This is a genomic window from Microbacterium binotii, assembly GCF_021398715.1.
Taxonomy (GTDB): Bacteria; Actinomycetota; Actinomycetes; order Actinomycetales; family Microbacteriaceae; genus Microbacterium; species Microbacterium binotii_A.
In genome coordinates, this window is sequence record NZ_CP090347.1 from 2,025,766 (window position 1) to 2,487,138 (window position 461,373).

Here is a 461,373-nt window from a genome sequence, read left to right on the forward strand (position 1 = left end):
TGTCGGCGTCCGCGTCGTAGGTGCGCTCGATCTCGACCGAGCGGGTCGGCTCGTGGGGTGCGCTCACTCGTTGCGGTCTTCTTCGTCGGGATTGACCGGTTCGGTCGTCTCGACGAAGGCGAAGACCTCCTGCTGCGGGCCGTCGGCGTCGGTGTCGGCCGCCTGACGCTGGTAGACCAGCTGCCCCTCGCCGTAGGGGACGATGAGCGCGTCGTCGACGCCTTCTTCCAGAGGGATGACCTGCCCGTCGAGGGGGCCTCCGGTCAGTCGTGCGATAGCCATGCCGCCCAGCCTAGACCTCGCGACGACACCGCCCGCCCGGCGCGCACGGTGGCCTAGAATCCCGACGTGAAACCCTTCGTACTGCTCGCGACCCGGGCCGAGGACGTCCCCGCCGACGAGGAGTACGCGCTCATGCTCCGGCACTCGGGCCTCGCACCCGCCGAGCTCCGACGGGTGCGACTCGAGGCGGGGCCGATGCCCCATCTCGACCTCGACGAGCTCTCCGGCATCATCGTCGGCGGCGGCCCTTTCAACGCCTCCGATCCGCCGGCGCGGAAGTCGTCGGTGCAAGTGCGCGTGGAACGCGAGATGTCGGCCCTGCTCGACGACGTCGTCGCCCGCGACGTGCCGTTCCTGGGCGCCTGCTATGGGATCGGAACCCTCGGCGTGCATCAGGGCGCGACGATCGATCGGACGTACTCCGAACCGATCTCGGTCGTCCCGGTCTCTCTCACCGTCGCGGGCCGCGAAGATCCGCTCTTCGCGGGGATGCCCGACACCTTCGAGGCGTTCGTCGGCCACAAGGAGGCGGTGCGTCGGTTGCCGGAGCATGTGACGCTGCTGGCCGGCTCTCCCGCGTGTCCGGTGCAGGCCTTCCGCGTCGGGGCGAACGTCTATGCGACGCAGTTCCATCCCGAGCTCGACGTGGCGGGAATCTCCACCCGCATCCGTGCCTATGCCGGTTACGGCTACTTCGCCGACGGCGAACTCGACGCGACTCTCGCCGCCGTGCGGCGGGCCCCGGTCATCCACCCGTCGCGGATGCTGCGGACCTTCGTCGAGCGTTACGCGCGCTGAGCCTTCTCCAGGGCCTTGTCGTGCTCCGCCTGGACGGCCGCCTGGGCGCGCTGGAGTTCGTCGGCGGCGATGCGCGCCGCATCCTCGGCTCGTTGCCGGCGGCGCTCGGCGAAGGTGGATGCTCCGAAACGCTCCCGCATGCGGTCTTCCCCCTCGCGCGTGATCGTGACGATGACCGATGCGGAGATCAACATCACCTGAGCGGACAGGTTCACCCACAGCAGGAGGGCGACGATGGAAGCGAACGACGCCAGAAGCGGATTCGAGCTCGCTCCCCCCACGAACAGCCCCGACAGCTCCTGCAGCACGGTCAGACCGGCTCCGCCCACCGCCGCACCCGCAAGCAGCGCGCGACGGGGCGCCTTGACGCCCGACATCGTCCAGAACATCAGGAGCACCACGAGCGCATCGAGCACGAAGACGACGAGCACACCGACGGTGCGGGTGCCGATCTGCGCAGCCGTGGAATCCTCCGCCGCCCCGAGCCACGACAGCACCGTCGTCACCGACAGCGAACCGACGAAGGTGGCTGCGGCCGACAGCACGAGCAGGAGGGCGATCGCGACGGCGAGGCCGAGGTTGCGCAGCAGCACCCAGAGGAAGAACACGTCCTCGCCGGACGTGTCGGCGATCGTGCGCACGGCCACGCGCAACGAACCGATCGCGCCGATCGCCGCTCCGACCAGACCGACGAGCGAGATCACGCCCGCGATCGTGAGACCGGCGGGAGCCTCTATCGCAGAGAGATCGATCAGGCCGTCCCCGTCGGTTCCGACGAGCCCGGGAACCGCGGAGTTCACCGCATCCGCGAGAGAGTTCAGGGCCGCCGGATTTCCCGCCAACCACAGGGCGGCGATCGAGAAGCCGAGCAGCACGGCGGCGAAGATGCTGAACAACGCGCGGTACGTGACACTGTCGGCGAGCTGCGCGCCGCGGCGCTCGCTGTAGCGTAGGAATGCGCGGACCAGGGTCCTGCGCAGCGCCCAGGTCGTCGCGCGGGCGAGGAGCGGCTGCGGGGAGGCTGATGTGCTGCTCATCGCGCCAGGCTAGCGTCCGCGCAGCTCTGTGCCGCTCGGTTGACAGGGGTCGCGCGCATGCTTAGGTCAGGGCGATGAGGCCGATGACGGCCCATGCGCCGAGCAGCATCCACGGGCCGAAGGGGATGCGGGTGCGGCGGCTGCCGCGACGCGAGAGCAGCAACCCCACGCTGAAGAGGCCTCCGAGCAGGAACCCGGCGAACAGCCCCAGCAGCAGCGCGTCCCAGCCGAGATACCCGAGTGCGATTCCGAGCAGGCCCGCCAGTTTCACGTCGCCGCCCCCCATTCCCCGAGGCTGCACGAGACGCAGCAGGAGGTAGAAGACGAACGCGATCGCGCCACCCGCGACCGCCTGCAGGAACGGGACCAGGTCTCCTCGTCCGACGGACGCAAGAGCCAGCGCCGCGAGGAGGAACGGATACGCCGGCAGCACGAGCGCGTTCGGAAGCCGGTGCGTGCGCACATCGATCACCGCCAGCACGACGCTCAGGACCGCGAGCGCGCCGTAGGCGAGCACCAGCGCGAGCCCCGCGGGGTTCATGTCACGCGTCCAGGACCGTCAACTCGACCGCGATCTCATCGCCCTCGCCCGCTGCGGCCGCCTCGCGCACGGCGCGCTTGACCGGCAGATGATACGCGCCGCCGGCCGCACCCGGGAAGACGGATGTGCGCCAGGAGAGGCCGGCGACCTCGACCGCCACGCGCACCGCCCCGAAGCCGCTCGGCGGACGCGGCACCTCGCGGATCATGTCGCTCGCATCCTGGGGCAGCGCGACGAAGAACCAGTCGGCGTCCCGGCGCGCCTCCCACCGGAACAGCGGAGCCCGGAACGTGAAGTGCATCAGCCCAGCGTAGGACCGGAACCCTTCACGTCGGAGCCTTTCCCCAGGCGCCGCGATCGCACCGGCGGACGGACCGCGGCGCGGAACCGACCGCGCGGCCAGCTCGCGGCGAAGGTGGTGAGGACCTTGCCCAGTCGCTCTGCCAGCCCGCGCAGGTGCACGAGCGGGCGCGAGGAGACGGGCATGCGCAACTGCCGGTCCCAGCGCACGCCGTCGGAGCGGCGGAGGTGGATCGTCAGGTCCAGATCGTCGTGGACACGCGCATCGTCGCGGCGCACCTGGTCGCGCACGCGCGCCCAGACGCCGGTGCGCATCGCGAAGTTGGATCCGAACACGAGCGGTATGCCGAGCCAGAGGTTGACCCAGAAGCGCCCACCGCCGATGTACCAGTGCTCGCCGAGGTGGTGCACGAGGCGGGTGGACCCGTAGAACTCGGCGCCCCCGGTGAGCACCCCCAGACCCGCGTCGGCGGCGAAGGCGCGCTCGATGCGCAGCAGCCAGTCCGGATGGGGGCGCGAGTCCGCATCCAGCCTCGCGATCACATCGGCATCCGTCGAGGCGGCGTCGTACCCCGCGGCGGCGGCGGGCCAGATACCGACGACGGACTCGACGATGACCTCGGCGCCCGCGGAGCGCGCCACTGCCGCGGAGTCGTCGCTGCTCGCGTTGTCGACCACGATGATCCGGTCCGCCGGACGCTGCTGCCGGGCGAGCGCGCGCAGACACGCCGCGAGCATCTCGGCGTCGTCGCGGCACGGGATGACCACAGCGATCCGCATCCCCATACCCCTCATGCTCCGCGCCCGGCGCGCGCTCGACCGAGCGCCGCGCCGAGGAGCCGGTCGGCCGTGGCTGCGGCGAGCACGGTCACCGTGTAGACGACGAGGTCGCGGGCGTCGAACACGGTGCCGAGCACGAGCATGATCGGCGGGAAAGCGTCACCCCACGCGAGCGGCAGACCGGTGAGCTGGAACAACTCGATCGCCGTGCACCACACCCAGGCGACGAGCGCCGGCACCCAGACGGCGCGCCGCGGGACGATCACGACGGCGAGCAGGTACACCAGCAGCGCGTACAGCGCGTCTCCCGCCACGTCGCTCACCGCGCCGTCCGGTGCGAACCGGTGCACACCGAGCCCGACCACGATCGTGACCGTGGCGGCGGCCGCCGCCACGAGACGCCGGCGGCCGGCGGTCACCAGTGCGGGTGGATGTCGGCCCGCAGGCGTCGGTCGTACACGTCGCGGACGACGGCGTCGAAGGCGTCCAGATCGAATCCGCCGTCGAGGAGCGTCGCGGCGTCCGCGTTGGACTGCGCCTGCGCGCTCGTGCGCGCGCCGGGGATGACGCTCGTGACGCCGGGCAGCGCCGCGATCCACGCGAGCACTGCGGCGGGGAGCGCGACGCCCTCCCCCAGCGCAGCGGCGAGTTCGTGGGCCGCGGCGAGCCCGGTCTCGTAGTCGACACCGGAGAACGTCTCGCCGCGGTCGAAGGCTTCGCCCTGACGGTTGTAGCTGCGGTGGTCGTTCGCCGCGAAACGCGTCTGGCTCGTGTAGCGGCCGCTGAGCAGACCGGATGCCAGCGGCACGCGCGCGAACACGGCGACGCCCGCATCCGCCGCGGCGGGCAGCACCTCGTCGAGGGGCTTCAGCCGGAAGGGATTGAGGATGATCTGGACGTTCGTGACCCCGGGTCGGGAGATCGCGGCGAGCGCCTGGGCGCTCGTCTCCACGGACACGCCGTACGCCGCGATGGCACCGTCGTCGACGAGCCGGTCCAACTCGTCGTAGGTCGACGCGTCGTCGATCACGCTGGAGGGCGGGCAGTGCAGCTGCACCAGATCGAGCGTCTCGACGCCGAGATTGCGACGGGAACGTTCGGTCCACGCGCGGAAGTTCTCGGGCGAGTAGTTCGCCTTCTCCTGCGGCAGACGCCGCCCCATCTTCGTCGCGACCGTGATCCCATGCTCGCCCCGCTCGCGGAGGAACCGGCCGATCAGCTGCTCGGAACGTCCGTCGCCGTAGACATCGGCGGTGTCGAAGAGGGTGACGCCGGCATCCGCCGCCGTTCCCAGCACCGCCAGCGCGTCGGCTTCGTCGACGTCGCCCCAGTCCGCTCCCAACTGCCACGTGCCCAGTCCCAGTACGGAGACCGATCTGCCGGTGTTGCCAAGCGGACGCTGCTGCATGCGCACCAGCCTAGGCCCCCGCCCGTCGCCGGCGAACCGTCGCGGAGACGACAGCGACCGCCGTTCCCACGGCCACGCCGAGCAGCGTGTCCAGCAGTCGGTCGCGCAGGAGCGGACCCGGGTCGACGGGCACGGCGAGTTCGATCATCAACAGGGCGAGCGGGGTGATGAACACCATCGCGAGTCCGTAGTTGCGTCCGACGAACAGCTCCGCGCACACCTGCAGGGCGATGGCGACCGCGAGCACCGCCAGCGGCGGCAGCGGCAACATGAGAAGCGCTGCCGCCAGCAGGATGCCGACACAGGTGCCGATCAGGCGCTGGGCGCCCCGCACGATCCGGGCGGTCGTGCTCGCTCCCCCGAGCGCGGCCACGGCGGCGACCATCGCCCAGTACCAGTGGGTGCCCACCAGCGCGAGCCCGACGATTCCGGCCAGGAGCGAACCCGCACCCACCGTCACGGCCATCTCGACGGCGACGCTGCGCCGGGCGTCGGACCTCGGCGCGGGAGCCGACGGGAGGCCCCGGCGAAGAAGGGCGATCGATACCGTCACCGCGACCGCGAATGCGGCGCCGCCCGCACCGACGAGGGGGCCTTCGGCGAGCGTGCGCCCGCTCGCCGGGAGCGTCGCGCACGCTCCGGCGGCGAACACCGCGAACAACGCGCCCGGCGGATGCCACCGGTACGCGTGCGCGATCAGCGTGACGCCGGCGGCGAGCGCCGCGACGACCACCACGCGCACCGCATCCGGTGCGTCGATGACGGAGAGCGTCGTTCCGAGAACCATGGCCGTCACCTGGACGGCGCCCGCAGCGAGCTGCATGAGGATGCGGTCGCGATAGCCGTCGAGTCGACCGTAGAGCGATGCGAAGGCGCCGAAACTCGCATAGACGCTCAGGTCGAGACGGCCGATCGACCAGAGCACCAGCAGCGGAACCGCGACGGAGACGGCGACCCGCGCGGCGACACGATGCTCGCCCTGGTGCGGCGCCACCTTCATGAAGCGGGCACCCGCCTCCCGCATCCGCTCACGCATCCTTCCAGGCTACGCCGGGCGGGCGGTGGCAATTCCCGGCTGCCGACGCCCCGCCGCGTGCGAAGACGCCGATACGGTGCGGCCATGAGTGTGTCGGTGGCCGGAACCGTCGTCGCGGCGCTCGTCCTGCTGCCGAACCTCCTCCTGCTGAGGCTGCCCGGCACGCTCCCGGATCCGCCGCGCCGCCTCGCTCTCCGCGTGTCCACCGTGCTCGAGCGGCTCGGGCAGGTCGGCTGCCTCGGGGCCGCAGTCCTCGCTCCGGGCTCCGGCACGCGAAGCTGGCCCTGGGCAGTCCTCGTGGCTCTCCTGGTCTCGCTCTACGTCGGACGATGGGTGGTGCTCGTCACCCGCGGCGCCGATAGGCGCGAGCTGTACGCGCCGTGGGGTGTGATCCCGGTTCCGATGGCCGTCGTCCCCGTACTGGTCTTCGCCCTGACGGCCATGTGGCTCCATGCCCCCTGGCTCGCCGTCGCGAGCGGCGCCCTCGCGCTCGGCCACATCCCGGTCTCGCTCGCGGTGGCGAGAGCGTGCCGGAGCACGCCGTGAGCACCCTCGCCGTCTGGTGGATACCGGTCGGCGCGGGCGGATGGCTGGTGAGCCACGCGAGCGGGTTGTGGGAGCGGATGACGGCGGCACGCGAGGGCCGCGCGGCGCGGCCCCTCCTCCACGCCGCCATCGAGATCACCGATCGGCGGGGGCGCTCCGTCATCGAGATGGCACCGGCGTGGAGCGGGCCGCGAACAGCACACGGCGTCGTCGGAACGGGCCCGGTCGGGCTACGGGTTCTGGGGCTGAGCGTGTGCTTCCGATACGAGATCCGCTGCTGGCGCGACGGCACCGTTCCGGACCTCGCGTTCGCCCCGAGACCGCCCCGCATCCACGAGACGAGCGAGGTCGTGACCGACGCGATCATCATGGATGCGACCAACGCGCCCCGCCACGTCTGGGGTCGGGATGTCTTCGGGATCGGCGACATGTGGAACTCGAACTCCCTGATCGCCTGGCTCCTGACGCGAGCGGGCATCGCCGAGCATCCGCCGTCCGACTGCTCGGCGCCCGGGTGGAAGTGCGGCGTCGAGGCCGCCCGGCGCGGTTAGAGAGCGTCCTCGACGCCGGGCACGAGCTTCGCGGCGATCCTGGCGAGAGCAATCCGCTCCGAATCGTCGAGGCGGTCGAGAACCAACGAGCGGATCTGCTCGACGTGGGCGGGTGCCGCCTGGCGCAGGATGTCCCAGCCGGCGTCGGTCAACCGGGCGGACTGGGTGCGCCCGTCGCTGCCGCACGTGGTGCGCTCGACCCAGCCGCGGCGTTCGAGGGCGTCGATGGCGTGGCTGAGCCGCGACCGGCTGAGACCGGCGATGCGGGCGAGGTCGGTCATCGTGGCCGGCTGCGCGAAGCTCCCGGCGAGGGTCACGAGGATCGCGTAGTGCGCGTGGTTGATGCCGCCTTCGTCGCGCAGTCGGCGATCGAGTGCCTGCGGCAGCAGCTGCACGAGCCGGATGAGCGGAAGCCAGGTCGTCATCTCGTCCTCCGTCAGCGTCCGCGTCGGCCGCGCTGCGTCGGATCGGGCCGCCGTCGCCATCACGCCGCGGGCAGGTCGATGGCGTGCGCGGTGTGGTCGCGCTTGGCAGCCAGGTAGCGCGCGTTCGATGCCGACAGATGCACAGCCGTGCGTACGCGGTCGGTGACCTCGATCCCCAGATCCTCGAGCTGCGCCGCCTTGTCGGGGTTGTTGCTCAGCAGCCGGATGCGCTCCGCTCCGACGGTCCGGAGCATCTGCGCGGCGACGGTGTAGTCGCGCTCGTCCTCGCCCCGCCCGAGCGCCAAGTTCGCCTCGTACGTGTCCAGGCCCGCATCCTGCAGTGCGTAGGCGTCGAGCTTGGCGTACAGGCCGATGCCCCGTCCCTCCTGGCGGAGATAGAGCAGGAAACCGCCGTCGGCCGCGATCCGCTCGACCGCTTCGCGCAACTGCGGACCGCAGTCACACCGTTCGGAGCCGAACACGTCGCCGGTCAGGCACTCGCTGTGCGGGCGCACGAGCGGCGCCTCCCCGCCGTCCGCGCTGCGTTCGAGCGCACTCCGCCAGTCGCCGAGACCGAGCAGCAGGTGCTCCTTGCCGTCGACGAGCCCGTCGAACGTCAGCACGTCCGCATCTGTCCCGTAGCCGTCCGAGAAGCGGAGCGGCACCCGCACCTGGACTCGGATCTCCGCCGCCGGAACCGGGACTGCGGAGATGTGTGAATTCTCAACCATATGGTGCTCAATCCCGGTGGCCGGCGGAGTATTCCCGGCGCCGTGAGAAAGCCGCATCCGCGTCCGGGGTGACACTGGGGACGTGGCCCAGATCCCGGTCTACTACTACTCCTCGGTGTCCAACCTCACACGGCGCTTCGCCGAGCAGTTGGCCGCTCGCGATGGCCGCAACGTGAGGGACCTGGCCGACCCGGAGGTGCGGCGCGGCGAGGCTCCGGGCCGCTGGATACTGCTGACTCCCTCCTACAAGGCGGGCAACGCCGACGAGGTCACCCTGCCCGCACCCGTGCGCGCCTTCCTGCGCTCCGCGGTCAACCGCCGCCGGCTGGTCGGCATCATCGGGTCGGGCAATAGGAACTTCGGCGCCCACTACCAGGCGGCGGCGCGGGAGCTCGCTGCGATCAGCGGGCGCCCCGTCCTGTTCGAGTTCGAGCTCTCCGGAACCCCCGAGGACGTCGCGCGCTGCGCCGAGATCCTGCGCGACATCGACGCCGCACTCGATTCGGCGAACGACTGACGCGCATTCGACGCGCGATCGGCGCCCGCCCTCGTCCGCGTCCCTAGACTCTCGATAGAGCCGGCCGCCGCCGGCGCGCTCGCCGGAAGAGAACGAGGAACACCATGCAGCTCGCGATGATCGGACTGGGTCGAATGGGCGCGAACATCGTGCGCCGACTCATGAAGGACGGCCACGACTGCGTCGTCTACGACGTCAACCAGGATGCGGTCGCCGGCCTCGAGTCCGAGGGCGCGACGGGAGCGGGTTCGCTCGCGGAACTCGCCTCCCAGCTCCAGACCCCGCGCACGGTGTGGCTCATGATCCCCGCGGGCCTCACGGGCGGCGTCGTCGACCAGCTCGCCGAGGTGCTCGAGCCCGGCGACATCATCATCGACGGAGGCAACTCGAACTACCGCGACGACGTCCGCCGCGCCGCTGCGCTCAAGGACACCGGCATCCACTACGTCGACGTGGGCACGAGCGGCGGCGTGTTCGGCCTCGAGCGCGGCTACTGCCTCATGGTCGGCGGACCCGATGAGGCATTCGCCCACATCGAACCGATCCTCAAGACGATCGCGCCCGGCGTCGGCGACGTGGAGCGCACCCCTGGACGCTCCGGCGAGCTCGCCCCCGAGGAGCGCGGATATCTCCACTGCGGCCCCTCCGGCGCCGGCCACTTCGTGAAGATGGTGCACAACGGCATCGAGTACGGCATCATGGCCGCGCTCGCCGAAGGACTCAACATCCTCCACAACGCGGATGCGGGAACGCGCGAGGCCAGCCACTCCGCCGAGGTCGCCCCGCTGGAGGAGCCCGAGTTCTACCAGTTCGACATCGACACCGCGAAGGTGTCCGAACTCTGGCGCCGTGGATCGGTCATCTCGTCGTGGCTGCTGGATCTGACCGCGGCGGCGCTCGAGGCGAACCCGACGCTCGACGGCCTGGCCGGACGGGTGTCCGACTCGGGTGAGGGACGCTGGACCGTGAAGGCGGCCGTCGATACCGGCGTGCCCGCGCCGGTGCTCGCCGCATCCCTGTTCGAACGCTTCGCCTCGCGCGGCGAGGACCACTTCGCCAATCAGGTGCTCTCCGCGATGCGACTGCAGTTCGGCGGCCACCAGGAGCTGCCCGCCGGTGACGTGCTCGAAGCCGGAGGGCAGAAGGCCGACAGCTCCCAGTCGTGAGATTCGCCTCGTCGGTCGCCCGCGCGCCGCGGGTGACCGACGAGGCTCAGCTCAGGAAGTACTTCCGCGCGAGAGGCGCGACCTCCAGCTGGTCGACCTCGTCGGACCCGACCCAGCGCAGTTCGGCGATCTCGGCCGCCGCGACCGGCGTCTGGTCTCGGATGTCGGCGGCGAACACCTCGGCGACGACCTCGAATCCCGGTTCGTTGGCGGCCGCCGCCGCGAACGATCCCAGCGGCTCGAGGTCCGCGGCGTCCAGCCGGAGTCCCAGCTCTTCCCGGATCTCGCGGACGAGCGTCATGGCCGCGTCCTCACCGTGCTCCGGCTTGCCGCCCGGCTGCATGAACGCGGTCGTTCCGCTCTTACGAACGAGAAGGAGCCTGCCGTCGGCGTCGCGGATCACCGCGGCGGACACATGGATGCGGCGGGGCTCTGCAAGGGTCACCCTGGCACGCTAACAGCCCCGCACAGGCGCGCGACGTAGAATCTCGTGTGCCCGACGCGACTTCTGCCCACACCGATCCGCAGCCCAGCGGCATCGATCCCGACGATCTCGCCACCACGCTGCGTGTGCTGGAGGAGCTCGCGCAGGTGGACCAGACCCACCCCGACTACGTCACGGTCCGGCGTGCGACGGCGGCGATGTTCAAAGCCACCAAGAAGGTGCGCCGCCGCGAGATCCGCGATGCGATCGCCGCCGCGGACCGCGCGGTGGTGCACGCGACGGCGACGGGCGCGCCCGATCGCATCGACGACGAGACGCGCGGCATCCCGATCAGCACGTCGACCACGACCCCGACCGCCGGGACCCTCCTGAAGGCTCGCGGTTGCTACATCTGCAAGAAGCCGTACACGGTCGTCGACGCGTTCTATCACCAGCTCTGCCCCGAATGCGCCGCGATGAGCCACGCGAAGCGCGACGCGCGCACCGACCTCACCGGCAAGCGGGCCCTGCTGACCGGCGGCCGGGCGAAGATCGGGATGTACATCGCGCTGCGACTGCTGCGCGACGGCGCGCACACCACGATCACCACGCGCTTCCCCCGCGACGCGGTGCGCCGCTTCAGCAGCCTTCCGGATGCGGCGGACTGGATCGACCGCCTGAAGATCGTGGGCATCGATCTGCGCGACCCCGCCCAGGTGATCGGACTCGCCGAAGATGTCGCGGCGGCGGGGACGCTGGACATCCTCATCAACAACGCGACCCAGACCGTGCGACGCTCCCCCGGCGCCTACCAGCCACTCGTCGATGCGGAGCTGGCGCCGCTGCCCGACGGACCGCTTCCGGAGCTGGTCACCTTCGGGCACACGAACGACCAGCATCCGCAGGCTCTCGAACGCTCGGTGAGCGCGCACCCGATCCTCGCGGCCGCCGCCGCCCGCGCTGAGGAGCTGACGGAACAGGCCATGGCGGCCGGCTCCAGCTCGCTCGAGCGCCTGGCAGCGGGCACGGCGATCGACGCGGGCGGGCTCATCCCCGACCTCGACCACGTCAATTCCTGGACGCAGCGGGTGGAGGACGTCGATCCGCTCGAGATGCTCGAGGTGCAGCTGGCCAACACGACAGCGCCGTTCCTGCTCATCTCGAAGCTTCGTCCCTCGCTGGCGGCCAGCAGCGCCCGTCGCACGTACATCGTGAACGTGAGCGCCATGGAGGGCGTGTTCAACCGCGGCTACAAAGGCCCCGGGCATCCGCACACGAACATGGCCAAGGCCGCCGTCAACATGCTGACCCGCACGAGCGCGCGCGAGATGTTCGAGAGCGACCGCATCCTCATGACGAGCGTCGACACGGGCTGGATCACGGACGAGCGACCGCATCCCACGAAGGTCCGCCTCGCCGAAGAAGGGTTCCACGCCCCGCTGGATCTCGTCGACGGCGCGGCTCGCGTGTACGACCCGATCGTGCGCGGCGAGGCCGGCGAAGACCTCTTCGGCGTGTTCCTCAAGGACTACGCCCCCGGCGCATGGTGAGACTCCCCGAGCCCGGCTCGCGCGTCGTCGTGCGCTACCTGCTCCCGACCGGGCAGGCGACCGACGCGCTCGGCGAGCTGCTCAGCGCCGACGAGGAGACGGTCGTCGTCGACGGCAAACGCGGCGTTGAGCGCATCCGTCGCGTCGACATCGTCGCCGCGAAGCCGGTGCCGCCGGCACCGGTCCCCCGCATCCGCCGCCCCGCGTCCGGCGCATGAGCGGCGCACATCCGCTCGGAGAGCCGGACACGCTCCGTCTGCCCGATGGCCGCTCGCTCATCCTCCGACGCGCGGGCTCGGGCCGATCGACCGTGGTCTTCGAATCCGGGATGGGTTTCTCGAGCGCCGCGTGGGGCCGCGTGCTTCCCGCCGTCTCGCGCGTCGCGAGCACGATCTGCTACGACCGGGCAGGGATCGGCGCAAGCGATGCGGATGCGGCTCCGCGCACGCTCGAGCGGCTCGCCGACGATCTTGAGACCCTGCTGACGCCCGTGTCGACGCCACTCATCCTGGTCGGGCACAGCTGGGGAGGTCCGATCGTGCGCACGCTCGCTGCGCGGCGTGTCCTCGACGTACGCGCTCTCGTGCTCGTCGATCAGACCGACGAGCACATCGCCTCCTACTTCGCCCCCGAGCTGGCCGAACGGATGACATCGCGTCCGCCGCGGTTCTCCTCCCCGAGGGCACGCGCCGGCATCGCGCTCCTGCGGCGCCGCGCCCTCCGCGGGCAGCCGGCAGCGGCGAGGGCGGAGCTGCTTCGCGACCTCGCCGCCCTGGATCGGACGATGCCTCCCGAACTCGCCCAGTTCCTGCCGTCCCTGCGCGCCCTGCGCGATGACGCCGCTCACGGCGGTGCGCTCGCCGGGATGGGCACGACGGTGATCACGGGCACGCGTGCCGGTCTGCGCGAGCGAGCGCAGCGGCGGGAGATCAACCGGGCGCACGCCGTGACGGCGCAGCGGCTCGGGGGCCGTCTCGTGCCGGCGCGCCGCTCGGGGCACAACGTGCTCTTCGACCAGCCGGATCTCGTGGCCGCCGAGGTCTTCCGGGCGCTCGATCGGGCCGGGCTGACGTAGGAGGGATGAGGGCGAGCCGCCCTTCCGCGATCCGCGCGGAGCATCAGCCGCTCACAGGGCGCCGACCGGCTCCGCCGCCTCCAGCTGCTCCAGTGCGTCGCCGAGCAGGCCAGCGACCGAAGCCCGGTATTCGGGAATCCCGTCGCCCTCGAACCCACGGATGTCGATCTCCGTGGCGAGGATCAGCGTGTAGTACAGCCGGTACAGGGCGAGCCGGAGCGGCCCTGTCGGGGAGGCGAGCTCATCGGCGAGCACTCCCCCGGCCTCGACGTTGCCCGCGATGATCTGCTCTTCGGCCCCCGCCTCCGACATCTGATTCGCGCCGACGAGATCCAGCAGCGGATCACCCCAGACCGTTCGTTCGGTGTCGATCAGGCCGACGATGCGCAGATCGTCGTCGAGGAAGATGTTCGCGGGCCACAGATCGTTGTGCACCACGACCGGGGCGGTGACCGCGTCCAGGACGTGACCGTGGCGCGCGAGCATGTCCCGCACCCGGCGCGCCGGAAGCGTGGTGCCGGACTCGGCCGCATCCTGGAGGATGCCGTCGAACATGGCGATGACCGCCGAGCGCCAGTCACCGCGCCGCATGCCCGTCTCCGGCGCCGGGTAGCCGAACGCGGGCGCGGGGACGCGGTGCAGCTCGGCCATCAGAGCCCCCAGGGCGTGGCGCGCGCGAGCGGTGGCCGCCGCGTCGAGGTCGAGATCGTTCCACACACGCCCCGGGAGGTGACGGGTCACGACGATGTCGGCGTCGACGATCGATCGGGTGAAGTCGGTCGACAGGACCTCCGGCACGGGAGCGTGCCCCGCGAGCATCCCGTAGACGAGCGCCTCGGAGGCGGCGATCCCGTACTCGTAGCGGCAGAGCCTGCGCACATCGGTCGGGGACGCCTTCACGATGACGCGGGCGCCGTCGGTCAGCGTCACCGCCGTCGTGGTGGCGAACATCCCGCCGGTCAGCGGCGTGGTCCGCGCGATCTCGCCGAGGGGTGCGAGAAGGGCGGCGAGCTGGGCGGGCGTGAGCGACATCGGTGTCACGGACGGCGGACCTTTCGGAAGGAACGAGCGGCATCGGCGAGACGCACGGCCCTCTCACGCTAGCGTCCGCGACGGTGCGGTGCCGGTCAGAGGGCCGGGATGCGGATCGTGACTTCCGTTCCGCCTGCTGCGCTTGGTGCGAGCGAGGCCACCCCCGCGTGCGCGGTCACGATGTTGTGCACGACGGACAGCCCCAGCCCGAAACCCTGCACGGCGTCTCGATGCGCCATCGGTGCGCGGTAGAAGCGGTCGAACGCCCGGTGCTGTTCGACCTCGGTCATGCCGGGGCCCTCGTCGCTGACGCGGATCCGGATCTCGTCGTCGACGCGATCGCACCGCGCGAGCACTTCGGTGCCCTCGACGGCGAACTTCACGGCGTTGCCGAGCAGTTCCGACACGGCCTGGCGGATGCGGCCCGCATCCGCCATGGCGACTGCGGCATCGGCGACCTCGGCGCGGATCGTGAGGTCGCGCTTCGCCGCGGCGGGGCGCGCGTCGCGCACGCATTCGCCGACGAGACCGGCGACATCGGTCGGTTTGAGCTGCAGCTCCATGCGGATGTCGGCTGCGGTCAGCAGCTCCGACACGCGCGTCATGATCCGGTCGACGCTGCGCATGATGGTGTCGATCCGCTCCTGGGCACCGGGGTCGGTCTCCGCGACCCGCTCGCTCAGCAGGTCCAGATGGCCGATCAGCGGCGTCATGGGCGTACGCAACTCGTGCGACACGGTGTGCAGGAAGTCGTGCCGCATCTGCTCGGAGTGCAGCACCTCGGTGACGTCCTCCGCGACGACGAGGGTGCCGAGCGCCGAGCCGTCCGGGCGCGCGATCTTCGACGACGAGCGGATGTAGGCGCGCTGATGCCCCGGGGGCCCGACCCAGGCGAGCGTCGGTGCGAGTTCGGTGCCGTCGACCACGGCCTGCAGCATCCGGTCCCGGCGTCGCAGGGGGGTCGTGCGATCGGCGGCGAACACACCGCCAGAGTTGATCGGCTCCCCCGGGCTCGCGAGCTCGTACCCCTCATGGCAGGCGACTTCGTGGGCGCGCGGGTTGGCGAGCAGCAGCGCCCCTTCGGGATCGTAGACCGCGATCGCCGTGGGTACTGCGCCGATGACCGCATCGACGAGCATCTTGCCGTCGGTCACGCCGGTCAGGGCCTGCTCGCGTGCCCGGTGCGCTGCGGCCAACCTGGCGGCGTGACGGCGCAGGGCACGGGCGCCGAAGGCGGCCACGACGATGACGAGGACCAGTGCGACGAGGGTTCCGTAGTCGAAGAACACATCCGCGAGGGTGGCCGGCCAGATCCCCGTGATCGCGCAGGGGACGACGACGAAGAGCACCATCAACAAGCCCGACACCGTCGGCCAAGGACGGGGAAGCAACGCCAGCCCCAGCACCGGCACGGCCACCACGAAGACGGTGAGGGATGTCTGCGGCAGGAGCTCCTGCCGCAGCGCGGCGAACGCGACGACGTTCGCGCTCAGCGCCGAGGCGACCAGCCACGTGCGGGTCATCAGACGCGCCAGTGCCGCCGCGAGCCAGCCCGCCGTGAGCAGGAATGCGATCACGATCCAGAGCACGACGGGCAGTGTTCGCCCGAACTGGACGTCGTACACGACGACGCCGGCGACGAGTCCGGCCAGCACGAGGCCCTGCAGCCACAGCAACGACTTGGCGACGAGATCGACGATGAAGTCCGTCATGCGGTTCTGCGCTCCTCGGGTGGGCCGGTGACCAGATGCCCCGTCACGATGGGAGATGCGGCTCTCTGGGATGCCCGAGACCTCAGGGACTCGTCAACGGTAGCCGCCGGGATCGCTCTCACAACAGCGCACCGGAAGCCCCGCGGTCAGGCTCGCGCGTCACGCATCTCCGCCCCCGAAAGGACGAACGAAAGGCCCCGTCGTCCACGGCTGACGGGGACGGACACGACGTCGATGAGAACGATGACCCCGCTGACGATGCCCACGAGGCCCACCACGGTCTGCAACACTCCTGTGTCGGTGCCCGGAAGCTGGTCGAGAACGGTGGCGATCGTGTAGGGCAGCGCCACGGCCGACGCGCGATGAAGTCGCCGCCACCATCCGGAACGATCCGGTGGCCACGCCGGCGTCAACCACACGAGCCGCTGTCCGATGGAGGCTCCCGCACCCAGCACCGCGGGCAGCACCACGACCAGCGCGACGGTGCCGACGCCGACGAAGACCACGCTCGCGATTGCCACCGCATCCGCCGGCTCACGTCCGCCGGTGAGCGCCAGCTGCGGCGCGACGAGGGTCAGCGAGAGCAGCCCGCTCACGACGTTGACCGCGACAGCGTCGAGAACCATCCCGAACCACCGTCGCCAGACGGTGACGGGCCGCGGCAGAGAACGGTCCCGGCGCAGGGCGCCGGAACTCGGCATCCAGGACAGCAGGAGTGGGGCGAGGAACACGCCGATCACGGCGCCGGCGGTGTTCGTGATCAGATCGTCGACGTCGGCGACGCGATACGCGCAGTCGTAGAGTCCCCAGATGCCCGTCAGCTGCGTGGTCTCGATCAGCAGCGACAGCGCGGCGCCGAGCACGATCGACACCACGGGTCCGCGGTTCCAGTAGCGACGCGCGATGATGCCGAACGGGACGAAGAGCGCGACGTTCAGCGCGACTTGAAGCGTGGCGCGACTCGTGAGAGCGGAGACGAACGACAGGCCCTGCGTCTCACGCAGGATGTCGCTGACGGAGTGCCCGGGAAGGAGCTCGATGCCGGCGCCGCTCACGCCGCAGTTCGCCGCGACGTCGGGCAGCGGTAGGAGCGTGTAGGCGACGAGTGCCACCGCGTAGACGCTGATCGCCGCGGCCCCCAGCAGCCTCGGGAACGAGAGCCGGCCGTAGCGACGAATCTGAATCAGCAGCATCGGACCGAGGACGGCGAAGAAGATCAGCGAGCCTCCGATGAGGCCGAACCATGCCTGCCACGTCCACCCGGTCATCCGATCCATCCTAGGAGGCAGATCGACGCCCCCAGGGGCGCGTCGTCCTCAGCCGTGCGAAAGCAGCTCCAGCGCGATGACACCGATCGCGAGCACGGCCTCCCCCGCGAGGATCACGATGCGCTGCAGCCGGGGAACGGCGAGCCGTCGCACGGCGAGCAGTCCGATCGCGACGAGGGTCGCGGTCGTGATGAGCATCGCGGCCAGCAGTCCCGTCGAGGCGTCGTAGAGCCCGAGCGCCGAGAGACCGATGCACGCGAGAGGCGGGAGCGCGACGGTCGCCGCCCCCAGGGTGCTCGCCACCATGTGCCGGTGCTCGAATCGCCCCGGCACCCGCGAGTGCACCACCATGTGGCTGAGCAGATCGGCGACATAGACCGCGCAGACGGTCGCGGCGACGGTGATCGTGAGCGTACCGAGCGCGAGACCCGCATCCGGATGCTCATCGTGGGCGCGCAGCGCGATGATCACCGCGAGGGCGGTGAAGGCGACATAGATCCGTTCCTTGAGGGATGCGGCGCGCCTGACGCGGGTCTGAGCGTCATCCTCTCGGTCATCGGTCATGCCCGGCTCCCGCCGGGCGCATAGGCGCGCAGGAAGGCGCGCGCACCGTCCGTCATGATCCGATCCACGCGGTCGAGCTGGGCGCGGCGGCGGCCGGGCTCGTTCAGGACGCGCAGGGTCGTCAGGGCATGGAAGTGATCGGCGGCGAGCTCGGGATCAGGGGCGTCGAGGAGGCCGGCTCGCGCCAGCAGGTCGAGGCGTTCGGCGAGCGCGCGGTTGTGCGCCGCTTCGAGCGGATGGTCGTCGAGCTCCGGGAGCAGCGTCTCGTTCTCGGTGATGAGCCGCACCGCGGCGGCATAGTCGGAGGCGGCGAGCTGGGAACGTCCGAGGTCGAGGGCGAAGGCGACGAGCGCGCGCTCGGTCGCGGCGGGGTCGGCATCGGCGATGACAGGCGGAAGGTGGCGCTCGATCAGCTGTCGGAGGGTTATCAGGGCCGCCTCCCCCGCCTGCTCCACGACACCCAGGAGGAGCCGCCGCTTGTCGCCGTAGTAGTCGTAGACGGTGCGCTTGGACACGCCCGCGCGCGCCGCCACCGCGTCCATGCTGGTGCGGTCCACGCCATCGCGCACGAACAGTTCGCGGGCGGCGGTAAGGATCGCGGAGCGCTTATGAGCCTGGCCCTCCCGGACCTGCTTGACCTGCGTGTCCGGCATAGGCATCCCCTTTTCCTGTGACTGCACGTCAACTCTACACCGAAGAGTGTAGCTACTACACCACACGGTGTAGTGTGCGATCCATGGCCATCAGCTCTCCTCTCTCGCTCCAGGCACACGCCCTCACCAAGCGCCACGGCGCGATCACCGCCGTCGACGGTCTGTCGTTCGAGGTCAGGCCGGGCGTCGTGACCGGCTTCCTCGGTCCGAACGGCGCCGGCAAGTCCACCACCCTGCGCATGTTCCTCGGGCTCGATCGACCGTCATCAGGAGCGGCGACGATCGGCGGTCTCCGCGCGGCCGAGCTGCCCAACCCGGCACGCGTGGTGGGAGCGCTGCTCGACGCCCGGTCCGTCCATCCGCGACGCTCCGCGGGCGACCACCTCTGGGCGACGGCGCGCGCCGCCGGCATCCGCCGCTCGCGCGTCGACGAGATGCTGGAGACCGTCGGGCTGATCGACGCCGGCGGCCGACCCGCCGGAGCGTTCTCCCTGGGCATGAAGCAGCGCTTGGGGATCGCGACCGCCTTGATCGGCGACCCGGGGATCGTGATCTTCGACGAACCGCTCAACGGACTCGACCCCGAGGGCATCCGCTGGGCGCGCGCGCTCATGCGCGAGCTCGCGGCAGAGGGACGCACCGTGCTCTTCTCGAGCCACCTGATGGGCGAGATGGAGCTGACCGCAGACCACCTGATCGTCATCCATCGCGGGACGCTCCTCGCCGACGAGCCGCTGACGTCGTTCATCGACTCCCGGACGACATCCTGGGTCCGCGTCCGCACACCGGATGCCGCGGGTCTCTCCAGGGTTCTCACGAGAGCAGGCCTGTCCACGACCCCGTCTCCCGGGCAGCCCGACGCGCTGCGAGTGCGGGACACATCCCCCGATCAGGTCGGCCATCTCGCCGCCACGGCCGGCGTCGAGGTGTCGGAGCTCACGCTCGTGCGCGATTCCCTCGAAGACGCCTTCCTGCGCATGACCACCCTCGACCGGACGGCGGCCTGAGATGAACCTGTTCGCATCGGAGTGGATCAAGGCGCGGAGCGTGCGAAGCACGTGGCTCCTCGCCGCGGCAACGATCGTCGTCACCACAGTCGTGAGCCTGCTGGGTATCAGCGGCTTGAGCGCCGACTGGCAGACCGAGCTGCCCGCGGACTTCGACTCCGTCGGTGTCAGCTTCAAGGGGATCCTGGTCGGGCAGTTGCTCATGGCCATGCTCGGGGCGCAAGCCGTGACCAGCGAGTACGCCTCGGGGCAGATCATCAGCACTCTCGCCATCGCGCCACGGCGCGCCCGACTGTTCGCCGCGAAGGCTCTCGTGGCCATCTCCGTCGCCGCCGTCGTGGCGGTCGCCACGGTGGCGGCGAGCTTCGCCGCGGGTCAGGCGGCGCTTGCCGTCGCCGGTCTGCCGACGGCGACGATGAGTGACGGCGAGACCGTGCGCGCCCTCCTCTGCGCCATCGCGTACCTCGTGCTGTCGGCCGTCCTCGGCCTCGCGTTCGGCATCCTCACCCGCAGCTCCTCGGGCGCGCTGGCGATCGTCGTGACCGTCTCCCTCCTGGTACCCGCCCTCGCCCCCGGCCTTCCGGGGGTCGTGGGTCAGTTCGCCGGAACCTTCTGGCCGACGACCGCGGGCCAAGCCTCCTACACGGTGGTCGGCTCCGGCGTACCGCCGCTTCTCGGTCTGGCCGTGATGGCGGTGTTCACCGTCTGGATGACGGCGGCGGCCGTAACGACGCTTCGCGTGCGCGACGCCTGAGGGCACACGATCTCCACCCGTCTTCCACCCGTGGGTGGTCGTCCGGTGCCGCGCGTGCGACGACGCTGGCGTCATGACCTTCTCCACCATCCTCAACGTCCTGCTGCTTCTCGCCCTCGTCGTCTGGTTGGGGTACCGCCAGTCGACGTGGCGCCCCATCCGCTCCGGCCGGATGTGGCGGATGCCGATGCTGCTCGGCATCGCCGGGGCCGTCGTCCTCGCCCAAACCGTGGATCACGTCACAACCCGCGACGTCATCGCGTTGACGATCGAGGCGGCGATCTCCCTCGGCGTCGGGGCGGCGATGGGGCGCATCGCCCGCATCCGCCCCATCTCACAGCCGTCCGTGCGAACGGAGGGCGCATCGCTCGAGTCTCGAACCGGATGGTGGGGCATGGCGCTGTGGTTGATCGTGATCGCCAGCCGGATCGGGATCGATCTCGCCGCAGCGGCGAACGGGGCGTTCGTCGCCTCCTCCACCGGCGCCATCCTGATCCTGCTCGCCGCCAACCGGGCGATGCGGGTGATGGTGCTCGAGTCTCGGACGCGACGACTCGTCGGCGACGGCTCGGATACTGCGGCACCGACCGCGCGGTCCATGATGGGGTCATGAACACGGGGCGCGGGTCGGCGAGGGCGGCGCTGCATCTGGTCGGGGCGGCCCTGGTGACGTTCTGGCTGTTCGCCGCCCCGCGTCCGATCGACGTGTGGACGTGGATCGGGGTGCTCGCGGTACTCGCCTGGCTGGGCGGGGCGCTGCTGCGCGGCACCGAGCGAACAGCCGCCGCGCTCTCGGGCGTCGCGCTCGCGGCCGCATCCGTCGCCGTCATCCCCACCGGAGGGATCACCTTCGCCCCCGTCGTCGTCGCCCTGCTCCTGCTGTGGGCCGATGACGCCGTGCCTGCGTGGGCCGCGATAGCGGGCTCCATCGCAGCAGCGGCGCTGATGGCGGTCGGCTCGATCGGACGGGCCCCCGGCGTGCCCACCCTGCTGGCTTTCGGCGGCGGCATCGTCATCGCCTCACTGGCCGGCGCGAGCCGGCGCCAGACGCGCCGCTTTCTGCGTCAGGAGGCGACGTTGCGACAGCAACAGCAAGATGCGGCCGAGCAGGCGGCTCGAGCAGCCCTCGCTCGCGATCTGCACGACGTCCTCGCGCACACGCTCGGCGGACTGGTCCTGCAGCTCGATGCGACCGAGGCCCTCATCGAGCGCGGGGACACGGATGCCGCCCTCGCTCGCTCGCGGAGCGCGCGGCGGCTGGCGGGCGAAGGCCTGGACGAGGCGAGGCGGGCGGTCGCGGCGTTGCGCAGCGGTGCCGGACGCGATGAACACGCGCGGCCGGGCGAGGTCATCGACGCCGTCGAACAGCTGCTTCGCACGCATCGCTCCCTCGGTGGATCCGCGACCTTCGAGGCGGAAGGGACCCCGTGGGAGACGTCCGAGGCTCAGGCGGTGACCCTGGTGCGGGCCGCGCAGGAGGCGCTCAGCAACGCACGACGCCATGCTCCCGGGCAACCGATCGATGTCCGCATCCGGTGGAGCACCGATCGTGTGCTGCTCACCGTCTCCAATGATGTGACCGACGCGGGCGGGACCCCATCGGGCGGGTTCGGGCTGCGCGGAATGCGCGAGCGCGTCGCCGCGCTCCCGCGAGGCGGTCGGGTCGACATCAGCCAGGACGGATCGCGCTTCCAGGTGCGGATGGAGGTGCGCCGGTGAATCCTCGGCCGATCAGAGTGCTCGTCGTCGACGACCAGGCGATCGTACGGGACGGCCTCGTGACGATCCTCGGCCTGCTCCACGACGTGTCGGTCGTCGGTGAGGCGAGCGACGGCGTCGAGGCGATCACCCTCGCCCTGTCCGAGCGCCCCGATGTCGTGCTCATGGACCTGCGGATGCCGGGGCTCAGCGGCGCCGACGCCACGGCGCGGTTGACGCGGGATGCGCCGGAGATCGCCGTGCTCGTGCTGACGACGTACGCCGACGACGACACCATCGCTGATGCGCTGCGCGCAGGCGCCCGCGGATATCTCACGAAGGATGCGGGGCGCGCGGAGCTCGAGGCGGCGATCCGCTCCGTCGCGCGCGGTCAGTCGGTCTTCGCATCCGACGTGGGAGCCCGGCTCGTGCGAGCCGCTACCGGAACGGCGCCGCCGCCCGCGGGGCGTCTGACCGACCGTTTCCCGGCACTGACGGCCCGGGAGGGTGACGTCCTCGCGCTCGTGGCCCGAGGCAGGAACAATCACGAGATCGCCTCGGAGCTGTTCGTCTCGGTCGCGACCGTGAAGTCCCACATCAACACGATCTTCGCCAAGCTCGGCGTCCGCGACCGCGCGGCGGCGGTCGCTCTCGTGCTGTCCGGCGACGGCTGAGCATTTGCGCTCAGCGCAATCCATTGCGCTGAGCGCAAATCAATGCGTAGGGTGAAACGCATGACCAAGAGAGACAAGATCGATGAGATCCTCGATGTGATCCTGCCGCTCCCCGAGCCCGCCGCAGCCGAGAGCGACGAACCCGCACGCGCATCCCGCGAGGCTGTCATCGCCGCCGTCCGCACCCAGCGCGAGACGTTCGAACGCTACCTGCGGATGGCCGAGAGCACGGAAGGCCAACCGCCGCACGGCGACATCCTGCTCAACGAGCTCGAACGCGCTCGCAGCGAGATGCGCGAAGCCGAGGACCGGATGCGGATGCTGATCGCCTATGCCCGAGAGTTCATCACGCCACGCCCCTACCCGTTGAAGATGCTTGCAGCCGCGGCGGGCATGTCGATCTCGGGCACCCGCAGCGCGTACACCTCGGATGAGGTGCTCGCCGTGACCGAACGGATCGGGCGCAATCCGGCCGCTTCCCCCTCTGCCACCGAGCGTTCGACTGCCTTCGACGACTGACCGCGTTATGACGCCGTCGCCCTGACGAGCTGCCTCAGGACAGGGCCGCCTTGAGTGCGTCGAGGTGCGTGCGGCTCGCGCGGACCGCCGCATCCGGCATCCGCTCCGCGATCGCTGCGACGACGGCGGCGTGCGCATCCTGATCCTCCCGCTCCGAGGCCGTCGGCCGGATGCGGAGCATCTCGATCATGGCGCGGCGGACGCGAGGCACGAAGCCGTCGAACAACTCGACCAGTACGTCGTTGTGCGATGCCACGACGATCGTCCGATGGAGGGCCATGTCGGCATCCACATGCTCCTCGGCACTCTGCCCGGGCACGGTCCGGGCATCGAGCGCGCGCCGGATGATGCGCAGATCAGCGGGCGTGCGCCGCTGCGCCGCCAGCATGGCCCCCTCGACCTCGATCGCCGTCCGCGCCTCGATCACCGTCACGATGTCGGCGCGCCGCAAGACGTCACTCCATTCGTCCGCGACGTCGAGGGCCGTCACGTAGACGCCGGACCCGTGGCGCGAGTCCAGGACGCCGCTCCCCGCGAGCCGGCGGATGGCCTCGCGCACGGTCGAGCGCCCGACACCCAGCTGCGCAGCCAAGGTCGTCTCGCCGGGCAACTTGGCCCCGAGGGCCCACTCCCCCGCACGCACGCGCGCGAGAAGCAGATCGGCCGCCTGGTCGGCCAGTGGCGTGCGCACGACCTGAGCCATCTCAACTCCTCAACTTGTCTGAGGACTATGGTAGCGTGCTCGACATGTCCGTCCTCGGATTCCTTCTTCTTCGCCGCCACGGCGGGGCATAGCCAGACCGGCTCCCCGTCGCGGAGCCGAACGTGCGCCGGTCTGCATCCCCCAGACCCGAGGACATCCGATCATGACAACTTTCACTCCCGCCTGGAACCGGCAGCGCCCCTCCGGCATGCCGTCGCACCGCTACGGCGACGCCTACTCGCGCGTCGAGGTGCCTCTCACCGACGCGGACCGCCGCTGGCCGAACCGCCGCATCACCGCTGCCCCGCTGTGGGTACCCGTCGACCTGCGCGACGGCAATCAGGCCCTCGCCGAGCCGATGGACCCCGCCCGCAAGCGCCGGTTCTTCGAGCTCATGGTGCGCATGGGTTACACGGAGATCGAAGTCGGCTACCCGTCCGCATCCCAGACCGACTACGACTTCGTGCGCCTCATCGCCGAGTCCGACCTCGCGCCCGACGAGGTCACGATCGTCGTGTTCACACCGGCGCGACGCGATCTGATCGAGCAGACCGTGGCATCGATCCGCGGCATCCGCAACGAGGTCGTCATCCACATGTACACCGCGACGGCCCCGGTCTGGCGCAAGACCGTGCTCGGCAAGGACCGTGCCGAGGTGCGCGAGCTGATCCTCGCCGGCGGCAGGGACGTGTGGGAGCTCGCGGGTCACCTGCCGAATGTCCGCTTCGAGTTCTCCCCCGAGGTATTCAACCTGACGGAGCCCGACTATGTCATCGAGGTGTGCGACGCGATCACCGAGCTGTGGCAGGCGAGCCCGGAGCGCCCCGTCATCCTGAACCTGCCCGCGACCGTCGAGATCGCCACCCCCAATGTCTACGCCGACCAGATCGAGTACATGCACACGCACCTCGCCCGCCGCGACGGCGTGATCCTCTCGGTGCACCCGCACAACGATCGCGGGACCGGCGTCGCCTGCGCCGAGCTGGCGGTCCTCGCCGGTGCGCAGCGTGTCGAAGGGTGCATCTTCGGCAACGGTGAACGCACGGGCAACGTGGACATCGCGACTCTCGCCCTGAACCTGCACGCGCAAGGCGTCGATCCCATGATCGACTTCTCCGACATCGACGAGATCCGCCGCACGGTCGAGTACTGCAACCGCATCGACGTGCATCCGCGCCATCCGTATGTCGGCGACCTCGTGCACACCGCGTTCAGCGGCACGCACCAGGACGCGATCAAGAAGGGCTTCGCGGAGCACCGGGCCCGCGCGGCGGCCGAGGGGCGCGACGAGCGCGACATCGCCTGGCGGGTGCCCTACCTGCCCATCGATCCCGCGGACATCGGACGCACCTATGACGCGGTCATCCGCGTCAACTCGCAGTCCGGCAAGGGCGGCATCGCCTACCTGCTGGAGACCGAGTACGGGGTCGTGCTTCCCCGTCGACTTCAGATCGACTTCTCGCGGCACGTGCAGCAGCTCACCGACAGCACGGGCGAAGAGGTGACGGCGCACGAGATCTGGTCGCTGTTCTCCGACGTCTACCTGAGCGGCCCGGAGCACCCGCATATGTCCATCGAGACCGCGCACGTCGACGAGGCCGCCGCCACGACGGAGGTGATCGTGCGCGTCGACGACCAGGCGCACCGTTCCACGCACGCGGGCGTCGGGCCTGTCGAGGCAGCCGTGCACGCGCTGGCGGACTGCGGCGTCGAGCTCGAGATCCTCTCGCTCCATCAGAGCTCGCTCACATCGGGCGCGGATGCCGAGGCGGTGACACTCATCGAGTACCGCGGACCGAGCGGCCCGGCGTGGGTCGCGGGACGCGATCGCTCCACACTCGCGGCCACCCTGGAGGCGGTGGTCCGCGCCGCGGACCGGGTGTCGGAGCACCGGCGCGTCGTCGGCAGCGCCGGGACAACACGCCGCGCACTGCTCGGAACGCCGCGGGTGTGATCGTCCCTCGATCAGCCCCGACGTCATCTACCACGAACGGGGGATGCCCCGAGAAGGGCCGAGCGTCAGACTGGCCCCATGGTGCACGTCGTTGAACCGCCCCTCCCGCGTCTGATCCCGCCCCCGCCCGCGTGGGTCAGAGACCTCGTCGCGGCGGCACTCATCACGGCGATCGCACTCGCTCCGTTCCCCGGCGGCGAGTTCCGCGCGTCGACGCCGCTGACCTGGGTGCTCGTCTTCCTCCCCGCGGTACTGCTTCCCGCGCGACGCCGGTGGCCACTGCCCACGCTCGCGGCCAGCACGCTGATCTACTGCACGCTGCTGCTTCTGGGGGTGGTCTCCGCAGGCGCGGCGCTGGGCGTCGGAATCGCGATGTTCGGGGCCGCGAACCGCACGTCACGTCGCACCACGTTCATCGCCGTGCTCGCGGCCGAGCTTGTCGTCATCGGCACGAGCATCATCGCCTCTCTCGGCTCGACATTCGACCCTCGCACCGTGCAGGTCGCCCTGGTGATCGCCTTCGCCGGAGCGGTGGGAGATGCGACGAAGTTCCGCCGCGAGTACCTGCAGGCGATGACGGAACGGGCGATCCGAGCGGAGGAGACGAGGGAGGTGGAGGCGCGCCGACGGGTGAGCGAGGAACGCCTGCGGATCGCGCGCGACCTCCACGATGCCGTCGCCCACCAGATCTCGGTGATCAGCCTCAACGCCGGGGTTGCCTCGGCGAGCCTCGAAACGCGACCGGACAAGACACGTGAGGCGCTGGCGACGATCCGGACGGCGTCTCGGACGGTGCTGAGCGAGATCGGCGGGCTGCTCGCGATGCTCCGCGCGGACGATGAGGATCAGCAGGCACTCGCCCCGCAGCCCGATCTCTCGGACCTTGACCACCTGGTGGCATCGTTCGTCGACAACGGCCTCGAGATCGGTGTGCGTAGCGAAGGCGTCCCTGTCGGTGTTCCCTCAGCCGTCTCCCGCGTCGCCTATCGTGTGGTGCAGGAGGGGCTCACCAACGCGTTGAAACACGGATCACAGCGTCGCGCGCACGTCCTCATCGAGGGCGGCGCCGAAGAACTCCGCGTGGTCGTGACGAATCCCGCGATCTCTCCCGACGATACGAATCAGCGCGCAGGATTCGGTCTGATCGGCCTCCACGAGCGCGTCGCCTCCGCGCGCGGCACCCTCACGTCCGGGTGGACACCGGGAGGTTTCCGCCTCGTCGCCGAACTCCCCCTGCCCGAAGGGTCCGCGTCGTGACGACCGTCCTCATCGTGGACGATCAGTCCCTGATCCGCGCCGCGGTTCGGGATCTCCTGGATGCGGATCCCGGAATCGACGTGGTCGGAGAGGCGGCCGACGGATACGAAGCAGTCGCACTGGCGGGCGAGCGACGCCCGAACGTGGTGCTCATGGACATCCGGATGCCCGGGATGGATGGGATCGCGGCCACAGCGGCGATCTGCGCGGATCCGTCGATGACGCTCACGCGCGTGCTGATTCTCACCACGTTCGAAGAGGACGAGTACCTCGTCAGCGCACTGCGCGCGGGAGCGAGCGGATTCATCGGCAAGGGAGCCGAGCCGGAGGAGATCGTCCGCGCGGTGAAAGCCGTCCATGCCGGTGAGGCTCTCCTGTCGCCGACGGCGACACGGAGCCTCATCACCCGCTACGTCCTGCCCCGCGAACCGAACACGGTCGTCTCCGGCGATCTCGCGAACCTGACCGGCCGCGAGCTCGAGGTTCTCGTGCTCATCGCCCGCGGGCGATCCAACGACGAGATCGCGGCGGATCTGTTCATCTCCCCGCACACCGCGAAGACCCATGCGAAACGCATCATGACCAAGCTGCACGCGCACGATCGCGCACAGCTGGTCATCTGGGCGTACGAGAGCGGACTGCTCGTTCCCGGCAACTGAGTCGCGTACCCCCGGAGGGGTAGGGCAGGTGTCCTCGTGCGGGGGACGCGGCGTCGGGCCTGGCCGACGAGGCTCGGAGCATGACTTCTCCCGCATCCGCTGCCCCCGCCGCAGCGACGGCGCCGACCGCGCGGCGATCCGTCCTGCTCGTGTTCGCCGGACTTCTCGTCGCGATGCTGCTCGCGTCGCTGGATCAGACGATCTTCTCGACCGCTCTTCCCACCATCGTCGGCGAGCTCGACGGTGTCGACCACATGCTGTGGGTGACCACCGCCTACATGGTCGCCGCGACGATCATGATGCCGATCTACGGCAAGCTCGGCGATCTCATCGGCCGCAAGTGGCTGTTCATCGGCGGCCTCGCCCTCTTCCTGGTCGGTTCGACGATCGGCGGCCTCGCCACCGACATGACGGGGCTGATCGTCGGCCGGGCTGTGCAGGGCTTGGGCGGAGGAGGACTCATGATCCTGTCGCAGGCGATCATCGCGGATGTCGTCCCCGTGCGTGAGCGCGCGAAGTACATGGGCGTCATGGGTGCCGTCTTCGGCCTGTCCAGCGTCATCGGCCCGCTTCTGGGCGGCTGGTTCACAGAGAGTGTCGGCTGGCGGTGGGCGTTTTGGATCAACATCCCGCTCGGTCTCGTCGCCATCGCCTGCGCCTGGGCCTTCCTGCGCACCCCTCACAGCCGCAGCACCTTCCGATTCGATCTCTGGGGCACCGTGACGATGGCGATCGCCGTGACCTCGATCATCCTGACCACGTCGTGGGGCGGCAACACCTATGCGTGGGACTCGCCCCAGATCCTCTGGTTGATCGTGATCGCCGCCGTCTCCGCGGCACTGTTCGTGCTCGCCGAGCACAAGGCATCCGATCCGCTGATCCCGTTGAAGCTCTTCCGCAACCGCAATTTCGTCCTGGCCACCGTCGCCGGTCTGTTCATCGGCGTCGCGATGTTCGGTACGCTCGCGTACCTTCCGACCTACCTTCAGATGGTCACCGGCGTCAACGCGACCGTCTCCGGGTTCATGATGATCCCGATGGTGGTCGGCCTGATGCTGACGACCATCAGCACGGGCCAGATCGCGTCGCGTACCGGACGCTACAAGTGGATGCCGCTCGCGAGCATGGTCGTCGTCGCGGGTGCACTGCTGCTGATGTCGACCCTGACCGTCGAGACCCCGCTCTGGCTTCTGATGACCTACCTGTTCGCCCTGGGCGCGGGAATCGGCCTGGGCATGCAGATCCTCGTGCTGATCGTGCAGAACGCGTTCCACGATTCCGAGGTGGGCACCGCAACCGCCTCCAACAACTTCTTCCGCGAGATCGGCGCCTCACTGGGCAGTGCGATCGTCGGCTCGGTGTTCGCGAGCCGGCTGACCCAACTGCTCACCGAACGGTTGGCGGGAGCGGATGCCGGCACGATCGGCGGATCCACGAACTCGCTCACCCCCGCCGCGGTCAATGCGCTGCCCGATGCGCTGCACGACATCATCGTGGGCGCCTACAACGACGCCCTGACCCCCGTCTTCCTTCTCCTCCTGCCGATGATCGCGGCAGGCTTCGTCGCGTTGCTGTTCATCAAGGAGGTGCCCTTCCGCGCTACTCGCGACGAACCGCGCGACGGGGAGGACGACACCGTCACGACGGCGACAGCCGCTCTGATGGACGAGGTCGCGGAGGGCGCACGATGAGCGCGCCCCTGCTGTCGGTGGACAACGTCACGAAGACCTACGGTCGCAATCAGAACCGTTTCGATGCGCTGCGGGGGGTGACCCTCGAGATCCGAGCCGGCGAGTCCGTCGCGATCGTCGGCAAGAGCGGATCGGGCAAGTCCACCCTCTTGCATCTGCTCGCGCTGCTGGACGAGCCCACGGCGGGCCGAATCACGCTCGAGGGTGCGAACACCCGTCGTCTGCACGGACGCGCGTTGAACAGAGCGCGCAATCGCACATTCGGGTTCGTCTTCCAGCAGTTCTTCCTCACTCCGAATGCCTCCGTCCTCGAGAACGTGATCCTCCCGATGAAGATCGCCGGAATCGGTCGCGCGGAGCGCAAGCGCCGCGGCATGGCGGCGCTTGCTCAGCTGGATCTGGCCGACAAGGCGAGGAACAAGGCGACGAACCTGTCCGGCGGTCAGAAGCAGCGCGTCGTCATCGCGCGCGCGCTGGTGAACAACCCCCGCGTGATCTTCGCCGACGAACCGACCGGCAACCTCGACTCGACGACCGGCTCCGTCGTCGAAGACATCCTGTTCGCTCTCAACCGGGAGCACGGCATAACCGTGATCGTGGTCACCCATGACGAGGAGCTCGCCGCCCGGTGCGACCGCCGCATCCACATCAAGGACGGGCTCATCGTGGCCGAGGAGGTCCCCGCATGAGAACCACGGATCTGATCACCTCTGCCATCTCGAACACGTTCCGCTCCAAGACGCGCACCGTGTTGACGATCCTCGCGATCTTCGTCGGTGCCTTCACTCTCACCGTCACGAGCGGACTCGGCACCGGCATCAACCGCTACATCGACGACACCGTGGCATCCATCGGCGCGAGCGATGTGATGAGCGTCACGAAGAGCTCCACGAGCGGGAGCGGGTTGTCGTCGGGCCCGACCGAGTACGATCCTGACGCGATCTCCGCGAGCACCGCAGGGCCCGGCGCGACGGTCACCGCGCTGACGGATGAAGACATCACCGTGCTTCGCGCAATCACCGGGGTCGAGGACGTGTCGGCGAACAAATCGATCGACGCGGAGTACCTCCAGCACGCCGGCGGCAAGAAATGGGTCGTCAGCGTGGGGTCTCTCATCCCCGGGCAGGCCCTGCAACTCGCTGAGGGCAGCGTTCCCGACGACGCCGCTGCCGACTCCCAGGTGACGGTGCCGGACTCGCTGGTGGATGCGCTCGGCTTCGCGGATGCGGCCGATGCGGTCGGCGCGTCGGTCATCGTCGCCGTCGCCGACTCCGCACGCACGCAGTACACGGTGGAGGCGACGATCACGGGCGTGACCGAGGAGACGCTCGTCGGTACCGGATCGAGCATCACGCCGAACGCGGCTCTGTCGGACGAGCTGTTCACGCTGCAGAACACCGGTGTGCCCATCGATCAGCAGGACCGCTATGCCAGCGCCAGCGTCCGATTCGCCGCGAACGCCTCATCGGAGCAGATCGACGATCTGAAGCAGGCGCTCACCGACGCGGGGTACACGGGCACGACCGTCGCAGACCAGCTCGGAACCTTCAAGACCGTGATCGACGCCATCGTGCTCGTGCTGAATGCCTTCGCGGTCATCGCCCTGCTCGCCGCGAGCTTCGGGATCGTCAACACCCTGCTGATGTCCGTTCAGGAACGTACGCGAGAGATCGGACTGATGAAGGCGATGGGCATGGGCTCCGGACGCGTCTTCACCCTGTTCAGCATCGAGGCGGCATTCATCGGGTTGCTCGGCAGCGCCATCGGCGCCGGCATCGGCATGATCGCGGGCACGGCGATCAGCGGCGCTCTGTCCAGGGGACTCTTCGCCGATCTGGCCGGGCTTCAGCTCATCGCGTTCGATCCACTCTCCATCGTCACCATCATCTTCGTCGTGATGGTCATCGCCTTCCTGGCGGGCACCCTGCCGGCGGCGCGAGCCGCACGAGCAGACCCGGTGACATCCCTGAGGTACGAGTAGCGGGGCGCGTCACCGCGAAGCGGCGAAGAACGCACGCTCGTGACGGGAGGACACCAGGAACGCGTCGTGCATCGCGGCTCGGGTCGCCGCATCCGCCGTCGCCGCCGACCGGGCGACGATGTCGATCGCGCGGCGGGTGGACTGCGCGAAGACCGGGTCGGCATAGGTCTCCAGCCAGGAGCGATATGCGTGCCCTTGATGCGAGCGCGCCTGCAGTCGCTCCCCCACGTCCTGATAGATCCAGTAACAGGGCAGCAGCGCCGCGATGAGCACGCGGTAGTCGCCTCGGGCCGAGGCCGCCAGCAGGTGATCGAGGTAGGCCGTCGTGACCGCATCGGGGTGCGAACCGAGCGCGGACTCGCCCGCGAGCCAGCGCTCGTGCAATTGCAGCTCGCCGAGGATCGCGTTCTGGGCACTTCCGGCCCAGAACGCACGCTCCGCGGAGTCCGGCGCGAGGCGAGCGGCGTCGGCGAGGACGCGGGCGTACTCGCCGAGGTACAGCGCATCCTGGGCGAGATAGCCGAGGAATGCGCTCCTCTCGAGCGTGCCGTCGCCCAGCCCCCGCACGAACGGCAGGTCGTCGATCTCCGCACGGATGCCGGCGATGTCCTCCCACCACCCGGTCTCGACCTCGTGCGCGGTCGGCCGGGTGTCGAGACCACCGCGTTCCCAGAGCCCGGCGAAGTGGCTGATCGGACCGTTGCCCGAGCCGACCTCGAGCTCCGCGCCGTGACGGATGCTCTCGGCGAGCCACTTCTTCGACTCCGCCGTCGCCTGCGCCCACTCGCCGGTGGCCGCCGCGCGGGTCGCCACCGCCGATGAGAGCGAGCAGCCCGTGCCGTGCGTGTTCCGGGTGCGGATGCGGGTACCGGCGAACTCGGTGACGGCGACGCGACCGTCGATCATCTCCACGAGCGCATCCGGCAGCCGCTCCCCCGACAGGTGACCGCCCTTGGCGAGCACGCGCACGCCGTGCGCACGAGCCACGGCACTCGCCTGCGCGAGCACGTCGGTCCACGCCGAGGCCTCGGGTGCGCCCGCGAGGATCGCGAGCTCGGGGATGTTCGGGGTCACGAGGTCGACGTGCGGCAGCAGCCGCCGGAGGGCGTCCTCGGCATCCGCGTCCAGCAGACGATCGCCGCTCGTCGCGACCATCACCGGGTCCAGCACGACGACCGGCGGGCGGGTGCGGCCGAGCCAGGCCGCGACCGTCTCGATCACCTCGACGGTGGCGAGCATGCCGATCTTCACCGCATCGATCCGCACATCGTCGGAGACGGCGTCGAGCTGCTCGGCGAGGAACGCGACGGGCGGCACGTGCACCGAACGCACGCCGTGCGTGTTCTGCGCGACGAGGGCGGTGACGACGGCCATGCCGTAACCGCCGTTCGCGGCGATGCTCTTGAGATCCGCCTGGATACCCGCGCCTCCCGTCGGGTCGGTTCCGGCGATGCTCAGCACCCGCGGGACGGCGCGCGCGGCACTCATGCCGCGTCCCATGCCGCGCGCAGCATACGGGCGGCACCTGCGGGGTCGCTCGCACCGCAGATCGCCGAGACCACGGCCGCGCCCGCCGCACCCGCTCGCCGCAGCGGGCCCAGGTCGGCGGCGGTGACACCGCCGATCGCCACGGCGGGCAGCGCGCTCGCCGCGACCAGTCGCGCAAACGACTCGTGGCCCAACGGTGGTGGCGCATCGCGCTTCGTGGCGGTCGCGTGAAGCGCGCCGATGCCGACGTAGTCCACGACACCACTGTCGGATGCGGCGGCCAGCTGCTCCGGTGTGGCGGCGCTGAGGCCGACGATCGCGTCATCGCCCACCAGTGCGCGCACCGCCTCCGGCGGCAGATCGCTCTGCCCCACGTGCACTCCCGACACGCGCGCGCCCGCCTGGCGAGCGGCGAGGAAGACGTCGACGCGGTCGTTGACGAGCAGCGCGACGCCGTCGGGCAGCACGGCCGACACCCTCGTGACTGTGTCGAGGAAGCGACGTGCGGAGGCGTCCTTCTCGCGCAGCTGCACCGCCGTGACGCCGTTCGCCGCCGCCTGGCGCACCACGTCGACGATGTCGTGGCCCGCCGCCGCGGCGATGCCCGCATCCGTCACGAGGTAGAGCGAGAGGTCCGCGATCACGAGATCACCGCGCGGATGCGAAGCGTGTCGGCGTCGAGGCCGGCGAGCGCGTCGAGGAACGCGACGGCGAAGCTGCCCGGGCCGGTGGCACGCCCCGCGGCGAGCTCGGCGGCCACGTTGTAGACGGTGACCGCGGCTGTCACCGCCGCGAAGCGATCGTCCTCGACTCCCGCGAACGCCGCCATGACGGCGCCGAGAGCGCATCCGCCACCGGTCACGCGTGTCAGCAACGCGTCGCCGTTGCCGAGCCGCACCTCGCGGGCGCCGTCCGTGACCACGTCCACCGCGCCGGAGACGGCGACGATCGCACCGGTCGTCTGCGCGATGCGCCGGGCGGCGGCGACCGCATCCTCCACGCCGTCCGTCGCGTCGACTCCGCGGCCTCCGACGCCCGAGCCGTCGAGAGCGATGATCTCGGACGCGTTGCCGCGTACGACGCTCGGCGCCGCCGCGACGAGCTCGGCGGCCAGCGCGGTGCGCACCGGCAGCACACCGATCGCCACGGGGTCGAGCACCCAGGGAGTACCCGCGTCCTGCGCGGCCGCCACGGCCTCTCGCATCGCCTCCCGCTGCTCGGCGCCGGGTGTGCCGAGATTGACCAGGACGCCCGAGGCGATGCGCGCGAAAGGCCCCGCCTCCTCCGGGATGTCGACCATCGCCGGAGCCGCCCCGAGGGCGAGGAGGACGTTGGCGGTGAAGCCCGTGACCACCGCGTTGGTCAGGCACTGCACGAGCGGGCCGTGCTCCCGCACGGCCTCCCAGGTCCGGATGGTGGATTCGATCAGGTTCTCTGGCGCGCGCGTCATGTGCGACATCCCTCCGCTCGTACTGACGAGATCAGGTTCGACGGGTGTGATCTCAGCCCCGTAGGGCACCCCGTGTCGTATGTGTGGATTCAGGTTAGCCGACGGCCCGGGCGGCGAGCGCCTCGATGACACCGATCATGTCGAGCTCCCCCCACCCCGCGTCGACGGCCTCCTCGTACAGTCGCCGGCTCGCCGTGATCAGCGGATGCGCGGAGCCCACCGCACGGGCGGCGTCTTCGGCGAGCCTGGCGTTCTTGAGCACATCGACGATCGCCGCCTGCGCGGACAGGTCTCCGTCGGCGAGTTTCTGCGCCTTCCCGCGCGACACCGCCGACGCCATGGGGCCTGCGGCGAGCACCTCGCGGAGCACGCCGGTATCGGCGCCCGCGCGCTCGGCGAAGTGGATCGTCTCAGCCAGGCCCGTCACCATCGTGATGAGATACGTGTTCACCGCGAGCTTCATGGTCAGCGCCCTGGGGATGTCGCCGCACCGAAAGGTCTGGGCGCACATCGCACCGACCACGGGCTCGACGTGGGCGAGCGCGTCGGGCTCCCCCGCCAGCATTCCCACGAGCGTTCCCTCGATCGCGGGACCCCGCGATCCCGAGACGGGCGCCTCGACGTACCGGCCGCCCGCCGCGGCGACGTCGTCGGCCAGCGCGAGAGAAGGCGGTCGTGAACGTCCCCATCTGCACGATGGTGCGGTCCATCACCAGCGGGGCGAAGTCATCCGTGTCTCGGCCGAGCACGGCGTCGACCGCCGGTTCGTCGCGCAGCATCAGGATGACGGTCTCGGCCGCCGCGAAGACTCCCGCGACGCTCTCAGCAGCCCGCGCGCCACGCGCGACGAGCTCGTGCCGCGGCGTCGCCGAACGTGCCCAGACGACGACGTCGAACCCGGCGTCGACGAGATTCGTCGCCATCGGCACTCCCATGATCCCGAGTCCGATGAACCCGACCGTGCGTGCGCTCATTCCTGTCCCTCCCGTGTACTCATCCTGCCCGCGGACGGCGGGGTCTTGCTCCATGGGGGGCGCCCTCACGCGTCGGCGCACGCCCGCCACAGGCGCACCCACTGCTCGGCACCCAGGTCGCGGGGCAGCGCACCGTGGACGATGCCCACCGCATCCAGTCGACGTCGCGCGGCGGGAGTGGACATGCGAGCGACCGACGCGAGGATCGCCGGCATGCCATGCCCTCGCGCGGTGAAGACATCGCCCACGAACCGCTCATACGCGCGCCGGTCCGCATCCGGCACGAGCGGCGCCGGGCGGCGGGTGATCGACAGGATGCCGCCGTCCACCGACGGCACGGGTCGAAACGCCCGCGCCGGCACCCGCCCGTGCAGGGTGAACGCGAACCACGGCGCCGACTGCGCGGTGAGGAGGGTGCCGCCGCCGACGCCGGCGCGTTTGCGGGCGACCTCCCACTGGGTCAGCAGGACGGCGTGCGTCCACGAAGGCCGCTGCAGCAGTCTGCGCATGATCGGCGTGGTGAGGTGGAACGGTACGTTTCCCACGACGACGGGCGCGTCGAGCGGATGGCGCAGGGCGTCGGCGTGCTCGACGCGCACCGTGGGATGAGATCGCCGCAATGTCGCGACGCGGCGCTCGTCGATGTCGATCGCGGTGAGCGGCCGGCCGAGACGGGCAAGACCCGCGGTCAGCGCGCCACCGCCCGCCCCGATCTCGAGGATCGCGCCCTCGGATGCTGCGACGAGCGTGACGATGCGGTCGATGGTGGACGTGTGGACGAGGAAGTTCTGGCCGAGTTCGTGGCGGCCACCGTGAACGGAACGGGTACGCATGAGCGCTCCAAAGGAAGATTCGGAGCACCCCGGTGAGCGGGTACGAAGAAGGACGCGCTGCCGGGGTGCGAGGATATCCCGGAAGACGGCGCGATCACGCGAAGATCAGCGACGCGCCGTCAGGCGCGGCGGTCGCGGATCGAGAAGACGAACGCCGTCATCGGCGCTGCGTTCAACGTTCCCATGGGCACGAGTGTACCGGGCAGCAGACGGACCGCATCCGTTGGGGACCGCAAGCCCGCACCGGCGATCGATCCGCTCTGTCACGCTTGCCGGGTGAAAGCCTTCCGATGCCGCGTGTGCGGGAACGCCCTGTACTTCGAGAACTCCGTCTGCACGTCGTGCGGCACCCCGCTCGGCTTCTCCCGCACGGAGGGCGAGATCGTCCCGGTCGACGACACGGGCCGGTACGTGGATCCGTCAGGGGTCGTGTGGCACGTGTGCCGAAACCTCGGCCTGTCCGGCTGCACGTGGCTGGCCGCAGTCGAGGGCGGCCAGTGCTCTGCGTGCGACCTCACCCGCGTGCGTCCCAACGACGCCGACCTCGAGGGGCTTTCGCAGTATCCCGTCGCCGAACGCGCCAAGAGATGGCTGCTCTTCGAGCTCGACCGGCTCGGCTTCGCCGTCGTAGGGAAGGCCGAGGACCCCGAGAAGGGACTGTGCTTCGATCTGCTCTCGAGCGTGCAGGAGAACGTCGTCATCGGCCATGATGCGGGCGTCATCACGATCGATCTGGCCGAGAGCGACGACGCGTACCGGGTGAAGGTGCAGAAGCAGCTGGGTGAGCCCTACCGCACGATGCTCGGCCACTTCCGTCACGAGGTCGGGCACTACGTCGAGTGGGTGCTCGTGGAGGACACGGACCGCATCGGCGAGGCGCGCACGCTGTTCGGGGACGAGCGGACCGACTACCAGGCCGAGATCGACCGCCACTACTCCGAGGGGCCGCCAGGCGACTGGCAGGCGCGCTACATCTCGACCTACGCGACCATGCACCCCTACGAGGACTTCGCCGAGACGTGGGCCCACTTCCTGCACATCACGGACGCGCTCGAGACCGCCGACCAGTACGGTCTCGCCGTGTTCGTGGGACTCGACGCGTTCGCCACGTTCCGCGACGTCGCGACCGAGATCTGGATGCCCCTGGCCACCGCGCTCAACATGATCAACCGCTCGATGGGCAAGAGCGACTTCTACCCCTTCGTCCTGCCGGACCCGGTGCTGGACAAGCTCGACTTCGTCGCGTCGCTGCGGCGGTGACGACGAGAGGCGGTGCTGCGTCCATCAGCCTGCGCCGCGCCCTCACCGGTCCTCGCTAGGGGTGAACCCGAAAACCTGAGTCCGCCGAGCTCGCCGACGCCCGTCCCCCTCGAGTCAGCCCCGGCCCGTGAGAACCTCGGACAGCGCGGGCCACGCGGCGGCACGGACGAAGAGCGGGACGGAGGTGCGCGACGACACGTCCGCCGTGATCACTCGCTCCCCCGTGAACGACGCGCCCGTGCGGGCCTCGATCCACTCGCCCGCGGGAAGGTAGACGTCCCACACGGTCGCGCCGGGCTCCAGCACCGGGGCGACGAGGAGGTCGGGCCCGAGCATCCATTGCAGCGGATAATCCCACACCCGCGGATCGGCGGGGTGGTCGAAGTACAGCGGTCGCATGAGCGGCACCGACGTGTCGACGGTGGATACGGCGGATGCGGTCAGGTACGGGATCAGGCGTTCGCGCAGCTCGACGAGCCCGCGTACCTCGGCGATCATGTCGGCGTCGCCCGTGCGCTCGGCGATGTTCCACGGCGTGCGGTCGTTGGAGGGCAGTTTGTGGTGGTTGAACTCCGAGTGGTACTGCATGATCGGCACGAACACACTCGCCGCCATCGCCCGCACGTAGAGCTCGGCATCGGGAATCGGCCCGGAGAACCCGGCGATGTCCCACCCCCAGTAGACGATCCCGCACGACGCGGCCGACAACCCCGCCAGCATCGACCAGCGGAACGCCTCCCACGTGGAGTTCTCGTCGCCCGCCCAGAATGCGCCGTGTGCCGGAGAGCCGGTGAAGCCGGCGCGGCTGAACGTCACGGGCGCCTTGCCCGCCGATTCCAGGAGCCGGCCGTAAGCCGCGGCGTACGCCACGGGGAAGCGGTTGTTCGATGCGTCGCCCGACGAACCGTCGAGGTATACGAGGTCCTCACCCCACGCGTGCTCGCCGCCGTCGGTCTTGAAGCCGTCGATCCCCACCTCTTCGACCAGGTACCGACGCTTCTCGGTCCACCAGTCCGCGGCACGCTCGTCGGTGAGGTCGGGCATGAGGGAGAGCGGGAACCACCACCCACGATTGCGATACGGACGCAACGTCCCATCCGGCGCGGTCTCGCGGATCAGCACGTCCTGCGCGAGCGCGGCGCGCGCGTCGGCGGCGGCCTGCCCGGTCGGATGCGGGCGGAGCTTGAGCAGCGGGATCTGCCACAGGTGCACGCGCACGTCGTGCGCATGCAGCGCGTCGACCATGCCCTTGGGGTCGGGCCATGCCCCCTCGTCCGGGAACGTGAAGTCGGCCAGCCGCATGGGGCCGCCGTCCTCACGCACCCGGTACTCGGCGTCGCGGAAGATCGTGAAGCTCTTCTCGTCGCTCCACGCCTCGATCACCACGTTGCGCACCGGGACACCGTGCTCGCGGTGAAGAGCCATCTGCCGCTCGACCTCGGACTGCGTGTTCCACTCGTTGCCGCTAGCCCAGAGCCCGAAGACCCAGTCGGGCAGGGCGCGGGGACGCCCGGTCTCGCCGAGGAACGCGTCGAGCACCTCGGTGGGCGTGCCCGCATACAGCGCGAGCGAGAGCACCTCGCGGTCGCTGGAGGCGGCATCCACCTCGGCCTCGACCAACAGACGCTCCGGTGACACCTCGCCGATGTCGAACCACACCCGACGCGACGTACGCACGTGGAACCCCCAGCCCTGCCCGCCCACGACATGCGCGAAGGGCATCGGCAGGTACGTGCGCCGGTGGGCGCCCTGGCTCTTGTACTGCTCGAACACGACCGAGTCCAGGCGCGTGCCGCGATGATCGAGCGCGTCATAGCGCTCACCGAACCCGGTGACGTGCTCGCCGGGTTCGAGCGGGAGCACGAAGCGCACCCGGTGGACGCGCACGCCGTCATCGAGGACCTCGATTCCCTCGTGCACCTCGACCGCGGACCCCTCGATGGCGAGCGTGCCCGCGGGGGCGGGGCGCCATCCGGCGACGCGGGTCTCGAACCACCGCGTGCGCTGGATGCGGCCGTCCGTCCCGGTGGCGGTGAATCGGTAGCGCAGCGCGGTGCGCGCAGCCGGGGCAGCGAGCTCGACCTGCCACCCCCCGGCCGCGCGAGCCGTCCGCGCCTGCGCCGACGCGAGATGCCCGCCGTCGACGGCCTGACCGCGGGACGAGCGCGCGACGCGCGTGAGCGGCATCGAGCGGGTGTACTCACCGTCGACGTGCAGCTCGAGGATCACCTCCTCGATGTCGCCGGACGTGCGGACACCGAGCCGGAGGGTCTCCCCCGCGACCGGCTGGACCGGACTGCGCTGCTCTGTGTCGTCGGAGTACGGATGCCCCGAGCCGGACGGGCGGTGGCGGATCATGCCGCGAGCTCCGCGCGGTCGAGCCCGAGCTCTGCGGCGAGGCGCAGCACCATGGCATGGCTCCACAGCAGCGGCGTCGCGACCGGCCCCCACCGGTCGATCCACTCCTGGCGGAATCGGGGCGCGAGGAGGTGCCCGTCGACCTGCTCGGGCAGCATCCCGGCGTCGTCGGCAGTGGATGCCGCCCACTCCAGCAGGCGCCGCGCCTCCGCGCGATCGCCGACGGCCGCATACGCGAGGCCGAGGAAGCACGACAGCAGCGGCCAGCGGCCGCCGCCGAAGAAGGTGTCGGCCCGGAAGCGGTACACGCCGCCGTCGACCTCGAGCTGATCCGACACCGCGCGCAGTGTGGCCGCCGCGAGCGACGAGGACGGATCGACGACCCCGAGCGGGGCGATGAGCGAGCTGAGACTCCCGTCCACAGCATCCGAACCGATCCACTTGACGAGGTGCCCGTCGACCACGGCGTCGCGCTCGAGGCGCGCGGTCACGTCTTCGGCTCCCGCGCGGGCGCGCTCGGCGCGCTCGCCGGTGACCAGGCCCGCGTCGGCGGCGGCGCGCAGACCGGCCGCGATGCATCCGAGGGTCGAGCCGTGCACAGCCTCGTCGTGCTCCTCCCACCAGTCGTAGCACGGGCGCGCCCAGGAGCTGAGAAGGTACTCGACCGTGAGCGCGGCGGCGTCGGCCCACCGCGCAGGGTCGATCGCGTGACGCTCGGCGTGCGCTGCGGCGGCCCACAGCCACGTTCCGTAGCCGTCGAGCTGGAAGTCCCACCAGTCGTCCGCGCCGAGCCCGCCGTCGAACGTGAAGCGCGCGGGCAGCATGAGCTCGTCCGGAAGCGGCGTACCGGCGTCGGCCGCCTCGACGATGTCGCGGATGCGGTCGGCGTGCAGGTTCACGACCATCGCGCACCAGTCGTGGAACGCGGATGCGGAGGCCACCTCGCCCGCCGCCGACGCACCGTCGGCGATGAACGATCCGTCGCGGAACCAGCAGTACCCGCGGTACGCCGAGAACGACGGTGAGGCGGGGTACGCGCCGTTGGGCTCCTGAAGCGAGGTGATGACGGCGCGAGAGCGGTCGAGGAGCGCGCCGAGGTCGACGCGGGGTGTCGTGGTCATGGGTCCGTTCCCTGGAAGTCGCGGTGACCGGGGGCGCTGGTTGCACCCCCGGTCAGAGGGCGGGGGTCAGCCGAGCAGCGGCGTGATGCGGCTCTCGGCGTCGGAGAGCGCCTGCTCGACCGTCTTGCGGCCTGCGGCCGCCTCGGTCAGCTCCTCGGTGACGATGTCCTGCATCTCCGCCTGGCCGTCGCCGATCGAGGGCGCGAGGGCGACCTCTTCGAGCGAGTCGAACACGGCCTGTCGGTTGGTCGGCGGCGTGATGTCGAGGTAGGCCGACAGGGCCGTCTCGTCGGCGATCGGCGGGAGCTCCCATCCGGCCTCCAGGCGCGTGTCGACCGTGGTCTTCGAACTCGTCAGGAACTCGGCGAACTTCGTCGCCGCTTCCTTGTTCTTCGTGCCGGCCGAGACGGCGACGGCGTTGGAGAACAGCGCGCTCGCGTGCTGCGTGTCGCCGGGCTCGACGGCGATGTCCCAGCCGATCGAGGCGTCGGCGAGTGTGCCGAACATCCAGATGCCGCTGTGCCACATCGCGAGCTTGCCGCCGGCGAACAGGCCGCTGTCGAAGTCGGGGGTGCCTGCGCCCTGCTCGGCGGTCGGCATCGTCGTGCCGCTCTTGCCGACGAGCCACTCGGCTGCCGCGATCCCCTCGGGGCTGTTGAATCCGAGCTTGCCGTCGGCGGTCAGGAACTCCCCGCCCGCCTGAGCGACCGCCTTGTAGAACTCGTGGTACGAGATGGGCTGGTAGTCGCCCCACACCCCGGCGGCGGTGTCGGTGAGCTTCTCCGCCGCGGCCTTCTCATCCGCCCACGTCCAGTCCGACGTCGGGTATTCCAGGCCGGCCGCATCGAAGAGGTCGGTGTTGTAGAACAGCACGACGTTGGAGAACGAGCTGGGCAGCGCGTACTGCGTGCCGTCGGTGGCGTACGCGTCGGCGAGCGAGGTCTGGTAGGCGCTCGTGTCGACGCCCTCGAGCGGCGCGAGGACCCCGCTCTGCTGGTAGGCGGCGTAGTTCGCGAACTCGATGTCGAACACGTCCGACGACGTCCCGCCCGCGAGATCGGTCTGCAGCGCCGTGAAGTAGTCGGCATAGGGCAGCGTCGTGACCTCGACCGTGATACCGGTGTTCTCCGCCTCGAACGCGTCGACGATCTTCTGCAGGTTGTCTTCGTTGCCACCGGCCGAGATGAAGTTGGTGTACGTGATGGTCACGGCTCCGCCGTCCGACGGCGTCGTCGAGCCGGAGCATCCGGCCAGGGCGAGGCCGGCGACGGCGAGGACGCCGATCCCGGCGAGGGGTGCTGTGCGGTTCATGCGATATCTCCTTCGATATGGATGCGGGTGGGAGTGGTGCGGGTCACTTGATGCCGCTGGACGCGACGCCCTGGATGACGTAGCGCTGAGCGAACAGATAGATGGCGAGCATGGGGAGGATGCTGACGACGGAACCGGCCATCATCACGTCCCACTGGGTGGTGTACTGGCCCTGCAGCCCGGCGAGCGAGAGCGGCAGGGTCTTCAGCTCGGCCGAGCGCAGGATGATGAGCGGCCACAGGAAGCTGTTCCAGCTGTTCATGAAGGAGAACACCGCGAGCGTGGCGAGGGTGGGGCCCACCAGCGGGAGGACAACGGTGCCGAAGATCCGGAAGTGCCCCGCACCGTCCAGCGTCGCCGCCTCGTCGAGCTCGCGCGGCACGCCGTTCATCGCCTGACGCAGGAGGAAGACGCCGAACGCGCTCGCCACGCCGGGCAGCAGCACGCCGAGGTAGGTGTCGACGAGCCCGAGGTCCCGCATCTGCACGAACAGCGGCACGATCAGCACTTGGATCGGGATCATCATGGTCGCCAGGTACAGCGCGAACACGACGCCGCGTCCTCGGAAGGGCAGACGGCTGAACGCGTAGGCGGCGAGCGCGCTCGTCACCAGCTGCAGCACGGCCGTGACGACGGCGAGTCCGATCGAGTTCGCGATGATCCGGGCGAACGGCAGCTCGGCGAACAGCGTCTGGTACGCCGAGAACGACGGCTCGTCCGGAATGAGCTTCGGCGTCGCATCCAGTCCCGCTCCCGGCGAGAACGATGTGGACAGCGTCCACAGGAACGGGAAGAACATCACGAGCGCGCCGAGGATCAGCACCGCCGTGAGCAGACCGCGTTTGGTTCTCTCACGCATAGGTCACCCACCTCTTCTGCCCGACGATCTGCACGACGGTGACGCCGAGCACGAGGATGAACAGCATCCACGACAGCGCGGATGCTTCGCCCGCGGCCCCGTACCGGAAGGTCAGGTCGTAGATCTGCTGCACGACGACGGTGCTGGATCCCGCCGGACCGCCGCCGGTCATCGCGTACACCTGGTCGAACACCTGGAACCCGTTGATGAGCGAGATCACGACGACGAAGAACGTCGAGGGCGACAGGAGCGGCAGCGTCACGTTGAACAGGCGCCGCCACGGGCCCGCGCCGTCCACCTTGGCCGCCTCGTACATCTCGGTCGGGATGGCCTGGAGACCGGCGAGCAGGATGATCATCACGAAGCCCAGGTCCTTCCACGCCGACGCGAGGATGATCGAGGGCATCGACCACGCCGGATCCGTCCACCACCCGGGGCCGTCGATCCCGAACACCGCGAGCGCGGCGTTGACGATGCCGACCGAGGGGTTGAGCAGCCAGCGCCAGACGAGCGCGACGACGATCCAGCTCGTCACGACCGGCAGGAAGTACACGCCGCGCAGGATGTTTCGACCGCGCAGGCGCACGTTGAGCGCGAGGGCGAGCGCCAGTCCGCCGATGTAGACCAGCGGCAGGTAGCCGACGAGGTAGTAGAGCGTGTTGAAGAACGCGCGCTGCGTGGCCGGATCCTGGGCGAGGTGCACGTAGTTGTCGAACCCGACCCACTTCATCGGGGCGAGCAGGTTCCACTCGTGCAGGCTCGTCCACAACGCCCCGAACATCGGATAGATCGTGAACATCACGAGCGGAACGGCGCTGGGCAACAGGAACGCGAGGACGACGAGCGCGTAGCGCACGCGCCCTCGGCGGCGGCGCACGGGCGGAGCCTCGATCGCCTCTCGCCCCTCCGTGGCGGGGACGGGCCGGAAGGTCAGGGTCATGTCGGCTGACCGCTTTCGCCCGTCTCGGTCGCCCGGGCGACCGCGAGACGCTCTCGAACGAGCCGGCCCTGCTCACCGGAGCGACCCTGGTCATCGAACGGCGTGGACAGCACGAGTGACGCCGCGCCCTGGGCCCAGCGGTCGTCCTGCCAGGTCTCGACGGCCACCGGCACCGCACGGTTGCGCGGGATCAGACCCGCGCGGAACGCCGGCTCGAATCCGAACGACCAGTGCCGCCACGACTCCACGCCTTCGCCGAGGAGGATCACGATCTCGGGGTCGACGACGTTCACGACGCCGGCCAGCACGCGTCCGAGCAGGTGGCCGGCGTGCGAGAAGAGCTTTTGAGCCCCGGGATCGCCCGCATCCGCGAGGGAGCGCAGCGCGGCGATGCCGGCATCCGGACCGATCAGCGCCTCGTCGCGCGCGCGACGCACGAGCGCCGCCTGGCCCACAAGGGCTTCCAGACATCCGTGTCCACCGCACTGGCAGAGGGGGCCGTCTTCCTCGACCGGGACGTGGCCGATCTCGCCCGCTCCCCCGCTGCGCCCGCGCAGCACCCGACCGTCGGTGACGAGTCCCGCGCCGACACCGGTGCCGATCGTGAGGACGAGCACGTTCTCGTGCCCGCGCGCCTGGCCGTGCAGCGCCTCGGCGATCGCGAGCGCATTGACGTTGTTCTCCACCAGGACCGGCAGATCGAGCTCGCGGCGCAGCGCCTCGCCGAGCGGGACGCGCTGCCACCCGAGCTGTGTGGAGTCGACCGTCCCCACGGCCTGCTCGTCGACGTTGCCGGGCACGCCGACGCCGATACCGAGCAACGGCGCGCCGTCTCCGCCGCCGATGAAGGCGCGGAGCTTCTCACCCAGCCGTGTGATCGCCGTCCCGGCGGCCGCGTCGAACGGCTCGGTGGCCGAGCGCACGACGGTTCCGTCGATCCCGACCTCGACGACCGTGATGTGGTCCGCGACGACCTTGACGCCGATCGCGCGTCCCGCGTCGGTCACCAGGCCGAGCAGGCGGGCGGGGCGACCTCCGCTGGACGGACTGTGGTCGAGCTCGACGAGCAGTCCGTCGGCGATCAGCTGACGTGTGTGCTGCGTGATGAGCGCGGGCGAGACGCCGAGTTCGCGCGCGAGGTCGGCGCGGGAGGTGGGACCGCTGCCGCCGATGAAGGCGAGCACTGCCGAGCGAGTGACGTCGGCGCGGGCAGAGGATGACGGCAAGAGAACCCCTTTGTTCAGGTCTGAACGAACTCTAGATCCGATTCGTGCCGGACGTCAACTCGACGCACATCGACCTCCTTGGCAGTTCCTTTCCGCCATGTCGATGTGGACGCGCTCTTGACGCCGGCGGCATAGGTGGTCCATATTCTCCACTAAATACAGACCTGAACAAAGGGGTTCCCATGTCTGACGCTGCCCGCACGATGCGGCTGCACGCGACTCTCCGCACCGCGCTGCACGCGGCGCCGCGGCGCGCGATCGTGCTCGCCACCGGACTCGTGGCTGCCTTGGTCATCGCCCTGCTGACGGCCGCTCCGGCACACGCCAACACGCTCAACGGGGTGTGGCATGACCCGTACGGCGACGACGAGCTGTACGCCTCGCAGCCGACCGAGCGCTCCCCACGCGATCCGATGGCGGGTGAGAGCGTCACCGTCCGGGCGACGACCTGGCCGATCGCCTCGGGCCAGTCGGTCTGGGTCACGTGGAGCGTCAACGGCGTCGCGCAGACCCCGCGCGGCGCGAGCTACGACTACAACTCCGGCAACAACACCTACTGGAAGGTCGACCTCGGATCCTTCTCGCGCGGCGACGACGTGCAGTACACCGTCCACGCCGATGTGAACGGCGGCGGACAGCGCGACGTCGGACCCTTCACGTTCGCCACCACCTCATGGAGCACCGTGACCGACGTGACCGACGTGATCGACAACGGCACGTCGGTGGACATCGTCACGGGCGACAGTGCGGGCGACTTCACCCCCAAGGTACGCTTCGCCTTCCCCCGTCCCGACGGCTACGACGTGCAGATCGCCCCGACCGGCTCGGGACTGAGTCTCAGCGGACCTACCGGATACACAGTCACCGACGGCGCCTCGCAGGTGACGATCGCGACGAGCGAACTGGTGCTCAAGATCGACAAGAGCCCCTACCGACTCTCGGTCTACAAGGGCGACGGCACGACGCTCATCACCCGCCAGTACGATCCGGCGCAGTTCCGCAACATCGGCTGGGCCAGTGACGGCAGTTCGACCGTGACGAAGATCGAAGACCATTACCTGACGCCCGCCGGCGAGCGGTTCGAGGGCTTCGGAGAGCGTTACGACCGGCTCGATCACCGCGGCACCGACGTGCACAACTACGTGTACAACCAGTACCAGGACCAGGGTGCGACCCGGCGCACGTACTACTCGGTGCCCTTCTTCGCGAAATCCGCCGGCTACGGCGTGCACATCCCGAGCACCCGCTACGCGATCTTCAACCTGGCCACCCACCGTTCCGACATGGCCGGATTCACCGTCGACACGGGCGGCGCGTTGGACTCCACGCTCACGTACCAGTTCTTCGCGGGCGATCAGACCGCGATCCTCGACGACTACACCGCCGTGACCGGCCGCCCGCTGCTGCCCCCCAAGTGGGCGTTCGGCCTCTGGGCGTCGGCCAACGAATGGAACACGCAGGCCGAGGTCGACGCGTGGCTCGACCAGGTCGACACCTCCCGCATCCCGCACAGCGTGCTCGTCCTCGAGCAGTGGAGCGACGAGGCGACCTTCTACCTGTGGAAGGACGCGCAGTACACGCCGAGCGCGGGGAGCGGCTCTCTCGACTATGCCGACCTGACCTTCCCTGCCGGAGGCGCGTGGACCGATCCGAAGCAGATGATCCAGGATGCCCACGACCAGAACGTCAAGGTGATCCTGTGGCAGATCCCGGTGCTCAAGGAGAACTTCTCCTCGAACCCGTCGACCGCCCCGCAGCAGCATCTCAACGACAAGGCGTACGCCGAGGCGCAGGACTTCCTCGTGAAGGACGGAGCGGGCCAGCCCTACCGCATCCCGACCGGTCAGTGGTTCGGGGACAGCACCGTGCCGGACTTCACGAGCACCGCGGCGACGAGCTGGTGGATGAGCAAACGCCAGTACCTGCTCGACGATCTCGGCGTCGACGGTTTCAAGACCGACGGCAGCGAGGCGCTGTTCGGACGCGACCTACAGGTGGCCGATGGACGACGCGGCGACGAGATGCACAACGCGTACCCCAACGAGTACACGCGCGCCTACAACGACTACGTCCAGACGAAGACCAACGGCGACGGCACGATCTTCAGCCGCGCGGGCACCTCCGGCGGCCAGAGCCAGTCCATCTTCTGGGCCGGTGACCAGGCCTCGACGTTCGGCGCCTTCCAGGAGGCGGTCCGCGCGGGCCAGAGCGCCGGACAGTCGGGCGTGCCGTTCTGGGCGTGGGATCTGGCTGGCTTCACCGGTTCCTTCCCGAGTTCCGAGCTGTACCTTCGTTCGACCTCGCAGGCGGCGTTCTCGCCGATCATGCAGTATCACTCCGAGAAGGCCGACCCGAGCCCGTCCGAGGCGCGCACGCCGTGGAACGTGCAGGCACGCACCGGCGACACGAGCGTCGTGTCCACGTTCGCGAAGTTCGCGAACGTGCGGATGAACCTCGTGCCGTACCTCTACACGGAGGCGGATGACAGCGCCACGACCGGGGTACCGATGATGCGGGCGATGAGCCTCGCGTTCCCCGGTGACGCCGCGGCCGCCGCCTACGACCAGCAGTACCTCTTCGGTTCGCAGCTGCTCGTGGCCCCCATCACGACGCAGGGCCAGACCGTGAAGGATGTCTACCTGCCCGCGGGCGAGTGGTACGACTTCTGGAACGGCGGACGCGCGATCGGCGACGGCGTGAAGCAGTACTACGCCGGCACCGACAGCATCCCGGTGTACGCCAAGGCGGGGGCGGTCGTGCCGCTCAACCTCAACGACGCGTACCAGCTGGGCGGAACCATCGGCAACGACGTCGACACCTACGACAACCTCACGTTCCGCATCTACCCGGCCCCATCGAGCACGTACGACTACTTCGAGGACTCGGCGAACGCCCACCGCGCGATCTCGGTCACCGCCGACCGCACGGCACGCACCGTGTCGGTCTCGGCGCCGCCGCTGACCACCGCGGCGACCTATCAGGTGTCGGGGACGAAGCCGTCCGGCGTCAGCGTTGCCGGCTCCGCGCTCTCCGAGGTCGCCTCGGTCTCGGCCCTCGCGTCGGCGAGCACCGGGTGGTTCTGGGATTCGGTGCAGCAGCTGACCTACGTCAAGGTCGGCGCGAGCACCTCGACCCGCGCGATCGTCCTGAGCAGCGTCGACAAGGCAGCTTACGAGGCCGAGTTCGCGGCGCACACCGCCGTCAGCACCAACACCGATCACCCGGGCTACACCGGCGTCGGCTTCGTGGACGGATTCGCAGAGAGCGGCGACGCCGTGGAGTTCGACGTGTGGGCCGAGGCGAACGGGACGCACCAGCTGCGCTTCCGCTACGGCAACGGCGCGACGGCGTCGGCCGTGCGCAGCATCCGCGTCGACGGTACCTCCGTCGGCACGCTCACCCTGCCTTCGACCGGATCGTGGGACACCTGGGGCACCGCGTCGATCGGCGCGACCCTGACTCCCGGCCGGCACACCGTGCGCATCGAGTATGCGAGCGGCAGTGCGGGCGGCATCAACCTCGACAACCTCGTGCTCGCGCGCTGAGCCGGATCCCACGGAGGACATCCATGAACACCCTGACCCTGCGACGACGCGTCGCGAGCGTCGCGATCGCGGCAGTCGCCGCGGCATCGCTCACCGCCATCGGCGGATGGGCGCACGCCGAGCCCGCCGCCGCCGCGCCTCTGGGCGTGCAACGCGCCCAGTTCACCTCCGGCTCGAGCTACCTCGTCGTCGAGGTGCTGGACGACGACCTGGTGCACTTCGAGCTCGCCGGCGCCGGCACCGCGCCCGGCACGACGAATCCGCTGTTCACCACGCCACAGGTCGCGAAGACCGACTACGCGGGGCCGAATACCTACACCCGCAGTGGCGGGACGATCGAGACGGCGGGACTGCGGCTCGAGGTCGACACCTCGACGCTCTGCGTCACGTCGACGGATATCACGCGCACGCCCGACCTGGTGCTGCAGACGACGTGTCCGGTCGATCTCACCCAGGCCTGGAAGGGCCTGAACATCACCAAGTCGTCGATGGAGAACGCGTACGGCCTCGGCCAGCAGTTCTTCACCGGCGCGAGCGCCGACGGCGACTGGGTGGGGCGCGTCCGCTCCCCCGGCGGCACGTACGGCAACGCGATGGTCTACGACGCCGAGAACGGGCCCGTCGGCAACACGCAGATCCCGGTGCTGTTCGCGGTGGGCGACGACAACGCCAACTACGGACTGTTCGTCGACCAGCTCTACAAACAGGAATGGAACCTGACGGGCGACCCGTGGACCATGCGCACGTGGGGCGACCAGGTGCGCTGGTACCTCATGTCAGGGCCGGACCTGCCCGACCTGCGCCAGGACTACATGGAGCTGACCGGCACCCCGCCCGTGCCGCCCAAGAAGGCGTTCGGTCTGTGGGTGTCGGAGTTCGGGTACGACGACTGGTCCGAGTTGGACAGCACTCTCGCGGGGCTCCGGGCCGCGGACTTCCCCGTCGACGGGGCGATGCTCGACGTGCAGTGGTTCGGCGGGGTGACGGCCGACTCCGACGACACCCGCATGGGCACACTGGATTGGGACACGACGAAGTTCCCGAACCCCGCGGCCAAGATCGCCTCGCTCAAGGCCGACGGCGTCGGGATCATCCCGATCGAGGAGTCCTACGTGGGTAAGAACCTCCCCGAGCACGCCGACATGGCGGCGGACGGCTACCTCGTCCGGGCCGGATGCTCCACGTGCGCCCCGGCCTACCTCACCGGCAACCCGTGGTGGGGCAAGGGCGGCATGATCGACTGGACGCAGCCCGCGGCCGGCGCCGCGTGGCACGACGAGCAGCGCCAGCACCTCGTCGACGAAGGCGTCATGGGCCACTGGCTCGACCTCGGCGAACCCGAGATGTACGACGCGAACGACTGGACCGCAGGCGTCCTCCCCGGCAAGCACGCGCACGCCGACTACCACAACGCCTACAACCTGCTCTGGGCGCAGAGCATCGCCGGCGGGTACGAGCGCAACGATGAGACGGCCCGTCCGTTCCTGCTCTCGCGCGCGGCGGCCGGCGGCATCCAGCGCTTCGGTGCGGCGATGTGGTCGGCCGACATCGGCTCGACGATGAAGGCGCTCGCCTCGCAGCAGAACACGCAGATGCACATGTCGATGTCGGGCATCGATTACTACGGGTCGGATGTGGGCGGCTTCCGCCGCGAGATGCTCGACGCGGACGCCGACGAGCTGTACACGCAGTGGTTCGCCGACAGCGCCTGGTTCGACACGCCGTTGCGCCCGCACACCGAGAACCTCTGCAACTGCCTGGAGACGACCCCCGACGCGATCGGCGACGTCGCCAGCAACCGGGCCAACGTCGTGCGCCGCTACGAGAACGCCCCGTACACGTACTCACTCGCGCACCGCGCGAACCTCTACGGAGAACCCGTCGCGCCGCCGCTCGTGTACTACTACCAGAACGACGACAACGTCCGCGAGATGGGCCACCAGAAGATGCTCGGCCGCGATCTGATGGTCGCGATCGTGGCGGGCTCCGGTGAGCGCGAGCGCGACGTGTACCTTCCCGCGGGCGAATGGATCGACATCCATACGAACGAGCGGATCGTCAGCACCGGCCAATGGATCGCCGACGTGCCCCTCTGGCGCAACGGGGTCTTCACGCTGCCCGCCTACGCCCGTGCGGGCGCCATCATCCCGCAGGCGTTCGTCGACGCGGAGACGAAGGACATCACCGGTCTGCGCGCCGACGCCGTCGTCCACGACGAGCAGATCACCACGGTGTACGCGAGCGACACCGCGTCGACGTTCACACTGTACGAGGACGACGGCGCGAGCACCGCGTACGAGAGCGGCGCCGTGCGTACGACACCGATCAGCCAGTCGATGTCCGGAGGCGTCGCGACCGTCACGGTGGGTGCCGCATCGGGAACCTACGCGGGCGCGCCGTCGTCACGTCCGACGGTCGTCAAGCTCGTCACGGACGGCACGCAGGCCGCATCCGTCACGCTGGGCGGCAGCACGCTCACCGAGTACGCGAACAAAGCCGCGTTCGACGCCGCCAGCAGCGGCTGGTACAACGCGGGCGGCAGCACGGTGATCGCGAAGGCGGCGAGCAGCTCGGTCGCGTCGGACAAGACGTTCGCGTTCACGCTGGGCGAGGAAGCCGTGTGGGCGACGTTCGCGTGCGAGTTCGCGACGACGACCTTCGGCCAGTCGGTCTACGTGGTCGGCAACATCCCGCAGCTGGGCAACTGGTCGCCCGCGAGCGCGATCAAGCTCACCCCGAGCGCGTACCCCACCTGGACAGGCGTGATCGGCGACCTCCCGCCGTCGAGCGCGATCGAGTGGAAGTGCATCAAGCGTCAGGAAGCCGGCAATCCGAACACCGCGGATGCCTGGGAGCCCGGCGGCAACAACATCCTGAACACGCCACCGTACGGCTCGGCGGGTATCACGACCGGCGCGTTCTGACGCCCTCGCCCGTGAGGCTGCCGGGGGCGGCGGCCTCGCGGTTGGGGGACGTTGGGGGCTCCGGTCGGGATGCGCCCCACGGGCACTCCACGCCCCGCTGCGCGGGACGCGGAGCCTCGGCCCGCGGGGACCCCGCCTGAATAATCCGCTCGCGTCAGATGAGAAAAGGGCCCGCCTATGGCGGACCCTTCTCTCGTCTCCGGTCGGGATGACAGGATTTGAACCTGCGACCCCTTGACCCCCAGGTAGACGGTTCAGTCCGAATCGTTGATTTTCCGCGGTCCGCTGCGCCGCCCATTGCGTCATTTCGCCTCATGACTTGCATAGATTGCGTACATCAGGTCCCTGGCAGGTCCCGGCTCTTGGTACCCAGCCCGCGTCCTCGCACGACGTTCGTGCCGGCCAAAGGCAGCTTCGTAGTGCCAGCGAGGTTGTGGAAATCTCGAAGATCCCGGTGCGTCCTGTTCGTCGTGAAATGGCGTGAGTGGACAGCGCACCCAAATCGCAACACCGCGCCCGCAGGGGCCGTCTGTTGTAGCGGCTTCTGTGTCCCTCCGGCGAAGCCGATGCGATAGCCCAGCGGTTCATCGCATTCGCGGCGATGACGGTTGTTGCGGCGTGGCAGGCAACTACCGCGCACGCCGATGGGCGGTGCGCACAAAGCCGACGATCACCGCCCGCCAGCGCGCTCGGGCCGCCTGTGCGGGGGTCACCGACCTAGACAGCGCTCTCGGAAGAAGGGCTCTCCGACGCCAAGACCGATAGGTCCGCGCCCGGTCGCGAGCGTGACGCAGTAGCCTACAGGCACGCGAGATCTACTCAGCGTCCTATTACCCGCGACCAACACACCGGAAGGCGCCTGTGGAAGACGTACTTTGGGATCATCAACGAAGTGCGCTGACTGTTCTGCGTGAATACCTTTCTCAAACCGAAACTCGGGGAGCCGCTCTCGTATCGATGCCGACAGGGACTGGGAAATCGGCTGTGATTGCTTCGCTCCTCGCTGGCGTCGAATTCGGAGCATCGGGCAGAGACGCGCTCGTCCTCGCTCCCTGGTCCGGACTCAGTAAGCAGCTCCGCGAGGACATCGACTCTCGAGTGTGGGAACACCTAGGGGTTTCTAGGCCTGACGGACTCGCACCAGTCGTTCAGGTGCGCAGCGCGCGATCCTTCGTAGAGCATGTTAGAGAACCGCACGCTGCGACAATCTTCGTGACCACGATGGCAATGGCTCTCCAGATCTTCAAGGAGGTCGACAGTGATCCCGCGCAAATGAACGCGCTCTTCGCAGGGTTCACCGCGATCGTGGTCGACGAATGCCACTACGAACCGGCTCCGGGTTGGTCCGCCGCGGTTCGCGCAACCAACGCCCCAATCTGTCTGCTCACTGCAACTCCATTCCGGAACGACAACCGCCTGTTCATCCTTGATCCCGAGGCTCACTATCGATACAGCCACCGGGACGCGATCCGGGATCGTGTTCTTCGGGAGCCAGTCTTTCTCGTCCTGGATACTGTGAAATCAGTTTCAGCGTTCGTTGAGGCCGTACTCGACCGAGCCCAGGCGCTCTCCTCACACGAGCGTGTGATCGTCCGTTGCGGCAACAGTGCCGATGTGGAGGCGATTGCACGCGCCCTTCACAAGCGGGGGGAACGGGTACTGGGCGTACACGAGACATTCAAGTCCAACGGCCCGTCTGGAATCTTGCGCCGTTCTGTACCCTCTCCCAGTGATCGCCCTGACGTTCGCTATTGGGTCCACCAAAACAAGCTCATCGAGGGATTCGATGACCCATGTGTCAGCATGCTCGCAATCTACGAAGATTTTGGGAGCGATCGAGCGCGGGTCCAGCAGCTGGGACGGGCCATTCGCAACCCGGCTCGTCAGGAGACGAAGGCTCCCCTAGTCGTCTCTCACGATCCAGAAATGGAACGAGCCTGGCAACGTTATCGACGATTCGACAACGGAGACACGCCAAAGTCGATTGCCACCGACCCAGCGGGTGTCGAAGCGCTGCTCTCCGCACAGCCAGAATCGTTCTACTGGGATCGACTCTTCCGAGAGTCGGTGGACATGGGGTCTTCCGACAGCTGGAAGCAAATCAAATTCCGTCTCAACACCGTGATTCGTCAGACGCCATCACATATGGACCTTGACGTGTTCGTCGACCGTGTTGCCCGAGACATCATCAGCGACAATCGCCAGGTCCTCAGCATCGGGTCGCCCGACAGTTCCACCCGTGTACTGCTGCACCTAGGCGTCTGGAATTCTCCTGTCCTACGCGAGGCCGCCTTCGTTGAAATGGCACTCGGATACACCGTGGTGCATCAAAACGAGGAGCTGTTGTTTGTCTCTGATACGGGATCTCTTCCTGAAACGGTCAGAAGCGATACCTCACCGATCAGTGCGACTCAACTACACAGCCTTCTACCAGCCGGCACGCGCATCTCAGCGATCTCCCTGGCAAACAACGATTTGAGTGAGTGGAGCGTGCGCTCACGCTCGCTCCGTGCCCGGGATATCGAGTCGATCGCATCTGAGGTAGGCGATTCGACGTTTGGCTTCGCTACCGCGCAGGGAAGCTTCTCAAACGACGACGAGGACGTCGTGCGTTACGCCGGCGCCAAACACGCACGTGTCAGCGATTCGAGAAAGATGCGAGGGACCTACGCCGAGCTGCGACGCTGGTATGACGATCTCGCCGTCTCACTGAGATCCGGCGCAGCGCCAACCACCGCTATTGCTCGTTACAGCACGCCGATGAAATCACCCGACCGCCCGCTTGCCGCCCATGTACTTCTCGATATCGACGACAATCGATTCGAACCGCTTGAAGATGGACTACCCCCTTTGACGCTAGAACTAACCGGAGGGATCGTTGACGACGGCGTCTTTCAGGTCGAGATCAACGGCGAAACAATCGACGCGTCGATCCAATGGAACGAAGAAGCGCTTCGGTTCGTAGTAGCCTCGTCGAAGGAGATCCCCTATCGTTCAATGATCGATTCACGCCTCACCTTCTGGCAGTTCGTGAACCGGGAGCAAGCGATCCGAGTCGCCACCGCAGATGGGCTTGTCTATGCCAATCGAAACTTCTGGGCGTTGCAACGCACCGACTCGGATTCGGAGAACGGCCTGCTTTCAATCCTGGAACCGATCGCCGCCCTTGCCGCCGTCGCAGGCGAAAAGGGGAACCTGGATGCCGGAGGAAAGTGGAAGGATGATTCCGTATTCGGGCTAGTCGATAACACCCTACTCCCCGAGGAACTCAAGGACGACGCAACAGTGCTCTGCACTGATCTCGGAGCCGAGATCGCCGACTTCATCGGATTTACCCAACGTCGCGTGATCTTCGTCCATGCGAAAAGCAAGAAGGAGTCAAAGGCGACAAAGGTTTCCGCCGCCGCACTCCATGACGTGGTCTCGCAAGCAAACAAAAACCTCCGCTACCTCACCCTCGGCAACACCGATCACCCGAAAACGGACTACTGGACCAACGAATGGACGACCGGAGAGTTCGGACCGGCCGCGCGTTTGCGTCGGGGCGACGCGCAGCCTTCAGGGCTGGAGTACTGGAAGGCTATCGACGCCGTCATACAGTCTCACGCGGCCATGAGAGAGGTTTGGCTCGTGCTCGGCGCCTGCCTCTCTAAAAGGTCCTTGCAGGAAGAACTGGCGAAGCAGTCTCCTTCTCCATCCGCTCTCCAAGCACACGCGTTACTCACCTCAGCCTGGAGCTCTGCACAGCAGTGCGGAGTACGACTCCGCGTCTTCTGCTCCGACTAGCACGGCACATCGACGCAACAGCGACTCGGCTATCCCGGTCTGCGATGACATGACCTCAGACATGCCGGGGCCACATGGTTCGCGAACGCCGGCGTCCCGCTTCACATCGTCCGTGACATCCTCGGACACGCCTCGATCGAGACAACCATGAGCTACTTGCACACCGACACCACCGAACTCACGCTCGCCGCGGAACGGACGAACCAGCATCTCAGATGGAGCGGAGCGAGCCTCTACACCACTTGACTTTGATGCGTGGGGCAGGGAGTCTGCGGAGAGTGGGGCCTACCGGAGTTGCGCGTGGCCGACCGCGCGGGCTGACGGACATCGAATCGCCAGGCTTCATCAGGAAGTTCCGGTCGGGATGCGCCCCACGGGCACTCCACGCCCCGCTGCGCGGGACGCGGAGCCTCCGCCCGCGGGGACCCCGCCTGAATAATCCGCTCACGGGAAACGCAGAAGGGCCGGCCATTCGGCCGACCCTTCTGCGTCTCCGGTCGGGATGACAGGATTTGAACCTGCGACCCCTTGACCCCCAGTCAAGTGCGCTACCAAGCTGCGCCACATCCCGGAGCTGCCCGCGCGCGGGCAACTCAACCATCTTAGCCGGTCCGAGAGCGTGCCGCGAACGCGGCGGGTGGCGCAAGCGGTGGATGTGTGTCCACGGCCGGGAGTACGGTCGCGACATGAGCGAGATCCAGGTGCTTCCCGCGACGAGCGAACGCTTCGACGAGGTCGAGAACGCCCTCACCGGCGGCGGCGACGGCCGGGCGTGTCAATGCCAGTGGTGGATGATGCCGGGCAGCCGCTTCAGCGCGCTGAGCGTCGAGGAGAAGACCGACCTCCTGCGTGAGGAGACGGCCGCATCCGTCCCGCCGGGACTTGTCGCCACCGTCGACGGCGTCGGGGCGGGCTGGGTGCGCGTGGGGCCCCGCCCCGACCACGAGCGGCTCGCGCGCACGAAGCTCTACGGCAAGACCTCCCCCGAACCCTGGACCGACGCCCGCACCTGGGCGATCAGCTGCTTCTCCGTGCGCAAGGAGTTCCGCGGGCAGGGCCTCACCCGTCGCCTCCTCGACGCGGCCGTCGCCTTCGCGCGCGAGAACGGCGCCCGTCTCGTCGAGGCCTACCCGGTCGATACCGCGCAGACGAAGACGTCGTCGAACGAGCTCTTCCACGGTGCGCTGACGACCTTCCTCGACGCCGGATTCGTCGAGACCGCGCGCCCCCGCGCCGACCGGCCGATCGTCGCGCTCGACCTCGGCTGAGCCCGCATCCGCCAGGATGGAGGGATGACGGATGCGGCATCCCCCGTTCGGGTCGACTCGTGGCTCTGGGCCGTCCGCGTCTACAAGACGCGATCCGCCGCCACGACGGCCTGCCGTGCCGGCCACGTCCGCATCGGCGGCGACCGCGCCAAGGCCGCGCAGCTCGTTCGCCCCGGCGACGAGGTGCGCGTGCGGATCGCCGGCTTCGATCGCATCCTCGTCGTGCGTCAGACCATCGTGAAGCGCGTCAGCGCACCTCTCGCTGCCCTCGCCGCGGAGGACAAGACTCCCCCGCCGCCGCCACGCGAGCTGACCGCGTTCGTCCCGGTCCGAGACCGCGGCGCGGGGCGTCCGACCAAGCGCGAACGGCGCGATATCGACCGCCTCCGAGGGCGTTCCGCCGACGACTGACCACGCCCCGGCGATGTCGGAGGTGGGTGCCAGACTTCAGGCATGAAGGATGCAGCGGCGATGAGCCCCGAGGACGCCGAAGCGGCGATGCTCGAGGGCCTGCTCGCCGGTGTCGAGAAGACCCGCGCATCCATCGCCGCGCTCGAAGCACTCGAGCTCAACCTGCTCGCGACCGCCCGCCAGATCGCCGCCGACCGCACCTCCCGCCTGTCCGATCCGTCGGCCCGGGCGCACGAGATGCCGCTGCGCGACATCGCCGCGGAGTTCGCCACCGCCCTGCACGCGAACGACCGCGGCATGCAGAACGAGCTGCACGACGCCGCCGACATCGCCCGCCGGCTGCCGCGCTCCCTCGCCGCCTTGGCCGAGGGCCGCATCTCGCGCCGCCACCTGCGCGCGATCCACGAGGCGTCCGCCGGGCTCGACGGACCCGAACTCACGGCCTACGACGAGGATGCCGCCGCGGCCGCCTCCGAGATGTCCGTCAACCGTCTGCGCCCGATCCTCCGCCGGCTGGCCGAGCAGGCGCAGCAGCGTCCGCTCACCGAGCGCCACCGCGAGGCACGTACGCAGCGCGGCGTCTTCGTGCGCGACCTTCCCGACGGCATGGCCGAGCTCACGGCCGTCCTTCCCGTCATCGAAGCTCACGGCGCACACGACCGGCTCACGCGGATGGCGCACCTCGTGCGCGACGCCCACGATCCCGAGACCGATCCGCGCACGATCGACCAGCTGCGCGCCGACATCCTCAGCGATCTCCTGCTCACCTCGACCGCCGCCGACACCGCCGACGCCCCGCACGCGGGTATCGACGCCGTGCACGCGCACGTGCGCATCACGATCCCCGCCACCACGCTGCTCGGCGCGACGGATGCGGGCGCGGAACTGATCGGCGTCAGCCCCGTCGACGCCGAGACCGCCCGCCGCCTCGCCGGGGGCTCCGTCGCGTGGACGCGCGTGCTGACCCATCCGCACACCGGCAACGTCGTGGGCGTCGACCGCTACCGGCCCAGCGAAGACCAGCGGCGCCTGCTGCGGGTGCGCGACGAGCGCTGCCGCTTCCCCGGATGCCGCATGCCCACCCACCGCTGCGACATCGACCACACGGTCGACTGGGCCCACGGCGGCACCACGCACGTCGACAACCTCGCGCACCTCTGCCGCCGACATCACTCGCTCAAACACGCCACACCGTGGCGCGTCAGGCTCGGACCCGACGGCGTGCTCGAGTGGACCAGCCCGCGGGGCCGACAGCACCACGACTCCCCCGCATCCCGCGTGGTCTTCACGGATGCGGCCGACCCGCCGTTCTAGCGAAGGTCGCCCTCGGGTCACCCTGACGACGAAGCCACGTTCAGCCCGCCACGAGCCGGAGACCGCAGGACGCTGCTCCACGTCGCGCGCCCACGGATGCGGAGAGCGTGTCGCGGCGTGCGATCAGGCCTTCCCGTTCTTGCCGTTGAGCTCATCGAGCAGCGCTTCGAGCGAAGCGAACTCGACCGCATCGTCACCGTCGTCGTCATCATCGTCATCATCCGCGTCATCGTCGACGTACAGTTCGTCGAGCCGGAAGTCGGCGTCGAGCTGCGCGCGGATGAAGACCACGGGCGATTCGCGAGGCACGGGGAACGACACGAGGTACGCGTCCGGATCGACCGCCACCCACTCGATCACGAGGTCCTCGCGGCCCACCCCACGCCCGGCGACCTGCCCGAATCCCTCCTCGATCTCCTCGAGGATCTCGTCGAGCAGACGCTCCCACTGCGCGGCGCTCATGGTGAGGAAAGCCTCCGCCGCGGCGATGAGCGAGGCAGGGTCGACGGACTCGGCGCCCACCTCGTCGTCGAGAGGATCGAACTCCGGCTCGGGGTCGAGATTGATCGACACGTCGTACCCGGCGGCGGTAAGGCGCGCGGGTCCGCGGACGACGCCCTCCTCCTCGACGGGATCGGCAAGCAGGCCCGCGGCACGAACCGCGCGCAACAGAGCAGAGGGCTGATCGTTCATGAGGTCCGTTCGATCCGGGGTCGATACGCCTCGATCATCCCGCACGCCCGCGCCAGCTGCGTGAGGTGGTGGCTCCACCCCTCCTCGTGCTCATCCGCGAGCGTCGGCGGCACACCAGCGCGGCGAAAGCCCGTCTCGGTGATCGTCACGGAGGTCGCCGCGCCATGAGGTTCCAGACGGAACGTCACCTCGAGCGGCGCCGCCCATCCGTCCTCTCGCCAGCGGAATGCAAGAACCCCGGGCTCCTCGCAGCGCGTGACGACCCCGTGAGCCTGCCGCTGCCGCCCCGCCTCGATCCAGGTCTCGACCAGCGGCGCGCCGATCACGGCGTCGAAGCGCAGATCCGGCCACCACGTCACCCGATCGACGGTGAGTGCGCGCCAGACGACGTCCGGTGTGGCCGCGACGTCGTGCGCGACGGAGACGGAATCCCGCGAAGCACTCACCGGCGCTCAGTCCTCGAGAAGGTCCAGCAGCCAGCGCGTACCGCGGACGGAGGCGCCGACCGCCTCGCAGCGCGCCGCAAGCTCGCGATCGCTCGAAACGACGGTGACCCGAGCGCCCCACTCCGCCTCCTCGCGCGCCGTCCAGACGATCGCGTCGTCGCCCGCGGCCTCGGCGCGGATCACCAGCACGTCGGGAGTCCGGTAGGAGGCGGCGTAGAGAACCTCGGCGCCCGGCGCGGCTTCGCGGGCCTTCCCCTCCAGCACGACCTTGATCTCCGGGTACCAGCGGTCCTCCGCCAATCCCAGGGCATCGCCGGGGATGCCGCGCACGGCCAGGCCGCGAAGCCGCTCGACGAGCCGCTCAGCCGCGCCCGCGCGATCCTTCCACCAGCCGTCCGGCACCGAGCCGATGACGTTCGCCGCATCCACCACGATCTTCGGCCGCACGGCCAGCAGCTCGCGCAGCCGCGGCCAGGATGCGGCGAAGCCGGGATGCAGCGGATAGTCGTCGACGTCCGCGACCGGCACCCACGACAGCTCCACGCTCTCGGGGTCGCTGATGACCGGATCGAAGGCGTCCACGACATCCGCGACGACCGTCGCGTACGACCAGTAGCCCAGGTCGAACACGCTCATGAGCCGCGGTCGTACCGCGCCCTCGGGAACGCCCGCCTCCTCTGTCGCCTCACGCAGGGCACCGTCGAGAGCCGACTCGCCCTCGTGGCGCGCACCGCCGGGCAGCGCCCACGTGCCGCCGTGGTGACTCCAGGACACCCGGTGCTGCAGCAGCACGCCGCGCACCGGGTCGACCGCGAGCAGCCCCGCGGCCCCGAAGCGGCCCCAGTAACGCTCCCCCGTCGGAGCGACGACCCAAGCATCCCCCGGATCCCGCGGTCCCAGCGGCCGGCGCGGCTCTCCGGGGGCGGGGGGTTCGATCGTCACGCTGACAGCCTCGCACACCGCGAGGATGCCGACGCGCCCGTCGACACAATCGGGAAACCCGCAGGGCCTCTTACACCCGCTCCGGGCTCGCGCCCGGGACCGACGCGCGCGACTGTGAGCACCCACAACGCCCGCGGCACGGACATCCGGCGAGAGCTGTTATTCCACAACATATGGGTTCGACACCGCATCGCGCCCCTACATACAGTGGTCACACCACCGCAGATCACCTTCACCCCACGGCTAGAAGGAGCCTGCATGTCCACGTCCACCACCGCCCGCTCGATCCCCGTCGCCCCCACGATCGACGAGTACCTCTCCCGCGGAGACTGGCGCGTCAACGCCAACGCCAACCAGGGATACTCCCTCGGCGGCATGATGCTCAACACATCGGGCAAGGTCATCGCGAACTACTGGCTCGACCAGGTCTACGCACCGGAGGCGGGCGCCGCGCACCGCGACGGCGACCTCCACATCCACGACCTCGACATGTTCGCCGGATACTGCGCCGGCTGGTCGCTGCGCACCCTGCTCGAGCAGGGCTTCAACGGCGTCCCCGGCAAGGTCTCCTCCGCCGCGCCCCGCCACCTCTCGAGCGCTCTCGGGCAGATGGTGAACTTCCTCGGGACACTCCAGAACGAGTGGGCGGGCGCCCAGGCGTTCAGTTCGTTCGACACGTACCTCGCCCCCTTCGTCCGCCTCGACGCCCTCGACTCCGGCGCCGTCCGGCAGGCGATCGAGGAGTTCGTCTTCAACCTCAACGTCCCCTCCCGCTGGGGCACGCAGACCCCCTTCACCAACCTCACCCTCGACTGGACGTGCCCGGACGACCTCGCCGACCAGCGCCCGATGATCGGCGGCCGGGTGTGCGACTTCACGTACGGAGACCTCGCGCCCGAGATGGCGATGATCAATCGGGCCTTCATCGACGTCATGACCGCCGGCGACGCCGATGGACGGGCATTCACCTTCCCCATCCCGACCTACAACATCACGAAGGACTTCGACTGGGACGACCCCGCCGTCGACGCCCTGTTCGCGATGACCGCCAAGTACGGGCTGCCCTACTTCCAGAACTTCGTGAACTCCGACCTCGACCCGCACATGATCCGGTCGATGTGCTGCCGACTCCAGCTCGATCTCACTCAGCTGCTCGCCCGCGGGAACGGCCTGTTCGGATCGGCGGAGCAGACCGGATCCCTCGGCGTCGTCACCGTGAACTGCGCACGCATCGGCTACCTGCACCCGGGCGACGAGGCGGGTCTCATCGCCCGACTCGACGAGCTGCTCGAGATCGCCCGCGACAGCCTCGAGGCCAAGCGCGTCGTGATCCAGCGCCACATCGACGGCGGCCTCTTCCCCTACACGAAGCGCTACCTCGGAACGCTCGACAACCACTTCTCCACGATCGGCGTCAACGGGCTCAACGAGCTCGTGCGCAACTTCACCGGCGACACGGACGACATCACCTCGGATGCGGGACACGCCCTCGTCGCCCGCATCCTGGATCACATCCGCGACCGGATGGTGGAGTTCCAGGAGGCGACCGGCACGATGTACAACCTCGAGGCGACACCCGCCGAGGGCGCGACGTACCGCTTCGCGAAGAGCGACATCGCCCGCTACGAGGGCATCCGCCACGCAGGCACCGACGACAACCCGTACTACACGAACTCGTCGCAACTGCCGGTCGGCTACACCGACGATGCGTTCGAGGCCCTTCTGCTGCAGGAGGATCTGCAGCAGAAGTACACGGGCGGCACGGTGCTGCACCTCTACATGGGCGAAGCCGTCTCCTCCGCCGCGGCCTGCCGCACGCTCGTGCGTCGTGCGCTCGAGAAGTTCCGCCTGCCCTACATCACCATCACGCCCACCTTCTCGATCTGCCCGCGCCACGGCTATCGATCGGGCGAGCACACCGTGTGCCCCGAGTGCGGCGCCGACTGCGAGGTGTGGACGCGGGTCATGGGCTACTTCCGCCCGGTGTCGTCGTTCAACGTGGGCAAGAAGGGCGAGGCCGCCGAGCGCGTCGCGTTCGCCGAGTCGCGCTCCCTCGCCGCCGCGGCGGTGTGAGGTGATCCCCGCCGCGATCGATCCCGCCACCCTGCGCATCGCCGGTCTCACGCGTCTGTCCACGGTCGACTGGCCCGACAGGCTCGTCGCGACCGTCTTCCTGCAGGGGTGCCCGTGGGACTGCTTCTACTGCCACAATCCGGCGCTGCGTGCTCCCCGCGCGCCCGCGGCGATGAGCTGGCAGACGCTGCGGTCGTTCCTGAAGAAGCGGCGGGGTCTGCTCGACGGCGTCGTGTTCTCGGGCGGTGAGCCCACGATGCAGCCCGCGCTGCCGGCAGCGATCGCGGCGGTGCGCCAGCTCGGGTTCGCCGTCGGACTGCACACGGCGGGGATCTACCCGGCGGCGCTCGCCCGCATCCTGCCCTACGTCGACTGGGTGGGGCTGGACATCAAGACAAGCAAGCGGCTCTACGAGAGGGTCACCGGCTACTCGAACAGCGCCGAGCGCTCCTGGGGCTCGCTGTCGGTCGTGCTGGCCGAGTCGGCGGCGCGCGCGGTCACGAACCGCCCGCTCGACTACGAGGTGCGCACGACGGTGCACCCCGAGGCGGCGGATGCGGCCGAGCTCGCCGTGCTCGGGCACCGGCTCGCCGACGCCGGCGTCACCTGCTGGGCACTGCAGCGCTTCCGCAGCGAAGGCACCCGCATCCCCCTGCCCCGCGTCGGCGAGGCCTCCTACGAGGTCTCGCTCGACACGGTGCCGGGTGAGCGGTTCGCGCGGTTCTCCGTGCGATGAGACGGTGCGCTGAGCTCAGCGCTGGCGGCGCTCGCGCACCCGCATGTTGATGACGATGGGCGTGCCCTCGAAGCCGTACAGCTCACGCAGGCGACGCTGGATGAACCGGCGGTAACCGGGGTCCAGGAAGCCGGTCGTGAACAGGACGAAGGTCGGCGGACGCGTGCCCGCCTGCGTGCCGAACAGGATGCGGGGCTGCTTGCCGCCGCGCACGGGGTGCGGGTGCTCGGCGACGAGCTCGGAGAGGAAGGCGTTGAACTTGCCCGTCGAGATGCGCTGATCCCACGACTCGAGGGCCGTCTCCAGCGCCGGGACGAGCTTCTCGAGGTGGCGACCGGTGCGCGCGGAGATGTTGACGCGCGGCGCCCACGCGACGTGCGCGAGGTCCTGCTCGATCTCGCGCTCGAGGTACCGGCGACGGTCGATGTTCGCCATGTCGTCGTCGTTCAGGCGGTCCCACTTGTTGAAGGCGAGCACGAGCGCACGGCCCGACTCGAGCACCATGTCGATGATGCGCACGTCCTGCTCGCTCAGCGGCTCGGACACGTCCAGCACGACGACGGCGACCTCGGCCTTTTCGAGCGCCGCGGAGGTGCGCAGCGATGCGTAGAAGTCCGCGCCCTGCTGCAGGTGCACGCGGCGGCGGATGCCGGCGGTGTCGACCAGCCGCCAGAGCTTGCCGCCGAGCTCGACGATCTCGTCGACCGGGTCGCGGGTGGTCCCGGCGAGCTCGTTGACGACGACGCGCTCCTCGCCGGCCGCCTTGTTCAGCAGCGACGACTTGCCCACGTTCGGGCGCCCGAGGATCGCGACGCGGCGCGGGCCGCCGATCTCGTGCTTGGCGACGGCGGAGACGTCCGGCAGCACCTTCACGAGCTCGTCGAGCAGGTCCGCGACACCGCGGCCGTGGATCGCGGAGACCGGATGCGGTTCGCCGAGGCCCAGGTTCCACAGCGCCGCCGCCTCGGGCTCCTGGCGCGCGTCGTCGATCTTGTTGGCGACGAGCATGACGGGCTTGCCGCTGCGGCGCAGGAGCTTCACGACGTGCTCGTCGGTCGAGGTGGCGCCCACCATCGCGTCGACCACGAAGAGCACGACGTCGGCGAGGTCGATCGCGACCTCGGCCTGGGCGGCGACCGAGCGGTCGATGCCCTTGGCGTCGGGCTCCCAACCCCCGGTGTCGACGAGTGAGAAGCGGCGCTCGAGCCACTCCGCCTTGTAGGTCACACGGTCGCGTGTGACGCCGGGGGTGTCTTCGACGACGGCCTCGCGGCGTCCGAGGATGCGGTTCACGAGCGCGGACTTGCCGACGTTCGGGCGACCGACGATCGCGACTACCGGCAGCGCCGGCAGGTATTCGATCCCGTCCCCGGAGCCGACGAGCCCCGCGAGCACCTCGGCGTCGTCGTCGTCGAGGTCGTAGTCCTCGAGCGATGCCCGCAGCGCGATCGCGCGCTGCTCGGCGAGCGTGTCATCGATCCCGGCGAGGGTCTCCTCGAGCTGATCTGGTCCGGCTTCGTACTCGTCCTCAGCGCGCATCGCGCACCTCCTGCATTTTCTCTGCGACCGCGAGAACGGCCGCCACTGTCTCATCGAAGTCGAGGTGCGTGGAATCCACGACCTCGACCCCTTCGGCCGCCGACATGAAGTCGACGACGGTGGAATCTGATGCGTCACGGCGCCGCAGCGAATCGGCGACGGCCGCCGCATCCTGTCCGCTCACCTCGGCGCTGCGCCGGGCGGCGCGCACCTCGGGGGCCGCCGTGAGCAGGATGCGCACGGGCGCATCGGGAGCCACGACCGTGGTGATGTCGCGACCCTCGACGACGACGCCGGGGCGCCCCGACTCGGCGACGAGGGAACGGAAACGCGCGTTCACGGTGTGGCGCACGACAGGGACACGGGCGACGCCGCTGACCGCCTCGGTCACGCGGGTCTCGCGGATCGCCTCCGTGACGTCCGTGTCTCCCACCCGCACCCAGTAGTCGTCCGGGTCCAGCGAGATGCTGCCGTCGAAGTCGCCCATCGCCTCGAGCACCGCGGTGGCGTCGGAGGTGTCGACAGCGCGGTCGAGCGCGTGCCACGCGAGCGAGCGGTACACCGCTCCGGTGTCGAGGTAGCCGTAGCCGAGGCGTCGGGCGACCTCTTTCGACACCGAGGACTTGCCGCTGCCGGCGGGACCGTCGACGGCGACGATCGTGACGTCGGAATCACTCATTGGCACTGCTCGCAATCCTCCACCCGCGCGCCTCGAGCCCCGCCACGGCGGGTGCGGCGATCGCGGGAACGACACTGATCTCTGCCAGTCCGAACTGGGCGCCGGGCGAATGCTCCAGGCGCAGGTCCTCGACGTTCACCCCGAGCTCGCCGAGCTCGCCGAACAGGCGACCGAGCTGGCCCGGAGTGTCGTCCACCATGACGACGATGGTCTCGAAGCGACGGTTCTGGCCGTGCTTGCCGGGCAGTCGCTCGACGCCCTGGTTGCCGCGCAGGATCGTGTCGGCGACGCCGCGACGCGCGCCCGGCGCATCCGGCTCCCGCAGCGCGTCGGCGACGGCGGCGAGGTCCTCGGCGAAAGCGTCGAGCACATCGACGACCGGAGCGGCGTTGGCGCCGAGGATCTGCACCCAGAGCTCGGGTGCGGATGCGGCGAGCCGGGTCGTGTCGCGAACGCCCTGCCCCGCGAGGCGGAGGGCGTCCTCGGGCGCTGCCGTGAGCCGCGCGGCGAGCAGGCTCGACACGAGCTGCGGCACGTGCGAGACGAGCGCCACCGAACGGTCGTGCTCCTCGGGCGCCATCTCGATCGGCGTGGCGCCCAGATCGAGCGCGAGTCCCTCCACCAGCGCCAGATCGGCGGCCGTGGTCTCCTCGTCGCGGCAGACCACCCACGGCCGCCCGATGAACAGGTCGGCGCGCGCCGCGATGGCGCCGCCGCGTTCGCGGCCCGCCATGGGATGCGAGCCGATGTAGCGCGTGAGGTCCACACCGCGCGCGCGGAGCGCGCGCAGCGGCTGCCCCTTGACGCTGGCGACATCTGTCACGACGGCGTCCGGGTAGGCGGCGAGCTCGCGCTCGACGACGTCGGCGATCACGTCCGGCGGCACCGCGACGACGATGAGGCGGGGGGCGTCGCCGGGGGTCGCGGCGCGGCCGGCGCCGTAATCGATCGCGAGCCGGAGCTGGGCGGGTGAGGTGTCATCGAGCACGACGTCGACGTCCAGGGCACGCAGAGCATGACCGATGCTGGCGCCGAGCAGGCCTGCACCGACGACACGGACGGTGCCCGAGGTGCGCGCGGCGACCCGCGCGGGCGCGCTGGTGCCGTTCGACTCGCTCACTGGTTCTCCTGCTCTCCGGGCGGGTCGGACACCTGGTCACGGCGCGCGAGCGTGAGAAGCGCACCCCGCTCGATCTTAGTCAACTCCCGCATCCGTCCCGCCGGGAGTGTTCCCAGGTGAAGGGGTCCGAATTGCCGGCGCACGAGTTCCAGCACGGGATGCCCCACCGAGGCCATCATGCGGCGCACGATGCGGTTGCGCCCGGAGTGCAGCGTGAGCTCCACGAGGCTGTTCGTGCCGGACGCATCGAGCAGGCGCGCCTTGTCGGCCCGGATGAAGCCGTCCTCCAGCTCGAAGCCGCGCGTGAGGGCCGCGATCGTCTGCGCCGACACCCGCCCGTCGACCTTCGCGATGTAGACCTTCGTGACGCCGAAAGACGGGTGGGCCAGCACGTGGGCGAGTTCGCCGTCGTTGGTCAGCAGGAGCAGACCCGATGTGTCGGCGTCGAGGCGACCGACGTTGTAGAGGCGCTCCTCGAAGTCACGGGTGAACTCACGCAGGTCGCGACGCCCTCTGTCGTCCCCCATCGAGCTCACGACACCGGTGGGCTTGTTGAGCATCACGTACCGCTTGGACTGGTCGAACTCGACCGCGACGCCGTCGACGTCGACGAGATCGGTCTCGGGATCGATCCGGCTGCCGAGTTCGGTCACGACGGTGCCGTTCACGCGCACCCGGCCCTCGACGATGTACTGCTCCGCCACGCGGCGGGAGGCGACGCCCGCGTTCGCGAGCGCCTTCTGCAGGCGGACGCCCTCGGTGTCGGTCATCGTGCGATCTCCTCGAAGCCGGTGCTGCCGTCATCGAGCAGCGGTGAGATGTGGGGAAGCTCGTCGATCGTGTTGATGCCGAGCTTCTCGAGCAGCGCGTCGGTCGTGCCGTACAGGATGGCGCCGGTCTCCCCGTCGTGTCCGACCTCGGTGATGAGGCCCCGGCCCACGAGCGTGCGCACGACCGAGTCGACGTTGACGGCGCGGATCGACGCGACCTGGCCGCGGGTGACGGGCTGCTTGTACGCGATGACCGCGAGGGTCTCGAGGGCCGCCTGCGACAGGCGGGCGGGCTGCTGGGTGCCCAGGAACTCGGTGATGACGCGGTCGTACTCCTCGCGCACGTAGAGCCGCCATCCACCTCCCACCTCGCGCAGCTCGAAGCCGCGGCGCGGGCCGCCGTCCTCGCCGTCGTAGTCCGCGACGAGGGCCGCGATCGCCTTGCGCACCGCCGGGACGGGCGCACTGACGGCGGCCGCGAGCGCCACGACGCTGTGCGGCTCGTCCAGGATCAGCAGGACGGCCTCGAGACGGCGCGCGACAGAGCCCACATCCTGCGGCCAGGCGGTGGTCTCCGATTCCTCGGTACGGATGTCATCGGTCATAGTCGGCTCCCAGAGTGGCGAGGTTCTCCTCGGACCAGCGTTCCGCGCTCCAGCGCAGGGTCAGCTCGCCGAGGGGCTCCAGCTGCTCGAACGACAGCGCCGCGTGGCGGTACAGCTCGAGGATGGAGAGGAATCGTGCGACCACGATGCCGGAGGCGTCCACTCCGGCGATCAGTTCGCGAAAGGTCAGCGTGCCCCGCTGACGCAGCAGGGTCACGACGATCGCGGCCTGCTCGCGGATGCTGACCAGCGGTGCGTGCAGGTGATCGAGCCCGACCGTCGGGATCTCCTTCGGTGCCATCGCCAGCATGGCGAGCGCGGCGAAATCCTCGGTGCTGAGCGTCCAGACGAGCTCCGGCGCGGCCTGACGGTACCGCTCGTCGATGCGGACGCTGCGCGCGTGCCGCCTCTCCTCGCGCTCCAGCGAGCGCGCGAACCAGGCGGAGACCTCCTTGAAGGCGCGGTACTGCAGCAGCCGCGCGAACAGCAGGTCGCGCGCTTCGAGCAGAGCCACCGCCTCCGCGTCCACGAGCTCGCCCTGCGGGAGCAGCCCCGCCACCTTCATGTCGAGCAGGGTGGCGGCGACGACGAGGAACTCCGACGCCTCGTCGAGCTCCGCATCCGGCCCGAGCTGGCGCAGGTACGCGATGAACTCATCGGTGACGACGCTGAGCGCCACATCCGTGATGTCGAGCTCGTGCTGCGAGATGAGCGTCAGCAGCAGGTCGAACGGGCCGTCGAAGACGCCCAGCGATACCCGGAATCCGTCGGTGGCCGCGTCCTGCGGCTCAGGCGACGGCGCCACGGGCGACCAGCTCCCGCGCGAGACGCAGGTAGGCCTGCGCCGCGGCGTGTTCGGGAGCGAACTCGGTGATGGGCATCCCCGACACCGATGCGTCGGGGAACTTCACGGTGCGCCCGATCACGGTCTCCAGCACATCGTCGCCGAACGCCTCGACCACGCGTTCGAGCACTTCGCGCGAGTGCAGCGTGCGCGGGTCGTACATCGTGGCGAGCACCCCGTCGAGGGTGATCGAGGGGTTCAACCGGTCGCGCACCTTGTCGATGGTCTCGATCAGCAGGGCGACGCCGCGCAGGGCGAAGAACTCGCACTCGAGCGGGATCAGCACGCCGTGGCTCGCCGTCAGGGCGTTGACCGTGAGCAGCCCCAACGAGGGCTGGCAGTCGATGAGGATGACGTCGTACTCCGCCGCCACGTGGCGGAGCACGCGGGCGAGGATCGTCTCACGCGCCACCTCGTTGACCAGGTGCACCTCGGCGGCGGAGAGGTCGATGTTCGCCGGGAGCACGTCGAGGCCGTCGACGGAGGTCTTGACGATGACCTCGCGCGGGTCGCGCTTCGTGTCCAGCAGCAGGTCGTAGATCGTGGGCACATCGTGCGTGGTGATGCCCAGGCCCGCGGACAGCGCGCCCTGCGGATCGAAGTCGACCGCCAGCACCTTGCGGCCGTAGTGCGCGAGGGATGCGGCCAGGTTGATGGTCGTGGTCGTCTTGCCGACCCCGCCCTTCTGATTGCAGAGGGCGATGATGCGCGCGGGGCCATGGGCGGCGAGAGCCGGCGGTGTCGCGAACCCCTGATAGGGGCGACCGGTCGGGCCGAGGGGCACATCGCCCTTCGTGCCTTTACCCGCCTGCTTCACTGCGCGCTCCGCCACCGTACTCCCGCTCTGCTTGGTCGTTCGATCGATTCTAGCGACGGCAGGCGGCGGGTTCGGGGAGGGCGCACCGAGCCCCCTCCCCGAACCGCGCTCACACGGTGCGCCGGCGACGTGCGGCCGCGGCCAGCACGACGGCACCCGCGAGGAGTGCCAGGACGCCGCCGCCGAGCCACACGCCGGAGATCTCCGCGCCGGAGGCGGCCAGCAGGTGGTCGCCCTCCTCGGTCACCTCGGGCGCCGGGGCGACCGGGTCGACGATGGGCGCGACACCGTTGACGGCGGACGTGTCGTTCGCCAGCGCCGCGGTGACGCTGGCCATCGCGCCGAGCATGATGCCGAGCGCCTCGGTGTTGATGTTCGACATGTCATCGGCCGGCGTGTGATAGTTCGGGTCCATGATGATGCCTTCGGTGCCGCCGAACAGGGCGACCTGCTCCGCGGTCTTGACGTCGTCGGCCCCCGTGAACAGTCCGGATGCGGGGATGCCCGCCAGGATGAACGCGTTGTAATCGCTGCGGGCGTCGAAGGCGGTGTCGATCCAAGGCTGTCCGATCGCATCGAAGTAGCTCGTGAACGCCGCCTCCGTCGCGATCGACCCCTCGGGGACCTCCACCGGAGCTTCGTACGTGGACTGGTCGGCGTCGTACACGGCGATCACGTAGTTCGGAGAGGCGACCATGTCGAAGTTGAGATACGTCGCGATGGCATCGGCGTCGGCGTCCGACAGCTCGTCCACGTAGTGGGCCGATCCCAGCAGCCCGATCTCCTCGGCGCCCCACCAGGCGAAGCGGACCTTGTTCTCCAGCTCGCCGGATGCGGCCAGCTGGAGGGCGACCTCCAGGATCGCCGCCGAGCCCGAGCCGTTGTCGTTGATGCCGGGGCCGTCCTCGACGGAGTCCAGGTGCGCGCCGAGCATGACGACGTTGTCGTCGCGGCCGGTGGGCGTGTCGGCGATGATGTTGAACGTCTCGACCGAGTCGATGTGCTGCTGCAGATCGAGATCCGCGAGGACCGGTCCGTCGGCGAGCGCGGCGAGGAGATCCTGACCCTCGCTCTGCAGGATGCCGACGGTCGGTGCGAGGTCGGGCGTCTGAGCTCCGAGGGTGCCCTGGAGGGGCCCCGCCTCGTTGTTGTAGATGATCACGGCCTCCGCGCCGGCGGCGGCAGCCGCCGCCGACTTCTCCGCGAAGGAACAGCTGCCGCGCGAGACGAGAGCGATCGCGCCGGCGGCATCGGTGCCCGCCCAGTCGTCCGCGGTGCATCCCAGCGGCGCGGTCGGGGCGATGAGCGGCAGGTCTGTGAGCCCGCCCGCGGGCGTGCCCGGCGTGAACTCCATCGGGATGCCGAAGGGATCGGCGGGACTGTAGCCGTCGACCGTCAACGTGTAGGCGTCGATCGTCTGCAGGTCCGCGTCGAAGTACTGGCGCTCGGGCGTGTACCCGGCGGCCGTGAGCGCCTGCTCGATGTACGCCGCGCTGGCTTCGTAGCCGCTGGTACCCGCCGCCCGGTTGCCGCCGTTCGCGTCGGCGATGTCCTGCAGCTGCTGCAGGTGGCCGACGACGGCGTCCACCGTCACCCGCTCCTCCAGCTCGGCGGGGTCGACGGCAGCGGCCGGCGCGATGCCGGCGGTCACCGCCAGAGCCGCGCCGATTCCGATTCCGATTCCCATACGGGTGGCTCGTGGCCGTGATGTCGTCACCTGGTGTCCTCTCGCGTTTCCCCGGTGCGCCCGACGCTAGTCGGATTCAGCGGCGATCGCTTAGACAATTCACAGGTTCGTAACGCGACGGGCGAAGTGCTCGGCGCCACGAAGCCGGCTCAGAACAGCGAGCCCAGGACGTCCAGTCTGAGCTGGGCGATGACGGCGATCAGCGCGACGTCGAGGATGGCGACCAGCGGCGCCCAGCTCGCGAGCCACCGACCGACCGGCCGCATCCGGCTGCCCCACAGCCCCGCACGCGCACTCCAGCCGAGCGTGACCCAGAACAGCGGGATGGTGACGAGCCACACGACCATGCACCAAGGGCAGAGCGAGCCGTACTCGAAGATGCTCCGGTAGGCCAGGAAGTGCACGAACACGAAGGCGGCGGCGATGAAGGACAGGTAGGTGCGCCAGTACCAGCTTCTGAGGCCCGTCGCCCCGGCGAGCGCCGTCACACCGGCGTAGATCGGGCCGAGGAAGAGCACCACGCCGATGAGCGAGTTGCTGAAGCCGAGAAGGTTGCCGCCGGGTGAGAGCAGATTGGGCCCGCACGTCACGATCACGCTCAGCTGGCACGACACGAGGGGGTCGATGCCCCGCAGCTGGCCGATGTACTCCAGGTACAGCAGGAACGAGACCGCCCAGCCGAGGAGGCCGGCGACGATCCAGAAGACGGCGAGCGCGCGTGACGGGGGCGCGGTGGGAACGCTCATGCGCTCAGTGTGCGCGCGAGGAGTCCGACTCGCGGGGCGCTGCGGCCGTGACTAATGCGCCCGGCTCACCGCATCCCCTGGAGCTGGTCGACCGACACGACGCCGGGGTGCAGGGCGCCGTCGGCGATGAGGGTGGGAACCGTCGCCGTGCGGATCTCCTCCTCCACGATGCGCTTGCCGTCTGCGACGATCTCGTGCACCCGATCGGATGCGGCGAGCCGCGCGATGTCCTGGATGGCGGAGACGTCGTAGCCGGCCTCCGCGAGCCACTCCTGCAGCTGGGTCTCGGCCTGCTCCGGTGAGGCCTGCTCGTTGAACCACGTCTGCCAGGCGACGCCGTCGGCGCGTTCCCCCGTGAAGATGTGCTCGAGGATCCGCCAGTCCGTCGCTCCCTTCGCGGGGACATCGGCCTGCTCCGTGAGGCGGATGGCGGTGAGGTAGTCGGTGATCAGGGGCGAGTTCGTGAACTTCGGGGCGGCATCCGGTCCGATCGGGTACGGGATGTAGGCGAGGTTCTGTGCGTCGGCGAAGCGCGCACTCTCGATGTTGCGGAAGAGCTCGGCGCAGAAGCGGCAGCCCGGGTCGATCACTTCGACCGCCACCGGCAGCTCGTCACGGTACCCGCCGGCGTAACTCGCCGCCTCGGGGAGGTACTCGCGCGCATCCCAGTCCTTCAGCCGGCTCGGGAGCGCGTCGAAGGTCTTGCCGAGCGAGCGGAACTCCGCGGCGAACGCGCCGATGACATCTCCCTTGCCCAGGGCGGAACCGAAGTCGTCCGCACCGGCATCGATGCTGCACGCCCCCGCGGACAGGCTGCAGGCCTGGGTGTCCTGCGGGTTGCAGGTGCCGTAGACGAAGAGGTTGAGCCCGCTCTTGCCGACGATGTACAGGCTCACGACGAGCGAGAGCACCATGATCCAGGCGGCCACTTCGATCGCGATGCTCGCCGGCTTCACGAGCCTCGGAGCCCGCACCGCGAGGGGCGCGAGCATGCTGTTCTTCACGTCCTCGCGGAACGATGTGTCGCAGGGGCGGAACGTCACGCGCCGGGTGACGCATCGCCACGCTGTGCCGAGCAGGCGCCGGTACTTCGCGGAGACGGCCGCCAGGACGAGCAGCACGAGGAATGCGGCGATGCACAGCATTCAGAGCCCCCTCAGCATCCGGCCGAGCACGTCGAGACACCGCGCGACGTCCTGCTCGGTGTTGTGCGCGCCGAGGCTCAACCGCAGCAGCGGCTCGACCCGTTCGCGTTCGCGCAGCCAGTAGTGGGCGCAGAAGTACCCGCTGCGCGCGGAGATCCCCGCCTTCGAGAGGAAGACCGCGAGTCGGTTGCTGTCGACGCGGTGGGCGCGAAACGGCACGAGCGCACCGTCGGCGTCACCGAAGACCGACAGGTTCGGGATCTCACCCAGCCCCTCGCGCAGCGCACGCGTGAGGCGTCGCTCACGCTGCTCCACGGACTCCCCGGTGGTGCGCGGGTACGCCTCGCGCCACCGCAGCGCCGCGCCGAAGGAGAGGATCTCGCCCCACGCCTGCAAGCCCGGCTCGAGGCGGGTGTGCGGCTCGTCGAGCAGCACGAAGTCGTCCGCGGAGACCTCCGCCACCTGACCGCCGCCGACGAATCCGACCTCGAGCGACATCAGAAGCTCATGCGTCGCGACGACGACGCCCAGGGACGGCCCGTAGGCCTTGTGGGCCGAGAAGCAGATCGCATCGGCCGCGAGAGACCGCAGGACCTCGGGTGCGTGGGCCATCGCCTGCGCGGCGTCGACGACGACCGTGCCGCCCAGGCGGTGGGCGTCGGCCACGAGCCCCGGCAGATCGGCGGTGACGGCGCCGTCGACGTTGTTCTGGGCAGAGACGACCACGAGGGCGTCAGTGAGGTCGGCATCGCGGTAGATCAGACCACCGAGGGCATCGCGCTCCAGCACGACACGATCGATCCCGCGAGCGCGGGCGAAGGCGATGGTGCTGAGGAAGACCGCGTTGTGCTCGGTGACCGTCGTCACGACGCGACGGAATCGGCGGGCCGGTATCTGCGTCAGGAGGAGATTCAGGCCGTACGTGGTGTTCAGCGTGAAGGAGACCGCATGCGTGCGGGAGGCGAGTCCGAGTGCGCGCAGCACCGCGGCGCGCGTGTCGGCGACGCCCGCATCCACCTGGCGCGCGCTCTCGTAGGAGGCGCGGCCGCCGCACGCGTTTCGGGCGCGGAAGTACTCGTCGAGCGCCTCGATGACGGGCTCGGGGCGCATCGACTGGCAGGCCGCATCCAGGTACACGGTGTCGGCGGGCAGGTAGGCGAACCCCGGACGTTCCGCGGCTCCCTCCCCCGTCGTGGTGCGGCGTAGTCTCCTCACCCCTCCGATGATCCGCGGGCGCACGGGCTGCCGCCCCCGGCGGAGCCGTGACTATCCCCGGTGTCGGAACGGGGAGCGCATGCGGCTCAGCGCGCCCGCGGGTGAGCCGCCGCGTAGACGTCGCGGAGGGCGTCGACGCTGACGTGCGTGTAGATCTGGGTCGTGGCCACCGAGGAGTGGCCGAGCAGCTCCTGCACCACGCGCACATCGGCTCCGCCCTGCAGCAGGTGCGTCGCGAAGGAGTGGCGCAGCGTGTGCGGCGAGACGTGCGCCTCCAGCCCCGCTCCTTCCGCCGCCTGCTGCAGCACGGCCCACGCGCTCTGCCGCGACAGCGCCGCTCCCCGCGCGCCCAGAAAGAGGCGCGACGTGCCCCGGCCGCGGCGCGCGAGCTCGGGGCGGGCGCGCGTGAGGTAGGCGTCGACCGCGGCGCGGGCGTAGGAGCCGACAGGGACGATCCGCTCCTTCGACCCTTTTCCCCGCACCCGCAGGACTTCGCCGTGCGCGAGGTCGTCGACGTCGAGCTGCACGATCTCCGAGACGCGCGCACCGGTCGCGTACAGCAGCTCGACGAGCGCACGGTCGCGAAGCTGGACGGAAGTGGCCGTCTCTGCCTGCCCGGGTGCGGGGCCCGACGCATCGAGGAGACGCTCGACCTGATCGATGGTCAGCGCCTTGGGGAGCCGCTGCGCGAGTTTGGGCGGTCGGAGATCCTGCGCCGGATCGTCCTCGCGGATCCCCTCGCGCACGAGGAACCGGTGCAACCCGCGCACCGAGGACTGCAGCCGGGCGAGGCTGGATGCCGCCGGCCGCGGCTCGGCAGACGCCTTCTCCGCCGCGAATGCGGCGACCTGCGCCGCATCCACCGCGTCGACGTCCTCGATGCCGCGCTCCGCGAGCCACGCCACGTACGTCCCGAGATCCCGGCGGTACGCGTCGACGGTATGCGAGGCCAGCCCGCGCTCGATCGTCACGTGGCGCAGGTACACCTCGACCGCGCGGCCGATGCGCATCTCAGCCGGCCAGGTCGTCCCGGCGGAGCCGCTCGGCCGCGGCGAGCACGCCCGAGATGAGGATGCCGTTGCGCACAGCGCCCGCGAAGATCGCTCCGACGACGTCGGCCAGTGGCACCCACTGCGCGACGATGTCCGCCTCCTCGTCGGTGCGCTCGTGGGCGCTGAGCTGGACCAGATCGCGCGCGAGGAAGACGTGGACGATCTCGTCGCTGCCGCCCGGGCTCGTGAACAGACTCACGAGGGGCTCGAGGCTGCCCGCGGCGAGATCGACCTCCTCCGCGAGCTCCCGACGAGCGGTCTCGGCGGGCGTCTCCCCCGCCACATCGAGCAGCCCCGCCGGGATCTCCCAATCGCGACGTCGAATCGGATGCCGGTACTGCTGGATGAGCAGCACTCGTTCCTCGTCGTCGATGGCCACGACGGCGGCCGCCCCGGTGTGGTCGACGTAGTCGCGGACGATCTCGCCGTCGCCGTAGCGCACCACATCCGAGCGCACGTCCCACACGCGGCCGTGGAAGACCACGCTCGTGTCGACGACCTCGCCGTCGAACCGCTCGTCCTCGATCACGGCCGCGCCCCGCTCACGCGTTCTCGACGTCGAACAGCTCGCTCGCGCGGTGACGGTCCAGCGCCGCGCCGACGAGTCCGCGAAACAGCGGGTGCGGCTCGGTCGGCCGCGAGCGCAGCTCGGGGTGGGCCTGGGTCGCGATGTAGTACGGGTGCACGTCACGCGGCAGCTCGACGTACTCGACCAGACCGAGGTCGGGGTTCAGGCCCGAGAAGACGAGCCCCGCCTCGGCGAGCTGCTCACGGTAGGCGTTGTTGACCTCGTAGCGGTGGCGGTGCCGCTCGGAGGCGCGGGTCGAACCGTAGACCTCCGCCGCGATCGAGCCCTCGGCGAGGTCGGCCGGGTACAGCCCCAGCCGCATCGTGCCGCCCAGGTCGCCGTGGTCGAGGATGTCGACCTGCTCGGCCATCGTGGCAACGACGGGGTGCACCGTGTCGGGGTCGAACTCGCTTGAGGACGCACCCTCCAGGCCCGCCATCGTGCGGGCGTACTCGATGACCATGCACTGCAGGCCGAGGCAGATGCCGAGTGTGGGGATGCCCTGCTCACGCGCGAAGCGCAGAGCACCGAGCTTGCCTTCGATGCCGCGGATGCCGAATCCGCCGGGTACGACGATGCCGTCGACCTCGGCGAGCGCGGCCGCGGCACCCTCGGGCGTCTCGCAGGTGTCGGAAGGGATCCACCGGATGTTGACATGGGTCTCGTGCGCGAAGCCGCCGGCCTTCAACGCCTCCGTCACCGACAGGTAGGCGTCGGGGAGGTCGATGTACTTGCCGACCAGCCCGATGGTGACGTCGTGCTTGGGGTTGTGCACGGCGTTGAGAACCTGCTGCCAGCGCGACCAGTCGACCTCCGCCGCCTTCTCGCTGAGCCCGAGCCGGCGTGCGATGTACGCGTCCAGGCCCTGCTCGTTGAGGGTGGAGGGGATGTCGTAGATGCTCGGCAGATCGACGGTGTTGATGACGCCCTCGACGTCGACGTCGCACATGAGCGCGATCTTGCGCTTGTTGGCGTCGGTGACGGGACGGTCGCTGCGCAGCACCAGGGCGTCGGGCTGGATGCCGATCGAGCGGAGAGCGGCGACGGAGTGCTGCGTGGGCTTGGTCTTCTGCTCCCCCGACGCGCCCATGAAGGGCACGAGGGAGACATGCACGAAGAACACCGTGTCGCGGCCGAGCTCGTGACGCAGCTGACGCGCCGCCTCGAGGAACGGCTGGGATTCGATGTCGCCGACCGTGCCGCCCACCTCGGTGATGATCACGTCGGGCTTGGGCGACTCGCTGGCCTGCAGCCGCATCCGTCGCTTGATCTCGTCGGTGATGTGCGGGATCACCTGCACGGTGTCGCCCAGGTACTCGCCGCGGCGCTCGCGGGCGATCACCTGGGAGTAGATCTGACCGGTCGTGACGTTGGCGGCCTGGCTCAGCTCGATGTCGAGGAAGCGCTCGTAGTGCCCGATGTCGAGGTCGGTCTCGGCGCCGTCGTCGGTGACGAAGACCTCGCCGTGCTGGAACGGATTCATCGTTCCCGGGTCGACGTTCAGGTACGGATCGAGCTTCTGCATGACGACGCGCAGGCCCCGAGCGGTGAGCAGATTGCCCAGGCTGGCCGCGGTCAGGCCCTTGCCCAACGAGGAGACGACACCGCCCGTCACGAAGATGTGCTTGGTGGTGTCGTCGTTGTTCGTACCGTGGAAGAGGCCTGAGCCGGAAGAGTTCGTCACGGGCTTCTATCCTATCAGTGGGCGGGACCGGCGAGGGCGAGCAACTCCCGCGCGTGTGTGAGTGCTGCGTCGGAGTCTGCCAAACCGGACAGCAGTCGCGCCATCTCCGCTTCCCGTTCGGCTCCCGTCAGACGCCGGACGCTGGACTGGGTGACGGAGCCGTCGTTCTGCTTCACGACACTGAGGTGGTTCGTCGCGAACGCCGCCACCTGGGCGAGGTGGGTCACGACGATCACCTGCGAGGTCTCGGCGAGGCGGGCGAGGCGCCGCCCCACCTCGATCGCGGCGGCGCCGCCGATTCCCGCATCCACCTCGTCGAAGACGAACGTGGGCACGGGATCGGTCGCGGCGATCACGACCTCGATCGCGAGCATCACGCGACTGAGCTCGCCGCCCGAGGCCCCCTTGGACACGGGACGCGGAGCAGCCCCAGGATGCGGGGCGAGGAGGATCGCGACCTCGTCGCGTCCCGCCGCGGATGCGGGCGTCTCGCTCACCTGCACCTCGACGCGGGCGTCGGGCAGGGCGAGGGCGTGGAGTTCTTCCGTGACATCGGCCGCCAGCCGCTCCGCCGCCTCACGACGCGCCGCGGTCAGGGTGGTAGCCGCGGCGTCGAGGCGCTCCATGACCTGCGCGCGCTCGGCGCTCAACCGCTCGACGCGCGAGTCGTCGTCGTCGAGCTCGGCCAGGCGGTCAACGCCGTCCGCGGCGAGGGCCAGCGCGGCTTCCAGGCTGCCGTGGGCGCGGACGAGGGCTGCGAGCACGCTGCGGCGCTCCTCGACCGCGGCGAGCTCGGCCGGTCCCGCCTCGTCGAGATCGGCGAGATACCCCGCGACGGCGCCGGCGAGATCGACGATCCGGTACGAGATCTCGGCGGCCTGTTCCGCCATCGCCGCGACGGTGGGGTCGGCGTCGGAGACGCGTTCCAGCGCGCGACGTGCCTCGGCGACCAGGGTGGATGCATCGGGGGCGTCGTGTTCGCTGGCGAGTGCTTCGTGCGCGAGAGCCGCAGCGGCTCGGAGCTCCTCCACATTGGCGAGGAGCTCGGCGCGGGCTGCCAGTTGCACGTCCTCCTCCGGCTGCGGTGCTGCGGCGTCGATCGCGGCGAGATCGGCGCGCAACTGCTCGGCTTCGCGCACCCGCTCATCGCGGCGCTGGACCAGCTCGGCGAGTTCCGTATCCAGGTCGCGCACCCGCTCGTACGCGCGCCGATACTCCTCCAGCGGCACGGCGACGCTCTGTCCTGCATAACGATCGAGGGCGTCGCGCTGCGCCGCGCCGGAGCGCAGGCGCAACTGGTCGGACTGCCCGTGCACGGCCACGAGGAGATCGGCGAGGTCGGTCAAGACGCCGACCGGCGCCGACCGGCCGCCCACCGTGGCACGGCTGCGCCCCTCGGCGCTCAGAGTGCGGCCGAGCAGGAGCTCGGCGCGATCGTCTGCGACGGGGTCCAGATCTCCCCCCGCCTCGCGGACGCGGTCGGCGGCGGCACCGTCGGGATCCACGAGCCAGACGCCCTCGACGGCCGCGGCGGCGGCGCCCGATCGCACGACCCCGGAGTCGGCGCGCGCACCGAGGAGCAGGCCGAGCCCGGTGACGACCATGGTCTTGCCCGCACCGGTCTCACCCGTGATGGCTGTGAAGCCGGGGCCCATGGGCAGCGTGGCGTCGGCGATGACACCGAGCTCACGCAGGCGCATCTCCTCGATCACGCGGTGACCTCGCCCGCCGGTCCCCGCCATCCGGTGACGGGCAGGTGGAATTTCTGCACGAGGCGCTCGGTGAATGCCGGCGGATGCAGGCGCGCGAGACGCACCGGCTCCGAGGAGCGGCGGGCGACGACGCGGGCTCCCGGCGGGAGCTCGTGCGAGCGGCGGCCGTCGCACCAGAGGATGCCGGTACCGTGCGTCCGGGCCAGCACCTCGATCGCGACCGCGGCCTCGGGGCCGACCACGAGCGGCTTCGCGAACAGTGCGTGTGCCGACAGCGGGACGACCGAGATGGCTTCGACGGTCGGCCAGATGATCGGGCCGCCGGCGGAGAAGTTGTAGGCGGTGGAGCCGGTGGGGGTCGCGATGACGACGCCGTCGCATCCGAAGCTCGACAGGGGGCGCCCGTCGATCTCCATGACGACCTCGAGCATCCGCTCGCGGCTCGCCTTCTCGACGGTCGCCTCGTTCAACGCCCAGGTGCTGTAGATGACCTGTCCGGAAGCGTCCTTCACCCGCACCGAGAGGGCGAGGCGCTCCTCGACCCGGTAGTCGCGGGCGATGACCCGAGCCACGGCCTCGTCCATGTCGTCCCGCTCGCTCTCGGCGAGGAAACCCACGTGGCCCATGTTGATGCCGAGCACGGGGGCGGTGCCGCTGCGCACCATCTCGGCGGCGCGGAGGATCGTCCCGTCGCCACCGAGCACGATCGCCAGCTCGATCTCGTGCAGGGGCACATCGACGCCCAGCACGGCCAGGTCGGCGCAGCGCGGCAGCACTTCAGCGAGCTCATCGCGATCGTCTTCTGCCAGCACGGGAGTGGCGCCCGCGGCGCGCAGGGCCGAGATCACCCGATCGGCCGCCTCGACGGTGTCTGCGCGGCGCGCGTGGGCCACCACGAGGATGTGGCGCGGATCGGTCATCGCACTCCCGTCAGCTCGGTCACAGTGCTCTCCCATTCTGACGGAATGCGCCCGCCGGTGCGTCGGAGGTGCACGAGATACTCCTGATTACCGTGGGTTCCGACCACGGGAGAGGCGATCAGGCCCGCCGTCTGCAGCCCCGCGTCCCACGCCTGCCAGAGGACGGTCGAGATCGACTCCGCCCGCTGGGCCGGGTCGGTGACGAGGCCGCCGCGCACAGCGGTGCGGCCCACCTCGAACTGCGGCTTGATGAGCAGCACGATGTCGCTCGTGTCCGTGACGACCGAGCGCACGGGCTCGAGCACGTGGGAGAGGGAGATGAAGGACAGGTCTCCCGTGACGATCTCGGGCGTGTACGGCGTCCCCGCTGCGGCGACGAGGACGGCGGGGTCCATGAAGCGGACGTTGAACCCCTCGACGGCGATCACGCCGGGATCCCGGCGCACGCTCTCGGCGAGCTGGTCGTGCCCGACGTCGACCGCGAGCACCGGCTCGGCGCCCCGCTCGCGGAGTACCTGGGTGAATCCGCCGGTACTGGCACCCATGTCCAGCGCGGCGCGTCCGGCGACGTCGATCGCGAACGCGTCGAGCGCGGCGATCAGCTTGTGCGCGGCGCGGCTGACGTAGTGATCGGATGCGGCGACGGCGATCGCCGCGGACTCGGGCACGCGGTGTGAGGGCTTGACGACGGCGGTGCCGTCGACCGAGACCAGGCCCTGCGTGATGAGCGTCGCAGCGTAGGTGCGCGAGCGCGCGAGCCCGCGGGCGGCGACGGCGGCGTCGAGACGCTCGGTCATCCGGCGTGCGGTCCGGAGTCGAGGCGGCGAGCGATGTCGTCGAGCAGGACCGCATACGCTGCGGCACGATCGCCGAGGCTCTGCTGCTCGATCACCTCGAGTGCGGGCAGCAGATCATCGGCCGGCTCCGTGGGTTCTGCGTGCATCACCCCAGGATACGGCTCACCCCCCGCACGGACAGCGCGTCAGGGCCGATGGAACGGATCCGCGTACAGCTCCTCGGGCACGCGGAACCCGAAGATCGCCCGCCCCGTCGACCAGATCGCCGCAGCACCCGCGCGCACGAGGTCGATCGGACGCGAGCCCGCCGACAGGATGCGCAGGTCCGCGCCGTCCACGGCGACACGCGCATCGCCGACGATCGTCACGTCGCCCTTGACCTTGGTCTGCGGATACGGCTCGTGCAGTTCGCGGAGATCGCCGAGGATGAAGTCGGGACGCGAGGTCGAGGGTGCTGCGAGGACATGCTTGGGCCGATCGATGCCGGTGAGCACGAGTGCCGAGGGGATGCCAGCGGCCTGAGCTCCCGCGATGTCCGTGTCCAGCCGGTCGCCGATGAAGAGCGCGCGGCGCGCGTCGAACCGAGCGAGCGCCTCTTCGAAGATGGGCGTCTCGGGTTTACCCGCGACGACCGCGAGCCGGCCGATGGCGGTGTGGACCGCGGAGACGAGTGTCCCGTTCCCCGGCGCGATGCCCCGGGACTGCGGGATGGTCCAGTCGGTGTTGGTGGCGATCCACGGGATCCCGCCCTCATCTTCCGGTGTCTTGAGCGCGAAGGCGGCCTCGGCGAGATCCGTCCATCCCACGTGCGGCGCGAAGCCCTGCACGACGGCGGCCGGGTCGTCCTCGGCCGATCGCGTGACGACGAAGCCGGCCTTCTCGAGCTCCACGACGAGGCCCTCTCCCCCGACGACGAGGATCGTCGCCCCGGCGGGCACGCGGGTGCGCAGCAGTCGCACCGCGGCCTGGGGACTGGTGACCACATCGTCGGCGGTCACGGTCAGACCGAGCTCGGTGAGGTGCGCGGCGACACTGGCGTCGGTGCGAGACGCGTTGTTGGTGATGAAGCCGAGTCGACGCGTCGCCGCGACGGTGTTCAGCGCATCGACCGCGTGCGGGAGCGCGCCCGCACCGGCGTACACGACGCCGTCGAGGTCGGCCAACACGGTGTCCACACCGTCGAGCGGGGTGGGAGCGGGGCGACCGAACAGTGCCATCAGCGCTCCTGGTCCTCGTCATCGTCTGCGGTCGTCGAGCTCTGTGCGTCGGCGGCCGCATCCGCGGCGGCGAGGAGTTCCTCCACCTCCGCAGCGATCGAGTAGTCGTCCTCGTCGGCGTCGCCGTCCTGGCCGGCGTCGGCCTGCGGATCCTCGTCCGCGTCCGACTCCTCGGCGTCGGTGTCCTCGACGAACTCCTCGTCGAAGATCTCCTCGACGTAGATCTCCTCGTCGGATCCGTTGCCCGCTGCCTCGTCGAGTGCTTCGGCGGCGATGTCCGCCCGCCGCGTCCACTCGGCAGCTTCCTCGTCGCGACCCAGCTCTTCGAGCACCGCTGCGCGGGCTGCGAATAGAGCGGGGCTCCACTCGAAGGCGCGGTCGGGGTCGAGCTCGGGGATGTCCAGTTCGGCGAGGGCGCGCTCGGTCTCACCGAGATCCAGACGGGCACCGGACAGCGCGATCGCGAGGGATACGCGCACCGCGACCGGAAGCGTGTTCCGATCGACGGCGCGACCGACCTCGATCGCACGGTCGGGACGCCCGACACCGCGCTCACTGTCGACCATGAGGGCGATCTGGTCCTCGTTGCCGGAGATCCGACGGTAGGTGCGCAGCTCGCGCAGTGCGAGCGCGTAATCGCCGGTTGCGTAGGCGGTGATGGCGACGCTCTCGCGCACGACGGCGATGCGACCGGCACGGCGGGATGCGGCAAGGGCGTGCTCGTGCGCGCGCTGCGGGTCCTCGTCGATCAGGCGCCCGGCCATCACCAGGTGACGGGCGACCTCCTCGGCGTTCTCCTTGCTGAGCGTCTTGAGCTCGTTCCGTGCGCTGGGGTGCAGATCGCGCGCCGTGATCTCCTCGGGGACCTCGGGCTCTGCGACCTTGGCCGCGCGCACCGCATCGCGCTGCGGCGGACGGGAGGAACGATCGGAGTCGTAACCGCCGCGGGAGGGGCGGTCGCCACCTTCGCGGGGACGGTACGGCCGGTCGCCCTCCTGGCGCGGACGATAGGGCCGGTCGCCGCCTTCGCGGGGACGGTACGGCCGGTCGCCGCCTTCGCGGGGGCGGTAGGGGCGGTCGCCCTCCTGGCGGGGACGGTACGGCCGGTCGCCGCCTTCGCGGGGACGGTACGGCCGGTCGCCGCCTTCGCGGGGACGGTACGGCCGGTCGCCGCCTTCGCGGGGACGGTACGGCCGGTCGCCGCCTTCGCGGGGACGGTACGGCCGGTCGCCGCCTTCGCGGGGACGGTACGGCCGGTCGCCACCCTCGCGGGGACGGAAGGGGCGGTCGCCGTCGCGGCGCGGGCGGTCGGCCTGCGCGCCGTCACGCGGACGGTACGGACGATCGCCATCCTGACGCGGACGGTACGGACGATCGCCACCCTCGCGAGGGCGGAACGGGCGGTCACCGTCACGACGAGGACGCTCCGAACCCTGACCGTCCTGACGCGGACGGTACGGACGATCGCCACCCTCGCGAGGGCGGAACGAGCGGTCACCGTCACGGCGCGGGCGGTCAGCCTGGGCGCCATCCCGCGGACGGTAGGAGCGGTCACCGTCCTGACGCGGACGGTACGGACGGTCGCCGTCGCGGCGGGGACGCTCCGACCCCTGGCCGTCCTGACGAGGACGGTAGGAACGGTCGCCGTTCTGATGCGGGCGGTCGCCGCCGCGGGCGCGCGAAGACTCCCGACGCTGCTCGTTGTCGTCGTTGTTCGTCATTCGCTCTCTCCTCGCGACGTAAACCCCTGGAAAAACAGAAATGGCCACCCAGCTTTGGGTGGCCATTTCTAAAAGGAGTCCGGCGGTGTCCTACTCTCCCACAGGGTCCCCCCTGCAGTACCATCGGCGCTGAGAGGCTTAGCTTCCGGGTTCGGAATGGGACCGGGCGTTTCCCTCTCGCTATGGCCGCCGAAACACTATTGATGTTTCAAGTCATGCACACAACAAAAGAATGTTGTCTGCGGTTCTCGACCGTACATCGAGAACCACTCAGTGGACGCGAACAGCTTCAGTTCAAACGAAGTGTTATCAAGTCATCGGCTTATTAGTACCAGTCAGCTACACGCATTACTGCGCTTCCACATCTGGCCTATCAACCCAGTAGTCTGGCTGGGAGCCTCTCACCCGAAGGTATGGAAGTCTCATCTTGAGGCCGGCTTCCCGCTTAGATGCTTTCAGCGGTTATCCATCCCGAACGTAGCTAATCAGCGGTGCTCCTGGCGGAACAACTGACACACCAGAGGTTCGTCCAACCCGGTCCTCTCGTACTAGGGTCAGATCCTCTCAAACTTCCTACGCGCGCAGCGGATAGGGACCGAACTGTCTCACGACGTTCTAAACCCAGCTCGCGTACCGCTTTAATGGGCGAACAGCCCAACCCTTGGGACCTACTCCAGCCCCAGGATGCGACGAGCCGACATCGAGGTGCCAAACCATGCCGTCGATATGGACTCTTGGGCAAGATCAGCCTGTTATCCCCGAGGTACCTTTTATCCGTTGAGCGACAGCGCTTCCACAAGCCACTGCCGGATCACTAGTCCCGACTTTCGTCCCTGCTCGACCTGTCAGTCTCACAGTCAAGCTCCCTTGTGCACTTACACTCGCCACCTGATTGCCAACCAGGTTGAGGGAACCTTTGGGCGCCTCCGTTACTTTTTGGGAGGCAACCGCCCCAGTTAAACTACCCACCAGGCACTGTCCCTGAACCGGATTACGGTTCGAAGTTAGATATCCAGAGTGACCAGAGTGGTATTTCAACAATGACTCCACAAACACTGGCGTGTCTGCTTCACAGTCTCCCACCTATCCTACACAAGCCACACCGAACACCAATACCAAGCTGTAGTAAAGGTCACGGGGTCTTTCCGTCCTGCTGCGCGTAACGAGCATCTTTACTCGTAATGCAATTTCGCCGAGTTCGCGGTTGAGACAGTTGGGAAGTCGTTACGCCATTCGTGCAGGTCGGAACTTACCCGACAAGGAATTTCGCTACCTTAGGATGGTTATAGTTACCACCGCCGTTTACTGGGGCTTAAATTCGCAGCTTCGCTTACGCTAACCGCTCCTCTTAACCTTCCAGCACCGGGCAGGCGTCAGTCCGTATACATCGTCTTGCGACTTGGCACGGACCTGTGTTTTTAGTAAACAGTCGCTACCCACTAGTCTCTGCGGCCACCACACCCTTTCCGGAGCAAGTCCGTATAAGTGGATGGCCCCCCTTCTCCCGAAGTTACGGGGGCATTTTGCCGAGTTCCTTAACCACGATTCTCTCGATCTCCTTGGTATTCTCTACCTGACCACCTGAGTCGGTTTGGGGTACGGGCAGCTAGAACCTCGCGTCGATGCTTTTCTCGGCAGCATAGGATCACCCACTTTTTATCCGCATCGTGTCTCAGCCGAACGAGTCGCGGATTTGCCTACGACTCAGCCTACGCACTTGCCCCGGGACAACCATCGCCCGGGTTGGGCTACCTTCCTGCGTCACACCTGTTAATACGCTAACCGCACCAGCGTGGGGTCGAGCGTTCACCAAGACGGCATCACCCCGAAGGGATCCACACATTCCTGGCTAGGACTCTTAGCACCACTGGATTAGCTTGGGCGGTTCTTCGCCGGTACGGGAATATCAACCCGTTGTCCATCGACTACGCCTGTCGGCCTCGCCTTAGGTCCCGACTTACCCAGGGAAGATTAGCTTGACCCTGGAACCCTTGGTCTTTCGGAGGACGTGTTTCTCACACGTCTTTCGCTACTCATGCCTGCATTCTCACTCGTGTAGCCTCCACGGCTGGTTCACACCGCCGCTTCGCTGGCCACACGACGCTCTCCTACCCATCAACACGGCTGGACCACGAAGGCCTACCAATAATGTCAATGCCACAACTTCGGTGGCGTGCTTGAGCCCCGTTACATTGTCGGCGCGGAATCACTTGACCAGTGAGCTATTACGCACTCTTTCAAGGGTGGCTGCTTCTAAGCCAACCTCCTGGTTGTCACAGCAACTCCACATCCTTTCCCACTTAGCACGCGCTTAGGGACCTTAGTTGGTGGTCTGGGTTGTTTCCCTCTCGACTATGAAGCTTATCCCCCACAGTCTCACTGCTGCGCTCTCACTTACCGGCATTCGGAGTTTGGCTGACGTCAGTAACCTTGTAGGGCCCATCGGCCATCCAGTAGCTCTACCTCCGGCAAGAAACACGCAACGCTGCACCTAAATGCATTTCGGAGAGAACCAGCTATCACGAAGTTTGATTGGCCTTTCACCCCTATCCACAGCTCATCCCCTCAGTTTTCAACCTAAGTGGGTTCGGTCCTCCACGACGTCTTACCGTCGCTTCAACCTGGCCATGGATAGATCACTTCGCTTCGGGTCTAGGACACGCGACTGAATCGCCCTATTCAGACTCGCTTTCGCTACGGCTACCCCACACGGGTTAACCTCGCCACGTATCGCTAACTCGCAGGCTCATTCTTCAAAAGGCACGCTGTCACCCCTACTAAGGAGGCTCCAACGGTTTGTAAGCAAACGGTTTCAGGTACTATTTCACTCCCCTCCCGGGGTACTTTTCACCTTTCCCTCACGGTACTTGTCCGCTATCGGTCATCTGGGAGTATTTAGGCTTATCAGGTGGTCCTGACAGATTCACACGGGATTTCTCGGGCCCCGTGCTACTTGGGATACTCTCCACGCCAGAACACGCATTTCGACTACGGGGCTGGCACCCACTATGGCTGGCCTTTCAAGACCATTCGTCTATACGCTTCTGTCACGTCGATCACCCGGCAGGATGATCAAGAAAGTCCCACAACCCCCAACGTGCAACGCCTGCCGGCTATCACACACGCTAGGTTTAGCCTCTTCCGATTTCGCTCGCCACTACTCACGGAATCACGGTTGTTTTCTCTTCCTGTGGGTACTGAGATGTTTCACTTCCCCACGTTCCCTCTACCCGCCCTATATATTCAGGCGGGAGTCACTAGGTCGGCACGCCGCCCAGCGGGGTTTCCCCATTCGGAGACCCTCGGATCAAAGTGTGCTTATCCACTCCCCGAGGCTTATCGCAGATTGCTACGTCCTTCTTCGGCTCCAGATGCCAAGGCATCCACCGTTTGCTCTTAAAGACTTGAAATCACATGAGTTTGAATCGTCAACTCGAAAATTGACTAAATGATCTAAAAAAGATCACCTGTGAAATGAATCCGAAGATTCATCTCTAAGATGCTCGCGTCCACTGTGTAGTTCTCAAAGTACGGGCGGTACCAACCCCCACTGCACAAGCAGCAGAAGAAGGCCCAGAGGTACAGCCGCAACCCCCAAAGGAGTCACACCCGGTCCCTCAGGACCCAACAGCGTGCATGCACCAAACCCCTCCGACCCCACCTTTCCAACCGCAAGCGGCGTACTCAGCAGAACCCTCAGACCCTGATGCCTCGTCAAATGTTCCACCCATGAGCTCCCAGCGAAGAACGTGTGCCTTCGAACTGGGTTCTGGAAGTCCGAAGACTTCAGATGCTCCTTAGAAAGGAGGTGATCCAGCCGCACCTTCCGGTACGGCTACCTTGTTACGACTTAGTCCTAATTACCGATCCCACCTTCGACGGCTCCCTCCACAAGGGTTAGGCCACCGGCTTCAGGTGTTACCGACTTTCATGACTTGACGGGCGGTGTGTACAAGACCCGGGAACGTATTCACCGCAGCGTTGCTGATCTGCGATTACTAGCGACTCCGACTTCATGAGGTCGAGTTGCAGACCTCAATCCGAACTGGGACCGGCTTTTTGGGATTCGCTCCACCTCACGGTATTGCAGCCCTTTGTACCGGCCATTGTAGCATGCGTGAAGCCCAAGACATAAGGGGCATGATGATTTGACGTCATCCCCACCTTCCTCCGAGTTGACCCCGGCAGTATCCCATGAGTTCCCACCATTACGTGCTGGCAACATAGAACGAGGGTTGCGCTCGTTGCGGGACTTAACCCAACATCTCACGACACGAGCTGACGACAACCATGCACCACCTGTATACGAGTGTCCAAAGAGTTCTACATTTCTGCAGCGTTCTCGTATATGTCAAGCCTTGGTAAGGTTCTTCGCGTTGCATCGAATTAATCCGCATGCTCCGCCGCTTGTGCGGGTCCCCGTCAATTCCTTTGAGTTTTAGCCTTGCGGCCGTACTCCCCAGGCGGGGAACTTAATGCGTTAGCTGCGTCACGGAAACCGTGGAATGGTCCCCACAACTAGTTCCCAACGTTTACGGGGTGGACTACCAGGGTATCTAAGCCTGTTTGCTCCCCACCCTTTCGCTCCTCAGCGTCAGTTACGGCCCAGAGATCTGCCTTCGCCATCGGTGTTCCTCCTGATATCTGCGCATTCCACCGCTACACCAGGAATTCCAATCTCCCCTACCGCACTCTAGTCTGCCCGTACCCACTGCAGGCTGGAGGTTGAGCCTCCAGTTTTCACAGCAGACGCGACAAACCGCCTACGAGCTCTTTACGCCCAATAATTCCGGATAACGCTTGCGCCCTACGTATTACCGCGGCTGCTGGCACGTAGTTAGCCGGCGCTTTTTCTGCAAGTACCGTCACTTTCGCTTCTTCCTTGCTAAAAGAGGTTTACAACCCGAAGGCCGTCATCCCTCACGCGGCGTTGCTGCATCAGGCTTTCGCCCATTGTGCAATATTCCCCACTGCTGCCTCCCGTAGGAGTCTGGGCCGTGTCTCAGTCCCAGTGTGGCCGGTCACCCTCTCAGGCCGGCTACCCGTCGACGCCTTGGTGAGCCATTACCTCACCAACAAGCTGATAGGCCGCGAGCCCATCCTGAACCAAAAAATCTTTCCAAACGTTGACCATGCGGCCACGTCTCGTATCCAGTATTAGACGCCGTTTCCAGCGCTTATCCCAGAGTCCAGGGCAGGTTGCTCACGTGTTACTCACCCGTTCGCCACTGATCCACAGAGCAAGCTCTGCTTCACCGTTCGACTTGCATGTGTTAAGCACGCCGCCAGCGTTCATCCTGAGCCAGGATCAAACTCTCCGTAAAAGAAAAATGCATACACACAACGGAAAAAGAAGTGCGCAGCGAGTTTGAACTGACCAAAAGGATGCCATTACTGACAATCCATAACGCCAACCCCAAAGGGTTGGACTTGATCCAAAGGAATCTCACCCAGCCGAAGCTGGAACGAGGTTATTTGGCATTTGACAAGTGCACGCTGTTGAGTTCTCAAGGAACGGATGCTCCCACCATCGGACCTCTCGGTCGTCACCATGGGGCAACTATTCGTTTCTCCCGGCTCGGTGTCGGATCGGCGCTTCGCTCTTGACAGAGCAGTGGTCCCAAGATCTGACTCGTGGAGTTCGGGATCCTCATCCTACTCGCATCTGCGACAAGATCTCAAGTCGAGATCTTCAGGATGAGGGGTGGTTCTCCGCTTGAGGGGGCGCCGGGCCTCTCGGCCTCTCCGCTCTTCCCTGTGGGGCGAACAAGTAATAAGTTACGTGGGTTCCGGCCATCTGCCAACTCGAGCGCAACCCCCGGGCGTGTCGCGCGTCTTTCCGCGGTCGACGGCGGGGTCACTCCCCCGTCAGGAACTCGATTGCCGCCGCGCGGAAGACGCGTGAGCCGGGGGCGTTGAAGTGGTGCCGGTCGGGGATCTCCACGAACGTGCCACGCGGTGCGGCCGCGGCCAGGGCGCGCGAGCCCTCGATGATGGCGTCCTGGGTGCCCGTGGCGAACAGCACCGGCTGCGTCGGCGCGAGCGCGGGGTCCGGGTCGGCGGTCCCCGACGAGCGCAGCCCCTGCGCGATCGCCCACAGTGCGCGCAGATCGTTTCCCGGCACCCGCTCGGTGAGGGCGATGTAGTTCTGGGTGACGCGATCGGTGACCGGCGTCCCGTCCTGGATGAGCGCGCTCACCTGGTCCAGGTCGAGGCGGGCGAGCGGGACGCCGTCGGGGACACCCCCGAGCACTCCCCGCAGCACGCGCTCGGGGAGATCGCGAAGGACCTCCCACCCCACCCGTGCTCCCAGGGAGTAGCCCACGTACACGGCGTCATCGATCAGGTACGTGTCCATGACGGCCTCGACGTCGCGGGCGAGCTCGCGCAGGTCGTAGTCCCGCGCCTCGTGCGGTTTGTCGCTCGCGCCGTGCCCGCGTTGATCCAGACCGACCACGCGGAATCCCGCCCGCTGCAGGTCGCGCACCCATCCGGTGCTGACCCAGTTGTCCCGCGTGCTCGAGGCGAACCCGTGCACGACCACGGCTGTCGGCGCGTCCGGCTCCCCCCAGGAGTAGGTGGCGATGCGATGTCCTTCGCCCACCATCACGTAGCGGGGCTCGGGCATCTCGGTCAGGGCGGGCAGCGCAGCGGTCACGCCTCGATTCTGCTCCTTATCGCATCGCCGCGCCGCGCGAGCGGCGCCGGACGACGATCCCGCAGAGCACGAGCGTGCCCGCGGCCCACACGGCGCAGGCCGGCGGCAGCATGCGGTACGCCAGGTGGGCGACGGTGAACTCGGAGGTGAGCGGACCGTAGAGGGCGAGGCCGATCCCCCACGCCGCGATCAGGACGGCGGGAAGCGTCGCCACCCACACGGCACCCACCCATCGCGGAGTCCGCGACGCGTACGGGACACGGGGACGACGACGCAACCACAGCAGCGCCCACACCGCGATGATCGCCAGACCGATCGCGCTGGAGCCGTGCTGCAGCCACTTGATCCCCGCGAGGGGACCCCATTGGTCCTCCAGCGCCGGGAAGATCTCCGAGCCCAGCCGCCCCTCGTGGGTGAACGCGTCCCAGGCGATGTGGCTCGCGACCCCGATTGCCAGCGACGCCACCAGGAGCAGCACCGCGCCCGCGGACCCGCCGAACGTCTCCCGCCAGATCGTGCGCACCGGCGCATCCCATGCCGCAGGCAGGCGTTCGGCCAGTGGTCCGGGCGCGAGCTCCCGCGCGGCCGGGCGGAGCAGGACGCGCCACAGCAACAGCAGAGCGAGCGCCAGCAGCGCCGTCACCGGGAGCCATCGGAGGTCGTGCGTGATGCCGTACGTCACGGGGAACCCGCGCACGAACAACGGGAGATCCGGCGTCATCGCCCCCACCGCGATCGCCGCCGGAACAAGCGGCGTCCGCACGAACGGCAACGCGAGGACCGCATGGCTCGGGGTGAACGGCATGTCAGCCCCGCGGAACCAGCCCCGCGAGCGTCTTCTTGCCTCGGCGGATGATCGACACGCCGCCCGGCAGCCCGGCACGGACGGTCGTCGACTCGTCGGCGACGCGTTCGCCGTCGAGGCTGACCCCGCCCTGCGCCACGGCGCGCCGCGCCTCGCTCAGCGAGGAGACGAGGCCTGTGGCGACCAGCGCCTGCGCCACGGTCATCTCCGGCTCGATCGCAGCGTTCGGCAATTCGTCGATCGCCGCGCGCAGCGTCGCCGCATCCAGAGCGGTGAGATCGCCCTGCCCGAAGAGTGCCTCGGATGCGGCCACGACCGCCTCCGCAGCTTCGAGTCCGTGGACGAGCGCCGTGACCTCCAGCGCGAGACGCTTCTGCGCCGCCCGGCGGAACGGCTCTGCCTGCACCTGCTCGGCGTACCGGTCGATCTCCTCACGGGTGAGGAACGTGAACACCTTGAGACGATCGATCACGTCGGCGTCGTCGGTGTTCAGCCAGAACTGGTACATGCGGTAGGGACTGCACATCTCGGCGTCCAGCCAGACCGCGTTGCCCTCGCTCTTGCCGAACTTCGTGCCGTCGCTGTTGGTGATCAGAGGCGTTCCGATCGCGTGCACCGAGACACCTTCGACACGGTGGATGAGGTCGGTACCGCTGGTGAGGTTGCCCCACTGGTCGGATCCGCCCGTCTGCAGGACGCAGCCGTACTGGCGGTACAGCTCCAGGTAGTCGAGCCCCTGCAGGATCTGGTAGCTGAACTCCGTGTAGCTGATACCCGCCTCGGAGTTCAGACGCGCGCTGACCGCATCCTTCTTGAGCATCGTGCCGACACGGAAGTGCTTGCCGACCTCGCGGAGGAAATCGATCGCCGACAGCGGTGCGGTCCAGTCGAGGTTGTTGACGATGCGCGCCGCGTTCTCGCCGTCGAAGCTGAGAAAGCGCTCGACCTGCGCGCGTAGCCGCAGAACCCACTCTTCGACGGTCTCGCGGGTGTTGAGCGTGCGCTCGGCCGACGGGCGCGGGTCTCCGATGAGTCCGGTGGATCCTCCGACCAGGCCGAGCGGGCGATGGCCCGCGAGCTGCAGCCGGCGCATGACGATCAGCTGCACGAGATTGCCGAGGTGCAGGCTCGGTGCCGTCGGATCGAAGCCGCAGTAATACGTGATTGGCCCCTCGCCCAGCACGGCACGCAGCGCCTCGGGATCGGTGGACACATGCACGGAACCGCGCCAGACCAGTTCGTCCCACACGTTCGAGAACGAGGGGTCGTTGGCGGGGGCGGTCGCGCTCACAACGGGCGTAGACACGCGTGCCAGCGTAGCAACTGGCCGGCCCTCCACCCTCCGCACGGCGCGGCAGGACGGTGCGCGTCGGAAGGGGCTGGGACACTGGCACCATGTTCGCCCTCTCCCCCGAGCTGATCGTCGCCGGCGTCACGAGCCTCGCGCTGCTGCTCGCGCTGGCGGCGGCGCTGATCCTGGTGCTCGTCGCGCGCCGTCGTCCCGCCGATGCCGCCCTCGCGGTGGCCACGGGGCTCGTGCTCGTGGGGCTCGTGAGCGTCGTCGTGCTCCCGGTGGAGATCCCCCTGATCATCGGCCTCCCCCTGGCCCTGCTCGGAACCGCCCTCGCGGTGACCGGCGGCGACCCCGTGACCCGACGCATCCTCGACATCGCCACGCACGGCCAGGTCCGAGAGGGGGATGCGGGCGGCATCCTCGTCTTCCGATCGCGCACCGCCGAGGGCACGGAGGCCGGGTTGGAAGAGGTGCTGCGCGGCGGCACCACGATCGGCTACCTCGAGCGACTCGCCGTCGTGCTGTCGCTGCTGGCGGGGTTCCCGGAAGCCATCGCCGTCGTCGTCGCCATCAAGGGCATCGGCCGCTTCTCCGAACTCGCGACCTCGGCCGCCCGCGAGCGCTTCATCGTCGGGACGCTCGCCAGTCTCCTGTGGGCGGGGATGGTCGGCGCGCTCGTGCGCCTCGCGATCTTCTGATGCGTCTCACCGACGCCACTGCGCGAAGCCCTCGACGAGACCGGCCGCTCCGGATGCGGTGAGCAGCTGCGACACCGCGGACTGCGTGATCTGCTCGCGTGCCGCCAGCTCCCGCTGGGTGAGCCCCATGCAGCGCCCGTAGACCAGACGGCGCACCCGCTCCCCCATCGCGCTCACGAGTTCGTCGCGCGCCCAGACGTACGCGTTCGCCAGACGCACCTGCTCATGCACCGCCGCATCCTCGTCCTCTGCGGCGGCGATCCAGGTGCGCGCCGCCGGCATCGCGCGCACCTGCTTCGCGTGAAGGGTGTCGATCGCGGCGCGGGCGGCCCACCACGCAGGTCCCTCGGCCAGCTGCCCCGCCGTCGCGTCCACCGTGTACGCCTCACCGAGACCGATGCCGAACCGGCACTCGAGTCCGTCGGGGAGCGCCAGCGTGAGCAGCAGGATGCTGGCGAGAGCCGCGCCGAGGTCGGGGTACTCCCCCTGGAACTCGTCGCCCACGGTCGCGGTCAGCACGCGCTCCGCCAGAGGCAGGTCGGCTTCCACGGCGGCGAACACCGCTTCGATGCGGCGCTGCGCATCGGTACGATCCGGGAGCGCGCGCGATCCGATGATGTCTGCGGTCACCACGGTAGCCATGCCTGAAGAATAAGCTAATAACTAATGTCATAGCAAAATAAGCGTTTAGCTTATTTCACCCGAATCGACCGTTCACGTAGTCGAAGGTGCGCGGGTCGAGCGGCTCCGCGAACATCGCGTCCGTGTCACCGTGCTCCACGATATGACCGGGTTGCCCTTGCGACGCCAGGAAGAACGCGCACTGGTCCGAGACGCGTTGCGCCTGCTGCATGTTGTGGGTGACGATGACGATCGTCACCTCGTGGGCGAGCTCCAGCATCGTCTCCTCGATGACACGCGTGGAGGTCGGATCGAGCGCCGAGCACGGTTCGTCCATGAGCAGGACACGGGGACGAACCGCCAGCGACCGTGCGATGCAGAGTCGCTGCTGCTGGCCGCCCGAGAGCCCTCCGCCGGGTGAGCGCAACCGATCCTTCAGCTCGGACCAGAGACCGGCCTTGGTCAGACACGTCTCCACGAGATGGTCTTTGCGGTCGCGATCGGCGCGGATACCTGTGAGCGCCAGCCCCGCCAGCACGTTGTCGTAGATCGACATCGCGGGGAACGGGTTCGGCTTCTGGAACACCATCCCGATGCGCTTCCGGGCGTCCACGACGGGGAGCGTCGGTTCGTAGATGTCGTCGCCGTCGAGGAGCACTTCGCCGGCGAGCGACGCGGAAGGCACCAGCTCGTGCATACGGTTCAGGATCCGCAGGAAGGTCGACTTGCCGCATCCGGATGGCCCGATCAACGCGGTGATCCGGCCTGCGGGCATCGTGAGCGAGACATCCTGCAGCACCTGGTGTTCGCCGAACCAGGCGGAGATCAATCGGGCGTCGAGCTGAGCGGGAGCGACGAGCGCAGCGGCAGCGAGCTGGGCCTCGGCGAACTCGAGACGCTCGCGCGTCGCGGCCGCGCCGCCGGTGAGCACGATCGCCGAAGGCGCCGGCGCAGGCGCGACCCCGCGCCCGAGGGCGCGACCGAGGAAACGCGGCCGTTGACGCTGATCGCGACGGGATGCGGGGGGCACGTCGGCGACGAGGGCCGAGTCGCGGACCACCTCGGTCACCGGTTCGTCGGAGGCGGAGGGTGTCGTCGCCGCGGAAGACGGCGCATCCGCACGATGTGCGACCGAGACCACCTCGGTGATGGTCTCGTCGTCCTCCACGGCGTGGGGCGGCGGGTAGCCCTCGGTCATGGGCGCGGGGTCGTCGTGAGGTGTCGACATGTGGACATGCTCCAGTCAGATGAGGTTGGGCAGAAGGACCGCGACCTGCGTGGCGGTGACGAGACCGGCGAGACCCACGAGCGGGACGAAGACGATCCAGGTCTTGCGCCAGCCGAAACGGCGCAGCGACCAGATGGCACCGAGCTCCGCCCCCAGGAGGAACTGCAGCCCGAAGATCAACGCCCAGACCGTCCGGAGGTCGGTGGCCAGCGCCCTGTCCTGCGGAGGGAGCGTGACGGAGCTGGTCTGGCGTGCACCGCGGGGCTTCCCCTCCCCCACGAGCATCGCGTCCACGTACTGCACGCCCACGGGGGCGAGAGGTCCGCCACGAGCGGTCATGAGGATGAGGCGACTCTCGCCCGCTCGGGGGTTCGCAGGCGCGGGATCGCCGGCGTACCGCGTTCCCATCGTCTCGAAGACCAGCTCTCCCTGCCCGGTCGTCACCGTGAAGCGGTCTCCGGGAGCCAGGCGGGACAGCGACCCGAAGGGGCCGCCGTAGGCGAAGGATCGCCCCATCAGCACGCTGACCCCGACCTGTCCGGGCAGTACGGTGTCGCGCCGATGTCCGGGCCCGCTCATGAGCGTGCCCGCCGATGTCCCCTCCACGACGACGTCGTGGAGACCGATCTCCGGGATGTCGATGATCGCCACCGGATCGCCGTCCGCGAGCAGGACATCCTCGAAGTCGCCTTCCGAGACCGGCGCAGTCCCGTCGGCGAGTTCCGCACGGAAACGGTCTCGCAGCTGCTGCTGACCGGCGTGATAGGTGATGTTGCCGATCACGACGATGGCCAGCAGGAACGTCGCGACGACCGTGGCGATCATCACGAGGGTCGCGCGGATGACGGCCTGGCGAAGCGTCAACGGGGGTCGCGGCGGACCGGGGGGCCGACGGGGCATCCGCGGGGGTCTGCCCGGCCGCTTCGCCGACTGCCGGGGTGGCGCCGGTGGCCTCGGCGGCTCCTGCGTCACAGCCACCACCGCACTCACGCGACGCCCGCGGCGGGAACGGGGCGAGGTGCGACGAGCGTCGTCGCGGTGATCCGCAGAATCACGACCGCGAGCGCGATGAGCGCGAGCCCGGTCAGCAACAGCCACGGCAGGACGTAGACCACCGCCGCGCGGCTGACGGCCGCGGTCTCCTGTCCGTCGATCTGGGCGGGAGGAGTGAGGGTCACCCGTCCGACGACGAACGGCCACTGTCCCGAGCCGCTCAGCGTCGTCGTCACCACGCGAGTCTCCTTCGGCTTGAGCGAGTGGACGCGCACCTCGGCGCCGTCGATGCGCGCACCGAACACGGTGGCGATGCTGAAGTCGGCCGTGGCGTCGATCGTCTCCGACGAGAGGTTGCGCAACGTCACCCACAGCTCCGTCGCTCCCTCCAGCGGATTGAGCGTCGGCCGTGAGGTGCCGCCGATATCGCTGAGGTAGAGACCACCGGCGATCTCCATGTCGCCCGCGGCGGGCACCGGCGCGGGCGAGTCGGTCGCGACCGCGTTCGCGCCGGAGGCCTGTGATGCTCCGGACGACGAGCGACCCACCGACGGCGTGCTCTGGGCCGGGGCCGATGTCCCTACGACGGGCACGCTGATGCCGATGCCGTCTGCATCCGTGTCGTCCGCGTGGGCGGGGACCGCGATGAGGGACACGGCGACCAGCGCCGCGCCCGTCGCGAGCATGCTGCGCGCCCAGCCGCGCACTCGGGTCGGCGACACGTCAGCTCCCCGTTCCGACGGTCTTGCGCTCCGCGACGGCCCGCTCGGCTTCCGCGCGGGTGAACGCCATCCACTCGGCGGCCCGCTTGTCATCCCGGCGACGTCTCCAGCGCAGGTACACCACGAAGAGCCCGCCGAGCACGAGGAGGGCGACGACGATCCACGGCACGGCCCAGAACGCCGCCTCGCGGTCCACCTGCGGAGCAGGCGGCGCCTGGCCCGTTGCGCCCGTCTGATCGCCTCGTGAGTACAGGGATGCGGTCGCGTTGACGTACACGTACTGACCGATCGGGCCGAGATCGTACGTGACGGTGCGGGAGGCGCCCGGCAGGAGCTCGTCGAGGTTCTCGAGCCGACGCTCGACGAGGTCCGTGCCGAAGAAGCTCTTCGCCATCAGCACCAGGGTCGGCGCGAGGGCGACGTTGCCTTCGTTCGTGACGGTCAGCGTCACGCTCGCCGAGCCGTCGAACGGATTGAGCGATGGGTTGTACGTCGCCGTCATCCCCGTGATGTTCAGGAGCGACTGCAGGTCGCCGGCGACCCGCACGTACATGCGTGTGCCCACCCGGCGATCCACGAGGATCTGATCAGACGGCGACTGGGAGGACACGATGAGTCCGCCGGCGTGATCTCCGGGAGGTGCGTCGGCCGGGACCTTCAGCGTGAAGCGGATCGCTCGAGCATCTCCTGGAGCGAGCTCGAACTGCATCCGCGTCGAGCCGTCCTCGAGCACGACCCAGGAACCGGAGTCACTGGCTGCCGCGTTCGCGTCCAGGAGAGCGAAGTCCCCTTCCTCGGTGTTGAACGCGTCGGTGGCGTACACGGTGACCCGCTGCGCCGTCGTGCCGGTGTTCTGCACGCGATAGCAATCCGCGACCTCCTGCCCCGGTGCCGCGTCATAGGTGAACCGCGAACGACCGTCAGCGGCTCCGGTGTCATCGCAGGGACCGCCGGCGATGGCCTCGGTGTCGTCGGCGCGCGCAACAGAGGGCGCGACGACGGTGAGAAGGCCTGCCGTCAGAAGCGTCGCCGACAACGCGATGATCGCGCGCAGCGCAAGGGCACCCGTTCGGGTTCGGGTCTCGAACACGGATCATTTACTCCATATCTGGCTGACCGCCGCGGGTCCACGCGGTGAACGGGCGGCGAACAGGGGCAAGCGATTCGCCGCGCCCGGGCGCGGGCCCGAGCGCGGCGGTGGGGGTGGGACGCGCCGGGCGCCCCACCCCCGGGAACTCACTTCGAGACGACGGTGACCGTCATCGTCGAGGTGTAGGTGCCCGCCGGGGTTCCCAGCGGAGCAGTCAGCGTCAGCGCGGCCGACAGGTCGGTCTTGCCCGTTCCGGCGCCCGCGGGCGCCTCGGCGAACTTCGTTTCCGACGCCCCGGTGAGTGCCGACACGGCGGAGACGCCGGTGGCGGTCGTGGTGCTCTTGACCGCCGGGACGATCGCCAAGGCGGTGGGATCGATGGTGTTCGATCCGCTGGTGAAGGTGGCCACCGAGGTGTTCACCGTCCAGCCCGGCTTGGTCGCGTAGCGCTCGTCGCTGACCTGGAAGGTGGGCAAGGTGCCGGTGGACACCGACTGGCCGGCGTTGTCGAGCGTGGCCGAGCCCAGCGTGGCCTTCTCGCCGGTGGGGATGCTCAGCGAGAGCGCCCCATCGACAGGAGCAGCCACGGGAGCCTCGATCACGATCTGACCCGTGGGATCGGTCGGGTCGGTGGGCGTGGTCCCCTGCGTCGGGTACTCGTACGTCCAGTCGGCCGTACCCGCCGTGACGTGGATGTAGGCGAAGGCGCCGAGGCCCACGAACGTCACGCCGTTGTTCTTGGTGTACGCGATACCCATGCTGTAGTCGCCACCGGCGGCCTTGATGGGTGCGAACGAGGCACCGGGGAACTGGTTGAGCGCGGCGGGCGCCTGCAGGACGCGCTTCGTGCCCGGCTCGAAGCCGATGTCGACGCGCGTCGCCCAGTCGCTGATCGAGGACTCCTTGCCCCGGGGCGAGATGAAGATGTAGGTCGACTCGGCGTCGGCGGGCGCATCGGCGAATCGCTGGTCGGGGTCGGTGGCGCTGGGCGCTCCCACGAGTCCGGTCGTGTACTCGAGCTGCGTGCCCGAGGGCACCACGACGCCGGTGTCCAGCGAATAGAGGAAGTAGGGCTCGGGCGTGCCGTTCGGCGTCCAGTCGCCGACGGCCGCGGATGCGGCGCTGGCACCGAACCCGGCGACGCCGAGTCCGAGCGAGAGGGCGAGGCCTGCGGCCGCGACCTTGGTGATCGAGAGTTTCATGTCGAGATGTCCTTTGGGGTTCGGGCTCAGAGGGTCACGAATGCGAAGAGGGGTGCCGTCTGCGACGGCGCGAGGAATCCGAACTTCTCCTTGACCCGACGGGGGGTGCCCGCCAGACCACCGGTGAAGTTGGTGAGGCTCGTGGTTCTGCTCGGGTCGACCAGGGCCGCGAGCGAGGCGTCGTACTTCGCGTCGCCGGGGGTGATGCGCGCGCGCTCGACCACGAGGTAGGTGTCGCGACCGAACGTCGTGTTCGCGTAGTAGGCGGCGTTGGGCACGGTGCTCGCACCCGAGCCGGTCACGGCCGCGGTCCCCGACACGGCGCTACCCAGCGAGACACCCGTGGACGCGGCGACCGTGTTCACACCGGCGGCCCCGGTCACCTGAGCGGTCCAGCTGGCGACCGAGAACGGGATGATCTCCCCGGCGGCCAGCACGGTGGCGTCGTTCTCAGGGGTGGTGTTGTTCGAGTCGATGCCCGCCTTCAGGCTCGGGTTGCCGATGGCGCCGAGGAAGAAGGAGCGCGTTCCCGAGCCGTTCTGCGGGAGGCGGGGGTTCACGGCGACACCGTCGATGGAGGTCAGCGTGCCCTCGTAGATCTGCTTCAGCTGTGCGGCGGTGAGGTTCGCCCACGCGGCCGTGCCTCCCTTGTAGATGTAGGACACGGCGTCGCGGCCGAACGGCACATAAGCGAGCTTGCCGTCGGCGTTCTGGTTGGTGCCGGGGCCGCTGGAGGAACGGGCGATGTCGACCTGGCCGGTGATGATCTTGCCGTTGTAGGCGGTGCCGGTGATCGAGGCACGCAGCGCCGTCACACCGTTGCCCGAGCCCGAGGGGCGCTGGAAGTACGGTCCGCCGGACTTCGTCTGGATCTGGCTGCCCGCCCCCGTGGACGGGAACGCGTCGAACGAGCCGATCGTGTCACCACCGCTGGTCTTGACGCGAACGGTGGAGCCGGTCACCGAGGTGCCGTTGGCGAGCGCGTTGGCAGCATCCTGGAGGGTGTCGGAGCCGACGAGCACATAACTGTTGGACACGACCTCGGCGTTCGCCGAGCCCGCCACGAACCCGCCCGCGACGACGACGCCGAGCGCCGCCGTCACGGCAGCAAGCCGCTTGAACTTCATGGTGTTCTCTTTCTGTCGGGTGAGAAGGGTGATGCGGAGGAGAGGTCAGAGGCGTCGGCGCAACCGGCCGACGAACGGGACAGCACCTGCGGCGGCGACGCCGGCGAGCAGGCTCATCGGAAGCGCCTGGGTCAGCGCGCCGGTCTCGGGGTCGTCCGGTGTGGCGCCCGCGGACAGCGCCCCGGATGCCGCCCCGGACGCGACGGGGTTCGGGGCGGCCGCGACCGGCGCAGCGGGCGCGACCGCGGACGCGGGCGCGGTCACAGGGGCGGGCGTTGCCGGAGTGGGCCGGAGAGTGGGTACCGGCGCCGGCGCTTTCGCGTCGATGGCGTCGGCGGCGGCGAGCGCCTGCGTGCGCCACGCCGCCGGCAACGGCGCGTATCCCTCGGGCAGCTGCCCCTGGAGGTTGCCCGGTGTCTGTCCGTCCTTCGCCGCGAAGCGGATGAAGCGCGCGTAGCTGGCCGCCACCGTGTCCGAGTTGAGAGACGTGTTCGTCGCCGCATAGACCGGGATGGCGAGCGGGTAGGCGTTCGCGTCGGCACGCACGGCCGCGGAGAACGGGTCGAGAGCGAGAACCTGCGGCTGCGATTCGGAGGCGGTCATCAGCGACGCAGCGGCCAGGATGTTCGAGGTGTCCGGGGCGACGAACGTTCCCGCGGCGTTGCGCAGCCTCGCGGTGACCGTCTGATAGCGGTGGGCGGACGAGGTGTCGGTCATCGCGATGACCTTGCGGTCACCGACCAGATCACGCGCCTTGCGCTGCCACTTCGGCGGTTGCGCGATCGGATCCCACTCCCCCACGTTCAGTCCGTCACCGCGGAGCGCGTAGTAGGCCCCCGAAACGAGATCGTTGGTGTACGGCCGCCACGCGACGGAGTTGAGAACACGCGGCTCTCCCGCGTACGCCTCCTCCGGATCGACCTTGGGGAAGTCGTCGCGCGGCAGTTCGAGCGCATTGCCGGTCGGGTTGACGTTCGCGTCCGTGGACGCGTAGGGGTTCACCTTCATTCCCCACGGATCCGCTTCGCCCGCGAGGAAAGCGGCCGCCTCGTCGTCCGCCAGGATGTAGTTCCACACCGCTCGCGCGTAGCCGGAACGCCCGAGCGGCACCATGAGGTCGGCGACTGCCGGGCTCACGATGGCCTGGTCGCGCCAGGTCGGGTTCACCGAGAGGAACTCCGGGTCGAAGACGATGTTGCGCGGATTGCGACCGAGATGGCTCGTGTCGGCGTTCGTGGGCAGCGCGTCCGTGTAGCTCGACGTGAGCAGTTTCGCCAGCAGGCGCGGCGTGAGGTTCATCTCCTCGAACGGGCGCCGCGCCGCATCCTGTTCCTCCGGCGCGGCCACGGCTGACGGATAGCGATCGACGGCGAAGGTCACGGCGATTCCGGTCAGAGCGATGGGGGCGTACGTGAGCGAATCCACCTCGCCCGCGCGGGGGCGGACGGGCTGCGACGTCAGTGCGAGCGGCGAGTCGGCCACGGTGTTCGCGCTCTCCGCCGCGTCCATGTCGGTCGTCGTGATGAGGGTGTAGGCATCGCCGTCCTCGGCGCCGCAGAGGTTCGGCTGCCACGAGGAGACCGCGTCGCTCGCGAGCTCGGAACCGGCCAACTGCTGCTCACCGACACCGATGGCGCAGTGCGTGCCCACGGGCTGGAAGTCCAGCCGCACAGCGATTCGGTGCTTCCACTGTTCCCAGAACAGCGGGGAGGCGGTGTTCGTGCCTGCACCTCGCGGAACCACGACGAGCCAGCACGGCTGTCCGGTGACCGAGCCGTCGGTCCCGGTCACGGCCGCGCCGCAACCGAGGCCCGGTGATTGCAGGGCGGTCTGCAGCTCGAAGGTGACGGCTCCGGTCCCGGAGCTGTTCGAGCCCGCCCAGGGGATCTCGTTGGTCGTGTACCGGGTGAAGTAGGCGTTCTCGTTCAGGTTGACGCCCGGGATCCGCTGATTGTCATCGTCGATGCTGCGCACCACATCCGAGACGCCGGTGTTGGCGTCCGGCACGGTGCGGAAGGGGATGCCGGTGTAGGAGCCGTCCAACCCGCCCTTGCCGAAATAGGAGTAGCGGGCATCCTCCGGCGCGATCGCATCGGCGGAAGCGCGGCCGTCGTCCCGGCGCGCACCCGGGGTGGCGAAACCGCCGAACTGGCAGGTCGTGCGGGAAGGGAGGTACTCGGCGTCGTCGTTGATGACATCTCCCCAGCACTGCATGATCTGGAGGAAGTTCTCGCCGCCGGTCTGACCGCTCGGCAGGGTGGATGCCTTACCGCCGGTCCACGAGACCGAGACTGCCTGCGCGACCAGGTCGGCGGTCTGCGAGACGGTGACCTTGAGATCGGGCATCGGCGCGTCGCCGAGGTAGATGTCCTGGTCCTTCGCCGTCACGGTCACTGCCGACGACGAAGAGGCATCCTCCGCGCGCGCTGCGCCCGTGACGACGAGCGACACCGACAGCACCGCCGCGCAGGTCACGATGCCTGCCGCGAAGGATCGCACCCACGTGCGGACGAGTCCGTTTCGGACCACGAGAACACCCCAGTTCCGGCCGCCCCAGCGACCACACCACACGTTAGGAATCCCGTGCGAATCGGCTGTGTCCGCACCGGGAATGACCGGATCCGCCGGCCATCGGGTTGCCTTCCGGCAGGTGAACGGCGGGTGCCGCGGGCGTCAGCGGCCGCGCCCACGCCCGCGCAGCAGCAGCGGCGGCGCGAGGAGGGCCACGACCACGAGCACCACCGCGACGAGCATCCCCGTCTGCGAAGGACCCCAGCTCTCGGAGGCGATTGTGAAGGGCGATGAGACCGCCGTTCCCGCGGCTCCGGAACCCGAGACCAGGTTGCCGTTCGCGTCGTAGACCGCATCCGACGCGGCGCCTGCGGCGGCGGCTCCTCCGGTCGACGCAGCGGCGGCGGCAGCAGCACCGGACGCGCCACCGCCGTCGGTGCCCGCCGCCGGCGGTGTGCCCTCTCCTGCGCCCGCATTGCTGCAGGAATCCGCGTTGTAGGGCCCGACGTTCGACCCCGGGATGCGGGAGATCTGGTCGAACGCGGCCTTCACGAGGTTGTTCGGCAACGGTGAGTACCCCAGAGCACCCGCCTGCTTCTGGCCCTCGCACACGATGTACTTGACGAATGCTCCGAGCGTGTAGCCCTTGCGTTCGGTGAAGATCCCGCCGACCTGGGTCGGCACGATCATGTAGGAGTAGCTCGAGAGCGGATACGCCGAGGGGTCGGCGTTGTTGTAGACGCCGTCGAGGATCTGCGTCAGGTAGTCCGGCGAGGACTGGTCCTCGTTGATCCGCGCCTCGCGCAGAGCGATCTCGACGTTCGCCGCGGTCGGCTCGACGTAGTTGCCCGCGACGTTCTTGAGCTTCACGACCGGAAAACCGGACTTCATGGCATAGGAGTACTCCACGTAGGTGATGGAACCTTCCCCGTTGGTGGGGTTGGCCACGTACCCGGAGACGCCGAGCGATCCGCTCTGTGCCTTGAAGTTGAACGACGGCGGGAACTGCGAGGTCATGCCCGTTCCCCAGATCTGCGGGTATTGGGTCGACATCCACTTCGTGAACTGCGCCGTCGAGCCCGATCCGTCGGAGCGGACGACGGGCGTGATCGAGCGGTCGGGCAGGACCAGGCGAGGATTCTCCGACTGGATGGCGGGATCGTTCCAGCGGGTGATCTGACCCGTGAAGATCTTCGCGACGAGGTCGCCGGGAAGCTGCAGGTCGGTGACGAGCTTGCCGCCGATCTTCAGGTTGTACATGAGGGACGTGCCACCGGCCACGATGGGCAGGTACGCGTAGGGCCGCGTGGACACCTCAGCGGGAGAACCGTCCTCCGGGCTCGCCTGGAAGGGGATCTCACTGACCGCGAAGTCGACCGTCTCGCGGATGAAGTCGTTGCGCCCCGCCGAGGAGCCGGTGCCGTTGAAGCTGATCGTCATGCCGTAGTTGTTGGCGACGTTGCGGCGCCACTGATCCAGGGCGTTCTGCGACCACGTGGAACCGGAACCGGAGATGGCGACGTACGTGTCGGCGCGTGCGGCCGATGTGCCGCCGAGTGCGGCGGTGCCGACGATGAGGGCGGCGAGGGCGGTGTGCAGGACACGGCGGTGGGGGCGGTTCACGGGTTCTCCTGGGAACGGGTGGAGAGCGCCGGGGCGGCGGCCTCGAAGAGAGCGGGGCGACGGGTGATACGCATGAGGTCCTCACGCGAACGGCGCGCCGCACGATGGCGCTGCCCCTCGGAGAGCACACCCGCGCCTCGACCGCCGATCAGCCGCGCGATGACGAACAGGCTGAGCACGAGGAGGATGAGCACCGCCGCCGTACCGAACCCGCGCGCCACCATGTTCGGCTCGGGTGACTGCACGAAGGTGAACACCTGGAGCGGGAGGGAGATCATCGGCCCCGAGAACGGATCGGTGTTCATCTGGGCCGTGACCCCCGACGTGAGCAGCACGGGCGAGGTCTCACCGATCCCCCGCGCCGTGCCGAGGATGACGGCGGTCGCGAGCCCGGAACGCGAGGTGGGCAGAACGACCCGCCACACCGTTCGCCACCGGGACGACCCGAGAGCGTAGGAGGCTTCACGAAGCTGATGTGGCACGAGCCGCAGCACGACGTCGGCGGAACGGATCACGATCGGGAGCATCATCACGGTGATCGCGATGGATGCGGCGAAACCGGAGCGCTCCTTGGTGATCAGGGTGATGATCGCCGCGTAGACGAACAGACCCGCCACGATCGAGGGCAGAGCGGTCATCGCGTCCGAGACGGTGCGGACGAAGCGGGCGAAACGACCGCCGATCTCGTTGAGGAAGACCGCCGTCGTGATGCCCAGCGGAACCGTGATGGCCAGCGCGATGCCGATCTGGATCAGTGTTCCGACCACCGCGTGGGAGATGCCGCCGACCGACAGCGGATCGAGGGGTCCGGCGAAGCGCATGGTCTCCACGAAGAAGGAGAGGTTCGACAGCGCCGGCACCCCACGAGCGAGCGTGTACACCGCCACGAACACGAGAGCCGCGAGCACGATCAGGCCCGCGCTGTAGAGGAGGACGGTGACCACCCGGTTGACGACGGCCAGCCGGTCGGCGGTGAGCGAGACCAGAGCCGCGTAGGTGGCGATGAACACCACGAACGCCACCGCCACCCACCCCACGGGGCCTGTCAGGGGTGCGATCCATCCGAACAGCAACGTCGCCACCGATACACCCGCCAGCATCGCGCCGACGAGGTCGTAGCCGTCCGAGAGCGAGGCCCGGCCCGGCCGGCGTCGCTCCGGTCTCGCCTGATCCGACTGTTCGACCGGCACACGGGTCCGCGGTTCGCCCGCGGACCGCGTGGACGGATCCGCTGCGTCCCGGGAGGGGGCCGCGTCATCGATCAGGGTCATCAGGTGCTCTCCGCTCCGGAACGGGACCGCGCAACGATCGAGGACGCCGTGAAGTTGATCACGAGCGTGATCAGGAACAGCGCGAGACCGGCCGCCATGAGAGCCGAGAGCCCGAACTCGCTCGACTCGCCGTACCGCAGCGCGATGAGCGCCGAGACCGAGTTCGACCCGGTCTTCAGGACCTCCCAGTTGATCGTGAAGATGGGAGAGATGATCATGTACACGGCGATGGTCTCGCCGAGCGCGCGACCGAGGCCCAGCATCATCCCGCCGATGATGCCGCCGCGGCCGAAGGGCAGCACGACGGTGCGGATCATTCCCCAGCGCGTCGATCCCAGCGCGAGCGCTCCTTCGCGTTCTCCGATCGGGGCCTGCGAGAAGGCTTCGCGCATGATCGAGGTCTGCGTCGGCAGAACCATGAGCGCCACGACCATGCCCGCGATGAACGCCGACGAGGTGTAGGCACTGGCCTCCGTCAGACGTTGCCCATCCTCGGTCACCGCGAAGACGGGGATCCAGCCGAAGTAGGTGGAGATCCACTGCGCGACGGGGACGGCGTTCTCCTGCAGGAACTGCACGCCCCACAGACCGAAGACGACGCTCGGGACCGCAGCCATCAGGTCGACGATCGTCACCATGGCCCGCTTGACACCACCGGGCAGCGCCTCGCTGATCAACAGCGCCGTGCCCAGCGCCAGCGGGAACGAGAAGGCCAGCGCCACGACCGCGATCGTGATCGTGCCGAACAACACGGCCGCGATGCCAAAAGAGCCCGCGACGCCTTCCTGCGGTTCCCAGCGCTGGGTCCACAGGAAGGAGAAGCCCGAAGTGCTGAGGGCCTGCCCGCCGCGTGCGGTGAGGAACACCCCCACAGCGAGCATGATCGCGACCGTCGTTCCGCCGGCGGCGTAGGCGACGGTGCGGAACACCCGGTCGCCCAGGACCGGTCGCGACCGCAGTGACCGCCGCGGCGCGGTCGAGGTGCTCGCGCTCGGCGCGATGACCTCCGTGATGGCGTCGCTCAACTGTTCCTCCGTCTTTCGGGCAGGCGGAGCCCTCCCCAGGGCTTGGCCGTCAGCATCCCGCCGCCGGATGAATGCCGGATGCTGCGAACATGTCCTGCGGGTGACGTGCTCCGGTGCCGCGGGTGCCGCCGGTTCATGGGAGGGGCGGGGCGGGGGTGGGCGACGTCGACGGCGATGGCGTCGGCGTGGGTGTCGGCACCGGCGTCGAGGAAGGCTCGGGGCGCGCTGCGAGGAGCGTGACGGAGGAGCCGAACGGCACCAGTTCGCCCGCTGCCGGCCAGATCGCGAGAGCGAGACCCGCGGCCCCTCGGCCGCTGTACTCCGTGATCGGCTGGAAACCGGCTGCGACCACCGCCGACTGCGCATCGACGAGCGTCATCCCCGTCACGGACGGCACCGTGTTGTTGCCCGTCGCCACCCGTAGCGAGACGGACGAACCGAGCTCGCCCGCAGATCCTTCCGCCGGCTCGGCGCCGAGCACGACGTCGGCCGCTGCGGCGGCATCGACGCGGACGAGATCTCCGACCCGCAGCCCCGCACTCTCGAGGACGCGGGCGGCGTCGGTCAGAGTGAGCCCGACGAGCTGAGGTACGAGAACCGTCGTCGGCGGAGGCGACGTCGTCTCGGTCGCTGTGGGCTCCGGGCTGGCGAGGGCGACAGCGGTCGGGGCTGGGCGCGAGGGAGCCGCGGAGGGAGCCGAGCCCGCCGCTGCCGAGACGGCGATCACGGCGACCACGCACGATGTGGCTGCGACTGCCGCGGTCCACAACGGCCACCGTCCCCGCATCGGCGTGGAAACCGGCTGCGCTGCGGCGCGGGCGTGCACCGCGACTGTCCCGTCCGTGGATGCGGGCACCACCGTGCGGTAGTGGCGGGTGGGTGCGGTCACCGCGTCGGAGACCTCGGCGACCGGAGGGGAAGCGAGAGCCGCCCGCATCCGTTCGGCATCCGGATAGCGATCGGCGGGATCCTTGAGCATCGCCGTCGCCACGACGCGGTCGAGGGCCCGCGGGACCCCCCGTCGACGAGCGGATGGCAGCGGCGGGGGCGCAGCCAGGTGCGCACGGGCGATCGCTGCCGCATCACCGGCGTAGGGCGGACGGGCGGTGAGCATGAAGAACAGGACGGCCCCGACCTGGTAGAGATCGCTCGCCTCCGTCACCGGCGCTCCCCCCAGTTGCTCCGGCGAGGCATACGCGACGCTCGCCACCACGCCCTCCGCCGCGCCCTCGGCCCCCGACAGGAGGGCGTCGGCGCCGACGGTGGGTCGCCCCGGCACGTCGGCGAGACCGAAGTCCAGCAGCGTGACGCTCCGGCCGAAGTCGGCATCCGACGCATCCGGCTCGATCATGATGTTCGCCGGTGTGACATCGCGATGCACCACCGACTGCGCGTGGGCGGCGCTCAAGGCGGCGAGGACGCGGTCCGCGACGTCCCGGGCTCGGGAGGGCTCCAGCGGCCCCCTCTCGCGGACGTGGTCGCTGAGGGTGACCCCCTGAGCGAGCTCCATGGCGATCCACACCGCCGTGGCCCCATCGTCCGCGACGCCCGCGTCCAGAACCCTGGCGATGTTCTCGTGGTCGACGGCCCGAGCGGCGTGCACCTCCTCGAAGAAGGCCTCCCAGCGCGCGGGGTCTTCTGCCAGGTGCGGATGAAGGAGCTTGAGTGCGACCCTCTCGCCGGTGCGGGTGTCGTCGGCGGCGAAGACCGAGGCCGTTCCGCCGCTCCCCAAGAGCGAACGCAGCCGGAAGCGCCCCGCCAGGAGCATGTCGCTCACCGCGCGAGCTCGGAGGACGAGTCGGACCGGGACTCCTCCTGCATCGCCACGAGCAGCCGCACCGCGAGTGCACCGGCGTTGCGCGCGACGGAGCGGTTCTCGTAGCGGCGGGCGCCGATCATGATGATCTCCTCGTCGAGGACGACGAACCATCCGGTGGTACGCAGGCCCGGCTCCGGGTCGGAGCGGACGTTGAGCCGGTGGGCGACACCGATGAGCCGGGCGACGTCGGCGCGCGCCGCCGCCTCGGATGCGGCCAACTGGGCGCTGCGTCCCAGCTCACGGTGATTCTCGGTCAGAAGACGCCAGCCGACCACCGTCCCGGCGACGGGGGCCGCAGCATCCGTGACGCGGACGCTGTCGCCGTGCATGGCCAGCACATCGGCGACGGCACGCAACCAGTCGACCGCGGAGCGGTGCGACCGCTCCGGAAACCGCGCGTAAAGGAAGTGCGCAGGCATCGTCTCTCCTTCGAAGCGCACCTGAGCAGAGGGGCGCGTCCGAAGCGTGGCGGGCGCAGGTCGACGCGCGCCGTCCTGGAGGTGAACGGCGGAGGTCGGGCGGGCGAGGCGTGGGTTACCGGGGCGAGTGCCCGGTCACCCTCAGATGCCGAGTTCGCGCGCGAGCGCCTGCGTGCGAGAGACGAGGTCGACGCGCTGCTCGGCCACGCGCCGCGGCGATGTTCCGCCGAAGCCGTCCCGGCTGGCCAGCGACCCCGGCACGGTCAGCACCTCGCGCACGCCGGGCTCCAGACGAGGCGAGACCGTAGCCAGCATCGCGTCGTCCGCGTCGTGCAGTTCGATTCCGCGCTGCTCGCACGCCTGAACCAGCGCACCCGAGATCTCGTGCGCCTCGCGGAACGGGACGCCGCGCTTGACGAGCCATTCGGCCACATCCGTCGCGAGCGAGAATCCCTGAGGTGCGAGCTCCGCCATCCGCTCGGTGTCGAAGCGGGCGGTCGCCACCATCCCGGCGAAGGCGGGCAACACGAGCTCGAGGGTGGCGATCGAGTCGAACACCGGCTCCTTGTCCTCCTGCAGGTCGCGGTTGTACGCGAGCGGCAGCGCCTTGAGCGTCGCGAGCAGACCCGAGAGGTTGCCGATGAGCCGGCCGGATTTTCCGCGCGCCAGCTCCGCGATGTCGGGGTTCTTCTTCTGCGGCATGATGCTCGACCCCGTAGAGAAGCCGTCGTCGAGTCTCACGAAGCCGAACTCGCGCGTGTTCCAGACGATGATCTCCTCGGCGAAGCGGGAGAGATCGACCCCGATCATGGCGGTGATGAAGGCGAACTCGGCCACCACGTCGCGCGAGCTCGTGCCGTCGATCGAGTTCTCCGCCGGTCGGTCGAGACCGAGGTGTTCGGCGACGAGCTGCGGATCGAGTCCCAGCGTCGAGCCCGCGAGCGCTCCACCGCCGTACGGGGAGACACGGGCGCGGACGCCCCAGTCCCGCAGGCGCTCGAGGTCACGGACGAGCGGCCAGGCGTGCGCCTGCAGGTGGTGGGCGAGCAGCACCGGCTGAGCGTGCTGCAAGTGGGTGCGTCCGGGCATGGCGGCATCCGCGTGCGCCTCGGCCTGCGAGACGATCGCATCGATGAGCCGGACGAGATCACGCGCGATCACGGCGGCATGATCGAGCAGGTACAGGCGAACCAGGGTGGCGATCTGGTCGTTGCGGCTGCGTCCGGCGCGCAGCTTTCCGCCGAGCTCGGGGCCGACCTCGGCGATCAGCGCCTGCTCGAGGGCGCCATGCACATCCTCGTCGCCGTCGGCGGGCACCAGACGTCCGTCCGCAACGGCCGCGGCCAGGGCATCCAGTCCCGCGTGCATGCGTCGCGCTTCGTCGGCGTCGAGGTAGCCCGCGGCCTCCAGGGCGGCGGCGTGCGCGTGCGAGCCGGCGAGGTCGTAGGGCGCGAGGATCCAGTCGAAGTGCGTGGATCGGCTGAGCGCGGCGAGCTCGGGCGAGGGGCCGGAAGCGAAACGGCCTCCCCACAGGGAACCGCGGTGGGTGGCGTCGTGGGGCGCGTCGTTCACCCGACCAGCCTACCGAGCACGCTCGGCGGCCGTGCGCACGCTCCGGCGCGCGACCCAGGCGAAAAGCCGTTCGAGCGGGCCCCGCCCCATCGTCAGCGCCCACACCGTGCACCCGACCACGACCACGATCGTCAACGGCCAGAACGGCTCGAGCTCCCGGAACTCCCAGAGCGCCCCGGTCTCGCCGAGTGCGAGCAGAGCCCACACCGCCCAGATGAGCAACTGCGCGGTGTACGCCGTCAACGGCATCGACCCGGTCGCGCGCAGCGGCAGCAGCAACCACGTCACGGGAGTGCGTGCGATGAGCAGGCATCCTCCCAGGACCGCGACCGCGGTCGCCGCGCCGCCGACGACCTCGGGCAGGCCACCCGAGTGCGGGTGCGTGCTCAGCGCGATGCCCCAGTAGTCGGACGCGACGGTCACGGGCGCCGCGAGGCCGCCCGCGCCGTAGGCGAACAGGGCGGTCCCGATCCCCATCACGACGAGGATCGCCGCGATGCGCGCATCGCGCAGGTCGGTGCGGCCGAGCGCGAGACCGAGAACGAGGAATCCGATCCACAGCGGGAATGGGTAGGCCCAGCCGATGACGAGCGCGACACTCTCCCCCGCCGCGGTGTCCCAGAAAGGCAGAAGCCCGAGCGCCGCCTGAACCAACGGCATGACGAGCAGAAGGGCCGCAGCCACCGCGAACAGGATGCCTGCGGGGAGCCGCAGGAGCGGCAGTGCCAGCAGGAACAGGACGGCGTAGGCCGGCAGGATCACGTAGACGGGCACGCCCGTGAGGATCAGCAGGATGCCGAGCACCCAGATGAGGCCCGCTCGCACGAGCAGGCGACCACGCGCCACGCGCAACCGCTCCCCCGTGACGGGCGAGATTCCTCCCGTGGTCAGGGCGACGGACACCCCCGCGAGAACGGCGAACAGGATCGACGATCGTCCGTTCACGATGTCGAGCCACGTCTGCGGGCGCGTCAGCTCGAAGGGCTCCTCGATCGTCAGCAGGTGAGCGGCGAGCATCCCGATGACCGCGAGGCCGCGGGCGAGATCGATCCCGCCCAGACGGTCAGGTCCGATCAGTCGCGCCAGTGCCCGCCTCATTCCCGCGGGTTCCGATCAGCTCTGGCGCAGCAGCCAGACAAGCAGTGCCTTCTGGGCGTGCAGACGATTCTCGGCTTCGTCCCACACGACGCTCTGCGGCCCGTCGATCACGGCGGCATCGACCTCGTAGCCGCGGTCGGCCGGCAGGCAGTGGATGAAGATCGCACCGGGATCGGCGAGGGCCATCGTCTCCTCGGTCACCTTGTAGGCGCCGAGGTCGCGAAGCCGCGCGAGCTTCTCCTCCTCCTTGCCCATCGACACCCACGTGTCGGTGACGACGATGTCGGCACCGGCCGCGGCTTCCAGGGGATCCGTGAGCAGGGTGAGCGACCCCCCGGTCTCGGCGGCGCGGCGGTCGGCGTCGGCCACGACGTCCTCGCGGGGCGCGTAGGACTCGGGAGACGCGACGCGCACGTGCATCCCGGCGGTGACACCCGCCAACGCGTACGAATGCGCCATGTTCGAGCGGCCGTCGCCGAAGAACGCGAGGGTCAGGCCCTTGAGCTCGCCCTTGTGTTCGCGGATCGTCAGCAGATCGGCGAGCAGCTGGCAGGGGTGGAAGTCGTCGCTCAGCGCGTTGACGACGGGCACACGGGTGCCGCGCGCCATCTCCTCGAGTCCCGCCTGCGCGTAGGTGCGCCAGACGATCGCCGCCACCTGACGCTCGAGGACGCGCGCCGTGTCGGAGGGGGTCTCCTTGCCTCCGAGCTGACTGTTGGCGGTCGAGATGATCAGCGGAGAGCCGCCGAGGTCGGCGATGCCGACAGCGAACGAGACACGCGTGCGCGTGGAGGACTTGTCGAAGATCACCGCGACGGTCTGGGGACCTGCGAGCGGCTTCGCCGCCCAGCGGTCCGCTTTCAACTCGAGCGCCAGGTCGAGGATCTCTCCCTGCTCGGCGCTGGTCAGGTCGTCGTCGCGCAGCAGGTGACGGGTCATGCGTGGGCCTCCGTGTCGGGCGATGCGCTCTTCAGGAGCAGGGCGTCGGCCACCGTGGCCAGCGCGGCGGAGAAGAGCCGGGTGAACTCGTCGATCTCGACATCGCCGATGGTGAGCGGCGGTGCGATGCGGATGGTCTGGTCGTTGGGCGCGTTGACGACGAGCCCGTGCTGCTGGGCCGCGGCGACGACGGCCGGTGCGACGGGATGCGTGAGCGCCACACCGAGGAGCAGCCCCTGCCCGCGCACGCCCTCGATCAGGTCGGACTCGATCCCCGCGATCGCCTCCCTCAGCTGCGCACCGCGCACGGCCGCCGCCTCGACAAGGCCCGCACGCTCGATCTCCTCCAGCACGGCGCCGGCCACGGCGGTGCCCAGAGCGTTTCCTCCGAAGGTCGAACCGTGCGTCCCGGGGTAGAACAGGTCGCTGGCCGCACCGAAGGTGATCAGGGCGCCGATCGGGAACCCTCCGCCGATACCCTTGGCGACCGTGATCGCGTCGGGGGTGATGCCGGCGTGCTGGAATCCGAACCACGCACCGGTGCGACCCGCACCGGTCTGGATCTCGTCGACGATGAGCAGCGCGCCGTGGCGCGCGGTGATCTCCCGCGCCGCCTCGAGATAGCCCGCAGGCAACGGCAGGACGCCCGCCTCGCCCTTGATGGGCTCGACGAACAGGGCGGCCACGCGCTCGTCCATCGCCGCCTCCAGCGCCTCGATGGTCGAGTCGAGGAACTCGACGCCGGGCACCATCGGCAGGAACGGCTCCTGCATGGCGGGCTTCCCGGTGAGCGCGAGCGTGCCCATCGTGCGGCCGTGGAATGCGCCGTTGAGCGCCAGGATGCGGGGGCGCTCGGCACCGCCATGGAGGCGAGCGAGCTTGAACGCCGCCTCGTTGGCCTCCGCGCCGGAGTTGCCGAAGTACACCCGTCCCGTCTCGCCGGCGCCTGAGAGACGCTTCAGGCGCGCCGCGAGCGCGAGCTGCGGAGGCGTCGCGAAGTAGTTCGACACGTGCGCGAGACGGGCCGCCTGCGAGGCGACGGCGTCGACGAACACCGGGTGGGCGTGGCCGAGGGCGTCGACGGCGATGCCAGCCAGGAAATCGAGGTAGCGTCGACCGTCCTCGTCCCAGAGGTAGGCGCCCTCACCGCGCACGAACAGCGCCATACGGTCGCCGACGTTGCGGACGAGGTCGCGTCCGGCGTCGTCCTGCCACGGGGTCACAGTCTGTTCGGCCATCACGCCACCACCTCTGTTCCGATGCCTTTCTGAGTGAAGAGTTCGACGAGCACCGAGTGCGGCACCCGTCCGTCGATGATCGCCGCGGTGGGCACGCCGCCCGTGACCGCGTCGAGGCAGGCCTGCATCTTCGGGATCATCCCCGACTCCAGACGCGGGAGCATCTCCTCCAACTCCGCGGAGGTCAGATGCGACACGAGCGAATCGCGGTTGGGCCAGTCCGCGTAGAGGCCGGGCACGTCGGTCAGCACGACGAGCTTCACGGCCCCCAGCGCCACGGCGAGAGCAGCCGCGGCCGCATCCGCGTTCACGTTGAGCGAGTGACCGGTGTGATCGAGATCGGGCGCGATGGAGGACACGACGGGGATGCGCCCGGCCTCGAGCTGGTCGATGATCGGCTGCGGGTCGACCGAGACCACATCGCCCACCCGACCGAGGTCGTGCTCGACGCCGTCGACGACGACGCCGCGGCGGCGTCCGCCGAACAGTCCCGCATCCTCGCCCGAGAGTCCGGTCGCGACGGGACCGTGCGCGTTGATCTTGGCGACCAGCTGCGGGTTGATCTGACCGGTGAGCACCATGCGCACGACCGTGATCGCTTCCGTGGACGTGACGCGGTAGCCGCCCTTGAACTCGCTCGGGATGGCGAGCCTGTCCAGCATGTTGGAGATCTGTGGTCCGCCGCCGTGCACGACGACGGGCTTCACGCCGACGTAGCGGAGGTAGGCGATGTCGGCGGCGAAGGCGTCCTGGAGCTCATCGGAGACCATCGCGTTGCCGCCGTACTTCACGACCACGATCTGCTCGCGGTAGCGCTTGAGCCACGGCAGCGACTCGATGAGCGTCTCGGCCTTCGCGCTGGCGGCGGCGGGGTCGGTGTCTTGCAGATCGATACCTGTCATGAGGAGTACGCGCTGTTCTCGTGGACGTAGTCGTGCGTGAGGTCGTTGGTGCGGATCGTCGCCTCGACGTCGCCGACCTTCAGGTCCACGACGAGGTCGGTCGCGCGGGGAGTCAGATCGACCTCTTCGCGCGGGGCGTCGGGACCGCCGGCGGAGCAGACCCGCACGCCGTTCATCCAGACGTCGACGTCGTAGGGGTCGAAGGCGGCCTGCGTGGTGCCGATCGCGGCCAGCACCCTCCCCCAGTTCGGGTCGTTGCCGAAGATCGCCGCCTTGAAGAGGTTGTTGCGGGCGATGGAGCGCCCCACCTCGACGGCGTCCTCCTCGGATGCGGCGTGCACGACGCGGATGGTGATGTCGTGGCTCGCGCCCTCGGCGTCGCCCTGCAGCTGCCGCGCCAGGTCGTCGCACAGCGCGACCAGCCCCGCGCGGAAGGCCGCCGGATCCGGCTCGACACCGCTCGCGCCGCTGACGAGCAGGCTCACCTGGTCGTTCGTCGACATGCAGCCGTCGGAGTCGAGGCGGTCGAAGCTGACGTGGGTCGCGGCGCGGAGGTGCGCGTCGGCGTCGGACGCCGTCAGCACCGCATCCGTCGTGATGACCACGAGCATCGTGGCGAGACCCGGCGCGAGCATGCCCGCGCCCTTGGCGATGCCGCCGATCGTCCAGCCGTCTCCGGCGTACACGCTCGTCTTCGCGACGGAGTCGGTGGTCATGATGGCGTGCGCTGCATCCGGACCTCCGTCGGCGGACAACGCGGCGACACCCGCCTCCACGCCCTGGAGGACCTTCGCGCGGAACGCCTCGTCACCGGTTCCGATCAGACCGGTCGAGCACACCAGGATGTCGCCGGGCGCGACGCCGAGCAGCTCGGCCGCTCGCTCGGCGGTCTGGTGGGTGGTCTGGAAACCGAAGGAGCCCGTAAAGCAGTTCGCGCCGCCGGAGTTCAGCACGATGGCCTCGACGACGCCATCGGTGATGACCTGCTCCGACCACAGGATGGGGTTGGCCTTGGCTCTGTTGGAGGTGAAGACCGCGGCGCCGACCTTGAGAGGTCCGCGGTTGACGACGACGGCCACGTCGGACTTGCCGGTCGACTTCAGGCCGGCGGCGACACCGGCCGCCTCGAATCCTGCGGGGGCGGTGACGGTCACGGCGCGACTCCGTTCACGGTGAGCGCCCGGTGTTCGGGAAGACCGAGCGCGATGTTCATGGACTGCACGGCGGCGCCCGCCGTGCCCTTGACGAGATTGTCGACGGCGGCGACCACGACGACGCGGTTCGCCGCGCGATCGATGGCGAGTCCGAGCAGCGCGGTGTTGGCTCCCAGCACATCCGCCGTGCGGGGGAACGCCCCCTCCGGCAGCAGCTGCACGAACGTCTCGTCCGCGTAGGCCGTCTCCCACGCCTCCCGGATCTCGGCGTCGGTGGCACCGGGCGCGATCGGCGCCGTGGAGGTGGCGAGGATGCCGCGCGACATCGGGACGATGACGGGCGTGAAGGAGATGCGCACGTCGCCCCGGGCACCGGCTCCGGCGAGCGCCTGCTGGATCTCCGGGATGTGGCGGTGCGTGCCGCCGACGGCGTAGGGGTTGGCCGTGCCGAGGATCTCGCTCGCCAGCAGGTGCGGCTTGAGGCTCTTCCCGGCGCCGGAAGGGCCGACGGCGAGGACGCTGACGATGTCGCCCGGATCGATGACGCCGGCGGCGACACCAGGGGCGAGGCTCAGCGAGACCGTCGAGGCGTTGCAGCCGGGAGCGGCGATGCGCGACGCTCCGACGAGCCGCTCGCGCTGCTTGGCGCCGTCGACGAGAAGCTCCGGCACGCCGTAGGTCCACGCGTCGTGGAACTCGCCGCCGTAGAAGGCGGCCCACGCATCGGCGGAGGTGAGCCGGTGATCGGCCCCGGCGTCGATGACGAGCGGGACCTCGGCGAGCGCGTCGGTGTACTGACCGGACTGTCCGTGCGGCAGTGCCAGCACGACGATGTCGTGACCGGCGAGCACCTCGGGCGTCGTCGGCTGGAGCTCGAGGTGCGCGAGCGAGCGCAGGTGCGGCTGCTGCGAGATCAGCGAGGTTCCGGCATTCGAATGCGCGGTGACCGTGCGGATCTCGACGTCGGGGTGCGCGGAGAGGATGCGGAGGATCTCGCCTCCCGCATAGCCGGACGCGCCGGATACGGCGACCGAATAGGGCATGGGTTCCACCTTAGAGTCTGGGAGCTGTGCGCTCGCGCGCACCGGCGGCATCGGCGACGCCCGCGCACCCGGACCGGTGCGGCACGCATCGCCTAGATTCGGCGGTCTCCCAGACGTCGGCGCACGACCACGCGCTGTGCGCTGTGGAACCGGGCCGAGGACATGCGCCGACGATAGCGGCGTGCACACCGCATCCGCAACTCGGCGCGCGTCTGATGCTCCCACCAGACTGGAGCGATGCTGCAGACCATCGCCGTCTCCGGATACCGGTCGCTCCGCGACGTCGTCGTGCCGCTGGGCGCTCTCACCGTCGTCACCGGCGCGAACGGCACCGGCAAGTCGAACCTCTACCGCGCCCTGCGCCTGCTCGCGGGAGCCGCCACCGGCGGCATGGTCGAAGCGGTCGCGCGCGAGGGAGGCCTGTCTTCGTTGCTGTGGGCCGGTCCCGAGCACGGCGGCGGCGAAGGCACCCTGCGACGCGACCCGGTCGCCGTGCGGTTGGGATTCGCCTCCGACGAGCTCGGCTATCTGGTGGATCTCGGCCTGCCTCAGACCGGCAGCGCGAGCCTGTTCTCCCGCGATCCAGAGATCAAACGCGAACAGGTCTTCGCCGGCGCGGTCGCCAAGCCCTCGACGTTGCTGGTCGATCGACGGGGCCCGGCGACGCGCGTGCGCGAGGAGTCGTGGACCACGCTTCGACAACCGCTCGCAGCGTTCGAGAGCATCCTCCTCGACCTCGCCGACGGCGACACCGGTCCCGAGCTGCTGGCGCTGCGACGCACCCTGGCGAGCTGGCGTTTCTACGATCATTTCCGCGTGGATGCGGACGCCCCCGCACGTGCCCCGCGGGTGGGCACGCGCACGCGCGCCCTCGCCCACGGCGGCGAGGACGTCGCGGCGCTGTGGGCGAGCGTGCGCGAAGCGGGCGCGGGCGACACCCTCGACGGGGAGGTCGATCGTGCGTTCCCCGGCATGCGGGTGCAGATCGACGCGGAGGACGGGCGGCTGCGACTGCGACTGCGTCAGCCCGGACTCCTGCGCGCGCTCGACGTCGCCGAGGTCAGCGACGGCGTCCTGCGCTATCTGCTGCTGTGCGCCGCGCTACTGCCCGCGACCCCGGGGCCGCTCATCGTGCTCAACGAGCCGGAGGCGAGCCTGCACGAGAGCCTGCTCGCGCCGCTGGCGCAACTCATCGTGTCCGCCTCGCGGCGCACCCAGGTGATCGTGGTCACCCACGCGACCCCGCTCGCTCGCCGGCTCGAGGACGCCGGCGCCCTCGGCCACCGTTTGGCGCGCAGTGCCGACGGCACGATCGTCGAGGACCAGGGCTTCCTCGACGTCCCCGCATGGAACTGGGGCAGCCGCTGAGCGGAGCGCGCGGGCGCAGGCCCTCCGAACTCAGTCGCGCAGGACGGCTCCGAACCGCTCGGCGGCCACCGCGACGCCCGCGAGCTTCGCGTCGGTCGCCTCCGCCGAGGTCAGCGTGCGGTCCTCCGCGCGGAAGCGCAGTGCGAACGTCAGGCTCTTCGAGCCCTGGTCCACCCCCTGGCCGCGGTAGTCGTCCACCAGCCGCGCCGACTCGAGCAGTGCTCCGGCCCCGTCGACGAGCGCGGCGCGGACATCCGCGGCCGCGGCCTCGGCGGGAACCACGAGGGAGACGTCCTGCGTCGCCGCGGGATAGCCCGACAACGACGCGGCGACGACGCGCGAGCCCGCGATCTCGACAAGGAGATCGAGATCGAGCTCGGCCACGGTGATCCGGCCGGGCAGATCGGCGGCCTCGGAGACGGCGGGGAGAAGCTCGCCCACATAACCGACGACGGTGCCCGCGACCGACACGATGCCGGTGCGGCCCGGATGGAGGGCGGCGCGCAGTCCCTGCGCGACGGCCACCTCCACACCCGCCGCGGCCGCGATCACTCGGACCGCGTCGAGCGCCTCGCTGAGCCCCGCGGCCTCTGCGGAGCGCCCCGGCTGCTTGGGCGCGACGGCGCCCGCCACGAGCACGGCCACGTGGCGGCGCTGCGGCGGGATCGACCCGTCCAGCTGAGCGAGGGTCGCCGCATCCGGGCGCACCGCCAGGGGCGGGACGAACGACGTGCCGTACGTGACGCCGGGCTCGGGGAGGAACACCGACCCCGCCTCGAAGAGGCTCAGATCCACCAGGCCGCGTGCGACGTTGCGGTGCGCGACCTGAAGCAGGCCCGGCACCAGCGAGCGGCGGAGATACGCCGCCTGCGAGTCCAGCGCATTGGCGAGCTTGATGCTCGGCACCGAGGACCCGTCTGCACTGCCGTGGAGGTCGTTCTGCTCACGCGCGACGAACGGGAACGACGGCGTCTCGACGTATCCCGCGGCGGCGAGCGCATTCGAGACGCGGCGCCGGCCCTGCTGCGCCGGCGTCCAGCCGCGTCCCGAGGGGGCGACCGGCAGCACGGAGGGGATGCGGTCGTATCCCTCGATGCGGGCGACCTCCTCTGCGAGCGTCCACGCGTCGGTGAGGTCGGGACGCCACGTCGGCGCGTCAACGAACCACGCCGAACCGGTGTCGTGCACCGTCGCCCCGATGAGCTCGAGGGCTGCGACGATCTGCTCTCGCGTGTAGTCGACGCCGATGAGGCCGGGCACGAAGTCGTACTCGAGCGCGATCGCCTCGCGCTCGAGCTCCGCCCCGAGCGCGGCGCCGGTCGCGTCGGCGGTGCCGCCGGCGTACTGCACCATCAGCTCGACGACGCGCTGGGCGGCCGCGTACGGGACGGCCGGGTCCACTCCCCGCTCGAAGCGGCGTGACGCCTCCGACGGCAGCTTGTGGCGACGGGCCGTGCGGGCGATCGAGATCTGATCGAAGATCGCCGCCTCGATGAGCACGTTCGTGGTGGCGTCGCTCATCTCGGTGGCGGCGCCGCCCATGACGCCGGCGAGGCCGATGGGCCCCGAGTCGTCGGTGATCAGCAGGTCCTCGGCGTCGAGCGTGCGGACGACCCCGTCGAGGGTCTCGAGCTTCTCGCCCGCTCGAGCCCGGCGCACGGTGATCCCGCCGGTCAGCTTGTCGAGGTCGTAGCCGTGGATCGGGTTGCCGAGCTCGAGCATCACGTAGTTGGTGATATCGATCAGGATGCCGAGCGAGCGGATGCCGGCGAGCGTGAGGCGCGTGATCATCCACGGCGGTGTGGGGCGGGAAGCATCGACGCCCCGCACGACGCGGGCGACGAACTCCGTGACGCCCGCGCGTCCGCGGATCGGGTTCTCATCGGACACGGCGAGCGGGAAACCCTCCCCCGGCTCGTCGAGCGGGCGCTCGGCGGGGTCGTGGAAGGCGGCGCCGGTCGCGTGCGAGTACTCGCGGGCCGCGCCGCGGATCGAGAGCGCGTAGCCGCGATCGGGGGTCACATTGATGTCGACGGCGACGTCGTCGAGTCCCAGCAACGCGATCGCATCGGTGCCGACGGGTGCGTCGATCCCGAGCTCGACGAGGCGGAGGATGCCGGAGTGCTCGCTGCCGAGCCCCAGCTCCTTCGCCGACGCGATCATGCCGTCGGACACGTGGCCGTAGGTCTTGCGCGCCGCGATCGGGAAGGGCCCGGGAAGCACCGAGCCGGGCAGGGTCACGACGACCTTGTCACCGGGGAAGAAATTGCGCGCGCCGCAGACGATGCCGTGGATGTCGGCCCCGCCGTCGGCCGCCGTCTCGCCCTCCGGCGCGACGCGCACCTGGCACCACCGGATCGTCTTGCCGTTGGACTGCGGCTCCTCCTCGAACGAGAGCACCTCGCCCACGACGATCGGTCCCTGCAGTTCGAAGCGGTGGACGTCCTCCTCCTCGAACCCGACCCGCACGAAGGCGGCCAGGACGTCCTCGGGAGAGGCCTGGGCAGGAACCTCGACGAACTCACGCAACCACGACAGCGGAACGCGCATCACACCACCATCCCGAACTGCTCGCTGAATCGCACATCACCCTCGGCCATGTCCCTCATGTCCTGGACGTCGCTGCGGAACATCAGGGTGCGCTCGATCCCCATACCGAAGGCGAAGCCGGAGTACTCCTGCGGATCGATGCCCGCGGCGCGCAGCACGTTGGGGTTGACCATGCCGCACCCGCCCCACTCGATCCATCGCGCGCCGCCCTTGAAGGTGGGGTGCCAGAGGTCGAGCTCGGCGCTGGGCTCGGTGAAGGGGAAGTAGTTGGCGCGGAAGCGCGTCTTGGCCTCGGGCCCGAAGAGCTGGCGCGCGACGTGGTCGAGCGTGCCCTTCAGATGCGCCATCGTGATCCCCTTGTCGATGACGAGTCCTTCGAACTGGCTGAAGACCGGAAGGTGCGTGGCATCGAACTCGTCGGTGCGGTACACCCGGCCGGGGCACACGACGTAGATCGGAAGCTCGCGCTCGAGCATCGACCGCACCTGCACCGGACTCGTGTGGGTGCGCATGACGAGGTGGCGATCGACCGGATCGACGAAGAACGTGTCCTGCATCTGGCGCGCGGGGTGATCGACGTCGAAGTTGAGCGCGTCGAAGTTGAACCACTCGTGCTCGAGCTCCGGCCCCTCCGCGATCTCCCAGCCCATGCCGACGAAGATGTCGCCGATCTGCTCCTGCAGGAGCGTGAGCGGATGCCGCGCGCCGACCCGCGTGCGGACCGGGATCGCCGTGATGTCGACGCGCTCGGCCTCGAGGCGCGCCGCCGTCTCCGCCGTCTCGATCTCCGCCTCGCGGGCGGCGAGCGCCTGGTTCACGCGGCCCCGCGCCTGACCGACGAGCTTGCCGAACTCGGCCTTGCGCTCGTTCGGGACGTCACGGAGACGGGCGTTCAGCCGCGCGAGCGGCGAGCCCTCTCCGGCGTGGGCACTGCGTGCGGCCTTGAGGGCTGCGGAGTCGGCGGCTGCGGCGATGGCGGCCAGGGCCTCGTCGACCGCTGTGCTCACCGCATCGGGAGTGATCTCGTTCTGGGGTGCGTCGGACACGGTGATCGAGTCTACCGGCGCGCTGCGGGCTCCGAAGCGGCCGAGAGGTCCGCCGCCGCGGTGATGAGCGCGAGCGCCGCGGCGAAGGGATCCGGGCGCCGGCTCGCCACATGCTCCGGCGCGAGCGCCGCCGTGCGGGAGGCGACCCCGAGGGCGTCGGCGGCGGTGCGCTGCTGCTCGTGGAAGGTGTACCCGACGACGAAGTGCGTGACGGCATCGGCCACGACCTGCGGCGCGTGCCCCGCATCCGGATAGCGCTCGGCGAGCACGAGGTGAAGGGGCGATTCCACCAGCCCGAGCGCGAGGGAGCTGGACACGACCTCGGCACCGTCGCGATGCGCGAGCAGGCGGTCGTGCAGGCGCTCCCCCAGCTTCCGGGCCGCCTCGCCGAGCGGCAGAGCCGCGCCGAGGGCGCCGACGGCGGACACGGGCGCGAGGATGCGGGCGCTGACGGCGGCGAGGAGCTCCTGTTTGTTCTCCACGTGCCAGTAGAGCGCGCTGGGCTGGACACCGAGCTCGTCCGCGAGTCGGCGCATCGACAGGTCCGGCAGCCCCACGCGATCCAGCAGCGCGAGGGCCGCATCCACGACGTCCGTCTTCGAGCGACGGGGCGCGCGGGAGGAGTTTGAGCCGTCGGCCACCATGCGGGTACTGTACCTGAACAGTGTTCACATGAACGCCGTTCAGGAGGATCCATGACCGTGCTCGTCCCCTCGGTGCGCCGCCGACTCGACGCCACCGACATCGCCAGAGCCGGCGTCTTCGCCGCGGTCATCGCCGTGCTCGGCGTGCCCGGCGCGTTCACCATCTTCGGCGCGGTGCCCATCACCGCCCAGACGCTCGGCGTCATGCTCGCCGGCGCGATCCTCGGCCCCGCCGTCGGGGCGCTGTCGGTCACAGCCCTGCTGGCCCTGGTCGCCGCGGGTCTCCCGCTCCTCGCGGGCGGGCGGGGCGGGATCGGGGTCTTCGTCGGTCCCACGGGCGGCTATCTGCTCGGGTGGCTCGTCGGGGTCGTGGTCATCGGTCTGATCGTGCACGCCGCCGGACGACGCCCGATCTGGTGGCGCACCTTCCTCGGCACCTTGGTGGGCGGAGTGCTCGTCGTGTACGCCGTCGGCATCCCGGTGCAGTCCCTCGTGCTGCGGATCGGCCTCGGGGAGGCAGCGCTGTCGAGCCTCGTGTTCCTGCCGGGCGATCTGATCAAGGTCGTCGCGACGACGCTGATCGTCGGCACCCTCGTGCGCGGATATCCGCGGGCCTTCCGTCGTCAATGGCGCGCCCGCCCCACCACCGCCGCGTGAGCTCCTTCGTCGTTCCCATCGAGGCGCGCGACGCGCCGGCGCGCCTCGCGCTGCTCCGGCGATCGGGCCGCGTTCCGCTGGTGCTCGATGAACGCTGGCCGGCACCGGTGCGCGCGGGCATCCTCTCGCTCCTCGCGCAGACGCCCGTGCCCGCCGAGGCGGAGTGGGCCGCTCTCACCTCCGGAAGCTCGGCCGCTCCTCGCGTCGTGGTGCGCACGCATGCATCCTGGGCACGCTCGTTCCCCGCTGTCGAGCAGTTGCTCGGTGCGCTGCCCGGAGACGTCGTGCTGCTGCCGGCGCCACCGAGTTCCTCGCTGACGCTCTTCTCCGTGGCCCACGCGCTGGCCGGCGGCCCCGCACCCGAGTTCGCCGCCACCAGCTCCCGCGCGACGCTCTTCCACGGCACCCCCACCCATTTCGCCGCGGTCCTCGCCTCGAGCGGCGCCCCCCAGCTGCGCGCGGCGCTCGTCGGAGGGATGGCGCTGCCCGCCGACATCCGCGCCGAAGCCCGCGCCCGCCGCATCCGCGTCGTGGAGTACTACGGCGCCGCGGAGCTGTCGTTCGTGGCGTACGACGACGACGGGAAAGGGCTGCGTGCGTTCCCGGGCGTCGAGATCGCGGTCCATGAGGGCGTCATCTGGGCGCGCTCGCCGTACGCCGCGCTCGGCTACCTGGGCGAGGCCGGTCCGCTCCGGCGCGACGGCGCGTGGGCCAGTGTCGGCGACCGGGGCGAGCTCGAGGCCGGACGGTTGCGGGTGGCGGGTCGGGAGGACGACGCCATCCAGACGGCGGGCGCCACCGTCATCCCGTCGGAGATCGAACAGGCCCTGCGCACTCTGGACGGCGTTGCGGATGTCGCCGTGGTCGGCCTGCCCGCGCCCGGTGTCGGCCGACTCGTGGCCGCCCTCATCGAAACCGACCGACCCGGCTGTCTGGACGCGGCGATGCTCCGCGCCGCGGCGTCGCGCCTGTTCGCGCCGGCGCACCGACCGCGCCTGTGGTTCGCCGGTACGATTGCCCGCACCTCGTCCGGCAAGATCGCTCGCGCCGAGGTGGAGCGACGACTTGCGTCGGGAGAGGTACCCCGTGTCTGACGTGCTGATCGTGTCGGCGCGCCGATCCGCGCTCACGACGCGGGGTCGGGCGTTCGCGGGGGTGAGCGCCGACCGCCTCGCGGCACCGGTGCTGCGCGCCGCCGCCGACGACGCCGCACGGGCCACCGGCGTGTCGATCGAGGTCGCCGACGTCGTCCTCGGCAACTGCCGTGGCCCTGGCGGGAACACCGCCCGCCTCGCCGCATTGGCGGCGGGTTTCGGCGCGCACACCCCTGGTGCGACGGTCGACCGGCAGTGCGGCAGCGGGCTGGCCGCGGTCATCGATGCGGCGCAGGCGATCGCCGCCGGTGACGAGCGGCCCCGACTCGCGGGCGGGGTCGAGAGCGCCTCGACGGCCCCCGAACGACGCATCGACGGGATCCCCTTCGAACGGGCACCCTTCGCGCCCACCGGTTGGCCCGACCCCGACATGATCGACGCCGCCGACGCACTCGCCCGCCTCGACGGCATCGACCGTGAGCGTCAGGACGCAGCCGCCGCCCGCAGTCACCGGCGCGCAGCCTCGGCCCGCGAGTCGGGGCGCTTCGCTGCGGAGATCGTCCCGATCGACGGGGTGGGCGACGATGACGCGATCGGTGGGGCGCTGGCCCTTCTCCCCCGGCTCACACCCTTGCGCGAGAACGGCACCGTGACGGCGGGCACGGCCACGCGCATCGGCGACGGGGCAGCCGCCGTCGCCCTCGTCGGCGCGGCGCGGCGCGCACACGCACCGGGGCTCCTCGTCCGCGGCCACGCCGTCGTCGGCGTGGACCCCGCCTACCCCGGAATCGGGGCGGCACCGGCCATCGAGGCGGCGCTGGCCGCATCCGGCACCGAGCTCGCCGCCGTGGCGGCGTTCGAGATCGTCGAGGCGTTCGCGGCGCAGTCGCTCGCGGTGCTGGGTCGGCTCGGGCTGGCCGACGACGACGCGCGGGTGTGCGCGGACGGCGGAGCTCTCGCACTCGGACATCCATGGGGCGCGAGCGGCGCCGTCGCGCTCGTGCGGCTGTTCTCGCGACTGGTGCGCGCCGGACTCCCGTCCGGGAGCATCGGTGTCGCCGCAGCATCCGTGGGCGGCGGACTCGGTGTCGCGATGGTCGTCGAGGTGATCAGGTGAGCGCGATCCGACTCGAGCGGCTCGGAGTGCACCTCGGCGACGTCGAGGTGCTCCACGAGCTCGATCTCGATCTCGATGCCCGCACGGTCGCCGTCGTCGGCGACAACGGCTCCGGCAAGTCGACGCTCGCGCGCGTCGTCGGCGGTCTGGTCGCACCGTCGAGCGGAACGGCCCGCGTGCTGCGACTCGACCCGCTCCGCGACGCCGCCCAGCTCCGCCGCCGCGTGGCGATCGTCTTCAGCAACCCCGACGCCCAGATCATCATGCCGACCGTCGCCGAGGACGTCGCCTTCTCGCTGCGCGGGGAGCGCATGAGTCGTGCCGAACGGGCAGACCGGGTGGCAGCCGCGCTCGCCCGTTTCGGGCTCGCCGACCTCGGCGACCGCTCGGCGCACGACCTGTCGGGAGGACAGAAGCAGCTGCTGGCGCTGTGCGGCGCGTTCGTGCGCGGACCGGAACTCGTCGTCGCCGACGAACCCACGGCCTACCTCGACGGCCGCAACGCCCGGATCGTGGCCGACCACCTCCTCGCGGACACGGGGCATCGTCTGCTGCTCGTGACCCACGACCTCGTCCTCGCCGAGCGGTGCGAGGCAGCCGTCCACGTCGCGGGGGGACGCGTGGTCGCCGTCGGCGAGGCGCGGGACGTCGTGCACTCGTACGCGACGAGCCTCGGATGCTGAGCCTGTACCGGCCGGGCACCGGGCCCTGGCACCGGATGCCCGCCGGACGCAAGACGCTCCTGCTGCTGGCGCTCGTGCTCGGGGTCTCGCTTCTGCCCGCCACCTGGCTGTCGTGTGCCGTCGCCGCAGCTCTCGTGCTGCTGTGCTACGCCACCCCGGGGGCGGGATGGGCGCAACTGGGGCGCCAGATCTGGTCGCTCAGGCTGCTCGTCCTGATGAGCTTCCTCGGCCAGGCGATCTTCCTCGGTCTCGAGACGGCGACGATCGGCACGGTGCGCATCACGGCCGCCATCGTGCTGGCGGCACTCCTCGCCCTGACGACGCCCGTCACGGCGCTGTGGGAGGTCTTCGAACGCGCGCTGTCGCCGCTGCGCGTCATCGGACGGGATCCGCGCCGGGCGGCGCTCCTGCTGGTCGTGGCGTTCGGCGCGGTCCCCACGCTCATCCGCTTGGCGCAGCAGGTGCGCGAAGCGCAGCGCGCTCGAGGCGCGGGTCGCAGCATCCGGGCGTTCGCCGTGCCCTACCTCGTTCTCGCCCTCAAGCACGCCGACGAGCTCGGCGACGCGTTGACGGCGCGCGGCGTGCGCTGATCTCAGAGGGCGCTGGAGTCGTACTTGCCGACACCTCGCTGCGCCGCGATGACCTCCGTGTCGGTCGTCGCCCGCCCCAACGGCGCGGCCTGACCACCCCGGCCCGCGCGCTGCGACGAGCGCATCCGGACCTCGACCCACTTGGCGATGCCGGCGAGCACGAGACACAGAGAGATGTAGATCGCGGCTGCGACCATGCCCGCCTGCAGGATCGGTCGGTCGTACTGCGCCTGCGTACCGATGAGCCGGGCGTAGTAGAGCAGTTCGTTGTAGGTGATGATGTAGCCGAGCGCGGTGTCCTTGAGAGTGACGACGAGCTGCGCGACGATCACCGGGAGCATCGCCCGCACCGCCTGCGGGAGCAGGATGAGCCGCATCACACCGGCCTTGCGCAGCCCCAGCGCGTATCCGGCCTCGCTTTGACCGCGCGGCAACGACTCGACCCCTGCGCGGATGACTTCGGCGAGCACGGAGCCGTTGTAGACGGCGAGCGCGATGACCACGGCCCAGTACGCCTCCAGCCGCACCCCCACGACGGGCAGGCCGTAGTAGAGCAGCATCATGAGGATCAGCACGGGCACCGCGCGGAAGAGTTCGATGATCCCCGTCGCGGGCCAGCGCACCCAGGCGTGATCGGACATGCGACCCAGCGCCAGCACGAATCCGAGGACGACGGAGGCGACCGCAGCGGCCGCGAACGCGGCCAGCGTGCGGCCCGTGGCCGCGAGGATCTGCTCCCAGACGGTCGTGAAAGTGAAGATGTACCACTTCTCGGCGGAGAACTGACCGGTCTCGATGAAGCGGTAGACGACGAAACCGCCGAGACCGAGGATGACGAGGACGGTGATGACGCCGATGATCCGGTTGCGGATGATCGCGCGACGGCCGGGCAGGTCGTACAGAACGGAGCTCATCGCGCCACCCTCCATCGGTTCTCGAGTCGTCGCTGGACCAGCGAGAGCGCCAGCACCATCACGATGAAGATCGCCGCGACCCACAGCAGCACCACGAGCGCGTTCTCACCGCGCTCGCTGAGGTTCGCGCGGATCACGCCGAGCTCGGCGACGGAGAAGCCCGCGGCGATGGTCGTGTTCTTGAGCAGCGCGATGAGCACGCTCATCATGGGCGGAACCACGGAGCGGAACGCCTGCGGCATGATGACGAGCGCCATCACCTGACCGAACGTCAGCCCCAGCGCTCGGGCGGCCTCCGCCTGACCGACCGGGACGGTGTTGATGCCCGAGCGCAGCACCTCGGCGACGTAGGTGGCGGTGTAGATCCCGAGCGCGCACATCGCGAGCACGGTGTATCCGGGGTTCGGAAGATCCAGCGCGGGGTATCCGAAGGCGAAGAAGAAGAAGATGACCGTCAGGGGGGTGTTCCGCACGATGTTCACGTACACCGTGCCGACTGCGCGGGCGATCGGCACCGGAGAGACGCGCATCGCACCCACGAGCGTGCCCAGCACGAGCGCGATCAGCGCGCCCGCGAAGAAGAGCAGCAGCGTGTTGCGCAGCGCGATGCCCCAGATGTCGAGGTTGTCGACGATCACGTTCATCTCAGAGGTCCTTACCGTGATCCGGTGAGGGCGGTCCCCCGGGAGACCGCCCTCACCTCAGGGACTGTCAGCTGGCTGCGTCGACGGCGGGCTGCTCGACGGTGATCCCGGATGCACCGAGGTTCTTGTCGAAGATGGCCTGCCAGATGTCGCCGCCATCGGTGAACATCTCGTTGATGTGCTCGAGCAGGACGGTGTCGCCCTTCTCGAGGCCGACGCCGTAACGCTCCTCACTGAAGGGCTCGCCCACGACCTTGAGCTCGTCGGGGTACAAGGCCGCGTAGCCGATCAGGATCGCCTGGTCGGTGGTGACCGCATCCACCTGGCCGTTCAGCAGCGCCTCGACGCAGGCCGAGTAGACGTCGAACTCCGTGGTGGGCACACCCGGGAAGTTCGCCTTGATGTTCTGGATCGGCGTGGAACCGGTGGCCGAGCACACGTTGGTGTCGGGGCCGAGATCCGCTTCGCTGGAGATGTCGCTGTCGCTCGCGACGAGCAGGCCCTGACCCGTGATGAAGTACGGTCCGGCGAAGTCGATCTGCTCCTTGCGCTTGTCGGTGATCGAGTAGGTGCCGACGTAGTAGTCGATGTCTCCGTTCACGATCGCCTGCTCGCGGTTGGCCGAGGCGATCGGCTGGAAGGTGATGTCTTCCTCGCCGTAGCCGAGGGATGCGGCGATCCACCGGGCGATGTCGATGTCGAAGCCGGTGCGCTCGTTGGTCGTCACGTCGAGGAAGCCGAGACCCGGCTGGTCCTCCTTCACACCGACGATCACTCCGCCGCGCTCGGTGATGCGGTCGAAGGTGGGGCTGCCCTCCAGCGAGACGTCGGCGGCCGTCTCGAACCAGACCGAGCTCTCATCGGTGCCTTCCGAGCCGCCGGCGGCGCCGCCGGGAGTCGGCGATCCGCTGTTGCACGCGGTGAGGCCGAGGGCCGCGACGGCCGTGAGTCCCAGAAGGGCGGTCAGTCGTGTGGTGCGCATTTCTCTCTCCTTGCTGTGGGGGGATTGGTGCGGGAAGAACGTGCGGGGGTCAGTGGGTGATGAGCTTCGAGAGGAAGTCCTTCGCTCGCTCACTCTTCGGGGCGGTGAAGAAGGTGTCGGGCGCGGCCTCTTCGACGATGCGCCCGTCGGCCATGAAGACGACGCGGTCGGCGGCCTTGCGCGCGAAGCCCATCTCGTGCGTCACGACGATCATGGTCATGCCGGACTCGGCGAGCGAGGTCATGACGTCGAGGACCTCGTTGATCATCTCGGGGTCCAGCGCGCTGGTGGGCTCGTCGAAGAGCATGACCTTCGGGGTCATCGCCAGGGCGCGGGCGATGGCGACGCGCTGCTGCTGGCCGCCGGAGAGCTGGGCGGGGAGCTTGTTCGCCTGATGCGCCACTCCGACGCGCTCGAGCAGCGTCTTCGCCTCGCGCTCGGCGTCCGCCTTCTTCATGCCCTTGACCTTGATCGGCCCCAGCGTGACGTTCTCGAGGATCGTGAGGTGCGAGAAGAGGTTGAACGATTGGAAGACCATGCCGACGTCCGCCCGGAGAGCCGCGAGCTGCTTCCCCTCGCTCGGCAGATCCTCGCCGTCGATCGTGATCGTGCCGCTCGTGATCGTCTCGAGCCGATTGATCGTCCGACACAGCGTCGACTTGCCGGAGCCGGACGGTCCGATGACCACGACGACCTCGCCTCGGTTGACGGTGAGGTCGATGTCGGTCAGCGCTTGGAAGTCGCCGTAGTGCTTCTGGACGTCGGTGAGCACGACGAGCGGGTCGCCGCGACGCACGGTGATGTTCGAAGTCGGGGGCGCGGCATCCGAGGGCGTCATCAGGACAGACTATGAATCGCCCCAGTGCCCCTCGGGGACTCTTGACGGATCTCTCACCGACTTCTAACGTTCGCCCGGCCGGGGCGAGACGTCAGCTGCGCTGCGCGAAGGCGGACTCGTAGAGGCAGACGCTGGCTGCCGTCGCGAGGTTGAGGGACTCGGCGCTGCCGTAGATCGGAAGGCGCAGCGCGTCGTCCGCGAGCTCGAGCGCCGCGTCCTCGAGACCGCGCGCCTCGTTGCCGAACAGCCACGCGGTCGGCTGCGCGAGCAGACCCGTCGACCGCGCCTCGAGCAGGTCGTCGCCCTTGACGTCGGCGGCGACGACGCGCAGCCCCGCCCCGCGGATGGCGGTCACGGCGGCGGCGAGCTCACCGGCGCGAGACAGCGCGATGTGGAAAAGCGATCCGGTGGTCGCACGGACCACCTTGGGGTTGTAGGGATCCACCGTGCGACCGGTCAGGATCACCGCGTCGGCGCCCGCCGCGTCGGCCGCGCGGATGATGGTTCCGAGATTTCCGGGATCGCGCACCTCCTCGCAGATCGCGAGCAGCCGGGGCCCCGCGGCCAGCACATCGCGCAGCGACGTGGGGAACTGCCGGGCGACGGCGACGATCCCCTGCGGCGTCACGGTGTCGGCCATCGCCTCGAGCACCGGCTCGGCGGTGTACTCGATGTCGAGCCCGGCCTCGGCCGCGGCATCGCGCAGGTCCTGGTGTCGCTCGAGAGCGGTCGGCGTCGCGAACAGCTCGACGATGCTCTCGGGTCGGAAGGCGAGGGCTTCGCGGACGGCCTGCGGGCCCTCCAGAAGGAACAAGCCCGTCTCGTCGCGGGCAGCGCGCTTGGCGAGCTTGGCAACCGCGCGAACGCGTGGGGATCGGGGATTCTCCAGCACGTTCCCAGTCTAGGGTGACGCGGGTACCCCGAAGGGGCGCCCTCCGTGAGGAGGGCGCCCCTTCGGGGTGTTCGGATTACGCCGAGGCCTTGGCGGCGTTGACGTCGGTCGGCAGGGCCGCCTTCGCCGTCGCCACGAGCGACGCGAACGTGGCGGGCTCGTTCACAGCGAGCTCGGCCAGGATGCGGCGGTCGACCTGCACACCCGCGAGGCCGAGGCCCTGGATGAAGCGGTTGTAGGTGATGCCGTTCTGGCGAGCAGCGGCGTTGATGCGCTGGATCCAGAGGCGGCGGAAGTCGCCCTTGCGCTTGCGGCGGTCGCGGTACGCGTAGACCAGCGAGTGGGTGACCTGCTCCTTGGCCTTGCGGTACAGGCGCGAACGCTGACCGCGGTAACCGGAGGCGCGCTCGAGGATGACGCGACGCTTCTTGTGGGCGTTTACTGCCCGCTTGACTCTAGCCATTTCTTTCCCTTACTTACGTGCGTCGGCGATCAGAGGCCGAGGAGCTTCTTGGCCTGCTTGGCGTCACCGGGAGCCAGGACCTGCTCCTGGTTCAGGCGACGGGTGCGACGGCTCGACTTGCCCTCGAGGTTGTGACGCATGCCCGCCTGCTGCTTCATGAGCTTGCCGCTTCCGGTCAGCTTGAAGCGCTTCTTGGCACCCGAGTGGGTCTTCTGCTTCGGCATCTTCTCTTCCTTCGTTGTGACTCCCGCGTGGCGCGGGATCAGGTGTGTGGCCTTATTCGGCCGCGTCTGCGGTGGCAGGCTCCGGGGTGTCCCCGGTGCGTGCCTGACGGGCGGCTTCCTTGTTCGCCGCGCGCTGAGCGTTCTGCTCCGCCTTCGCCTCGGACTTGTTCTTGTGCGGGGCGACCACCATGACCATGTTGCGTCCGTCGATCGTGGGGTTGGACTCCACGGTGCCGAACTCGGCGACGTCCTCCGCGAACTTGCGCAGCAGACGCACGCCCTGCTCGGGACGCGACTGCTCGCGGCCTCGGAACAGGATCATGGCCTTGACCTTGTCGCCGGCCTGCAGGAAGCCCTCGGCACGCTTGAGCTTGGTGATGTAGTCGTGAGCTTCGATCTTCAGGCGGAAACGCACCTCTTTGAGGACGGTGTTGGCCTGATTGCGACGCGCTTCCTTGGCCTTCTGCGCAGCCTCGTACTTGAACTTGCCGTAGTCCATGATCTTGACCACGGGGGGCTTCGAGTTCGGGGCCACCTCGACGAGATCGAGGTCGGCCTCCTGGGCCAGGCGCAGCGCCACCTCGATGCGGACGACGCCGACCTGCTCACCCGCGGGTCCCACGAGGCGGACCTCGGGAACGCGGATGCGGTCGTTGGTGCGGGGATCGCTGATGCGGAACTCCTCTGACGTAGCGGATGGGGCCACCGGGATGTCGACGACATTCCCGGGCGGAAGAAGACCACGCCACCCGGCACGACGCGAGGCGCCGGCTTTCTCGCACCCTGACTGCCCCCTCAGGAGGAGGCGGAGTGCAATGACCCGGTAGCCTGGAGCGGCAAGCGCGGGTGGGATGTGATCCTCTTTCGATCGGAGCAGACGCTCCGGTGCTCGCCCACTTTAGCAGAAAGAGCAACGTGGACTCGACTCCGTACGACCAGGCCGCCGACATCGACGCGCAGGCACGCGCCAACCAGGAGCGCTGGGAGCGTCAGGAGGCTGCTGCCACCGCCGCATCCCGCGACATCGCCGACGTCCCCGCGGTGGAGGTCATCACCACGACCGCCGTGCACCTGCTCAGCGCCGCAGCCGTCAAGGTCGGCCTCGCAGACGACCCCGACACCCAGACCGACCTCGACGAGGCGCGCAAGCTCATCAACGCCCTCGCGGGTCTGATCACCGCGGGAGCCCCCGAGATCAGCGACATGCACGCCCGGTCGCTGCGCGACGGCCTGCGCTCTGTGCAGCTCGCTTTCCGCGAGGCCTCCGTCATCCCCGACCCGATCGGCAAGGGCCCCGGCGAGAAGTGGACGGGCCCCGTCACCTGACCGGATGCGGCCGGCTCAGCGCGACCGGCGGAGCTTGACCGTCAACGAGTCGACGAGGACCGCGATGCGGTCATCGACCGACCAGCGGCGGGCGAGACGGGCGAGGACGGCATCCAACTGCTCCTTGTCGAGACCGTCGATGAGGTGCAGCTCGACGATCAGCTCCGGACCGCGCAAGCGCGCGTCGGGGTCTCCTGCGGCGACCGAGAGATCGAGCACGGCGAGTTCGGCGCCGATGCTCTCCTGCAGCCCCGCGAAGACCTCCGGCGACACCGGGCTCGGCTCCCACGGGTGCCCCTGGCCGATGGCCCAGACGGCGGGCCGGCGCAGCACGAACTCCGTCGGTGAGCCCGGATCGATGACGATCAGATCCGTGTCGTCGCCCGCGGCAGCGAGCGCGGTGCGGATGCCGTCAGCGGGGACGGGCCGTGCGCTCCGATCCCACCGGGCCATGGTGTCGACCGAGCTGAAGACCGGAAGAACGCGTCGCCCGTCCGGACCTGCGACGGTGACGATCGACAACTCCTGCGTCTTGTCCACGCGCAGCCCGCTGGGGGCGGTGCCCTCCTCCCCCTTCTCGGCGATGAGCGGGATCAGCAGGCGCGCACGGCGATAGGCGTCGACGACGGCGACAGCGTCGCCCTCCCCGGAGCGAAAGGCCGTCAGCGCGGCCAGCAGCGCCGCATCCGCCGAGCCGTCGTCACCCGCGTGGGTGTTCGTCTGGAAACGACGCCCTTCCCAGGGGACCCCCGCGGAGTCGTGTCCGCAGCTCGCGTCAGCGTCCTGCGACATCCAGCGCCTCGGCCAGCGTGAACGCGCCGGCATAGAGGGCCTTGCCCACGATGGCGCCCTCGACACCCAGCGGCACCAGCTCGCGAAGCGCGGCGATGTCGTCGAGGCTCGAGATCCCGCCCGAGGCGACCACCGGCTTCGGGGTACGCGCCGTGACCTCGCGCAGCAGCTCCACATTGGGGCCGCGCAGGGTGCCGTCCTTGGTGACGTCGGTCACGACGTAACGGCTGCAGCCCGCGTCCTCGAGGCGGTCGAGCACGGCCCAGAGGTCGCCACCCTCGCGCGTCCAGCCGCGCGCCGCGAGGGTCGTGCCGCGCACGTCCAGCCCGACGGCGACGGACTCGCCGTAACGACTGATGACATCCGCCGCCCACTCGGGATTCTCCAGCGCCGCCGTGCCGAGGTTGATGCGCGCCGCTCCCGACTCGAGGGCGGCGTCGAGGCTCTCGTCATCACGGATCCCGCCCGACAACTCGACCTGGACGCCCTTCACCTGCTTGATGACCCGGCGCATCACGGCCGCGTTGTTGCCGCGTCCGAACGCGGCGTCGAGATCCACGAGATGGATCCACTGCGCGCCCTGCCGCGCCCACTCGACGGCAGCGTCGACCGGGTCGCCGTAGCTGGTCTCGCTACCAGCCTCACCCTGGGTGAGGCGGACGGCCTTCCCATCGGCGACATCGACCGCCGGCAGAAGGATGAGTTCAGGGGTGGACGCGAAATCGTTCATGGCTCCTCGTGCGCTCGCGCACCCGGCGGATCCCCGGCGTGCGGCACGAGGTAAGAGACTACTGGGGTCGCAGCGTGCTGATCCAATTGGCGAGGAGACGGATGCCCGCAGCCCCCGATTTCTCGGGGTGGAACTGCGTGGCGCTGAGAGGCCCGTTCTCCACGGCCGCAAGGAACGGGGAGCCGTGTGTGGCCCACGTGAGCACCGGCTCGGCGAACGGCGCCTGAGGCGGCATCGTCCAGTGCTGCGCCGCGAAGGAGTGCACGAAGTAGAAGCGCTCGTCCTCGAGCCCGGCGAACAGACGTGAGCCCGCATCCGGTGAGACCGTGTTCCAGCCCATGTGCGGCAGAACGGGCGCGTCGAGCTCGGTCACCGTCCCCGGCCACTCGCCCAGCCCGTCGGTCGCGTCGCCGCGTTCCACGCCGTGGTCGAACAGCACCTGCATCCCGACGCAGATCCCGAGCACGGCGCGGCCGCCGGCCAAGCGCCTGCCGATGAGCTCGTCGCCCTTGCTCGCCCGCAATGCCTCCGCCACCGCTCGGAACGCTCCGACACCCGGCACGAGCAGGCCGTCCGCATCCTGGATGAGTCCGCGGTCGGCGGTCAGCCGCGCGTCGGCACCGGCTGCGGCCAGAGCCTTGACGGCGGAGTGGACGTTGCCCGAACCGTAGTCGAGGACCGCGACCAGCGGCGCGTCGGTCACAGGGCGCCCTTCGTGCTCGGGATCCCGTCGACGAGCGGGTCGAACGCCTTCGCCTGGCGGAACGCACGTGCGAACGCCTTGAACTCGGCCTCGGCGATGTGGTGCGGGTCGCGGCCGCCCAGAACGCGCACGTGCACGGTGAGCGCCGCGTTGTAGGCGATGGCCTCGAACGCGTGACGCACGAGTGACCCGGTGAAGTGACCCCCGATCAGGTGGAACGCATACCCCTCGGGCTCGCCGTCGTGGACGAGGTACGGGCGGCCGCTGATGTCGACGACCGCCTGCGCGAGCGCCTCGTCGAGCGGCACGAGCGCATCGCCGTACCGCGCGATCCCGCTCTTGTCCCCCAGAGCGGCGCGGATCGCCTGGCCGAGGACGATCGACACGTCTTCCACGGTGTGATGTGCGTCGATGTGGGTGTCACCGGTGGCCCGCACCGTCAGATCGGTGAGGGAGTGCTTCGCGAACGCCGTCAACAAGTGGTCGAAGAACGGCACGCTCGTCGAGATCGAGCTCTTGCCGGTGCCGTCGAGGTCGAGCGAGAGCTCGATCTGCGACTCGCTCGTGGCCCGGCTGAGCTCGGCGGTGCGGTGCGATGCGGGCTGCGCGGTCATGCCTGCGAGTCTATCGACGCCATGGCCGCCAGGAACGCCGTCGTCTCAGCCTCGGTCCCCGCCGTCACGCGCAGGTGACCGGGGATGCCGACGTCGCGGATGAGGACGCCACGTTCGTACAGCGCGCGCCACACGGCCGCAGGGTCGGCGACGCCGCCGAACAGGACGAAGTTGGTCCATGACTCGTGCGCGAGGTAACCCATCGCGGTCAGCTCGCCGCTGATGCGATCACGCTGCGCGACGATCTCGTCGACCATGCCGAGCATCGTGTCGGCGTGGCGCAGCGCGGCCTCCGCTGCCGCCTGCGTCAGGGCGCTGAGGTGGTACGGAAGCCGCACCAGACGAAGAGCGTCCACGACCGCGGGATCAGCAGCCAGGTACCCGACGCGCGCACCCGCGAACGCGAACGCCTTGCTCATGGTGCGGGAGACGACCAGCCGCTCGCGCCCTGGCAGAAGCGAGATCGCCGACGGGGTGTCCCGCGGGGCGAACTCCTGATAGGCCTCGTCGACGATGACGATGCCGCGGCTGGCCTCGTACACCGCCTCGATGACGTCGAGGGTCATCGGCGTTCCGGTCGGATTGTTCGGGGCGCAGAGGAAGATCACGTCCGGGTCCGCCCGACGCACCTGTTCCGCGGCGGACACAGCGCTCAGGCTGTAGTCCTCGGCGCGAGTGCCGGCGACCCACTCCGCCCCCGTCGCCCGGGTGAGCAGCGGGTACATCGAGTACGTGGGCGCGAAGCCGAACGCGGTGCGCCCAGGACCCGCGAACGCCTGCAGGACGTGCTGGAGGACCTCGTTGGACCCGTTGGCCGCCCAGATCTGCTCCGCGACCAGTCCGCCGCCGAGGTAGCCGGCGAAAGCAGCGCGCAAACGGCTGAACTCGCGGTCCGGGTAGCGGTTGACCTGTTCGAGGGCGGCACCGATCGACGCGAGGATGTCGGACGCGACATCGGCCGGGACGGGATGCGTGTTCTCGTTGACGTTCAACGCCACCGGAAGCGGCGCTTGGGGCGCGCCGTAGGGCTTGAGTCCGCGCAGATCGTCGCGGATCGGCAAATCATCGAGGCTGATCGTCACGCGCTCCATCGTAGAACCGCGCAGGACCTCACTCGCCCGAGGCGTACTCCGCCGGGATGGCCAGACGTTGCCCGGCGCTCACCTGCGCGCCCGGCAGGGTGTTGAGCCGCATGATCGCGTCGACGACGTCGCGCGGGTCGTCTTGGGGAGCGACCTCCTCCGCGATCGACCACAGCGACTCCCCCGCCATCACCGTCACCATCTCGAACGAGCCGGCGGCTGCGCCGGGCTCGCGCGAGGCGAGCGCGGACCCGCCGCTGATCACGCCGACGGCCAGCGCCGCGACGACGGGCAGAGCGACGAGCCAGGCGAGCACCCGACGACCGCGCGCGGTCAGACGCAGGCGGGTGGCGACGGGGGCGGCGAACTCGATCGTGCTCATGACGACTCCTTCAGGACGGGAAGAGATTCGTACCCGACCCTCCGGCCGGGAGAGCCGGGTACGAACTTCTCTTCCGAAGCTATCTTCGATTTACGGTACTGTCAAGCGATCGCGAAACCGGTCGAGTTTCGAAGACGACACGCCCTGCGCAAGGACTGGATCGCCGCCGATTCCCGCTACGGTTTGGCTGAAGACACCGAATCATCGACCTCCGACATTCGAACGGAACAGACCCGACGGGAGCGCCGCATGGCCACCAACCAGAAGCCGCAGACCCGCCGGCGCAAGAGCCTCAGCGACAAGCAGCTCGCGATCCTCGAGGTCATCCAGCACTCGATCGCCCGCCACGGCTACCCGCCGAGCATGCGCGAGATCGGGGACGCGGTGGGACTGAAGTCGCTCTCGAGCGTCACGCACCAGCTGAACCAGCTCGAGCTCTCCGGTTATCTCCGACGCGACCCCGGCAAGACGCGTGCCATGGAGGTCCTGATCGATCTGCCGGGCACCGCCGCCGAGAACCCGGCCGACGCCGCACCCCCCGTGGGCGATGCCGCGCTGGTTCCGCTCGTGGGGCGGATCGCTGCGGGTGTGCCGATCACGGCAGACCAGCACGTCGAAGAGATCTTCCCGCTGCCCCGCCAGCTCGTGGGCAAGGGAGACCTGTTCATGCTGAAGGTGTCGGGAGACTCGATGATCGACGCGGCGATCTGCGACGGCGACTGGGTCGTGGTGCGTTCCCAGCCGACGGCCGAGAACGGCGACGTCGTCGCCGCGATGCTCGACGGTGAGGCGACCGTGAAGACGTTCCGGCGCCGCGACGGGCACGTATGGCTCCTGCCGCGCAACACGGCCTTCGAGCCGATCCTCGGCGACGATGCCGTCGTGCTCGGCAAGGTCGTCGCGCTCATGCGCGCGGTCTGACTCGCCGCTCTCTTCGGGAGACCCCGGGGCCGCCGCGTAGCGTGGGGGCATGACCGACACCAGCTCCTACGGTTCCTGGCCCTCGCCCATCTCCGCCGCCGACGTCGCGAGTTCCTCCACGCGCTTCGACGGTGCGCGGTTCGTCGGCGAGGAGATCTGGTGGGCGCAGTCGGCGCCAGAGGAGGGCGGCCGCATGGCGGTGCGCCGCCGACAGCCCGACGGTCGGATCGCGGATGTCCTTCCCGCTCCGTGGAACGTGCGATCCCGGGTGCACGAGTACGGCGGCGGCGCGTGGTGCGCGGCCGAGGACGGGCGACTGTTCTTCGTGGAGGCCGGCGACCAGCGCGTCTACGTCCTCGACCCGGGCAGCGCTCCGACTCCGCTCACGCCCGAGGCGGACGGCACGGCGTTCGGAGGCCTGGTGTGGGCGTCCGGCCGCCTGCTCGCGGTGCGCGAGCGCACCGCGGCATCCACCGGGGAGCGGGCCATCGTCGAGATCTCGCTCGATGGCGCCGATGCGCGGGTCATCGCACACGGTGACGACTTCGTCGCCCAGCCCGCGCTGTCTCCGGATGGTCGGCATCTCGCATGGATCGGGTGGAATCACCCCGACCTGCCCTGGGACCGCACGCGCCTGCACGTGGGGCGTCTGCGCGACGGCGTGGTCGAGGATGTCGTCACCGTCACGGACGGCGCGGCCTCGGCGCTCCAGCCGGTGTGGACCGGCTCCGACGAACTGCTCTACCTCGACGACGCGTCCGGCCGGTGGCAGGTGCAGCGCGTGCGACCGGACACCGGCGAGCGCAGCACCCTCACCCATGACGACGCCGACACGGGCGGCGCGCTGTGGACGCTCGGGATGCGGTGGTTCGCCCCGCTCGAGGACGGACGGGTCGTCGCGGTGCGCACGAACGGCGAGGACTCTGTCGTGGTGATCGATCCCGCCGACGGCACGACCCGCTCCGTGGGCATCGACGGCGCCTCCCAGACCTTCCTCGAGGATGCGCGCGGTACGCGCCTGCTGATCACGACGGCGTCCGCATCCGCCCCGCTCGGACTCTGGCTCGTGGATGCGGACGGCACAGCGGCACCGGAACGTCTGTCCGGCGACGATCTCTCCGCGCTCGAGCCGTGGTTGCCCGCACCCCGTGCGTTGACCGCCGACGGACCCCACGGCCCCGTGCACGCCTACTTCTACCCGCCGACGCATCCGGAGCTCCACGGCCCCGTCGACGAGCTCGCCCCCTGCCTCGTGTGGGTGCACGGCGGACCGACCGCCCATGTGGGCCCGGCCGCATCGCGCAAGATCGCGTACTTCACGAGCCGCGGCATCGGGGTCCTCGACGTCAACTACTCCGGCTCGACCGGCTACGGGCGCGCCTACCGTGAGCGGCTGCGCGGCCAGTGGGGCGTCGCCGACGTCGACGACGTGATCGCGGCCGCGCGGCATGTCGCCGCGGCCGGTCTCGCGGACCCTGACCGACTGGCGATCGAAGGAGGGTCAGCCGGCGGCTGGACGGTGCTCTCGGCGCTGACGCGCGGCGATGTCTTCGCTGCGGGGGTCTCGCGCTACGGCGTCGGCGACGCCCGCGCGCTCGTGGCGGACACGCACGACTTCGAGTCGCGCTATCTCGACGGTCTGATCGGTCCGCTGCCGGAGACGGAGGAGGTGTACGTCGAACGCTCACCGCTCACGCACCCCGAGCGATTCCGCGTGCCGTTGCTGATCCTGCAGGGCTCCGAGGACCGGGTCGTGCCGCCGGCGCAGGCCGAGGCCATCCGCGACGCTCTGCGTGAGCACGGCGTGCCGCACGCGTACGTCCTGTTCGAAGGCGAAGGGCACGGGTTCCGGCGCCGGGAGACCACGATCGACGCGCTCACCTCGGAGCTGGCCTTCCTCGGAGAGGTGCTCGGCTTCACCACGGACGCGCCCGAGCTTCCGCTGTCGATCGGCGCGTTGCACATCGCCGGCGGCCCGGACGGACGAGAGGTGTTCGTCGACCCCGAGAGCGATGTGACGCACGGGGAGCGCGACCTCCGCGTCGTCGTCGCGCGCGAGCCCCTGCGGCCCCTCGTCGCCCGCCCGCGCACGCGCGAGTGGGCCGAGACCCTGCGGGCGGCGGGATTCACCGCGACGACGAACGATCCGGACCTGTTCGTGCTCCTCCCCGCCCTCGACGGAGAATGAGGCGTCCTCAGGCGAGGAAGGCTTCGAGCCTGCCGGCGAGCGCCGCGCCGACGCGGGCGTGGAGGGCCGTGCCCTCCGCCTCGTGCGACTCCTCGTAGATCATCCCGTGCTCGTGCACGGCCGAGACCAGGTCGCCGCGATCGTACGGCAGCAGAACCCGCAGCTCGACCTCCGGCAGCGGAAGCGCATCCTCGATGACCTGGCGGAGCTCGTCGATGCCTTCGCCCGTGCGGGACGAGACGAACACCGCCGAGGGCACGAGCCCTCGCAGCAGGAGCCGCGCATCGTCGTCGATGAGGTCGGCCTTGTTGAACACGACGATCTCCCGCGTGTCACGCGCTCCCACGTCACCGATCACATCGTGGACGGTGGCCAGCTGAGCGGCGGGATCGGGGTGCGAGCCGTCGACGACGTGCACGATGACGTCGGCGTCACCGACCTCTTCGAGCGTCGAGCGGAACGCTTCGACCAGCTGGTGCGGGAGGTTGCGCACGAATCCGACCGTGTCGGTCAGTGTGTAGATGCGCCCGTCCTCGGTCACCGAGCGTCGAACGGTGGCATCCAGCGTCGCGAACAGCGCGTTCTCCACGAGGACGCCCGCGCGTGTGAGCCGGTTCAGAAGACTCGACTTCCCCGCGTTCGTATACCCGGCGATCGCCACGGCGGGGATCGTGTTGCGCTTGCGCTCGGCGCGCTTGGCATCACGGGCCGGGGCGAAGTCGCGGATCTGACGACGCAGCTGCGCCATCCGGGTGCGGATGCGGCGGCGGTCGAGCTCGATCTTCGTCTCACCGGGTCCGCGCGAGCCCATACCTGCGCCGCCGGCGCCGACCTGGCCACCGGCCTGACGGCTCATCGACTCGCCCCAACCGCGGAGGCGCGGCAGGAGGTACTCGAGCTGGGCGAGCTCCACCTGCGCCTTGCCTTCGCGGCTCTTCGCGTGCTGGCTGAAGATGTCGAGGATCACGGTCGTGCGATCGATCACCTTGACCTTGACGACGTCCTCGAGCGCACGCCGCTGGCTCGCGGCGAGCTCGGTGTCGGCGATGACGGTGTCGGCGCCGACGGCGGCGACGATGTCTCGCAGCTCCTCCGCCTTGCCACGGCCGATGTACGTCGCGGGGTCGGGATGCGGTCGGCGCTGCAGCACGCCGTCGAGCACGACGGCGCCCGCCGTCTCGGCGAGGGCAGCGAGCTCGCGCAGCGAGTTCTCGGCGTCCTCGGTGGCACCCTGCGGGTGAACGCCCACGAGGACGACGTTCTCGAGCCGCAACTGGCGGTACTCGACCTCGGTGACGTCTTCGAGCTCGGTCGACAGGCCACCGACGCGACGCAGCGCCTGACGCTCTTCGCGGTCGAACTGCTCACCGTCGCCGAAGCCGTCGGCGACGGTCGTCGCGTCCTGCAGCGCCTGCGCTCCGGCCAGAGGGCCGCGCATCCGTGCGCGAGTATCCGCTCGCGAGAGCACCCGGTCGACGTCGTCGAGCCGCTGCTCGTCGGTGGACGGGGGTGTTTCTGTCATCGTTTCCTTTCGGGGCGTCTCGCGCCCGCTCACTCTAGCCTCCCGCCTTCGGAGACTTACCGCTACGCTTCGTGTATGGGGAGTGACCACTACTTCACCGCGTCACCCGCCAGTCCCGAGAACCTCCGCACCATTCGTGTCAGCGTGGCCGGTCGCGACATCGACGTGACGACGGCCGGCGGAGTGTTCAGCCCGGATCGACTGGATGCGGGCACCGCCGTGCTGCTGAGCAACACACCGCCGCCTCCGGCCGGCGGCCACTTCCTCGACCTCGGATGCGGCTGGGGCCCGATCTCGATCTCGCTCGCGCTCTCGTCGCCACACGCCACGGTGTGGGCCGTCGACGTCAACCAGCGCGCCCTCGATCTCGTCCGCCGCAACGCGGAGAACCTCGGCCTCACCAACATCAACGCCGTGACGCCGGATGATGTTCCCGAGGACGTCGCCTTCCGCACGATCCGTTCGAATCCGCCGATCCGCGTCGGCAAGAACGAACTGCACGGAATGCTCGAGCGATGGATCCCCCGACTTGACGAGCGCTCCGACGCCTGGCTCGTCGTCGCCCGCAACCTCGGCGCCGATTCGCTGCAGCGCTGGCTCGCCGCATCCTTCCCCGCGGGCTTCAGCGTGCACCGCACCGCGACCGCCCGCGGCTTCCGGGTGCTCAAGATCCGTCGCCACGGAGCCGAAGCCACCGCTCCCATTCCGCTGCCCTGACGGTGATACGCTCACCTCACAACGACTGATGGGCTGAGGGCGCAGTTCGGGCGGGGGATGCGCCGATCGGAGCTTTCCCATGCCCTCTTCCTCCTCCGTCGGCATCCGCTCGTACCGTGCGCTGCCGCGCATCGCCGGGTGGGACTACCTCGTCGCGACGAGCCTCGGACGTCTTCCCCTGTCGATGGTCCCGCTCGCCGTCCTGACGCTCGTGACCTCTGCCACGGGGTCGATCGCGGTGGGCGGCTTCGCCGCGGCAGCAGCCGCGATCGGCGAGGCCGTGGGCGCTCCCGCCTCCGGGGCGATCGCCGACCGCATCGGGCAACGTCCGGTCCTCCTCGTGGGCGTCGTCGTGCACGTCGCACTGCTCCTCGTCCTGACGTGGGGCGCGGGGCACGTCTCCGACCCCGGGGCCGTCGCTCTCGCCGCCGGGATCGGGCTGAGCCTTCCGCAGGTCGGCGCGTTCTCCCGCACCCGGTGGCTCTCGCTCGCTCCGGATGATCTGCCGACCGCCTTCGCCTTCGAGGGCGTCATCGACGAGATCTCCTACATCTTCGGACCCGCCATCGTGGGCCTCACCGCCGCGTTCGTGTCACCGCAGGCGGCGACGCTCCTCGCCGGTGCGCTCGTGGTCGCCTTCGCGACACAGTTCGCCGTGCACCGCACGCACCGCAGCGTGCCGCGGCGGCGACAGGCGCCGCCGCGGACAGCAGCCCCCGCGGGGCGCCGGACTCTGCTGGTCACCGCGCTGGTCGGAATGCTGGCGATGGGCACGTTCTTCGGCGCGAGCCAGACGGGTCTCACCGCCTTCGCGGGGCGCATCGGGATCCCGGATGCGGGCGCGCTCCTCTACGCCGTCATGGCGGTGGGCTCGGCGATCACGACGCTGTCGATGGTGCTGATCCCGGAGCGGATCGGCACCTGGACACGATGGAGCGTTGCCGCCTGCGGGATGGCTCTGGGGGCGTCGCTCATGCTCGTCGCCGACGACGTCGTGTGGATCATCGGCGCCGGACTCGTCGCCGGCGCGTTCCAAGGACCGCTGTTGTTGACGATCTTCCGGGTCGTGGGCGACGCCGCCGACGAGGGGCGGGCCGGGATCCTGTTGACCCTCACCACGAGCGGCATCGTTCTCGGCATCGCGGCGGGCTCCGCCCTGTCCGGACTGCTCGCGCAGAACCTGGGCGCTGCCGCGGGGTTCCTGCCCGTGCTCACCGCGACGCTCGTCCTGCTCGCGATGGGCGTGGTGGGCGCTGCCGCCGCCAAGGGCGGAGAGCGCACCGCATCCCGTTAGGCGAGCGTCACCTCGCCGTGGAAGACCAGCGACGCGGGGCCCGACAGCAGCACGTGCCCGTCGTGCATCCGGACGCCCAGCGTCCCGCCGGGCACATCCACGACCCACGCATCGGGCGCCGCGGGTCCTGCCCAGTGGCGCACCGCGAGAGCCGCGGCGGCCACACCGGTGCCGCAGCTGAGGGTCTCCCCGACGCCCCGCTCGAAGACCCGCATCCGGATGCCGCCGACGCCCCCCACGACGAGGGGATCGCTCGGAACGACGAACTCGATGTTCGCACCGGCGGGCGGCTGAGGGTCGAGCAGGGGCTGCGCCGTCAGGTCGAGCGCTTCCAGCTCGGCCTCGGAGGACAGCGCCACGACGACGTGGGGATTTCCCACATCGACCGGCTGGCCCGGGCGCGCGACGTCCAGACCGCGGGCCCGCACGAGAACGTCGTTCTCGTCGACGACCCACTCCCCCAGATCCACTTCGAAGCCGCGCTCACTGCGCGTGAGCGTCTTGACCCCGGCTCGGGTGCCGATGCGCAACGGCGCGTCCAGCGACGCCAGATCCTGATCCTCGAGGAAGCGCGCGAACACCCGCGTGCCGTTGCCGCACATCTCGGCCTTCGATCCGTCGGCGTTGCGGTAGTCCATGAACCACTCGGCGCCGGCTGCGGCAGCGGCCGCGCCCTCGGGGATCCGCACCGACCGCACGACACGCAGAAGTCCGTCCGCGCCGATGCCGAACCGGCGATCGCAGAGCACCGCGATCTGGTCATCGCTGAGATCCAGTTCGCCGTCCGGATCCGACAGGATCACGAAGTCGTTCCCGGTTCCGTGGCCCTTGGTGAACGGGAGCGTGCGCGACATTCCGCCAGTCTACGGGCGGAGCGGGGCGGAGCTGTCCGCCGGGCGAAGGGCCGTCACGCCTCGACGATGTCCGCGACCGCCGTCCCCGCGGTGATGCGGCGGGCGGCGGTGTAGCGGCGGAACCAGGAGACCTGGCGCCGGGCGTATCGGCGGGTCAGCGCCTGGGTCTGGGCGATCGCCTCGTCACGGTTCAGCCGGCCGTCGAGCTCCCCGATGGCCTGCGCATACCCGATGGCTCGCCTCGCCGTGACCCCGGTGTCGAGTCCCCTCTCGCGCAGGGTCGCGACCTCGTCGAGCAGGCCGTCCCGCCACATCTGCTCGACGCGCGCGTCCAGCCTCGGCACGAGCACGTCACGCTCCTCGTGAGCGATCAGCAGGTGGGTCCGCGGGTGCCAGAGGCGCGGGTCTTCGGGCAGCGCGGCACCGTGGGTCGCGGCACCCTGGGCCAGGATTTCAAGAGCCCGGACGATCCGCCGACCGTTGTGCGGATCGACGCGCTCCGCGGTGACCGGATCGACGCTGCGCAGGCGCTCGTGCAGCGCTCCGGGGCCGAGCTCGTCCAACTCCGTCTCCAACGCCCGGCGCAGCGCCTCGTCCCGCGGAGGAAAGCGGAAGTCGTACGCGACCGCGGAGACGTACAGTCCCGAACCGCCGACGAGGATCGCGTCGGCGCCCCGGGCGTTGATCGCGTCGATCGCCTGCCGCGCCCGCGTCTGGTAGTCCGCCACAGCGGCTTCCTCGGTCACCTCGAGGACGTCGAAGAGGTGATGCGGGATCCCGCGCCGCTCGGCGACGGGGAGCTTCGCCGTGCCGATGTCCATTCCCCGGTACAGCTGCATGGCGTCCGCGTTGACGATCTCGGCCGCCCGCCCCCGTGCGCGAAGCTCCTCGGCCAGCGCGAGCGAGATCCCGGTCTTCCCCGTGCCGGTGGCCCCGGCCACGATCCACAGCCGGGGCGCGGACATCACTGCTCCCGACGAAGCGACGGCAGACCCAGAGAGACCGCCTTCGGGCCGGAACCCGAGGGAGAGGGCACACCGCAGGAATCGGCCTCCGCGCGATCCCACGCGTCGCCGGAACGGGTGCGACGGATCACGAGCGGAGCGCCGTCGGGCGAATCCGCCAGGAGGTGGAACGGAGCCGCGTGCGTCACCACGACGGAGACGACGTCACCCGGGCGAGGCACGGGCGAGGCGTCGGGGACCTCGAAGTGCACGAGTCTGTTGTCCTCGGCACGTCCGGTGAGACGGCGCGTGGCCGCATCCTTCTTGCCCTCGCCGGCTGAGACGAGCACGTCAAGGCGGCGACCCACCTGCTTCTCGTTCTCTTCGAGGCTGATGCGCTCCTGAAGGGCGACGAGGCGCTCGTACCGCTCCTGCACGACCTCTTTCGGCACCTGGTCCGCCATCGTGGCAGCGGGGGTGCCCTCGCGGATCGAGTACTGGAAGGTGAAGGCGCTCGCGAACCGCGCCTGTTCGACGACTCGCAGGGTGTCCTGGAAGTCCTCTTCCGTCTCGCCCGGGAACCCGACGATGATGTCGGTGGAGATCGCGGCGTGCGGGATCCGCGCGCGCACCCGGTCGAGGATGCCGAGGAAGCGCTCCGAACGGTAGGAACGGCGCATGGCCTTGAGGATGCGGTCGCTGCCGGATTGCAGCGGCATGTGCAGCTGCGGCATCACAGCGGGCGTCTCGGCCATTGCGTCGATCACGTCGTCCGTGAAGGCGGCGGGGTGAGGGCTCGTGAAGCGGATCCGCTCGAGGCCCTCGATCTCGCCTGCGGCGCGCAGGAGCTTGCCGAATGCCTGACGATCCCCGAACTCCACGCCGTAGGAGTTCACGTTCTGGCCGAGCAGCGTGACCTCGATCGCGCCGTCGTCGACGAGCAGCCGGATCTCGCTCAGGATGTCGCCCGGTCGGCGATCCTTCTCCTTGCCGCGCAGGCTCGGAACGATGCAGAACGTGCAGGTGTTGTTGCACCCCACCGAGATGGAGACCCACCCGCTGTACACGCTGTCGCGTTTGGTGGGCAGCGTCGACGGGAAGATGTCGAGGGACTCGAGGATCTCGAGCTCGGCCTCCTCGTTGTGCCGCGCCCGCTCGAGGAGCTTCGGCAGCGAGCCCATGTTGTGGGTTCCGAAGACGACGTCGACCCACGGCGCCTTGTCGACGACCGTCTGCTTGTCCATCTGCGCCAGGCAGCCCCCGACGGCGATCTGCATCCCCGCATGTGTGCTCTTGCGGGACTTCAGGTGCCCGAGGGTGCCGTAGAGCTTGCCGGCGGCGTTGTCGCGCACGGCGCACGTGTTGATCACGACCACGTCGGCCTCGGCACCGGGCTCGACGGGGACGTAGCCCGCCGACTCCAGCGACCCCGAGAGACGCTCGGAGTCGTGCACGTTCATCTGGCAGCCGAAGGTGCGCACCTCATAGGTCCGCGCACGTCCGTCGGCGTCGAGCGCGGCGGGTGAGGCGGCGATGAGGGTCGGAGCGCTCGAGGGGATCGTCATGATGGGAGCCATTCTACGTTCGCGCTCCCGCCCGGAGGGATGCGGGACACGTGGCGCCGTCTCCCGCATCCCCGCGCTCAGGGAGCGGCCACCGGTCCCGCCGATGCCGTGCCCAGAGTGACGGTCGCGATGCTCGCCGGTGTGGCGAACGGCGCGAGTCCGAGGCGCAGGGCCGAGACGCGGTACTGCGCGGTCGAATCGGGCCCCGCGACGATGTAGCCGACGTCCGGAGGGGCGTTCGCCTGGTCGGGTTGCACGTTGACCATGATCGAAAGGACGGAGGGCAGAGCGTTGACCACGCTTCCCACCGCGGTGAGGACGGCGTTGACCGCGGTCGAGAGCGTGCTGCCCAGCGTCGTGATCGCGGCGAGCACCGTGGTGGTGATCGCATTGGCCGCCGCTGTCACCAGCGTCGGCCCGAGCGCCGTCACGGTGGAGATGAGCGAGGACACCGTCGGCAGCCCCAATGCGGCGAGAAGCGTGTTGATCGGCCCTGTCACGCCCGCCGCAGCGGCGGACACCGTGAGGGCCGCCGTGCCGTCCAGCACGGCTCCGATCGTGCCGGTGAAGTCGATGCCCACGTTGAGCACGTTCAGGCCGGGCAGCACCACGGGAGGCAGAGGCGGCACCGAGGGGACGGTGACTCCCGGCGCCGCGACGACGGCATCCAGATCGATGGTCAGAGTGGCGGCACGCACGGCGGCGGTCAAGGCGGCGACGACCTGCGAGCTCCAGTTGTTCAGGAGAGTGCCGACTCTGGTCACGATGGGGTTGAGGACCGTGTTGTTCAGCACGATCTCGGTGTTGGGTGCCGCGTTGTTCAGCGAGGGCAGCAGCGCATCCAGATCGACATCGATCAGGCCGGACTGCAGATCGACCGTCACGACACCGTCGGTGAGGGGCGTCGTGAGCAATCCGCTCACCGAGTTCGCGAGGTTCAGTCCTGTGACGGTGACCGTCCCGCCGACCGAGGTCGTGAGCACACCGGGAAGCGCCAGGTCGAGTCCTGCCCCGAGTGCGTTCGAGAGCACTCCTGAGGAGCCGGTCAGCGAGTCCACCGCCGCCTGTATCGAGCTGACCCCGGAATTGACGTTCGTCACGAGCGCGGAGACCGCCGGGGAGTCCAGTCTCAGCCCCAGTCCCGCGATGCCGTACGCACGCGTCGCGACCGGCGTCGCCGGCGTGATACCCCACAGCTGCTCGCGCAATGCCGCGCATCCGTCGAGAACAGAACTCGCCGCAACCGCTCCCACCTGCAGCTGGGCGTCAGCGATACCGGCGATCGACGGGAGGAGTTGCCCGATGCGCACTGTCGCGGGCGAGGGCAGATCCGCGGGAGGCGTCGTGCCCGACACCTGGACGGCGCCGGAGTTGTTGATCAGACCGGACGCCCCCGCAGCCGAGCCGAAGGTGTCGACGCGGGCATACTGGTTCGCCGCACCCAGCGCGGCCCCGGGGAGCGGAACGGAGAATCCCGTCAGATTCACACCGACGATGCTCAGCAGCGACAGGTCGAAGGGATTGGCGTAGACGTAGCTCGAGGGCGGCATGGAGCCGAGATCGACCGCGTCCGCGGGCGAGATCTCCGCCCCGTCCTCGTCGAGTGCCAGTGTCATCTGCTCCAGATCGGCCACCGGATCGAGACTGGTGCCGAGGAGGCTTCCCGACAGGAAGCGTCCGTAGGAGGTCGCTTCGAACCCGCTGTCCTGGCCGCAGATCAGCGACGACGTGCCAACGTCGTCCGCGTGGACCCACTCGGCGTCCGTCCACGACGCCGACGTCGCGGTGATGCTCGACGGAATCAGTAGAGCGGCGGACGCAGCGATCGACAACGGCACCAGTCTCCGCGTGTTCATGCCCCCACCTCCTGACGGCGCAGCCGCAGTGCCGCGCCGAATCCCAAGAGCCCCGCCGCGATGGCGGCGACGGCCAGCAGCATTCCCACATCCGCCCCGGTTGCCGCCAGACCTCCCGCGCTCGGGGGGCCGGCAGGGCGGTCCACCGCCACGGCGGTCAGACCGACCCCCATGCGCCCCGTGAGACCCATGAGAGTCGTGTCCGCGCGCGCTGCCGCGTCGTCGTCGACCGACAACGTGACGAGCAGGTACTCCGGAGAGGTCGGCGTGAGCGGGCGCAGCTCGAAGACAGGAGAGGAGGCGGTGAAGTCGTCCGCCGGCGTGGCGACGGCGACGGCTCGTTCGCCGGACGCGCAGACGGGCGTCGAATCGAGCGAACTCCACGGCACGTCGCAGACGGCGACCGACATGGTCAGCCCGCGCGGATGCTCCACCAGCTCACCCTCCTTGCGCAGCTCTAGAGCGAGGGTCGCGCGCGAAGCATCCTCGAGACGCGCTCCCACCTGCCAGAACGCGGCTTCCCCTGGACTGATGTCGAGGAACTCTGCGGGATAGGGCTCGCTCGAGAGGACGAGACGTCCGGGAGCGCCCGTGGGCGGGACATCGATCAGTGCGGCGTTGGCCCTGGCGGCCAGCAGCACCCCGCCGGCGATCATGAGCGCAGCGGACAGAACGGCGACGAGCACGCCGACCGATCGTCGCCACGCGGGCGGGAAGACCTCTGACACGGGCAACTCCTCAGTCTCGAACGACGGCCGCATCCGGGTCCCCGCGCGGAGGACGGGATGCGGAGGGCCACAGCGCCCACGCGATCGCCGCGGCGAGCCCGATGGCCAGGGCGATGCTGACGAGGGGCGACTTTGCCCAGATGATGACCCACCCCGCATACGGGGTGGAGACGAGGACGCGCGGCGCCTCCTCGACGATGTAGCGCGCGGAGTCCACGAACGAGTTCGCGTCTCCGCGGAGGGTGAGCTCCCGCGCGGACGGCCGTCCCGCGACGTCGTCGATCTCGACGATGCGGTGGGTGACCGGTGTCACGCCGTCCTCCTTGAGGACCGTCACGACGTCGCCGACCTTCAGCTCGGCGGCGGCAACCCGCTGCACCACCGCAGCAGCGCCGGTGGGCATCGTGGGACTCATCGACCCCGTGACGAAGACGATGACGGACAGCGACAGGATCGAGGACACCGCGAGCCAGAGCAGCGTGAGAGCGCCGAGGACGCCGAGAGCGGCGAGCAGGGCATCGCGGAGGCGGCGCGGCCGCTCCGGGGCGGAGCCCGCGGGCTCCGCCCCGGCCCCGTCGTCGCCGGCGGAGGCGATGAGCGTCGCGTGTGAGCGACGGGGTGCGGTCGTCATGGTGGTCGTGCCCTGCTCGCTCAGGACTCGGCCTGGAACTCCCAGGCGGGCGCGATCGACAGACCCATGTAGTCGTCGATCGTCGTGCCACCGGCCAGCGGAACCGGGTCCGGCAGGGTGACCTCGAAGCAGTAGTACTGGACGGACCCCGCGGCCGCCGCCAGAGCCTGCATGGCCGAGCCGCCGGTGGTGGCGAGCGGGCCGTCGGCGATGAGGGCGGGGGCACCGGGGGCGCCGCTGAAGGCCGAGGCGTCACAGGTGAAGGCGGCGTCGTCGGTCACGACACGAACGTCGAGCGCGGCGAACAGAAGGCCGGCCGGATCGTCCGCGGCGATGCCTGCGGCCGGAACAGCCGGCTGCAGCTCGACGTCGCCGGCGACGGATGTCGTGGACGTGCGCAACGCCACCTGCGCATACACGCTGTCTCCGGGAGTGAGCGCCGTCGCGTCGATGCCGGTGTTCTCGAAGACGATCTCACCGCCCGGGTTGTCCGCCTCATCGGTCCAGGTGCCGGCCCCGAACGGCGCGACGGTGTTCTGCTGGACGGAGAAGGACGATGTCCCCACCCCCGGACCGCCCGCGCCGTCGCCGCCGAACACCCACTCGGTGTCCGTCCAGGCCGCGACGGTGGCGGTGACGCCGAGCCCGAGGGCTGCCGCTCCCGCCGTGATCGCGAACACCTTGCGCCGCGTGTTGCTTCGCTTCTCTTGCGTCTGCATTCTGACCCCAACCTCTCCGTGTGTGCGCCGGAAGCGTCGTCGCGTCCGGGAGACCCGCAGATCCACTCCGGACGCTAGGACGTGTCGTGCGGGACTGTCGCCCGGAGGGAGTGGATGTCGGTACCGGGCTGCGCAGTCCGCCGGTATCGGAGCGGCCTCGGCTGCCGCCCTGCAGATCTGCTCTGCGTAGTACCGGCACCAGAATTGCGTAGTGGCCTCAGCGGCACCTCCGTTGCCGAGCGCGCCCGCCTCGGTATCGTGGGTGGCGAGCGTCGGCGTGGATGCACCCCCGGCGCCCGCCATATCCGGTGTCCTGGGGGGAGAGCCGTGCGAGACGAGACAGCGGATGAGGCCGCATCCGGACCGGAATCCGGGGAGCGGCGGGAGCTGGACGAGGCCGCGGAGTCGATCGAGGCCGGGGTCAGCGTCGTCGTCGCCGGCCCGCTCGGCACGGGAAAGACCGTCCTGACGCGTCGGCTGGGGGAACGCCTCACCGAGCGAGGATGCCAGCCGCTGCTCCTTCACCCCGCTCCCCTTCCCGACGAGGTTCCCTTCGAGGCGCTAGATGCAGCCGATGACGAGCGGGCCGAGCTCGTCCGACGCGGCGCAACGCCCGCGGGCACCGTCGTGTTGGTCGATGATGCGCAGGATCTGGACGAGGCATCGGTGACGGCCCTGACCCGCGCCGTCTACGCACGGCGAGCAGTCGTGCTGTTCGCACTCTCGGTCCCACGCGTCGCCGATGCGGCGGGTGCAGGCGTGGCGACGACGACCATCCTCGATCTCTGGCTGCGCGGCTTCGCGCAGCGCATCGACCTCAAGCCCGTCTCGGAGCGACGGGCGCGCATCATCGTGGACCGACTGTCCCGTGGACTGCTGGATCGGATCACGACGGAGGCGATCGTCTGGCAGGGAAACGGCTCTCGCACCCTCCTGCGCGAGTTGACCCGGACGGCCGTGGCCGCCGTCGAATCCGACGTGGACCCGCTGGAGGCGATCCGATCGGCCCCTGCGCAGGGTGGGCTCTCCGCGGCGACCGACGCGCACATACGCGAGCTGGACGTGGACCGAATGCGCACGCTCGTCCTCATCGATCGCGCGCCGGGTCTGCCCTACGGCGACGCCGTACGCTGCGTCGGACGATCCTCGCTCGACGGTCTGCTCGCCAGCGGGTTCCTGGCCGAAGACGGATCGGCCGTGCGTCGTCTGCACGCCGTGACCCCTCTCGCCCGCGCGGCAGCGCGTCGACTGGGCGGGGAGTACGCGATCGCTCTTGCCGACCGCAGCGTCGCGGGTCTCCTCCCCCGTGCAGGAGAGCCGGTGGACGAAGCACTCGCCAATGCCGTCGCGTCTCAGCTGTTTCTTCACCCGCACGCGGCATCCGCACTCGCCTCGGAGACCAGGGAAGAGGTGCTCGTCGGCGCGGCGCGCAGCGCCAACGATCACGAGGACTACGGAATCGCCGCGGCGTACGCCGCGCTGGGGCTGGAGGGCGGCGACTCGGAACGCCTGCGGGTCGAGCACTTCTATGCGCGGACGATGCTCGCCGACGCGGTGAACGCGCCGCGCTCGGTCGGAGTCGTGTCGGGCACGGCTCGCGTCCGCGCGGCGATGCTCCGCACTCGCCTCGCGGCCCGCAGCCGGCACACGGCGGCGGAGGAACTCCAACGAGCTCTCGCGGGATCGGGCACCGGCATAGAGATCTCCGCTGCGGAGCACCTGGAGGACCGACTCCTCGAGGCGCAACGAGCGACCGCCGAGATGCGGTGGGAGGACGGGGCCCGCGCAGCCGAAGCGGTCATCGTCGACGCTCCAACAGAGGTCGGGGTCCGTGTCCGCGCTCTGATGACCCTCGTCCTGACCACCGCCATGCGCGGCGACGGCGGCGCGACGCGGCGCGAGCTGGAACGCGTCCGATTGGTCCTGGACACGGATCACGACGGGCCGGTCGACGGAATCGCGCGCGCTTCGCTTCTCTGCGGCGCTCTCATGGCCGCACAGATCGTGGGCGAGGACCCGACACCGCTCGGCCCGCACATCGCCGAACTGCGACGACTGGCCGTGCGCACCGGTTGTCGCCGCCTCGCCGCGCTCACCGGGCTCGCGACCTCGCTGGCCCTGGCGCTCGATGCGGACGCAGACGCGGCGGTGACGGAGCTGCGGATGGCGCGGCGTCGGCTCCACCCCGCTCCGCAGGATCCACTGGTTCCCTTCCTGAAGCTGTGCATCGCGCATCTCCTGGCGTTGCACGGGCGCGTCGACGTGGCGGAGGAGACCCTCGCTCGGATAGGCGCCGTGTGGGGCACCGCCTCTCCGGTTCTCGAGCAGGGCTTCGCGGCGACAGAGAGCGTGGTCTCCCTCGCGGCGGGGCGGACCGATCTCGCGCACGACGCTGCGCGACGCGCCCTCGACCTCTCCACTCGACTCGACGCTCCGCCCGTGCGCGTGAGAGACCTCTATCGCGCGATCGTGCTGGGAATCGACCCCGATCGGATGCGACGCGAGATCGCCGTCGCGGCGGCAGGGTCGGATGCCGCCATCGTCGAGAGTCTCGTCGTGCTCGCGCTCAGCGCGGACGAGGGTGCCGCGACGGACGCTCTCGACCTTCTGCGACGAACGGTCGCGTTGGCCGGCTCGACACCGGGGTCCGGGGCGACCACGGCCCCCGTCACATCGAGCACGAGGAGGACCCTCACCGTTCTGACCCGACGTGAGCGCGAGATCGCCCATCTGATCGATGAGGGGATGAGCAATCGGGACATCGCGAGCCGGTTGTTCCTGTCGGTGCGAACGGTCGAGTCCCATATCTTTCAGGCGCGGAGGAAGGTGGGTGCGCCTACGCGTCGCGAGCTCGGCCGTTTCGTCACGCGCGGGCTGTCACCGCAGGACGATCGGTGGCGCGCGGCACCGACCGCCTGAGCGAGCCGTCAGTCGAAGCGCGGGCCGCGGGCTGCGGGGCGCCGCACCTCCGTCAGCGCCTGCCGCGCCGCGGTCATCGCGACGGACGAGGGGTAGCCGCGGCGAGCGAGCTGACCGACGAGTCGGCGCAGTGCCGCGTCGTCGTCGCGACCGCCGACAGAGGTCGCTTTGCGCCGTGCGAACTCGAGGGCGCGCTCGGCGTCGTCGTCGCCCACCGCCTCGAGCGCGGCATCGGCGACATCGCGCGGAACGCCGCGGCGGGCCATCGCCTGCGCGATCGCGATGCGACCTTCACCCCTACGGGAGACGCCGACGTGCACCAGCTGCTCAGCCAACGCCGCATCGTCGAGATACGAGAGACGGAGGAAGTCCGCCACGATCTCCTCGACGGCGTCGCTCGACAGATCGCGCTGAGCGAGGAAGGTGCGCGCTTCGCGCTCGGAGAGCGAGCGCGACCGGAGCTTGCGCAACAGCGCATCGGACGCCGCCTGCACGAGCGCCGTATCGTCCACTTCGGAATCGGTGACGGCCTCGTGCGAGGTATCGAACGGAGACGTGTCGCGCGCGTGGTCCGATCCGGGGGCGAAGAACGGGCCGCTCCCCCGCTGCACCGATTCCGCGGGAGCAGCCGAGCGCGCCGCGAAGAGCGGGATCACCGGGGCGAGGCCGTCCGCCTCGCCCCGGTCGTCCTCGTGGGTCATGCCGGGCGTCGCTGAGCCAGCTCGTCTTCGACCGGCGCCTCGACGACGGGGCCGATACCGAGCTTGGTCTTGATCTTCTGCTCGATCTCCGCAGCCACGTCGGCGTTGTTGCGCAGGAAGTTGCGGGCGTTCTCCTTGCCCTGCCCCAGCTGCTCGCCGTCGTAGGTGAACCAGGAACCGGACTTCTTCACGATGCCCTGGTCCACGCCGAAGTCGATGAGGCTTCCCTCGCGGGAGATGCCGGTGCCGAAGAGGATGTCGAACTCGGCCTGCTTGAAAGGCGGCGCCATCTTGTTCTTCACGACCTTGACGCGGGTGCGGTTGCCCACCGCTTCCGTGCCGTCCTTCAACGTCTCGATACGACGGATGTCGAGGCGGACAGACGCATAGAACTTGAGCGCCTTTCCACCCGCCGTCGTCTCGGGCGAACCGAAGAACACACCGATCTTCTCGCGGAGCTGGTTGATGAAGATGGCGGTGGTCTTCGTCTGGTTCAGACCACCTGTGAGCTTGCGCAGCGCCTGGGACATGAGGCGCGCCTGCAGACCGACATGGCTGTCGCCCATCTCGCCCTCGATCTCCGCCTTGGGCACGAGGGCGGCGACCGAGTCGATGACCACGAGGTCGATGGCGCCGGAGCGCACCAGCATGTCGGCGATCTCGAGCGCCTGCTCACCCGTGTCGGGCTGCGAAACCAGGAGCTGGTCGATGTCGACACCGAGCTTCTTGGCGTAGTCGGGGTCGAGCGCGTGCTCGGCGTCGATGAAGGCGGCGATTCCGCCCGCGCGCTGCGCGTTGGCGATCGCATGGAGGGTCAACGTGGTCTTACCGGAGGACTCCGGACCGTAGATCTCGATGATGCGTCCGCGCGGCAGGCCACCGACGCCGAGTGCCACATCCAGCGCGATGGAACCGGTCGGGATGATCTCGACCGGGGCGCGGTCTTCGCTGCCCAGTCGCATGACCGAGCCCTTTCCGAACTGCCGGTCGATCAGAGCGAGTGCCGATTCGAGGGCTTTCTCGCGGTCTGCGGGTGAGGGCATGAGGGTTCCTTCTGCTCGATGTCGGTCGCCTGTAGGCTGCCGCTCCACCCGGCACAGGGTCCGGCTTCGGCGGCAAGGCGTACGTGTCGTTGCGACATCTCCCACGGTAGGCAGGGCCTCCGACATCGCGTCGGGATGCTCCGCATCCGTGGACAGACATCCCTCGGACGCCGTCTGTGCAGAACACTACGCGTGAATCGAACAGATCTTCGACGACACGCCGTCGTCATCGACGCGGTTCGAGCCGCCCCACTCCGTACCGGCGGTTCGGCGGGACGTCCATCTCCGCGCACAGTGCGAGCCAGACGTCGCGCGTCGGCTCACCCGCCGCCAACGCCTGCGCGGCCGTGCGGTCACCGGCACCCGCGAGTACGAGGTCATCGACCAGATATGCCCCGCGTGAGCCGAACTCGTCTCGAACGGCGCGGTCGAATTCGCTGCGGCGCATTCAGCGCAGCGAGAGTTCGGGCGAGGCCATCGCGACCAGCTCGTCCGGAACGACGTCGGGGAAGGAGTTGATGCCCTCCAGCACCGAGAGTCGATCCGAGACCTCTCGCATGATCGTGGAGATGGGAACATCCAGCGCCTCGGCGACGGCGCCGAGGATCTCGCTCGAGGCTTCCTTCTGTCCACGCTCGACCTCGCTCAGGTACCCCAGCGCGACACTCGCGCGACTGGCGACCTGACGAAGGGTGCGACCCTTCTGCTGACGGAGCTCACGAAGGACTTCGCCGATCTCATGACGTACCAGGATCATTTCGAGCCCTCCTTTTACCGAATCCGTCGTGCACCGGGTGCATAACGCTACAACAGTGCGTGCGGCCAATCTAATCCCGCGCCGCTGGGTGACGGATGAGAATCGCACAACGTAACCCAGTGGTAACCCGATCTGTTCCCTCAGAGCGCCTCGAGCACCATCCGCAGCGCGCGTCGCGCGGTGCGCTGGCGGATCTGCTCGCGGTCACCGTCGAGCTGCAGCAACTCGACCCTCGTGCCCAACGGCGTCGACACCGCCACGAACACGGTCCCGACCGGCTGCCCATCCGACGACGTGGGCCCGGCGATCCCGGTCGTCGCGACTCCGACATCCGCACCGGCGCCGTCCACCGCGACCGCCTCCCGCACCCCCTCGGCCATCTGTCGTGCCACCTTCGCCTGCACCGGGCCGCCGAGCTCGAGCACGAGCGGATCGACGCCGAGCAGGCTCTGCTTGAGCGCGGTGGCGTAGGCGACGATGCCGCCGCGCACCACCTTCGACGCGCCGGCGACAGCGACCAGCTGGCTGCACACCTCACCGCCCGTCAGCGACTCGGCGATGCCGATGGTCCAACCCAGCTCGCCGAGACGCTGGACGATGTGCTCCGCGTCCGTTCGACGCCCACCGACGATCGAGGTCTGCTCGTCGAGCGTGCTGTCGTCCATGAAACGCTCATTCGACATGGGCGCCCCCCGAACGGCGCGCACGGCGCCCTCTCACCTCGCTGATGACGTAGTCGATGCCGCTGGCGATCGTGAGGATGACGGCGATCCACATCGTGACGGTGTTCACGACGTGGATCCACTCCCCGACCAGCGGAGCCAACGGTGCGAGCGCCAGCGAGAGCGCAACGGCCTGGGCGACCGTCTTGAGCTTTCCCATCCAAGCCGCGGCGAGCACGTGGTCGCTGACGACGGCGAACCGGTACACGGTGATGCCGACCTCGCGAACCAGCACCACGATGGTCACCCACCAGGGCAGCTCACCGAGGATCGAGAGGCCGACGAAGGCGCACCCGGTGAGCGCCTTGTCCGCGATCGGATCCAGGAGCTTGCCGAGATCGGTGACGATCTCGTAGCGCCGGGCGAGGTAGCCGTCGATGCCGTCCGTGGCGATCGCCACGATGAACAGCACGGTCGCCGCCCATCGCATCGCACCGCCCTCGCCGGCGTCGGCGAGCAGCAGCCAGAGGAAGACCGGCGCGCACAGGATGCGCACGATCGTGATCGCGTTGGGAAGCTGTCGGGGAACCGCCACGATGCGAGCCTAGCGAGCGGGGAGCGTTCAGTCGCGCCCGGTGAGGCTCCAGGCGTCCTCGGAGCCTTCGTCGCCGTCGACCACCTCGAGTCCGTCGAACTGTGCGTCCACCGCATCCGATCCGTAGCGGTCGTCGACGGCGCCGCCTGCGGGCGGGTCCTCGCCGCGGAGGCGGGCGAGGACCCCGGGCAGCTGCTCCGGCGTCACCAGCACGTCACGAGCCTTGGACCCCTCGGACGGGCCCACGATCTCGCGCGATTCCATGAGGTCCATGAGGCGTCCCGCCTTGGCGAAGCCGACGCGCAGCTTCCGTTGCAGCATCGAGGTCGATCCGAACTGGGTGCCGACGACGAGTTCCGCCGCCGCGAGCAACAGCTCGAGGTCGTCGCCGATGTCGGCGTCGATCTCCTTCTTCTCGGTGACCGCCGCCACGTCCGCCCGGTACTCGGGGCGGGCTTGGCCGGTGACATGCTGCACGACCTTCTCGATCTCGGGCTCGCTGACCCATGCTCCCTGCACGCGGATGGCCTTGGACGCCCCCATCGGCAGGAAGAGGCCGTCTCCCTGACCGATGAGCCGGTCGGCGCCGGGCTGGTCGAGGATGACACGGGAATCGGTGACGCTCGTGACGGCGAAGGCGAGGCGCGAGGGCACGTTGGCCTTGATGAGTCCCGTGACGACGTCGACGCTCGGGCGCTGGGTGGCCAGCACCAGGTGGATGCCGCTCGCACGCGCCAGCTGGGTGATGCGCACGATCGAGTCCTCGACGTCGCGCGGGGCCACCATCATGAGGTCGGCGAGCTCGTCGACGACGACGAGGAGATAGGGATACGGCTTCAGCACGCGCTCGCTGCCGGCGGGCAGTTGGATCTGACCCGCCACGACCGCCTTGTTGAAGTCGTCGATGTGGCGGAAGCCGAACGACGCGAGGTCGTCGTAGCGCATGTCCATTTCCTTCACGACCCACTGCAGCGCCTCGGCGGCCTTCTTGGGGTTCGTGATGATCGGCGTGATGAGGTGCGGCACGCCGGCGTAGGAGGTGAGCTCCACGCGCTTCGGGTCGATGAGCACCATCCGCACCTCGGACGGCTTCGAGCGCATGAGCAGGCTCGTGATCATCGAGTTGACGAAGCTGGACTTTCCAGAGCCCGTGGAGCCGGCCACCAGGAGGTGGGGCATCTTCGCGAGGTTGGCGACGACGAACCCCCCGCCCACGTCCTTGCCCACACCGATCGTCATGGGATGCGTGGACTGCAGCGCGTTCTGCGAACGCAGGACGTCGCCCAGCGTCACGATCTCGCGGTCGGTGTTGGGGATCTCGACACCGATGGCGCTCTTGCCGGGGATCGGGGCGAGGATGCGCACCTCGTTGGAAGCGACGGCGTATGCGATGTTGTTGGTCAGGGCGGTGATGCGCTCGACCTTTACGCCCGGTCCGACCTCGACCTCGTACTGCGTGACGGTCGGCCCGCGCGAGAAGCCCGTGACCTTCGCGTCGACCTTGAACTGCTCGAACACGCCCATGATGGCGCGCACGACCGCGTCGTTGGCCTCGGAGCGCGTCTTCGGTGCCGATCCTGCAGCGAGGGCCGCGACGGAGGGCAGAGAGTAGGAGGCCGCCGGCGGAACGCGATCGCCACTGCCGCCGAAGCCCTCGATGCCGTCGAGGGTGGGCTGCGGGCCGGAGTCTCCGTCGTCCTGGAGGCCCGCGGCGGCGCGGCTGTCCGCGACCGCACGCTCGGCTGCGGCGATGACAGAGGGATCGATGACCTCGGTGAGGGCGTCCGGCGCCGGAGGCAGGGGCGGCGCAGGGCGCGCGGGCTCGAGGGCGTTGTCGAAACCACCGGCGACCGGAGTGTCGGTGAACAGCAGCTCGGTCAGATCCTGCGAGCCGGCACCTTCATCGGGGTCCTGCTCCCGTCCGGTCTTGTTGCGACGCCACCACGGCATCGCCTCCGTCGCATCGTCGTCGCCCGCGACGGTGCCCGCTGCGTCCTTCGACCGCTCGGCATTGTCCGCCGGCTCAAGGCGCTCGGCTCCGAACATCCACGCGTACAGGTCGCCGAGGCGGCGACCGATGCGGTTCGGGGGCGTGCGGGTGAGGATGAGCACGCTGAGCACGGCCAGCAGAGTCAGCACGATGCCCGCGCCGACCGGCGTGAGCAGAAGCGCGAGCGGCTCCCCCGCCATCCACCCGAACAGTCCGCCGGCGGTGCTGAGCGCGGGAAGACCGGCCGACGGCTGCGGACGACCCCCCAGAACGTGGCAGAAACCCGCGATGGTCAGGATGAAGAGCGCGAAGCCGATCCCGATGCGACCGTTGTCGTGCACCGAGGCGGGATGCCGGAACAACCAGCCGGCCAGCAGGACGAGGAAGACGGGGAGGATGAAGGAGACCCGGCCGACCAACCCACCGATGGAGTACGCGCTGATGGCCGCGGAGACCTCGGTGCCGATGAAGAACCACTCGATCACGGCGCCCGCGACGGCGAGGAGGACGAGCAGGAACGGGAATCCGTCGCGGCGCTGGTCCTTCTCGAGCGTCTCGGGCCCGAACGTGCGGAACAGACCGCCCGTGAGGTGCGCGAGCCCCATCCATGCGCGGACGACGACCGAGGGGCGATCGTCCTCACCCACATAGCGCTTGGGGGCGGGTTCGGGTTTCCGCGCGCGCGACGAACCGCCCTTCGCGGGGGCGCGACGCGTCGAGGCGGTACTGCGTGCCATGGTCCCACGGTAGATCCGACCCGCGACAGCGGCCGGTAGCCACGCGGCGAAGCGCCTCAGCGCAGGCGACGCACCATGGTGTCGCGCCCCTGGGCGGGAGACGTGACGGCGAAGCCCTCGGATCGGTAGAGGGTCGCGGCGAAGTTGTCGCGTTCCACACTGAGACTGAGTCGCGCGTAGCCCTCGGCCCGCGCCGCCGCCACCAACTGCTGCAGCAGGGTGCGCCCCACCCCGTGGGCGCGCCAGAGGGGGCGCACCCCGATCACCAGTTCCGGAACTCCCGTGGCGATGTAGCCGAAACCCGGATCCGTGCGCGGCAGCATCCGATACCACGCCGCGCCGATCGCGTCGCCCTCCGGGCTCACGGCGACGAAGCCCGTGTCGCCCGGCCGTTTCCACCCGGAGATGTAGCGAGCATGCTCCGGGATCGCGAGGATCTCATGCCGCGGACGTGCCGCACCGGGCCGCCAGTTCGCGGCCTCGACCACCATGTCCGCGAGGAACACGCCGTCCGCCTGTTCGGCGGGACGGATCCGAAAGCTCGCGGGCATGCCCGGATCATAGCGACGAAGCGGTCAGGCCTCGATCACCAACGGCACGATCATCGGTCGCCGACGCAGACGCTGGTTCACCCAGCGGCCGATCGTGCGGCGGACGACCTGCGACAGCGCGTGGGTGTCCCGCACGCCCGATCCGGCCGCCTCCGCGAGCGCCGCGGCGATCTTCGGCTTGACGTCCTCGAACACCGAGTCGTCCTCGGCGAAACCGCGCGCGTGGATCTCCGGTCCGGTGATGATGCGGCCCGTGGAGGCGTCGACCACGACGATCACGGAGATGAAGCCCTCTTCTCCGAGGATGCGGCGGTCCTTGAGATCCGCATCCGTGATCTCGCCCACGGTGGAGCCGTCGACGTAGACGAACCCGATGTCGCGCTGTCCGACGACGCGGGCCTCGCCGTCCTTGAGGTCGATGACGGTGCCGTTCTCGGCGAGGATCGTCCGCTCGGCCGGGATGCCGGTGTCCTGCGCGAGCTTCGCGTTGGCCATCAGGTGGCGGTATTCGCCGTGCACGGGCAGGACGTTGCGCGGCTGCAGGATGTTGTAGCAGTACAGCAGCTCGCCCGCGGCGGCATGGCCGGAGACGTGCACCTTCGCGTTGCCCTTGTGGACCACGTTGGCGCCGAGCTTGGTCAGCCCGTCGATCACGCGGTAGATCGCGTTCTCGTTGCCGGGGATCTGGCTGGAGGCGAGGATCACGGTGTCGCCGGGGCCGGGCTCGATCTCGTGATCGAGATTGGCCATGCGCGAGAGCACCGCCATCGGCTCGCCCTGCGAGCCGGTCGACATGTAGACGATGCGGTCGTCGGGCAGATCCCGCGCCTTCTTGTAGTCGATGAGGACGCCATCCGGAACCTTGAGGTAGCCGAGGTCCTGCGCGATCGTCATGTTGCGCACCATGCTGCGGCCGAGGAAGGCGACCCGGCGACCGTGGGCGGCCGCCGCGTCGATGACCTGCTGCACGCGGTGCACGTGACTCGAGAAGCTCGCCACGATCACCCGTCGCGGCGCGCGACCGATGACCTGGTCGAGCACGGGGCCGATGGAGCGCTCGAGCGGGGTGAACCCGGGGACGTCGGCGTTGGTGGAGTCGACGAGGAAGAGGTCGATCCCCTCCTCGCCCAGGCGGGCGAAGGCGCGGAGGTCGGTGAGACGGCCGTCGAGCGGCAGCTGGTCCATCTTGAAGTCACCCGTGGCCAGTGCCATGCCGGCGGGGGTGCGGATGGCGACGGCGAGGGCGTCGGGGATGGAGTGGTTCACCGCGACGAACTCGAGATCGAAGGGTCCGACCTGCTCGCGCTGACCCTCCGCCACCGTCAGCGTGTACGACTTGACCCGGTGCTCCTTGAGCTTGGCCTCCACGAGGGCGAGCGTCAGCCCCGATCCGATGAGGGGGATGTCGTTCTTGAGCTTCAACAGGTACGGCACGGCGCCGATGTGGTCCTCGTGGCCGTGCGTCAGCACGATGCCCACGATGTCATCGAGCCGGTCGCGCAGGGGCGCGAAGTCGGGGAGGATCAGGTCCACCCCCGGCTGGTGCTCCTCGGGGAAGAGCACACCGCAGTCGACGACGAGGATCTTCCCGTCGTACTCGAAGATCGTCATGTTGCGACCGACCTCGCCCAGCCCTCCCAGGGGTGTGACGCGCAGCGTCCCCTGAGCGAGTGCGGGCGGATCGTAGACAGTGTTGGCCATACGTACCTCTCCGGAAGCGGCCTGCGCCACATCCGTGTTCTTCCCGCTCATGGGAAAGAGCGGGCTATGGGGCTCGCCTCCTGGCGAGCCGTTGTCAGCGTGTGGTTCCGTGCACCTTGGGCAGGGCGCCGCCGGCGGCGGCGTTGCGGTCGGGACGGAAGTTGGAGAAATCGGCACCGGGGACGTCGCGCACCAGGGCGAGCTCGTCCTCGATGATGGCGGCCTCCCACTCCTCCGGCCCCACGAGGGGCAGGCGGACGCGGGGGCTGGAGATGCGGCCGAGGCCGTGCAGGATGTACTTCGCGCTCACCGTGCCCGGCACGTGCGTCATGACGGCGCGTACGAGCGGCTCGAGCCGCTTGTGCTCGGCGGTCGCCGTGGCGAGATCGCCGCGGTTCACCGCATCCACGATCGCGCGATAAGGGGTGGCCGCGATGTTGGCGGTGACGCCGATGAGTCCCGACGCTCCGATCGCGAGGTGCGGCAGAACGTTCGCGTCATCGCCCGAGAAGTACATGAGATCGGTCTGGTTGAGCACGCGGCTCACTTCGCTGAAGTCACCCTTCGCATCCTTGATCGCCAGGATGTTGGGATGCTTGGCGAGGCGCAGGATCGTCTCGTACTTGATCGGCACCCCGGTGCGACCCGGGATGTCGTAGAGGATGACGGGCAGATCCGTCGCGTCTGCCACGAGGCGGAAGTGCGTGAGGATGCCGGCCTGGGTCGGCTTGTTGTAGTACGGCGTGACGATCATGATGCCGTCCGCGCCGGCCTTCTCGCTCGCCCGGTACAGCTCGATCGCGTGCGCCGTCTCGTTCGAGCCGCCGCCGGTGATGATCTTCGCCCGGCCGGACGCGACGCTCTTCCCGACCTCGACGAGGCGGAGCTTCTCCGGGTCGGTCAGCGTCGAGGTCTCCCCCGTCGTACCGGTGACCACGATGCCGTCGGCGCCCGCGGTGATGACGTCGTCGATGTGCTTCTCGACAGCGGGCCAATCGACCTCGCCGTCGGCGGTCATGGGGGTGACCAGCGCGACGAGCACCTGTCCGAAGGGGTTGCCCGTGTGCGTCATGCTCCCAGGCTATCGGTTCCGGCCGCTGCGGCCCCACCGGATGAGCGTCGATCGCCCTCCGCGCGCGGATGCGGCAACATCTGCACGAGCGGTGGGGCTGGTGTGCCCCCGCGCGGCGTGTGAGACAACGGGAGACTCGGCGACCGTGCAGATGTCACGTCACGAGAGGGAGGCGATCCGCATCCGTGCCAACGTCGCCGAGATCGCGCGCTGGACCCGCCGCCAGTCGTGCACGATGAGCGCATAGTCGAAGCGCAGGGTCTCGTAGCCCTGGGCCGCGGCCTCGGCATCACGCACCAGGTCTCTGTGGCGCAGGCTCGCCCCTTCGTGGTTGAGGCGACCGTCGACCTCGATGATGAGCCTTCCGTCGACCACGAAGTCCACGACTCCGATCCCTCGAATGAGCACCTGGCGCTCCAGGGAGATGCCGAGCAGACGCAATCGCAACCTGAGGAGCGATTCCAGTCCGCTGTCGGCGTCCGGACGAGCGAGGTCGACGAGCCACCGGAACCGGGCAGGGAGGCGCCTTCGCACTTCGTCCCGGTCCGATCGGTCGAGCAGCCCCAGGCGCCAGGCCGATTCGAACGCCGCGAAGAAGCTCTCTGCGCCGAGGCAGGCGGCCAGCTGGACGAGCGCCTGCGTGATCGAGACCATGCCGAACGCGGAGGCCCCTGCATCCCGGTGCACGACGCAGGCGCACGGCGGATGCGGATGCCCACGACCATTCGACCCCAGCCACACGTGCAGGGTCGGTATCGCCTCGAGCACCCACACGCCACGGACGCGAAGCGCCGCCGCGCAGGCGAGCTCCCCGCCGTGGGCCGCCGCGTCCCGGACATCGGGGGGCGCGCCGAGCGCGTACACGCCCTTCCGCACGCGCTCGACAGCTCCGCGAGCGGCAGCGCGGGCGAGGGCGCTGCGGGATGCGCCGAGCTGGCCGGCACGCGCGACACCGCCCAGCGCGCGGAGGCGGTCGGCGATCTTCACGGCGTCCATGCGCCCACCCTCCGCGTCCGCGCGCGGGACCTGACGCTCCTGCGGCGGATGCGGGACGACTCACCGTTCGAGGCGTCGTGGGGAGGTTCGATCGACCCTCTCACCGCCCACCGGCACGCCGCGACGCGACATCTGCACGATCGGTGGTGCTGGTTTGCGCTGGTGCGACCCGTGTGGCGTCCGAGCGGCGATCCACCGTGCACATGTCGCGCCGAGATGCTGGGCGACAGCTCGCAGGCGCACGAGAACCTGAGCGCCGACGCACGCGATGGCGCGCACCCGCACCGCACGCACTCATCACCGGCACCGCCGTAGGGTGGCGGCATGGTCTGGCACACGTCCGCAAGCCGCGTCGTCTACGAGAACCGCTGGATCCGGGTGCGGGAGGACGACGTCACCGGCCCCGACGGCGAGGGGATCTACGGTGTCGTCGAGATGCAGCATCCGGCGGTGTTCATCGTGGCGCTGGACGACGAGGACAACGTGTGTCTCGTGTCCGTGCAGCGCTACACCACCGGCCCCTCGTGGGAGGTGCCGGCGGGCGGAAGCGACGGGGAGGAGCCGCTGCTCGCCGCTCAGCGCGAGTTGGCCGAGGAGACGGGCCTGGTGGCGGCGGAGTGGGAACACCTCGGCAGCATGAATGCGCTGAACGGGATCGCCGTCGCGCCCGAGCACGTGTTCCTCGCACGGGGCCTCTCCCCCGCACCGGACAGCGCGCTCGCCCAGACGGAAGAAGGCATCGACGAGGTCGTCCGGGTGCCGTTCGCCGAGGCGCTCACGATGGTCGGGGACGGCCGCATCAGCGATGGCGAGACCGTCGCGGCGCTCGCGTACGCCGGCATTCGGCTCGGTCGTTTCGTCTGACTCAGCGGCCTCGCCGACCGAGTCTCGACGCGAGTCGGTCGGGCGCGATGCTCGCCAGTGCGGCGAGCGCGCGGTAGCGAAGAGTCGGCACCGAAACGGCCTTGCCGCGTGCCGCATCGTGCAGCGACGGGGTGACCACGTCAGCGGGGTTCAACCACATCCAGCCGGCGACGCCCTCCTGACCGGGCGCGAGACCGAGCCGCTCGTGGAAGTTCGTGTGCGTGTAGCCCGGACACACCGCCGTGACCGTGACGCCGCGCGGCGCATAGGACGCATCGGCCCAGCGGCTGAACGACACGAGCCACAGCTTCGATGCTCCGTAGGTCGAGCGCGGGATGAACGCGGCGATGGAAGCGACGTTCAGGATGCGGCCGCTGCCGCGCGCGAGCATCGGACCGAGCGCCGCGTGCATGAGCCGCATCGGCACCTCGACGTGCACGGCGAGATGCCGCACCTCGTCCTCGATGTCGTTGCGCTCGAAGTCGAGGGGAAGACCGAACCCCGCGTTGTTGACGAGGATCTCCACAGGCCGCTCCGGATCCGTCGACCGCTCGACGACCGTCTGCCGCTCCCCCGCATCCAGCAGGTCCGCGACGAGGACCTCCGCCGCGACACCGGATGCGGCACGCACCGCGCGGGCGACCGACTCGAGCGCCTCGGCGTCGCGCCCGACCAGCACGACGTCGGCGCCGCGCGCGGCGAGCTGCCTGGCGTACTCGGCGCCGAGTCCGGAACTGGCACCGGTGATGAGAGCCGTCTTCGCCATGCGCAGAGCCTACGCGCCGACACGTATCGTGAGTCCATGGTGGACGTACTGCTCTGGGAGTGGGAATGGGCGTGCTGCGGCGAGCCCTTCGCCGTGGGCGACCGCATCGAGTTCGGGGTCGTGGATGTGGCGGAAGGGGTGCGCGAGCTGTGCGCGCCCGCGGCCGACCCCGAGTTCGTCGAGACCCACCACGAGAGGGAACCCGAGCTCCACATCGGGGGCGTCGTGCGCTCGGTGGCAGCACTCACCGTTGCTCATCGGATGCGGCGCGTTCCCCGGCAGCCACCGGCGCCGCAGGTCACGCGCCTGTCGGCCCCGGGCGCGGAATGGGCGATCGAGGTGCGACCGACTCCGTATGTGCTGACCTCGGAGCAGCTCGTCGGCACCGCGCGGGCGGAGCCGCTCGGAGGTGTCAGCCGCGCCGTCGAGGACGAGGACGACGACGACACCGAGCGTGCGGCGCGCGACGAGGATCCCGCCGACGGCGACATCCGCCGCAGCCTCGTGGGCTACCTCGTCACGATCGACGAGGAGTGATCACGGCGCGACGCGGCCGTTCGCGTTGAAGGCGGAGTGGGTGAGCGGCATGAGCTCGGTCCAGAACGCCTCCATCTTCTCGGCGCACATCTCGATCTCGCGCTGCGGGAACGACGGGAAGTGGGTGCCCTCGACTTTGGTGCGCAGCGAGAGGAAGTTCATGAGCGCGCGGGCGTTCATGGTCACGTACATCGAGGAGTAGATGTTCAGAGGCAGCACGATCCGCGCGACCTCGCGGGCGACACCGGCATCCAGCATCCGCTGGTACGCCTCGAAGGCCTGGATGCTGGCGGCGCGGGTGGCCTCGTCGACCAGCTCGAACTGCTCGTCGGTGCCGGCCAGGAACTCGTACGCGCCGGGCTTGCCCACCTGGATGAGGTTGCGCTCACGGGCCGGCACATAGAACACGGGACGCAGCTCGCGGTAGCGGCCGGACTCCTCGTTGTACGAGGCCATCCGGTGGCGCATGAACTCGCGGAAGACGAAGATCGGCGCCTGCACGTAGAACGTCATCGAGTTGTGCTCGAACGGCGAGCCGTGACGATCGCGCATGAGGTAGTTGATGAGTCCGCGATCGCGCGCGGTGGCCTGGTCGCCGGATGCGGCGGACTCGAGCGTCTGCTCCCCCTGCGTCGACACACGCGCGGCGAAGAGCACGTCGGAGTCGGAGGCACTGGAACGGACGAGCTCGACCGTCACGTCGCTGCGGAACTGGATCTCGGCACTGGACGCGTCACTCACCCCCTCAGCGTATCCCGGCGCTGTGTTACGCACATGCGTCATCTTCGGCATAATCGATGCCCGCGCATGCACGCAGGTCTAGCCTGGGTTGTCGTGGACCCCCTCATCGCCGTCGCCGTGCTGGCCGCGCTGCTCGCGGCGACCGTCGGACTCGGCCTCGCCCTTCGCTGGCGACAGAACCGGCCGCGACGGGTGGATCCCGACGAGGTCGTGGATCCGGCACGTCTCGGCGCTCCCGCCCTCGGCGAGGTGGCGACGCTGCTGCAGTTCAGCACCGAGTTCTGCGCGCGCTGCCCCGGCGTGCACCGCACGCTTTCCGACATCGCCGCCGACCGCGAAGGCGTCGTGCACCTCGACGTCGATCTCACGCACCGCACCGACATCGCGCAGCATTTCCGCGTCCTGCAGACGCCGACGACGCTGATCCTCGACCACCGGGGCACCGTGCGCACGCGGTTCGGCGGAACACCCCGCCGCGACGTGGTGGAGCTGGAACTGGCCCGCGTGACTGAGGAGTCGACCCGTGTCTGATCGTTCGCCCGCCCGGATCGATGTGCGGGGACCCCGCTTCGCCGCCTCCATCACCGCCGTGCTCCTCCTGATCGCGGTACTCCTCGGCCTCACGGGACGTGGGGTCGATCCCTCAGCGGGAACGTACGGATGGTTCGCCTACCAGCCCCTGGCCGAAGGAACGCTCACCTCGGCGCCTCTGGGAGCGGTGCTGGCCTATCGGGCGGCCGACCCGGGCTTCATCCTGCTGGCCGTGATCGCGGCACTCTTCCTGTGGGGCGTCGTGTCGCCGCGCACCGCACCGTGGGGCGTCCTCTACCGGAAGCTCGTGCAGCCGCGGCTCCGACCGGCGACCGAGTTCGAGGACCCGCGTCCGCCGCGTTTCGCCCAGGGGGTGGGACTGTTCGTCACCGCCGTCGGGCTCGTGCTGTACCTCGCCGGTGTGCCGTGGGCGCTCCCGATCGCTGCGGCGGCCGCGTTCGTCGCCGCGTTCTTGAACGCCGTTTTCGGGCTCTGCCTCGGCTGCCAGCTCTACCTGCTGCTCGCTCGCGCGGGCATCATCCGCACCGCCAGCCCGGTCTGAGCACACGTCGCTGTCAAGACCGGCACCTTCGCAAAGTTGTGGCGGTTACGCTGTGCCCCGAGGGCCGAAACGCGGCCGGAGGGAGACGACCATGAGTGTCACCAGCGAAGCCAGCACCAGCTGGAAGGGAAGCCTCGCAGAGGGATCGGGCGAGGTCGCCCTCGAGTCCTCCAACCAGGGTCCCCTTGCCGTCAACTGGAAGGCTCGCAGCGAGGGCTCCACCTCGGTGACGACGCCCGAGGAGCTGCTGGCCGCGGCGCACTCGTCCTGCTTCAGCATGGCGCTCTCGCACGCCCTCACCGAGAACGGCACCCCTCCGGAGAGCATCGAGACGACCGCGTCCGTCACGTTCGTTCCGGGCACCGGCATCAGCGGCAGCCACCTGAACGTCAACGCGAGCGTCCCGGGCCTGTCGTCCGAGGACTTCGCCCGTATCGCCGCCGAGGCGAAGACGGGATGCCCGGTCTCGCAGGCGCTCGCGGGCATCGAGATCACGCTCGAGGCGACGCTTGCCTGAGCCTCGCCACGTCGTCGTCAGCGGCGCTTCCGGGCTCATCGGCAGCGCTCTCGTGACGTCGCTGCGCACGGACGGAGTGCGAGTGACCACACTCGTGCGCCGTCCGGCGCAGAGCGCCGACGAGGTGCCGTGGCTGCAGGACGCAGGGCCGCTCGATCCGGCTGTCCTCGCGGGGGCGGACGCCGTCGTGTCCCTGAGCGGCGCGAGTGTCGGACGCTTTCCCTGGACGCGCTCATACAAGAGCACGCTACTGTGGTCCCGCCTCACCCCGACCCGGACGCTCACCCGGGCGCTGCGCACGCTGGGGGCGGATGCCCCCGCGTTCGTCTCCGCCTCCGCGGTGGGCTACTACGGATCGGCTCCCGGCGTGCGCCAGGACGAGACCTCCGCTCCGGGCGACGGCTTCCTGTCGAGGCTCACCGTCGACTGGGAGCAGGCCGCGCGCGAGGCGGGCGACGATGCACGCGTGACGCTGTTGCGCACGGCCCCGGTGGTGCACGAGCAGGGGGTGCTCAAACCGCTCCTGCTGCTCACCAAACTCGGCCTGTCCGGCCCGATCGGTCGCGGTACCCAGGCGTGGCCGTGGATCTCGCTCGACGACGAGGTGGGGGCCATCCGCCACGTCCTCGCCGAGCAGATCACGGGCCCGGTCAATCTGACGGGACCGACTCGCGCGACCGCCAACGACCTCGGCTTCGCGCTCGCGCGACGCATGAACCGACCCTATGCACTTCGCGCCCCGGAGTGGGCGGTGCGCGCGGCACTCGGAGCGGACGCCACCGAGGCGCTGCTGACCAACGACGTCGACCTCGTGCCGGCGGTGCTGACCTCCACCGGCTACCGCTTCACGCATCCCACGGTGGAGGATGCGGTCGCCGCGGCGGTTCCCGCCGCCTGACGCTCAGCCGCGGTCGCGCCGCTCCAACCGGATCGCGGTGCGCACCGCGGCGCGAGCGCGCCGCCGGTCGCCCGATCCGTCGTAGGCGAGTCCGAGGCGGTACCAGGCCCGCCAGTCGTCGGGCGCTTCCTCGACGTCCTGCCGGTAGGCGGGGAAGACCGCATCCGCCTCGTCGCGCAGGACGCGTCCGCTCGGCCGGGTCTCCAGCGCTTCGGTGGGCAGGGCGTCTTCGGCTTCCAGCCTGCGGCCCAGCGCCTGCGCACGCACGCCGAACCACAGCTCCCGCCCGACGGCCCACACGGCGATGACCGGCAGGACCAACAGGGCGACGCCCGCCGCGACCCCCAGCGGCATCCCGCTGGTCAGGAGCAGCCAGGCGCGCTGGCCGACGAACACGGCGTAGAGCGCGAACGCCGCCACCATGACGGCGACGCCGATGCGCGCGCTCATGGAGTCGTCGCAGCGATCTGGCCGGATGCGGCACCGTCGGTCACCCCGGCACCGGTCTTCGGCGCCCCGGGCAGGCGGATGCCGATGTCGAGGAAGCTGTCGAGTCCCACGTGCACTCCTCGGGCGTCGCGGGCCGCGGCGAGCGCGATGCGGATGCCGGGGGCGTACGCCAAGGCCGGCTCGACCGTGTCGTGGACGATCGAGAGCGACTCCCCTGGGCCGGAGAGGATGACCTCCTGACGCGCGACCACACCGGGGCGACGCAGGGAGTGGATCGGGACGCTGGCGACCTGCTGTCCGCGCGCGCGCTGGTCGACGTGCGGGGCCTCGACCGGACCGGTTCCCTGACGGGCGGCGGCGATCATCTCGGCCGTGCGCACCGCGGTGCCGCTGGGCGAGTCGATCTTGGTCTCGCGGTGGGCTTCGACGATCTCGATGGAGTCGAAGAAGGGAGCCGCGGCGGCGGAGAGGGCCGAGCCCATGACGGAGCCGAGGGAGAAGTTCGGGATGAACACGACGCCGACGTCCGCCGCATCCGCCAGGGGACGCACGAGCGCGATGCGCTCGGCCGACCACCCGCTCGTGCCCACGAGCACGTTCTTGCCGCGTTCGATGGCGGCGCGGACGACATCGACGGAGATGGCGGGGATCGAGGCGTCGATCACCAGGTCGGCATCGTCGATGGTCTGGATGTCGTCGCGCGACGACAGGGCGGCGACGAGCTCGAAGCCCTCTTCACCCTCGACCACGCCGCGGATGATGCTTCCCAGCTTGCCGGTTGCTCCCACGATGGCCACACGCGTCGTCATGTCTCCACCCTAGGCGCACCCCGGCTACGCTCGCGGTATGCCCACCCTGCGCGCCCTTCCCGCAGACGACCCCGTCAGTCACGAGCTGCTCACCCTGTACTTCGCCCGACGCGCGGAAGGGTTCCCCGGCGGCGGATACCGCACGGTCTTCCCCGACCCCGCGGCCTTCGAGCAACCGAACGGCGTGTTCCTCGTGCTCTTCGACGACGCCGGCGAGGCGATCGGATGCGGCGGCGTCCGTCGCATCCCCGACGGGCCCACGGGCGTGCGCTATGAGCTCAAGCACCTCTTCGTCCGTCCCGAGGCCCGCGGCAGCGGCGGCGGTCGGCTGCTCGTGACCGAGCTCGAGGAGCGCGCCCGGGCCTTCGGCGCAGCGGAGCTCGTGCTCGACACGCACCACTCGCTCGAGGCCGCCGGCTCGCTCTACACACGCAGCGGCTTCACCGCGATCGAGCCGTACAACGACAACCAGAACGCCACGCGCTGGTACGGCAAGGTGCTGACCTGAGCTCGGAGCCTCAGACGGGCGGGACTTCGGGGAGGCCCGTGCGCAGCTCGAACGGCAGATGGGCGAGGTCGTTGTGCGAGACGAGCGTCCACGGCCGCCCGTGGCGCTGCGCGATGACCGTGAGTCCCGCGTTGGCCTGATTGAGTGTCATCCAGCGCCAGTCCGGCGCGCCCAGCACCTCGCGCACGAACCATCCGATCACCGCGTTGTGCGTGATGATCAGCTCGTGCACATCGCCCTGCTTGCGCACGAGGAAGGCGGCCAGGGCGTCGGCCATCTGCGCGCGCCCCGCATCCACCGCGGCCTCCGTGATACCGCCGAAGAACGGCTCGAAGACCGCGGGCGTTTCCTCCGTCATCCCGGTCGGAACGCAGTCGAACAGCAGTGACGAGGCTTCCGGCGTGATCGACGGCATGCGCTCGGCGACCGCGCGGGCCGTCTCCGCTGCGCGCACGAGCGGCGAGTGCCAGACGGCATCGAACGGAACGCCCGAGAGTCGGTCGGCCAGCAGTTCAGCCTGGCGGCGGCCGCGCGGCGACAACGGTCCGTCGTCGATGCCGTGCTCCGCATCCTGATGCTCGCCGTGGCGGACGAGATAGATGTAGTGAGTCACGCCTGTCGCTCCGTCGAGTAGGTCGAACGCCTCATCGGCGTCTCATCCACCCTAACCCGCTACTCCGACGCGCGCGCGATCTCCGACAGCTGACTGCGGGTGAGACGAAGCCCCACGCCCTGCAGCACCTCTTCGACGTGGCCGGGCGCGTAGGCGTTCGCGATGGGGGCGGCGACGATCCGCTGGGCGAGCAGCCACGCCACCGCGACCGCCGACACCGGCACACCGAACTCCGCCGCCACTGCATCCATCGCCTTCAGCGTGCGGCTGCCGCGCTTGGTCAGGCTGCCTGCGAGCTGGGCCGCACGAACGGAGGTGACCGCCTTGTCGCGTGTGCGCCGGGCGCCGGCGAGGAACCCGTGCTCCAGCGGATGCGACGGCGTCACCGCGACGCCCTGCGCCCCGGCGACGAGTCTCAGGTCGCCATCGAAGTCCTTGCGGCGCAACACGTTGTAGGGCACGTCGAGCACCGTGAACCGCGGGAGCCCCGCCGACGAGAGGATGCGGGCCTCCACCAGCTGCTCCGCTCGGAGGCCGTACGCGCCGATCGCCCGCACTTTGCCGGCCTCGATCAGCCACTCCAGCGTGGCGAGCGTGTTCTCGAGCGAACCCACGCCTGCCGTGCCGTCGATGTAGAGCACGTCGATGCGATCAATGCCGAGACGCACGAGCGAGGCCTCGACCGAGCGGATCAGGTTGACGGGGCCGAGGCCCGGGTGGTCCGGATGCGCGCCGACGCGGGTCATGAGCACGAGGTCGTCGCGCACGCGGCGCTTGCGCAGCCACTCGCCGATGATGTGTTCGCTGCGCCCGCCCGCGAAGCTGTCCGCGGTGTGCACGGCGTTGCCGCCGCGCTCGACGTACGCGTCGAGGATCGTGTGGCTGGTGTCGATGTCGACGTTCCAACCGAACTCCGCGCCACCCAGGATGAGGGGGAAGATGCGCTGTCCGCTCTCGCCCAGATCGATGCGGATGCCGGCGCCGACACCGGGACCCTGTACGGGGATGGGGGCCGAGGGATGCATCTCGGCCACATCCATCGGCGCGACCGGATGCGTCGCCGTGCCGATTCCGAAGATTCTCACGCGCACCCCTTCCGCATTCTCGTGTCGCGGAACGCGGAATCCGTGGAACTCCCGCGTGGCTCGACGCGTACTTAGACAGTAAGTGAGCGCGCGCTCACCGGATCCCGCCACGGCGACAGATCGATAAACATTGCATAACTCTTTTGTCACGGCCTCCCCGCGGACGGCTGAGGCCCCCGCCGCGATATCGCGACGGGGGCCTCAGCGGCGTTCGGGATCAGCCCTCTGCGGGAGCCTCCGGACCGGGGTTGGCCGCGTCGCGACCCTCCTGGTCGGCAGCCTCTTCGAGCACCGGCTCGAGCGACAGCTTGCCGCGGTCGTCGATCTTCGTGATCTTGACCAGCAGCTTCTGACCCACGTTGAGCACGTCGTCGACGTTCTCGACGCGCTTGCCGCCGGCGAGCTTGCGGACCTCGCTGACGTGCAGCAGGCCGTCCTTGCCGGGCAGCAGCGAGATGAAGGCGCCGAACGTGGCGATCTTCACGACGGTGCCGAGGAACTGCTCGCCGACCTCGGGGTTGGTTGGGTTGGCGATCGCGTTCACCTGGGCGCGGGCGGCCTCGGCCGAGGGGCCGTCGGTCGCGCCGATGTAGACGGTGCCGTCCTCCTCGATGGAGATCTGCGCGCCGGTCTCGTCCTGGATCGCGTTGATCGTCTTGCCCTTCGGGCCGATCAGCTCACCGATCTTGTCGACGGGGATCTGGACGCTGATGACGCGGGGCGCGGTGGGCGCCATCTCGTCGGGAGCGTCGATCGCGGCGTTGAGCACGTTCAGGATCGTCAGACGCGCGTCCTTGGCCTGCGTGAGAGCTGCGGCGAGCACCGACGACGGGATGCCGTCGAGCTTCGTGTCGAGCTGGATGGCCGTGACGAACTCGCTGGTACCGGCGACCTTGAAGTCCATGTCGCCCAGCGCGTCCTCTGCACCGAGGATGTCGGTCAGCGCGGCGTAGCGCGTCTGGCCGTCGACCTCGTCGGACACCAGACCCATCGCGATACCCGCGACGGGTGCGCGCAGCGGCACACCGGCGTTGAGCAGCGAGAGGGTCGAGGCGCACACGGAGCCCATGGACGTCGAACCGTTGGATCCGAGAGCCTCGGAGACCTGGCGGATCGCGTAGGGGAACTCCTCGCGGCTGGGCAGCACGGGAACGAGGGCGCGCTCGGCCAGGAAGCCGTGACCGATCTCGCGACGCTTCGGGCTGCCCACACGGCCGGTCTCACCGGTCGAGTAGGGCGGGAAGTTGTAGTGGTGCATGTAGCGCTTGCTCGTCGTGGGCGACAGCGAGTCGATCTGCTGCTCCATCTTGAGCATGTTCAGCGTGGTGACGCCCAGGATCTGGGTCTCGCCGCGCTGGAAGATCGCCGAACCGTGCACGCGCGGGATGACCTGCACCTCGGCGTCGAGCGCGCGGATGTCGGCCAGGCCGCGTCCGTCGATACGGACGCCCTCGGCGAGGATGCGGCCGCGCACGATCTTCTTGGTGACCGACTTGTACGCGGCCGAGAACTCGAGCGTCGCCGCGGCGGGCAGCTGCTCGGCCTCGACGGCGGCGACGAGCTCTGCCTTGACGGCATCCTTCACCGCGTCGTCTGCGTTCTGACGCTCCTGCTTGTCGGCGATCTGGTAGATCGGGACGAGCTTGTCGTAGGCGCGCTCGGCGACGAAGTCGTACGTCTCCTGGCTGTAGGGCGGGAAGACCGGGTAGGGCTGGATCTCCTTCGCCGCGGTGTTCGCCACGACGTTCTGCGCCGCGACGAGCTCCTTGATGAAGGGCTTGGCGGCCTCGAGACCCTGCGCGACGATCTCCTCGCTGGGCTTGGTGGCGCCGGCCTTGATGAGGTCCCAGCTGTGCTCGGTGGCCTCGGCCTCGACCATCATGATCGCGACTTCGCCGTCCTCCAGGACGCGACCGGCGACGATCAGGTCGAAGACGGCCTCCTGCAGCTGCTCGGCCTTCGGGAACGCGATCCACTGGTCGGCGTGCTCGCCGTGGCCCGGGATGAGCGCGAGACGCACACCGGCGATGGGACCGGAGAACGGCAGACCGGAGATCTGCGTCGACAGGGATGCGGCGTTGATGGCCAGAGCGTCGTAGAACTCGCCCGGCGCGATCGAGAGCACCGTGACGACGATCTGGACCTCGTTGCGGAGGCCATCGACGAACGACGGGCGCAGCGGACGGTCGATCAGACGGCACACCAGGATCGCCTCGGTCGAGGGGCGGCCCTCACGACGGAAGAACGAACCGGGGATCTTGCCGGCGGCGTACGAGCGCTCCTCGACGTCGACGGTCAGCGGGAAGAAGTCGAAGCCCTCACGAGGGTGCTTCCCGGCGCTCGTGGCCGAGAGGAGCATCGTCTCCTCGTCGAGGTAGGCGGCAACGGCACCCTGTGCCTGCTGCGCCAGTCGCCCGGTCTCGAACCGGACGGTGCGGGTGCCGAATCGGCCGTTGTCGAGAACGGCTTCGGCGGCGGTGATTTCCGGACCTTCCAAGAGGTCCCTCCTTCTTTGTTTAGGCTCGCCACCCCGTGTGGGCGACGAGCGGACATGCGAAGGAGCAGGGCTGCGGTTATGGGCGCGCGGCATGACTGCAGAGAGCCTGCGCTGGCCACCAGTAGAAGACCACCCGGCGTGCGACGCACGACGAGGAACCCACCACAGGGGACCAGCTTCCCGCCGGCCTGCTCCGTGAACTCGTATGGAGTTGGGCGATCGCAGAGAGCGATCCGCCTCAGCCTACCAGGGCAACCTGTTCTCACGCCGGTCGGCGCCGCCTATCGTGGAACGCACACCCGCGACAGCGGAACCGACGAGAGGACAGGTCATGACCGACGACACCACCCCCGGCTCCGACCGCGACGCCGAACCGGGCACCGAGCCCGCAGCCTCCGGCGAGGAGCAGCTGGTCGAGGACGGTCTGCTCGACGGCACTCCGGAGACCCCGGACCCGCGCGAGGAGGCGCAATTGCAGGCGCAGCTCGAGCGCGAGATGCGCTTCGACGGCTTCGAGCAGGGCATCGAGGGCTGACACGCGACGAAGAGGGGCCCCGGCACGCATTGCGTGCCCCCCTCTTCGTCGATCAGCGTGCCGTGGTCGCCATCGGCTTCGCGGCCGCATCCCCCTGCGCTGCGACGGGCGTCTTCTCCCCCGCATCCGCACCGTGTCCGCCGGTCAGGGTGGACTCGTCGAACGGGCGGGCCCCGGAGAGCACCTCGCGCACCCGCGCCTTGTCGATCTGCCGGGTCCAGGTGCCGATCAGCACGGTCGCCACCGCGTTGCCGGTGAAGTTGGTGACCGCGCGGCCTTCCGACATGAAACGGTCGATGCCGACGATGACGCCCACACCGCCGACCAGGTCGGGTCGGTAGGTCTGCAGACCTGCCGCGAGGGTCGCGAGTCCCGCGCCGGTGACGCCCGCGGCCCCCTTCGAGGCGATGATCATGAACACGAGCAGGCCGATCTGCTCGGGGATCGACATCGGCGCACCCATGCCGGTCGCGATGAACAGCGATGCCATCGTGAGGTAGATCGCCGTGCCGTCCAGGTTGAACGAGTACCCCGTGGGCACCGTGATGCCCACGACGGGCTTCGAGACGCCGAGGTGCTCCATCTTGGCGATGAGGCGGGGCAGCGCGGACTCCGACGACGACGTACCGACGATGAGCAGGTATTCGCGGCCCAGGTACTTCATGAGCGAGAAGATGTTCACCCGGGCGACCGCATAGAGAAGCGAACCCAGCACGCCGGCGATGAAGACGAAGCACGTGATGTAGAACGCGACCATCAGAAGCCCGAGCCCGAGGATCGCGGCGACGCCGGTCGAGCCGACGACGGCCGCGATGGCGCCGAACGCGCCGACGGGCGCAAGCCAGAGGATCATGCCCAGGATGCGGAACACGAGCGTCTGCAGGTGGGTGACCGCCGTCATGATCGGCTTGCCCTTCTCCCCCAGCCCCTGCAGCGCGAAGCCGACCAGGAGCGCGATGAAGAGCACCTGCAGCACGCTGCCGCCGGTGAACGCCGCGAAGAAGGACTCGGGCACGATGTGCAGCAGGAAGTCGACGGTGGAGGTCGCCTCGCCCGTCGCCTGGTAGGTCGAGCCGGACATGTCCAGCCCCTCGCCCGGGTGGATGATGTTGCCCACCACGAGACCGATCGCGAGCGCGAAGGTCGACATGCCGAGGAAGTAGACCAGGGCCAGTCCGCCGATCTTGCCCACGGTCGCCGCCTTGGCGATGGAACCCACGCCCACCACGATGGTGCAGAAGATGATGGGGGCGATCATCATCGTGATGAGCGACACGAACGCCGTTCCCAGCGGCTTCAGGCCCACGGCGAACTCGGGGAAGGCCAGTCCCACGACGGCACCGGCGACCACGGCGATGATCACCGAGACGTACAGCCAGGTGTGCTTGTCCCATCTCTTGCGACCGGGGCGGCCTGTCAGCCGCGGCAGGGTCACCGTCGTCGTGCGGGGAAGTCGCAGAGCCATCATCGTCTCCTTCTCGATCGGGCCGCCTCATCGTGGCCACGCTCGTACCTTGATGCCCGCTGACGGACCGGGTCGAGTTGTGGTCGTATTGATCACGGAGGATGCGGTGAGACCGACGAAGTTCCCGACGAGCGCGGCCACGCGCCTGTTCCTGCTGATCGCCGCCGCTGCCGTCGCGGCGGCGGCCCTGCTCAGCGCGGTGCTCGTGCTGGACGCGCAGCGCGCGGAACGTGCGGAGGCGGAGCGCGTGACGCAGATCGTCGCGCGCACCCTCGCCGAGGACCCCTTCGTTCGAAGCGGCGTCACCTCCACGGCCCCCTCCGCCGTCCTCCAGCCGTTCGCGGAGTCGGTCATGGCGGCCAGCGACCTGGACTTCGTGACGATCATGTCGCCCGACGGCGTGCGCTTCACCCACCGCGATCCCGCCCGGATCGGCGAGCGCTACATCGGGACGATCCCCGCATCCCCCGAATCGCTCACCGAGGAGCGCGCGGGGACGCTCGGGCCCTCGGTGCGCACGATCGCCCCCGTCACCGAGGGCGACGAGGTCGTGGGGTGGGTGTCCGCGGGGGTGACGTTGGGCAGCATCGGCGACGGGATCGCCGCCCGGCTGCCGTTCGCGCTGGCGGTCGCGCTCATCGTGCTGGCCGCGGGCCTGGTGGGTGCGGTGCTGGCGCGCGGGCAGACGCGACGCGTGACGGGCGACCTCGCCGCATCCGAGATCCGCGACACGCTCTCGAGCGCCGAGTCGATGCGCACCCTCGGCGAGGCGCTGCGGGCCCAGACGCACGAGCACGGCAACCGCATCCACACCGCCGTCGCCCTGCTCGAGATGGACCGGCGCGAGGAGGCGATCGCTCTGCTCACCGACTCCGCCCAGGCCTCGCAGGACCTGGTCGATCAGGTCACGGCGCGCGCCGACGGGGACGCCACCGTGGGCGCCCTGGTGCTCGGAAAGGTGTCGCAAGCGGCCGAACGCGGGGTGCTCCTGCGCACGCAGATCGCTCCCGACGCGCCCCGCTCTGTTCTCTCCGCCGTCGACGCCGTCACGGTCGTGGGTAATCTGCTCGACAACGCCGTGGATGCGGCGGCCACCGGCCCCACGCCGCGCACCGTCGATTTCACGATGACGCGTTCCGGGCAGGACCTGATCCTCACGGTGGCCGACTCGGGTGCCGGTGTGCCCGTGGAGATGCGCGAGAGGGTGTTCGAGATGGGATTCAGCACGAAACCCGCCGGGGCCGAGGGTCGCGGTGTGGGCCTGGCGCTCGTGCGCGACATCGTGACGGCGTCGGGCGGCAGCATCCGCATCGACGACGCCCATCCGAGCCGCTTCGTGCTCGTGTTGAAGGGGCGGGCATGATCCAGGTCCTCGTCGTCGACGACGACGCATTGACGCTGGAGCTGCACGGGCAGTACGTCGGCCGCCTGGACGGGTTCGAGGTGAGTGGACTGTGCGCGGGAGCCGCGGCAGCGCTGCGCGCGCTCATCGGCCCTGCACCCCGGCCGGAGGTGGACCTCGTCCTGCTCGACATGACGATGCCCGACGCGAGCGGCCTGGATGTCCTGCGCCGCATCCGCGCCGCCGGGAGCACGGTCGACGTGATCGCGGTGACCAGCGTGCGTGACGCCGACACCGTGAGGGCGACCGCGAGCCTCGGGGTCGTGCAGTACCTCGTGAAGCCCTTCACCTTCGGCGTGTTCCGGGAGCGGCTGGAGCAGTACGCGCAGGCATGCGAACGGCGCACTCCGCGCGGGCCCGCGACGCAGGCCGAGATCGATGCGCTGCTGGGGGCGGGTCGCACGGCTCCCATCCCGGTCACGCCGAAGGGCATCTCGCCGGACACGCTGGACGCGGTGGGCCGGGCACTCCGAGAGGGCGACGCTCTCTCGGCCGTCGAGACGGCGCGCCTGCTGGGCCTGTCGCGCGTCTCGGCCCGCCGCTACCTGGAGCACCTCGTGGAGATCGGTGCCGCCGAACGGCGTGCGCGCCACGGTCGCCCCGGCCGCCCGGAGAGCGAGTACCGCTGGTCGGTGTGACTCGTGGGGTTGGTGTGACGCCTGTGACGCAATAGCGTGTTCCGCATGATCGTCGAGCGCACGCCACGCCGACGGGCGCTGCGCCCGGTCGCGCTCGCTGTCGCCGTCACGATGGTCGTCCTGCTCGCCGGATCCGCCGCGCCCGCACAGGCTGCCGACACACCCTCCTGGAACGACGTGCAGAACGCGCGCGACAACCAGGCGGCCGCGGCCGAGCTCGTCGCCCGCATCGAGGCCGAACTCGACGCCGCACAGGAGCGCAGCGCAGCCTCCGCCACCGCGGCGCTGGATGCGGCGCGCGTCGCAGAGGACGCCCGCCGACGCGCGGACGACGCCGCGCAGCGATCCGCCGCACTCGATGCCCAGGTCACCGCAGCGCGGACGGAGGCCGAGGCGCAGCGGGCTCGCACCGGCGCACTCGCCTCCTCCATGTACCGCCTGCAGTCCGACGGTCCCCTCGTCGCCCGCCTGCTGACCGCCGCCGATCCGGACGATCTGCTCGACCGTCTCGGACTTCTCGAGACGATGGGAACGGCCTGGGCCGGCCGAGCGGCGCAGGCGCAGGACGCGGCGCAGCTCTTGGCCGCGCTCGACGGTCAGGCCGCCGCGGCACACACCGCGCGCGAGGATGCCGCCAGGGCGGCCGAGCGTGCCGCCGCCGACGCGCAGTCCGCCGCAGACGCGGAGGCGGCAGCGGTGGCGGAGCTCACCACACAGGCCGACACGCTCTACGCGCAGCTGGCGACCCTCAAGGGCACCACGGCCGACCTGGAGCGCCGGTACCGGTTGGCGAGTCAGGTTGCGGCGCAACCGGCGAATCCGGCACCCACATCCCCGTCCCCCGGCACTCCCGCTCCCCCGGCGCCCTCGGTGCCCGTCCCTCCGTCCGGCGGCGCCGTCGTCGTCGACCCCGCAGGCGCCAGAGAGTATGCGCGCGGCGCGATCGGGGCCTACGGCTGGGGACAGGATCAGTTCGAGTGCCTCGTGTCGCTGTGGAACCGGGAGTCCGGGTGGCGCGCCGACGCACTCAACCCCTCCAGCGGCGCCTATGGGATCCCGCAGTCGCTGCCGGGCGACAAGATGGCCAGCGCCGGCGCCGATTGGCGAACGAACGCCGCCACCCAGATCAACTGGGGCCTGTCGTACATCTCGGGCCGCTACGGCTCCCCCTGCGGCGCGTGGGGCCACTCCCAGGCCACCGGCTGGTACTGATCGCCCCGCTCGCAGGCGCTCAAGCGGACGAGGAGGCGCGGCGAGAGCGGCCGGCTCCGGGCATCTCGACGTAGTCGGCGTGCTTGGCGTCCAGTCCGTCACCGGCGGTGCGCCCCCGCATCCGACGCCACAGCCAGGGCAGCGCATCACGACGCAACCAGCTGCCTGTCGAGGGCTCGTCGTCGTGCAGTGCGGCGTCCAGATCACCCAGAGCCTCCGCATCCGGGATCCCCAACACCTCGGCGGCGCGGTAGGCGAGGAAACGGTGACCCCGCGAGCGAAGATGCACTTTGTCATCGGCCCACATCTCCAGCGCGCCGATCTCGGGCAGCGCGTCCAGGTCGAGGAGCATGCAGCCGTGGACGCGAGCGATGCGGCGCAGCTCGGAGGCGTACTGGGCGAAGCGGTGCGCGAACAGTCCCGCGGCCCGACGGTGCGGCAGGAAGGGCGTGACCAGGAGGACATCGCAGCCCGCCGCCCGCAGCGCGAGGACACCCTGCTCCAGTTCGGCGGCGAGCTGGCGCGGGGCCGCGCCGTGACCGACGAGGTCGTTCGCGCCCATCAGGATCGAGACGAGGTCGGGGCGCAGCTCGAGCGCCCGCGGGATCTGCGTCGTCGTGAGATCGCGCACGCGACGCGAGCGGACCGCGAGATTGGCGTAGCGGAAGGGCTCGCGGCCCCGGTGCTGCTGCGCGAGCAGCGGTGCGAGGCGATCGGCCCAGCCGCGGTACTGCCCGTGCGGGGCGCGTGAGGTGTCGCACAGGCCCTCGGTGAGCGAGTCGCCGAGGGCGACGAACCTCGCCCACCGGCGCGGCGCGGGAAGCAGCGCCGGAATGGCGGGGCGCGTCTCGCCGCGGGCCAGGAGTCGATCGTCGATCCGACGCAGCTCCCGTGCTTCGGCGTAGTGCCCGAGGAGCTGACCGTACAGCGACGCCCAGGTGCGCTCGGCGACGGCGTCGCGCGCGGCGACCGAGAAAGCCTGCCGCTTCGCGTCGTCACCCAGGAGGTCACCGACGCGAGCACGGAGATCCGCGAGGTCGCCGGGACGATAGAGCCATCCGTCGATGCTCGAACGCACGAGGTCCACGGGTCCGCCCGTCCCCGTGGCGACGACCGGGACGCCGCTCGCGTGCGCCTCCTGGATCGTCTGGCCGAAGGTCTCGCTCTCGCCGGGATGGACGAACACGTCGAACGACGCCATCGCCTCCGCGAGCTCGCTGCCCCCCAGGTGCCCGAGGAACACCGCGCCGGGAAGCTGCCGCTCGAGCTGTGCCCGGGACGGACCGTCTCCGACGATCACCAGCCGCGCACCCTCGACGCCCGCGAGCACCGCGAGATCCTCCACCTGCTTCTCCGGGGCGAGGCGCCCGACGTAGCCGATGATGCGCTCGCCCGGTGCGACGCGGCGGCGGAACTGCTCGCTCCGGCGCTCCGGTCGGAACCGCTCGCCGTCCACGCCCCGCGCCCACATCCGCAAGCGGTCCACCCCCATCCGCTCCAACTGCGCCACCGACGGGGTCGAGGGCGCGAGGGTGAGGGTCGCCCGGCGGTGGAGCCGTGCGACGTGGCCCGCCGCGAGGGCCGCGGCCTGCGGCATCCGATAGCGCTCGGCGTACGCGACGACATCGGTCTGGTAGATCGCGACGGATGCGGTGTGCAGCGACTCGGCGGCGTTCACGCCCTGCCACCCCAGCACGAAGGGCGATGCGAGGTGGACCACGTCGGGGCGGAACTCGCGGAGGATCGCCGCGATACGTGCGACGCGCGCGAAGACGACGCGCACCTGCGGATACGACGGCAACGGGAGCGAGGCGAGCAGCTCGGTGCGGGAGGCTGCGACCGCGTCGACGGACTCGCTCGAGCGAGGGGCGATCACGAGCGTCTCGTGACCGTCGGCGGCGAGGTGGCGGAGCACCTGCAGGACGGAGCCGGTCACCCCGTTCATGTGCGGAAGGTAGGACTCGGCGATCAGCGCGACTCTCACGAGACCAGGGTGCTCCCGGAGCCACGCCCGCACGGCGTGAACCGGGGTGGATCGTCGAGAGTTCACCCGATGCACCACGGCTCGTCACCGGACGTGCCCCGTTGGGTCGCCGTTCACCCGCCGCTGGGATGCTTCACCCGTGGCGGATCCCTTCCTGACCGATCTCGCGTCGAGTCCGTGGGCGCTGCCGCTCATGGCCCTGCTCGTGTTCGCCGACGCCCTTCTGGTGGTGATCCCGGGCGAGGTCGCGGTGACCGCCATGGGCGCACTGGCGGTGTCGACCGGCCAGCCCCCGATCGTCGCGGTCGTCGCCGTCGCCGCCGCCGCGGCATTCGCGGGCGACGCCGCCGGATACCTGCTGGGACGCACGGTCGGGATCGAACGCTGGCGCTGGATGCGGCATCCCCGCGTCGCGGCGGCGTTCGCCTGGGCGCGAGGGCGTCTGCACCGCAGCGCCGCGACGGTCGTGTTCACCGCCCGCTTCATCCCCTTCGCGCGCGTCGCCGTCACCCTCACGGCGGGAGCCACGCGCGTGCGCCCGGCGAGGTTCCTGGGCGCGTGCGGACTCGCGGCGCTGGGCTGGGCGGCCTATCAGAGCCTGATCGGCGCGGCGGTCGGCGCCATCGTGCCGGGCGGCCCCGTCGTCGCGGTGATCGTGTCCATCGTTCTCGCTCTTGGCCTGGGCTTCGCCGTGGACGCGGTTGCCGCGAGACGGGTGAGGGCGCCGCGGTGACGCAGCGCCCTCACCCGATGAGGAGAGGTCACTCCCCCGAGAGACCTCCCAGCAGATGGCCGAACGAACGGCCCTCCCCGAGGTAGTTCGCCGGATCGAACGGGTCGGCGTCGACGACGGGGCTGCGGCGGGCGATGGCCTCGGCCAGCTCGCGCGCGCCCTTGTCCACGCGGCTCGAGAGCGTCGCGACCTGGTCTCCGCTACCGCCCCAGTCGGCGGAGGCGGCGAACACGCCGGTGGAGACCGCATCCGCGTGGAGGTAGGCGAACAGCGGGCGGATCGCGTAGTCGATCGCCAGCGAGTGGCGGGCGGTCCCCGCGTTCGCGCCGATGAGCACCGGCTTGCCGCGCAGCGCGTCGGGGTCGAGCACGTCGATGAACGACTTGAAGAGACCCGAGTAACTGGTGGAGAAGATCGGCGTGACGACGATGAGCGCATCGGCCGACACGACCGTGTTGATCATCGTCTCCAGCGCCGTGGGCGCGAACCCGGTCAGCAGGTTGTTCGTGATGTCGTGCGCGTAGTCGCGCAGCTCGAACACGTCGGCGGTGATCTCGATGTCGCGCTCCGCCAGCTCGCGCGCCGTGGCGGCGAGCAGGCGGTCGGCCAGCATCCGGGTCGACGACGGGTTCGACAGCCCCGCCGAGACGACGGCGATACGACGGGTGCTCATCAGGCGCTCCGAGTGGCAGCGGCACCGAAGGCGGCGCCGACCGGCTGCGGGGTGTCCTGGTAGGGCGAACCCGAGGTCAAGTTGTCACCGCGGTTGGCACGCGGGGTGGCCTGACGGGGCTCGGCGTCGCCGTACATCTTGCGCACGAGGTTCTCGTGGGTCGGCGCGTCCGGCACCTCGGCGGGACGGTTCTTGGCGAGCTCCTTGCGCAGCACGGGCACGACCTCACCGCCCAGGATGTCCAGCTGCTCGAGCACGATCTTCAGGGGAAGCCCTGCGTGGTCCATGAGGAACAGCTGGCGCTGGTAGTCGCCGAACAGCTCGCGCATGCCCGCGTAGCGGTCGATGACCTGCTGGGGCGAGCCGACGGTGAGCGGCGTCATCTGCGTGAAGTCCTCCATCGACGGGCCGTGTCCGTAGACCGGGGCGTTGTCGAAGTAGGGACGGAACTCGTTGACGGCGTCCTGCGAGTTCGCGCGCATGAACACCTGTCCACCGAGGCCCACGATCGCCTGCTCGGGCGTGCCGTGTCCGTAGTGCGCGTAACGCTGGCGGTACAGCGCGATCAGGCGCTGGTAGTGCTCGGCCGGCCAGAAGATGTTGTTCGCGAAGAAGCCGTCACCGTAGTAGGCGGCCTGCTCTGCGACCTCCGGCGTGCGGATCGAGCCGTGCCAGACGAAGGGGGGCACGCCGTCGAGGGGGCGCGGCGTGGCGGTGAAGCCCTGCAGCGGGGTGCGGAACTTGCCCTCCCAGTCCACGACGTCCTCGCGCCACAGCTTGTGCAGCAGCGCGTAGTTCTCCAGCGCGATCGGCAGACCCTGGCGGATGTCCTTGCCGAACCAGGGGTAGACGGGGCCCGTGTTGCCACGGCCGAGCATGATGTCGGTGCGGCCGTTCGAGACGTGCTGCAGCATCGCGAAGTCCTCGGCGATCTTCACCGGGTCGTTCGTGGTGATGAGCGTCGTGGCGGTCGACACGAGCAGTCGCTCGGTCTGCGCGGCGATCGCGGCGAGCGTCGTGGTGGGCGACGACGACCAGAAGGGCGGGTTGTGGTGCTCGCCGAGGGCGAAGACGTCCAGCCCCACCTCCTCGGCGTGCTTGGCGATCGTGATGGTGTTGCGGATGCGCTCCGCTTCGCTCGGGGTGTGACCCGACACCGGGTCCTGGGTGATGTCCGAGACCGTGAAGATGCCGAACTGCATTCCCGGCCAGGTGGTGTTCTCGCTCACGATTCCTCTTCCGCTTCCCGGGTGCGTGCCCGCATCCGTTTCTATGCGATTGAATATATCCCGTATAACGCGTCGGGGTCGAGGTTATTCCCGGCGATCGGATGCCGATTCGTACAGATGACGCAGATCCCTGCTCAGTTGGTGGGGCACGGTCTCGCTCGGCGAATGGCCGGTGTCGTAGACCACGGCCTGCGCCCCGATCCGCGACGCATAGGAGCGGTACTCCGACTCGGGCCACAGATCGTGCGTGCCGGTGGCGACGAGCTTGGGCAGGTCGAGACCCGCGACGGCGGCCGTGACATCCGGCATCGTCATCATGAGGCCCACGATGTCGGTCACGCTCGAGCGACGGGTCAGCGCGAACCGCTCGCGCACGAAGCGCAGTCGTCCCGGCGGCACGCGGTTGAGGTTGTTGCGGATCCCCCACAGCATCAGCCCGGCACCCGCGCGCGGCCCCGCCGCGTCCGAGAGCCGTCCGATGCGCTTGACGCCGCGGAAGACCTGCCCCGTGGCCGGCGGGCAGGTCACGAGCGCGAGGGTCGCGAAAAGCTCGGGGCGCGCGACGAGCGCGAGCTGGGCGACGAGGCCCGCGAAGCTGTACCCCAGCACGTGCACGGGGGCGGATCCGGTTTCGAGCACCGTGATCATGTCGTCCACGAACAGCGGGTAGTCGTAGTGCCGTCGGGGCGGCACCAGGTTCTCCGGTCCCGCCGCCGCCGATTCGTACTGCCCCGCCAGGTCGTAGGACTCGACGCGGTAGCCGGCCGCGGCGAGCAGCGGCATGACCAGCACGAAGTCCTCCTTCGATCCGGTCACCCCGGGAACGAGCACAACCCTCTGGCCGCCCGCGGGGCCGAGCGAGACGCGGGCCAACGACCCCGACGGCGCGGCGACGACGTCACGCACGGCGTCCGGCGGGAACAGATGCCAGTCCACATCGCCGAGCGATCGGTCCTGCCAGGCAGCATCCTCGCGCACGACCATCGACACCCCCTCACCGGTGGCCACACCCTACTGCCTCCGCGAACAGGCGACACGCGCACCACGCGCACCGGTAGGGTCGCACGCGATGAGCCTTCCGCCGACCCCCGCGCCCGCGGCGCGCCCGAAGCGCCGGGTGCCTTTCTGGGACAACGCGCGCTTCGCGTCGATCGTCCTGGTCGTGCTCGGGCACGCCACGCAGCGACTCATCTACGACTCGGATGCGGCCCTCGCGCTCTACCTCCTCGTCTACGCCTTCCACATGCCCGCCTTCGCCGTCATCTCGGGCTACTTCTCGAAGGCGGGCGTTCCCGGCAAGCGTCAGATGGCCCGCGTCGTCACCGACATCCTGCTGCCGTACCTCATCTTCGAGACGCTGTGGACGATCACCAAGTTCCTCGTCGAGGGCGCCGCGAACCCGAACCCGACGCAGCCCTCTTGGACGCTGTGGTTCCTGCTCGCACTCGGGATCTTCCGCGTCGTCCTGCCCTACCTCGCCCTTCTGCGCTGGCCACTGCTCTGGACGCTCGTCGTCTCGATCGGCGTCGGCTACCTGCCGAACATCGACTCCACACTGTCGCTGTCGCGCACGATGGGTCTCCTGTTCTTCTTCACCCTCGGCTGGTGGCTGCGCGAGCACGACGTCGTCGAGCGCTTCTCGCTGCTGGCCCGGCCGTGGTGGAGCCGTGTCGCCGCCGCGGCGGTGCTGGTGATCGCCGGTGCGGTCGCCTGGATCTTCATCGACGTCTGGCGGGCGATCGATCTGCGCACGTGGCTGTTCTACGAGGACGCCTACTCGGACCTCGGCGGCGAGCAGTGGTGGGCCGGCGGCATCCGACTCGCGCTCATGGCGATCGCACTGCTGCTGACCGCCGCCTTCCTCGCGCTCGTGCCGCGACGGGCGGCCTGGTGGACCTCGTTCGGGCAGTACACGATGTACGTGTACCTGCTGCACTCCTTCGTGCTCTACCCGTTCCGGGAGTCGGGCGTCCTGCGCGGGCTCGACCCGACCTGGTTCTGGCTGCCGGTGGTCTGCGCCGCATCCGTGCTCATCGCGTTGACACTCGCGACGGCGCCGGTGCGCCGAGTGTTCCGCCCCCTCGTCGAGCCGCGCTGGTCATGGCTGTTCGCCGACCGCACCCTGGCACGTCGCGAAGGTCACCGCAGCGACCCGACCGGTTCGCGCCGCGCCCCCGAGCGCCGCTGAAGCGCGCTCAGGCGAAGAGGTCGGCTCCGACGAACGAGCCCTCTCGGACACCGCCCGGCACGGCCCAGATCCCGGAGCCGACGTGGCGCAGGTACTCGGTCAGAAGGTCGCGCGCGAGCGCCTTCTGCAGCGTGATGAACTGCTCGGGCGAGCGCTGGTACGACAGGAAGAACAGTCCCGCCTCCAGCGCACCCCGCCCGTCGTTGCCGTCCACGAAGTTGTAGCCGCGGCGCAGGATGCGGATCCCGCCGTTGTTGTCGGGGTGGGCGAGGCTGACATGGGAGGCGCGGTCGATGCGGGCGGCGCCGGACGCATCCTTCGCGGAGAAGTCCGGTGCGGTGAATTCTTCCCCGCCCGACAGCGGCGCCCCCTCGCGCTTGTCGCGCCCGATCGTGCGTTCCTGCTCCATGAGCCGCAGACGATCCCAGGTCTCGATCGTCTGACGGATGCGGCGGGCGACGAGGTAGCTGCCGCCGGCGAGCCAGGCGGGCCCTTCATCCCCGACCCACACATGCTCGTCGAGCGCCGCGGTGTCGGTGGCGAGGATGTTGGCCGTGCCGTCCTTGAAGCCGAACAGGTTGCGGGGTGTCGACTGCGCGGCCGTCGTCTTCGACGTGCGGCCGAAGCCGAGCTGCGCCCAGCGGATGCGAGCGCGGCCGAACGCGATGCGACTGAGGTTGCGGATGGCGTGGACGGCGACCTGCGGGTCGTCGGCGCAGGCTTGGATGCACAGGTCGCCGTCGGAGTTCAGCGGGTCCAGATCATCGCCGACGAAGCGCGGCAGCGGCGCCAGCAGGTCGGGGCGACGATCGGCGATCCCGAAGCGGTCGACGCCGTTGCGCTCGAACAGCCCCGGCCCGAATCCGAAGGTGATCGTCAGCGAGCTCGCGGGAAGCCCGAGCGCCTCCCCCGTGTCGTCCGGCGGGGCCTGGGGCGAACCGCCCACCGCGCCGGAGGCGCTGACGTCGAGTCCCTGCGTCATACGCGATGCCGCGTACGACCAGTCCTGCAGCAGCGAGACCAGGTCGTCGCGCGTCAGATCGTCGTCGAGGTCGAAGGCGGCGAAGTGCAGGTGATCCTGCACCTGGGTCGTGATCCCCGCCTGGTGCTCGCCGAAGAACGCGTGGACGCCGTCCGCGTCGGCGGAGGATGCGGGGCCGGCGACCACCGTGGCGACCGCAGCCCCGCCGGCGCCGCCGATGGCGAGGCCGGCGGCGCCGGCGCCCAGCAGACCGAGCAGGCCGCGTCGGCTGAGCCCGAACGGCGGGTCGGCGGGCTCGATCTGCTGGGCGTCGGACTGCGGGTCGTTCACGAGAGGACGGTCACCGTCAGACGCGACAGCGGCTCGGCGAGCGCGTTGATCAGATCGGTCAGGGTGCGCTTGTCGGCCTCGGTCAGCGTCGAGTAGGCCGCGAAGGAGGTGTCCGCGCTGCCGTAGGTCGCCAGCTGCGCCTCGAGATCGGCGTACCCCTTGTCGATGGCCGTCACGAGCTTCTGCCCGTCCGCCCCCTTGCTCTCGGCGAAGTCGCGCACGAGCGAGTACGCCATCTTCGAGCCCTCGACGTTGGCGGCGAAGTCGTAGAGGTCGGTGCCGCTCCACCAGTCCTCCTCGCCGGAGATCTTGCCGTTGGCGACCTCGTCGAGCAGCGCGATGGCGCCGTTCGAGATGCCCGCGATGCCCTGCGCGTCGAGTGCGCTGACGAAATCGTCGGAGTGGACGTAGTCGTTGAGCTCGGCCACATCCGCCACGAGCTGGTCGGCGTGCTCCGTGCGCTGCTCGGGCGTGGAGGGCGTCCAGTCCTGCCAGGCGGGCGTGGCGCCGTCGGCGTTGAGCGCGTCCTGCGCGGGGACCCAGAGGTCCTTCTCGATGCGGTGGAATCCGGTCCAGTCCAGGCCCTCGGCGACCGCATCGACCTCGCGGTAGTCGATCTTGGGGTCGAGATCGCCCAGGGACTCGGCGACCGGCTCGATGCGCTCGTAGAACGAGCGCACCTGCGGGAAGGACGTGCGGGCGGTCTCGTCGTCGCCGGCGGTGTAGGCGGCGGTGAAGGCGGCGACGGCGGGGACGAGCTGCTCGACCTGGTCCTTCACGAAGGCGGCGTACAGGGAGACGGCCTGCTGCTTCTGCTCGGCGTCGTCGCCGGAGGCGGCGACGGCGTCACCGGTGACGGTGAAGCCCGCTCGCCCGACGCCGTCGCCGACCATGCCGGGCTTGCACAGCGTGAAGTAGTTGCCGGGCTGGGCGACCACCGTGAGTGTGCGCGAAGCGCCGGGAGCGATGTTCTCGACCTCGCCGACGATACGCAGGCCGTCCTCGGCGAGCAGATAGAACTCGCTGACCTGCGAGCCCGTGTTGGTGACGTCGAAGGCCAGGGTGCCGCTGGTGGCGGTCGCCGTGGGCAGATCGCACGCGGAGTCGCTCGCCGTGACGGCGAGGGCGTCGGAGGCGGCCACGTCGGCCTTGGCCACGCATCCGGCGAGTGCGAGCGAGGTGATGACGAGCGCTGCGGCGCCGCCGATCAGACGAGGAGCTGTCATGGGGTTCCTTGATGTGCGGGAGCGACGGCTTCTTGCGCTCGGTGGGACCGCGGGTGCGGACGCGCACCGCGGAAGAAGAGGATGCCGACCACGACGATGTAGACGCCCCACGCGATGACCTGCAGCCACGTCATCTGCGGCATGAACCCGACGGTCGCCTGCAATAGCACCGCGACGGGGCCGCCGGGGGCGATGATCGCCGACAGATCGAAGGCCCACCCGAACGGGAAGCCGGCGAGGCCCACGCCGACGACGCCGGTCACCGCATCGATCGTGGCGGCATCGGAGAACGGCCCCGGGAGCACGCCCGCCTCCTGCAGGTCGTGCACGCCGTAGGCGAGGACGCCGGCGGCGACGATGATGAGCAGGGCGCCGGTCCAGGTGAAGAACACCCGCAGGTCGAGACGGATCATGCCGCGCGAGATGAGCCCACCGAGAACGACGGCCAGGGCGAGGCCGAGGACCGCGCCGCCGAGGGCGGCGGGCGCGTCGCCGAAGGACTGCACCATCGACCACAGCAGCAGAGTGGTCTCCAGACCCTCGCGGGCGACGGAGATGAAGCCGATGACGACGATGCCCCAGAGCGCCCCGGCCGCGAGCGCCCGGTCGACGTCGCCTTCGAGGGCACGCTTGAGACCCCGGCCGGCTCGCTGCATCCAGAAGATCATCCAGGTGACCATCGCCACGGCGACCAGTGAGAGACCTCCGCCGAGGATCTCCTGCGCCTCGAAGGTCAGCGCGTAGGCGCCGAACGTGAGGACGGCGCCGACCACGAGCGAGAGCAGGACGGCGAGCCCGACGCCGATCCACAGTCGAGGGAGGACGTCCCGCCGGCCGAGGCGGGAGAGGTAGGCGGCGAGGATGCCGACGACGATGGCGGCCTCGAGGCCCTCGCGCAGACCGATCAGCAGACTCGACAGCACCGCGGCATCCTTCTTTCTGGTAAGGCTTACCTAAGCCCGGAGCGAGATTACTCCTGTTACGACCGGAGGCAAATTCCACGCCGTGCGGTAACGCTCAGCAATATTTCTCCGCGGCGCGACGCCGGGACGTACCTTCGGTGCATGAGCACGCCATCCCTTCCCGTCCTGGACTTCTCCCGCCTTTCCGACGGTCCGGATGCGGTCGCCGCGTTCCGCGACGACCTGCGCCGGGCGACGCACGAGGTGGGCTTCTTCTATCTCACCGGCACCGGCGTCGACGACCTGGCGCTGCGCCTCGAGAAGGTCGCGCGCGCCTTCTTCGCACTGCCCGAGGCCGACAAGCTGGCGATCGAGAACGTCAACAGCCCGCACTTCCGTGGATACACGCGCATCGGCGGCGAGCGCACGCAGGGCCAGGTCGACTGGCGCGAGCAGATCGACATCGGACCCGAGCGCGAGGCCGTGACCGATCCCGCCGCTCCCGACTTCGAACGCCTCACCGGCCCCAACCTCTGGCCCGAGGCTCTTCCGGAACTGCGCGAGGTCGTACAGGAATGGCACGACCGGCTGAGCGAGGTCGCGATCACGCTGCTGCGCCAGTGGGCGCTGGCGCTGGGCGCCGCGGAGGACTTCTTCGACCCGTACTTCGCGGACCCGGGCACGCTCATCAAGATCGTCCGCTACCCCGGCAGCCGCGAGCCCGAGCCGCAGCAGGGCGTCGGCGCCCACAAGGACTCCGGCGTCCTGACCCTGCTCTGGGTCGAGCCGGGCAAGGGCGGGCTGCAGGTGGAGCGCGACGGCGGATGGGTCGACGCACCCCCGGTCGACGGTGCGTTCGTCGTCAACATCGGCGAGCTCCTCGAGTACGCGACCCAGGGGTATCTCATCGCCACCAACCACCGCGTCGTCTCGCCCCGCTACCCCGAGGACCGCATCTCGGTGCCGTTCTTCTTCAACCCGGCGCTCGATGCCCAGCTGCCCCTCATCCAGCTCCCGCCCGAGCTCGCGGCACGTTCGCGGGGCGTGACCGAGGATCCCACGAACCCCATCTACGCCCGTTACGGCGAGAACGCGCTGAAGTCGCGGCTGCGCGCACACCCGGATGTGGCGGCGATCCACCACGCGGACCTCCTGGCCGCCCGCGCCTGACCCGCCCCTCCCAGCCGCGAGACTGCATCGTTCGCACGAGATCACGGGTAAACACCGTGATCTCGTGCGGGAAGTGCAGTCTCGCGGTCTTTGGGAGGGGAGGTGGTTGAGGATGCGGCGGGCATACAAAAGCGAAGGCCGCCCCACACCGTGGGGCGGCCTTCGAAGAAAGCGATATACGCGATCGCGCTGCGATCAGCGGCGCAGACCGAGACGCTCGATGAGCGAACGGTAGCGGTTGATGTCGATGTCCTGCAGGTAGCCCAGCAGGCGACGGCGCTGACCGACCATGAGGAACAGACCACGACGCGAGTGGTGGTCGTGCTTGTGCTCCTTGAGGTGCTCGGTGAGGTCCTTGATGCGCTGCGTCAGCATCGCGACCTGCACCTCGGGGGATCCGGTGTCACCGGGGTGCGTCGCGTACTCTTCGATGATCGCCTTCTTGACGTCGTTCTCGAGTGCCATAGATGGGATCCCCTTTCTCCTCGTTGCGCGGCGCCCTCCGGCTGATCCGGGGGCTCTCTTTATCCGCGGCCGATCGAACGGCAACCTCGAAAGTCTACCAGCGTTCGACACCGACCCCGACCGCTCCCGCCGCGATACGCTCGCACGCGTGCAGTTCACCGTCCGCGTCAAGCCCGGCAGCCGTCGCGGTCCCCTCGTCGAGTCGGATGCGGACGGCGCGCTGACCGTGCACGTGCGCGAGCGCGCGGTCGACGGCGCCGCCAACGCGGGGGTCATCGCAGCGCTGGCCGCGCACCTCGGCGTCCGCCGCGCGGACGTCACGATCCGCACGGGTCACGGCGCCCGCATCAAGCGCATCGAGGTCGCGGAGTGAGGACGCGGATCGCGCGCCACCTGATCGACGTGCGCCCCCTCACGACCAGCGCGCCGTACGCGCGGATGTGGATCGGCTCCACGCTCGCCGGTCTCGGCGGGCAACTGACGATCGTCGCGGTCATGCTGCACGTCTACGCCCTCACCGGCTCCGACTTCGCCGTGGCGATGGTCGCGGTGGCGGGTCTGGTTCCGATGGTCCTCGCCGGGCTGTACGGAGGGATGCTCGCCGACGCGTTCGATCGGCGCATGGTCGCCCTGGTCGCGGCCTGCATCACCTTCGCGTCCACGGCGCTGCTCGCGGCTCTGGCCTGGTCCGGCGACGAGACCGTCTGGTGGCTCTACGCGCTGAGCATCGTCAACTCCGCCGCGAACTCGGTCGTGATGGCGACCAAGTCCGCGATCACGCCGCGGCTGCTGCCGCGTGAGCTGCTGCCTGCGGCGGCCGCCCTCAACGGCGTCACCGTCGGCATCATGGTGATGGCCGGTCCTGCTCTCGCGGGCGTGCTGGTCGCCACCGCCGGCTACGCATGGACCTACTCGATCGACGTCGTGCTCATGACCTCGCTGTTCCTGGGCCTGTGGACCCTGCCGAGGCTCCGCCCGGAGGGCGCGATCGTCAGGCCCGGTCTCGACTCGCTGCGCGACGGCTGGGCATTCCTGCGCCGCGCACGCAACATCCGGATGCAGTACCTCCTGGACATCATCGCGATGACGTTCGGGCAGCCTCTCGCCCTCTTCCCCGGCATCGGCGCCGTGCTGCTGGGAGGCGGACCGGTCACGACCGGCATCCTCACCGCGGCGGTCGCGGCGGGCGCGTTCCTGTCGAGTCTGTTCTCGGGCCCGATCGGCCGCGTGCGCCGCCATGGAGTGGGCATCGAGCGCTCCATCCAGGTCTACGGCGGCGCGATCGCCGCATTCGGACTCGTGCTGGTCGCTGCGAGCCTCGGGTGGTTCGCGGGCGGGGACGTCAACGTCGTCCTGATCGCCGCCGCCTGCGCGGTGCTCGCCGTCTCGGGCGCGGCCGACAACATCAGCGCGATCTTCCGGTCGACCATGATGCAGTCCGCTGTGCCCGACGCGATGCGCGGGCGCCTGCAGGGGATCTTCGTGGTGGTCGTGGCGGGCGGCCCCCGCGTCGGAGCGCTCTACGCCGGTAGCCTCGCGACCCTCACGACGCTGTGGTTCCCGCCTCTGCTGGGCGGCATCGTCATCGTCGCGCTGGTCGGGGTGCTGGTGCGTCTCAGCCCCGGCTTCCGCGCGTACGACGCCCTCCACCCGGTGCCCTGAGCGGCGGCACGCTGCCGTTGTGCGGCGCCTTTCGGACATCGCATCCGCCGGGAGTCCGGAAGGTCCGCGGCCCTCACTAGAGTCGGTGCGTGCTCCCCGTCGCGCGCTCCGCCGCCCCGCCCCGCCAGGCGGTCATCGCCGTGCAGTTCGTGCTCACCGGCATCATCTGGGGCTCCAGTTTCCTGTTCATGAAGGTCGCGCTCGGCGGGCTCTCCCCCGCCCAGGTCGCGTGGTCGCGGCTCGTGCTCGGGGCGGTGACGCTGGGGATCTTCGTGGCCATCCGACGGGAGAGTCTTCCGAGACGGCTCGTGGTGTGGGCGCACATGTTCGTGCTGGCGCTCTCGTTCTGCGTCGTTCCGTTCCTGCTGTTCTCCTGGGCGCAGCAGCACGTCACCTCGGGGCTGGCGAGCATCTACAACGCCACAACCCCGATCATGACCGCGGTGATGGCGTGGGCCGTGTTCCGCGTCGAGAAGCTGCGCATCGTCCAGATCGCGGGGATCCTCATCGGCATCCTCGGGGTGATGGTCATCATCGCGCCCTGGCAGGGCCTCGCCCCCGATCAGAGCCTCATCGCCCAGTTCGCCATCCTCGGCGCCACGGCCTGCTACGGCTTCAGCCTCGCCTACATGCGCCGCTTCACGTCCGACAGCGGCATGAGCCCTCTGGTCTTCTCGTTCCTGAACATCGGGATCGCGGCCGTGATCATGCTCGCTCTGACGCCGCTGATCGCGCTGACGCCGGTACGACTGGATGCGCCGATCGTCATCTGCCTCGTGCTCCTCGGCTGCCTCGGCACCGGTGTCGCCTACATCTGGAACCAGAACGTCCTCCGCGCCTGGGGTCCGACACGCGCCTCGACCGTCACCTACATCACGCCCGTCGTGGGCGTCGTCCTCGGCGCCATCGTGCTCGGCGAGACGGTGTCGTGGAACGAGCCCGCCGGCGCCCTCGTCGTCTTCCTGGGCATCCTCCTCGCGCAGGACCGACTGCGGCGCCGAGCCCGGACATGACGAAGGGGACGGACGCGGCTGCATCCGTCCCCTTCGTGTGCGATCAGGCCGCGACCGTGCCCTGCAGGTCGAGCTCGATCGTGACGTCCTTGCCGACGAGCACGCCGCCGGTCTCGAGCGCGGCGTTCCAGGTGAGGCCGAACTCCTCGCGGTTGATGACGGTCTTGGCCGTGGCGCCGGCCTTGTAGTTGCCCCACGGGTCGGTGCCGAAGCCGCCGAACTCGAGCTCGAACGTGACGGGCTTGGTGACGTCCTTGATGGTCAGGTCGCCGTCCACCAGGAAGTCGCCCTTCTCGTAACGCACGCCCGTCGAGACGAAGGTCATCGTGGGGTAGTTCTCGACGTCGAAGAAGTCGGCCGAACGCAGGTGGCCGTCGCGGCCCTCGTCCTTGGTGTCGATGGAGGCCACGTCCACCGTGGCCTCGACCTTCGCCTCGAGCGGGTTCTCCGGAGCGATGATCGTGGCGCTCTTCACACCGAAGGTGCCGCGCACCTTCGAGATCATCATGTGACGCACCGCGAAGGTGACCTCGCTGTGTGAGGCGTCCAGCGTCCAGGTGCCGGCCTTGTATCCGGGGATCTCGATTACGTTCGTGTCGGTCATGTTCGCTCCAAAACCAGGGCCGCGCGTTTCGCGGCGTCGAGTCCAGTCAACCGCATCCCCCGGGAACGTATTCCCTTGAATGCAAAATTCTGACGAGAGTCTTAAGAACTTCCGGTGGCCCCACGGGGAAGGGCCCCGGATTCCCGGGGCCTTTCCAGAGGTCGTGTCAGCCGACCTTCAGCAGGTCGATGATGAAGATGAGCGTCTTGCCCCCAAGGAAGTGACCGCCGGCGGGGCCGTACGCCAGGTGCGGCGGGATCACGAGCTCGCGGCGACCGCCGACCTTCATGCCCGGAATGCCGTCCTGCCAGCCCTGGATGAGGCCGCGCAGCGGGAACTGGATGCTCTCGCCACGTCCCCAGGAGGAGTCGAACTCTTCGCCGGACTCGTACTCGACGCCGGCGTAGTGCACCGTGACGTTGTCGCCCGGCTTCGCCTCTTCGCCGTCTCCGACGATGATGTCGCGGATGACGAGCTCGGTGGGAGCGGGTCCTGCGGGAGCGTCGAACTCGGGCTTCGTGCGGTTGTCAGTCATGTCTCCATCCAAGCACGTCGAGGCCGCCCGCGAGGCGCGGCCGAGCCTCTTGACAGCACCCGGCGAGGGGTGGATCCTGACATCAGAACAACTCAGCGCTCGGGAGTCACGCAGGCATCGCCGCGGCACCGGGCGCTGAGTCTTTCCCACCTCACCCCAGACGGGCTCCCGGGCGCTCCCGCATCCGCTCGCGCAGCGTCGGGCCGGCAGGCGCGGCCAGTCGGCCTCTCTCGCGAAGGCGTGGCAGCACCAGCTCCCCGAACGCCTCGACGTCGCGCGTTCCGAAGACCGGCTCGAAGAGGAAGCCGTCGAGCCCCGTCCGATCAGCGAGCTCGTCGACGCGGTCGGCGACGTGATCGGCATCCCCCACGATCCGGAACCCACGTGTGCCCTTGCCGCGGAGGTCGTCGAGGATCTGTCGAACGGTCGGCGCCGGCGAACCGTCGCGACCGAGGAAGCGCTCGATGTTGCTCGTGCCCATCTGACCGACGATGCCGCCGGCGGCCACGACCTCCGCCAGGGTCTTGTCGGGATCGAGCGTGAGCAGATCGATGCCGGTGTTGCCGGCGTACAGCGCCGCCACGACCTCGTCCGACTGCATGCCGTGGAACTCGCGCCAGAGCTGCTCGGCACCGGCCTGCGTCTCGTCCACGATCGCGGTGAGCCCGGCCATGATGCGGATGTCGTCGGGATCGCGTCCCGCCTCGGCGGCGCGGCGGCGGATGTCGGCGACGGCCGCCGCCGTGTGCTCGGGCGTCGTGGCCTGCACGAACACGCCCTCGGCATGGGAGGCCGCGAGCGCGCGACCCTTCGGAGAGGTTCCGGCCTGGAAGATCACGGGGGTGCGCTGCGGCGACGGCGGGGCACCGAAGTAGCCGCGCGAGCGGTAGTGGGCGCCCTCGAACTGGGTGCGATGGATGCGGGACGGGTCGATGTAGACGCCGGAGGCCGCATCCGCCACGAGCGCGTCGTCGTCCCAGGACTGCTCCCAGTAGCTGCGGGCGAGGGACACGTACTCCTCCGCCATCTCGTATCGCGTGTCGTGCGCCACCATCTCCGGGTGTCCGAAGAGCTCGGCGACGGCGTTCTGCGAGGCACCCGTGACCACGTTCCAGCCGATGCGCCCCCGCGTGAGGTGATCGAGGGTGCTGAAACGGCGCGCCAACGGCAGGGGATGATCCATTCCCGTCGTGGCCGTCACGACGAATCCCAGCGTCTCCGTCTCTCGGGCGAGGATCGGGATGATGGTCGACGGATCGAGACCTGAGAAGTTGATGGCCGCGGACAGACAGGCCGCACTGATGTCGCCGTTCTGCATCGGATAGCCGAAGCCGTCGGCGAAGAAGAGGAAGTCGTACCCGGTGCGGTCCATGATCTTCGCCATGCGCACCCAGCGGTCGGGGTCGAGGTAGTCCGCGGCGTCGCACAGCGGGTGCGCCCAGCTGTAGGTACCGCCGACCTGCGGGGCGTAGACCTCGAAGACGCCGAAGTGGAGATCGGTCACAGCGCCTCCCCCAGCCATGCCTCGATGTCGGCCTTCGCGCGGGCCTTGAGAGCGTCGCCCGCCAGCGTGGTCTCGATCGAGCTCCACGCGCACGCGGCGAGCTGCCGGTCCGTCAGGCCGATCTGCTCGCGTGCGACGACGTACTCGTCGAGGATCCCGGGACCGAACAGGATCGGATCGTCCGCGTTGATGGAGCACCGCACTCCGGCATCCAGCAGCTGCGGCAGCGGGTGGCGGGCGAGGTCGTCGACGACATCCAGCAGCAGATTGGAGGTGGGGCAGGTGTCGAGGCAGATCCCGCGCCGTGCCAGCTCGGCCACGAGCGCCGGATCCTCGATCGCCCGCACTCCGTGCAGCACCCGCGAGGCGCCCAGGTCGTCGATGGCCTGCCACACCGACTCCGGGCCCACCAGCTCGCCCGCGTGGGGGGCGGACTGGAGACCTGCGGCACGGGCGATGTCGAACGCGGGAGCGAAGTCGGCGGCGGGATAGCCCCGCTCCTCGTTCGCGAGCCCGAGGGACACGACACCGCGATCGGCGCGTGCCGCTGCCGCGTTCGCGAGCGCGATCGCCTCGTCGAGGGGCTCGGTGCGATCGACCGTGACCATGAGCCCCACCTCGACGCCGTGACGCTCGCCCGCGATGCGAACGGCGTCGAGGTGTGCGTCCAGCGCCGCTTCCACGGTCCCGAAGGTCTCGAGATAGAACTGGGGACTCACGCCGAACTCGACGTAGACCGCGCCGTCGGATGCCGCATCCGCCACGGCCTCGTCGATCAACCGCACGAGATTCTCCGGGTGCGCAAGGACCGCGAGCAGCCCCTGGTACATGTCCGCGAACGCCGTGAAGCCGGAGAAGCCGGACACCGGCGGGATCTCGACCGACATCTCCTCGGCGAGCTCGGCGAGCGTCGCGGGCCTCATGGCCGCCTCGAGATGGACGTGGAGATGCCCCTTGGGGAGGGCGGCGAGATCGCGAAGGGCCGAGTCGGCCATGGACGCTCCTGACGTCGAGTGAACTGGTCGGTTCACGATAGCGACGCGGTGTTTCGCTCAGATGACGCCCCGGGTCAGAGCGCGAACAGGGCGGCGCGGGCGGCGACTGTGCGCTGCAGCAGCGCGCTCTCTTCCGCGCTCGCGCGCGGGTCTCGTCCGCTGATCGCGCGCTGTCGTGCCGCCGCCAATGCGGTCGCATCCGCGATGAAGGTGCGCATGATCGGCACGCGGTTGCCGGTGAGCGTCCGCGCCCAGGCGAGAGCGGTACGGCGCCCGGCTGCGGTCGCGAGCATGTCGACCTCCTGCGGAGTGAACCAGCCGACGGCCGCGTACTCCCCCAGTCGTGCCCGCGTCAGGCGCGCCTCCTCGCGCCGCAGGAGCACGATGGCGACGACGAAGATCACGAAGAGCGGAACCTGGAGCACGGCGTACAGGGCGAAGAAATCACCCAGGAGGGCGGAGCCGTTCCACAGCGCGTGCAGGGCGATGGCGCCGACGAGCCCCAGGAGCCAGGGCCCGAGCGCGCCGCCGAGTCGGACGCCGCGGCGAGCGGCGAGGCCCAGCGCGAAACCGGTGACCGCGGTGAACATGACGTGGGCGAAGGGCGAGAGGATGCCCCGCACGAAGAACGTGGCGGAGGCCTGCGTGAACCCGCCCTCGATGAAGGCGCTCGCGAAGTACTGGATGTTCTCGGTGAAGGCGAATCCCGCACCGATCAGCCCGCCGTACACGATGCCGTCCACCGGCCCGTCGAAGAAACGTCGGGCGGCGGCGAAGATCAGGAGCACGCCGAGGCCCTTGCCGATCTCTTCGACGATCGGCGCCTGCACGACCGACTGCAGCAGGAGCGCGAGCTGCGTGTCGCCGCGACCGAACGTCAGCAGCAGCACGAGATCGACACCCAGGGCCAGTGCCACCGCGGCGATGGCTCCCCAGCCGAGCGCGAGGATGACGAGCCCCTTCGGCTCCGGCTCCCAGCGGTCCACGATGCGCAGAGCCCACAGCACGCCCGCCAGCGGCAGTAGCGCGAGGACCGCCCCCAGAAGCGAGGCGACCGGACCGATCGCCTCCAGGAAGTAGCCGACCAGCACCACCAGCAGGACGACGAGCAGCGCACCGACCCAGATGTAGAGCCCCCACGCGCGGCGGACCGGTGCGCCGACCGGCGGCTGTGACGTCGCGGGTGCCGCGATCGGCGCCGGAGCGGCGTGCACCGGCTGCGCCAGCGCGGAATCGAAGGCCGGCGGGGTGAGAGTCGGGCGGCCGTCGGGGGTCGTCATTCCCTCAGCCTAGGGTCGCCGCCGGTAGCGTGGAGGGCATGCGCTTCGCCCACCTCCGCACCGCTGCGAATCCGGAGCCGAGACTCGTCGTCGTCGACGAGGACTCCGCCGCCTTCGTCGACGCCCTCTTCCCCCACGCCCCGAGAACTCTCGAGCAGCTCATCCTCGGCGGAGACGAACTGCTGGCGCGGGTGCGGGAGGCCGCGGCAGCGCCCGAGGTCGAACGCTTCGGGTTCGCGGGCACCGAGTTCGCGTCAGCGGTTCTCGCGCCACCGGTCATCCTCGCGGTCGGCCTCAACTACGCCGCACACTCGGGCGAGCTGGGACTGAAGACCGACCAGACCCCGACGGTCTTCGTGCTGTGGCCGAATTCCCTCACGGGGCACGAGCAGACCACGAGCTGGCCGCGCAGCCTCAGCGAGTCCGTCGACTATGAGGCGGAGCTGGGTGTGATCATCGGCCGACCCGCGAAGAACGTCTCACCGGAGACCGCACTGGAGCACGTGTGGGGCTACACGGTCGTCAACGACGTCACGGCGCGCGACATCCAGTTCTCCGAGGCGCAGTGGTCGCGCTGCAAGTCGTTCGACGGGTTCACCCCGACCGGCCCGTTCGTGGTCACGGCCGACGAGGTGCCCGACCCTCAGGACCTCCACATCTGGACGGTCGTGGACGGCCACACGGTGCAGGATGCGTCGACGGGGCAGATGATCCGGCCGGTGTCCGCCCTGGTGTCCCACCTCTCCCAGTCGGTCACACTGCTGCCGGGCACGCTCATCTCCACGGGCAGCCCGGGCGGCGCCGGGTACTCCCGCGACCCGCAGATCTTCCTGCGCGATCGCTCGACGGTCACGGTCGGCATCGACGGCATCGGGGCGCTCACGACGCACTGCCGCATCCTCGGCTGAACGACGATGGCCCCCACCGGCAGGTGGGGGCCATCGTCGTCGCAGATCGATTCAGCGGGAGGTGCAGGACTGCGTCACCCCGTTGATCTGGTAGGAGCCGTTGGGATTCTCCAGGCAGTACCTCATCGCCTGGTCGAAGACGCTCACGAAGCTCACGATGAGGATGATCCCCACGATGATCCCGATCACCATGAGCACGGAGCTGACGATGATGGCCCACACCGCGGGTAGGTTGCGCACGCCGGCTTTGCGGCTCTGCACCAGCGCGACGATGCCGAGGATGAGGCCGATCAGCTGCGCGAAGAACGCCACGATGAGCGCCACGATGCCGAGCGTCTTGCCCGGCACCGGTGCGCCGGGGGTCGGCGGACCGGGAACCTGGCCGGCAGCCGGCGGCGCCGTCTCGTAGGCCGGGGGCGCCGTCGGATAGGCCGGGGGCGCAGCGGGATAAGCCGGCGGGACCGGCGGGGTGTTCTCGGGCGATCCGGTCGGGTCGGTCATGATTCCTCCTGATTCGGCGCGGGCACGGTGCGCGCTCCGACGTTATCGGCTCCGACGTTATCGGCTGCGCCTGGCGGCCGCACGGACGACACTCAGTCCTGGGTCGGAGTGAGGCTCGTATCGATGATCGGGATGGCCGCCGTGATGGCCTCGAGCCCCGACAGTCGCGCGGGCGAAAGCTGCTTGAGCACCTCGTCGCGCGGCATGAGGCCGGCCTCGACCACGAGATCGGCGACGTTGCGGCCGGTGAGCAGCGCCGTCTTCGCGAGCGCCGCGGCGGCCGCGTAGCCGATGAAGGGCGTCAGAGCGGTGATCGCCCCCACCGAGGAGCCGACCATGGCGCCCAGGCGGTCGTGATTGGCGGTGATGCCCTCGACGCAGTTCACCCGCAGCGTCCACATGGCCTGCCGCATCCAGGTGATCGACTGGAAGATCGAGTGCGCGATCACCGGCTCGAAGGCGTTCAATTGCAGCTGGCCGCCCTCGACCGCCATCGTGACCGTCATGTCCGCGCCGACGACGGCGAACGCCACCTGGTTCACGACCTCGGGGATGACGGGGTTCACCTTGCCGGGCATGATGCTGGAGCCCGCTTGCCGTGCGGGCAGGTTGATCTCGCCCAGGCCCGCCTGCGGACCGCTGGAGAGCAGCCGCAGATCGTTGCAGATCTTGGAGAGTTTGATCGCGTTGCGCTTGAGCGAGGACGAGAAGGACATGAACGAGCCCGTGTCGCTCGTGGACTCGACGAGGTCGTCGGCCGTTGCAAGATCCAGTCCGGTGACCTCGCGCAGGTGGCGAAGCACCGCGGGTGCGTAGTCCGGATGCGTCGTGATGCCCGTGCCGATGGCCGTCGCACCCATGTTGACCTCGTGCAGCAGCCAGGCGTTCTCCCGCAACCGGTGCAGGTCCTCCCCCAGAGTCGTGGCGAAGCCGTGGAATTCCTGCCCGAGCGTCATCGGCACCGCATCCTGCAGCTGCGTCCTGCCGACCTTGAGCACGTCGTGGAACTCGCGCGCCTTGTCGAGGAACGCCTGGCGCAGCAGGTCGAGCTCGACCAGGAGGCTCTGCAGGGTGAGCGAGAGGCCGACCTTGATCGCGGTCGGGTACACGTCGTTCGTCGACTGGCTGCGGTTGGTGTGATCGATCGGCGAGAGGAACGCGTAGTCGCCCTTCTCGCGACCGGCGAGCTCGAGCGCCACGTTGGTGATGACCTCGTTGGCGTTCATGTTGGTCGAGGTTCCGGCGCCGCCCTGGATGACGCCGACCACGAACTGGTCGTGATGGCGCCCCGAGATGACCTCCTGAGCGGCGCGGTCGATGAGCGACGCGCGTTCCGCATCGAGCACGCCGATCTCCCGGTTCGCCCGCGCGGAGGCCTGCTTGACCATCGCGAGCGCCACCACGAGGTCGGGGTAGACGGAGATCGGGCGCTTGGAGATGTCGAAGTTCTCGAGGGCCCGTGCCGTGTGGATGCCCCAGTAGGCATCCACGGGGATCTCGAGGCTCCCGAGGGAGTCGGTCTCGGTACGGGTACGCGTCGTTGCGTGCTCTGGCATGCGTTGTCCTTGTGGGTCGTCGGCCGGTTGCCTGACCGAGCCTAATCGCCGTGCTCGCGCGTGACACCGGACACGGCGTACACCCCGAACCGGCTGCTCTCCCGGGCGGCGAGCGTCAGCGGGGACGCTTGCGCGAGAAGGCGTCGAGCCGCTCCGCAGGCGTGAGAGCGGCCATCTCCGCGACCCATTCCGGCGTGAAGAAGTCCGCCGCCTCGGCATCGACGACGGGCACGACCGCATGCGTGACGGTGTCGTCGTAGATGTGCACGAGGTGGAACGACTGCCCCGCATCCATCCCGTTGACCTCGTCCGCGGGGCGCGCGAGATCCATCGTGTAGCACGTCGCAGCGGCGACACTCACGGGCACACCGGCGAAGGTGCCCGAGGTCGAGTGGTGGAGGTGCCCGGCGAGGATGCCGCGCACATCGCTGTCGCGGACCACGTCGGCCAGTCGGTGCTGCTCACGCAGCTCGAGGATGTCGAAGAACGGGATGTGGCTGGGCAACGGCGGGTGATGCAGTGCCAGAAGCGTCCCCAGCGGCGCGGGCGTCGCCAGCACATCGGCGAGCCACGCCAGCTGCGCGTCGTCGATCTCGCCGTGGTGCCAGCCCGGCACCGTGGAATCGAGGACGATCAGACGCAGGCCGTCGAGGTCGTGGACGGCGGTGACGGGCTCGTCGCTCGCCGCAGCGCCCAGGAGTTCGGCGCGCAGCGGCGCGCGTTCGTCGTGGTTGCCCGCGACCCAGACCAGCGGCGCACCCCACCGCTCGGCCGCAGGCTCGAGCACCTCGCGCAGCGCGCGGTAGGCCTCGGGCTCGCCCAGGTCGGTGAGGTCACCCGTGCACACGACCGCGTCGGGGCGGATGCGGGTGCGATCGATCGCGGCGACGGTGCGCCGCAGGTTCGCCAGTGTGTCGTAGCGCCCGCCCAGCGGCGCGTTGCCGGCGAGGAGGTGCGTGTCGCTCAGGTGGACGATCGTGCGCAGCGCAGGCGGATGCTGCCCGAACTGCACGGCGGCGGATGTGGCACTCATACCGCCACCCTACGACCCGCCGCCGACGCGGTGATCAGTGGCCGATGACGATGAGCAGGAGTCCCGACAGCACCGCGAGCGCGCAGAAACCGAAGGCCGCGCACGCGACCGCGAAGGCCGCCCGCTTCTGCGCGTCGGTCAGCGGCGAGCGCTTGGCGGCCTTCGCCGCGGCCTTCTCCGCCTTGGCGCGCTGCTTGTCCGTCATGACGGTGATCGCGTCGGTGAACTCCGCCGGCGCCACCACCGGCGCCCGTCCGGCGCGCACCAGCATCCGGAGTCCGAGCGCGTAGCTTCCCACCACGGCGACGGCAGCGATGAGGGCGGCGAAGAAGACCTGCACGAAGGCGAGCCAATCGATCTGGATGTCCATCAGCGCTGTCCCTTCTCCTGACGGGCCCGCTCGCGCTCCAAGCGACGCTGGCGACGCGTGGGCGGCGGGTTGCGCTTGACCTTGACGGCGCGACCGGAGTCGGCGACCTCGCTCATGGCGTTGGCGGCGGTGACCTCGTCGCGGCGCGAGCGCAGGAAGAGCAGAAGCACGATGATCACGGCCAGGACCGCGTCGATCGCGATGCCCCACGGGCCGAGCCAGGCGACGATGAGGGCCGCCGCCGCGCCGACGATGCCGGCGGCGGGAAGCGTGAGGAGCCATCCGATCGTGATCCGACCGACCGTCCGCCAGCGCACCTTCGCGCCGCGGCGACCGAGCCCGGAACCGATGACCGAGCCGGATGCCACCTGCGTGGTCGACAGCGCGAAGCCGAGGGCGCTGGAGGCGAGGATCGTGGCGGCAGTGGAGCTCTCCGCGGAGAATCCCTGGGCCGGCTTCACGTCGGTGAGGCCCTTGCCGAGCGTGCGGATGATGCGCCAGCCGCCCATGTACGTGCCGAGGGCGATCGTGAAGGCGCAGGCAAAGATGACCCAGAGCTGGGGATCGGCGTGGGCCGAGTCCTGCCAGCCGGCCATGATCAGCGCGAGGGTGATGACACCCATCGTCTTCTGTGCGTCGTTCGTACCGTGGGCGAGGGCGACGAGGGAGGAGGAGAAGATCTGCCCCCAGCGGAAGCCGTCGCGGCCGTCCGGCTTGCCGTCGTAGCGCCGGGTCATGGCGTAGGCGAGCTTGGTCGCGGCGAAGGCGATCACCCCCGCGGTCACCGGGGCGATCAGCGCCGGGAGGATGACCTTGCTGAGTACGACGCCGAAGTCGATCGCATAGGCGCCGATGCCCACGAGGGTTGCGCCGATGAGCCCGCCGAACAACGCGTGCGACGAGCTCGAGGGAAGCCCCAGCAACCAGGTCAGCATGTTCCAGGTGATGGCGCCGATGAGCCCGGCGAAGATCAGCGGGAGGAAGGCTCCGGGTGAGATCTGGTCCTCTCGCACGATGCCGTGCGAGATCGTCTTGGACACCTCGGTCGACAGGAACGCTCCGACGAGGTTGAGTCCCGCCGCCAGCAGTACGGCGACCTTCGGCTTCAGGGCACCCGTCGCGATGGGCGTGGCCATCGCGTTCGCGGTGTCGTGGAAGCCGTTGGTGAAGTCGAAGAAGAGCGCGAGTCCGATGATCAGGACGACGATCAGTGCTGCGGTTTCCACCGTTCGCTTTCGGGGAGAGGGAGAAGGAGGGAGAGCCGAGCGACCGGCGGCGCGAACGAACAGTTCACCGTGAAGTCGGCATTCGTTAACCCGACCACACGGAATCCTTACATCGCCCGCCCTCCCGGTCAACTCAGTGCGCCGGGCGTAACCGGGCACGCGCGCCGATGCGTTCCGTCCGATCGTCGCGCGTACGCCGTCAGGATGCGGCGACGGCCTCCCACGAGGCGGAGAGCGCCGACGCCCGCACCGCGTCGACGATGTCGGCGGCGCGTGCGCCGTCATCGAACGTGGGAAGACCGTCCGGCGCCTCACCGCGCACAGCGGCGTAGGTGTCTGCGACGAACGCCGCGAACGCATCGCCCCATCCCTGCGCGTGTCCGGCGGGGAACGCGTTCAGGCGGGCCTGTTCCGGCGAGGGCTCCGCCTCGGCGCGCCGCAGGACGCTCGCCCCGTTCGTCGTGCCGAACCACACCGTCTCCGGCGCCTCCTGGTCGAAGACGGCGCTGGCGGAGGTGCCGTCGATCTCGAACCACAGCCGGTTCTTGCGCCCCGCGGACACTTGCGACACGACGACGCTGGCGGGAACACCCGACCGCGTGCGCAACGCGACGATCGCCGCGTCCTCGGTCTCGACCGGCGCGCTCGGCCGCTCGGCCGTCGCGACGCCGCCGCCGAAGGCGTGATCGCTGCCGATGGGACGCTCGGGGTGCGCGAGCGAGAACTGCGCGGATGCGGCCTCGAACCGTTCCCCGCTGACGAACTCGACCAGATCGCACCAGTGCGAACCGATGTCCGCAAAGGCGCGCGATCCGCCGCCGAGCGCGGGGTCGACGCGCCAGTTCGCGGTGCGGGCGTCCAGCATCCAGTCCTGCAGATAGGTGCCGTGCATGAGCAGGACCCGGCCCAACCCGCCCCGCGCCACGCGGGAGCGGATCTCGCGCACGAGAGGGTGGTAGCGGTAGACGAACGGGACGGTCGCGACGACCCCCGCTCGGCGGGCGAGGTCGGCCAACTCGTGCGCTTCGGCCCCGTCGAGCCCCAACGGCTTCTCGCACACCACCGCGACGCCGGCCGCCAGAAGTGCCCGCACGTAGGGCGCATGGGTGGCGTTGGGGGTGCAGACGTGCACGACGTCAGGGGTATCGGCCAGCAGCTCCTCGAGATCGAGATAGCCTCGACCTCCCCATCGCTGGGCCGCCTGCGCGCCGCGCTCCGGGCGGGAGCCGAGAACACCAACCAGCCGACCCCCGACCATGCGGACGGCGCGCGCATGGACCTCCGCGATCATCCCGGTCCCGATGATCGCGACGCGCAGTGCGTTCACGCGGCGAAGGTCTGCTCGACCCACCCGCGACTGCGACGCGCGCTCGCATCCGGGTCGCCGTGCAACTGGTCGACCTCGATGACCAGCCACCCGTCGAAGTCGTCGCCGAGCTGCGCCAGCACTCCGGGGATGTCGATGTCGCCGCTGCCGGGCTCGAGGAAGAACGGCTGCGAGGCGACGCGCTCGTAGGGACCCGGGTTCGCCCGGTTCTCGGCTACGAGGGCTGCGGAGTGGTCCTTGATGTGCAGATCGATCACCCGGTCGCGGTGACGCGCGACCATCGCCACCGGGTCGATGCCCGCCCACGCCAGGTGGCCCAGGTCGAACGAGGCGCCGAGCACCTCCGGGTCGACCTCGGCGAGCACCGTCTCGATCTCCTCCTCGGTCTCGACCCAGGTACCGACGTGGTTGTGCAGCCCGGCGCGGACACCCTCCGCACGCAGGATGCGGCCCGCCTCCGCGAGCATGTCGGCCTGGCGCAGCAGTCGGTCGCGATCGGCGAGGTACCCGACGGCCGCGCGCTCCGACCAGCGCGGCAGCCGGTAATCGACCATCGGCGCGAGGAAGACCGTGTCCAGGCCGAAGTAGAGCGACTCCTCGGCCTTGCGGCGCACGGGGTTGAACCAGCGCGCCCACTCGGCGCTGCCGGGTGCGATCTCCAACCCCTCATCCTCGGGCAGCCCGATGGAGGCGTAGCCCGGCGCGACGCGCAGGCCCGCGCGTTCGATCATCGCCGCGTAGCTCTGGAGGGTCTGCGTGTCCAGGACCTCCATCATCGTGGCGTCGAACCCGGATGCCGCCACGGCGGCGAGCACCTCCGGGTAGTCCGCCACGAACGACGGCTCGCCGTAACGCCAGCGCCCCGTGCTTCCGGGCACGGCGGGGTCGGGCGGGAGGTTGGTCCACTGAATGGGGTTGAGGGCGACCTGTGAGCGACGGATCGGCATGCGGGAACCTTTCGAAGCAGGGAGCGCGAGCTCATTTGAGACCGGTGGCGGCGATGCCCTGCACGAAGTACTTCTGCAGGAACAGGAACAGGATGAGGACGGGGAGCAGCACCACCACCGCGCCCGCCAGGAGCACGCCGAACTCGGTCGTCCGGTTGGCCTGCGCGGCGACGGCGAGGCCGACGGGAAGGGTGTAGGTGCTCTGCGACTGCGCCATGACCAGGGGCCAGATGAAGGCGTTCCACGATGCGAGGAAGGTGAGCACGCTCACCGTCGCGAGCGCCGGTGCGAGCAGCGGGAGGAAGATCTGCCCGAAGATGCGCAGCTCGCCCGCTCCGTCGAGCCTCGCGGCCTCCATGAGATCCTCCGGGATGGAGTGCGCGAACTGGCGGACCACGAACACGGCGATCGGCAGGACGAGCATGGGAAGCGCGATTCCGAACAGCGTGTCGACGAGCCCGAGCTGGACGGCCACCATGAACTGCGGCACGAAGATCGCGACGATCGGAACCATCATGGTGGCCAGTACCAGCGCGAAGACGAACCCGCGACCGCGGAAATGCAGCTTGGCGAGCGTGTATCCGGCCAGCGAGCTGAACACGAGATTGCCGGCGACGACGAGCGCGGACACGATGACGCCATTGAGGAAGTACCGGCCGAAGCCACGCTCGAAGAGGGTGGTGAAGTTGGCGAGGTTGCCGAAGGACTCCGGAAGCCACGCGCCCGGGTCGGCGGTGAACTCGCCCTGCGTCTTGAATGCGCCGAAGAACACCAGGACGAACGGGATCAGCATCGCCACGCACACGACGGTGATGAACAGGTAGAGCAGCGCGCTGCCCAGTCGGGAGGTACGCATCAGTGTTTGGGCCTCAGCATCCGGAATTGCACGACACTCACCACGGCCACCAGCAGGATCAGCACGAAGGAGCCCGCCATGGAGGCGGCGATGTTCCCGTAGCCGAACTGCTGATAGACCCAGAGGGAGATCGATCTCGTCGAGTCCAAGGGGCCGCCGCCGGTGAGCAGATAGGGCTCCTCGAAGATGTTCATGTACATGACGGTGATGAGCACCGTCACCAGCAGCGTCGTCGGACGCAGCAGCGGCAGCGTCATGTGCACGATCCGTCGCCAGGGGCCCGCGCCGTCGATCGCGGCGGCCTCGTAGACCTCTTCCGGCACAGCCTGGAGTCCCGCGAGGAACAGCACCATCGCCGTCCCCACGTTGCGCCAGACGGTGAGCAGGATCACCGAGGTAACGCCCCACGCCGGGTCCCCGAGCCAGTTGGGCCCCGCGATGCCGATCGCGGCCAGCGCCTCGTTGACCGGGCCCTCGTAGGTGAGGGCGTACTTCCAGATCACGGATGCGGCGACGATGTTCGCGATGACCGGGAGGTAGATGGCTGCCCGGAACACCGGGCGCAGACGCCGGATGCCGCTGCCCAGCAGGATCGCGAGGGCGAGCCCGATGCCGATCGTGAGAGGGACGCCGATCACGACGAAGAGGACCGTGTTGCCGATCGAGCGCAGGAAGTCCGGGTTGGCGAGCAGCGCCGTGAAGTTCTCGGCGCCGACGACCTCGACCTGGAGGGGGTCTCGGATGTCGCGCAGTCCGATGTCGGTGAAGCTGAACGCCAGCGCGAACAGCCCCGGGACCACCGTGAACAGACCGACGACGATGAGCGTCGGTAGCAGGAAGATCCAGGCGACGAGGCTCTGCCGCGGCCGCGCGCCGCGACGGCCGCGCGGCCGGGCGCCCCCCGCGGGGAGACGGCTCGTGCGCGTCTCCCCGCGGGTGAGTGTGGAACTCGTCATGGTCGTCCGGCGCTCACTCGACCCCGGTGCCGATCGCGTCGGCCTTGGCCTGTGCGGCGGCGAGCACGTCGGCGGGCGTGGCCTGCCCCCGCGCGGCGCGCTCCATCTCGGACCCCAGCATCGCGGAGACCTCGAGCCAGCCCGGGACGGCAGGAACCGCGCTCGCCATCGGGATGGCCTCCTTGATGACGGTCAGGAACGGGTCGTCGGCGATCACCGGCTCGTCCCATGCTGCCTCGACGGCGGGCAGGTTGCCGAAGCGCTCGTACCAGGCGACCTGGGTCTCGGGCTGCGACATCCAGCGCACGAGCTTCCACGCCGCATCCGCGTTCTTGGCGTCGTCGAAGACGGCGAGGCTTCCGCCTCCGATCGCCGAGGTGCTGCCGCCGGGTCCGGCGGCGTTCAGCGCGACGCCCAGGTTCTCGCTCGACCAGCCCTCCCCGTTCGCCTCGTCGAGCCAGGACGGGAACCACGGTCCGTTGACGTAGGCCCCGATCTGCCCCGACGTGAACCACGGCACGGTGTCGAGGAACGTCGGGCCGTCCGGCGATGCGTACCCGTCGAGGATCAGGTTCGTGAAGGTCTCCAGCGCCGCGAGGTTCTCCGGCGTGTCGATGGTCCATTCGGTGTGGTCGTCGGAGATCAGCGATCCGCCGGCCTGGATGCTGAAGTCGTTGAACTGCTGCGCGGTGTACTCGTTCCACTCCACCGAGAGGCCGATCGGGAACTTCACTCCCTGCGCCTGCATCGCCTTGGCGAACGCCGGGTAGTCGCCCCACGTCGCGGGCGCCTCGACGCCGGCGGCATCCGCCAGGTCCTTGCGGTAATAGAACGCCTGGGCGTAGGTGTACCAGGGCACGGCGTGTGCGGCGCCGTCGTACTGGGCGGCATCCCACATGTTGTCGAAGAAGGCGCCGCCGTCGACGAGGCCGTCGGGAACGGTGGCGAACGCGTCGGTGGCGAGCATGCTCGCCTGCGACTGCGACAGCAGGAACGTCGCGTCGGGGACGTTGCCCGCCGCGACGGCCGCGGACACCTTCGTGGCGAACTCCGACTCGGGGATCGAGGTCACGTTGACGGTGACGTCGGGATTCTCCTTCTCGAACTCCTCGAAGAAGGCGGGAAGCGCCTCCCCCTCCGCGCCGGCCGCCCAGAACTCGACGGTGCCGGTCGCGGCGGCGTCCCCGACGACCGTGTCGGCGGCCGCCTCGGAATCGCCGGACGCCCGACCGCACCCGGCGAGGACGACGGCGGCGGTGAGGGCGACACCTGAGACGAGGAGCGTGCGCCGGAGTGGACGTGAAGGCAGTGCAGACATGGTGGTACGGCCTTTCGGGATGCGGGTGGGTGCGCCCGTGGAGCGGGTGGGGCGCCGGCGGCAGATGCCGAGCCGCGGCCAGGCTATGGGCACCTCGGAAGCCGATCCGACCGATGTTGACAGAATTAACATCGGCGTCACAGCCGACAAGAATTCGTTACGAGCGCGAAACTTTCTCCACGCATCGGGCGTCTTTTGGTTCGGAATAGTCGTCTTATATCGATCATCGACATATCTGGAGGACCCGTGGACGCGGACGTACTCATCGTGGGCAGTGGCATCATGGGTGCCGCTGTGGCCGCCGAAGTGGGCCGCCTGCGCCCCGGGACACGGATCACGATCGTGGAAGCCGGCCCCGCCGGGGAGGGCGCCCCCGCACGCCACCTCCACGACTCGACGGATGCGGGAACACGAGACGCCTACCACGCCCACGTCGCGGCCGGCGTGCAGTCCATGTACGTCGGCGCCGCGACGGCAGGCGCCTTCGATGCCCGCAGCGCATCCGCGTTCGGACTGTACGATTTCGCCGCTCTCGGACACGACGCGACCGAGATGCCCGCAGCCGCAAGCGCGTGGAACGTCGGCGGGATGGGATCCCACTGGACCGCCGCGTGCCCCACGCCGTGGGGTCACGAGATCCCGGCGGCGATCGCATCCGAGTGGGATGCCGACTACGAACGCGTGCGCAGCATTCTGCGGATCCGTTCCGACCGCTTCGGACCCACGCCCGCCGGCACCGCGGTCCTGGAAGCGCTCACGCGGGCGTTCGGCGATGTCAGCGCCTCCGGACGCGGGCCGCAGATCATGCCCATGGGCGTCTTCCGCGCCGACGGGGTCGAGCGTCGGCGCACCGACCCCGGGGTCATCCTCCCGGAGCTCGACGGGTCGTCGGAGACCGTCACGCTGCTCTCGGGCACCCTCGCGCGGCGCATCCTCCTCGACGGACAGCGTGCCCTGGGACTCGAGGTCGAGGATCTGCGCACGGGCGAGCGCCGCGAGCTCCGCGCGGACCACGTCGTCGTCGCCGCAGACGCCCTGCGCAGTCCGCAGCTCCTGTTCGCCTCGGGGGTGCGCCCCCAGGCTCTCGGTCGGTATCTCAACGAACACGCGTTCATCACCGGGAGGGTCTTCGCCGAGCCGCACCACCTCGGCGTCGACGACGTGCCGCCGCTCGGCGAGGGCGAGTGGATGACGGACTCGCTCTGGCTTCCGCACAGCGACGACGCGCAGCCGTTCCACTGGCAGATCAGCGTGGGACCGCTGTTCTCCGAAGACCTCCAGGAAGCCGTGGCCATGGCCGTCGGCATCAGCGTCTACGTCCCCACCGAGGTCAGGGAGACATCACGCATCGAGTTCTCCGAAACGGAGACGGACGCGCTCGGCATGCCCCGCGCCCGCATCCATTACGACTACAGCGACACCGATCTGGCACTCATCGAACGCGCGACCCGGGAGCAGCGGGTGGCGTTCGAGGCGGTCGCGGGAGCGGACGCCGTCGGCAACACGCTCCTGCTGCCGCCCGGCTCGTCCCTGCACTACTCGGGGACGGTGCGCATGAGCGAGACGGATGACGGCACGGGTGTCGTGGACCGCGACGGCGCAGTCTGGGGCTCCGAGGGCCTCTTCGTCGCCGGTAACGGCGTCCTGCCGGGGGCGGTCGCGGCCAACATCACGGCGGCCGGTACCGTCACCGCCGTCCGCGCGGCGCGCGCGATCGTGCGCCGACTCGAGGACTGAGCCCTTCGTCGGGGCACGAGCGTCCCGCATCCGACTAGCGTGGAACAGTGACCGACTCCGCCATCCCCGCTCCCCCGCACGCCGCCCGAAAGGTCCGTTCCCGCTCGCACCACGGTGACGTGTTCGATGACCCGTACGAGTGGCTCCGCGACAAGGACGACGCGAATGTCGTGGCGCATATCGAGGCCGAGAACGCGTACACGGACGCACGTACCGCGCACCTCGCGGGCCTGCGCGAGCAGATCTTCCAGGAGATCAAGGGACGCACGCTCGAGACCGACCTGTCCGTGCCCACCCGTCGCGGCCGGTGGTGGTACTTCTCCCGCACCGAGGAGGGCAAGCAGTACGGCATCCACTGTCGCGCACCGCTCGCCTCTCCCGACGACTGGACGCCGCCGGTCCCCGAAGGCTCCCTCGACGGCGAACAGGTGCTGCTCGACGGCAACGCGGAGGCGGACGGGGAGGAGTTCTTCTCCCTCGGCACCTTCGAGGTCTCCACGGACGGCCGGCTGCTGCTGTACGGCGTCGACACGTCAGGAGACGAGCGATACACGTTGCGCGTGCGCGACCTGGAGACGGGCGCGACGCTGCCCGACGTCATCGAGGGCACCTTCGCGGGCGCCTCGCTGTCTCCTGACGGGCGCTTCATCGTCTACTCGACGGTCGACGACGCGTGGCGGCCCGACAAGGTCTGGCTCCACGAGCTGGGGACCCCGGTCACCGACGACGCTCTGCTCTTCCACGAGAGCGACGACCGTTTCTGGGTCGGCGCCGGCTTCACCCGTAGCGACCGCTTCCTGGTCATCGGCGTCGGCTCCTCCATCACCTCCGAGGAATGGCTGCTTCCGGCGGACGATCTCCGCGGCGAGCCCCGCGTGATCTGGCCGCGCCGGGAAGGCGTGGAGTACGACAGCGACCACGCCGTGGTCGACGGCGAGGATGTGCTGTACATCCTGCACAACGACCAGGCGGTGGACTTCGAGCTCGTGCGGGTGTCCGCATCCGATCCGCAGGGCTCGCGCGACGTCGTCGTAGAGCACCAGGGCGGCCGCCGGCTTCTGGGCCTGTCCACCTTCCGCGACTGGGCCGTGCTCGCGTACCGCCGCGAGGGACTCGCGCGACTCGGCATGCTGGACTACGCCGACGGCGCGGTGGCGGAGCTCGAGTTCGACGAGCCGCTCTACTCCGTCGGCACAGCCGGCAACCCCGAGTGGGCCCCTCCCCTCATCCGTCTGGGCTACGGCTCGTTCGTGACGCCGTCGACGGTCTTCGACTACGACCCGGCCAGCGGCGAACGCATCGTGCGCAAGCAGCAGCCGGTACTCGGCGGCTACGACAGCGCCGACTACGCCCAGGCTCGCGTGTGGGCCACCGCCCAGGACGGCGCCGAGGTCCCGGTCTCGCTGGTGTGGAAGCGGTCGTTCGGGGACGCGGGAGCGGCGCCTCGCCCGGTGCACCTCTACGGCTACGGCTCCTACGAGCACTCCATCGAGCCGGCGTTCTCGGTCGCGCGCCTGTCGGAGCTCGATCGCGGGGTGATCTTCGCGGTCGCCCACGTGCGCGGCGGTGGCGAGATGGGCCGGGAGTGGTACGAGAACGGCAAGCTGCTGGCCAAGCGCAACACGTTCACCGACTTCGTCGACTGCGCCCTGCACCTGATCGATCACGGCTACACGTCGCCCGATCTCCTCGTCGCCGAGGGTGGTTCGGCCGGCGGACTGCTGATGGGCGCCGTCGCGAACCTCGCACCCGAGCTGTTCGCCGGCATCCTCGCCGACGTGCCGTTCGTGGACGCCCTGACGACGATCCTCGACCCCTCGCTTCCGCTGACGGTCATCGAGTGGGACGAGTGGGGCGACCCCCTGCACGACCCCGAGGTGTACGCCTACATGAAGACGTACTCGCCGTACGAGAACGTGCGCGAGGGCGTGGCGTATCCCCGCATCCTGGCCGTCACCTCGTTCAACGACACCCGCGTGCTGTACGTGGAGCCCGCGAAGTGGGTGGCGCGGCTGCGCGAGGTCGGCGCCGATGCGCTGCTCAAGTGCGAGATGGTGGCCGGCCACGGCGGTGTGAGCGGACGCTACAACGCGTGGCGCGAGCGCGCGTACGAACAGGCCTGGATGATGGACGTCCTCGGCCTCGCCTGACCCCACCCCGCCCCGCCCGCCCGCGTCGCGTCGCCTGTCACCCGCCTCTTCAGCGGTGCAGTCCCTGCGCCATCGCCATCGCGACCGTGTCGATCACCTGGTCCGCCTGGAACAAGAGCTGGTAGTAGTCGAAGCGCAGCACGGTGTAGCCGCGGAGCGCGAGACGGGCATCCGCAGCGAGGTCCCGCCGCCGGTCACCCGCCTGGTGGTGGGCGAACCCGTCGATCTGCACGACGAGCCGTCGCCCGATGAGTCCGTCGACGGGATGGCCGTCCAACCACACCTGCTGCTGGACGTCGACGGCCAACCGACGCATGAGTTCGATGAAGCGGGTCTCGATGCCGGAGTCGGAGAGATATCCCGCCCGCGCGGCCATCTCGCGCGCCGCGACCGCACCCCATTCGATGCGCGCGAGAACCGCCTCATCGACGAGGCCTCGACGCAGCGCTGATTCCCAGATCGCCAGCGCCTCCCACCGGACCAGGCACGCCGCGACGTGGAAGAGAACGTTCACGATCGGATCCAGCACGGCGTCCGCGGCGGTGGGCATCGGCGCCGCACCCCAGTGGACACGAAGTCCGTCACGATCGAAGCGCGACGCGTTCGCCGCGACGGAGAGGTGGAGCTCGTCGTGCTCGCGCACCCACAGTCCGAGCCGCTCGGCCGCCGAGACGCAGGTGATCCGCCCGCCGACGGCGACAGCCCTGCGGAGCGCCGAGTCGGCACCGCCCGTCACCACCCACCCGCGTCGCGGTCGCTCCAATGCTCCTGTCGCCAGCGCGGCGCGCACCTCGTGCCGGGTGAAGCCCTCGGCGAAGAGCGATGTCACCACCGCGGCACCGCCGCAGCGATCGACGTGGGCGATGAGTTCGGTCGTTTTCGACATAGCCCGAGGATGCGGTCTCCGCCGCATCCCGGCAGTTAATCCACCCCCGCACCGGGGGCGACACGCCGGGGCATGAACCGTGAGGAGACGAGGCCGCAACGCAGGAGATCTCCGCCCGACAGGATGATCCGGGGCGGATCGTCCTGCGGGACGGAGATCTCCTGGTGAAGGGGCGAGCGGCAGCTCAACCGAAGAGCGCGGCGGCCTCTTCGTAGCGGTACTGGGGAACCGTGTTCAGCTCGCCGAGCGCCTCCGCGAACGGCACGCGCACGATGTCGGTTCCGCGCATGGCGACCATCTGACCCCATGCGCCGTCGACGATCGCGTCGGCGGCGTGCAGGCCCAGGCGGGTCGCGAGCACGCGGTCGAAGGCGGAGGGCGACCCACCGCGCTGGATGTGGCCGAGCACCGTCGCACGGGTCTCGATACCGGTGATGCGCTCGATCTCGGGGGCGAGGACCTCGCTGATGCCGCCGAGACGCGGGCGGTTGAAGGCGTCGAGGCCCTTGTCGCTGAAGGCCTCGTCCATGCCCGTGAGCTTGAAGCCCTCGGAGACGACGACCAGCGGCGCGCGGCCACGGTCGTGTGCGCGGCTGACCTGGTCGACGATCTCATCGATCGACATCGGGACCTCGGGGATGCAGATCACGTGCGCGCCCGCGGCGATACCCGCGTGCAGGGCGATCCAGCCCACGTGGCGACCCATGACCTCGGCGACCATGCAGCGCTGGTGCGAGTCGCCGGTGGTGCGCAGGCGGTCCATGGCGTCGGTGGCGATGTTGACAGCCGTGTCGAAGCCGAACGAGTAGTCGGTCGCCCGCAGGTCGTTGTCGATCGTCTTCGGGACGCCGAGCACGTTGATGCCGTCGTTCGCGAGACGGTTGGCGGCTGCCAGCGTACCCTCACCGCCGATCGCGATGATGCCGTCGATCCGGTGCCCGTACAGCGTCTTCGCGATGTTCTCGGCGCCGCCGCGGGGACCCTCGTAGGGGTTCGTGCGGCTGGTGCCGAGGATCGTGCCTCCCACCTTCGACAGGCCCTTGACCTCGTGCCGCGTCAACGGGAAGAAGTCGCCGTCGACCACGCCGCGCCATCCGTCGCGGATGCCGACGAACTCGAGGTCGTAGGTCGTGGTGCCCTTGAGAACGACACCGCGGATGACCGCGTTCAGTCCGGGGCAATCGCCGCCGCTGGTGAGAATACCGATCTTCATGCTGGAGTCCCTGCTTTCCGGGTGATGGTGCTCCGGGGAATGGGGCGACGCTGCCTCACCGACACTATCGCCCCGGAGCCCCCGGGCGCACACCCGGGGCCGTGCATATGGATGCGGGTCAGCCGCCGAGCGCGGACCTCGTCAGATGCATGAGCGCCGACAACTGCACCGAGTCGCTCGAACCGGGCTCGACCGCGTGGCCGTCGAGCGCGCGAAGGGAGAGACCCTGCTTGGCGTCGATGAGTTCCGCGATCTTGGTGTCGATCGTGTGCGCGGCGATGATGCGCCACGCCGTGACCGGCTCGTCCTGGCCGATGCGGTGCACGCGGTCGATCGCCTGCGTCTGCTCGGCCGCGGTCCAGCTCAGCTCCGCCAGCACGACGTTGGAGGCTGCCTGCAGGTTGACGCCGACCCCGGCGGCGGTCAGGGAGCAGACCGCGACAGCGACCTCCGGGTCGGAGTTGAACGCATCGATGGCCGCCTGACGCGCGATCGCCGTCTGGTCACCGCGCAGCGAGACCGACTTGAGGCCGGCCGCGGCGAAGTGGGCCTCGGCCGCGTCCATGACGTCGATGTGCTTCGCGAAGAAGACGACCTTGCCGACGGAGCGCTGCAGCTGCACGGTGTAGTCGGCAGCGAGCAGTGCTTTGGCCTGGCCGATGCGGCGCACCATCGTGAACACGTTCTCGCTGCCGGATGCGGCGGCCTTGGACTCGTCGAGCTCGTGCTGTGCGACCAGGCGGACGATGTCTTCGTCGATCTCGCCGATCGCCAGGCCGCGCTCGCCGCGGGCTTCGATGATCCGGCGGTACCGCGCTGCCAGACGCTCACCCAGCTCACGCTCGGCGTGGCGGATCGAGCGGCCGTACTCGTCGTCCAGTTCGACGGGCAGGTCGGCGACGAGCTTGTCGGGAAGATCCGCGGCCACGTCGGTCTTGCGACGACGGACGATGCCCATGGAGATGACCGCGCTGCGCGCCTGCGGGTAGAAGGCTTTGTCGGCGGGCGTCAGTCCGGTCTCATCGAGCTTCGCCATGAGCTCGGGACCGGGCTTCTCGCCGTTCGTCCAGCCCAGGAAGCGCCAGATCGCGTCGAAGTCCTCGACGTCGTTGATCAGCGGCGTGCCGGTCAGCGCCAGCATGAGCGGGTCGCGCCGCGCCTCACGGATGCGGCCGGCCAGCGCCAGCACGTTCCGGGATCGCTGCGAGGTGAGGTTCTTGATGAAGTGCGCCTCATCGACGACCATGCCGCCCAGACCGATCGTGCTGAGCCAGGACAGATGACGGTCGAGGACCTCGTAGTTGACGATGAAGACATCGGCGAACGCGTCGATGTTCTCGCCGTCGCCCTGGATGACGGTGGCGCGCCGCTGCGGCGTCCACCGGTGCACCTCGCGGGCCCAGTTCATCTTGACGACGTTGGGCACGACGACCAGCAGAGGATATGCGTTCGCGACGGATGCGGCCAGCACCGACTGGGCCGTCTTGCCGAGGCCGGGCTCGTCGGCGAGCAGGAAGCTCCGGTGCCCCTCGCGGACCGCCTCGAGGAAGCGCGACTGGTGCGCCATGACCTCGAGCCCCTTGGGCGACAGGCGGTCGAACTCCGGGACGGGCGGCAGGTCCATGGACGCCGCTCCCCCACCGGCACCGGTCTCGAACGCCTTGTAGAGCGGGCCCATGAGCTCCCAGTCGTCCAGCCGACGACGCGGCGTGCTGCCGGTGGAGCGCGGGGTCAGATCGGGGGCCAGGAACGGGTTCGCCATCTGGCGCGCCTCGACCTGCGGCGGCACGACCTGCCGGGATGCTGCGGCGGCCGGAATCACCGCAACGGGCGCCGCCGGTGCGGCATCCGTGATGATCAGCTCATCGGGAGCGAGTTCGGCACCGGATTCCAGCAGCCAGTCGCGCCGCATCCGCTTCGCGACCGGCGAGGTCGCCTGGTCGACTTCGAGCAGCTGGATGAGGGACGTGTCGCGCGCCGCGGTCTTTGCGAGGATGGTCGCCACGCCGTCGAGACGCTTGAGCAGCTCGGCGCGCGACGCATCGGTGAGCGTCGTGTCGGACTTCACACGCGCACGTTCCTCGCGCACCAGGAAGGCGATCACCTGGAACTTGACGCGATTGGTGGGGCCCAGCTTGCCGCGCTGGGCCTTCGCCTCGACCTCGCGCACCTTGCGCGCGAGGATCGGGATGACGGGGGCCTCGTCGTCGCGTTTGGCGGACGAGGACTTTCTACGGCGTTGCGCCGCCGGTGCCGTGGTCGGCATGCTCCTCCTGAGCGTCGGGTCCGCAATGGACCGTCGACCGGTGTTTCGAGTCTCGCGGGCGGCTCGGTGCCAGCTCGTACGCGAGAGAGTCGACTGGGCCTGACGTGGATGCAGGGATCCGGGCCGACGGTGACAGTTTAGAGCATCCCGCGGTGCGGCGCAGTGTCAGCCCCAGAGTGTGGCGACGACGTCTTCCGTGTACCCGTCCGGCGCGTTCCCGCTCCAGGACGTCGCGACCCACCCGTTGCCGCGGAGGAAGTCCGCCTCATTGCCGTTCGAGCACAGGATGCCGCCGGAGTTGTCGGCGCACACGAAGCCGGCCGCTGCCAGCATGTCCTGGATGCGCGGCGCATCGGCCGGATCCACGATCGTCACGCTCGTCGCGAGGGCGGAGCCCGCTCCCGTGCCCCACGTGCAACGCAGGGTCGGCACACCCGAGTCGATCAGGCCCCGCAGGGATTCCACCTGGGTGGCGGGGAGGGAGACGCCGCCGCTGTTGAGCGGCGCGAGCTCAGCGTCGAGACGGCTGCGCATCGCGGACGAGTAGAGCGCATCGCACGAGGCTGGCAGCTGGATCTCCTGCGTCTGGGGGCGGGGGGTCGACGAAGGCGACGACGGAGAGGATGACGGCGACGACGACGGGCTCGGGGTGGACGATGCGGAGGGCACCGGGGAGCCGGACGGAGACGTCGTCTCCGACGGTTCGGGCACACACGCGGTCAGCGCCAGGACGACGGCGCACAGACCGAGGGCTGCGCCGAGAGAACGGGACTTGCGGATCACGACAACCTCCGGGAGTGGGACAGCTTCGACACTAGACGGAGCATCCCGGCCTGCCCCGCAGCCGCGCCGTCGTCAGCCGGCCCGGCGCAGACGGAGACTGTTGAGCACGACGAACAGGCTCGAGAAGGCCATCGCGGCGCCGGCGATCATCGGGTTCAGCAGGCCTGAGGCGGCCAGCGGCAGGGCGGCGACGTTGTACGCGAAGGCCCAGAACAGGTTGCCGCGGATGACCGACATCACCCGACGGCTGAGCGACAGAGCCGTCACCACCTGAGTGAGCCGTGACCCTGTCAGCGTGATGTCGCCGGCATGCCGGGCGGCGTCCGTCCCCGCCCCCATCGCGATCCCGAGATCGGATGCGGCGAGCGCAGCTGCGTCGTTCACACCGTCACCGACCATGGCGACCCGGCGCCCCTCCGCACGCAGCTGCGTGACGGCCGCGAGCTTGTCTTCGGGAGTGGCCTGCGCACGCACCTCGCCGATTCCGACCTCCACGGCGACCCGACGTGCCACGGGCTCGGCGTCGCCGGTGAGCAGGAGCACGCGCATGCCTCGCTCGGAGAGCTCGGCGACCGCCTCGGCCGCATCCTCGCGGACGGCATCCTCGAGCTCGAAGACGGCAGCGGCGTGCATGTGACCGTCACCGTCGGCCCAGCCCACGACGACATGGGTTCCGGTGCTGTCCTCGAGCGCGACAGAGAGCTCGGCCGGGAGACGGGCTCCCTCATCCGCGGCGAGTGCGGCGTTCCCCGCGAACGCACGGACACCCTCGACGTCGCCGACCACGCCGCGTCCGGGGACGGCCGCAAAGTCGGCGACGGCGGGTGCGTCCGCGACCGCGAGCGCACGGGCGACAGGGTGCTCCGAGCCGGCTTCGAGGGCACCGGCGACGCGACGCGCCCGCGCCTCGTCGACACCGGACGCGACGAACGCACGGCGCACGCGCATCTGCCCCGTGGTGACCGTTCCTGTCTTGTCGAGCACGACCGTGTCGACGCGCTGCGCGGTCTCGAGGGCATCGGGACCGGTCACGAGGATGCCGAGCTGCGCACCCCGGCCGGTGCCGACGAGGATCGCCACGGGCGTGGCGAGGCCGAGGGCGCAGGGGCACGCGATGATGAGCACGGCCACTGCCGCGACGAATCCCTCGGCGACCGATCCGCCGGCCAGCATCCAACCGATGAGGGTCAGCGCCGCGAGCCCGATGACGATCGGCACGAAGACGGCCGAGATCCGGTCCGCCAGGCGCTGGACGCGGCTCTTGCCCATCTGCGCGTTCTCGACGAGCTGAGCGATGCGGGCGAGGCGCGTGTCAGCACCGACCGCATCCGCGCGCACGCTCAGCGCGCCGCCGTGCACGATCGTGCCGCCGGTGACGGAGGATCCGGGCACGACGGACACCGGCGCCGCCTCGCCGGTGAGCATGCTCTCGTCCACATCCGCCCGCCCGTCGACGACGGTGCCGTCGGTGGCCAGCGTCCCACCGGGGCGCGTCATGAAGACGTCTCCCGGACGCAGTGCCTGAAGGGGCACGGTGCGCCCGTCGGCGAGCTCGACCTCGGGCACGGTCAGCTCGCCGAGCGCGCGAAGCGCCGCACCGGCCGCGCGGCGTGACCGCTGCTCGATGTAGCGGCCGATCAGCAGGAAGACCGTCACGGCGGCGGCCACCTCGAAGTAGACGAGCGACGTGGCGTCGTGCACCGGACCGATCAGGACCACCTCGTGGCGGATGCCCCAGCGTCCGGCGGATCCGAACAGGAGTGCCCACAGGCTCCATCCGAAGGCGGCGAAGGTGCCCATCGTGATGAGCGTGTCCATCGTCAGTGCGCCGTGGCGGAGGTTCGCGAACGTCGCGCGGTGGAACGGCCACCCTCCCCACAGCACCACGGGAGCCGTGAGCACTAGCGACAGCCACTGCCATCCGGGGAACTGCCACGCCGGAACCATCCCGAAGGCGACGACGGGGATCGCGAGGGCGACGCTGACGATCAGGCGCGTGCGCAGCGTGGTGGCACCGGGTGCATCCTCCACCTCGTGCACGTGACCCCCTTCATGGTCGCCGTGCGTGTGCACCGGTCGGATACGGGCGGTATAGCCGGCCTGAGCGACCGCCTGCACGAGCTTCTCCTCCGGCAGGTCGGCGGGGTAGCTCACGTGCGCGGTTTCGGTGGCGAGGTTGACCGAGGCAGCAACGCCGTCGACCGCCCCCAGCCGCTTCTCGACGCGCGCGACGCAGCTGGCGCAAGTCATGCCGTCGATGTCCAGGACCGCCTCGCGGGTGGTTCCGTCGTGCTCCTGCATGATGACATCCTCCTCGTCCTCCGCAACGATATACCCCCCTAGGGTATTCCGTGGTCGGTGCGCCGTGTCCGACGAAGGGCGTAGCGTGTGCAGCATGGCGACCCGTCCGAGCAGCCCGGCGAGCGCCGCCGTCGTCATCGGCGTCGCGGTCCTCGCCTCGTTCGTGTCCTTCCTCGACGGCACGATCGTCAATGTGGCCCTGCCCGCCATCGCACACGAGCTCGGCGGCGGCCTGGCCACGCAGCAGTGGGTGGTGGATGCGTACCTCGTGACGCTCGGGGCCTTCATCCTCGTCGCCGGCTCCTTGAGCGACGCCTTCGGGCGGGTGCGGATCCTGCGTATCGGACTCGTGATCTTCGGCTCGGCGTCGCTCGCTCTCGCCTTCGTTCCCAGCGCCGGTTGGCTCATCGCTCTGAGAGCGGTGCAGGGTGTCGGCGGCGCGCTCCTCGTTCCCAGCTCGCTCGCGTTGCTGACCGCGCGCTTCGAGGGTGCGGAGCGCTCCCGCGCGATCGGCATCTGGACGGGGGCGACCACGGTCGCCACCCTCATCGGCCCTCTCGCCGGCGGCCTCCTCGTCGATCTCCTCTCCTGGCGCTGGGTCTTCGCGGTGACCGTTCTGCCCGTCCTGCCCACACTCCTGCTGCTCACCCGCATCCCGGAGCTGCGCACGCCCGGTGCGCGGATCGATGCGCTGGGCGCTGTGCTCAGCACGGCGGGTCTGGGGGCACTGGTGTTCGCCCTCATCGAGCAGCCGCGGCTGGGGGCGGACTCGCCCTGGGTGTGGGCGGGCGCGATCGGCGGGCTCCTCCTGCTTGCCGGGTTCATCTGGCGGCAACGCGTCGCGCCGTCCCCCGTCATGCCGCTGTCGTTGTTCCGGGCACGCAACTTCTGGGCCGGCAACCTCACGACGTTCTTCGTCTACGCGGGTCTTTCGCTCAACGGACTCGTGCTCACCATCTACCTCCAGCAGACGGCTGGCCTCTCCGCGACGGTCGCGGGACTCGCATCCCTGCCTCCGACGCTCCTGATGATCGCATTCAGCTCACGTGCCGGAGCCTGGGCAGGCAAGCTCGGTCCCCGGTGGTTCATGACGATCGGCCCCGCGGTGATGGCGGCGGGCTCCCTGCTGCTGCTGAGCGTCGGCCAGCCCTTCGACTACGTCACGCAGGTGCTGCCGGGCATGGTGCTGTTCGGGATCGGCCTGACGCTCACCGTCGCGCCGCTCACCGCCGCCGTGCTGGGCTCTGTGACCTCCGAGCGCTCCGGCATCGCTTCCGCGGTCAACAATGCCGTCGCACGAGTGGCGGGGCTCCTCGCCGTCGCGGCCATCGGGGTGCTCGTCGGCGACGCGCTGGATCTGACGGGTCTCCATACGGCGATGCTCTTCGTCGCCGCGCTCATGCTCGTCGGCGCCGTCGCGTCCGCGCTCGGGATCCGAGGTGGGACGGACTCGGCTACGCGCCGAGCATCCGACGCACCTGCTTGACGTCGTCGTTCATCTGGTCGATCAGCGCCTCGATCCCCTCGAACGCCACCATCCCTCGCACGCGCTGCACGAACTGCACGTCGACCTCGTGACCGTAGAGATCGATCCCCTGCTCGTCGAGCACGTGCGCTTCCACCTGGCGCGTCGGCACGTCGTCGAAGGTGGGGTTCGTCCCCACGGAGATCGCTGCGGGATAACGCGTCCCCGAGCGCAGTCCCGTCGCCTCATCCACGAGCCATCCGGCGTAGACGCCGTCGGCGGGCACGAATCCTTCCAGCGACGGGCTGAGGTTCGCGGTCGGGAACCCCATCTCCCGTCCTCTCTTGAGGCCGTGCACGACCTCGCCGCGCACGGATGCGGGGCGACCGAGCAGCTTCGCGGCCCCCTCGACGTCACCGGCGGCCAGCAGCTCCCGGACCCACGTGGACGACACCCGGCGACCGCCGTCGATCGCGCTGACGTCGTCGACGACCCCCACGCTGAAACCGAACTCCTCACCGAGGCGTTCCAGCATCCCGGGGTCTCCCGCTCCCCCACGGCCGAACCGGAAGTCGTTGCCGACGAGGACCGCGCAGGTGTCGAGCGGCTCCACGAGGACGCCTCGGACGAACTCCCGCGGCTCCAGCTCCGCCAGCGCAGCGTCGAAGGTGAGCACCATCGCCGCGTCGATGCCGGTCTCGGCGAGGAGCCGGAGCTTCTGCGTGACGCCGACGAGGTTCTCCGGACAGCGATCCGGCCGCAGCAGGGCGAGCGGGTTGCGGTCGAAGGTCACGGCGACGACCTTCGCACCGCGCGCCGCCGCCTCGACCTTGGCGCGCTCGAGGAGGACGCGATGCCCCGCGTGGACGCCGTCGAACTTGCCGATCGCGACGACGGACGGGCCGAAGCCCGCGGGGACCTCATGGGGTCCGTGGAAGACGATCACCAGACAGACCTCTCGACGCGAGCAGGAGCGGGCGCATCCACCGCGTGACCGGGCCGGTGGGAGAACAGCCACCAGACACCGACGAAGGGAAGGATCAGCGGCACGAAGACGTAGCCCGAGCCGAACCAGCTCCAGACCGTCTCCTCCGGGAACAAATCGTGCCGGAACAGGCTGACGGATCCGACGACCAGCACCCCGATCATCTCGAAGACGATCGCGACCCACGCGACCGCGTACCAGATGCGTGAGTGCGAGAAGATGAGGGCCGCCGTCGCGAGGACGTAGACCGCCGCGGAGATCGCCGACAGCGTGAACGCCAGCGGCGCCGCATCGAAGCGCTCCACGATCTGCACGAGCGATCGGCCCGTCGCGGCGAGGGCGAGCACCGCGTACACCGCGACCAGCACGCGGCCGAGGCCGGTGATGCGGGGGCGGTTCGCGGGTGCCATGACCTGACAATCCTAGATCGAGGCGCGGGGCGCCCGGCTCAGGCGCCGATCCCGCTCCAGATCACCTGCATCCGCCAGACCATCACCGCCACGGACCCCGCGGCCACGCCCATCACGACCGTGCTCCACCGGCTGCGCTCGAGCAGCGCCCAGAAGACCCCCGCCGGTGGTAGCAGCGCCGCCGAGACGAGGTAAACCCAGAACTCCAGCGTGCTGCCGGAGATGGGGTTACCCGCGAACGGCGCCACGATCGCCACCACGACCTGCGCGATCAACAGGAGCTCCACCAGAGCGAGCGCTCCGACGCTGACATCGCTCGGGCGGCGACCAGCCAGTCCCAGGATGACGCACACGAGCGCGGCGAGGCCGGCGACGGCGACCTGCGCCAGCGTGAACCAGAGGATCATGCGTGCGCCTCCGGCATGTTCATCGCGCTCTTGAGATCGGCTCCTCGACGCTCCAGTACACCGATCAAGGCACCATCCGGACCGATCGCCGCCGCCGGAGTGGCGGCGACTCTCGAGGCGGCCCCGGTGAGGCGCTTGCCGTGGCGCAGATCGCGCGCCTCGTCGTCACTGACGGCGAGCGTGGGCAGCGCCAGGGCCGCTGCGGCTGCCGGCTGCAGCAGGGCGTCGGCATCGATGTGCTCGAGGTCGACGGCGGCTTCGACATCGAACGAGCCGATGCGGGTCCGCCGCAGGGCCGTCAGGTGCCCGCCGACGGTGAGGGCGGTTCCCAGATCACGCGCCAGCGCGCGGATGTAGGTGCCGCTGGAGCAGTCGACCACCGCATCCAGCTCGATCGCCGCTTCAGTACGACGGATGGCGAGCACCTCGAAACGCGAGACGGTCACGGCACGTGAGGCCAGCACGACCTCCTCGCCCGCCCGCGCGAGGTCGTAGGCGCGTCTTCCCGCGACTTTGATGGCCGACACCGTGCTCGGCACCTGCTCGATGTCTCCCCTGAGATCGGCGATGCCCGCACGGATCTCCTCGTCCGTCACGGCCGCGAGCGTCGGCTCGTCAGCACGACTCGTCACCGTGCCATCGGCGTCATCGGTGTCCGTGCCCGATCCGAGCCGGATGGTGGTCTCGTACGTCTTGTCCAACCCGACGACGTAGGTGAGCAGTCGCGTCGCGGCACCGATGCCCAGGACGAGAAGCCCGGTGGCCATCGGATCGAGGGTGCCCGCGTGGCCCACCTTGCGCGTGTTCAGCGCACGACGGGTGCGAGAGACCACGTCATGGCTCGTCAGCCCACCGGGCTTGTCGACCAGGAGCACGCCGGTGGGCGCCGCCGCCTCACCGGCCATCAGCAGAAGTCCCGGAAGACGCGTACCGGATGCCGCGGGTCGGTGTTGTCGAGGATCACGCTCGCGCGGCCACGCGGGTCGCCGTCCCGGAGGTACAGGTCGAAGCCTGCGCGATAACGCTCATTCGAGGCCGCAAGCGGGTCGGGGTCGCTGCCGTCGCGTTCCGCCATGCGCCCGAACGCCACATCGAGGGGCGCATCGAGCCACACCGACCAGTTCCAGACGTCGCGGAGCTCCGGGCGCAGAAGGAAGAGGCCGTCGACGACGAGGATCGCATCGGCGGGCGCCGTCTCGGCGTCGGGGGCGACGGCGCGATCCTCGTCGAGGTCGTGCGTTGCCGTCACGAATGGTGCGCCCGCGCGGAACGGCCGCAGCAGCCGCTCGAGCAGTGCCTCGGTGTCGTAGGAGTCGCGGTAGTGGCCTTCCGCGGACGTCCGGCCCCGCGCGTAGCGCTCGGCGCGCGGGCGGTGGAAGTCGTCCGCGGATGCACGGAACACCGTCGAGCCGTCTTCGCGCAGGGCATCCGCGAGAGCGTCGGCGAAGTGGGTCTTGCCCGCGCCGTCCCGACCGTCCACCGCGACCAGCAGCCGACCCCGACGGTGGTGCTGGCGCAGCTCCGCACGCAGCTCCGCGAGCAGCGATTCCTGTTCTTGCGAGATCGGTGGGCGCATGTCTCCAGCCTAGGCTGGAGGGATGCCGGATCTCGCCCCAGCGCTCGTCGCCTGGTACCGCGACAACGCGCGCGATCTTCCGTGGCGCGCGCCCGCATTCGGCGCGTGGGGTGTCCTCGTGAGCGAGTTCATGCTCCAGCAGACCCCGGTGAACCGCGTGATCCCCCACCTCGAGGCCTGGCTCGCCCTGTGGCCCACTCCCACGGCGCTCGCGAAGGCGGCACCGGCCGACGCCGTTCGCCAGTGGGCGAATCTGGGCTACCCCCGTCGCGCGCTGTGGCTGCACCGTGCGGCTGTCGAGATCCGCGATCGGCATGACGGCGTCGTGCCGCGCGAGGTCGATCAGCTCCTCGCTCTCACCGGGATCGGCGACTACACCGCACGTGCAGTCGCCGTCTTCGCGTACGGCGACCACCACCCTGTCGTCGACACCAACACGCGGCGCGTCATCGCCCGAGCGATCGACGGCCAGGCGCAGCCCGGCCCTCCCTCCCGACGCGACCTCGCGGCGATGGACGCGCTCCTCCCCGCGGATGCGGCCACGGCCGCCGTTGTGAACGCCGCCGCCATGGAGCTCGGTGCACTCGTGTGCACGGCGCGCAGCCCTCGATGCGCCGAATGTCCGCTCCGCGCGGTGTGCGCATGGCGCGCAGCAGGCTATCCCGACACGGGCGACACCCGCCGTAAGCAGGCGCGGTACGAGGGCAGTGACCGACAGGCGCGCGGCGCGGTCCTCAAACAGCTGCGCGAGGCATCCGATCATGCGATCGCCATCGAGGAGGTGGTCGCGGACTGGCCCGACGCCCTGCAGCGCGATCGCGCGATCGACTCCCTGGTTGCGGACGGGCTGGCAGAGGCCGTCGACGGCGAGCTCCGCCTCCCTCGCTGAGCTCTCCTCTGTTAATCCCGGTCGGCGGGCCGGAACCACGCGTCCCACCGGCGTACGGTGCGGGGCGTGGAGACGCTGATCGTCTACGAATCGCTCTGGGGCAACACCCGCCAGGTGGCCGAGGAGATCGCCCGCGGCGCCGGAGAGCGTTCTGACGCGCTCACACTGTGTGCGGTCGCGGACGCACCGTCCTCCCTCTCCGCGTCACTCGGGCTGCTCATCATCGGCGCGCCGACTCACGCGTTCACGCTGCCGACACCGTCGAGCCGCGCAGACGCGCGCTCCCACGGTGCCGCTGTCCCCCACGCGCCGGGAGTCCGCGAGTGGCTCGCCAGACTCATCGTGGAGAGCCCGCCGGCTCGGGTGGCGGCCTTCGACACGCGGCAAGGACGGTCGTTCCTCGTCGGTTCGGCGGCGAAGTCGATTGCGCGCGCGGTCAGGCGCCATGCACTCGTCGTCTCCGAGACGGCCGACTTCGTGGTGACATCGCGCGAAGGCCCGCTCGAGCAGGGAGAGCTCGAACGGGCCTACGCCTGGGGACGCGCGTTGACCGCGCCCCGATGAAGAATCAGTCCTCGTCGTCCTCGCGGGAGACATAGGGGTCGGCGTCACCGGCGTACTGGGCCGATGCGGCAAGTCCCGCCACGGCGCTGTCACGCTCGCGCGCCTCTCGCAGCAGGTCTTCGATGTGACCGGCGTTCTCGGGAACGCCGTCGGGAATGAACTCCAGCGTGGGCGTCAGACGCACGCCGAGCTTGCGCCCCACCTCGCTGCGCAGCATGCCCGTCGCCGCGGTCAGAGCCGCCGCGGAGTCGAGACGCTCCTGCTCGGTACCCAGCACCGTGTAGAACACCGACGCGTGCTGCAGGTCTCCTGTCACGCGCACGTCCGTGATGGTCACGAAGCCGAGACGCGGATCGCGCAGCCCCTTCTCGAGCCGCTCGGCGATGAGCACGCGGATGCGGTCGGCGAGCCTCGCCTGCCGTTCACTGGCCATGTCCTTCTTCTCCCTCTCTCAAAACCACCGGCGTGGACTCGGGAACTGCGGAGGACTCGGATGTCCGTCCGAGGCAATCGGGGCAGGGGCCCCGTTCTTGCCGAGGACGGACATCCGAGTCCGTGGCAACCGGAGGATCAGCCGCGCGGCTTCTCCACCATTTCGGTCGTCTCGATCTCGTCGCCGATCTGGATGTCGTTGTACTTGCCGAGGCCGATACCGGCTTCGTAGTCCGTACGCACCTCTGTGACGTCGTCCTTGAAGCGGCGCAGCGACTCGATCGCCAGCCCGTCGGCGATGACGACGCCGTCGCGGATGACGCGCGCCTTCGCGTTGCGGGTGATGGTTCCCGAGCGCACGATGACACCGGCGATGTTGCCGAACTTCGAGGAGCGGAACACCTCGCGGATCTCGGCGACACCCGACTGGACCTCTTCGTACTCCGGCTTGAGCAGACCCTTGAGGGACTGTTCGACGTCATCGATCGCGTTGTAGATGACGGAGTAGAAGCGGACGTCGACGCCCTCGCGAGCGGCGCGCTCGCGGGCCTTCGTGTCGGGACGGACGTTGAAGCCGATGACGATCGCGTTGTCGATCGTCGCCAGGTTGATGTCGGACTCGGTGATCGCACCCACACCGCGGTGGATGATGCGCAGCTGCACGGAGTCGTCGACCTCGATCTTGAGCAGCGATTCCTCCAGCGCCTCGACGGCACCGGAAACGTCGCCCTTGATGATGAGGTTGAGCGACTCGACCTTGCCCTCTTCGAGCGCGCGGGTGAAGTCCTCGAGCGAGATGCGCTTGCGGGCCTTGGCCAGCTGCGCGTTGCGCTCGGCGGCCTCGCGCTTCTCGGCGATCTGACGGGCGAGGCGGTCTTCCTCGGTGACGATGAAGACGTCGCCTGCGCGCGGGACGGAGTTCAGACCCTGCACCTGCACCGGGCGAGAAGGCCAGGCCTCCTCCACCGGGTCGCCGTTCTCATCGATCATGGCGCGCACGCGCCCGTAGGCCGTTCCCGCGACGATCGCGTCACCGACGCGCAGCGTTCCGGACTGGATGAGCACGGTGGCCACCGATCCACGGCCCTTGTCGAGCTTCGCTTCGATTGCGACACCGCGCGCAGCCTTGTTCGGGTTCGCCGTGAGGTCGAGGCCGGCATCCGCGGTCAGCAGGACGGCGTCCAGCAGCTCCTGGATGTTGGTCCCCTGACGGGCCGAGACGTCGACGAACATGACGTCGCCGCCGTACTCCTCGGCGACGAGTCCGTACTCGGTGAGCTGCTGACGCACCTTGGCCGGGTTGGCATCGGGCTTGTCGACCTTGTTGACGGCCACGACGATCGGCACCTGAGCGGCCTGCGCGTGGTTGAGGGCCTCCACCGTCTGCGGCATGATGCCGTCGTCGGCGGCGACCACGAGGATCGCGATGTCGGTCACCTGCGCACCACGGGCACGCATGGCGGTGAACGCCTCGTGACCCGGGGTGTCGATGAAGGTGATCGCGCGCTCGATGCCCTCGTGCTCGGTCCACACCTGGTACGCACCGATGTGCTGGGTGATGCCACCGGCCTCGCCCGCCACGACGTTCGTCTGGCGGATCGCGTCGAGCAGTCGGGTCTTACCGTGATCGACGTGACCCATGACGGTCACCACCGGAGGACGGATCTCGAGGTCGTCCTCGCTCTCCGCCTCCAGCTCGGCCTCGAGGTCGAGACCGAAGCCCTCGAGGAGCTCCTTGTCCTCGTCCTCGGGCGAGACCATCTGGATCTTGTAGCCGAGCTCCTCGCCGAGCACCTCGAAGGTGGCCTCGTCGAGCGACTCAGTCGCCGTCGCCATCTCGCCCAGGTTGAACAGGATGGTCACCAGGGTTCCGGGCTGCACGGTGTACCCGCGCAGCGCCTCGAGCTTGTCCGCGAAGTCGGCGATGGAAGCACCGCGACGCAGGCGGATGATCTCGCCGTTGCCCTTCTGGACGTTGACGCCGCCGACGACCGGCGCCGACCGCATCTCGAATTCTTGCCGCTTCGCCCGACGCGACTTGCGCTGGCGCGACTTGCCGCCGCCCTTACCGAAGGCACCCGCGGTGCCACCGCCGGGACCACGGCCGCGGCCACCGCCGCCACCGGGACGACCGGCGAAGCCGCCGCCCGCGGGGGCACCGGGCCGCTGGAAGCCACCGGCACCGCCGGGACGACCGGGACCGCCGGGACGCTGCTGGAACGGAGCGCCGGGACGACCGCCGCCGCCGGGACGACCGGCACCGCCCGGACGCGGAGCGCCGGGACGAGGGGCACCGGGGCGCGGTGCCTGCGGACGCGGGATGTTGCCGGGCGAGGGGCGCTGGCCCATGCCCTGCGCGCTCGCGAACGGGTTGTTGCCGGGACGGGGGCCTGCGGGGCGCTGACCCATGCCCTGCGCGCTCGCGAACGGATTGTTGCCGGGGCGCGGCGCGCCGCCCGGACGCGGCGGGGTCGCACCGCCGGGCTTGGGAGCACCGCCGGGCTTGGGGGCGCCCGGGGTCGCTGCGGCGGAGGTCGAGCCCGAAGCGGGCGCGGCGGGAGCCGCCGGAGCAGCGGGTGCGGATGCGGCGGGTGCCGCAGACTCGACCGGCGTCGGGGCAGGCGTCTCGGCGGCCGGGGCAGCCGGAGCCGCCGGGGTCGGAGCCTGCGGGCGCGGTGCCGCGGGACGAGCCGGGCCCGGGCGGGCGCCGCTCGCGGGCTTGGGTGCGGCGGCGGGCGCCGCGACCCCGTCTGCCTCGAGGGCAGCACGGAGCTTACGAGCCACCGGGGGCTCGATGGTGGATGAGGGGCTCTTGACGAACTCGCCGAGCTCCTTCAGCTTCGCAAGCGCGACCTTGCTGTCGACGCCGAGCTCGGAAGCGATCTCGTGCACGCGTGGTTTTGCCACAATTCTCCTGTCTTGGGGGCCTACCCAGGACAGGGCAGACCGTTAGTCGCGGACGGGTCTCATTTCGAGCCGTTCACTTTGTGTCCATAGCCGTTCAGCCGTTTCTCGATGGTCTGCGTGTCAAGCGGGCCTGACACACGCAATGCCCGCACGAACGCACGGCGCCTCAGGGCGGCATCCATGCATTCGGGCGTCTCGTGGACCCACGCGCCTCTGCCCGGCAGTGCCCCGCGCTCGTCGATGACGAGCGCGGAATCCACGCAGACAACCCGCAGGAGGTCTTTCCGGGGAGCACGCGTGCGACATCCGACGCACGTTCGTACGGGTTCCATCTTACACCTGTCGACCGAGGGGGTCAGGGACGCGTCAGCTCTCCAGGATGCTGTCGGGCTGGATGTCGATCTTCGCCCCGGTGAGCTTCGCGGCAAGGCGGGCGTTCTGTCCCTCTTTGCCGATCGCCAGGGAGAGTTGGTAGTCAGGAACCAGCGCACGAACGGCCTTGGTGCTCTGGTCCAACACGAATGCGGACGTCACCTTGGCGGGCGAGAGGGCGTTGGCCACGAAGGTCGCGAGGTCGGCGTGATAGTCGACGATGTCGATCTTCTCGCCGTTCAGCTCCTCTGTGACGGCGCGCACACGACGGCCGAGTTCGCCGATGCAGGCACCCTTCGCGTTGATCGACGGATCGTCGGTGCGCACGGCCATCTTGGTGCGGTGGCCCGCCTCGCGCGCGAGCGCGACGATCTCGACCACGCCGGCGGCGATCTCGGGCACCTCGAGCGCGAAGAGCTTGCGGACGAGCCCGGGGTGCGTGCGCGACACCGTGATCGCCGGCCCCTTCGTGCCCTTGGCGACGGAGGTCACGTAGACGCGGATGCGGGAGCCGTGGCGGTAGTCCTCGCCGGGCACCTGCTCCTCGGGCGGCAGGATCGCCTCGACGGTGCCGAGGTCGACGTGGACCATACGAGGGTTCGGGCCCTGCTGGATCACGCCGGCGACGATGTCGCCCTCCTTGCCGCGGAACTCTCCCAGCACGGCGTCGTCTGCGATGTCGCGCAGCCGCTGGTTGATGACCTGCTTGGCGGCGAACGCGGCGATGCGACCGAAGTCCTCCGGCGTGCTCTCCTCCTCGCCGACGATGACGCCCTCTTTGTCGCGCACGGGGATGAACACTCCGACGTGCCCGGTCTTGCGGTCGAGGTGAGAGCGTGCACCCTCGGGCAGCTCGCCGGTCGGCGAGGTGTGCTTCGCGTAGGCGGTCAGGATCGCCTGCTCGATGATGGCGACGAGTTCGTCGAAGGGGATCTCCCTCTCGCGCTCGACGGTACGCAGCAGTCCGAGATCGATATCCACGGTGACCTCCTATATTCAGCTCTTCGCGGCGGGCGACGCCGCCGCATCCCCCCTACGTTACCCGATCCGGCCTCATCCGCCGCAGTCGTCGAAGACGGTCTCGGGTACCACGTCGGCGCGCAGCGAGTTCGTCCAGCGCACGAGCGAGGTGAGCATTCCGGAACGCGGCTGCAGGATGTCCTGATGCCCGCGCCCCGCCACCGGCACGGCCCGCACGCGCTCTCCCGCGTCGCACAACCTCGACACCAGGTCGCGTTGCGTCTTCGTGGGCAGGACTTCGTCGTTCGTGCCCCACGCGATGAACAGCGGAGTGTCCCAGGGTCCCGTCGGAACGTTCTCCGCGAGACGTCGGCCGAGCGCGCCGCGCGTGAGCTCGGCGGTGTCGAACGGGGTGTCCTCGCTGAGCCCCAGCGCCGTCAAGGCCGAGACCATCACGCCCGGCTCGCTCAAGCACCGCTGCGTCATCTCCCTGATGAAGGAGCGCGCCCCCGTCGTCACGTAGTCCTCGAGCCGCACATCCGAGTACGTGTCGGCGTACGGCACGATCACCCAGGACACGAGCACCGTCAGCATCGCGCCCGCGTCGCCTCCGGTCAGCTCGCTCGCGAGGGCGACGGGATCGGCGGCGGGAGCGAACGCGGCCGTGCCGAGGACGTCGATGCCCGGCGTGTACTCCGGTGCGAGCATGGTCGTCCACAGCGCGGCATGGCCGCCCTGCGAGTGCCCCCACACGACGGTCTCGGGCGACAGCACGAGATCCTCGATCTCGCCCGCCGCCAGCACCGCGTCCAGCGCCGAGCGCGCCTCGCCCGTGCCGATCAGGTAGGGGAAGTCTCCGGGCGCGCCCTGACCGCTGTAGTCGGGGGCGACGACGACCCAGCCGCGTGCCAGCATGCGCTCGAGGGCGGGGATCGCCCACTTCGTCGCCGTGCCGTCGGCGAGGCTCGGGGCGCAGCCGCGTGCCACGCCCGTCGTGCCGTGGTTCCACAGCAGCACCGGCCGGGGGCCGGGCGGCGGGTCGTCGGGGATGATCACCATCCCGCTGCCGACGGCGGGGGCGCCGGTCGATGAGCGCGTCGTGTAGAGGATGCGCTGCACCTCGCCGCGATCGGGCTCACGCCCGCCGTACTCGCCCACGCGGATCAGCTGTCCGTGTCCCTCGGGAACGTGCGCGGGAGGATCGTAGAAGGCGTCGACGACGGGCGCGCCCTCGCGGAGCCAGTCGTTCAGACCGAAGCCACCCACCGTGCTGACCACGAGCACGAATGACAACGCGTAGCGGCCCGCCGCGCGGAGGACCCTGCGGCGGCGCGAGGGAGCCGCCCGCACCCGGTCTTCGGTCTCCGCGCGTCCGTTCCGGGTGCGTACGCCGCGGGCGATGAGTCCGATACCGAAGACGATGGTGCGCACACCGAAGACGACCGCGACGACGAGCAGCGTCACATCGGGCCAGGTCAGCGACAGGACGCCGAACGAGACCTGCGCGCCGCCCCAGACGGCCGAGAGCACACGGACGCTGGCCACGCCCCGGGCGAGCGCGTCGCCGATGGATGCCAGACCGCCGACGACGAGCAGCACGGCGAGAGTCGGAGGCAGCAGCTCGATGCTGCGTCCGAGCCAGACGAGGATGACGACCCCGCCCGCGATCCACAGCAGCGCGATCAGACGGGTCCACCAGGCGGGCCCCGCGCGGCGCGACACCAGCTCGAGCACGCCGGAGACGATGACGCTCAGCCCGACGTACAGTCCGAGCAGCACGAGCGAGGCGAGCGGGCGGATGACGATGAGCAGGCCGAGCACGACGACGACGACACCGATGAGCAGCACGACACGCGCCGGAGCGGCATCCAACAGGCCCGGCAGGGCGCTGACCCGCAGTCGACGGCGCAGCGGAACGTGTTCGGGCATCGGGACATTGTAGGCGCGCAGATCCCCCGGCCCCGCACGCCCGGCAACCCCTCGGCTCCGGGCGCGCGAGATCGTATTCTGCGTCGATGAGCACTCCGAAGAAGACCGCCCGTCGTCTCGAGAGCGACCCGCGTCTGCGCACACTCGCGAAGGCGGGCTACACGGCCACCGGCATCGTCCACGTCATGCTGGGCGGCATCGTGCTCGCCGTCGCATTCGGCGGCGACGGCGATGCCGATCAGTCCGGGGCGTTCCGAGCGCTGGCGGCCTCACCCTTCGGTCTCATCGCGCTCTGGGCGGTGGCGCTCGCGCTCGTCGCGTTGGCGCTGTGGCACGCGGTGGCGGCTTTCGCCGGCACGGGCGAGAGGGGCTCGTGGTCTCGACGACTGTCCGAGACGGGTCAGGCTGCGGCGTTCGCCGCACTCGGCGCGACCGCTGTCCTCGTGGCGGTCGGCGGCCGATCGGATGGAGACACGAGCGTCAAGGAGACGAGCAGCGGAGTCCTCTCGATTCCGGGCGGACCGTTCATCCTCGGCGCGGTCGGAGGAGGAGTCTTCGTGGCGGGCATCGCGTTCGGCGTGATCGGTGGCAGGCGGAGTTTCCGGAAGAAGCTGTCGGTGCCGGCCGGGGTGATGGGGACTGTGGTGGTGGCGCTGGGCGTCGTCGGCTACGTCGCCAAAGGAGTCTCGCTGGCGACGGTCGGCGTGCTGCTGAGCGTGGCCGCGGTCCGCGTCGATCCGCAGGAGGCGGGTGGCCTCGACGGCGCCGTGCAGTCCCTTCTCGAGCTGCCCGCGGGACCGGTCATCGCGATCGCGGTGGGCGGCGGGCTGATCGCCTACGGGCTGTTCTGCATGTTCCGCGCACGATACGCCCGCCTCTGAGACGCGCGAGGTCGACCGATTGTTGCCGAGCTGCGCGCAGGAACGGCAAGCTGGCACGATACCCGTCGACCAAGGAGCGAGATGACGTCCTCCCCCGCCTTCCGCGGCTACCCGTTCCAGCCGGCAGATCCCGGACTCATCGGACTGCTCGGTTTCGTGATCGCGACCCTGACCGCCCAGCTCGCGCATCTCGGATTGCAGGACGAGAACCCGGTGTTCTGGATCGGAGCAGCCTTCGGCGGCGTCGTGCAGGTCACGGCCGGCATGCTGTCCTACTTCATCGGCGACGACTTCCACTTCATCGTCTACAACGCCTTCGGCTGGTACTGGATCGTCGTGCCCGGATTCCTGCTGGGCGAGGAGCTCGGCTTCTTCGAGGTGACCGCGCAGGCGCGCGGACTCTTCTCGCTGATCTTCGCCGTGCTGGCGCTCCTGTTCGCCGTGCCGGGGGCACTGCACAACCGGGTCCTGCCGACCACCCTGATCTGTGTCGCCGGCGGACTCGGGCTGCAGTCCGCCGGAGCCTTCATCGGCGAGCCGGCGCTGGGCTCCGCCGGATCGGTGCTGCTGCTGGCCGCATCCGCCCTGGCGCTCTACATGCTCGTCGAGAAGTTCCTGTGGCGCACGATGCACCGCCGGCTGCTGCCCCTCGGCCGCCCCTGGCTGCGGGGCGCGCCGGCATCCGAGAGCTGAGGCTCAGCCCTCCTGCAACAGCCGGTAGGCCGTCTCGAGCGCGACCTTCTCGCGTGAGCCCGTGCGACGGTCCCACACCTCGACGACACCGTCGGCCGCATCACGGCCGACGACGACGACCCGCGGGATGCCGACCAGCTCGGCGTCCCCGAACTTCACTCCGGGCGAGACCTTGGGTCGGTCGTCGTACAGCACGTCGAAACCGCGGGAATCGAGCTCTGCACTGACCTGCTCCGCGAGCTCGAAGACCGCGGCATCGCGACCCGCGGCCACGACGTGCACGTCGAAGGGCGCGACCGAGGCGGGCCAGATGAGACCCTTCTCGTCGTTGTTCAGCTCGGCGATGATCGCGAGGATGCGGGTGACGCCGATCCCGTAGGAGCCCATCGTGACGGTGACGAGCTTGCCGTTCTCGTCGAGCACTTTGAGGCCGAGCGCCTCGGCATACTTGCGGCCGAGCTGGAAGACGTGCCCGATCTCCATGCCGCGCGCGAGCGTGACAGGCCCGGAGCCGTCGGGAGCGGGGTCGCCCTCACGGACGTTCGCGACGTCCACCGTGCCGTCGGCGAAGAAGTCACGGCCCGCGACGAGCGAGTGCACGTGCTTCTGATCGATGTTGGCGCCGGTGACCCAGCTCGTGCCGTCGACGACACGCGGGTCGAGCAGGTAGCGGATGCCGGTGGCGGACTCTTCGCCCAGCACGGCGCCCTCGGGCGACCAGGGGCCGATGTAGCCCTTGACCAGCAGCGGGTGGGCGGCGAAGTCCGCCTCGGTGGCGGGCGCGACCTCGGCCGGCGCGAACGCGACCTCCACGCGCTTGTCGTCGACCTCGCGATCGCCGGGCAGTCCGATGACGACGAGCTCGCGCGAGCCGTCGAGGTGCGTGAGCGCGAGCACGACGTTCTTGAGCGTGTCGGCGGCGGTGTACCCGCCCTCGAGCACCGCGTTCATGTGGTCGACGAGGGTCGCGATCGTCGGAGTGTTCGGCGAGTCGAAGACGACCGGCTCCGGCAGACCGTCGATCGGACGCGCTTCGGGCACCGCTGTCGTGTAGGCCTCGACGTTGGCCGCGTACCCTCCCGCTGAGCGCACGAAGGTGTCCTCGCCGACGGGGGTCGGGTGCAGGAACTCCTCGGAGCGCGACCCGCCCATTGCCCCCGCATCCGCCTGGACGATGACGTACTCGAGACCGAGGCGCTGGAAGATGCGCTCGTAGGCGTCGCGCTGGGCCTGGTAGGAGGCGTCGAGTCCGGCATCCGTCGCGTCGAAGGAGTAGGCGTCCTTCATCGTGAACTCGCGCCCGCGCAGGAGACCGGCGCGGGGGCGGGCCTCGTCGCGGTACTTGTCCTGGATCTGGTAGATCGTCAGCGGGAGGTCTTTGTAGGACGAGTAGAGGTCCTTCACGAGCAGCGTGAAGGCCTCTTCGTGCGTCGGGGCGAGCAGGTAGTCGCCGCCCTTGCGGTCCTGGAGACGGAACAGGAGGTCGCCGTACTCGTCCCAGCGGCCCGTGGCCTCGTACGCGCCCCGGGGCATGAGCGCCGGGAAGTGCACCTCCTGCGCACCCGCGGCGGCCATCTCCTCACGCACGACCGTCTCGATCTTCGCCTTCACCCGCAGCCCCAGCGGGAGCCACGCGAAGATGCCGGCCGCCTGCGGTCGGATGTAGCCGGCGCGGATCAGCAGCTTGTGGCTGGCGACCTCGGCGTCGGAGGGGTCCTCGCGGAGCGTGCGGAGAAAGAACGTTGACAGACGTGTGACCACGATTCCCAGTCTACGGATGCGGCGGGCCGCCGTGAGCGCGATCACCCACGGCGGCCCGGGCTCAGCCGAGCGTCGCGTTGAGGGCCTGCCACAGACCGGGCAAGCGTTCGGTGTCGCCGCCCGCCCAGACGACCTGCAGCACGGCGTTTCCCGTCGCCCCCAGCGCCATCGCCGCTTGGGTGTCCGACGCGGGCACAAGCCAGACGGTCGTACCGTCGGCCAGTGCGATCGGCGTTCCTCCGATCGAAGCGAGACGTTCGCCATCGATGTCGGTCGACCCTCGCGACAGGAAGACCTCTGCCCTCGAGAGATCGGTATCGGTCCAGAAGGTGCAGTACTGCGCCACCCCGGTCTCCTCGAGAAGGTCCCACTCGATGCCCATGGGAAGACTGTCACCTTGGAACGGAATCGTGGGAGCCCCCAATTCCTGACCGGCGGCAGTTTCAACAGCCGCGCACTCGGGCAGTGAGACAGCTGCATCCACCACTCCCGGACGACCGGGCTCGGCCTGGGCGCGCGGCCCGACCAGATCGACCACCCTTCGAGCCATATCTTCGTCGGCCGTTTGGGCAACGACCCACGCGTCGCCAAACTGGCCGGCGAAGAAGCAACCGACCATTCCGCACTCGGGCTCGGAGCCGCGTACTCGAATGTCTTCGGGCACTGCGGCCAACGGGTACACGCCGACCATCAACAACACATATTGGCCCTGGCTCCCACTGGCCAACCACTCGCAGGAGAGACCGCCGAGCGCCGCAGGCTGAGTGTGCGCGTGACGCGCTTCGGCTCCCGGTCCGATGATGAGCGCAACCTCGTCGTCGGACATGACGCGCGCGCAATCTCCCCCCAACGCCTGCGAAGCAGGGTCCGGCTCCGGTGTGGGCGTGGGCGTGGGCGTGGGCGTCAGTGTGGGTGTGGGCGATGGGCTCATGGTGGTCTCGATGGGGGTGGCGACCCGGTCCGGGCTGCCCAGCGCGGTCAGCGCGACCGCCCCCACGACCGCCGCGACCAGCAGCACCGCGGCGCCACCCGTGATCGCCTGCATCCGGCGCCGCCTCGCGGCACGCATCCGCCCCGCACCCGCCGTCACCAGAGCGCGGAGTTCGTTCTGTTCGCCGGCGGAGAGCCGGTCGTCGTTCACACCCATGACGCCTCCACCTCGACCATCTCGTCGCGCAGCTTCGCCTTCGCCCGCGCCAACCTCGACTTGACCGTCCCCGGCGCGATGCCGAGCGCCTCGGCGACCTCCCGTTCGGAGAACCCCTCCAGCACCGCCAGCACCACGACAGCCCGCTCCCGCTCCGGCAGCTTCCTCAGCGCGGCGAGCACCCCGCTCTCATCCGACGCCGACGGCGCATCGACGTGGCGCTCCGCGGGAGTCTTCGCCAGCAACGCCCGATAGCGCCGCGCCGACCGCTCCAGATTCCGCGCCGCATTCGCCACCGTGACCAGCAGCCACGGCAACACGGACCCGTCCACCACGTGGACCGAGCCCCGCTTGCGCCACAACTCGAAGAACGCCACCGCCACGGCGTCCTTCGCGTCCTCGTGATCCCCCAACAGTCGGAACGCGTGCCGGAACACCCGCCCCTGGTGCAGGTCGAACATCTCCCCCAACGCCGACTCGTCGCCGGCGCGCAGCCGTACCCAGGCTGCGCTCTCTCGGCCCCGCATCGCGTCCGTCACGTCGGCCTCGCCCATCTCTCTCAACCCACCGTTCCGTTCAGCGCCTCGATGACCCGCACACCCAGCTCCCCCAGCGCATCATCGCTCGGCGAGCCGTCGACGAGGCTCGTACCGACGCGAACGAGATTGACTCCGTCGGACACGACGACGTACCTGTTGTGCCCTTCCCACGGGTCGTAGTCGGGCAGCGTCCACGCCGCGTAGCCGCCGCGCACGGTGAACGGCGATGCACCGTCGACGGCAGCAAACCCCGTCGCGTAGGCCGCCCCGCCGGAGACCGTCTTCACAGACACGTCGTGGATAGGGCTCGCGACGAAGGCACAACCACCCGCAGCTCCACGCTTGCCCGGAATCTGGCCGGGTGAGATCTCCGTCGGCGACTGCCCCTGAGGCGGCGACGCCTCAGCCACACTCACCGGCATCCCGAGAGCACCCGCGATATCGACTGACGCGGTGAGGTCATCACAGGCGACCGGCGGCCACCACTGAGCCGTGGGGGCGGCGGGTGCAGCACTCGGCCACTGCGCCGCGTTCTCGAATGCTGCGTTCATCACCTCAGTCGGGTCCGGCGAGCTCCCCACCGCCGACGCGCGGATGTACACCCACAGCCCGTCGCGGGATTCGCTCCGAGCGCAGTAGGAGGCCTCCGCACCGCAGCCCGGCGCTTCCTCGAGCCCGGCGAGGTAGGGCTCGACGACACTCAGGGGGTATGCCCACAGGGTGAGCTTCTGCTCACCGTATCCGGGGTCATTGCTCCACGTGCAGCTCAATCCCCCCTGCAAGGCGACGGAGCCGTCTGACCAGGCATCCGCCATCAGCGTCATCTGGACGCCGTAGAAGTCGCCGACCGCTCCTGTGGTGAGCGCATTCGCGCATTCTCCGCCGAAGGGTGCGACACCTCGCACGGCCGCAGCCGGATCCTCAGTCTGTTCGGTGGCAGTGGGTTGAGGCGTGGGGGTCTTTGTCGTCACGGTGGTCGCGACCGGTGTCGCAATGCGGTCCGGGCTGCCGAGCGCCGTCAGTGCGACCGCGCCCACCACCGCTGCGACCAGCAGCACCGCGGCACCGCCGGTGATCGCCTGCATCCGACGCCGCTTCGCGGCACGCATCCGGCCCGCTCCCGCGGTCACCAGCGCGCGCAGCTCGTTCTGTTCGCCGGCGGAGAGCCGGTCGTCGTTCACGCCCATGACGCCTCCATCTCGACCATCTCGTCGCGCAGCCTTGCTCTCGCCCGCGCCAACCTCGACCTCACCGTTCCCGGCGGCACGCCGAGCGCGTAAGCGACATCGCGCTCCGAGAACCCCTCGAGTACCGCCAGAACCACGACAGCCCTCTCGCTCGCCGGCAGCTTCCCCAGAGCCTCCAGGGCCGCGCCGGCATTCGAACCTGACGGCTCGGCGTCGCCGTGGCTCGCCGGCACGGGCGCCAGCAACGGGCGGTATCGGCGCGTCGAACGTTCGAGGTTCCGCGCCGCATTCGCCACCGCCACCAGCAGCCAGGGCAGCACCGATCCGTCCACGACCCGCACGGCGGCGCGTCTGCGCCACAGCTCGAAGAAGCCCACCGCCACCGCATCCTTCGCATCCGCATGATCGCGGAGCAACCGGAACGCATGCCGGAACACACGCTCCTGATGCAGATCGAACACATCCCCCAGAGCCGATTCATCGCCGGCACGCACCCGTTGCCACAACGCGGCTTCAGCATCTCTCACACTCTGAAGTGTCCGGCATCACGAAGTTGGTTCCCGAACTGCGAAGATTCATCCGAACCCGATGACCCGTGCACGGCGGGGCGCATGTTCCAGGCCTCAGAGACCAGCTGTGTTCACATCTGCACCACTCGTCGTGCGGGTGTCGCGGGACGGCGCGCCGATTTGACCGAACGGCGTCTACCGTGCGCAATATATTGCATGCCGATTCCCTCGCAGACGCTCCCGCCCCGGTCCTTGCTGCGCGACGAGGTCTACCTCCGTCTTCGCGACGCGATCGTCGACGGCACCCTCGCGCCCGACGAACAACTGCGCGACACGGAAATCGCCGCCTGGCTCGGGGTGAGCCGTACGCCGGTCCGTGAAGCCCTGCTGGAGCTCGGCCGATCCGGGCTCGTCCGCGCGCTCCCGGGTCGCTCCACCGTCGTCGCGCCGATCGACCCGCAAAGTGTCCGTGACGCGCAAGCGGTCGTCGCGGCCATGCACCGGCTGGCGATCGAGACGGCGGTCCCCCGCCTGACGGCGGACGACATCGAGCGGATGCGGGACGCGAACGCCGCCTTCACCGCCGCGCACGCGGCCGGCGACGTCGAGGCGGCCCTCGCCGCCGACCACGCATTCCACGACGTCGCGCTCACCGCATCCGGAAACGCCGCGGTGCGGACCGTTCTGGCGCAGTACGAACCCGTCCTCCAGCGGGCAGAGCGCCTGCGCTTCGGCTCGACCGAGGGGCACGCCTCGGCGGCGCGCCACGCCCGACTCATCGAGCTGTGCGCGGCCGGCGACGTCGCCGGCGCCGCGGCCCTCGCCGAGCAGACCTGGCAGAGCCTCACCGTCGAGGAACCGCACCCGACCCCCGCCACCCAGACCTCCGAGGAGCACTCCGCATGAAGCTCGACCAGTTCCCCCGGCACCCGCTCACCTTCGGGCCCAGCCCGTTGCAGCACCTGAAGCGTCTCAGCCAGCACCTCGGCGGCGCCCAGGTGTGGGCGAAGCGCGAAGACGTCTCCAGCGGGCTCGCCTTCGGCGGCAACAAGGTCCGCAAGCTCGAGTACATCGTTCCCGACGTGCTCGCTTCGGGAGCGGACACCCTCGTGTCGATCGGCGGGTACCAGTCGAACCACACCCGCGCGGTCGCCGCCGTCGCCGCCCACCTCGGGTTGAAGGCGCGCTTGGTGCAGGAGAAGTGGGTCCCTTGGGACGACCCGACGAACGACAGGGTCGGCAACATCCTGCTCTCACGCATGATGGGAGCCGACTCGCGGCTCGACGACGCGGGCTTCGACATCGGCATCCGCGACTCGTGGCGGCAGGCTCTCTCGGAGGTGGAGGATGCCGGCGGCACGCCGTATCCGATCCCCGCGGGCGCATCCGAGCACCCGTTGGGCGGTCTCGGCTTCGCCAACTGGGCGTTCGAGGTCGCAGAGCAGGAGAAGCAGCTCGGCGTGTTCTTCGACACGATCGTCGTGTGCACGGTGACCGGCTCCACGCACGCAGGGATGATCGCGGGCTTCGCGGCGCTCGAGGACCTCACGGGTGTCAAGCGCCGGGTGCTCGGCATCGACGCATCCGCCACGCTCGCCAAGACGCGCGACCAGGTCGGGCGCATCGCACGTGCGACGGCCGAGCTCATCGAACTCGGGCGCGGCCTACGCGACGACGAGATCCAGGTGCTCGAAGGCTGGGCGGGTGAGCTGTACGGCATCCCCGTCGACTCGACCATGGAGGCGATCGCCCTCGGCGCTCAGCTCGAGGCGATGATCACCGACCCCGTCTACGAGGGCAAGTCGCTTGCGGGTCTCATCGATCTCGTCGGATCCGGCGACATCCCCAAGGACTCCACGGTGCTCTACGCGCACCTGGGCGGCCAGCCGGCGATCAACGCCTACCACTCCCTCTGGAGCTGACCCACGACAGCGAACGCCCCGCATCCGTCACCGGGACGCGGGGCGCTCTCGCCCGAGGACCGGCAACCGGCAACCGGCAAGAGAGAAGCCGGGCGGATGCGGGAGGGTCAGGCGGTGACGACCTGGGCGGTGCCCAGCGGAGCATCGGGGCCCATCTCGGCGGCGATGCGATTGGCCTCCGCGATCAAGGTCGCGACGATCTCGCTCTCGGGCACGGTCTTCACGACCTCGCCCTTGACGAAGATCTGCCCCTTGCCGTTGCCGCTGGCGACACCGAGGTCGGCGTCTCGCGCCTCACCGGGTCCGTTGACGACGCAGCCCATGACCGCCACACGCAGCGGCACGGTCATGTCCTTCAGACCCTCGGTGACGTCGTCGGCGAGGGTGTAGACGTCGACCTGGGCGCGGCCGCACGAGGGGCACGACACGATCTCGAGCTTGCGCTCGCGCAGGTTCAGCGATTGCAGGATCTGGTGGCCGACCTTGACCTCCTCGGCCGGCGGCGCGGAGAGCGAGACACGGATGGTGTCGCCGATGCCCTCCGAGAGCAGGATGCCGAACGCGGTCGCCGACTTGATCGTCCCCTGGAAGGCAGGACCGGCCTCGGTGACGCCCAGGTGCAGCGGCCAGTCCCCCCTCTCGGCGAGCAGGCGGTACGCCTTCACCATCACGACCGGGTCGTTGTGCTTGACCGAGATCTTGAAGTCGTGGAAGTCGTGCTCCTCGAACAGCGACGCCTCCCAGACGGCGCTCTCCATGAGCGCCTCGGGAGTGGCCTTGCCGTACTTCTCCAACAGACGCTTGTCGAGCGAACCCGCGTTGACGCCGATGCGGAGCGAGACGCCCGCCGCCGATGCGGCCTTGGCGATCTCGCCCACCTTGTCGTCGAACTGGCGGATGTTGCCCGGGTTCACCCGGACCGCGGCGCACCCGGCGTCGATGGCCTGGAACACGTACTTCGGCTGGAAGTGGATGTCGGCGATGACGGGAATCTGGCTCTTCTTGGCGATGATGTGCAGCACATCGGCGTCGTCCTGGCTGGGAACCGCCACGCGCACGATCTCGCACCCGGATGCGGTCAGCTCCGCGATCTGCTGCAGCGTCGCGTTGATGTCGGTCGTCTTGGTGGTCGTCATCGACTGCACGCTGATGGGCGCGTCTCCGCCGACGAGCACCTTGCCGACCCGGATCTGACGGCTCTTGCGGCGCGGGGCGAGGATTTCCGGGACGCGCGGCATCCCGAGGTTCACGGCTGGCACGCGATCAGCCTACGCGCCCGCTGCTGTGTAGGGACCGAGGCTTGCGCCCGCGTCAGCCCGGGGTCGCCGAGCTCCCTTGGGCGGATGTGGTACTTTCTCGCCATGCACACGAACCGCTGCTGGTGGCACACCGCGTAGGCGGTGTGCGTGTGCGACACGGACCGCCCCCGGGCGGTCCTTCTTCATGAGGCGGCCGCTTTCTGGACGAAGGAACGACCAAGATGGACAACGCCGCCTCCCTGCTCAGCGAGCTGACCGCATCCGCAGCGCCCTTCGCGCTCATCGCGCGTGACACGCACACCGTCGAGGTGCTCACCGGCGATGTCGTGGACGTCGAGCTGCTCGCCGACATCCCGCTGCACGACGCCGACGGCACCCCTCGCGAGGTGCTGGCACTGGTGCCGTACCGGCAGGTGCGCGAGCGCGGCTTCGTCTGCCACGACGACGGCGCGCCGCTGCGGTGCCTCGTCGTGACGGACCACCGCGCTCTCCCTCGCGACGAGGTGCTCGCGGCCCTTCCCACGGCCCCGATCCCCCTGGAGGATGCGGGCTTCGACATGTCGGACGAGACGTACGCGGGCATCGTCCGCACCGTCATCGCCGACGAGATCGGTCGCGGCGAGGGCGCGAACTTCGTCATCCGTCGGGACTTCACCGCGTCGGTGGCGGCCGATCCGCGCGTCACCGCGCTCACCTGGTTCCGAGCCCTGCTCGAGCACGAGCGCGGTGCGTACTGGACCTTCGCGGTGGTCACCGACGGACACGTCGCGGTCGGCGCGAGCCCCGAGGCCCACGTGAGCGCGCAGGGCGGCATCGTCACGATGAACCCCATCTCCGGCACCTTCCGCCACCCCGACAACGGCGCGACGGTCGAGACGCTGGCCGAGTTCCTGGAGTCCACCAAGGAGACCGAAGAGCTCTTCATGGTCGTCGACGAGGAACTCAAGATGATGAGCGCCGTGTGCTCCGACGGCGGACGCATCACGGGCCCGCACCTCAAGGAGATGTCGCGGCTCACGCACACGGAGTACATGCTGCGCGGCTCGTCGCGGCTCGACCCTCGCACGATCCTGCGCGAGACGATGTTCGCGCCGACGGTCACCGGCTCGCCCATGCAGAACGCCTGCACCGTGATCGCGCGACACGAGACCGAACCGCGCGGCTACTACTCGGGCGTCGCGGCGCTGTTCACCCCGACGGCGGATGCGGCGGGCACCGGCCACGACCTCGACGCCCCCATCCTCATCCGCACCGCCTACCTCGTCGACGGTCGCCTGCGGGTGCCGGTCGGCGCGACGCTCGTGCGCCACTCGGACCCGGACGGCGAAGTCGGCGAGACGCACGGCAAGGCCGCGGGTGTGCTGGGCGCCATCGGTGCCGTCCCCCGCACGCGCGTCGCCGACCCCGACGCACCCGCCGCTGCCCGCCCGCTCGCGGACGACCCGGACATCGCCGCGCTCCTCGCCTCGCGCAACGCCCGCCTCGCGGCGTTCTGGTTGAACCCGCAGGGCGGCTCCGCCGACGGTCCGTTCGCGGGCCGCACGGCGGTGGTCGTGGATGCGGAGGACCGATTCACGACGATGCTCGCGCACCAGCTGCGACACCTCGGTCTCGAGACGACGATCGTCGACTGGAGCGTTGCGGACGCCGCCGCGCTCGATGCGGCCGACCTGGTGATCGCGGGCCCCGGCCCCGGCGATCCGCGCGACGACGAGAGCGACCGCATCCGTCGAATGCGCGAGATCGTCGGCTCCCGGTTGGATGCCGGCCGACCGCTGCTCTCCGTGTGCCTGAGCCATCAGATCCTCGCGGATCGCCTCGGCATCGCGCTCGCACCGCTCGCGCGCCCGCACCAGGGCCTGCAACTCGAGGTGGACGTGTTCGGGGAGCCCGCATCCATCGGCTTCTACAACACCTTCACCGCTCGCGTCGCGCCGGGCACCTCGGTCATCGACGACGTCGAGGTGTCGGCCGATCCGGTGTCCGGCGACGTCTATGCGCTGCGCGGAGAGGGATTCGCCTCGGTGCAGGGGCACCTCGAATCCATCCTGTCCCGCGATGGGATGCGGACCCTCGAGCGTCTCATCTCCGCCGCACTGGGCGCGGCGGTCGTCTGAGGCTCAGATCAGCGACAGCGGGTTGATCAGGTCCGCCAGGATCAGCACGCCGCCCATGACCGCGAGGGCAGCCACCACGACGAATGTCAGCGGGACGAGTTTCGTGGCATCGACCGGGCGGGGTGCGGGGCGGTGCGCGATGCGCGCCCACCACCTCTTGATGCCGTCCCAGAGAGCGACGACGACGTGACCGCCGTCGAGCGGCAGCAGAGGCACGAGGTTGAAGACGAACAGCGCGATGTTGAGCGAGCCCAGCAGCCCGACGATTCCCGCGACGCGATTGACGATCGGCGAGGATGACGACGCCATCTCGCCGGCGATCACGCCCGCGCCCACGACGCTCAGCGGTCCGTTCGGATCGCGCTCGGCGCCCGTGACGAGGGTCGATGCCGTCTCGGCCACCATCACCGGCAGCTTGACGATGATGCCGGCGACGGCGCCCACGTTCTCGATCGCCGCCTGGGGACCCGCCCACAGCGGCTGAGCGACCAGCGCGCCGGTGGGTCGCACCCCGATGAAGCCGATCTCCGTGTTCGGGTCGTCCGTCTTGGGGACTGCTGCCGGCGTGATCGTCACGGTGCGCTGCGTGCCGTCGCGGTCGATGACGAAGCTCATCGCCCGGCCCGGCGAGGCCTGGATGAGGGCGGTCGCCGCGGTGAAGTCTGCGACGGCCTCGCCGTCGATCGAGACGATGGTGTCGCCCGGCTCGAGACCGACCTGCGCGGCCGGTGCCGGGGATGATGCGCACTCCTGGGATGTGGACGACGTCGGCACGCACTCGCTGAGCGAGGAGACCGTCGTCGTCGCCGTCTGCACGCCGAATCCGCTGAAGAGGATCGTGAAGAGCACGATCGCCAGGAGCAGGTTCATGAAGGGGCCGCCCAGCATGATGATGACCCGCTTGTAGACGGGGAGCCGGTAGAAGGTGCGATCCTCGGCGCCGATCAGCGTCTCCGCGTTGGCGTCGCGCGCGTCCTGCACGAGCGTGCCGAAGAAGCGGGACGACACGCGCCTGCGAGCCGCGCGACCGGGCGTCGACGCGTCCTCTTCGAGCGCGGGCGCGGGCGGGTACATGCCGGCCATCGAGATGTAGCCGCCCAGCGGCAGCAGCTTGACGCCGTACTCCGTCTCGCCGCGGCGGCGCGAGAAGAGCGTCGGGCCGAAGCCGATCATGTATTGACCGACGCGCACACCGAAGGCCTTGGCGGGCACGAGATGACCGATCTCGTGGAGGGCGATCGAGACGGCGAGGCCGACGATGAGCACCACGACACCGATCACGAAGGCGAGGATCGTCACCGCACCACCGTAGCGGCGACGGCTTTGAGCGAGCCGTGCACGGCCACGGCGAGCCACGAGCACGGACCGCGTCTGATTGAATGGAGGGCCATGTCATCGCCCGCGAATCTGCCCCCGGTCCTGCGCCCAGAGAACCCTCCGACGCGGGCGCTGGACGACCTCGCGAACCGCTTCGGAGCAGAGGTCCACGGCGACGCGCGGGGCGTCGCGCTGCACGGGATCACGCTCGCGACGGCCGATCTCCGCCCGGGTGAGGCGTTCGTCGCCCTCCGCGGCGTGAACCGCCACGGCGCGGAGTTCGCCACGCAGGCGATCGAACACGGCGCGGTCGCGATCATCACGGATGCGGCGGGCGCCGACCTCATCGGCACGGCCGCCGTCCCGGTGCTCGTCCTCGAGAACCCGCGGGCGCGAATGGGCGAGCTTTCCGCGTGGGTGTACGGCACGGGCGTCGACGACGACCTTCCGCTCCTGTTCGCCACCACGGGCACCAACGGCAAGACGAGCGTCTCCCACCTCCTCGAGGGCATGCTGTCGCAGCTCGGCGTCGTCACCGGGCTCTCCTCCACCGCTGAGCGCCACATCGCGGGTCAGGTGATCGTTTCGCGCCTGACGACACCCGAGGCATCCGAGTTCCATGCCCTCCTCGCGCTCATGCGCGAGCGGGGCGTCGAGGCCGTCGCCGTCGAGGTGAGCGCGCAGGCGCTCAGCCGCCACCGTGTGGACGGGATCGTCTTCGACGTCGCCGCTTTCACGAACCTCACCCATGACCACCTCGACGACTACGCCGACATGCAGGAGTACCTCGAGGCGAAGCTTCCGTTGTTCCGCCCCGACCGCGCCCGTCGCGCCGTCATCTCGCTCGACTCCGCCGCGGCGGCCGAGGTCGTGGCCCGGTGCGAGATCCCCTTCACGACCATCGCGACGCCCGACATCGCGGCCGACGCCGGGCTCGCCGAGACCGCCCAGTGGCGCGTCGAGATCATCGACGAGCGCCAGGAAGGCACGCGGTTCGCGCTGCACGGTCCTGCCGGCGAGCGCCTCGAGACGGTGGTGCCCGTCATCGGTCGCCACATGGCGGCCAACGCGGCGCTCGCGATCGTCATGATGCACGAAGGCGGCTATCCGTGGCAGCGCCTCGTGGACGCGTTGGACGGCTCACGCATCGACGCCTATCTTCCGGGTCGCACCGAGCGGGTGTCGGGCGATGCGGGACCCGCGGTGTACGTGGACTTCGGGCATTCGCCCGATGCCTTCGAGAAGACCCTGGCGGCGGTCCGTCGCGTCACCCCCGGCCGCGTGCTGATGCTGTTCGGCGCCGACGGCGACCGCGACGCGACGAAGCGCCATGACATGGGGCGCACCGGCGTCGAGGGCAGCGACATCCTCGTCATCACCGACCATCATCCGCGCTTCGAGGAACCGACCTCCATCCGGGCGACCCTCATCGAGGGGGCTCGCCGCGCGCGTCCGGATGCCGAGATCCACGAGTTCTCGCCGCCCGAGCGGGCGATCGTCGAGGCCGTCGCGCTGGTCGGCGAGGGCGACGCGATCCTCTGGGCCGGACCCGGTCACCAGGACTACCGCGACATCCGCGGGCAGCGCACGCCGTACTCCGCCCGCGAGCTCGCTCGCCGCGCGCTGCGGGATGCCGGGTGGCCCGTTCCCGAGCCACGTTGGCCCGTTCCCTACGAGGACTGAGCCCGCATCCATCCGCTCTGCGGCGGCTCCTGCCGTGCGCAGGACCTTGGTCCCTGGCGTGCCGGAATCCTTGTTGTTCCCACACAAGGAAGTCAGTGGTCTGACCTCTTTGATTATTCACGGCGTGCATGCTCCGAACACCGCCGCAGCCCGGGTCTAGCGTGACAACAGGCCCGCCGGGCGGGCGCCCGACGACGAGCACCACCCCGACGCGACCGGCCCCACGAGGACAAGGAAGCGACATCATGAGCATCGTCACCCCCGCAGGAGTTTCCCGCGACGCACAGGACGCCCAGCCCCAGGCCTGGGACGGCTTCACGGCCGGCCCGTGGCAGGACGGCGTGGACGTGCGCGACTTCATCCAGCGCAACTACACCCCGTACACCGGCGACGGTTCGTTCCTCGCCGGCCCCACCGAGCGGACGACGCGGGTGTGGAACACGCTGGCCGCCATGTTCCCCGAGGAGCGCGAGCGCGGCGTCTACGACATCGACCCCTACACGCCCGCCGCCATCACCGCTCACCAGCCCGGCTACATCGCGAAGGACGACGAGCTGATCGTCGGTCTGCAAACCGATGCGCCGCTCAAGCGTGCGATCATGCCGAACGGCGGATGGCGGATGGTCGAGGGCGCTCTCAAGACCTACGGCTACGAGGTCGACGAGACGCTCAAGGCGATCTACACGCAGTACCGCAAGACCCACAACGAGGGCGTCTTCGACGTGTACTCCCCCTCGGTGCGCGCCGCTCGCCGGTCGCACATCATCACGGGCCTGCCCGACGCCTACGGCCGCGGCCGGATCATCGGCGACTACCGCCGCGTGGCGCTCTACGGTGTCGACGCGCTCATCGCCGCGAAGAAGATCGACAAGCTCGGCCTGGACACGACGCCGTTCACGGAGGACATCGTGCGCGCCCGCGAGGAGCACGCCGAGCAGATCCGCGCCCTCGGCGAACTGAAGCAGATGGCCGCCTCCTACGGCTACGACATCTCCGGGCCCGCCACGACCGCTCGCGAGGCGGTCCAGTGGCTCTACTTCGCCTACCTCGGTTCGGTGAAGGAGCAGAACGGCGCCGCGATGTCGCTCGGTCGCACCTCGACGTTCCTCGACGTGTTCGTCCAGCGCGACCTCGAACGGGGACTGCTCACCGAGAGCGAAGCGCAGGAGATCGTCGACGACTTCGTGATCAAGCTGCGGATCGTGCGATTCCTGCGCACTCCCGAGTACGACCAGCTGTTCTCCGGCGACCCGACCTGGGTGACCGAGACGATCGGCGGCGTCGGCGAGGACGGTCGTCCACTGGTGACGCGCACCTCGTTCCGCTACCTGCAGACGCTCTACAACCTGGGTCCCGCACCCGAGCCGAACATGACCGTGTTCTGGAGCGAGCAGCTGCCCGAGGGCTTCAAGAACTTCTGCGCGCAGGTCTCGATCGACACCTCTGCCGTCCAGTACGAGTCGGATGACCTCATCCGCGCCCAGTGGGGCGACGACGCGGCCATCGCCTGCTGCGTCTCCCCGATGCGGGTGGGCAAGCAGATGCAGTTCTTCGGCGCCCGCGTGAACCTCGCCAAGACGCTCCTGTACGCCATCAACGGCGGACGCGACGAGGTCACGGGCGAGCAGATCGCCCCCGAGGAGACGCCCGTCGGCGACGGCCCCCTCGACTACGCCGACGTGGACGCACGCTTCGACCGGATGATGGACTGGCTCGCCGCGACCTACGTGGAGGCGCTGAACTGCATCCACTGGTCGCACGACAAGTACGCGTACGAGCGTCTCGAGATGGCTCTCCACGACAAGGACGTGCTGCGCACGATGGCCTTCGGCATCGCCGGGCTCTCGGTCGCCGCGGACTCCCTCTCCGCCATCAAGTACGCGACCGTCACCCCGATCCGCGACGAGCGCGGCATCGTCGTCGACTACCGCACCGAGGGCGTCTTCCCCGCCTACGGCAACGACGACGACCGAGCGGACGCGATCGCCGTCGAGCTCGTCGAACGGTTCATGGCGAAGCTTCGCCGTCACCCGATGTACCGCAACGCGCTTCCGACGCAGTCCGTGCTGACCATCACCTCGAACGTCGTCTACGGAAAGGCCACGGGCAACACCCCCGATGGACGCCGGGCCGGCGAGCCGTTCGCCCCGGGCGCCAACCCGATGAACGGACGCGACACCCACGGGATGCTGGCCTCGGCCCTCTCGGTCGCGAAGGTGCCGTACACGGAGGCCCAGGACGGGATCTCGCTGACCAACACGATCGTGCCGGCGGGCCTCGGCCGCACGGCGGACGAGCGTTCGCGCAACCTGGCAGGTCTGCTGGACGCGTACTTCAGCTCCAACGGGTACCACATGAACGTCAACGTCCTGAACCGCGAGACGCTGCTCGACGCCATGGAGAACCCCGAGGCCTATCCGCAGCTGACGATCCGGGTGTCCGGCTACGCCGTGAACTTCGTGCGACTGACGCGCGAGCAGCAGCTCGACGTGCTGTCCCGCACGTTCCACGGGGGGATGTGAGAGCGCCATGACCGTGCTGCTGGGCACGCCGCTCCCCCGGGATGCGGTGCAGCTCGACGCTCCGGCCGTGGAGGCCGGCGCCACCCGTCGCGGTGGCGCCGGCCTCCACGGCCTCGAGATCGCCGACATCGACCGCGCCGGGCGCCTCGCCGCGATGCGCACCGGCGAGCTCGGCTCCGTGCACTCTTGGGAGCTGGTCACGGCGGTCGACGGCCCCGGAACGCGCCTGACCCTGTTCCTCAACGGCTGTCCGCTGCGGTGCCTGTACTGCCAGAACCCGGACACGTTCGCCATGAAGGACGGCGTCCCGGTGACGGCGGATGCGGTCCTGGAACGCCTCCGCCGGTATCTCGGCGTCTTCCGCGCCACCGGCGGGGGGCTCACCATCTCGGGAGGCGAGGTGCTCATGCAGCCCGCGTTCGCTGCCCGGCTGGTCCGCGGCGCCAAGGCGATGGGAATCCACACGGCGCTCGACACGTCCGGCTACCTGGGAGCTCACGCCACCGATGAGCTTCTCGCCGACACCGACCTCGTCCTGCTGGACGTGAAGTCCGGCGACCCCGACACGTACCGCCGTGTCACGGGCCGGGAGCTCGAGCCGACGCTCGAGTTCGGCGAGCGCCTGGCGCGTCGCGGCGACGTCGAGGTGTGGGTCCGGTTCGTCCTCGTCCCCGGTCTCACCGACGACGTCGGCAACGTCGCCGCGGTCGCCCGCTACGCCGCATCCCTGAACGAGATCCGGCCCGGCACCGTCACCCGCGTGGAGGTCCTGCCCTTCCATCAGATGGGTCGTGACAAGTGGCACGAGCTGGGACGCACGTACCCCCTGGAAGACACGCCCGCACCCGAGAAGGAGCTCATCGAACGGGTGCGCGCACAGTTCGCGGCGGAAGGGCTGACGGTCTACTGACCGGACGCCGCCACCGCCGCATCCGCCGCACGGCGCGCCCAGCTCTCGGCGTCGGCCAGGCCCTCGCGACTCAGCGTAGCGGGGGCCTCGTGCGTGTCGACGACGCGACGGACGATGTCGACGATGTCGACGAAACCGATGCGCCCCTCGTGGAACGCGTCGACCGCCTGCTCGTTGGCCGCGTTGAACACCGCGGGGTACGTGCGCCCCGCCTCTCCCACGCTCTTGGCGAGCGCGACCGCCGGGAACGCCTCCTCGTCGAGCGGCTCGAACGTCCAGGTCGATGCACGGGTGAAGTCGAGGGGTGCTCCGACGCCGCTCACCCGCTGCGGCCAGTCGAGCCCCAGCGAGATCGGCAGGCGCATGTCCGGCGGCGACGCCTGGGCGATCGTCGATCCGTCCACGAACTCGACCATGGAGTGGACGATCGACTGCGGATGCACCACGACGTCGATCTGCGCGTAGGGCACCCCGAACAGCAGATGCGCCTCGATGACCTCGAGCCCCTTGTTCACGAGGCTCGCCGAGTTCGTGGTCACCACGCGCCCCATGTCCCACGTCGGGTGGGCGAGAGCCTCGGCCGGCGTGGCCGCGGCGAGCTGCTCACGGGTGCGCCCTCGGAACGGTCCGCCGGACGCGGTGAGCACGAGCCGACGCACCTCGGAGGGCCTGCCCGAGCGCAGGGCCTGCGCGATCGCCGAATGCTCGGAGTCCACGGGGACGATCTGCCCCGGCGCAGCCAGCGCCGTCACCAGCTCGCCGCCGACGATGAGCGACTCCTTGTTCGCGAGCGCCAGCGTGCGCCCCTCCTCGAGCGCGGCCAGCGTCGGACCGAGCCCGACGGAGCCCGTGATGCCGTTGAGGACGACATCCGCGTCGACGCCCCGAACGAGCGCCTCCGCCTCGACGGCCCCGAGCGCCGTGTCGGCGACGCCGAACTCCGCCGCCTGCGCCTCCAGAACCGCGCGGTCGGTACCCGCGGCCAGACCGACGACGCGGAAGCGATCCGGATTGTTCCGGATCACCTCCAGCGCCTGGGTGCCGATCGACCCGGTGGAGCCGAGGACGACGACGCGCCGCACGGGATCAGCCCTCGGTCGGCTTCGTGGAGACGATGTCGATGACGAAGACGAGCGTCTCCCCCGCCAGCTGCTGCTGCGACGATCCGGCCTCGCCGTAGCCGCACGACGGCGACATCGACACCAGCACCTGCGAGCCGGCCTTCTGCCCTTCCAGCGCTCGCTTGAAGCCCACCACGACGCCGTCGGTGGAGAAGCTCGCCGTCTGTCCGCGGTCGTAGCTCGAATCGAACGTCGAGCCGTCCGACCACTTCACGCCCGCGTAGTTGACCTCGACCGTATCGCCGGCGCCGACGGTGTCGCCGTCACCCTCCTTGAGCACCTCGACACGGACGCCATCCTCAGGGGCCGATGCGGGAATCGTGATCGTGGGCTTGTCGTCGGTGAAGGTCACCGCGGGCGCCTCGCCAGCGAACGGCTCCGCCTGGCACCACTGCGCCTCGGGCGTCGAAGAGATGAGATCCACGACGAACACCTGTGCGGCGCTGTCACTGCTCGCGGGAAGGGTCGCCACGACGCGGGTTCCGGGGGTGGCACAGCCGAGGACCTTGCCGAGCACGCTCTCGGCCGCGACAGGCTGCGGCTGCACGGGCGTGCCGTCGTATCCCACGGATCCCTGGAGCTGGCCCGTGGTCGCGTCGAAGGCGGCGAGCGCGTAGGTGACGTAGTCGCCCGCGGCGATGGGGGTGCCGGTGCCCTCGGTGACCACGGTCCGCTCCACGTCGGAGATGTCCAACGGAGCGGTGAAGGTCGCGGTCGGCTGCTGGCCGACCTCACCCGACACGCTGACCGCATCGGAGGCGGCGCCCGAGGAGGCGACGTCGGCGCAGAGGTCCGCTGCGGCGCTCGCCGTCGGGGCGGAGGTCGCGTCGGGCGAGGATGCGGCGGAGCATCCGGCAAGAGCGAGGGCGCTGACCGCGAGTGCGGACAGGATGAGGAGCGGACGGCGCACGGGAACCTCCAGAATCGGTGCGGGGCTGACCCATCATCCCGCATCCGCCCATGCCCTCGCTGAGAGGGCCCGGCGAGGCCTCATGCGCCGGACGGAATGGAATCCGCAGTAGCCTCTTACGGTGACAGATGCGCAGAGCCGCGACGCGGAGAACGTTCCCGATCCGCGCGCATCCGAATCCAAGCCGGTGACGGATGTCGGCTTCGCGTACTTCCTCGGGCGCCGCGTGCTGGCCCCTCTGGCACGCGTGGCCTACCGCCCGCGCATCGAGGGGCGCCAGAATGTCCCGCGCACCGGACCGGTGATCTTCGCCGCGAACCACCTCTCGTTCATCGACTCCTTCGCCATTCCCATGGCAGCGCCCCGGCCGGTCCAGTTCCTCGCCAAGTCGAGCTACTTCGACGGACCGGGGCTCAAGGGCTGGCTCTCGCGGCAGATCTTCCTCGGCCTCGGGGCGAACCCCGTCGAGCGCGGCGCGGGACAGGCGGCGCTGGACGCGCTCGACCAGCAGAAGCGGATGCTGGAGGCCGGTAAGGCCATCGCGCTCTATCCCGAGGGCACGCGATCACTCGACGGCAGGCTCTACAAGGGACGCACCGGCGTCGCCTTCCTCGCTCTCCAGACCGGCGCACCCGTGGTGCCTGTCGGCCTGATCGGCACGAACGAGGCTATGCCCGTGGGAGCGAAGTTCCCGCGCACGAATCCGCGCGTGACGATCCGCTTCGGCGAGCCGCTCGATCTCTCGGCGCACGGCCCCGCCAGCTCCGGACGTGCCCGCCGCGCGGCGACCGACGAGCTCATGGCGGCGATCCACGCCCTCTCGGAGCAGGAGTTGGCGGGCACCTACAACGAGGTGCCCGCGCACGGCGCCATCGAACGCATCAAGCGGGTCCTGCCTCACGAGCGCCTCTGACGGCACACTTTCTCATTCACCGCTTCCGGCTCTTGACGCTCGGCCCCGCCGGGTGGAGATTCGGAGCGTCTGCGAAGCCACAATGAGGAGGCATCCGTGAAGAAGTTCATCAACGACCCGACCCAGGTACTCTCCGATGCTCTGACCGGCATCCGACTCGCCCATCCCGAGCTGCGGGTCGATTCCGCCAACCGCGTCATCTTCCGCGCCGAGGCGACACGACCCGGCAAGGTCGCGCTCGTCTCCGGCGGCGGCTCCGGCCACGAACCCATGCACGGCGGGTTCGTGGGGACGGGAATGCTCGACGCCGCCTGTGCGGGCGAGGTGTTCACCTCCCCCACCCCCGACCAGATCCTCGCTGCCACCGTCGGGGCCGATTCCGGCGCCGGCGTCCTGCACATCGTCAAGAACTACACCGGCGACGTCCTCAACTTCGAGATGGCGGCAGAACTCGCCGCCGCAGAGGGTGTGCGCGTCGAGTCGGTGGTGGTCGCCGACGACGTCGCGGTTCAGGACTCCACCTGGACGGCGGGACGGCGGGGCGTGGGCACGACCGTCGTCCTCGAGAAGATCGTGGGCGCCGCAGCCGAGGAGGGCATGGACCTCGACGCCCTCGCCGCTCTCGCCACCCGCGTCAGCGAGAGCGGGCGCTCCATGGGCGTCGCGCTGACCAGCTGCACCGTGCCCGCGGCGGGCAAACCGACCTTCGACCTCCCGGAGGACGAGATGGAGGTGGGCGTCGGCATCCACGGCGAACCGGGACGTTCGCGCGTGCCCCTCGCCAGCGCCCACGAGATCGCCCGCATGCTCGTCGACCCGATCGTGCATGATTTCGGCGACGCGCGCGGCGACGCCATCGTGCTGCTGTCCGGCCTCGGCGCCACTCCTCTGATCGAGCAGTACCTCCTGTACGGCGAGATCGCCCCGCTGCTCACGGAGGCGGGCTTCGACGTGCGCCGCGTGCTGGTCGGCGACTACATCACGAGCCTCGACATGGCCGGCGCCTCGCTGACCGTCGTGCGTGCCGACGACGAGTTCGTGCGCCTCTGGGATGCTCCGGTGGTCACGCCGGGCCTGCGCTGGGGAGCGTGAGCGCGCGATGGCCGCAGCCACCCTCGAGACGCTGACCGCGTGGATCTCCGGCTTCCGCGACCAGATCGTCCAGCACCAGGCGGAGCTCACCGAGCTCGACTCCGTCATCGGCGACGCCGACCACGGCTCCAACATGGCGCGCGGCATGGCGGCGGTCGTGACGGCGGTCGAGGCGACCCCGCCGGCGGATGCGGCGGCGCTGTTCAAGACCGTCGGGATGACGCTGGTCTCGACCGTCGGCGGGGCGAGCGGGCCGCTGTACGGCACGTTCTTCCTCCGCTTCGGGGGCGCGGCGGGCGCCACCGACGCGATGGACGCCGCCGCCCTCGGCACGGCGCTCCGCGCCGGCGCCGAGGGCGTTCGCACACGCGGCAAGGCCGAGCCCGGTGACAAGACGATGCTGGATGCGATGCTCCCCGCCGTCGACGCGTGGGAGCAGGCGACGGCCGCGGGTTCGGATCTCGCGGCCGTCGCCTCCGCCGCCGCCGATGCGGCCGAGGCCGGTCGTGACGCCACCACCCCGCTCGTGGCGCGCAAGGGTCGGGCGAGCTATCTCGGTGAACGAAGCGCGGGTCATCAGGATCCGGGGGCGACATCCACGGCACTGCTGTTCACGACGCTGCGGGACGCGGTGACGGCCGCATGATCGGTTTCGTCGTCGTCTCGCACAGCCGCCCGCTCGCCGAGGCCGCCGTGGCCCTCGCCACCCAGATGGTGGCGGAGGGCCCGCCCCCGATCGAGATCGCCGCAGGCTCGGCGGACGGCGGGTTCGGCACCGATGCGGCGGCGATCGCCGCATCCATCGACCGGCTCGACGCGACCGAGGACGTCGTCGTGCTGATGGATCTCGGCTCCGCCGTGCTGAGCGCCGAGATGGCGCTCGAGTTCGTCGAGCACCCGGAGCGCGTCCACCTGAGCTCCGCGCCCTTCGTCGAAGGACTCGTCGCGGCCGTCGTGCTCGCGGCGACGGGGGCCGACTGGACGAGCATCCACGCAGAGCTCGGCGGCGCATACGCGCAGAAGGCGCGCCACCTGGAGACCGGGTCCGGCGAACCGACGCCGGCGCCGTCACCGCCTGCGCCCGAATCAACCTCCGCCGAGGACGAGGCCTCGTTCGAGGCGGTCGTCGTCAACCCCTCGGGGTTGCACGCGCGGCCCGCAGCCACGTTCGTGAAGACCGCGGCGAAGTTCGACGCCCTCGTGGAGATCGAGAACGTCGACGCGGGATCGGGTCCTGTCTCCGCGGCGAGTCTGCTCGCGCTGATCGCCCTGGGCATCGGGCGCGGAGCACGCATCCGGGTGCGTGCGCGCGGACGCGAGGCTCAGCCCGCGATCGACGCGCTGCGCGCCCTCGTCGAAGACGGCTTCGGCGAGGTCTGAGCCGCCCGGGGGCTCATGCGCGAGAGGCTCATGAGCCGCCGGGCGACGGTCTCCTCCAGCACGAGGTCCGTGATGAGCCCTGCCGCCAGGGCGCCCTGCAGCGCGTCGATCTTCGACAGGCCCGACATGACGCAGAAGCGGCGCGGGATGCGGCGGACGTCGTCGAGATCGGGGCCGCTGGATCGCAGATTCAGCGACGGGATGTCGGAGGATCCGTCGATGCGGTAGAACATCGTCGCGCAGTCGCCGACCACGCCCTCCTGCTCGATGAGCGCCAGGTCGCGCTGGTCGAAGTAGTCACCGGAGTAGACGTGCGAGGGGACGGCCGCGCGGGGCGATCCGAGTCCGAACACGAACAGGCCGACGCGACGCTGCATCTGCAGCACGGCGCGCACCGACCTCTCCCGCCACATCGCGTCCTTCGTCGCTGCCTCGTCGAAGAGCGCGGGCACCGGGAAATGGTGCACGGAGGCGGACCACGCGGCGCCGAATCGCGAGAGGATCTCGCCCGCGTACGGGACACCGAAGGTGTGTCCGTTGGCTGCTCCGTTCATCTGCACCACGTGCGTGTCGTGGGTGCGCTTGGTCGGCAGGTGTCGGGCGATGGCCGACAGCGTCGATCCCCACGCGATGCCGACGGTCATCGACGAGTCGACGTGCTCGCTCAGGATGCGCGCAGCGGACAACGCGGTGCGATCGAGACGCTCGGCCTCGCCGATGTGACTCGTGGTCGGCACGATGTGCACCGTGATGCCGAACCTCTCCGCCAGCCGTTCCTCGATCTGGCTGCGCGCCGCGAGCGGGGAGTGCACCGAGATCGACACCAGGCCCGTGTCGCGCGCATGGGAGATCAACCGGGAGACCGAGGAGCGCGAGGTGTGCATCTCGCGCGCGATCGCCTCCATCGTGAGGTCCTGCAGGTAGTACAGCTGTGCTGCGCGCAACGCGTCGCGCACCTTCATCGACCCGGCCTCCGCCATGATCATCCCTTCGCCCGTCCCATCATTCTGCACGTTTGTGCAGAGAACTTGCGACGAGTTCCCATTTCCATGCAACCTGCCAAGGATCCATCGATACGAAAGGTCGACGACGACATGTCGCTCTCTCCCTCGCTACGGCCTCAGGTCGCACAGATCCGCGACGCTCAGGATCTCGACGTTCTCATCGTGGGCGGCGGGATCAACGGCATCGCCACGCTCCGCGACCTCTCGCTCCAGGGGGTCAAGGCCGCCCTGGTCGAGCGCGGGGACTTCGTCTCCGGCGCATCGAGCGCGTCCAGCCACATGGTGCACGGCGGCGTGCGCTACCTCGAGAACGGCGAGTTCCGCCTCGTGAAGGAGGCGGTCACCGAACGCAACGCGCTGCTGAAGACAGCCCCGCACTACGTCCGGCCTCTGCCGACGACGATCCCCATCTTCAAGACCTTCTCGGGGATCCTGTCCGCGCCCTTCCGGCTGCTGGTCACACACGGTCGCGGCAAGCCCAACGAGCGTGGTGCGCTGCTGATCAAGATCGGCCTCGTGATCTACGACACCTTCTCGCGCGACGGCGGCTCCGTCCCGCGGCACCGGTTCGTCGGCAAGAAGAAGTCGCTCGCCGACTTCCCGAAGATGAACGAGGGGCTCGCCTACACGGCGACGTACTACGACGCCTCCATGCACGACCCGGAGCGCCTCGCTCTGGACGTCCTCTCGGACGGCCTCGAGGACGGCTCCGCGATGGCCGCGAACTACGTCACGGCGATCGGCGCGGACGAGAACGGCGTGCTGCTTCGCGACGAGGTCACGGGCACCGAGTTCACCGTGGCGGCCAAGGTCGTCCTGAACACGTCGGGGCCGTGGACCGACCTCACCAACGCCGCCCTCGGAACCCCCACCCGCTACATGGGCGGCACGAAGGGCTCGCACATCGTGCTCGACAACCCGGAGCTGCTGGCGGCCACCCGCGGTCGGGAGATCTTCTTCGAGCACTCGGACGGGCGCATCGTGCTGATCTACCCGCTCAAGGGCCGCGTCCTCGTCGGCACCACCGACATCGACGCCGACCCTTCGAAGAAGGTCACCTGCACCGACGACGAGATCCAGTACTTCTTCGACCTCGTGCGCCACGTCTTCCCGACGATCGAGGTCGACCGGTCTCAGATCGTCTACACCTTCTCCGGCATCCGTCCGCTGCCGCGTCACGACGACACGGCTCCGGGCTTCGTCTCCCGCGACTACCGCATCGTCGACGGCACGCTCGGCAAGACGCCGACCCTCAGCCTCGTCGGCGGCAAGTGGACGACCTTCCGCGCGCTGGCGGAGCACCTCAGCACCCGCGCGCTCGAGAAACTGGGCCGCACGCACCGAGTGAGCACGCAGGGCCTGGCGATCGGCGGCGGCAAGGGTTACCCGATGACCCCGGAAGCGCGCCGCGCGTGGGTCGCCGAGCGCAGCGGTCGTCACTCCGCATCGCTCGTACTCAGTCTGCTGGACCGCTACGGCACCCGCGCCGAGGCCGTGCTCGCCGACCTCCCGGCCCAGCCGAGCGAGCTCGAGCACGCGCACGGCTACTTCCGCGAAGAACTCGCCTACCTCGCGCGCACCGAGCAGGTCGTGCACCTCATCGACCTGCTGCTGCGCCGCACGGACATCGCCTTCGTCGGCGGGCTGAGCACGGCCACCCTCCAGGAGGCCGCCGAGGCGATCGCCGAGCCGCTCGGTTGGGATGACGAGCGGGTGAGCGAGGAGATCGCTCACGCCACCCAGATCCTTCGGGACGACCACCGTATCGACCTCGCGGAGGGCGGACGGCTGGCTTCCTGAGAGAACGTGCGGGCGCGTCCTCTGGTGCGCGCCCGCACACCCGCTCTAGGTTCAGAGCAACCCGATATCCCGCCGCACGAAGGGGCGACAGGCGGGCATCACTGAAAGGTCAATGAAGACATGAACGAAGTCAATCTCGGTTTGTACTTCCTCTCCGAGACCGTGGGAACGGCCATGCTGCTGTTGCTCGGTTGCGGTGTGGTGGCGAACGTCGCTCTGGCGAAGACCAAGGGCAATGGCGGCGGATTCCTGCTCGTCAACTGGGGCTGGGGCCTCGCGGTCTTCGCCGGCGTCATCGTCTCGGCGTACTCCGGTGCACAGCTGAACCCGGCCGTGTCCATCGGTCTCCTCGTGCACGGCGACATCAGCGCCACGCAGTTCGGAATCGCTGTGCTCGCCCAGATGCTGGGTGCCATCATCGGCGCCGTCCTATGCTGGGTCGCCTACAAGCAGCACTTCGACGACGAGCCCGACCCGGCGAACAAGCTCGGGGTCTTCTCCACGGGGCCGGCGATCCGCTCGTACGGCTGGAACCTCATGACGGAGATCATCGCGACCTTCGTGCTCGTGTTCGTCATCTTCGGATTCCGTGACTACGGCGTCGCCGACATCGGCGTCCCCGGTGGCCTCGGGGGCCTCGCCGCCGTGCCGGTGGCCCTGCTCGTGGTCGGCATCGGCGCCTCGCTCGGTGGCCCGACCGGATACGCCATCAACCCTGCCCGCGACCTCGGCCCGCGTATCGCCCACGCCATCCTGCCCATCAAGGGCAAGGGCTCCAGCGACTGGTCCTACTCGTGGGTGCCGGTCGTCGGTCCGCTCATCGGCGGCTCCCTCGCCGGTCTGCTCGCCCCGCTCCTGCTGGGCTTCGTCGCGGCCTGATCCGATCCACTCCCGGGTGGGCGGCGCTCCCGTGCGTCGCCCACCTCCCCACCATCCGAACCAACAGACAAGGAAGTCCATCCAATGGCTGACTACGTCCTCGCCATCGACCAGGGAACCACCTCGACGCGCGCGATGATCTTCGACCGCAAGGGAAGCGTGATCTCCGTCGGGCAGAAGGAGCACGAGCAGATCTTCCCGAAGGCGGGCTGGGTCGAGCACGACCCCGCCGAGATCTGGCGCAACACCCAGGAGGTCATCGGCCTCGCGCTGAGCCGCGCCGACATCACCCGTCACGACATCGCCGCGATCGGCATCACCAACCAGCGCGAGACCGCCGTGGTCTGGGACAAGAACACCGGGAAGCCCGTCTACAACGCGATCGTCTGGCAGGACACCCGCACGCAGTCGATCGTCGACCGTCTCGCAGACGGTGACACCGACCGCTACAAGGACATCGTGGGCCTGCCTCTGGCGACCTACTTCTCCGGAACCAAGATCGTGTGGATCCTCGAGAACGTCGAGGGCGCGCGAGAGAAGGCGGAGGCCGGCGACCTGATCTTCGGCACGACCGACACATGGGTGCTTTGGAACCTCACCGGCGGCACCGAGGGCGGCGTTCACGCGACGGACGTCACCAACGCGAGCCGGACGCTGTTCATGGATCTGGAGACGCTGCAGTGGCGCGACGACATCCTCGCCGACTTCGGCGTGCCGCGCTCGATGATGCCGGAGATCCGCTCCTCGTCGGAGGTCTACGGCACCGCCGAGTCCTCGTCGCTGCTGCGCGAGACCCCGGTCGCCGGCATCCTGGGCGACCAGCAGGCCGCCACCTTCGGTCAGGCGGCATACGACCCGGGCGAGAGCAAGAACACCTACGGCACCGGCAACTTCCTGATCTTCCAGACGGGCGAGGAGATCGTCCGCTCCAAGAACGGGCTGCTCACGACACTCGGATACAAGCTGGGCGACGGTCCGGCGCACTACGCCCTCGAGGGCTCGATCGCGGTCACCGGTTCCCTGATCCAGTGGCTGCGCGACCAGCTCGGCATCATCTCGTCCGCACCCGAGGTCGAGACGCTCGCCGAGAGCGTCGACGACAACGGCGGCGTGTACTTCGTGCCGGCGTTCTCGGGCCTGTTCGCTCCGTACTGGCGCCCGGATGCCCGCGGCGCGATCGTCGGCATGACCCGATACGTGAACAAGGGCCACATCGCCCGTGCCGCGCTCGAGGCGACGGCCTTCCAGTCGCGCGAGGTGCTCGACGCGGTCAACGCCGACTCCGGCGTCGATCTCACCGAGCTGAAGGTCGACGGCGGCATGACCGCCAACGACGCCCTCATGCAGTTCCAGGCCGACATCCTGGGCGTCCCGGTCGTACGCCCGGTCGTCGCCGAGACCACGGCTCTGGGTGCGGCGTACGCTGCGGGCCTGGCCGTCGGCTTCTGGGACAACCTCGACGATCTGCGCGCCAACTGGCAGGAGGACAAGCGCTGGGAGCCGAACATGGATCCCGAGGAGCGCGACCGTCAACTGCGCCTGTGGAAGAAGGCCGTCACCAAGTCCATGGACTGGGTCGACGACGACGTGCGCTGATCCCCTGAACGACCAGATGCCCCGCGGGTTCCGACCCGCGGGGCATCTCGTCGTTCGCGCCGACTCTCAGCCGGCTGCGGTGATCTGCGCGTGGTGGCGCACCGGGAAGTTGACCGAGTTCGCGATGAAGCACCATTCGTGGGCGGTGGCGTGCGCGGCCTCGGCGGCGGGGATCATCGACGCGTCCGCCACGACCACGCGGGGCGTCAGCAGCACGTCCGTGAAGCGGCCCGCTCCTGATCCGTCGTCGGTCATCGTCCCCTCGGCGGCGTCTTCGTAGGAGACGACGACGACCCCCGCCACGACGCACGCGTGCAGGTACGACAGCAGGTGGCACTGGCTGAGCGCGGCGAGGAGCATGTCCTCGGGGTTCCACCGCTCGGGGTCGCCACGGAACGGCTTGTCGGCTGAGCCCCGCAGCTCCGGCTTGCCGTCGACCGTCAGGGTGACGTCGCGGTCATAGTCGCGGTATCCGCTCGTTCCGGTGCCGCGGTTGCCGGTCCAAAGAGCGTTCAGACGGTAGTGGTGGGTGCCAGGCATGGGCACAGTCTGTCATGGCGGATGCGGTCGCCGACTACGCTGAGAGGATGCCCGAGACGTTCTCCGCCACCGCCGCCGTCGAGCTCGCCGTCGTGGAACGCAGCGGTTTCGTCGAGTCGCGTCACACCGGCTCCGCCGTGGTTCTCGCACCCGACGGCAGCGTCCTCGCCGCGCACGGCGATCCCGCATCCGCGGTGCTGCCGCGCTCCACCCTGAAGCCGCTCCAGGCCCTGGCCTGCGTGACCGCCGGGGCTGCGCTGGAGGGCGAGCGGCTGGGACTCGCCACAGCCAGCCACGCCGGAACCGAGCGTCACGTCGCGGTGGTGCGCTCCATCCTCGAGGACGCCGGCTGCACCGAGGACGACCTCGGCTGCCCGCCGGCCTGGCCCGGCGACACGGCCACGCGAGACGAGATGGTGCGCGACCACGCGACGCGCTCGCGCATCCGGATGAACTGCTCCGGCAAGCACGCGGCGATGCTGCTCGCCTGCCGCACGACCGGCTGGGACACCGACGGCTATCTGGATCCCGCGCACCCGCTGCAGCAGCACATCCGCGAGGTCGTGGAGCGCCTGACCGGCGAGCGTCCGGTCGCAGCGGCGGTCGACGGATGCGGCGCTCCCGTGCCGGCGGTGACGCTGACGGGGCTGGCGCGCGCCCTGCATCGCATGGGAACGTCATCGGAGCGTTCGCCGTTCGCCCTGCACCGCAGCGCCGCGACGCTCATGGCCGCCGTGCGGGAGAACCCGTGGACGATCGACGGACCGGGCCGGCCGGACACCGTCATCATCGAGCGCACCGGCGTGTTCACGAAGACGGGCGCCGAAGGACTCGTCGTCATGGTGGCCCCGGACGGCACCACGGCGGCCGTCAAGATGCTCGACGGCTCCTCGCGCGCCACCGCGACGGTGGGTCTGCGCCTGCTCGAGCGCGCGGGTGCGCTCGCGACATCCGAGGCGGATGCGGCGCGCCGCGACCTCTCCCTCGCCGTGCACGGCGGCGACGCGATCGTCGGCGTCATCCGTCCGACGGTGTGATCTCCTTCTCCACCATCCCCCACGGCGAGCCGTAGCCCGCGGGCGCGGGCGCGGCCAGCAGGTCGAGGAACGGCTTCGCGTCGAAGGCCTCCGGACCGAGCACACCCTCCCCCACCCAATCCCCTCGCGCCAGGAGCTCGAGGGCGATGACGGGATTGATCGCGGTCTGCCAGACGACGGCCTGCGAATTGTCCTGGCGCATCGTCTGCTCGTTGTCCGCCACGTGGTACAGGTACGTCGATCGCGGCGCGCCGTCCTTGCCGGTGCCGCGCACCCACACGCCCGCGCAGGTCTTGCCTGTCATGCGGTCGCCGAGCGTCGCCGGGTCGGGAAGCGCCGCCGCCACGACGTCGCGCGGAGACACCTCGACGCCCTTCACCCTCACCGGATCCGTGCGGTCGAGGCCCGTCTTGTGCAGCACCTGCAGCACCTGGATGAACTCGTCGCCCAGGCCGTACTTGAACGTGACGCGCTTCGCGTTCGTCCAGCGCGGCATGAGGAGGACTTCCTCGTGCTCGACGTTCACGCACTCCACCGGCCCGATCCCCTCAGGGAAGTCGAAGACCTCCGGCTCGGAGAACGGGGCGGTCGTGTACCACCCACGATCCTTCTCGTAGATCACCGGCGGGTTCAGGCACTCCTCGATCGTGGTCCAGATCGAGAACGAGGGGGCGAAGTCATAGCCCTCGACGACGAGGTTCGCGCCGTCGCGCACGCCGAGTTCGTCGATCTCATCGAACAGTTCGTCCTGCGCGTAGCGGGCGAACACGTCCGAGAGCCCGGGTTCGACACCGATGCCGACGAGCGCCAGCCGCCCCGCCTGGCGCCACTTCTCCGCGGCGGCGAACTGCTCGTCGCCGAGCTTCACGCCCGGGAGCTCGTACGGCTTCTCCGGATGCGGCTTCGACAGGCTCATCGCCATGTCGAGGTAGGTGGCGCCGGCATCGAAGACGCCGGTGAAGATCGGCATGACGAAGCGGGGATCCACCGCGTTCAGCACGTGCGTGGCACCGCTGTCGCGCACGAGGGCGGCGACGGATGCCGCATCCGACGCATCCACCTGAGCGGCGCTGAAGCGGGGGTCGGCGAGTTCGGCGACGAGCGCCTCGGGCCTGGCCGGATCGTAGTCGGCGATGACCACGGCGTCGTAGAAGTCGCGACGGACGGCGATCCGGGCCGCCGCCGAGCCGACGCCTCCGGCGCCGATGATGAGGATGCGCATGCTGTTCTCCTGTCTCAGATCAAGCCACCGTCGACCGAGCGTCCGTAGTCGCCTTCGTCCGGCACCAGGACCTCGGTCTCGCGGTTGAGGCTCTCGCCCCGGAAGAACCTCTTCGAGCGCGGGAAGAGGAACCATACGAACATCAGCACGACGCCGACGGCGAGCGCCCCGATACCGATGACGAAGGTTCCGCCGATCCCGAACAGGACGGTGTAGCCGTAGTCGACGTCCCACATGTCGATCGCCGACTGGAGGAAGGCATACGTCAGCATGAGGGCGCCCAGCAGAGGAAGGAGTCCCTTCACCACGAAGGCACCCGTCGAACGGAAGAGCTCCCGCCGGAAGTACCACACGCAGGCGTATCCGGTGATGGCGTAGTAGAACGCGATCGCGAGGCCGAGCGAGAGGATCGAGTCCTGCAGGATGTTGTCGCTGATGAGCGACATCCCCACGTAGTACACGACGGCGACCACCCCCATCACGAGCGTGGAGAACGACGGCGTGCGATAGACCGGGTGCACGTCCTTGAACCGTGCGGGAAGCGCGCGGTAGACCCCCATCGCGAGGGTGCCGCGCGCGGTCGGCAGAATGGTGGTCTGGGTCGACGACACGGCGGAGATGAGGACGGCGACGACGAGCACCCATCCGAAGGGGCCGAGCAGTCCGTCCTTGATGGCGAGGAAGAAGTCGTCGGCGTTGCTCTCGTTGCCCAGCCCCACGCCGTCCTCGCCCAGGCCCGCGTACATCATGGCCGCGATCGTCACCGAGACGTAGGTCACGAGCAGGATGACCGTGGTCAACAGCGCCGCGCGCCCGGGCGTGCGCTTGGGGTCCTTGGTCTCCTCGTTCAGGGCCAGACAGGTGTCCCACCCCCAGTAGATGAACAGGGCCAGCAGCACCGCCTCCGTGAATCCGCTCCAGTCGGCGAACCCGAAGGGGTTGAGCCACGAGATGTCGAACGGCGTCGGGTTGGGTGCCGTGCCTCCGAAGAACTGCCAGAGCGCCGCGACCACGAAGATCGCGAGCGCGAGGTACTGGATCGCGAGCAGGATGTTCTGGATGCGTTCGCCGATCTCGACGCCGCGCCAACTCACCCAGGTCATCGCGGCGATAAACGCCACCGCGACCAGCAGGATCCGCCAGTCGTTGTTCTCGAACTCGAGGCCGAACAGCGCCCAGAAGTAGATCGAGGCGATCTGGGCGAGGTTGGCCAGAACCACCATCCCGGCGACTGCCACACCCCATCCGCCCATCCAGCCCACCCACGGACCGAACGCCTTGGTGCCCCAGGTGAAGGTCGTCCCGCAGTCGGGGACCGCCCGGTTCAGCTCGCGGTACGCGAAGGCGATGAACAGCATCGGGATGAAGGCGATGATGAAGGCGATGGGCGCCTGGGCCCCCACCGCGAGCACGACGAAACCGAGCGTGGCCACGAGCGAGTACACCGGCGCCGTGGACGCGAGCCCGATGACGGTCGAGCCCCAGAGCCCCAGCGTCCCCGCCGCAAGCCCCTTCCCGTCCGGGCGCTGCAGGTGGATGGGGGTGGTTGTCATGCCCAGACGTTAGGGGTCGGACACATGGGCGGTCAAGCGATCCGGCGCGCGAGGGCCGGATCGACGCCCGGCAGCTGCACACGCACGGGCAAGGCCCCCTCTCGCACGAGCCACGCTCGCCCGCGCCCGGGAGCGCAGAAGGGCGGCAATGCGCGATCACCGGTGAGCATCCGGTACTCCGCGGCACACTCCGCGTCCACGAGCAGATCGCCGCGCGCGCGGACCATCTGCAGCACGGGCCACGACCTCTGCCACAGTTCGGGGTCCGCGACGATCGCACGCGCGGCGCCCGGGTCCGCGCGATCGACGTCGGCCATGGCGACGATGTCGCACCCTCGGTCTGCGAGAGCGGCTGCGACCCGTCGCGCCTGCATCCCGTCGCGGATGACGACGCCCACCGGACCCGGGCCGCCCGCGTAGAGAGGAGGCTCCACGGCGGCCACCCGGAGCGGGGCCTCGACCCACGGGACCTGGATCGGCCGGCCGTCGAGAGCGCCCCGCCCGGCGGGAGCCTGCGCATCGAAGAGTTCGGGCGCGCCTCCCGCGCCGAGGTGGTCGATCTTGCTCGGCATCCGCAGCAGCACGCGCCTCGGGAGGAGGTCGGCGATGCGTGCGAGCGGCCCCATGGCCCGCCCGCTGGAGATCGCGAAGCGCCTCCCCTGGGCGCGTGCGGATCGACAGGACCGCTCGATCATGGCCAGAGCGGCCGCCGCGTAGTCCGGCGGAAGACCGGCCAGCGCCGCATCCAGGTCGTCCACCACCACGAGAGCATCGTCGGCCCCGTCGAGCTCGCACAACGCGTCCCAGAGTCCTTCGGGGTCGCCCGGAAGCCACCGCGCGGGAGACTGCGCGGCGAGCGCAGCGAGCGCCGTGGTCCGCCCGCTTCCGGGACCGCCGAGGACGAGGACGCCGGCGTCGTCCTTCTCGAGCCGCGCGGCGCGCTGACGCTGATGATCCGGTTCGTCGACGAGCCCGACGACGGGTCGTTCGGCGCTCACCGGTGCTTCGGACAGCGGCCAGCGCTGCGGAAGCGGGGGTTGCCAGGGACGCCGAGGAGCGGGCTCCGCACGGCGACGGTCGCAGATCGTCGCCACATCCGCGGGAGTGGTTCGCGCCACGCGAAGGGCATGCGGCTCCGCATCGCCTGCGCGCCGTACGAAGGCGGTGCCGCGGGATGCGAGCTCGCCCGGAATCTCCGCGGCGGCGTGGGTGCCGATGACGAAGCGACTGTCGGCGTCGTCGACGACCCGCAGACTCACGCGGAGCGGACAGTTCGCCAGCAGCGACTCGCGCACCACGCCCGCGGCACGTTGCGTGCCGAGGATCAGATGGATGCCCAGTGCCCGCCCGCGCGCGGCCAGGTCGGCGAACAGCGTGCCGAGTTCGCGGTGCGCCTCCAGCAGGGCGGCGAACTCGTCGACCACCACCACGAGGCGCGGCAGCTCCACACCCGCGTCGGCGACATCGCGCGCGCCCGCCGCGGCGAGGGCACGTTCACGGTGCCGGATCTCCGCCCGCAGGCTCTCCAGCGCGCGCTGCGTCGCGTACGGGTCGAGGTCGGTCAGCACACCCGCGACGTGCGGCAGCTCCGCGAGGGCGTCGAACGCGGTCCCGCCCTTGAAATCCGCCAGCAGGAACGTGACCTCCCGCGTGCTGCGCGTCGCCGCCAGCTGCGCCACCCAGGTGACCAGGAGCTCGCTCTTGCCGGAGCCGGTCATCCCGGCCACGAGGGCATGCGGACCGTCCGCGACGAGATCGACGATCGCCGGTCCGTTCCCGTCGGCGCCGATCGCCACGGCGAGACCGACCCCCGCAGTCGGGTGCTCGAGCTCGCGCGCCGCGACGTCCGACGGCAGCTCTCGCCGCCCGGGCAACGCCCGGTACCGCTCTCCCAGCGCGGACGCCAGTCGCACGGCCTGAGCGGCCGAGAGCACGTCGACACACACGTCGACCGCGCGCCCGGCGTACTCCAGTCGGGCGCGGTGGATGTCGTCGAGGGTGAGCACCGCCGCGCACCGGGTCGGCACCGGTTCGTGGGGCTCGACCACGATGACCGCGGCGTCCTCGCGGCCACGCACCTGCGCGGCGTCGAGGTCCAGATGACACGGCACCCCGGACCCGGCGCGATGCGGCAGTGCGGCGACCCACGCATCGGCGGCCTCGGTCACGACGCGGAGCGAACCGGGCGGATGCGTGCAGCACAACTGCAGCACGAGCCCGCGAGCCACCGCTGCCGCGATGACCCGCGGACCGCGCACGGCGATCCCGGCGCCGAGCGGGACCGTCACGGGCGCGTCCGAGACGGTCCCTGCGCGCGTGATCAGTTCGCGGGAGAGCTCATCATCCGCGGCGTTGACACGGACGTCGCTGACGACGTCGCCGTGACCCACGACGAGCAGCCCGCCGCGCGACGGATGCGGTCGCCACAGCTCCCCCGGTTCGTCGAGGTAGCCGTCGAGGGTGGGCGTCGCGCGTGACGCCTCCGAGCGCTCCACAGCGTGGCGCCGGTCGATCTCTTCGCGGATGCGCAGCGCCAGCGCCGCGCGAACCCGCTGCTGCTCCCTCGCCGCGCGGCGGCCAGCCCGGGATCCGTCCAGGACCCCCGCGACGGCGATCACGGGTCCGAGCAGCGCGAACCACAACACTCCGGCATAACCGGTCACCTGCCAGAGCACGAAGGCCCCCAGCACGGGCGCGAGAGAGGCCAGCCACGGGATCGGCGGTCGGCGTCGGGGCGGATCCGGTGGCGGCAGGGTCAGATGCGGCGAGGCAGCGGCACGACCGGCGGCCGGCTGAGGAGTGAACACGACCCCAGTGTGGAACGCGGTTCGCTGCGGCAGACCTACCAGGTCTCGCGGGTGGCATGCCTCGCGGCAGGGGCAGGGCTGTGGAGGATCAGTCGGTGCGTGCGACGTTCAGAACGATCACGGTGACGTTATCGCGTCCGCCGTTCTCCAGCGCCGCATCCATCATGGCGGCCGCCGCTTCGGCCGGGTCCTCGTGCTCGCGCAGGAAGTGCTGGATGCCGTAGTCCGTGAGCTCTTTGGTCAACCCGTCCGAGCACACGACGAAACGATCGCCATCGAGCACGTCGAGCCGGATGTAATCCGGCCGCACACTGTCGCTGGGACCCACAGCACGAGTGATCACGTTGCCGTAGGGGTGATGCTCGGCCTCTTCGGGGCTGAGTCGCCCGGCTGCGACGAGCTCCTGAACGACGGAGTGATCGGTCGTGATCTGCACGAGGGTGTCGTCGCGGAGCAGATAGACCCGCGAATCTCCGATGTTCAGACTCACCCAGTGCGGCTCGTTCCCGGTGAGTTCGAGGAAGACACCCGTCACGGTGGTACCTGTGCCGTCATCGGTGGCATCGGGGTGCGACGCGATGTCCTTGACAGCCTTCGCGAGCGCCTTCTCGATGGTCTTGGGTGTGACGGATCCCGAACCGACGATCGCTTCGAGGCGGTTCACGGTGCTGGAGCTGGCGATCTCCCCCCCGATGTGCCCGCCCATCCCGTCCGCAACGACGAACAACGGATACTCGGCGAACACAGCGTCCTGATTGACCTCGCGGCGGCGTCCGACATCCGTCAGAGCCGCCCAGGCGAGCTCGATCGATCCCTGCGGCAGCGGCACGGTGCGCCGCCGGGTCGCAGCCTCGGGCACGCGGTGTCCTTCCATCGGGGGTATGGGCACGCCGATGTCGGCGCGGTCCTCACATCCTAACGACTGCGTCCGGCGGATCGGACCCGGCGGGCCGGATGCGGCGAGCCTCCGTTCACGGGGGACGGAGGCTCGCCGAGGGAATCTCTCAGCCGCGCGGCGGCTCGGCCTCATCCGAACCGGGCGTGGTCGGCGGCGCGGGCGGAGCCGTGGGCGGGACGGCCGGGTCACTCGGCGCGGCCGCGCCGTCAGCGGGAGGAGGGGTGTACGCCGGCGGCGGGTACGCGCCCGGCTGCGGCGCCGGCGGCGGGTACGCGCCCGGCTGCGGGGCCGGCGGCGGGTACGCGCCGGGAGCAGCGTATCCACCCTGCTGCGGCGGGGGCGGGTACGCACCGGGCTGCTGCGGGTATCCGCCCGGCTGCGTGTAACCGGCGGGGGGAGGGTACGCACCGGGAGCGCCGTAGGCCCCCTGCGGGGCGGGAGCACCCGGCTGTACCGGAATGCCGGACCACACGACGTTGTCCGCGAGGAAGCTGCGGCTCCACGGCGCCGGCGGGATCTGCGGGTTCCACCGCGACTTGTCGTAGGCCATGATGCCGAGCCAGACGATGCTGAGGAAGAAGTAGAGGACGACCCACGCGCCTTCCTTCTGCAGCTTCTGCCCGACGCGGTACGCGGCCATCACCACGTACACGGTCGATGCCAGCGTGGGGAGGAGCGCGAAGAACGTGCCGATGTACGGGATCAGGCTCAGCACGAAAGACGCGCCGAAGAGCACGAGGAGCCACCAGGGGTTGAGGTCGCCGAGCTTCACGAACACCATCTCGCGGTACACGGGCACCCAGCCGCGCCACTTGCCCTCGACGCCGGCCTTCTCGAAGAGCTTGTTGTAGAAGATCGAGGAGACGACGTAGGCGGCGATACCGATCAGAAGGAAGACGCCGAAGAAGACGGCGAAGAATCCCAGGAACGCGGCCCCGGAATAGCCGTAGTCATAGTTGTACGCATAAGGGTTCACGGGGAATCCTCTCGGGTCAGAGGCATGGTGGCCTCGCGGAACCACCCGTCCCGCGGCTCACATCGTAGCGACCCTGAGTGTTGCCTGACAGGGGCTTGCGTGAAGTTGGGGATGAACCCTCATACCGTGAGGCGGAGTTCGCCGTTCTCGGCGTCGGAGGCCGCGATCCCGGCGTCTTCCGTCCAGCGGAGGAACGCGCCACGGGACGCGATCCGCGGACGCTCCTGCGCGAGCCTGCGGACGAGGGCACCCTTGGCGTGCTTGTTGAAGTGGTTGAGCGCCCGCACCTCGCCGTCCGCGCCCGTGGTGACGACACGGACGTAGGCGGAAGCGGACCCCTCGGGAACGGGGCCGAGCGCCACATAGGCCTCGGAACGCAGGTCCAGGATGAAGCGCGCGCCGGCCTCTCCCAGCGCCGACGTCACCGCCTCGGCCCAATGCCGGCGCAGCGGAGCGAGGCCCGGCAGAGACGCGCCGGCCCCCAGCCGGTAGGCCGGAAGCGGATCGAGAGCTCCGACCGGGCCGAACGGGGCGGAGTGGATCAGCACATGCTCTCCGAGCCACCGTCGCGCCCGCGCATCGAGAGATGAGGCGTCGAGGGCATCGAACAGGACACCCGTGTAGCGGTCGACCGCCGGCATCGTGGGAGATGACCGCAGCGCGGCGTTGACCGCCACCTCCCCCCGCTGGCGCGCGCTCAGCTTGAGGATGTTCGCGGCCGCATCCTCGTCGCGCGAGAGTTCCACGAGCGCCGACACGACCGCCTCGCGCTGCGGCGTCAGCTCCGGCAACCGCAGGGCCACCGAGCTCCACGGTGCGCCCGCACCACCGGCGCGCTTGGTCTCGGACGGTGGCAGCAGCACGAGCATGGTCACTCCAGGAGAACGACACACGCCGCCCGCGAGAGCGGACGGCGTGTGTACGGGATGCGGGTCAGGAAACGAGTGCCGCGTTGCCGGCCACGATCGTGACCTGGTCGTGCTCGACGGAGATGAAGCCGTCGTGCGCGTTCGCGACGATCTTGTTCCCACCGGGCTCGGTGATGCGCACCTGCCCCTCGGCGAGGATCGCCAGCACCGGCTCGTGACCGGTCATGAAACCGATCTCGCCCTCGATGGTCTTCGCGATGACCAGGTCCGCCTCACCGGACCAGACCTCGGCATCCGCGGAGACCAGACTCACCTTGAGCGGCATGATCAGCCGTTCTCCTTCTGGATCTGCGCCCACTTGGCCTCGACGTCGGAGATACCGCCGACGTTGAAGAAGGCCTGCTCGGCCACGTGGTCGAACTCGCCCTTGACGATCGCGTCGAACGACTCGATGGTCTCCTTGATCGGGACCGTGGAGCCCTCGACACCGGTGAACTTCTTCGCCATGTAGGTGTTCTGCGAGAGGAACTGCTGGATACGGCGTGCACGCGACACGACGATCTTGTCCTCTTCGGAGAGCTCATCGACACCGAGGATCGCGATGATCTCCTGCAGTTCCTTGTTCTTCTGAAGGATCTGCTTCACCGAGGTGGCCACACGGTAGTGGTCCTCACCGATGTAGCGCGGGTCCAGGATGCGGCTGGTCGAGGTCAGCGGGTCGATCGCGGGGTACAGGCCCTTCGACGCGATCTCGCGCGACAGCTCGGTGGTCGCGTCGAGGTGCGCGAACGTCGTCGCCGGAGCCGGGTCGGTGTAGTCGTCGGCGGGGACGTAGATCGCCTGCAGCGAGGTGATCGAGTGTCCGCGGGTCGACGTGATGCGCTCCTGGAGCACACCCATCTCGTCGGCGAGGTTCGGCTGGTAACCCACGGCGGAGGGCATACGACCCAGCAGCGTGGAGACCTCGGAACCGGCCTGCGTGAAGCGGAAGATGTTGTCGATGAACAGCAGCACGTCCTGCTTCTGCACGTCACGGAAGTACTCCGCCATCGTCAGAGCCGACAGTGCGACACGAAGACGCGTCCCCGGCGGCTCGTCCATCTGGCCGAAGACGAGGGCGGTCTTGTCGAAGACGCCTGCCTCCTCCATCTCACCGATGAGGTCGTTGCCCTCACGGGTGCGCTCACCGACACCGGCGAACACCGACACACCACCGTGGTCCTGCGCGACGCGCTGGATCATCTCCTGGATGAGGACGGTCTTGCCGACACCGGCACCGCCGAACAGGCCGATCTTGCCGCCCTGCACGTACGGGGTGAGCAGGTCGATGCTCTTGATGCCGGTCTCGAACATCTCCGTCTTCGACTCGAGCTGGTCGAAGCTCGGCGCCTGGCGGTGGATGCCCCAGCGCTCGGTGATCTCGACCTGCTCGCCCGGAGCGGCGTTGAGGACGTCGCCGGTCACGTTGAAGACCTTGCCCTTGGTGACATCGCCGACGGGAACCGTGATCGGGCCGCCGGTGTTGCGCACCTCCTGCCCGCGGACGATACCGTCCGTGGGCTTCAGGGCGATGGCGCGCACGAGGTCATCACCCAGGTGCTGGGCGACCTCGAGCGTGATCTCCGTCGACTCCTCGCCGATGGTGATCGTGGTCTTGAGCGCGTTGTAGATGTCGGGGATCGCGTCGTGCGGGAACTCGATGTCGACGACGGGGCCGGTCACGCGCGCGACGCGCCCGACGACGGCGACGGACGCCTGATCGGCCGTTGCGGTGGTGGTCATGGTGTCTTCCTCGTTTTCTACTTGCCGGACGCCAGGGCGTCGGCGCCGCCGACGATCTCGGCGATCTGCTGCGTGATCTCGGCCTGACGCGCGTTGTTGCGCAGGCGGGTGTAGTCGGTGATGAGCTTGTCGGCGTTGTCGCTGGCCGACTTCATCGCCTTCTGCGTGGCGGCGTGCTTGGCCGCCGAGGACTGCAGGAGGGCGTTGAAGACGCGGCTCTGGATGTACACCGGGAGCAGGGAGTCCAGAACGGCCTCGGCATCCGGCTCGAACTCGTAGAGCGGGTAGACCGCCGCCGCGGATGACGACGCCTCTTCGGCCGCCTCGACGACCTCGAGCGGGAGGAGACGCACAGTCTCCGGGCTCTGGGTCATCATGCTCACGAAGCGGTTGTACACGAGGTGGATCTCGTCCACCCCGCCCGCTCCGCCGCCGCGGCGGAAGGCCTCGAGCAGCGTGTCCGCGATCTCTTCGGCGGTCGAGAAGTGCGGTGTGTCGGTGTCACCCGTCCACTCCGCGGCCGCTTCGAGCTTGCGGAACTGGAAGAACCCGACCGCCTTGCGGCCGACGAGGTAGAACACCGGCTCGCGGCCCTCGCTGCGCAGAAGCTCGCCCTGTTCCAGCCCCGCCCGGATGATCTGCGAGTTGAACGCCCCCGCCAATCCGCGGTCGGACGAGAAGATCACGACGGCGGAGCGGCGGATCACCTCGGGCTCACGCGTGAGCGGGTGGTCGACGTTCGAGTACGTCGCGACGGCCGACACGGCCCGCGTCACGGCCTGCGCGAAGGGCGAGGATGCGCGCACGCGCGTCATCGCCTTCTGAATGCGCGAAGCCGCGATGAGCTCCATCGCCTTCGTGATCTTCTTGGTCGTCTGAGCAGAAGCGATCTTCTGCTTGTAGACCCTGAGTTGAGCGCCCATGATTTACGGCTCCGTACGTCAGCCGCGACGGCCCTTGACGATCTTCTCCTGGTTGATGTCCTCGACCTCGGCGGCAGCGAACTGCTCGTTGCCGGGGGCGCCGATGGCCTTGGCGCCACCGGAGGTGAATTCCAGGATGAACTCGTCAGTGACCTTCTCGAGCTCGGCGACGGTCGCGTCGTCGAGTACGTTGGTGTCGCGGAGGGTGTCGAGAACCTGCGTGTTGCGACGCAGGTGGTCCAGCAGCTCGCGCTCGAACTTCAGCACGTCCTCGACCGCGATCGCGTCGAGCTTGCCGTTGGTGCCGGCCCAGATCGAGACGACCTGCTCCTCCACCGGGTACGGCGAGTACTGCGGCTGCTTCAGCAGCTCGGTCAGGCGAGCACCGCGCTCGAGCTGACGACGCGAAGCCGCATCCAGGTCGGAGGCGAACATCGCGAACGCCTCGAGGGAGCGGTACTGCGCGAGTTCCAGCTTCAGCGTGCCCGAGACCTTCTTGATCGACTTGACCTGGGCGTCACCGCCGACACGCGAGACCGAGATACCCACGTCGACCGCGGGACGCTGGTTGGCGTTGAACAGGTCGGACTGCAGGAAGATCTGGCCGTCGGTGATCGAGATCACGTTGGTCGGGATGTAGGCCGACACGTCGTTGGCCTTCGTCTCGATGATGGGAAGACCCGTCATCGAGCCCGCTCCCAGCTCGTCGCTCAGCTTCGCGCAGCGCTCGAGCAGACGCGAGTGCAGGTAGAACACGTCACCCGGGTAGGCTTCGCGGCCCGGCGGGCGGCGCAGCAGCAGCGAAACGGCACGGTAGGCCTCGGCCTGCTTCGACAGGTCGTCGAAGATGATCAGGACGTGCTTGCCGCCGTACATCCAGTGCTGGCCGATGGCCGAGCCTGTGTAGGGGGCGAGGTACTTGAAGCCGGCGGGGTCGGAGGCGGGAGCGGCGACGATCGTCGTGTACTCCATCGCGCCGGCGTCCTCGAGCGCACCCTTCACGGATGCGATCGTGGAGCCCTTCTGGCCGATGGCGACGTAGATGCAGCGCACCTGCTTGTTGACGTCGCCCGACTCCCAGTTGGCCTTCTGGTTGATGATCGTGTCGATCGCGATGGCCGTCTTGCCCGTCTGGCGGTCGCCGATGATGAGCTGGCGCTGCCCACGGCCGACGGGGATCATGGCGTCGATCGCCTTGATGCCGGTCTGCAGGGGCTCGTGCACGCTCTTGCGCTGCATGACGCCGGGCGCCTGCAGTTCAAGGGCACGACGACCCTCGGCCTCGATGGCGCCGAGACCGTCGATGGGGTTTCCGAGCGGGTCGACGACCCGGCCGAGGAAGCCGTCGCCGACGGGCGCGGAGAGGACCTCACCGGTGCGAGTGACCGGCTGACCGGCCTCGATGCCGGCGAAGTCGCCGAGGACGACCACACCGGCTTCCTTCTCGTCGAGGTTCAGCGCGAGACCCTGGGTGCCGTCTTCGAACACGACGAGCTCGTTGGCCATGAGGCCGGGGAGGCCCTCGACGTGCGCGATGCCGTCGCCGGCGTCGATGACGGACCCGACCTCTGCCGTCGCGGCGCCGGTCGGCTCGTATGCTGCGACGAAGTCCTTCAGGGCGTCACGGATGACGTCGGGGCTGATGGAGATGTCTGCCATTGTCTTCCTTCGGTTCATGGGGCCTCGGCCCCGAAGTCTCCGCCGTGCGGCGGGAAGTCTTGTCAGCCGGCGAGCCGCTGACGGAGATCGGCGAGACGCGCGGAGACGCTCGCGTCGATGACGTCGTCGGCGATCTGCACACGCAGTCCGCCGACGATCGACGGGTCGATGACCGTGTTCAGCGCCACGTCGGCGCCGTACCGTGCCGACAGGGTGGAGCGGAGTCGCTCGCTCTGCGCGTCGCTGAGCGGCGCGGCCACCGTGACGGTGGCCACGACTCGGCTACGCTGCGCCGCGACCAATGACAGGGCACGCGCGAGCGCCTGGCGGATCCGACGCTCGCGCGGCTGCTGCACGAGACCGGACACCACCAGGACCGTCGCCGCACTCGCACGACCGTCGAGGAGCTTCTCGACGAGCGCGCCCTTGGCGGCGTTGTCACCCATGCGCGAGCCGAGGGCGAGCTCGAGCTCGGGGTTCTCGGCGACCGTGCGGGAGAAGGCGAAGAGCTCACCCTCGAGGTCCGTGTCGGATGCCGCGACGGACGCGGCCCGCACCGCGAGCTCCTCGACACCGTCGACGAGCTCGTCGGCGGACGACCAGCGCTGCACCACCACGGCCTCCAGCAGCTGCACGGCGACCGAGGAGAACCTCGGACCGAACACGTCCGCGATGACCTTGCGGCGCGCGTCGCCGGCCGCGGCGGAATCCGATACCGCGCCCGCGAGCGCGGACGAGGAGCCGAGGACGCGGGCGGCCTGGAACAGCTCGCCCGCGACCTCGAGATCCACTCCGGATGCCTCACCCAGAGCGGTGGTGGTCACCGCGAGGGCGTGCGTGGTGGCGCTTCCCATTAGTTGGCCGCCTTCTCAGAGGCCTCGAGCTCTTCGAGGAAGCGGTCGACGACGCCCTGCGCGGCCTTGTCGTCGCTCAGCTTCTCGCCGATCACGCCGCCGGCGAGATCGAGAGCGAGCGTGCCGACCTCGGCGCGCAGCGTGACCAGGGCGGTCTGGCGCTCGGCCTCGATCTGGGCGCGCGCCTGGGCGCTCACACGGGCAGCCTCGGTCGACGCGGCCTCACGTGCCTCGGCGACGATCTTCTTGCCGTCCTCGCGGGCGACCTCACGGATCTCACCGGCTTCCTTGCGCGCCTCGGCGAGCTGAGCGGTGTACTCCTCCAGCGCGGCCTCGGCCTGACGCTGTGCCTCGTCGGCCTTGGCGATGTTGCCCTCGATCGCGGCGGCCCGCTTGTCGAGGAGCTCCTGCATCCGAGGAAGCACGACGCGCCAGAAGACGAACAGGATGACGACGAAGCACACCGCCGACCAGACGATGTCGTACACCGCCGGGATGAGGGGGCTCGGGGCTGCCGCGCCACCTTCCTCGGCGGCGCGGGCGACAAGAGCGTTCAGCATCCTGTCTCCTTACTTTGGTCGATGGGGCTCAGGCGCCGAAGATGAAGCCGGTCGCGATACCGATGAAGGCGAGCGCCTCGGTGAAGGCGATACCGATGAACATGAGGACCTGCAGGCGGCCGGCGAGCTCGGGCTGGCGAGCGACGCCCTCGATCGTCTTGCCGACGACGATGCCCACGCCGATAGCGGGGCCGATGGCGGCGAGGCCGTAGCCGATCGTCGCGACAGATCCGGTCACCTGGGCGAGAACCGTAGTTGCGTCCACGGATGTTTCCTTTCGTTGTGGGCGGCGGGTGCCGTCCCGATCAGTGCTCTTCAGCGACAGCGAGCTGGATGTAGACCGCGGTCAGGATGGTGAAGACGTATGCCTGGAGGAAGGCCACCAGGATCTCGAAGAGGGTGAAGGCGAAGCCGAAGGCGAGTGTTCCGGCGCCGAGCAGCGTCCAGAATCCGCTGAGCCCGAAGACGAAGAACTGCGTCGCGGCGAAGAACAGCACGAGCATGAGGTGTCCGACGATCATGTTCATCAGCAGACGCAGGGTGAGCGTCACCGGCCGGATGATGAAGGTCGACAGGAACTCGAGCGGGATGATGATGATGTACAGCGGCCACGGCACGCCCGAAGGCATCAGAGAGTTCTTGAAGAACTTGCCCGGGCTCTTCTTGACGCCTGCGTAGATGAAGGTGACATACGCCACGACGGCGAGCAGCAGCGGAACCGCGATGACGCTCGTACCGGCGATGTTCAGACCCGGGATGATGCCCGTGATGTTCATGAACAGGACCATGAAGAAGATGGTCGTGAGAATCGGCAGGAAGCGGTTGCCGTCCTTGCGGCCCAGCAGATCGTGCGCGATGTTGACGCGGACGAAATCGAGCCCCATCTCCACGACGCTCTGGAAGCGGGTGGGGATCAGACGCATCCGTCGCGTACCGACCAGGAACAGCACGACGAGCACGACGGTGGCCAGGATCTGGATCAGGTTGATCCGCGTGATCGCGAAGGGCGATCCCTCGAAGAGGATCGCATCCGGGAAGAATTCCCAGATGGAGGGCGCATGGAACTCGGGGCCGGATTCCTCGGCGGAAACGATCAGGGTCGCAGCTTGACTAAACAGCGCTTGCTCCAACTTCGGGGCACCGGTCTAAACCGTTGCGACGATGGATGATGTACACCGCGCTCGGGCACTCTGGCGCTCGTGGTCGGGTGCCGGAACAGCCTATCAAACTCCCAGGGTCGCCAGTCACACCGACCCCGACGGGCGGGCGTCATCGGTGCGCTCCCCCTCTTCCGGGTCGGTGGGCAGTGTGGTGTCCGAGACGTGCGGCAGCCGGCGGCGCATGAGCACGACGACATCGACCACGAGCGAGGCGATGACGCTCACCACCAGGGCCACGAAGAAGACGCCCGGCACGATCCAGGCCGCCCCTCGCAGCGCGAGCATGACCAGCACGAACACGACGAGCTTGAGGATCCACCCGCCCAGGACGATGCCGAAGAAGATCGGCACGTACAGCGGGTCGCCGAACCAGCGGTTGGCGATGAGGATGCTGCCGGCGGTGATCCCGAGGAAGACGGCGGAGATCAGCACGCCGACCAGCGCGCTGATCAGTCCCTCGACGCCGGCGACGAGCAGTCCCCCGACGGCTCCGGCGACCAGCAGGACGCCGATCACAGCGGCGAACCACAGCAGGGCGGTGCGCAGGAAGGGCGTACTGGAGACGGGGGTGGGGGCATTCATGGAGTTTCCTCGGCGATCTCGTCGGGGGCTGTGGTGGATCTCGAACGGCGGGCGGGCAGGAAGGTGACGACGAGGCAGGCGGCGACGCCGACCACGCCGAAGGCCACTCCGATCCAGTACTGGCCGAACCAGTCCTCACGGGTGGCGATGTACATCAGCAGGAAAGTGATCCCGATGATCGCCGTCCACGCGTAGAAGATGAGCACGGCATCGCGGTCGGAATGGCCCATGTCGAGCATCCGATGGTGCAGGTGCTTGCGATCGGGTGAGAACGGTGACTTGCCCGCCCGCATCCGACGAAACACTGCGGAGCCGAAGTCCAGCAGCGGCAGGATGACAACGGCGATGGGCAGCAGGATCGGGATGAAGGCACCCAGCAGCTGCGATCGACCCAGCTGGTCGGGATCCAACGCGGCCGGCGGCAGGTTGCCGGTGATCGAGACAGCGGAGGTCGCCATGAGCAGTCCGAGCATCAAGGCGCCCGAGTCGCCCATGAACATCTTCGCGCGGTGCCAGTTGAACGGCAGGAAACCCGCGCACGCGCCGACGAGGACGACGGCGATGAAGGAAGACAGATTGAAGTAGGTGCTGGCACCGACATCGCGGGTGAGGACGTACGCGTAGACGAAGAAGATGCCGTTGGCGATCAGACACACCCCCGCCACGAGACCGTCCAGTCCGTCGATGAAGTTGACCGCGTTCATCACGATGACGATCGAGAACACCGTGAGCACGATGCTCATCCAGCTCGAGCCCACGGTGACCCCGCCGATCGGCAAGGCGTAGATCTGGATGTGCCCGAACCAGGCGATGATGCCCGCCGCGACGAACTGGGCACCCAGCTTGATCATCCAGTCGAGGTCCCAGAGGTCGTCCGCGATGCCGACGAGCACGATCAACAGCGTCGCGGCGAGGATCGAGAGGATCGGCCACGGGTCGATCCAGAAGATCGAGAAGAACGGGTTCGTGGAGGAGATGGCGAAGGCCGCAAGCACCCCGAGGAACATCGCGATCCCGCCCAGGCGCGGCGTCGGGCGGGTGTGGACATCGCGTTCACGGATCGCCGGGTGGAGTTTGTACCGGATGGCGACACGCCAGACCGTCCACGACAGCGCCGCCGTGATGAGCGCCGTGACGACGGCGATCAGCAGGTACTGCGTCACGCGGAGTCGCCCGCGCCCTCATCCGGCTCCGGCTCCGGCTCGAGCCGGTCGCCCAGGACCGCCAGGATCTCGGAGCGGTCGACGGCACCGTAGCGGAGGATGCGGGCGTGTCCCGTGCCGCCGAACGCGAGCGGCGTCGCATCGATGATGGTCGAAGGCACGCCGCGATCACTCGCACCGTCGTCGAGGTACACCGACACGCTGTCACCGAGCATCTCGAACGCGCCGTGCGCGTCGATCGCAGCGGGCTTGCCGGTGAGGTTCGCGCTCGAGACGGCCAGCGGACCGGTCTCCTCGAGCAGCTCCAGGGCGAGCCGGTGCGCCGGCATCCGAACGGCCACCGTGCCGCGGGTCTCCCCCAGATCCCAGGACAGCGAGGGCTGAGCGGGCAGGACGACAGTGAGCCCGCCCGGCCAATGCGCCTCGACCAGGCGTTCGATGGGCTCGGGCAGGTCGCTCACGAGCGCACGCACGGTCGACAGGCCTGCGACGAGCACGGGCGGAGGCTGCTGGCGTCCCCGGCCCTTCGCCGCGAGCAACGCAGCGACCGCGGAGGGGCTGAACGCGTCAGCGGCGACGCCGTAGACGGTGTCGGTGGGCATGACGACGAGCTCGCCGCGTGCGATCGCCTGGCGGGCTGCGCGCATACCGGCCAGGAGCTGCGACTCGTCGCGGCAGTCGTAGAGAGGGGACATGTCGGCTCCATTCTACGTGCGAGGCGGCCGCCTGCCGGGGAGCGCGGCGGCGCTCACGTCACGGGATCAGGGTCGGATCGCGGTGGTGGCGCGGTCACGCAGCGTGAGGTCGGGGTGCGTGGCGGCCGATCGCCACCCCGCCGTGGTCAAGACCTCGCGGACTGACGCTCCTTGCACCTCGGCGTGCTCGATGACGATCATGCCCCCCGGGTGCAGCAGCCGCAGGCCGACCTGGGCGAGCACGCGCACGACGTCGAGGCCGTCCTCGCCGCCGTACAGCGCCTGCGGCGGATCGTAGAGGCGGACCTCCGGGTCGCGCGGAATCGCCTCAGCGGGGACATACGGCGGGTTGGAGACCAGGACCGAGACGCTGTGGTCGAGATCGCCGAACGCGTCCGACAGGTCGGCGAAGACGAGCCGAGCGTTCGGCGCGTTCACTCGCGCGAAGTTCTCCTTGGCCCAGATGTAGGCGTCGACGGAGTTCTCCGCGGCGTGCACCCGCGCATGCGGCACCTCGGTCGCCATCGACAGCGCGATCGCGCCGGAACCGGTCCCGAGATCGACCGCGACCGGCTCGGGCGATGCACTGGCACGCAGGGCGTCGATGGCAAGCTGGGCGACCATCTCGGTCTCGGGGCGCGGAACGAACACGCCCGGACCGACGGAGAGCTCCAGATGCCGGAACGGCGCGACGCCCGTCAGATGCTGCAGCGGCTCGCGTGCCGCACGGCGCTCCACGAGACGCATGAGGCGCTCGCGCGCGGCGGTGTCGAGCTCGGCTGCGCGGATGGCCGCAGCTTGCACCTCCCCGCGACCGATCCCCAGCACGTGTGCCAGGAGCAGCTCGGCATCGACGCGCGGGTCGACGATGCCGGCACGGGCGAAGCGCGCCGAGACGTCGCCGAGGACGACGTCGATCCGCGATGTCGCGGACGGGTGGACATCCTGGTCGGAAGGCGTGGAAGGGCACATGGGCCCGCCCAGCCTACCCGCTGCGTCATACTCGGCCTCCGGCGGGATTGCTCCCCTAGGCTGGGCGCACCTCGTCCCCGACTCGAAAGGTCGCGTCATGCCCGGCATCCACTCCGACATCACCTCCGCGTTCGGCGAGACGCCTCTCGTGCGTCTGAACCGCGTGACGGAGGGCGTCGACGGCGTCGTCCTGGCCAAGCTCGAGTTCTACAACCCCGCCTCCAGCGTGAAGGACCGCCTCGGGATCGCGATCGTCGACGCCGCGGAGGCGTCCGGCGAGCTCAAGCCCGGCGGCACGATCGTGGAGTCCACGAGCGGCAACACCGGCATCGCCCTCGCGATGGTGGGCGCCGCCCGCGGCTACCGCGTCATCCTGACCATGCCCGCCTCCATGTCGAAGGAGCGCCGCATCCTGCTGAAGGCCTTCGGCGCCGAGCTGGTGCTCACCGACCCGACGAAGGGCATGTCGTTCGCGGTCGACGAGGCCAAGCGCATCGTCGCCGAGACGCCCGGCGCCGTCTGGGCCCGCCAGTTCGAGAACGAGGCGAATCCCGCCATCCACCGCCGCACGACGGCCGAGGAGATCCTGCGCGACACCGAGGGCAAGGTCGACTACTTCGTCGCGGGCATCGGCACGGGCGGCACCATCACGGGTGTGGGCGAGGTGCTCAAGGAGCGCGTGCCGGGCGTGAAGATCGTCGCCGTCGAGCCCGCCGACTCCCCCATCCTCACCAAGGGCCACCCGGGGCCGCACAAGATCCAGGGCATCGGGCCGAACTTCGTCCCGGCCATCCTCAACCGGGACATCATCGACGAGGTCATCGACGTCGAGTTCGATGACGCGATCCGCGTCGCCCGGGAGACCGCCGCCAAGGATGGCGTGCTCGTGGGCATGTCCAGCGGCGCCGCGATCTGGGCCGCTCTCCAGATCGCCGCACGCCCCGAGGCCGCGGGCAAGAACATCGTCGTCATCATCCCGTCGGCGGGCGAGCGCTACCTCACCACTGCACTGTTCGAAGACCTCCGCGAGGACTGATGCCGGTCGCTGTGATTCGCCGCATCCGGGAGGACATCGCCGCCGCCCGGATGCGGGATCCCGCCGCCCGCGGCGGAGCGGAGATCGCTCTGCTGTACCCGGGACTCCACGCGATCTGGGCACATCGCGTCTGGCACGCGCTGTGGCGTCGGCGCCTGCGCTTCATCGCACGGGCGGGATCCCAGGTGACGCGATGGCTCACGGGCATCGAGATCCATCCCGGCGCTCGGATCGGCCGCCGCTTCTTCATCGACCACGGCATGGGCGTCGTGATTGGCGAGACGGCGGAGGTCGGCGATGACGTCATGCTCTACCACGGGGTCACCCTGGGCGGCCGCCAGCGCGAAGGCGGCAAGCGGCACCCGACGCTCGGCAACGGTGTCGCGGTCGGCGCCGGTGCGAAGATCCTCGGGCCCGTGCGCATCGGCGCGCACAGCGTCGTCGGAGCCAACGCCGTGGTCACGCGCGACGCCCCGGCCGACAGCGTGCTGGTCGGCGTGCCGGCGAAGGCTCGGCCGCGCAGGGGCAACGAGGACACCCGCGCGCTGCTCACCGCGCCCGAGTACTCGATCTAGCCCGTGCCACCTGCACGCCCCGCTCTGACGTCGGCGCCGCATCCGCCCCACCAGGGCACTCGCGCACCACTGGTCGTGCAGACGTCGCGGCCCCGTACGCTCGAGAGATGAGCGAGCTGCACGAGCTGTCCCTCGTCGAGGTGGCGCGGATGCTGCGCGACGGCGATCTCGACCCGCTCGAGACCACGCGGCACTACCTGTCGCGCATCGCGGCGCGCGCGGATCTGGGTGCGTTCGCCGAGGTCACCGCCGATGCGGCGCTCGAGCGCGCGCAGCACCTCTCCCGGGCCACGACCCGCGGCCCCCTCCACGGTGTCCCTCACGCGGACAAGGACCTCGTGGCGCGGGCGGGCATCCCCACCCGGTACGGCTCCCGATCCCGCGCGGATCACATCCCCGCCGTGTCGGATCCGCTGGCGATCGCCCTCGACGACGCCGGTGCCGTGAACCTCGGCAAGACGGCGACGAGCGAGTTCGGTCTGACCGGCTACACGGAGCCGCTCACCGGGCTGCCCACGCGCGACCCCTGGGACACGGCGAACGGCGCGGGCGGCTCGAGCGGCGGCGCCGCCGTCGCCGTGTCCGCGGGTCTGCTGCCTGCCGCGGTGGGCTCCGACGGCGGCGGCTCGATCCGCATCCCCGCGGCCACGGTCGGCGTCGTCGGGCTGAAGCCGTCGCGCGGACGCCTGCCGATCGGGTCGGGTCTGGACTCCCCCGACCAGCTCGCGGTGACGGGTCCCCTCGCGCGGAGCGTCGCCGACGCCGCCTACCTCTTCGACGCCCTGGTGCAGCTCGCGCCGTACCCCTATGCGACCGCGGCACCGGGATCGAGCAGCGTCTTCGATGTCGTGCGACGGATGCCGCCATCCGCCCGAATCGGCGTCACCACGGTCTCTCCGTGGGACGACGACGAGGACATCCGCCTGGATCCCGACGCACGCGAGGCGGTCGAGCGCGCCGCATCCTGGCTCACCGGCGACGGGCACGACGTCGAGGACGCCCTCTGGCGCCCGCGCGGCTACGCCGACATGTTCCGCCGGCTGTGGCGGGTCAGTGCCGCGCGGATCCCGCTCACGGATGCCGACCGCGGTCTCGTCGAACCGCTGACCGCGTGGCTCGTGCAGGAGGGGCGCGCCCTGTCGGGGCCCGAAGCGCTGGAGACGCTGAGCGCCGCACGCGCGTTCGAGCGTCAGACCGTCGCCGCCTTCGCGCCCTACGACGCCATCCTGATGCCTGCCCTCGCACAGGCGCCGCGTCCGGTCGGCTGGTACGAGGGGCACGATCCGCTCCGGACCTTCGCCCTCCAGGTGGAGTACGCGCCGTACTCGAGCTTCGTGAACGTCGCAGGGCTGCCTGCGGTGACGCTCCCGGTGAGCGTCGCCGAATCGGGCCACCCGGTGTCGGTGCAGCTGGTCGGGCGGCCCGGCGGCGAGGCCGCCATCCTGTCGCTGGCGGCACAGCTCGAGGACCACCGCGGCACGCTGCCGCACCCGCCCGGCTGGTGACCGAACGCGCTCACTCTCCCGCGAGCGCCGCCAATCGGGCCTCTTCATCCGCCGCGATGGCGGAGTCGATGATGGGCCCCAGCGCACCGTCCATGACCTGGTCGAGGTTGTAGGCCTTGTAGCCGGTGCGGTGGTCGGCGATCCGGTTCTCGGGGAAGTTGTACGTGCGGATGCGCTCGGAACGGTCCATGCCCCGGATCTGCGAGCGGCGGGCGTCGGATGCGGCCGCGTCCCGCTCCTCCTGCTGCTTGGCGAGCAGGCGGGCACGCAGCACGCGCATCGCCGCCTCGCGGTTCTGCAGCTGGCTCTTCTCGTTCTGCATCGAGACCACGATGCCCGTGGGGACGTGGGTGATGCGCACGGCCGAATCGGTGGTGTTGACCGACTGCCCGCCGGGACCGGACGAACGGAAGACATCGATCTTGAGATCGTTCTGATCGATCTGGATCTCCTCCGGCTCGTCGACCTCGGGGAAGACGAGCACACCCGTCGTCGAGGTGTGGATGCGGCCCTGCGACTCGGTCGCCGGCACCCGCTGCACGCGGTGCACGCCGCCCTCGTACTTCAGATGGGCCCACACCCCGGCCGCGGGATCGGAGCTCGTGCCTTTGATGGCCACCTGGACGTCCTTGTAGCCGCCCAGGTCCGATTCGTTGCGCTCGAGCAGTTCGGTCTTCCACCCCTGCGACGCCGCGTACTGCACGTACATGCGCAGCAGATCCGCCGCGAACAGCGCGCTCTCGGCACCACCCTCGCCGGCCTTGATCTCCATGATCACGTCGCGCGCGTCGTCGGGGTCGCGCGGGATGAGCAGGCGCCGCAGGCGCTCCTGAGCGGCATCACGCTGCTCTTCGAGGGCGGGGACCTCGTCGGCGAACGCCTCGTCCTCGCCCGCGAGCTCACGGGCGGCGGCGAGATCCTCCACGGCCCCCTGCCACGCCTCATACGCGCGCACGATGCGTGAGAGCTCGGCGTAGCGCCGGTTCACGCGTTTCGCGCGCGCGGCATCCGCGTGCACGGCGGGGTCGGAGAGCTCCTCCTGGACCGTTCTGTGCTCGTCGAGGAGTCCGCGAACGGACTCGAACATGCCGGAATCGGACACGGCCGACGAGATCAGCGGATGTTGTTCTCGTGACCGTGCGAGTGTCCCCCCGAGGCCGGAGCCGGGATGGACTTCTGCATCTGCACGAGGAACTCGACGTTCGAGGAGGTCTCCTTGAGCTTGCCGAGCACGACCTCGAGGGCCTGCTGCGGATCGAGACCCGCCAGCGCGCGCCGCAGCTTCCAGGTGATCTTGACCTCGTCCGCCGACAGCAGCATCTCTTCTCGGCGCGTGCTCGACGCGTTGACGTCGACCGCGGGGAAGATGCGCTTGTCGGCGAGCTGACGGCTCAGACGCAGCTCGCTGTTGCCGGTGCCCTTGAACTCCTCGAAGATGACGTCGTCCATCTTGGAACCGGTCTCAACCAGCGCGGTCGCGAGGATCGTCAGCGAGCCGCCGTTCTCGATGTTGCGCGCGGCGCCGAAGAAGCGCTTGGGCGGGTAGAGCGCAGCGGCGTCGACACCGCCGGAGAGCACACGACCACTCGTGGGCGCGGACACGTTGTACGCGCGGCCCAGACGGGTGATCGAGTCGAGCAGCACGACGACGTCGCGACCGAGCTCCACGAGGCGCTTCGCGCGCTCGATGGCGAGCTCGGCGACCGTGGTGTGGTCTTCCGCGGGACGGTCGAAGGTGGAGGCGATGACCTCGCCCTTCACCGTGCGCTGCATGTCGGTGACCTCCTCCGGGCGCTCGTCGACGAGCACGACCATGAGGTGGACCTCGGGGTTGTTGTGCGCGATCGCGTTGGCGATCTGCTGCAGAACGATCGTCTTGCCGGCCTTGGGCGGCGCGACGATGAGGCCGCGCTGGCCCTTGCCGATGGGAGCGACGAGATCGATGATGCGCTGCGTCAGCTTCTCGGGCGCGGTCTCCAGGCGCAGACGCTCCTGCGGGTAGAGCGGGGTGAGCTTGCCGAACTCGACGCGCTCGGCCGCATCCTCGACCGAGAGCCCGTTGATCGCATCGACCTTGACGAGCGCGTTGTACTTCTGGCGGCCCGACTGCTCGCCCTCACGGGGCTGCTTGATCGCGCCGACGACCGCGTCGCCCTTGCGAAGGTTGTACTTCTTGACCTGGCCGAGCGAGACGTACACGTCGCTCGCACCCGGCAGGTAGCCGCTCGTGCGCACGAACGCGTAGTTGTCGAGCACGTCGAGCACACCTGCGATCGGGATGAGGACGTCGTCCTCGCCGATCTCGGTCTCGAACTCGTCGCCCTGGCCCTGGCCGCGACGCTTGTTGCGCTGGCGGCCCCGGCCGGACTGCTGCTCGTCGTCCTCGGCGGCGGGGGCGGCGTTCTGCCCCTGGTTCTGCTGCCCGTTCTGGCCGTTCTGCCCCGCTGCACCCTGAGCGTTCTCACGACGGTTGCGGTTGCGGCTACGGCTACGGCTGCGGCTGCGGCCGTTCTGCTCGCCCTCGGCGTTCTGCTCGCCCTCGGCGCCGGGGGCGTTCTCACCGGAGGCGTCGGCGGCGGGTGCCGTGTCGGCTGCCTCGGCAGGTGCGGTCTCGGGCGCGGTCTCGACCGACGCCGCGTCCGTCGACGCGGCAGCGGTCTCCGGCGCTGCCGGCTCGGCGGCGCTCGGATCAGCCTCGGCGGGCGCCTCCTCCGGAGCGGCTGCGGACTTGCGGGCCCGGCGCGGGGCCTTCTTGGCCGGCGCCTTCGCCGCGGGCGCCTCCTCGGCGGCTGCGTCGTCCGCGACGGGGGCGGGGTCGGCCGGCGCCTCGGCGGCCGGAGCCTCGGATGCGGCAGGCGCCTGGTCGGCGACCTCGCCCGCAGCAGGGGCGTCCGCGGCGCCTGCCTCGGCGCTCTTCGCGCGGCGGGGCGCGCGCTTGCGCGGCGCCTTCGCCGGGGCCTCGACGGCCGGCGCCTCGGACTCGGGCGCCTCGATGGCCGGAGCCTCGACGGCGGGGACGGCCTCGGCGACGGTGTCGTCGACGTTGGCGTCGGTGGACTGGATCTCGGAGATGGACTCCACGAGTACTCCCTTGATGAAACGTGTGTCAGCGCGTGACCGCACAGAAGGCCCAACAGACAGGCATTCGTCTACACCCAGCGCATGCTCGGGATACGCGCGACCGCATCGCGGGGATGTGTCGCGGGTATGAGTGCAGGGGTCACGCGGCCGGTTCGCAGATTGCGACGGAGGCCAGATTCACGCCAGTGACGTGGCACCCTCCGCGTTGTCCCTCACTGTACCACCCTTGAAGTCGACCGCGAGCATGAGCGCCTCCCACGGAGTGTCCGCGTGCGAGGCGACCAACTGGGCGGCTTCCAGACGGCGTCCGGGACCGTCGGCGAGCACGAGCACGGACGGCCCCGCTCCCGAGACGACCGCCGCGAACCCCTCGCGACGCAGCGCCTGCACGAGGCGATCCGTCTCGGGCATGGCCGCCGCGCGATAACTCTGATGCAGTTTGTCCTCGGTGGCCGCCATGAGCAGTTCGGGGCTCTGCGTGAGTGCCGCGATCAACAGCGCCGAGCGCGACACGTTGAAGACCGCGTCTGCGCGCGAGAACTGGTCGGGCTGCAGGCCCCGCGCGACCGAGGTCGACATCGTGAACTCGGGCACGAAGACGATGGGGGACACACCGCGGTGCACGAGCAGCTTCTTGTGCTGCGGACCGCCCTCGTCGACCCACGCGATCGTGAGACCGCCGAAGAGTGCGGGGGCGACGTTGTCGGGGTGACCTTCGAGCTCCGTGGCGAGCCGCAGCAGTGTGTCGGCGTCGAGATCCACGTCGCCCTCGAGCAGACCCTTGGCGGCCAGGAGCCCCGACACGACGGCGGCACCGGAGGAGCCCATGCCCCGCCCGTGGGGAATGACGTTGCGCGCGCGCAGGCGCAGACCCGGCATGGGCCGACCCGCATCCGCGAAGGCGTACGCGATGGCCCGCACGACGAGATGCGACGCATCGCGCGGCACCTGATCGGCGCCGGCACCGTCGACCTCGATCTCGAGCAGACCCGGCTCGAGTGCTTCGACCTCGAGCTCGTCGTAGACGCTCAGCGCCAGGCCGAGCGTGTCGAAGCCGGGCCCGAGATTGGCGCTCGTGGCAGGCACGCGCACTGTCACCGCGCGGCCCACGGCGACCGTCATCGAGAGCCCTGCGGGGCGAGCTCCAGCACCGAGGCGACCTCCGAGACGGAGTTGTCCACGACGGTGGGGGCGACCTCGCCGCCGGACGCGTCGCGCAACGCCCACTGCGGGTCTTTGAGACCGTGACCGGTGACGGTGAGCACGACGCGTGCGCCCGCGGGGATCACTCCGGCCTCGGCGCGGTCGAGCAGACCCGCGACGGAGATCGCCGAGGCGGGCTCGACGAAGACGCCGACCGTCTCGCTCAGCAGCTTCTGCGCGGCGAGGATGCGGTCGTCCTCGATCGCGCCGAACCAGCCGTCCGTGGCGTCGCGCGCCTCGAGGGCGAACTGCCAGGATGCGGGGTTCCCGATGCGGATGGCGCTGGCCACCGTTTCGGGGTTCTTGACGACCTCGCCGCGCACGAGCGGTGCGGAGCCGGCGGCCTGGAGGCCGAACATCCGCGGCACCTTGGTGGAGACGCCGCGCTCGGCCTCTTCGGTGTAGCCGCGGGTGTAGGCGGTGTAGTTGCCCGCGTTGCCGACGGGGACGATGTGGAAGTCGGGGGCGTCGCCCAGCTGGGACACGACTTCGTATGCGGCCGTCTTCTGACCGTCGATGCGGTCGGGGTTGACCGAGTTGACGAGGTGCACCGGATAGTTCGCGGCGAGCTCGCGCGCGATCTCCAGGCAGTCGTCGAAGTTGCCGCGGATCTGGATGAGCTTGCCGCCGTGCGCCACGGCCTGGCTCAGCTTGCCCATCGCGATCTTGCCCTCGGGCACGAGCACGGCCGCGGTGATGCCGGCGTGCGCGGCGTAGGCGGCGGCCGATGCCGAGGTGTTGCCCGTGGAGGCGCAGATGACGGCCTTGGCCCCGTGCTCCACGGCGCGCGAGAGCGCCACCGTCATGCCGCGGTCCTTGAACGAGCCGGTCGGGTTCATGCCCTCGAACTTGACCCAGACCTCGGCACCGGTGCGGTGCGACAGCGCCGGTGCCGGGATGAGCGGGGTGCCGCCCTCGCCGAGGGTGACCACCGTGGAGGCGTCGGTCACGCCGAGGCGGTCGGCGTATTCGCGGAGGACTCCGCGCCAGAGGTGTGCCATGTCAGTCTCCTTCTACCCGCAGGACCGAGACGACCCGCTCGACGACGTCGCTGTGCGCGAGTCGATCGACCGTGTCGCTGAGATCCTGCTCGCGTGCTTTGTGCGTTCCGATGACCAGGCGTGCCCGGCCCGAGTCTGCGCCGTCCTCGGCGATGACCGTCTGCTCGACCGTCGCGATCGAGACGTGCCCCTCGCTCAGCGTGCCGGCGATATGCGCGAGCACGCCCGCCTGGTCGGCGACCTCGAGCGTGATCTGGTAGCGCGTCTGTGCGTGACCGATCGGCAGGACCGGCAGGTTCGCGCGCGTGGACTCCCCCACCCCCACGCCGCCGGCGATGTGGCGACGCGCCGCGGACACGACATCGCCCAACACCGCGGATGCGGTCTGCACGCCGCCCGCGCCGGCGCCGTAGAACATGAGCGAACCGGCCGCCTCCGCCTCGACGAAGACGGCGTTGTTGGCACCGTGGACGCTCGCGAGCGGGTGCGAGCGCGGGACCAGCGCCGGGTACACCCGCACCGAGATGGCCTCGCCGGTCGGCGAATCCTGACCGGTCAGCCGCTCGCACACCGCGAGCAGCTTGATGACGTAGCCGGCGTGACGAGCCGCATCCATCATCTGCGTCGTGATCGCGGTGATGCCCTCGCGGTGGACGGACTCGAGCGGCACGGCCGTGTGGAACGCGAGCGAGGCGAGGATGGCCGCCTTCTGTGCCGCGTCGTAGCCTTCCACGTCGGCGGTCGGGTCCGCCTCGGCGTATCCCAGGGCTTGCGCCTGCGCCAGGACGTCGGAGAACTCCGCGCCCTCGGTGTCCATCCGGTCGAGGATGTAGTTGGTGGTCCCGTTGACGATGCCCATGATGCGCTGAACGCGGTCACCGGCGAGCGAGTCGCGCAGCGGGCGAATGATCGGGATGGCGCCGGCTGCGGCCGCCTCGTAGTACACCTGCGCGCCGACCTGGTCGGCGGCGTCGAAGATCTCGGAGCCGTGGGTCGCCAGCAGGGCCTTGTTGGCCGTCACGACGTCCGCGCCGGAGTTGATCGCCTGCAGCAGATGGGTCCGCGCCGGCTCGATGCCGCCGATGAGCTCGATCACGATGTCGGCGCCGACGATGAGCGACTCGGCGTCGGTCGTGAAGAGCTCCTGCGGAAGCTCCACATCGCGCGGAGCGTCGACATCGCGCACGGCGATGCCGGCCAGCTGGAGACTCGCCCCCGCGCGGTCCGCGAGCTCATCACCGTGCTTGAGCAGGAGGGCGGCGACCTGCGACCCGACGGCGCCGGCTCCCAGCAGAGCGACGCGGAGGTGGCGATGGTCGATCATGAATCACCTTTCTGCGCGAGGAGCGCATCGCGGGCGAGAAGGTCGTCGACCGTCTCGCCGCGCACGATGACACGCGCCTCGGCGTCACGCACCGCGACCACAGGGGGCCGAGGCATGTAGTTGTAGTTGCTCGACAACGAGAAGCAGTAGGCGCCGGTCGCCGGCACCGCCAGCAGGTCGCCGGGGGCGACGTCGGCGGGAAGGTACTCGGCGTTGACGACGATGTCGCCCGACTCGCAGTGCGAACCGACCACCCGCACGAGGGCGGGAGCCGCATCGCTCACGCGGGAGGCGATACGGGCGGAGTAGTCGGCGCCGTAGAGCGCCGGACGGGCGTTGTCGCTCATGCCACCGTCGACGCTGACGTAGGTGCGCACGAGACCGTCGTCGAGCAGGACCGGCTTGACCGTGCCGACCTCGTACAGCGTCACACCGGCCGTCCCCACGATCGCTCGTCCGGGCTCGAACACCAGCGTCGGCACGGGCACGTCCAGGCGCGCGCAGGTTGCCGCGACCGCGTCCACGATGGCGTCGGCGAGTTCTTCGATCACGGCGGGCTGCTGATCGCGCGTGTAGGCGATGCCGAAGCCGCCGCCGAGGTTCAGCACGTCGAGACCGCCGAGCTCCGCGTGGAGGGCGACGAGCCGCTCGGCGGATGCGGCGAAGCCGTCCGACCCGAAGATCTGGGAGCCGATGTGGCAGTGCAGGCCGACGAGCTCGACGCCGGGGATGGCGCGCAGGAGAGCCGCGGCCTCCCGTGCACCGTCGAGGGAGAAGCCGAACTTCTGGTCCTCGTGCGCTGTCGCGAGGAAGTCGTGGGTCTCGGCGTGGATCCCGGTGTTCACACGGATCAGCACGGGCTGGCGGCGGGCGGCGCCATCGGTCACCGAGGCGAGGCGCACGATCTCGTCGACGCTGTCCACGATGATCGTGCCGATTCCGATCTCGACGGCCCGCGTCAGCTCCCTCGCGGACTTGTTGTTGCCGTGCAGGCCCAGCAGCGACGGATCCGCGCCGGCGGCCAACGCCACCGCCAGCTCGCCCGCGCTCGCGACGTCGATGCGCAGCCCTTCCTCGAGCACCCACCGCGCCACGGCCGCGGAGAGGAACGCCTTGCCCGCGTAATAGACGCGCGCTTGCGCACCGTGCCTTCCCGCGGCCCGCTGGAAGGCGGCGAGGATGCGACGGGCGCGGCCTCGCACCTCGTTCTCGTCGAGGATGTAGAGCGGAGTGCCGAAGCGTGCGGCGAGCTCTCCCGCATCCACTCCGCCGATCTGAAGACGGCCGTCGCGGCGCGACGCCGATCCGGGCCACACGACGGGCGCGAGGTCGTTCGCGTCGTCCGGCACGAGGAGCCACTCTTCGGCGGCAGCGCGGTCGTGCGAGGAGGACACTACGAGACCCAATCGGTGGTGAAGGGCGGCGGGATTCTCAGCGGCGGCGGAGCCGTCACGACACCCCGACGCGAGTCCCTTGAAGTCTAGGGCACCGCCTATGCCGCTCCCGCCATGCGTCAGGCGCAGGTGCCCTTCTCCCGCGCGCCGGCATCGGTGAGCAGCTCGCCCGCGATGTCGAAGTCGGCAGCGAGCCGATCGTCCTGCACCGCGACCTGGCTGAGCGTGAGGCCGCGAGGGAGGTACTGCGCGACGCACACCCGATACCCGGCGAGCAGAGGATCGGCGACGGAGCCGAACTGCGCGCGCAGGCCGTCCGCGGTCACCTCGGCGCCGGCGACGCTCAGCGAAACCGGCGTGAGCACGAGCTGCCCGTCCGCCGCCGACGGGGTGAGCACCACGTCCACCGGCACCGCGAGGCCGAGCACGGACAGCTGGGTCGAGGCGCTCACGTCGGGCTGGGCGATCGTGAGGCCGTCGACGGACACCGGCGCGGCCTCGACCAGCAGTGGACGCAGCTGGTCGGCATTCAGCGACACCGTCGCCTCTCCGGAGCCGAGCGTGAAGGGAGCGCGGATGCCGAGATCGCGAAGGGTCACCGACACGTTGCCGGTGAAGTCTCCGATCGTCACGTCGTCGGCGGAGATGCGCACCTGACCCACCTCACCCAGCGCAAGATCCAGCAGCAACGAGGGATCCGCGATGTCCACATCGATCTGCTGATCCGCGGCGAGATCGAGTCGCGACACGAGCTGCTGCTTGACGGCCTTCGCCACGAGGTCGCGCGCCACCCACTCCCCCGCGAAGAACGCGGCGACGATGAGAAGCAGAACGACCAGCACTGCGACGAGCCACGGCCACCGGCGGCGCCGGCGCACGGTGCGGGGCGCGTCGTCCTGGTCCTCGAACAGCCCCATCACCTCGCTCATGTCACATCCGCTCGGGCGCGCTGACGCCCAGCAGGTCCAGCCCGTTGCGCAGGACCTGGCCCGTCGCGTCGTTGAGCCACAGACGCGTGCGGTGCAGGTCGGTCACCTCGTCGTCGCCGAGCGGGATCACACGGCAGTTGTCGTACCAGCGGTGATAGAGCCCCGCGAGCTCCTCGAGGTATCGGGCGATCCGGTGCGGTTCGCGCAGGTCTGCGGCGAAGGCGACCAGCCGCGGGAACTCCTGCAGTGCGCCGAGCAACGCCGACTCGGTCTCGTGGGTGAGCAGCTCGGGCGCGAACGCGGTGCGCTCCACCCCGGATGCGGCGGCGTTGCGCGCCACGTTGTGGGTGCGCGCATGGGCGTATTGCACGTAGAAGACGGGGTTGTCGTTCGTGCGCTTCTGCAGGATCTCGGGGTCGAGCGTGAGCGGGGAGTCGGCGGGGTAACGAGCCAGCGAGTACCGCAGGGCATCGGTGCCGAGCCAGGCGCGCAGGTCGTCGAGTTCGATGATGTTGCCCGCACGTTTGGACAGACGCGCGCCGTTGATCGAGACGAGCTGGCCGATCAGCACCTCGATGTCCTTCTCGGGATCGTCGCCCGCCGCACCGGCGAGCGCCTTGAGTCGGTGGACGTAGCCGTGGTGGTCGGCGCCGAGCAGGTAGATCTTGTGCGCGAAACCGCGATCGCCCTTGTTGAGGTAGTAGGCCGCATCCGCCGCGAAGTAGGTGTACTCGCCGTTCGAGCGACGGATGACGCGGTCCTTGTCGTCGCCGAAGTCGGTCGTGCGCACCCAGACGGCGTCGTCCTGCTCGAAGACATGCCCCTGCTCCCGCAGGCGCTCGACCGCCTCGTCGACGAGACTCGGCGACCCGGCGTGCAGCACGCGCTCGGAGTACCAGACGTCGAAGTGGACGTTGAACTGTTCGAGCGAAGCCTGGATCTCGCCCAGCTGAAGGGCGTACGCGAGCTCAGTGGTGAAGGCCAGCTGCTCCTCGGCCGAGGCGAACAGCACGCCGCCGGGCTGGCCGTTGAAGTCCGCCGCACGCACGCGCTCGGCCAGGTCCTGGATGTAGGCGCCGACGTAGCCGTCCTCCGGGGCCGGCTCGCCCTTCACCGCCGCGAGCACGGAGCGGCCGAAGCGCTCCATCTGGGCGCCCGCGTCATTGATGTAGAACTCGCGTACGAGCGTGGCGCCGCTGGCCAGGAGGAGGCGAGCGATGGCGTCGCCGAGAGCCGCCCAGCGCGTGTGTCCGATGTGGAGCGGACCGGTCGGGTTCGCGCTGACGAACTCCAGATTGATCGAGTTGCCCCGCTGGCTGGTGTTGGAGCCGAATGCCGCCCCCGCCTCGACGATCACGCGGGCGAGGGCTCCGGCGGCCGCGGCATCCAGACGGATGTTGATGAACCCGGGACCGGCGATCTCGACGGAGGCGATGCCGTCGACATCGCCCAGAGGGCTCGCGATCTCCGCTGCCAGCTCCCGCGGGTTCGCCCCCACCTGCTTGGCGAGCTTCAGGGCGATGTTGGACGCCCAGTCGCCGTGGTCTCGGTTCTTCGGACGCTCGAGGACGATGTCCGACACCGCGACCTCGACACCGGGGCGTCGCGCCTCGACGATCGGTGCGACGACGGCGTGCAGGGCGGCGGAGAGCTGTTCGGGATCCATAGGCGTCCCATTCTACGTTCGTCCGCCGTGACGCCCCGGCCGCGCAGGCCGACCCGCTCAGGCCATCGGGACGAGCGCCGCGTGATCGTCGACGGGTCCGGGCTCGCCCTGCACCGTCGCGTCCACCTCGAGCCGTTCCAGCCCCACGTACCCGCCGTGGTAGCTCAGGAATGCGCAGTCCGCCGCGTCCCTCCCTGTCCCGATCCGCACGAGCGAGGAGCGCGGAGCGAGCCGAGTGGCGTCGATGACGTTCCACTCGCCCTCGACGAGCACCTCGGCGACGGCGTGGAAGTCCATGGGATCGAGACGGGGCGCGTAGCACGCGACATACCGCGCGGGCATGTCCATCGCACGCAGCAGCGCGATGACGAGATGGGCGTAGTCGCGACATACGCCCTGTCCGCTGGCGAGGGTCGTGACCGCGCTGTCGGTTCCGAGGCTCATCCCCGGCGTATAGGTGACACTCGTGGCCACGAACTCGGAGACCGCCTCCACGAGCACCCGACCGCTCAACCCGCGGAAGAGTCGCCGCGCGGTGGCGAAGACCTCGTCCGACTGGGCGTAGCGGCTCGGGCGCAGGGCCGCGATCGTGTCGAGCTCCATCGTCGCAGGCGCCGTGCCCGGGCCCACGACCGCCTCGTAGCGCACCTGAAGCGGCCCCGCCTCACCCGTCAGACGGTGCAGACGGTTGCCGGCCGCATCCACGAGCTCCCTCGGCGCGAGCTCGCGCCCGTCCTGCACCAGGCTCAGCCGCTCGCTCACGACCCCCGCCGATCGCGCCACCGCGATCTGCAGGATGAGGTCGACGGAGGAGCCCAATTCGAGGTCGAGTTCGGCTCTCACTTGGCGCTGCACCGGCCCATCCTCGCACGCGGATCGAGCGCCGAGGCCCGCCGCATCCCTCTCGTGCACCCGCTCGGCCCCGTCGCACCGTACGCTCGTGCCATGACCCGATCCGCCCGGCTTTCGCCGCGCCGCACGATCGCCGTGCTGGCGGCGCTGGCGGCGGCGATCGCGTGCATCTGCGCCCTCGCGCTGACGCGCCCGTGGGCGACCGGATCGGTCCCGGTCAGTCGAGCGGATGCGGGTGGCGCCGCGCCCGCCCCGGTGTCGACCATCTCGCTGCCCGAGCACCCCCGCATCCTCGTTCTCGGCGACTCCTGGACGTATGGTTCCGCCGCCACCACGCCCACGCTGGGCTACGCCTACCTCCTCGGTCCGCTCATGGGCGGCGAGACGAGCGTGAACGGTTCACGAGGCAGCGGCTACCTCGTTCCGGGCATCGACGGCGGAACCTTCTCCGAGCGCATCGCCGAGTTGGATGCGTCCGACCAGCCCGACCTCATCGTCGTCCAGGGCTCGATCAACGATCGGAAGGTTCGCCTCGACGGCTACGACGAGGCCGTGCGCGGCGCCTGGGACGCGCTCAGCGCGCTGTACCCCGACGCGCAGATCGTGATCCTCGGCCCCGCTCCCCAGGTCCTTCCCGTGGAGGCCGCGACCGCCGAGATCGACCAGCGGCTGAGCCGGGCGGCGGCGACGCGTGGGTGGCCGTACATCTCCCCCATCGGCGAGCAGTGGATCACCCCGGAGAACCACCCGTGGGTCATCGACAGCGGGCCGGTCGGGCGCCATCATCCCACCACCGAAGGCCATGCGTACCTCGCAGAGCGGCTCACCGCAGCGCTCGAGGGTCTGCGGGCCGACTGAGGCCTCCCACACGGGCGGGCATTATGCACCCTTTCGCGGGGCAGGACCACCACAGGTCCGCCGGCCCGTCCGCTGGCTAACGTGAACACCGGGGGCACGGCGACCCGCCGCGCCCGTGCCCGAGCGCCGGCCCCACCGTCGCCGTCCGGGAACCCACCTATCGGGCTGGTCCCGGGGCAGGAGTCGTGAACATGGGTATTGGAAGCGGAATCGCGCTGTTCGTGATCGGTGCGATCTTGGCGTTCGCCGTCAACGTCGACCTCGGCGGCTACGTCAACCTGAGTCTCATCGGTTACATCCTGATGGGCGCGGGAGTTCTGGTCTTCCTGATCAGCCTCATCCTCGTGATGCGTCGCCGTTCGAGCGTGTCGACCTCGCGCACGGCCGTCGACCCCGCCAGCGGCGAGCGCGTCACGACACGTCGCACCACGGACAACGGCGAACCCCTCGCCTGATACGTGTCCGACATCCTCGACGCCGCTCCCGCCGGGACCGGCTCACTCCTCGCCGGTCGCTACCGCCTGATCGAACGCGTCGGCAGCGGCGGCATGGGCACGGTCTACCGCGCTCGGGACGAACTGCTCGGCCGTGATGTCGCGGTGAAGCTCTTCCACTCCGAGCAGGCGGACGGCGTCGAGGACCGTCGGAAGGTCGGCGAGGCGACGATGCTCGCTTCGCTCTCGCATCCGTGCCTGGTCACCCTGTTCGACGCGCGCATCGGGACCGAGGCTCCCAGCTACCTGGTCATGGAGTACATCGCCGGCCCGACCCTGCGTCAGCGTCTCGCGGAGGGCCCGCTGGGGCTCGATGAGGCCGCCGCCATGGCGAGCGATCTCGCCGCGGCGCTGGAGGCCGTCCACGCGGCGGGGATCGTGCACCGCGACGTGAAGCCCTCCAATGTCATGCTCCGCCCCCGCGGCCCGAGAGCCGGCCGTGTCGGCTACCAGGCCGTGCTCGCAGATTTCGGCGTCGCGCACCTCGTGGACTCCACGAGGCTGACAACGCCGGGCGACGTCATCGGCACGGCCGCGTACCTCGCGCCGGAGCAGGTCCGCGGTCACGCGCCGGTTCCCGCATCCGACGTCTACTCGCTCGGGCTGCTGCTCATCGAGGCCATCACGGGCCGACATCCCTTCGCGGATGCGCCGGCGGCGAGCATGCTGTTGGCACGTCTCACCCGCCAGCCCGATGTGCCGACGGGGATCGGCTACGCATGGCGTTCCCTGCTCACCGCGATGACCGTGCACGATCCCGCTTCCCGCCCGAGCGCGAGCGAGGTCCTCGAGCGGGCGCGAGTCCTTTCCGCATCGACGCCGACCGCCGCGACGCTCCCCCTGGATGACGCGCTGCTCGTCGCGACCTCGCCGATCGCACTCTCGGCTCCCCCGGCGCAGGCCGTGGAGCCGGTCGCCGACCCGCGTCCGGTTTCGCCGCCCCGTCGACCCCGAGGCCGTCGTCGGGGGGTCGTGGCGCTCACGGCGGCTGCCGGCATCCTCATCGCCGGGGCCGCCGCGGTGGGCGTCACGAGCGTCCTGGCCCCGGTCCCGGTGGCCGAAGAGTCCGTCGTCCCCGTGCAGATGAGTACGGTCCCGGCAGACGACGGATCGGAGCAGACGCCCGCCGAGACGGTCGAGTCAGAGGACCAGACCGTGCAGCCCGCCGACACCGACTCTCCGCAGCCCGCCCCGGTCACCGACCCGCAGCCTGGCCCGGTATCGGACAGCGGATCCAACCGCGGCCCCGGCAACAACAACGGGAACGGGAACGGACCCGGGAACGGGAACGGCCCCGGGAACGGGAACGGGAACGGGAAGAGGCCCTGACGGCGCAGGAACGCCACATCCCGACGTGATCCCGCCGTCCTCGGAAGCAGAACCGCTCAGCCGAGGAGCGGTGCTCGACACTGGGGACGAGAGACGAGGAGTCCCGTGCCGTACGACATCGAAGAACTCCTGCGCCCGCCATCGGCCACCGCCGCGCTCGCGCTGCAGGCAGCCGAGCGGTGGTGCTCCCCCGCCGTGCTGCGGCACAGCCTGCGCTCCTGGATCTGGGCACGTTCGCTCGCGGATGCGGAGGGCCTGGACTACGACGCGGAACTGCTCTTCGTCGCCGCCGCACTGCACGACATCGGGGTGGCGGAACCGTTCGACGCACATCGGACGCCGTTCGAGAGCGCCGGAGGCGCCGCCGCCTGGCTGTTCGCGGCCGGAGCGGGCTGGCCGACCGAGCGCCGGACCCGGCTGCAGGAAGTCATCGAGCGCCACATGTGGGTCGAGGTCGATCCGGCCGTGGACATCGAGGGCCACCTGCTGGAGGTCGCGACGAGCTTGGACGTTGCGGGCGCGGGACCATCCAGATGGGACACGCGGCTCCTGCGCGCCGTGACCGAGCGACTGCCGAGAGCGGAGTTCGCGGCAGAGTTCGACACCGCGATCCGCGATCAGGCCGAACGCAAGCCCGCCTCGGCCGCGGCACGCCTTGCGCACAGCGGCCGCATCGCCGACGGCGAGCGCGCCTGCCTCACCCTGACTCGCTGACCTGGCGTCCCCGGGTCGCGCATGCCGGGCGGTCAGCCGGCCTGCGCGAAGGGGCGCGACGCATCGATGATGCGCCGCAGCGAGACCGCTGCCTCCGTCCGGATGCGGCGGCGACACGCGGCATCGATTCCTGGAAGTCCCGTGCATGAGGCCGTCATGTTGAGCATTCCACGTGAGACACCGGATGCGTAAACGCCCGTTCCCGCGTACTGGAATGCAAGACCGCCGCTGTCGCCGTTCCCAGCGGCCGGGATGCGCCGCGGTAGCAGATCGAGCCGCCGCCCGCAGGGTTTCTCGGCAACCACGGGGCTCGACCAATACACACCCTGATACCAGGGCCGCCCGCGGTCGGGCTGCAGTGGTGCGCCGGAATCATGGAGGCAGTTCCCGAGGGGATATAGCCGATCTTGAACGCGGCGAGTCCGCTCCTCGTGCCGCCTGCGGCGTTGAGCGAGGTCATCGAAGCGGTCGAGGGCTACCATAACGAGCCCGACCTGGCCTACAAGGCCGTCGTCCCCGCACTGAAGCGTCCTGAGCGATCCACTCGCCACGCTGAGCCGCCCCCGCGGCCGGCCTTCGCGTCCCCCAAGCGGCCGACAGACAGCTCGTTCCCGGCAGCGTAACGTCGCAGGGAGCGGGGGGCGAGTGGATTCGAAGCAATGGGGCGCGCCGACGACTGCGGCGCGCCCCCGAAGGTGGCGCGAAATCGTGGCCGGGGTCGTCTGGGCCTCGATCGGGTTGTGCCTAATCGCGCTCTGGCAGCTGTTCGCCCGGGAGTTCGGTGCCGCCGTCGGCACGGCACTGCACTCCCCACCCGCCCGGGAGAGTCGCGTCCCGTCCTTCTGGGGCTTCGTCGTCGTCACGGCGGTGCTGCTGGTGTGCGCCGTCGGCGCCCTCGCGGCGCACCGCTGGCTAGCCCTGCCGATCGCTCTGCTGCTCGCTTTCGGCGCGGGAATGGTCGCGTTGGGCATGTACCCGCAGGTCGCCCCGTTCGCCGTCGGGCACGAAGAAGGCCCCGATCCGCGCAAGGATCGAGGCCTCTTGTACGCCGTGCCCCCGGAGGGATTCGAACCCCCGACCTACGGTACCGGAAACCGGCGCTCTATCCCCTGAGCTACGGAGGCGTACCGATCGAGACTATCACCGCCCGCTTCGACCCCGTGACGACGGGTCAGGGGTATCCGCGGGTCCACAGCCCGTAGACGGCGAAGAACTGCAGCACGACGAGGACGATCAGGATGCTGTTGCGCGTGCGCTTGGACGTGGAGAGCTTCTCGTGCGCGAGGAGCGGAGACATCGGCATGAGCAGGCGGAAGGTGCTGGCCTGCGGCAGGAAGACACCGAAGATGTAGAGCCCGTAGCTGAGTCCGTATGCCGCGACGACGATGCCGAGCCTGCGCACCGACCGCGACCAGATCAGCAGGGCGAAGCCGACCATCAGCGCGATCACGAGCAGCCAGCCGAACACGCTCAGGTACTCGCCCATGAATCGGAACCACGGGGTGAGGGGCAGGAACTCGCCGTTGCCGACGAACGGACGCCACCAGGCCGTCTCCGTGAGGAGGTAGGCGTGGGGAGTTCCGGTCCAGGCATCGGCGATCCACGACCAGGCGAGGCCGGCGAGCGCGGTGACGCCGCCGGCCACGAGCAGCCCCGCCACTTCGCGGCGCGGGAACGGGTCGATCCTCCGGCGCCACCAGCGCACGAGGAAGACGATGCCCAGCGCCAGGGCGAGCGCGAGGGCACCTGGGCGCGTGAACGCCGCGACCAGCGCGATCGGGGTGATCCACACGTACTTGCGCTTCACTGCCAGCAGCAGCGCGGCGAAGGTCAGCGTGAGCACGAGCGATTCCGCGTAAGCGATGACGAACACGAACGACAGGGGGGCGAAGGAGAAGAAGATCACCGCCCACTTGGCCTGACGCGGCGAGGTGACCGCTCGCAGCAGCAGGAACAGCAGGACGGTCGCGGTGGCGCTGAAGAAGATGCTGAGTCCGATGCCGGCCGCTCGCCAGTCCGAGCCGACGAGGTCGCCGACCACGCGTTCCAGCCACGGGTAGATGGGCAGGAAGGCCCAGTCGTTCTCGAGCACGTTGCCGTTGGGACCGATGGGGATCACGGGCGGATACCCGATCAGAGAGATACGGCCGTAACGGTCCGCATCCCATCCCGTCAGGAATGCGGCGAACGTCCCGACCGGTCGGTCCTGCGCACCGAAGCCCCAGCCGGCGGCCGTCGAGACCATGTACCAGAAGAGCAGGAACGCGAGGTTCACGCCGCGGGCGATCGCCCAGTAGCCCATCACCTGGGCGAGTTCGATCCGCCGAACCGCCCGCACACGCGGATCGGGTCGGGATGCATCATCCACCCAGCCATGTATGGCCGCCACCGCGCGGCGCCATCGCGGCGTACGCGTGTTCTCCGAATCGGCATGCAGTTGCGAACCGGTCACCGTCACGACTTTCCTCTCCCCGCGTGGCGCGAGCGATCCTAGGCGAAGCGGCTATGCCGGCCCCCACAGGATGCTCCCATCTTCGAGCGCCGAGCAAAAGCCTGCGGGGTCAGGAAGCGTCGCCCGTGAGCTTCAGCCCGATCACGCAGCCCACGAGCCCGGCGATCAGCAGCAGCCTCACGACCGTGAACGGCTCAGCCCCGGTGACCATCGCCCAGATCACCGTGAGCGCCGCTCCGATCCCGACCCAGACCGCGTAGGCCGTGCCGGTGGGGATCTCGCGCATGGCGAACGCCAGACCCCCCATGCTCAGCAGAAGAGCCACCGCGAACACGATGCTCGGCAAGGGCTTCGACAAGCCCTCGGAGCGGCCGAGCGCGCTGGCCCAGACGGCCTCGAGCACTCCCGAGACGATGAGGACGACCCACGACATGACGTGCCTTCCGGCCAGTCTTGTCGCTCACCGGGTACTGATCCGTCGTCCGGGGGTCCGGTCGGGACCCGGGACGACTCTATCGGAGGGCGCCCGAGCGAAAGCTCAGAGAAGGAATAAGCCGTCGACGAGACCCGGATTGTGCGCGTGGACGAGCACCCCGAACACGACCGCGTCGAAGAGCAGGTGCACCGTGACGACGTAGGCGAGCGAACGGGTGCGCAAGAAGATGTACCCCTGCAGCAGCGCGAACGGGATGGTGAGGACGGGCCCCCAGGCGCGGTAGCCGAGCTCCCACAGGAAGGAGACGAAGACGATCGCCTGTAGGACGTTGGCGGTCGGATCCGGCAGATGGCGCCGCAGCAGCGCGAAGACCGTGCAGATGAAGAACAGCTCGTCCCAGATGCCGACCGCCCCGACGCCGACGAACAGCCGCGCGATGAGATCGGGGGTGTCCACGACGGGCCAGTTCTGATACACCCCCGAGCTGATGAAGTAGAAGGGCAGGATGAGCCACCCGAGCACGAGCACCGCCACCAGCCACACCCACTGGAACCGGCTCCATCGACCGCCGCCGCGCCACGGGAAACGGATGGCGCGGTCGCGATAGACGAACCGCGACACGGCATAGGGCACCGCGACGGCCGCGCCCAGCGCGAGGGTGAAGCGCACCATCGCGGCGTCGTCGAGCTCCGCGGCGAGCGGGATGGCGCTGACGATCAGCATCCCGACGGAGATCAGTGACAGATCGCGCAGCAGCGAGGCCTCGCGCGACTGACGGCGATCCGCCCACCAAGCCGCGACGAGTCCCGCCGCGAGCAGGCTCCATCCCAGCCAGGGCGTCAGGAGCACGAAGAAGGCCGGCGCCGCGAGCGCCACCAGCAGCGAGGCCGCGAGCGGCCATGCCCGCAGCGGAATGCGACTGACCGTCTGCGCGGCGGGCACCTCAGCCGGCCGATCGCCGGTAGACGAGGTCGCGGATCGCGCGCCCCACTCGCGCACCCTTGCGTTCGAAGGCCGTGATGACGCGCCCCTCGAAGCGCGGCGCCCAGTCCCCCTCGAACGCACGGTCGAAGACCGTCGCCTCGTCGAGCACCGAGCGCATCTGCAGCGCGTAGTCCTCCCAGTCGGTGGCCAGGCGCAGCATCCCCCCGGGGCGAAGCGCCCGCGCGAGCGTCGGCACGACGTCCGGCTTCACCAGTCGCCGCTTCGTGTGCTTCTTCTTGTGCCACGGGTCGGGGAAGAAGATCCAGACCTCATCGACCGACCCCGCCGGCAGCAGATGCTCCAGCACCTCGGGTGCGTTCGCCTCGACCAGGCGCAGGTTGCGCGCACCGGCACGGTCGGCGTCGAGCATGGTCCGCGCGAGCCCGGCGCGGAAGACCTCCACCGCGAGGAAGTCGACATCGGGTCGCGTGGTCGCCGCGTGCACGATGGCGTGACCCTGCCCGGAGCCGATCTCGACGATCAACGGGGCTCTCCTGCCCCACACCGTCGGCACGTCGATCTGCGCGTCGGCGGCGACCGAGGTGGCGGCGTTCTCCCGCGCCACCGGCAGCAGCAGGTGCGGGCCGAGCTCGGCCCAGGCGCGCTCCTGCGCCTCCGACATCCTTCCGCTGCGGCGCACGAACGAGACGGGGCGGTCGCGGAAGACGCCGGATGCGGGATCGGTCATCCCCCCAGGATACGAAGCACCTCAGGCCGTGACGAAGTCGATGAGTTCCTCGACACGCCCCAACAGCGCCGGCTCCAGGTCGCGGTAGCTGTGGACGCTGGCGAGGATGCGCTGCCACGCGCGCGCGAGGTCGGCTTTGTCGCGCGCCGGCCAGCCCAGCCCGCGACAGACGCCCGTCTTCCAGTCGATGCCGCGCGGCACCTCCGGCCACGCCGCGATCCCGACCGCGCGCGGCGTGACGCATTGCCACACGTCGACGAACGGGTGGCCGACGATGCGCACGTGGGCTCCGTGTCGGCTGCGGCCGACCTCCGCTGCGATCCGCGACTCCTTCGACCCCGCGACGAGGTGGTCCACGAGCACACCGTATCGACGCTCGGCCGTGGGTGGCTCCGCCTCGAGCAGGTCCGAGAGCAGGTCGATGCCCTCGAGGTACTCGACGACCACGCCCTCCACGCGCAGGTCGTCTCCCCACACCTTCTCGACGAGTTCGGCGTCGTGCTTGCCCTCGACGAGGATGCGGCTCGGGCGGGCGATACGCGCGCGCTTGTCGGCGACGGCGAACGATCCCGATGCGGTGCGCGCGCGCCCGGCTGCGGCCGGTGCGACCGATGGCGCGACGAGTCGGACGGCCTCGCCGTCGATGAGGAAACCGGGACCGAGCGAGAACATGCGTCTCCGACCCGCGCGATCCTCCAGCTCGACGAGCCCGCCTTCGACCGACGTGACGGCGCCGCAGAATCCGTCCTCGGCGACCTCGACCACCGTCCCGCGCTCGGCGGGGACCGCAGCGAGGCTCTTCGCATTCCGCTCTCGCCAGCCGGCGGCGAGCACATCCGTGGGGTATCGGTCATCCATAACGCCGAGCAGCGTAACCAGCCGGAGGATGCATATCCGGCAGCGACCCGCATCCATGGCGCACACAGACTCGCCCTCAATAGACTCGGACGAGGGCGCCGTCCGCCCCCGAGGGAGGCCATCGATGCGACCGCGCTGGGCATATGCACTGGTGGCCGCGCTGGCCGCGGTCTTCCTGATCGCGGGCCCGGCCGCAGCCACGCCGCCGGTGCAACTCGGCGCGTCGTATGTGAGCGACGAGGCGGGGGTTCTCGGCGACGCCGAGCGGGCTCAGGTCGAGGACCGCCTCGAGCAGCTCGCCCAGACAGACAACCTGAATCTGTGGGTCGTCTACGTCGACCGCTTCAGCAGCCCGTCGGATGCGAAGGACTGGGCGACCCAGACCGCCGAGCAAGGCGGCCTCGGACCCAACCAGTACCTGCTGGCGATCGCCGTCGACGCGCGCCAGTACTGGCTCTCCAGCGACACCTCTGGCCCGCTCAGCGAGGACCAGATCACCGCCGTCGATCAGGACTGGGTGTATCCGGCTCTCCGAGACGGTGACTGGGCGGGGGCCGCGATCGCCGCCGCAGACGGGCTGGCCGCGGCCCGCAGCGGTACCGTCGGCGGTGGCGACTCCGGTGGCGTCGTCGTGCCCGGCGCGGGCTCCTCCGGCTCCGGTTCCGGCTCCGGCGGCGCGGTGGGCGTCGTCATCATCGTCATCTCGGTCGTGGCGCTGGTGGCCGTGGCCGCCTACTTCGTGGTCCGCGCGGCTCGCCGGCGTGCCGCATCCCGCCCCGCGGAGAGCACCGAGGATCTCGGCACGCGCGCGGCAGCGGCTCTCGTCTCAGCCGACGACGCCCTCCGTGAGGCGGAGCAGGAGCACGGCTTCGCCGCCGCGCAGTTCGGCGAGGAGGCGACGAGAGCTCTGCGTGAGGCTCTGACAACGGCGCGCGCGGAGTTGGATCAGGCCTTCACGGTGCGCCAGCAGCTGGACGATGAGATCCCCGACACCGACGAACAGGTGCGCGCCTGGCACGAGCAGACGCTGCAGCTCGCGTCCGCAGCCGGCGCACGGGTGAAGGCGCAGCTGGACGCCTTCGCCGACCTCCGCCGCATCGAGCAGGATCTCCCTGCCACCCGGGAACGACTCCGGTCGTCGCGCGCCGAGGCGGCCGCTGCCCTTCAGGCCGCGCAGGAGCGCTTCGCCCAGCTCGCCGCCTCCTACCCCGCCGCGGCACTGAGCACCATCGTCGACAACGCGGCGCAGGCTGCCGACCGGCTCGCACTCGCCGACGCTCAGCTTTCTGCGACCGAGGCCGCGGTCACGGCCGGAGACACCGGCAAAGCCGCCGTCGCACTGCGCACCGCCGAGCAGGCGCTCGCTCAGGCACGCCAGCTGGCGGATGCGGTGGGCGCGCACGGCGATCGTCTCGCCGCCGCGCGGTCGGAGATCCCGGCGCTCCGCGCCGAACTCGCGCGGGACATCGCCGCGGCCGAGACCCTGCCCGACCCGGACGGACGGCTCGCCGCCGCCTCCGCGGCCGCCCGCGCACAACTGGACGCAACAGACGAAGACCCGGTGGCTGCCCTCGCGGCGCTGCAGCGGGTCGACGACGAACTCGACGCACTGCTGAGATCCGCTCGCGACGCGGCGGCCCGCGCCGAGCACGCCCGTCAGGTTCTGCCGCCGACCCTCGCCCACGCGCAGGCCCAGATCGGTGCCGCGGAGGACTTCATCGCGTCGCGGCGCGGCGCGGTCGGCGCGACCGCCCGCACCCGCCTCGCCGATGCCCGCACATCCTTCGCCTTGGCCGAGCAGCAGGCGCAGGTGGCGCCCGAGCAGGCGCTGGATGCGGCCTCGCGCGCCGCGCGCCTGGCAGCCGACGCCATCTCCGCCGCCCAGTCGGACGTCTCCGGCTTCGGCGGCGGATCCGCCGGCGGGGGCGACTTCGGCGCGATGCTCGGCGGCATCCTCATCGGCTCCGCCCTCGGCGGCGGTCGACGGCGCGGCGGCTTCGGCGGCTTCGGCGGTGGCGGCGGCTTCGGCGGCGGCGGCGGCTTCGGTGGCTTCGGCGGCGGCTCGCGCGGCGGGAGCGGCGGAGGCTTCGGCGGCGGCGGTTCCCGCGGCGGCAGCGGCGGCAGATTCTGACGGACTTCACGAACCACGACGAAAGGAAACACGATGGCCAAGCAGTCCATCTTCGGACGCATCTCCACCCTCGTCCGGGCGAACATCAACGCGATGATCGACCAGGCCGAGGATCCGCAGAAGATGCTCGACCAGCTCGTCCGCGACTACACGAACAACATCGCCGACGCGGAAGCGGCGATCGCCGAGACGATCGGCAACCTGCGTCTTCTCGAGCGCGACCACCAGGAGGACGTGCAGGCCGCGGCCGAGTGGGGCAGCAAGGCGCTCGCCGCCAGCCGCCGCGCCGACGAGATGCGCCGCGCCGGCAACACGACCGACGCCGACAAGTTCGACAACCTCGCGAAGATCGCCCTGCAGCGTCAGATCTCCGAGGAGAACGAGGCCAAGGCCTCCGCTCCGCAGATCGCCGCACAGACCGAGGTCGTCGACAAGCTCAAGGACGGCCTCAACGGCATGAAGCAGAAGCTCGAGCAGCTTCGCTCCAAGCGGAGCGAGCTCCTCGCGCGGGCGAAGGTCGCCGAGGCCCAGAACAAGGTGCATGATGCGATCAAGAGCGTCAACGTCCTCGACCCCACGAGCGAGCTCGGCCGCTTCGAGGACAAGATCCGTCGGCAGGAAGCGCTGGCCGCGGGGAAGGCGGAGCTCGCCGCATCCAGCCTCGACGCCCAGTTCGAGAGCCTCGAGGACGTCGGTGAGCTGACCGAGGTCGAGGCGCGCCTGGCCGCGCTGAAGGCGGGCGGGTCCGCGCAGGGCGCCCTCGGCGCCGGAGCGGCCGGCGACGAGCTCGGTCAGCAGCAGCAGCTGCCCCAGCAGCACCAGCAGTGAGAAGACGGAGGGGCCGCGCCCGGCGCGGCCCCTCCCCCATCCGGGAGTCGAGATGACACGGTTCCTCATCACACCCGTGTGGCAGGGCTCGCCCTCCGCGCGCGCGATGCAGCTCGTGGACGGCGCGGAGGCCATCGCGGGCGATCTGCCACGTGCGGCGTGCACGAGCGTGCCGGTTCCGCTCGGAGCGGGCGAGGCGCTCGGCACCGGCGTGCATCGCTACAGCGCGCTGCGCCAGGTGCAGCACGACCTGCGCGAGGCTCTCGCCGCATCCGATGAGCGCGCGCTCACCGTGGGCGGCGACTGCGCCGTCGGCGTCGCGGCCGTCGAGCGTTCGGCGCGCGTCGGTCGCATCGCGGTCGTCTGGGTCGACGCGCACCCCGATCTGCACACGCCGGAATCCTCCAGCTCGCACGCGTTCGGCGGGATGGCGCTGCGCGCCGTGCTCGGAGAAGGCGCTCCCGATCTCGCTCTGCCTGCGGGCACCGTCGCCGCGGCCGACGTCGTCCTCGTCGCTGCGCGCGCCGTCGATGAGGCCGAACGGGAGTACATCGATGCGCACTCCCTCACCGTGATCGATGCGGCAGCACTCTCCGATCCCACCGTTCTCGCCCGGACCGTTCAGCGACTCGGCGTCGACGCGGTCCACGTCCAGGTCGATGTCGACGCACTCGATCCCGCCGAGATGCCCGGCGTGAAGGACTCCGAGCCCTTCGGCGCCTCGCTGGCCGAACTGGTGACGGCGCTGAAGGCGCTGCGCGAGGCGGTGCCGCTGGCCGGCTCCTCGCTCGCGGGGTTCGCACCCGCATCCCCCGCCGCCGCGAGCGAGGACATGGGGACTCTGCTGCGACTGGTCGGAGCCCTCGCGTGAGCGCCGCACGACCGCCCGCCGGGTGGCAGCAACGCGCCGACCGCGCCGTGGCGCGATCGCGTGCGGTGGAGCGATGGATCCCGTCCTTCCTCCTGGACTCGCCGATCAGCGCGCTGGGCTACGCCTACGGATGCGCGGTCGGGTGGATCTGGGGAACGCTCTGGAGCCGTGGACGCATCGAGCGGCGCGGCCGCCTGTTCGTGTTCCGCGGGATGCCGTCGTGGGCGTTCCCGCGCGGCGGGGTGTGCGTCGGCCATTGCTTCCTCACCGGCGACGGCCGCATCGACGACAGGCTGCTCGCGCACGAGTCCGTGCACGAGCGTCAGTGGCGTCGGTTCGGGATGCTGATGCCGATCCTCTACAGCCTCGCCGGACGCGATCCGCTGCAGAACCGCTTCGAAATCGAAGCGGGCCTCGCCGACGGCAACTACATCCCCCGCTGACTCCCGCATTCGTTCGACAGGAGATATCCCTCCCACAGGATGATTCCGCGCCGATCATCCTGTCGAGGGGATTTCTCCTGCGCAGGAGGGGCGCCGCGCCGCGGAAGCGGGGGCGCTCAGGCGGTGGCGAGGCCGAAGCGCGCGGGCGTGTGGATGCGGGCGGCATCGATGCCGCGGCGCTCGACCAGGTGGTCGAAGATGTCGGCGGTGCCGAGGTAGCCACCGAGCAGGGTGACCGCGGTGCCGCATCCGTCGTCGTCGCAGAGCATCTCGTCGGCCCATGCCACGACCGCCCGGCTGAGCGCCTCGCCGGGCGCGCACGAGCGTCCGGTGCCGGGCGCTCCGGAGCGGCTGTCGCGCGTCAACCACGTGATCGTCATGCGCGCAGGCACACGGATCTCGGCGACGTGCGCCGCGTCCGGAACCTCGACGAACACCCGACCGGTCGAACACATCGGCAGCGTCGCGAGCAGCATCTCGAGGTCGTCGAGCGACGACTCGTCAGCGGTCACCAGATGCTGCGCGCGGGCGTGCTTGGACGCACGGCACGCGTTCGCGTTGTGGACGTCGTTCTCGGGCATGATGAGGCGAGTATACGCCTCCCAAGGAAGGTATGCCTCACCTTGGCCGACCGCTACGCGATGAGGATGCGGCGCAGCTCGACGAGCTCGGCGTCGCCGACCCCCGCGGCGGAGAGGTAGTCGAGGGCCGATCCGTACTGTGCACGCAGCCGGCCCAGCAGAGCTCGCATGACGGGAGCCGGTGACGCCGTGGCGAGCTCCACGGCGTGGCGGGCCTCGGGATGGGCCGCGCGCAGCCACGCCACCACCTGACGGTTGCGCGCGGCGGGCAAGGATGCGGCGGTGCGCGCGTAGTCGGCGACCACGGCATCCTCGTCGACGCCCGCCGCCGCGAGGATCAGCGCGATCGAGACGCCGGTGCGATCCTTGCCCACCGTGCAGTGCACGAGGACCGGCTGCTCCTCCACCACCGATCGAGCGACGGTCGCGAGCGCGGGTGCGGCGTCGTCGATGAGCCGGTCGTACATCTCGGCGAGACTGACGTCCTCGGCGAAGAAGGATGCGACGGATCCGAGGAACAGCGGCACACGCACGGTCGCCGGCCCGTCCGGCCCGAGAAACGTCGGATCGGCGCGCACCTCGTCGTCGTCGCGCAGGTCGACGATTCGTCTCAGGCCGAGCTCGGAGATGCGGCGACGAGTCCGCTCGTCCAGGCGCGCGAGGTTGCCGGAGCGGAACAGCACACCGCTGCGGGTCACCCGCCGACCCGCGGGCAGCCCGCCGATATCGCGGAAGTTCACCGCTCCGGCGACGAGACCGCCGGCCTCGCTCACGGCGTCGGCGCGGTGCGGGGCGGCACCGGGTACCGTCCGGCGATGGCCAGGCGATTGAACGCGTTGATCGAGATGACGATCCAGCTCACCGCGACGTACTCGGCCTCGGAGAGGACGGACCCGACCCGGTCGTAGACCTCGTCGGAGACGCCCTCCTCGTGGATGAACGTGAGCGACTCGGTCAGCTCGAGCGCCGCACGTTCGCGCTCCGTGAAGACGCCCGACTCGCGCCACGTCGGCAACTGCGCGACCGTGTCGACGTCGAGCCCCGCCTTCATCCCGCGGTCGAGGTGCACACGCACGCAGTAGGCGCAGCCGTTGAGCTGCGAGGCGTGCAGCTGCACGAGCTCCTTCAGGCGCGGCTCGACGCCGGCATCCGCGGCGAGAGCCCCGACCTGCTTGGCCATCGCATCAATCGCCTGATAGACCTCCGGTGCCGCCTTCGACAGGTGCACACGCCGCTCCTCACCCATGCGGCCCACCCTACCCACGCCCGGGACGACACGGGGCGGTTGCGCAATGAGACGCAACGGCGACCGGGGGCCGTTCGCGCGCCGTAGCATTCGGGGGTGACCGACGATGTTTTCGACGAGTTCTCCTTCCTGCCCGCCCAGGCCGAGAGCCTCGGGCTCACGACGCGGTTGCCCGCGGCCGAGCGGCGCGATCTGGCCCTGGCGGACGGCAGGACCCTGTCTGCCCTCCGCTACGGCGACGAGGCGCCGGTCGTGACGTTCCTCCACGGCGCGGGCCTGAACGCACACACCTGGGACACCACGATCCTCGCGCTCGGACTGCCCGCCCTGTCGATCGACCTCGCGGGGCACGGCGACTCCTCCTGGCGAGCCGACGCGCGCTACGTCGCACGCACACTCGCCGAGGATGTGGTGCCCGCTCTCGAGACGTGGACCGAGGGCCCGCAAGTGCTCGTCGGGCATTCCCTCGGCGCACTCACCGCGACCGCCGTGGCGGCGGCACGGGGCGACCTGTTGCGCAGCCTCGTGCTCATCGACCTCACTCCCGGAGTGGATCCCACCGCGGGTCCGGCACAGATGCGCGCGTTCTTCGCCGGCCCGACCGACTGGGCCGATCGGGAGGAGCTGGTGGATCGGGCGCTGTCGTTCGGGCTGGGCGGCTCGCGCGAAGCGGCCACCCGCGGCGTGTACCTGAACTCGCGGGTGCGCCCCGACGGGCGCGTGGAGTGGAAGCACCACTTCGCCCACCTCGCGGCAGCGGCCGCCGCATCCGATGCCGAAGCTTCCGCACCGGACGCCATGCGAGAGCTTCTCGCGGCGAGTGGGTGGGACGACCTCGCCGCCGTGCGCGCGCCGATCACGCTCGTGCGCGGCGACGCCGGATACGTGACGGAAGCGGATGCGGAGGAGTTCCGCCGGCGCCGCCCTGATGCCGACCTGATCGTCGTGCCCGCGCACCACAACGTGCACGAGCAGATCCCGGCACGCCTCGCGACTCTGCTGGGTCGGATCGTCGAGGCCGGATGACGCTGTCGAATTGTGACGTGACGCAGACTCCTGCAGCCGCGGCGGCGATCTAGGCTGGTACACCGCACCGACCCTCGTCCTCCCTCCATGCCCCCGCGTCCGCGGAAAGGACTCCCCATGCACCGCCGAACGCCCCTCGCCCTCGCAGCGCTCGTGGCCGCCGCCGTTCTCTCCCTCTCCGCCTGCGCGCCTTCGACGTCGCCGACGCCGTCGGGCTCTCCGGATGCGGACTCCTCCGTCGTCGTCCGGCTCGCGCTCGAGCCCACGAACCTCGACATCCGCCAGACCTCGGGCTCAGCGCTCGATCAGATCCTCATCGACAACCTGTACCAGGGTCTCGTCGCGCGCACGCCCGAACAGGAGATCGTGCCGGCGCTGGCGAGCGATTGGACCGTCTCGGACGACCGACTGACCTACACCTTCACGCTGCGCGAGGGCGTCACCTTCCACGACGGTCAGCCGCTGACCCCGGAGGACGTCGTCTTCTCACTGACCCAGCATCGCGACAACCCCGGATGGGTGGACGCCGCAACCCTCGCGAACGTCACGGGCGTGACGGCCGACGGACAGAAGATCACGCTCACCCTCTCTCAGCCCGACTCGCAGCTCCTGTGGAACCTCAGCGGCCGAGCGGGCATCATCCTGAAGGAGGGCGACGGCGTCGACTACCAGACGGCGGCCAACGGCACCGGCCCCTTCACCCTCGAGCGCTGGACACGCGGCGACAACATCACGTTCGCCCGCAACCCCGCCTACTGGGGCACGCCGGCCAAGGCGGCGGAGGTCGTCTTCGACTACATCCCCGACAACCAGGCCGCACTCAACGCCGCCCTGGCGGGCGAGGTCGACGTGGTGACGGGCTTCGACGCGAACCTGAAGACGCAGATCGAGGCGAACGGCGACTTCGCGCTCGTCGTCGGCGATTCCACCGACAAGGGCACCCTCGCCTTCAACCAGACCTCGGGCCCCCTCGCGGACAAGCGCGTGCGTCAGGCCATCCGGCAGGCGATCGATCACGACGCCTTCGTGGAGGCGCTGGGCGCGGGCAAGACCATGTACGGCCCGATCCCGTCCCTCGACCCGGGCTACGAGGACCTCTCTGAGGTCGCTCCCTACGATCCCGACGCCGCCAAGAAGCTCCTCGCGGATGCCGGCGCCTCGGACACGACGCTGACGCTCACCATCCCCTCCTTCTACCCGGCGACGATCTCGCAGCTGCTCGTCTCGGACCTGAACGCCGTCGGGATCACCCTCAAGGTCGACTCGGTGGACTTCCCGACCTGGCTCAAGAACGTCTACACGAACCACGACTACGAGCTGAGCTTCGTGCTGCACACCGAGGCGCGGGACTTCGCCAACTGGACGAACCCGGCGTACTACTTCACGTACGACAACCCGCAGGTGACCCAGCTCTACACGCAGGCGCGCGCAGCCACGACCGATGAGGAGGCGGCGAAGCTGCTCGCCCAGGCCGCCCGTATCGTCTCGGACGATGCGGCCGCGGACTGGCTGTACAACGGAGCCAGCGTCGTCGCCGTCGGCACGAACGTCTCGGGCTTCCCCTCGGTGAACGTCAACGAGCGGCTCAACGTGACCGAACTCGGCAAGAGCGACGGGTGATCCGATACACGCTGATGCGACTGGCCCTGCTCGCCGCGGGGCTGGTCGTCGCCAGCGTGATCATCTTCTTCACCTTGCGCATCCTGCCCGGCGACGTCGCACAGCTGATCGGCGGCACGAACTCCACCCCCGAACAGATCGCCGCCATCCGTGACCGGCTCGATCTGGACGCACCTCTCGCGGCGCAGTACCTGGATTGGATCGGCGGGGTGCTGCGCGGAGATCTCGGCGCTTCGCTGCTGACCGGAACCCCGGTGGCCACCGAGCTCGCCCAGAAGGCACAGATCACCCTTCCGCTGGGCGCGCTCTCGCTCACCATCGCCCTGCTGTTCGCAGGTCCCCTCGGCGTCGTGTCCGCGCTCCGGCGGGCACGACTGGGCGGCACCGTCATCGGTGTGGGCGCGCAGACGCTCGCAGCGGTTCCCGTCGTCTGGGCCGGCATGATGCTCGTGGTCGTGTTCGCCGTCTGGTGGGGAGTGCTCCCGGCACAGGGCTTCCCGCGCGACGGGTGGAGCGACCCGGGCGCGGCGCTTCGTTCGCTCGTTCTGCCGGCGCTGACGATCGGCATCGTGGAAGGCGCGATGCTGTTGCGCTTCGTGCGCAGCGCCACGCTGCAGGCCATGGGACAGGATTACGTGCGCACCGCCGCCTCGCAGGGTCTCACTCGCACCCGAGCGCTCATCCGGCACGGGCTGCCCAACGTCGGACTGTCCGTGGTGACGGTGCTCGGGCTGCAGGTGGCCGGCATCGTCGTGGGCGCCGTGGTGATCGAGCAGCTGTTCTCACTGCCCGGCATCGGACGGATGCTGGTACGCGACGTGTCGGCACGCGATCTGCCCATGGTGCAGGGTGAGCTTCTCGCTCTCACGGCCTTCGTCCTGCTGGTCGGCTTCATCGTCGATCTCGTGCACCGCCTGATCGATCCGCGCCAGAGGGAGTCGGCGGCATGAGGGCGTCGCGCGTCCCGTGGTGGCGCCGGCTGTTCTCGGAGCCCGCCGGCGCCACCGGCGTGGTCATCGTCCTCGCGCTGCTGGCCGTCGCCTCCCTCGCGACGTTCTGGACTCCCTACGACCCTCAAGCCGCGGATGTGGCGGGCCGCTGGGCGGGGCCAGGCGCCGCCCATCTGCTGGGCACCGACGCCACCGGTCGCGACATCCTCAGCATCCTCATGGCGGGCTCGCGCACGACGGTCGCGGTGGCCGCCGGCGCGGGTGTCATCGCGACGATCGTGGGCCTCACCCTGGCCGCTCTCGGCGCTCTCACCCACCGCTGGGTGCGGGAGTCGGTGGCGGTCCTCGTCGACATGCTCGTCGCCTTCCCGGTGCTGCTGATCGCCATGATGATCTCGGCGGTGTGGGGCGGATCGCTGGCCGTCGTCGTGTGGTCCGTGGGCATCGGCTTCGGTGTCAACATCGCCAGGGTGAGCCGTCCCGAGCTGCGTCGCGTGCTGCACAGCGACTTCGTCGTGGCGGCGCGGGCCTCGGGGCTCTCCGGCTGGCAGAACCTCACACGGCATCTGCTGCCCAATGTGGCTCCCGTGTTCATCGTGCAGCTGTCCTGGTCGATGGCCGTCGCGGTGCTCGCCGAGGCCGGGCTCAGCTATCTGGGCTTCGGTGCCCCCGTGACGGAGCCGTCCTGGGGGGTGCTGCTGTCGCAGCTTCAGCAGTACCTCACCGTCTACCCGCTCTCGGTCCTGTGGCCGGGTCTCGCCATCACGGCCACCGTGCTCGGGTTCAATCTGCTGGGCGATGGGCTCCGCGACGCCACGGACCCGACGCTGCGCACGCGGAGCGGCTCGGCCCGCCGGGCGCGCACCCATCTTCCGGAGGTCGTCGCATGAGCCTCGAGGTGACCGACCTCGTCATCGAGATCGACGGTGTCCGCGTCGTCGACCGGCTCAGCTTCCGGGTGGCCGACGGCGAGCGGCTCGGGATCATCGGCGAGTCCGGATCGGGCAAGTCGCTCACGGCGCTCGCCATCCTGGGGCTGCTCCCCGAAGGCGCCGCGGCGAGCGGCAGCATCCGGCTGAACGGCCGCGAGGTGATCGGCGCCACGGAGCGCGAGCTCGCCCGCGTCCGCGGCGCCGAGGTGGGCATCGTGTTCCAGGAGCCGCAGACGGCCCTGAACCCGATCCGCACGGTCGGCCGCCAGATCGCCGAGGCGCCGCGCATCCACCGGGGGCTGGGCCGAGCGGCACGGCGCGAGGTCGCCGTCACCGGTGCCCGGCGTGTGGGACTTCCCGAGCCCGAGCGCATCGTCGACCGATATCCGCATCAGCTCTCGGGCGGCCAGCGTCAACGCGTCGCGATCGCCATGGCTCTCGCGCTGGATCCCGGGCTGCTCATCGCGGACGAGCCGACGACGGCGCTCGACGTGACGATCCAGGCGGAGATCCTCGATCTGCTGCGCACACTGGTCGCGGATGCGGGGATGTCGCTCGTGTTCATCACGCACGACCTGGCGGTGCTCGCGCAGATCGCGACGCACGCGGTCGTGATGGAGAACGGACGCATCGTCGAGGAGGGTTCGGTGGCGACGCTGCTCACGGCTCCGCGTTCGCCCGCGACGCAAGGACTCCTCCGGGATGCACGGGCGACGCTGTGGCGCCCCGACGAGAAGGAGGAGCGATGACGGTGCTGCTCTCCGGCCGCGGTCTCTCGCGCACCTATCGGGCGCCGCGCACCGCGCATCTCGCGCCGCGGTCACTCACGCACGCGCTCGACGGGATCGACCTCGATGTTCACGAGGGCGAGTCGCTGGGCATCATCGGCGAATCCGGCTCGGGCAAGTCGACACTCATCCGTCTCCTCCTCGCACTCGACGTGCCCACCGCCGGCACCGTCAGCTTCGAGGGCCGCCAGATCGATCCGGCCGCCTCCGCGCGCCGGCTGCACTGGCTCAGGCGTCAGACCGGCATCGTCTTCCAGGACCCGTACGCGTCGCTCGATCCGCGGATGCGGGTGGGCCGCATCGTGGCCGAGCCGCTGTGGGCCTTGGGCATCCCGGGCGACCGCGAGGCGCGCGTGGCCGAGGTGCTCGCGGATGTGGATCTTCCCGCCGACGCCGCCGGACGCTATCCGCACGAGTTCTCGGGCGGACAGCGCCAGCGGATCGCCCTCGCCCGCGCCCTCGTGCACCGCCCGCGCCTGCTGGTCGGCGACGAGCCGCTGTCGGCGCTCGACGTGACGGTGCGCGCTCAGATCATCGGCCTCATCGATCGCCTGCGCAGCCGTGACGGACTCAGTCTCCTGATGGTCTCGCACGACATCGGCGTCGTACAGGCGCTCTGCGACCGCGTCATCGTGCTCAAGGACGGCCGCATGGTCGAGGAGGGACCGACCTCGCGTGTGCTGCGGCATCCGAGCGCGCCCTACACGCAGCGGCTGCTGGCCGCTGTGCCGACGCTCCCGGGGGCCTGAGGGCCTCAGCGCGAGAACAGACCGCGCTTCTTCTTCGGCTTGAGCGACTTCTGAAGATAGACCGTGCCGAGCCAACGCCCGAACTTGAAACCGACACGGCCCATGCGCCCGACCTCCGTGAAGCCGAGCTTCTCATGGAGCCGGATCGAGCCCTCGGCGCCCTTGTCGCTGATGACCGCGACGAGCTCGCGGATGCCCTTCTGCTCGCAGGCCTCGATGAGCGCGGCCAGCAGCGCCGTTCCCAGGCCTTTGCCCGATGCCGCCTGTCCGAGGTAGATCGAGTCCTCGACCGTGTAGCGGTAGGCGGATTTTCCCGCCCAGGGCTGCACGAGCGCGTATCCGAGGATCTGCCCGGAGGGGCTCTCCGCCACCAGGAAGGGGAGCTCGAGCTTGCGCAGGTGATCGAACTTCTCCCGCCACTTCGTCAGAGACCACTTCTTCTCGTCGAAGGTCACGACGGAGTTGGTGACGTAGTAGTTGTAGATCTCGCGGATGTCGGGGATGTCCGCCGTCGTCGCCTCGCGGATGCGGAACTCGAAGCCGCGCTCGGGCGGAGCCTGGCGACGCAGGTGTCGCGGAAGCCGCCGACGGCGCTGGTATTCCTCTTCGAGCATGGCGCCCAGCCTACGCGGGAAGCCGCCAGTCGATCCCCGTCCCGCCCTGTGCGATCAGCAGTTCGTTGACGCGGGAGAACGGACGGGAACCGAAGAATCCCCTGCTGGCCGACAGCGGCGACGGATGCGGCGACTGGATGCTCGGCACGCCGCCGAGAATCGGCGTGAGACCCGCCGCATCCCTCCCCCACAGCACCGCGACGAGAGGGCCGCCCCGCTCGGCGAGGACGCGGATCGCGTGCTCGGTGACCTTCTCCCATCCCCATCCGCGGTGGGATGCGGGAGAACCCGGCGCGACGGTCAGGACCCGGTTCAGCAGCATCACGCCCTGTTCGCTCCACGCGGAGAGATCGCCGTGCACGGCCGGCGTGATGCCCAGGTCGTCGTCGAGTTCGCGATAGATGTTGGCGAGGCTGCGCGGGATGGGGCGCACGTGCGCGTCGACGGCGAACGAGAGACCGATGGGGTGCCCGGGTGTCGGATAGGGGTCCTGCCCCACGATGAGCACCTTGACGTCGGCGAGCGGCCGCTGGAAGGCGCGCAGGACGCGGTCCCCGGCGGGCAGGTAGGCACGCCCCGCGGCGGTCTCCCGGCGCAGACGCTCCCCCAGCGCGGCGATGTCGTCGGCGACCGGGGCGAGGGCCTCGGCCCAGCCCGTATCCATGAGGCCCGCCGCGGCGAGCTCGGGCAGCGTCTTGGCCATGGGTCAGGCGGAGCCGGGAAGACCCTGGTCCTCTTCGAGGACCGAGCCCTGCCAGGACCACGGGAAGTCGATCCACAGGTCGGTGTTCTTCCAGCTGAAGTCCGGCTGGATGATCGTCGTCGGCTTCGTGTAGATCACGGCGGAGCGCACGTCGGCGCCCCGCTCGACGAGCAGGCGCACGGCGAGATCGAGCGTGCGACCGCTGTCGGCGACGTCGTCGACGAGAAGCACACGACGCCCGTTCAGATATGTCATGTCGAGCTCTGGCGGAAGCAGCTCCGGAGCGTCGAGCACCGTGCCGATGCCGGTGTAGAACTCGACGTTGATCGCGCCGCAGTTCTTCACGCCGAGTCCGTAAGCGATCGCTCCGGCCGGCAGCAGCCCGCCGCGGGCGATCGCGACGACCACCTCGGGCACGAAGTCGGCGGCGATCACCTCACGGGCGATGTCACGGCTCGCTTGACCGAACAGGTCCCAGGTCAGAGTTTCGCGTTCGGGCGCCACGGCGCTCTCCTCGTTCGTCACCGTCCCAGCCTAGAGCGCGGCGCGGTGTAGCGTTTCGCCATGACCAGCACCCGCGCGCCCGGTCGATCGGCACTCGGCATCACGGCGGGCCTGATCGGCTGGTTCATCCTCGTCGAGATCGTCAGCGGCATCCTGCAGGGCTATTACGTGCCCCTGTTCAGCGACATCGTGGTCCACCTGGGCGTCCACGACGCCGACGTCAACTGGTTCGAGGCCGCGCAGCTGCTGCTGTCAGCCCTCGTCGTCCCGGTGATGGCCAAGCTCGGCGACATGTACGGGCACAAGCGCATCCTCCTGATCGCCACGATCCTCACGGCCGGAGCCACCTGGTGGATCGCGTTCGCGGGTTCCTTCTGGAGCTTCCTCATCGCCTGGGCTCTGCAGGGCTTCTACGTCGTGTGGCTGCCGCTCGAGATCGCGCTCATCTTCGAGCGCGGACGCCGGCAGGGCCGTGGGGTCTCCGCCACCCGCCGCGCGGCCGGCCTTCTGGTCGTCGGTCTCCAGGCGGGTGCCATCGTGGGCGCACTGGCGGCCGGTCGACTGTTCGCGGCGACCGCCGAGAACCTCTCGCTGACCCTCATGCTGCCGGCGGTCGCCGTGACGCTGATCGGCGTCGTCATCTGGCTCGGTGTCCCGGAGTCCGAGCCTGTCGCCGGTCGGAGACTGGATGCGGGCGGCTTCGTCATCCTCGCGGTCGCGCTCCTGCTCGTCACCGGAGCCCTCACCTTCCTCCGCATCAACGGACCCGGCTTCGTGTGGACCTGGTTGCTGCTGGCGGCAGGTCTCGCCGCTTTCGTGTGGTTCGTGCGTTTCGAGCTCCGCCAGGAGGACCCCGCCGTCGACATCCGGGTGCTCCGCCGGCCCGAGATGTGGCCCGTGCAGGCCACGGCCGCTCTGGTGGGCATCAGCCTGCTCGGGGCACAGGGGCCGCTGTCGACCTACGCCGGCACCGACTCCTCGCTCGGCTACGGGCTGGGCCTGGATGCCACCGGTCGCTCCAACGTGATCGGCGTGTACCTCCTCTCTCTGATCGTCGGCGCCGTCATCTTCTCGATCACCTCGCGCCGTGCGAGTCCGCGCGTCGTGCTCATCGGGGCGGCTCTGCTCGTGGGCATCGGCTATCTGTTGTTCCTTCCGCTGCACCGCGAGCTGTGGCAGGTCCTGATGAACCTGTCGATCGCAGGCCTGGGCTCCGGCGCGCTCGTGGCCGCACTGCCCGCGGCCGCCGCGGCCGCCGCGCCGCGCGGCCAGACCGGCATCGCCTCCGCGCTGACGAACACGACCAAGACGATCGGCGGCACCTTCGCCTCCGCCGTGTTCGGCGTCGTGCTCGCTGTCGGCGCGGGCGCTGTCGCGAGCTCGACCGCCGCATCTCTGGGCGGCTACATCACCGTGTGGATCGTGTGCGCCGCCGGCGGTTTCGCCGCTGCCGCGGTGCTTCTCGTGGTGCCCAAGGTGGCGTTCGCGGACACCGACACCGAGGCCACGGCGCACGCCGCCGCCTCGGGAGGGACGACCGCCCGCTGACGCAGAGGCTCAACCGGCGCCGCGGCGGTCCCCCGCCTGCTCGATCCCGTCGATGACGAGGATCGTCGTGCGCAGAAGCTCCGACCATTCGGCGGGGTCCGTCGTGACGACGTCCAGCGAGCGGGTCAGAAGCAGCTCGTCGTCGATGACCTCGACGTCCCACCCCGTCATCTCCGCCAGGAGGGCGGGGCTGAACGCGAGGCCGCCCTCGTCGACGGGCACGCTCTGTGCGGGCCCGGATCCCCTCACCAGAGGCCGTGCGTCGCCGGTCGCCGGCGGGAGCACGATGCGCGGCAGTGGACTGCCGAGACCGATGCGGATCCAGCCGCCGAACTCGGTGTGGCGATACGCACTCGTCCCCCAGTCCTGCTCGAAGTCCGACCACTCGATGAGACGTCCTACGGGCGTCGCCCACCGCAGCGCGCGCGTCTGGACGAGCCGACCGCGATAGCTCCGCGTCGCCAGCTCGGCAGGAAACGGTCCGGGGCGGTAGGTGAAGCCGTTGTCCGCTGCGAAGCGGGCGAGCGCCCAGTGCTGACGAGGCCACATCCGACGTCGCCCGGTGCGCAGCGAGGCGCGGCCCAGGATCAGCAGAGCGCCGGCGAAGAGGAACGCGAGAACCACCGCCGTGAGGATCTCGCCCGGTGTCGCTCCCTGTCTGCGGGTCAGCAGCGACACCGTGCCGAGCACGGCGACGAGCGCACCGAGGCCGCTCAGGACCGCGGCGATCAGGAGGACGGCGACACGAGCGCGGGAGCGCGGAGCGCGCACCTGCGGATGTTCTGCAACGAACGCTCGCCAGAACCGGCGGAGCTCGCGCCCGCCGGGCCGCGCGGTCAGCGCGTCGACGACGAGAACCGGCGCGCCTGCCGCGCTCACGCGCTCAGCCTTCGCGCACGCGCAGGGGCTCGCGGGCGACGAGGTGCTGCGCGGACTGTGCGACGGGGCGCACCGTCACGAGGTCGAGGTTCACGTGGCCGGGCGCGCCCAGTGCGTACGCGATGACGTCGGCGACGTCGTCGGGAGTCAGGGGGTTCTCGACACCGCGGTAGACGGCGTCTGCCGCATCCTGGTCGCCGCCGAGCCGGTTCAAGGAGAACTCCTCGGTGTAGACCATTCCCGGAGCCACCTCGCTCACGCGGATGGGCTCGCCGTTCAGCTCGAGTCGCAGCGCCTTGACGAGCATGCTCTCCGCGGCCTTCGCGGCGTTGTAGCCGCCCCCGCCCTGGTACGCGACCTGCGCGGCCGTCGAGGTCACGAAGAGGGTGTCGGCGTGGCCGTCGGATGCGGCCGCTCGCCGCAGCTGGGGCAGCAGCAGCGCAACCAGGCGCTGGGTCGACAGCACGTTGGCCTCGTACATCCACCGCCAGTCGTCGGGGTCGCCGTCGGCGACATCGTCGACGCCGCGTGCGCCGCCCGCGACCTGCACGAGGGCGTGCACGGAACCGGATGCGGCGAGCCAGTCGGCGAGCGCCTGCACATCGGCCTCGACGGTCAGATCAGCCGCGTACGCCACGGCACCGGTCTCGGCCTCAAGCGCGGCGAGCCGCTCGGCGCGACGGGCGACCGCGACCACATCCCATCCGTCGGCGCGCAGGCGCCGTGCGGTCGCCTCACCGATCCCCGTGCTCGCGCCCGTCACCACTGCTCGTCTGTTCGCCATGCACTCACGCTAGGCCCTCGCGGTGAACCCGATGTTACACACCCGCCCCGCGCCCTTGTTACCCCGCGTTTCTCGGACGTTGTCGCCCGCAGCGCGCGCCTCTAGCCTCGTCATGTTCGCGACAGCCGCCGCGGCACCCGCAGACTTAGGAGCACGTGATGTCCGCACCCGAGAACTGGCTCTTCGAGACCAAGCAGATCCACTCCGGCGCCGCCCCGGATCCCACCACCAAGGCGCGCGCGACGCCGATCTACCAGACCACGTCGTACGTGTTCGACAACTCCGACCACGCGGCGAACCTGTTCTCCCTCGCCGAGCCCGGCAACGTCTACACCCGCATCATCAACCCCACGCAGAGCGTGGTCGAGGAGCGCGTCGCGGCGCTCGAGGGAGGCACGGCAGCGCTGCTCGTCGCCTCGGGGCAGGCGGCCGAGACCTTCGCGGTGCTCAACATCGCCGGGGCGGGCGACCACATCGTCTCCTCGAGCTCGATCTACGGCGGCACGTACAACCTGTTCAAGTACACGCTCGCCAAGCTCGGCATCACGACCACCTTCGTCGAGAACCAGGACGACCCGGAGGAGTGGCGCCGCGCGGTCCGCCCCAACACCAAGCTGTTCTTCGCCGAGACCGTCGGCAACCCGAAGATCAACGTCCTCGACATCCGCACGGTGTCCGACGTCGCACACGAGGCCGGCGTGCCCCTCATCGTCGACAACACCATCGCGACCCCGTACCTCATCCGCCCGTTCGAGTTCGGTGCCGACATCGTCGTGCACTCCGCGACGAAGTTCCTGGGCGGACACGGCACCACGATCGGCGGCGTCATCGTCGACGGCGGCCGCTTCCCCTGGTCGCAGCACGTCGACCGCTTCCCGGAGCTCACGGAGCCCGACCCCTCGTACCACGGCCTCAGCTACACCGGTGCGCTCGGCGACGGCGTCGCCTACGTCACCAAGGCCCGCGTGCAGCTGCTGCGCGACCTCGGCGCCGCGATCGCCCCGATCAGCGCCTGGCTGCTGCTGCAGGGCATCGAGACCCTTTCGCTGCGCGTCGAGCGCCACGTGCAGAACGCGCAGGAGATCGCGGAGTGGCTCGAGAACCAGGATGACGTCGCCTCGGTGAACTACTCGGGTCTTCCGACCTCGCCCTGGTACGCCGCCGCCAATCAGTACGCCCCGAAGGGCGTCGGCGCGGTGCTCTCGTTCGAGCTCAAGGGCGGCGTGGGCGCCGGACGCGCCTTCGTCGACAACCTCACCCTTTTCAGCCACCTCGCCAACATCGGTGACGTGCGCTCGCTCGTGATCCACCCCGCATCCACGACGCACTCGCAGCTGACCCCGGAGCAGCAGCTCACGGCCGGCGTGACCCCCGGCCTCGTCCGCCTGTCGGTCGGCCTCGAGAACGTCGCCGACCTCAAGGCCGACCTCGAGGGCGCACTCGCCGCCGCCCGCCGCGCCTCGGAGGCCGCGCGCGCCTGAACCGCCTGACACGAACGCCCCGGATGCTGCATCCGGGGCGTTCGTTCGTCCCGGCGCGGCGGCTGTGACGTAACACGGACGCGGAGGCGCGAGGACGCCGGGACAATGGAGGGATGGACTGGCAGACCTCCGAGGACACGGTGCCGAGCGCTCCTGTCACGGAGGCGGACGCCCGACTCGCCCGCGGTCGGCCGCCGGCGAGCGGTGCGTGGCGCGACGGGGATCCCGCCGGCGACCGCCGGTTCGCGGCCTTCCGCGGCTTCCGCACCGAGAACGGGGCCGTACTCCCCGTCGCACGCCTGGCGTATGAGAGCTGGGGCGAGCTCTCCCCGGCCGGCGACAACGCGATCCTCATCCTGCACGCGCTGACCGGTGACAGCCATGTGCGCGGCGAGGCCGGCAGAGCCCACCCCACCGACGGATGGTGGGACGAGATCGTCGGACCGGGTGCCGCGATCGACACCGACCGCTGGTTCGTCGTCGCCCCCAACATGCTCGGCGGCTGCCAGGGCTCGACCGGTCCTGCCACCATCGCTCCCGACGGCACCGAGTGGGGTGCGCGCTTCCCGTACCTCACGATCCGTGACCAGATCGCGGCCCAGGCGCTGCTTGCGGACGAGCTCGGCATCGGCAGCTGGCGCGCCGTGGTCGGCGGTTCCATGGGCGGCATGCACGCACTCGAGTGGGGAGCGACCTACCCCGAGCGCGTGGAGCGCCTGGCGGTGCTGGCCGCACCGCCGCTGACCACGGCCGACCAGATCGCCCTGAACTCGGTGCAGCTCGAGGCCATCCGCATCGATCCGGGCTACGCCGGCGGCGACTACTACGACGCGCCCGCCGGCGAGGGCCCCCACCGCGGTCTCGCGCTGGCACGGCGGATGGCGCTGCTGAACTACCGCAGCCCCACCGAGCTGAACCTCCGCTTCCAGCGCTCCTGGCAGTCGGAGGTGAGCCCGCTGGGGCGCGGCGGGCGCTTCGCGGTGGAGTCCTACCTCGACTTCCACGGCAACAAGTTCACGCGCCGCTTCGACGCCAACAGCTACCTCACCCTCGTCGAGGCGATGAACTCGCACGATGTCGGCCGCGAGCGCGGCGGCGTCGAAGACGCTCTGGGGCGCATCACCGCGCGCACCCTCGTGCTCGGTATCGACAGCGACCGCCTCTTCCCCGTCGAGGGGCAGCACCGCATCGCCCACGGCATCCGCGACACGCTCGACGGCGACAAGGCAGCCGTCATCACGAGCGATTACGGCCACGACGGCTTCCTCATCGAGACGGATGCGGTCGCCCACCACCTGGGCCGGCTCCTCGACGCGTAGCAGCCGCCCTCACGAGGCGGACGTCGAGGAGTGCGCGTAGACGATCGGAACGCCGCGACGGCGTTCGACACCGTAGGCGGTGAGCGCGATCGCGAGTCCCGCGGCGGCGAGGGCCGCGCCGACCCAGGACGGAGCGACGAAGCCCCAGCCCGCGGCGATCACCGCACCACCGAGAGCGGCGCCGAGGCTGTTGCCGATGTTGAGGGCGGAGTGGTTGAGCGCGGCGGCGATCGACTGGTTATCGCCCGCCACATCCATGAGCCGCGTCTGGATCGCGGGGCTGAGCGCCGATGCGACGGCACCCACGACGAACACCATGATCGCGAGCGCCCAGATCCAGGCGGCGGTCAGGGCGAGAACGGCCAGCGACACAGCCAGCACCCCGAGGCCGAGCAGCAGCGTCCGGCGCAGATTGACATCGGAGAGGTGCCCGCCCAGCAGGTTGCCGACCGTCATACCGAGTCCCATGCCGACGAGCACGAGCGGCACGACAGCCTGCGGCGCGTCGGCCACCTCCGTCACCAGCGGCGCCACGTAGCTGTACACCGCGAAGAATCCGCCGAACCCGATCGAGCCGATCCCCAGGGTGAACCACACCTGAGGGATGCGGAACACGCCCAGCTCCGCCCGCAGCGTGCGCCCCGGCTGCCCGGGAGCGCGCGGCACGAAGAGCGCGATGCAGATGGTGGCGAGCGCGAAGATCGCGGCGACCACGCCGAACGCGACCCGCCACCCGAACTGCTGTCCGAGGTATGTGCCGGCAGGGACCCCGACCACATTCGCGACGGTGAGTCCGGTCAGCACGAAGGCGACACCCTGCGCACGCCGTCCCGGCCCGAGCACGTCCGCCGCCACGAGCGCCCCGATCCCGAAGTACGCGCCGTGCGGGAGCCCCGCCAGAAACCGCGAGACCGCGACCAGCTCGAAGTTCGGTGCGATCACGGTGAGAGCGTTGAAGACGGTCAGCGCCAGGGCGAGGGCGACCATCACCCGGTGGCGCGGGAACCGCGCGACGAGCCCCGCGATGGTCGGCGCGCCGACGACGACGCCGAGCGCGTAGAGGCTGATCAGCCAGCCGGCCTGAGCGATGGCCGCATCCGGGTCCGCCGCCGACTGGGCCGGCAGCAGCGCCCCCGCGATGTCGGGCAGCAGACCCATGACCGTGAACTCGGTCATCCCGATGCCGAAGCTGCCGATGGCGAGAGAGAGGAGCGCCCACATCGCCGCCCCCTTCGTCTGGGTCGAAGAGGTCACCGGATCATGTTAGTCACGCCGGCAGAGGCCGCCGAATCGTTTCGCCCGCCGGATCGTCAGGCCGAAGGCGCGTCGCCCGACGCCGCATCCTCGATCGCCCGCTCGAGTCGCTCGATCTTGGCGTCCAGCTCGCCGGTGTACCCGGGGCGGATGTCGGCCTTCAGCACCAGCGAGACACGCGAGCCGAACGGCAGCACGGCGTCGGTGGCCGCCTTCACGACGGCGAACACCTCGTCCCACTCCCCTTCGATCTCGGTGAACATCGAACTCGTGCGGTGCGGGAGCCCCGAATCGCGCACGACCTTCACGGCGGCGGCCACCGCGTCGTGCACGGAGCCGTCTGCGCGGCCGGTTCCGCTGGGGGCGACGGAGAAAGCGACGAGCATTCCGATCCTTACGTCAGGCGGCGAGGACGCCGGGTTTGCGGGCGAAGCTCGAGCGTGTGCGCACCCGAGCGAGCTTGACCACCGCCCACGCGGCGATCACGACGAGCAGGATGTTGCGGACCGTGATCACCACGACCGGGAACGGCAGTGCCACCAGCAGGTCGAAGTAGACCATCGGATAGATGATCTGCGTCGCGCCTGCGATCGCCAGCACGAGGACGGCCGGACCGAACCAGCGCTTGCGGTCCAGGACCAGCGCGATCACGAGCGGCACGCTCAGCCACACCATGTACTGGGGCGAGCCGACCTTGTTCAGGGCGATGAATGCAGCGACGAGCGCGAGCGAGAGCGTCGGGAAGACAGCGCTGAAGTGCGCACCCCGCCACATCTTGTACGCACCCAGCGCCGCGATGCCCAGCACCCCGACGGCCAGCAGCGGCGTCATCACGGCGATCACCGGGTTGACGGCGGGGCCCGACACCTCGAACGTCAGCAGGTCGGGGTCGTAGAAGATCTGCGACGGTCCGCCGAGCATCGCGTCCCATAGGTAGAACGTGCTGACCGGTGATTCCACCTGCAGCCCACGACCGGTCTGGTCGCTGACGAACCCGAACGCGTAGGCCGCACCGCCCAGGAGCACGACCGCTCCCAGCGTCACGCCGCTGACGGCGGCGGCCGCACCGATCACGGCGAGACGGCGGCGAACAGCGATGACCGCGGCCGCCAGGATGGCCGCCGGCCACACCTTGATCCACGTCGCCACCGCGAGGAGGGCGGCTCCGAGCCACGGACGGCCGACCAGCCACAACGCTCCCATGATCCCGAGGGGCACCGTCACCGCATCCAGTCGGTAGAGCGCGACCGGGCCCATCAGCGCGATGAACGCGAGCCAGAACCAGGCCGCCGTGACACGTCCACGGGAGCGCCCGCGCCCCACGAGGACGGCGAAGGCCGCGGCGTCGACGAGGCCCACCATGATCGCCCACGCCGGCGTGTACGACACCGCCCAGGCGAACAGCCACGTGGCGAGCATGGGGAGCATCGCGAGCTGCGGGTAGACCCAGGCGTCGGTGAGCCCGACGAAGCCGTAGTAGGCGCTGACCTCCTGACCCGTCGCCGTATCGGTCTGCGGCCACCATCCGCCGTTGAGGTACGCCCCCGACCACGGCTCGTACACCCGATAGACGTCGCCCATGGGTTCGTTGGGCATGACCCATCCGAGAACGGAGACCCCGATATGGACGACGAGGAAAGCGATCCACAACAGAGCCCGTCTCGACACGGGCCTCATCCTACGGGGCGCGCCACGGAGCTTCCTGATCAGCGGTGGGCCGCGAGCGTCTCCCCGACCGCCCACGGCAGGTGCTCGGCGACGTCCCCCGCCGTGATCGGACCGCCCCGGCTCCCCCGGCGCGCGGCGGCCAGCGCCCCGGCGTGCCCGTGCAGCCACGCGGCCGCGGCCGCCGCATCCGCGAGACGTGCCGGCGAGGGCTCGCCCGCGACGACCGCCCCCGCGACGACCGCACCGAGCGCACCGGCGAGAACATCCCCCGTTCCGGCGGTGGCGAGCCACGGGACGCCGGACCGGATGCGGCGAAGGCCGCCGTCGGGATCCGCGACGAGCGTCACGGCGCCCTTCAACAGGACGACGGCCCCCATCTCGCGGGCGGTCTGGACTGCCTCCGCCTCCCTGTCGCCGCTCGGCGCGAGCCCGAGGGCGTCACGGAGCCGCGCGAACTCCCGGCCGTGCGGGGTGAGGATCATCGGCGCCGTGGCGCCGGGCGCCAGATCGAGAGCACCCGCGTCGACGACGACGGGCTCGCGGCCGGCGAGCACCTCGCGCAACGCCTCGGTCTCGGACGCGTCGCGGGACGCGGCATCCGTGCCCGAACCGATCACCCAGGCCTGGACGCGCCCCGGCGCGGTGACCGTCTCGGGCCGGTGCGCCAGCACCATGTCGGCGGCACGCGAGGGCCCGATGTAGCGGACCATGCCGCATCCCGCGCGCCAGGCGGCGCTCACCCCCAGCACCGCCGCGCCCGGATAATCCGCCGAACCGGTGCGCAGGCCCACGACCCCGCGGGAATACTTGTCATCGTCCGCTGTTGGCATGCGAAGGATGCGCGCGGTACGCGTGGCATCCTGCTCGATCGCCGTCATGGCGCCACCCTATCCGCGAAGGAGTACCGTGACCGCGCTGTTCAGCCCCTACACGATTCGAGGCGTCGAGTTCCGCAACCGACTGTGGGTGGCACCCATGTGCCAGTACAGCGCGCAGGACGGATTCCCCGGCGAGTGGCACCACGTGCACCTGGCCCAGTTCGCGTCCGGCGGCGCGGGGCTGGTCATCAGCGAGGCGACCGCGGTGTCGCCCGAGGGCCGCATCTCACCCGAGGACACGGGCATCTACTCCGACGAGCAGCGCGACGCATGGTCGCCCATCGTCGCCGCGATCCACGCCCGGGGCGCGGCCGCCGGCATCCAGCTCGCCCACGCCGGGCGCAAGGCATCGACGTACTCGCCCTTCTCCGGGCACCGCGGCACCGTGCCTGCGGAGGCCGGCGGATGGGAGGCGGTCGCCCCGTCCCCGATCGCCTTCGAGGGCTACGCCACCCCGCGCGAGCTCACCCTCGACGAGATCGATGCGCTCGTCGCCTCCTTCGCCTCCGCCGCACGCCGCGCCGTCGAGGCGGGCTTCGACGTCCTCGAGGTGCACGCCGCACACGGCTATCTGCTGCACGAGTTCCTCTCCCCGCTGTCGAATCACCGCACCGACGAGTTCGGCGGGCCGCTGGTCAATCGCGCGCGCCTGCTGCTGCGGGTCGTCGCCGCGGTGCGCGAGGCGGCCGGCGAGCTGCCCGTGTTCGTCCGCTTCTCCGGCACCGACTGGGCAGAGGGCGGCTGGGACATCGAGGAGACCGCGCAGGTCGCCGTCTGGGCGGCCGAGGCCGGTGCCGACTTCTTCGACATCTCCTCCGGCGGACTCGTCGCCCACCAGGACATCACGGTCGGCCCCGGCTACCAGGTGCCGCTCGCCCGGCGCGTGCGCGACGAGGGGCTCGCCGTCAGCGCCGTCGGACTCATCGAGACCGGGGCCCAGGCCGAGCAGGTGCTGCAGGACGGCGACGCGGACGCGATCATGGCTGCCCGCGAATGGCTTCGCGATCCGCACTTCGCGCTCCGCGCCGCCGATGAGCTGGGTGTCGTCGGTCCCTGGCCGCCGCAGTACGAGCGCGCCGCGCGCCGCCGCTGAGGCCGGTTCAGCGGCCGCGCCTGGTCGCGTCCTGCACTTCGCCGATCAGCTCCTCGATGACGTCCTCCAGGAAGAGGACGGCGGTCGTGTTGCCCTGGGCGTCGCGCACCTGGGCCAGGTGACGCCCCGCCCTGCGCATGGCCGCCAGCGCATCCTCGAGGTCGGTCGTCTCCTGCACCTGCACCATGTGGTGGATCCGCTTGGCCGGGATCGGACGATCGACCGAGGGGTCGACGCCGTCCTCGGCAACGCGCAGCACATCCTTCAAATGCACGTAGCCGACCGGCATGCCCTCGTCGTCGACGATCACGTACCGCGAGAAGCCGTGTCGGGCGACCGCTCGCTCGATCTCGTCCGGGGTGGTCAGCTGCGGCAGCGTCACCAGATCCTCGAGCGGGACGGCCACGTCGCCCGCATCCTTGTCGGTGAACTCGACGACCGCCGACACCGTTCCGGCCGCATCCTCCAGGACGCCCTCGATGCGCGATTGGTTGACGATCGTGGCCACCTCTTCGAGCGTGAAGGTCGACGCCGCCTCGTCCTTCGGCTCGACGCGGAACAACCGCACGACGTGGTTCGCGATCCAGTTGAGCGTGACGATGACGGGGTGGAACACCCGCGAGACCCCGACCAGCGGCGGCGCCAGCATCAGCACTGCGCGGTCGGGCACGGAGAAGGCCAGGTTCTTCGGCACCATCTCGCCGAACACGACGTGCAGGTAGGACACCAGCACGAGCGCGACGATGAACGCGATGACGTCCACCGCCGTCTCGCCCCAGCCGGTCAGCTCGAGGGGCACGGCCAGCAGGTGGTGGATCGCCGGCTCCGAGACGTTCAGGATCAGCAGCGAGCAGATCGTGATGCCGAGCTGACACGTCGCGAGCATGAGCGTCGCGTGCTCCATCGCCCACAGCGCCGTCTTCGCGGAGCGCGAGCCCTTCTCCGCGAGCGGCTCGATCTGCGAGCGCCGCGCGGAGATCACGGCGAACTCCGCGCCGACGAAGAACGCGTTGAACACCAGCAACACGACCAGCCAGAGGATTCCCGCCCAGTCGCTCATCGGGTCCGCTCCTGCTCGTCGATGTCCGCATCCTCCGGGACGGGTCTGGGCGTGAAACGCACACGGTCGACGCGGCGACCGTCCATGCGCACGACGGCGAGCGTGCCGTCTTCGATCTCGACCTCGTCGCCGACGGAGGGGATACGGCCGAGCTCGGCCATCAGGAAGCCGCCGAGCGTGTCGTAGACCTCGCCCTCGGGAACACGGATGCCGGTGCGATCGAGCACTTCGTCCGGACGCAGCGCCGCCGACACGGTCAGCGAGTCCGCCCCGCGAACGATCTCGGCGCGGCGGCGGTCGTGCTCGTCGAGCACCTCACCCACGATCTCCTCGACGAGGTCCTCGAGGGTGACCACCCCCGCCGTCCCGCCGTACTCGTCGAGCACGACGGCCATCTGATAGCCGCGGGCGCGAAGCTCCGCGACGAGCTGATCGAGATGCACGGTCTCGGGCACGCGCAGCGGCTCGGTGGCGAGGGCGGCGGCGGGCACATCCGTGCGCCGATCCCGCGGAACGCCGACGGCGGCCTTCAGGTGCACGATGCCGACGATGTCGTCCATGGAATCACCGAAGACGGGGAAGCGGCTGTGCCCGGTCTTGCGGGCGAGCTGGATGACGTCGTTCGCGGAGTCGGATGCGGCCACCGCGTGGACACGCGGACGCGGGGTCATCACGTCGTCGGCGGTCAGACGCGCGAAGGTGAGGCTGCGATCCAGCAGTGACGCCGTGTCCTCTTCCAGCACGCCGGCGCTCGCGGATCGGCGCACGAGGCTGGAGAGCTCCTCCGCCGTGCGGGCTCCGGAGAGTTCTTCCTTCGGCTCGATGCCGATGGAGCGCAGGATGCCGTTCGCACTGCCGTTGAGCACGGAGACCGCCGGACGGAACACGGTCGTGAACGTGACCTGGAACGGCATGACCAGCTTCGCGGTCTGCCGCGGGATCGCGAGGGCGAAGTTCTTGGGGACGAGCTCGCCCAGTATCATGGAGAAAACGGTCGCGATGGCGATGCCGATCGTGGCCGCGAGCCCCACCACGATCGCCTCGGGCACGCCCCAACCGGCGAGCACGGGACGCAGGAGATTCGAGATCGCCGGCTCCATCGTGTAACCGGTCAGCAGCGTCGTGAGCGTGATGCCCAGCTGCGCGCTCGACAGATGGGTCGAGGTGATGCGCAGCGCGCTGATGGTCATCGCGAGTCGCGACTCACCCGCATCCCGGCGCGCCTCGAGGTCTGCGCGGTCGAGGTTCACCAGAGCGAACTCGCTGGCGACGAACAGACCGGTCCCGATCGTGAGCAAGAGCCCCACGCCCAGCATGACGTAATCCATCACACGTCACCTCCCTCGGGGAAGGCTGGTCGGTGGGGCCATCGTCTGCAACTGGGAGGGTCGTCCATCGTGCCGGACAGTCTACGGGAGCCCCGGTGCCTGCGTCCCGTTCCTGTGCACTGCGCGACGCATCTCGGGCGCCGCGCGGCCACCTACTCGGATCACCAGCTGACGGGAAGGGCCTTGCCCTCTTCGTAGCCGGCGGCCGACTGCAGTCCCACCAGTGCTCTCTCGTGGAACTCGGGGACGGTCGCGGCGCCCGCGTAGGTGAACGAGGACCGCACGCCCGACGTGATCATGTCGAGGAGGTCCTCGAGCCCCGGCCGCAGCGGGTCGAGGTAGATCTTCGACGACGAGATCCCCTCGGCGAACAGCTCCTTGCGGGCGAGCTCGTAGGCGTCGAGCCCGCCGAACCGCGCGTGCACCGCCTTCGTCGAGGCCATGCCCCATGACTCCTTGTAGACCCGCCCCTGCGCGTCCGCGAACAGCTCACCGGGCGCCTCGATCGTCCCGGCGAACCAGGAACCGACCATGACCGATGCGGCACCCGCCGCCAGCGCGAGCGCCACATCCCGCGGGTAGCGGACACCGCCGTCCGCCCACACATGTGCGCCCAGCTCGCGTGCCGCCGACGCGGTCTCCAGCACGGCCGAGAACTGCGGGCGCCCCACGGCGGTCATCATGCGCGTGGTGCACATGGCCCCGGGACCCACCCCGACCTTCACGATCGAAGCGCCCGCGGCGACCAGGTCGTCGACGCCGTCCGCGGTGACAATGTTGCCCGCCACGAGCGGCAGGCCGAGGCCCAGATCCGCAACGGCGCGCAGGGCGCGGAGCATGCCCTCCTGGTGGCCGTGGGCGGTGTCGAGCACGAGCACGTCGACGCCGGCCGCGGCCAGGGCACGCGCCTTGGCCGCGACGTCCCCGTTGATGCCGATGGCCGCCGCGACGATCAGGCGCCCGTCGGCGTCCACCGCCGGGCTGTACAGCGTCGATCGCAGCGCGCTGCGCCGCGAGAGCGTGCCGACGAGGTGGCCGCGTTCGACGACGCACACCGTCTCCGCATCCGCCGCGACGAGCAGATCGAATGCGTGACGGGCATCCGTGACGTCGTCCGCATCGATCGCGAGCGGCCGGGCGCGCACGAGATCACCCAGGGTCGCGTCAGGCAGCGCGGTCGCGAGGCGCGTGGCAGGCACGACGCCCACGACCTCGGCGAGGTCGAGGGAGGCGGCCGAAGGATCGGCCACGACGATGCCGTACCCCTCTGTTGCAGGTAGGAGCTTGGCGGCGTCCGCCGCGGTCGCCGTCGGAGGCAGCACGATGGGGGTGTCCCAGGGCACCGGCTGACGCTTGACCCACCGGATGGCGGCATCGAGCTCCTGCAGCGGCATGTCCTGGGGAAGCACGCCGAGTCCGCCGCGTCGAGCGAGCGTCGCCGCGAGGCGCGCGCCGGTGACGGAGTTCATGTTGGCGGAGACCAGCGGAATCCGCATCGCGGTGCCGTCGCGGGGCGACAGATCCACATCCAGACGACTCGTGATCCCGGAGCGCCGAGGCACCAGGAACACGTCGGAGTAGGTGAGGTCGGTCTCGGGTTGCGCGCCGTAGAACTCCATGTCTGCAGAGCGTACGCCGCCCATACTCCGCCGGGCCTGTCAACCGCGACGCGCCGGGAGCGAACGCCGGAATACTCGACTAGGCTTGCGTGTCGTGCGTGTGGGCCCACGACGGCCCCGCATTGCGGATGAATCTCACGAAAGCGGGCGATCGAGAGTGTCGAGCCAGGTGACGGGCGTCGGAGTATCGAACGAAGGAGAGTTCGGAGCCAATGAGTGGCTCGTCGAGGAACTCTACGAACAGTTCCTTGTCGACCGTAACTCGGTCGACAAGTCCTGGTGGCCGGTCCTGGAGGCCTACCACTCCCAGGCGGGATCGGGCGGTGCCCCCAAGGCAGCACCCGCCGCATCCGAGCCCCACCCGGTGACCGCGCCGATCCCCGTGATCGGCTCGCAGCCCGTGGCCCGCACGACCGGCAAGCCGGCCAAGCCGCAGCCGATCCCCGCACAGGCCCCCAAGGCCCAGCCCTCCGACCCGGCGGGCGAGGTGCAGGAGGACGTCGTCACGACCCTCAAGGGGATGACGAAGACCCTCGCCGCCAACATGGACGAGTCGCTGACGGTGCCCACCGCGACGAGCGTTCGCACCGTCCCGGCGAAGCTGATGATCGACAACCGCATCGTCATCAACAACCACATGGCGCGTACCCGCGGCGGCAAGGTGAGCTTCACGCACCTGATCGGGTGGGCGCTCATCCAGGCGCTCAAGGAGTTCCCGAGCCAGAACGTCTTCTACGCCGAGGTCGACGGCAAGCCGTCGGTCGTCGCTCCCGCCCACATCAACCTGGGCATCGCGATCGACCTCCCCAAACCCGACGGCACGCGCGCACTCATGGTGCCGTCCATCAAGCGCGCCGAGTCCCTCACGTTCAACGAGTTCCTCGCCTCGTACGAAGACCTCGTCAAGCGCGCCCGCACGAACAAGCTGACGGCAGCCGACTTCCAGGGCACCACGCTTTCGCTCACCAACCCGGGCGGCATCGGCACCGTGCACTCCGTGCCCCGCCTCATGAAGGGCCAGGGCTGCATCATCGGCGCGGGCGCTCTTGAGTACCCCGCCGAGTTCCAGGGCTCGAGCGAGAAGACCCTCGTCGAGCTCGGCATCGGCAAGACGATCACGCTGACGAGCACCTACGACCACCGTGTGATCCAGGGCGCCGGCTCCGGCGAGTTCCTCAAGAAGGTCCACGAGCTGCTGATCGGGCAGCGCGACTTCTACGAGGGCATCTTCGCCGCACTGCGCATCCCCTACGCCCCCATCCACTGGGGCAGCGACATCAACGTCGATCTCGCGGAGCGCATCGACAAGGGCGCACGCGTTCAGGAGCTCATCAACTCGTACCGGGTGCGTGGCCACCTGATGGCCGACATCGATCCGCTCGAGTACGTGCAGCGCACGCACCCCGACCTCGAGATCGAGAGCCACGGGCTCACCTTCTGGGACCTCGACCGCGAGTTCGTGGTCGGTGGCTTCGGCGGCAAGCGCCAGATGAAGCTCCGCGACATCCTGGGCGTGCTGCGCGATTCCTACTGCCGCACGCTCGGCATCGAGTACATGCACATCCAGGACCCGGTGCAGCGCAAGTGGTTCCAGGACAACGTCGAGGTGAAGTACCAGAAGCCCGGCCACGACGAGCAGCTGCGCATCCTGTCCAAGCTCAACCAGGCAGAGGCCTTCGAGACGTTCCTGCAGACCAAGTACGTCGGCCAGAAGCGCTTCAGCCTCGAGGGCAGCGAATCGGTCATCCCCCTGCTCGACGAGATCCTGCAGGGCGCGGCCTCGGCGGGCCTCGACGGCGCCGCCATCGGCATGGCGCACCGCGGGCGCCTGAACGTGCTGACCAACGTCGCCGGCAAGACGTACGGTCAGGTCTTCCGCGAGTTCGAGGGCACCAGTCTCCCCGGCAACAAGCGCGGCTCCGGTGACGTGAAGTACCACCTGGGCACCGAGGGCACGTTCCAGTCGGATGCGGGCACGGAGCTTCCGGTGATCCTCGCCGCCAACCCCTCCCACCTCGAGACCGTCGACGGCGTGCTCGAGGGCATCGTCCGCGCCAAGCAGGACCGCAAGCCCATCGGCACCTTCGCCTGGCTGCCGATCCTCGTCCACGGCGACGCGGCCTTCGCCGGCCAGGGCGTCGTCGTCGAGACGCTGCAGATGTCGCAGCTGCGCGGGTACCGCACCGGTGGCACCGTGCACGTCGTCATCAACAACCAGCTCGGATTCACGACGCTGCCCGTCGACGGACGCACCTCCGTCTACGCGACGGATGTGGCCAAGACCATCCAGGCCCCCATACTGCACGTGAACGGCGACGACCCGGAGGCCGTCGTGCGCGCGGCCGAGCTCGCCTTCCGGTACCGCCAGGAATTCCACCGCGACATCGTCATCGACCTCGTCAGCTACCGCCGCCGTGGTCACAACGAGGGTGACGACCCGTCGATGACGCAGCCCCTCATGACGAACCTCGTCGAGGCGAAGCGTTCCGTCCGCCGCCTCTACACGGAGTCGCTCGTCGGCCGCGGCGACATCACCGAAGAGGAGTACGAGCAGGCCAAGCGCGACTTCCAGGACCGCCTCGAGGTGGCCTTCGCGGAGACGCACGAGGCTGAGACCGGCACACACCCGGTCGTCGCCGACAGCGTCGAGGTCGAGCGCGCCGTCGGCGAGCCCGAGACCACCGGAGTGTCGACCGATGTCGTGCAGCTCATCGGCGATGCCTTCGTGAACAAGCCCGACGGCTTCACGGTGCACGCCAAGCTGCAGCAGCTGCTCGACAAGCGACACACCATGAGCCGCTCTGGCGGTATCGACTGGGCGTTCGGCGAGCTGCTCGCATTCGGTTCGCTCCTCGTCGAGGGAACGCCGGTGCGCCTGGCGGGCCAGGACTCCCGTCGCGGCACGTTCGTGCAGCGCCACGCCGTGTTCCACGATCGCGACAACGGCCAGGAATGGCTGCCGCTGACCAATCTCAGCGAGGGCCAGGGACGCTTCTTCGTCTACGACTCGCTGCTCAGTGAGTACGCGGCCGTCGCGTTCGAGTACGGCTACTCGGTCGAGCGCCCCGACGCGCTGGTGCTGTGGGAGGCGCAGTTCGGCGACTTCGCCAATGGCGCCCAGACCGTGATCGACACCTACCTCTCGTCTGCGGACCAGAAGTGGGGACAGCAGTCGAGCGTCGTCCTACTGCTCCCGCACGGCTACGAGGGCGCTGGCCCCGACCACTCCTCCGCGCGCATCGAGCGCTTCCTGCAGATGTGCGCGCAGGACAACATGACGGTCGCACGTCCGTCGACGCCCGCGTCCTACTTCCACCTGCTCCGCCGTCAGGCCTACGCTCAGCCGCGCCGCCCGCTCGTCGTGTTCACCCCGAAGGCCATGCTGCGTCTGCGCGATGCCGTCAGCCCTGTTGAGGCGTTCACGCAGGGCAAGTTCGAGCCGGTGCTGGACGACGAGCGCGGCGTCGACAAGAACGCCGTCACGCGGGTGCTGCTGCACGCCGGCAAGATCCACTGGGATCTGCGCTCGGAGCTGGACAAGAACCCCGACGACCGCGTGGCGCTGGTGCGTCTCGAGCAGTACTACCCCGCGCCGGTCGACGAGCTCAACGCCGTCATCGACCGCTACCCGAACGCGGAGCTCGTGTGGGTCCAGGAAGAGCCCGAGAACCAGGGCGCGTGGCCGTTCATCGCGCTCGAGGTCGTCAAGCATCTGCACGACCGCACGATCCGGGTGGTCTCGCGGGCCGCATCCGCCTCCCCGGCGGCCGGCTCGGCGAAGATGCATCAGATCGAGCAGGCGGAGCTGCTGCGCCGCGCGCTCACGTTCTGAGTCGAACGCAGTGAAGGCGGGCCCCGGGATTCCGGGGCCCGCCTTAACCTGTTCCCGGCGTCACCCGGCGGAGGGCGCCGCCAGGCCGAGTCGGGGTGCCAGCGCCCCGATCGCGTAGTCCAGTCCCTTCTGGAGAACGGGTCCCGTGTGGCCCTCCCCCGGGATGGTGTCCGTGAGCACGGTGAATCCGGCAGCCTGCGCGCGCTGCGCGTTCTTCACCTGACCGGGGCCGAACTGCGCGTCCTGCCCCCCATGCGTGAAGACAGCGACGTGCCCCGCGTAGGCACCGGGATGGGCCGCGAGCAGGGATGCGGGACTCGCGGCGTCGAAGGCGGCGCGATCACCGCCGAACACCTCGGCCACGGTCTTGTCGACGTGCTCCGAACCCGGATACTCGTTGCCCGAGACGTCCATGAGGTTGCCCCATGTCTGCGGGTTCTCCGCTCCGTAGGTCAGCGCGCAGGCACCGCCGTTGGAGTATCCGCCGATGACCCAGTAGTCCGGGTCCTGGATGATGTTCAGGTGCTTCTGGGCGTAGGCAGGAACGTCGACATTGAGGTAGGTCGACACCTTGCCGTACTTCGTCGAATCGGCGCACGCCGGGTCGACGTTGACGGATCCCAACTGGTCGGCGACGATCGCGATCGGGGCGAGGCCGTCGTGGGCTGCCGCGAACGCATCGAGGCTCTTGGCGAGCACCGTGGGGTCCGGAGTACCGGGCTGTCCCATCATGAAGACCAGGAGAGGCAGCCGCGGCGGGTCGGCGACGAGAGCAGCCGGAGGCAGATACAACGCGGCGTCGCGCGCGACGAACCCGGTCGCCGGGATCTTCTGCTCACCCGACAGAGCGCTCACCCGTCCTTTGGACGGCATGTCCGCCGGCGGATCCCACGTCTGGTAGAGCGTGGCGGGGTCGCTGCGGTCAGACGTCGCCTGAGGCAGCGGAGCGCTGTCGAGTGCCTGGATACCGAGGATCGCCGCCAGATTGCCGGTCAACCCGTACTCGGCGTTGACGCCGGCACCGATGCCGAGCGCGCCGGTGAGGATGAGAAGGACCGCGAGCCCCCGCCGCCACCATGGCCGTAGCCCGACCGCGACCGCCCCCACCGCGATCGCCGCGATCCCCACCGCGATCCACAGCGCGGCGTGCCCCGGCAGCGGCCCCTGGAAGACGTCCGCCGCCTCGAGCAGCAAGGCACCCCCGTACCCGACGATCCCACCCACGGCCGCGGCGATCAGCAGCCGCCGGATGCGTCGTGGGGGGACGACGAACACCGTCGCGGCGAGAACGAGGACGAGGGCCCAGATCACCCAGCGCACGGGACTGTTGATGAGTTCGAGGGTGAGCAGCCACTGGATCATCTGTCTCCCCCTCGAGCCGTGCGCAGCAGCCCCAGCACATCACGCACGGTCGCGTCGGGCAGGTAGGCCCGACCGATCGCGGTCCCGATCCGCGGCAGATCGACCGGGTCGCCGTACGCGAGCCAGATCGTGCGATACCGGGGATGGAACTTCCGCTTGAACCGGAAGAGGGAATCGAATCCGTACGCGGGCTCGAGCGTCTGGGCCAACCAGCCCAGCACCCCCGAGAGGATCGTCGCGTCACCGGGAGCTTCGACGTCGGGTTTGACCGCCATCGGAGCCCCGGAGAGGCTGAGCTCCGCCACACCGTCCGCGGCGGCCTGCTGCGCCGCACGCGCGATCGCGAACTCCATCAGCCCGTTGGGCCCGTCGGCGCGACGTCGCATGAAATCGAGTGTCCATCCGCTCGGCACGCCGTCGCGCCAAGACGGCATCCAGCTCGTGACAACCTGGATGCGGCCGGCGTCGTCGACCGCGAGCAGCAGCGCCACTTCCGGGTCGATGATCTCCTCCAACGTGCCCAGGGTGAACCCCATCTCGGGCAGTGCCTTGTCGGCGACCCATTGCTCGTCGATCTCACGGATCTGCGAACGCTCGGCAGCGCTGAGGTCGGCCCACCGTGTCCAGACGGCCGTCATGCCCTCGCGTTCTGCGCGGGTGACCGGCTGACGCACCTTCTGCCACTGCTTGCCCTCGAGCGTCACCTCGGAGGCGGCCAGCACGGTCTCCTCCCCCACGGAGAGGTACTTCCATCCCATGCCGTCGAAGACCGGCAGAGCCTCGTCGTGGATGCTGTAGAACGCCGCCGTCCAACCCGACTCGGCGCAGAAGTCGACGAAGCCCCTGATGGCCCGCTCCTGCTCTCCGATCGGCGCCAGCGGGTCTCCGACGGCAAGAGCGACGTCGCCGACGAGCCGGTATGCGACGGCACAGGCGCGGTCGGCGCTGTACCAGTAGCTGGTGCCGCGCCACGTTCCCAGGAACGAGAGGGTCCCGCCACCGCGACGCAGCAGATCACGGTAGAGGCGCGCATCCGCATCCTCGGGACGGCGCACGCTCCGGTAGAGGCGCACCAAAGCGACGACGACGATCGCCCAGAACACGACGCCGACCCACTGGTAGATCCAGAGGGCCGCGCCGTGACGCGGGAACGGCGGCTGGCCGATTCCCTGGAGGAAGGAAGGAGGGACGAACCGACGCCACGACTCGACGACGATGTCCGTGAGCGTCGGAGTCACATCGAACGACTGCCGCAGCAGGGTCTCGCTCGCCACGAAGACAGCGCCACAGGCGAGGAAGGCGACCACAACCGTCGCCGCGAAGGTGCGGGCTGCGTGAGGGGTCGCGCGGACCGGGAACCGTCGGCGCACCACGATCAACGCCGAGGCGCTCGCGACGGGCACACCGATCGAGGCGACGGCCCACAGCACGTACTCGAGCCCCGATCCGTCCGCCCACGGCTCGATGGCGAGCTCGCCACTGAGCAGCGCGTAGAGGGCGAGCACCGCCAGCACGCCCTGGACGCAGACGGCCAGGACGAGGCCGGCGCGGCGTCCACGCCGAAGACCCAGTGCGGCCACGATCAGCAGCGCCAGCGGCACGAGGGCCAGCAGCACGGGTCCGACCCCGCGGGTGAGCACGAGCGCGAACTCGTGATCGCACACGGGCCGGTAGCTCACCTCGCACCGATCCACGAGGTGCTCGTCGAAGGCGAGGAAGGACGAGGCCACCAGGGAGAACGGACCCCGACCACCGCCGGCGACCACCGCGGCGAGCGGACCGAGACCCGTGATCGCGACGAGCACAGCCATCAGCGCGCGCACCTCGCGTGAAGAGGAGCGATGCCAGTCCAGACGAGGCCTCCGCCTGGCCATGAGCGATCCCGCCGCGAGGCCCAGCAGGGCCGCGATCAGCCGGTACCAGGAGTCGGCGTCACCGGCGTAGAGGGCGAACATGACGGCCGTGGCGAGCGCGACGAGCCTGATCCGACGTCTCCAGAGCGCCGAGGAGAGAGCGGATGCGGCCAGCACGGCCGCGAAGACCCCCATCGAGGGATCGAGAACGGGGTCGTTGGACTCCAGGGGGCGCAGGTCGTCGAGACCCCACAGCGCGGCGTGCGCGAGTGTGCCGAGAAGGATCGACAGGACGCCGCCGCACACGAAGACGATCGCCGATCGGAGGTGGCCCAGCAAGGACTCCGCATAGGCGAACGCCGTCAGAGCGAGGAGGACGCTGAGCAAGACCTCGATCGTCGAGTCGGGCACGACGAGAGCGGTGACGACCGACCACCATCGGCCGTCGGCGAGCGCCGCCGCGCCGCTGCCGAACGCCGTCGCGTCCGCGCCCCACAGAGAGCCGCTGGCGGCGGAGGAGGCCAGAACGAGCGCAGCGAGGACGAGGCTGACCGGATGGTGCACGGCGTATCGACGCAGCTGCGTCGTCGTGATCACGTGGCGCCGGGGGCGCGACGAGTCCGCTTGTGACACGCGACCTCCCACGGACTCAGAGTGCCGCCGTCACCCTATCGACCGGGAGTGGTGCGCGGGGGTGGAACCCTGTGCGTCAGTGATGAGTCGCCTGTGCGGCGCGGAGCCGCTCCAGCACCTGATCGCGGAGCTTGTCGGGTGCCGTCTCCTTGCACGCGCGCGCCACGACCTCGGTGAGGGTGGTGGCGACGAGCGCCTCGTCCCGGCATTCCGCGCAGGTCTCGAGGTGCTCACGGATATCGCTGTGCTCGACGTGGCACATCTCGTTGCGGAGGTACTCCTCGAGATCGCGCCGGGCCTTCTCGCAGCCGCAGTCGGTCATTTCTTGCTCCTGGGTGCAGACGGGGCGATGCCCCGTTCCTTCGCGTAGTCGGCGAGCAGGTCACGAAGCATGCGCCGGCCTCGGTGCAGGCGGCTCATGACCGTGCCGATGGGGGTCTTCATGATGTCGGCGATCTCCTGGTAGGCGAAGCCTTCGACGTCTGCGAGGTACACCGCCAGCCGGAAGTCCTCGGGGATCGATTGCAGCGCTTCCTTCACGATCGACGCGGGCATGTGATCGATCGCCTCCGCCTCGGCGGAGCGGGTGCTGGTGGCGGTGGTCGACTCCGCGCCGCCGAGCTGCCAGTCCTCGAGGTCGTCGATGGCGCCCTGATAGGGCTCGCGCTGCTTCTTGCGATACACGTTGATGTACGTGTTCGTCAGGATGCGATAGAGCCACGCCTTGAGGTTCGTGCCCTGCGTGAAAGTCGCCCACGAGGAGAACGCCTTGACGAAGGTCTCCTGCACGAGATCCGCTGCGTCAGAGGGGTTGCGCGTCATGCGCATCGCCGCCGCGTACAGCTGATCCATGAACGGCAACGCCTGCTCCTCGAACTGGGAGCGGGTGTCCACGGCAGAGCTGGTGTCGTCCATCGTGGGCAATCCTACGCGTTGCCCACCGGCGACCTTCGGGCGCTCGAGCACGGCGTTCATACGCGTCCTTCCTTCACCGTCGATCGGAACGGTTCAGTAGGGTGGAACCGATGAGCGACGAGCGCTATTCCCCCGATCTCGCCGGCTGGGCCGCGCCGAGCGCGTCCGCGGCGGTGCGGGCGGTCGTCCACGTGCCCGGCTCCAAGTCGCTGACCAACCGCGAACTGGTTCTCGCAGCACTGGCGGACGGCCCCGGCATCCTGCGCGCGCCGTTGCACTCCGACGACTCGGCGCGGATGTTGGACGCCCTCACGGCCCTCGGTGTGGGTATCGAGCGGATCGAGGGATCGGGTCCCTTCGGCGACGACCTGAGGATCACGCCCGCGACCGCCGCCCCCGCCGACGTCGTCGTGGACTGCGGGCAGGCCGGCACCGTCATGCGCTTCGTGACGCCGCTGGCCGGCTTCGCCCGGGGCGACGTGACCGTCACGGCCCATGAGAGCGCGTTGCATCGCCCGATGGGCGAGATGATCCGGACACTTCGCGAGGTCGGTGTCGACATCGACGACGCCGGTACGTGGTCCCTCCCCTTTCTCGTCCGTGGGCGCGGGCATGTGCGCGGCGGCGAGGTGACGATCGACGCGAGCGCGTCGAGCCAGTTCGTCTCCGGCCTGCTGCTGTCGGCGGCGCGCTTCGACGTAGGACTCCACCTGCGCCATGAGGGGGCGCGCCTGCCCTCGATCCCGCACATCGACATGACCGTGGAGTCCCTCGCACATCGCGGCGTGCACGTGGAGCGCCCGGCTCCAGGCGAGTGGATCGTCCCGCCCGGACCGATCCGCGCGAAGGACATCGCGATCGAGCCGGACCTCTCCAACGCGGCCCCGTTCCTCGCGGCCGCGCTGATCACCGGCGGCGAGGTCACCGTCGGCGGATGGCCCGCGCATTCGACGCAGCCGGGCGCTCAGCTGCCCGAGCTGCTGGCCGCGTTCGGGGCGCGAAGCAGCCGCCGTCACGGAGACCTGACGGTCGCCGGAGGCGACACCATCACCGGTGTCGATCTCGATCTCTCGGCCGTGGGAGAGCTCGCACCCACGCTGGTGGGACTCGCCTTGCTGGCTGATGCCCCATCCAGCTTCGTGGGCATCGGCCACCTGCGCGGCCACGAGACCGACCGCCTCGCGGCGCTCGTGCACAACGTCCGCGCTCTGGGAGGCGAGGCCGAAGAGCTCGAAGACGGCATCCGCGTCGCGCCCCGGCCCCTCTCCGGAGGGCTCTGGCGCGCGTTCCACGATCACCGCATGGCCACCACCGGCGCATTGATCGGGCTGGCCGTTCCGGGAGTCGTCGTCGACGACATCGGCACGACGGCCAAGACCATGCCGGAGTTCCCCGAACTGTGGCAGCGCATGCTCGCGGACACGGAGTCCGCCGGGTGAGCTGGCTGCCCCCGGACGACGACGAGGACGACCTCGCCTACGACGAATCCGCCTTCCGCGCACGGCCGAACCCCAAAGCGAACAGGCCGCGCACGAAGCGCAGACCGGCCCACGCCGACGCACGCATCGCGCGCGTCCTCGGCGTGGACCGGGGACGTTACCAGGTGCTCGTCGACGAGGACGAGCCCACCGAGCGCGAGATCGTGGCGACTCGTGCGCGGGAGCTGCGGCGCACCCCGATCGTGACGGGCGATCGTGCACGAGTGGTCGGCGATGTGAGCGGCGCCGAGGGGACGCTCTCGCGCATCGTGGGCATCGAGGATCGCACCACCCTCCTCCGGCGCAGCGCCGACGACACCGACCAAGTGGAACGCGTCGTGGTCGCCAACGCCGATCAGATGCTCGTCGTCGTGGCCGCCGCCGACCCCGAGCCTCGTGCGCGCCTGGTCGATCGCTATCTGATCGCCGCCCTCGACGCCGGGATCCGGCCGCTTCTCGTGGTGACCAAGACCGACCTCGCCGACCCGGCGACGTTCCTGTCCCACTTCGACGGCATCGACATCGAGGTCTTCACGAGCGCGCGCGGCGAGATGCCCGTCGAGCGCATCGGTGCGGCGCTGATCGGACACTCCACCGTGTTCGTCGGCCATTCCGGCGTGGGCAAGTCGACGCTGGTGAATGCGCTCGTACCGGGCGCGGGGCGTGCGACCGGCCATGTCAACGAGGTCACCGGCCGCGGGCGCCACACCTCGAGTTCGACGGTGTCGCTGCGGTACCGGGGCGAGGAAGGCTCGGGCTGGGTCATCGACACTCCGGGTGTGCGTTCCTTCGGCCTCGGCCACGTGGACCCGGCGAACATCCTGCGCGCCTTCACCGACCTGGCCCTCGTCGCCGAGGACTGCCCCCGAGGCTGCACCCACCTGCCCGACGCCCCGGACTGCGCCATCATCGCGGCGGTCGCCGAGGGGAAGCTGGGCCCGAGCGGTCCGGCACGCTTGGACTCCTTGCAGCGGCTGCTCACCACGTTCGGGGGCCGCTGAGCGCCTACGCTGGAATCATGACTCAGCTGCAGCCCGGCGACACCGCACCCGACTTCACGCTCCACGACCAGGACGGCAACCCCGTCTCGCTCGAGGAGTTCCGTGGCCGGCCCGTCATCCTCTACTTCTACCCTGCGGCCATGACGCCGGGGTGCACGACCCAGGCGTGCGACTTCCGCGACAGCCTCTCCTCGCTCACGGCCGCCGGTTACGCCGTGCTCGGCGTCTCACGGGACTCGTCCGAGAAGCTCGCGACGTTCCGCGAGCGCGACGGCCTCACCTTCCCCCTGCTGTCCGACCCGGACCACGCGGTGCACGATGCCTACGGCGCGTGGGGCGAGAAGACGAACTACGGAAAGACCGTGGAAGGCGTGCTCCGTTCGACGTTCGTGATCGACGCTGACGGCCGCATCGAGCACGCTCTCTACAACGTCAAGGCCACCGGTCACGTCGCTCGGCTTCGCAAGCTCCTCGGCGTCGACGGCTGAGGGTCAGTCCTCGCGCCGGGCGCGCTGAGCCGCCCGGCGCGCCGCCGAGATCAGCAGGACGAGCACGATCAACGCGGGAACGCCCAGTTGAAGACCGTTGAGCGGATGCCCGTACGTCCCGGTCACTGCGCCGATTGCGACGGCGAGCACCAGCAGTTGGACCACGATGCCGCCCGAGCGTCCGGCCGACCTGCCCCGTGCCGCCGAGATGCCGAACCCGACGACGAGCGCGGCGCCGAGAAGCGTCAGCACGATCAGGGCGATCGCCGTCGCCTCGGATGCGGTGTCACCTTGCGCCAGCGCGATGAGCTGCCAGATCGCGAGCCCCGCGAGTGCGACGCCCTCCAGAACGACGAGTCCGCCCGCAACCAGGCTCAGCAGGTCGTTGCGCATGAGATCTCCGGGGTTGTGGGATCGGACAGTATTCGGCCGCATGAAGTTGGTGACGAGACACAAAACAACCGGTGAACCCTTGATTCACCCTGGTCACTGTGGAACGATTGACGACGTCGTGTGCTCCCACAGCGGCGTGGGGCGAGCAGAAGCTCGCACATCACACAGGGTACCGGACCCCGATCCGGGCTCTTTCACAACCCACCCGTTCTCACCTTTTTCCGACGCCTGAGGAGCAACATCACATGGATTGGCGCGACAAATCAGCCTGCCTGACCGTAGACCCGGAGCTGTTCTTCCCGGTCGGCAACACCGGTCCGGCGGTCGACCAGATCGAGAAGGCCAAGTCCGTGTGCGCTCGTTGCACCGTCACTGAGATCTGCCTGCAGTACGCCCTCGAGACCGGCCAGGACTCGGGCGTGTGGGGAGGCCTCTCCGAGGACGAGCGCCGCGCTCTCAAGCGCCGCGCCGCGCGCGCCCGTCGCGCCTCCTGAGCACGACACGTTCCACATACTCCGCATCCGCCGTTCCTGCGCCCACGGGCGCCAGGCGCGGCGGATGCGTCGTTCTCAGACCTCGCCGCGGTCGATGTAGCGCAGGGGGATGTCGATCGTGACTTCGGTGCCCCGCCCCATGATCGTGTGCCAATCGATCGTGCCGCCCAGCTCGCCCTGGATCAGCGTGCGCACGATCTGCGTACCCAGGCCGCGACCCACCTGACCTTCGGGAAGACCGACCCCGGTGTCGCGGACCCGGACCTCCAGGTTGTCCTCGGAGCGCTCCGCGGCGATCTCCACCTCGCCCTCCTGCCCGGCGAGACCGTGCTCGACGGCGTTCGTGACGAGTTCGGTCAGAGCGAGCGCCAGCGGGGTCGCGTACTCGCTCGGCAGCGTCCCGAAGGAGCCGGTCTTGCGGGTCCGCGCCCGCGTCGTGGGTGCGGCCGCCACCTCGGCCACGAGCTTCAGCACCCGCGAGAAGACCTCATCGAAGTCGACGTTCTGCGTGAGCCCCTCCGAGAGCGTGTCGTGCACCACGGCGATCGCCGACACGCGCCGCGTGGCGTGCGTGAGCGCATCCCTGGCCTCATCCGAGTGCGTGCGGCGCGCCTGGATCCGCAGCAGCGAGGCAACGGTCTGCAGGTTGTTCTTGACCCGGTGGTGGATCTCGCGGATCGTCGCGTCCTTGGTAATCAGCTCCTGATCGCGGTGGCGGAGCTCTGTGACGTCGCGGCACAGCACGATCGCGCCGATGCGATTGCCGTGGTCGCGCAGCGGGATGGCGCGCAGGGCCACGGTGACGCCCCTGGCTTCGATGTCCACGCGCCATGGCGCGCGGCCGGTCGCGACGACAGGCAGCGACTCGTCGAACTGACGCTTCTCGGGGAGGATCTGCGTGATGACCTCCACGAGCGGCTCGCCCTCGAGCTCGTCCTCGAAGCCCATCCGGTAGAACGCAGAGAGCGCGTTGGGGCTCGCGAACGTGGTGAGTCCGTCCACGTCGATCCGGATGAGGCCGTCGGACGCGCGGGGAGCGCCGCGGCGCGGCGACGCGGGGGCGGCGACGTCGGGGAACTCGCCCGTCGCGACCATCCCGAACAGGTCGTCGGCGCAGTCGTTGAAGGTGATCTGCTGACGCGACGGCGTGCGGGCCTCCCCGAGGTTCGTGTGGCGCGTCAGGACGCCGAGGACGCGAGCGTGGGAGTCAGCTCCCGCCCGAGCTCGGACGACGGGCACGGCGCGCACGCGCGTCGGGGTCTCCTCGAACCAGTCCGGCGACGCGGAATCCACGATGCGGCCGGTCGTGAAGGCCTCGCGCACCTGGGCGCGCCACTGCGGGCGGACACGGTCGCCCACGATGTCGCGGTAGAAGAGGGTCGCCGCGCCGGAGGGACGCGTGTGCGCGACAGCGATGAACGAGTCGTCCTCGGTGGGCACCCACAGCACGATGTCCGCGAAGGCGAGATCCGCGAGGAGCTGTCCGTCCCCAGCGAGCCGGTGCAGCCACTCCACATCGGCGGGATCGGAGAAGCCGTGCGCGTAGACGAGATCGCTGAGGGTCGACACCACTCCACCCTAAGCGGAGGCGGCCAGTCGCTCGTGCGGACTCCGATCACCGCGGCGTTCGCGTCGAGTGGTCGCGACCGGCATCGGCGGCAGCAGCGCCTCCCCGACGATGCGTCGGATGGCCGAGACCATCGCTGATCTGGCTGCCACCTCGGCGGCGGGCCGCGCGGCCAGCATCGCCGCATCCGCCGCTCTGCGGTCCTCGGGAACGAACCACATCTCGCGGATGTCCGCGTAGCGCTCCAGCGTGCGGCGGAGCTGTCCGCGTGCATCGATGCCGACCCCGCCGCGACGGAACCGGTTCACGACGACCGTCAGCGGCGTCGATCCGACGATCGCTCGCAGCTCCCCCACCGATCGCAGGAAACGCGCGACGGAGACGGGGTCGGCGGCGAGAACCGCCACGATGTGGTCCGCGGCCGCGAGCGCGGCCAGTGTCGCGGCGTTCCGACGGGGGCCGGCGATCACGTCGCTGACGATCTCCTCGTCCCGCTCCAGGGATGCGGCGACGTCCACCACGGTGTGCTCGGCCCATCCGGCGCAGGCGGCGAGTGCGGCGCGCACGCGCTTCTCGCTGAGCTCCGGCCACCTCGACGGGCGGTTGATTCCGGTGAGCACGTCCACATCGGCGCCTCCGAGAGCCACCGAGATGCGCTGGAGCTCGACGTCGTCCAGCGCATCCGACTCGGCTTGGCGACAGGCGACCGCGAATCCGGGCCCCTCGTCCGGAAGGCCGAGTGCCATGGCGAGCGAGGGCGCGTGGGCGTCTGCATCGACGAGCGCGACGTGACGGCCGCCCCGGGCGAGTTCGGCGGCGAGTCCCACCGCGATGGTGGATCTCCCGGGGGCGCCGTGCGGCCCCCAGACGACGACCAGTCGCGGACCGGCGGCGGCCGGTCGGGTGGTCACAGGCGACGCGGAGGCGGCGGTGAGAGCGGCCGCCGCATCCCTCGCCGAGCCGGTCGCCGATATGGGTGACGAGAGCCCGAAGGCTGCGGCCAGACGAGCGGCGGCCGCGTCATCGCCGAGCGGCAGGACGCGCACACCTCGGGCGTCTGCGAGAGCGACGGTGCGGGCCGTCAGCTGATCGACGCGCGCGGCGAGCACCAGAGTGTCGGCGGAGGCGAGGAGCGCGTCCAGTTCCGCATCCGGTCCGTGACCGGATGCCACCGTGGCCGTGAATCTCTCCGGAGGATAGATCGCCACCTCGACGGCGCCCTCCAGCAGAAGTTGCTCCCGTAGGGCGATGGCCACAGGCTGCGGGAGGACGAGGATCGCACGGGAGATCACGAGACCCCCTGCGCGGGGACCACCGACAGTGTCGCCTCACCTGCCAGCGCCGCGAGCACGTCCGCCACGGACTCTCGGGGGACGATGAGCTCGACAGAGGGCGCCGTGGTCGCCATCACCGAGTCGCTGCTCGGAAGGGCGGCGACCGCCGCATCGGCGACCAGGATGCGGGGAGCCTGGCGGACACCGTCGCCGTCGAGCGGCGCGGCCCACACCTCCACCGGGGTCCCGACGTCGACGGAGGCGGGAATGGCGGTGCTGCTGGGAACGACGAGCGTGGTGGTGCGCACCTCGGAGGCGGAACCCACGGATGCCGCGGGGATGAGTTCGCCGGCGGGGATGGTGCGCGTCGCCACGGCGTCGGGGGGCAGCGTGTCGCCCGACGCGTAGGCAGCCTCGAGCGAACCCAGCGCGACGTCGACGACGCGCAGTTCCGACGGTGCGATGCTCTCGCCCGGCACGAGCGTCCGCGTCGCCGCGTAGACGGGAACCGTCTGCCGCGCCGATGCGACGACGAACCACACGCCGGCGATCGAGACGAGGACGAGCACGACGCCGATCACGAAACGTGCGTCCGCCCACAACGCGCGGGGACGCTGGCGGGGCGTGGCCTGAGCTGTCATGGCCTACATGCTGACCGAGGCCCGGTCAAACCGTCGGATCTTATCCACAGCGCTCTTATCCACATGGCGCGCCACCGCGCCGAGGTGTCGGAACGGCACCGCATAATTGAGGGCATGCCCGACACGACCCCGCCCGAGGGCCGCCTCCTCGCCCCGGCGTCCGTCGCCGAGGCGCTGTCGGTGTCGGTCGAGGAGGTCATCGCACTCGTCATGGAAGGACGGCTGCGCGGCATCCGGATCGGTGAGAGCCGCCAGTGGCGCATCGAAGAGGCCAGCGTGTCGGACTACCTCGACGATGAAGCCGAGGACGCCCGTCGGATGGCGCTGTGGCGGCAGTCCAACGCCGCCAGCTTCCCGGAGCTGTGGGGGCATGGCCGGGTGCGCAACCCCGACTGAAAGCCTCAGAGGACGTCGGCGCCCTCCCAGCGCACCCAGGAGAGCGCGGTGAACGGGACCAAACGGTAGCCGCGGACGCTCACGGAACGACGCGGCTCGTCGATGTCGTGCAGCGCGAGATCGAGGTGGTCAGCCCCGGCACGGTCGATCGTCCCCGACACGGCGCGCGTTCCCACCTGCATCGTGACCGGGACACGTCGACGCGCGAGGTCGCGCAGGACGAAGCCGATCCCCATGCGTTCCGACACACCCACCCGCGGTGCAGGATGCGGTCGCGCGGCGCGCAGGAGATCGCCTTCCCCCACACCCACCGACGCAACCGCCGCGACCGGGACGAGCACACTGCGACGCTGCGCCTCGAGCCCCATCCAATCGGCGCCGACCGCGGTCAGGACGCCGATGAGCGCGTCCGCCGCCACCAGATCGACGGCGAGGTCGGGGCGTTGCGTCTCATCCGTGCGAGCGAGGACCAGAAGCCGCTCGCGCAGCGTCACGCGTGACAGCCGCAGCCGTTCGGCCTCCGTGTCCAGGACCGCGCGCTCCGCTTCCCACTCGGCATCGAACTGCCCCTGCAGGTCCTCGAAGAAGCGTTCCCAGCGCACGCCGCGAGATTAGACCGATACCCCCGCAATCATGAGAAGTTTTCCACAAACCGTTTCCGACCTGGCCGAACTGCTCTACTGATCCCGCTCAGGATCCCCGTTCATGTGAGGCCCAGATGGTTCAGATCGCCACCGGCGCGACGCGCCCCGAACGCAGCTTCATGCGCTTGTCCGCAGACTTCTTCGCGCCGCAGCCGACGTCCTCGTCCGAGCTGCCCGATCCCGTACCGCTGGTGCGCAACCTCACCAACGGCGTGCTCGAGGCCCTCGCGGGGGTCCGCGACATCGATCAGCTCGCACGGTGGATGACCGAAGACACCTACCGCGCGCTCCTGACACGCGTCAACCTCGCCACCCGCGCCCGCAGCGCCCGTGGCGTCGCCGCCGCGCGCCCCGTGCACTCGATCCTCAGCGTGCACCACTCGGAGCCCGCCGACGGCGTCGTCGAGGCCGTCGTGGTCGTCGCCGGCCCCGCGCGCACCCGCGCTGTGGCCATCCGCCTGGAGGGCATGGACCGCCGCTGGCGGGCCACCTCGCTCGCCCTCCTCTGAGAATGCTCTCATCGCCCGCGGCCGCCGGACCGCGCGCGGGCGACCTCGCCTACTGGCGGTAGGACGAGAGGAAGTTGCCGAGGCGTTCGATGGCCTCCGCGATCACGCGGGCCTCGGGAAGCGTCACGATCCGCAGGTGGTCGGGGGTCGGCCAGTTGAACCCCGTCCCCGGGACGAGAAGGATGTGCTCGGCCACGAGGAGGTCGTGCACGAGCTTCGCATCGTCACGGATCTCGTGCACCTCGGGGTCCAACCGCGGGAACGCGTACAGGGCTCCGGCGGGCTTGACGCATGACACACCCGGAATGGCCTCCAGGCCCTCCCACGCCGCATCCCGCTGCTCGTGCAGACGCCCGGTCGGGGCGATCAACGCGTCGATCGACTGGACACCCGACAGCGCCGCCTGAACCGCATGCTGCGCGGGGACGTTCGGACACAGCCTCGTGGACGCGAGCAGATTGATGCCCTCCAGGAAGCCCCGCGCGTGGTGGCGAGGCCCGGTGATGACCATCCAGCCGCTGCGGTACCCGGCGACGCGGTATGTCTTGGACAGCCCGTTGAAGGTGAGGCAGAGCAGATCGGGCGCGAGTGTCGCGAGCGGGATGTGGCGCGCGTCGTCGAACAGGATGCGGTCGTAGATCTCGTCGGCCAGCAGGAGGAGTGAGTGCTCGCGGGCGAGTTCCACGATCTGGGTCAGCACCTCGCGCGTGTAGACGGCACCGGTGGGGTTGTTCGGGTTGATGACGACGATCGCCTTGGTGCGATCGGTGATCTTGGAACGGATGTCGTCGATGTCGGGCTGCCAGCCGTTCTGCTCATCGCAGACGTAATGCACGGGCGTACCGCCGCCGAGGCTCGTCATCGCCGTCCACAGCGGGTAGTCCGGCGCGGGGATGAGGACCTCGTCGCCCTCGTCCAGCAGCGCCTGCATCGTCATCGTGATCAGCTCGGAGACACCGTTGCCGAGGTACACGTCATCGGGCGTGAAGGGAGGGAAGCCCGGCTCCTGCTCGTACCGGTACACGACGGCGCGGCGCGCGGACATGATGCCCTTGCTCTCGCTGTAGCCGTGCGCGGAAGGAATCGCATCGATCATGTCGCGCACGATCTGGAACGGCGCGTCGAAGCCGAAGACCGCCGGGTTGCCGGTGTTGAGCTTCAGGATCGTGTGCCCCTCGGCCTCGAGCCGGTCGGCCTCCACCAGGGCCTCGCCGCGGATCTCGTAGAGGACATCCTTCAGCTTCCGGGACTGATCGAGGGGGCGCAGCGAGCTCATCCGATCAGGATAGTCCTGGCACGGCCGGGCCAATCCGCATCCCCTGGCACGACTGGCGGTTCCGGCACGTCATTCGGCGGTTCTCACATAATCGCCGCCGATACGGTGAAGGGGTAACACCCCTTACCCGAAGGACTCCCCATGGCCGCACGCGATCATCTCGACGACACCTCCAAACGCATCATCGAACAGCTTCAGGAGAACGGGCGACGCTCCTACGCCGAGATCGGCAAAGCCGTCGGACTCAGCGAGGCGGCCGTACGACAGCGGGTGCAGCGGTTGACGGACTCGGGGATCATGCAGGTGGTCGCCGTCACCGACCCCATGCGGCTCGGCTTCCACCGCCAGGCACTCGTGGGGCTGCGCGTCAGCGGCGACAGCCGTGCCGTGGCCGCCGAGCTCGAGCAGATCTCCGCCGTCGACTACCTCGTGCTCACAGCGGGGAGCTTCGACATCCTCATCGAGGTCGTGTGCGCCTCCGATCAAGACCTCGCCGAGCTGCTGAACGCCCGTATCCGCACGATCCCCGGCGTCGTCTCCTCCGAGACGTTCGTCTACCTCGAGGTGCGCAAGCAGTCGTTCGACTGGGGCACTCCCTGAACGAGCGAGCGCCCCGCATCCTGCGGGGCGCTCGCCGATCTCACTTCTTCTTCGCTCTGCGCTGCGCGCGGTTCTGCGCCTCGGGCTGGGGCGCCTCGGTTCGCTGACCGAACGCACCTCGCGGTGCCTCGGCGGTCGGCGGGGCTGCGGCGGCCGGGGCAGCGGCCTGGCGCGCACGGCCCGTAGCCGCCTTCTGCACCTGACCGCGATCGTTGCGGACCTCGACGTCGCCGTCCTCGGTGGGGGCGCTGTACTCGAGCCGCTGGCCTTCGACCGAGGGGGCGACGAGTCCCTTCGCCTCGACCTCGGTGTGCTCGCCGTCCGGGCGGCGCACCTCTACCTCGAGGTTGAAGAGGAACCCGACCGACTCCTCCTTGATCTGCCCCATCATCGCCTGGAACATCTCGTACCCCTCGCGCTGGTACTCGATGAGCGGGTCGCGCTGGGCCATCGCCCGAAGTCCGATGCCGTCCTTCAGATAATCCATCTCGTACAGGTGGTCGCGCCAGCGGCGATCGAGCACCTGGAGCACCACGCGACGCTCGAGCTCACGCATCGCCTGCTCGCCCAGCTGCTCCTCGCGCGCGGCATACGCGATGGATGCGTCGCTGCGCAGCTCACGCTTGAGGCCACCGGGGGTCACACGACCCTTCTCGCCCGCCTCGGCGACGACCTCGTCGATGGTCACGCCCACGGGGTAGACCGTCTTGAGCTCGGTCCACAGCGCGTCGAAGTCCCAGCTCTCGGTGTGCCCGCTGCCGGTGTGGTCGTCGACGATCGCGTCGATCGCGTCCTCGATGAACTTCGTGACGCGCTCCTGGATGTCGTCGCCGTGCAGGATCTGACGGCGGTCCGTGTAGATCGCCTCACGCTGGCGGTTGAGGACGTCGTCGTACTTCAGGACGTTCTTGCGCATCTCGGCATTGCGCGCCTCGACCTGCGCCTGCGCGCTCTTGATCGCACGCGAGACCATTCCGGACTCGATCGCGACGTCATCGGGGAAGTTGGTGCGCGCGAGGATCGCTTCCGCGGCGCCCGACTGGAACAACCGCATCAGGTCATCGGTCAACGACAGGTAGAAGCGGCTCTCGCCCGGGTCACCCTGACGACCCGAACGACCGCGCAGCTGGTTGTCGATGCGTCGCGATTCGTGGCGCTCGGTACCGAGCACGTACAGGCCGCCGGCCTCGACCACCTTCGTGGCCTCCGCCGCGACGGTGTCGCGCACCTGCTGATAGACCTCGTCCCACGCGGCTTCGTACTCGTCCGGAGTCTCGACCGGGTCCAGGCCCTTGCTCTTCATCTCCTGCACCGCGAGGAACTCCGCGTTTCCGCCGAGCATGACGTCGGTGCCTCGACCGGCCATGTTGGTCGCAACCGTGACCGCACCCAGGCGTCCGGCTCGGGCGACGATCTCGGCTTCACGAGCGTGGTTCTTCGCGTTGAGGACCTCGTGCTTGACGCCCTTCTTGGCGAGCAGGCGGGAGAGGTACTCGCTCTTCTCGACGCTCACCGTGCCCACGAGCACCGGCTGGCCCTTCTCGTGGCGAGCAGCGATGTCCTCCACGACCTGGGCGAACTTCGCCTGCTCGTTCTTGTAGACGAGATCGGGCTGGTCCTTGCGGATCATCGGCTTGTTCGTGGGGATCGGGACCACGCCGAGCTTGTAGGTCGACATGAACTCGGCCGCCTCGGTCTCGGCGGTGCCTGTCATGCCGGAGAGCTTGTCGTACAGGCGGAAGTAGTTCTGCAGGGTCACCGTGGCGAGGGTCTGGTTCTCGGCCTTGACCGGGACACCCTCCTTCGCCTCGATCGCCTGGTGGATGCCCTCGTTGTAGCGACGCCCCACGAGGATGCGTCCGGTGTGCTCGTCGACGATCATGACCTCGTCGTTCATGACGACGTAGTCGGTGTCGCGCTTGAACAGCGCGAGAGCCTTGATCGAGTTGTTCAGGAACGAGATGAGGGGCGTGTTGGCCGATTCGTACAGGTTGTCGATGCCGAGGTAGTCCTCGACCTTCTCGATTCCCGGCTCGAGCACACCGATCGTGCGCTTCTTCTCGTCCACCTCGTAGTCGACACCGGCTTCGAGCGTGCGCGCGATCTTGGCGAACTCCGCGAACCACCTGTTGGCCTCACCCGATGAGGGTCCGGAGATGATGAGCGGCGTGCGGGCCTCGTCGATGAGGATCGAGTCGACCTCGTCGACGATCGCGAAGAAGTGGCCGCGCTGGACGAGGTCCTCCTTGCGCCACGCCATGTTGTCGCGCAGGTAGTCGAAGCCGAACTCGTTGTTCGTGCCGTAGGTGATGTCGGCGTTGTACTGCTCGCGGCGCACCTCGGGCGTCTGGCCGGAGACGATCGTGCCCGTGGTCATCCCCAGCGCGCGATAGACGCGTCCCATCAGCTCGGCCTGATAGCTGGCGAGGAAGTCGTTGACCGTGATGACGTGGACGCCCTCACCCGCGATGGCGTTGAGGTAGGCCGCGAAGGTCGCCGTCAGGGTCTTTCCCTCACCGGTCTTCATCTCGGCGATGTTGCCGAGGTGAAGCGCCGCACCGCCCATGATCTGAACGTCGTAGGGGCGCTGGCCGAGCGTGCGCTTGGCGGCCTCGCGGATGGCGGCGAAGGCTTCGGGCATGAGCTCGTCGAGCGTCTCCCCCGCCTGATAGCGCGCGCGCAGTTCCGCCGTCTCGCCGCGGAGCTCCTCGTCCGTGAGCTGCGTGTACTCCTCTTCGAGTGCACCGACGGCTTTCACGACCTGCTGCAGGCGGCGGATGACGCGGCCTTCGCCGGCACGGAGGAGTTTCTCGAGAGGGTTGGCCACGTGGCATCTCCATCTGTCGGGTGGGCGTGCTTATGCCCAGTCGCGCCCGGAGCCCGGGCACACCGCCCCCATGTTATCCGTCTGTGACCTCTCAGAGCACGACGAACGACGGGTTCAAAGCCATTGCCCACCCAGCCGCGCCCCCGCGGCGCGCCGTGAGGAGGCGTCGAACCTTTCCGGGTATGCATATATGCGTCCCCCCGCAGCCTCGGAAGGAGCCCCATGTCGGTCAGGCAGTCGTTGCTCGCCATCCTCGCGCAGGGCGCGTGCTACGGCTATCAGCTGCGTGCCGAGCTCGAGCGGCGCAGTGGCACGGACTGGAGCGTGAACGTCGGGCAGATCTACAACACACTCGATCGACTCGAGCGCGACGGTCTCGTGGTCAAGGGCGCCGTCGACGCGCAGGGCCACGTCTACTACTCCGCGACCGAGGCGGGCGTCGCCTCCGTGTCGGGGTGGCTCCTGCGCCCGCTCCCCACCCCCAGCGGCTCGCGAGACGACATCGCGACCAAGATCGCTCTCGCAGCGACCCTGCCCGGTGTGGATGCGGAAGCCGCCGCCCGCGCCGAGCGGGATGCGGCAGCCGACCGGCTCGCGCAGGCGCGCGCTGCCGCGATCGAGGAGGGCGATCTCGCGCGGTCGATCGCCCATGAGGCGCGCGTGGCGGGTGCGGAAGCCCAGCTGCGCTGGTTGGACCGTGTCCTCGAGCGGCTGGCGGCGACCCCCGAGGCATCCCGCGTCCAGCCGATCTCCCCGTCCCGCCCGCGCCGGGGGCGCCCCGCGCGGATCGCGTGAACGCCCGATCGATTCCGGCTGAGAACGGGCACATCCACCGCGCCTAGGATCGAGCCATGGCCGGTTTCTGGGGTAAGCGCAAGCGTGAGCAGCAGGCGGAGATCGACGCGCAGGACGCCGATCTCGCGCGCCGTGCGCAGCAGAGTCTCGTCGCCGCGGACGAGCGCATCCGCGCGACGACGGAAGAACTCGCCTTCGCCGAGGCCGAGCTCGGTGAGCGCTCGACGAAGGAGTTGCGCGAGGCGCTGCAGGCAGTGCGCACGCACCTCGGCGAGGCCTTCCAGCTGCACCAGCTCAATCATGACGAGATCCCCGACACCCCGGAGGAACTACGGACCCGCAATGCCCGCATCGTGCAGCTGTGCGAATGGGCTGAAGACCTGCTCGACGACCGCACGTCCGCCCTGGCGGGCGCGGTCGCCCGCATCCGCCAGGCACCGCAGGTCCTGGCCGGCGTCCGCGCGGACGCCGAGAGGCTGCGCGAACGCGTGCCCGGCGCCCGCGACGTCGTGGAGCGGCTGCGTCAGCGCTACTCCCCCGCGGCCCTCAGCCAGATCGAGAACGCACCCGCCGAGGCCGAGCAGGTGCTCACCTTCGCCGCGCACAGCGCTGAGGTGTCGGTGCGCCGCCGAGAGGCGAATCGCGCCGAGGAGGCGAACATGGCCCTCGAGGCCGCGACGGAGGCCGTGCGGCGGGCCGAGTCGCTCCTGGACGGCGTGGAGGACTTCGAGATCGAAGCGCTGCGCGCCGAGTCCACCCTCGCCGAGGTCATCGCGGACTCGCGCGACGACATCATCCGCGCCCGGTCTCTGCCTGCGAACGCCGAGATCCAGCGGGCGATGATCGACCTCGAGAGCGCTCTCGCCGCGCTCCCGCCGGCCGGCAGCCCCGCCGATCCCTTCACACAGCTCTCGAAGCTGCGCACAGCCAATACGGCGCTGGATGAGGCTGTCGCCAAGGCACGACGCCGCGCCGAGCACCCTCTGCCCAGCCCCGCGCAGGTCAGCCACGCCGTGGACGACGCCGACCGTCAGATCGCGGTCGCGCGCAGTCTGATCAACGGTCACAGCGGGTGGATCGGCGCCGACGCGCGCACGCGTCTCGCCGAGGCGGAGCGTGCGCGGCTGGAGATCACCAATCTTCCGGACGAAGAGGATTCCCGCGAAAGCGCCCTGCAGCTCGCGCGCCGCAGCGGGCAGCTCGCCAGCGAAGCTCTGCAACTGGCCCAGCGCGACATCGACTCCTCGCGTCCGCGCCACGACGACTGGGGCGGCTACGGTCGCGGCGGTCGCGGCGGCGGGATGGGCGACGCGATGGGCGGCATCCTCGGCGGTCTGGTCATCGGTGGCCTCCTGGGCGACATGTTCGACTGACGCCCGCACAAACCGACAGAAAGGGGCCGCCTCTGCGCAGAGGCGGCCCCTTCTTCTCGTGTCGTCAGGAGGCGACGCGTGCGGGCTGCGCGAGGGTGTCGAGCGCGATGACGCCGTAGTCCCAGCCCTTGCGGCGGTAGACGACGCTCGGCTGGTCGCTGCGCGCGTCGATGAAGAGGAAGAAGTCGTGCCCGACCAGTTCCATGCGGTCGACGGCGTCCTCGACGCTCATCCATTCGGCGTCGAACTGCTTCGTGCGGATGACGACCGGCGTGTAGTCCTGCTCATCCTCAGCCCCTGTCATCACGGGTACCTCCCCCGTGGCGACGGCCTTGAGCACATCGACGGATGCGGGCTGCACATCGATACCGGCGATCTCGCCCGTGCCCTTCTCGTAGTGGGCTCCGCGCGGATGGTTACGGGCGTCGACGCGCTTGTCCTTGGCGCGACGCACCTGCTCGCACAGCTTGTCAACGGCGAGGTCGAGAGCGGTGAACTTGTCGCCGTCGACCGCCTCGGCGCGGATGACCGGCCCCTTGCCGGTCAGGGTCAACTCGACGGTGGAGTCCTCGTGAGCACCGTTGCGGTACGCCCGATGGGTGACCTTCACCTCGAGCCCAGCGGCCCGGGGCGCGATGTTCTCTATGCGGCTGGACTTCTCGTCCACGACAGAGCGGAAACGGTCCGAGATGCCGACGCCCACGCCGACGATGTTGGTTTCCATCCTTGACCTCCTTGTTCCGGTCCACCCGGTCAAGGGCGGACCTTCGTCGCCTTGTCACCCCCACGCTAGCCCGGGTTCATGTCCGTGTCACGAACGAATCCCAAGCGGCGTGTATGCGCGACGCATGCGACCCCCATGACGTCCGCGCCCGCCTGCCGCAGCGCCCGCGCCGCCTCGCCGACGCTCGCTCCCGTCGTGACGACGTCATCGACGATGACGATCCGTCTGCCGTCCAACCGCCGGCGCGCGCGAAGGCTTCCGGCGACGTTCTGCGCGCGCTCGGTGCGGCCGAGCTCGCGCTGGTCTCGCGTGCTCCGGATGCGGCGGAGAACCGCCAGAGCCGGCAGGCCGCTGCGCCCGAGGATCTCCTCCACCACCCGGTGTCCGCGCCGCCGGAAGGCCGCAGCGGAGGTGGGCATCGGAACGAACAGCACGCCGGCATCCGGGAAGCCGGCGTGCGCCGCCGCAGCCAGCGCTGCGGAGAACGGTCGCACGAGCGAGGTGCGCCCCTCCTCCTTGAGCGCACGCAGTGCGCGTGCCGGACGGTCGGCGAAGTCGAAGGCCGCGTGGACGACGAGACCGGACGCCAGCACGTGCCGCATCGGTCGCGGTGCGGCCAGGAGCTCGGTACACGTCTCGCAGAGGGCTCTGTCCGGCGTGCCGCATCCGGCGCAGTCGACCGGCAGGATGAGGGCGAGGGCATCGGAGAGTGCGGCGATCACCCGACCACCCTGGTCCGCGCAGGCCGCGGCGCGACGGCGCCATCGTGGACGCCGCGCGCGACGCACCGGCGCCGGCGTCGTGGGGAGGACGACTCAGTCGGCGTCCCCCTGCTGCGTGGCGAGCACCTGGACGCCCGTCGCGGTCTGCACCCAGTTCGACTGGCGGCGCACGTACAGGGTGCCGTCGGCCGCGAGGATGCGCACCGCCGCCGGAGAGTTCGCGCCGGAGATGGCCACCGCATCCACCGGTGCGTCGACGATGGTCGCGGCTCCCCCCACGACCTGCTGCACGAACACGGGTGCCGCCGCATCGCCCGACACGACCCCGATCGTCGTCGTGTCGAGCCATGCCAGCCCGCGGGTGGGTCCGTCAAGCGTCGTCAGCGAGACCGCAGGACCCAGGGCGCTGGGAGCACCGGCCGAGTCCCGCTCGACGCCGGCCACGACCAGCATCGAGCGGCCGCCGGCGGTGAGCACGGCCGCCATCCGGCTGCCGTCACGGGAGACCTGCATCGCGTCGATACGACTCGCCCCCCACGCGGACGGCACCTCGAGCACGGCGCCATCCGGTCCGGTCACACGCACGCGGGACGGATCGGCGGCGGGAACGGTCCAGACCATGCCGAACGGATCGATCGTGGGGGCCAGGATGCCCGCGCGCTCGTCGACGACGCGGCTGGTGCCGTCGTCGGCGATCTCCGCCGCGGAGCCGTCCGGAAGCAGGACGGCCGCCACCGTGCGACCGACCCCGAGCTGCACGGTCGTCGGCTCGGCCTCGAGGAGGGCGGGCGAGAGGCCGGCCAGCGGTGTCAGCTCGCCCGAGAGGAGGTATCCGAACCCGTCCGCGTCACGCACCAGCGCTCGCGAGTCGACGAGCGTCGAGCGTGTCGGGATCCTGGACGCGTTCACCCGCGCGCCGTCGACCTGCATCTCGACCGCGGTGACCTGGGCGGTGACCAGACTCGCGGAGAGCTGGGTCTGCATCCGGTCGAGAGTGACCTGATCCAACCCGAGCGTCTGCTCGCTCAACTGCGCCTGCGCGACACCGTTGGCCAGCGGCACGGAAGGCACGAGCGTGACGTTGTCGGGGAAGGCGGAGACGACGGATGCGGCCAGCCACGGCGAGGGCTCGCCGTTGACGACGGCGGCGGCGATCCTCGTCAGCGCGTTCGTCGTGGGGAACCAGCGCACGTCGGGCACCAGGTATCGCCAGGTCGGATCGAAGTACATGACGTCGTACGAGCGGAACACGTTGCGAAACAGATCTTCGTCGAGCACGATGCCGTCCGGCGCGTGGGTGATGCGCCACTCGCCGTCGGAGTCCTGAGCGAGCGCGAACGGCAGGGGGACGCTTGCTCCCTCGTCCGACAGCGTGTACGTGCCCGCCTCGTCGATCGTCGCCTGCGGAGTGACATCGAGCACGATCTCGTCATCGACCTCGGCATAGCTGCGGTCCGCGAGCACGTCGACGATCACTCCCGCCTCCGGCTTCCACTGGTCGCGGTAGCCGTCCGAGAGGAACTGTCGGGCCACCTGCCAGTTGTCCTGCGGCCCGGATGCGGCGCGCACGAAGCCGTCGACGATCTGCCGGGCGGTCGCGCCGGGCTGGGGGCCGTCCGGCCGGTAGATCACGTCGGGCGCCGTGGAGTCCGAGCCCAGCTGCGGTCCCGGCTGCACCGTCCCGGTCGTCGGCAGACCGGCGCACGCCGTCAACACGAGCGCGAGCGCTCCCAGCAGAGCGATGAGGATCCGTCTCATGGGGACTCCTTGCCTCGCAACGCGCTGTCGACGTCGATCGGTTGCGTGAGCCCCAGATCGTCGAGCCCGTCGCCCTCCGGCGCCAACGACAGGGGCGACGAAGCGGGCTCCGCGCCGGCGCGGCGCGGCAGGGTCAGCACGAAGTTGGTGCCGAGCCCGAGCGACGACCAGACGCCCAGCGTGCCACCGTGCAGGCGCGTGTCGCCCAGGGCGATGGCCAGCCCCAGCCCCGTTCCCCCGATCGTGCGCTTGCGCGAGGGGTCGGCACGCCAGAAGCGGTCGAAGACGCGCTCCTGGTCTTCGGGGCGCATCCCCATCCCGTAGTCGCGCACGCCCACCGCGACCGCATCCTGATCCGAATCCACGGTCACGACGATGGGCCGACCTTCACCGTGCTCGATCGCGTTGCCCAGGAGGTTTCGCACGATCCGACGCACCCGCCGCGGGTCCATCTCGACCGGCGAATAGCCCCCCGGCGCCACGAGGCGCACGTCGCTGCCGTGCTGCTCGGCGAGCTGATGCATCTGGGCGACCACGTCCTCGGCGAGGTGCGCGAGGCTGGTGGGCTCCAGCTCGAGCTGCACGGATCCGGCGTCGTAGCGACTGATCTCCAGCAGATCGGTGAGCAGGGTCTCGAACCGCTGCACCTGAGCGTGCAGCAGCTCGGCGGCGCGGGTGCTCACCGGGTCGAAGCCCTCCCGATGGTCGTTGAGAACGTCGGCGGCGAGACGGATGGTGGTCAGCGGCGTGCGCAGCTCGTGGGAGACGTCCGAGACGAAGCGCTGTTGCACGAGCGAGAGCTCCGCCAGTTCCTTGATCTGGGCTTGGATGCTGTCCGCCATCGCGTTGAACGAGCGACCGAGGGTGGCGATCTCGTCCTCGCCGTGCACATCCAGACGCACATCGAGTCGACCCGCCGCAAGCTCAGCCGACGTGTGCGCCGCCTCACCGATCGGCACGGTCACCGATCGCAGGACGAACCACGAGATCCCGGCGATGATCGCGATGAGCGCCAGCCCCACCACCCAGAGGGTCCCCTGAACGAAACCGAGGGTCTGGTCGGCCGCAGCCAGGTCGTAGGCGATGTAGAGCTCGTACGCACCGACACCCGCGACATTCAGCTGCTGTCCGACCGCGATCCCGGGCACCACGCGCCCCGACGCGTCGGTCAGGGCGATCGACTGCCACCACTGGACATCGGCGTCCGAGCGCACCTTGTCGCGCAGGGCATCCGTGATCTGGCCGTCCCAGTTGCCGCCGCCGAGCACGAAGTCCTGCGGCGCGGTCGCCGAAGGGGTCTGATCGACGCGGAACATGGCGACCAGGTCCGAGTCGGACTGACGTCCGAGGCTGGCCATGACGCTGTCCACGACGTTGCGAACCTGCGCACTGTCGCCCTGCAGCGCCGAGTCGAGGGTCGCCTGCGCCGCGGTCGTTGCGCGGCGGGCGTCGCCCAGCACCTGGTCGCGACGCGACTGGAACAGGTCGTTCTGGATCGCCAGTGCCATCCAGACGCAGGCGACGAGGATGGCCAGCGTCGACAGCGCGATCGTGAGCACGAGCGTGCGGAAGCGCAGCGAGCGCTGCCACGAGCCCAGCACCCGCGACGGCCACGTACGCCAGGCGCGCAGCTCGCGCCGCAGCCGGACTGCCGGCCGGGGGGCGGTCGCGGCGGGCATCCTCAGCTCGCGGCGCCGGCGCGGTATCCGACGCCGCGCACCGTCGTGACGATCTTGGGGTTGTCGGGGTCGAGCTCGACCTTCGCACGCAACCGCTGGACGTGCACGTTCACGAGTCGGGTGTCCGCCTTGTAGTGGTAGCCCCACACCTGCTCCAGGAGCATCTCGCGCGAGAAGACCTGCTGCGGCTTCGAGGCGAGCGCGACGAGCAGCTCGAACTCCAGCGGCGTCAGCGGGATGGGGGTCGATCCCCGGCGCACCTCGTGCGCGGCGACGTCGACGGTCAGGTCGCCGATGCGCAGGCTCTCCCCGGCATCCGTCGCGGCCGGACGGAGTCGGGTGCGGATGCGGGCGACCAGCTCCTTCGGGTTGAACGGCTTGACGATGTAGTCGTCGGCGCCCGACTCGAGCCCCGCGACGACGTCGGCGGTGTCGGTGCGCGCGGTCAGCATGATGATCGGGACACCGGACTCCGCGCGCAGGCGCGTGCAGATCTCGATCCCGTCCATGCCGGGCAGCATCAGATCGAGCAGCACCAGATCGGGGCGCTCGGCACGGAAGGCGTCGACCGCTTGAGCTCCGTCGGCGCAGAACACCGTCTCGAAGCCCTCGGTGTCGAGCACGATCCCGATCATCTCGGCCAGGGCCGTGTCGTCGTCGACCACGAGAATGCGTGATGTCATGAAACGCGTTCTTCCTTTGCGTCCGCTCGGCGGCCGGGTTCCACCGATGCCCCCGTGCGCCCCTTCAGAGTAGTCCACACGCGGGCCGGGGCCCACGAGCGTCCCTTCAGGTGTGTCACGATGAAGGCGATGACGACCGCGAGGAGATCATGACGACCGCGCAACCCGGATGGACGCCCGCTCCGCGCGCGGGGATCGTCCCGCTGCACCCGCTGACGTTCGGAACGGTGCTGGGGCGCTCCTTCGTGGCTCTCCGGCAGAACCCCCGCGTGCTCCTCGGGTTCGCGCTGGGCATACAGATGGCGACGTACCTCGTGCTGCTGGTCGCGGTCGGAGGCATCGCCTTCGCCAGCTTCTCGCGCCTGGCCACCGTACCGGTGTCGAGCCCCGACTATCCGGACCTGTTCGCGGGCGCGACGGCCATCACCGTGATCTCCAGCCTCGTGCTCGGCATCGCGAGCTCCGCGCTGACGGTGATCGTCCAGGGCGTGGTCGTGGCCGACGTCGCGCACGGCGTCGTCGCCGAGAAGCTGACGGTCGGTGCACTGTGGCGGCGGATACGCCCCGCCTTCTGGCGGCTGTTCGGCTACACGCTCCTGGCTTCGGCCGCCGTGCTGGTCGCCGTGGCGATCTTGGCCGCTGCCGCTTTCGCGCTCGGCCTGCTCGCCCTTGCCGCGGGGATCGTCGCGGCGGTGTTGTTCATCCTCGCCGCCATTCCGCTCGCCTTCTGGCTGACGACGAGACTCTTCCTCGTCACACCGATCCTGGTCCTCGAGGGGTCCGGCGTCTTCGCGGCCATCGCCCGGTCCTGGCGCCTCACGCGCGGCAGGTTCTGGCGCACCCTCGCGACGTGGTTCGTCATCCAGACCGGCTTCCAGATCATCACGCAGGTCGTCGTGGTGCCACTGAACTTCTTCAGCGGCATGTTCGTCGGCGTCCTCTCGCCCACGGGCGACCCGAACGTCTCCGCCGTGATCGGCACGCTCGGAGTCGGCCTCGTGGTGCAGATGGTGTCGCTGCTGGTGCAGTCGATCGCACTCGTCGTGAACGCCACGGCGGCCTGTCTCGTCTACGTGGACGCCCGTATGCGCACCGAGGGCCTCGATCTCGACCTGCAGTCGTACGTCGATCAGCGTCAGATGGGCGCGGGTATCGCCGATCCCTATCGTTGGCACATCGGCCGGACGGTGGCCCCACAGCCCGCCGCCTGGGCGCCGCAGACGGCCCCGTGGCCCGGCGCGTACCCGGCGCCGCAGGCGCACGGCTACGCGCCTCCAACCGCGTACGCGCCGCCGGGCGCCGAGGCGCCCGCACCGCCGGCTGCACCAGCGCGACCCGCCGCGAACCAGCCTGCGGGCGAGCGGACGCCGACGGATCCGCCCACGGCGACCGACTGGGCTCCGCCTCAGGCGGGTCCGGAACAGCGGTGATCCTCGCCGCGTCCGCGCCGTTGATCCCCGACGGCGACGAAGCACGGCGTCTCGCCGAGCGGGAACTCGCCGATCCGAGCTATCGCGCGGCCGAACCGACCCCCTTCGACCGCATCGCGCGAGCCATCGGCGACGGCATCGCCAAGCTGTTCACCGGCGACGTGGATGCGGCGTGGGCACCCTTGGTCGCCATCGGCGCGCTGCTGCTGGTCGTGCTCCTGGTCGTGCTCGCCGTGGTGATCTGGGGTCGACCGCGTTCGAGGAGCCTCGTCCGCGCAGACCGCGGCGAGCTCTTCGGCGACGCCGTGACCGCCGGGGCCGGCGAGCTGCGGCGCACCGCAGCGGCCCTCGCCGATCAGGGCGACTGGGAGGCGGCGACCGTGGCCGCCGTGCGTGCACTGGCGCGCGGGCTCGAGGAACAGCAACGCGTGAGGGTGGCTCCCGGCGCCACGGTGACCTCCTTCGCGCGGTCCGCCGGCGCCGTGTTCCCCGACGAAGCCGCCTCGCTCATCGAGTCGGCGCACGACTTCGATGACGTGCGCTACCTGCACCGACCGGGAAGCCGCGACGCCTACGAGCGTGTCCGCGCCCTGGATGATCGGCTGTCCCGCACCCGGGTGACGCGCTGATGACCGTGCGTCACCGCCTCGCCCGCGCGCGCACCTGGGCGGTGATCGGCGCCGTCATCGTGATCGTCGGCATCATCGGCGCGGTGATCTCCGCGAACATGCGCTTCAGTGCATACGACCGATTCGATCCGGACGATCCCGGCCCCGATGGGATGCGCGCGCTCGCCCGCATCCTGTCCGAGCAGGGCATCGATGTCGTCGTGACACGGGACGTCGCGTCCGCGGAGGCCGCTCTTCGCGAGGGAGAGAACACACTCGTCCTGCCCGACTCGCCCCTGCTGTCGGACGGGCAGCTGACCTCGTTGGCACAGGCGGCGGACTCGGTGGTCGTATCCGACCCTCGCGCCCGTTCCATCCGGCTCCTCTTCGACGGCCGGATCCAGGGGTACGGAACCGCCGCCGCCGTCGCACCCGACTGCGATCTGCCCGTGGCACGGCGCGCGGGAGACGTCGGCGTCGGTGCGACCTTCACGGCTCCGGATGCGGTCGGCTGCTACCCGGTCGATGACGCGTACGGGCTGCTCTGGCAGCAGCACGGCGATGCGACGCGGGCCGCCGTGGACGGATCGGTGGTCTTCACGAACGAACACCTCGCCTCCGACGGCAATGCCGCTCTGGCGCTCGGTCTGCTGGGTGGCCACGACCGTCTGGTGTGGCTCGTGCCCGCTCTCGCGGCCGGTTCCGGCACGACGGGTGCGACGCTGGGAGAGCTGACCCCGCCGTGGGTGACGCCGGCGATCGTGCTCCTCGGTGCGACGGCGCTGGCCGGCGCGATCTGGCGCGGGCGCCGATTCGGCCCACTCGTGCACGAGCGACTCCCGGTCACGGTCCGCGCCGGCGAGACCACGCGCGGCCTCGGCCGGCTCTACGCGCGCGCCGGCGCGCGCGATCATGCCGCGGCCCTCCTGCGCGAGCGCGCCCGCGAGCGCGCCGCCACCGCGCTGTCGGTGCCCCGCAGGGCGGACACCACGGCCATCGCGGATGCCGTCGCCGCAGCCACCGGCATCCCGCCGATCCGCTGCCGCGCCCTGCTCGGCGATGAGCCCGTCCCCGACGACCGCGCGCTCGCGCGCCTCGCCGTAGACCTCCGCACCCTCGAGGCGCGTTTGACCCTGTCCCGACCGCGAAAGGAATCGCAATGACCGACACCTCCGACGATGCTCTGCGGATGGCGATGCACGGCGTGCGCAGCGAGATCGGCAAGGCCGTGGTGGGCCAGGACGGCGTGGTCACCGGGCTTCTGGTCGCGCTCCTGGCCCGCGGCCACGTCCTGCTGGAGGGAGTGCCCGGCGTCGCGAAGACACTGCTCGTTCGCGCATTCAGCCGCGCACTCGGACTCGACACGCACCGTGTGCAGTTCACGCCCGACCTGATGCCCGGCGATGTCACCGGATCGCTGATCTACGACGCGCGCTCCGGCGAGTTCGAGTTCCGTGAGGGCCCGGTGTTCACACAGGTGCTGCTCGCGGACGAGATCAACCGCACGCCGCCCAAGACGCAGTCTGCGCTGTTGGAGGCCATGGAGGAGCGGCAGGTCTCAGCCGACGGCGTGACCCGTCCACTGCCGGTGCCGTTCCTCGTGGCTGCGACCCAGAACCCCGTGGAGCACGAGGGCACGTACGAGCTCCCCGAGGCGCAGCTCGACCGGTTCCTGCTGAAGCTGCGCGTCGACGTGCCCGAGCGGGACGCCGAGGTGCAGGTGCTGCGCCGTCACGCCGACGGCTTCGACCCGCGCGCGCTCGACGCCGTGACGCCGGCCACGGATGCGGCGGGCATCGCCGCCGCGCAACGGGCGGCCGCATCCGTCGAGGCTTCCGACGACCTGCTCGCCTACGTCGTCGACCTCGCTCGGGCGACCCGCGATGCTCCCTCGGTGCAGCTGGGTGCGAGCCCCCGCGCCGCGACCGCGCTGCTGGCGACCGCGAAGGCGTGGGCCTGGCTGGGCGGGTACCCGGCCATCACGCCCGATCACGTCCAGACCATGCTCACCCCGACCTGGCGTCACCGGCTGCGCCTGAACCCCGAGGCGGAGTTCGAGGGCGTCACGGTGGACGGCGTGCTGACCTCGATCCTCGCTCAGACGAGGGTTCCGATCTGACGTGTTCGTCACCGGCCGTCTTCCGATCGTCGTCGCCGGCGGTCTCATCCCGCTGATCCTGCTGTCCGCCGTGGGCGTGCCGGCGTGGGCGGTGCTCGGCGCGTGGCTCCTCTTCGTGGTCGCGGCGGTCGCGGTCGACACCGCGCTCGCGCCCAGCCCCGCAGACCTCAGCGTCGCGCGGAAGCTGCCCGCGCGCGCCCGGCGCGGCGAAGCTGCCCTGAGCGAGCTGCGCCTGACGAACGCGGGGACCCGGCCGGTGAAGGGATGGATCAGGGATGCCTGGCAGCCGACCGCCGGGGCACCCGCGGCCCGCGCTCGAATCGAGATCCCGGCCGGGCGCACGGCCACGCTCACCGCGTCGCTCATGCCGCGCCGCCGCGGGGAGCTCGCGAGCGACTTCGTCGTCGTGCGGGCGCTCGGTCCGCTCGGACTGGCCGGACGCCAGCAGCGCATCGCCGCGCGCGGAGTGTTGCGTGTCCTGCCGCCCTTCTCTTCGCGACGTCATCTGCCGTCCCGTCTGGCACGTCTGCGCGAGCTCGACGGCGAGACCAGCGTCCAGGTGCGCGGTCGCGGAACCGAGTTCGACAGCCTGCGCGAGTACGTCCGCGGCGATGACGTCCGCTCGATCGACTGGCGCGCCACGGCGCGCTCCGGAACCACGATGCTGCGTACCTGGCGGCCGGAGCGCGACCGGCACATCGTCGTGGTGGTCGACACCGGGCGCACCGCCGCGACACGCGTCGACGACGGAGTGAGACTCGATGCCGCGATGGAGGCCACACTGCTGCTCGGCGCGCTGGCTGCACGCGCCGGCGACCACGTGCACCTCGTGATGATGGATCGCCTCGTGAGGGCAAGGGTGAGCGGCGTCGACGGCGCAGGCCTCGTCCCCGCCCTCGTGGACGCCATGGCGCCGGTGGAAGCCCAGCTGATCGACACGGACTGGAGCGAGGTCGCCTCCCTGGTGCGCCGGCTGACGGTCCGCCCCGCGCTCGTGGTGCTGCTCACGGCGCAGGACGACCCCGCCGCGGCGCGAGGCTTCCTCGCCGCGCTGCCCGCGCTGACGGCGCGGTCCCGGGTGCTCGTGGCCTCCGCATCCACCGTCGATGACGAGGACGACGAACCCGCGACGACGGATGCGGACGCGGCCTACCTCCGGGCCGCGACCGAGCACGCGCGTCAGGGCGGCGAGCGCGTCGGGGCAGCCATCGGACGCACGGGGGCCGTCGCCGTGACGGCGGATGCGGCATCCCTTCCGCCGCGCGTCGCCGACCACTACCTCGCGCTCAAGCTGCGCGGCCTGCTCTGACCCTCGGGCGGGCACGCCCCTCGATCCCCCTCGCTTCCCCTGTCACAGATCGACGCGAGTGGCTCGATCTGCGACAGGGGAACAGTCCTTCGCTTCGTTCGCCTGTCACAGATCGACGCGGAACGCGCGATCTGTGACAGGCGAACGGCCGCGCACCGCCCGGGAAACGGGGAACTCCCCTCCGCCTGAGGCGGAGGGGAGTTCCCCGTTTCGTGTCAGGCGAGGTCGAAGCGATCGAGCTCCGTGACCTTCGTCCACGCCGCGACGAAGTCCGTGACGAACTTCTCCGTCGCGTCATCCGAGGCGTAGACCTCGGCGAGCGCGCGCAGTTCGGAGTTCGAGGCGAACACGAGGTCCGCGCGCGTGCCGATGCCGACCAGCTCGCCGGAGGCGTCCTTCGTGCCCTGGAACGCGTGTGATCCGGGGTCGAGGGGCTTCCACGTGTTGCCCAGCTCGAGCAGGTTCACGAAGAAGTCGTTCGTGAGCACACCCACGCGGTCGGTCAGCACGCCGTAGCGCGATCCGTCCCAGTTCGCACCGAGCACACGCAGGCCGCCCACGAGCACCGTCATCTCCGGCGCGCTCAGGGTGAGCAGGTTGGCCTTGTCGACCAGCAGGTACTCGGCGGGAAGCGACGGGCGCCCCTTGAGGTAGTTGCGGAAGCCGTCCGCGGCCGGCTCGAGGAACGCGAAGGAGTGCTCCTCGGTCTGCTCCGCCGTCGCGTCGGTGCGTCCCGGACGGAACGGCACCTCCACGATCACGCCCGCGTCGGCCGCGGCGCGCTCGACCCCCGCGTTGCCGGCGAGCACGATCAGATCCGCGAGCGAGACCCGGCGACCCGCCGCCTCGAACTCTGCCTTGACCTCTTCGAGGACCGCGAGCACCTTCTGCAGCTGCGCGGGGTTGTTGACCTCCCAGTCCTTCTGCGGCGCCAGACGGATGCGGGCGCCGTTCACGCCGCCGCGCTTGTCGCTGCCGCGGAAGGTGGATGCCGCCGCCCACGTCGTCGAGACCAGCTCGGAAACGCTCAGGCCGGACTCCAGGATGCGGGACTTCAGCGCGACCGCATCCGCCGCGTCGATCAGTTCGTGATCGACCGGCGGCACCGGGTCCTGCCAGATGAGGTCCTCGGCCGGAACCTCGGAACCGAGGTAGCGGACCTTCGGTCCCATGTCGCGGTGGGTCAGCTTGAACCACGCGCGGGCGAAGGCGTCCTGGAACTCGTCGGGGTTCTCGAGGAAGCGCTTGGTGATCTTGCCGTACTCCGGGTCGACGCGAAGGGCGATGTCGCTCGTGAGCATGCGCGGCTCGCGGCGGCCGTCCGAGTGCGCCAGGGGCACCATGTCGCTGCCCGCACCGTTCGCGGGACGCCACTGCCAGGCGCCCGCCGGGCTCTTGAACAGCTCCCACTCGTACGCGTACAGGATGTGCAGGAACTCGTTGTCCCAGCGCGTCGGGTGATAGGTCCAGGTGACCTCGAGCCCGCTCGTGATCGCGTCGTCGCCCTTGCCGGTGCCGTGTGCGTTCTTCCAGCCGAGCCCCTGCTCCTCGATGCCCGCGGCCTCGGGGTCCTCTGCCACGTTCTCGTCGGATGCCGCGCCGTGCGTCTTGCCGAAGGTGTGGCCTCCGGCGATGAGCGCGACCGTCTCCTCGTCGTTCATCGCCATGCGGGCGAAGGTCTCTCGGATGTCGCGCGCCGAGCGCAGCGGGTCGGGCTCCCCGTTGGGGCCTTCGGGGTTGACGTAGATCAGCCCCATCTGGACGGCCGCGAGCGGCTTCTCCAGCTCACGATCGCCCGAGTAGCGCTCGTCGCCGAGCCAGGTGGTCTCGGGACCCCAGTACACGTCGTCGTCGGCTTCCCAGACGTCGGCACGCCCACCGGCGAATCCGAACGTCTTGAAGCCCATGGACTCCAACGCCACGTTTCCGGCCAGGATCATGAGATCCGCCCAGGAGATCGACTGGCCGTACTTCTTCTTGACCGGCCACAGCAGGCGGCGCGCCTTGTCGAGGTTCACGTTGTCCGGCCAGCTGTTCAGCGGCGCGAAGCGCTGCTGCCCCTGCCCGCCGCCCCCGCGCCCGTCCGTGACGCGGTACGTGCCCGCGCTGTGCCAGGCCATGCGGATCATCAGCGGGCCGTAGTGACCGAAGTCGGCCGGCCACCAGTCCTGCGAGGTCGTCATGACCTCGAGGACGTCCTGCTTGACGGCGGCGAGATCGAGCGCCTCGAAGGCGGCCTTGTAGTCGAAGTCCTCACCGAGAGGATTGCCCACGACCGGGTTCGTCGCCAGCAGACGCAGGTTCAGCTTCTTCGGCCACCACACGCGGTTCGCAGAGCCTGCGGTGGGATGCGGCAGCACCCCGTCGGGCTCGGCGTCGACCGGCGATGGCCCGACGGGCAACCGCGTCTCGTCGGCACCGTCGTGGGGTACAGGGCAACCCGTCGTGATGTCAGACATCTGTTTCCTTTCGTGGGGGTCATTCGCTCTGGGCAGCACATGCCGGACACATGCCCCAGAAGGTCACCTCGGCGGCCTCGACCGAGAAGCCATGCGTCTGCTGGGGATGCATGCACGGCGCCGCTCCCGCGACGCAGTCCACATCCTCGACGCGTCCGCAGCCGCGGCAGACGAGGTGATGGTGGTTGTCGGCGACGCGCAGCTCGAACAGTCCGGGATGCCCCGCGGGCTCGATGCGCCGGGCCAGCCCCGCATCGACGAAGTCGCCGAGGGCGTTGTAGACCGACTGCATGCTCGTCGCCGGCAGACGCTCGCGCACGCGGACGAACACCTCGTCTGCGCGGGCATGCGGCAGCGCGTGCAGCGCGTCATAGACCCCGCGCCGCGTCTCGGTGACACGAAGGCCCGCGTGACGCAGGGCGTTCTCTGTCTCGACGGATGCGGGGGCCACTCCCGCATCCTGCCATTGTTTTGATCTATTCAAAAATACGACACGCCCGCGAACAGATGAACGATCGCTGAATCCGTGCCCGCTCAGCCCGCGACGAGCTCGGTCTGCCCGACGTCATCCCCGTCCAGATCCCCCGTCTGGCCGCGGCGTGCGGCCCGCCGCCCGACCACGAGCATGTAGAAGAGGAAGACCCCGAGGGCGAGGGTGCCGAGCACGATCTTCACGGGCCAGGGCCACGGCTGCGGCGTGACATAGGCCTCGACGACCCCCGACAGGGCGAGGGCGAAGACCAGGCCGACCGCGACGGTCGCGAGCGAACGACCCGCCGCGGCGAGCGACTCGCCGCGGGAGCGGGGGCCGGGCGCGACCCAGGCCCAGAAGACGTGGAGCCCCGCGGCCGCCGCGACGAACACGCTCGTCAGCTCGAGCAGACCGTGGGGCAGGATGAACGCGAAGAACACGTCGAGCCGGTCGAAGGACCCCATGACCGCGGCTGCCGTCCCGAGGCCGATCGCGTTCTGGATGACGACGGAGACCGGCCAGATGCCGGTGATGCCGAACAGCACGCACTGGGCTGCGATCCAGGCGTTGTTCGTCCACACCGTGCCGGCGAACACGGCCGCCGGGTTGTCGGAGTAGTAGGCCACGAACTCGTCGTTCGCATACGAGGAGAGCTGCGCCTCCGAGCCCAGGGTCGCCACGAGGGCGGGATCGGACGCGATCCACAACGCCACCAGCGCCGAGGCCAGGACGAAGGCGACCGCCACCGCGAGTGTCGTCCAGCGCACGCGATACAGCGCCGCGGGCAGCTGATCGAGGAAGAACTGCGGGATCCGGCGGAGCAGGTTGCCGTCGCCGGCGGTGAGCCGCAGGCGGGCACGGGCGAGCACGAGCGAAAGATGGTCGGCCTGCGGGCTGCGCCCCGCCGCCGTCTTCAACTCCGCAAGATCCGCAGAGGCCGCCCGATAGCGCATCACGAGCTCGTCCGCCTCAGCACCGCTCAGCCGTCGGCGGCCCGCCAACTCGTCGAGACGTTCCCACTCAGCCCTGTGGGCGGCCGTGAGCGCGTCGAGATCCATGTGTTTCACTGTAGCCATGCCCTCCGCCGTGACCCTGGTCGAGATCGGTCAGGACGAGATCCTCACCGGTGAGGCCGTCGCGCTCGACGTCCAACCCGCGGGGTTCTTCCTCCGGCTGGCGGGAGCCGCGATCGACATGATCGTCACGGTGGCTGCCGCACTCGTCGTCATGCTGGCGCTCGGTCTGACCGGGGTGCTCTCCGTGGACTCCGGACTCGGGACGATCGTCTCGATCCTGTTGGCGGTCCTTCTGCTGGTCGTCGCCCCCACCACGATCGAGACCGCCACACGCGGACGAAGCCTCGGCAAGCTCATCGTCGGCGCCCGCATCGTCCGCGCCGACGGCGGAGCGGCGGGGTTCCGGCAGGCGCTGATCCGGGCGCTCGTCGGAGTCCTGGAGATCTGGTTCACCCTCGGCGCCGTGGCCGCGCTGACCGGGATGTTCACGCCGCGCGCACAGCGGCTGGGCGACCTGATGGCGGGCACGTTCAGTCAGCGCACGCGCGCCGGGCGCCTCGCCACGTTCGAGCCGCAGGTACCGGTCCCCCTCGCCGAGTGGGCCCGCATCGCCGATGTGGCGCCGCTGCCTGCCCCGGTCGCCCGGCGTCTCGCGAGGTTCGTCCGACAGGCCGAGCAACTGCAGCCCCAGGCGCGAAGGATGCTCGCAGCCCAGCTGGCCGCGGAGGCGGCCGCATCCGTCTCCCCCGTCCCGCCCGCGGACCCGGAGCTGTTCGTCCGAGCTGTGGCGGCGCTGCGCTTTCAGCGGGAGTTGACGGCCGTCAGAGCACGCGATGCGCGGGCCGAGGCACTGCTGCCCGCGCCCGTCACGCGCCGGGGCTAGGAGGCCCGGAGCGTCTCGTGACGCACGACCAGCCAGCCCTTCGGCACGGACAGTCGCTCGGTGTGCACCTGGCACAGGTCGTGCGCGTGGGGATCTCCCGCCCGACCCAGCGGACCCACCGCTGCCATCTGATCGGCGTAGTCGTAGGTGAGCGTCGCCACCGCTTCACGCGCGCACGCGACCTTGGAGCACTGACGTTCCTGCACGCTGCGACCCTAACGCGCCCCACGGACACCGTTGGTGCGCCGCGCCTAGGATGGTCAGATGATCCGCCGCCGGCCGCGCCCCGCACCCGCAGCCCCGCGTCCCGAACGCCACGGGCGTCACGGCCGGCAGGGCCGAAGCGCCGTGGTGCGCCCTCCGCTGCCGCCCCTCGAGACGCGCGTCGACCGGTTCGACCTCGCCGTCGGTTCGGTCGCCGAGTTCCTCCGTGGCGCCTGGCCCGAGCTGCGCGAGGTGCGCTTCGAGATGGCCGACATGCCCCCGGCCGCGGATGCCGACGGCATCCCGCGTTGGAGCGTGCTGCCCGACGAGAAGCGCATCGTGCTCTACCGGCTGCCCATCGAACGTCTCGCGCACCTGCACCGCAACGATGACTCCCATCGTCGGATGATGATCGAGAGCTGCGTCTTCCGCGCGGCGGCCGAGTTCCTCGGGCGCGACCCGTGGGACCTGGGCCCCGATCGATTCCGCTTTCTCTGAGCGGGCTCAGGGGCGGACGATGATCTCCGCAGCGGCCGCATCCGCCGGCCACACCGGGAACGCGCTGATCGCACCGTCCGCGAGGTAACTCACCGACGCCCGGACCGGGTTCGTGGTCTCGATGCGGTACACCGCGCCCGGCTGAACCGGCACGGAGGCGGTGTCACCGGCCGCGACGCTGACCCGCTCCGTCTGGGTGGCACCGCTCAGCGGCGTCAGCACGACATCCGCGGAGCCGACCGTGGACCCCGCGATCACCAGGAGAGGTGACGGCCCTTCGGGGACGGCGACCACGCTCGGCTCGACGACGGGCTCCGCTGCCGTGTACCAGGCGAAGTCGGCGCCGTTGCTGAAGTTCGTCGTCTGCCAGACGGCGCTGACGACGGCGGATGTCGCCTCGACGCGCACGGTGTACGTTCCGGCCGAGAGACCGGCGAGGTCGAGTTCGGTGGGCAGGTCCGCTCCGAGCGGAACCTCCTGCGTCAGCGCGGTACGCCCCGTGTCGTCCTGCACCGTGACGGTGGCCGTCGCTTCGACACCCGGCGAGAGCAGCCGCAGGAGGGTGGTCGCGCCGGCGGATGCCGCATCCACCGCGCTCTGCGGCACGCGCAGTCCGGGAATGACCTGCTGCGTCGCCGAGCCCACGATCGCGCCGCTCTGCTCTACACCGCCGGTCAGCAGTGTCCGGGAGAGGCTCGACTGCAGCGCGGCGGCGACCGGCGCGCCGGAGGCGGTGACACGCACGACCGGCGCTCCTTCGCCGACCGCCAGCGCGGCCAGCGGCACGAGGCGCTGCGTGTGGGCGTCGACGCGGAGCCCGCTTCCCGACGGCGGGAGGGAGGCCCCGGTCGCGCTGTACAGCGTGAGGTCGACGGTCGCGGCCACATCCGAGGGGTTGGAGAGGAGGATGACATCCGCCGATCCCGTGGTGGTCGCACCCGCGACGAGCCAGGACTCGATGAGCGGCGGCTGGCAGGCAGAGGCGGCGAAACCACGGATGTCTTCAGCGGCGACCGCGCCGCTGGCCGATGCGGCGGCATCCGATCGCGTGCCGTCGATCGGGGGTGCGACGAAGACGGGGTGCCCGTCGGAGCCGACGACATCGGGGGCGCTCCGTTCCGTCGTCTGCGTCAGCGTCGCGCCGTCCGATCCGAAGACGGTCTCGGTCGGCGCCGCGCTGGCGATCTGGTCGGCTTGCGTGGCGTCGCGTCCGAGCGCGAGCAGGGGCCCGGCGCAGGCGAGCACCGTGTCCGCCGGCGTGGGGGTCACGCCCACGGCGAGCGGCTCGTGCGTGTGGGTGGGCCAGTTCGCGGCGACGCCGACGCCCACCGCCCCGACGATGCCGACTGCGAGACCGGCACCCACGACGAGCCGGGTGCTCGTGGCCGCCCAGCGCCACATCCGCTGCCTGCTCATACCTGCTCCTCCCGCGAACGCGGACCGACGGTGCGCGGGGTGCGGCGAGCCTCGCGGCGTGATGCGGCGGTGGGGAACGAGAGCAGCAGGGCGATCGCGACGACCACGAGCTGGACCACCGCGACGACCCAGGCCTGCCGCACGATCTCCGGACTGGGCGCTGGTCGGTCGGCCACGTCCGTCGTCACGCGCCAGAGCGTGCCCTTGGGGGTCGCGCCGACGACGTCGAGGTCGTCGCGCTGGTCGAGCGCCGTCTGGGCCGAGAGCCGCAACGCGCGCGCCGCGTCGCTCTCGTCCGAGGACTCGGGAGCAACCACGATGAAGCGGATTCCGGCCGCCGCAACGCGTGCGACGACGTCCTCCGAGGTCGAGGTCACGAGATCCGCGGTGAGGGCGGCCACCTCCTCGTCGGAGGCCGACGCCACGGTGCGGGTCGCATCCAGCGTGGAGACACCCGACAGCGTCTCACTCCCGCCCCACACCACCTGTGCTGCGACGGAGCCGTCGGCCAGGGGCGAGAGCACGATCGTGCCGACGTTCGAGTCATCGCGTCCCTGCGCCGCCACGTAGGCGGGCAGCGTCGACGGCGAACCGCTCTGCAGCCCGCTCTGCCCCCGACCCATCGCCGTGACCGATGGAACGGCGAGGACCACGAGGGTCCCCATGACGGCGACGGCGCCGAAGACGCGCAGCCCGCCGGCTCGCGCCGGAACGCCGGAATCGAGCGTCACCGTGGCGGCTGCGACGATCCCCAGCCAGGCAAGACTGAGAGCGGCGCCCGGCCAGAGCGCCACGGGGGTGCCTCGGGTGTCGACCGAGACGGCGAAGCCGACGGCGGCGAAGGCCGTGGCGATGCCGAGGAGCGCGATCACGATCAGCACACCCGCGACCATCCACCGCGGGGTCAGCAGCGACAGCAGAGCGAGCAGCGCGAGGGGGGCGATCAGGACGACCACCGCGGTGACGAAGGGGCCGATGGTCGTGGAACCGAGAAGACCGGCCCACCCGGCGAAGTCCGTGGTCGGAAACCCCGCCGCGAGCGCGAAGCGGCCTGCCGCGTCGGCTCCTGCCTGTGCGCCCGCCCAGACCGGGCCCGGATCGGCGAGCAGGCCCCACACCGTTCCGCCGTGCAGCTGAGCCCAGATGAGGGGCGCGAACAGTGCCAGGGCGGGAACGCCGGTCCAGACGATCTGCCCAGCCCCGCGTCCGCCGCGCGCGACCACGACGAGCATCATCGCCAGCATCCAGATGATGATCAGAGCGGGCGCGAGTGATGGCGCGCACGCGAGCACACCGGCCAGCAACAAGGACGCCGCCCCCGCTGCGGCCCACGACCGGTGGGCGACGGCCCCGGCATAGAACAGCCAGGGCAGCAACAGATGGACGATGACGCCCGTGGGCCGGCCTTCGACGAGGGCGGTCCAGAAGGTGGGCGCGAGCGCCCAGGCGATGGCGGCCGTGTTGCGCAGCAGCGACCGCGACGTGAGACGCGTGGCCGCGAACCAGCCTCCCAGCACCGCGAGCGGGAGCGCGGCGAGCCACAGGACGACGAGGATGCGCGAGGGCTCTGCCGGCCAGAGCGAACCGAGCAGCGCCACGACGGCGGCGAACGGGTCGGCCGGTCCTGCCATATCGAGGCCGGTGGCTCGGGCGCCGAACGCCGCGTCGGCCCAGAGCTGACCGAGCGTCGCCCGCAGCGGCTCGAGTGCGCCGCCGCCCAGAGCCGGCCATGCCAGGAGGGCGGGGAATGCGGCCGCCGAGACCACCAATCCCGCCAGCACGAGCCACGCGCCGCCACCCGTGAAGAAGTGGAGCTCACCGCGCACCGGTCGGTTCATCGCGTCGGCGTCCGCGTCCGCGTCGAAACGCTGCCGGAGCGCCGACCTCGTGATGCGCAGCAGAGCGAGCTGGGACCACGCGGCTGCGCGTGAGTGACGGATGACTCCCCGGGATGAGGCGATCGCACCCCACCGGAAGAAGGCGACGATCGACGCGCCCCACTCGGGCAGCACCCGGGAGGGCTGCTTCGCCACGAGCAGCGCCGCCGCACGCCACAGCGCCAACGGGATGAGCGAGAGCAGGTGCAACGGGACCGCCGCGGCCGGAGCGTACGCCAGGCGCCGATGGATCTGGGCGAGTCGGCGGGCGTAGGCGCGCCGCCGACGGGCGCGTCCGGTCGCGGCCGCGGGAAGGCCGGCCACACCGTCGCCGGCGACCGCCACCCGCGCGGTGGGCACGAGACTCACCCGGTGCCCCGCCAGGCGGGTGCGCACGCCGAGATCGAGGCCCTCGTCCGCGCCGCCGAGCGCAGGATCGACACCGCGGAGGGTGCGCCACAGGTCGGCACGCACGAGCACACCGCGCACATCAGCCCCGAGGACGTCCTCCTCGCCGTCGTGCTGACCCTGGTCGAGTTCGTCGTGCACCTTCTCGACCGCGCGGCCGAACGTCGTCATCGTCACGCCGAGCGAGACGATGCGAGCCGGTTCCTCCCACTCCACCAGCTTGGGAGCGACGACAGCGACCGAGGGCGCGCGTTCGAGTCCGGCGAGCAGGCGCTGCAGCGCCTCCGGCTCCGGCGCGGTGTCCTGGGCGAGAAGCCAGACGAACTCGCCGCTGATGCGCACCGAGGCGAGCCGCACCGCGTCGGCGAACGACGTCGAGGCGCCGGCTGTGATGACGCCCTCCGCACCGGATGCGGTGACGAGCTGCGTGAGCGCGGAGTCACCCCCGCAGAGCACGATCGTCAGCGCGTCGACCCGGCGGGTCTGCGCAGCGAGAGCGGACAGCGTGCGCTCGAGATGCGCCGCGGCGGCCGTACGCCCTTCAGGGCGCACGACGAGGAGAGCGTGGACACGGGCCGACATGACTGAGTCAGCCTAAGCACGAGTTCGCGACGCGCGAGGTGCACGCGCCGCAATCGGCGATCTCGACAGGGCGCTCAGCTCACACGACGCTTGAGTTTGCGACGCTCGCGCTCGCTGAGCCCGCCCCAGATCCCGAACCGCTCGTCGTTGCGCAGCGCGTACTCCAGGCATTCATCGCGGACATCGCAGGTCGTGCAGATGCGCTTCGCGTCGCGGGTGGAGCCGCCCTTCTCAGGGAAGAAGGCCTCGGGATCGGTCTGCGCACACAGCGCATCCGTCTGCCATGACAGCGGATTGTCGTCGTCGACCGGAGCTTCGCGACGGACGCCGGGGACACCGAGGAAGACCGGATCGACGTGCCAGTTGTCGGGAACGCCTGAGCGGTACGGTGCGCTCGCCATGTGCTCTCCCCACGATCTCGAAATCACGACCCGCGGTGGGCGGGTGCCTAAATTACACAGGTGTGATTCGAGGAAAGCAAGTCGCGGATCGTAAACCCTCAACCCGCGCTTTAATCTTCACGACGCGCCGACGGCGTGTCGATGGAGCGGATTCGTTACGAGGCGACGACTCCGCGTCCCGGCATCGCGAGAAACAGCTCGCCCGCACCGGTGACCTCGAGGTGCTGCTCGTCGGGCGTGGCGAATGCCGCGGCCCCCGGAGCGAGCTGCACCCTCGCCGCAGCGGCCGACACGACCGGCGCGCCGACGGTCGCCACGGCGATGGCGGGTCCGCGAAGGCGAACACGACGCACCTCCCCCTCGTCCACCGTCACGCGCAGCAGCTCGAAGTCGGCGATCCCGGGCGCGAAGACGTCGACACCCGGCTCCCCCACGATCGCCGGCAGCCTCGGCGCCTCGCCCGGTGTCGTGTCGAGGATGCGCAACAGCTCGTCGACATCGATGTGCTTGGGCGTCAGACCGCCGCGCAGCACGTTGTCGCTGGCGGCCATGATCTCGACGCCCAGACCGGACAGGTAGGCGTGCAGCACGCCGGCCGGTACGAAGATCGCTTCGCCTCGCGCCAGCACCACATGGTTCATGAGCAGCGCCACCACGACGCCCGGATCCGACGGGTAGGCGTCGGCGACACGGGCCAGCGCGACGAAGTGGTCGGTGGACGTCGCCTGGGCGGCCTCACGTACGGCGGCGATCACTCCGTCGACGACGCTCTGCGCCTTACCGGAGAGCAGCCAGCCGAGGACCTCGCGCAACGTCGAGGCTTCATCGGCCCCCTCGAGCGCCCGTGCGAGATCCGTCACACCCTCGTTCTGCGGGAGGGACGCGAGAATGTCCCGCGTCGCCGCCAGCGGGCGAAGCCCCGCCAGCGCCTCGAAACGGTCGCTGACAGCCACGATCACCTCGGGCTTGTGGTTGTCGTCCTTGTAGGTGCGGTGCGCCGCCTCCCGGGCGATGCCGGCCGCCTCCTCCCGCGCGAAGCCTTCGACGGCCTGCGCTCTCGAGGGGTGGACCTGGATCGAGAGGGGCGAACCCGCGGCGAGCAGTTTGAGCAGATAGGGCAGTCGCACCGCCCGCTCCGCCCCCGCGCCCTGCGCGTCGAACCAGGCATCCAGCGTCATTCCGAGGGAGGGGAGCTGGGCGGGTGATCCGGGATGGTCGCCGAACCAGACCTCGGCTTCGGGCGCGCCGGAGGGCTGACGGCCCTGCAGGTCCGCGATGAGATGGGAGGAGCCCCAGGGGTAGTCACGGGGGACGTTGGTCAGCTCGGCCAGCACACCCCCAGCCTAGAAGGCTCCCGGGATAATCTGAGGGCATCATGGCCGTCCGAACCCAACATCCGGCAGGTCCCGCACCCGCACCGCCGTTGCGCGAGCGCACGGGACATCTGTTGCTGCGCGCGTGGTGCGTGTTCGTCGTCTTCCAGGCGATCGCGGGCACCGCGTGGACGCTGGCCTTCGGAGTCGCCGTCTCGACCGTGATCGTGGTCGCGACCGCAGTCGTCTCCCTCGTGGTGTGGCTTCTGGTCCGGCCGCCGGTCGACATGCGCCGCCTGCCCTGGTTCGTCCTCGCCTACGGCGTCTGGGCGACGGCCTCGCTCATCTGGACGGCGTGGCCCGCGACGACCGGCACCACGCTCGCGCTGTGGCTGATCACCACGGGCCAGGGGCTCTTCGTGGCGGCGATTCTCACCTGGCGCGAGATCGTCGCCGCCGTCTCGGCCGCGCTGAAGTGGGCGCTCGGACTGTCACTCGCCTTCGAGCTCGTCGTGTCGCTGCTCGTGCGGCGACCGATCCTGCCCGGATGGGTGCTTCCGGAGCGGGGTGTGAAGTACGACCCGATCGTCTACTGGTCCCGCAACAACCTCTTCGACCTCGACGGCCGCATCCAGGGCATCCAGGGAAACGCCAACCTCCTCGCGGTCATCGCACTGCTCGGACTCATCGTCTTCTCTATCCGCTGGGCGGCGCACGCCGAAGGGCGGGTCTCCGCGATCATCTGGATCTCGATCGCCGGGCTGCTGTTCGTCCACGCCGGCTCCGCGACCGCCTACCTCTCGGCGGCCGCCGTGGTCGTCGTGCTCGTGACGGTGCTGCTCATGCGGACCGTCACGAAGCCCGGCGGACGCACCGTGTACTACGCGGCTTACGCCGGGGTGGCCCTCGCGGGCGCCGCGATCCTCTTCTTCGCTCGCGACACGCTCTTCTCAGCCCTCGGCCGCTCCGCTGATCTGACCGGGCGCGAAGGGATCTGGGAGCAGGTGCTGGCGAGAGCGGTCGAGCATCCGGTGATCGGATGGGGCTTCGCATCGCCGTGGCTGCCCTGGGACAGCCACTTCGACGGCTGGATCGTCGACCACGGCGAGACGGTCATGCAGGCGCACAACATGTGGATCGACGTCTTCCTGCAACTCGGCGTGATCGGCGTGCTTCTGATGGTCGGCGTCTACGTGACCTTCATCTGGCGCGCCTGGTTCTTCGCGATCGACCGCCCGCGCTGGGATCTGCGCGATGACCGCCCGTACTCACCGTTGACGCTGCTGCCCACGCTCGTCGCCACCGTTCTGCTCGTGCAGGGTCTCGCGGAGTCCGGCCCGCTGGTGGTGTGGGGCTGGATGCTCGTCGTCCTGCTCGGACTCAAGGTCCGACAGTCACCGCTGCTGGGCGTCGGCCCCGCGGAGACCTCGTGGCGTATCGAGCGCGGCGACCCCGTGTCGGACCAGGGATGATCGCCCCCGCCGCCTCGGGCGTGGGCGAGCTACTGCGCTCGGCCCGGATGGCGCGCGCGTTCACCCTCGTCGTCTTCGGCACGACCTTCGGCGCCTTCGCGATCGAGCGCCTCATGGGCAGGGTGACCTACGTGACGATGGTCGCCGGACTGTGCGCCCTCGCCGTCGCCATGCTGGTCGCGCGCAGAGGAGAGCTGTCGCCGCTGCGGCTGGCTTCCGCGACGCTCGCACTCTTTCTCGGGTGGACGCTGGTGAGCGTCTTCTGGTCGACCGATCAGCCGAAGTCCCTGATCGGCTGGGTGGCTCTGGCGGCGCTCTCACTGCTGGGCGTCACGATCGCCCACGTGCGCGACACCCTGCAGACCGCCCGCGCGCTGGGCGACGTCATGCGCTGGCTGCTCGCGGTGTCCTTGGGCGTCGAGATCCTCTTCGGCATCCTCATCGACATGCCGTTCCCCCTGCTGGGTGTGCAGGGCCTGATCGCCGAGCTCGGCCCCGTGCAGGGGATCTTCGGCACCCGCAACGCACTCGGTTTCGTCGCCGTGCTCGCACTCATCACGTTCCTCGTGGAGTGGCGCACCCAGTCCGTGCGCCCCGGCCTCGCGGTCTTCTCGGTGCTCCTCGCGGGCGGACTGGCCGTCCTGAGCGACTCACCCACCGTGATCGTGATCGCCCTCATCGTCGGACTCGCCACCCTGACGCTCATGGTCGTACGCCACACCCGACCGGCGTCGAGGCCGATGCTGCAGGCGACGCTCGCCGCAATCGTCGTGGTCGCACTGGCGGTGGCCTACGCCGCCCGGGGTCCCATCATCGCCATGCTCGGCGCCGGCAGCGACTTCTCGACCCGCGCGGACCTGTGGAACACGATCCTCGACTACGTCCGCTATCACCCTGTGCAGGGCTGGGGCTGGTACGGCACCTGGTCGACGACGGAGTTCCCGTTCCTCTCCATCAATGTGACCCTCGGCGAGCGCCACGCTTCGGCGCTCAACGCCTACTTCGACGTCCTGCTGCAGGTGGGATGGTTCGGCCTGCTGCTGTTCGCTGGGTTCTGCGTCGTCGCGCTCGTGCGGTCGTGGCTCGAGGCCAGCAACCGACGAGCCGTGGTGTACACCTGGACGCCCCTCGTGCTCACCGCGCTGCTCATCGACTCGGTGTTCGAGAGTTTCACGCTGTTCGGATACGGATGGTTGCTCTTGGTGGTGTGCGCGAGCCGCGCGGGGCAGTCGCGTTCGTGGCGGGACCGGCTCGACAGCGGCGACCCCGCGTCGCCGCTGCTTCCCGAAGAGCGCACCCGCTGAGCCTTCAGTCGACCGGGGTAGGATCAGGTCGCTATGGCCGCCGCATCCGAGAGTCCCGACGTGCCCTCCCACGCCCCCTTTGATCCCGCATCCGCCACGATCGTGGTCGTGACGTACAACCGGTCCGCTCTGCTGACGCGGTTGCTCACCAGCGTCGAGGCGATGGATCCCGCCCCGGGCCACCTCGTGGTGATCGACAACGCCTCGACCGACGACACCACCGACGTCATCGAGCAGTTCCGTCCGCGCCTGAACACGCAGGTCGTGTATCGCCGACTCGAGACGAACACCGGTGGATCCGGCGGGTTCAGCGAGGGCATGCGCACCGCCTACGAGCTCGGCTCCGCGTGGATCTGGCTGATGGACGACGACGTCGAAGTACTCCCCGACGGCCTGGCGCGCATGGGGAAGTGGGCTCCGCGGTTCAAGAGCATCCAGGGTCGCCGCTACGACTACGACGGCAGCGAGTTCTACTGGCAGTACCGCGTGGCCGACCGCATGGGCATCCCCATCCCCTTCGCCCCGGCGGGCTTCGACGCCTCCGGATTCAAGGAGATGAACTCCGGCTGCTTCGAGGGCATGTTCATCCACCGTGACATCGTCACGCAGATCGGGCTCCCCGATCCTCGGTTCTTCATCTACTGGGACGACCAGCTGTACGGCTGGTTGGCGTCGCGCGTGACGACCTCGGTCATCGTCGACGAGTTCGTGCTGCGCCGAACGCGCGAGATCAAGCAGTGGGACATGGGCATCCGCCACATGAACGCCTCGAGCGACGCGTACCGGTACTACATCATGCGCAACCGCGCGTACATCAAGCGCTACTATCGCGAGCTCGGCGTGTACAACCCGTTCCTCTTCGGGCTCGGTACCGCGATGACCTTCGCCAAAGAGCTCATCCGGTTGGTGGTCGTCGAACGCAAGGTGCGCGGCACGAGCAACCTCTTCCGAGGACTCCGCGACGGACGCAGGATCACGCGCGACCGTTCTTGGAAGCCCATGCCGCCGCTCACGCAGCCTCAGCCGGCCGCGTAGTCGGCGTTGTAGCGCTCGAGGACGTCGGCGATCGGTGCGTCCATCTTGAGCGCCCCCTTGTCGAGGTACAGTCCGCGCGTGCAGAAACGGCGCAGATCCTTCTCGTTGTGGCTGACGAAGAAGAGGGTCCGCCCCTCGGCGAGCAACTCGTCGATGCGCCGATAGCACTTCTCCCGGAAGGCCTTGTCGCCCACGGCCAGCACCTCGTCGACGAGCAGGATCGGCTCCTCGAGCTGGGAGACGACGGCGAAGGCGAGCCGCACCTTCATCCCGTTCGACAGATGCTTGTAGGGGGTGTCGACGAAATCCTCGAGCTCCGCGAAATCGATGATCGAGTCGAAGCGCCGGGAGATCTCGGCACGGCTCATGCCGTGCAACCCGGAGGTCAGGCGGACGTTCTCGCGCACCGTCAGATCGCCGACGAAGCCACCGGTGATCTCGATCAGAGGCGCCACACCGCCGAGGACGCGAACGGAACCCTCATCGGGCAGCAGGACGCCGGCGACGAGCTTGAGGAGCGTCGACTTGCCTTGCCCGTTGCGTCCCACGACACCGATCGACTCTCCCGGGGCGACGGTGAAGCTGACATTGCGCAGCGGCCAGAACTCGCCCGGGCGAGCGCGACGGGATGCACCGCCGAACAGGTCTTTGAGGCTGCGTCGGCCCCTCCGGTTGCGTCGGAACCGGACGCCGAGGTTTTGCACATCGATCGCGACGTCGGCGGCCATCACAGCTCCTTCAGCACGGGTCGCTCGAGGCGTCGGAAGACCAGGACGCCCAGCCCGAGGATCACAAGGCTCACGACCGCACCCGCGACCACCGACAGAGTGTCCCACTGATCCGGGAAGAATCCCGCGCGGTACAACGTGAAGATTCCTGCGAGGGGGTTGAACGCCGCGACCTCGCGGAAGCCCGCGGGCAGGTCCGAGACGCCGTAGATGATCGGCGAGGCGTAGAAGAGCGCCCGAAGGATGAGTCGGGTCGTGCGCTCCAGGTCACCCCAGAGGACGCACAGCGGCGCGACGATGAGCCCCAGCCCCACCAGCAGCGCGACCTGGAGCATCACCGCGACCGGGAACAGGAGCAGGCCCCACCCGACCGTGGCTCCCCCGAAGACGGCGAAGAGCACGAGCACGGGCATCGAGCACAGGAACTCGACACCCTTGCTCAACACGATGCGGTTGATCCAGATCGACCGCGGGATGGCGGTGGACCTCACGAGTCTGGCGTCCTTGTTGAACGCGCGGGTGAAGTCGGTGACCGCCGCGTTGAACCAGACCCACGGCAGCAGTGCGGTGATGAGGAACACGATGTAGGGCTTCTCGCCCACATCCCGCCCGAAGACCTGCGTGAAGACGAACCAGTAGATCGCACTCATCACGAGCGGATCGAGCACCGACCACAGATAGCCCAGTGCGCTGGTCGCGTATCGGACCTTCAGATCGCGGGCCGAGAGCAGCCACAGTGAGTGGAGGTATCGCCGGGGCGTCCCGGGTGCTCCGACGGCGGCCGTGTTCATCGAGATCGAGTCTAGATGGCACCCGCGCGCAGGTCCCGAGCACGAACCCTGACAGGATGGGGGGATGGTTGCCCGAACATCCGCCGATCCGCGCGTGTCGATCATCATGCGCACCAGAAATCGGACCGATCTCCTGCAGCGCGCCCTCGATGATGTCTTCGGCCAACGGTTCGTCGATTTCGAGCTCGTCATCGTCGACGACGCCGACGACGCGGCCCCCGTCACCGAGCTCGTGGCCGCGCTGCCCGCCGAACGGGCGGAGCGGGTGCACCTGGTCACACGCGCCGGAGAGCAGCACGGACGCTGGCCCGCGGCGAACGCAGGACTGTCGGTGGCTCGCGGCGAGTTCATCACGCTTCACGATGACGACGACTATTGGGACCCGTCGTTCCTCGACGTGATGGTGAGCCATCTGGACGCAGCGCCCGACGCGGGAGCGGCCTGCTGCCGAACGCAGATCGTCATCGAACGGGAGGACGAGCACGGGACGCTCCAGCGGACCGATGAGTATCCCTTCTTGCCTGAGTTGCATGCGATCACCCTCTCGGACATGCTCCGCGCGAACAGGATCCCCCCGATCTCGCTGCTCTATCGACGCGCACTCCACACCGAAGTCGGACCCTACGATGCCTCGCTCGACGTGCTGGGAGACTGGGACTTCTACCTGCGCGCCATCGCTGCGCATCCCATCGACCTCGTCGATGGACCGGCGCTGGCGTTCTGGAGTCATCGACCGGCATCGACCGGCGCCGGGGAGAACAGCATCTCTGCGCAGGCGCCCCGCGCGGTGACGGAGTCCCTCATCCGCGACGCCCGCATCCGTGAAGGTCTCCGCAAGGACGGTCCCTCGGTGTTCGCGCATATCGCCCACGAAACGAAGTGGCTCGACGACAGAGCGGCTCAACGCGCCGACACGCTGGCCGCCGAGCGCGCCGCCGAAGCCGCACAGCTCGAACGTGCCGTGGGCGAGGTGAGAGGGGAACTCGCGCAGCTGCGAAACGAGCTCGCCGCGCTGCGGAGCGAACTTCACGAGCGCGGTCTGATGGCGCTGCTGCGGCGCGTGCGAGGGAAGCTGCGCAGGTGAGCATCGGCCGGAGTGCGCTCCGCGCCGTTCGCCGTCGCGTCCTGCGCTCTCGTGAGGAACGACGGTGGGCGCGAGTGCTCCTGGCCTCCCAGGTGACGGATGTCGATTTCTATGCCCGCATCGCCGGCCTCACTCGCGCCATCTCGTCACGCCACGCGATCCAGCACTACCTCCGTCACGGGCGCTTTCGTGGGCTCACCCTCAATCCGCTGATCGATCCCGTCGTTCTCGCCGCGTCCTTCCCTTCGCCCGGGGCGCCGCCGCTCTGCGCGTACCTCGACCGCGGAGGCCCTCACCCGCACGTGAGCACGGTGTGGGACGCACCGCTCTTCGCGGAGGAGCTGGGCGAGACGACGAGCACAGGCGTCATCTCCGCGGCGCTGCGCGCGGTGCGTGAGGAACCGGACAGGCTTCTGCCTCTGCGGGAGCCGGGCCGCACACTGACGGCGGGCGAGTTGTACGCGATCCTCGCCGCGAGCCATCTCCCGGCGCAGACCACCGTCCCGCCTCACGAGAACCCGGCGGCGCGGGAGCACATGCTCCTGGTCGCCCGCGCCGCATCACCGTACTTCGAGCGACGGCTGGAGGAAGCGACGGATGTGGCACGGGACGTGGCCGTCGACGTCACGATCGTTCTGGTCGCCCCGACGCCGGCTGAGCGTGCGAAGGTCGAGATCGTCCGCCGTCGATCCCCTGGATTACGCGCGGTGATCGCGGAGACAGATGTCGCCGTCGTCGCCTGTCTGCGAACACAGACTCACGCAAGCGCGGCCGGAGTGACGGTCCTCGTCGACCTGGCCTACGATCCGGACCGCGATGAACTGCGGGCTCTGGCGGAGGCGGCGGCGCACGTCGACGGCGCAGCGATCATGCCGTTGTCCCTGGGGCCGGACGGAACCGTCCTGCACGCCGGAGGTTTCCCGCCCGCCCACGGCGGCGACGCATATCCGCTGCTGCGGGGCCTGCCCGCGGACGACGCACGCGCGCTCGGAGGTTCCGTCGAGATCCCGATGATCACGGGCCCCAACCTCGCCGCCGCGACGGACATCCTGCGCGACGGACTCGACGTCGAGCGCGTCCACGCCGTCTCGGATATCGGTGCACACTTGCGAGGGCGGGGCTACAGAGCATACGTCCGGACCGAGGACCCGTGGCGCGTCCCGTTCCTTGCCCATCCCCCCCGGCCGGCTCGGGCAGCATCGACGGCGGACGTGCAGGATGGTCTCCGGCCGTACCTGGCTCCGCTCGACCTCGACCTCGACCAGGCGGGCCGGGTCGTGCGGAGTCCGGCTTCTGCGCCGACGCGATTGCGGTGGGCGATCAAGACGGCGGCACCCGCAGACCGCGCCGCGGCTCGGTCGTGGGGCGACCTCCACTTCGCGGAGGGGCTCGCAGCGGCTCTCAGACGCCTGGACCAGCACGTCGTGATCGACAGCCGCGACTCGGCTGAGCGCCCCACCTCCGACGTGGACGACGTCGTGGTCGTGATCCGTGGGTTGTATGCCTATGTTCCCCCCGCGTCGGCGACATCGCTGCTCTGGGTCATCAGCCACCCCGACCAGGTTCTACCGGCAGAGGCGCGCCGCTACGACGCGGTCTTCGCGGCTTCCGCGCCCTGGGCCCGACGCATGTCGCAGGAGTGGGGGGTGCGGATAGAACCGCTTCTGCAGGCGACCTCCCCCGAGCGCTTCCGCCCTTCGGGACGCCCTCGTACCGACGGACCGCTTTTCGTCGGCAACAGCAGAGGAGTGGATCGACCGATCGTCCGCGCAACCGCCGAACGGTGCCACGACATGCGGGTCTACGGCGGCGGCTGGGAGGGGGTCCTGCCACCGTCCGTCGTCCGTGGCGAGCACGCGCCGAACGACGAGTTGCCCGCGATGTACGAGAGCGCGCTCTACGTCGTGAACGACCACTGGCCCGAGATGCAGCGCGACGGCTTCATCTCCAATCGTCTGTTCGATGTCGTCGCCGCCGGTGGACGAGCGCTCAGCGACTCGGTCGAGGGGGTGGAAGAGCTGTTCGGCGGCGCCGTTGCGGTCGCGCACTCGGACCTCGAGCTGAACGAGATGCTGAGCGGCGACGCGGACGCGCTCTTCGCCGATGACGCCGCTCTCGCTCGGGTCTCCGACCGGATCCGCCGCGAACACTCGTTCGACAGCCGTGCGCGCACGCTGCTCGATGCCGCCCGGACAGCACGGGCGGGCGACGTCGGCGTCAGCGACTGCGAACCGAGGTGACCGCGGCGTCCGCGTAGACGGTGCCGGTGCGTTCCTCGCTCATAGGCACGTAGAAGCGAGCGCCCTGCCAGAGGATGTCTGCTCCGACGCCGTTCTCGTCGAGCACCTGAGCGTTCACGAAGTACTGACCGCCGCCGAAGGCGGCGTCGGGGATCGTGTAGGTGACAACCGCCGGGCCGGGGCCCACCGGACCGTGGGTGTCTCCGGTCAGACGGCGGACGCTCGTGCCGAAGACCTGCTGGCCGGTCGGGGTGTCGATGCTGAACGAGGTCTGCCACTGACTGTGGGCGGCCGCGTGGTCGACCGTGATCTCGATGAGCACGTCGTCGCCTGGATTGACGTCCTGGACCGGCTCACCGACGGAGTTCAGGACCCTCACGACGGTGACGGCGTACTCGCTCGCCGACGATTCGGGGTCGTTCTCCATCCGCGCCTGTCGCTTGCCTTCCATGATCTCGCGGTGGACCTTGGTCGCCTCCGCGGCCGGCCCGATGAACGCGATCTCGCCGTGCTGGAGCACCACGCCCTGATCGCAGATGTCCATCACCTGGGCGGCCGAGTGCGAGACGAGGACGATCGTTCGCCCCTCGCGCTGAAACTCGCGGATCTTGTCCATGCACTTACGTTGGAACGCTTCGTCGCCGACGGCGAGCACCTCGTCGACGAGGAGGATGTCCGGGTCCGTGTGCACAGCGACCGCGAACGCGAGACGCACGTACATGCCGGAGGAGTAGAACTTGACCTGTGTATCGATGAAGTCCGCGATCTCGGCGAACTCGACGATGCTGTCGAACCGCTCGTCGGTCTGTTCCTTGGTCAATCCGAGGATCGACGCATTCAGATAGACGTTGTCACGGCCGGAGAGGTCCGGGTGGAAGCCCGCCCCCAGCTCCAGCAGGGCGGCGAGACGACCGCGACGATACACGGTGCCCGACGTCGGCTCGATGATGCCGCCGATCACCTTGAGCAGGGTGCTCTTACCCGAGCCGTTCGGTCCCATGAGGGCGATCGATGCTCCCGCCGGGATGGAGAAGGTGACGTCCTTGAGCGACTGGAACTCCTCGCGATGCTGACGTCCGCGACGCCCGAGCGTGACGATGCGCTCCTTCAACGAGTTGTCCTTGCGCAGGGCGAACGTCTTGGACACCTCGTCGATGACGATGACCTCTGGCACTGCCGATGTCTGTTCGCTCACGTCATAGCTCCTGCGCGAAGTTGCCCTGCAGCCGCGCGAAGACACGCTGGCACAGGAAGACCAGCACGAGGCCGATGAGGAAGGCGATCCCCATCCGCATGAGCAGGTCCGGCGGATAGTCCGAGGGGGTTCCGCTCCCCCAGAAAGCGCGGTGGAACCCCAGCACGGCCAGGGTCAGCGGACTCGCGGTGTACAGCTCGAGGATCCAGGTGGGAAGACCGAACCGTGCGACCTGATCGCCCACCATCGTCCATGCGTAGACGATCGGCGATGCCCAGAGCGCGAGCATCAGCACGACCTGTGTCAGGTACTGCACGTCACGCAGATAGACGTTGAGTGCCGCGAGAAGCATCCCGAAGGCGAGAGCGTAGACCAGGATGAGCAGCACCGAAGGGAAGAAGTACAGCAGCGACCAGGAGAGATTCGGGGTCCCGAGGGTGAAGCTGGCCACGATCAGCACGAGGAGCTGAACGCCGAACGTGAACAGCGCGGACCCGGTCGCCGCCAGCGGGAACACCTCGCGGGGAACGTAGACCTTCTTCACGAGCCCCGCGTTCGCGACGATCGAGCCGGTGGCTCCCGAGAGCGTCTCGGAGAACAACCCGTAGACCGTGAGTCCCGAGAAGATGTAGACGGCGAAGTCCGGGATGCCGCGCGCCGCACCCAGGATCTGCCCCATGACGAGGAAATAGACGGCGAGCTGCACGAGGGGGTTGATCAGGGTCCACAGCAGCCCCAGGACACTGTCCTTGTACCGCGCCTTGACGTCACGACGGACCAGCAAGGAGAGGAGCTGGCGGTGATTCCAGATCTCGGTGACCGTGCGCCCGAAACCTCGCAGCCCCTCGCGACTGGGCGTCACGGGCTGCAGAGGCTGAGACGCCAATCGGCTGAACCTGACGGCTGCGCTCTCGTTCAAGTGCTGCCACTACCTCTCGTTCGCACCAACTGAGAAACTATAGCCGGGCGAGCCCGAGGATCCGGTGTGTGCACTCACGCGAGGGTGTTGTTCCACAGTGACAACGCGGAGCCGATCGCCATGTGCATGTCGAGGTACTGGTAGGTCCCCAAACGCCCGCCGAAGTGGACGTCGCGCTGCCCCTTCGCGAGCTCGCGATACGCGAGAAGGCGCTGACGATCCTCCGCGGTGTTCACCGGGTAGTAGGGCTCGTCCTCACGCGCGGCGAAGCGCGAGTACTCCCGAACGATGACCGTTCTGTCCTTCGGATACCGGTCGGCTCGCTCAGGGTGGAAGTGCTTGAACTCGTGGATACGGGTGTAGGGGGTGTCCGCATCCGCGTAGTTCATGACGCTCGTGCCTTGGAAATCGCCGATGTCGAGCACCTCCTGCTCGAAATCCAGGGTGCGCCACGAGAGCGGACCTTGCGCGTAGTCGAAATACCGATCGATGGGTCCGGTGTAGACGATGGGAACCCGGCCGACGAGGGCATTCTTGTTCAGCGGCTGCGACTCGTCGAAGAAATCCGTACTGAGCCTCACCTCGATGCGCGGATCATCCGCCATGCGCTCGAGCCACGCGGTGTAGCCGTCGACCGGCAGACCTTCCCACGTGTCGTTGAAGTAACGGTTGTCGTAGGTGTACCTGACGGGGAGGCGGGAGATGACCTCGGCGGGAAGATCCCGCGGATCGGTCTGCCACTGCTTCGCCGTGTAGTCGCGGATGAAGGCCTCGTACAACGGCCGCCCGACGAGCCCGATCGCCCGCTCCTCGAGGTTCTGCGCCCGCTTCGGGTCGTACTCGCCGGCCAGCTCGTGGATGAGCGCGCGTGCCTGATCAGGTGTGTACGCGGACTGGAAGAACTGGTTGATGGTGCCGAGGTTGATCGGCAGCGGGAACACGGTGCCGTTGTGGGTCGTGTAGACGCGGTGCGTGTAGTCCGTGAAAGTCGTGAAGCGGTTGACGTACTCCCACACCGTGGCGTTCGAGGTGTGGAACAGGTGCGCGCCGTAGCGGTGCACCTCGATGCCGGTCGTGCTCTCGTGCTCACTGTACGCGTTGCCGCCGATGTGAGGGCGGCGCTCCAGGACGGTGACCGAGCGACCGGCGGCGGCAGCGCGCTCCGCGATCGTGAGACCGAAGAAGCCGGAGCCTACGATGAGGAGATCCATATGGTGCGAGCCGTTCCTGAGGTGCATGCCGACCGGTTCAGCTTAGGTGAGCTCGTCTCGGATCGCTCGAGAGGATCGCGTCTCCGATCGCTTGAGAGGATAGGACCGTCACCCATGAGCGGCCCGTTCGGGGCGTGGAGGGCACGGAAGGAATCATGACTCTCGACATCTGCGTCCCGTATTGGGGAGACCCGGAGACCTTCATGCGCACGATCGACTCCGTGCGGGCGCAGTCCGATCCTCACTGGCGCCTGGTCATCATCGACGATGCGTATCCGGGCGACGCGATCGAGCGTTACGTCTCGACGTTGGACGATCACCGCATCGAGTACCGGCGCAACGAGCACAATGTCGGGATCATCGAGAACTTCCGCCGCGCCGTGCGGGCGGCGACCGGCTCCCACGTCGTCATCCTCGGGGCCGACGATCTCCTCATGCCCGAGTACGTCGCGCATATCCGCTCGGTCATCGCCGACGATCCCAGCGTCGACGTCATCCAACCCGGCGTCCACGTCATCGATGCGCACGGCGGTCGGGCCCGGTCCCTCGTGGACACCGTCAAGCTGAAGCTTCTGACGCCGCGCCACCCCGCGATACTGCGAGGAGAGGAGATGAGCGCCTCTCTGCTGCGCGGAAACTGGCTCTACTGGCCCTCACTCGCTCTGCGCGTGGAGCCCGCGAGCTCGGTCGGCTTCCGCGATGACCTGCCCATCATCCTCGACCTCGCTCTTCTTCTCGACATCGCCTCTCGAGGAGGCTCGCTGCGCTACACGGCGGTGACGTGCTTCGCCTACCGGCGCCACGCGGCGAGTCTGTCGCAGACCTCGTTGCGCGACGGTTCGCGTTTCGTGGACGAGCGCCGGTTCTACCGCGAGGCAGCGGCCGACGCGGCGGCGCGAGGGTGGCGCCGCGCCGCGCGCGCGGCTCGATGGCGGTTGATGTCGCGGCTGCACGCGCTCAGCGTCCTGCCCGGCGTGATCCTGCGCGGCTCGCGGAAGGCAGCGGTCGCTGCAGCGATGCTCGCATTCGGCGACTAGCCTCCGATCCGGGCCGACCGTCATGCCCGCATGCCGCACGGCCATATCGTTCGAATACTCGTTACGCTGGTCAGCGTTGTCCGGGACAGGAAGAGCGCGCATATGGGTTTCGAGAATGATGTCGTCGTCGTCGGAGGTGGCGGACACGTCGGGCTTCCGCTGGCGATCGCCTTCGCGAGTCGGGGCAAGCGCACCGTCGTCTACGACCTCTCTCCGTCGGCCGTCGCCGCGATCCGAGAAGCCCGGATGCCGTTCCTGGAGCCGGGCGCGGACGAGGTCCTCGCGCAGGTCGTGTCGAGTGGACTGCTGACCGCCTCGACGGATCCCGCGGTCGTCTCCACCGCCGAGAACGTCGTCGTCGTCATCGGCACACCGGTGGACGAACACCTCAACCCCGACCCGAATGCGATCGGGAAGGCTCTCGCCGTCTGCGAGCCGCACTTCCGAGACGGCCAGTTGATGGTGTTGCGCAGCACGATCTATCCCGGCGTCACCGCGCTGACGCGTCAGACCCTCGACCGGATGGGCCTGGCCATCGAACTCGCCTTCTGTCCGGAACGCATTGCCGAGCATCGTGCGATGACGGAGCTCTTCGAGCTCCCGCAGATCGTCTCCGGGTACACCCCCGAATCGGTCGCGCGCGCCTCGGCGCTCTTTCGTACGCTGACGAACACGATCGTGGAACTGACCCCGGAGGAAGCAGAGCTGGCGAAGCTCTTCACGAACACCTGGCGCTACATCAAGTTCGCCGCGGTGAACCAGTTCTACATGATGGCCAATGCGAAGGGCATCGATTTCGAGCGGGTGCGCGCAGGCCTCACCATGGACTACCCGCGAGCGCAGGACATGCCCGGCGCCGGATTCGCCGCCGGCCCCTGCTTGTTCAAGGACACGATGCAGTTGGCAGCGTTCAGCGACAACACCTTCCAGCTCGGCCACGCCGCCATGCTCGTCAACGAGGGTCTTCCCCTTCACCTGGCGAGCCAGCTCGAGATGAAGCATGACCTGAGCTCGCTCACCGTCGGCATTCTGGGCATGGCGTTCAAGGCGGGATCGGATGACATCCGCTCGAGCCTGTCGTACAAGCTCAAGCGCGTCCTCACCTTCAAAGCGCGCGAGGTGCTGACGACCGATCCTTACGTCTCCGCCGAAACGGACGACACGCTTCTGCCGCTGGATGAGGTGCTCGAGCGCAGCGACATCCTCATCATCGCCACACCGCATCCCGAGTATCGTGAACTCGTGACGGACAAGCCGGTGGCGGATGTCTGGAACCTTCTCGGAAACGGGGTGCTGGTGTGACCTCGGTCGCGCCCCGCGTTTCCATCGTCGTTCCGGCGTACAACGAGGGAGACGAGATAACCGCCTTCCTGCAGCGCGTCTCGGCCACCGTGACCCTCCCGTTCGAGCTCCTGGTCGTCGTCGATTCGGACGACGACACCACGATTCCCGCTGTCGACCGCTTCCATGCGGAGGATGATCGGGTCAGGGCCGTGGTCAACACGTTCGGACGCGGTCCGGCGCAGGCCATCCGATACGGATTCGAGGTCGCCGCGGCGCCCATCGTCGTCGTGACGATGGCGGACGGCAGCGACGACCCCCGGCAGATCGACTCGTTGACGGAGCTGGTCGAGCGCGGCGTCGTCGTCGCGGCCGGAAGCAGGTACATGGCCGGCGGCCAGCAGATCGGCGGGCCCCGTTTCAAACGCCTCCTCTCGCGCCTGGCGGGGCAATCGCTCCATCTCTTCGCCAACATCGGCACCCGCGACGCCACGAATTCCTTCAAGGCCTACGACGCCGACTTCGTCCGTCAGGTGACCATCCAGTCTCGGGACGGGTTCGAGATCGGTTTGGAGCTGACCGCCAAGGCGCGACGCGCGCGGCGCGCGGTGGCGGAGCTGCCGACCATCTGGTTGGACCGCACGACGGGCGTCTCGAACTTCCAGCTCCGCAAGTGGATACCCAAGTACCTTCGCTGGTACCGCTTCGCCTTCGGACCAGCCCTGCCTCTCGACCACATCGCACCGGCCGCGGCCGGAAGGAAAGGAAGTTCATGAGCGAGAAAGTTCTCGTCACCGGCTCTGCCGGTTTCATCGGCGGATACGTCGTCGAAGAGTTGCTCCGCCAGGGCTACGAAGTCGTGGGAGTGGACAACTACTCCAAGTACGGCCCCGTCAAGAAGTCATATGACGACGACCCCAACTACTCGCTCGTGGTGGCCGACGTGCTCGACACGGACCGCATGACCGAGCTGCTGTCCGACTGCGACCACTTCATCGCAGGCGCCGCGCTCATCGGCGGGATCTCCTACTTCCACACCTACCAGTACGACCTGCTGGCCACGAACGAGCGCATCATCGCCTCGTCCTGCGATGCGGCGATCCGCGTGAAGAAGGCCGGCGGCCGACTCAAGAAGGTCACGTACATGTCGTCTTCGATGGTGTTCGAGTCCACAGACCGCTGGCCGTCGAAGGAGGGAGACGAGCGCGAGGTCCCGCCGCCCCTCTCGTCCTATGGTTTCCAGAAGCTCGCCGTCGAGTACTTCGCCCGGGCAGCGAAGGGACAGTACGACGTCGACTTCACGATTCTCCGACCGTTCAACTGCGTCGGCATCGGGGAATCCCGCGCACTGGGTGACGTCGAGATCAACTCCGGCAACGTGCAGCTCGCCATGAGCCACGTCGTCCCGGACCTCGTTCAGAAGGTGCTCAAGGGTCAGGATCCCCTTCACATCCTCGGCGAAGGCAACCAGGTGCGGCACTACACCTATGGCGGCGATCTGGCCCGCGGCATCGTTGCGAGCCTCAACCACCCTGATGCGCTCAACAACGACTTCAACATCTCGACCGCGGTCGGCCACACCGTCACCGAGCTGGCGGAGGTGATCTGGCGCAAGATCAAGGGCCCCGACGTGCCCCTCCGTCTCGTGAACGACCCGGCCTTCGAGTACGACGTCCAGAAGCGCGTGCCCGACGTCACCAAGGCGAAGGAAGTGCTGGGATTCGAGGCCACGACCACCCTCGACGAGATGCTCGATGAGGTCATCCCGTGGATCGAGAACGCGGTCGCTGAAGGCACCATCTAACTCCACGGTGAAGGTGGGGAAGCCGACGTGGGTCGACTTCCCCACCGACTCATGGGAGACGGGAGAGCACCGATGCATGTCGAACGATCTCGGGTTCGCGACTTCGTCATCCGCAACCTGCGGCGTGGAGGGATCTTCCTCGCCATCGGCGGACTCGGTTTCGTCGTCGACGCCGTCGTCTACAACCTGTTGGTGTTCGCCGGCGGTCAAGGGCCCCTGCACTCCGTGCCCCTGGTCGCGAAGACCATCGCGGTACTCGCGGGCCTCGTCGTCACCTACCTCGGGAACAGGTTCCTCACCTACCGGGACCGGAAGACACCGACGACGTGGTCCCAGATCTTCCGCTATGCGTCCGTCAACGTCTTGGCCATCGCGCTGCAGCTCGCGTGCCTGGGGTTCTCGCGCTACGTGCTCGGACTGGACAGCGCCCTTGCCGACAATGTCTCCGGCACCCTGATCGGTCAGGCCGCGGCAACAGCGTTTCGCTACATCGTCTACACGAAGTGGGTCTTCCCCCACGCCCCGGGCAACGATCCTGTCAGCTACGTCGAGCACCACCAGGAGCGGACCGCCCCGCCCGCGTGACGTCGGTGGTCAGCGTTCGACCAGCGCGCAGTCGAGGCTCAATCCGCCGAACCAGGCCGGTGAGATGTTCATGGTGACCTCGGTGCCGGCGGGTGATGCCGCGCACAGAGCCCGGGCGTCGGACACCTGCTGCGTCCACGACGCGCCGTCCGAGCGGATGTTCATCGGTCGGAAGTCGATCGCAACCGGCACCAGCACCGCGATCAGCGCCAGACCCGCCACCGCACCGCGCACCGCGCGACGATGCAGCCGCGCCACTCCTGCATCGACCGCGAAGATCAGCGCCAGGAGCAGCAGCGCCGTGGGGACGGTGACGTAGCGGCCCCCCGTGAAGTAGTCGAGAAGCGTCGTCCGGGTGAAGCCGTCCCACTGGAGACTGAACACCACGGCCGAGAACCCCAAGGACCCGAGGGCGAGTGCGAGCACGGCGACCCGCCGATCTCTGTCGGCACGGACGCTCACGACGATCACCGCGATGACCGCGCCGAGAGCCAGTCCCGGCAGGGTGATCCCGACGATCTCGAGAAGTCGTGCGGGCGAAGAGGTGCCGAAGAGGCCTCCCATCACGACGCGGTACGCGTACAGGTCACCGAACTCGGACAGCGTCGGGCGCACAGTGCCGATCTTGCGCGGTGCACCACCCAGCATCTGGGCGATCACGACGCCGAGCTGCAGCACCGCTCCCAGCAGATATGTCAGGTCCGGGATCCGTTCACGCCAATTGGTCAGCACGAGCAGACGCACCACGATCAGCGGAAGCAGCATGAGCCCGAGGGCGTCGCTGGTCACGGTGACGAAGAGCACGATCCCCTGGAGCACGATCAGTGACAGGCGCTGCGGTCTGACGATCACGGCCACGAATCCCGCGATCAGCAGATACCAATGCAGGTTGGCGAGGTTGTTCACGACCTCGCCGCCCATGATCGGCAACGCGAAGCACACGACCCAGGCCGCGAAACGCAGCGGGACGGACGCGATGCGGCTCTCCAGCAGGAGGAAGCATGCGCACGCGATCAGGGAGGTGAACAGCGCCGCGATGATCGTCACCGCGGTCGGCACCACCTCGAGAGGGAAGAGGACTGCGATCCCCGCACCGGCACGTGCGACGAGGTGCATGTACCCGGCGTATCCCTCGAAGACCGAAGCGGCGCCATGCGAAAGCGCTCCGCCGACGAAGACGGGCCCGTCCTCCGCCCACAGCACGTTCCAGACGTGCATGGGGGTTCGCGCGAGCGAGATGAGGGTTCCCGCCACGATCAACCCGACGATGAGAACGGCCCGCCACGGACCGCGAAGTGTCCGTTCGTGCACCGAGCCGAAGATCACCGAACGCGCTCGATCACGCCACGTCGAACGCGCCGCCGCATCGGTCGTGTTGGTCACCCTGGCCACCTCACTCCGCACGTTGCCGCACCACGGATAGGTCCCCGGCATCCCACCAAGAACCTACACGCTGACGAGTGGCGAGAGCGCGCAACGCACGTGCGGCATCTCACGCCGCAGGATTCCGCCGCGCGGGAGCAGTCAAGAGAGCGAAGAGGTGGCACACCAGGCCCCCGACGGCCGGAAGCAGGAGCGCCGAAGCGATGCTCGCCTCGCCGACATCCAGTGCGAGCAGCAGAACGGTCGAGGACGCGGCGACGACCCAGCCGACTGCGTTGGCGAGATGGCGACGCGCCGAGATGAGGGCCGGCCCCGTGAGCGAGAGCAGCGCGACCAACCCGGCGCTGGCAACGATCACGGCTGCCATGGCGTTCGAGATCGTGTACTTGCCGAGTGACACCAGGTCGATGATCCCGGGGCCGACCAGCCATCCCACGCCGCTGAGCACACCGATCGCCAGCAGAGCCACGCCGACCATCGCGAGCAGACGCGAGCGGGCGATGTGCTCGCGATCGCGTAGCACGGTCGAGATCAGGAAGCTCTGGAGCGCGATGATGGGAACGACGATCGGGGCGCGGGTGACGGTGATCGCAAGGATGAGCGCCGCGGTTGCCGCCGTCGACATCCCGGGAGCGAGTGCACCGATGAGCATCGGCATGCCGCTGATCAGCAAACCGGACGAGGCCGCCGCGACCACGGTCCCCCCGGTGTGCGCCAGGAGCCGAGGAAGCCGGACGTCGAGTGCGAAACGCCCCACGATGTGCGTCCGGAACACGATCAGCGTCGTTGCGAACGCAACGACGAAGGGTGCCGCGATGAACACCGCGAGGGTCGGCAGTGTCGCGCCGAACAGGAGTCCCGCCACCACGAGCACCGCGCGCAGCACCGCGTCGAGGATCACGATGAACGCCACGGCCTTCCAGAGCCTGATGCCGTACAGCAGACCGGTGAGAACGGCGGTCAGCAGATAGCCGACCAGGCCCAGCCCGAGCATGGTCCCGAGTTCTCCGGACTCCGTCCCGAACAGCGCACCGCCGAACGCCCACACGAGCGCCACGACGATGAGCACCACCACGCCCGCCAGGATCGAGGTGTACGAGGCCAGCGTGGACCCCGCGCGGGCCTCGCCGCCGCCGCGTGCGGCGCGGGAGATCTCCTGTTGGACCCCCGCCATGGCCGAGCCGCCCAGGTAGAGCGCTGACCAGAAGACGGAGAATGTGACGTACGTCACGTCATCGGTCAGCGCCGGGACCGAGAGCTGGATGACGTATCCGAGGACTCCTGCGACGCCGATCGACAGCAGGACGGCGCGCAGTCCGCCCGAAACCGACTCAGTCCGCTGCACGCCGGCTCTCATCGGCATCGCCCCGCGGGTCGTCGGTCACCGCGGCGCGCAACTCCTCGAGGTCTGTGCGAAGGATCGCCACTTCTTCCGCGACCCGCCGGACCTCGTCTTCTGCGAGGGACAGCTCCCACGACAGGTGGAGAGTCACCCCCACGAGCAGCACGATCGCCAGCGCGAAGATCAGATTGGAGGGGACGGCGACACCCAAGAGCGACGCGAGACCGAAAAGCAGTCCGGGAAAGACCGCGAGCACCAGGATGGCCACGCCGATGATCAGCCACAGGATCGCGTACTTCTCGCGGAGACGCCGCCGGAGCAGCAGACTGATGATGAGGACGAGAACGGCGAGCGAGAAGACGATTGCGGCGAGAACGATCACGCGCTCACCTCACCGACGCGGCGGCGACCTCTCATCAGCGCGAGTCCGAGCGCGAACGTGCTGCGAAAGAGGTAGATCGTTGCTCCGATCGGGTTCTGGCTGGGCGTCCCGTGCACTCTCGGGCGCATCGAGACCGGGACCTGCGTGACCGTCAGTCCCGCGTGCACCGCGCTCACGAGCGAATCGACCGTGTCGCCGAGGTACTCCGCGGGGTAATAGCGCACGTACTGCTCGATGGCACGCTCGTTGGCGGCCCGGAACCCGCTCGTGACATCCGTGAGACGAGTACCCGAGACGCGGGAGAGGACACCCGCGAGGAACTTCATCGCCCACTTCCTGGGCCCGCGGACCTCGTAGTCCCCCGTGTCGGCGAACCGCGCCCCGATCGAGATGTCCGCTTCCCGCAACCCGTCCAGCACCTTCGAGATGTCTCGCGGGTCGTGCTGCCCGTCCGCATCCACCTGGATGGCGTGGGTGTAGCCGTGCCGCTGAGCGTAGGTGAACCCGGTTCGCATGGCACCGCCGACGCCCATATTGAAGGGGAGGCTGATCACGCGCGCGCCGGCATCTGCGGCAACCCGCGCCGTGTCGTCGGTGGAGCCGTCGTCGACGACGACGACGTCAGCGCCTGCGACAGTGGCCGCAATCTCGCGCACGGTGTTTCCGACGTTTCGGGCTTCGTTCCAGGCGGGCACGATGATGAGCGTCCGCTCACTCAGTGAATCCATTGTGCCCGAATCCTACCAAGGCAGGTTGGACCGGCCGAATGCGGTCGGTGAGAGCGCCCAGGCTAGGATGCCTGAGTGCGCCGCCCCCGCAAGACCCCGCTCCAGTTGACGTTCATGATCCTGGTTCCGGTACTGGCGTTCCTCACGCTCGGCGCGTGGTCGTTCGCCTCGCCGGTTGCGGCCAGCCCGGACGAAGACTTCCATATGGCGTCCATCTGGTGCGGGCTCGGTGACCGGGAAGGCCTCTGCGAAGACCCGGGCGACCCGGTGGAACGGCTCATCCCGACCGCCGTGACGACGGCCACCTGCTACGCATTCCACGCCGATCGGAGCGCCGGGTGCTGGGATCCGGCAGAGCCGGGCATGACCCTCGTTCAGCGCGCGAACGTGGACGGTCTGTACCCGCGGGTCTTCTACGCCGCCATGTCCGTCTTCGCATCGCCGGACATCCAGCTGTCCGTCGCGACGATGCGACTCGTGAACTCCGCGTTCGCCGTGGCGCTGCTGACCGTCGTCTTCTGGGCGCTTCCTCGAGGCCTCAGGACTCCGCTGGTCGTCTCGGTCACGGCCACCAGTGTGCCGCTGGGTCTGTTCGTCTTCGGGTCGACGAATCCCTCGTCCTGGGCGCTGCTCTCCGCGGCTACCGTCTGGATCACCCTGTACGCGTCGACACGCACGGCCGGTCGTCGACGACTCGTGCTGCTGGGCCTGGCCCTGTTCGGAGCGATCATCGGAGGTGGGGCCCGAGCGGATTCGGCCGCCTACACGGTGTTCGCTGTGGTCCTGGCACTCTTCCTCGGCGTCCGCTCCGTCCGGCAGCAGATCGTTCCCCTGACTGTAGGTGCCGTGATGATCGTCGTGAGCGCGGCCTTCTATCTCGGTGCGGCCCAGGGCTCTGCCGTCGTGAGCGGTCTGGACAACGACAAGGGGCCGTTGTCCGGATTCCAGATCATCATGAATGCGCTCAACGTCCCCACTCTCTGGACCGGCGCGCTCGGTGGGTGGGGGCTGGGCTGGATCGATACCTCCATGCCGGGCATCGTCACCGTGATGTCCACGTTCGTCTTCGCCGGCGCGTTCTTCATCGGCGTGCATCGGGCGACTCCGCGACGCCTGGTGGCGGTGGGCCTGACGGTCCTGGCGATGTGGGCCGTCCCCTTCCTCCTCCTCTACCAGTCGCGCGCGACGGTCGGGGAGCTCGTCCAGCCGCGGTACATCCTGCCGCTGATGATCATCGCGGTCGGTGTCGCCTCGATGCGGGTGTCCGCGGCTCGCGCCTGGGCCGGCCCACGAGCCATCACCGCCGCCGTCGCGCTGGTGATCGGTGCCGCCATCGCTCTGCACACGAACATCCGCCGCTACACCACCGGCGTCGACACGCAGGCGCTCGATCCCGGCGCCAACGCGCAGTGGTGGTGGCCTGGAGCACCATCTCCGCTGGTGACCTGGATCGTCGGTTCCCTCGCGTTCGCCGGGGTGCTCGCCGCGATGGCATTCCTGGCGGCACGCTCAGAGGTCGTCCGCCCGCAGGCCGAAGCGGCCGCAGCCGGGGACGAGGCGAACCGCGCCTAGGACTTTCGCACCCGACTCAGCGTCTGCGGTGGATGGTGCGACGGTAGACCTGCACCTCGAGTCGGCGAACGGCGTGCAGCACACGGCAGCGTAGACGCTGAGTCCACGACAACCGCGAGATCCGCTCGCGTACGTATGCGGCATCCTCGCGGTACATGCGCAGGTCGGCGGCGGAGGAGACCGAACGGCGTTCCAGGTCGAGCGTCATCATGCCGCCGTAGGCACGGACGGGCACGATGCCCGCACCCCACGCGAGGTCGAACGCATGACCGTGGGCGCGCACGATGTCATGGAAGTAGCTCGTTCTTCTCGCGCTGTGCGAAACGCTGCTCGGATGCTGGAGCCAGAGATAGAGCACATCGGAGCAGGACGCGACCCGCGACATGCGCAGGTACAGGTCCATGGACACGGCCACATCCTGCGCGTATCGCCCCTCCGGGAAGCGCACGCCGTCCCAGAGCTCTGCACGGTAGAGCTTCCCCCAGTTCGCCTCGCTGAAGTACTGCAGCTCGCGCCGCCGCAGACGTCGGTGCGCGAGGCTGAAGACCTCCTGGTACTTGCGGCCCGGCTCACCGAAGATCTCAACGCGTCCCGGCGGATCCATCCGACGCGCGTCCAACTCGCTCTGCGCGGCGCTGGCGCCCACATTTGACCATCGGCAGCAACTCATGTCCGCGTCGGCATCCTCGAGGATGTCGACGAGACGTCCGATCGCTTGCGGCAGCATGAGATCGTCGTTGTCGCAGAACGTGATGAGCGCGCCGGTCGCCGCATCCAGGCCGCTGTTCTGGGCTGCGGCGATGCCGCCGTTCGCGCGATGGATCACGCGGACGCGCGAATCCTCCCGCGCCCATCTGTCGCAGATCCCGGCCGAGCCATCGGTCGAACCGTCGTCGACGAGAATCACCTCGAGCTCCGTATACTCCTGGGCGAGGATGGACTGCACGGTCGCATCGAGGTAGGACTGCGCGTTGAAGACCGGGACGACGACCGTGACGAGGGCGCGCTCTCGTGCTGTCACGAGCCCTACCCTCGCCGGCGCAACCGATGACGCAACGTCCGCGCCCGTCCGAACAGTCGTTGAAGTCGCGGTTCCCACTCGGGCTTGCGCAGGCGGGCGAGGATGTAGGAGAAGTCCTCGATCGTCCCTCTGCCCAGCGGTCCCAGCCGACGCAGGAACTGGATCTGGTGCATCGTCGAGTCAGGCAGGGTGCTCGACATCTGGTCGAGATGGTAATCGAGCGTCGTGTAGCTGACCGCGGCATAGTCTGCCGTGGCGATGGTGCGGGTCACGAAACCCGCCTCGCCGGCAGCGTAGGACGGAACGCGCTCCAGAACGTGAGCCAATCCCCCATCACGGTACGCGCTCGCGTCTCCGAAGTCGTCGTACGTCCACTCCGGAGCCACGAGATGTGCGAGCGCCTCCGGTCGGGCGATGTACATCGAGCCGAACGGCGCAAGCGGTGACGTCTCGTCGATGGGGACCCGGATGCCCAGTTGCGCAGCGATCTGGATGAAGGCGGGGCGGTTGTCCCACCACGCGTGTCCGAGCGTTCCGTAGCCGATGTGCACCATGGGCGGATAGACCAACCCCAACTCGGGCTGACGCTGGAACATCGACAACACGTTCGACGCGTATCCGGGAGAGCTGAGCAGATTCTCGAACTGGTGGCGCTGGAAGTGCATCCCCGCGTTGTAAGCATCCTGTACGGTGCGCTTCGAATGCAGCTTGACCACGACGTCGTACTCGCCGCCGACCAGGACATCGCGGCAGGCGATGAGGAAGGCGCTCTGATCACGGCCGTTGTTGGAGTCGACCACCCGTACCTCCGAGGCGCCCCGCGCATGCCGTTCAGCGATGACGCGACGGATGCGCTCGGCTTTCTGCTCGTCGGTCGTCGTGACGACGAGATCGAACGCTCCCGGAAGATAGTCGATCCTCTCGAGCATCTCCGACGCCATCTCTTCGTAGAAGATGTGCGCGATGACGACGGTGCGCAAGGGGTGCGCCTCGTCATAGGCGCCGCCCTCGTCTGCGACGACATCGAGCAACGCCGCGTCCGCGTTGAGCGTGTGGGGTTCCACGTTGCGAGCAAGGTCGGTATAGATCAACCTCATCGGGTACCCGTATCGCGCGACGCAGTCCAGCGTCCAGCGTCCGATGACGGCGAGATGGTCGAGGTACGGCGGCCATTGGAAGAACGGCCGCCGCTTCAGCGTGGGACACCCCTGCTCGATGAGCTGCTCGGCGTACAGCACCGCGTGGTTCTCGATGCGATCGGTGATGGTCGGAAACGCCACTTCACCCACGAATCCGTGCCCGGTCAGGAATTCGGTGAACGTCGCCTCGTGCTTGACCACGGCGTCGCTGTAACTGTCCATGGGCGGAAGGTCGCGCCAGTACGACGTCCACTCCTCGGAAGCGACGAGGTCGCGCCGTACCGCGAGCCAGTACGACTGGATGTGGTACGCGAGGTAGCCCGTACCGGTGAACGGGTTCGGGTCGACACGGACGTGGTCCGTCATCCCCCAGAAGTGCAACTTCTGAGCGTCCATACGCTCGAACACCGGCTCGAACGGCCGCACCGGCCCGAACCAGGTGTCGTTGGCGAGAACGACTTCGTCGTACTCCTCGATCCCGGCGCCCACCGCATCCAGGCCGTCCTTGTAGCCCCAGATGTCGAACCCGCGGTTCGGGCGGACAAGAATGTCGTCCGCGACAGGCTCGAGCACCGCTCGCCCCTGGTCGGTGAGTGCGCCGTTGACGACCACGAAGATGCGATCGCAGTGTGCGCGCAGCTTGCTCAACGCGTACGGGATGTAGTCCTCGACGTCGCCGCGCCGGTCGTAGACGACATAGATCAGCAGCCGCTTGCCCGATGCGGGAAAAGCGTCCGCGGGGCGAGGAACGGCCGGAATCAGCTCAGCGGTCTTCATCTCAGCGGTCCTTTCTCGGGCGCCGTCGACGAATCGCAGCGAGTGCGGGAACCGCCCTGCCGTATACGCGCTCGGCCAAGGCGGCCACCGGAAGCACGGCTCGCGCGACGCGAGGGTGGTTGAGCCGGAGATACATCCGGGTCAGACCCACTATTCCGCCATGGCCCGCCGGGCCCGCACGCTGGATCAAGCCGATCTGATCCACGGGATAGCCCGTCGTCGTGGAGAAGAGCTGGTCCGCTTTGAATTCGAGCGCCGTGTGGCTGATGGCCGCGTGCTCCGGGGTGAGTACGGTGCGCACGTGATAACCCGCCTCAGCTGCGACCGAGACCACCACGCGCTCCTGAACACGGGCGAGATCGACGTAGCGCCGACGCGTGTAGTCCTGATAGGTCCAGCGCCGCGAGAGCATGGCACGCAAGGCTCGGGGCCGCGCGATCCACATGGCTCCGTACGGCGCGAGCGGGCTGACCTCGTCACGGGGGACGTCGACGCCCATCTCGCCGAGCAGCTCTTCCGCAGGTGCGCGATACGAAGCCCACCCCTTGCCCATGGTCGAGTAGCCGATGTGGATCATCGGCGGAAAGACCATACCCAGCCCGGGCTCGTCGTCGAAGAGAGCGAGGATCCGACGCACATGATCGCGGGTCGCGAGCAGATTGTCCCACTGGTATCGACGGAAGTACCGCCGCACGTTCGCCGTCTTGTGGCGGTTCTTCCTGCCGTGGATCTTGACCACGAGATCGAACTCGTCGGAAGCGATGACATCGCGGCACGCGACGAAGAAGTCGCTCATGTCGCGCCCACGACTCGCGGGGGTGACCCGGACCTCGAAGCTCCCGTAGCCCGCATCGGCACGTTCGGCGAGCGCCCGACGGATCGTCGCCGCCTTCGTGCCATCCGAGGTCGTCGCGTAGAGCGCGTACCCGGCCGGCAGATGAGCGAGCCGGAGAAGGATGTCGTCCATCTGACGAAGATCCGTGAGGTGCAGCACGACGGCGATCCGACGGCTCGGCACCTCCGCGCGTGGAGTCGCGGGGACGATCTCGAGCATTCCCGCGATGGTGTTGAGGGCCTTCGGGGCAACCGTTCGGGCGAGGTTCTGCCACAGCGCGTCGAGCGGATAGCCGTGGGCGGCCGCAGCGCGAACCACGTCGCGCCCGATGATCGCGTGCTGATGCAAAAAGGGCGGGTACAGCGTGAAGAGTTCGCGCCCGAGGACCGGGCACCCGGAATCGAGGAGGAGTCCGGGCGAGAAGAGCATTGGGTTCTCGTTCGGGAAGTCCGAGGCCGGGAACGCGAACGCGTTGGCGAAGTGCAGAGCGGTGAAGGACTCCGAGAACGAGCGCTCGCTGTCCTCCGCAGCGAGCTTGCTCGGCGGCTGCGACCAGTAGTCCGCCCATTCCTTACCGGTGAACATCGCCTTGCGCACCAGTGTCCAGATCCATGCCGCGGGGCGGTGCGGGAAACCCTGCGTCTCGAACGACTGCGGCGCACCGTGCCTGTTCTCGACCAGCTGCCAGAAGTCTGCATGGCCGTGAGACATCCGATCGAAGATCGGGGCGAACTCGCCTACCGGCCCGAACCACGAGTCACCCGTGAAGAGGATCTCCTCGGTGTCGCCCGTCGGCGCAGCGACTCCGTGCAGGGCCGTCGCGTACATCTGCGGATGGAACGACGCACCGGCGTAGTCGACGACCTCATCGACCATCGTCCGCAGCTCGACGCGTGCGCTCTCCGGCACCTTCGCGGTCACGATGACCACGAGCTTCGCAGCGTGCGGACGGAGTCCGTCCAGTGCGATCCGCACGTACTCGTCGATCTCAGCGCGAGCATTCGTCAGCGCGTAGAGAACGGTGCGGCGCGGGGTCACTCCTTCGTCATCGGTTGTCCGTGCTGAAAGCTGCCGCTCGGCCTGCATCTGTTCCCGTGCTCCTTGGGTGGTGTGCCTCATACCCCGCAGCGGAGATGGCGCGCCCGATTCTACGAGACCTCAGTTGTGGCCTTGCTGAAGAGCCTTGAGCAGGTAGAGTCCGTAGCCGCTCTTCACGAGCGGTTCGGCACGGCTGCGCAACTCGTCGTCGGTGAGGAAGCCCATGCGCCACGCGACCTCCTCGGGGCAGCCGATCGACAGTCCCTGACGCTTCTCGACGGTGCGGATGAAGTCCGTCGCCTCGCTCAACGAGTCGAACGTGCCGGTGTCCAGCCATGCGGTTCCGCGCGGCAGGAGTTCGACTTTGAGCTGCCCGCGCGAGAGGTACTCGCGGTTCACATCCGTGATCTCCAGTTCACCGCGAGGCGAGGGCTTGAGCGCCTTGGCGATGTCGACGACGTCGTTGTCATAGAAGTAGAGCCCCGGAACCGCGTAGTTGCTCTTCGGGACGGCCGGCTTCTCCTCCAGCGAGACGACCTTGCCGTGATCGTCGAACTCCACGACACCGTAGGCCGTCGCGTCGTCGACCCAGTAACCGAACACGACGCCGCCCGTGAGGCTGTTGTACTGACGCAGGCGTGTCCCCATGCCCTGCCCGTAGAAGATGTTGTCGCCGAGCACGAGCGCGACCGAGTCGTCGCCGATGTGCTCCTCGCCCAGGATGAACGCCTGCGCCAGCCCGTCCGGGGACGGCTGCGTCTTGTAGGTGATCGAAACGCCGAACCGCGTCCCATCGCCGAGCAGGCGCTGGAACTGCTCGGAGTCCTGAGGCGTCGTGATGATCAGGATGTCGCGGATGCCGGCGAGGATCAGCGTCGACAGCGGGTAGTAGATCATCGGCTTGTCGTAGACCGGCACGAGCTGCTTCGAGACGCCCAGAGTGATCGGATGAAGCCGCGAGCCGGTTCCCCCGGCAAGGATGATTCCGCGCATGCGAACATCCTCCCATCACGCAGGGCCCTGACAAACTCGCGCCACCCCCACCCGTTACTCTGGACGGGTGTCCAGACTTCTCGTGACCGGCGGGGCCGGGTTCATTGGTTCGAATTTCGTGCACCACGTCGTGGGGAACACCGATCACGAGGTGATCGTGCTCGACAAGATGACGTACGCGGGCAACCGGGCGTCGTTGGCGGGTCTTGACGAGGACCGGGTGCGGCTGGTCGTGGGCGATATCGCCGACGCGGCGCTGGTGGACGAGTTGTTCGCTCAGGTCGACGCGGTCGTGCATTACGCGGCCGAGTCCCACAACGACAACAGCCTGCACGATCCGCGTCCGTTCCTGGACACGAACATCATCGGCACGTACACGCTGCTCGAAGCCGCCCGTAAGCACGACAAGCGCTTGCACCACATCTCCACCGACGAGGTCTACGGCGATCTCGAACTCGACGACCCGGCACGCTTCACCGAGAACACCCCCTACAACCCGTCGTCCCCGTACTCGTCCACCAAAGCCGGCTCCGACCTGCTGGTGCGCGCGTGGGTGCGCTCGTTCGGGGTCCGCGCCACGATCAGCAACTGCTCCAACAACTACGGCCCCTACCAGCACGTCGAGAAGTTCATCCCCCGACAGATCACCAACGTGATCCGCGGTATCCGCCCCAAGCTGTACGGCGCCGGCGAGAACGTGCGCGACTGGATCCACGCCGACGACCACTCCTCCGCCGTGCTCACCATCTTGGACAAGGGCGTGATCGGTGAGACCTACCTCATCGGCGCCGACGGCGAGAAGAACAACAAAGACGTCGTCGAACTCATCCTCGAGACGATGGGCCAGCCCCGCGACGCCTACGACCACGTCACCGACCGCGCCGGCCACGACCTGCGCTACGCGATCGACTCCACCAAGCTCCGCACCGAACTCGGCTGGATGCCCGCCTACAGCGACTTCGAAACCGGACTCGCCAACACCATCGACTGGTACCGCGCCAACGAAGCATGGTGGGCACCCACCAAAGACGGCGTCGAAGCCTTCTACGCCAGCAAAGGACAGTGACGATGACGGAGTTCGGCAAGCAACTCACCGTCACCGAGACCACCATCCCCGGCCTCGTCGTCTTCGACCTGCCGGTGCACGGCGACTCCCGCGGCTGGTTCAAAGAGAACTGGCAGCGCGAGAAGATGGTCGCGGCGGGACTTGCCGACTTCGGTCCCGTGCAGAACAACATCTCCTTCAACGATGCCGTCGGCACCACGCGCGGCATCCACGCGGAGCCATGGGACAAGTTCGTCTCCGTCGCCACCGGCCGGATCTTCGGCGCGTGGGTGGATCTACGCGAAGGCCCCACCTTCGGCGCCGTCTACACGACCGAGCTCGACCCCTCGAAGGCGATCTTCGTGCCGCGAGGCGTGGGCAACTCGTATCAGACCCTCGAAGCGGACACGGCGTACACCTACCTCGTCAACGACCACTGGTCCCCCACCGCCGCGTACTCGTTCCTGAACCTCGCGGACGCGACCGCCGCGATCGAGTGGCCCATCCCGCTCGATGAGGTGGAGATCAGCGAGAAAGACAAGAACCACCCCCGCCTCGCAGACGTCACGCCCATCCCACCGAAGAAGACACTCGTGCTCGGCGCGAACGGTCAACTCGGACGCGCACTGCGCGCCCGCCTCGGCGACGCCGCGCACCTCGAGTACGCCACCCGCACCGATCTCGACATCACCGCAGACGGCCTCGACACGGCCCGACGATGGCGCGACTACGACACGATCATCAACGCATCCGCCTACACCGCCGTCGACAAAGCCGAGACACCCGAAGGCCGCAAGGATGCGTGGTCGGCGAACGCGACCGCGGTGGCAGCCCTCGCCCGCATCGCCACGGCACACGGAATCACCCTCGTACACGTCTCCAGCGACTACGTCTTCGACGGCACGAAGCCCGGCGCATACACCGAGACAGATGCCCTCGCGCCCCTCGGCGTGTACGGCCAGACCAAAGCCGCCGGCGACATCGCCGCAGCCACAGCCCCCCGCCACTACATCATCCGCACCAGCTGGGTGATCGGAGACGGCAACAACTTCGTGCGCACAATGGCCAGCCTCGCCGAACGCGGTATCGACCCCAAAGTCGTCGACGACCAGACCGGACGCCTGACCTTCACCCCCGATATCGCGGCGGCCATCGCGCACCTGCTCGAGACCAGCGCACCCTACGGCGTCTACAACGTCACCGGCGCAGGCGAACCCACCACGTGGGCCGACATCGCCCGCAGCGTGTTCGAGCTCACCGGCCACGACCCTGCCCGGATCACCGGCGTCAGCACGCAGGAGTACTTCGCCAACGCCGCGGGCCCCATCTCCCCGCGGCCCACGAACAGCGTCCTCGACCTCGGCAAGATCCAGGCGACGGGATTCTCCCCTGCCACCTCAGCCGATCAGCTGTCGGCGTACGTGCGGAGCTGACGCGGTCGCGTCATAGCGGAAGGGCCTCGCGCATCTCTCGATGCACGAGGCCCTTCCGCTATGGGGGCATCATCCGCCGACGGTGACGTCTCGACAACCCAGATTGATGTTCACGCCGCCGTCGCTGTCCAAGGCCCAGATGCATACGCGGTGCTGCCCCGGCGTCATCTGCACAGTCTCGGAGAATCCGTGATCGGCGCCGTTGGCGGGGAAGGCACGTCCGACATCAGGCCGGGTCACTTTCGCCGTGTAGGTCGACTTGACCCCGTCCACGTAGACGTCGATCGAGATGGGTGCAGATGTGTCCGGGTCGAGAGCCCATCCTGCGAACCGCGCGCCACCCGGCGTCGCCGTGAGCTCTTCGAAGTTGCCGACCGGTGGACGGGGCGCCACGACGGTGACGGAGCGACACCCCAGCTGCAGATGCGCTCCCGACGCGTTGATGCCGTATGCGCAGACGTTGCTCTGACCCGGCGGCAGGGTGACCGTCGTGGAGAACCCGTGGTTGGCACCATAGCCCGGGAATGCCCGCGCGATGTCGTTTCGTGCCCCATCCGCGATGATCGCCTTGCCCGCGGCCCCGACGTAGACGTGGACCTGGATCGGGTTCACCGTGTCGGGATCGATGACCCATCCCGCCAGAGTCGCCGTGGATCCCGATACGGAGAACGTCTCGAGATTGCCGACCGGCACCCGTCCGACGTCGGGCGGCCCCGGAATCATGACCTGCCGACAATCGAGGGTCGTCGTGCTGCCCGCGCCGACGTTCACTGCGTACGCGCAGAGGTTGTAGGTGCCGGGCGTGACCGTCAGGGTTCCGCTGAACCCGTGGTTGATCCCATAAGCGGGATAGTGCGGGCCGAGGTCGGGACGCGGGTTCGACGCCTTCATCGGAAGTCCGTATCCGTCGAAGTAGAAGTGCACCTCGATCGATGAGGTCGTGTCGGGGTCGAGAGCCCACCCGGAGACCTGAACGCCACCAGGGACGATGGAGAACGAGTCGATCTGACCGACCGGCGATCCCGACATCGCATCGAGGGTGCGACATCCGAGCGTCGTATGGTCGCCGGCACCCACGTTGATCGCGTAGACGCACACCTGGACAGGGCTCGTACCTGTGGCGGGGATCCGCGCATCGAACCCGTGCGCCGCACCCGCGCCCGGGTACGCGGCCCCGACGTCGGGGCGGCTCTTGTCCGCCACGATCGGCGTGCCGACCGTGCCGACATAGACGTGGACTTGAAGGGAAGACGTGACGGCGTTCGGGTCGATGGCCCATCCCGCGACCCGGAAGTAACCGGGCTCCGCCGTCAGGATCTCGAGGTTCCCGATCGGATCGTCCTTGGTGTCACGCCCTTGCGTGGAGCCGAACCAGTCCGTGTAGTACTGGTAGAAGTTGCGGTTGCCGTAGCTCGAGCAGCCGTCCCCCAACCCGTAGCCCGCTCGCAGCGCCGCCGCGTTGGGCTGGTACGGCGTGTACGTGTACAGGGAAGCCGTGGCCCAGTTCTGGATGTTGATCGTCGTGCCGCCGCAGCCGGCGTTCGGATTGTACTGGATGTAATTGGACCCCGGCTGCTTGCCGAAGCGAGCGGCGGAGTAGGTCTTGAGCTGGGTGACGCCGCCGACGATCTGGGGCCCGAGTCCTTTGAACGCCGGGTCGCATGGCGCGGTGTCGGGACAGGCCTGTCCCATGGCCGCGTTGAGGTTCCAGTCACTCGGAGCGCGACTGGTGGTCAGTCCCTGCTCCTTCTGCAGAGTGACGAGGATGACCTTGGCGGAGATGCCGCACGCGACCTGCACGCGGTAGATCAGCTCCGATACCCGCATCGTGCCGCCCTGGATCGCGCTGCAGATGAGGTTCCCCGTGGACGAGGAGACCCGCGCGTCGCGTGAGGAGACGCTCGCGGTGGAGACGTTGAGACACTTGCCGTTGGAACAGGTGCCGATGCGCTGATCGAGGAACGACTGGATCTCGGCCGCCGTCATGGCGTTGCCGTCGAAGAAGAGCTTGTCGGAGATGATGTTCGACGGATCGAACTGACTGAGATCCGCAGCCTTCACGATGCTCGTCGGGATCGTCTCCTGTGCCACGCCCTGTGCCGCCGTCGCGACGGATGCGGCGGGCTCCGCCGCCACGGCGACCGTGGTCGCCGTCACCGGAAGGAGGAGCCCCAGAGCGAGCGCGATCAAGGCGGGGATCGCAACCCAGCGGCTGCGACCGGGCTCGAGGCCGAGGGGACGCATGTGACGAGTGTGACGCAAGTTACGCATGTTCACCAGAGTTGTGCGGGGGCGCGGAGCGCCGGGGCGCAGCACGCCCCGGATTACTCTCACACGCCCGCCGTCCTCTGCTGCCGCGCCGCGCCGCTACAGCTCCGAGTGCAGCGCCCAGACCCTTTCGGCGTGATCACGCCAGGAGAAGGCGCGGCCGCGGTCCGCCGCGCGGACCGCGTATCGTTTCCTGCTCTCCTCCGACGCCAGAACCTGCCCGAGCGCGTCTGAGAAGGACTCGACGGGGGCCGTGAGAGCGCCGTCGAGGAGCACCTCTTCGTGGACCGCGGAGGCCATCGCCACGATGGGCACCCCCAGTGTCAGCGCCTCCACCGCGCGCCACGGGAAGGCACTGAGTGCAGACGGCGAGACCAACGCGCTCGCGGCATCCAGCACGGCCGCCCGATCGGGCGCGCCCAGATGGGGCTGGACGCTGACCCGCTCGGGCGGAAGTCCCGCTGCCGAAGCGAGATCCCGGACGCGGTCCTTGTCCTCAGCCGCGGCGTCGATCACGACGACGCTGCGGTCGCATCCACGGGAACCGATCGCTGAGAAGGCCGCCGCGAAGGCGGCGTCGTCGCACCGGGAGCCCGCCACGACGATGACGTCCTCCATGACGCCGAGCTCGCGACGCCGGCCGACCGCATCCGAGGGAACCGCGAAGCCTTGCGGCGCGGCTCCCGGAATGACTCGGATACGCCCCGCCAGCCGCGGGGCGACCTCGACGAGCTTGGCTGCGAGCGCGTGTGTGGGAACGACGACGGCGTCGGCGAACTTCTCGGTTCGGCGCAGGAGAGCCCGCTGGGCGGCGACGGCGCCACGGGGAAGATCGCCCGGGACCTCCCACGCGCACAGCTCCCACAGCGTCACGACGGTCTGATCGTTGTCGTTGACGCGATCGTGACGGACCAGCGGCGCGAGCGGTCCCGGCGCATGGATGAGCCCTCCGCCGATGCCCGGCGCGATCCCGAGCTGCCATGACGCGGCCAAGGCGGGCCGCGCCAGAGGTGCGCGCCAGACATCCGCCAGGCCTGCGATCTCGGCCGCGGCGCCCTCCGCACCGGCCGGCACGATCGCGCCCACGGCGCACCCGCGCGGCGCGGTCTTCACGAGGGCTGCGGCGATCTCCCGCGCAGCTTCGGCGGCATCCGGATCGACCACATCGATCAGCTGATCGAGCACGAGGCGGAGCGTGACGGTCATCCTTCGAGACTACCCATCCGTTCGCGTCGGCTTCTGGGAGCTCACCGCACCGGTGCGCTCTCAGCCCTCCGGAGTCGGGGAGGGCGTCGGCGGATAGAGCGCCTGCTGCACGATCTGGTGCACCTTCTCGTAGTCCGGGTTGCGATCGTCGATCCCACCCTGGGGCGTCAGCTCGATCGAGGTAACGGGTTGTTCCTTCGCCTTGATGGCGAGTTCGACGAAGTACCCGAGCATGGTCTGCGGGATGTCCGTCTTGACGAGGTGCGTGCCCGCTGCGGCGACGTCCTGGAACCGGCTGAGGACGTTGCCCGGGGTGAACTGCGCGAGGATCGCCTCCTGCAGCTGACGTTGACGCAGCATGCGGTCCCAGTCGTTCGTCGTATAGCGCGAACGGGCGTACCACTGCGCGGTGTCGCCATCCATGTGCTGCTCGCCGGGCTCGATCCACCCGGTCGCCCACTCCTCGGCGCTCTGACCCTCGTAAGCGGGGCCGCCGCCCTTCGGCAGTCGCTCGGTGACAGTGATGTCGACCCCGCCCAGCGCATCGATCAGAGCTGCGAAACCATCCATATCGATGAACGCGTAGAAGGGGATCTGGATGCCGAGGATGCCCTCGGCGGCGTCCTTCGTCGCTTCGACTCCCGGCTCGGAGCCGTTGGCGACCGCATCCGGATAGATCGAGTTGCCGTCCTGGCAGACCTCGACCTCCGTACGCAGCTGGTTGATCCCGCTGCCCCACCCGCAGGTGGGGCTGGGGTGCGATTCGTGGCCGTTGGGGTACTTGTCCTGCATCGGCCCGGGAGCGAACGGGAAGTTCGGCATGTCGCGCGGGATTCCGAAGATCGTGGTGGCGCCGGTCTCCGCGTTGATCGAGACGACCGAGATGCTGTCGAAACGCATGGAGTCGCGGCCCTCGCCGCTGTCCGCGCCGAGCAGGAGGATGTTGTAGTAACCGTCGATCGGTTCCACCGCGGGTCCGGTCTGGGTGAAGACCGTACCGAGCGCGTCGCGTGCGGCGCCGACCGAGTTCGATGCCCAGACGGCGCCCGAGCTCGCGAGCACGAGGGCGCCGATGGCGAGGATCGACGTCGCCAGCCGAGCCCACGGCTGGATCTTCACGAGTCGGACCAGACGGAGTGTGTCGATCGTGAGGACGATCCACAGCCCGGCGTAGAGGAACAGGATCCCCTGCACGACGAGCATGGGCATCGGACGTAGCAGAGCGAGCCATCCCGGGACCCACGCACCCGTGGCGAGATCGACGAACGTACCGAGATCGATCAGCGCGATCACCGCGCAGATGAGCGCGAGTGCCCACAGCAGCAGCGTGGCACCGAGGCCGAGCCGTCCCAGCCGACGGTTGCCCGCCAGCGCCTGAGCGGAGCCCGGCACCAGGAGGTTCAGCACGACGAGCCACCATGCGCGTCGCGTCATCACGGTTCGTGACGAGCTGTCGGGATAGCGGAGCGGGTACGGGTTCACCACCGGCGCGGCCGCCTGACGCTGGCCGGGGCGCGGCGGACTCACGGCGCTCACAACGAGTCCTTCAGCCGCTGATTCTTCTGCTCGACGATCTGCTCGAGCTCGCGCGCGTACGACTCGAGCCGATCGGCGATACCGGGGTCCCCTGCGCCCAGGATCCGCGCTGCAAGGATTCCAGCGTTGCGCGCCCCGCCGATCGAGACGGTCGCGACCGGGATCCCGGCCGGCATCTGCACGATGCTCAGCAGCGAATCCAGCCCGTCCAGGGTCGCGAGCGGAACGGGGACTCCGATGACGGGAAGGGGCGTGACGGAAGCGAGCATTCCCGGCAGGTGCGCCGCACCGCCCGCACCGGCGATGATCACCCGCAGCCCGCGCGAGCGCGCATCGACGCCGTAGCGGTGCAGCTTCTCGGGAGTGCGGTGCGCCGAGACGACCTCTACCTCGTGCGGGATGCCGAACTCGGTGAGAGCGGCCGAGGCCTCGTTCATCACACGCCAGTCGGAATCGGAGCCCATGACGACGCCGACCAGGGGCGCCTCGGAGGAATGCAGCGGCCGGGTCACCCGACAAGGCTAGGCGGCATCACTGGAAGATCACCGCAACGGCGCGCGAGGTCGGACTCGTCAGTCCAGGAAGTGCGCGGCGGCGGCCCTCGCCTCGTAGACCACGTCGTCGAGGTCGTCGCCGGCGACGTTCACATGCCCGACCTTGCGGCCGGGGCGCGGAGCCTTGCCGTAGGTGTGCACCTTCGCCGCCGGATGCGCGGACATCGCCGCACCGAAGCGGTCCTCGAGGGTCCCCTCGGCGGGTCCGCCCAGGATGTTGATCATCACCGACCACGGTGCGCGCACGCCCGGGTCACCCAGCGGGAGGTCGAGCACGGCGCGCAGATGCTGCTCGAACTGGCTCGTGACCGCGCCGTCCTGGCTCCAGTGCCCGCTGTTGTGCGGACGCATGGCGAGCTCGTTGACGAGCAGTCGCTCATCGGTGGTCTCGAACAGCTCCACCGCCAGCATCCCGGTGACTCCGAGGCCGTCCGCGATCGCGACGCCGATGCGCTCGGCCTCCGCGGCCACTCGGCCCTGCGCGCCGGGCGCAGGGGCCACGACCTCCGCGCACACACCGTCGCGCTGGACCGTCTCGACCACCGGATACGCGACGATGTCGCCCGAGGGGCGCCGCGCGACCTGCTGCGCCAGCTCGCGGCGGAAGTCGACGAGCTCCTCGACCAAAAGAGCGCCGCCGCGGGCGTCCTCTGCGAGCGCCGTGAACCAGTCCTGCGCCTCGGTCGCCGCCGACACGACACGTACTCCCTTGCCGTCGTAGCCACCGCGCGGCGTCTTCACGACCGCGCGATGACCGTGGTCGTCGAGGAACTCCTGCAACTCGTCGACGTTCTCCACGCGCGCCCAGTCGGGCTGGGGCATGCCGAGCTCCGCCAGCCGCTCGCGCATCTCGAGCTTGTCCTGCGCGAACCGCAGCGCGTCGGGGCCGGGGTGCACGGGGACGCCGTCCGCGACCAGCGCGCGCAGCACATCCTGCGGCACGTGCTCGTGATCGAAGGTCAGCACGTCCACGTCGCCGGCGAACGCGCGCACCGTCTCGAGGTCGCGGTAGTCGCCCACCGCCGTCGCGGCGAGCGCCGCGCTCATCCCCTCGGACTCGGCCAGCACGCGGATCTCGAGTCCGAGTTCCGCCGCCGGAGCGATCATCATCCGGGCAAGCTGTCCGCCGCCCACGACTCCCACGCGCACCGCCATGATTCCCCTTCCGGACGCTGACCATTCTTCCTCACGCCGGCGCCCGCTACGGGCACCGTGGGGACGGCGGCGGATCAGGCGGGGGCGCTGGGCGAGGCGGGAAGCGGTTGCGCGTCGCGGTGGGCGAGGATCTGGTTGACCTCGACCTGGTCGACGAGCACCTCGTGCACCAACTGCACCTGCGGGATGCGGCGGATGACGAGCGGCTGCTCCACTCCGTCGTCGAGGATCAAGGTGCCGGTGCGCCAGAGCCGCTGCAGCGGACCTCTGCGCACCGTGATGCGATAGCCGCGGACATGGCTGAGCTCGCGGGAACGCCGCCCGAACGCGCCCGAACGTTCGATGACACGACGCGTCGTGACCGTATAGGTATGCGAGAGCCAGGCGAGAAAGGGGACGACCACGAGCACCAGGACGGCGAGTCCGGCGACCACCAACAGCATCCAGTCCTCGAACGGCGCCGGCAGATTCCCGAGGAAGTAACCCACGGCACCGGCGACGCCGATGAGCACAAGGGCGCACCAGAAGAGTCGCCGAGCGTGCTGGCGAGTGCGCACGATACGACGCTCCGGCGCCGCGACACCGGGTGCGGGTGTCGGCGGGCGGACCCCGAATCCGGTCGGCTGCGTCACCCTCCCATTGTGCCCTGCGGCGCCGCGCACACGTCGCTCACACGCCCGCCATCACGCGACGCGGCGGCACCTACCGGACGTGCGTGACGTCTCCCGCCGCGACGGGGACCTCCGCACCGCCGGTGGACACGACCAGTCGCCCCTCCGCATCGATGCGCTCGGCCCGACCTTCCAGCGACGTGCCGTCGGGCAGCGACACCGCCACGTCGCCACCCAGCGTCGTGCAAACGCTGTCGACGGCGGACTGGATGCCCGCAGCGACCGCGTCGCCGTCGGCGTCGATGAGAGCCATGAGCATGTCGTCGAGACCGCTCAGGTAGTCGGCGAGCAACCTGTCCTCATCGGCCTCCTGCCCGAGAGCGGCGAAGGAGACCGCCGTCGCCACGGGCAGATCGACCCGCGGCATCCGCGTGTTGACCCCTGCGCCGACCACGACGGCATCGAACTCGCCGGGTACGGCCTCCGCCAGGATGCCGCAGATCTTCTGCCCGTCCACGAGGACGTCGTTGGGCCACTTCAGCCCCACTGCCTGCGGGATGCCGCGCAGCTGCGCGGCGATCGCCCGCGTCATCGCGATGCCCGCGATCAGGGGGATCCACCCCCGCGCATGAACGGGCAGAGCGCCCACGCGCACCACCACGGAGACGGCGAGCGCCGTACCGGCCGGCGTGACCCAGGTACGGTCCAACCGGCCGCGGCCCCGACGCTGGTCGGTCGTCACCAGCACGGACAGATGCGGCCACCCGGCGTCGTCCGCCAGGACGGCGGCGACCACATCCGCGTTCGTCGAATCGGTCGTCTCGACGACCTGCACCCGGGGGCTGACAGCGGCGGCGAGAGGGTATCCATCGGCAGGGATCGGCATGGGCCACACCATACTCGCGACCCCCGATCGCACTCCCCCGTTGACAGCGTGAGCTCGCGTCTCACGTCGACAGCATCTGAGACAGCCAACAGCGGATGCCGCACACACCTGTCGACACCCTCCAACGCCAGGGGAGGCGGCGCCGATAGGGTGGAACGCGTGACGGACAGCCCCGACCTCTCGACCACCGCAGGCAAGATCGCCGACCTGCGCCAGCGCTATCAGGAAGCGGTCGTCGACGCCGAGAAGAACGCCCAGACGAAACAGCACGCGAAAGACAAGCTCACGGCACGTGAGCGCATCGAGCTGCTCGTCGATCACGGCAGTTTCGTGGAGATGGACGAGTACGTGCGTCACCGCACGACGGCCTTCGGCATGGAGCGCTCGCGTCCGTACGGCGACTCCGTCGTGATCGGAACCGGCACCATCCACGGTCGCACGGTCGCCGTGTATGCGCAGGACTTCTCCACCTTCGGCGGCTCGCTCGGCGAAGTCGCCGGCGACAAGATCATCAAGATCATGGAGTTCGCGCTGCGCGCGGGCTGCCCCTGCATCGGCATCCTCGACTCGGGCGGAGCCCGCATCCAGGAGGGCGTGGTGGCGCTCGGCAAGTACGGCGAGATCTTCCGCCTGAACACCGCGGCATCCGGCGTGATCCCGCAGATCTCGCTCATCATGGGTCCGGCGGCGGGTGGAGCGGTCTACTCCCCCGCCCTCACCGACTTCGTCATCATGGTCGACAAGACGAGCCAGATGTTCGTGACCGGACCCGACGTCATCAAGACGGTCACGGGCGAGGACGTCGGGATGGAGGAGCTGGGCGGTGCCCTCACGCACAACACACGCTCCGGCGTCGCGCATTACCTCGCCGAGGACGAGGATGACGCGATCGACTACGCCCGCACGCTGATCGGCTTCCTCCCCGACAACAACATGTCCGAGGTCCCGGGCTACGAGGGCGTCTTCGAGTTCGAGACGACGGATGCGGACCGCGCGCTCAACGCGGTGATCCCCGACTCGCCGAACCAGCCCTACGACATCCACCAGGTCATCGAGCACGTGGTGGACGACGGGGAGTTCCTCGAGGTCCAGCCCCTCTTCGCCCCGAACATCGTGATCGGCTTCGGCCGCGTCGAGGGCCGCACGGTCGGCGTCATCGCCAACCAGCCCTCGCAGATGGCGGGAACGCTCAACATCGACGCGGGAGAGAAGGCCAGCCGCTTCGTCCGATTCTGCGACGCATTCTCCATCCCGATCGTGACGCTCGTCGACGTGCCGGGCTATCTGCCCGGCACCGACCAGGAGTGGACGGGCGTCATCCGCCGCGGAGCGAAGCTGCTCTACGCCTACGCCGAGGCGACCGTCCCGCTCGTCACCGTGATCCTGCGCAAGGCCTACGGCGGTGCCTACATCGTGATGGGCTCCAAGCAGCTGGGCGCCGACATCAACCTGGCCTGGCCGACCGCGGAGATCGCCGTCATGGGCGGGCAGGGAGCGGTGAACATCCTCTACCGCGGCGAGATCAAGCGTGCCGAAGAAGCCGGCGAGGACGTCGCCGCGGTGCGTGCACGGCTGGCGAACGAGTACACGTACAACGTGGCATCCCCCTTCCTCGCGGCCGAGCGCGGCGAGCTGGACGGGATCATCGAACCCGCTCAGACCCGCGTCGCGATCGCGAAGGCGCTGCGCTCCCTGCGCGGCAAGCGCGCCAGCCTGCCGCCGAAGAAGCACGGGAACATCCCGCTATGACCCTCGAGGAATCGGGCGAAGCGCTGCGGATCGACGTACGCAAGGGGAATCCGGACGAGGTGGAGCTCGCGGCGGCGATCGCGGTCGTCGCCGCCGCCTACCGGCAGGAGGAGCAGGGCGCGGTGGCCGCCGAGCCGATCCGGCGCTCCGCGTGGTCACTGTCGCAGCGCGGGCTCCGACAGCCGCTCCGGCGTGAAGCCGGATGGGGCGGATACAGCGGCTGAGGCACGCCGGAGGGCGCCGACGCAGGTGTCCCCCAAAGTACCTACAGACACTCCCCGCACCCCGTTCGCATACTGGAGGAGCTGGAACGCATCTTCGCGTTCGATCGGCCCGTTGACCGTCAGGGTGCACCAACCGGGTTCGATCTTGCGGGTGGTTTTCGGGTAACCACTCGCCCGGAGACGAGGGGCGAGCGACTCGCCGCCCCTCGTCTCCTTTCCTTTTGACGGTGCAGGCGCACCGCGGCTCGCAGGACCGCGGGACTCAGCCGGCCGGGTGCTCGATCTCGCGCCAGAGATCCACGCTGTCCTCGTCGGACAGACCGAGAGTCGATGAGGCGCGTCCGACGACGGTGACGGCGACCCGCTCGTCGGGCGAGGTGCGGATGTAGAGGCGCTCGGATCGCGCCGAGCGCAGCGTCTGGGCGAGTTCGGCGCGGATGACGTGCAGCTGCTCTTCGGCAAGCCCGTCCAGACCGCCCTCGTCGAACATCGTGACCATGGCACCGCGCCTGCGCGCCGCATCCAATGCCTCGCGCACATCGGCGTCCAGGAGACGCGGCCCGCGCAGTTCATCGCGCAGACGCCCCTCGGCGATGCGGGCATCGGTGCGCTCGTCCTCCGAGAGGCGGCCGCCGGTCGCGATCGTGCGCGCCAGCACCGGACCGGCCACGGCGAGCGCGCGCTGCACCTGGATTCGCCGCTCCCGTTGCTGCGACCCCTGCGCCGCCTGCACGGCCGATGCGGTGCGCTGCAGTTCGCCGAGCCGTTCGGTGTCGCGCGCCGCGCGGTCCAGCGCGAACGTGAAGAAGTGGGCGCCGGTCACCCAGACCACCGAACCCACCAGTCCGAGACCGAGCGCGGGAATCGGCCCGAGGAGCACCATCGACCACCCCGCGAGCACCGCGGTGCCGCTCCAGGCCGCCCACGGCCTCCGGCGGATGACGAGGATGGTCATCAGAGCTCCCAGGCCTCCGATGTACCACGTGGCGTACTGCTCGGTGCGAGCCTCCGGCGGGATCGCCACGGAGATCAGCGGCGGCAGCACCATCGAGACCAGCAGCGCCGCCACGCACAGCCACATGGGCAGCCGGTCGCTCCCCCGCGCAACGGTGATCTCCTGGCTGCGCGTGCGCAGTCCCGAGGTCATCCCCCAGAAGATGCAGAGCCACGCGACGAGGAGGAAGAGGATGAGCGCGCTCCACAGCAGAAGCGGCTCGCGAACGGGACCGGTGACCCATGAGGCGCGCGCGACGAGGAAGCCGGTGAAGGCGAGGCCGAGCATCATGACGACGAATCGGATGCTGATCATGGGCCCACCGCCCGCCACGTCATCGTCACCCGGGTTCCGTCCTTGGAGGAGACCACGTCGGCGCTCCCGCCGAACGCGCTCACCCGCGCCAGGATGGATGCACGGATGCCGAGCCGGTCAGCGGGAACGTCGTCGATGTCGAAGCCGGGCCCGCTGTCGGCGACGACGATGACCACACGGCCGGGCCGCGCACTGCCGCTCACGCGCACCACGAGCCCCGTCCCCGCGGCGTGCTCCACCGCATTGGAGATGGCTTGGGCTGCTGCGAGCGCCAGCGCCCGCGCAACCCGGCCGGGCACCTCGGGGGTGTCGGGGTCGAGGTCGACGACGAGCTCCGCCGGGCAGCGTGCATCATCGATCGTCCGCCGGATGTCGGCCACGATCGCCTCCGCCGGCACCGGCGCGTCGCTGCCTTCGCCGACATCCCGATCGGTGTTCGCCAGCCGGGTCAGGGCCTCGCGGGCCATGGAGACGGCCAGATCGCGCTCACGCGGTGTCTCGGCACGTTCCGCGGCCAGCAGCGCCGCCAGCACGCTGTCGTGCATGAGCGCCGCGACCGCGACGCGTTCGCGTTCCGTGGCGTTCACGGCGGCGGCTTGCGCGTAGGAGCTCACCGCGCGCAGGCGCCGCTCGTCGATCGTCGAGGACGCGGTGCGGAACGTCCACGCGAGCATCATCAGAACGCTCCCCAGGATGAGGGAGAAGGAGGTGTCCAGCGACACCGCGATCCACGCATCCGCCACGAAGCGCAGCTCGATCATCCGGACGAGCCCGTACACGAAAGGCAGGAGCACGGTGATCGCGACGTGGGCGGGACGAGGAAAGACGATGACGCTCGCCACGGTGGCGACGGTCACCAGGAAGTAGATCCACGGCTGATACGTGATCGCGGTCTCCGACCCGGCCGTGGCCCATGGCCAGACGACGAGGGACGCGGTGTAGGCGACGACGAAGAAGCGTCCGCCGAAGAGCGTGAAGCGGCCAGTGAAGAACGTGACCTCCATGACCACGAACGGGACGAAGACCACGAGCATGAGAGCGAGCTCCCACCCCTCCCGCACGTCCCGCGCTCCCAGGGCCGCGAAGAAGGCCTGCGCGCCGAGTGCGCCGAAGGCGAGGGCGACCGACACCGCCATGACGCGCTCGACCCGCTCCCGCGTGAACGAGGCGATGCCGGGGATACCGGTGCTCTCGAGCTCTTCGCGGAGGACCCGTAACGGTCGGCTATCGGTCATGGGCGCCCACCGACTGCTCCGTGAGCAGTCCGTCCTCCAGCGCGCGCCGCAGCAGGTCGACCTTGGTGGGAGCGGGCCTGCCGACCTCGACGTACTTCACGCGGATGCGCGTGATGTTCTCCTTGGCTGTCGAGAAGGCGATACCCAGGCGATCGGCCACGATCTTCAGGGGAAGCCCCGCGGCGTACAGCTTCAGCACCTCGCGTTCGCGCGTCGAGAGCTGGGCATCCGCGAAAGCACGGTCCCCTTCGATCGCACTGGCCCACTCGACGGTGTTCAGCACGTCCCCCCTCGCCACCGTCGCGATCGCTCCGACGACGTCCGAGATCGGCGAGGCCTTGCTGATGACGCCGACCGCTCCGGCGAGCAGGGCTTCGCGCACGGATGCGGGCCGATCCGCGACGCTGTAGATGATCACCGCCGAGCCGTCGCCCGTCAACCGGGTGACGTTCTCGGTGACCGTCGTGCCGTCGCCGAGGGTGAGATCCAGCACCACGACGTCGGCCTGCTCTCCCCCGTCCGCGCGCCACGCGAGGTACGACGTGACGGACGCTCCGGAATAGACGACGTCGGTCGTGCCGGTCCGCGCGCAGGCGGCCTCCACCCCGAGCCGCACCGACTCGTGGTCGTCGATGAAGGCGACGCGCGTCATGCGCTCATGCTAGCCGTGCGCCCGTCCGCCGAAGAGTGGCGATCGCCTCGACGTGGTGGGAGTGCGGGAACAGGTCGACCCCGCGGACCGCCTCGGCGTCATAACCGTGCAGGCGGAACTCGGCGAGGTCCCGCGCGAGTGCGACGGGGTCGCACGCGACGTAGACGATGGCGGCCGGCTCGAGCCCGGCGATCGCGCGCGCGGTGTCCTTGCCCGCGCCCGAACGAGGCGGGTCGAGCACGACGACCCCCCGCGAGAGTCGGGCGCGCTGATCGCTGCTCGCATTGTTCGCGAGGTCGGCCACCCACCGCTCCACCCGCGCCGTCTCGGCCCGTGCGCCCACCCACTGCGCCAGGTTGTGCCCCGCGTGCTCGGTGGCGCGGGCGTTGGACTCCACGCTCGTGATGCGAGCGGAGGGGCCTGCGGCGTCGCCGATCGCGGCCGCGAGCAGCCCGACGCCGCCGTACAGGTCGAGGTGCCACCCCTCCGGATCCACGCCGACGTCGTGGAGCGCGTCGCTCACCAACGCGGTCAGAGTGGCCGCCGCCAGGCGGTGCACCTGCCAGAACCCGCCCGCGTCCACACGGAAGGCGCGCTCCCCCACCCGCTCGGTGACCACCTCGGGCCGCGCGGCGCCCTCACGCGCGTCGGGTCGCGCGATCACCCGCACCCGGCCGTCGGCGGGCTCGACGAGCTCGACGCGCCCAGGCTTCGCGCGGGCCAGCCCCGCCGCCGCATCCCCGATCGCCGACGTCGCGAGCGGCAGCTCGCGAACGGGCACGACCCGGTGACTGCGCGCCCCGAAGGGACCGATGTTCCCCTCCGCGTCGACGTGCAGGCTCACCCGCGTGCGCCACCCGGTACCGTCCGCGCTCTCGGTCTCGCCGGTCGCACTCGTGTGCGCCGCCTCCATGGTCGCCGGAAGCGACAGCCGTCCGATGCGTGCCAGAGCGTCCTCGATCACGCGGAGCTTGAGCGCCCGCTGCTGGGGCAGGACGATGTGGCCGAAGTCCGCACCGCCGGGACGGTCCTCGGCGGGCACCGACAGGTCGGCCTGCGCCCAGACATGCGGCTGCCGGTGCGGTGATGCGTCGAGGACCTCGACGACTTCTGCCCGCCAGAAGGACTTCTTGGAGGTGTCGGTCAGACGCACTCGCACGCGCTCACCGGGCAGCGTGTCCGGCACGAAGACGACGCGTCGCTCATCACCGTGCCGCGCGACGAAGACGCCGCCGTGGGCGACATCGGTGATCTCGAGCTCGAGGTGCGTTCCGGCATCCATCCTTCGAGCTTCGCACACGCCCGCCCAGCGGCGACCCCCGCTCCGGCGGGCGCGCACGGACGACGGGCTACCGTGGAGGGATGCGCGTGCTCCTCGCCTCGACATCGCCCGCCCGGCTCATGCTGCTTCGCCAGGCGGGGATCGAACCGCGCACCGCCGCCCCCGACGTCGACGAGGAGGCGGTGGTCGCCGCCGTCGAGGCCGCGGAGAAGCGCACGCTCACCCCCACGGAGCACGTGCTGCTGCTCGCGCGGCGCAAGGCGGCGGCCGTCGTCGCCGCGCTCGAGGAGGACGGGGAGGACTTCGACGGCGTCGTGATCGGCGGCGACTCGATGTTCGAGCTCGACGGCGAGATCCTCGGCAAGCCCTACACACCGGAAACCGCGACGGCCCGGTGGCACGACATGCGCGGCCGCACGGGCGTGCTGCATTCGGGGCACAGCGTGGTCCGGCTCGCTCCCGGCGCAGCGCCCGTCGAGGCGCACGCCGTCGCCGCGGCGTCCGTGACCTTCGCCGCGGACGTCACGGATGCGGAGATCGCCGCCTACGTCGCGACGGGCGAACCGCTGCTGGTGGCAGGCGCCTTCACCGTCGACAGTCTCGGCGGCCCCTTCATCACCCGCGTCGAGGGCGACCCGTCGACGGTGGTGGGGATGTCGCTGTCGACGCTGCGGACCCTGTGCCGCGAGCTCGGGGTGACGTGGACCGATCTGTGGGGTCCCTCCACCGACTGAACCCGCGTCGGGACGGTTGTAGGTTCTCCCGAACAGATTTATTTGTTCTTGTTGAGTTCGGTCAAAAAGACACGGCAACCTCTCGCTAGGCTGGCACTCATGCCTCGCATCGCCAAGGTCCTCATCGCGAACCGCGGCGAGATCGCCGTACGCATCATCCGTGCCGCTCGTGACGCCGGGATCGCCTCCGTCGCGGTCTACTCCGACCAGGATCGGGATGCGCTTCACGTGCGTCTCGCCGACGAGGCCTACGCCCTCGATGGCACCACCGGCGCCGAGACCTACCTCTCGATCGAGAAGATCCTCTCCGTCCTCCGCCGTGCCGGCGCCGACGCGGTGCACCCCGGATACGGCTTCCTCGCCGAGAACGCGGACTTCGCCCGCGCGGTGATCGGCGCAGGCGCCACCTGGATCGGCCCCTCGCCCGACGCCATCGAGGCGCTCGGCGACAAGGTCACAGCCCGCCATGTCGCCGAGAAGGTCGGCGCCCCGCTCGCCCCGGGAACCCCCGGCCCCGTCTCGGGCGCCGACGAGGTCATCGCCTTCGCTGAGCAGTACGGACTGCCCATCGCCATCAAGGCCGCCTACGGCGGCGGCGGCCGAGGCCTCAAGGTGGCGCGCGAGCTCGACGAGGTCGCGGAGCTCTTCGAGTCCGCGACCCGCGAGGCGATCACCTCGTTCGGACGCGGCGAGTGCTTCGTCGAGAAGTACCTCGACAAGCCGCGCCACGTCGAGACGCAGTGCCTGGCGGATGCGGCGGGCAACGTCGTCGTGATCTCCACGCGCGACTGCTCGCTGCAGCGCCGCCACCAGAAGCTCGTCGAGGAGGCGCCGGCGCCGTTCCTGACCGAGGAGCAGAACCGCATCCTCTACGAGTCCTCCAAGGCCATCCTGCGCGAGGTCGGCTACCTCGGTGCCGGCACCTGCGAGTTCCTCATCGGCGCGGACGGGACGATCTCCTTCCTCGAGGTCAACACCCGCCTGCAGGTCGAGCACACGGTCTCCGAAGAGGTCACCGGCATCGACCTCGTCCGCGAGCAGTTCCGCATCGCCGAGGGCGAGCTGATCGGCTACGACGACCCGGCCCCCATCGGCCACTCGATCGAGTTCCGCATCAACGGCGAGGACCCGGGACGGGGCTTTCTCCCCCAGCCCGGTCCGGTGAAGGTCTTCAAGACCTTCGGCGGCCCCGGCATCCGTCTCGATTCGGGTGTCACCGCGGGCGACGTCGTCTCGGGCGCGTTCGACTCGCTGCTGGCGAAGCTGATCGTCACGGGCCGTGATCGCGCGGAGGCGCTCGCCCGGGCGCGTCGCGCCCTCGACGAGTTCGAGGTCGCGGGCCTGCCCACCGTCATCCCGTTCCACCGTGACGTCGTGCGTCAGCCGGCGTTCACCGCCGAGGACGGCGTTTTCGGCGTCTACACGCGCTGGATCGAGACCGAGTACGTGAACGAGATCCCCGCGTGGGACGGCGAGCTCGGCGACATCGCGCAGCCCGAGCAGCGGCACACGGTCGTCGTCGAGGTCGGCGGGAAGCGCCTCGAGGTGAGCCTGCCCGACCGGATCGCCGCAGCACCTGCGCAGACCGGTCGCCCCGCCGCGGTGCCGCCGTCACGTCGCTCGCACCAGACCACCGCCAACGCGGGCGCTTCGGGCGATGCCGTGAAGGCGCCGATGCAGGCGACGATCGTCAAGATCGCGGTCTCTGAGGGTCAGCAGGTCGTCAAGGGCGACCTCGTCGTCGTCCTCGAGGCGATGAAGATGGAGCAGCCGATCCAGGCGCACAAGGACGGCGTGGTCGGCGCGATCAACGCCGCCGCCGGCACCACGGTCTCCGCGGGGCACCAGCTCCTGACCATCAACTGACCCGTCCGGGCCACCCGCCCGGGTGCCCGGGTTGCGTCGCATGTGCGCAGCTGCGCCACTTCTGCGCACCTGCCGCCGTCATTCCCTGCCGCGGGTGCGCAGAGGTGCGGCCGCGACGAAACGAGCGCGCGGCGCGGTGACATCGGCGGCTGCGGCGCGTGGCCGCATCCGGATCAGTCCTCGTCTTCGGTGGCCGGCTCGATCACGTGCATGGCACGCATCGCGTCGGTCACAGAGCCCGACAGCGACGGGTACACCGTGAACACGCGCGACACCTGATCGACGGTCAGACGGCGCTCCACGGCGATGGCGATCGGGTAGATGAGATCGGATGCGCGCGGGCCGACGATCGTGCCGCCGATGACGGTTCCGCTGCCCTCGCGCGCGATGATCTTGACGAAGCCGTCCTTGATGCCCATCATCTTGGCGCGCGGGTTGGCCGCGAGCGGCATCTTGCACACGACGCCGTTGATGGCGCCGTCGCGGATGTCCTTCTCCTGCCAGCCGACCGTCGCGATCTCGGGCGCGGTGAAGATGTTGGCGGCGATGCGTCGTTGCTCGAGCGGGATGACCACGTCGCCGAGGGCGTGGAAGATCCCCGTGCGCCCCTGCATCGCGGCGACGGAGGCGAGCGGGACGAAGGTCGTGCAGTCCCCCGCCGCGTAGATGTTGGGCACCGAGGTGCGCGCGACGCGGTTGACCCGGATGTGGCCGGACTCCGTCGTCTCGACGCCGGCCTCCTCGAGGCCGATGCCCGCCGTGTTCGGGATGGAGCCCACGGCCATGAGGCAGTGGCTGCCCTCGATCGTGCGCCCGTCGGCGAGGGTCACTCGGACGCCGTCGCCGGTGTTCTCGGCGCGCTCGGCGCGCGCCTTCGCCAGCAGCGTCATGCCACCGCGGGCGAAGACCTTCTCGAGCACCGCCGCGGCATCCGCATCCTCGCCGGGAAGCACCTGGTCGCGGCTGGAGACGAGCGTCACCTTGGCGCCGAGGTTCATGTAGGCGGACGCGAACTCCGCGCCCGTCACGCCCGAGCCCACCACGATGAGGTGCTCGGGGATGGTCTTCATGTCGTAGAGCTGGGTCCACGTGAGGATGCGTTCGCCGTCGGGCTTGGCGGTGGCGAGCTGACGCGGGGAGGCGCCGACGGAGACCACGAGCGTGTCTGCCTCCACCCGGTCGAAGTCCGTGCCGCCGGGACCGGTGGAGGCGACCACCGCGCCGGGTCCGTCGAGACGGCCGTGACCCGAGATGATGCGCACGCCCGCGGACACGAGCGAGGCGCGCATGTCGTCGGACTGCTGACGGGCGAGCGAGAGGAGCCGTTTGTTCACGGCAGCGAGGTTGATCGCCACCTGCGGCTGCAGGGGCTTGCCGGTGCCGTCCTTCGCGAAGAGCTGGACGCCCAGATCACTCGCCCCGGCGATGGCGACAGCCGCATCCGCCGTGGCGATGAGGGACTTCGAGGGAACGACGTCCGTGATCACCGCCGACCCGCCGACACCGGCGCGTTCGACGAGCGTCACCTCGGCTCCCAGCTGGGCCGCCGCCAGCGCCGCTTCGTAGCCGCCCGGGCCACCACCGATGATCGCGACGCGCTGGGCGCTCTCGAAGCTCGCAGACATGGTGCTCATTCTCTCCCCCGACGGCGCGCGCCGACGAATCGGGGGCTGCGGCGAGCGTCGATGTGGCCCACCGGGCCTCGGGTTCATAAGGTGGGGACATGGCAACGACCCCCCTCAACCCGCTCGACGACCCGGCGGCCGATCCGTTCGAGATCGCCCGCCGCGCCGCCGACGACATCGCGCGCCTCACCGGCGTCGCCCAGCACGACATCGCCCTCACGCTCGGCAGCGGCTGGGGCAAGGCCGCGGAGCTCATCGGTGAGACCGTCGCGACGATCGACGCGCCGGAGGTCACCGGCTTCAGCAAGCCGGCGCTGGAAGGCCACGTCGGCACGCTTCGCAGCGTCCGCACGCCTGCGGGCACGCACGTGCTGGTCATCGGCGCGCGCACGCACTACTACGAGGGCCACGGCACCCGCCGCGTCGTGCACAGCGTGCGTACGGCCGCCGCGACCGGCGCGCGCACCATGGTGCTCACCAACGGCGCCGGCGGCATCAAGGAGCACTGGAAGCCCGGGACGCCCGTGCTGATCAGCGACCACATCAACCTCACCGCGGACTCTCCGCTCGAGGGTGCGACGTTCGTGGATCTCACCGACCTCTACTCCTCGCGCCTGCGCGATCTCGCTCGCACCGTTGACCCGAGCCTGGATGAGGGCGTCTACTGCCAGTTCCGCGGGCCGCAGTACGAGACGCCGGCCGAAGTGCAGATGGCCAAGATCATCGGTGGACACATCGTCGGCATGTCGACCGCTCTCGAGGCGATCGCCGCCCGTCAGGCCGGGATGGAGGTGCTGGGCTTCTCGCTCATCACCAACCTCGCCGCGGGCATCTCGCCCACTCCGCTCAGCCACGCCGAGGTGATCGAGGCGGGCCGCGAGGCGGAGCCCGTGATCTCCGATCTCCTCGCCCGCGTGATCGGCCGGCTGTGAGCGACGCCGTGGAGGCCGCCCGCGCGTGGCTCGCGCAGGACCCCGACCCCGAGACGCGTGAGGAGCTCACCGACCTCCTCGCCAGAGCGGATGCGGGCGACGCATCCGCTCTCGCCGATCTCGACGACCGCTTCGGCACCCGCCTCGCGTTCGGCACCGCCGGGCTCCGCGGCGAGCTCGGTGCGGGCAGCAACCGGATGAACCGCGTACTCGTCGCGCAGGCGGCCGCGGGGCTCGCCGCCTATCTTTCGGCCAATACGGCCGAAGGTCACACGCCTCGCGTCGTGGTGGGCTACGACGGACGCCGCAACTCGGACGTCTTCGCGCGCGACTCGGCGGAGATCTTCGCGGGGGCGGGGCTGGACGCCGTGCTGCTGCCGAGGCTGCTGCCCACTCCGGTCCTCGCCTTCGCCGTCCGGCATCTGGATGCGGACGCGGGGGTCATGGTCACCGCGAGCCACAACCCGCCGAACGACAACGGCTACAAGGTGTACCTCGGCGGCGCCGACGACGGATCGCAGATCGTGCCCCCCGCCGATGGCGAGATCGCGGCGCAGATCTCGCGCATCGCGACGGAGGTCTCGGCGAGCGAGATCCCCCGCTCGCTGGGATACCGCACCGCATCCGAGGAGGTCGTCGAAGCGTACGTCTCGGCCACCGCCGCCGTCGGGCCCGCGCCTGCAGGCGCCGAGGGACTGCGCTGGGTCTACACCGCGATGCACGGCGTGGGCGGGGAGACGCTGGGGCGCATCGTCGCCGCGGCCGGGTACCCCGAGCCCGTCCAGGTGGCCGCGCAGGCCGAGCCGGACGGGCGCTTCCCGACCGTCGCCTTCCCGAATCCGGAGGAACCCGGCGCGATGGACCTCGCCTTCCAAACGGCGCGGGAGGCGGATGCGGAACTCGTCATCGCCAACGACCCCGACGCCGACCGCCTCGCGGTGGCCGTGCCCGACGCGGATGCGGAAGGCGGCTGGCGCCGTCTGACGGGCAACCAGATCGGGCTGCTGCTCGGCTGGCGCGCGGCGCGCAAGGCTGCGGAGGCCGGCGCATCCGGAACACTCGCCTGCTCGCTCGTCTCCTCCCCCGGGCTCCAGACTGTCGCCGAGCACTTCGGTCTGGGCTTCGCCGCGACCCTCACCGGCTTCAAGTGGATCTCGCGCGCGCCCGAGCTGATCTTCGGCTTCGAGGAGGCGCTCGGCTACCTCGTGAACCCCGAGACCGTGCGCGACAAGGACGGCATCTCGGCGGCCGTCGCGGCGCTCGAGCTCGCGAGCGAGGCCCGTGGCTCCGGAAGGACGCTGCAGGATCTGCTCGACGAGTTCGACCGGACGTTCGGCTTCTTCGCGAGCGACCAGATCTCGGTGCGCGTGCAGGACCTCTCGATCATCGGCACGATCATGTCGAGCCTGCGGGCGGATCCCCCGTCGCGCATCGGCGAGGTGAAGGTCAAGGCGGTCGAGGACCTCAGCGAGGGGTCGGAGACGCTCCCCGCGAGCGACGTGCTGCGCTACACCCTCAAGGGAGGCTCGCGCGTGATCGTGCGTCCCTCGGGCACCGAGCCCAAGCTCAAGGCGTACCTTGACGTCCGCGGAGAGTCGGCGACGGATGCGACCGAGCGCATCGCCGCCCTGAGCGACGGGGTGCGGGCGCTGCTGGACGCGCGTTCGTGAGCGGATGGTCCGAGGCCCCGCTGCTCGAGAACGCCCACGTGCGTCTCGAGCAGCTGGCGCCCGAGCACGCCGACGACCTCGCGGCGGCGGTCGCGGTCGATGAGCTCTGGCGCACCTGGTACACCCGCATCCCCTCGCCGGAGGGCATGCGGGACGAGATCGAGAGTCGACTCGAACGACAGCGGGCCGGCCTCGTCGCCCCGTGGGCGATCGTGTCGGTGCGCGACGGCCGCGCCGTCGGCATGACGACCTACCTCAACCTCGACGAGACCAACCGGCGACTCGAGATCGGGTCGACCTGGATGGGGCGCGCCGCCCAGGGCATCGGCATCAATCCGGCCGCCAAGCTCCTGCTCCTGGAGCGCGCGTTCGACCAGCTCGGATGCGGAGCGGTCGAGTTCCGCACCCACTGGCACAACCATCAGTCGCGCGCCGCTATCGCCCGACTCGGCGCCAAACAGGACGGCGTCCTGCGCAATCACACGGTGTGGTCGGACGGAACGATGCGCGACACCGTCGTCTTCTCGATCATCGACGGCGAGTGGCCGACGGTCCGCGCCGCGCTGACCGCCCGTCTCCGCCACCGCTGACCGCCCGCATCCGCTGATGCGCCGCATCCGCGTCGGGGGCGCGGCATCCGCGTGGGGGCCCGGCGTCCGCGTCGGGGCCCGGCATCGCCGTGTCTCACTCGTTCACGTGAATCGCGCCCGAAGCCTGCACGACTGAGACACGCACCGACCCCACGCCGCCCGTGTCTCAGACGTTCACGCCACGACGCTCCAAAACGTGCACGACTAAGACACGCAAGATTCGGGGGCGGCAGGCGAGGGCGGCGAGCGCCTGGGGATCCTCGCCCGCGCGGCCGGAGTCAGCCGTCGATGACGGCGACGAGCTCGTCGAGGAAGGCGGAGAAGTCGGTGCCGCGACGCACGATCCGCTGTACCGAATCGCGTTCGCTGAACACCTCGACGAACTGCTCGAACACGGTCTGGAACGCCTCGCGGTCGGTCTCGGAGAACGCCGCGAGCGCGACGACCTGCACCCGCGAATCGCCCCACGGCATCGGCGGGTCGGCGATGCCGATCGCGATGGCCGTGCGCACCGCGGTCATGCCAATCGCGTGCGGCACGGCGAGCGCGTCGGTGAACGCCGTCGATGACAGGCGCTCGCGCTCGATGGCGCGCTCGACGTAGTCCGCGTCGATGACACCGCGCTGCACCAGCAGACCGCCGAGCTGACGGATGACACCTTCCTCGCCCTCGGACGCATCGAGCCCGCGCACGAACGACGTCGCGTCGAAGTAGCGCTCCAGCTCGGCGCGCAGGCGCGCGAGGCGTCGTCCACGGCGGATGCGGCCGGCGACGGCCTGCACGCGCTCGATGTCGCCGGGGGTCAGGAACGGCTGGATCCGCACGAAGCGCTCCCCCGACACGGGCGCGTCGATGGTGGTCAGGACGAGGTCCGTGTCGATCGAGGACCAATCGGGATCGACCCGCGTCTCGACGTCCACGACCTCGATCGCCTGGCCGAGCGAGCGGTCGACGCTCGATCGCAGCAGCTCGTGCAGCTCGTAGTATCCCGGGCACACGATGGTGGCCGTCAACAGGTTGTCGGAGCGGCGGCTGCGCTCGAGCTGTCCGCCGACGTGCATCGCGATGTAGGCGATCTCGTCGTCCAGGAGAGGGATGTCGAGGCGTTCCTGCAAGCGGCTCGCGATGTAGACGGCGACGTCGAAGATCATCGGGTACGTCGACTTCAGCGAGCGGGTCAGGGGGTTGCGCGACCACGCGTTCTCCCGCGCGCGAAGCCGCAGGTTCTGCACGTGCAGACTCAGGCGCTGCACGAACTCAGGCGCGAGGATGTCGACGAGGAACTCGGATGCGGCCTCCGCCACCACCTCGCTCACCACCTGCTCCACCTCGGCGTCGAGGGGCGTTCGTGCCGAGTCGGCGGCGCCGGGGGCGACGATGCGCGTCAGCACGATCGTGGCGAGGTGGATGGTGTCTCCCGTCCCCAGGCGCACCCCGAGGTGCTCCTGCGCGAGCTCGTCGATGACCCCGGCGATCGCCGCCTGCGCATCTGTCGGCGTCGTCGCGGCCTCGTCCAACGCGCGACCGAGAGAGACCCGGTCGGCGGAGATCGCGATGTGCATCAGCACGTCGGCGATTCCGAACTCGTTCACGTAGTAGCCCAGCTCGCTCAGCTGCGCGACCAGCTCCGCCTTGAACTGGCCGAACGCCCGCGGCGCGACGGACTCCTCTCCCAGGGTGCGCCGCAGCGCCGAGAGGTCGAAAGCCCCCTCATCCATCTCGTCGTGCACGAGACGGCTGAGGAGCCTGCGCTGTGCTGCTTCGGAACCGATGAGCCGCGCCCTGGACGCGGAACGCTCCAGCACCAGATCCGTTCCCCCCAGGAGGCCTCGCACCCGGGCGAGGTCGGACTCGAGGGTGGCGGGGCTGACGAACAGCCGGTCCGCCGTGTCGAAGACGTCGATGCCCGCGTCCCCGGCGAGCAGCGCCCGCACGATCGTGTGGAGCCGGTCGCGCGGGGTTCCCGCATCCGTCGGGTGATCGCGCAGCGTGGCGGCCGCCTCCGCGCCGGCGCGGTAGCCGAGCGGACCCGACTCGACGGCCCCCGCGGCACGCGCGTTCAACGCCGTGACATAGCTGCGGATGCTGCGCGGGGTGACCCCGAGGAGGTCGGCGAGCGTGCCGGCGGTGATCCAATCGCGCTCGCGGACCAGAATGCCCAGCACCCTGTCCTGTCGCGCTCGCGTCACGTCACCCTCCGAGATCCCGGCTGGCACCGGCAGTCCATTCCATCACGTGGGCGACGACGGGGGCCTGCCCTGCCGCGGCGATTTCCGCTCGGGGCGGAAGAACCTCTGGTTGCCGCGCTCTCGGGAGGTTCACAGGATGGAGAGGAAGGAGGCGGGTCGATGAGGATCCTGGTGGTGTGCGGCGCTGGTGCGTCGAGCACATTCGTGGCACAGCGGCTGCAGCGAGCGGCGGTGTCCGCCGGGCTCGATCTCCAGGCCGAAGCCGTACCGCACGCCGCGTTGGCGGCGCGCATCGGCGAGGCGGAGCTCGTGCTCATCGGACCGCATCTGACCCAGGTGGCGGACAGCATCCGAGAGGATGCGGCGCGCCACGGAGCTTCCGTGATCGTCCTACCCGAGGACATCTTCACGGACCGAGACGGTCGGCGAACGCTCGACCTGATCACGAACGCGACCGCGTCGCTGCCCGGCCCCACGGCCTGAGAAGGAAAGGCACCCACATGTCCCTCGCAACCCGTACTGTGCGCATCGGCTCGTCGCACGGCCTGCACGCCCGCCCCGCGAAGCTCTTCGCCCAGGCGGCCAAGGATGCGGGAGTCCCGGTCACGATCGCGAAGGACTCGGGGGCGGCGACGAACGCCGCGAGCATCCTCGGCGTCATCTCGCTCGGGTTGGACTACGGCGACTACGTGACCTTGACCGTGGACGGCGGCGACGCCGAGGCGATCCTCGACCGTCTCGCCGACCTGCTGACCACCGACCACGACGCCGCCTGAGGAGACACACCATGAGCACCACCATTCCCGGAGTCGGTATCGGACTCGGCGTCGCGCAGGGCCCCGTCGCCCGCATGGCCGCACCGCTTCCCGCCCCCGCCGACGAGCCCTCGACGCTCGACGTCGCCGCCGAGACCGCCCGAGTGCGCGAGGCCGTCGCAGCCGTCGCGCGTGAGCTCGAGCAGCGCGGCGCCACCGCCGGCGGCGCTGCACAGGACGTCCTGGAGGCCCAGGCGATGATGGCCGAGGACCCGGCGCTGGAGTCCGAGGTGGACACGCGTCTCGCCGCCGGCGCCACCGCCGAGCGCGCCGTGTACGACGCCTTCGCAAGCTTCCGCGACACCCTCGTCGCCGTCGGCGGCTACCTCGGCGAGCGCGCCGCGGACCTCGACGATGTGGCTCAGCGTGTGATCGCCCGCCTGCGGGGCGTCGCGGCTCCCGGCCTCCCCGAGCCCGGTCATCCCTACGTGCTGGTGGCCACCGACCTCGCTCCCGCCGACACCGCGCTGCTGGATCTCGACCAGGTGCTCGCCCTCGTCACGAGCGAAGGCGGCCCCACCTCGCACACCGCGATCCTGGCCCGTGAGAAGGGGATCGTGGCGATCGTGGGCGCTGCGGCTGCCGCAGACCTCGTCGACGGCCAGGTCGTCATCGTGGACGCGGCCGCCGGCATCGTGACCACGGAGCCGACCGAGGAGGAGCTGCGCCGCGCGCAGAACCGCGCCGACGCGCGCGCCGCGGCCGCATCCGCACCGATCACGCCCGGTGCGCTCTCCGACGGCACCGCGGTGCCGCTGCTGGCCAACCTCGGCAACCCCGAGGGCGCCGCGGAGGCTGTCGCGCTCGGCGCCGAAGGTGTCGGCCTGTTCCGCACCGAGTTCCTCTTCCTCAGCTCCGCCAACGCACCGACGGTCGCACAGCAGCGCGAGTCCTACACGCGCCTGCTCTCCGCGTTCCGCGGCAAGAAGGTCGTCGTCCGCGCCCTCGACGCGGGCGCCGACAAGCCGCTCGCGTTCCTCAACGACGCACACGAGGAGAACCCGGCGCTCGGACTCCGCGGCCTGCGCGCACTGCGCGCGAACGAAGACATCCTGCGCGAGCAGCTGACGGCGCTGAGCGAAGCGGATGCGGCGGTCGCCGCATCCGGTGAGCCTGCGGACCTCTGGGTCATGGCACCGATGGTCGCCACCGTCGAGGAGACGACCTACTTCGTGGAGCTCGCCCGCGAGTTCGGCATCAAGACCGCCGGCGTCATGGTGGAGGTCCCCTCGTCCGCGCTTCTCGCCGACCGGGTGCTGAAGCACGCCGACTTCGCGTCCATCGGAACCAACGACCTGACCCAGTACACCCTGGCAGCCGACCGCCTCCTCGGCTCCGTCGCCGGTTTCCAGGACCCGTGGCACCCTGCGGTCCTCGGACTCATCGGCACCACCGGTCGGGCCGGGCGCGAGCTCGGAAAGCCCGTCGGCATCTGCGGCGAGGCGGCGGCCGATCCGCTGCTGGCCGTGGTCCTGGTCGGCCTCGGCGCGACGAGCCTCTCGATGGCCCCGACGGCCCTCGCCGACGTGCGCGCCACCCTCCTGAAGTACAGCCTCGAGGATGCCCGCCGCATCGCCGAGGCAGCCCTGGCCGCCGACGACGCCGCATCGGCACGCGACGCCGCACGCGCAGCAGCAACCCCCGCCCTGTAACACCCGTCCCACAAAGAGTAGAAAGAGACAGTCTCATGACGACGACGTCAGCTCCCGTCAAGCAGCCGGGAGGCGCCCGAGTCGCGGTCCAGCGATTCGGCACGTTCCTCTCCGGCATGATCATGCCCAACATCGCGGCCTTCATCGCGTGGGGCTTCATCACGATGCTGTTCATCCCCGCCGGCTTCTTCGGCGCGGACAGCCCCTTCGGCTGGCACTGGTACCCCGTCTCCGAGATCATCGGCGGCGGCGGCGACTCCGCCATCATCGGCTGGAACGGCGCCATGACCGCGCTCGCCCAGGGCGACGGCGGCACCTTCCAGGCCTACGCGGGTCTCGTGAGCGCCATGGTCACCTATTTGCTCCCGCTGCTCATCGCGAACACCGGAGGCCGCATGGTCTACGGCGAACGCGGCGGCGTGGTGGCCACCATCGCCACGATGGGTGTCATCCTCGGCACCAACATCCCGATGTTCCTCGGCGCGATGATCATGGGCCCGATCGCGGCCTGGATCACCAAGCAGATGGACAAGCTCTGGGACGGCAAGATCAAGCCCGGCTTCGAGATGCTGGTCAACAATTTCTCGGCCGGCATCCTGGGCATGATCCTCGCGATCGTCGGTTTCTTCGCCTTCGGCCCGGTCTTCCTGGCCATCAGCGACGGCCTCGGTGAGGCGGTGAACTGGCTGGTGTCGCTGAACCTGCTGCCGATCGTGTCGATCATCGTGGAACCCGCCAAGGTGCTGTTCCTCAACAACGCCATCAACCACGGCGTGTTCACGCCGCTGGGCATCGAGCAGGCCACCAACGCCGGCAAGTCGATCCTGTTCCTCATCGAGGCCAATCCCGGCCCCGGTATCGGTCTGCTGCTCGCCTTCACGTTCTTCGGTGTCGGCGCCGCGAAGGCGTCCGCCCCGGGCGCGGCGATCATCCAGTTCTTCGGCGGCATCCACGAGATCTACTTCCCGTACGCGCTGAGCAAGCCGATGACCATCCTCGCTCTCATCGCGGGTGGCGCGGCCGGTGTCACGACCAACATGGTGCTCGGCGGCGGACTCGCCTTCCCCGCGGCCCCCGGCAGCATCATCGCCGTCGGAGCCGCGGCGATCGGCCCGGGTGCCGGAAACCTGCTGATCGTGCTGCTCTCGGTGGTCATCGCCGCAGCGGTCACCTTCATCCTGACCGCCATCATCCTCCGCGCCTCGCGCAAGCGGGACCTCGAGGCCGAGGCCGACACCTTCGGCGCCGCGATCGCCCAGACCGAGGCGAACAAGGGCAAGTCGTCCGCGGCGATGGACGCCCTGCGCGCCTCGAGCTCTTCGGATGCCGTCGCCGCGCGTGACGCCGACGAGGCGCTCGACAAGCTCGAGACCGTCATGGAGACCGGCGGCCAGGCCGACGGCGGGCTGCTGACCACGACGAAGGTCACCAGCATCGTCTTCGCGTGCGACGCCGGGATGGGTTCCTCCGCCATGGGCGCGAGCGTGCTGCGCAACAAGATCAAGAAGGCGGGCGTCGAAGGCGTCACGGTCACCAACAAGGCGATCGCGAACCTCGACGGCAGCGAGGACCTGGTCATCACCCAGAACCAGCTGACCGACCGCGCGCGCAAGCAGACGCCCGGTGCGGTGCACGTCTCGGTCGACAACTTCATGAACTCTCCGAAGTACGAAGAGGTCGTGGACCTGGTCGTCGATCAGCAGAAGGATGGTCAGCAGGGCTGACCCCACAGGATGCGGGTCGCACACGCCGTGCGGCCCGCATCCGTGTCCGGCGGGCACGAGGTGTCCGCGGCACCGCGAGCAGGCAGCGCGCGGCAGGAACGGGAAAGGAAGAATCATGGCAGTTCTCGGTATCGGACAGGTGCGCATCCACTCGGGCGGCGCCACCCGCGATGAGGCCATGCGCGAAGCGGCCGGCATCCTGGAGTCCGTCGGCGCCGTCACCGACAGGTACTTCGACGCCATGCAGCAGCGGGAGCAGGCGGTGTCGACCTACATGGGCAACGAGCTCGCGATCCCGCACGGCACCAACGAGACGAAGGATGAGATCCTCGCCTCCGGCCTCTCGGTGGTCCGCTACGACGGCGGCGTCGACTGGGACGGCAACCCCGTCTCGTTCGTCATCGGCATCGCCGGCAAGGGCGACGAGCACCTCGACATCCTGTCGCAGATCGCGCTCCTCTTCTCCGACGAGGACGACGTCGCGCGCCTCAAGGCCGCGTCGACGCCCGAGGATCTCTACGAGCTGCTCGCGTCGGTGAACGCATGAAGGCCGTCCATTTCGGCGCCGGCAACATCGGACGCGGCTTCGTCGGCCTCCTCCTGCACGAGGGCGGCTACGAAGTGGTGTTCTCCGATGTGTCGGCCGGGCTCGTCGATGCGATCAACGCGGTCGACAGCTACACGGTTCACGAGGTCGGCGACGGCGGCACGGACGTCGTGGTCACCGGGTTCCGCGCCCTCAACAGCGCTGAGGACCCGCAAGCGGTCGTCGACGAGATCGCGTCGGCGGACGTGGTCACGACCGCGGTCGGCCCCACGATCCTGAAGTTCGTGGCCCCTCTCATCCGTGCCGGGCTCGCCCAGCGTGACGAGACCCTCGCACCGCTGCAGGTCATGGCGTGCGAGAACGCGATCGGCGCGACCGACCAGCTGCGCGCGCACGTCCAGGAGCAGGCCGGCGACGATTGGGCGGCACTGTCCGCGCGCGCCGTGTTCGCCAACACCGCCGTCGACCGCATCGTGCCGGGACAGCCGGCGGATGCGGGCGTCGACGTCGTCGTGGAGCCCTTCTACGAGTGGGCGATCGAGCAGGCGCCCTTCGGCGGCGCGCTGCCCCGCATCCCGGGCGCCCATTTCGTCGATGATCTGGCGCCGTACATCGAGCGCAAGCTCTTCACGGTGAACACAGGTCACGCTGCGACCGCCTACTACGGTGCACGCGCGGGCATCGAGCGCATCTCGGATGCGCTGGCCGAACCGGAGATCGCGGCGGCGGTGTCGGCGACGCTGGCCGAGACGTCGGCCGTGCTCATCGCGAAGCACGAGTTCGCCCCCGACGAGCTCGCCCGCTACCGGGAGACGATCCTGGCCCGCTTCCGCAACCCGGCGCTCCCCGACACGGTGTGGCGTGTCGGCCGACAGCCGCTGCGCAAGCTCTCGCGTCACGAGCGCTTCGTCGGACCCGCCGCGGAGGCCGCCGAGCGTGGCCTGTCCACCGAGGCACTCGTCGCCACGATGGGCGCCGCGCTGTCCTTCTCCTCCGCCGAAGACCCGGAGGCGGTCGAACTGCAGCGCCTGCTCACCACGAAGAGCGCCGCGGCGTTCACGACCGAGGTCACCGGCCTCGAGCCGCAGCATCCGCTGTTCGAAGCGGTGCGCGACGTCGTGGCGGCGCACCAGTCGGCCTGAGCAACCGCTCTCGTGAGCCCCGCCTCCGTCGACCATGACGGGCGCGGGGCTCGCGACGTTCTCACGGTCTGCGCCCTCTAGCCTGGAGAGGTGACCGATCCCGCGCCTTCTCGTCCTCGCCGCCGCGTCCGTCGGGTTCTGGCGTGGTCGTTCGGCGGCCTGGGCGCACTCGTCGTGGCCGCCGTTCTGGGCGTGCTCATCTGGGGGCAGGTGGGGGTCATGGCAGCCGAGTCCGGGCCTCTCGACGCGGTCCGGACCGACGCCGCCGTCACGGTCGACGAACAGGCCGGCGCGATCGTCCTCTCACCCGCATCCGGTTCGTCCGATGTGGGGCTCGTGTTCATCCCGGGCGCCAAGGTCGAGCCGATCGCGTACGCAGCCACGCTCTCAGGTCTCGTCGACGACGGCATCACCGTCGTGATCACCCGCCCCTGGTACAACCTCGCCTTCCTCGACCCGCGCCCGCTGGATGCGTTCACCTCACTCGCGCCGGGAGTCGACACGTGGATGGTGGGTGGCCACTCGCTCGGCGGCGTGCGCGCCTGCCAGCTCGCGACGGATGCGGATGCGCTCGTGCTCTTCGCCTCCTACTGCGCGAACGACCTGTCGGCGACGGGGCTTCCCGTGCTCAGCATCGGCGGCAGCGAGGACGGACTTTCGACCCCGGCGAAGATCCGGGATGCTGCGCCCCTCCTTCCGTCCGACGCGGAGTTCGTCGAGATCGACGGCGCATCGCACGCATCCTTCGGCGCCTACGGACCCCAGGCAGGCGACGGCACACCCACGATCGGAGGGGCGGAGATGGCCGCGCGGGTGACGGAGCTCGTCACCGACTTCGCCGCATCGCTGCCTCGCTGACCACCGCGCTCAGCTGACGCGGGCTTCCATTCCCCGCCCCGTCGGGCGCGGCATCCAGCATCCCGTGTCTCATTCCTTCACGCCCCGGGCCACAAGTGCGTGCACGCCTGAGACACGCAGCGCACCCCGTCGCGTCCGTGTCTCACCAATTCACCTGGCACACACAAAGACCGTGCACGGTCGAGACACGCAGCTCAGCCGAGCCCCAGCGTGCCTCACCCCTTCACGCCGCAGGCTCCAAGTGCGTGAATATTTGCGACACGCACCGAGCGCGCCGGGGTCAGCGCGCGGGCCGCGACCCCCGGTCCGTCCAGCCCCGCGCGGTGAGCGCTGCACGAACTTTGGCGACCGCGATTCCCGGATCCGGTGATAGATGGTGGTCGAGGATGCGGACGAGGTGCCATCCCGCATCCCGAATCGCGTCCCAGCGATCCGCGTCGCGGCGGAACTGCGTGACGCTGAACGCGTGTTGACGCCCGTCGTACTCCACGGCAACCCGGTAGGCAGGAAACGACTCATCCAGACGCGCGATGGTGCGTCCCTGTGCGTCCCGAAGCGGCAGGTTGAGCTCAGGTTCGGGTAGTCCCGCGCGCACCAGCACCAGACGCAACAGCGTCTCCCGCGCGGACTCCGACCCCTCCCGGATGAGTGACAGCGGTTCGCCGAGGACGTCGCCGCGCATCCGCAGTGCCTCGGTCGTCAGCGCCCGGATGGTGGTGACGGGACGGTCGCGACGCACGAGGTGATCGGCGGCGACGACGAGGTCATCCGTCATCCAGGTTCGGGATGCCTGCACCCAGGCTCTCTCGGGAGCCTCAACAGGAAGCCGACCGAGCAGGCGGATGCCGGGGTCCCGCTGCTGCAGACGGTGGCCGTTCACACCGCGGGTCCGCGGCGGGGAGGCGGGCCGGTGCACCGAGACGTGCACCGCCCGCGCATCGGGCGCCGGAACCGTGGCGCCGTAGAGGGCGAGCGCCGTGGTGTGGCTGAAGAACTGCCCCTTCCGCAGACGGGGCAGATACCAATGGCACAGGCGGATGAGCTCGTCGATCTCCGGATGCGGCTCCGGCCGCTCCGCACGCACGCCATGGAACGGTGCGATGAACCGGCTCCCTTGGAGAACCCCGCGTCCGATTCCGGCCTCCCGCGCGGATCTATACGAGAAGGCGGATGTCGGGAACGCCGCGTCGGTCATCCGCAGATCCCATCACGGCAACGCACCGTGTCTCCCCCCGCTCGCGCGCATCGTCGGCGACCCGCCGAACTCACGCACTTGGGGAGGGCCCGTCTTGCCGACGGCCACGGGTCTCAGTCGTTCACGCTCGAGAGGCGCTGAAAGTGAACCAGTGAGCCAAGCACCCGAGGCCCCCGCACTCGCGTCTCACCGGTTCACGCTCAACGCCCCGAAACGGTGAACAATCGAGACACGGAGCAAGAGCGCCACCAAGCACCCGCATCCGTGTCTCACCGGTTCACGCCCGACGCCTAGCGACGGTGAACAACTGAGACACGGAGTGGAGCGCCGAGCCCACGCCGCGGGGGGCGCTCATCGCAAGCGCGACGGCGAAGACTCACGCGAAGCCGTCGCTGATGAGGTCGATCAACTCCTCGCGCTCCTCGACCGGCAGGAAGACGCCCGCGGCGGCGTTGATCTGGAACGTCTCGAGGTCGTCGAGGCCGTAGTCGAAGGCCTCCGCGAGCAGCGCCAGCTCGCGCGTGAGCGATGTGCGACTCTGCGTGCGGTTGTCGACGTTCACGGTCACCGCGAAACCCAGCTGGTACAGCAGGTCGAAGGGGTGATCCGCCATCTCGTTGCCCCACGCGGCGATCGCGCCGGTCTGCAGGTTGGAGCTCGGCGAGAGTTCCAGCGGGATCTCGCGGTCGCGCACCCAGCGCGCCAGATCGCCGAAGACGACCTCGACGACGTCACCCTCGCGCGAGACGACCTCGAGGTCCTGCGCGATGCGCACGCCGTGGCCGAGACGCAGTGCGCGGCCGTCCAGCAGGGCCGAACGGATCGAGTCGAGTCCCGCCGCCTCGCCGGCGTGGACGGTGACCGGGAAGAACTGCGCGGCGAGGTAATCGAAGGCGGCACGGTGACGCGACGGCAGGAAGCCGTCTTCGGGGCCCGCGATGTCGAAGCCCACCGCCCCGCGATCGCGGAAGGCGACGGCGAGCTTGGCGATCTCCAGCGAACGGTCGGTGTGGCGCATCGCGGTGATGAGCTGCCCGACGCGGATGTCGTGTCCGGCATCCGCCGCCGCATCCTCGCCCTCCTCGATGCCCTCCTGCACCGCTTCGACGACCTCTTCGAGGGAGAGCCCGCCGGACAGGTGCTGCTCGGGAGCCCAGCGCACCTCGCCGTAGATGACGCCGTCGGCGGCCAGATCCTCGACGAACTCGCGGGAGATCCGCGTCAGGTTCTCGCGCGTCTGCATGACCGATGTCGTGAGGTCGAAGGTCTTCAGGTACTCGACGAGCGAGCCCGAGTCGCTCGTCTCGGCGAACCAGTCGGCGAGGTCGTCACCGTCGCTCTCGGGCACGGGAAGACCCGCGGCGTCGGCGAGCTCGACGATCGTGTCGGGACGCACAGCACCGTCGAGGTGGTCGTGCAGGGAGATCTTCGGCAGGCTCCGCAGCGACACTCCGTCGAGGGTGGCGTCGCCGTGCTGGTCGATGGGCATAAGGGGTGCTCCTCGCGGATCGCGGTGGACTCAGGCGGTGATGCGTTCGGCGACGCGGGCGGATGCGGTCGGTGCCGCATCGCCGATCTCCCATGCCCCCTCGAGCGCCTCCAGGGCGCGCGGGAAGCGGGCAGCATCCTCCGCCGACAGGGTGAACAGCGGGTGACCAGCCTCCACGCGTTCCCCGAGCTGCGCATGCAGGTCGATGCCCGCCGCGTGCACGACGGCGTCCTGCGGACGCGCGCGCCCGGCGCCCAGCCGCCACGCGGCGATGCCGAACGGCAGCGCCTCCAGGCGCGTCACGACGCCCGAGCTCGGCGCCAGCACGGTGTGCGTCTCCCGGGCCGCCGGCAGCGCCGCATCCGGGTCGCCGTCCTGCGCGACGATCATGCGGCGCCAGACATCCATCGCTCGCCCGTCCTTCAGCGCCGCTTCGACATCCGCGTCGGGCTGGCCGGCCAGCGCCAGCATCTCGCGGGCGAGGGCGACCGTCAGCTCCACGACGTCGGCGGGGCCGCCGCCGGCGAGCACCTCGACCGACTCGCGCACCTCGTTCGCATTGCCGATCGCCCGGCCCAGCGGGCTGTTCATGTCGGTGAGCAGCGCGGTCGTCGCGACGCCCGAGTCATTGCCGAGCGCCACCATCGTGCGGGCCAGCTCGCGAGCCTTGTCGATGTCCTGCATGAAGGCGCCCGAACCGAACTTCACGTCGAGAACGAGGGATGCGGTGCCCTCAGCGATCTTCTTCGACATGATGCTCGACGCGATCAACGGGATGGCCTCGACCGTCCCGGTCACATCGCGCAGCGCGTACAGACGCTTGTCGGCCGGCGCGAGCCCCGAGCCTGCGGCGCAGATGACGGCGCCGACATCGTCCAACTGCGCGAACATCTCGTCGTTGGACAGGGCCGCCCGCCATCCAGGGATCGACTCGAGCTTGTCGAGCGTGCCTCCCGTGTGGCCGAGACCGCGTCCCGAGAGCTGAGGCACGGCGACGCCGAAGGCCGCCACCAGCGGCGCCAGCGGAAGCGTGATCTTGTCCCCCACGCCGCCGGTGGAGTGCTTGTCGACCGTGGTCTTGGACAGCGCGGTGAAGCTCATCCGCTCACCCGAGGCGATCATGGCGTCGGTCATCACGCGGATCTCGTCACGGCTCATGCCGTTGAGCAGCACCGCCATGGCGAACGCCGACATCTGCGCGTCCGTCACATACTCGCGCGTGTACGCATCGATCATCCACCGGAGCGCGGGCTCATCGACGGAGCCCCCGTCGCGCTTGGCGCGGATCACATCGACGGCGTCGAACGGCTCGACGGCGCTCATCGGCGGTACTCCTCGAGATCACGGGGACCGAACGCGTCGGGGAGCACCTCGTCGATCGTGCGGATGCCCGACACGGTCTCCAGCAGCATCCCGGGCAGCGCGAACTCGTTCAGCAGCTGGCGGCAGCGCCCGCACGGCATGATCGTCTGTCCGTCGCCGTTCACGCACACGAAGGCCACCAGCTGGCCGCCGCCGGTCATGTTCAGCTCCGAGACCAGGCCGCATTCCGCGCACAGCCCGACGCCGTAGGACGCGTTCTCGACGTTGCACCCCGAGACGATCCGCCCGTCGGTGACGAGGGCGGCGGCTCCCACCTTGTATCGGGAGTAGGGCGCGTAGGCGCGCTGCATGGCCTCGGTCGCGGCGGTGCGCAGCTCGTCCCAGTCGATGTCGGTCACGGTGTCCTTTCGAGGAAGCGGATGCGGGCGTCAGCCCTTGATGTACGGTTTTCCGGCGGCGGCGGGGCCCCGGATCTGCCCGGCGAACCCTGCGACGGCGAGGATCGTCACGACGTAGGGCAGCATGAGCATGAACTCGCTGGGGATCGGCGTCTTGAGCACCGTGAGCAGGTTCTGCAGGTTCGTCGCGAACCCGAACAGCAGCGCCGCGAGCGTGGCGCGGATCGGATCCCACCGGCCGAAGATGACGGCGGCGAGGGCGATGAAGCCGAGGCCCGCGGTCATGTCCTTGCCGAACTGCGGCACGGAGACGAGCGTGAAGTAGGCGCCGCCGATGCCCGCGATGGCTCCCGCGAGAGAGACGTTCCAGAACCGCGAGGCGTTGACCTTGATGCCCACGGTGTCGGCGGCCTGCGGATGCTCGCCGACGGCCCGCAGACGCAGGCCCCACCGGGTGCGGTACAGGCCCCAGGCGACGAGGGCGACCGTGATGAACATCAGGTACACGATGAACGTCTGGTTGAACAGGACCGGTCCGATCACGGGGATCTCGCTCAGCCCCGGGATCTGCAGGCGGGTGAAGCGCTCGGGGCGGTTCAGCTGGTTCTCATTCGGTGCCAGCAGGGCGCCGTAGAGGAATCCCGTCAGACCCGTGACGAGCACGTTGAGCACGACACCGACGATCACCTGGTCCACGAGGTACTTGATCGCGAACGCGGCCAGCACGAAGGAGACCAGAACGCCACCGATCATCGCTCCGATGAGCCCGATGAACGGGTTGCCCGTGATGCTCGACAGGAGCGCCGCGGAGAAGGCCCCGAGCAGCAGCTGACCCTCGATGGCGACGTTGACCACGCCGACACGCTCGCCGATCACGCCGCCGAGGGCGCCGAAGACCAGCGGAACCGACAGCGACACGGCGCCGAAGAGGAGGCTGGGAACGGGGACGAGCCCGTCGGCTCCGGCCCAGACGAGGAACGCGAAGACACCGAGGACACTGAACGCGATGGTCAGCCAGAGGGGCTGACGGCGATACGACCAGGCGAGCCAGAAGGCGACGAGGGTCAGCACCACCAGCACGGCCCACACCAGCCACGAGGTCACGGCCGTGGGCACGCCCACATCCGCGAGCGCGAGCGCCTGCGAGGGGTCGCCGAGGCGGAACGACGACGTGCCGTCCCTCGGGGAGAGACCGAACAGCGCGGCCAGAAGGGCGACGACCGCGGCCAGCACGATGGGGGCCTTGAAATGGCGTTGCTTGACGACCGCGAGGTGGATGGTGCCGTCACTCTGCTCGAGCTGCGCGGGGGCGTTGTCGTGGATCGGAGCGCTCACGCGGCCACCGCCTTCTTCGCGGCCTTGGCTCGTGCCTTGGCGGCCTTCTCGGCATCGGACTTGGGCAGGAAGAACACCGCGCGCAGCAGGGGCGGCGCCGCGATGAAGAGCACGATGAGGGACTGGACGACGAGCACGATGTCGACCGGGATGCCCTGCGCCTGCATCGAGAAGGATCCCGCCTTCAGGGCGCCGAACAGGATGCCCGCGGCGAACGTCCCCCACGCGCGGCTGCGGCCGAGCAGAGCGACCGTGATCGCGTCGAAGCCGATGCCGGCGTCGATCGTGGCACCGAAGCCGGTGGTCACCGTTCCCTGGATCTGGTTCATCGCCGCGAGCCCTGCGAGGCCGCCCGCGAACAGCATCGCGTAGATGTAGAGGCGGTCGACGCTCATGCCCGCAGCACGCGCAGCGTGCGGGTTCTCTCCCACCGCGCGCAGACGCAGGCCGAGGCTGGAGCGCTCGATGAGCCACCAGACGAACACGGTCGCGGCGATCACGACGACGAAGCCCCAGTTGAGCTGCGGGAACTGCGGCCCCAGCAGGTCGGGGAACTGCGCCGACTCCGGCGTGGGCTTCGTGATGGGCTGGTTGGTGCCCTCCATCTGGAGCAGCCCCGGCGTGCGCAGCATCCACAGCAGCAGGTAGTACGCCACGTAGTTGAGCATGATCGTGAGGATCACCTCGTGCGCACCCGTGCGCGCCTTCAGCAGGCCCACGAGGCCACCCCACAGCGCACCGCCGACGATGCCGGCGACCAGCGTGATGGGCAGGTGCAGCCACAGCGGCAGGTCGAGGTTGAAGGCGAACAGCCCCGCGAACATGGCCGCGATGAGCATCTGACCACGGGCACCGATGTTGAACAGTCCTGCGCGGAAGGCGAGCGCGACGCCCAGGCCTGCGGCGATGAGCGGAGTGGCGAAGCCGAGCGCGTTCGTCAGCGGCCGGATCTGCGCGGCGAAGTCGGCGCCGCGTGCGTTGAAGATCGCCCCGCGGAAGAGCGCCTCATAGCCGTTGTAGACGGCCTGCCAGATGGCCACGAAGGTGTCGCCGGGGCGTGCGAAGAAGTAGCCGGATGCGGCCTGCACGTTCTCGTTGGTGACGGCGATGAGAATGCCGCCCACGATCATCGCGAGCACGATCGCGAGCAGGGTCGTCACCGCGCTTCCGCGCATCAGCTCGCGCAGGAAGATGCCGGAGCGCGTCGGCGGGATCTCCTCGCCGGTCAGCGGCCCCGTTGCGCGGGGGAGCTCGGCGTCGCCGTCGCTCTTGCGTGCGCCTCCGTCGCTCGTGGGCGTCGAACCGCTCATGCGGCCACCTCCGGGTCGGTTGCGCCGGCCATCATGAGGCCGAGGGTGTCTCGGGACGTGTCGCCGGGCACGATGCCGACGATGGTGCCGCGGTACATGACGGCGATGCGGTCGGCGAGGGCGCTGACCTCGTCGAGCTCGGTCGAGACCACGACGATCGGGATGCCCGCATCCCGTGTCTCGATGATGCGTTTGTGGATGAACTCGATGGAGCCGACGTCGACACCGCGGGTGGGCTGCGCTACGACCAGCAGGCGCAGGTCGCGGCTCATCTCGCGCGCGATGACCACCTTCTGCTGGTTTCCGCCCGACAGCGTGCCCGCGGGGGTCTCCGGGCCGCGGGTGCGGATGTCGTACTCCTGGATGCGGTCGCGCGCGAACGCGTCCAGTGCGCGGCGGCGCAGCGTGCCGCCGCGCGCGAAGGCGGGGTCGGAGGAGCGGTCGAGCACGAGGTTCTCGGCGACGGAGAACCCGCCGACCAGGCCGTCCTCCTTGCGGTCCTCCGGCACGAACCCGACACCCTCGTCGAGGATCGCTCGCACGCTCTTGCCGACGAGCTCGGTGCCGTCGAGGCTGATCGAGCCCTCGACACGCGCCGCGAGTCCGACGATCGCCTCGACGAGCTCGGTCTGGCCATTGCCCTGGACGCCGGCGACCGCGAGAACCTCTCCGGGGCGCACGTCGAAATCGACGCCGTCGACGACGATCGCACCGGTGGAGGTGAGAACACGCAGCCCGCTGACCTTCAGGCCGCCCTCGCCGAGCGTCGGCGGCTCCTTCTGGACGGTGAGCTCGACGGCACGCCCGACCATGAGGGAGGCGAGCTCGGTGTTGGTGGCGGTCGGCGACGCTTCGCCGACGACCTTGCCGAGCCGGATGACGGTGATGCGGTCCGCGACCTCGCGGACCTCGCGCAGCTTGTGCGTGATGAAGACGATGGAGGTGCCCTCGTCGCGCAGCTGGCGCATGATCGCCATGAGCTCGTCGGTCTCCTGCGGCGTCAGCACCGCAGTGGGCTCGTCGAAGACGAGGACCTTCGCGTCGCGCGAGAGCGCCTTGATGATCTCGACGCGTTGCTGCACGCCGACGGGGAGATCCCCCACGAGAGCGTCGGGGTCGATCTCGAACCCGAAGCGCTGCGCGACCTCGCGTACGTGCGTACGGGCGGCGTTCAGGTCGAGGCGTCCGAGGGCCTTCGTGCTCTCGTGCCCGAGCATGACGTTCTCGGCGACGGTGAAGACGGGGATGAGCATGAAGTGCTGGTGGACCATGCCGATGCCCGCGGCCATGGCGTCGCCGGGGCCGCGGAAGTTCTGGACGACGTCGTCCAGGAGGATCTCGCCCTCGTCGGCGCGATACAGGCCGTACAGCACGTTCATGAGGGTCGACTTGCCTGCGCCGTTCTCCCCCAGCAACGCATGGATCTCGCCGGGGCGGACCACCAGATCGATGTGGTCGTTGGCGACGAGGCTGCCGAATCTCTTGGTGATCCCGCGGAGCTCGAGCTTCATAGATGCACCCTACCTGGGTAGAAAATGCCTGTCGAAAGGCGTCGGAACGGGACTCGGGGCGAGCGGCTGGAAAGCCACTCGCCCCGAGGTGGTGCGGTTCAGATCAAGAACCGGCGGGAGAGTTCTTCGAGGTCACCGTGATGGTTCCCGCGATGATGTCGTCCTGGAGCTTGGTGAGCTCGTCGGTCAGGCCCTCCGGCAGCTGCGACTCGAAGTCGTGGAAGCTCGAGAGCTTGACGCCCTCGTTCTTCAGCGTGCCGACGTAGGGGGTCGGGTCGAACTCGCCCTTGGAAGCGGCGACGGTCGCGTCGTAGACGGCGACGTCGATCGCCTTCATGATCGAGACCAGCGTGATGTCGGCGACGCTGTCGTCGGCGACGGCGAGGTCGCTGTCGACACCGAGCATGAGCGTGTTCTTCCCGCTGTCGGAGATGGCAGCGGCGGCGCTCTTGTAGATCGGTCCGCCCACGGGCAGGATCACGTCGACGCCCTGGTCGAGCACGCCCTGAGCGGTCTGCTTGGCGGTGTCGTTGGCGTCGAAGCCACCCGTGAACGAGCCCTCCTGGGTGTCGACGTTCCAGCCGAAGAGCTGGACGTTCGCGCCCTTGTCCTCGTTGTACTTGTCGACGCCCATCGCGTAACCGTCCATGAAGACGGCGACCGAGGGGATCTGCATGCCGCCGAAGGTGCCGACCTTGTTGACGCCGTCCTTGGCGGACCAGGCAGCTGCGGCGTAGCCGCCGAGGTAGGCGGCCTCAGCCGTGTTGAAGACCAGCGGCTTGATGTTCGGCGCGTCGGTCTTGCCGTCGAAGTCGGTGTCGGCGTAGTCGTCGATGATCGCGAAGTCGAGATCCGGGTTCGCGTTGGCGGCCTCGACGGTGGCGGCGGCGAGCTTGAAGCCGACGGCGATCACGAGCGTGCAGCCCTCGGAGATGGCGGTCTGCATGTTCGGCGCGTAGTCGTTGTCGTTGGTCGACTCGAACTCGAGCGGGGTGACGCCGAGTTCCTTGGCCGCCTTGTCCATGCCGTTCTTGGCCGACTCGTTGAACGACTTGTCGTCCCAGCCGCCCGCGTCGGAGACCAGGCACGGCTTGAAGCCGTCGACGACGTCGGATGCGGAGCCGCTCGTCGTTTCGGTCGTGGGGGCGGAGCCACAGCCGGCCAGCAGCACGGCGGTGGCCGCGATCGCCAGGCCGCTGAGCAGCGCCTTGGTCGTCGTCTTCTTCACGAGTCCTCCATCAAGAGACGTGGGAATGCCCCGGCAGTTCCGGGGACGGATGCGGCAACGTTACCTAATGTGACGCGCGCACAAAGGGCCGATCCGCAGGCCGCAACGCAATGGTTACAAACGGCCCGCGACACGCGTCTTCCCCGGGTGCGGCGGGCGGCCGCATCCGGTGTCAGAGCACGTCGCCGCGACCCGTGAGTTTCAGCGCATCGACGACCTGCTTGACGCGCTGAGCGTGCTCGGTCGTGGTGACCAGGAGGGCGTCGGGGGTGTCGACCACGACGATGTCCTGCACGCCGATGAGGCTGATCACGCGCTGCGTCTGCGTCACCACGATGCCGCTGGACGCATCGGAGAGGATGCGGGCGTGCTCGCCGAGCACGGCCAGATCGTTCTTCCGACCGTTCGAGACGAGCTTCGTGAGGCTCGCGAAGTCGCCCACGTCGTCCCAGTCGAAGTGGCCCGGGATGACGGCGAGCTTGCCCTTGGCGGCCGCGGGCTCGGCGACCGCGTAGTCGATCGCGATCTTCTTGAGGTTCGGCCAGATGCGATCCACCGCGGGTCCGCGGCGCTCGCGGTCGTCCCACGCCTCGGCGAGTTCGGTCAGACCCGCGTGCAGCTCGGGCTCGTTCGCCTCGATCTCGGCGAGGAGCACATCGGCACGCGAGATGAACATGCCGGCGTTCCAGGAGTAGGCGCGATCGGTGAAGTACTCGCGTGCGGTGGCGAGGTCGGGCTTCTCGACGAACCGCTCGACGAGAGCCGCCTCCGGGGCGCCGTCCACGATCAGCTCGTCTGCCTTCTTGATGTATCCGAACCCGGTGGAGGGCTCGGACGGCTGGATGCCGATCGTGCAGATGTAGCCGGCACGAGCCACCGCGACCGCCTGGCGCACGGCGAAGTCGAAGATCCGCGCGCCCTGGATCACGTGGTCCGCGGCGAACGAACCGATCACGACGTCGGGCTCGCGGCGCACGAGGATCGCCGCGGCGAGACCGATCGCAGCCGTCGAGTCGCGCGGCTCGGATTCGAGGAACACGTTCTTGTCGGGGATGCCGGGCAGCTGCTTCTCGACCGCGGCGCGGTGCGCGCGTCCGGTGACGACCGCGATCCGGTCGTGGCCGGCCAGTGACTCGAGACGGTCCCAGGTGTCGCGCAGCAACGTCTGGCCGGAACCGGTCAGGTCGTGCAGGAACTTCGGAGCGTCGGCGCGCGAGAGCGGCCAGAGCCTGCTGCCGATGCCGCCTGCCGGAATGACAGCGTAGAAACCCTCGATCTCGTTCCCCATACCGGCCACCCTATCCGTCGCGTATGTCGGGCGAATGTCGCCGCGAGGACGCGTCGCCGGCGAGCGCCGAGCGCCGATTTATCTCGACATCGAGATTGTTAGGTTCGCCTAAAGGGCGCCGTTGTGCTGCGGCGAATACACTGTCGGCAGCGCCCGCGTGACGCAGGGGACCAGCAAAAACCCCGAAGGGCAACGCCTGCCCCACCGTGTTCGATCAGGGAGGACGACCGTGGCTGCACCGGCACGCGTCACACCATCGCTCGCTCAGACGACGTCCAAGACGCCGCGAGGAACGCTGTACCGCGGCAACGAGGGCATGTGGTCCTGGGTGCTGCACCGCATCACGGGTGTGTCGATCTTCTTCTTCCTGCTCGTGCACGTGCTCGACACCGCCCTCATCCGCGTCTCCCCCGAGGCGTACGACGCGGTCATCGGCACATACAAGAATCCCGTGATGGGCATCGGCGAGGTCGTCCTCGTGGCCGCGATCGCCTACCACGCCTATAACGGTCTGCGCATCATCGTCGTCGACTTCTGGTCGAAGGGCGCGCGCTACCAGCGTCAGCTCTGGTGGGTCGTGCTGGGCCTGTGGGCCGTCACGATGCTGGGCTTCGCCCCCCGCCATCTCATGAACGTCTTCGCCGCGACGGGAGGCGGTCACTGATGAGCGCGACGATCGCCGATCCCCGCAGCCCTTTCTCCGCCCCGCGGCGCAAGGGCCCCAACCTCGAGAAGTGGGGCTGGGTGTACATGCGCGCCTCGGGCCTGGTGCTCGTGGTGCTGATCTTCGGACACCTCTTCGTCAACCTCATGACGGGCGACGGCATCCACCAGATCGACTTCGCCTTCGTCGCCGGCAAGCTCTCCTCGCCGTTCTGGCAGTGGTGGGATGTCGCGATGCTCTGGCTCGCCCTCATCCACGGCGGCAACGGCATGCGCACGATCGTCAACGACTACGTCACGCACGCCACCACCCGGCGCGTTCTCGTCTGGGCGATCTGGATCGTGTCGGGCTTCCTGATCCTGCTCGGCACGCTCGTCGTCTTCACCTTCGACCCCTGCCTCGGCGTGACCAGCGACAGCGTGATGTGGGAGGTGTGCCAGTAGGCACGCCGCATCCCACGGATCAGAACAGACAAGAGGAATCCCACCTGTGAGCACTCACTCCACCGCGGACACCGTCGTCAAGGACGGTGTCTACTACCACCAGTTCGACATCGTGATCGTCGGCGCCGGCGGCGCCGGGATGCGTGCGGCGATCGAGGCCGGCCCCGGCGCGAAGACCGCCGTCATCTCCAAGCTCTACCCGACCCGCTCGCACACGGGCGCCGCGCAGGGCGGTATGGCCGCGGCTCTGGCCAACGTCGAAGAGGACTCGTGGGAGTGGCACACCTTCGACACGATCAAGGGCGGCGACTACCTCGTCGACCAGGATGCGGCGGAGATCCTCGCCAAGGAGGCCATCGACGCGGTCATCGACCTCGAGAACATGGGCCTGCCCTTCAACCGCACCCCCGACGGCAAGATCGACCAGCGTCGATTCGGGGGCCACACCGCCGATCACGGCAAGAGCCCGGTCCGCCGCGCGTGTTACGCCGCTGACCGCACCGGCCACATGATCCTGCAGACGCTGTTCCAGAACTGCGTCAAGCTCGGGATCAACTTCTTCAACGAGTTCTACGTGCTCGATCTGGTCACGGTCGAAGACGGCGGCACCACCAAGGTCGCCGGCGTCGTCGCGTACGAGCTGGCCACCGGCGATCTGCACGTGTTCCAGTCGAAGGCCGTGGTGTTCGCCACCGGCGGCTTCGGCAAGATCTTCAAGACCACCTCCAACGCGCACACGCTCACCGGTGACGGCGTCGGCATCGTCTGGCGCAAGGGGCTCCCGCTCGAGGACATGGAGTTCTTCCAGTTCCATCCGACCGGCCTCGCCGGTCTCGGCATCCTTCTCACCGAGGGAGCACGAGGTGAGGGCGCCATCCTGCGCAACGCCTCGGGCGAGCGCTTCATGGAGCGCTACGCGCCGACCATCAAAGACCTCGCGCCGCGCGACATCGTCAGCCGGTGCATGGTGCAGGAGGTCGAGGAGGGTCGCGGCGCCGGGCCTCACAAGGACTACGTGCTCCTGGACTGCACCCACCTGGGCGCCGAGGTGCTCGAGACCAAGCTCCCCGACATCACCGAGTTCGCCCGCACCTACCTCGGTGTCGACCCTGTGGTCGAGCCCGTGCCGGTGATGCCGACGGCGCACTACGCGATGGGCGGCATCCCGACCAACATCGAGGCCGAGGTGCTCAGCGACAACGACACCGTCGTTCCCGGCCTCTATGCCGCGGGCGAGTGCGCGTGCGTCTCGGTGCACGGCTCCAACCGCCTCGGCACCAACTCCCTGCTCGACATCAACGTGTTCGGCAAGCGCGCCGGGCGCAACGCGGTGAAGTACGTCCAGAGCGGCGCGGAGTTCGTGCCGCTGCCTGACGACCCGGCCCGCGAGGTGCGCGAGATGATCGAGGGGCTGCGCAACAACCCCGGCACCGAGCGCATCGCCGTGCTGCGCAAGACGCTGCAGGACGAGATGGACCGCAAGGCCCAGGTGTTCCGCACCGACCAGTCCCTCGGCGAGGTCATGCTCGTCATCGCCGAGCTGCGCGAGCGGTACAAGAACATCCACGTCGACGACAAGGGCAAGCGGTACAACACCGATCTGCTCGAAGCCGTCGAGCTCGGCTTCCTCCTCGACATCGCCGAGGTCGTCGCCGTCGCCGCGCGCAACCGCAAGGAGAGCCGCGGCGGCCACATGCGCGACGACTACCCGACGCGCGACGACGAGAACTACATGAAGCACACGATGTCCTACCTGTCGGGCGATGCGCACTCCTCCCACCCGGAGGACCACATCCGTCTCGACTGGAAGCCGGTCGTCTTCACCAAGAACGAGGCCGGGGAACTGCGCTACCCGCCGCTGGAGAGGAAGTACTGAGCATGGCCGCCACCGCCATCGCCGAGACCACCACCGAGGCCCCCGAGGTGCAGGAGACCAACGACTCCGGCATCCAGGCGTTCCTGGTCACCTTCATCGTGCGCCGGTTCAACCCGGAGCTGGACGAGGAGCCGCGCTGGGTCGACTACGACGTGGAGGTGTACTCCACCGACCGCGTGCTCGACGCCCTGCACAAGATCAAGTGGGAGGTCGACGGTTCGCTCGCTTTCCGCCGCTCGTGTGCCCACGGCATCTGCGGCTCGGACGCCATGCGCATCAACGGCCGCAACCGCCTCGCCTGCAAGACGCTGATCAAGGACCTCGACATCTCGAAGCCGATCTACGTCGAGGCGATCAAGGGTCTGCCGCTGGAGAAGGACCTCATCGTCGACATGGAGCCCTTCTTCGCGTCCTACCGCGAAGTGCAGCCGTTCCTCATCGCGAACTCCACGCCCGAGAAGGGCAAGGAGCGCGTGCAGTCGATCGTCGACCGCGAGCGCTTCGACGACACCACGAAGTGCATCCTCTGCGCGGCGTGCACCTCCTCGTGCCCCGTGTTCTGGACCGACGGCCAGTACTTCGGCCCCGCCGCGATCGTGAACGCGCACCGTTTCATCTTCGACTCGCGCGACGACGCCGGCGACGTGCGTCTGGACATCCTCAACGACAAGGAGGGCGTGTGGCGCTGCCGCACCACCTTCAACTGCACCGAGGCATGCCCGCGCGGCATCCAGGTGACCAAGGCGATCGCCGAGGTCAAGCAGGCGGTCCTGCGCGGCTGAGCGGATGCGGAGTCCCACTCCCCGATCTCGCTAGGGTGAGGGCGTGAGGCGAGCTGCGGAGAACGACGCCGACGTGCGATTCGTGCTGCC

Annotated in this window: 425 protein-coding genes, 2 tRNA genes, 3 rRNA genes, 2 pseudogenes and 2 riboswitches (2 of these 434 cut by a window edge); of the genes and pseudogenes, 152 read left to right on the forward strand and 280 right to left on the reverse strand. The window is 69.6% G+C overall.

Features of this window, described 5'->3' with window-relative positions:
- Together LXM64_RS10145 and LXM64_RS10150 are read right to left on the reverse strand one after the other, a co-directional pair.
- Positions 1–67 carry the beginning of a CYTH domain-containing protein gene (locus tag LXM64_RS10145; RefSeq protein WP_234073107.1) on the reverse strand. Its footprint begins 560 nt before the window's first position, so 67 of the gene's 627 nt are visible here — the first part of the coding sequence; it begins with the start codon at positions 65–67; its stop codon lies off the left edge, out of view.
- Positions 64–282: a response regulator gene (locus tag LXM64_RS10150; RefSeq protein WP_234073108.1), complete on the reverse strand. Its 219-nt coding sequence runs from the start codon at positions 280–282 to the stop codon at positions 64–66. Before LXM64_RS10150 ends, LXM64_RS10145 begins: the two co-directional genes overlap by 4 nt.
- Positions 283–348: 66 nt before the next feature.
- On the opposite strand from LXM64_RS10150, the gene LXM64_RS10155 reads away from it, so the two are divergent.
- Complete coding sequence (locus tag LXM64_RS10155; protein WP_234073109.1) at positions 349–1,080, forward strand: glutamine amidotransferase; 732 nt, start codon at positions 349–351, stop codon at positions 1,078–1,080.
- Here LXM64_RS10155 and LXM64_RS10160 read toward each other — a convergent pair.
- The 7 genes from LXM64_RS10160 to LXM64_RS10190 all read right to left on the reverse strand — a co-directional run bounded on the left by LXM64_RS10160 (position 1,068) and on the right by LXM64_RS10190 (position 6,182).
- On the reverse strand, positions 1,068–2,117 hold the full coding sequence (locus LXM64_RS10160; protein ID WP_234073110.1) for a YihY/virulence factor BrkB family protein: 1,050 nt from the start codon (positions 2,115–2,117) through the stop codon (positions 1,068–1,070). The two genes, LXM64_RS10155 and LXM64_RS10160, sit on opposite strands and share 13 nt — an antisense overlap.
- 61 nt (positions 2,118–2,178) lie before the next feature.
- Complete coding sequence (locus LXM64_RS10165) at positions 2,179–2,658, reverse strand: prepilin peptidase (RefSeq protein WP_234073111.1); 480 nt, start codon at positions 2,656–2,658, stop codon at positions 2,179–2,181.
- Position 2,659: 1 nt separating this feature from the next.
- Positions 2,660–2,959 (reverse strand): DUF1905 domain-containing protein, encoded by a 300-nt coding sequence (locus LXM64_RS10170; RefSeq protein ID WP_234073112.1) that lies wholly within the window; start codon positions 2,957–2,959, stop codon positions 2,660–2,662.
- Complete coding sequence (locus LXM64_RS10175; protein ID WP_234073113.1) at positions 2,959–3,738, reverse strand: glycosyltransferase family A protein; 780 nt, start codon at positions 3,736–3,738, stop codon at positions 2,959–2,961. Before LXM64_RS10175 ends, LXM64_RS10170 begins: the two co-directional genes overlap by 1 nt.
- An 11-nt stretch (positions 3,739–3,749) precedes the next feature.
- Complete coding sequence (locus LXM64_RS10180) at positions 3,750–4,157, reverse strand: DUF2809 domain-containing protein (RefSeq protein ID WP_234073114.1); 408 nt, start codon at positions 4,155–4,157, stop codon at positions 3,750–3,752.
- Positions 4,154–5,146: an aldo/keto reductase gene (locus tag LXM64_RS10185; protein WP_234073115.1), complete on the reverse strand. Its 993-nt coding sequence runs from the start codon at positions 5,144–5,146 to the stop codon at positions 4,154–4,156. Before LXM64_RS10185 ends, LXM64_RS10180 begins: the two co-directional genes overlap by 4 nt.
- Before the next feature lie 10 nt (positions 5,147–5,156).
- Positions 5,157–6,182 carry an FUSC family protein gene (locus LXM64_RS10190; protein WP_234073116.1) on the reverse strand — a complete coding sequence of 342 codons (1,026 nt, stop codon included), beginning with the start codon at positions 6,180–6,182 and terminating at the stop codon, positions 5,157–5,159.
- Positions 6,183–6,266: 84 nt separating this feature from the next.
- Between LXM64_RS10190 and LXM64_RS10195 the strand changes: the two genes are divergently transcribed.
- Positions 6,267–6,728 carry a hypothetical protein gene (locus LXM64_RS10195; protein ID WP_234073117.1) on the forward strand — a complete coding sequence of 154 codons (462 nt, stop codon included), beginning with the start codon at positions 6,267–6,269 and terminating at the stop codon, positions 6,726–6,728.
- A complete protein-coding gene (locus LXM64_RS10200) occupies positions 6,725–7,279 on the forward strand; it encodes a hypothetical protein (RefSeq protein WP_234073118.1) in 555 nt (184 codons plus the stop codon). Before LXM64_RS10195 ends, LXM64_RS10200 begins: the two co-directional genes overlap by 4 nt.
- On the opposite strand, the gene LXM64_RS10205 is transcribed toward LXM64_RS10200, so the two are convergent.
- Both LXM64_RS10205 and LXM64_RS10210 read right to left on the reverse strand, forming a co-directional pair.
- A complete protein-coding gene (locus tag LXM64_RS10205) occupies positions 7,276–7,704 on the reverse strand; it encodes a MarR family winged helix-turn-helix transcriptional regulator (RefSeq protein WP_234073119.1) in 429 nt (142 codons plus the stop codon). The two genes, LXM64_RS10200 and LXM64_RS10205, sit on opposite strands and share 4 nt — an antisense overlap.
- Positions 7,705–7,763: 59 nt before the next feature.
- Positions 7,764–8,435 carry a GTP cyclohydrolase II gene (locus tag LXM64_RS10210; protein WP_234073120.1) on the reverse strand — a complete coding sequence of 224 codons (672 nt, stop codon included), beginning with the start codon at positions 8,433–8,435 and terminating at the stop codon, positions 7,764–7,766.
- Positions 8,436–8,517: 82 nt separating this feature from the next.
- On the opposite strand from LXM64_RS10210, the gene LXM64_RS10215 reads away from it, so the two are divergent.
- Together LXM64_RS10215 and gnd are read left to right on the forward strand one after the other, a co-directional pair.
- Positions 8,518–8,952: a ribonucleotide reductase stimulatory protein gene (locus tag LXM64_RS10215; RefSeq protein ID WP_234073121.1), complete on the forward strand. Its 435-nt coding sequence runs from the start codon at positions 8,518–8,520 to the stop codon at positions 8,950–8,952.
- Between the two features lie 104 nt (positions 8,953–9,056).
- Positions 9,057–10,118: a phosphogluconate dehydrogenase (NAD(+)-dependent, decarboxylating) gene (gnd, locus tag LXM64_RS10220; protein WP_234073122.1), complete on the forward strand. Its 1,062-nt coding sequence runs from the start codon at positions 9,057–9,059 to the stop codon at positions 10,116–10,118.
- Between the two features lie 46 nt (positions 10,119–10,164).
- Here the strand turns inward: gnd and LXM64_RS10225 are convergent, their stop codons facing one another.
- Complete coding sequence (locus LXM64_RS10225) at positions 10,165–10,563, reverse strand: NUDIX hydrolase (RefSeq protein WP_137416690.1); 399 nt, start codon at positions 10,561–10,563, stop codon at positions 10,165–10,167.
- Between the two features lie 47 nt (positions 10,564–10,610).
- Here LXM64_RS10225 and LXM64_RS10230 point away from each other — a divergent pair, with 47 nt between their 5' ends.
- Genes LXM64_RS10230 through LXM64_RS10240 form a run of 3 tightly spaced genes read left to right on the forward strand, consistent with a single transcriptional unit; the run spans position 10,611 to position 13,167 of the window.
- Entirely contained in the window at positions 10,611–12,092 is a 1,482-nt protein-coding gene (locus tag LXM64_RS10230) for an SDR family oxidoreductase (protein WP_137416689.1), read from the forward strand.
- Positions 12,086–12,310: a hypothetical protein gene (locus tag LXM64_RS10235; RefSeq protein ID WP_234073123.1), complete on the forward strand. Its 225-nt coding sequence runs from the start codon at positions 12,086–12,088 to the stop codon at positions 12,308–12,310. Before LXM64_RS10230 ends, LXM64_RS10235 begins: the two co-directional genes overlap by 7 nt.
- Positions 12,307–13,167 carry an alpha/beta fold hydrolase gene (locus LXM64_RS10240; protein WP_234073124.1) on the forward strand — a complete coding sequence of 287 codons (861 nt, stop codon included), beginning with the start codon at positions 12,307–12,309 and terminating at the stop codon, positions 13,165–13,167. The genes LXM64_RS10235 and LXM64_RS10240 overlap by 4 nt, the downstream gene beginning before the upstream one ends.
- A 51-nt stretch (positions 13,168–13,218) precedes the next feature.
- Here LXM64_RS10240 and LXM64_RS10245 read toward each other — a convergent pair whose 3' ends face one another.
- From LXM64_RS10245 to LXM64_RS10265, 5 genes are all read right to left on the reverse strand, one after another.
- Positions 13,219–14,199, reverse strand: a complete 981-nt coding sequence (locus LXM64_RS10245) for a phosphotransferase family protein (protein ID WP_234075456.1) — start codon at positions 14,197–14,199, stop codon at positions 13,219–13,221.
- A gap of 95 nt (positions 14,200–14,294) precedes the next feature.
- Positions 14,295–15,911 carry a PAS domain-containing sensor histidine kinase gene (locus tag LXM64_RS10250; protein WP_234073125.1) on the reverse strand — a complete coding sequence of 539 codons (1,617 nt, stop codon included), beginning with the start codon at positions 15,909–15,911 and terminating at the stop codon, positions 14,295–14,297.
- 146 nt (positions 15,912–16,057) lie between these two features.
- Positions 16,058–17,179 carry a VanZ family protein gene (locus LXM64_RS10255; protein ID WP_234073126.1) on the reverse strand — a complete coding sequence of 374 codons (1,122 nt, stop codon included), beginning with the start codon at positions 17,177–17,179 and terminating at the stop codon, positions 16,058–16,060.
- A gap of 48 nt (positions 17,180–17,227) precedes the next feature.
- The gene (locus LXM64_RS10260) at positions 17,228–17,743 is read right to left on the reverse strand and encodes a hypothetical protein (protein WP_234073127.1); all 516 of its coding nucleotides are present in this window, start codon (positions 17,741–17,743) and stop codon (positions 17,228–17,230) included.
- The gene (locus tag LXM64_RS10265; RefSeq protein ID WP_234073128.1) at positions 17,740–18,396 is read right to left on the reverse strand and encodes a TetR/AcrR family transcriptional regulator; all 657 of its coding nucleotides are present in this window, start codon (positions 18,394–18,396) and stop codon (positions 17,740–17,742) included. Before LXM64_RS10265 ends, LXM64_RS10260 begins: the two co-directional genes overlap by 4 nt.
- A gap of 83 nt (positions 18,397–18,479) precedes the next feature.
- Between LXM64_RS10265 and LXM64_RS10270 the strand changes: the two genes are divergently transcribed.
- The 6 genes from LXM64_RS10270 (at position 18,480) to LXM64_RS10295 (ending at position 23,048) form a co-directional block, all read left to right on the forward strand.
- Positions 18,480–19,403, forward strand: a complete 924-nt coding sequence (locus LXM64_RS10270) for an ATP-binding cassette domain-containing protein (protein WP_234073129.1) — start codon at positions 18,480–18,482, stop codon at positions 19,401–19,403.
- A 1-nt stretch (position 19,404) separates the two neighbouring features.
- The gene (locus LXM64_RS10275; RefSeq protein WP_234073130.1) at positions 19,405–20,157 is read left to right on the forward strand and encodes an ABC transporter permease; all 753 of its coding nucleotides are present in this window, start codon (positions 19,405–19,407) and stop codon (positions 20,155–20,157) included.
- A gap of 73 nt (positions 20,158–20,230) precedes the next feature.
- Positions 20,231–20,770, forward strand: coding sequence for a hypothetical protein (locus tag LXM64_RS10280; RefSeq protein WP_234073131.1), 540 nt, complete (start codon positions 20,231–20,233; stop codon positions 20,768–20,770).
- The gene (locus LXM64_RS10285; RefSeq protein WP_234073132.1) at positions 20,767–21,876 is read left to right on the forward strand and encodes a sensor histidine kinase; all 1,110 of its coding nucleotides are present in this window, start codon (positions 20,767–20,769) and stop codon (positions 21,874–21,876) included. Before LXM64_RS10280 ends, LXM64_RS10285 begins: the two co-directional genes overlap by 4 nt.
- A complete protein-coding gene (locus tag LXM64_RS10290; protein WP_234073133.1) occupies positions 21,873–22,529 on the forward strand; it encodes a response regulator transcription factor in 657 nt (218 codons plus the stop codon). The genes LXM64_RS10285 and LXM64_RS10290 overlap by 4 nt, the downstream gene beginning before the upstream one ends.
- 60 nt (positions 22,530–22,589) lie before the next feature.
- Positions 22,590–23,048 (forward strand): hypothetical protein, encoded by a 459-nt coding sequence (locus LXM64_RS10295; protein WP_234073134.1) that lies wholly within the window; start codon positions 22,590–22,592, stop codon positions 23,046–23,048.
- A 34-nt stretch (positions 23,049–23,082) separates the two neighbouring features.
- On the opposite strand, the gene LXM64_RS10300 is transcribed toward LXM64_RS10295, so the two are convergent.
- On the reverse strand, positions 23,083–23,751 hold the full coding sequence (locus LXM64_RS10300) for a FadR/GntR family transcriptional regulator (protein WP_234073135.1): 669 nt from the start codon (positions 23,749–23,751) through the stop codon (positions 23,083–23,085).
- A 163-nt stretch (positions 23,752–23,914) separates the two neighbouring features.
- Here LXM64_RS10300 and LXM64_RS10305 point away from each other — a divergent pair, with 163 nt between their 5' ends.
- The 6 genes from LXM64_RS10305 (at position 23,915) to LXM64_RS10330 (ending at position 31,293) form a co-directional block, all read left to right on the forward strand.
- Positions 23,915–25,705, forward strand: coding sequence for a 2-isopropylmalate synthase (locus tag LXM64_RS10305; protein ID WP_234073136.1), 1,791 nt, complete (start codon positions 23,915–23,917; stop codon positions 25,703–25,705).
- A gap of 78 nt (positions 25,706–25,783) precedes the next feature.
- Positions 25,784–26,962 (forward strand): sensor histidine kinase, encoded by a 1,179-nt coding sequence (locus tag LXM64_RS10310; RefSeq protein WP_234073137.1) that lies wholly within the window; start codon positions 25,784–25,786, stop codon positions 26,960–26,962.
- A complete protein-coding gene (locus tag LXM64_RS10315; protein WP_234073138.1) occupies positions 26,959–27,621 on the forward strand; it encodes a response regulator in 663 nt (220 codons plus the stop codon). Before LXM64_RS10310 ends, LXM64_RS10315 begins: the two co-directional genes overlap by 4 nt.
- A gap of 80 nt (positions 27,622–27,701) precedes the next feature.
- On the forward strand, positions 27,702–29,312 hold the full coding sequence (locus LXM64_RS10320) for an MDR family MFS transporter (protein ID WP_234073139.1): 1,611 nt from the start codon (positions 27,702–27,704) through the stop codon (positions 29,310–29,312).
- Positions 29,309–30,001: an ABC transporter ATP-binding protein gene (locus LXM64_RS10325; protein WP_234073140.1), complete on the forward strand. Its 693-nt coding sequence runs from the start codon at positions 29,309–29,311 to the stop codon at positions 29,999–30,001. Before LXM64_RS10320 ends, LXM64_RS10325 begins: the two co-directional genes overlap by 4 nt.
- Entirely contained in the window at positions 29,998–31,293 is a 1,296-nt protein-coding gene (locus tag LXM64_RS10330; protein ID WP_234073141.1) for an ABC transporter permease, read from the forward strand. Before LXM64_RS10325 ends, LXM64_RS10330 begins: the two co-directional genes overlap by 4 nt.
- 9 nt (positions 31,294–31,302) lie before the next feature.
- Here the strand turns inward: LXM64_RS10330 and thiD are convergent, their stop codons facing one another.
- From thiD to erm, 6 genes and pseudogenes are all read right to left on the reverse strand, one after another.
- Positions 31,303–32,781: a bifunctional hydroxymethylpyrimidine kinase/phosphomethylpyrimidine kinase gene (gene thiD / locus LXM64_RS10335; protein WP_234073142.1), complete on the reverse strand. Its 1,479-nt coding sequence runs from the start codon at positions 32,779–32,781 to the stop codon at positions 31,303–31,305.
- On the reverse strand, positions 32,778–33,425 hold the full coding sequence (gene thiE / locus LXM64_RS10340; protein WP_326490525.1) for a thiamine phosphate synthase: 648 nt from the start codon (positions 33,423–33,425) through the stop codon (positions 32,778–32,780). Before thiE ends, thiD begins: the two co-directional genes overlap by 4 nt.
- The gene (thiM, locus tag LXM64_RS10345; protein WP_234073143.1) at positions 33,422–34,231 is read right to left on the reverse strand and encodes a hydroxyethylthiazole kinase; all 810 of its coding nucleotides are present in this window, start codon (positions 34,229–34,231) and stop codon (positions 33,422–33,424) included. Before thiM ends, thiE begins: the two co-directional genes overlap by 4 nt.
- Positions 34,223–34,314, reverse strand: a riboswitch (TPP riboswitch). It overlaps the preceding gene by 9 nt.
- 11 nt (positions 34,315–34,325) lie before the next feature.
- Positions 34,326–34,889 (reverse strand): NAD(P)-dependent oxidoreductase, encoded by a 564-nt coding sequence (locus LXM64_RS16060; protein ID WP_267955144.1) that lies wholly within the window; start codon positions 34,887–34,889, stop codon positions 34,326–34,328.
- Positions 34,890–34,959: 70 nt separating this feature from the next.
- Positions 34,960–35,259: pseudogene (locus LXM64_RS16155) on the reverse strand (NAD(P)-binding domain-containing protein); the annotation flags it as partial.
- 11 nt (positions 35,260–35,270) lie between these two features.
- A complete protein-coding gene (gene erm / locus LXM64_RS10360; protein WP_234073144.1) occupies positions 35,271–36,038 on the reverse strand; it encodes a 23S ribosomal RNA methyltransferase Erm in 768 nt (255 codons plus the stop codon).
- A 276-nt stretch (positions 36,039–36,314) separates the two neighbouring features.
- Between erm and LXM64_RS10365 the strand changes: the two genes are divergently transcribed.
- Positions 36,315–37,298 carry a zinc-binding metallopeptidase family protein gene (locus tag LXM64_RS10365; protein ID WP_234073145.1) on the forward strand — a complete coding sequence of 328 codons (984 nt, stop codon included), beginning with the start codon at positions 36,315–36,317 and terminating at the stop codon, positions 37,296–37,298.
- Positions 37,299–37,412: 114 nt separating this feature from the next.
- Here the strand turns inward: LXM64_RS10365 and LXM64_RS10370 are convergent, their stop codons facing one another.
- The 6 genes from LXM64_RS10370 to LXM64_RS10395 form a co-directional block, all read right to left on the reverse strand.
- Positions 37,413–39,656: a TIM-barrel domain-containing protein gene (locus tag LXM64_RS10370; protein ID WP_234073146.1), complete on the reverse strand. Its 2,244-nt coding sequence runs from the start codon at positions 39,654–39,656 to the stop codon at positions 37,413–37,415.
- Positions 39,653–40,777, reverse strand: a complete 1,125-nt coding sequence (locus LXM64_RS10375) for a glycoside hydrolase family 15 protein (RefSeq protein WP_234073147.1) — start codon at positions 40,775–40,777, stop codon at positions 39,653–39,655. The genes LXM64_RS10370 and LXM64_RS10375 overlap by 4 nt, the downstream gene beginning before the upstream one ends.
- Before the next feature lie 66 nt (positions 40,778–40,843).
- The gene (locus LXM64_RS10380) at positions 40,844–42,088 is read right to left on the reverse strand and encodes an ABC transporter substrate-binding protein (RefSeq protein ID WP_234073148.1); all 1,245 of its coding nucleotides are present in this window, start codon (positions 42,086–42,088) and stop codon (positions 40,844–40,846) included.
- A 43-nt stretch (positions 42,089–42,131) separates the two neighbouring features.
- Entirely contained in the window at positions 42,132–42,947 is an 816-nt protein-coding gene (locus LXM64_RS10385; RefSeq protein ID WP_234073149.1) for a carbohydrate ABC transporter permease, read from the reverse strand.
- A complete protein-coding gene (locus tag LXM64_RS10390) occupies positions 42,940–43,887 on the reverse strand; it encodes a carbohydrate ABC transporter permease (RefSeq protein WP_234073150.1) in 948 nt (315 codons plus the stop codon). Before LXM64_RS10390 ends, LXM64_RS10385 begins: the two co-directional genes overlap by 8 nt.
- The gene (locus tag LXM64_RS10395) at positions 43,884–45,113 is read right to left on the reverse strand and encodes an ROK family transcriptional regulator (protein ID WP_234073151.1); all 1,230 of its coding nucleotides are present in this window, start codon (positions 45,111–45,113) and stop codon (positions 43,884–43,886) included. The genes LXM64_RS10390 and LXM64_RS10395 overlap by 4 nt, the downstream gene beginning before the upstream one ends.
- A gap of 182 nt (positions 45,114–45,295) precedes the next feature.
- Here LXM64_RS10395 and LXM64_RS10400 point away from each other — a divergent pair, with 182 nt between their 5' ends.
- The 4 genes and pseudogenes from LXM64_RS10400 to LXM64_RS10415 all read left to right on the forward strand — a co-directional run.
- Complete coding sequence (locus tag LXM64_RS10400; protein ID WP_234073152.1) at positions 45,296–48,658, forward strand: TIM-barrel domain-containing protein; 3,363 nt, start codon at positions 45,296–45,298, stop codon at positions 48,656–48,658.
- A gap of 23 nt (positions 48,659–48,681) precedes the next feature.
- Positions 48,682–51,582 (forward strand): TIM-barrel domain-containing protein, encoded by a 2,901-nt coding sequence (locus LXM64_RS10405; protein WP_234073153.1) that lies wholly within the window; start codon positions 48,682–48,684, stop codon positions 51,580–51,582.
- Between the two features lie 861 nt (positions 51,583–52,443).
- The gene (locus LXM64_RS10410) at positions 52,444–55,368 is read left to right on the forward strand and encodes a DEAD/DEAH box helicase (RefSeq protein WP_234073154.1); all 2,925 of its coding nucleotides are present in this window, start codon (positions 52,444–52,446) and stop codon (positions 55,366–55,368) included.
- Between the two features lie 60 nt (positions 55,369–55,428).
- Positions 55,429–55,614 (forward strand): annotated as a pseudogene (locus tag LXM64_RS10415) (tyrosine-type recombinase/integrase); the annotation flags it as partial.
- Between the two features lie 251 nt (positions 55,615–55,865).
- Here LXM64_RS10415 and LXM64_RS10420 read toward each other — a convergent pair.
- Positions 55,866–55,939, reverse strand: a tRNA-Pro gene (locus LXM64_RS10420).
- A gap of 115 nt (positions 55,940–56,054) precedes the next feature.
- Here LXM64_RS10420 and LXM64_RS10425 point away from each other — a divergent pair.
- The 3 genes from LXM64_RS10425 to LXM64_RS10435 are packed head-to-tail and all read left to right on the forward strand — an operon-like array spanning position 56,055 to position 58,361.
- On the forward strand, positions 56,055–56,636 hold the full coding sequence (locus LXM64_RS10425; protein ID WP_234073155.1) for a GNAT family N-acetyltransferase: 582 nt from the start codon (positions 56,055–56,057) through the stop codon (positions 56,634–56,636).
- Positions 56,637–56,660: 24 nt separating this feature from the next.
- Positions 56,661–57,047 carry an RNA-binding S4 domain-containing protein gene (locus tag LXM64_RS10430; RefSeq protein WP_234073156.1) on the forward strand — a complete coding sequence of 129 codons (387 nt, stop codon included), beginning with the start codon at positions 56,661–56,663 and terminating at the stop codon, positions 57,045–57,047.
- Positions 57,048–57,089: 42 nt separating this feature from the next.
- The gene (locus tag LXM64_RS10435; protein ID WP_234073157.1) at positions 57,090–58,361 is read left to right on the forward strand and encodes an HNH endonuclease signature motif containing protein; all 1,272 of its coding nucleotides are present in this window, start codon (positions 57,090–57,092) and stop codon (positions 58,359–58,361) included.
- 123 nt (positions 58,362–58,484) lie between these two features.
- Here the strand turns inward: LXM64_RS10435 and LXM64_RS10440 are convergent, their stop codons facing one another.
- The 3 genes from LXM64_RS10440 to LXM64_RS10450 are packed head-to-tail and all read right to left on the reverse strand — an operon-like array spanning position 58,485 to position 60,442.
- Positions 58,485–59,054 carry a hypothetical protein gene (locus LXM64_RS10440; protein ID WP_234073158.1) on the reverse strand — a complete coding sequence of 190 codons (570 nt, stop codon included), beginning with the start codon at positions 59,052–59,054 and terminating at the stop codon, positions 58,485–58,487.
- Positions 59,051–59,500, reverse strand: coding sequence for an SRPBCC family protein (locus tag LXM64_RS10445; protein ID WP_234073159.1), 450 nt, complete (start codon positions 59,498–59,500; stop codon positions 59,051–59,053). Before LXM64_RS10445 ends, LXM64_RS10440 begins: the two co-directional genes overlap by 4 nt.
- A gap of 6 nt (positions 59,501–59,506) precedes the next feature.
- The gene (locus LXM64_RS10450; protein ID WP_234073160.1) at positions 59,507–60,442 is read right to left on the reverse strand and encodes an NUDIX domain-containing protein; all 936 of its coding nucleotides are present in this window, start codon (positions 60,440–60,442) and stop codon (positions 59,507–59,509) included.
- Between the two features lie 258 nt (positions 60,443–60,700).
- Here LXM64_RS10450 and LXM64_RS10455 point away from each other — a divergent pair, with 258 nt between their 5' ends.
- Together LXM64_RS10455 and LXM64_RS10460 are read left to right on the forward strand one after the other, a co-directional pair.
- The gene (locus tag LXM64_RS10455; RefSeq protein WP_234073161.1) at positions 60,701–62,515 is read left to right on the forward strand and encodes a ribonucleoside triphosphate reductase; all 1,815 of its coding nucleotides are present in this window, start codon (positions 60,701–60,703) and stop codon (positions 62,513–62,515) included.
- A gap of 1 nt (position 62,516) precedes the next feature.
- Positions 62,517–63,251: an anaerobic ribonucleoside-triphosphate reductase activating protein gene (locus LXM64_RS10460; RefSeq protein WP_234073162.1), complete on the forward strand. Its 735-nt coding sequence runs from the start codon at positions 62,517–62,519 to the stop codon at positions 63,249–63,251.
- Positions 63,252–63,266: 15 nt separating this feature from the next.
- Here LXM64_RS10460 and der read toward each other — a convergent pair whose 3' ends face one another.
- From der to tyrS, 26 genes are all read right to left on the reverse strand, one after another.
- Positions 63,267–64,790: a ribosome biogenesis GTPase Der gene (der, locus tag LXM64_RS10465; RefSeq protein WP_137416650.1), complete on the reverse strand. Its 1,524-nt coding sequence runs from the start codon at positions 64,788–64,790 to the stop codon at positions 63,267–63,269.
- Positions 64,780–65,469 carry a (d)CMP kinase gene (gene cmk / locus LXM64_RS10470; protein ID WP_234073163.1) on the reverse strand — a complete coding sequence of 230 codons (690 nt, stop codon included), beginning with the start codon at positions 65,467–65,469 and terminating at the stop codon, positions 64,780–64,782. Before cmk ends, der begins: the two co-directional genes overlap by 11 nt.
- Positions 65,462–66,589, reverse strand: coding sequence for a prephenate dehydrogenase (locus LXM64_RS10475; protein WP_234073164.1), 1,128 nt, complete (start codon positions 66,587–66,589; stop codon positions 65,462–65,464). Before LXM64_RS10475 ends, cmk begins: the two co-directional genes overlap by 8 nt.
- Positions 66,586–67,359 (reverse strand): pseudouridine synthase, encoded by a 774-nt coding sequence (locus LXM64_RS10480; protein ID WP_234073165.1) that lies wholly within the window; start codon positions 67,357–67,359, stop codon positions 66,586–66,588. Before LXM64_RS10480 ends, LXM64_RS10475 begins: the two co-directional genes overlap by 4 nt.
- Positions 67,356–67,964: an SMC-Scp complex subunit ScpB gene (gene scpB / locus LXM64_RS10485; protein ID WP_234073166.1), complete on the reverse strand. Its 609-nt coding sequence runs from the start codon at positions 67,962–67,964 to the stop codon at positions 67,356–67,358. The genes LXM64_RS10480 and scpB overlap by 4 nt, the downstream gene beginning before the upstream one ends.
- Entirely contained in the window at positions 67,954–68,769 is an 816-nt protein-coding gene (locus LXM64_RS10490) for a segregation and condensation protein A (protein ID WP_137416645.1), read from the reverse strand. The genes scpB and LXM64_RS10490 overlap by 11 nt, the downstream gene beginning before the upstream one ends.
- On the reverse strand, positions 68,753–69,640 hold the full coding sequence (locus LXM64_RS10495; RefSeq protein ID WP_192900681.1) for a ParA family protein: 888 nt from the start codon (positions 69,638–69,640) through the stop codon (positions 68,753–68,755). Before LXM64_RS10495 ends, LXM64_RS10490 begins: the two co-directional genes overlap by 17 nt.
- A gap of 94 nt (positions 69,641–69,734) precedes the next feature.
- Positions 69,735–71,312, reverse strand: coding sequence for a M20/M25/M40 family metallo-hydrolase (locus LXM64_RS10500; RefSeq protein ID WP_234073167.1), 1,578 nt, complete (start codon positions 71,310–71,312; stop codon positions 69,735–69,737).
- Positions 71,313–71,461: 149 nt separating this feature from the next.
- Positions 71,462–72,058 (reverse strand): vitamin K epoxide reductase family protein, encoded by a 597-nt coding sequence (locus LXM64_RS10505; protein ID WP_234073168.1) that lies wholly within the window; start codon positions 72,056–72,058, stop codon positions 71,462–71,464.
- 65 nt (positions 72,059–72,123) lie between these two features.
- The gene (locus LXM64_RS10510) at positions 72,124–73,203 is read right to left on the reverse strand and encodes a DsbA family protein (RefSeq protein ID WP_234073169.1); all 1,080 of its coding nucleotides are present in this window, start codon (positions 73,201–73,203) and stop codon (positions 72,124–72,126) included.
- A complete protein-coding gene (locus tag LXM64_RS10515) occupies positions 73,204–74,418 on the reverse strand; it encodes an aminotransferase class V-fold PLP-dependent enzyme (RefSeq protein WP_234073170.1) in 1,215 nt (404 codons plus the stop codon).
- 86 nt (positions 74,419–74,504) lie between these two features.
- Positions 74,505–75,428, reverse strand: a complete 924-nt coding sequence (gene xerD / locus LXM64_RS10520; RefSeq protein ID WP_234073171.1) for a site-specific tyrosine recombinase XerD — start codon at positions 75,426–75,428, stop codon at positions 74,505–74,507.
- 1 nt (position 75,429) lies between these two features.
- Positions 75,430–75,999, reverse strand: a complete 570-nt coding sequence (locus LXM64_RS10525; RefSeq protein ID WP_234073172.1) for an NUDIX domain-containing protein — start codon at positions 75,997–75,999, stop codon at positions 75,430–75,432.
- A gap of 13 nt (positions 76,000–76,012) precedes the next feature.
- Positions 76,013–77,722: a CTP synthase gene (locus LXM64_RS10530; protein WP_234073173.1), complete on the reverse strand. Its 1,710-nt coding sequence runs from the start codon at positions 77,720–77,722 to the stop codon at positions 76,013–76,015.
- A 14-nt stretch (positions 77,723–77,736) separates the two neighbouring features.
- Positions 77,737–79,434: a DNA repair protein RecN gene (gene recN / locus LXM64_RS10535; RefSeq protein WP_234073174.1), complete on the reverse strand. Its 1,698-nt coding sequence runs from the start codon at positions 79,432–79,434 to the stop codon at positions 77,737–77,739.
- Positions 79,431–80,354, reverse strand: coding sequence for an NAD kinase (locus tag LXM64_RS10540; protein WP_137416637.1), 924 nt, complete (start codon positions 80,352–80,354; stop codon positions 79,431–79,433). The genes recN and LXM64_RS10540 overlap by 4 nt, the downstream gene beginning before the upstream one ends.
- Positions 80,351–81,151: a TlyA family RNA methyltransferase gene (locus LXM64_RS10545; protein WP_234073175.1), complete on the reverse strand. Its 801-nt coding sequence runs from the start codon at positions 81,149–81,151 to the stop codon at positions 80,351–80,353. The genes LXM64_RS10540 and LXM64_RS10545 overlap by 4 nt, the downstream gene beginning before the upstream one ends.
- Complete coding sequence (locus LXM64_RS10550) at positions 81,148–81,297, reverse strand: hypothetical protein (protein WP_192900680.1); 150 nt, start codon at positions 81,295–81,297, stop codon at positions 81,148–81,150. Before LXM64_RS10550 ends, LXM64_RS10545 begins: the two co-directional genes overlap by 4 nt.
- Positions 81,298–81,336: 39 nt before the next feature.
- Positions 81,337–82,368, reverse strand: coding sequence for an HAD-IIA family hydrolase (locus LXM64_RS10555; protein WP_234073176.1), 1,032 nt, complete (start codon positions 82,366–82,368; stop codon positions 81,337–81,339).
- The gene (locus tag LXM64_RS10560) at positions 82,368–84,089 is read right to left on the reverse strand and encodes a primosomal protein (RefSeq protein ID WP_234073177.1); all 1,722 of its coding nucleotides are present in this window, start codon (positions 84,087–84,089) and stop codon (positions 82,368–82,370) included. Before LXM64_RS10560 ends, LXM64_RS10555 begins: the two co-directional genes overlap by 1 nt.
- Before the next feature lie 77 nt (positions 84,090–84,166).
- Positions 84,167–84,283 (reverse strand): 5S ribosomal RNA (rrf, locus tag LXM64_RS10565).
- Positions 84,284–84,394: 111 nt separating this feature from the next.
- Positions 84,395–87,499, reverse strand: a 23S ribosomal RNA gene (locus tag LXM64_RS10570).
- Between the two features lie 391 nt (positions 87,500–87,890).
- Positions 87,891–89,413: ribosomal RNA gene (locus LXM64_RS10575) — 16S ribosomal RNA — on the reverse strand.
- The 16S, 23S and 5S rRNA genes sit together here, the layout of an rRNA operon.
- Before the next feature lie 533 nt (positions 89,414–89,946).
- The gene (locus LXM64_RS10580; RefSeq protein ID WP_234073178.1) at positions 89,947–90,747 is read right to left on the reverse strand and encodes an alpha/beta fold hydrolase; all 801 of its coding nucleotides are present in this window, start codon (positions 90,745–90,747) and stop codon (positions 89,947–89,949) included.
- Between the two features lie 16 nt (positions 90,748–90,763).
- On the reverse strand, positions 90,764–91,552 hold the full coding sequence (locus tag LXM64_RS10585; protein ID WP_234073179.1) for a DUF4184 family protein: 789 nt from the start codon (positions 91,550–91,552) through the stop codon (positions 90,764–90,766).
- A 1-nt stretch (position 91,553) separates the two neighbouring features.
- Entirely contained in the window at positions 91,554–92,858 is a 1,305-nt protein-coding gene (tyrS, locus tag LXM64_RS10590; RefSeq protein WP_234073180.1) for a tyrosine--tRNA ligase, read from the reverse strand.
- Positions 92,859–92,947: 89 nt separating this feature from the next.
- Between tyrS and LXM64_RS10595 the strand changes: the two genes are divergently transcribed.
- Positions 92,948–93,544: a hypothetical protein gene (locus LXM64_RS10595; protein ID WP_234073181.1), complete on the forward strand. Its 597-nt coding sequence runs from the start codon at positions 92,948–92,950 to the stop codon at positions 93,542–93,544.
- Between the two features lie 6 nt (positions 93,545–93,550).
- Here the strand turns inward: LXM64_RS10595 and LXM64_RS10600 are convergent, their stop codons facing one another.
- The 20 genes from LXM64_RS10600 to argC form a co-directional block, all read right to left on the reverse strand.
- Entirely contained in the window at positions 93,551–94,186 is a 636-nt protein-coding gene (locus LXM64_RS10600) for a SatD family protein (RefSeq protein WP_234073182.1), read from the reverse strand.
- Between the two features lie 55 nt (positions 94,187–94,241).
- Entirely contained in the window at positions 94,242–94,994 is a 753-nt protein-coding gene (locus tag LXM64_RS10605; protein WP_234075460.1) for a phosphate ABC transporter ATP-binding protein, read from the reverse strand.
- A 414-nt stretch (positions 94,995–95,408) separates the two neighbouring features.
- On the reverse strand, positions 95,409–96,257 hold the full coding sequence (locus LXM64_RS10610; protein ID WP_234073183.1) for a sortase: 849 nt from the start codon (positions 96,255–96,257) through the stop codon (positions 95,409–95,411).
- 122 nt (positions 96,258–96,379) lie between these two features.
- Positions 96,380–97,108, reverse strand: a complete 729-nt coding sequence (locus tag LXM64_RS10615) for a hypothetical protein (RefSeq protein WP_234073184.1) — start codon at positions 97,106–97,108, stop codon at positions 96,380–96,382.
- 1 nt (position 97,109) lies between these two features.
- Entirely contained in the window at positions 97,110–98,198 is a 1,089-nt protein-coding gene (locus tag LXM64_RS10620) for a DUF916 domain-containing protein (RefSeq protein WP_234073185.1), read from the reverse strand.
- 146 nt (positions 98,199–98,344) lie between these two features.
- On the reverse strand, positions 98,345–99,400 hold the full coding sequence (locus tag LXM64_RS10625; protein ID WP_137416626.1) for a hypothetical protein: 1,056 nt from the start codon (positions 99,398–99,400) through the stop codon (positions 98,345–98,347).
- Positions 99,401–99,426: 26 nt separating this feature from the next.
- Positions 99,427–100,527: a hypothetical protein gene (locus LXM64_RS10630; protein ID WP_234073186.1), complete on the reverse strand. Its 1,101-nt coding sequence runs from the start codon at positions 100,525–100,527 to the stop codon at positions 99,427–99,429.
- A 45-nt stretch (positions 100,528–100,572) separates the two neighbouring features.
- On the reverse strand, positions 100,573–103,056 hold the full coding sequence (locus LXM64_RS10635) for a hypothetical protein (RefSeq protein ID WP_234073187.1): 2,484 nt from the start codon (positions 103,054–103,056) through the stop codon (positions 100,573–100,575).
- Positions 103,057–103,200: 144 nt separating this feature from the next.
- A complete protein-coding gene (gene pstS, locus LXM64_RS10640) occupies positions 103,201–104,661 on the reverse strand; it encodes a phosphate ABC transporter substrate-binding protein PstS (protein ID WP_234073188.1) in 1,461 nt (486 codons plus the stop codon).
- Complete coding sequence (gene pstA, locus LXM64_RS10645; protein WP_234073189.1) at positions 104,658–105,932, reverse strand: phosphate ABC transporter permease PstA; 1,275 nt, start codon at positions 105,930–105,932, stop codon at positions 104,658–104,660. Before pstA ends, pstS begins: the two co-directional genes overlap by 4 nt.
- Positions 105,932–106,957: a phosphate ABC transporter permease subunit PstC gene (gene pstC / locus LXM64_RS10650; protein ID WP_234073190.1), complete on the reverse strand. Its 1,026-nt coding sequence runs from the start codon at positions 106,955–106,957 to the stop codon at positions 105,932–105,934. Before pstC ends, pstA begins: the two co-directional genes overlap by 1 nt.
- Before the next feature lie 133 nt (positions 106,958–107,090).
- Positions 107,091–108,725, reverse strand: coding sequence for a serine/threonine protein kinase (locus LXM64_RS10655; protein WP_234075461.1), 1,635 nt, complete (start codon positions 108,723–108,725; stop codon positions 107,091–107,093).
- A 5-nt stretch (positions 108,726–108,730) separates the two neighbouring features.
- Complete coding sequence (locus tag LXM64_RS10660) at positions 108,731–109,195, reverse strand: hypothetical protein (RefSeq protein WP_234073191.1); 465 nt, start codon at positions 109,193–109,195, stop codon at positions 108,731–108,733.
- A 141-nt stretch (positions 109,196–109,336) separates the two neighbouring features.
- Complete coding sequence (gene argH / locus LXM64_RS10665; protein ID WP_234073192.1) at positions 109,337–110,767, reverse strand: argininosuccinate lyase; 1,431 nt, start codon at positions 110,765–110,767, stop codon at positions 109,337–109,339.
- A gap of 9 nt (positions 110,768–110,776) precedes the next feature.
- Positions 110,777–111,865: a heparan-alpha-glucosaminide N-acetyltransferase domain-containing protein gene (locus tag LXM64_RS10670; RefSeq protein ID WP_234073193.1), complete on the reverse strand. Its 1,089-nt coding sequence runs from the start codon at positions 111,863–111,865 to the stop codon at positions 110,777–110,779.
- A 15-nt stretch (positions 111,866–111,880) separates the two neighbouring features.
- A complete protein-coding gene (argF, locus tag LXM64_RS10675; protein WP_137416618.1) occupies positions 111,881–112,804 on the reverse strand; it encodes an ornithine carbamoyltransferase in 924 nt (307 codons plus the stop codon).
- Positions 112,801–114,042 (reverse strand): acetylornithine transaminase, encoded by a 1,242-nt coding sequence (locus LXM64_RS10680; protein WP_234073194.1) that lies wholly within the window; start codon positions 114,040–114,042, stop codon positions 112,801–112,803. The genes argF and LXM64_RS10680 overlap by 4 nt, the downstream gene beginning before the upstream one ends.
- The gene (argB, locus tag LXM64_RS10685) at positions 114,042–114,944 is read right to left on the reverse strand and encodes an acetylglutamate kinase (protein WP_234073195.1); all 903 of its coding nucleotides are present in this window, start codon (positions 114,942–114,944) and stop codon (positions 114,042–114,044) included. Before argB ends, LXM64_RS10680 begins: the two co-directional genes overlap by 1 nt.
- Positions 114,941–116,098: a bifunctional glutamate N-acetyltransferase/amino-acid acetyltransferase ArgJ gene (gene argJ / locus LXM64_RS10690; RefSeq protein WP_234073196.1), complete on the reverse strand. Its 1,158-nt coding sequence runs from the start codon at positions 116,096–116,098 to the stop codon at positions 114,941–114,943. The genes argB and argJ overlap by 4 nt, the downstream gene beginning before the upstream one ends.
- The gene (gene argC, locus LXM64_RS10695; protein WP_234073197.1) at positions 116,095–117,141 is read right to left on the reverse strand and encodes an N-acetyl-gamma-glutamyl-phosphate reductase; all 1,047 of its coding nucleotides are present in this window, start codon (positions 117,139–117,141) and stop codon (positions 116,095–116,097) included. The genes argJ and argC overlap by 4 nt, the downstream gene beginning before the upstream one ends.
- 237 nt (positions 117,142–117,378) lie before the next feature.
- Here argC and LXM64_RS10700 point away from each other — a divergent pair, with 237 nt between their 5' ends.
- Complete coding sequence (locus LXM64_RS10700; protein WP_234073198.1) at positions 117,379–118,509, forward strand: AAA family ATPase; 1,131 nt, start codon at positions 117,379–117,381, stop codon at positions 118,507–118,509.
- A gap of 30 nt (positions 118,510–118,539) precedes the next feature.
- Here LXM64_RS10700 and pheT read toward each other — a convergent pair whose 3' ends face one another.
- Genes pheT through LXM64_RS10715 form a run of 3 tightly spaced genes read right to left on the reverse strand, consistent with a single transcriptional unit; the run spans position 118,540 to position 122,749 of the window.
- Positions 118,540–121,059: a phenylalanine--tRNA ligase subunit beta gene (pheT, locus tag LXM64_RS10705; RefSeq protein WP_234073199.1), complete on the reverse strand. Its 2,520-nt coding sequence runs from the start codon at positions 121,057–121,059 to the stop codon at positions 118,540–118,542.
- Positions 121,059–122,105 carry a phenylalanine--tRNA ligase subunit alpha gene (gene pheS / locus LXM64_RS10710; RefSeq protein ID WP_234073200.1) on the reverse strand — a complete coding sequence of 349 codons (1,047 nt, stop codon included), beginning with the start codon at positions 122,103–122,105 and terminating at the stop codon, positions 121,059–121,061. Before pheS ends, pheT begins: the two co-directional genes overlap by 1 nt.
- Before the next feature lie 11 nt (positions 122,106–122,116).
- Entirely contained in the window at positions 122,117–122,749 is a 633-nt protein-coding gene (locus LXM64_RS10715; protein WP_234073201.1) for a TetR family transcriptional regulator, read from the reverse strand.
- A gap of 51 nt (positions 122,750–122,800) precedes the next feature.
- Between LXM64_RS10715 and LXM64_RS10720 the strand changes: the two genes are divergently transcribed.
- The 5 genes from LXM64_RS10720 to LXM64_RS10740 are packed head-to-tail and all read left to right on the forward strand — an operon-like array spanning position 122,801 to position 126,890.
- Positions 122,801–123,406, forward strand: a complete 606-nt coding sequence (locus LXM64_RS10720; RefSeq protein ID WP_234073202.1) for a biotin transporter BioY — start codon at positions 122,801–122,803, stop codon at positions 123,404–123,406.
- Positions 123,403–124,500, forward strand: coding sequence for a class I adenylate-forming enzyme family protein (locus LXM64_RS10725; protein ID WP_234073203.1), 1,098 nt, complete (start codon positions 123,403–123,405; stop codon positions 124,498–124,500). The genes LXM64_RS10720 and LXM64_RS10725 overlap by 4 nt, the downstream gene beginning before the upstream one ends.
- On the forward strand, positions 124,493–125,617 hold the full coding sequence (locus tag LXM64_RS10730) for a thiolase family protein (RefSeq protein WP_234073204.1): 1,125 nt from the start codon (positions 124,493–124,495) through the stop codon (positions 125,615–125,617). Before LXM64_RS10725 ends, LXM64_RS10730 begins: the two co-directional genes overlap by 8 nt.
- Positions 125,614–126,300, forward strand: a complete 687-nt coding sequence (locus tag LXM64_RS10735) for an energy-coupling factor ABC transporter ATP-binding protein (RefSeq protein WP_234073205.1) — start codon at positions 125,614–125,616, stop codon at positions 126,298–126,300. The genes LXM64_RS10730 and LXM64_RS10735 overlap by 4 nt, the downstream gene beginning before the upstream one ends.
- Positions 126,294–126,890: an energy-coupling factor transporter transmembrane component T family protein gene (locus LXM64_RS10740; RefSeq protein WP_234073206.1), complete on the forward strand. Its 597-nt coding sequence runs from the start codon at positions 126,294–126,296 to the stop codon at positions 126,888–126,890. Before LXM64_RS10735 ends, LXM64_RS10740 begins: the two co-directional genes overlap by 7 nt.
- A gap of 2 nt (positions 126,891–126,892) precedes the next feature.
- Here LXM64_RS10740 and LXM64_RS10745 read toward each other — a convergent pair whose 3' ends face one another.
- The 8 genes from LXM64_RS10745 to infC all read right to left on the reverse strand — a co-directional run bounded on the left by LXM64_RS10745 (position 126,893) and on the right by infC (position 132,553).
- Complete coding sequence (locus LXM64_RS10745; RefSeq protein WP_137416604.1) at positions 126,893–127,804, reverse strand: amino acid ABC transporter permease; 912 nt, start codon at positions 127,802–127,804, stop codon at positions 126,893–126,895.
- Positions 127,801–128,448 (reverse strand): amino acid ABC transporter permease, encoded by a 648-nt coding sequence (locus LXM64_RS10750; protein WP_234073207.1) that lies wholly within the window; start codon positions 128,446–128,448, stop codon positions 127,801–127,803. The genes LXM64_RS10745 and LXM64_RS10750 overlap by 4 nt, the downstream gene beginning before the upstream one ends.
- A 67-nt stretch (positions 128,449–128,515) precedes the next feature.
- Positions 128,516–129,430 (reverse strand): glutamate ABC transporter substrate-binding protein, encoded by a 915-nt coding sequence (locus LXM64_RS10755; protein ID WP_234073208.1) that lies wholly within the window; start codon positions 129,428–129,430, stop codon positions 128,516–128,518.
- A 49-nt stretch (positions 129,431–129,479) separates the two neighbouring features.
- Positions 129,480–130,268 (reverse strand): amino acid ABC transporter ATP-binding protein, encoded by a 789-nt coding sequence (locus tag LXM64_RS10760; RefSeq protein ID WP_137416601.1) that lies wholly within the window; start codon positions 130,266–130,268, stop codon positions 129,480–129,482.
- A gap of 91 nt (positions 130,269–130,359) precedes the next feature.
- The gene (locus tag LXM64_RS10765) at positions 130,360–131,160 is read right to left on the reverse strand and encodes a TrmH family RNA methyltransferase (RefSeq protein ID WP_137416600.1); all 801 of its coding nucleotides are present in this window, start codon (positions 131,158–131,160) and stop codon (positions 130,360–130,362) included.
- Between the two features lie 76 nt (positions 131,161–131,236).
- Entirely contained in the window at positions 131,237–131,623 is a 387-nt protein-coding gene (gene rplT, locus LXM64_RS10770) for a 50S ribosomal protein L20 (RefSeq protein WP_137416599.1), read from the reverse strand.
- Positions 131,624–131,652: 29 nt separating this feature from the next.
- Positions 131,653–131,847, reverse strand: a complete 195-nt coding sequence (rpmI, locus tag LXM64_RS10775; protein WP_055968051.1) for a 50S ribosomal protein L35 — start codon at positions 131,845–131,847, stop codon at positions 131,653–131,655.
- A gap of 52 nt (positions 131,848–131,899) precedes the next feature.
- Entirely contained in the window at positions 131,900–132,553 is a 654-nt protein-coding gene (infC, locus tag LXM64_RS10780) for a translation initiation factor IF-3 (RefSeq protein ID WP_137416598.1), read from the reverse strand.
- Between the two features lie 242 nt (positions 132,554–132,795).
- On the opposite strand from infC, the gene LXM64_RS10785 reads away from it, so the two are divergent.
- Positions 132,796–133,173: a DUF1844 domain-containing protein gene (locus LXM64_RS10785; protein WP_234075462.1), complete on the forward strand. Its 378-nt coding sequence runs from the start codon at positions 132,796–132,798 to the stop codon at positions 133,171–133,173.
- A 15-nt stretch (positions 133,174–133,188) separates the two neighbouring features.
- Here LXM64_RS10785 and LXM64_RS10790 read toward each other — a convergent pair whose 3' ends face one another.
- From LXM64_RS10790 to LXM64_RS10815, 6 genes are read right to left on the reverse strand one after another with little or no spacing between them, the layout of a single operon-like run.
- Positions 133,189–133,965, reverse strand: a complete 777-nt coding sequence (locus LXM64_RS10790) for an SseB family protein (RefSeq protein WP_234073209.1) — start codon at positions 133,963–133,965, stop codon at positions 133,189–133,191.
- A complete protein-coding gene (gene priA, locus LXM64_RS10795) occupies positions 133,949–134,695 on the reverse strand; it encodes a bifunctional 1-(5-phosphoribosyl)-5-((5-phosphoribosylamino)methylideneamino)imidazole-4-carboxamide isomerase/phosphoribosylanthranilate isomerase PriA (RefSeq protein ID WP_137416596.1) in 747 nt (248 codons plus the stop codon). The genes LXM64_RS10790 and priA overlap by 17 nt, the downstream gene beginning before the upstream one ends.
- Before the next feature lie 58 nt (positions 134,696–134,753).
- A complete protein-coding gene (gene hisH / locus LXM64_RS10800; protein WP_234073210.1) occupies positions 134,754–135,398 on the reverse strand; it encodes an imidazole glycerol phosphate synthase subunit HisH in 645 nt (214 codons plus the stop codon).
- Positions 135,395–136,012, reverse strand: coding sequence for an imidazoleglycerol-phosphate dehydratase HisB (gene hisB / locus LXM64_RS10805; protein ID WP_234073211.1), 618 nt, complete (start codon positions 136,010–136,012; stop codon positions 135,395–135,397). The genes hisH and hisB overlap by 4 nt, the downstream gene beginning before the upstream one ends.
- On the reverse strand, positions 136,009–137,103 hold the full coding sequence (locus tag LXM64_RS10810) for a histidinol-phosphate transaminase (protein WP_234073212.1): 1,095 nt from the start codon (positions 137,101–137,103) through the stop codon (positions 136,009–136,011). The genes hisB and LXM64_RS10810 overlap by 4 nt, the downstream gene beginning before the upstream one ends.
- 19 nt (positions 137,104–137,122) lie before the next feature.
- The gene (locus LXM64_RS10815) at positions 137,123–137,476 is read right to left on the reverse strand and encodes a LysM peptidoglycan-binding domain-containing protein (protein WP_234073213.1); all 354 of its coding nucleotides are present in this window, start codon (positions 137,474–137,476) and stop codon (positions 137,123–137,125) included.
- A 249-nt stretch (positions 137,477–137,725) separates the two neighbouring features.
- On the opposite strand from LXM64_RS10815, the gene lexA reads away from it, so the two are divergent.
- Together lexA and LXM64_RS10825 are read left to right on the forward strand one after the other, a co-directional pair.
- Positions 137,726–138,397, forward strand: coding sequence for a transcriptional repressor LexA (gene lexA / locus LXM64_RS10820; protein WP_234073214.1), 672 nt, complete (start codon positions 137,726–137,728; stop codon positions 138,395–138,397).
- Positions 138,398–138,446: 49 nt separating this feature from the next.
- Positions 138,447–140,585 carry a prolyl oligopeptidase family serine peptidase gene (locus tag LXM64_RS10825; RefSeq protein WP_234073215.1) on the forward strand — a complete coding sequence of 713 codons (2,139 nt, stop codon included), beginning with the start codon at positions 138,447–138,449 and terminating at the stop codon, positions 140,583–140,585.
- Between the two features lie 7 nt (positions 140,586–140,592).
- Here LXM64_RS10825 and hflX read toward each other — a convergent pair whose 3' ends face one another.
- Positions 140,593–142,107: a GTPase HflX gene (hflX, locus tag LXM64_RS10830; RefSeq protein WP_234073216.1), complete on the reverse strand. Its 1,515-nt coding sequence runs from the start codon at positions 142,105–142,107 to the stop codon at positions 140,593–140,595.
- Between the two features lie 75 nt (positions 142,108–142,182).
- Between hflX and LXM64_RS10835 the strand changes: the two genes are divergently transcribed.
- Together LXM64_RS10835 and LXM64_RS10840 are read left to right on the forward strand one after the other, a co-directional pair.
- Complete coding sequence (locus tag LXM64_RS10835) at positions 142,183–142,824, forward strand: class I SAM-dependent methyltransferase (RefSeq protein ID WP_234073217.1); 642 nt, start codon at positions 142,183–142,185, stop codon at positions 142,822–142,824.
- A 79-nt stretch (positions 142,825–142,903) separates the two neighbouring features.
- A complete protein-coding gene (locus LXM64_RS10840; protein WP_234073218.1) occupies positions 142,904–144,118 on the forward strand; it encodes an MFS transporter in 1,215 nt (404 codons plus the stop codon).
- Here LXM64_RS10840 and dapF read toward each other — a convergent pair.
- The 7 genes from dapF to LXM64_RS10875 all read right to left on the reverse strand — a co-directional run bounded on the left by dapF (position 144,115) and on the right by LXM64_RS10875 (position 151,415).
- Entirely contained in the window at positions 144,115–144,972 is an 858-nt protein-coding gene (gene dapF / locus LXM64_RS10845) for a diaminopimelate epimerase (RefSeq protein ID WP_234073219.1), read from the reverse strand. The genes LXM64_RS10840 and dapF overlap by 4 nt on opposite strands.
- 53 nt (positions 144,973–145,025) lie before the next feature.
- Positions 145,026–145,937, reverse strand: coding sequence for a tRNA (adenosine(37)-N6)-dimethylallyltransferase MiaA (gene miaA / locus LXM64_RS10850; protein ID WP_234073220.1), 912 nt, complete (start codon positions 145,935–145,937; stop codon positions 145,026–145,028).
- Positions 145,937–147,481, reverse strand: coding sequence for a tRNA (N6-isopentenyl adenosine(37)-C2)-methylthiotransferase MiaB (gene miaB, locus LXM64_RS10855; protein WP_234073221.1), 1,545 nt, complete (start codon positions 147,479–147,481; stop codon positions 145,937–145,939). The genes miaA and miaB overlap by 1 nt, the downstream gene beginning before the upstream one ends.
- Positions 147,482–147,558: 77 nt before the next feature.
- Complete coding sequence (locus LXM64_RS10860; RefSeq protein ID WP_234073222.1) at positions 147,559–149,337, reverse strand: choice-of-anchor G family protein; 1,779 nt, start codon at positions 149,335–149,337, stop codon at positions 147,559–147,561.
- Positions 149,334–150,065 (reverse strand): hypothetical protein, encoded by a 732-nt coding sequence (locus tag LXM64_RS10865; protein ID WP_234073223.1) that lies wholly within the window; start codon positions 150,063–150,065, stop codon positions 149,334–149,336. The genes LXM64_RS10860 and LXM64_RS10865 overlap by 4 nt, the downstream gene beginning before the upstream one ends.
- 10 nt (positions 150,066–150,075) lie before the next feature.
- On the reverse strand, positions 150,076–150,696 hold the full coding sequence (locus LXM64_RS10870; protein ID WP_234073224.1) for a signal peptidase I: 621 nt from the start codon (positions 150,694–150,696) through the stop codon (positions 150,076–150,078).
- 20 nt (positions 150,697–150,716) lie between these two features.
- Entirely contained in the window at positions 150,717–151,415 is a 699-nt protein-coding gene (locus LXM64_RS10875; protein WP_234073225.1) for a SipW-dependent-type signal peptide-containing protein, read from the reverse strand.
- Between the two features lie 327 nt (positions 151,416–151,742).
- Here LXM64_RS10875 and LXM64_RS10880 point away from each other — a divergent pair, with 327 nt between their 5' ends.
- Positions 151,743–154,334, forward strand: coding sequence for a helix-turn-helix domain-containing protein (locus tag LXM64_RS10880; RefSeq protein WP_234073226.1), 2,592 nt, complete (start codon positions 151,743–151,745; stop codon positions 154,332–154,334).
- An 8-nt stretch (positions 154,335–154,342) separates the two neighbouring features.
- Here the strand turns inward: LXM64_RS10880 and LXM64_RS10885 are convergent, their stop codons facing one another.
- The 11 genes from LXM64_RS10885 to LXM64_RS10935 form a co-directional block, all read right to left on the reverse strand.
- A complete protein-coding gene (locus tag LXM64_RS10885) occupies positions 154,343–155,035 on the reverse strand; it encodes a regulatory protein RecX (RefSeq protein WP_234073227.1) in 693 nt (230 codons plus the stop codon).
- A complete protein-coding gene (gene recA, locus LXM64_RS10890) occupies positions 155,032–156,078 on the reverse strand; it encodes a recombinase RecA (protein ID WP_137416577.1) in 1,047 nt (348 codons plus the stop codon). The genes LXM64_RS10885 and recA overlap by 4 nt, the downstream gene beginning before the upstream one ends.
- 226 nt (positions 156,079–156,304) lie before the next feature.
- Positions 156,305–156,526 carry a DUF3046 domain-containing protein gene (locus LXM64_RS10895; RefSeq protein WP_234073228.1) on the reverse strand — a complete coding sequence of 74 codons (222 nt, stop codon included), beginning with the start codon at positions 156,524–156,526 and terminating at the stop codon, positions 156,305–156,307.
- Positions 156,527–156,835, reverse strand: a complete 309-nt coding sequence (locus LXM64_RS10900) for a helix-turn-helix domain-containing protein (protein WP_137416575.1) — start codon at positions 156,833–156,835, stop codon at positions 156,527–156,529.
- A 140-nt stretch (positions 156,836–156,975) separates the two neighbouring features.
- Complete coding sequence (locus LXM64_RS10905; RefSeq protein ID WP_234073229.1) at positions 156,976–157,500, reverse strand: CinA family protein; 525 nt, start codon at positions 157,498–157,500, stop codon at positions 156,976–156,978.
- A gap of 7 nt (positions 157,501–157,507) precedes the next feature.
- The gene (gene pgsA / locus LXM64_RS10910; protein ID WP_234073230.1) at positions 157,508–158,092 is read right to left on the reverse strand and encodes a CDP-diacylglycerol--glycerol-3-phosphate 3-phosphatidyltransferase; all 585 of its coding nucleotides are present in this window, start codon (positions 158,090–158,092) and stop codon (positions 157,508–157,510) included.
- Between the two features lie 27 nt (positions 158,093–158,119).
- Positions 158,120–160,819 (reverse strand): FtsK/SpoIIIE family DNA translocase, encoded by a 2,700-nt coding sequence (locus LXM64_RS10915; RefSeq protein WP_234073231.1) that lies wholly within the window; start codon positions 160,817–160,819, stop codon positions 158,120–158,122.
- Between the two features lie 56 nt (positions 160,820–160,875).
- Entirely contained in the window at positions 160,876–161,370 is a 495-nt protein-coding gene (locus tag LXM64_RS10920; protein WP_137416571.1) for a GNAT family N-acetyltransferase, read from the reverse strand.
- Between the two features lie 24 nt (positions 161,371–161,394).
- The gene (locus LXM64_RS10925; RefSeq protein ID WP_137419079.1) at positions 161,395–163,071 is read right to left on the reverse strand and encodes a ribonuclease J; all 1,677 of its coding nucleotides are present in this window, start codon (positions 163,069–163,071) and stop codon (positions 161,395–161,397) included.
- A 94-nt stretch (positions 163,072–163,165) separates the two neighbouring features.
- Positions 163,166–164,143: a 4-hydroxy-tetrahydrodipicolinate synthase gene (gene dapA, locus LXM64_RS10930; protein WP_137416570.1), complete on the reverse strand. Its 978-nt coding sequence runs from the start codon at positions 164,141–164,143 to the stop codon at positions 163,166–163,168.
- A 159-nt stretch (positions 164,144–164,302) separates the two neighbouring features.
- Entirely contained in the window at positions 164,303–165,139 is an 837-nt protein-coding gene (locus LXM64_RS10935) for an endonuclease domain-containing protein (RefSeq protein ID WP_234073232.1), read from the reverse strand.
- A 324-nt stretch (positions 165,140–165,463) separates the two neighbouring features.
- On the opposite strand from LXM64_RS10935, the gene LXM64_RS10940 reads away from it, so the two are divergent.
- Complete coding sequence (locus tag LXM64_RS10940; protein WP_234073233.1) at positions 165,464–166,003, forward strand: NUDIX domain-containing protein; 540 nt, start codon at positions 165,464–165,466, stop codon at positions 166,001–166,003.
- A 1-nt stretch (position 166,004) separates the two neighbouring features.
- Here the strand turns inward: LXM64_RS10940 and LXM64_RS10945 are convergent, their stop codons facing one another.
- On the reverse strand, positions 166,005–166,769 hold the full coding sequence (locus tag LXM64_RS10945) for an SDR family NAD(P)-dependent oxidoreductase (RefSeq protein WP_234073234.1): 765 nt from the start codon (positions 166,767–166,769) through the stop codon (positions 166,005–166,007).
- Between the two features lie 36 nt (positions 166,770–166,805).
- On the opposite strand from LXM64_RS10945, the gene LXM64_RS10950 reads away from it, so the two are divergent.
- The gene (locus LXM64_RS10950; protein WP_234073235.1) at positions 166,806–167,306 is read left to right on the forward strand and encodes a DUF6578 domain-containing protein; all 501 of its coding nucleotides are present in this window, start codon (positions 166,806–166,808) and stop codon (positions 167,304–167,306) included.
- Here the strand turns inward: LXM64_RS10950 and thyX are convergent, their stop codons facing one another.
- Positions 167,307–168,047: an FAD-dependent thymidylate synthase gene (gene thyX / locus LXM64_RS10955; protein ID WP_137416566.1), complete on the reverse strand. Its 741-nt coding sequence runs from the start codon at positions 168,045–168,047 to the stop codon at positions 167,307–167,309. It abuts the gene before it with no gap.
- A 93-nt stretch (positions 168,048–168,140) separates the two neighbouring features.
- On the opposite strand from thyX, the gene LXM64_RS10960 reads away from it, so the two are divergent.
- From LXM64_RS10960 to LXM64_RS10975, 4 genes are all read left to right on the forward strand, one after another.
- Entirely contained in the window at positions 168,141–168,578 is a 438-nt protein-coding gene (locus LXM64_RS10960; RefSeq protein ID WP_234073236.1) for a TlpA family protein disulfide reductase, read from the forward strand.
- Positions 168,571–169,140 (forward strand): DUF4395 domain-containing protein, encoded by a 570-nt coding sequence (locus LXM64_RS10965; RefSeq protein ID WP_234073237.1) that lies wholly within the window; start codon positions 168,571–168,573, stop codon positions 169,138–169,140. The genes LXM64_RS10960 and LXM64_RS10965 overlap by 8 nt, the downstream gene beginning before the upstream one ends.
- 91 nt (positions 169,141–169,231) lie before the next feature.
- Positions 169,232–169,657 (forward strand): OsmC family peroxiredoxin, encoded by a 426-nt coding sequence (locus LXM64_RS10970; protein WP_137416563.1) that lies wholly within the window; start codon positions 169,232–169,234, stop codon positions 169,655–169,657.
- Positions 169,650–170,555 carry a TIGR01777 family oxidoreductase gene (locus LXM64_RS10975; protein ID WP_234073238.1) on the forward strand — a complete coding sequence of 302 codons (906 nt, stop codon included), beginning with the start codon at positions 169,650–169,652 and terminating at the stop codon, positions 170,553–170,555. The genes LXM64_RS10970 and LXM64_RS10975 overlap by 8 nt, the downstream gene beginning before the upstream one ends.
- Positions 170,556–170,558: 3 nt before the next feature.
- Here LXM64_RS10975 and LXM64_RS10980 read toward each other — a convergent pair whose 3' ends face one another.
- Entirely contained in the window at positions 170,559–171,005 is a 447-nt protein-coding gene (locus LXM64_RS10980; RefSeq protein WP_234073239.1) for a hypothetical protein, read from the reverse strand.
- The gene (gene dapB, locus LXM64_RS10985) at positions 171,002–171,814 is read right to left on the reverse strand and encodes a 4-hydroxy-tetrahydrodipicolinate reductase (RefSeq protein ID WP_234073240.1); all 813 of its coding nucleotides are present in this window, start codon (positions 171,812–171,814) and stop codon (positions 171,002–171,004) included. Before dapB ends, LXM64_RS10980 begins: the two co-directional genes overlap by 4 nt.
- A 37-nt stretch (positions 171,815–171,851) precedes the next feature.
- On the opposite strand from dapB, the gene LXM64_RS10990 reads away from it, so the two are divergent.
- Positions 171,852–172,322: a GNAT family N-acetyltransferase gene (locus tag LXM64_RS10990; RefSeq protein ID WP_234073241.1), complete on the forward strand. Its 471-nt coding sequence runs from the start codon at positions 171,852–171,854 to the stop codon at positions 172,320–172,322.
- 10 nt (positions 172,323–172,332) lie between these two features.
- Here LXM64_RS10990 and LXM64_RS10995 read toward each other — a convergent pair whose 3' ends face one another.
- The 3 genes from LXM64_RS10995 to LXM64_RS11005 all read right to left on the reverse strand — a co-directional run bounded on the left by LXM64_RS10995 (position 172,333) and on the right by LXM64_RS11005 (position 176,517).
- Complete coding sequence (locus LXM64_RS10995) at positions 172,333–172,935, reverse strand: histidine phosphatase family protein (protein ID WP_137416556.1); 603 nt, start codon at positions 172,933–172,935, stop codon at positions 172,333–172,335.
- A gap of 59 nt (positions 172,936–172,994) precedes the next feature.
- Positions 172,995–174,020 carry an aldo/keto reductase gene (locus LXM64_RS11000; protein ID WP_419144833.1) on the reverse strand — a complete coding sequence of 342 codons (1,026 nt, stop codon included), beginning with the start codon at positions 174,018–174,020 and terminating at the stop codon, positions 172,995–172,997.
- 217 nt (positions 174,021–174,237) lie between these two features.
- Positions 174,238–176,517: a polyribonucleotide nucleotidyltransferase gene (locus LXM64_RS11005; RefSeq protein ID WP_234073242.1), complete on the reverse strand. Its 2,280-nt coding sequence runs from the start codon at positions 176,515–176,517 to the stop codon at positions 174,238–174,240.
- Between the two features lie 331 nt (positions 176,518–176,848).
- Between LXM64_RS11005 and LXM64_RS11010 the strand changes: the two genes are divergently transcribed.
- Positions 176,849–177,052 carry a hypothetical protein gene (locus LXM64_RS11010; protein WP_137416553.1) on the forward strand — a complete coding sequence of 68 codons (204 nt, stop codon included), beginning with the start codon at positions 176,849–176,851 and terminating at the stop codon, positions 177,050–177,052.
- Positions 177,053–177,104: 52 nt separating this feature from the next.
- Here the strand turns inward: LXM64_RS11010 and LXM64_RS11015 are convergent, their stop codons facing one another.
- Positions 177,105–178,517, reverse strand: a complete 1,413-nt coding sequence (locus LXM64_RS11015; protein ID WP_137416552.1) for a cation:dicarboxylate symporter family transporter — start codon at positions 178,515–178,517, stop codon at positions 177,105–177,107.
- Positions 178,518–178,623: 106 nt separating this feature from the next.
- On the opposite strand from LXM64_RS11015, the gene LXM64_RS11020 reads away from it, so the two are divergent.
- The 3 genes from LXM64_RS11020 to LXM64_RS11030 are packed head-to-tail and all read left to right on the forward strand — an operon-like array spanning position 178,624 to position 181,769.
- Complete coding sequence (locus LXM64_RS11020; protein ID WP_234073243.1) at positions 178,624–179,880, forward strand: sensor histidine kinase; 1,257 nt, start codon at positions 178,624–178,626, stop codon at positions 179,878–179,880.
- Entirely contained in the window at positions 179,877–180,557 is a 681-nt protein-coding gene (locus LXM64_RS11025; protein WP_234073244.1) for a response regulator, read from the forward strand. Before LXM64_RS11020 ends, LXM64_RS11025 begins: the two co-directional genes overlap by 4 nt.
- A gap of 45 nt (positions 180,558–180,602) precedes the next feature.
- Positions 180,603–181,769 (forward strand): hypothetical protein, encoded by a 1,167-nt coding sequence (locus LXM64_RS11030; RefSeq protein WP_234073245.1) that lies wholly within the window; start codon positions 180,603–180,605, stop codon positions 181,767–181,769.
- Between the two features lie 19 nt (positions 181,770–181,788).
- Here LXM64_RS11030 and LXM64_RS11035 read toward each other — a convergent pair whose 3' ends face one another.
- Positions 181,789–183,753 (reverse strand): GDSL-type esterase/lipase family protein, encoded by a 1,965-nt coding sequence (locus LXM64_RS11035; RefSeq protein ID WP_234073246.1) that lies wholly within the window; start codon positions 183,751–183,753, stop codon positions 181,789–181,791.
- Between the two features lie 139 nt (positions 183,754–183,892).
- Between LXM64_RS11035 and LXM64_RS11040 the strand changes: the two genes are divergently transcribed.
- Positions 183,893–184,486: a DedA family protein gene (locus tag LXM64_RS11040; RefSeq protein WP_234073247.1), complete on the forward strand. Its 594-nt coding sequence runs from the start codon at positions 183,893–183,895 to the stop codon at positions 184,484–184,486.
- Between the two features lie 28 nt (positions 184,487–184,514).
- On the opposite strand, the gene LXM64_RS11045 is transcribed toward LXM64_RS11040, so the two are convergent.
- The 3 genes from LXM64_RS11045 to LXM64_RS11055 all read right to left on the reverse strand — a co-directional run bounded on the left by LXM64_RS11045 (position 184,515) and on the right by LXM64_RS11055 (position 187,372).
- The gene (locus LXM64_RS11045; RefSeq protein ID WP_137416548.1) at positions 184,515–185,159 is read right to left on the reverse strand and encodes an FMN reductase; all 645 of its coding nucleotides are present in this window, start codon (positions 185,157–185,159) and stop codon (positions 184,515–184,517) included.
- The gene (locus LXM64_RS11050; RefSeq protein ID WP_137419077.1) at positions 185,159–186,361 is read right to left on the reverse strand and encodes an LLM class flavin-dependent oxidoreductase; all 1,203 of its coding nucleotides are present in this window, start codon (positions 186,359–186,361) and stop codon (positions 185,159–185,161) included. Before LXM64_RS11050 ends, LXM64_RS11045 begins: the two co-directional genes overlap by 1 nt.
- Before the next feature lie 111 nt (positions 186,362–186,472).
- Positions 186,473–187,372 carry an alpha/beta fold hydrolase gene (locus LXM64_RS11055; RefSeq protein WP_234075464.1) on the reverse strand — a complete coding sequence of 300 codons (900 nt, stop codon included), beginning with the start codon at positions 187,370–187,372 and terminating at the stop codon, positions 186,473–186,475.
- Between the two features lie 85 nt (positions 187,373–187,457).
- On the opposite strand from LXM64_RS11055, the gene LXM64_RS11060 reads away from it, so the two are divergent.
- Complete coding sequence (locus tag LXM64_RS11060) at positions 187,458–188,576, forward strand: acyltransferase family protein (RefSeq protein WP_234073248.1); 1,119 nt, start codon at positions 187,458–187,460, stop codon at positions 188,574–188,576.
- A gap of 7 nt (positions 188,577–188,583) precedes the next feature.
- Here LXM64_RS11060 and efeB read toward each other — a convergent pair whose 3' ends face one another.
- From efeB to efeU, 3 genes are read right to left on the reverse strand one after another with little or no spacing between them, the layout of a single operon-like run.
- Positions 188,584–189,888, reverse strand: coding sequence for an iron uptake transporter deferrochelatase/peroxidase subunit (gene efeB / locus LXM64_RS11065; protein WP_234073249.1), 1,305 nt, complete (start codon positions 189,886–189,888; stop codon positions 188,584–188,586).
- Positions 189,885–191,114 carry an iron uptake system protein EfeO gene (efeO, locus tag LXM64_RS11070; RefSeq protein WP_234073250.1) on the reverse strand — a complete coding sequence of 410 codons (1,230 nt, stop codon included), beginning with the start codon at positions 191,112–191,114 and terminating at the stop codon, positions 189,885–189,887. The genes efeB and efeO overlap by 4 nt, the downstream gene beginning before the upstream one ends.
- Complete coding sequence (gene efeU / locus LXM64_RS11075; RefSeq protein ID WP_234073251.1) at positions 191,111–192,037, reverse strand: iron uptake transporter permease EfeU; 927 nt, start codon at positions 192,035–192,037, stop codon at positions 191,111–191,113. The genes efeO and efeU overlap by 4 nt, the downstream gene beginning before the upstream one ends.
- Before the next feature lie 141 nt (positions 192,038–192,178).
- Between efeU and LXM64_RS11080 the strand changes: the two genes are divergently transcribed.
- Complete coding sequence (locus LXM64_RS11080; protein ID WP_234073252.1) at positions 192,179–193,186, forward strand: isopenicillin N synthase family dioxygenase; 1,008 nt, start codon at positions 192,179–192,181, stop codon at positions 193,184–193,186.
- A 195-nt stretch (positions 193,187–193,381) separates the two neighbouring features.
- Here the strand turns inward: LXM64_RS11080 and rpsO are convergent, their stop codons facing one another.
- On the reverse strand, positions 193,382–193,651 hold the full coding sequence (gene rpsO, locus LXM64_RS11085; RefSeq protein ID WP_137416542.1) for a 30S ribosomal protein S15: 270 nt from the start codon (positions 193,649–193,651) through the stop codon (positions 193,382–193,384).
- 148 nt (positions 193,652–193,799) lie between these two features.
- Here rpsO and LXM64_RS11090 point away from each other — a divergent pair, with 148 nt between their 5' ends.
- From LXM64_RS11090 to LXM64_RS11100, 3 genes are all read left to right on the forward strand, one after another.
- Positions 193,800–194,024, forward strand: coding sequence for a DUF167 domain-containing protein (locus LXM64_RS11090; protein ID WP_234073253.1), 225 nt, complete (start codon positions 193,800–193,802; stop codon positions 194,022–194,024).
- Between the two features lie 65 nt (positions 194,025–194,089).
- Positions 194,090–195,313: an MFS transporter gene (locus tag LXM64_RS11095; RefSeq protein ID WP_234075465.1), complete on the forward strand. Its 1,224-nt coding sequence runs from the start codon at positions 194,090–194,092 to the stop codon at positions 195,311–195,313.
- Positions 195,314–195,402: 89 nt separating this feature from the next.
- Entirely contained in the window at positions 195,403–196,326 is a 924-nt protein-coding gene (locus tag LXM64_RS11100) for a DMT family transporter (RefSeq protein WP_267955101.1), read from the forward strand.
- 43 nt (positions 196,327–196,369) lie between these two features.
- Here LXM64_RS11100 and LXM64_RS11105 read toward each other — a convergent pair whose 3' ends face one another.
- From LXM64_RS11105 to LXM64_RS11125, 5 genes are all read right to left on the reverse strand, one after another.
- Positions 196,370–196,930, reverse strand: coding sequence for a YceI family protein (locus LXM64_RS11105; RefSeq protein ID WP_137416539.1), 561 nt, complete (start codon positions 196,928–196,930; stop codon positions 196,370–196,372).
- 166 nt (positions 196,931–197,096) lie between these two features.
- Positions 197,097–197,465 carry an FKBP-type peptidyl-prolyl cis-trans isomerase gene (locus LXM64_RS11110; protein WP_137416538.1) on the reverse strand — a complete coding sequence of 123 codons (369 nt, stop codon included), beginning with the start codon at positions 197,463–197,465 and terminating at the stop codon, positions 197,097–197,099.
- 151 nt (positions 197,466–197,616) lie between these two features.
- Complete coding sequence (locus LXM64_RS11115) at positions 197,617–198,969, reverse strand: NtaA/DmoA family FMN-dependent monooxygenase (RefSeq protein WP_234073254.1); 1,353 nt, start codon at positions 198,967–198,969, stop codon at positions 197,617–197,619.
- Positions 198,966–199,964, reverse strand: coding sequence for an adenosine deaminase (add, locus tag LXM64_RS11120; protein WP_234073255.1), 999 nt, complete (start codon positions 199,962–199,964; stop codon positions 198,966–198,968). Before add ends, LXM64_RS11115 begins: the two co-directional genes overlap by 4 nt.
- Before the next feature lie 74 nt (positions 199,965–200,038).
- The gene (locus tag LXM64_RS11125) at positions 200,039–201,244 is read right to left on the reverse strand and encodes a PrsW family intramembrane metalloprotease (protein WP_234073256.1); all 1,206 of its coding nucleotides are present in this window, start codon (positions 201,242–201,244) and stop codon (positions 200,039–200,041) included.
- 38 nt (positions 201,245–201,282) lie between these two features.
- Here LXM64_RS11125 and LXM64_RS11130 point away from each other — a divergent pair, with 38 nt between their 5' ends.
- Complete coding sequence (locus LXM64_RS11130) at positions 201,283–202,152, forward strand: fumarylacetoacetate hydrolase family protein (RefSeq protein WP_234073257.1); 870 nt, start codon at positions 201,283–201,285, stop codon at positions 202,150–202,152.
- Between the two features lie 51 nt (positions 202,153–202,203).
- Here the strand turns inward: LXM64_RS11130 and LXM64_RS11135 are convergent, their stop codons facing one another.
- From LXM64_RS11135 to LXM64_RS11180, 10 genes are all read right to left on the reverse strand, one after another.
- Entirely contained in the window at positions 202,204–202,653 is a 450-nt protein-coding gene (locus LXM64_RS11135) for a DUF4190 domain-containing protein (RefSeq protein ID WP_234073258.1), read from the reverse strand.
- Positions 202,654–202,745: 92 nt separating this feature from the next.
- Complete coding sequence (locus LXM64_RS11140; RefSeq protein ID WP_234073259.1) at positions 202,746–204,209, reverse strand: aspartate ammonia-lyase; 1,464 nt, start codon at positions 204,207–204,209, stop codon at positions 202,746–202,748.
- A 115-nt stretch (positions 204,210–204,324) separates the two neighbouring features.
- Positions 204,325–205,242, reverse strand: coding sequence for a phosphodiesterase (locus LXM64_RS11145; RefSeq protein WP_234073260.1), 918 nt, complete (start codon positions 205,240–205,242; stop codon positions 204,325–204,327).
- 34 nt (positions 205,243–205,276) lie between these two features.
- On the reverse strand, positions 205,277–205,612 hold the full coding sequence (locus tag LXM64_RS11150) for a peptidase (RefSeq protein WP_234073261.1): 336 nt from the start codon (positions 205,610–205,612) through the stop codon (positions 205,277–205,279).
- Entirely contained in the window at positions 205,612–206,838 is a 1,227-nt protein-coding gene (locus LXM64_RS11155; RefSeq protein WP_137416529.1) for an inorganic phosphate transporter, read from the reverse strand. Before LXM64_RS11155 ends, LXM64_RS11150 begins: the two co-directional genes overlap by 1 nt.
- A 199-nt stretch (positions 206,839–207,037) precedes the next feature.
- Positions 207,038–208,165, reverse strand: coding sequence for a Gfo/Idh/MocA family protein (locus tag LXM64_RS11160; RefSeq protein WP_234073262.1), 1,128 nt, complete (start codon positions 208,163–208,165; stop codon positions 207,038–207,040).
- Positions 208,162–209,112 carry a sugar phosphate isomerase/epimerase family protein gene (locus LXM64_RS11165; protein ID WP_234073263.1) on the reverse strand — a complete coding sequence of 317 codons (951 nt, stop codon included), beginning with the start codon at positions 209,110–209,112 and terminating at the stop codon, positions 208,162–208,164. Before LXM64_RS11165 ends, LXM64_RS11160 begins: the two co-directional genes overlap by 4 nt.
- A gap of 31 nt (positions 209,113–209,143) precedes the next feature.
- Positions 209,144–209,968, reverse strand: a complete 825-nt coding sequence (locus LXM64_RS11170) for a carbohydrate ABC transporter permease (RefSeq protein WP_234073264.1) — start codon at positions 209,966–209,968, stop codon at positions 209,144–209,146.
- Positions 209,968–210,924, reverse strand: a complete 957-nt coding sequence (locus LXM64_RS11175; RefSeq protein WP_137416525.1) for a carbohydrate ABC transporter permease — start codon at positions 210,922–210,924, stop codon at positions 209,968–209,970. The genes LXM64_RS11170 and LXM64_RS11175 overlap by 1 nt, the downstream gene beginning before the upstream one ends.
- A gap of 13 nt (positions 210,925–210,937) precedes the next feature.
- The gene (locus LXM64_RS11180; RefSeq protein ID WP_234073265.1) at positions 210,938–212,242 is read right to left on the reverse strand and encodes an extracellular solute-binding protein; all 1,305 of its coding nucleotides are present in this window, start codon (positions 212,240–212,242) and stop codon (positions 210,938–210,940) included.
- 246 nt (positions 212,243–212,488) lie between these two features.
- Between LXM64_RS11180 and LXM64_RS11185 the strand changes: the two genes are divergently transcribed.
- Positions 212,489–213,979: a GMC oxidoreductase gene (locus LXM64_RS11185; protein ID WP_234073266.1), complete on the forward strand. Its 1,491-nt coding sequence runs from the start codon at positions 212,489–212,491 to the stop codon at positions 213,977–213,979.
- A 47-nt stretch (positions 213,980–214,026) separates the two neighbouring features.
- Positions 214,027–216,129: a S9 family peptidase gene (locus tag LXM64_RS11190; protein WP_234073267.1), complete on the forward strand. Its 2,103-nt coding sequence runs from the start codon at positions 214,027–214,029 to the stop codon at positions 216,127–216,129.
- A gap of 49 nt (positions 216,130–216,178) precedes the next feature.
- Here the strand turns inward: LXM64_RS11190 and LXM64_RS11195 are convergent, their stop codons facing one another.
- From LXM64_RS11195 to LXM64_RS11215, 5 genes are all read right to left on the reverse strand, one after another.
- Positions 216,179–217,015: an endonuclease domain-containing protein gene (locus LXM64_RS11195; RefSeq protein WP_234073268.1), complete on the reverse strand. Its 837-nt coding sequence runs from the start codon at positions 217,013–217,015 to the stop codon at positions 216,179–216,181.
- Positions 217,016–217,199: 184 nt separating this feature from the next.
- A complete protein-coding gene (locus tag LXM64_RS11200; protein WP_137416521.1) occupies positions 217,200–218,228 on the reverse strand; it encodes a 6-phosphofructokinase in 1,029 nt (342 codons plus the stop codon).
- A gap of 118 nt (positions 218,229–218,346) precedes the next feature.
- Positions 218,347–220,494, reverse strand: coding sequence for a DEAD/DEAH box helicase (locus tag LXM64_RS11205; protein ID WP_137416520.1), 2,148 nt, complete (start codon positions 220,492–220,494; stop codon positions 218,347–218,349).
- Between the two features lie 165 nt (positions 220,495–220,659).
- The gene (locus LXM64_RS11210; RefSeq protein WP_234073269.1) at positions 220,660–221,028 is read right to left on the reverse strand and encodes a hypothetical protein; all 369 of its coding nucleotides are present in this window, start codon (positions 221,026–221,028) and stop codon (positions 220,660–220,662) included.
- 321 nt (positions 221,029–221,349) lie between these two features.
- Entirely contained in the window at positions 221,350–223,578 is a 2,229-nt protein-coding gene (locus LXM64_RS11215) for a heavy metal translocating P-type ATPase (protein ID WP_234073270.1), read from the reverse strand.
- A 94-nt stretch (positions 223,579–223,672) separates the two neighbouring features.
- On the opposite strand from LXM64_RS11215, the gene LXM64_RS11220 reads away from it, so the two are divergent.
- Positions 223,673–225,064, forward strand: a complete 1,392-nt coding sequence (locus LXM64_RS11220; protein ID WP_234073271.1) for an MFS transporter — start codon at positions 223,673–223,675, stop codon at positions 225,062–225,064.
- Here the strand turns inward: LXM64_RS11220 and LXM64_RS11225 are convergent.
- The 5 genes from LXM64_RS11225 to LXM64_RS11245 are packed head-to-tail and all read right to left on the reverse strand — an operon-like array spanning position 225,033 to position 228,421.
- Complete coding sequence (locus LXM64_RS11225; protein ID WP_234073272.1) at positions 225,033–225,989, reverse strand: bifunctional riboflavin kinase/FAD synthetase; 957 nt, start codon at positions 225,987–225,989, stop codon at positions 225,033–225,035. The genes LXM64_RS11220 and LXM64_RS11225 overlap by 32 nt on opposite strands.
- On the reverse strand, positions 225,986–226,438 hold the full coding sequence (locus LXM64_RS11230; RefSeq protein ID WP_234073273.1) for a hypothetical protein: 453 nt from the start codon (positions 226,436–226,438) through the stop codon (positions 225,986–225,988). The genes LXM64_RS11225 and LXM64_RS11230 overlap by 4 nt, the downstream gene beginning before the upstream one ends.
- Positions 226,439–226,476: 38 nt before the next feature.
- Positions 226,477–226,845, reverse strand: a complete 369-nt coding sequence (locus tag LXM64_RS11235) for a hypothetical protein (protein ID WP_234073274.1) — start codon at positions 226,843–226,845, stop codon at positions 226,477–226,479.
- On the reverse strand, positions 226,842–227,750 hold the full coding sequence (gene truB / locus LXM64_RS11240) for a tRNA pseudouridine(55) synthase TruB (RefSeq protein ID WP_234073275.1): 909 nt from the start codon (positions 227,748–227,750) through the stop codon (positions 226,842–226,844). The genes LXM64_RS11235 and truB overlap by 4 nt, the downstream gene beginning before the upstream one ends.
- On the reverse strand, positions 227,750–228,421 hold the full coding sequence (locus tag LXM64_RS11245) for a uridine kinase (protein ID WP_234073276.1): 672 nt from the start codon (positions 228,419–228,421) through the stop codon (positions 227,750–227,752). The genes truB and LXM64_RS11245 overlap by 1 nt, the downstream gene beginning before the upstream one ends.
- A gap of 22 nt (positions 228,422–228,443) precedes the next feature.
- On the opposite strand from LXM64_RS11245, the gene LXM64_RS11250 reads away from it, so the two are divergent.
- Complete coding sequence (locus LXM64_RS11250; protein WP_234073277.1) at positions 228,444–229,310, forward strand: A/G-specific adenine glycosylase; 867 nt, start codon at positions 228,444–228,446, stop codon at positions 229,308–229,310.
- A gap of 66 nt (positions 229,311–229,376) precedes the next feature.
- The gene (locus tag LXM64_RS11255) at positions 229,377–229,874 is read left to right on the forward strand and encodes a flavodoxin family protein (protein ID WP_234073278.1); all 498 of its coding nucleotides are present in this window, start codon (positions 229,377–229,379) and stop codon (positions 229,872–229,874) included.
- Between the two features lie 4 nt (positions 229,875–229,878).
- On the opposite strand, the gene rbfA is transcribed toward LXM64_RS11255, so the two are convergent.
- The 5 genes from rbfA to LXM64_RS11280 form a co-directional block, all read right to left on the reverse strand.
- A complete protein-coding gene (rbfA, locus tag LXM64_RS11260; RefSeq protein ID WP_137416508.1) occupies positions 229,879–230,307 on the reverse strand; it encodes a 30S ribosome-binding factor RbfA in 429 nt (142 codons plus the stop codon).
- 137 nt (positions 230,308–230,444) lie between these two features.
- Positions 230,445–233,213, reverse strand: coding sequence for a translation initiation factor IF-2 (infB, locus tag LXM64_RS11265; protein ID WP_234073279.1), 2,769 nt, complete (start codon positions 233,211–233,213; stop codon positions 230,445–230,447).
- Between the two features lie 59 nt (positions 233,214–233,272).
- Positions 233,273–233,545 carry a YlxR family protein gene (locus LXM64_RS11270; RefSeq protein ID WP_137416507.1) on the reverse strand — a complete coding sequence of 91 codons (273 nt, stop codon included), beginning with the start codon at positions 233,543–233,545 and terminating at the stop codon, positions 233,273–233,275.
- A gap of 34 nt (positions 233,546–233,579) precedes the next feature.
- A complete protein-coding gene (gene nusA / locus LXM64_RS11275) occupies positions 233,580–234,566 on the reverse strand; it encodes a transcription termination factor NusA (protein WP_234073281.1) in 987 nt (328 codons plus the stop codon).
- Positions 234,567–234,638: 72 nt separating this feature from the next.
- Complete coding sequence (locus tag LXM64_RS11280) at positions 234,639–236,474, reverse strand: lipase family protein (protein WP_234073282.1); 1,836 nt, start codon at positions 236,472–236,474, stop codon at positions 234,639–234,641.
- An 86-nt stretch (positions 236,475–236,560) separates the two neighbouring features.
- On the opposite strand from LXM64_RS11280, the gene LXM64_RS11285 reads away from it, so the two are divergent.
- Both LXM64_RS11285 and LXM64_RS11290 read left to right on the forward strand, forming a co-directional pair.
- Positions 236,561–237,355, forward strand: coding sequence for a DUF1206 domain-containing protein (locus LXM64_RS11285; RefSeq protein WP_234073283.1), 795 nt, complete (start codon positions 236,561–236,563; stop codon positions 237,353–237,355).
- 81 nt (positions 237,356–237,436) lie between these two features.
- Positions 237,437–238,048: an acetate uptake transporter family protein gene (locus LXM64_RS11290; protein ID WP_234073284.1), complete on the forward strand. Its 612-nt coding sequence runs from the start codon at positions 237,437–237,439 to the stop codon at positions 238,046–238,048.
- Positions 238,049–238,051: 3 nt separating this feature from the next.
- On the opposite strand, the gene LXM64_RS11295 is transcribed toward LXM64_RS11290, so the two are convergent.
- The 5 genes from LXM64_RS11295 to LXM64_RS11315 all read right to left on the reverse strand — a co-directional run bounded on the left by LXM64_RS11295 (position 238,052) and on the right by LXM64_RS11315 (position 243,209).
- On the reverse strand, positions 238,052–239,809 hold the full coding sequence (locus LXM64_RS11295) for a proline--tRNA ligase (protein ID WP_234073285.1): 1,758 nt from the start codon (positions 239,807–239,809) through the stop codon (positions 238,052–238,054).
- A 61-nt stretch (positions 239,810–239,870) separates the two neighbouring features.
- Entirely contained in the window at positions 239,871–240,956 is a 1,086-nt protein-coding gene (locus LXM64_RS11300) for a hypothetical protein (RefSeq protein ID WP_234073286.1), read from the reverse strand.
- Positions 240,947–241,510 carry an RNA polymerase sigma factor gene (locus LXM64_RS11305; protein WP_234073287.1) on the reverse strand — a complete coding sequence of 188 codons (564 nt, stop codon included), beginning with the start codon at positions 241,508–241,510 and terminating at the stop codon, positions 240,947–240,949. Before LXM64_RS11305 ends, LXM64_RS11300 begins: the two co-directional genes overlap by 10 nt.
- A gap of 5 nt (positions 241,511–241,515) precedes the next feature.
- Positions 241,516–242,682, reverse strand: a complete 1,167-nt coding sequence (locus LXM64_RS11310; RefSeq protein WP_234073288.1) for a hypothetical protein — start codon at positions 242,680–242,682, stop codon at positions 241,516–241,518.
- The gene (locus LXM64_RS11315) at positions 242,673–243,209 is read right to left on the reverse strand and encodes an RNA polymerase sigma factor (RefSeq protein ID WP_234073289.1); all 537 of its coding nucleotides are present in this window, start codon (positions 243,207–243,209) and stop codon (positions 242,673–242,675) included. The genes LXM64_RS11310 and LXM64_RS11315 overlap by 10 nt, the downstream gene beginning before the upstream one ends.
- A 198-nt stretch (positions 243,210–243,407) precedes the next feature.
- Here LXM64_RS11315 and LXM64_RS11320 point away from each other — a divergent pair, with 198 nt between their 5' ends.
- Together LXM64_RS11320 and LXM64_RS11325 are read left to right on the forward strand one after the other, a co-directional pair.
- Positions 243,408–244,097, forward strand: a complete 690-nt coding sequence (locus LXM64_RS11320) for a GntR family transcriptional regulator (protein WP_234073290.1) — start codon at positions 243,408–243,410, stop codon at positions 244,095–244,097.
- A complete protein-coding gene (locus tag LXM64_RS11325) occupies positions 244,094–245,113 on the forward strand; it encodes a 1-aminocyclopropane-1-carboxylate deaminase (protein WP_234073291.1) in 1,020 nt (339 codons plus the stop codon). Before LXM64_RS11320 ends, LXM64_RS11325 begins: the two co-directional genes overlap by 4 nt.
- 107 nt (positions 245,114–245,220) lie before the next feature.
- On the opposite strand, the gene ispG is transcribed toward LXM64_RS11325, so the two are convergent.
- Entirely contained in the window at positions 245,221–246,351 is a 1,131-nt protein-coding gene (ispG, locus tag LXM64_RS11330) for a flavodoxin-dependent (E)-4-hydroxy-3-methylbut-2-enyl-diphosphate synthase (protein ID WP_234075467.1), read from the reverse strand.
- Between the two features lie 242 nt (positions 246,352–246,593).
- Here ispG and LXM64_RS11335 point away from each other — a divergent pair, with 242 nt between their 5' ends.
- Positions 246,594–248,489 (forward strand): anthranilate synthase family protein, encoded by a 1,896-nt coding sequence (locus tag LXM64_RS11335; RefSeq protein WP_234073292.1) that lies wholly within the window; start codon positions 246,594–246,596, stop codon positions 248,487–248,489.
- 3 nt (positions 248,490–248,492) lie between these two features.
- Here the strand turns inward: LXM64_RS11335 and LXM64_RS11340 are convergent, their stop codons facing one another.
- The gene (locus LXM64_RS11340) at positions 248,493–249,788 is read right to left on the reverse strand and encodes a M50 family metallopeptidase (protein ID WP_234073293.1); all 1,296 of its coding nucleotides are present in this window, start codon (positions 249,786–249,788) and stop codon (positions 248,493–248,495) included.
- Positions 249,789–249,878: 90 nt separating this feature from the next.
- Here LXM64_RS11340 and LXM64_RS11345 point away from each other — a divergent pair, with 90 nt between their 5' ends.
- From LXM64_RS11345 to pflA, 3 genes are all read left to right on the forward strand, one after another.
- Entirely contained in the window at positions 249,879–251,489 is a 1,611-nt protein-coding gene (locus LXM64_RS11345; RefSeq protein ID WP_234073294.1) for a Mur ligase family protein, read from the forward strand.
- 245 nt (positions 251,490–251,734) lie between these two features.
- Entirely contained in the window at positions 251,735–254,011 is a 2,277-nt protein-coding gene (gene pflB, locus LXM64_RS11350; RefSeq protein WP_234073295.1) for a formate C-acetyltransferase, read from the forward strand.
- Positions 254,012–254,018: 7 nt separating this feature from the next.
- Positions 254,019–254,921: a pyruvate formate-lyase-activating protein gene (gene pflA, locus LXM64_RS11355; protein ID WP_234073296.1), complete on the forward strand. Its 903-nt coding sequence runs from the start codon at positions 254,019–254,021 to the stop codon at positions 254,919–254,921.
- Here pflA and dxr read toward each other — a convergent pair.
- A complete protein-coding gene (dxr, locus tag LXM64_RS11360) occupies positions 254,915–256,003 on the reverse strand; it encodes a 1-deoxy-D-xylulose-5-phosphate reductoisomerase (protein ID WP_234073297.1) in 1,089 nt (362 codons plus the stop codon). The genes pflA and dxr overlap by 7 nt on opposite strands.
- 4 nt (positions 256,004–256,007) lie before the next feature.
- Entirely contained in the window at positions 256,008–256,952 is a 945-nt protein-coding gene (locus tag LXM64_RS11365) for an FKBP-type peptidyl-prolyl cis-trans isomerase (RefSeq protein ID WP_234073298.1), read from the reverse strand.
- A 121-nt stretch (positions 256,953–257,073) separates the two neighbouring features.
- Here LXM64_RS11365 and LXM64_RS11370 point away from each other — a divergent pair, with 121 nt between their 5' ends.
- The 4 genes from LXM64_RS11370 to dhaM all read left to right on the forward strand — a co-directional run bounded on the left by LXM64_RS11370 (position 257,074) and on the right by dhaM (position 260,337).
- Entirely contained in the window at positions 257,074–257,865 is a 792-nt protein-coding gene (locus LXM64_RS11370; RefSeq protein ID WP_419144834.1) for a lysophospholipid acyltransferase family protein, read from the forward strand.
- A 96-nt stretch (positions 257,866–257,961) separates the two neighbouring features.
- On the forward strand, positions 257,962–258,957 hold the full coding sequence (dhaK, locus tag LXM64_RS11375) for a dihydroxyacetone kinase subunit DhaK (protein ID WP_234073299.1): 996 nt from the start codon (positions 257,962–257,964) through the stop codon (positions 258,955–258,957).
- Positions 258,958–258,964: 7 nt separating this feature from the next.
- Positions 258,965–259,603, forward strand: a complete 639-nt coding sequence (gene dhaL / locus LXM64_RS11380; RefSeq protein ID WP_234073300.1) for a dihydroxyacetone kinase subunit DhaL — start codon at positions 258,965–258,967, stop codon at positions 259,601–259,603.
- A complete protein-coding gene (dhaM, locus tag LXM64_RS11385) occupies positions 259,600–260,337 on the forward strand; it encodes a dihydroxyacetone kinase phosphoryl donor subunit DhaM (protein WP_234073301.1) in 738 nt (245 codons plus the stop codon). Before dhaL ends, dhaM begins: the two co-directional genes overlap by 4 nt.
- On the opposite strand, the gene LXM64_RS11390 is transcribed toward dhaM, so the two are convergent.
- A complete protein-coding gene (locus tag LXM64_RS11390; RefSeq protein ID WP_234073302.1) occupies positions 260,280–261,317 on the reverse strand; it encodes a sugar-binding transcriptional regulator in 1,038 nt (345 codons plus the stop codon). The two genes, dhaM and LXM64_RS11390, sit on opposite strands and share 58 nt — an antisense overlap.
- Before the next feature lie 114 nt (positions 261,318–261,431).
- Here LXM64_RS11390 and LXM64_RS11395 point away from each other — a divergent pair, with 114 nt between their 5' ends.
- The 3 genes from LXM64_RS11395 (at position 261,432) to glpK (ending at position 265,616) form a co-directional block, all read left to right on the forward strand.
- Positions 261,432–263,141, forward strand: coding sequence for a glycerol-3-phosphate dehydrogenase/oxidase (locus LXM64_RS11395; RefSeq protein WP_234073303.1), 1,710 nt, complete (start codon positions 261,432–261,434; stop codon positions 263,139–263,141).
- Between the two features lie 120 nt (positions 263,142–263,261).
- Positions 263,262–264,020: an MIP/aquaporin family protein gene (locus tag LXM64_RS11400; protein WP_234073304.1), complete on the forward strand. Its 759-nt coding sequence runs from the start codon at positions 263,262–263,264 to the stop codon at positions 264,018–264,020.
- Between the two features lie 84 nt (positions 264,021–264,104).
- Positions 264,105–265,616 (forward strand): glycerol kinase GlpK, encoded by a 1,512-nt coding sequence (gene glpK / locus LXM64_RS11405; RefSeq protein ID WP_234073305.1) that lies wholly within the window; start codon positions 264,105–264,107, stop codon positions 265,614–265,616.
- Between the two features lie 66 nt (positions 265,617–265,682).
- On the opposite strand, the gene LXM64_RS11410 is transcribed toward glpK, so the two are convergent.
- On the reverse strand, positions 265,683–266,156 hold the full coding sequence (locus LXM64_RS11410) for an OsmC family protein (RefSeq protein ID WP_234073306.1): 474 nt from the start codon (positions 266,154–266,156) through the stop codon (positions 265,683–265,685).
- Positions 266,157–266,203: 47 nt separating this feature from the next.
- Here LXM64_RS11410 and LXM64_RS11415 point away from each other — a divergent pair, with 47 nt between their 5' ends.
- Complete coding sequence (locus LXM64_RS11415; protein WP_234073307.1) at positions 266,204–267,193, forward strand: asparaginase; 990 nt, start codon at positions 266,204–266,206, stop codon at positions 267,191–267,193.
- On the opposite strand, the gene LXM64_RS11420 is transcribed toward LXM64_RS11415, so the two are convergent.
- The 18 genes from LXM64_RS11420 to prmC all read right to left on the reverse strand — a co-directional run bounded on the left by LXM64_RS11420 (position 267,174) and on the right by prmC (position 285,868).
- Positions 267,174–268,415: a saccharopine dehydrogenase family protein gene (locus LXM64_RS11420; RefSeq protein WP_234073308.1), complete on the reverse strand. Its 1,242-nt coding sequence runs from the start codon at positions 268,413–268,415 to the stop codon at positions 267,174–267,176. The two genes, LXM64_RS11415 and LXM64_RS11420, sit on opposite strands and share 20 nt — an antisense overlap.
- 14 nt (positions 268,416–268,429) lie before the next feature.
- Positions 268,430–269,968, reverse strand: coding sequence for an APC family permease (locus tag LXM64_RS11425; protein ID WP_234073309.1), 1,539 nt, complete (start codon positions 269,966–269,968; stop codon positions 268,430–268,432).
- A 32-nt stretch (positions 269,969–270,000) separates the two neighbouring features.
- Positions 270,001–272,775 carry an FtsK/SpoIIIE domain-containing protein gene (locus LXM64_RS11430; protein WP_234073310.1) on the reverse strand — a complete coding sequence of 925 codons (2,775 nt, stop codon included), beginning with the start codon at positions 272,773–272,775 and terminating at the stop codon, positions 270,001–270,003.
- 88 nt (positions 272,776–272,863) lie between these two features.
- Entirely contained in the window at positions 272,864–273,634 is a 771-nt protein-coding gene (locus tag LXM64_RS11435) for a PP2C family protein-serine/threonine phosphatase (protein ID WP_234073311.1), read from the reverse strand.
- Positions 273,635–273,779: 145 nt separating this feature from the next.
- Positions 273,780–274,649 carry a DUF5684 domain-containing protein gene (locus LXM64_RS11440; RefSeq protein ID WP_234073312.1) on the reverse strand — a complete coding sequence of 290 codons (870 nt, stop codon included), beginning with the start codon at positions 274,647–274,649 and terminating at the stop codon, positions 273,780–273,782.
- Between the two features lie 119 nt (positions 274,650–274,768).
- Positions 274,769–275,518 carry a YaaA family protein gene (locus LXM64_RS11445; protein ID WP_234075469.1) on the reverse strand — a complete coding sequence of 250 codons (750 nt, stop codon included), beginning with the start codon at positions 275,516–275,518 and terminating at the stop codon, positions 274,769–274,771.
- A gap of 64 nt (positions 275,519–275,582) precedes the next feature.
- On the reverse strand, positions 275,583–275,843 hold the full coding sequence (locus LXM64_RS11450) for a F0F1 ATP synthase subunit epsilon (protein WP_137416473.1): 261 nt from the start codon (positions 275,841–275,843) through the stop codon (positions 275,583–275,585).
- Between the two features lie 2 nt (positions 275,844–275,845).
- Entirely contained in the window at positions 275,846–277,300 is a 1,455-nt protein-coding gene (gene atpD / locus LXM64_RS11455) for a F0F1 ATP synthase subunit beta (RefSeq protein ID WP_234073313.1), read from the reverse strand.
- Between the two features lie 17 nt (positions 277,301–277,317).
- Positions 277,318–278,223 (reverse strand): F0F1 ATP synthase subunit gamma, encoded by a 906-nt coding sequence (locus LXM64_RS11460; RefSeq protein ID WP_137416471.1) that lies wholly within the window; start codon positions 278,221–278,223, stop codon positions 277,318–277,320.
- Between the two features lie 18 nt (positions 278,224–278,241).
- Complete coding sequence (gene atpA, locus LXM64_RS11465; protein ID WP_137416470.1) at positions 278,242–279,882, reverse strand: F0F1 ATP synthase subunit alpha; 1,641 nt, start codon at positions 279,880–279,882, stop codon at positions 278,242–278,244.
- A gap of 62 nt (positions 279,883–279,944) precedes the next feature.
- The gene (locus LXM64_RS11470) at positions 279,945–280,736 is read right to left on the reverse strand and encodes a F0F1 ATP synthase subunit delta (protein ID WP_234073314.1); all 792 of its coding nucleotides are present in this window, start codon (positions 280,734–280,736) and stop codon (positions 279,945–279,947) included.
- Positions 280,736–281,296 (reverse strand): F0F1 ATP synthase subunit B, encoded by a 561-nt coding sequence (locus tag LXM64_RS11475; protein ID WP_137416468.1) that lies wholly within the window; start codon positions 281,294–281,296, stop codon positions 280,736–280,738. The genes LXM64_RS11470 and LXM64_RS11475 overlap by 1 nt, the downstream gene beginning before the upstream one ends.
- A 28-nt stretch (positions 281,297–281,324) precedes the next feature.
- Entirely contained in the window at positions 281,325–281,561 is a 237-nt protein-coding gene (atpE, locus tag LXM64_RS11480) for a F0F1 ATP synthase subunit C (protein WP_137416467.1), read from the reverse strand.
- A 40-nt stretch (positions 281,562–281,601) separates the two neighbouring features.
- Complete coding sequence (atpB, locus tag LXM64_RS11485; protein ID WP_192900672.1) at positions 281,602–282,426, reverse strand: F0F1 ATP synthase subunit A; 825 nt, start codon at positions 282,424–282,426, stop codon at positions 281,602–281,604.
- A gap of 114 nt (positions 282,427–282,540) precedes the next feature.
- The gene (locus LXM64_RS11490; protein WP_234073315.1) at positions 282,541–283,038 is read right to left on the reverse strand and encodes a hypothetical protein; all 498 of its coding nucleotides are present in this window, start codon (positions 283,036–283,038) and stop codon (positions 282,541–282,543) included.
- Entirely contained in the window at positions 283,035–284,201 is a 1,167-nt protein-coding gene (locus LXM64_RS11495) for an MraY family glycosyltransferase (RefSeq protein ID WP_137416465.1), read from the reverse strand. Before LXM64_RS11495 ends, LXM64_RS11490 begins: the two co-directional genes overlap by 4 nt.
- The gene (locus LXM64_RS11500; protein ID WP_137416464.1) at positions 284,198–284,896 is read right to left on the reverse strand and encodes an L-threonylcarbamoyladenylate synthase; all 699 of its coding nucleotides are present in this window, start codon (positions 284,894–284,896) and stop codon (positions 284,198–284,200) included. Before LXM64_RS11500 ends, LXM64_RS11495 begins: the two co-directional genes overlap by 4 nt.
- Before the next feature lie 66 nt (positions 284,897–284,962).
- Complete coding sequence (prmC, locus tag LXM64_RS11505) at positions 284,963–285,868, reverse strand: peptide chain release factor N(5)-glutamine methyltransferase (protein WP_234073316.1); 906 nt, start codon at positions 285,866–285,868, stop codon at positions 284,963–284,965.
- 97 nt (positions 285,869–285,965) lie between these two features.
- Between prmC and cysK the strand changes: the two genes are divergently transcribed.
- From cysK to LXM64_RS11520, 3 genes are all read left to right on the forward strand, one after another.
- Positions 285,966–286,904 carry a cysteine synthase A gene (gene cysK, locus LXM64_RS11510; RefSeq protein WP_234073317.1) on the forward strand — a complete coding sequence of 313 codons (939 nt, stop codon included), beginning with the start codon at positions 285,966–285,968 and terminating at the stop codon, positions 286,902–286,904.
- Entirely contained in the window at positions 286,904–287,479 is a 576-nt protein-coding gene (epsC, locus tag LXM64_RS11515; protein WP_234073318.1) for a serine O-acetyltransferase EpsC, read from the forward strand. The genes cysK and epsC overlap by 1 nt, the downstream gene beginning before the upstream one ends.
- Positions 287,480–287,586: 107 nt before the next feature.
- Positions 287,587–288,984, forward strand: coding sequence for an amidase (locus LXM64_RS11520; RefSeq protein WP_234073319.1), 1,398 nt, complete (start codon positions 287,587–287,589; stop codon positions 288,982–288,984).
- Between the two features lie 10 nt (positions 288,985–288,994).
- Here LXM64_RS11520 and prfA read toward each other — a convergent pair whose 3' ends face one another.
- The 9 genes from prfA to LXM64_RS11565 all read right to left on the reverse strand — a co-directional run bounded on the left by prfA (position 288,995) and on the right by LXM64_RS11565 (position 300,437).
- Positions 288,995–290,071, reverse strand: a complete 1,077-nt coding sequence (gene prfA, locus LXM64_RS11525; RefSeq protein ID WP_234073320.1) for a peptide chain release factor 1 — start codon at positions 290,069–290,071, stop codon at positions 288,995–288,997.
- A 26-nt stretch (positions 290,072–290,097) separates the two neighbouring features.
- The gene (rho, locus tag LXM64_RS11530) at positions 290,098–292,065 is read right to left on the reverse strand and encodes a transcription termination factor Rho (protein ID WP_234073321.1); all 1,968 of its coding nucleotides are present in this window, start codon (positions 292,063–292,065) and stop codon (positions 290,098–290,100) included.
- A gap of 177 nt (positions 292,066–292,242) precedes the next feature.
- Entirely contained in the window at positions 292,243–293,187 is a 945-nt protein-coding gene (gene thrB / locus LXM64_RS11535; protein ID WP_234073322.1) for a homoserine kinase, read from the reverse strand.
- Positions 293,184–294,269: a threonine synthase gene (gene thrC / locus LXM64_RS11540; RefSeq protein ID WP_137416457.1), complete on the reverse strand. Its 1,086-nt coding sequence runs from the start codon at positions 294,267–294,269 to the stop codon at positions 293,184–293,186. The genes thrB and thrC overlap by 4 nt, the downstream gene beginning before the upstream one ends.
- A gap of 1 nt (position 294,270) precedes the next feature.
- A complete protein-coding gene (locus LXM64_RS11545) occupies positions 294,271–295,593 on the reverse strand; it encodes a homoserine dehydrogenase (protein WP_234073323.1) in 1,323 nt (440 codons plus the stop codon).
- Positions 295,590–296,987: a diaminopimelate decarboxylase gene (lysA, locus tag LXM64_RS11550; protein WP_234073324.1), complete on the reverse strand. Its 1,398-nt coding sequence runs from the start codon at positions 296,985–296,987 to the stop codon at positions 295,590–295,592. The genes LXM64_RS11545 and lysA overlap by 4 nt, the downstream gene beginning before the upstream one ends.
- Positions 296,988–297,106: 119 nt before the next feature.
- Entirely contained in the window at positions 297,107–297,916 is an 810-nt protein-coding gene (locus LXM64_RS11555) for a DUF2993 domain-containing protein (RefSeq protein WP_234073325.1), read from the reverse strand.
- A 1-nt stretch (position 297,917) separates the two neighbouring features.
- Positions 297,918–299,582: an arginine--tRNA ligase gene (locus LXM64_RS11560; RefSeq protein WP_234073326.1), complete on the reverse strand. Its 1,665-nt coding sequence runs from the start codon at positions 299,580–299,582 to the stop codon at positions 297,918–297,920.
- A gap of 57 nt (positions 299,583–299,639) precedes the next feature.
- Positions 299,640–300,437: a transglutaminase-like domain-containing protein gene (locus LXM64_RS11565; RefSeq protein WP_234073327.1), complete on the reverse strand. Its 798-nt coding sequence runs from the start codon at positions 300,435–300,437 to the stop codon at positions 299,640–299,642.
- A gap of 90 nt (positions 300,438–300,527) precedes the next feature.
- Between LXM64_RS11565 and LXM64_RS11570 the strand changes: the two genes are divergently transcribed.
- The 4 genes from LXM64_RS11570 to LXM64_RS11585 all read left to right on the forward strand — a co-directional run bounded on the left by LXM64_RS11570 (position 300,528) and on the right by LXM64_RS11585 (position 303,829).
- Positions 300,528–301,292, forward strand: coding sequence for an SGNH/GDSL hydrolase family protein (locus tag LXM64_RS11570; protein WP_234073328.1), 765 nt, complete (start codon positions 300,528–300,530; stop codon positions 301,290–301,292).
- Between the two features lie 191 nt (positions 301,293–301,483).
- Positions 301,484–301,747, forward strand: coding sequence for a DUF6458 family protein (locus tag LXM64_RS11575; protein ID WP_137416451.1), 264 nt, complete (start codon positions 301,484–301,486; stop codon positions 301,745–301,747).
- A gap of 3 nt (positions 301,748–301,750) precedes the next feature.
- Complete coding sequence (locus tag LXM64_RS11580) at positions 301,751–303,115, forward strand: serine/threonine-protein kinase (RefSeq protein ID WP_234073329.1); 1,365 nt, start codon at positions 301,751–301,753, stop codon at positions 303,113–303,115.
- A gap of 105 nt (positions 303,116–303,220) precedes the next feature.
- Positions 303,221–303,829, forward strand: coding sequence for an HD domain-containing protein (locus LXM64_RS11585; protein WP_234073330.1), 609 nt, complete (start codon positions 303,221–303,223; stop codon positions 303,827–303,829).
- Between the two features lie 1,051 nt (positions 303,830–304,880).
- Here the strand turns inward: LXM64_RS11585 and LXM64_RS11590 are convergent.
- The 6 genes from LXM64_RS11590 to LXM64_RS11615 form a co-directional block, all read right to left on the reverse strand.
- A tRNA-Arg gene (locus LXM64_RS11590) sits at positions 304,881–304,953 on the reverse strand.
- A 47-nt stretch (positions 304,954–305,000) separates the two neighbouring features.
- The gene (locus LXM64_RS11595; RefSeq protein WP_234073331.1) at positions 305,001–306,197 is read right to left on the reverse strand and encodes a hypothetical protein; all 1,197 of its coding nucleotides are present in this window, start codon (positions 306,195–306,197) and stop codon (positions 305,001–305,003) included.
- Positions 306,198–306,390: 193 nt separating this feature from the next.
- Entirely contained in the window at positions 306,391–306,714 is a 324-nt protein-coding gene (locus LXM64_RS11600; RefSeq protein WP_137416448.1) for a DMT family transporter, read from the reverse strand.
- 9 nt (positions 306,715–306,723) lie between these two features.
- Positions 306,724–306,787, reverse strand: a riboswitch (guanidine-III (ykkC-III) riboswitch).
- A gap of 32 nt (positions 306,788–306,819) precedes the next feature.
- Entirely contained in the window at positions 306,820–307,659 is an 840-nt protein-coding gene (locus tag LXM64_RS11605) for a CPBP family intramembrane glutamic endopeptidase (protein ID WP_419144835.1), read from the reverse strand.
- A 1-nt stretch (position 307,660) separates the two neighbouring features.
- On the reverse strand, positions 307,661–308,389 hold the full coding sequence (gene trmB, locus LXM64_RS11610) for a tRNA (guanosine(46)-N7)-methyltransferase TrmB (protein WP_234073332.1): 729 nt from the start codon (positions 308,387–308,389) through the stop codon (positions 307,661–307,663).
- Positions 308,390–308,410: 21 nt separating this feature from the next.
- Positions 308,411–309,247, reverse strand: coding sequence for a DUF3097 family protein (locus LXM64_RS11615; RefSeq protein ID WP_234073333.1), 837 nt, complete (start codon positions 309,245–309,247; stop codon positions 308,411–308,413).
- Between the two features lie 124 nt (positions 309,248–309,371).
- On the opposite strand from LXM64_RS11615, the gene LXM64_RS11620 reads away from it, so the two are divergent.
- Genes LXM64_RS11620 through LXM64_RS11635 form a run of 4 tightly spaced genes read left to right on the forward strand, consistent with a single transcriptional unit; the run spans position 309,372 to position 313,520 of the window.
- Positions 309,372–311,378, forward strand: coding sequence for a TPM domain-containing protein (locus LXM64_RS11620; RefSeq protein WP_234073334.1), 2,007 nt, complete (start codon positions 309,372–309,374; stop codon positions 311,376–311,378).
- Positions 311,379–311,411: 33 nt separating this feature from the next.
- Complete coding sequence (locus LXM64_RS11625) at positions 311,412–312,206, forward strand: PspA/IM30 family protein (protein WP_137416444.1); 795 nt, start codon at positions 311,412–311,414, stop codon at positions 312,204–312,206.
- A 52-nt stretch (positions 312,207–312,258) separates the two neighbouring features.
- A complete protein-coding gene (locus LXM64_RS11630; protein ID WP_234073335.1) occupies positions 312,259–313,077 on the forward strand; it encodes an arginase family protein in 819 nt (272 codons plus the stop codon).
- Positions 313,074–313,520, forward strand: coding sequence for a Fe-S oxidoreductase (locus LXM64_RS11635; protein ID WP_234073336.1), 447 nt, complete (start codon positions 313,074–313,076; stop codon positions 313,518–313,520). The genes LXM64_RS11630 and LXM64_RS11635 overlap by 4 nt, the downstream gene beginning before the upstream one ends.
- A gap of 116 nt (positions 313,521–313,636) precedes the next feature.
- Here LXM64_RS11635 and LXM64_RS11640 read toward each other — a convergent pair whose 3' ends face one another.
- The 3 genes from LXM64_RS11640 to LXM64_RS11650 are packed head-to-tail and all read right to left on the reverse strand — an operon-like array spanning position 313,637 to position 315,347.
- Positions 313,637–314,101 carry an SIP domain-containing protein gene (locus LXM64_RS11640; RefSeq protein WP_137416442.1) on the reverse strand — a complete coding sequence of 155 codons (465 nt, stop codon included), beginning with the start codon at positions 314,099–314,101 and terminating at the stop codon, positions 313,637–313,639.
- Positions 314,102–314,154: 53 nt separating this feature from the next.
- Positions 314,155–314,874: a tyrosine-protein phosphatase gene (locus LXM64_RS11645; RefSeq protein ID WP_234073337.1), complete on the reverse strand. Its 720-nt coding sequence runs from the start codon at positions 314,872–314,874 to the stop codon at positions 314,155–314,157.
- On the reverse strand, positions 314,871–315,347 hold the full coding sequence (locus tag LXM64_RS11650) for a carboxymuconolactone decarboxylase family protein (protein WP_234073338.1): 477 nt from the start codon (positions 315,345–315,347) through the stop codon (positions 314,871–314,873). The genes LXM64_RS11645 and LXM64_RS11650 overlap by 4 nt, the downstream gene beginning before the upstream one ends.
- 96 nt (positions 315,348–315,443) lie before the next feature.
- Here LXM64_RS11650 and LXM64_RS11655 point away from each other — a divergent pair, with 96 nt between their 5' ends.
- The 6 genes from LXM64_RS11655 (at position 315,444) to LXM64_RS11680 (ending at position 321,412) form a co-directional block, all read left to right on the forward strand.
- Positions 315,444–316,373 (forward strand): alpha/beta fold hydrolase, encoded by a 930-nt coding sequence (locus tag LXM64_RS11655; protein ID WP_234073339.1) that lies wholly within the window; start codon positions 315,444–315,446, stop codon positions 316,371–316,373.
- Between the two features lie 117 nt (positions 316,374–316,490).
- Positions 316,491–317,993, forward strand: coding sequence for an ABC transporter substrate-binding protein (locus LXM64_RS11660; protein WP_234073340.1), 1,503 nt, complete (start codon positions 316,491–316,493; stop codon positions 317,991–317,993).
- Positions 317,990–318,943 (forward strand): ABC transporter permease, encoded by a 954-nt coding sequence (locus LXM64_RS11665; RefSeq protein WP_234073341.1) that lies wholly within the window; start codon positions 317,990–317,992, stop codon positions 318,941–318,943. Before LXM64_RS11660 ends, LXM64_RS11665 begins: the two co-directional genes overlap by 4 nt.
- Positions 318,940–319,833 carry an ABC transporter permease gene (locus LXM64_RS11670; RefSeq protein WP_234073342.1) on the forward strand — a complete coding sequence of 298 codons (894 nt, stop codon included), beginning with the start codon at positions 318,940–318,942 and terminating at the stop codon, positions 319,831–319,833. The genes LXM64_RS11665 and LXM64_RS11670 overlap by 4 nt, the downstream gene beginning before the upstream one ends.
- Entirely contained in the window at positions 319,830–320,624 is a 795-nt protein-coding gene (locus LXM64_RS11675; protein ID WP_234073343.1) for an ABC transporter ATP-binding protein, read from the forward strand. Before LXM64_RS11670 ends, LXM64_RS11675 begins: the two co-directional genes overlap by 4 nt.
- Positions 320,621–321,412, forward strand: a complete 792-nt coding sequence (locus LXM64_RS11680; RefSeq protein ID WP_234073344.1) for an ABC transporter ATP-binding protein — start codon at positions 320,621–320,623, stop codon at positions 321,410–321,412. The genes LXM64_RS11675 and LXM64_RS11680 overlap by 4 nt, the downstream gene beginning before the upstream one ends.
- A 5-nt stretch (positions 321,413–321,417) precedes the next feature.
- On the opposite strand, the gene LXM64_RS11685 is transcribed toward LXM64_RS11680, so the two are convergent.
- Genes LXM64_RS11685 through LXM64_RS11695 form a run of 3 tightly spaced genes read right to left on the reverse strand, consistent with a single transcriptional unit; the run spans position 321,418 to position 323,233 of the window.
- Positions 321,418–322,026, reverse strand: a complete 609-nt coding sequence (locus tag LXM64_RS11685; RefSeq protein ID WP_137416433.1) for a GNAT family N-acetyltransferase — start codon at positions 322,024–322,026, stop codon at positions 321,418–321,420.
- Between the two features lie 10 nt (positions 322,027–322,036).
- Positions 322,037–322,729 (reverse strand): uracil-DNA glycosylase, encoded by a 693-nt coding sequence (locus LXM64_RS11690; RefSeq protein WP_234073345.1) that lies wholly within the window; start codon positions 322,727–322,729, stop codon positions 322,037–322,039.
- Between the two features lie 3 nt (positions 322,730–322,732).
- A complete protein-coding gene (locus tag LXM64_RS11695) occupies positions 322,733–323,233 on the reverse strand; it encodes a phosphoribosyltransferase (protein ID WP_234075472.1) in 501 nt (166 codons plus the stop codon).
- 60 nt (positions 323,234–323,293) lie between these two features.
- Between LXM64_RS11695 and LXM64_RS11700 the strand changes: the two genes are divergently transcribed.
- Complete coding sequence (locus LXM64_RS11700; protein ID WP_234073346.1) at positions 323,294–324,781, forward strand: MFS transporter; 1,488 nt, start codon at positions 323,294–323,296, stop codon at positions 324,779–324,781.
- 9 nt (positions 324,782–324,790) lie between these two features.
- Here the strand turns inward: LXM64_RS11700 and LXM64_RS11705 are convergent, their stop codons facing one another.
- Positions 324,791–325,660, reverse strand: a complete 870-nt coding sequence (locus LXM64_RS11705) for a hypothetical protein (RefSeq protein WP_234073347.1) — start codon at positions 325,658–325,660, stop codon at positions 324,791–324,793.
- A 4-nt stretch (positions 325,661–325,664) separates the two neighbouring features.
- Positions 325,665–326,444 (reverse strand): SDR family oxidoreductase, encoded by a 780-nt coding sequence (locus LXM64_RS11710; RefSeq protein ID WP_234073348.1) that lies wholly within the window; start codon positions 326,442–326,444, stop codon positions 325,665–325,667.
- 158 nt (positions 326,445–326,602) lie between these two features.
- On the opposite strand from LXM64_RS11710, the gene LXM64_RS11715 reads away from it, so the two are divergent.
- Together LXM64_RS11715 and metX are read left to right on the forward strand one after the other, a co-directional pair.
- Positions 326,603–327,925: a bifunctional o-acetylhomoserine/o-acetylserine sulfhydrylase gene (locus LXM64_RS11715; RefSeq protein WP_234073349.1), complete on the forward strand. Its 1,323-nt coding sequence runs from the start codon at positions 326,603–326,605 to the stop codon at positions 327,923–327,925.
- Positions 327,926–328,038: 113 nt separating this feature from the next.
- A complete protein-coding gene (gene metX / locus LXM64_RS11720) occupies positions 328,039–329,244 on the forward strand; it encodes a homoserine O-acetyltransferase MetX (protein WP_234073350.1) in 1,206 nt (401 codons plus the stop codon).
- A gap of 9 nt (positions 329,245–329,253) precedes the next feature.
- Here metX and LXM64_RS11725 read toward each other — a convergent pair whose 3' ends face one another.
- The 4 genes from LXM64_RS11725 to LXM64_RS11740 form a co-directional block, all read right to left on the reverse strand.
- On the reverse strand, positions 329,254–330,465 hold the full coding sequence (locus LXM64_RS11725; RefSeq protein ID WP_234075473.1) for an MFS transporter: 1,212 nt from the start codon (positions 330,463–330,465) through the stop codon (positions 329,254–329,256).
- A gap of 89 nt (positions 330,466–330,554) precedes the next feature.
- Entirely contained in the window at positions 330,555–330,884 is a 330-nt protein-coding gene (locus LXM64_RS11730) for a thiamine-binding protein (RefSeq protein ID WP_234073351.1), read from the reverse strand.
- Positions 330,885–330,897: 13 nt separating this feature from the next.
- Positions 330,898–332,166, reverse strand: coding sequence for a hypothetical protein (locus LXM64_RS11735; RefSeq protein ID WP_234073352.1), 1,269 nt, complete (start codon positions 332,164–332,166; stop codon positions 330,898–330,900).
- 38 nt (positions 332,167–332,204) lie between these two features.
- Positions 332,205–333,044, reverse strand: a complete 840-nt coding sequence (locus LXM64_RS11740; protein ID WP_234073353.1) for an NAD(P)H-hydrate dehydratase — start codon at positions 333,042–333,044, stop codon at positions 332,205–332,207.
- A gap of 28 nt (positions 333,045–333,072) precedes the next feature.
- Between LXM64_RS11740 and LXM64_RS11745 the strand changes: the two genes are divergently transcribed.
- A complete protein-coding gene (locus LXM64_RS11745) occupies positions 333,073–334,137 on the forward strand; it encodes an NADH:flavin oxidoreductase/NADH oxidase (RefSeq protein WP_234073354.1) in 1,065 nt (354 codons plus the stop codon).
- 7 nt (positions 334,138–334,144) lie between these two features.
- Here LXM64_RS11745 and LXM64_RS11750 read toward each other — a convergent pair whose 3' ends face one another.
- The 3 genes from LXM64_RS11750 to LXM64_RS11760 all read right to left on the reverse strand — a co-directional run bounded on the left by LXM64_RS11750 (position 334,145) and on the right by LXM64_RS11760 (position 338,144).
- Positions 334,145–335,197 (reverse strand): hemolysin family protein, encoded by a 1,053-nt coding sequence (locus LXM64_RS11750; protein WP_137416414.1) that lies wholly within the window; start codon positions 335,195–335,197, stop codon positions 334,145–334,147.
- Entirely contained in the window at positions 335,194–336,525 is a 1,332-nt protein-coding gene (locus LXM64_RS11755; protein ID WP_234073355.1) for a hemolysin family protein, read from the reverse strand. The genes LXM64_RS11750 and LXM64_RS11755 overlap by 4 nt, the downstream gene beginning before the upstream one ends.
- A 161-nt stretch (positions 336,526–336,686) precedes the next feature.
- Positions 336,687–338,144 (reverse strand): GuaB1 family IMP dehydrogenase-related protein, encoded by a 1,458-nt coding sequence (locus LXM64_RS11760; RefSeq protein ID WP_234073356.1) that lies wholly within the window; start codon positions 338,142–338,144, stop codon positions 336,687–336,689.
- Positions 338,145–338,301: 157 nt separating this feature from the next.
- On the opposite strand from LXM64_RS11760, the gene LXM64_RS11765 reads away from it, so the two are divergent.
- Entirely contained in the window at positions 338,302–341,976 is a 3,675-nt protein-coding gene (locus LXM64_RS11765) for a multifunctional oxoglutarate decarboxylase/oxoglutarate dehydrogenase thiamine pyrophosphate-binding subunit/dihydrolipoyllysine-residue succinyltransferase subunit (protein ID WP_234073357.1), read from the forward strand.
- 60 nt (positions 341,977–342,036) lie between these two features.
- On the opposite strand, the gene LXM64_RS11770 is transcribed toward LXM64_RS11765, so the two are convergent.
- From LXM64_RS11770 to LXM64_RS11785, 4 genes are all read right to left on the reverse strand, one after another.
- Positions 342,037–343,338, reverse strand: coding sequence for an alpha/beta hydrolase (locus LXM64_RS11770; RefSeq protein ID WP_234073358.1), 1,302 nt, complete (start codon positions 343,336–343,338; stop codon positions 342,037–342,039).
- Complete coding sequence (locus LXM64_RS11775) at positions 343,335–345,824, reverse strand: bifunctional lysylphosphatidylglycerol flippase/synthetase MprF (RefSeq protein WP_234073359.1); 2,490 nt, start codon at positions 345,822–345,824, stop codon at positions 343,335–343,337. Before LXM64_RS11775 ends, LXM64_RS11770 begins: the two co-directional genes overlap by 4 nt.
- A gap of 76 nt (positions 345,825–345,900) precedes the next feature.
- Positions 345,901–346,146 carry a zf-HC2 domain-containing protein gene (locus LXM64_RS11780; protein ID WP_137416407.1) on the reverse strand — a complete coding sequence of 82 codons (246 nt, stop codon included), beginning with the start codon at positions 346,144–346,146 and terminating at the stop codon, positions 345,901–345,903.
- Positions 346,143–346,739, reverse strand: coding sequence for a sigma-70 family RNA polymerase sigma factor (locus tag LXM64_RS11785; protein WP_192900669.1), 597 nt, complete (start codon positions 346,737–346,739; stop codon positions 346,143–346,145). The genes LXM64_RS11780 and LXM64_RS11785 overlap by 4 nt, the downstream gene beginning before the upstream one ends.
- 110 nt (positions 346,740–346,849) lie before the next feature.
- On the opposite strand from LXM64_RS11785, the gene aroA reads away from it, so the two are divergent.
- Genes aroA through bcp form a run of 3 tightly spaced genes read left to right on the forward strand, consistent with a single transcriptional unit; the run spans position 346,850 to position 349,706 of the window.
- The gene (gene aroA, locus LXM64_RS11790) at positions 346,850–348,178 is read left to right on the forward strand and encodes a 3-phosphoshikimate 1-carboxyvinyltransferase (protein WP_234073360.1); all 1,329 of its coding nucleotides are present in this window, start codon (positions 346,850–346,852) and stop codon (positions 348,176–348,178) included.
- Positions 348,175–349,218, forward strand: a complete 1,044-nt coding sequence (gene rsgA / locus LXM64_RS11795) for a ribosome small subunit-dependent GTPase A (protein WP_234073361.1) — start codon at positions 348,175–348,177, stop codon at positions 349,216–349,218. Before aroA ends, rsgA begins: the two co-directional genes overlap by 4 nt.
- A gap of 17 nt (positions 349,219–349,235) precedes the next feature.
- Complete coding sequence (gene bcp / locus LXM64_RS11800) at positions 349,236–349,706, forward strand: thioredoxin-dependent thiol peroxidase (protein ID WP_234073362.1); 471 nt, start codon at positions 349,236–349,238, stop codon at positions 349,704–349,706.
- A 3-nt stretch (positions 349,707–349,709) separates the two neighbouring features.
- On the opposite strand, the gene LXM64_RS11805 is transcribed toward bcp, so the two are convergent.
- Positions 349,710–350,099 (reverse strand): histidine kinase, encoded by a 390-nt coding sequence (locus LXM64_RS11805; protein WP_234073363.1) that lies wholly within the window; start codon positions 350,097–350,099, stop codon positions 349,710–349,712.
- Between the two features lie 245 nt (positions 350,100–350,344).
- Between LXM64_RS11805 and LXM64_RS11810 the strand changes: the two genes are divergently transcribed.
- Positions 350,345–350,593, forward strand: a complete 249-nt coding sequence (locus LXM64_RS11810; protein WP_121060093.1) for a WhiB family transcriptional regulator — start codon at positions 350,345–350,347, stop codon at positions 350,591–350,593.
- A gap of 75 nt (positions 350,594–350,668) precedes the next feature.
- Here LXM64_RS11810 and LXM64_RS11815 read toward each other — a convergent pair whose 3' ends face one another.
- Genes LXM64_RS11815 through LXM64_RS11825 form a run of 3 tightly spaced genes read right to left on the reverse strand, consistent with a single transcriptional unit; the run spans position 350,669 to position 354,075 of the window.
- Positions 350,669–352,162: a sensor histidine kinase gene (locus LXM64_RS11815; RefSeq protein WP_137416401.1), complete on the reverse strand. Its 1,494-nt coding sequence runs from the start codon at positions 352,160–352,162 to the stop codon at positions 350,669–350,671.
- A 9-nt stretch (positions 352,163–352,171) separates the two neighbouring features.
- Complete coding sequence (locus LXM64_RS11820; protein ID WP_234073364.1) at positions 352,172–353,452, reverse strand: AAA family ATPase; 1,281 nt, start codon at positions 353,450–353,452, stop codon at positions 352,172–352,174.
- On the reverse strand, positions 353,449–354,075 hold the full coding sequence (locus LXM64_RS11825; protein ID WP_234073365.1) for an SAF domain-containing protein: 627 nt from the start codon (positions 354,073–354,075) through the stop codon (positions 353,449–353,451). The genes LXM64_RS11820 and LXM64_RS11825 overlap by 4 nt, the downstream gene beginning before the upstream one ends.
- Positions 354,076–354,189: 114 nt before the next feature.
- Between LXM64_RS11825 and LXM64_RS11830 the strand changes: the two genes are divergently transcribed.
- The gene (locus LXM64_RS11830) at positions 354,190–354,471 is read left to right on the forward strand and encodes a helix-turn-helix domain-containing protein (protein ID WP_234073366.1); all 282 of its coding nucleotides are present in this window, start codon (positions 354,190–354,192) and stop codon (positions 354,469–354,471) included.
- A gap of 5 nt (positions 354,472–354,476) precedes the next feature.
- On the opposite strand, the gene LXM64_RS11835 is transcribed toward LXM64_RS11830, so the two are convergent.
- Complete coding sequence (locus LXM64_RS11835) at positions 354,477–355,073, reverse strand: hypothetical protein (RefSeq protein WP_234073367.1); 597 nt, start codon at positions 355,071–355,073, stop codon at positions 354,477–354,479.
- 116 nt (positions 355,074–355,189) lie between these two features.
- Between LXM64_RS11835 and LXM64_RS11840 the strand changes: the two genes are divergently transcribed.
- The gene (locus LXM64_RS11840; RefSeq protein WP_137416396.1) at positions 355,190–355,624 is read left to right on the forward strand and encodes an Rv3235 family protein; all 435 of its coding nucleotides are present in this window, start codon (positions 355,190–355,192) and stop codon (positions 355,622–355,624) included.
- Positions 355,625–355,673: 49 nt separating this feature from the next.
- Here the strand turns inward: LXM64_RS11840 and LXM64_RS11845 are convergent, their stop codons facing one another.
- The gene (locus tag LXM64_RS11845) at positions 355,674–356,900 is read right to left on the reverse strand and encodes a pyridoxal phosphate-dependent aminotransferase (RefSeq protein WP_326490526.1); all 1,227 of its coding nucleotides are present in this window, start codon (positions 356,898–356,900) and stop codon (positions 355,674–355,676) included.
- A gap of 141 nt (positions 356,901–357,041) precedes the next feature.
- Between LXM64_RS11845 and LXM64_RS11850 the strand changes: the two genes are divergently transcribed.
- Positions 357,042–357,500: an Lrp/AsnC family transcriptional regulator gene (locus LXM64_RS11850; protein WP_234073368.1), complete on the forward strand. Its 459-nt coding sequence runs from the start codon at positions 357,042–357,044 to the stop codon at positions 357,498–357,500.
- Between the two features lie 40 nt (positions 357,501–357,540).
- On the opposite strand, the gene secA is transcribed toward LXM64_RS11850, so the two are convergent.
- Positions 357,541–360,327, reverse strand: coding sequence for a preprotein translocase subunit SecA (gene secA / locus LXM64_RS11855; protein WP_234073369.1), 2,787 nt, complete (start codon positions 360,325–360,327; stop codon positions 357,541–357,543).
- Between the two features lie 222 nt (positions 360,328–360,549).
- On the opposite strand from secA, the gene LXM64_RS11860 reads away from it, so the two are divergent.
- Together LXM64_RS11860 and LXM64_RS11865 are read left to right on the forward strand one after the other, a co-directional pair.
- Positions 360,550–361,122, forward strand: coding sequence for a PadR family transcriptional regulator (locus LXM64_RS11860; protein WP_234073370.1), 573 nt, complete (start codon positions 360,550–360,552; stop codon positions 361,120–361,122).
- Positions 361,123–361,178: 56 nt separating this feature from the next.
- Positions 361,179–362,495, forward strand: a complete 1,317-nt coding sequence (locus LXM64_RS11865; RefSeq protein WP_234073371.1) for a hypothetical protein — start codon at positions 361,179–361,181, stop codon at positions 362,493–362,495.
- A 64-nt stretch (positions 362,496–362,559) separates the two neighbouring features.
- Here LXM64_RS11865 and hpf read toward each other — a convergent pair whose 3' ends face one another.
- From hpf to mtrA, 5 genes are all read right to left on the reverse strand, one after another.
- Positions 362,560–363,219 carry a ribosome hibernation-promoting factor, HPF/YfiA family gene (hpf, locus tag LXM64_RS11870; RefSeq protein WP_137416390.1) on the reverse strand — a complete coding sequence of 220 codons (660 nt, stop codon included), beginning with the start codon at positions 363,217–363,219 and terminating at the stop codon, positions 362,560–362,562.
- A gap of 65 nt (positions 363,220–363,284) precedes the next feature.
- Complete coding sequence (locus LXM64_RS11875) at positions 363,285–363,941, reverse strand: ComF family protein (RefSeq protein ID WP_234073372.1); 657 nt, start codon at positions 363,939–363,941, stop codon at positions 363,285–363,287.
- 93 nt (positions 363,942–364,034) lie between these two features.
- A complete protein-coding gene (locus LXM64_RS11880) occupies positions 364,035–365,699 on the reverse strand; it encodes an LpqB family beta-propeller domain-containing protein (protein WP_234073373.1) in 1,665 nt (554 codons plus the stop codon).
- Complete coding sequence (gene mtrB, locus LXM64_RS11885; RefSeq protein ID WP_234073374.1) at positions 365,696–367,378, reverse strand: MtrAB system histidine kinase MtrB; 1,683 nt, start codon at positions 367,376–367,378, stop codon at positions 365,696–365,698. Before mtrB ends, LXM64_RS11880 begins: the two co-directional genes overlap by 4 nt.
- 2 nt (positions 367,379–367,380) lie before the next feature.
- Positions 367,381–368,061, reverse strand: a complete 681-nt coding sequence (gene mtrA / locus LXM64_RS11890) for an MtrAB system response regulator MtrA (RefSeq protein WP_137416386.1) — start codon at positions 368,059–368,061, stop codon at positions 367,381–367,383.
- Between the two features lie 149 nt (positions 368,062–368,210).
- Between mtrA and LXM64_RS11895 the strand changes: the two genes are divergently transcribed.
- Genes LXM64_RS11895 through LXM64_RS11915 form a run of 5 tightly spaced genes read left to right on the forward strand, consistent with a single transcriptional unit; the run spans position 368,211 to position 373,527 of the window.
- The gene (locus LXM64_RS11895; protein WP_234073375.1) at positions 368,211–369,491 is read left to right on the forward strand and encodes a glycerophosphoryl diester phosphodiesterase membrane domain-containing protein; all 1,281 of its coding nucleotides are present in this window, start codon (positions 368,211–368,213) and stop codon (positions 369,489–369,491) included.
- Positions 369,488–370,120, forward strand: a complete 633-nt coding sequence (locus tag LXM64_RS11900; RefSeq protein ID WP_234073376.1) for a DUF4129 domain-containing protein — start codon at positions 369,488–369,490, stop codon at positions 370,118–370,120. The genes LXM64_RS11895 and LXM64_RS11900 overlap by 4 nt, the downstream gene beginning before the upstream one ends.
- Positions 370,120–371,262, forward strand: coding sequence for a DUF4350 domain-containing protein (locus LXM64_RS11905; protein WP_234073377.1), 1,143 nt, complete (start codon positions 370,120–370,122; stop codon positions 371,260–371,262). Before LXM64_RS11900 ends, LXM64_RS11905 begins: the two co-directional genes overlap by 1 nt.
- The gene (locus tag LXM64_RS11910) at positions 371,259–372,218 is read left to right on the forward strand and encodes an AAA family ATPase (RefSeq protein WP_234073378.1); all 960 of its coding nucleotides are present in this window, start codon (positions 371,259–371,261) and stop codon (positions 372,216–372,218) included. Before LXM64_RS11905 ends, LXM64_RS11910 begins: the two co-directional genes overlap by 4 nt.
- Position 372,219: 1 nt before the next feature.
- The gene (locus LXM64_RS11915; protein WP_234073379.1) at positions 372,220–373,527 is read left to right on the forward strand and encodes a DUF58 domain-containing protein; all 1,308 of its coding nucleotides are present in this window, start codon (positions 372,220–372,222) and stop codon (positions 373,525–373,527) included.
- Between the two features lie 215 nt (positions 373,528–373,742).
- On the opposite strand, the gene katG is transcribed toward LXM64_RS11915, so the two are convergent.
- From katG to LXM64_RS11930, 3 genes are all read right to left on the reverse strand, one after another.
- On the reverse strand, positions 373,743–375,986 hold the full coding sequence (katG, locus tag LXM64_RS11920) for a catalase/peroxidase HPI (protein ID WP_234073380.1): 2,244 nt from the start codon (positions 375,984–375,986) through the stop codon (positions 373,743–373,745).
- A 19-nt stretch (positions 375,987–376,005) separates the two neighbouring features.
- Positions 376,006–376,437 (reverse strand): Fur family transcriptional regulator, encoded by a 432-nt coding sequence (locus LXM64_RS11925; protein ID WP_137416380.1) that lies wholly within the window; start codon positions 376,435–376,437, stop codon positions 376,006–376,008.
- A gap of 83 nt (positions 376,438–376,520) precedes the next feature.
- On the reverse strand, positions 376,521–377,516 hold the full coding sequence (locus tag LXM64_RS11930; protein WP_234073381.1) for a stage II sporulation protein M: 996 nt from the start codon (positions 377,514–377,516) through the stop codon (positions 376,521–376,523).
- A gap of 16 nt (positions 377,517–377,532) precedes the next feature.
- Between LXM64_RS11930 and LXM64_RS11935 the strand changes: the two genes are divergently transcribed.
- Positions 377,533–378,357: an RDD family protein gene (locus LXM64_RS11935; RefSeq protein ID WP_234073382.1), complete on the forward strand. Its 825-nt coding sequence runs from the start codon at positions 377,533–377,535 to the stop codon at positions 378,355–378,357.
- Here LXM64_RS11935 and LXM64_RS11940 read toward each other — a convergent pair.
- Positions 378,354–378,563: a DUF3499 family protein gene (locus LXM64_RS11940; protein ID WP_137416377.1), complete on the reverse strand. Its 210-nt coding sequence runs from the start codon at positions 378,561–378,563 to the stop codon at positions 378,354–378,356. The two genes, LXM64_RS11935 and LXM64_RS11940, sit on opposite strands and share 4 nt — an antisense overlap.
- A gap of 58 nt (positions 378,564–378,621) precedes the next feature.
- Here LXM64_RS11940 and LXM64_RS11945 point away from each other — a divergent pair, with 58 nt between their 5' ends.
- Positions 378,622–379,059 carry a metallopeptidase family protein gene (locus LXM64_RS11945; RefSeq protein WP_234073383.1) on the forward strand — a complete coding sequence of 146 codons (438 nt, stop codon included), beginning with the start codon at positions 378,622–378,624 and terminating at the stop codon, positions 379,057–379,059.
- A gap of 6 nt (positions 379,060–379,065) precedes the next feature.
- On the opposite strand, the gene LXM64_RS11950 is transcribed toward LXM64_RS11945, so the two are convergent.
- The 4 genes from LXM64_RS11950 to manA form a co-directional block, all read right to left on the reverse strand.
- Positions 379,066–380,475, reverse strand: a complete 1,410-nt coding sequence (locus LXM64_RS11950) for a DUF5719 family protein (RefSeq protein WP_234073384.1) — start codon at positions 380,473–380,475, stop codon at positions 379,066–379,068.
- Positions 380,472–383,342 (reverse strand): glycosyltransferase, encoded by a 2,871-nt coding sequence (locus LXM64_RS11955; protein WP_234073385.1) that lies wholly within the window; start codon positions 383,340–383,342, stop codon positions 380,472–380,474. The genes LXM64_RS11950 and LXM64_RS11955 overlap by 4 nt, the downstream gene beginning before the upstream one ends.
- 74 nt (positions 383,343–383,416) lie before the next feature.
- Complete coding sequence (locus LXM64_RS11960; RefSeq protein WP_137416374.1) at positions 383,417–383,743, reverse strand: WhiB family transcriptional regulator; 327 nt, start codon at positions 383,741–383,743, stop codon at positions 383,417–383,419.
- Between the two features lie 155 nt (positions 383,744–383,898).
- Positions 383,899–385,077, reverse strand: a complete 1,179-nt coding sequence (gene manA, locus LXM64_RS11965) for a mannose-6-phosphate isomerase, class I (RefSeq protein WP_234073386.1) — start codon at positions 385,075–385,077, stop codon at positions 383,899–383,901.
- 41 nt (positions 385,078–385,118) lie between these two features.
- Here manA and LXM64_RS11970 point away from each other — a divergent pair, with 41 nt between their 5' ends.
- The 3 genes from LXM64_RS11970 to LXM64_RS11980 are packed head-to-tail and all read left to right on the forward strand — an operon-like array spanning position 385,119 to position 388,867.
- Complete coding sequence (locus LXM64_RS11970; RefSeq protein WP_234073387.1) at positions 385,119–386,528, forward strand: O-antigen ligase family protein; 1,410 nt, start codon at positions 385,119–385,121, stop codon at positions 386,526–386,528.
- Entirely contained in the window at positions 386,525–387,832 is a 1,308-nt protein-coding gene (locus tag LXM64_RS11975) for an O-antigen ligase family protein (RefSeq protein WP_234073388.1), read from the forward strand. The genes LXM64_RS11970 and LXM64_RS11975 overlap by 4 nt, the downstream gene beginning before the upstream one ends.
- Positions 387,833–387,865: 33 nt before the next feature.
- A complete protein-coding gene (locus LXM64_RS11980) occupies positions 387,866–388,867 on the forward strand; it encodes a glycosyltransferase family 2 protein (protein WP_234073389.1) in 1,002 nt (333 codons plus the stop codon).
- Here LXM64_RS11980 and LXM64_RS11985 read toward each other — a convergent pair.
- Both LXM64_RS11985 and LXM64_RS11990 read right to left on the reverse strand, forming a co-directional pair.
- Positions 388,852–389,595, reverse strand: coding sequence for an ABC transporter ATP-binding protein (locus LXM64_RS11985; RefSeq protein ID WP_234073390.1), 744 nt, complete (start codon positions 389,593–389,595; stop codon positions 388,852–388,854). The genes LXM64_RS11980 and LXM64_RS11985 overlap by 16 nt on opposite strands.
- Positions 389,595–390,386 carry an ABC transporter permease gene (locus LXM64_RS11990; RefSeq protein WP_234073391.1) on the reverse strand — a complete coding sequence of 264 codons (792 nt, stop codon included), beginning with the start codon at positions 390,384–390,386 and terminating at the stop codon, positions 389,595–389,597. Before LXM64_RS11990 ends, LXM64_RS11985 begins: the two co-directional genes overlap by 1 nt.
- A 64-nt stretch (positions 390,387–390,450) precedes the next feature.
- Here LXM64_RS11990 and LXM64_RS11995 point away from each other — a divergent pair, with 64 nt between their 5' ends.
- Together LXM64_RS11995 and LXM64_RS12000 are read left to right on the forward strand one after the other, a co-directional pair.
- Positions 390,451–391,470: a glycosyltransferase family 2 protein gene (locus LXM64_RS11995; RefSeq protein WP_234073392.1), complete on the forward strand. Its 1,020-nt coding sequence runs from the start codon at positions 390,451–390,453 to the stop codon at positions 391,468–391,470.
- Positions 391,467–393,710 carry a glycosyltransferase family protein gene (locus tag LXM64_RS12000; RefSeq protein ID WP_234073393.1) on the forward strand — a complete coding sequence of 748 codons (2,244 nt, stop codon included), beginning with the start codon at positions 391,467–391,469 and terminating at the stop codon, positions 393,708–393,710. The genes LXM64_RS11995 and LXM64_RS12000 overlap by 4 nt, the downstream gene beginning before the upstream one ends.
- On the opposite strand, the gene LXM64_RS12005 is transcribed toward LXM64_RS12000, so the two are convergent.
- The 3 genes from LXM64_RS12005 to glf form a co-directional block, all read right to left on the reverse strand.
- Positions 393,688–394,905, reverse strand: coding sequence for an ABC transporter ATP-binding protein (locus tag LXM64_RS12005; protein WP_234073394.1), 1,218 nt, complete (start codon positions 394,903–394,905; stop codon positions 393,688–393,690). The genes LXM64_RS12000 and LXM64_RS12005 overlap by 23 nt on opposite strands.
- 1 nt (position 394,906) lies before the next feature.
- Entirely contained in the window at positions 394,907–395,767 is an 861-nt protein-coding gene (locus LXM64_RS12010; RefSeq protein WP_234073395.1) for an ABC transporter permease, read from the reverse strand.
- 131 nt (positions 395,768–395,898) lie between these two features.
- Positions 395,899–397,035: a UDP-galactopyranose mutase gene (gene glf / locus LXM64_RS12015; protein ID WP_234073396.1), complete on the reverse strand. Its 1,137-nt coding sequence runs from the start codon at positions 397,033–397,035 to the stop codon at positions 395,899–395,901.
- 155 nt (positions 397,036–397,190) lie between these two features.
- Here glf and LXM64_RS12020 point away from each other — a divergent pair, with 155 nt between their 5' ends.
- The 5 genes from LXM64_RS12020 (at position 397,191) to LXM64_RS12040 (ending at position 401,742) form a co-directional block, all read left to right on the forward strand.
- Entirely contained in the window at positions 397,191–398,072 is an 882-nt protein-coding gene (locus LXM64_RS12020; protein WP_234073397.1) for a glycosyltransferase, read from the forward strand.
- A 102-nt stretch (positions 398,073–398,174) separates the two neighbouring features.
- A complete protein-coding gene (locus LXM64_RS12025; protein ID WP_234073398.1) occupies positions 398,175–399,374 on the forward strand; it encodes a nucleotide sugar dehydrogenase in 1,200 nt (399 codons plus the stop codon).
- Complete coding sequence (locus LXM64_RS12030) at positions 399,371–400,129, forward strand: glycosyltransferase family 2 protein (protein WP_234073399.1); 759 nt, start codon at positions 399,371–399,373, stop codon at positions 400,127–400,129. The genes LXM64_RS12025 and LXM64_RS12030 overlap by 4 nt, the downstream gene beginning before the upstream one ends.
- Positions 400,126–401,157: an NAD-dependent epimerase/dehydratase family protein gene (locus LXM64_RS12035; protein WP_234073400.1), complete on the forward strand. Its 1,032-nt coding sequence runs from the start codon at positions 400,126–400,128 to the stop codon at positions 401,155–401,157. The genes LXM64_RS12030 and LXM64_RS12035 overlap by 4 nt, the downstream gene beginning before the upstream one ends.
- 72 nt (positions 401,158–401,229) lie before the next feature.
- A complete protein-coding gene (locus LXM64_RS12040) occupies positions 401,230–401,742 on the forward strand; it encodes a GtrA family protein (RefSeq protein ID WP_234073401.1) in 513 nt (170 codons plus the stop codon).
- A gap of 9 nt (positions 401,743–401,751) precedes the next feature.
- Here the strand turns inward: LXM64_RS12040 and LXM64_RS12045 are convergent, their stop codons facing one another.
- The 4 genes from LXM64_RS12045 to LXM64_RS12060 all read right to left on the reverse strand — a co-directional run bounded on the left by LXM64_RS12045 (position 401,752) and on the right by LXM64_RS12060 (position 405,577).
- Positions 401,752–403,125, reverse strand: a complete 1,374-nt coding sequence (locus LXM64_RS12045) for a hypothetical protein (RefSeq protein ID WP_234073402.1) — start codon at positions 403,123–403,125, stop codon at positions 401,752–401,754.
- A 109-nt stretch (positions 403,126–403,234) separates the two neighbouring features.
- Complete coding sequence (locus LXM64_RS12050) at positions 403,235–404,470, reverse strand: hypothetical protein (RefSeq protein WP_234073403.1); 1,236 nt, start codon at positions 404,468–404,470, stop codon at positions 403,235–403,237.
- Positions 404,457–404,849 (reverse strand): DUF2304 domain-containing protein, encoded by a 393-nt coding sequence (locus LXM64_RS12055; RefSeq protein ID WP_234073404.1) that lies wholly within the window; start codon positions 404,847–404,849, stop codon positions 404,457–404,459. The genes LXM64_RS12050 and LXM64_RS12055 overlap by 14 nt, the downstream gene beginning before the upstream one ends.
- Positions 404,846–405,577: a glycosyltransferase family 2 protein gene (locus LXM64_RS12060; protein ID WP_234073405.1), complete on the reverse strand. Its 732-nt coding sequence runs from the start codon at positions 405,575–405,577 to the stop codon at positions 404,846–404,848. The genes LXM64_RS12055 and LXM64_RS12060 overlap by 4 nt, the downstream gene beginning before the upstream one ends.
- Positions 405,578–405,652: 75 nt before the next feature.
- On the opposite strand from LXM64_RS12060, the gene LXM64_RS12065 reads away from it, so the two are divergent.
- Positions 405,653–407,149, forward strand: a complete 1,497-nt coding sequence (locus LXM64_RS12065) for a DUF2142 domain-containing protein (protein ID WP_234073406.1) — start codon at positions 405,653–405,655, stop codon at positions 407,147–407,149.
- A gap of 16 nt (positions 407,150–407,165) precedes the next feature.
- Here the strand turns inward: LXM64_RS12065 and LXM64_RS12070 are convergent, their stop codons facing one another.
- The 4 genes from LXM64_RS12070 to rfbA form a co-directional block, all read right to left on the reverse strand.
- On the reverse strand, positions 407,166–408,170 hold the full coding sequence (locus LXM64_RS12070) for a glycosyltransferase family 2 protein (protein ID WP_234073407.1): 1,005 nt from the start codon (positions 408,168–408,170) through the stop codon (positions 407,166–407,168).
- A gap of 5 nt (positions 408,171–408,175) precedes the next feature.
- Entirely contained in the window at positions 408,176–410,086 is a 1,911-nt protein-coding gene (locus LXM64_RS12075) for a rhamnan synthesis F family protein (RefSeq protein WP_234073408.1), read from the reverse strand.
- Position 410,087: 1 nt separating this feature from the next.
- Entirely contained in the window at positions 410,088–411,959 is a 1,872-nt protein-coding gene (locus LXM64_RS12080; protein WP_234073409.1) for a rhamnan synthesis F family protein, read from the reverse strand.
- Between the two features lie 120 nt (positions 411,960–412,079).
- Entirely contained in the window at positions 412,080–412,952 is an 873-nt protein-coding gene (rfbA, locus tag LXM64_RS12085) for a glucose-1-phosphate thymidylyltransferase RfbA (RefSeq protein WP_234073410.1), read from the reverse strand.
- Positions 412,953–413,019: 67 nt separating this feature from the next.
- On the opposite strand from rfbA, the gene rfbB reads away from it, so the two are divergent.
- Both rfbB and LXM64_RS12095 read left to right on the forward strand, forming a co-directional pair.
- The gene (gene rfbB, locus LXM64_RS12090; RefSeq protein ID WP_234073411.1) at positions 413,020–414,018 is read left to right on the forward strand and encodes a dTDP-glucose 4,6-dehydratase; all 999 of its coding nucleotides are present in this window, start codon (positions 413,020–413,022) and stop codon (positions 414,016–414,018) included.
- A 2-nt stretch (positions 414,019–414,020) separates the two neighbouring features.
- Positions 414,021–415,430: a sugar nucleotide-binding protein gene (locus LXM64_RS12095; protein WP_234073412.1), complete on the forward strand. Its 1,410-nt coding sequence runs from the start codon at positions 414,021–414,023 to the stop codon at positions 415,428–415,430.
- Positions 415,431–415,499: 69 nt separating this feature from the next.
- Here the strand turns inward: LXM64_RS12095 and LXM64_RS12100 are convergent, their stop codons facing one another.
- From LXM64_RS12100 to LXM64_RS12130, 7 genes are all read right to left on the reverse strand, one after another.
- Entirely contained in the window at positions 415,500–417,674 is a 2,175-nt protein-coding gene (locus LXM64_RS12100; RefSeq protein ID WP_234073413.1) for a hypothetical protein, read from the reverse strand.
- 123 nt (positions 417,675–417,797) lie between these two features.
- A complete protein-coding gene (locus LXM64_RS12105; protein WP_137416350.1) occupies positions 417,798–418,904 on the reverse strand; it encodes a glycosyltransferase in 1,107 nt (368 codons plus the stop codon).
- A gap of 60 nt (positions 418,905–418,964) precedes the next feature.
- Positions 418,965–420,440: an LCP family protein gene (locus LXM64_RS12110; protein ID WP_234073414.1), complete on the reverse strand. Its 1,476-nt coding sequence runs from the start codon at positions 420,438–420,440 to the stop codon at positions 418,965–418,967.
- A complete protein-coding gene (gene purE / locus LXM64_RS12115) occupies positions 420,437–420,904 on the reverse strand; it encodes a 5-(carboxyamino)imidazole ribonucleotide mutase (RefSeq protein WP_137419060.1) in 468 nt (155 codons plus the stop codon). Before purE ends, LXM64_RS12110 begins: the two co-directional genes overlap by 4 nt.
- Before the next feature lie 108 nt (positions 420,905–421,012).
- Positions 421,013–422,149 (reverse strand): 5-(carboxyamino)imidazole ribonucleotide synthase, encoded by a 1,137-nt coding sequence (locus tag LXM64_RS12120; RefSeq protein WP_234073415.1) that lies wholly within the window; start codon positions 422,147–422,149, stop codon positions 421,013–421,015.
- Between the two features lie 74 nt (positions 422,150–422,223).
- Positions 422,224–422,781: a PH domain-containing protein gene (locus tag LXM64_RS12125; RefSeq protein ID WP_234073416.1), complete on the reverse strand. Its 558-nt coding sequence runs from the start codon at positions 422,779–422,781 to the stop codon at positions 422,224–422,226.
- A 70-nt stretch (positions 422,782–422,851) separates the two neighbouring features.
- Positions 422,852–423,646 carry a biotin--[acetyl-CoA-carboxylase] ligase gene (locus LXM64_RS12130; RefSeq protein WP_234073417.1) on the reverse strand — a complete coding sequence of 265 codons (795 nt, stop codon included), beginning with the start codon at positions 423,644–423,646 and terminating at the stop codon, positions 422,852–422,854.
- Between the two features lie 159 nt (positions 423,647–423,805).
- On the opposite strand from LXM64_RS12130, the gene LXM64_RS12135 reads away from it, so the two are divergent.
- Both LXM64_RS12135 and LXM64_RS12140 read left to right on the forward strand, forming a co-directional pair.
- Entirely contained in the window at positions 423,806–425,395 is a 1,590-nt protein-coding gene (locus LXM64_RS12135) for an acyl-CoA carboxylase subunit beta (protein ID WP_419144836.1), read from the forward strand.
- Positions 425,392–425,619, forward strand: coding sequence for an acyl-CoA carboxylase epsilon subunit (locus tag LXM64_RS12140; RefSeq protein WP_234073418.1), 228 nt, complete (start codon positions 425,392–425,394; stop codon positions 425,617–425,619). The genes LXM64_RS12135 and LXM64_RS12140 overlap by 4 nt, the downstream gene beginning before the upstream one ends.
- 262 nt (positions 425,620–425,881) lie before the next feature.
- Here LXM64_RS12140 and LXM64_RS12145 read toward each other — a convergent pair whose 3' ends face one another.
- The 4 genes from LXM64_RS12145 to LXM64_RS12160 are packed head-to-tail and all read right to left on the reverse strand — an operon-like array spanning position 425,882 to position 430,097.
- Positions 425,882–426,928 (reverse strand): hypothetical protein, encoded by a 1,047-nt coding sequence (locus tag LXM64_RS12145; RefSeq protein ID WP_234073419.1) that lies wholly within the window; start codon positions 426,926–426,928, stop codon positions 425,882–425,884.
- Positions 426,925–428,163: a sensor histidine kinase gene (locus LXM64_RS12150; protein ID WP_234073420.1), complete on the reverse strand. Its 1,239-nt coding sequence runs from the start codon at positions 428,161–428,163 to the stop codon at positions 426,925–426,927. Before LXM64_RS12150 ends, LXM64_RS12145 begins: the two co-directional genes overlap by 4 nt.
- Positions 428,153–428,815 carry a response regulator transcription factor gene (locus LXM64_RS12155; protein ID WP_137416341.1) on the reverse strand — a complete coding sequence of 221 codons (663 nt, stop codon included), beginning with the start codon at positions 428,813–428,815 and terminating at the stop codon, positions 428,153–428,155. Before LXM64_RS12155 ends, LXM64_RS12150 begins: the two co-directional genes overlap by 11 nt.
- A 4-nt stretch (positions 428,816–428,819) precedes the next feature.
- Positions 428,820–430,097, reverse strand: a complete 1,278-nt coding sequence (locus LXM64_RS12160; RefSeq protein WP_234073421.1) for a class I SAM-dependent RNA methyltransferase — start codon at positions 430,095–430,097, stop codon at positions 428,820–428,822.
- An 80-nt stretch (positions 430,098–430,177) separates the two neighbouring features.
- Between LXM64_RS12160 and LXM64_RS12165 the strand changes: the two genes are divergently transcribed.
- A complete protein-coding gene (locus LXM64_RS12165) occupies positions 430,178–430,831 on the forward strand; it encodes a Maf family protein (RefSeq protein WP_234073422.1) in 654 nt (217 codons plus the stop codon).
- 99 nt (positions 430,832–430,930) lie between these two features.
- Positions 430,931–432,697 carry an acetyl/propionyl/methylcrotonyl-CoA carboxylase subunit alpha gene (locus LXM64_RS12170; RefSeq protein ID WP_234073423.1) on the forward strand — a complete coding sequence of 589 codons (1,767 nt, stop codon included), beginning with the start codon at positions 430,931–430,933 and terminating at the stop codon, positions 432,695–432,697.
- Between the two features lie 173 nt (positions 432,698–432,870).
- Here the strand turns inward: LXM64_RS12170 and LXM64_RS12175 are convergent, their stop codons facing one another.
- Positions 432,871–434,331 carry an NAD(P)H-quinone dehydrogenase gene (locus tag LXM64_RS12175; RefSeq protein ID WP_419144837.1) on the reverse strand — a complete coding sequence of 487 codons (1,461 nt, stop codon included), beginning with the start codon at positions 434,329–434,331 and terminating at the stop codon, positions 432,871–432,873.
- Positions 434,332–434,420: 89 nt separating this feature from the next.
- On the opposite strand from LXM64_RS12175, the gene LXM64_RS12180 reads away from it, so the two are divergent.
- The 3 genes from LXM64_RS12180 to LXM64_RS12190 are packed head-to-tail and all read left to right on the forward strand — an operon-like array spanning position 434,421 to position 437,514.
- Positions 434,421–435,254, forward strand: a complete 834-nt coding sequence (locus LXM64_RS12180) for a purine-nucleoside phosphorylase (protein WP_137416336.1) — start codon at positions 434,421–434,423, stop codon at positions 435,252–435,254.
- Entirely contained in the window at positions 435,251–436,924 is a 1,674-nt protein-coding gene (locus LXM64_RS12185) for a phospho-sugar mutase (RefSeq protein ID WP_234073425.1), read from the forward strand. The genes LXM64_RS12180 and LXM64_RS12185 overlap by 4 nt, the downstream gene beginning before the upstream one ends.
- Positions 436,921–437,514: a GNAT family N-acetyltransferase gene (locus LXM64_RS12190; RefSeq protein ID WP_234073426.1), complete on the forward strand. Its 594-nt coding sequence runs from the start codon at positions 436,921–436,923 to the stop codon at positions 437,512–437,514. Before LXM64_RS12185 ends, LXM64_RS12190 begins: the two co-directional genes overlap by 4 nt.
- Positions 437,515–437,792: 278 nt before the next feature.
- Here LXM64_RS12190 and LXM64_RS12195 read toward each other — a convergent pair whose 3' ends face one another.
- The gene (locus LXM64_RS12195) at positions 437,793–439,703 is read right to left on the reverse strand and encodes a BglG family transcription antiterminator (protein ID WP_234073427.1); all 1,911 of its coding nucleotides are present in this window, start codon (positions 439,701–439,703) and stop codon (positions 437,793–437,795) included.
- Positions 439,704–439,862: 159 nt separating this feature from the next.
- Here LXM64_RS12195 and LXM64_RS12200 point away from each other — a divergent pair, with 159 nt between their 5' ends.
- The 7 genes from LXM64_RS12200 to LXM64_RS12230 all read left to right on the forward strand — a co-directional run bounded on the left by LXM64_RS12200 (position 439,863) and on the right by LXM64_RS12230 (position 446,441).
- Positions 439,863–440,186 (forward strand): PTS sugar transporter subunit IIB, encoded by a 324-nt coding sequence (locus tag LXM64_RS12200; protein WP_234073428.1) that lies wholly within the window; start codon positions 439,863–439,865, stop codon positions 440,184–440,186.
- A gap of 17 nt (positions 440,187–440,203) precedes the next feature.
- Entirely contained in the window at positions 440,204–440,479 is a 276-nt protein-coding gene (locus tag LXM64_RS12205; RefSeq protein ID WP_137416332.1) for an HPr family phosphocarrier protein, read from the forward strand.
- 11 nt (positions 440,480–440,490) lie between these two features.
- On the forward strand, positions 440,491–442,170 hold the full coding sequence (gene ptsP, locus LXM64_RS12210) for a phosphoenolpyruvate--protein phosphotransferase (protein ID WP_234073429.1): 1,680 nt from the start codon (positions 440,491–440,493) through the stop codon (positions 442,168–442,170).
- Between the two features lie 35 nt (positions 442,171–442,205).
- Positions 442,206–443,894 carry a PTS mannitol transporter subunit IICB gene (locus tag LXM64_RS12215; RefSeq protein ID WP_234073430.1) on the forward strand — a complete coding sequence of 563 codons (1,689 nt, stop codon included), beginning with the start codon at positions 442,206–442,208 and terminating at the stop codon, positions 443,892–443,894.
- Positions 443,895–444,009: 115 nt separating this feature from the next.
- The gene (locus tag LXM64_RS12220) at positions 444,010–444,441 is read left to right on the forward strand and encodes a PTS sugar transporter subunit IIA (RefSeq protein ID WP_234073431.1); all 432 of its coding nucleotides are present in this window, start codon (positions 444,010–444,012) and stop codon (positions 444,439–444,441) included.
- On the forward strand, positions 444,438–445,583 hold the full coding sequence (locus LXM64_RS12225) for a mannitol-1-phosphate 5-dehydrogenase (RefSeq protein WP_234073432.1): 1,146 nt from the start codon (positions 444,438–444,440) through the stop codon (positions 445,581–445,583). The genes LXM64_RS12220 and LXM64_RS12225 overlap by 4 nt, the downstream gene beginning before the upstream one ends.
- 90 nt (positions 445,584–445,673) lie before the next feature.
- The gene (locus tag LXM64_RS12230) at positions 445,674–446,441 is read left to right on the forward strand and encodes an alpha/beta hydrolase (RefSeq protein ID WP_234073433.1); all 768 of its coding nucleotides are present in this window, start codon (positions 445,674–445,676) and stop codon (positions 446,439–446,441) included.
- 280 nt (positions 446,442–446,721) lie between these two features.
- On the opposite strand, the gene LXM64_RS12235 is transcribed toward LXM64_RS12230, so the two are convergent.
- From LXM64_RS12235 to LXM64_RS12275, 9 genes are all read right to left on the reverse strand, one after another.
- On the reverse strand, positions 446,722–447,636 hold the full coding sequence (locus LXM64_RS12235) for a hypothetical protein (RefSeq protein ID WP_234073434.1): 915 nt from the start codon (positions 447,634–447,636) through the stop codon (positions 446,722–446,724).
- 376 nt (positions 447,637–448,012) lie between these two features.
- The gene (locus LXM64_RS12240) at positions 448,013–449,125 is read right to left on the reverse strand and encodes an adenosine deaminase (RefSeq protein ID WP_234073435.1); all 1,113 of its coding nucleotides are present in this window, start codon (positions 449,123–449,125) and stop codon (positions 448,013–448,015) included.
- Between the two features lie 30 nt (positions 449,126–449,155).
- The gene (locus LXM64_RS12245) at positions 449,156–450,448 is read right to left on the reverse strand and encodes a thymidine phosphorylase (RefSeq protein WP_234073436.1); all 1,293 of its coding nucleotides are present in this window, start codon (positions 450,446–450,448) and stop codon (positions 449,156–449,158) included.
- Complete coding sequence (locus LXM64_RS12250) at positions 450,445–450,846, reverse strand: cytidine deaminase (RefSeq protein WP_137416324.1); 402 nt, start codon at positions 450,844–450,846, stop codon at positions 450,445–450,447. The genes LXM64_RS12245 and LXM64_RS12250 overlap by 4 nt, the downstream gene beginning before the upstream one ends.
- Before the next feature lie 30 nt (positions 450,847–450,876).
- A complete protein-coding gene (locus LXM64_RS12255; RefSeq protein WP_234073437.1) occupies positions 450,877–452,181 on the reverse strand; it encodes an ABC transporter permease in 1,305 nt (434 codons plus the stop codon).
- Entirely contained in the window at positions 452,178–453,491 is a 1,314-nt protein-coding gene (locus LXM64_RS12260) for an ABC transporter permease (protein WP_234073438.1), read from the reverse strand. The genes LXM64_RS12255 and LXM64_RS12260 overlap by 4 nt, the downstream gene beginning before the upstream one ends.
- The gene (locus LXM64_RS12265) at positions 453,488–455,002 is read right to left on the reverse strand and encodes an ABC transporter ATP-binding protein (protein ID WP_234073439.1); all 1,515 of its coding nucleotides are present in this window, start codon (positions 455,000–455,002) and stop codon (positions 453,488–453,490) included. Before LXM64_RS12265 ends, LXM64_RS12260 begins: the two co-directional genes overlap by 4 nt.
- A 103-nt stretch (positions 455,003–455,105) precedes the next feature.
- Positions 455,106–456,230, reverse strand: a complete 1,125-nt coding sequence (locus LXM64_RS12270) for a BMP family lipoprotein (protein ID WP_234073440.1) — start codon at positions 456,228–456,230, stop codon at positions 455,106–455,108.
- 172 nt (positions 456,231–456,402) lie between these two features.
- Positions 456,403–457,518 carry a mannose-1-phosphate guanylyltransferase gene (locus LXM64_RS12275; protein WP_234073441.1) on the reverse strand — a complete coding sequence of 372 codons (1,116 nt, stop codon included), beginning with the start codon at positions 457,516–457,518 and terminating at the stop codon, positions 456,403–456,405.
- Positions 457,519–457,747: 229 nt separating this feature from the next.
- On the opposite strand from LXM64_RS12275, the gene sdhC reads away from it, so the two are divergent.
- The 5 genes in view from sdhC to LXM64_RS12300 are tightly spaced (at most 46 nt apart) and all read left to right on the forward strand, a layout consistent with a single transcriptional unit that may run on beyond the window.
- Positions 457,748–458,182, forward strand: a complete 435-nt coding sequence (sdhC, locus tag LXM64_RS12280; RefSeq protein ID WP_137416319.1) for a succinate dehydrogenase, cytochrome b556 subunit — start codon at positions 457,748–457,750, stop codon at positions 458,180–458,182.
- Positions 458,182–458,625 carry a succinate dehydrogenase hydrophobic membrane anchor subunit gene (locus LXM64_RS12285; protein ID WP_192900664.1) on the forward strand — a complete coding sequence of 148 codons (444 nt, stop codon included), beginning with the start codon at positions 458,182–458,184 and terminating at the stop codon, positions 458,623–458,625. The genes sdhC and LXM64_RS12285 overlap by 1 nt, the downstream gene beginning before the upstream one ends.
- A 46-nt stretch (positions 458,626–458,671) precedes the next feature.
- Positions 458,672–460,501, forward strand: a complete 1,830-nt coding sequence (gene sdhA, locus LXM64_RS12290) for a succinate dehydrogenase flavoprotein subunit (protein ID WP_137416318.1) — start codon at positions 458,672–458,674, stop codon at positions 460,499–460,501.
- A 2-nt stretch (positions 460,502–460,503) separates the two neighbouring features.
- On the forward strand, positions 460,504–461,283 hold the full coding sequence (locus tag LXM64_RS12295; RefSeq protein ID WP_137416317.1) for a succinate dehydrogenase iron-sulfur subunit: 780 nt from the start codon (positions 460,504–460,506) through the stop codon (positions 461,281–461,283).
- 43 nt (positions 461,284–461,326) lie between these two features.
- A protein-coding gene (locus tag LXM64_RS12300) for a YihY/virulence factor BrkB family protein (RefSeq protein WP_234073442.1) crosses the window boundary here: on the forward strand, positions 461,327–461,373 show its 5' end (the start). Its footprint extends 1,180 nt past the window's final position; the window shows 47 of its 1,227 coding nt (coding positions 1–47); the start codon lies at positions 461,327–461,329; its stop codon lies off the right edge, out of view.

Coding starts and splice junctions, on each gene's coding strand:
- LXM64_RS10150 (WP_234073108.1), bottom strand. CDS start 282: ATGGCTATCGCACGACTGACCGGAGGCCCCCTCGACGGGCAGGTCATC.
- LXM64_RS10160 (WP_234073110.1), bottom strand. CDS start 2,117: ATGAGCAGCACATCAGCCTCCCCGCAGCCGCTCCTCGCCCGCGCGACG.
- LXM64_RS10165 (WP_234073111.1), bottom strand. CDS start 2,658: ATGAACCCCGCGGGGCTCGCGCTGGTGCTCGCCTACGGCGCGCTCGCG.
- LXM64_RS10170 (WP_234073112.1), bottom strand. CDS start 2,959: ATGCACTTCACGTTCCGGGCTCCGCTGTTCCGGTGGGAGGCGCGCCGG.
- LXM64_RS10175 (WP_234073113.1), bottom strand. CDS start 3,738: ATGCGGATCGCTGTGGTCATCCCGTGCCGCGACGACGCCGAGATGCTC.
- LXM64_RS10185 (WP_234073115.1), bottom strand. CDS start 5,146: ATGCAGCAGCGTCCGCTTGGCAACACCGGCAGATCGGTCTCCGTACTG.
- LXM64_RS10190 (WP_234073116.1), bottom strand. CDS start 6,182: ATGCGTGAGCGGATGCGGGAGGCGGGTGCCCGCTTCATGAAGGTGGCG.
- LXM64_RS10195 (WP_234073117.1), top strand. CDS start 6,267: ATGAGTGTGTCGGTGGCCGGAACCGTCGTCGCGGCGCTCGTCCTGCTG.
- LXM64_RS10205 (WP_234073119.1), bottom strand. CDS start 7,704: ATGACGACCTGGCTTCCGCTCATCCGGCTCGTGCAGCTGCTGCCGCAG.
- LXM64_RS10210 (WP_234073120.1), bottom strand. CDS start 8,435: ATGGTTGAGAATTCACACATCTCCGCAGTCCCGGTTCCGGCGGCGGAG.
- gnd (WP_234073122.1), top strand. CDS start 9,057: ATGCAGCTCGCGATGATCGGACTGGGTCGAATGGGCGCGAACATCGTG.
- LXM64_RS10235 (WP_234073123.1), top strand. CDS start 12,086: ATGGTGAGACTCCCCGAGCCCGGCTCGCGCGTCGTCGTGCGCTACCTG.
- LXM64_RS10240 (WP_234073124.1), top strand. CDS start 12,307: ATGAGCGGCGCACATCCGCTCGGAGAGCCGGACACGCTCCGTCTGCCC.
- LXM64_RS10245 (WP_234075456.1), bottom strand. CDS start 14,199: ATGTCGCTCACGCCCGCCCAGCTCGCCGCCCTTCTCGCACCCCTCGGC.
- LXM64_RS10250 (WP_234073125.1), bottom strand. CDS start 15,911: ATGACGGACTTCATCGTCGATCTCGTCGCCAAGTCGTTGCTGTGGCTG.
- LXM64_RS10255 (WP_234073126.1), bottom strand. CDS start 17,179: ATGACCGGGTGGACGTGGCAGGCATGGTTCGGCCTCATCGGAGGCTCG.
- LXM64_RS10260 (WP_234073127.1), bottom strand. CDS start 17,743: ATGACCGATGACCGAGAGGATGACGCTCAGACCCGCGTCAGGCGCGCC.
- LXM64_RS10265 (WP_234073128.1), bottom strand. CDS start 18,396: ATGCCGGACACGCAGGTCAAGCAGGTCCGGGAGGGCCAGGCTCATAAG.
- LXM64_RS10270 (WP_234073129.1), top strand. CDS start 18,480: ATGGCCATCAGCTCTCCTCTCTCGCTCCAGGCACACGCCCTCACCAAG.
- LXM64_RS10275 (WP_234073130.1), top strand. CDS start 19,405: ATGAACCTGTTCGCATCGGAGTGGATCAAGGCGCGGAGCGTGCGAAGC.
- LXM64_RS10280 (WP_234073131.1), top strand. CDS start 20,231: ATGACCTTCTCCACCATCCTCAACGTCCTGCTGCTTCTCGCCCTCGTC.
- LXM64_RS10285 (WP_234073132.1), top strand. CDS start 20,767: ATGAACACGGGGCGCGGGTCGGCGAGGGCGGCGCTGCATCTGGTCGGG.
- LXM64_RS10295 (WP_234073134.1), top strand. CDS start 22,590: ATGACCAAGAGAGACAAGATCGATGAGATCCTCGATGTGATCCTGCCG.
- LXM64_RS10300 (WP_234073135.1), bottom strand. CDS start 23,751: ATGGCTCAGGTCGTGCGCACGCCACTGGCCGACCAGGCGGCCGATCTG.
- LXM64_RS10305 (WP_234073136.1), top strand. CDS start 23,915: ATGACAACTTTCACTCCCGCCTGGAACCGGCAGCGCCCCTCCGGCATG.
- LXM64_RS10310 (WP_234073137.1), top strand. CDS start 25,784: ATGGTGCACGTCGTTGAACCGCCCCTCCCGCGTCTGATCCCGCCCCCG.
- LXM64_RS10320 (WP_234073139.1), top strand. CDS start 27,702: ATGACTTCTCCCGCATCCGCTGCCCCCGCCGCAGCGACGGCGCCGACC.
- LXM64_RS10325 (WP_234073140.1), top strand. CDS start 29,309: ATGAGCGCGCCCCTGCTGTCGGTGGACAACGTCACGAAGACCTACGGT.
- LXM64_RS10330 (WP_234073141.1), top strand. CDS start 29,998: ATGAGAACCACGGATCTGATCACCTCTGCCATCTCGAACACGTTCCGC.
- thiD (WP_234073142.1), bottom strand. CDS start 32,781: ATGAGTGCCGCGCGCGCCGTCCCGCGGGTGCTGAGCATCGCCGGAACC.
- thiM (WP_234073143.1), bottom strand. CDS start 34,231: ATGACGCGCGCGCCAGAGAACCTGATCGAATCCACCATCCGGACCTGG.
- erm (WP_234073144.1), bottom strand. CDS start 36,038: ATGCGTACCCGTTCCGTTCACGGTGGCCGCCACGAACTCGGCCAGAAC.
- LXM64_RS10370 (WP_234073146.1), bottom strand. CDS start 39,656: ATGATCCGCCACCGCCCGTCCGGCTCGGGGCATCCGTACTCCGACGAC.
- LXM64_RS10375 (WP_234073147.1), bottom strand. CDS start 40,777: ATGACCACGACACCCCGCGTCGACCTCGGCGCGCTCCTCGACCGCTCT.
- LXM64_RS10380 (WP_234073148.1), bottom strand. CDS start 42,088: ATGAACCGCACAGCACCCCTCGCCGGGATCGGCGTCCTCGCCGTCGCC.
- LXM64_RS10385 (WP_234073149.1), bottom strand. CDS start 42,947: ATGCGTGAGAGAACCAAACGCGGTCTGCTCACGGCGGTGCTGATCCTC.
- LXM64_RS10390 (WP_234073150.1), bottom strand. CDS start 43,887: ATGACCCTGACCTTCCGGCCCGTCCCCGCCACGGAGGGGCGAGAGGCG.
- LXM64_RS10400 (WP_234073152.1), top strand. CDS start 45,296: ATGTCTGACGCTGCCCGCACGATGCGGCTGCACGCGACTCTCCGCACC.
- LXM64_RS10405 (WP_234073153.1), top strand. CDS start 48,682: ATGAACACCCTGACCCTGCGACGACGCGTCGCGAGCGTCGCGATCGCG.
- LXM64_RS10425 (WP_234073155.1), top strand. CDS start 56,055: ATGAGCGAGATCCAGGTGCTTCCCGCGACGAGCGAACGCTTCGACGAG.
- LXM64_RS10430 (WP_234073156.1), top strand. CDS start 56,661: ATGACGGATGCGGCATCCCCCGTTCGGGTCGACTCGTGGCTCTGGGCC.
- LXM64_RS10435 (WP_234073157.1), top strand. CDS start 57,090: ATGAAGGATGCAGCGGCGATGAGCCCCGAGGACGCCGAAGCGGCGATG.
- LXM64_RS10440 (WP_234073158.1), bottom strand. CDS start 59,054: ATGAACGATCAGCCCTCTGCTCTGTTGCGCGCGGTTCGTGCCGCGGGC.
- LXM64_RS10455 (WP_234073161.1), top strand. CDS start 60,701: ATGTCCACGTCCACCACCGCCCGCTCGATCCCCGTCGCCCCCACGATC.
- der (WP_137416650.1), bottom strand. CDS start 64,790: ATGCGCGCTGAGGACGAGTACGAAGCCGGACCAGATCAGCTCGAGGAG.
- cmk (WP_234073163.1), bottom strand. CDS start 65,469: ATGAGTGATTCCGACGTCACGATCGTCGCCGTCGACGGTCCCGCCGGC.
- LXM64_RS10480 (WP_234073165.1), bottom strand. CDS start 67,359: ATGACCGACACCGAGGGCGTCCGCCTGCAGAAGGCGCTCGCGAACGCG.
- scpB (WP_234073166.1), bottom strand. CDS start 67,964: ATGACCGATGACATCCGTACCGAGGAATCGGAGACCACCGCCTGGCCG.
- LXM64_RS10500 (WP_234073167.1), bottom strand. CDS start 71,312: ATGGGAATCGGAATCGGAATCGGCGCGGCTCTGGCGGTGACCGCCGGC.
- LXM64_RS10505 (WP_234073168.1), bottom strand. CDS start 72,058: ATGAGCGTTCCCACCGCGCCCCCGTCACGCGCGCTCGCCGTCTTCTGG.
- LXM64_RS10510 (WP_234073169.1), bottom strand. CDS start 73,203: ATGCTGTGCATCGCCGCATTCCTCGTGCTGCTCGTCCTGGCGGCCGTC.
- xerD (WP_234073171.1), bottom strand. CDS start 75,428: ATGCGCATCGGCCGCGCGGTCGAGGTGTACCTGCGCCACGTGACGATC.
- LXM64_RS10540 (WP_137416637.1), bottom strand. CDS start 80,354: ATGACCGATCCGCGCCACATCCTCGTGGTGGCCCACGCGCGCCGCGCA.
- LXM64_RS10545 (WP_234073175.1), bottom strand. CDS start 81,151: ATGACCGAGCGTCTCGACGCCGCCGTCGCCGCCCGCGGGCTCGCGCGC.
- LXM64_RS10550 (WP_192900680.1), bottom strand. CDS start 81,297: ATGCACGCAGAACCCACGGAGCCGGCCGATGATCTGCTGCCCGCACTC.
- LXM64_RS10555 (WP_234073176.1), bottom strand. CDS start 82,368: ATGGCACTGTTCGGTCGCCCCGCTCCCACCCCGCTCGACGGTGTGGAC.
- LXM64_RS10560 (WP_234073177.1), bottom strand. CDS start 84,089: ATGACGAACAACGACGACAACGAGCAGCGTCGGGAGTCTTCGCGCGCC.
- LXM64_RS10585 (WP_234073179.1), bottom strand. CDS start 91,552: ATGCCGTTCACCCCGAGCCATGCGGTCCTCGCGTTGCCGTTCGTGCGG.
- LXM64_RS10595 (WP_234073181.1), top strand. CDS start 92,948: ATGTTCGCCCTCTCCCCCGAGCTGATCGTCGCCGGCGTCACGAGCCTC.
- LXM64_RS10600 (WP_234073182.1), bottom strand. CDS start 94,186: ATGGCTACCGTGGTGACCGCAGACATCATCGGATCGCGCGCGCTCCCG.
- LXM64_RS10625 (WP_137416626.1), bottom strand. CDS start 99,400: ATGAAACTCTCGATCACCAAGGTCGCGGCCGCAGGCCTCGCCCTCTCG.
- LXM64_RS10630 (WP_234073186.1), bottom strand. CDS start 100,527: ATGAAGTTCAAGCGGCTTGCTGCCGTGACGGCGGCGCTCGGCGTCGTC.
- pstA (WP_234073189.1), bottom strand. CDS start 105,932: ATGACCCTGATCGATGACGCGGCCCCCTCCCGGGACGCAGCGGATCCG.
- LXM64_RS10655 (WP_234075461.1), bottom strand. CDS start 108,725: ATGCTCCTGGCGGGGCGCTTCCGGCTGCGTTCGCTCTTGGGGAGCGGC.
- LXM64_RS10660 (WP_234073191.1), bottom strand. CDS start 109,195: ATGCCTGCGCACTTCCTTTACGCGCGGTTTCCGGAGCGGTCGCACCGC.
- LXM64_RS10670 (WP_234073193.1), bottom strand. CDS start 111,865: ATGAGGCGGGCACTGGCGCGACTGATCGGACCTGACCGTCTGGGCGGG.
- argF (WP_137416618.1), bottom strand. CDS start 112,804: ATGACCCGTCACCTGCTGCGCGACGACGACCTGACCAGCGCCGAGCAG.
- LXM64_RS10680 (WP_234073194.1), bottom strand. CDS start 114,042: ATGGCCGAACAGACTGTGACCCCGTGGCAGGACGACGCCGGACGCGAC.
- argB (WP_234073195.1), bottom strand. CDS start 114,944: ATGACAGGTATCGATCTGCAAGACACCGACCCCGCCGCCGCCAGCGCG.
- argC (WP_234073197.1), bottom strand. CDS start 117,141: ATGCCCTATTCGGTCGCCGTATCCGGCGCGTCCGGCTATGCGGGAGGC.
- LXM64_RS10700 (WP_234073198.1), top strand. CDS start 117,379: ATGCTGCAGACCATCGCCGTCTCCGGATACCGGTCGCTCCGCGACGTC.
- pheT (WP_234073199.1), bottom strand. CDS start 121,059: ATGCGCGTTCCGCTGTCGTGGTTGCGTGAGTTCGTCGAGGTTCCTGCC.
- LXM64_RS10715 (WP_234073201.1), bottom strand. CDS start 122,749: ATGGTGGCCGACGGCTCAAACTCCTCCCGCGCGCCCCGTCGCTCGAAG.
- LXM64_RS10720 (WP_234073202.1), top strand. CDS start 122,801: ATGACCGTGCTCGTCCCCTCGGTGCGCCGCCGACTCGACGCCACCGAC.
- LXM64_RS10740 (WP_234073206.1), top strand. CDS start 126,294: ATGCTGAGCCTGTACCGGCCGGGCACCGGGCCCTGGCACCGGATGCCC.
- LXM64_RS10745 (WP_137416604.1), bottom strand. CDS start 127,804: ATGAGCTCCGTTCTGTACGACCTGCCCGGCCGTCGCGCGATCATCCGC.
- LXM64_RS10750 (WP_234073207.1), bottom strand. CDS start 128,448: ATGAACGTGATCGTCGACAACCTCGACATCTGGGGCATCGCGCTGCGC.
- LXM64_RS10755 (WP_234073208.1), bottom strand. CDS start 129,430: ATGCGCACCACACGACTGACCGCCCTTCTGGGACTCACGGCCGTCGCG.
- LXM64_RS10760 (WP_137416601.1), bottom strand. CDS start 130,268: ATGACGCCCTCGGATGCCGCGCCCCCGACTTCGAACATCACCGTGCGT.
- rplT (WP_137416599.1), bottom strand. CDS start 131,623: ATGGCTAGAGTCAAGCGGGCAGTAAACGCCCACAAGAAGCGTCGCGTC.
- rpmI (WP_055968051.1), bottom strand. CDS start 131,847: ATGCCGAAGCAGAAGACCCACTCGGGTGCCAAGAAGCGCTTCAAGCTG.
- LXM64_RS10790 (WP_234073209.1), bottom strand. CDS start 133,965: ATGTCGCAGGACGCTGACGCGAGCTGCGGACACGACTCCGCGGGGGTC.
- priA (WP_137416596.1), bottom strand. CDS start 134,695: ATGAACGATTTCGCGTCCACCCCTGAACTCATCCTTCTGCCGGCGGTC.
- hisB (WP_234073211.1), bottom strand. CDS start 136,012: ATGACCGCGCAGCCCGCATCGCACCGCACCGCCGAGCTCAGCCGGGCC.
- LXM64_RS10810 (WP_234073212.1), bottom strand. CDS start 137,103: ATGGAGCGCGTGACGATCAGCCTCGATGATTTGCCGATCCGCGACGAT.
- LXM64_RS10815 (WP_234073213.1), bottom strand. CDS start 137,476: ATGAGCACGATCGAGTTCGCCGCCCCCGTCGCCACCCGCCTGCGTCTG.
- lexA (WP_234073214.1), top strand. CDS start 137,726: ATGGCCACCAACCAGAAGCCGCAGACCCGCCGGCGCAAGAGCCTCAGC.
- LXM64_RS10825 (WP_234073215.1), top strand. CDS start 138,447: ATGACCGACACCAGCTCCTACGGTTCCTGGCCCTCGCCCATCTCCGCC.
- hflX (WP_234073216.1), bottom strand. CDS start 142,107: ATGACAGAAACACCCCCGTCCACCGACGAGCAGCGGCTCGACGACGTC.
- LXM64_RS10835 (WP_234073217.1), top strand. CDS start 142,183: ATGGGGAGTGACCACTACTTCACCGCGTCACCCGCCAGTCCCGAGAAC.
- LXM64_RS10840 (WP_234073218.1), top strand. CDS start 142,904: ATGCCCTCTTCCTCCTCCGTCGGCATCCGCTCGTACCGTGCGCTGCCG.
- dapF (WP_234073219.1), bottom strand. CDS start 144,972: ATGTCGCGCACGCTCCCGTTCACCAAGGGCCACGGAACCGGGAACGAC.
- miaA (WP_234073220.1), bottom strand. CDS start 145,937: ATGTCCGCGCCCCGGCTGTGGATCGTGGCCGGGGCCACCGGCACGGGG.
- miaB (WP_234073221.1), bottom strand. CDS start 147,481: ATGACGATCCCCTCGAGCGCTCCGACCCTCATCGCCGCCTCACCCGCC.
- LXM64_RS10860 (WP_234073222.1), bottom strand. CDS start 149,337: ATGAACACGCGGAGACTGGTGCCGTTGTCGATCGCTGCGTCCGCCGCT.
- LXM64_RS10870 (WP_234073224.1), bottom strand. CDS start 150,696: ATGACGACCGCACCCCGTCGCTCACACGCGACGCTCATCGCCTCCGCC.
- LXM64_RS10875 (WP_234073225.1), bottom strand. CDS start 151,415: ATGCAGACGCAAGAGAAGCGAAGCAACACGCGGCGCAAGGTGTTCGCG.
- LXM64_RS10885 (WP_234073227.1), bottom strand. CDS start 155,035: ATGACCCACGAGGACGACCGGGGCGAGGCGGACGGCCTCGCCCCGGTG.
- recA (WP_137416577.1), bottom strand. CDS start 156,078: ATGCCCTCACCCGCAGACCGCGAGAAAGCCCTCGAATCGGCACTCGCT.
- LXM64_RS10895 (WP_234073228.1), bottom strand. CDS start 156,526: ATGCGCCGCAGCGAATTCGACCGCGCCGTTCGAGACGAGTTCGGCTCA.
- LXM64_RS10900 (WP_137416575.1), bottom strand. CDS start 156,835: ATGATCCTGGTACGTCATGAGATCGGCGAAGTCCTTCGTGAGCTCCGT.
- LXM64_RS10905 (WP_234073229.1), bottom strand. CDS start 157,500: ATGGACGACAGCACGCTCGACGAGCAGACCTCGATCGTCGGTGGGCGT.
- LXM64_RS10915 (WP_234073231.1), bottom strand. CDS start 160,819: ATGGCACGCAGTACCGCCTCGACGCGTCGCGCCCCCGCGAAGGGCGGT.
- LXM64_RS10920 (WP_137416571.1), bottom strand. CDS start 161,370: ATGCCCGCGAGCTTTCGGATCCGTCCCGCCGAACAGGCGGACGGCGTG.
- LXM64_RS10925 (WP_137419079.1), bottom strand. CDS start 163,071: ATGGCCAACACTGTCTACGATCCGCCCGCACTCGCTCAGGGGACGCTG.
- dapA (WP_137416570.1), bottom strand. CDS start 164,143: ATGACGCACACGGGCAACCCCTTCGGACAGGTGCTCGTCGCGCTGGTC.
- LXM64_RS10935 (WP_234073232.1), bottom strand. CDS start 165,139: ATGGACGCCGTGAAGATCGCCGACCGCCTCCGCGCGCTGGGCGGTGTC.
- LXM64_RS10940 (WP_234073233.1), top strand. CDS start 165,464: ATGGTCTGGCACACGTCCGCAAGCCGCGTCGTCTACGAGAACCGCTGG.
- LXM64_RS10945 (WP_234073234.1), bottom strand. CDS start 166,769: ATGGCGAAGACGGCTCTCATCACCGGTGCCAGTTCCGGACTCGGCGCC.
- LXM64_RS10950 (WP_234073235.1), top strand. CDS start 166,806: ATGGTGGACGTACTGCTCTGGGAGTGGGAATGGGCGTGCTGCGGCGAG.
- LXM64_RS10970 (WP_137416563.1), top strand. CDS start 169,232: ATGAGTGTCACCAGCGAAGCCAGCACCAGCTGGAAGGGAAGCCTCGCA.
- LXM64_RS10980 (WP_234073239.1), bottom strand. CDS start 171,005: ATGAGCGCGCGCATCGGCGTCGCCGTCATGGTGGCGGCGTTCGCGCTC.
- dapB (WP_234073240.1), bottom strand. CDS start 171,814: ATGACGACGCGTGTGGCCATCGTGGGAGCAACCGGCAAGCTGGGAAGC.
- LXM64_RS10990 (WP_234073241.1), top strand. CDS start 171,852: ATGCCCACCCTGCGCGCCCTTCCCGCAGACGACCCCGTCAGTCACGAG.
- LXM64_RS11010 (WP_137416553.1), top strand. CDS start 176,849: ATGACCGACGACACCACCCCCGGCTCCGACCGCGACGCCGAACCGGGC.
- LXM64_RS11015 (WP_137416552.1), bottom strand. CDS start 178,517: ATGGCTCTGCGACTTCCCCGCACGACGACGGTGACCCTGCCGCGGCTG.
- LXM64_RS11025 (WP_234073244.1), top strand. CDS start 179,877: ATGATCCAGGTCCTCGTCGTCGACGACGACGCATTGACGCTGGAGCTG.
- LXM64_RS11030 (WP_234073245.1), top strand. CDS start 180,603: ATGATCGTCGAGCGCACGCCACGCCGACGGGCGCTGCGCCCGGTCGCG.
- LXM64_RS11045 (WP_137416548.1), bottom strand. CDS start 185,159: ATGAGCACCCGTCGTATCGCCGTCGTCTCGGCGGGGCTGTCGAACCCG.
- LXM64_RS11050 (WP_137419077.1), bottom strand. CDS start 186,361: ATGCAGTTCGGCATCTTCACGGTCTCGGACATCACCCAGGACCCGGTG.
- LXM64_RS11055 (WP_234075464.1), bottom strand. CDS start 187,372: ATGGTCGTGCGCGAGGATGCTGCCTGGCAGGACCGATCGCTCGGCGAT.
- LXM64_RS11060 (WP_234073248.1), top strand. CDS start 187,458: ATGAGCCTTCCGCCGACCCCCGCGCCCGCGGCGCGCCCGAAGCGCCGG.
- efeO (WP_234073250.1), bottom strand. CDS start 191,114: ATGACAGCTCCTCGTCTGATCGGCGGCGCCGCAGCGCTCGTCATCACC.
- LXM64_RS11080 (WP_234073252.1), top strand. CDS start 192,179: ATGAGCACGCCATCCCTTCCCGTCCTGGACTTCTCCCGCCTTTCCGAC.
- rpsO (WP_137416542.1), bottom strand. CDS start 193,651: ATGGCACTCGAGAACGACGTCAAGAAGGCGATCATCGAAGAGTACGCG.
- LXM64_RS11095 (WP_234075465.1), top strand. CDS start 194,090: ATGTGGATCGGCTCCACGCTCGCCGGTCTCGGCGGGCAACTGACGATC.
- LXM64_RS11105 (WP_137416539.1), bottom strand. CDS start 196,930: ATGACCGACACGAACGTAATCGAGATCCCCGGATACAAGGCCGGCACC.
- LXM64_RS11110 (WP_137416538.1), bottom strand. CDS start 197,465: ATGACTGACAACCGCACGAAGCCCGAGTTCGACGCTCCCGCAGGACCC.
- add (WP_234073255.1), bottom strand. CDS start 199,964: ATGGCCGACTCGGCCCTTCGCGATCTCGCCGCCCTCCCCAAGGGGCAT.
- LXM64_RS11125 (WP_234073256.1), bottom strand. CDS start 201,244: ATGACGACCCCCGACGGCCGCCCGACTCTCACCCCGCCGGCCTTCGAT.
- LXM64_RS11130 (WP_234073257.1), top strand. CDS start 201,283: ATGCGCTTCGCCCACCTCCGCACCGCTGCGAATCCGGAGCCGAGACTC.
- LXM64_RS11135 (WP_234073258.1), bottom strand. CDS start 202,653: ATGACCGACCCGACCGGATCGCCCGAGAACACCCCGCCGGTCCCGCCG.
- LXM64_RS11140 (WP_234073259.1), bottom strand. CDS start 204,209: ATGCCAGAGCACGCAACGACGCGTACCCGTACCGAGACCGACTCCCTC.
- LXM64_RS11145 (WP_234073260.1), bottom strand. CDS start 205,242: ATGAGTGCCACATCCGCCGCCGTGCAGTTCGGGCAGCATCCGCCTGCG.
- LXM64_RS11150 (WP_234073261.1), bottom strand. CDS start 205,612: ATGGACATCCAGATCGATTGGCTCGCCTTCGTGCAGGTCTTCTTCGCC.
- LXM64_RS11165 (WP_234073263.1), bottom strand. CDS start 209,112: ATGCCGATCCGTCGCTCACAGGTCGCCCTCAACCCCATTCAGTGGACC.
- LXM64_RS11170 (WP_234073264.1), bottom strand. CDS start 209,968: ATGCGTACCTCCCGACTGGGCAGCGCGCTGCTCTACCTGTTCATCACC.
- LXM64_RS11175 (WP_137416525.1), bottom strand. CDS start 210,924: ATGACGAGTTCCACACTCACCCGCGGGGAGACGCGCACGAGCCGTCTC.
- LXM64_RS11180 (WP_234073265.1), bottom strand. CDS start 212,242: ATGTCTGCACTGCCTTCACGTCCACTCCGGCGCACGCTCCTCGTCTCA.
- LXM64_RS11195 (WP_234073268.1), bottom strand. CDS start 217,015: ATGTCGAAAACGACCGAACTCATCGCCCACGTCGATCGCTGCGGCGGT.
- LXM64_RS11200 (WP_137416521.1), bottom strand. CDS start 218,228: ATGAAGATCGGTATTCTCACCAGCGGCGGCGATTGCCCCGGACTGAAC.
- LXM64_RS11205 (WP_137416520.1), bottom strand. CDS start 220,494: ATGCCGACCACGGCACCGGCGGCGCAACGCCGTAGAAAGTCCTCGTCC.
- LXM64_RS11210 (WP_234073269.1), bottom strand. CDS start 221,028: ATGCGCAGCCGTCTCGACGCTGAGCTCGCGCCGCTCAACAGCGGCGGC.
- LXM64_RS11215 (WP_234073270.1), bottom strand. CDS start 223,578: ATGCAGGAGCACGACGGAACCACCCGCGAGGCGGTCCTGGACATCGAC.
- LXM64_RS11220 (WP_234073271.1), top strand. CDS start 223,673: ATGGCGACCCGTCCGAGCAGCCCGGCGAGCGCCGCCGTCGTCATCGGC.
- LXM64_RS11230 (WP_234073273.1), bottom strand. CDS start 226,438: ATGGCACCCGCGAACCGCCCCCGCATCACCGGCCTCGGCCGCGTGCTG.
- LXM64_RS11235 (WP_234073274.1), bottom strand. CDS start 226,845: ATGATCCTCTGGTTCACGCTGGCGCAGGTCGCCGTCGCCGGCCTCGCC.
- truB (WP_234073275.1), bottom strand. CDS start 227,750: ATGGCCGGTGAGGCGGCGGCGCCCACCGGCGTGCTCCTGGTCGACAAG.
- LXM64_RS11245 (WP_234073276.1), bottom strand. CDS start 228,421: ATGCGCCCACCGATCTCGCAAGAACAGGAATCGCTGCTCGCGGAGCTG.
- LXM64_RS11250 (WP_234073277.1), top strand. CDS start 228,444: ATGCCGGATCTCGCCCCAGCGCTCGTCGCCTGGTACCGCGACAACGCG.
- rbfA (WP_137416508.1), bottom strand. CDS start 230,307: ATGGCCAGTGAACGGCAGGCGAGGCTCGCCGACCGCATCCGCGTGCTC.
- LXM64_RS11270 (WP_137416507.1), bottom strand. CDS start 233,545: ATGGAACCCGTACGAACGTGCGTCGGATGTCGCACGCGTGCTCCCCGG.
- LXM64_RS11280 (WP_234073282.1), bottom strand. CDS start 236,474: ATGCCCGAACACGTTCCGCTGCGCCGTCGACTGCGGGTCAGCGCCCTG.
- LXM64_RS11285 (WP_234073283.1), top strand. CDS start 236,561: ATGAGCACTCCGAAGAAGACCGCCCGTCGTCTCGAGAGCGACCCGCGT.
- LXM64_RS11290 (WP_234073284.1), top strand. CDS start 237,437: ATGACGTCCTCCCCCGCCTTCCGCGGCTACCCGTTCCAGCCGGCAGAT.
- LXM64_RS11300 (WP_234073286.1), bottom strand. CDS start 240,956: ATGGGTGTGAACGACGACCGGCTCTCCGCCGGCGAACAGAACGAACTC.
- LXM64_RS11305 (WP_234073287.1), bottom strand. CDS start 241,510: ATGGGCGAGGCCGACGTGACGGACGCGATGCGGGGCCGAGAGAGCGCA.
- LXM64_RS11310 (WP_234073288.1), bottom strand. CDS start 242,682: ATGGGCGTGAACGACGACCGGCTCTCCGCCGGCGAACAGAACGAGCTG.
- LXM64_RS11320 (WP_234073290.1), top strand. CDS start 243,408: ATGCCGATTCCCTCGCAGACGCTCCCGCCCCGGTCCTTGCTGCGCGAC.
- LXM64_RS11325 (WP_234073291.1), top strand. CDS start 244,094: ATGAAGCTCGACCAGTTCCCCCGGCACCCGCTCACCTTCGGGCCCAGC.
- ispG (WP_234075467.1), bottom strand. CDS start 246,351: ATGCCGCGCGTCCCGGAAATCCTCGCCCCGCGCCGCAAGAGCCGTCAG.
- LXM64_RS11335 (WP_234073292.1), top strand. CDS start 246,594: ATGGACAACGCCGCCTCCCTGCTCAGCGAGCTGACCGCATCCGCAGCG.
- LXM64_RS11345 (WP_234073294.1), top strand. CDS start 249,879: ATGTCATCGCCCGCGAATCTGCCCCCGGTCCTGCGCCCAGAGAACCCT.
- pflB (WP_234073295.1), top strand. CDS start 251,735: ATGAGCATCGTCACCCCCGCAGGAGTTTCCCGCGACGCACAGGACGCC.
- pflA (WP_234073296.1), top strand. CDS start 254,019: ATGACCGTGCTGCTGGGCACGCCGCTCCCCCGGGATGCGGTGCAGCTC.
- dhaL (WP_234073300.1), top strand. CDS start 258,965: ATGGCCGCAGCCACCCTCGAGACGCTGACCGCGTGGATCTCCGGCTTC.
- dhaM (WP_234073301.1), top strand. CDS start 259,600: ATGATCGGTTTCGTCGTCGTCTCGCACAGCCGCCCGCTCGCCGAGGCC.
- LXM64_RS11390 (WP_234073302.1), bottom strand. CDS start 261,317: ATGGCGGAGGCCGGGTCGATGAAGGTGCGCGACGCGTTGCGCGCAGCA.
- LXM64_RS11395 (WP_234073303.1), top strand. CDS start 261,432: ATGTCGCTCTCTCCCTCGCTACGGCCTCAGGTCGCACAGATCCGCGAC.
- LXM64_RS11400 (WP_234073304.1), top strand. CDS start 263,262: ATGAACGAAGTCAATCTCGGTTTGTACTTCCTCTCCGAGACCGTGGGA.
- glpK (WP_234073305.1), top strand. CDS start 264,105: ATGGCTGACTACGTCCTCGCCATCGACCAGGGAACCACCTCGACGCGC.
- LXM64_RS11410 (WP_234073306.1), bottom strand. CDS start 266,156: ATGCCTGGCACCCACCACTACCGTCTGAACGCTCTTTGGACCGGCAAC.
- LXM64_RS11415 (WP_234073307.1), top strand. CDS start 266,204: ATGCCCGAGACGTTCTCCGCCACCGCCGCCGTCGAGCTCGCCGTCGTG.
- LXM64_RS11420 (WP_234073308.1), bottom strand. CDS start 268,415: ATGCGCATCCTCATCATCGGCGCCGGAGGCGTCGGCTCGGCGGCGGCC.
- LXM64_RS11425 (WP_234073309.1), bottom strand. CDS start 269,968: ATGACAACCACCCCCATCCACCTGCAGCGCCCGGACGGGAAGGGGCTT.
- LXM64_RS11445 (WP_234075469.1), bottom strand. CDS start 275,518: ATGCTCGTGCTGCTGCCACCGTCCGAGACCAAGCGCGCCGGTGGTGCG.
- LXM64_RS11450 (WP_137416473.1), bottom strand. CDS start 275,843: ATGCCGCTCAAGGTGAGTCTGGTCTCCGCGGATGCCGAGGTCTGGTCC.
- atpD (WP_234073313.1), bottom strand. CDS start 277,300: ATGACCACCACCGCAACGGCCGATCAGGCGTCCGTCGCCGTCGTCGGG.
- LXM64_RS11460 (WP_137416471.1), bottom strand. CDS start 278,223: ATGGGCGCTCAACTCAGGGTCTACAAGCAGAAGATCGCTTCTGCTCAG.
- atpA (WP_137416470.1), bottom strand. CDS start 279,882: ATGGCAGACATCTCCATCAGCCCCGACGTCATCCGTGACGCCCTGAAG.
- LXM64_RS11470 (WP_234073314.1), bottom strand. CDS start 280,736: ATGGGAAGCGCCACCACGCACGCCCTCGCGGTGACCACCACCGCTCTG.
- LXM64_RS11475 (WP_137416468.1), bottom strand. CDS start 281,296: ATGCTGAACGCTCTTGTCGCCCGCGCCGCCGAGGAAGGTGGCGCGGCA.
- LXM64_RS11490 (WP_234073315.1), bottom strand. CDS start 283,038: ATGAATGCCCCCACCCCCGTCTCCAGTACGCCCTTCCTGCGCACCGCC.
- LXM64_RS11500 (WP_137416464.1), bottom strand. CDS start 284,896: ATGTCCCCTCTCTACGACTGCCGCGACGAGTCGCAGCTCCTGGCCGGT.
- prmC (WP_234073316.1), bottom strand. CDS start 285,868: ATGTGCCCTTCCACGCCTTCCGACCAGGATGTCCACCCGTCCGCGACA.
- cysK (WP_234073317.1), top strand. CDS start 285,966: ATGCCCGGCATCCACTCCGACATCACCTCCGCGTTCGGCGAGACGCCT.
- epsC (WP_234073318.1), top strand. CDS start 286,904: ATGCCGGTCGCTGTGATTCGCCGCATCCGGGAGGACATCGCCGCCGCC.
- LXM64_RS11520 (WP_234073319.1), top strand. CDS start 287,587: ATGAGCGAGCTGCACGAGCTGTCCCTCGTCGAGGTGGCGCGGATGCTG.
- prfA (WP_234073320.1), bottom strand. CDS start 290,071: ATGTTCGAGTCCGTTCGCGGACTCCTCGACGAGCACAGAACGGTCCAG.
- thrB (WP_234073322.1), bottom strand. CDS start 293,187: ATGACGGTCGCCGTGGGCCGCGCGGTGACAGTGCGCGTGCCTGCCACG.
- thrC (WP_137416457.1), bottom strand. CDS start 294,269: ATGGCACACCTCTGGCGCGGAGTCCTCCGCGAATACGCCGACCGCCTC.
- LXM64_RS11545 (WP_234073323.1), bottom strand. CDS start 295,593: ATGATCGACCATCGCCACCTCCGCGTCGCTCTGCTGGGAGCCGGCGCC.
- LXM64_RS11555 (WP_234073325.1), bottom strand. CDS start 297,916: ATGAGCGAGGTGATGGGGCTGTTCGAGGACCAGGACGACGCGCCCCGC.
- LXM64_RS11560 (WP_234073326.1), bottom strand. CDS start 299,582: ATGGATCCCGAACAGCTCTCCGCCGCCCTGCACGCCGTCGTCGCACCG.
- LXM64_RS11570 (WP_234073328.1), top strand. CDS start 300,528: ATGACCCGATCCGCCCGGCTTTCGCCGCGCCGCACGATCGCCGTGCTG.
- LXM64_RS11575 (WP_137416451.1), top strand. CDS start 301,484: ATGGGTATTGGAAGCGGAATCGCGCTGTTCGTGATCGGTGCGATCTTG.
- LXM64_RS11600 (WP_137416448.1), bottom strand. CDS start 306,714: ATGTCGTGGGTCGTCCTCATCGTCTCGGGAGTGCTCGAGGCCGTCTGG.
- trmB (WP_234073332.1), bottom strand. CDS start 308,389: ATGACCGATCCCGCATCCGGCGTCTTCCGCGACCGCCCCGTCTCGTTC.
- LXM64_RS11615 (WP_234073333.1), bottom strand. CDS start 309,247: ATGGATGACCGATACCCCACGGATGTGCTCGCCGCCGGCTGGCGAGAG.
- LXM64_RS11620 (WP_234073334.1), top strand. CDS start 309,372: ATGCGACCGCGCTGGGCATATGCACTGGTGGCCGCGCTGGCCGCGGTC.
- LXM64_RS11625 (WP_137416444.1), top strand. CDS start 311,412: ATGGCCAAGCAGTCCATCTTCGGACGCATCTCCACCCTCGTCCGGGCG.
- LXM64_RS11630 (WP_234073335.1), top strand. CDS start 312,259: ATGACACGGTTCCTCATCACACCCGTGTGGCAGGGCTCGCCCTCCGCG.
- LXM64_RS11640 (WP_137416442.1), bottom strand. CDS start 314,101: ATGCCCGAGAACGACGTCCACAACGCGAACGCGTGCCGTGCGTCCAAG.
- LXM64_RS11650 (WP_234073338.1), bottom strand. CDS start 315,347: ATGGGTGAGGAGCGGCGTGTGCACCTGTCGAAGGCGGCACCGGAGGTC.
- LXM64_RS11660 (WP_234073340.1), top strand. CDS start 316,491: ATGCACCGCCGAACGCCCCTCGCCCTCGCAGCGCTCGTGGCCGCCGCC.
- LXM64_RS11670 (WP_234073342.1), top strand. CDS start 318,940: ATGAGGGCGTCGCGCGTCCCGTGGTGGCGCCGGCTGTTCTCGGAGCCC.
- LXM64_RS11675 (WP_234073343.1), top strand. CDS start 319,830: ATGAGCCTCGAGGTGACCGACCTCGTCATCGAGATCGACGGTGTCCGC.
- LXM64_RS11680 (WP_234073344.1), top strand. CDS start 320,621: ATGACGGTGCTGCTCTCCGGCCGCGGTCTCTCGCGCACCTATCGGGCG.
- LXM64_RS11685 (WP_137416433.1), bottom strand. CDS start 322,026: ATGCTCGAAGAGGAATACCAGCGCCGTCGGCGGCTTCCGCGACACCTG.
- LXM64_RS11690 (WP_234073345.1), bottom strand. CDS start 322,729: ATGGCCAAGACGCTGCCCGAGCTCGCCGCGGCGGGCCTCATGGATACG.
- LXM64_RS11700 (WP_234073346.1), top strand. CDS start 323,294: ATGACCAGCACCCGCGCGCCCGGTCGATCGGCACTCGGCATCACGGCG.
- LXM64_RS11710 (WP_234073348.1), bottom strand. CDS start 326,444: ATGGCGAACAGACGAGCAGTGGTGACGGGCGCGAGCACGGGGATCGGT.
- LXM64_RS11715 (WP_234073349.1), top strand. CDS start 326,603: ATGTCCGCACCCGAGAACTGGCTCTTCGAGACCAAGCAGATCCACTCC.
- metX (WP_234073350.1), top strand. CDS start 328,039: ATGGACTGGCAGACCTCCGAGGACACGGTGCCGAGCGCTCCTGTCACG.
- LXM64_RS11725 (WP_234075473.1), bottom strand. CDS start 330,465: ATGTGGGCGCTCCTCTCTCTCGCCATCGGCAGCTTCGGCATCGGGATG.
- LXM64_RS11730 (WP_234073351.1), bottom strand. CDS start 330,884: ATGCTCGTCGCTTTCTCCGTCGCCCCCAGCGGAACCGGCCGCGCAGAC.
- LXM64_RS11740 (WP_234073353.1), bottom strand. CDS start 333,044: ATGACGGCGATCGAGCAGGATGCCACGCGTACCGCGCGCATCCTTCGC.
- LXM64_RS11750 (WP_137416414.1), bottom strand. CDS start 335,197: ATGAGCGACTGGGCGGGAATCCTCTGGCTGGTCGTGTTGCTGGTGTTC.
- LXM64_RS11755 (WP_234073355.1), bottom strand. CDS start 336,525: ATGGATTACGTCATGCTGGGCGTGGGGCTCTTGCTCACGATCGGGACC.
- LXM64_RS11760 (WP_234073356.1), bottom strand. CDS start 338,144: ATGGAGTTCTACGGCGCGCAACCCGAGACCGACCTCACCTACTCCGAC.
- LXM64_RS11770 (WP_234073358.1), bottom strand. CDS start 343,338: ATGATCCAGTGGCTGCTCACCCTCGAACTCATCAACAGTCCCGTGCGC.
- LXM64_RS11780 (WP_137416407.1), bottom strand. CDS start 346,146: ATGACCGACTGCGGCTGCGAGAAGGCCCGGCGCGATCTCGAGGAGTAC.
- LXM64_RS11785 (WP_192900669.1), bottom strand. CDS start 346,739: ATGGACGACACCAGCTCTGCCGTGGACACCCGCTCCCAGTTCGAGGAG.
- aroA (WP_234073360.1), top strand. CDS start 346,850: ATGAGCGACGAGCGCTATTCCCCCGATCTCGCCGGCTGGGCCGCGCCG.
- bcp (WP_234073362.1), top strand. CDS start 349,236: ATGACTCAGCTGCAGCCCGGCGACACCGCACCCGACTTCACGCTCCAC.
- LXM64_RS11805 (WP_234073363.1), bottom strand. CDS start 350,099: ATGCGCAACGACCTGCTGAGCCTGGTTGCGGGCGGACTCGTCGTTCTG.
- LXM64_RS11810 (WP_121060093.1), top strand. CDS start 350,345: ATGGATTGGCGCGACAAATCAGCCTGCCTGACCGTAGACCCGGAGCTG.
- LXM64_RS11825 (WP_234073365.1), bottom strand. CDS start 354,075: ATGACAGCTCAGGCCACGCCCCGCCAGCGTCCCCGCGCGTTGTGGGCG.
- LXM64_RS11830 (WP_234073366.1), top strand. CDS start 354,190: ATGCCCGACACGACCCCGCCCGAGGGCCGCCTCCTCGCCCCGGCGTCC.
- LXM64_RS11840 (WP_137416396.1), top strand. CDS start 355,190: ATGGTTCAGATCGCCACCGGCGCGACGCGCCCCGAACGCAGCTTCATG.
- LXM64_RS11845 (WP_326490526.1), bottom strand. CDS start 356,900: ATGAGCTCGCTGCGCCCCCTCGATCAGTCCCGGAAGCTGAAGGATGTC.
- LXM64_RS11850 (WP_234073368.1), top strand. CDS start 357,042: ATGGCCGCACGCGATCATCTCGACGACACCTCCAAACGCATCATCGAA.
- LXM64_RS11860 (WP_234073370.1), top strand. CDS start 360,550: ATGTCGGTCAGGCAGTCGTTGCTCGCCATCCTCGCGCAGGGCGCGTGC.
- LXM64_RS11865 (WP_234073371.1), top strand. CDS start 361,179: ATGGCCGGTTTCTGGGGTAAGCGCAAGCGTGAGCAGCAGGCGGAGATC.
- hpf (WP_137416390.1), bottom strand. CDS start 363,219: ATGGAAACCAACATCGTCGGCGTGGGCGTCGGCATCTCGGACCGTTTC.
- LXM64_RS11880 (WP_234073373.1), bottom strand. CDS start 365,699: ATGAGACGGATCCTCATCGCTCTGCTGGGAGCGCTCGCGCTCGTGTTG.
- mtrB (WP_234073374.1), bottom strand. CDS start 367,378: ATGCCCGCCGCGACCGCCCCCCGGCCGGCAGTCCGGCTGCGGCGCGAG.
- mtrA (WP_137416386.1), bottom strand. CDS start 368,061: ATGACATCACGCATTCTCGTGGTCGACGACGACACGGCCCTGGCCGAG.
- LXM64_RS11895 (WP_234073375.1), top strand. CDS start 368,211: ATGACGACCGCGCAACCCGGATGGACGCCCGCTCCGCGCGCGGGGATC.
- LXM64_RS11905 (WP_234073377.1), top strand. CDS start 370,120: ATGACCGTGCGTCACCGCCTCGCCCGCGCGCGCACCTGGGCGGTGATC.
- LXM64_RS11910 (WP_234073378.1), top strand. CDS start 371,259: ATGACCGACACCTCCGACGATGCTCTGCGGATGGCGATGCACGGCGTG.
- katG (WP_234073380.1), bottom strand. CDS start 375,986: ATGTCTGACATCACGACGGGTTGCCCTGTACCCCACGACGGTGCCGAC.
- LXM64_RS11930 (WP_234073381.1), bottom strand. CDS start 377,516: ATGGATCTCGACGCGCTCACGGCCGCCCACAGGGCTGAGTGGGAACGT.
- LXM64_RS11935 (WP_234073382.1), top strand. CDS start 377,533: ATGCCCTCCGCCGTGACCCTGGTCGAGATCGGTCAGGACGAGATCCTC.
- LXM64_RS11945 (WP_234073383.1), top strand. CDS start 378,622: ATGATCCGCCGCCGGCCGCGCCCCGCACCCGCAGCCCCGCGTCCCGAA.
- LXM64_RS11950 (WP_234073384.1), bottom strand. CDS start 380,475: ATGAGCAGGCAGCGGATGTGGCGCTGGGCGGCCACGAGCACCCGGCTC.
- LXM64_RS11955 (WP_234073385.1), bottom strand. CDS start 383,342: ATGTCGGCCCGTGTCCACGCTCTCCTCGTCGTGCGCCCTGAAGGGCGT.
- LXM64_RS11960 (WP_137416374.1), bottom strand. CDS start 383,743: ATGGCGAGCGCACCGTACCGCTCAGGCGTTCCCGACAACTGGCACGTC.
- LXM64_RS11970 (WP_234073387.1), top strand. CDS start 385,119: ATGGCCGTCCGAACCCAACATCCGGCAGGTCCCGCACCCGCACCGCCG.
- LXM64_RS11975 (WP_234073388.1), top strand. CDS start 386,525: ATGATCGCCCCCGCCGCCTCGGGCGTGGGCGAGCTACTGCGCTCGGCC.
- LXM64_RS11980 (WP_234073389.1), top strand. CDS start 387,866: ATGGCCGCCGCATCCGAGAGTCCCGACGTGCCCTCCCACGCCCCCTTT.
- LXM64_RS11985 (WP_234073390.1), bottom strand. CDS start 389,595: ATGGCCGCCGACGTCGCGATCGATGTGCAAAACCTCGGCGTCCGGTTC.
- LXM64_RS11990 (WP_234073391.1), bottom strand. CDS start 390,386: ATGAACACGGCCGCCGTCGGAGCACCCGGGACGCCCCGGCGATACCTC.
- LXM64_RS11995 (WP_234073392.1), top strand. CDS start 390,451: ATGGTTGCCCGAACATCCGCCGATCCGCGCGTGTCGATCATCATGCGC.
- glf (WP_234073396.1), bottom strand. CDS start 397,035: ATGGATCTCCTCATCGTAGGCTCCGGCTTCTTCGGTCTCACGATCGCG.
- LXM64_RS12020 (WP_234073397.1), top strand. CDS start 397,191: ATGACTCTCGACATCTGCGTCCCGTATTGGGGAGACCCGGAGACCTTC.
- LXM64_RS12025 (WP_234073398.1), top strand. CDS start 398,175: ATGGGTTTCGAGAATGATGTCGTCGTCGTCGGAGGTGGCGGACACGTC.
- LXM64_RS12035 (WP_234073400.1), top strand. CDS start 400,126: ATGAGCGAGAAAGTTCTCGTCACCGGCTCTGCCGGTTTCATCGGCGGA.
- LXM64_RS12040 (WP_234073401.1), top strand. CDS start 401,230: ATGCATGTCGAACGATCTCGGGTTCGCGACTTCGTCATCCGCAACCTG.
- LXM64_RS12060 (WP_234073405.1), bottom strand. CDS start 405,577: ATGGATTCACTGAGTGAGCGGACGCTCATCATCGTGCCCGCCTGGAAC.
- LXM64_RS12075 (WP_234073408.1), bottom strand. CDS start 410,086: ATGAAGACCGCTGAGCTGATTCCGGCCGTTCCTCGCCCCGCGGACGCT.
- rfbA (WP_234073410.1), bottom strand. CDS start 412,952: ATGCGCGGAATCATCCTTGCCGGGGGAACCGGCTCGCGGCTTCATCCG.
- LXM64_RS12095 (WP_234073412.1), top strand. CDS start 414,021: ATGACGGAGTTCGGCAAGCAACTCACCGTCACCGAGACCACCATCCCC.
- LXM64_RS12100 (WP_234073413.1), bottom strand. CDS start 417,674: ATGCGTCCCCTCGGCCTCGAGCCCGGTCGCAGCCGCTGGGTTGCGATC.
- LXM64_RS12105 (WP_137416350.1), bottom strand. CDS start 418,904: ATGACCGTCACGCTCCGCCTCGTGCTCGATCAGCTGATCGATGTGGTC.
- purE (WP_137419060.1), bottom strand. CDS start 420,904: ATGGGCTCCGATTCCGACTGGCGTGTGATGAACGAGGCCTCGGCCGCT.
- LXM64_RS12120 (WP_234073415.1), bottom strand. CDS start 422,149: ATGGCGGTGCGCGTGGGAGTCGTGGGCGGCGGACAGCTTGCCCGGATG.
- LXM64_RS12130 (WP_234073417.1), bottom strand. CDS start 423,646: ATGCCGATCCCTGCCGATGGATACCCTCTCGCCGCCGCTGTCAGCCCC.
- LXM64_RS12140 (WP_234073418.1), top strand. CDS start 425,392: ATGACCCTCGAGGAATCGGGCGAAGCGCTGCGGATCGACGTACGCAAG.
- LXM64_RS12145 (WP_234073419.1), bottom strand. CDS start 426,928: ATGATCAGCATCCGATTCGTCGTCATGATGCTCGGCCTCGCCTTCACC.
- LXM64_RS12150 (WP_234073420.1), bottom strand. CDS start 428,163: ATGACCGATAGCCGACCGTTACGGGTCCTCCGCGAAGAGCTCGAGAGC.
- LXM64_RS12155 (WP_137416341.1), bottom strand. CDS start 428,815: ATGACGCGCGTCGCCTTCATCGACGACCACGAGTCGGTGCGGCTCGGG.
- LXM64_RS12160 (WP_234073421.1), bottom strand. CDS start 430,097: ATGGATGCCGGAACGCACCTCGAGCTCGAGATCACCGATGTCGCCCAC.
- LXM64_RS12165 (WP_234073422.1), top strand. CDS start 430,178: ATGCGCGTGCTCCTCGCCTCGACATCGCCCGCCCGGCTCATGCTGCTT.
- LXM64_RS12170 (WP_234073423.1), top strand. CDS start 430,931: ATGCCTCGCATCGCCAAGGTCCTCATCGCGAACCGCGGCGAGATCGCC.
- LXM64_RS12175 (WP_419144837.1), bottom strand. CDS start 434,331: ATGAGCACCATGTCTGCGAGCTTCGAGAGCGCCCAGCGCGTCGCGATC.
- LXM64_RS12180 (WP_137416336.1), top strand. CDS start 434,421: ATGGCAACGACCCCCCTCAACCCGCTCGACGACCCGGCGGCCGATCCG.
- LXM64_RS12200 (WP_234073428.1), top strand. CDS start 439,863: ATGAGGATCCTGGTGGTGTGCGGCGCTGGTGCGTCGAGCACATTCGTG.
- LXM64_RS12205 (WP_137416332.1), top strand. CDS start 440,204: ATGTCCCTCGCAACCCGTACTGTGCGCATCGGCTCGTCGCACGGCCTG.
- ptsP (WP_234073429.1), top strand. CDS start 440,491: ATGAGCACCACCATTCCCGGAGTCGGTATCGGACTCGGCGTCGCGCAG.
- LXM64_RS12215 (WP_234073430.1), top strand. CDS start 442,206: ATGACGACGACGTCAGCTCCCGTCAAGCAGCCGGGAGGCGCCCGAGTC.
- LXM64_RS12220 (WP_234073431.1), top strand. CDS start 444,010: ATGGCAGTTCTCGGTATCGGACAGGTGCGCATCCACTCGGGCGGCGCC.
- LXM64_RS12225 (WP_234073432.1), top strand. CDS start 444,438: ATGAAGGCCGTCCATTTCGGCGCCGGCAACATCGGACGCGGCTTCGTC.
- LXM64_RS12235 (WP_234073434.1), bottom strand. CDS start 447,636: ATGACCGACGCGGCGTTCCCGACATCCGCCTTCTCGTATAGATCCGCG.
- LXM64_RS12240 (WP_234073435.1), bottom strand. CDS start 449,125: ATGCCCATCGACCAGCACGGCGACGCCACCCTCGACGGAGTGTCGCTG.
- LXM64_RS12245 (WP_234073436.1), bottom strand. CDS start 450,448: ATGAGCGCCGTCGAGCCGTTCGACGCCGTCGATGTGATCCGCGCCAAG.
- LXM64_RS12260 (WP_234073438.1), bottom strand. CDS start 453,491: ATGAGCGGTTCGACGCCCACGAGCGACGGAGGCGCACGCAAGAGCGAC.
- LXM64_RS12265 (WP_234073439.1), bottom strand. CDS start 455,002: ATGAAGCTCGAGCTCCGCGGGATCACCAAGAGATTCGGCAGCCTCGTC.
- LXM64_RS12275 (WP_234073441.1), bottom strand. CDS start 457,518: ATGGGGAACGAGATCGAGGGTTTCTACGCTGTCATTCCGGCAGGCGGC.
- LXM64_RS12285 (WP_192900664.1), top strand. CDS start 458,182: ATGAGCGCGACGATCGCCGATCCCCGCAGCCCTTTCTCCGCCCCGCGG.
- LXM64_RS12295 (WP_137416317.1), top strand. CDS start 460,504: ATGGCCGCCACCGCCATCGCCGAGACCACCACCGAGGCCCCCGAGGTG.